This window comes from Chitinophaga sp. YR627 (genome assembly GCF_900114995.1).
Classification (GTDB): Bacteria; Bacteroidota; Bacteroidia; order Chitinophagales; family Chitinophagaceae; genus Chitinophaga.
Genome location: NZ_FOUX01000002.1, coordinates 1,095,758 through 1,557,130, shown reverse-complemented (window position 1 = coordinate 1,557,130; position 461,373 = coordinate 1,095,758). Strand labels below are relative to the sequence as shown.

The window sequence follows — 461,373 nt, the reverse complement described above, 5'->3', positions numbered from 1 at the left end:
TTACGGGCATATCTCCCAGTCTGTCAGCTACCTCAGTATGACTCTGGCGCCAGCGGTCGTTCAATGAAGTAGAACCCTGTGCTACCAGCTGATTCAGTTCTTTCAGCTCCTTACGTACGCCATTGGTTTCAGGCTTTTTCTCCGTAACATGCGCCTTTTCTCCGTTTCCATTGAAAACAGGAGCAGGTGCAGGAGGTACCGGAGGATTCACCTGTTGCTGAGATTGGGCGTTGCCGTATATAGTGATGAAAGCTGGTTTCTTTTCTTCAGGTACTGGTTCAGGTTTAGGAGAAGGCGCTGGCTCAACCGGTTTGGGCATAGACGTATGATGACGCGGTAAGGTCAACGTAGATGCGGCAGCTGGAGCAGCTGCGGGTACCGGTACTGGCTGTTGACGTTCTTCCAGTACAATTGGTTCAGGTGATGTCGCTACAGGTGTTTCTACTGTAATAGTGGCCGGACCTGTTCCTGTGGTAAGCGGAGCTGTCGGGAGGATCACGGCTATATGGCTATCCTGTTTTTTCTGTTGTGCGCGTTCCTGCTCTCTTTCCAGGGTTCTTGCATGCAGGATTTCAGCCTGTAGCAGTTGCACATAGTAAGAAATGGACTGTAAGCCAGCATTTGAATTCTTTAGTTCCTGTAACTTATCAATTAATGCACTTATTTTTTCCATAGCAGTAAAAAAAATAAATTGAAAGCAAAATGCGTTCCATGCCTTAATTGTTAACGCGATATGGGGGAATTTATTTTATTTGCATAAAGTTAGAGCTTTTTAATTACTTGTAAATCAAAATACTAAGATATGTTTATTGAACCTTCTCTTGCGGGAGGGCGAAGGGGTTGGATAGAAGTGATCTGCGGCTCAATGTTTTCCGGAAAAACGGAGGAATTGATCAGAAGATTGAAACGGGCCCGGATAGCCAATTTGAAAGTGGAAATCTTTAAACCGATGATAGATACACGATATGATGTACAACATATTGTGTCTCACGACGAAAGTCGTATCATCAGCACTCCGCTGGAAAATTCACAGCAGATCCTGCTGCTCGCACAGGAGGTGGACGTTGTGGGGATTGATGAAGCGCAGTTTTTTGATGGGGAATTGCCCGAAGTATGTGATCAGCTGGCACTGAGAGGGATCAGGGTGATCGTTGCCGGTCTGGATATGGATTACCTTGGTAAACCATTCGGACAAATGCCTTTCCTCCTGGCCAAAGCCGACTATATTACCAAATTGCACGCAATATGTGTGAAATGCGGCAATATCGCCAACTACTCCTACCGCAAAAGTAAAGACAACCATACTGTATTATTGGGAGAAACAGATCTCTACGAACCCAGGTGCCGGCACTGTTATTATGAAGGTGTTGAATAATACTGAAAAGCGTTCCATTCAAAGGGACGCTTTTTTATTGCCCCCTTTTCGCCATCCGCTGTCTTTCACACTTTCTATCCTCCACTTCGATTCCCACATCCTTCATCTTTCACCCTCCTTGTCCATATTCCACTTTCCATCCTCCACCCATCTCCGCTGCATTCCAATTCTTAATTCTTAATTCTTAATTCCTAATTCTTTCCTGTACTTCGCCGGACTCACCCCATTGTATTTTCTGAACTGCCTGCTCAGATGACTCTCATCCGTAAATCCCAGTTCCCCCGCGATCTGGCTCACCGTGAGTGCACTATAGGCTAGCCGTTGCTGCACCAGTTTCATTCTGTAATGTGTAATATAATGTTGCAGACCTTCACCAGTGAACTTCCTGAAATATTCACCCACGTAGTTTTCTGAAAGATTGAATAAAGCAGCCAGTTGCTCAACCCTCAGCTGTTCCGGATCGGCTATATGTTGCCGGATGTGCAACAAAATCCTGTCTATCAGTGGTTCAGAGAGTAGTTCGCCATTGCCGCCAGCGGCACTGTCAGCCACATTACGGGCAAGTATATTCAGTAACAGTGTGACGAAATGCTGGAGATTCTCTTCCCGGTAAGGCTGACGCCGTTCATACTCGCTGACCATATTCTCCATCAGCATCTTGATCATCTGACAATCTCCCGGTTGCTTTACCAGCAATTCCTGAAAACGGTTATGGTGAAAGAAGATATGTTCCAGTTGCTTCAGCCACTGTGCAATACGTTCTTTGTCCTGCGGTGTCTTGCATTTACCCAGAAAGGCCTCTGAAAACCGGATAGAACAGAAACGTGTGGATGTCTTGATATCAAAACCCCGGCAGTCCCGCGGTGTAAACAAAAAGATACTTCCCTTCTGATAAGGAAAGGTATTCCTGTTGGTGATGCGGTCGCCTTCTCCCTCCAGGATCTGTACGATCTCAAAGAAGTGATATACCAGCGGACGCTGTTCCCAGCACTCCATATCTGATACATACAATTCAAATGGTTCGTACAATACTTTCTGTTCCATACCTGCCAAATTACAGGAAAAACCCCGCTTTGTCACTGTTCCTCCGTACCGGGCGCAGGTAATTTTGAGGTACAAAAGAATAGCATATGAATTCAGAAAAGAAACTGCTGACTCCATTGATAACCCCATTTCTGACGCTTGCAAACAGAGTGGTGATGGCGCCGATGAGCAGAAGACGTTCTTCTAATGGCGTACCCGGTGCAACAGCACATATCTACTACGGACAAAGGGCCGGCGCCGGTTTGGTCATCGCGGAAAATAGTGCGGTAGCGGCCAATGGTATCGGATACCTGGATGCACCGGGTATTTACAACGAAGAACAGAAAGCAGCATGGAAAAAGGTGGTTGATGCCGTGCATGCTGCAAATGGAAAGATCTTTATTCAGCTGGTACATACAGGCCGTATAGGGCATCCGCTCAACCATGAAAACAACGCGCCACTGGTGGCGCCGTCTGTTGTGCGGGCAGCAGGAGAAATGCGCGTGCCGGGAGATTTACAGCTGTCTATACCAGCTCCGCTGGAACTGAGTACTGCTGAGATACAGACGCTGGTACAGGCTTTTGTAAGGGCCGCTTTAAATGCAATAGAAGTGGGGTTTGATGGGGTGGAAGTACATGGTGCACATGGTTTTCTGATAGAGCAATTCCTGCATCCACATACCAATCACAGAACAGATCAATATGGCGGCTCCATCGCTAACCGTGCGCGTTTCCTGCTGGAAGTGACGCAGGGGATTGCTGACGCCATAGGGAAGGAGCGTACAGGGATCCGTTTGTCCCCTTTTGCAGTATTGAATGACCTGCCTGCCTATGCAGAGGAACTGTCTACACATCAATACCTGACAGCATCACTGGAAGAAATGGGGATACTTTACATACACCTGTCCAGTCAGCCCCTAAACGGACAGCCCTCCATTACAGAAGATTATATCAGGGAGGTCAGGAGCCGTTTCAGCAACCTGTTGATCGTAGCTGGTACCCAGACGGAGGCTTCGGCAGAAGCATTGTTACAGGCGGGACTGGTTGATCTGGTCGCATTTGGCCGTCCGTTTATTGCCAATCCGGACTTAGTGGATCGCTTCCGGCAACAGCAACCCTTAAGTCAGGGAGATGTGGCGACCTTTTATCAGGGAGGAGATAAGGGTTATGTGGATTACCCGGCATGGAATGAAAAACGAAGCCGCTGTATAGTATAAAAGAAAAAGACCGCCCTGTGGAGGCGGTCTTCTCAGATATATTAGACAGATCAGGCGCTTGCCTTGACCTTGAAGGTGAATTTTTTTTGCGTCAGGTAGCTGAATCCCACTACAAATATGGTTGTCAGTACCTTAGAAATGGTCGGGTAGATATGAAAATACTCTACGAACAACTTCATGAAACCGTAGTTCAGACAGATGCAGATACCTACCAGCATAAAATACCTGACCAGTTGTACACGTCCTCTCAGGTTGGATTCTGAGAATACGATAAACTTGCTCAGCAGGAACCCCGTCGGGAACGTCACGATCATCGCCATAAACAATGCGGCAATGTGTGCGCTGATGGTCAAAATGCCAAATTGTACCGGGTTTTCGTGCAGGATAAAATGAAAACTGACGTAATACAATAGGATATCCATAGCCGTATTACCACTGCCACAGGCGAGATAACGGAAGGTTTGCAGCGGCATCAGCTTCGCAAACGGCTGGTAAAAAAAATCCAGCACCAATAAAATGAACCTTTTCATAAAATAGTTGTACAGGGCAAAACTAGTCAGTTTTACCGTTACTGTATTGCGCTTTTGGATTATCTTAACAATTTCCTGTTTTTCCAAAGTTTTGGCTGCCCGTTCAAAGGTTGCTGCCTGATCTTGCGCTGCTGTTCCTGCCATACCTGTACAGCCAGGATAGCTGCTGCTTTTGCAGCTTCAGGATCTCTCTGGTCCAGTGATTGTGGTGTAAAGTACTTTCCGATAAAGTTCGTGTCAAAAGCGCCTTCAATAAATGCAGGCTGTTGTAGTGCCCAGTAGCCGAATGGCAATGTGGTGCGGATGCCTTTTACCTGGTATTCGGCGATAGCACGTAATAAGCGCTCGCGGGCTTCTTCCCGGTTGGCGCCCCATGCTATCAGCTTGGCGATCATAGGATCGTAGTAGATCGGAATGTCCATACCCTGTTCATAACCATCATCTACGCGTACACCATATCCCTGCGGACGAACATACGTCGTCAGCGTACCGGTATCCGGAAGGAAGTTATTGGCCGGGTCTTCTGCGCAAACGCGCAGTTCGATGGCATGTCCGTTTATTTTGAGGTCCTGCTGAGTGAAAGACAATTTTTCTCCCCTGGCGACCCTGATCTGTTCTTTGACCAGGTCCAGTCCGGTGATCATTTCTGTCACGGGATGTTCTACCTGCAGGCGGGTGTTCATCTCCAGGAAATAGAACGCCAGTTTTTCATCTACCAGGAACTCTACTGTACCAGCTCCGTAATACTGGCAGGCACGGGCAACGTCCAGGGCGCAATTACCCATGGCTTCCCGGATGTCGGGCGTGAGACAGGAAGAAGGTGCTTCTTCTATGAGTTTCTGGTGTCTGCGCTGTATAGAGCATTCACGTTCAAATAGATAGACATAGTTTCCATGCTGGTCGCCCAGTACCTGGATTTCTATATGACGTGGAGAACCCACATATTTTTCAATGAATACGGCATCGTCTCCGAAAGCGCTCATGGCTTCACTTTTGGCCAGTCTGATCTGTTCCTCCAGTTCTTCAGGGGCGTTTACCACGCGCATACCTTTACCACCACCACCAGCGGAAGCTTTGATGAGGATTGGGAAACCGGTCTTCTGTACGACTTCCCGGGCTTCTTCCAGACTGCGTAAAGGCGTTTCGGTACCTGGTACCATGGGTACCCCGAAGCGCTGGGCTGCCTGTTTAGCCGCCAGCTTGCTACCCATCATTTCGATGGCAGATGCGCTGGGACCAATGAAAATGAGTCCGGCGTCCTTAACGGCCTGTGCAAAACGGGCATTTTCGCTGAGGAAACCATAACCAGGGTGGATGGCGTCTGCGCCGGTCTGCCGGGCTGCGCCAATGATCTTATCGATCAGCAGGTAGGACTGGCTGGAGGGTGCCGGACCTATACATACCGCCTCGTCCGCATACTGCACGAAAGGCATTGAACGGTCGGCTTCGGAATATACAGCTACTGTCGCGATCCCCATTTCCCGGGCAGATCGCATGATCCGCAGTGCAATTTCACCACGGTTGGCTACCAGTATTTTTTTCATGGAAGCGAATATAAGTGATTCTACTATCTTTGCCTCCTCATGAAATCCAGTGCCTTCAGACAAACACTTACCTTAGTAAAAAAGGACATTTTGCTCGAGTTACGACAGAAATACGCCTTTTACGGTATCCTCCTATATATTATATCCACTGTGTTTGTAATAAATCTGATGATTGACAAACCGGAAGAAAAGATCTGGAATGCCCTTTTCTGGGTAGTACAGTTGTTTGTAGCGGTGAATGCCATTGCCAAAAGTTTCGTGCAGGAAAACAGGGGGCGTTTGTTATATTTTTATTCCCTGGTACATCCACGTAGTTTTATTGCGGCTAAACTGATCTACAACATCATACTCATGTCAGTGATGACGTTGATTACCATGGGATGCTGTATGATGTTCCTGGGTAATCCGGTGACCAGCTTCTGGTATTTTCTGGGGGTGATCCTCCTGGGAGGCATCAGTCTGTCGCTGCTTTTTACCATGCTGGCGGCTATTGCAGCCCAGGCCAATCAGAATGCGGCGTTGATGGCGATCATGGGTTTCCCGATCATGCTCCCGCTCTTAATGCTGCTCTCCAATATTGCAAAGTCCTCTTTTATAACGGTTTATCAGCCAGGTTTACCTAAGATGTTCCTGATGATGGGTAGCATGGATGTGCTGATCATCGCCTTATCCTTAGTGTTATTTCCTTTCCTGTGGAAAGACTAGCAACAGTGGTATAGCTGACCGGAAACAGGTTACTGAATTTTGTGATTAGTGATAAAACCTGTAGGTTTGCCCCCAATATAGTTGGTTTAAAATGGCAAAGCATTGGTGGAAAGCTCTAGCAGTAATTATCCTCGTATACGTTATCATCGCAGGATTTACTGTTGAGATACCGATTATCGGCACAAACGGGCAGTCTTCCCGCGGCCTTTTCTTTCACGTTCCCATGTGGATATGCATGTATACCATGTTCACTATCTCCGTGATCAATTCCGTTCTCTATCTTTCTAAATACGATCTTCGTAGAGATGCATACGCAAGTTCAGCTGCGAGTGTAGGGGTGTTTTATGGCATCCTGGGCTTCGCTACGGGTACATTGTGGGCGACCTATACATGGGGTGGTTCCTTTACCCGTGATCCTAAACAGATGCTGACGGCTGTTGCGCTCATGATCTATATGGCTTACCTCGTATTACGTTTGTCCATTCCGGACATCGATAAGCGCGCGAGGATCTCTGCCGTGTTTAACATTTTCGCATTTGCTTTGTTGATTCCCTTAACGTATATCATCCCGCGCATGGTCGATTCCCTGCATCCCGGAAGCGCCACCACGCCTGGATTTGCATCCAGTGACACCGATAACCACATGAAATGGGTTCTCTACCCTGCGTTCATTGGTTGGACCCTGCTGAGTGTATGGATCTACACCCTGCTTGTTCGGTACAAAAAATTAGAGCTAAAAAATATTTTTAAATGATCAACAAAGCATTTTCTTTCTGCTGTACCTGCCTGCTGTTACTCATTTCCCTGTTTGCTAACGCACAGGAAAATCAAAATCAGAATACAGAGACAGGGCCTGTCAACGAATTTTTTCGCAGTAATGGCAAGATCTATGTGATAGTAGGTGTGCTGCTGATCATCTTTATCGGGATTGTTATATTTTTAATAGCACTGGACAGAAAGATCAGCAAGCTGGAACAAAGAGAGAACAGTTTGCAGGGCAAATAAGTCCAACTACATACATATATTACCAAAACAATTGTCTATGGCGCAAGAGCAACATTATGACTTCTTTCAGAGCGTTGAAAGAAGTTTTGACAAAGCCGCAAAATTCACGAAATGGGAAAAGGGCATTCTTGAACAGATCAAAGCCTGCAATGCCGTGTACCGTATGAAATTCCCGGTACGCGTAGGTGACACGATCGAAGTAATAGAAGCCTACCGCGTTCAGCACTCTCACCACAAACTGCCTTGTAAAGGTGGTATCCGTTTCAGCGATGCTGTAAACCAGGACGAAGTAATGGCCCTGGCAGCATTGATGACCTACAAATGCGCTATCGTTAACGTTCCTTTCGGCGGTGCCAAAGGAGGTATTAAGATCAATCCACGTAACTATTCCCCGTTCCAGTTAGAAAACATCACCCGCCGTTACACTGCGGAACTTGTTAAGAAAAACTTCATCGGCCCGGGCGTAGACGTTCCTGCTCCGGACTATGGTACCGGTGAAAGGGAAATGAGCTGGATCCTCGATACCTACATGAGCCTCCGTCCCGGAGAGATCGATGGTTACGGTTGCGTAACCGGTAAACCGGTTTCTCAGGGTGGTGTACGTGGTCGTAAAGAAGCGACCGGTCTCGGTGTATTTTATGGTCTCCAGGAGCTGTGTAATATCAAGGAAGATATGCAGCGCCTTGGTCTCGAACCAGGTATCATCGGTAAAAAAGTAATTGTACAGGGTATGGGTAATGTGGGTTACCATGCCGCTAAATATTTCCACGAAGCAGGCGCGGTGATCGTTGGCCTGATCGAGTGGGATGGTGCACTGTACAGCGATAAAGGTATGGACCCTGATGCAGTACTGAAGCACAGAAATGAAACAGGTTCCATCGTAAACTTCCCGGGAGCTACTACATTGAAAAACAATGCAGAAGGTCTGGAAATGGATTGCGATATCCTGATCCCTGCTGCGCTGGAAAATGTAATCCATAAAGAAAATGCGCCGCGTATCAAGGCTAAGATCATCGGTGAAGCAGCGAACGGTCCTATTACGCCGGAAGCTGACGAGATCCTGAACCAGAAAGGTGTAATCGTTGTGCCGGATATGTTCCTGAACGCAGGTGGTGTAACCGTTTCTTACTTCGAATGGTTAAAAAACCTTAGCCACGTACGTTATGGCCGTCTGGGCAAACGCTTTGACGAAAATATGAACATTCACATCCTGAGCGTGATCGAAGACCTCACCGGTAAATCAGTATCCGACAGAGAAAGAAAGTTCATTGCACACGGTGCGGATGAGGTAGATCTGGTGTATTCCGGTCTGGAAGAAACCATGCACGCTGCATTACACGAAGTACGTACCATCATGATGAACCACAAGGACATCCATGATATGCGTACCGCTGCTTATGTATGTGCTATCGATAAAGTAGGTGCTGCTTACGATCAGCTGGGTATCTTCCCGTGATATCAGCTTCTCATAATTGTTTTAGAAAGGGGATACCAACAGGTATCCCCTTTTATATTGTACTATATTCTCCTTGTTATCTTCCGATCATGTCCACCTTATGTCCACCTCATGTCCGGGTATGCAGCATGGGTAGGTCCTGTGCCATAGCAGGATCAGGCGTATTTATCCGCCGGAAAAGGGTTGCTTTTATAAAATTGTGAAAATAGTATTAGAAATGAGCCGGTAAGGCCGAAATAAACTGCCATTCCTGTTCAGCTACCATATGCTGGCAACAGAAGGTATTTACCCCATTCGTGATCACCAGATAAGCTGCCGGCAGCACCATATGATAACGTACGATCTGCTCCAGTACGGACTGTGTCAGCTGCACCTCCATCTCTTTACATTCTATGATCATCCAGGGTTGCATAGCCCTGTTATACACAACAATATCACATCGTTTTTTCAGCTCTCCGAGATAAATTTCCTTTTCAACGCCTATCAGGGAAGCCTGATAACCCAGTGTTTTTACCAGGTAATTAAGAAAGTTCTGCCGCACCCATTCCTCAGGGGTTAATATGACATATCGCTTCCGGAAACGGTCGAAAATGAGCGTTTTATCATTCTCCTTTACAATTTTAAAATCAGGGGTGGGAAATTCGATCGCGATCATGCCGCAAAGATATCTATAGTCGGCTATTTAGTAGATGGTATTATGATAGTCATAGTATAGTTCTTCTTCGTTCGTGTTTCGTTCAAAAGCCAGCACTAACGAAAGATGACTATAGGTTGATCGGCATAACAAATATTTAATGTCCAGATCCCCGTATTCCAAAGGTATTAAAGGGCGGATGACATGGGACTTCAGAGTTTTTTCCGTATATTCGTTTGTCAAAAGGCTATGAAGACAAAAGAAGAAATTGTAGCTAACTGGCTCCCCCGCTACACCGGAGAAAAACTGGAGAATTTCGGTTCTCACATCCTGCTCACCAACTTCAGTAACTACCTTAATTATTTCGCAGAATGGCATAACACCACAATCGTGGGCGAAGGCCGGCCTATGCAATGCGCTACCGCAGATGATATCACAATCATCAATTTCGGTATGGGTAGTCCTGGTGCTGCTACTGTGATGGACTTACTCAGTGCGATTCATCCAAAAGCTGTGCTTTTCCTGGGAAAATGCGGTGGTCTGAAAAAGAAGAACAACATCGGCGACCTGATATTACCTATCGCCGCGATCCGTGGTGAGGGTACTTCCAATGACTACTTCCCGGCAGAAGTACCGGCTCTGCCATCATTTGCTTTGCAGAAAGTAATATCTACCACCATCCGTGAATATGGCTGCGATTACTGGACAGGTACCTGTTACAGCACGAACCGTCGTGTATGGGAACATGATGTGGAATTCAAACGCTATCTGGAACGTATCCGTGCGATGGCGATCGATATGGAAACAGCCACTATTTTCTCTGTTGGTTTCTTTAACAAAATACCTACCGGCGCATTACTGCTGGTATCTGACCAGCCAATGATTCCGGAAGGAGTGAAAACAGAAGACAGCGATCGCCGGGTAACGACTGAATATGTGGAAAGACATATCCGCATCGGTATCGATTCGCTGAAAAACCTGATCAATAGTCACCAGACAGTGAAACACCTGCTGTTTTAAAGCCGTCTGTTCCTCAATATGCAGCAGCCACTTTTATCCATCCGCGACCTGATGATCTCCTTCGGCAGCACGCATGCTGTCAATGGTATTTCGCTGGACATTATGCCCGGTGAGATCGTCGGTATTGTCGGAGAATCCGGTTCCGGTAAATCAGTAACAGCCCTCTCTCTGATGCGGTTGTTGCAGCATCCCGGGCGGATAACAGGTGGAAGTCTGCAGTATCATCTGTCAGGCAGTAAAATGCCGGTGACAGATATAGCCCGTTTATCTGAACATGAAATGCGTTCCTGGCGTGGCAACGAGATTGCCATGATCTTCCAGGAACCGATGACGTCCCTGAATCCGCTGCATAGCTGCGGCCACCAGGTAATGGAAGCACTATTACTCCATAAAAGAGGGATGAACGGGGAAGCCGCGAAACTGCAAACCCTGGCCCTGTTTAAACAGGTACGTCTGCCTGATCCGGAGTTGATCATGGACAGGTATCCGCATCAGCTTTCCGGCGGACAAAAACAAAGGGTCATGATCGCTATGGCCATCAGCTGTCAGCCCCGCCTGCTAATCGCTGACGAACCTACCACTGCATTAGATGTTACTGTACAGAAAACGATCCTTGAACTGCTGAAAGACCTGCAAAAGCAGACGGGCATGAGTGTGATCTTCATTACCCATGACCTGGGGGTAATTGCGGAAATAGCAGACCGGGTAGCCGTGATGTATAAGGGAAGGATCGTAGAGGAAGGGAGTGTGGCGCAACTGTTTACGCATCCGCAGCACCCTTATACGAAGGGACTGCTGGCTTGTCGTCCGCCACTGGATAAACGCCTGTTCCGTTTGCCTGTGACCCGTGATTTTATGGAAACAGACCCGCAGGGAGAGATTGTGGAGAAGGCGCAGGAGGTGAAGGCATTTGTGCATAGTCTGGAGATCCCGCAGGAGCTGATAGCCGGCAGGGAAGTGATGCTGACACAAAGGCCGCTTCTACTGGAGGTAAAGGACCTGCATACATGGTTTCCCGCCAGGAAGAACATTTTCGGGAAAGTCCTTTCCTGGACCAAAGCCGTTAACGGCGTTAGTTTCGATATTAGGGAAGGGGAAACTATGGGACTTGTAGGGGAATCCGGATGTGGAAAAACTACACTGGGAAGGACTTTGTTAAGACTGGCGGAGCCGACTTCCGGCAGTATCTGGTACAAGGGAAAAGACATTACCACATTACCCGCGGGAGAGTTGAGAGACCTGCGGAAGGATATCCAGATCATTTTTCAGGACCCTTATTCTTCACTGAATCCACGTATGACCATTGGCCGTGCTATCGAAGAGCCGATGAAAGTACATGGGTTGTATGGTACAGAACAGGGAAGAAGGGAACGGGTAAAGGAGTTGCTGACAAAGGTGAATCTGTTGCCGGAACATTACAATCGTTATCCACATGAGTTTTCCGGCGGACAGAGACAACGTATTGTCATTGCACGCGCGCTGGCGCTGGATCCGTCCTTTATTATCTGTGATGAATCCGTAGCCGCGCTGGACGTGAGTATTCAGGCACAGGTTTTGAATCTGTTGATGCAGCTGAGGGAGGAGTTCGGATTTACCAGTATATTTATCTCCCATGATCTGTCGGTAGTACGTTTTATCAGTGACAGGATGATGGTGATGAACCGGGGGCAGATTGAAGAGGCGGGACCGGCCGCTGAAGTGTATGAGCAGCCCAAAAGTGAATATACCAGACAGCTAATTAATTCTATACCGAAAAATATTTATGTGTAACTTCATGTTCGATAATGCATAAATAATCATTTTTGATAGAGTCCATAATAATCAATACTTTTGCAGCCTTAAAATTCATTCATACCGTAATATGAAACTATCACAGTTTAGATTCGATCTTCCTTTAAATCTGATTGCGCAGCACCCTTCCAAGACTAGAGATGAAGCACGTTTGATGGTGGTAAACCGTGCCACCGGCAAAATTGAGCACAAGGTGTTCCGTGATATCATCAACTACTTCAATGATAAGGATGTAATGGTGGTGAACAACACCAAGGTATTCCCTGCCCGCCTGTATGGCCGTAAGGAGAAGACTGGTGCAAAGATTGAAGTATTCCTGCTCCGTGAGCTGAACAAGCAGAACCGCTTGTGGGATGTAATCGTAGATCCTGCCCGTAAGATCAGGGTAGGTAACAAATTATACTTTGGCGATGATGAATCGCTGGTAGCAGAAGTGATTGATAACACCACTTCCCGTGGCCGTACGATCCGCTTCCTGTTCGAAGGTGACGACAATGAATTTAAGCAGGTACTGGACACCCTGGGTGAAACACCGCTGCCTAAATACATCAAGCGTAAGCCTGAAGAAGAGGATAAGGAGCGTTATCAGACAGTTTACGCAAAACATGAAGGCGCCGTTGCAGCTCCAACTGCTGGTCTGCACTTCAGTCGTGAGCTGATCAAACGCCTGGAGATCAAGGGTGTTAAATTCGCAGAAGTTACCCTGCACACCGGTTTAGGCACATTCCGTCCTATCGAGGTAGAAGATCTGAGCAAACACAAGATGGATGCTGAGTACTTCAACATTGACGAGTATGCCGTGAAAGTGGTGAACAAGGCAAAAGAAGAGAACCGTAAGGTTTGTGCGATCGGTACTACCACCGTGAGAGCGGTTGAGTCTTCCGTGACTGCACAGAACCTGCTGAAAGCAGCAGAAGGATGGACAAATACCTTTATCCACCCTCCTTATGATTTCGCTATTCCGAATGCACTGGTTACTAACTTCCACCTGCCTAAAACAAGCCTCCTGATCATGGTATGTGCTTTTGCGGGTTATGATCTGGTGATGGAAGCATATCAGCAGGCTATTAAGGAGAAATACCGTTTCTTCAGCTATGGTGATGCAATGCTGATCATCTGATAAGCAGAAAAAAACTATTCGAAAAGGTCCTGTTCCGTATCATGCGGGACAGGACTATTCATGTAAGGCCATATGGAACAGCGTAAAAAGATAGCGATCATTGTAGCCGGCGGATCAGGCACACGTATGGGAAGTGCCGTACCCAAGCAATTTCTGGAACTCTCAGGTAAGCCTGTATTGTGGCATACGGTGAATGCATTTGCAAGCGCATTCCCTGATATACATATTGTGCTGGTATTGCCGGAGGTGCATTTTGACTATGTGAAACCATGGCTGCATGATTTTAATACCCGCGCTACCGTTACGCTGGTGAAAGGAGGGGAGACCCGTTTTCATTCCGTAAAGAATGGCCTGAATGAAGTGAAAACCCCGGCTGTTGTGTTTGTGCACGACGGTGTTCGTCCGCTGATCAGTACAACGCTGATCCGTTCCTGTTATGAAGCGGCCCTGGAAAAGGGAAGCGCTATTCCGGTGATTGATATGAAAGATAGTATCAGACAACTGGAAGGAGAGGGGAATAAAGCGGTAGACCGTGAACAGTTCAAGATTATACAAACCCCGCAAACATTCCTGTCAGAGTGGCTTTTGCCTGCCTTTTCATTACCCTATGATCCCTTGTTTACTGATGAGGCAACCGTTGTTGAGCGGCAGGGGCACCGTGTACACCTGGTACCGGGAGAAGATGCCAATATAAAAATAACGCGCCCGCTGGATCTGACCATTGCGAGCGCGCTATTGAAAGAAAGAAATTAAGCTGAATATATTTACTGAGCGGAGTCAGGTGACAGGCTCTTTTGGATTTTCGCCAGGATCTGGTGAGCAACTTCCATTGCCTGCAGACCATCAATTGCATTCACCGGTACCGGTTTATTGTGCAGGATGCTATCGCGGAACAGTTCCAGTTCCATGCGGATGGCATTGGTCTGTTTGATTTCCGGATTATCGATAGCAATGGTTTTCTTACCTGAATTCGTGTCGATATCCAGTGTGAATAACCCTTCGTCTTCCGGTGTTTTCAGTTTGATGATCTCCGTCTTTTTATCCAGGAAGTCGATACCGATATAGGCATCTTTCTGGAACAGACGCATTTTACGCATCTTCTTCAGGGAGATACGGCTGGAGGTCAGATTAGCCACGCATCCGTTATGGAACTCGATACGTACGTTGGCAATATCGGGAGTATCGCTCATAACGGCTACGCCGCTGGCGGATATCCTGTTGATAGTAGATTGTACAATGCTCAGTACGATGTCGATATCATGGATCATCAGGTCGAGGATCACACTGACATCTGTACCACGCGGATTGAACTCTGCGAGGCGGTGTACTTCGATGAACATTGGTTTTAGTGTGTGACCTTTCAACGCCAGGAAGGCAGGGTTGAAACGCTCCACGTGACCCACCTGGAATTTTATATTAGCTTCTTCCACCAGTTTTACCAGTGTTTTAGCCTCTTCCATGGTATTGGTCATCGGCTTTTCCACGAAAATGTGTTTTCCGTTGCGGATAGCCTGTTCACAAATTTTAAAGTGATGCGTGGTTGGTGCGATGATATCAATTGCGTCGGATGCCAGGATCAGTTCTTCTGCGGAATCGAATCGTGGGATCTTATATTGAGCTACGCTTTCTGCGTTGGCATTGCTGGGATCGAAAAAACCAACTATTTCTACGTCTTTCATTGCGACCCACTGAGAGAGATGAATCTTCCCCAGGTGCCCCACTCCGAAGATGCCTATCTTGAGCATGTTACTATTTGATAATAAAATAATTGCGAATGTAAGGAAAAAGAGGGTATTAAATCCAAATGTTATATAATGAACCCATCTTCCACCATACTGCAATAGCCGGCTTCGGAAACAATAATGTGGTCGAGCACGCTGATGTCAAGAAGGCGCCCGGCAGCTTTTAGCTTTTCGGTGATCTGTATGTCAGCGTTGCTGGGACGCAGATTACCGGAGGGATGATTATGGCAGAGGAGGATCTGGGTAGCGCCCAGTTCCAGTGCTTCGCGGAAAATGACTTTGGGATCGACGATGGTGCCGGTAATACCACCGATACTGATACAGCGGTGCTGGAGCACACGGGAGGCATGATTGAGATAGAGTACATGAAAGGATTCGAGTGCGGCATCACCGAGTAAAGGCTTAAAGTAGAGTGCCGCATCCCGGCCCTGCCGGATCGTCTTTTTCTGGTGCATATAGCCTGCCTGACGACGGCGGGCGAGTTCCATAAGGGCAATGATCTTTGTGGCTTTGGCAGGGCCTATCCCCTCGATCTTTTTCAACTGTTCAAGTGTGAGCTTGCCCATTTCACCCAGATTGTTAGAAGCAGAACGCAACACTTCCTGTGCCAGCGTAAGAGCAGATTTTTGTTTGTATCCATCATTCAGCAATATGGCGAGTAACTCAGCATCGCTTAATGCATGCGTCCCCTTGCTGATCAGTTTTTCGCGTGGCCGGTCATCTTCAGGCCAGTGTTTGATGGCAATATGTGTATTTGCCGGGTTAACTGCTCCTTCCATATTTGCTAAAAATATTAGCAAATATATTCCTTCCCACTCAGTTTTTTTATCTTCTCCCAATTTATTTTAAATTAGTCTTCCTGTTGCTAAGGTTATCCGGGAATGAGTGGCTAATAGTCTGTGAATAAGTTTGTTATATAGTTCGCAAATAGACAGGGCGTTTGCCGTCTTGCAGATTGCCCAAAAAAATACAGAATACGTACTCCAAAAAGCATAGTTTTGCAACCTCTTTAATATTCCATGCAACCATCAGTAAAAATTTTCACAGGAAACAGTAACACAGCTCTTGCTGAGAAAATCGCAAAGCGTTACGGTAACGGTCTGGGTAAACTGACCATACAGAAATTCAGCGATGGCGAGTTCCAGCCAATCTACATGGAAAGTATCCGTGGTGATTATGTTTTCCTGATACAGAGCACCAACGCTCCATCGGACAATCTGATGGAACTGTTGATGATGATAGATGCTGCTAAAAGGGCATCTGCAGGTTACATCACCGCTGTAATTCCATATTTCGGATTCGCGAGACAGGACAGGAAGGACAAGCCAAGGGTAGCCATTGCATCCAAGCTGGTGGCTAATCTGTTGACTTCGGCAGGCGCTAATCGAGTGATAACCATGGATTTACATGCTCCGCAGATCCAGGGTTTCTTCGATATCCCGGTAGATCACCTGGATAGTTCCGCAATATTCATCCCGTATATCGAGAATTTGAAGCTGGAAAACCTTACCTTTGCGTCCCCTGACGTAGGTAGCACCAATAGGGTAAGGGAAGTTGCGTCCTATTTCAATGCTGAAATGGTGATCTGTGACAAACACCGTAAACGTGCGAATGAGATTGCCTCCATGGTGGTGATCGGTGATGTAAAGGACAGGGATATTGTATTGATCGATGATATCTGCGACACCGCAGGTACACTGACCAAAGCGGCCAACCTGCTGAAAGAGAAAGGGGCGAGAAGCGTAAGAGCTTTCTGTACGCATCCGGTATTGAGTGGTAAAGCGTTCGACAATATCAGCAATTCCGTACTGGAAGAACTGGTGATCTGCGATACTATTCCACTGCAACAGCAGAGCCCAAAGATCAAGGTGATCAGCGTGGCCGACCTCTTCGCAGTAGCGATCCGGAACATGCACGAAAACAGGTCTATTACAAACCTGTTCGTTCATAGCCACCGCAGGGTTTAATTAACGAGCATTATTTATAACAACATAAATGTTTAATCAATGAAAACGATAACAATCGAAGGACAACTCAGGAGCGAGTTTGGCAAAAAAGCCACCCGCCAGGCACGTTCTGAGGGCCAAGTGCCTTGTGTTATTTACGGGGGTGCAGAAACCGTAAGTTTTTCAGCTCCGGCAGTATCTTTCAAAAATCTGATCTACACTCCTGATTTTCAGTTGGCTGAAATTAAATTAGGTAGCAAAGTTTACAGATGCGTACTGAAAGACAAACAATTTGACACTGTAACAGACGAACTGTCTCACATCGACTTCCTGGAACTGGTAGAAGATAAACCAGTAGCAGTTACTCTGCCAATCAGAATTGTTGGTCAGTCAGAAGGTGTAAAAGCCGGTGGTAAGCTGGTAGTTAAAATCAAAGCGCTGAAAGTGAAGGCTCTGCCTAAATATCTGCGTGAGAACATCGAAGTTAGCATCGACAACCTGGAACTGAACGGAAACATCCGTGTAGAAGACGTTGTTGCTGAAAACATCGAAATCCTGAACTCTCCACGTATTCCTATCGCGTCAGTAGTAATGACCCGTCAGTTACGTCAGGAAGAAGCAGCTGAAGGTAAAAAGAAATAATTCTTTCAGAATATTTTGCAAAAAGTCCCGTTCCGGCTCGTCCGGGATGGGACTTTTTCTATTTTTGCCCTGCATTACATTTGACTTCGTATAAATAGAGGCTTTGTATGCTACAGACGTATAGCAATTAAAATAGTAATCCGATGAAGTACCTGATAGTAGGATTAGGGAATATAGGGACCGAATACGAACAGACGCGCCATAATATAGGCTTTGATATAGCCGATGCTTTTGTTAAGAAGCACGGAGGCTCTTTTAGGGAAGATCGCCTGGCAGATGTAGCCGAAATAAAATGGAAAGGCCGCATTTTTGTGGTGATAAAGCCTACCACTTATATGAACCTGAGTGGGAAGGCGGTTAAATACTGGATGGATAAGGAGAAAGTGCCACTGCAAAATATACTGGTATTAGTAGACGATCTGGCATTACCATTGGAAGTAATACGTCTGCGTCCCGGTGGCAGCGATGCCGGCCAGAATGGACTGAAAAGTATCCAGGAACTGCTGGGCACCAATCAATATCCACGTTTACGCTTCGGTATAGGTAATAACTATCCGCGAGGAAGACAGGTGGAGTTTGTACTGGGTAAATGGACGAATGATGAATGGCCTGTGGTGATGGGCAAGCTGGGGAAATGTGTGGAATTGATCGAGAGTTATGCTTCCATCGGATTGCCCCGTACGATGAATGTCTACAACACATTGAGCTACCCTTATGATAAATAAATCTCGAAAAACTGATATGATCCGTTCTTTTAACCTTAAAACCAAGAAACACCTGTCATGAAAATTATTTGTGTTGGAAGAAATTATGCTGATCATGCAAAGGAACTGAAAAATGAGGTGCCAACCGAACCAGTGATTTTCATGAAGCCTAAGAATGCATTGTTACAGAATAATCACCCATTTTACTATCCGGAGTTCACCGACAATCTGCATTATGAATGCGAGCTGGTACTCCGTATCAGTAAGAATGGTAAACATATACAGGAGAAGTTCGCCGATAAATATTACGATCAGATAGGTATCGGAATAGACTTCACTGCCCGTGACCTGCAGGAGAAACAGAAACAGAAAGGATTACCCTGGGAGATTGCCAAAGCATTCGACAATTCAGCTGTGGTAGGACAGTTCATGCCTATTACCCCTGAACTGGACAAAAAGGATATCAATTTCTGCCTGTATAAAAACAAAGAGATCGTGCAACAGGGAAATACAAAGGATCTGCTGTTTTCCTTTGATTTCCTGGTATCCTATATTTCCAGGTATTTCACCCTGAACATCGGTGATCTGGTGTTCACCGGTACACCGGCGGGTGTAGGGCCTGTGGAAATAGGCGATTCACTGGAAGCATTCATTGAGAATGACAGTATGCTGGAGTTTATGATCAAATAGGCTCTTTTCCCGATATTCAAGCGCTTAACGCCTTACTGTCCGCAGTTTGTGTTAAGCGCTTTTTTATGCCCTGTAATGCGCAATAAAGCGCACAGATTCCCTATCGCAGCAATGCGACAAAGCAAAAACCGGTTACCCTAAAAAAACAGATGAGAAAAGCGCTAAGCTGGCAGATCGTTTACATTAATCAGCCGCTTTGGGGGCGGCGTCTCATAGTCAGGAACGAGTGGTAAGCGTCAGTGATCAGGGAATGTTTTGATAGATAGCGTCCAGTATCCTGGTCAGTTCAGTATAATCATATTCTGTTAATCCAGCCCATCCTGTTTTACGCATGTCCAGCACCAGCGGACGAACATCCTTGTACTTTTCAGCGCCTTTAACGGTCAGCTGTAAATACACCTTCCTGCGATCCTGCGGAGATCCTTCTCTGACTACCAGTTCCTTTTTCACCAGTAGTTCAATGATACGGGACACCGTCGTAATATCCTTTGAGGTCAGTTTGGCAAGCTCATTGTGCGTGATCTTCTTGTGCTTGTACAGGTTTTCAATCAGGAGCCACTGGTCAACCGTAATATCTTTCTTATTGGCATCGAAGGTCTTCTGCCAGTAATTACGTATTCGTTTGAGGGTGGCATCCAGCTTAAAAAAAGACGGATTGCTTACAAAAGTATCAGTCATATTCGTTAATTTGCAGTAGCAATAGTTGTATTAGCAACTAATTTAGTTTAACATCCAAAACAATCCTTACGTGTTTAAAGATAGTACAAGTGTACCAACTTTTAAAGCTGCTGTTCCCGGTAAGGAGCGGTCTTCCGGCAAACAGGTGACACTATTGAAAGCATACCGCTTCATGCAGCAGGCGGCCCATATGGCGGCCACTTATGAAGCGAACCGCAATATCTGCAAATATGTACATTCCACGTCCCGCGGCCATGAGGCTATTCAGATCGCCACTGGTATGCAACTGCAGCCATGGGATTATGCCAGCCCCTATTACCGTGATGACAGCATGCTGCTGGCCATGGGATTCACGCCTTATGAGCTGATGCTGCAACTGCTGGCAAAAAGGGACGATCCGGCATCTGCAGGGCGTTCTTACTACTCACATCCCAGCAGTCTGGATCCGGATAAGCCCATCATTCCACATCAGAGCAGTGCGACGGGTATGCAGGTTATTCCGGCAACAGGTATGGCACAGGGTATCCGCTACCTGGAAAAAACAGGTTCGCCGCTGCTGAAGACAGGTCCGAAAGGTGAATTACCGGTTGTGCTTTGTTCGCTGGGAGATGGTAGTGTAACGGAAGGAGAGGTGAGCGAGGCATGGCAGAGCGCCGTATTATGGGAACTGCCTGTCATCTACCTGGTACAGGACAATGAATGGGGGATTTCCGCCAGTTCGGAAGAAACCCGTGTCATGGATGCCTACGAATATGCGGCCGGTTTTAAAGGCATGGAACGCATGCGTGTGGACGGGAGCAACTTCGAAGAATGTTACCATGCAATGGGCGCCGCCATCAGCTATGTAAGACAGGAACGCAAGCCTATGCTGGTGCACGTCTGCGTCCCTCTGTTAGGACATCATACCTCCGGTGTACGCAAGGAATGGTACCGCACAGCGGAAGATCTGGCATTACATGCAGAAAAAGACCCCTTACCATTATTGCGTCAGCGATTGCTGGAGATAGGTGTGGAAGAAAAAGATCTTTTGGCGATAGAGTCAGACACCCCAAAATATATCAGTCTCGAATTTGACAGGGCAACAGAGGCTTTCGAGCCAACCGCTGATACTGTAGCAGATCACGTTTTTGCCCCGGCAGCAGTGACCCTTGAAAAAGGTGACAGACTGCCCGCCAACGGTAACAAGGTAATGATGGTGGATGCCGCTCTGCACGCGGTAGAAGAAATTTTACAGCAATATCCTGAAGCCATATTTTTCGGTCAGGATGTCGGCCGCCGTCTCGGTGGCGTATTCCGCGAAGCAGCCACACTTGCTGAAAAATTCGGAGATAACAGGGTATACAACACCGCCATCCAGGAAGCCTATATCGTTGGTTCGACCGCCGGCCTTTCAGCTGTAGGCGTCAAGCCTATAGTAGAGATCCAGTTTGCTGACTATCTGTACCCTGGTTTCAATCAGCTGGTAACAGAAATCTCCAAATCCTGTTACCTGAGCAATGGAAAGTTCCCCGTGCAGACACTCGTACGTGTGCCTATCGGCGCCTACGGTGGAGGAGGACCTTACCATTCCGGTAGCGTGGAATCTACCTTACTGACCATCAAAGGCATCAAAGTCGTATATCCGTCCAATGCTGCCGATATGAAAGGTCTTATGAAAGCAGCCTTCCTCGATCCAAATCCGGTTGTCATGCTTGAGCATAAAGGTCTGTACTGGAGTAAAGTCCCCGGTACGCAGGGCGCTATCACCGTCGAACCAGACGCTGATTACGTCATCCCCTTAGGTAAAGGAAGAGTAGTACAACAGGCCCATCCCCGTGACGTCAAAAAAGGCGACACCATCTGTATCATCACCTATGGTATGGGCGTATACTGGGCACAGGCAGCTGCTACACAATTCCCCGGACAAATCGAGATCATCGATCTGCGTACACTCTTCCCATTGGATGAAGAACTGGTGTACAGCACGGTGGAAAAGCATGGAAAATGTCTCATCCTGACAGAAGAACAACTCAATAATTCTTTTGCACAGGCACTCGCCGGACGTGTACAACGCGTTTGTTTCAAGTCACTCGACGCACCCGTGTTTACGCTCGGAGCCCTTGATCTGCCTGCGATTCCGATCAATACTATTCTTGAAAATGCGATGTTACCGAATCCTGAAAAAGTAGCGGCTGCGGTTAAAGAATTATTGTCTTATTAAATATTATAAAGTTTTCTTTGGTTTTTTGAAATTGTCCATTATCTTTGCACTCCCGTTTTGAGATAAGACAACGGAAAAAACGGCGAGGTAGCTCAGGCGGTTAGAGCGCAGGATTCATAACCCTGAGGTCAAGGGTTCAACTCCCTTTCTCGCTACAAGGATTAAAAAAAGGCTTTCTATATGAAAGCCTTTTTTGTTTATTTTCATCTGTACTTTGATAGAAAATTTATGAATAACGCATTCATTACAGCTATCACTATAAATGAGGTTCGCAATATTAGGGAACTCAAAATCCCACTTTCTTCAAGCGAACGGAAACATTTGATTCTTACTGGAAAGAATGGAAGCGGAAAAACGTCTGTTCTTGAAGGCTTAAGAGATTCTCTACAACGTTTATTTGGACTTCATGTCGCTTCAAAACATAATATAGAAGTCGCTTTAGCTGACGATGAGGTAAACAGCTTACTTAATGAAGGGAAGTTTGTATCGGCTTTTTTTGATTCAAAGCGTCAATCCAAATTTAATAAGCCTGAAGGAATAAAGAAAGTTCAGCTTAAAACAAACTACCATTTAACTGAAAAAATTGCAAATCAGTTTATACAATATATAGTTAACTTAAAAGCTGATAGGTCTTTTGCAAAAGATGAAAATGAAACGGAAGTCGTGAAGGAAGTTGATAGATGGTTTTTGCATTTTGAAAAGAGTCTAACAGAGTTGTTTGGTGTTCCCAATCTCATATTATCATTCGATAGGAAGAACTATAATTTCAATATAATTGAAATAGGTAAAGAACCGTATTCTTTAAATGACTTATCTGATGGGTACTCAGCAGTTTTAAGTATTGTTACAGAGTTGTTGCTAAGAATGGATAGTTCTGGGAGCAAAAATTACGATGTTCAGGGTATCGTACTCATTGATGAGATCGAAACTCATCTTCATATTGAATTGCAGAAAAAGATATTACCTTTTCTGACTTCTTTCTTCCCAAAAATACAATTCATTGTTACTACCCATTCTCCTTTTGTTTTAAGCTCTATAGAGAATGCTGTTGTTTGTGATCTGGAGAAGAAGATTGTTACAGATGATCTATCGGGTTATTCTTATGATACATTAATTGAAAGTTATTTTGAAGCAGACAAATATTCCACTGTTTTAAAGAACAAAATGCAGGAATATGAGCAATTGATGGCTAAGGAATCATTGCAGGATAGTGAGAAACTTCAATTGGAAGAATTAAAAAAGTATATTGAAGATGTCCCCAAATTCTTAGCCGATGAATTAGCAGTAAAGATTCAGCAAATTCAGTTAAAAAAGCTTAACAATAAGAAGAATCAATGATTTTCGCCGCTAAGTCCCAGCCCGCACCACCTTGTCTGGCAAATGAGAAAGCAAAAGCTTCTGGAACGTATAGATGTGATGATGTTCTTCATGCGATAAAAAAGGATTTCTATAACAAATGTTATATCTGTGAACAACGTGAGCCTACGACCATCAATGTAGAGCACTTCATTCCTCACAAAGGCGATCGCGATTTGGAATTTGATTGGGATAATCTGTTTTATGCCTGTGCACACTGTAATAATATTAAATTGGCGCAGTTCGATAATATCCTCAATGTGACCAATAGCTTGCATGATGTAGATAGAAAAATAAAATATCAGATAAGGCCATATCCGAAGGAAAAGGCAACATTTGAGGCGATCGATGATACAGTGGCTGTGAGAAATACCATCTCTCTTTTAAATGCTGTCTACAATGGTACTACGACATTAAAGACAATAGAATCGGGAAATCTTCGGAGTCTTTTGCTTAAGGAAATAAGAGCTTTTAATGACCTGTTGTTTAGGTTTTATGATGAAACTTATACAGAAGAAGAAAGAGAAACTATAAAGAATGATATAATAAGGCATTTGCGTTCCTCGTCTGCTTTTACTGCGTTCAAAAGATGGATAATACTGGATCTTGAGAATATCAGACCAGATTTTGAGCAATATTGTGGATAGCCATTGATTGTAATATTGATATTCACAGGAGCAATAAAACAATAGCTTTATTAATCCATTTTTAGACTCTTGACGGGATTCATTGCAGCGGCCTTAATACTTTGAAAACTTACCGTTACTAGGGTAATGATCAAAGCACCGACACCACACGTCACAAAGATCCACCAGGACAATGTGGTACGGTATGGATAATTATCCAGCCAGTTATGCATAAAATGCCAGGCCAGCGGCATAGCTATCAGAAAAGCAATTACGACCAACAAGGCGAAGTCTTTTGAGAGCAGGCGCCATATATTATAAATGGATGCACCCAGTACCTTCCGCACTCCGATCTCTTTGGTACGTTGTTCTGCAGTAAAAGCAGACAAGCCAAATATTCCCAGGCAGGAAATGAAGATGGCCAATATGGAAAAGAAAGCTACCAATGTGCCGAAACGTTCTTCAGCAATGAATTTTGCCGCATATTCTGCATCTGCGAATTTATAGTCGAATGGCGCTGAAGGGATGATCTTCCTGAAGACATTTTCTATTGCAGGTAGTGCCTTGCTCATACTAACGCCAGGCTTCACCCTGATATTTATCCAGTTCACATCTCCATTCAACGCTTTTACAAAGAATAATGTAGGCTCCACCGGTTTATAGGGAGATTCCATAACCATGTTTTTAATCACACCCAATATCTTATAAGGATAAGGGGCCTTATCCCGCCATTTCCAGGTAATGGTTTCCCCTACAGGGTCAGCGAATGCAAAATACTGTGCTGCGGCTTCATTGATCACAACTCCGGAAGAATCACCTGCGAGATCCCTGGAGAAATCACGCCCGGCTATAACCTGCCAACCTATCGTTTTACCAAATTCATGTGTAACGGCAAGCGTTCCAAAACTTTCATCCTGCGCAGGATTACGACCAGCCCAGTCAAACCCATTATTTGAAGACCGTACTTCTGTCGTCTTGCCCATTGACTCTGCCATTTCATCCACCATCCCGGTATTTAAAAGAGATGTTCTCAACAGATCATACTTGCCATGAAAATCTGCGGACTTCATTTCCAGCAACAGTAAACCTTCCCTGGAATAACCAACAGGCCTGTCTTTGGTATAATTCACCTGCCGGTAGATAACAATAGTACATATAACAAGGACAACTGAAATTGTGAACTGCATCACTACCATTGCTTTTCGTGGAATGGCTGCAAAGCGGCCTGCACGATAGGTGCCTTTTAATACTTTAATGGGTTTAAAAGAAGAAAGATATAACGAGGGATAACTTCCTGCCAGTACTGATGTGATAATGATGAAGCCAACGCCCATCATCCAGAAATAGGGGTTATTCCAGACCATGTTTATCTGTTTGCCGGCAAGTTTATTGAACCAGGGCAATAAGGCCGTAATCAGCAAACAAGACATTGCAAAAGACAATATCACCACTAAAAATGATTCACTGAAAAACTGATAGATTAGCTGCATACGCATAGAGCCAAGGGCTTTGCGGATACCTGTTTCCTTTGCTCTTTTTTCAGAGCGTGCCGTGCTCAGGTTCATGAAATTGATACAGGCCAGCAACAACACAAATAAGCCAATAGTACCTATCAGCCATACCATGCGAACAGGCCCATTAGCAGGTGTCTGCATCGCTTGTGGATAAAAATGCCAGTCGCTCATGGGATGCAGAAATACACTGATACCAGCCTGCTCATGCTTTTTGAATTTTTCCAGTCCGTGGATATTTTCAAGCACTGCATTTTTAATACGACTGTTCACCGCTGCAAGGTCCGCCCCTGACTGGATCTCCGCATATAGTTTAATAAAACCATTATTCCAGTCGTTAATGGCGCGTTTCTCTATCCAATCGTTCTGTGATACCCAATACTGAAAAGTAGAAATAAATTTAACGTCTTTAAACTGCGTGTTCAGTGGAAGGTCTTCGTATACACCTGTAATGTTCAGGCTTGTCTTATTATTCATCACAAGGATACTGCCTACAGGATCAGCATCCCCAAATAATGCTTTGGCCGCAGATGAACAGAGCATGATGGAGTAAGGATCATTCAGCCCTGTCCTTTTACCACTCAGCATTTTAAGTGTGAGCATTTCCGGACCACCTTCATCCATGAATATACCGTTCCGGGAGATCTTTTTCTCCCCCGCTGAAAGAATATATTCCTGCGCCCACGATGCCCTCACAATGTATTTGAATTCATCTTTATATTCACGCTGAAGTGTGGCCGCCAGCGGATAAGGCAGCGAATTGTTTATGAAGACACCATCTTTTGGATCCGTTCCTGTTGTCATTACCTGAGTAACGCGATCATAATTATCATGATACTTATTGAATGAGAGTTCATCCCAGATCCAAAGCCCATTCAGGAGTGCAATGGTGATACCCATGGCGAGCCCGCCAATATTGATCAGGGAATAAGACTTGTTAAGAACAAGATTACGCCAGGCTATTTTGATGTAGCTTTTAATCATGTGGCAGGAGGGATTTATGTATTCGGTGCATTAAAACTATGCCAGTTCTAAACTTGTTGATAGTCAATTTTTTAAGTGCGTATCATGGTCTGGAAATGTTCGTTTTCAATACATCCGCTGTCCGCTTATGAGGCAGGTGTTGAAATCTTTTGTACATGAATGGACAGGCCATGAGAGGAGCACCCCATAGGTCGGTTCATCCGGGCTGAAGTACTTGCCTTCAATCAAAAAGTATTCAAATTCAGCATCAATTGGTTAGATAATTCTTTTAATCTCGCTACAAAGTAAAAGCTTCAGAGAAAGCTGGAGCTTTTTTGCGTTGAGATATTTAAGTTTCTTTAGAATAAAAAGAGGCCGTCTCAAAAGCATTGAGCAGCCTCTTTTTATTTTATTCAGGTGACCGATGGAATCAGGTAGTCATTTAAGCTCATCTGAAGACATTCGATTGTTTTTGATACAGCCTCTTTTTCTATAGAAACTCTTTTCGCAATGCAAGCTTATTTTAATACGCTTTTCAATTCCACTACATCGAAGTTATCATTGCTTTCTAAAAAATGTTTTAGTATTGGGATATGTCCTTGCCCCAAAATTAAAATAACATATTTGTCAGAGGGTTCAACCTGATTTATAATATTTGAATAAATAGCAAGGTTTCTTAAATACCAATCTGATACAGCTTCTGCTCCTACATAATTTTTACCAGCTCCAACCTTTGCCATAAATTTCAGATAAAGAGATAAATTTCTGTTTAATTGTTCGGGTTTGTTGATGTATTTTAAAACCTCGGTTATTGTGCCTTTTTTCAATTTATCATTATAGTCATTTAGCATAACATTTGCCTGGGTCCCTAAATCTTTTAGCAAATCAAGTTGATTATTTTCTTTTGCAGTCGCAGCCATGGAGCTACTATGTGTCATTCCATAAAATTTATCTATACAGTTTATGTGATTTAAGTTTAATTTTTTAGCTAACCTAAACCCAATTTGTTCTCTTTCTGAAACTGTTATTTTATAATGATCTGTCAAATATGAATTGTACAAACTGTCGTTAGAAGATTGATTTTCAAATGGCCTTTCAATCATTACTTTAGTAGCCTTTGTTTGAGATAGAATATTAGTTAAATCTTCTAATTCACTTTGTCGCTTTGCACTAAAAAAATCGTCTACTTTTAATTCGAATTCATCCGTATGTGGAGTTTCAAAATGGATAGTTCCGATCAGTAAAATTTTTGTTTTCTGAGTTTGTGCAGATGCTGTAAATCCAAAAGCTAAAGCAAAAATTAGTGTTATTATTTTCATATATAGATTGTTCTTTTTTTGGTTGTCCCTTTTTTGTTTCTGAGGTGTTTAGAAAGTAGACAGATTTCAAAAATCAGCAATTTAAAATATAGAGATATTGTCTATGAGAAATAAGTGAGTGAATGAAGGCTTTCAGCATTGCTGGAAGCCTTCTCTATTATTAGGGCAATTTTATCGGCGATAACAACCAGGATATACCATCTTCTTCCTGTTTAACATGCCAGACAGTAACGCCAGCTGTAATATCCCTCGTTACAATACCATGTAACATAAACGGAGGTATCCACATGAGTTCTACTATTCCGTCTCCGTCCCAGCCTGCATCCAAAAACATCTCCTTTGCGATATTGGTATATTCCTCCGCGTTTCCCAAACACGCTTCCGGACTAAGGGTGAAATTCAGATTATCAATCCACTCATAAGCTTTCACATTAAAGGTTCTTAGGGTCTCTGGCAGATAGGTGATTATTTTACTTTTATCTATTTGATTATTCATATATTCTTCTTTTTAAGCTATTCATTCACCATCACACGATTTCTCATCATATTAAACATGGCAATTTTATTTGGTGATAAAAGCCAGGATACACCATCTTCTAATTGTTTAACGTGCCAGATGGTAATGCCAACGGTAAGTTCCATTGTTAGGCTACTTTTCAACATAAAAGGCGGAATCCACATTAATTCTATTTTCCCATCTCCATCCCAACCTGCATCTAAAAATAGTTCCCTCGCGATGCTAAGATATTCTTCAGGGTTATTCAAACACGCTGCCGGATCAATGGTGAAATTCAGGTTGTCTATCCATTGATACGCTTCCACGCTAAAGCTTCTAAGGGTTTCTGGCGGATAGGTGATTATTTTACTTTTATCTCTTTGGGTATTCATATTTTTGCTGGTTTAAGTTGATATACTATCAGATAATCAGAAGGTTTAAAGATAGCAAATCTGATAGATCAATGAAACCTTGCAGGATGCATGCCTCCAGACTTTAATTACATGTAGAAAAGATAACACAATGAACATTAATTTAGAAGATTACAATCTACGTTCGAAGATTTTTTCAGGTAACAATCTGATTATCATCTTTCAGCATAAGGATGACATCACAGAACGCCGAGTATTGGAACTCAATGAAGTAGTTGGCTTTATTGATCATGCAGATAAGGCAGAGTTGGTATCTCTCCGGATAGGTGAAGGAAGTTCCTATGCCTTTGATCTTTCCTTACGATTAGATCGTGAAGAGATCAGAGATTTTTCAGAAGTATTGCTTTTTATTGCAGGTACAGGAGGTCGTTTCTGCTTCAGAGCTTGTGCAGGAAATATCCTTTTCAGGGAGTGGACGGAGAATGATATCTGGTTGAAATAAAATAAATACCTCAAATAGTTGGTGTCCTTTCAAAATGCTGACATCAAATTACCTTTTGCTTTAATGCTGCCGCAACCCGACATAGATATTGATAAATATCAATGACTTCCGCAACCCTGATAGATAGTTTTGTCACATTCCATACAGGACATTGACAAATAAAACTATCACAGCATGAAATCAGGTTATCAAAGATCAATACAATCACGGTATCGGGCGAAGCAGATAGATCTGCTTACTGCTTTTGTTATAGCTATAATCACACTTCTATCAGGACCGGCATTTAGTCAGGGATATATCGAAGGCGTTAATATCAGCTATGAACACATGCCCATGAAGATCGAGACACCGCATGGCGATCAGAAGTTCACCGGCAGTAATTTTAAAATAGCAACGACCATCCCTATTTTTCTTACCCCCAATAAGTCTAAGTACCTGCTTGTGGGCGGGAATCTGGAAGCCTTCAACTTTTCGGGCACTCATCCGGATTTTGATGTCAAAAGAGTGTATAGCATTTCTCCCACCCTGGGTTACAGTACAATGGTCAATAGGAGCTTCAATCTTACCTTTCTTTTCACTCCAACCATGAACAGCGATTACAAGGATGTAAAGACGGCCGATATCAACTTTGGCGCCGTAGTAAGGGGCAGCTGGAAAGTAAGCGAGAATCTGACCTGGAGAGGCATCCTTGGGTATCGCAGACAGTTCTATGGACCACAATATGTCGTATTGCTTGGTATGGACTGGAAAGTCAATGATAAATGGCGAATATTTGGTGATCTTCCCCATAGCACAACAGTGAGTTATGCGGTCAATGAAAAAGTAAATACCGGCTTTAATCTGTTCGTGCAACAGTCAACATACCGTTTGAAAAACCAGCAGCGATATTTCGAATACAATACAGTGAATCCTGGTCTCTTCGCTGAATATTATGTATCTCCCAAATGGGCAGTCCGCGCTACCGCAGCTTATACGCTGATCAGGAATATGGAGATCTATAACAAAAATGATAAAGCAGATGGCTTTATTGATTTCTATGAGATGGGTGACCGGAAAGATCCGCTAAATCCGGAAGTAGCCAGTGGCCTTTCTTTCAGGATAGGATTGAGTTACCGAATTGTTCCCGGGAGAAGATAATATTCATGAATAAAATCACTGGCATGACTAGAATAATCATTGGCCTGTCAATTGGCTTTGTATTGACATTGTTGGATATTTATCCTGTTTATTCCCGGTTACTACAAACCTTAGAGCGCATAAAAACAACCCGGGATGTAGCTGAGGTGCATAACTTCAGAAGAAATTCACAGATAATCAAATCACCTGAAGAAGCACTTACGATCAGTAGGTTTTATCAGGATAGCAGGGTGCATACACTTGCAGTGTTAGAGGATGATGGTGAAAGTGTAACAGGGGTGGACCTTAGTGCTGCACTAAAACGATATGACCTGCATTCGTTTGATATCATAATGGATATGGGATTTGATGAGGTTGTAAAACTTATCGGAAAGTCTTCGGAAAAGATTGTTGTAAAATATGAAGAGCTGCTGCCGTGTGTTGCCGGGGATCAACATTTAGCTATCGGGATAAATTATGCAGAACATGGAAAAGAAACCGGGCAGGTGAGACCTTTTATGTTTCCCAAATACGTGCATACTGATCCGGCGATCCATCAGCTAAATTATACCGGCGGCTGGCTGCTGGATCATGAGGTGGAACTTGGAATTGTATTTCCATCGGCTGTCTGTGCTGTCGCCGACCTGGATCATATGATGATAGGTTTTTTGGTGGTAAATGATTTCACCGACAGAGCTACGCTTATGCGAAAGATGGATAGCAAAAATGTAACGGGCGGTAAAGGTTTTCCGGATGCCAAAAGTAAAAAGGGCTTTCTGCCGACGGGTCCTTACATGGTCATTCCCAGGAATTGGCGCGCATTTGTAACCGAATTGAAGCTACAGCTTTCTGTTAATGGAAAAATACGACAGGAGGGTGCCGCAAAAGATATGGTGTGGGACATAGATAAAATAATCGAACATTCATTGGCGGTGAAAGGTGAAAAGAAAAGTTTCTACCAGGATAAAATGGTGGTATTATTTGAGGGCGATTGTATTCCTGCCAATAGTATCATCATCACCGGAACACCTTCTGGTGTTGTGTTCAACGCTCCAGCTAAAAGCTTCATTGTGGGTACCGTTACCAGATATATCTTCACTGGTGGATTTTTTAAAGCAAAAATGCACCCATACATTTTGCGGCAGTATCTGAAAAAAGAAATGACAAATCCTCATTATCTCAAACCTGGTGACCAGGTTGAAAGCTCCATTAGTTTTTTGGGGTCAATAAAAACGAATGTTAAAGAATGATTGGCAATATGTAGCCTGCCCGATATAGTACCAGAGATTAGTATTTATCAAGAGGTTGGATGGTTTAACATACCATTCAACCCACTTGTACTTCGGAGTTGTTGCGCATTTTAAGGTATATTACAAAGTGATTTTAGATACTACCGACTTGAAATTCATTCTGTTTAACAGAAAACACAATATCATATGATAGATCCTCAATCACTCATACAAATCGAGGCATTCATAAGAAACATTATTCAGCCTGATACGCATGAATGGGATGCCTTTGTACAAATCGTTCAATTCAAAACCTTAAAAAAGAAAGAGCTATTGCTGAGGGAAGGACAGGTTTGTAATTTCATCGCATTTGTGAATAAAGGTGTATTGAGAGAATATTCTTATCAGCATGAAAAAGAGGTAACTGCCGACTTTGTATGTGAAAACCAGTTTACCAGTGATTATCAGAGCTTTATATTACAGGTGCCCTCGAAACAAAATCTGGAGGCCCTGACAGACCTTGAACTCCTCATTCTGAGAAAGGAAGACATAAATGACGTATATGATAAATACAAGATTTGGGAGCGTTTCGGACGGCTGATTATTGAACGGGTATTTTGTAGTGCGGAAGAGAAACGAAAAAAGATCATCGCCAATTCTCATGAAGAGCAGTACCGTGACTTTATGAACAACTATCCGCAACTCATTCAGCAGGTGCCACAATATTATATTGCATCATATCTGGGACTAACGCCGGAACACCTTAGCCGCTTAAGAAAGAAGAAAGGCTGACATAAGGATAGACATAAAAAAAGGGTGCTTTGTGCACCCTAAAGACTTCCTCAACCTATTACAGATACATTCGCCAACTGCCCCGTGCTCTCTTTGATCACATCCGCCATATCATCAAAATGTTGCTGAATGATTTTCTTCACATCCCTCAGGTCTTCACTATCTACCCTTGGTGGGTTATTGATTAGTTGATTGAATTCCTGGAAACACCTGTTGCCCGTCTCAGCATCATTTTCACCAGCTTCAGGATAAGCCGAAACGATTTGTCTTTCCAGCCCAAACGGCTTCAACAGATAAGTGATCCTTGAACTGATAAGCGGCTCTGTATTGATACAGACAAACGGTACGTTCTGGATGATCGCAGAGATCGTCCCATGATAGGTATCGCTCACTGATATATCAAATCCGGCGATCATTTCAAATGTCTCAACAGGATCTTTATATTCTACAACATAAGAGAATTTGTCGCCAAAAACACTTCTCATTTTCATTACCGTAACATGATTATCATATTGCCGGCTGTAGGCATAAAAGCAAATGTCGAACTGAGACAGATCGGTATTTTTTAGTATGGCAATGAGTGGATCACACAATTTGAGAGAAACAGAGATACCTATCAGTGGCTTCCTGTTCGCTTTTTTCTCTACTTTTTTCAACTCAAGATCCAGCACCGGATCAGGAATTGCTTTCACCTTATCAATCCCTATTTTATGCAATTCGTTCTTGAAGAATTCAGTCCTTACCGCAATGTATTTGGACCGTTGTTCTATATTATGAAATAAGTGTTCTTTTGTCTTTACAGATTCGAATCTGTGTACACAATTGAATAACACTACCGGTTTTTTAGTGGCTAAAAATGAAGCGGAATCCAGGAAGAAGATTTTACCATCTTTCTCATAATCTTCACTCCAGATTACATCTCCACCGATCACAAGTGCATCATATTGAGAAAGGACTGATTCCAGAAGGGCTATTCCTTCTCCTGCAGGAAAGAAGTTAATGTCCAGACCATCCTTATGCTCCTTCACAATTTCTTTGCTCTTGGTTTTGACATCAATGGCAAAAATGTCTATCTCGCAGTTTTCAATACGTTTTTTTAGTTCGTAACGGGTTTTCAGACAGATCATGATACAACCGGGATTATAATCACCACGGTAATATCCACCGTACATGCCAATCATGGCAATTTTTGTTTTAATGCTATTCATAGAGATTTAACTAACAAGGTTTTTTGAGTCAGATACTTTATAAAGTGTAAAAATTTCTATTGTGTTTTAGCTAATTGATTAACAAGTGCTCAGCGAGCCCAGGAACAAACTTTTATTTTAAGAAACAGTGGGCATCGTATAATAGGACAATATTTTATCCGGTATTACTAAATATACAATAATCAGTTGTAAATATTATATTTTTAAGCCATCATACCTCTCATTTGGGCGGTAAGCTATAATAGCAGGCGCTGTCCTGGTATCAAAAGGCTATGAAGCCCATGCCGTGTTGACGCATATTAGTGAAGTACGTGGTCAGAAAGTACCAGACACAGACGAACAGATCAGCTGGTTGAGGATGCAAACACGTATTAATTAGCAACGAAGTACGCAGACACCTCACGGATAATATCCTCAATATTCGCTTTATAAAACCCTGCACCATTCATACATCCACACTCTACGATGTAATACGCATCACCGCAAAGACATACATCCATTACAAATACATCATGGGGAGTATACTCTTTGCAACGGGCCACCGCAAAGTCAATCACAGCATCAGGGCACCCCGCTTCCTTTTTTAGCTTAAAGTATTGCCGGTATTTTGACGCAGCTACCACTCGTTTATTAACAATCCACAGCCGCCATTCATATTGAATGTTATAAGGTTCAGAGACAACAATTTTGCTTTCAGGTGATAAAATACTATTCTCTACAGCTGAAAGTTGGGAAAACCAATCACGGATCTGATCATATTGTTTCAGCTCACCTGCAAATGATTTATTGTCGTCATTCGGACGTATAAACAATAATTTGTCTTCAGGGTATTCACTATTATCAATGAGTGACTGGAACGTAGTGATCTTTGCCTCATAGTTGAGCATGTGACGCCCCCAATGTTTGATGTAGTTTTCTATAGAAAACTGTTGCTCATCAAAGAAAACCCCTTCCCGTAATACAGGATCATTTGCCGCTATTGCATTAAATGTAGTAGAGCCGTAAATAATAGAACGGTGTGTTTTATCAAATGGGGGCAAGGTCGATGTAAAGGGTATAATGTCTATTGCATGAAATGGAATGCCCAATCTGGCGCACGCACTTTGCATTCCTTCAAAATCGGATAGGCTTGTAAGGTTGCGTTGCACAACCCATTGTATGTTTTTAAATTGTCCCATGGTTAAGATACGCGAAGATATGGCGGTTCCCCGTACATCGTATCATTAACCCAGATATATTAGAAAGATGTCCGATTGGGTCAGAAATATTTCTTAACTTGTTATAAACACGCTATCTATGAAATCGCCGTTAACCCCGGATTTGGCAACAAGTACCCGCGCAGTAGCCAATGTCGCCTCAGAAGGCGCAATTTCTCAACCGGCCGTCCCATTTAGTAAAGCACAATCAAATAATACTGATGCGAAAACAGCACCGGAAGAAGTTTTTTCGGAAGATCTGGCTGCCGCCGGGAAGATAGAAACGCCACTGGAAATCGACATGGATGAAGATGGCGTACTTGAGCCACATACTTTATTCATTGATCCGGAAGATGGCGAATTGTGGCTACATTCCGACGCTCAGACTTTAAGTGTTTTTTTACAACGTAAGCGTAATAAACATAAAAAGAATTTATCATCCCAGGTAATTAAATTGTTAGCGAATATTGAGGCTGCATCAAAAATCATACATACTGGCAAATATGGAACAAGGGGTTCGAATAACAAAAAAAAGGCTCCTACAACACAAGAAAGACAAGCCGCCCAGTTTCAGCTTAGACAGGTTGCTGTTTTGCTGCAACAGCTGAATATATTGACGAATGTGATCATGAAGAAACAGCGGCCCCCGTCTCATCAGGAACAGTTGGTCACTAGAACAATAGGGTCAGATGTTTTTTGCGAGAAGGTCGTAATGGCGCCACTTAGCATTTTGAGAAGAGATGATAATATAGAAGGGTCTCAGCCAGTAGAGGAGACCGTTCTATGGAACAGTGTTAAAAAATTCGCGGGTTATAAACGCGGACATATGTTAAATGAGCATTTACATGGCCCGGGAACAAATAATAATCTTGTACCTATCTCTACAGCTTTTAACAGTACCATGAAGACTGGTGTGGAAAGAGCAACAAAAGATGCTGTCAATGGAAATAATAAGGTAGTGAGATTCGAAGCGGAAGCGCTTAATTGGGGTAGCTATCCGGGAGCCTTTGGATATCCGGATGAGAAAAAATTACCTGCAAAATTTAGATTTAAGGTAACACAAATGCAATTGATCCCTGGGCATAACTATGACGGGAGTCTTATTCAACACTGGCAGGACTCGACAACTGTCATTTATGAGGACTCTCCTGACCATGACATCCCTGTTGACCTGGTAAAGGGAGTTGTTGCCCCTGTTATAAAAAAGTTTGTGCCAGGAATATACTTTCATCCCGGCGGAAAAATTCAACTGGCGCCGACTGGTAAAAATTATCACCTGATAGGTAATTTTAGCATCAATAATGATCATTCTCTTTTACCCGCGCTTGCGTTAGACGATCCCAGTCAGCTTACAGCTTCTTTTATCAGAGAATCGGTATTGACAGAGTATGAGGTCCCCAACGGTTATGAGATCATATATCCATTTCCTCCAACACAGCTGGACTATATTTATAAAGGGAAGATCGAAAAATATCCTACTCAAGGTTTTACTTTTTTGGTCAGAAATATTGCAGAACATCCGAAATTGGAGAAAGAATATGAAGGACAAAAGCAACTGATCATTGACGCAGAGAAACTGCAACAACAACAGGTATTGGATATTCGGCAAGAGCAAGAACGGTTAAAAAGAGAACAACAGGAGCAATTCAGGTTGAAAAAGGAAAAAGAAAAGCAGCAACAGGAAAGACAGCAACAAAATGATGATTATCGCCACAATCTGCTGGGTAAGATCCGGGTGGAGTGCCGGAAATATGAATCAAAATTTGGCAGTGATGGATTGAGTAGATATAAAGAAGAAAGGGAAAATTGCCTTTATTATGCTAATACTGAGTGGAAAGGTGATACTGATCTTTTCGATAAAGAAGAGGACTCGTTACTAGAGCCAATTAGAAGTAAAATTGTTAAAATAAAAGACGAAATCTTGATATGGGAGATCGATCTTCAAAAGAAACGGGAGAAAATTGAATTGTTGAAGATAAGCCTGAATGAAAAAATTAATGAGAAGTTCTTACCGGAATTTAGTGATAAGCCATTGCGCTATTTTAATGAAAAAGTGGAAGAGATAATTGACAGATATAGTAGACATTGGGAGAAATCGTCCAGGACATTAAGCGCCGATTTTGATGAACTATTGAAGTCTCCACTAGAAAACGTAGAAGTAGCATATAACAGGACAAATGAAAGGTTTTCTGATAAGATTTCCACTAGCGCAATACACGAGAAAAAAACATTAAAATCAGGGCCATTCAGATTGAGCCAGGGTGAAGATCGTGAACGGCAATCTCAACGAGACAGAAAAATGGAGAAAGAGCCCTTCAGACTCACAAATGCTTCATTCAACGTAAAGGAAACGAAATCAGAACATCCAAATCCGCTAAAGCGTAAGGGAAGTCAGGATAATATTTTGGATACTGAAAAAGTCGCAAAACAAAAGACGGAAAGTTTCACATGGGGAGTATCAAACGAAACTACCGGTTCGTCTATGCAAATAATAGCCCCTTTCACATTGTCTGCAGAAGTAAGCAGTAACATTACCAATAGTGACAACGATTATGTGAAGACGGTAATCGATGAAATATCTGGTACCGTGAATTATCTTTCAGAAAATATGAATGTTACGAATGATCTGCTTATCCAGTTAAAGTCATTTCTACCGCAATTTGCCGTCAATCCCACAGCTCAGGGGAAAGATACGATATTAAATATGCTTAAAGGTTTACAGGGAATTGATAACGAGGGGTTGATAGATGCATGTATATCGATGTGGGAATCGCTTTAATTGTAATTCCTTTTTAATGCCTTCTCTGCCAATATCGTACATGCAATCCCTATTGTATAACATATGATATCAGCCCAGGTGAAGTAATTCCCGATAATGATATTCGCTGCCCTGGAATGCTGTAAGCCTAATAGCTTAACCACTTTGAAATATTGTAACATTTCCACCAGGTAAGAAAATGCCAGTACCCCCAAAGCAACAGGGACTACAGGTGCCTGAATAAAACTGCGAACAAAACAATAGATCAGCACCACGACCAGTACATCTCCAAAATAGGGACGGATAAGATCATCGTGTACATATAAGGCAATCAACACTTCTATAACAAAAATAAGAATCGCCAATAACAGGTACGGCAGACTAAAACGGAATTTCATAGGAACTAAGATAATACTTCAGATGTATAGAGATATTAATAATTTATCTTTTTATGTACTTCGCCTTTCTCATTATAAAACAGGATCTCAGGTTCGTTTTGCTCATTAACGATCATCTCCAGTCTGATCCGCCCCTTGGTATCACGTACGAAAATGCCTGTTCGTTGACCTTGCTGACCTGCAAACATCCGCGTATAGCCAAAATATCCATCCGCTTTTAGCTTGTTGATCACTTGTTGCTGTTCCTGTTCGTTTTTGACCTTACTCCGGATAGAATCAAGTGTAGCCATCATCTGATCTACAGGGAATGAGGGCCGCTCAAAAACCGTCAATCCTTTGGTATCATCGCCTTTTTCCCGCTGAATGTAGGACAACTGCACGACCTGGTTGTACTTATCAAACGTGATACTGAGCTCATTCTGACCTTTCCCATTTTTTCCTTTCCCATTGTATACCAGACCGCCACATTCTTCTCCTTCAGTATTATAAAACATGAGTCCTGCTTCATCACCACCCTGACGGCTCATCTTTTTACCATTCACAACAGCCGGAGGAAGGTTTTCCTTATTGAACAAGGAAAGTTTAACGGTACCATCCGGTTCTACAATTTCAATCTTTTCTGCGCGTAAACTTTTGATAATATCGTCCTGCGACGATTTTCGGAAACCATAACCAATAAAGGCCAGTATGAAGACGGAAGTAACAATGGCATATACTCTGAAAAAGGCCATCTGACGGCGTAATCCGGTTACTTCATTGTGTAGATCCTGCATGGTTTGCATGAGTTTGGTGAATGATGTGGAATATATCGCGGAAGATAACAAAAGGAGAGAAGTTCTGCAACGGTATAAACAAAGAACGGCCAGGTACATACCTGACCGTTCTTTACTATCTGTAATGTAAATAATTACTTGTTGAGATTAGGGTTGTTTTGCTCTTCACCCTGTGGTATCACGAAGATATAATAAGGGCTGTTAGCCGCAAAAGCGGTTCCATCAGAGAATGTCAGCGCTGTATGATACCTGGCAGGTACCTCTTTGGTACTGCCATCAGGTTTTACTACAGTCACCTTGATATCATTACCATTTACATCTACATAAGGCTTGCGTACGACTGCCTGTTGGGTACGGATGATATCAGATAATCCAAAACCTTCACCCCAGAGTTCTTTTCTCCTTTCTATCAGGATTTCTTTGATCAGATTCTCCGCTGTAGCACCGTTGGTATCAAACAGCCTGGCTCCTCTGGCGGTACGAAGCTGATTTAATGCAGTTATCCCTTCGGGAATACTACCCGCACGGGCATAACCTTCTGCTTTAATCAGCAGGGCTTCCGCACTTCTCATCAGGACCAGATCTGCAGTCTGATCTGCCCTGAATTTGAACTTTTTATATTGTAGATAACCTTCCCTGGCAGCAGCAGAACCGTCCCAGGAAAACAATGTTTTACGGATATCCCCTGTTTCGAATAACTGACCAAAGAAAGGATCAGCCATATAACTGTAGTAATAAGAGGAAGAAGAGGATACGTCCAGGAAGTGGAAGCTATAACTACCATCACTCTGACTGGGAATTTCAGAATGTCCCCAGATCCACTCAGTGTTGCCGGCGTCATTGAAACCCTTGCTGTATTCAGATGGCGCCATTAACGGGTAGTTCTGTAATGCTTCATTCGCTGCTGCTGCTGCAAATGCCCATCTGCCGGTATTCAGGTATGCGCGTGCCAGTAAGCCGTTTACTACATCGACATTGATCTTGTATTTCGCCGGACGGTCATAACCTGCCAGCAATTCTCTGGCCTGCTGCAGATCGGAGAAGATAACTTCATAGATCTCTTTGAGAGAGGCTTTCGGGTTGCCCTGTGTACTTGCTGTAGTGGGCGTTGTATAAACAGGTGCGGTTTTAGCCGTTGAATCTTTCAGATAAGAATACTGGTAAAAAGAAGCAATTGTCAGATATGTATGTGCCCTCAACGCCAGTGCCTGTCCTTTGAGCACCTTTTTGGTAGCCGGATCTCCTTCCACTCTGTCCACATTAGCGATGATAATATTGCTATTGTTGATGATCTTGTAGAGTTGTCCCCAGATAGCAGTCACGCGTGACTGTGTCTTATCATTCATCTGAGTAAAACGATACGCCGTAGGAAAACCATACTTGGTGGTGATCAGCGCTACATCATTGGCCATCGCATCACTGGTAAGCGCGATGGTCTTAAAACCGGGATTACTGTAGGTACCACCATAAAAATCATCCATCATAGCCGCCCAGGTGCCTTCAGAGATGGTGGTAAGATTAGCGACATTTTTTAGTACAATGTCTTCAGATACCGCATTTGACGGAGCGGTATCCAGCTGTTTGTTGCAGGCTGCCAATCCTAAAAGCAACGCTGCCGTATATGTGTAAAATCTGATTGATTGCATGTTCATTCAATGTTTAAACGTTACGTATTAGAGTCCCACCTGTATGCCGACCGAGAATGTTTTCATCGCTGGATACTGATAGTAAGTGGTACCATCAATAGACTGCTCAGGATCCATACCCTTGTGACCATAGAAGGTCAGGAGATTTTCTCCCAGACCGTATACTTTGGCGCTCTTGATACCAATTCTGGATAATAATCTGTTTGGCAGAGAATATCCCAGAGATACCGTTTTAAGACGGGCATAAGTAGCGCTGTAGAGGAAACGGGTGGATGTAGAGGTCCAGTTGAGGTTATCTGTAGTGAAACGGGGAACGTCTGTGTTCGTATTTTCCGGTGTCCAGCGTTCCAGCAATTCTGTTGACCAGTTGCGTCCAGGACTGGTCGCACCGCTCAGCAGAGATACATAATCCAGGTCCAGTACTTTACCGCCGATGCTATAGGACAATAAGAAAGAAAGGTCAAAGTTTTTATAATTGAAACTGTTGGTGATCCCACCTGTAACATCCGGCAAAGCTGAGCCAGCATAATATTGCGTAGCAGACGCATAGTTGGTCGTAGTGACTTTCTTGCCTTCAGCATCTGTCTGATACCAGAGCGGATTACCCGTTTTGGCATCTACACCAGCCCACTCACGCAGATAGAACTCATAAATAGAACTGCCTACCGTCAGCTTTTTAGTACCACTGATGATTTCCTTTTGTGGGAGCTCGGTGATCTTATTCTTGTTGTGTGCTATATTCAGTCCGATATTCCACTTGAAATCACGGGTTTGAATAGGTATAACATTCAGTTCCAGTTCCAGACCGGTATTGCGCAATGCTCCAATATTCGCGCTGATGGAACTGAATCCGGTAGAGGCAGCCATTGGTTTTGCGTACAACAGGTCCTTACTGGTTCTGTTATAATAGTTGATATTACCATACAGACGGTTGTCAAATAATGCGTAATCCAGACCAATATTCAGATTCAGGTTACTTTCCCATTTCAGACCTGGAGTTGCCAGTCTGGATGTAATAACACCGCCGTTACCCAGGTTATTCTTGATATCGAATAATGCAAGGTATGCGTAGTAGGTGCTTAAGTTGTCATTACCAGAAGCGCCATAGCTACCTTTCAGTGTCAGGGTATTCAACCAGCTCACAGAACGGAGGAACTGTTCTTCTGATAAACGCCAGGACGCGCCTGTTGACCAGAATGTACCCCAACGGGAATCAGGAGAGAAACGGGAAGAGCCGTCCCTTCTTACGGAAGCAGTTAAGTAGTATTTGTTCAGGTAGTTATATTGTCCCTGACCAAAGAAGCTCAGTTTTGCATAGTTATCAGAAACACCGGTAAAGTCATTTAACTGAGATGCTGCAGCCGGTTCATACAGGTCAGGCAGGGCAAATTTCTGGCGACTACCACTCTGTGAACTGGAGTTGAAATAGTAATATTCATGACCAGCGAGGAGATTGAGATGATGTCCTCCCAGCAGGTCTGCATCGTAAGTCAGGATGTTGTTCCATGTATAACTTAGCCTTCTACCATTACTTTTACTGATAGCACCGCCTATTTCAGCGTCGCCACCTACCAGCGGGTTCGTGTAAAACAGGGAGTTGGTATTTACATAATCAACGTTGTAACTGGTCTTGATATGTAATGCCTTAGTAAGAGATGCTTCTACAAATGTTCTGGCCGAGAGGTTTTCATTGGTATTCCTGTTTTTGTCCAGCGGGAGAGACCCGATCAGGTTCTCACGGGCCAATGCTGCGGATGGACGGTATGCACCGTAATCGAACAACTTCTGACCACTGGCATCCAACAGATAAGTGCCATCAGGATTGCGCTGATAAATAGGATAGAAGCCGGGAACAGTCCTGCCGAATAATACGACGTTGTCTGTACGTGAGTCAGAGGACGCCGGATAATCCTGTGCAGCACTGGAACCACTCAGATTTAGCCCTGTCTTTAACCAGGATTTTGCCTGTAAAGTGATATTGCTTTTAAAGTTATAACGTTTGAAACCGGAACCCATATAAGCGCCTTCGTTATTAACATAGCCACCGCTTACATAATAGGTTGATTTATCACTGCCACCACTGAAGCTAAGCTGAGCCTGTGTATATTTCCCGGATTGTTGTATGCCTTTTTCCCAGTCATCGTTCCACAAAGGATGCGCACCCGCTACGATCTTTCCATCTGTTCCCACTGGTTGAGGGAAAGTAGGGCCGTAAGGATTGATACCCAGGTCAGAAACTACGCGGGCACTGGCGGTTGCTGCTGCCTGAGCGGCTGATTGTCCATTGGTAAGCTGCTTATTACGCAATGCTTCCCAGTAAAGTTCGAAGTACTGATCAGTGTTAAGTTTATCGTAGTCCTTTACTGCGCGGCTGCTCCATCCCTGGTTAAAGTTGATATTCACGGCAGACTCACCTTTCTTACCTTGTTTGGTAGTGATGATGATCACGCCGTTAGCAGCACGTGAACCGTACAGGTTGGCGGCGGTCGCATCTTTCAATACGCTGATGGATTCTATATCAGCTCCATTAAGCGCATTGATATCTCCATCATAAGGAGCGCCATCTACTACAAAAAGTGGCGCACTGGAGGCATTGATAGAGCCGACACCACGAATGCGGATAGTAGAACTGTTCCCCGGCTGACCGTTGGAAGAGGTGGTCTGTAAGCCGGTCACCAGACCCTGTAATGCATTGGTAACGTTAGGCGTCAGACGGTTATTGATTTTATCAGAGCTTATAGTTGACACCGCCCCCGGGTATCCGGAACGTTTTACATTCGTATAGGCCACTGCTACTACTTCGCCAAGTGTAGTATTAGCTGGTTTGAGTAGGATTACAACATTTTGATCTCCTTCACGTACTTCGGTTTCTGTTGTTTCTCTGCCAATAGAGGATACTGAAATAACGGCTTTGCTGGAAGGGACTGTCAGCTGGAAATGTCCTCCCTGATCTGTAGTGGTACCCAATGTGGTACGGTTGATTTTTACTGTCACTCCCGGCAATGGCTGCTTATTTTCGGCAGCGAGCACCTGCCCCCGTATTTGTGTTTGCTGCGCAAAAAGCGCTGTGCTAAAAAGCAGCGCAAGCACGAGTGTTACATTTCTTTTGAACATGCGTGTTTTAATTAAGAAAATGGAAGAATAGATTGCCTTTGGGCAATAAAATATCCGTCAGCTGCGGGTGGGACAGCTGGCATGGTTTAACTCATTATTTATATAAATCAGGAAATACTACAATAACAGCTTATGCTTACAGATAAGGGTTTTGAATAGAATAAAGCTGATAAGAGTACAGTTGGTCTTCTCATAATGTCTAGATTCTTGTCGTTATTATACCAGTCTGATTCGGGATGCAAAAATAGAACAAAAAATTAGTCTACAAAATGAGTAGAGTATTATTTTTGATGAATTTTTATGATCTTATCTTGATAGGGGCATATCATAAAACAAGCAATACCGTTATAAATAGTCGTATTTTAAGTAAATGGAAGCGAAATTAGAAGAACTGATACAACGTTGGGAGCAGACTTTTGACCGCAGAGAAGAGCTGCTGGCACACAAACAAAATGTACAGGAAACACTATATGCAGAAGGGGCCAGGTATGACCTTAGTAAATTTGACTGGCATTCTTTTCCTGCCGATGGACCGTTACAGCAGGATAAGAGTGGATTAGACAGCTCTGCGTTGCATGAATATGGGTTCAATGCAAAAGGTCTGCCCTGTTATACAACATTTAAACATGAACATAACAAGATTTTGTGGGAGGGAGTTTATGTCTACGGAGATACGTGCGTGGAGTATGTAGAGTACTGTATGAACACGGGTGTTCCTTCCATCATTTCGAGGATGGAATTTAAAGATGGTAAAAAAGTTGCTTATCAGAGTTTACGGGCCAATGGTGGTGGGAGTGGATATGGATGGTTATCTAAAGAAGATATCATAAAAACAATGAGAAATGATGACCACTCTTTTATTATTAATATAACCGACTTTGAATATGATACCGCCGGCAAAATACAAAGAGCCTCCAGCATACGTGTTTTTCCGGGTAGTGGTCAATATACCTCTTATGATGAATACAGTTATGATGACATGCAGGTACTGGATACGATCAGGCAATTTGATGACAAGGGTAATAATGGGTTGATCTACTGCCGGCGCCCGGAAAATATAAGTCCGGAACAACTGTCAGAAGAATTATCGGAAGCATTGGCGAAACAGGTTGTATTAACACTGGAGCATAATCAGATAGAGCAACCCGTTGCTTTGTTGGAATTAGGGTATCGGCTTGGCGTCAATTACGTCCCTTACCTGACATGCCAGTCTGTAAAGCAGATAACAGGGAAGTTGGCTAAAAATGAAATAGTATTTTTTGATACGCATTATAACGAATCAATGAATGTCAGTATCAGACCTTTTGAACGACTTTGGGCACAAATGGAGCAGCTGATGGAGGATTATAATTATTTGGACGTCGGTACAACTATGATCAGAAAAGCGGCCTTTCTGCTCACAAAAAATAAACTCTTCGGCAAATTCGAAGTCTCTGATACATTTGCCGCTTATGCTATAGACTGGTCAATAGAAGGACATGGTGACGATGAGTTTGAAGAGATCCTTACGGAATGTGGAGTAGATGCAGCATGCCTGACTGCATGGAAGCAAATCGGTATATTACCATTGAGTAAATAGACAGTCTGAAAATTCATTATCTTCTTTTCCATGAAATCTACCCAAATATTCAAAACTATCTTACTGGCATTGCCTTTTCTGATATTATTGTATGTGTTTTTCCTCAGAGACAGAATAGATACCGGAGATGGTATCGGTGGCGGTTCATACGACCTGACAAAACCATATACCGCAATTGGCATCGGTCTTTATGCACTCATCCTGAGCCTTGTATTATTGATCCAGGATGCGCATGGTAATAGAGTCTTTCTGCTCACAGGAATAATTCTGCTGATCGTTACAATAATAATGGGGGTTCGTAGTTTTTAATTCAGCCGGAATATGTTTGCATGGCTGCAATATAAACATGGCCTTACCTTGCAGGAGGCTACACAGGTCATGAATACAACAATTGAATATACCATTGCTGAGATCGCAGATCCGGAACAAATGGTGGTCGCGAAAATAGAAAAGAGAAAATTGAAAGAGCTGCCGCTGCAGAAGTAATACGATGACAGTTTTCAATAACAGTAAAATAAAGCATTGTTAATAAAAAAGTACCATTCATTATTTAAAAGTTTGGATTTGTACTTAACTTGCTGCTAGTTAAATGTTTGTTCATATCTGTAGCTAGTAGTTTATAATTCCTATACTAATAATTGAAATAATGAATACAATAAAAAGGTCAATCAGCGTATTGACAATGTTGTTCGTAAGTGCTTTTTCAGTACAAACTCAGGCTCAGTACATCGAAAATGGCAACAGTGTAGCTCAGGCAAATGCAAATTTTTGGATTTCCGGACTTGGAAGAGCTAACAATGGACTTTGGGTGATAAAACATGGTGCTGATTTACCGATTACAGGTATTAGAATAACCAACCCCTCTGGATTTAAAGGCGTCAATTTTCAGCTGACTGACAGCTCATCCGCATTCCAGGGTTTTTCTACCTTTCTCTATAATGGTACTGCATGGGTAGAGAGAATGAGAATAGCAGCACAAAACGGTTACGTAGGTATAGGATCCACAACGCCTACCTATAAGTTGGATGTGAATGATACCAGCTCTGTCAGGTATACGTCGGAGAATACTTCCACTGGCATTCCTAAAGGGCCCTCGATACAGATTGCAAATACAGCTTCTGTGGATAATACTTATGCAGGCATTTTTCTGACAACCAGAAATAGTAACGGGTTTAATAATGTGAGTTACATAGGTTCTGTATGTAATTCCGGAGTTGGAACAGTAGCGCCTGAGATGGTTTTTGGTATAAGGACGACTTTCACCAGTTACAAGGAAGCGATGAGGATAACTGCGGGTGGAGCGGTTGGAATCGGGACAACAACAGTAGCCAGCGAGTACAAATTAGCGGTAGCAGGTACCATCGGTGCCAAAAAAGTAAAGGTTACAGCACTCGGTTGGGCGGATTTTGTATTTGATCCGGCATACAAACTGTCCTCTTTGAATGAAATAGAGCAGTATATAAAGGCGAATCGTCACCTGGAAGGGGTTCCTTCTGCTGCGGAAGTAGAAGCCAAAGGTGTCGATCTTGGGGAAATGAACAAAATACTATTGCAAAAAATAGAAGAACTGACCTTGCACCTGATTGAGGAACACAAACAGAATGAGGAAATGAAGGCGCAAATGAAGATGATGCAGGCTGAAATAAAAACAATAAAAGAAGATAAAAAATAGTAACTAAAAAAGGCTTTCAGATCTCCCCTGAAAGCCTTTTTTTAATATCGGTGCCCATCAGCCAGACAGGCCTCTGCGTAATCTATAATACCTGCTTCCTGCAACTGTACCAGGTGCTGCCTGATAGGTCCGTAATCCAGTCCCACAGGTATCTCCATCACAAAATATCGCTCATTCAATCCTTCACTCGGACAGCCGGCTTTTTTAAAATCTGCCCTCAGCGAACTTGCATCTTTACCAGCTTCCCGTACAATAACCTGTATAGTCGAGTTACCAGAACATTCAACCAGTTCACGGTAGGTCATCATTTGCTCTTCCTCATCATATTCAGCCAGAATAATATCGTCCGAAGCCAGACCAGGTACATAAAAAGGAATATTGTCCAGTTTGTAATAGCCCTTTACCGGATCGATCATCAGTGCCCATAAGGTTTCCACTGTTGATTCTTCCAGGAGATTGCTGTAAAAGCGGAATAAGATCTTTTTATATTCATATTTCGGAGCACCCATCTGACAATAATTGAATGTGCCGTGAAAATAAGTAATTGCACGTATATTGGTTTACAACTGCACAATACCGTGCTTCACCGCATACATGGCCATGGTCACCCTTGTTTTTACATTGAGTTTCTGAAATAACGCTTCCCGGTAACCGTCTATCGTTTTTGGACTTAGGTTCATCTTATCTGCTATCTGTTGATAAGTCATCTCCGTTGTGGCAAGTTTCAGGAATTCCCGTTCATTTTCTGATAAATAAAGGGAAGCAGGGTTCGGCTTGATATTTCCCATAAGATTCTGATTCAGTACTTCAGTCGCAATTTCTGAATAATAAAACCCGTTGCTGGCAATGGCTTCCAGTGCCCGGTTCATGTCTTCTACTTCAATATCCTTGGAAAGATATCCTTTGACACCCAGGCGTAGCATACGCAGGATCGCGTTCTCCGATTCAACCATAGACACGACCAGTACTTTAACGGTGGGATGTGTGCGTTGCAGCCAGTCCACTGCTTCATATCCGTCCATGTCCGGCATGTCGATGTCCATCAGTATAATATCGGGAAATGGAGGCTGCATCATCTTTTCTTTCAGATCGTTCCCGTTTTCAGCTTCAAATAGAATGTGATACTTCTGTTGAGGGTCGCCCATATTAATGAGCTTGATCAGACCTTTACGGAACAGATTATGGTCATCTACAAGGGCGATGTTGATTTTTTTGCTGGCATTTTTCATACAGCATAAGTTTTTAGTATTTGTGGATGGGGAATATTTATGGTGACGATAGTACCGTCTCCGCTATGACTTGTAATATTCAGATCAGCGTTGATCAGTGATGCTCTTTTACGCATATTCAGTAAGCCGGTACTTTGTTTTTCTCCGCTTTGCTGAAGTGCCTGGTCAATATCAAACCCGTCGCCATTGTCAGCAATGGTCAGGATGAAGGTGTCATCTGAAAAGGATAGCTTTGAGATCACTTTAGATGCCTTCGCATATTTCACTACATTATTGAGCACTTCCTGACAGAGACGGAAGAGAATGATTTCATGCTCAGGCTGCATCCGGTATTCTTCCCCGGTTTTTGTAATACTGACTTCATATCGGCCGGTCTTCGCCAGTCTGTTCAGTTCATTCTGCAATGCCTGTACAAACCCTATATGAATGATATGGTCGGTATTAAGATTGGCACTGAGTGCTTTTAATTCACTCATTAGCTGCTTGGCCAGTGATTTTGTTTCAAGGATGTTCTCCCTTTGTCCCTGAGGACTTTTAGGTAATATTTCAGAAAGATTGATGTTAATCAGGGATACCAGATGACTAAAGTTGGCGTGTAACTCTTTAGAGATATGATTGAGCGTTTGCTCCTGTATCGCAAGCTTTGACTGGAGTAATACATGGTTAAATGCCTCCCGCATTTCAATCAGTTCCTGTTGGTGTCGGAATTTTTTCTTCTGATAGAGAAACAGGAAATAAATAACGGCCGCACTGAGACTCATAACAAGCAAGGTTGATATGATGATGGTCAGAGAGGTTGCGAATGTTGAGGTTTGCATAAAAAGCTGATTAAATAACAGATGCAAATGATGAAATTGAAAATGTCGTTGATAAATAGGAGCGACAGTGCCAGGGGAGAGTGCTGCATATTCAGAAAACCAAACATGATCAGGAACGGAAGCGATGCAGATTGGTATAGGAATGTTCCCAGGGTCATCCATATCATGGGCTCTTTGTGTAAAACAATGATACCGGGGGCCTGCAGCAGCTGTCTGAAATAACAAAGGCATAGTGCTATCAGTGTTACGTGACATGCGATCACACTATAAGTATTGTACTGAAAGGGGCTCTGAATAATGAAATAGTCAGCCAGTCCAAACAACAATATTCCTGCAGTCACCGCATAAACTATTTTCTTTGTCCGGGGATCACATAAGATCTGATAAAAAATAGACGCCAGTAAAACTAAACGGATCAGAAAATAGAAGTTATAGATCCATAAATTATTCCTGGAGTAATTCCATCCAAACATATTATGCAGCTTATGTATCCATAGATTCGCCAGTGCTTCTGCCAATAGTGTGGTCCAGATCAGTACCGCAAATAGCCTATATTGCTTAGGCCATCCATGCCTGAAAGTCTTCAGGCTCAGAATGGCACTAAGCAACAGAGGTAACAAATACATGTATTCGTAGCTGAAGAATCGCTGCATTTACTCAAATTACGTAATGTTATTGAGAAAATTCGTCGTCACAGCGCGGCGGACAAGGGATGCCCATGTTGAAGTCCCTGATGTCTTCTCCCGGGTCATCGCCTGGGAATAAGATCACATCTTTTTCCACAGAAGACCGTTCTGAATAATTAGGTTCTTTCTCGAGTATGACATTCGCATGTGTAATGGTATTGCCTACCTGTTTCTCTCTGGTTGTAACAAACAACAGACAGGTCTGACCGGCAAATTGATGTCCCTCCTCATAGGTACCAAAATAAACCCTGATACCGTCTCCACCGGCAAACTCAATTTCTTCTACGAGTTTTGTGAAATGTTCTTTCGAATACCATACAGATCTGGTATCGGGCTTGCCTGCTGCCTGGCTTAATGCGGCATGTTTTTGTTGCTGGAATCTGGCGATCCTGTCGGCAGTAGTTTTCTGTCCTACATAGAAGAATGGTAGAGGTTTTACGGTAAGGTGTTGTTGCATAAACGAAGTTTTTAGGTGTAGTGAAAAATCGGGGTGTAAACTGTTTACGCTGCGAAACTATAACCGGAACGATCAAAAAAAATCAGCCCAAAGCAAATACCGGAAAAATCCTATCTCACCAGGGGAATTATCCGGGAAGCCCGTAAAAAGGGGATTTTTCCCCCCGTATACCGGTTTTTTCCGCCGCAATGTAATTTCATCTTTGCTCCATCGACCAAGGACAATACCAGACTAATCCCAACGAAAATACACACGCATGAGAAAAGCATTAGTAGTCGGAATTGATGATTATCCCGGCGCCCGCCTCAAGGGCTGTATCAATGACGCAAATACGGTAGCAGAACTATTGGACAAAAACGCAGATGGCTCTCCGAATTTTGCAGTAAAGCTCTTTACTACAGTAAAGACAAAATCAGAATTAAAGTCCATTATCCTCAAAACCTTTAATGACAGTGATGACGATGTCAGTCTGTTCTATTTTTCAGGTCATGGTAATGTGACAGAATCAGGTGGCGGCTACATTGTTACCCCTGATTTTACCCGTGATGACGTTGGTATTTCTATGGATGAAATACTGAAAATGGCAGGTCTGTCAAAGGCAAGACATAAGATTGTTATCCTGGACTGCTGCCATGCAGGTGCTATGGGTTCACCTGCTTTTATTGGCAACAGTGCGGCATTCCTGGACCAGGGGGTGATTATCCTGGCCTCTAGCCGCAGTTCGGAGACTTCTGTAGAAAGTAATGGGCATGGCGTATTCACGGGGCTTCTTATCGACGCCCTGAAAGGAGGTGCCGCAGATATAGATGGAGAAGTAACCCCCGGGAATATCTATAGTTATATAGATAAGGCTTTGGGGAGCTGGCACCAGCGTCCTGTGTTTAAAGCGAATATTGTCCGTTCTGTAAGCCTGCGTACAGTAAAACCCACAGTATCTAAAGCTGAGTTAAGACTGCTATTGGAATATTTCCCTCAGACTGACCATGACTTTCCTCTCGACCCCAGTTATGAATATACCACTACGACAGATACTCCAAACGAAAAGAATATCAGTACGTTTAAAATTCTGCGTAGAATGCAGCTGATCGGTTTGGTGGAACCTGTAGGTGAAGAATATCTGTATTGGGCCGCTGTTCGGAATAAAAGCTGTCGTCTGACAGGCCTGGGAGCCTACTACTGGAAATTGATCAAAAATGGTAGGGTATAGTCCCGATCACCTCAAATCCCATATACCATGATTCGGTTATTCAAATACGACGTAGCTATTTCGGTTGCTGAAGAAGATAGACCAGTCGCAGATCAGATCGCAAAGGAGTTAAAGAAACTAGGTATCCGATACTACTACTATGTGGAGAAGAGTGTCGAGAGTTGGGGGCAACATATTATTGATCTTACGATGAACACATTTGGAAGACGCGCCAGATTTGTGTTAATGATCACCAGCGCCACTTTCGTCAATAAATACTGGTCGGGAATTGAAAAGCTGATCGCACTCGCCAAAACAAGAATGGGGGAGCCGCATATTCTCCAGCTGAGACTTGATGATACCCCTATTGATGGTATATCGATGCATGTTGTTTATCAGGACTGGAAAAATAACCCGGAGCATATCGCGCGTATGCTAAAGGACAAGATCAGAGGACAAAGAAGAATAAGGCAACGTAAAACAGGTATCACAACACTCGGGGTCAGTTCCAGCCTGGCTGTTCTATCCGGTGTATATATTCTGTTTTATCCCCACGTCATTCCGGTGAAACACATGCAACAAATATTGATTACCGGACCAGGCATAGATCCCTTTTATATCAGCAATACGGAAGTGACGATTAATGAGTATAAAGCATATTGTACAAGTGCTGGAAAACAATTTCCTCCTCAATCTGCAGGTCTCAGAGGTGATGCTCCCGTAGCCAATATTACCTGGCAGGAAGCTGTTGATTTTTGTAAATCCCAAAATGGAAGGCTTCCAACAGTACTGGAATGGGAATATGCAGCCGATGCTGGATTAGGAACTAAATACAGTGGGAGTAATGCTGCACAGAAAGTGGCTATATATAATACGAAAAAGCCGGCGCCAGTTGCTTCTTTGGATTCGAATTTATTTAAGCTATATGATATGACAGGGAATATTGCAGAATGGTGTGCTGATTGGTCTGATAGTTCACATCAGTTTAAAATTGTCAAGGGAGGTGCTTACAATAGTCGTATCAGGCCGGAAAATGAATTGCTGATCAGCGCCCGTATTATAGAAAAGCCTGACGAAAGGTGTCCTAACGTCGGCTTCAGAGTCGCCTGGAATAAACAATAAATTATATCAATATGAAGAATCCCAAATTTGAACTTTTCTCCGGTATCGGGAAGAACGATTACTTCTTTAACCTGAAAGCCGGCAATGGAGAGAAAATCCTGGGAAGTGAAAGCTATACCTCAAAACATGCAGCTGTACACAGCATCGCTTCCGTAAAAAGAAACGCTCCCTATTATAAACAGTACGAACGAAGATTTAATAGTGATAATAACACCTATACGTTCGTACTAAAAGCCGAGAACGGAGAAATTATTGGTCGAAGTGAGACCTATCCCTCTGCCTATAGCCGTGACGAGGGCATTGAAGCCGTAAGACGGAATGCCCCGGAAGCACCTACAGATGATCTGACCTGATTCTTGTGAATGTGAGAATGCAATACAGGCAAAGTCAGATATACATAACAGCCAGTCACACTTTGCCGGTCCTGTTTATCCCTTTATTTATCCCTTTTTGAATGTTAATAACTCAAACATGCCTTTAAGCCCGGAATTAAAAACACACTTTTTGAACCTATACCACATGGCCCTTGCAGATGAAAATGTGGATATCAGGGAATTAGAACTGCTATACCGCCTAGGAGAAGAAGGAGGTATCAGCAGAGCAGAAATTGAAACGCTGATCATGCAGGCAGAACTGCCTGTCTTTACTCCACCCGCAACACTACCAGAAAAGATCAGCTATTTATACGACCTCAGCCTGATGGCCTGTGCAGATGGCAAAATTGATGAAGCAGAGCAAAAACTCCTTATGCGATTCTGTTCCCTGTTTGGCTTCAGACAAGAAAATGTCCTTTCCATTTGTGAATATCTGCTGGGAGAAGCGACGCGCAATACTCCCGTACAACAAGTATTATCCACTGTTTCTAAAAATCTCTAAACCATGGGCCTTTTAAAAGTCACCAAAGATTTGTTTACCGTAAACGAAACACCCTCAACCGATACAGCCACTGCTGAACCGGCCGAAACAGGAAAAACAGAAATTACTTACCAGGATTATGGCTACCACCAGGCCTCTTTACTGGGTGGCAGCATTGCAGGCTTACGGGTATGTCTGCAGAAAATTTATTATGATTTTAAGGAAAGGATAAAGAATGATAAGGAAAGACAGGATGAATTAAAAAAGCCGATGAAAGTTAAACTTGAAGAACATAAAGGAGATATTGAGCGATGGGAGAACCGGATCAAAAAGATTAAAGAAGAAGACCTTCCGGCTTTACTGCGTAAAATAGACACACTCAAGGAAGATAAGAAACACATCCGCGAAAACCCACAGGAAATCGTTGGAGACCTTACCGGCAGACCCAGTTTTTATATCGGATGTTTCATCCTTGCCACGCTGACAGTTTACCTGTTCGTCTTTTATAGCTCTGCATCCTATTCTACTTTTTTTAAAGAATTCAAGCTGGGTGATATAGGTGTTGCAAATGCGATTTTTGACGCAGAAGCACTCTCCAATTCTCTGAAAAGAGGTATCACACAACTGTTATTGATTATTACCATCCCTTCTGTATTTCTGGGGCTCGGATACCTCATTCACAAATTCCAGGAAGAAAAAGGGGCACAGAAATATGTGAAAATAGCTACGCTAATATTGATCACGTTCGTATTCGATGGTATTCTGGCCTACGAAATCACGGAAAAGATTTATGATATCAAGAGATATGATATTATCGACAGAGTGGTCCCGGAATATACAATTGCACTCGCCTTTCATACAATCAATTTCTGGCTGATCATATTCGCTGGCTTTATTGTATATCTCATCTGGGGATTTGTATTTGATTTTGTATTAGCGGCCCATGGTAAGATCGATAAGGTCAATGTTGCCCTGAAGGAAAAAGACAAACAGATACAGGACGTAAATATCCAGGTAAGTGATCTGCATACAGGTGTTGATAAGCTCACCCATTACATAGATGATGCAAAAACACAGATCAAAAAACTTCAGGAGGCAATCGCAGGTGTAATCATTCCCGGTGAGTTTGAAACCTGTATGTATAGCTTTATGGCAGGATGGCTGGCCTGGATGAGTGGCGCCGGAAAATCTGGTACAGAGCTGGATACGGCAGAAAATATCGTACGTGAATTTATTGGTACAGTAACGTATACAACCCCCAAAATAGATGACCTATGAAATACATCCTGTTAATGCTTACAATAACATTGTTCAGTTGCGGGTCTAATGATGCAAAAGAAGATCAACCGGAAGGAAGAACTAAAACAATACCTAATGAGCACCAGAAGCAATTGAACCTTTCCATTCTGCTCGACCTTTCCGATCGGATCGATCCCAAAAGGAATCCCGACATGCCTGCGCATTTTCAGAAAGACAGCACACTGATTAGTTACCTGACAGAATATTTTAAAAGTGAGATAAGAACGAAGGGAGGGCATGCTGCAAAACCCAAGATGCGTATCATATTCTCTCCTAATCCTGCTGATCCGGGAATAAGCAAGGCCGCTGAAAAGTTGAGCACCGATCTGTCCGGATTGATGCCCGTTGAAAAGAAAAAGATATATGATAACATCGGTAATACCGTCGCTGAAAATATCAGCTATATCTACCGTACCAGCCTTCGTCAGGCTTACTGGCCGGGTTCAGATATCTGGCGATTCTTCAAAAACGATGTAGATATCACCATTGATCCGGATACAGCCTATCGCAACATTCTTGTCATCTTCACCGACGGCTATCTCTTTCATGCAGATTCCAAAGATGCTGTTGGTAACCGGTATGCCTACCTGCTTCCTGAGTTGCTGGATAAATACAAACTCCGGAATAATTCCCAATGGTCAAAAGATATAGATAAACTTGACTTTGGCCTCATCAGCAAACGCACTGATCTTGATCGGCTGGAGGTATTGGTTGTTGAAGTCACGCCATCCACCAAACATAGAAACGATGAAGACATTATCCGTAAGGTCCTGGATAAATGGTTCGCAGAAATGAAGATCAAAAAATGGAAGATCCTGAATACTGATCTTCCACAGATAACAAAAGGAAGGGTCGAGAGCTTTCTCAGAGATTAAGAGCGGCTTTTTATCCATTTCCCCAATCCCCGATAAATGACTATTTCGACAGGGAGCGGATCAGCTCCGCCAGTTGTACATCTTCCGGCGCTGTATATTGCTCCCCCAGAAATGTCTTCACCACTTCGATCTTTCCCACAATATGCTGGTTGAACAATTCCAGCTCCTCTGCGGGTACCCATAACTCGTTATGTGAACCGTCTCCTACATTCTGGATGTCATATCTTTCCAGGAATGCCGTATCCACGGCAAACCGGGTTACTATGCCACAGTAACCGGAGCCTTCGTCATTGGTATTCCATTCCAGGGCAATCTGCTCAGCATAAGGCTGATTTAATACAGGATAAAATATTGGCTGCCAGGATAGTCTTGGCGGAAAATGTTTGAAATCTGTGGCGGCAATCAGGGCTAACTCCTTTATTCCCGTCGGACGGTAAAGTATTGTCGTACTCATATTCAAATTCAATGTATAGTGATTGGGTCCCCATCCATTTGATGGCTAAATAAAATTCTGTATTTACTGAAAGAATTGCTATATAGCATGCAAAAATAGCTACAAATGAAAGAAAAAGTGTCAGTTACGGATACGGGGATACAGTCTTCCGGCCTTCCGAAAGACTACATGGAAGCTGTGGCAGAGTATATCTGGAACGGGTTTGACGCCGCAGCTTCTGTGATAGACATATATTTTGAATCCAACGAAATTGATACCATTCATAGTTTATCCATAACAGACAATGGCTCCGGCATTGATTATGATCTGTTAAAGGAGACTTTTGGCCATTTTAATGACTCCATTAAAAAAGCCTCTTTCCAGAAAACTTCCTCCTTTATCAAAGGAAATAAGGGCCGTGGTCGCTTTTCTTTCTCCGCATTCAGCGGGAAAGCCGTGTGGCATACTGTTTATAAAGAGGATAAAACCGGTAGCATGATGGAATACGATATCACCATCAGCCGCAATGCAAAAGACTTCTATGATCCGGATGGAAAGAAGACAACCGTAAAAAAAGCCACCGGTACCACCGTTACTTTTTACGACCTGTTCGAAGTATCTGGCTTTTCCTTTGAATCAGATGAGTTTAAAAGCTTCCTGATCCGTGAATTTGGCTGGTTCCTGATGCTGAACAGAGAAAAAGAGTATCAGATCCGCATCAACGGCGTAGCACTGGATTATCAGGCCGCCATTGCAGAAAGCGACACTGGTGTATTGTCCCGGAAAGATGCAGAAGGGAACGAACATTTTTTCAGGATCACTTTTGTAAGATGGTCAGAGAGGATAGGGGATAAGTTCTTCTTTTATTTCCTGAACTCCGGACAGTCAGAAGTATTCAAAGACCTGACCTCTTTCAATAACAATGCGATTGGCTTCTATCATAGCGTATATGTGGAATCCCGCTATTTCGATGCCTTCCATCCCCGTGATGCAGAGCAGACAGAGAATATGTTTGAGCGCACAAGACAACATAATGTCTTCCGCGAAGTAATGAACCATCTGCATGAGCTGGTAAGACTGAGACAGAAGGCTTTCGTAAAAGGAGAAGCAGCGGTGAAATTGCTGGACATCTATGAAAAGAATGGTGTTTTGCCTGATACCGGCAACAGAAGAGAACTGAAGAAATTTCTGAAAGGTATCTTCGCTACAGAACCAAGACTGTTCCAGGGCCTGAATAAAGAGCAGCAACGTGTATACCTCGGTATGATAGACATACTCCTGCAGAACGGTAAAAAAGAGGATTTACTCGCGCTGGTTAACCAGGAAACGGAAGCTTAACTGATCATTTTAGCAATAGCATAAGCAGCCGCTGCTGCAAGGATGCCGGTAAAGGCTACTTTCAGCGTACCTTTCAGCAGTGGTTGCCCTGTTACTTTCGATTTGAAATAACCGAATACGATCAGGGCAAGAATAGTGATCACGCAGGACCAGTAAAAGCCATGCTGATTATTGGCAATGATAACATAAGGCGCCAGCGGAATTAACCCACCTGTAAGGTAAGCCAGCGCAATGGTGATGGCTGACTGATACGCCCTGTTCTTATCAGGTCTGTCCAGTCCCAGCTCAAAGCGCATCATAAAATCGACCCACTTGTCTTTATCCTGGCTGATCTGTAAGGTCACCTGTTTGCTGAGTGCCTCATCTACCCCCATCGAAATAAAGATCTCCTCGACCTCTTTCCGCTCTGTTTCAGGCACTTTCTCGATCTCCTCATACTCGCGCTTCAGCTCCGAATCATAGTGCTCTATTTCTGTCTGGCCCGCCAGAAAACCACCTAATCCCATTGAAATGCATCCCGCCGCAATCTCCGACAAACCCGATACAATGATCAGGTGATTGGTGTCCAGTACGCCGCTCAGACCTGCTGTCAGCGCAAAAGGTACTGTCAGTCCGTCGGACATACCAATGATGATATCCCGTACAATATTGGAACTGGTTACATGTGTTTCCTGGTGCATAGGCCTGTTTTATCTAAAAATATCAAATTTCGTTGCTCCATTTGAATTCTTCCTTTTTGATCTTCCAGATGAAGCCATCGAGGATATAGTGCGTGATCTGTGGCAGTGCCAGTAATGGGACGATCAGACTTAATAGCTGCTGACTCAGGTCAAGCGAAGGGAGACGAGCTGTACCAAAAACGGTTGCATGTTCCTGCCACACGGTCATATCCCAGAGTCCTTCTTCCACAAAGGCAAATACAAATATCAACAGTAAAAATACCACAATCCCATACCTGCTGAATACCATTCGCAGAAAAGAACCGCTTTTCCCCGGATCTTTATACTGTTTCTGTCCGTAGAGCCATATCAGCGCCATATAAGGAATACCATGACTCACCACATTCAACAGGGTAAAAGCCATATCCCCGTTATAGTAAACAATACCGAAATACCACGATACCAGCGTGCCGGCGATCACCGCGTTTTTAGGGATATTGAACGTACGGGTGGTATAAGTGTTGTAGATCTCTTTCATTATATAAACAGCCACAATCCCAAAGTATACAACTCCCAGGATGTTCCTGATCAACGCAGACTCGAAAAACATAAAGTCATTCTCTACAAACCAGTTGAAGTTCCTTGGTCCGCTGAGATGCCAATAGGCCATCGGGTACAGCGCCGCCGTATAAATCGTGATACTGTCTATCCTCTTGCTGATCCTGCCTGCATTTTCCTGCCGGCTGTATACCCGCATAAAACCATACTGTTGACGCACAAAATGAAAGACTGCCACATAAGCTAGTATACGCCAGAACAACAAACTGCTGAGAGAATAGATCACAACGCCGCCAATAAAGCTGAGCGCCGGTATGATCCATAACAGGAAACGCTGTTGACTCAGTGCCTGTGGATCAAAATAGGTCCTGTATAAAGTACTGTATACATGCGCTACGTCCACGAGCAATACGAGTACTACCCAGCCGGCATCCGGCATGTGCTTGTTGTCCTGAAAAAAAGAGGGGAAGAGTATTATGATCAGCAGACTGAAAAACGGAGGCAACAGTATAAAAACACTGTCAGTCCACGGTTTGCCTATCCACGCTTGCTTGTTCATATCTTAGCGGATAATTGTGTCATTACTTTTTGAGCGGCGGTCAACCCCTGGTAAAATGCTTCCTCAAAGAGACTGTTACCAGCCAGGTCTGTATGCGCAAAATGCAGGCGGTCATTGATTGAAGCGCCCAGTTCCTGTCGTATCGTACCATGGGCAGTGCCTGGTAGAGGCCTGGCCATTGCATGCCCCCATATCATTACATTGACTTCCTCAATATTCGCCGCAATATCAGGATGTACAAGGTCCAGGTCATCCACGATCATCTTCACCCACTCTGTATGCGTTCTTTCAATCGCGGCCTTTCGCTCTTCTACCGGACTCTTTCCTGTCAGTGGCAGGTAATAGGTCAGATTCTTTTGTTTTTTGCCCTGTTCCACCTGTTGATGGGTGGCTTCTACATAACCGAGAGAAGGACTGTCGTAGATGACATTATCCCAGCTCAAAGCATAGCCTGTTCTTTCATCCAGCGCATTGCTGCGGATATTCGCCACCATCCACGGACTATACTGTATGTGCTGATGTACCTTCCGGATACGCGCTTCGTCATGTAAGATCCTGCCTGCAACAAACTGCGGCACAGCAAGGATACACTGACGGGCATTGATCCTTTTTAAGCGACTCTCTTTTACATCAAAATAGTCTATGGTCAGTTTTCCGTCTTCTTCCTGTATACGGGCAACGAGCGCCTCATTACGGAAATAAGGCTGTAATTCTTTTTTCAGATGTGCAGCCAGCCAGCCATTTCCTTCCGGCCATGTCAGCACATCATGATGATCGGCATTACTGCCTTTCCCTTTTCTGCTGGCGAAATATTGAATGCCTACCCAGGCGCTGATCTCATCGTAAGTGGTACCATAATCATCGCGGGTACAGTAATTCACATACCACTGAAGATAAGGAGATGTCCAACCCTGCTGATGCAGCCATTCTTTCATGGTCAGTTGATCCAGCGCCGTAAAGACAGGGTCTTTGCTGGAGTTGTCCAGCGGAATTGCAAATGCGTCTTTCCCGTCTTCCCCTTTGGCAATACGGAATGCCTGCATTTTATCAAGGAATTGCTGTATCTGCTTTTTTTCGGCATCAGGAACGCCAAATTGAGGAATCAATCCTTCCTGCCATTGTCCATTGATATAAAGTCTTTCCTCCGGATCGAAGCAGATATAATATTCATTATAGGTAGGAAGAGGTGCTTCCGGCGGACTGGTGATCACACCACATTCCCGCATGAAGTCCGTATAAGCTGTAAGGTCATTGTTGGGAATAGGCACATAGTGTGCTCCCCAAGGATAACCGGAAATATCATTACTGCCACAGGCTGCATTACCGCCCATTTCTTTTTCCAGGTCGAGTATGACCATGTTGGTGATACCCTGACGATGCAGGTGACGGGCGGCGGATAATCCACTGATGCCACCGCCAACGATCACAATGTCATGTTCTGTAGTAGCTACTGGCGCCGCAAAGTTCTTATCCCGTAATAAATGACCGGTATGCGAACTGGCCCCGATCACACTTCCTTTGATGACATGCTGCCGCTGACAGGAAGCCAGGAAGCTGCTCACCACTGTGAGACCTGCTATAGATTGTATAAATGATCTTCTCCTCATATCTTAACGTTCAAGATATTTACTCCACTCTTCTTCGAAATATTTTACCAGTGCCTGGTTATTAAGTTTATTGATATCGAGTAACTGATGCGCTTTCATGTCTTCAGGAAAGGTAAGCATCTGCTGTAATGTAGTCGGATTAAGAAACTTCAGCGGAGCCGGTATATGACTGAACCATTGATGTGGCTCCTGCGGAGTGGCCATGATATATCCCCATTCACCAAAGGAAGGAACATAGTTATGATAGGCAATAGTATGCAGACCTACCGCCTTTAAGGTCGTGTCTACACACCAGAAACTTTTAGGGGCAACATATGGAGAAGTGCTCTGAATAACCGCAATGCCTTCAGGGCGTAACGCATGTTTCAGCAATTGATAAAAAGTAGTGCTGTATAACTTTCCTATAGAAAAGTTAGAGGGGTCTGGAAAGTCAACAACGATCGCATCAAATTTCGTCTTGTTATTTCGCAGCCAGGTAAAGGCATCGGCATTATGTACCCGTACCTTCGGATTCAGCAGGGAAGAGTCATTCAGCATAGTCAGCATACGCTGTTTAGAAAATAGCTTTGTCATGGCGGGATCGAGATCGACCAGCGTCACCTGCTTTACAGCGGGATATTTCAGGATCTCTCTTACTGCCAGTCCGTCTCCGCCTCCTAATACGAGCACCTGCTCCGGATTGCTGAGAGACGAGAATGTTGGATGGACCAGCGCTTCATGATAACGGTATTCATCGGCAGTACTGAATTGCAGATTCCCATTGAGGAAAAGCCGCAGTTCATGTTTGTTCTTGGTGATCACAATACGCTGATACGGAGTAGAGGTAGAGTAGACAACATTGTCATCATAGGTCATGGCTTCACTGTAGGTCATGATCTTTTCTGAAAATACAAAACATACCAGCTGAGACAATAACAGAATGATGGCACTTGCCTTTAAAAGACCTGCCTGTCTTACTTCTCCTGAAAACTTATAGGCCAGGTACCAACCTACACCTACATTCAGGATGCCAAAAAACAGAGAGGTCCTGATCAGTCCGAGGTGTGGTACCAGCAATAGCGGGAAGATCAGGGATGCCAGCAGCGCGCCGATATAGTCAAAGGTAAATACCCGGCTTACCAGCTCTTTAAATTCCACCTTCTTTTCCAGGATACGCATCAGCAGCGGTATTTCCAGTCCGACCAGTATACCGGTGATGAGTACGATGGCATATAGTATCAGCCGGAAAGATGCTGCCAGTGGAAATGTAATAAATAACAAGGCGGAACTGAACCCTCCCACCAGACCTACCAGCAGCTCTATCCTGATGAACCAGGCCAGCAGGTTTTTGCTGAAGTATTTAGACAGGAAGGAACCTATTCCCATGGAAAACAGGTACACGCCGATAATAGTGCTGAACTGCGTAATACTGTCTCCCAGCAGGTAAGAAGCCAGGGTACCAGCTACCAGTTCATAGATCAATCCACAGGTGGCAATAACAAATACTGCCGTCAGTAACAGCCACTGTGCGCCGTTTTCTTTTTTAGACATTGTTTCGTTTACTTAGTGAATAGCAGATGCAATGATGATTGCCATTGCCAGCATGAAAAAGCCTGCCAGTACAGCTACCGCCATGTTCTGATTGTCCATGATCTCTTTACGGAGGTTATGTCTTGGTGTCAGTACTTCCACCAATACAAAGACAACGACAAGGATACCAATACCAACAAAGGAATACAGAATAGAGTTAATAAGTGCGTTTGACATATTAGGTTGTTTGATAGATTATTTGTGAAAATGCTGCTGACCGGAAGCGCTCCATTGCTGTTGTCCTGAACCGGAAAACAGGCGATACCCACTGGAATCAGAATACAGTAACACGCCGCTTAACAGTGCCAGAATAAGCAGGAACCAACGGAATGGAAACATGGAAGAATCCTCCTTGAAGGGATTGAAATTATTCAGATTCATAGTTAAACCTTGAGTATGAACTATTGGACCAGCGGTTCTTTTCGCTGTAATAAGTGAAGATATATTTAAAGACAGGCCATATCAGTAACAGCCCTATACAAATAAACAGGTTGTGCAGGTTCGATACATCATAGTATGCCGTGACATGGTAATAGCGTAAAGGCATACTAATTTTCTCCCGTGTCGCACTGAGTTGCACGGTATAATCACCCCGGGGGATACTATTCAGATATACTTTAGCATCCTGGCTGCCTTCCGACCAGCGTTCCCCTTCCGATACGCCACTATAATACTCCACACCCTTACTCACGCTATATTCAGTACCATCTTTCTTGTTGACCAGCGTAGCTTCCACCTCTACCCAGGAGTTATCCACAGGAGCGTTGATGGTCAGCATGACATTACTGCTGCGTTTATCCAGATGTACATCACCCACTACCGCGGTTTGTATATCGGATGAATCGTAGAAATAAATCTCTTTATCGATCAGTACTTCCTGTTTACTGCCACTCGTAGTGGCAAGATGCACCACTATTAACACAAGAATAGCAACCAGTGAATACTTCAGCATGTCTTTGATATTGATATAGCCATTAGGCTTTAACATGCCGGTACCTTCCTGTTTTGGAAGATCTATCGCGTCTTTGAATGCTTCTTTGAGATCCTTTGCGGCGATATGGGTGCCTCTGAACCAAACGATTCCTTCTTCCGGACTTTGCTCCCTGGCCCACATCACAGGTGGTGCTATAAATTCCCAGCACTTGATATGACCGTCATTGAATGGATTCCCCGGGAATTCACCTTTACCACATATCACCTTAAAAGAATAATCATTGTACAGGTCAAAGTCACGTCCCTCATATCTGAATCCATCTGTCCCAATTGTATCCGGCACCGGCGTTTTCCCCTGCTCCCGCAGATAGATCCAGTGACCGTCATAAACACTTAGAAAGGCAAAACCTTCTTTTTCGTTGAATAGTGCGTATTCTGTCCACCGGGCCTGATAGGTATTACGTTCCTCTTTCATCATAAAACCGGTAACCGTATAAGGGATGCCCTTTATAATGCCCTTTGCACCTACCTTAATGGCTGGTTGAGCAGGCATGGTATTGCCCTGTCCGACTTTGGCGAACTCGAGCTGGTTCCTGTATACATACCAGTTACCACAACCGGTGCAGATCGTGCTTTGGGCAAATGGGAAGGTGGCTACATGGTTATTATACCCGCATTTACAGGTAAAGGATTTACCACTATTCTCATAAGGACGGGTATTGGTCAGTCCCAGACTGGTAAAGTCGGTATGATGTACTTCGAATGCAGGCTGTACACGTGGCCAGTATTCTATGATATGTATGATCCTGCCAGATGAACTGGAGAAATCATAGGTCATAAAGGTTGTGTTACATTCCGGCATATACAATTCGCCTTCTACCTCCCAGAGTTTGGCGTTATCCTTACGCAGCAGGACATATTCCTCTCCAAACATCAGTTTCTTCTTACCGACCGAAATAGCTCTGATATTATCTCCTGTAAGCTCAGTGGGCGATTCTTTGGGTATATAAATGGCGTACATGCCATATCCTTCCGCCAGGTAGGCAGCTGTTTCATCCTGGAAGATAATCGTCCAGTAGCTGAATACCGTTTCTTCGGTCCATATCCTGAAGCGTCCGGTAACGGTAAACTTTTTACCGTTCCATTGTCCGGTAGTACCAGGTGCAATGACAGATGCTTTATCCGCAATTGTCCGGAATGGCCGGGGAAGAAGGGTACCGTCCCCCATTCTGTTGATCACCGTTCCGCATTCACACACCTTAATGGTGGTATGAGGAGAAGTGAAGTTCACAACACGACTACAGGATGGGCATTGATAGATGGATGGGATCACAGTCATTTGTTTAGCGTTTGAGGAATTGTTCCTGTTCGACAGTCGCATTAAAATGATCTTTGATCGCGCTGTATAGTTTATCTACCGTACCGTCGTTATTCCGAAGATAATTGCTCAGGTATATATCAATATTGATCTTGCCATGTTCTGGCCAGGTATGTATGGATAGATGGCTTTCACTCAGACATACGACCCCGGTATAACCCGAAGGGCTGAAGTTATGGTATACTTCTCCCAGCTTTTGCAGCTGGTGTGTCCCGATAAGATCATCTGTCAGTATTCTGAATGCCTCAAATGTATTAAGTAATTGATGCTCAGTTGTATACAGGGTCGCAATCAAGTGGGTTCCCTTGTTGTAGTGCATAAGTATCCTGGATAATTCGGCACCAAAATAATCAATCCTGACGATTTATACCTGAAAACCGCTATTCCAGGCAGTTACTTTTTGATCTACTTTTGACACCGAATCAGTACACAACATAAATGAAGCAGAAACCGTCACTTGCCTTTATTGCTACCTCCTGGCTCGCATTATTGATTGGAGTGGTAGGTTATGTAATTGGGCTGTGGAACGCAGCAATGCAGCTCAACGAAAAAGGCTACTATTTTACCATACTCATGTATGGCTTGTTTGCAGGCGTTTCTGTACAGAAATGTGTAAGAGACCGCCTCGAAGGTATCCCGGTAACAGACATCTACTATGGTCTTAGCTGGGTATCGACCCTACTCTGCATCGTTCTGCTGACAGTAGGTTTATGGAATGCGACATTATTGCCCAGTGAAAAAGGATTCTATGCCTTCGCCTTCCTGCTGAGCATCTTTGGTGCAATCAGCGTACAGAAAAATACACGCGATACGCAGGCTGCAAAAGCCGGTATCGGGACCATAGACACAACTTCTGAAAGGTAACCCACCCTGATATTGATGGCACAAAGGCAGGCCACAGTAGCAATACTGTAGCCCGGGCCGCAAAAATTTAAACCATATCTTTTATGAAAAACCAAACGTTGGCTATTATTGCCTACATCACGTTGATCGGATGGTTGTATACCTATGTCCGGTATCGAAACAGTCCTGATAAAAGCAGGCTGGTTCAATACCACCTGAATCAGGCACTGGGCATATTTATATTCGCTGCGGTTTTATGGATAACAATTCAGATTATCTCAGCAATACTCCCTTCAATAGGTTCAATATTAGCGGTTGCCGGCCTTCTTCCATTGGTCTTAATGACTTTTGGTGCTGTTGCAGCATCGAAGGATATTCTAAGCCCTGTCCCCGGAGTTGGAAAGTTGTTTGAGAACAGGTTTAATTTTTTGAACTAATCTGTTATGGATCCGTTAGCCGTTAAAAGCATTATTGACTATATCCTAATACCCTATACTAACTGAAAAAGTAAAACCGGGGAACTCCGTCCTGGAGTTTCCCGGACCTCAGTCTTAACTATTCTTATTTATAAATTTCAATCGTGATCTTGCCATCAGCAGTCACCATACCCCTGTACATCCCCTCCGTATTAAAAGGAAGCGCAGCATTCCCTTCTTTGTCCAAAGCTATCAATCCACCATTACCGCCTAGTTTACCTACTTTATCGATCACGGCCTTTCCGGCCTCCTGTACCGTTAACCCTTTATATTCCATCAGCGCAGAGAGATCATGTGCTACTACACACCGGATAAAAAACTCTCCCCATCCGGTACACGAAATAGCCACCGTATTATTGTTGGCATAAGTACCAGCACCGATAATAGGCGCATCGCCCACACGGCCGTATTTCTTATTGGTCATACCGCCGGTAGATGTTCCTGCTGCCAGGTTACCCGCTTTATCCAGCGCCACAGCACCTACAGTACCAAATTTATTATCGATATTCTCAATACCCAGTTTGCCGGCAGGACTGTAACTATGGTCCAGCTTACTTTTGATGGAATCTTCCCGCAGCGCTTTCTGTAATCCTTCCCAGCGCTCCTGTGTCCGGAAATAGGAGGGATCTACTATTTCCAGTCCGGCTTCTTTCGCAAACTGCTCTGCTCCACGCCCCGTCATCATCACATGTTCTGATTTTTCCATCACCGCCCTTGCTGCTGATATCGGATTACGGATCGTTGATACACCGGCTACAGAACCCGCCTCCAATGTCTTCCCATTCATAATAGCAGCATCCATTTCATTGCGTCCGTCATGTGTGAATACAGCACCCTTACCCGCATTGAACAATGGATTATCTTCCAGTACCCTGATCGTAGCCTCTACAGCATCCAGACTGCTTTTGCCTGCCTGTATCGCTTTATAGCCCGCATTCAGTGCATCGCGTAAGCCGGCAGTGTATGCCGCCTCTTTTTGTGGCGTCATATTTTTTTTCAGAATAGTTCCGGCCCCGCCATGTATAACAAGTACATATTTTTCCTGGCGGAGACTGTCTTCATGGTTAATAGTGCTGGCGCCTGCCCGTATGCTGCTGCACATTATTAGCAGCCAGGTGGCTGATCGGAGAAAGGAGATTGTTTTCATACGGACTAAATTATAAAATCTGTCCCAGTTGTCAGTAGGACACTGTAGGATACTTTGTTAACAGAGATATTGCAAATTAATAAACGGTTTTTGCGCAAACGTTTCCATACATTTATCGAAATGTGTTTCCACGATGACGAATAAAAGAACATCCGTCCGGCTGATCGCGCTTTCATTGTATGTCTTTCTGTTACTGTCCGGTATCTCCGCCAGTGGCCAGGAACGTATTGACCGTATGGCCCTTGTACAAAGACATCATGTAATTAACAAACAGTTCGATTCTCTGTCAGCACTCACCGTAGGGAACGGAGGATTTGCCTATACGGTGGATGTTACCGGTATGCAATCATTTCCTGAGGCCTACAGTCAGGGTGTGCCATTAGGTACGCAATCTGAGTGGGGATGGCATAGCTTTATTGATACCGCTGGTTACCGTTTTGAAGAAAGCCTGAAAGCATATCATCTGGATAACCGTGATATCACTTATGCTGTGCAGTGGAACTCCCCGGAAAGAAACAAAAGCGCTTCTGACTGGTTCCGCCAGAATGTGCACCGGCTGCAATTAGGCAACCTGGGAATGCTCATTACCCTGAAGAATGGTACTACCTGTAATTTGTCTGATATCAAAGAAATTGACCAGGAACTGGACCTCTGGAATGGTATTATCAAAAGCCATTTTACAGTAGAAGGCACGCCGGTGGATGTGATCACTGCCGTACATCCGGAAGCTGATGTTGTCTCCGTTAAAATATCTTCCACCCTGCTAAAAGAAGGACGTATCAAACTGCGTGTCCGTTTCCCTTATCCGACAGGTACTTTTTCGGATGTGGGCGTGAACAGACAGTTTCCTGAAAAACATTCTTCCCGTATCATCGACTATGACCAGCGTTCCTTTACCCTGGAACATGTACTGGACAAATACCGTTACTATCTGAAAGTATCCGGTTCTGAGCCACTGACCGTCACCCAGTTGCAAAGGCATGATCATCTGCTGACACCCGCACCTACGGGTACTGTAATAGAGTGTAGTTTCCGCTTTAGTGAGGAGATGCCATTGGGGCGTAATATCCCGAATTTTGGTGTAGTACGCATGTTGAGTGAAGACTACTGGCAGCATTTCTGGCAGGAGGGCGGGGCGGTTGATTTCTCCGGGAGCACAGATCCAAGAGCTACCGAACTGGAAAGAAGGATCGTCTTATCACAGTATCTCATGGCAGTGCAATGCGCGGGTAATATACCACCACAGGAAACGGGTCTGACCTATAACAGCTGGTTTGGAAAACCACATCTGGAAATGCATTGGTGGCATGCTGCTCATTTTGCGCTCTGGAATCGTCCGGATATGCTGGAGAAGTGCCTGCAATGGTATTATAAAGTAGCAGAAAAGGCGGCCGCTATCGCAAAAAGACAGGGCTATGATGGACTCCGCTGGCAGAAAATGACTGATCCGGCCGGCAATGAAAGTCCGTCTTCCGTAGGGGGATTCCTGATCTGGCAGCAACCGCATTTTATTTATCTGACAGAATTACTCTATCGTCACTATCACGATAAAGGCACATTAAATAAATACAAGGACCTGGTATTTGCTACAGCAGATTTCATGGCTTCCTATCCCACATATGACGGTGCAAAACATCGGTACACACTGGGGCCTGGTATGATCCCGGCACAGGAACGTTTCAAGCCTGAAGGTACTTTCAACGCGACTTTCGAACTGGCCTACTGGCGCTGGGGTTTATCTACTGCACAGGAATGGAGAGTTCGCCTGGGACTACCCCGTAATCCCCGCTGGGATAATGTACTGGACAGCCTTTCTGCGCTTCCGCAGCAACAGGGATTATACCTGGCTGCCGAGAGTGCGCCGGATTCTTATACGAATCCGCCTTACATGACAGATCATCCGGCTGTATTGGGTGCGTTAGGTATGTTGCCTGCCCGTCCCTATGTAGATACCGCTGTCATGCACCATACTTTCAATAAGATCTGGCAGTCCTGGAACTGGAAAGAAACCTGGGGCTGGGATTTTCCGCTCACCGCGATGACAGCCACCCGTCTCGGCTTGCCTGGTAAAGCAATGGATGCCCTGTTTATGCCGGTAAAGACGAATACCTGGTTACCCAACGGACATAATTACCAGGACGAAAGGCTGCGCCTGTATCTGCCGGGGAATGGCGGACTGCTGACGGCTATTGCCATTATGTGTGCAGGATATGACGGTTGTAATGTGGCGTTGCCAGGTATTCCTGACAATGGCAAATGGCGGGTGATGTGGGAGGGGTTGAACCCGATGCCATAATGTTGATCCATCCACGTAAAAACTATATACAATGAAGATGCATCTTTTCGCAGCAGCAGCTTTGCTGGGTATCGCCGGTTATCTGCCGGTACAGGCACAGCAGGCGCTGCCGCCCAAAAAGGAGACCCTCAAAACCCTGACCCTCGCTAACCGTTATTTTATGGAGAAATGGCCGGATGCCGGCAAAGACATTGTATTGAAAAAGACCTGGCCCTCTCACATCTGGACAAGGGCGGTCTATTACGAAGGTCTGATGGCCCTCCACCAGATCGATCCGCAGCAAAGTTATTACGACTATGCAGTACAATGGGGTGATAAGCATAACTGGGGCCTCCGCGGCGGTATTATAACCCGCAACGCTGATAACCAGGCCTGCGGACAAACCTATATCGATCTTTACCTCCTCGATAAAAAACAACACGAAAACCGTATCCACGATATCAAGGCTTCCATCGATACCATGCTGCACACCGATGTGATCGATGACTGGGACTGGATAGATGCCATCCAGATGGCTATGCCCGTGATGGCGCGTCTGGGTAAGCTCTATAATGACACGGCCTATTATCACCGCATGTATGAGATGTATGCCTATACCAAATACAAGCATGGTACAGAAGGGCTGTACAACCAACAGGAACACCTCTGGTGGCGTGATAAAGACTTCGTACCTCCTTACAAAGAACCCAATGGCGGCAACTGTTACTGGAGCCGTGGCAATGGCTGGGTACTGGCCGCCCTGCTTAGAACGATGGAACACCTCCCCCAAAGCTCTCCCTACTACAAGCTCTTCCTACAGGACTTCAAAGACATGTCAGCTGCCATTCTCAAGCTCCAGCGTCCTGACGGCTTCTGGAATGCCAGTCTCCATGACCCCACCAATTTCGGCGGTAAGGAACTGACCGGTACCTCCCTCTTTGTATACGGTATGGCCTGGGGCGTACGCAAAGGCTATCTTGACAAGAAAACCTACCAGCCCGCCATCACCAAAGCTTGGAATGCCCTCACCAAAGAATGCGTACGCGACAACGGTATGCTCGGTTACGTCCAGAGCACCGGAAAACAACCTTCCGACGGCCAACCTGTCACCTACGACAAAATTCCCGATTTCGAAGACTACGGTTTGGGCTGCTTCCTCCTCGCCGGCTCGGAAATTTATAAAAGTAAATAGCGGCCAGATAGTCTTATAACCTCTTTCATAAGAACGGTCAGATGATGCCTCCCACATCGTCCGGCCGTTTTTCAGTTTTGATAACATTTCCCACAGCGGTTTTCAGCTGGAGACCACTGGCCTTAGTTCTTAGAAGTATGCCGAGCCCCTGCAACCAGGGGTTTAATCAACCCCCACCGCCCAACTCTCCCCCCCGCCCCATAGCAAGGAACTTCAAAGAACTACAGCCTGTGGTCCCAGACTGAAACCGCGGTATCCCAGGAGATCCGCTAAAACAAAAATTCCCGTTTCGAGCAAACATTCCCTGCTATTTATCGCATCTTTAACCACAACCTTCGAACGAAAGCAATTGCAATTGCATATGACTGTAAAAAAACTCATTGGTAAGGTCCACCTCTGGCTGGGCTTTATTTCCGGCATCGGCGTTTTCATGATAGCCATCACCGGCTGTATCCTCGCGTTCCAGCAGGAAATTGAAAGCCTGACCAAGCCGTACATGTACACGGAGAGCAGGCCTGGTATCAACCCGCTACCACCGTCCACGCTAAAAGCAATTGCAGTAAAAGAAATCAAAGACAAACAGCCAAACGGCATCAACTACCCAGGGAAGGATAAAAGCGCTTCCGTGATGTTCTACGGCGCCGATCCGGACTATTACTACCAGGTCTTCCTGAACCCTTACACCGGCAAAGTGATCAAGGTATGGAGCGAAGAAGGCGACTTTTTCCATTTTATATTACACGGACATTATTACCTCTGGTTACCGCCAACGATCGGCCAGCCGGTAGTAGCATCTGTGACATTGATATTTGTAGTCATGCTGATTTCCGGTCTGATATTATGGTGGCCAAAGAATAAGGCAGCGGCCCGTCAGCGTTTCAGTATCAAATGGGACGCAAAGTGGAGAAGGATCAACTACGACCTGCATAACGTACTCGGATTTTATATACTGGTGATAGGATTGCTGATTGCTACCACCGGGCTGGTATGGGGTTTTGAATGGTTCAGCAAGGGATTATATTATGCAACTTCCGGCGGAAAAGCACTGCCGCCATATGCAGCGCCGCTGTCAGATACAACGAAGCCGGCACAATACAGTATCCCGGAAGATCAGGTCTGGCAACAACTGCTGGCAAAAGCGCCACAGGGTGCTGGTATCAATATCGGTTTTGCGACAGGTACATCTGAATCGATTGCTGCGTCTGTGAACTACCGTCCCGGTACTTATTATAAGTCTGATAACTATTATTTCGACCGCAATACCCTGGCCATACTCCCGGCCGAGGGACCTTATACCGGCGAATATGCCAAAGCCAGCTTTGCCAACAAGCTTAGGGATATGAACTATGATATCCACGTAGGCGCGATATTGGGCCTGCCAGGAAAGATCATTGTTTTTATGGCTGGTCTGATCTGTGCCAGTCTGCCGGTAACAGGTATCTATATATGGTGGGGCAGAAGAAACAAGAAAGTTAAAAAAAGCCCTGTTACCAGTGCGGCTTCCCGGGTAAGGGTCTGATCCGGTATCCCCCTCAGAAAAAATAAGCGTAAAAACTACGTTTCAAATAAAATAATTTCTATTTTTCAGCAGCGGAAGAATGTTCGGTGCTGTTGATTTAATCCACGGGTATCATTTTAAAACAGGTCTATGAGTCTCTGCAATTCTGCTGATACGGCAGAAGGGGTGGCGCATTTCCACGTATTCAATAACTCTTACATAAAGCTCCACAAATCATGAAGAGAATTTTTGGTATTGCAGCCGTACTGCTGTCACAGCAGCTGTATGCGCAGCAACAACAGGCGCCTGCCTATCCGCTGATCACACATGATCCGTATTTCAGCGTATGGTCGGCAACCGACAATCTGAACGCATCTGCTACCCGTCACTGGACCGGTACGGAACAATCCCTGACGGGGTTTGTAAAGGTAGATGGCGTTATTTACCGTGTGCTTGGCGCACCGGGACATTTGTACAGGCAGCTGGCAGCGACCGCTGATGCTGCACCTTATGAGGTACGTTATACAGAAACAGCGCCTGCTAAAGGATGGGAAGATCCCGCATTTAGTGATGCCGACTGGAAAACTGGTAAAGCACCTTTCGAAAAAGAAAGGAAAACAGCAGGAACTCCCTGGTTTTCTGATGACGTATGGGTACGCAGGACATTCAACGTGGATGATACCAATGTGGATAACCTGCTGCTCAAGATCAATCACGATGACAATGCGGAAGTTTATCTTAACGGAGAACTGATCTACAGTTACGTGGGATGGTTAAATCATATGTCCTATTTCCCCATCAAAGATGAAGTAAGAAAGAAACTGCGTAAAGGCACCAATGTACTGGCCATGCATTGTACCAATACCAGGGGCGGCGCTTACCTTGATGGTGGTATCGTGACTGAACTCAAAGACAAATGGGCAGATAAAGTAAAGCTCGCAGAACAGAAAAATGTGGAACTGACTGCTACGCAGACAGCCTACAATTTCACCTGTGGAAAAGTAGATGTAAAACTGACCTTTACATCTCCGCTGCTGATGAAGGACCTGGACCTGATGTCCCGTCCTGTTTCTTATATCTCTTATAAGGTAAAAGCAAACGACGGCAGTAAACATAAAGTGGAAGTATACTTCGGTGCTTCTTCTGACCTGGCTGTAAATACACCGGCACAGGAAGTGACTGCACAGCAATATAACAGCGAAGGTTTATCTATCCTGAAAACCGGTACGGTGGCACAACCTGTACTGGCAAAGAGAGGTGATGACCTGCGTATTGACTGGGGATATCTTTATGTAGCTGTTCCACAGTCTGCTGGTGCGAAGCAGTTTGTCACCGGAGAAGGTGTAGCTGTTGGCGCATTTGCCGGTAAAGGAAAAACGCCGAAAGTTGATAAAGGCACACAGCTGGTGCTGAACACAACGGTATCACTGGGTAAAGTGGATGGTACAGAAAAAGAACAGGTATTCCTGCTGGGATATGATGATCTGTATGCTATTCAGTATTTCAATACCAATCTGAGACCATGGTGGAAAAAAGATGATAGTTACACGATCGAAAAAGAACTGAAGAAAGCGCAGGATGAATATGCGGCGATCATCGGCCGCTGCAATGCGTTTGACAAAGAACTGTATGAAGACACTAAAAAAGCCGGTGGTGAGAAATACGCAAAACTGTGCGTACTCGGTTATCGCCAGAGTATTTCTGCACACAAGCTGGTAAAGAGTCCGCAGGGAGAGATCCTGTTCCTGTCCAAAGAAAACTTCAGTAACGGCTGTATCAATACAGTAGATGTTACTTATCCTTCTGCACCATTGTACCTGATATATAATCCAGATTTGATGAAAGGTATGCTAACTGGCATATTCTATTTCAGTGAAAGTGGAAAATATACACAGCCTTATGCGGCACATGACCTGGGTACATATCCACTGGCGAATGGCCAGGCATATGGTGAAGGCATGCCGGTAGAAGAATCCGGTAATATGATCATTCTGACAGCGGCGATCGCAAAAGCAGAAGGCAATGCTAACTATGCAAAGCAACATTGGAAAACGCTGACAACATGGGCAGAATACCTGCTGAAAGAAGGTTTTGATCCGGCTAATCAACTGTGTACAGATGACTTCGCAGGTCACCTGGCGAGAAACGCCAACCTCTCTGTTAAAGCGATCGTTGGTCTTGGTTCTTATGCTATGCTGGCTGATATGCTGGGGGATAAGGTTACTGCGGAGAAATACAGAAAGGCAGCAAAAGACATGGTGCCTAAATGGATGCAGCTCGCGGATGATGGTGATCACTATACACTGGCATTTGAAAACAAAGGTTCCTGGAGCCAGAAATACAACCTGGTATGGGATAAAGTACTCGGACTGGATCTGTTCCCGAAATCCGTTTACCAGAAAGAGATTAAATATTATCTCACCCGTCAGTTAGCATACGGACTGCCGCTGGATAGCCGTAAAAATTACACTAAATCTGACTGGATCATCTGGACAGCAACACTGGCAGATAGTCCTGCTGACTTCTCTGCATTCATTGATCCTTTATATAAGTATGCACAGGAAACAACGTCCCGTGTACCGATCAGTGACTGGCATGAAACCGAAGATGGTAAGATGGTCGGATTCCAGGCAAGGAGTGTAGTAGGTGGCTATTTTATGCCATTATTAGGCACCACTATCAAAAAATAATTATAAAGCCATTCGGCTGAAAGTATGTGGGGTGGCTCTTTTACAAGAAGAGCGCCCCACACTTTTTTAAGTGTAGTAATACTACTACAAAAGAATTTGCGGGGCGGTTATATATTTGTATCAGCAACGAAAAAATAAACACTTCGTCAGCAAATCACTCCTACTGTCCTATACCGTAAAAAAGGTCCCCTTTCCCTATTAAAAATTTACTGGAAGAATTATCTTATTCAAAATATTAATGCTGTATGCTGTTTCGGCATCCGGCGTGAAGAACTTGGTTTTTATTAGGATATGGTTAGAAAGGGTTGTCATTCTTGACGACCTTTACCTTTTTATATAGGTCCCACGCAAAGCAATTTCAGATAATAGTCAGATATACTTTACTCTTCGTTAGACTTACCTCTTTTAGCGTAAGTCTAACGAAGAGTGAAGCCGTCTTATTAAGATAATAGTACTGTCAAAGTTTTCCGGAAATATTAGTTTATTTCAACTGTAAGCTCCGCTCATCATGGATTGCAGGGGCTTATAGACATAGAAATCCGTAATACGCCAATGCTTAATTTTCAATAAAAAAAGAACCCGCAAGCATTACTTGCGGGCTCTTCTACTTTTTGGGTAATGGATGTATGAGGTTTATAATGGATGCTTGCCTTGGGTACAATGAATGCTTATTTGGAGTACAATGAATTCAGGGACGCACAATGAATGAAATATCCGGGGGGCAAACAATGAATGCCTGGAGTTAAATGGATGAAATTAACAATGGATGATGGGGTAATGAATGAAAAAGGGGCGATGGATGAGTTTGGGGGGCGAATGGATGAAAAATTAGTTCTGACTGAACTCACTAAAGAAGCGGCGTGCGACGTGTTTGAATCTGTTCACCTCTTCTTCGTCTTCCAGTATTATATCCGGATGATTTGTTGTCGACTGATAATATTGATAAGCAACAGATGCAATATCCATGCTACTGTTAGCGCCTGCAGTAGCTTTGATAGAACGGCTGTTGCTTTGCAGATAGTGCAGGGCTTTGATATCGAAATCTAAAGTGATAATACCGTTTATCATAGTTGTATCGTTTTATGCAGACTCATATAAAAATTTCGTGCCAAACTAAATTTGTCCGGTGAAAAAGGCATCAAAAGCCACTATATAGGATACTTTGCAGAGAAGGGGTTGTGCATCTATTCCCCATTTTGTATCTTGACGAGTAGAAAAAACTCTTGATTCATGCAACTGACCACGTTACTCAAGCCCCTGCTCACCGGGGTACTATCATGCACACTTATCTTAAATAGCTTTGCAGATGTTCGTTTGCCCGCTTTGGTCGGTAGCAATATGGTGTTACAGCGTAATAAACCTTTGAATATCTGGGGATGGGCTGATAAGGGAGAAAAAGTGACCGTTTCTTTTCGTAACGGTGTTTACAGGACCGTCGCTGCTGCTGATGGCAAATGGAAAGTACAACTCCCCGCACAGCAGGCCGGAGGACCGTATGCAATGACCATTACCGGTCATAATACCATAAAACTGGACAACATTCTGGTAGGTGAAGTATGGATCGCATCCGGACAATCCAATATGGAAATGCCCCTCAAAGGATGGGGTAAGATCCTCAATCATGAACAGGAGATTGCTGTCGCCAATTATCCGGAGATCCGTTTGTTCCAGCTGAAACACACCACCAGCACGGCGCCACTGGAAGATGTAAATCCATGGGATGGCGGCTGGCAGGCATGTACGCCACAGAGCATTCCGGAATTTTCTTCCGTAGGGTATTTCTTTGCCCGTGAGGTCTATACACATGAACACATACCCGTGGGAGTTATCCACACTTCCTGGGGTGGAACTGTTGCGGAAGCGTGGACAAGTGGGGAATCTATAAAAAAGATCCCGGCATTCGCAGATACAGTGAAAGCGTTTGAAAATCTGCCGACGCCTTTAGCTCCCTCCAATCCGAATAAAGCCACCCTGCTTTATAACGCCATGATCCATCCGCTGCTGCCATACGCTTTTCGCGGTGTTATCTGGTACCAGGGAGAAGGTAATGCAGAAAGAGCTTACCAGTATCGTGAGGTATTCCCAACCATGATCAAAGACTGGCGTAAACAGTGGCATAACGGTGATTTCCCGTTCTATTTCGTACAACTGGCCAACTTTAAAGACAAACAGGCACAACCTGTTGAATCTGACTGGGCAGAGTTAAGAGAAGCGCAGTTAATGACGCTGTCACTGCCTAATACCGGTATGGCTACGGCTGTGGATATCGGAGATGCAAAAGATATTCACCCTAAAAATAAACAGGAAGTAGGCCGTCGTTTGTCCCTTATTGCCAGGGCAAAAGTGTATGGGGAAAAAATACCCTATTCCGGTCCGATTTACCAGTCAAAACTGGTAGCGGGTAACAAGATAACACTAACCTTCAAAAACGCAGATAACGGGCTTGTAATGAAGAATGGAGCTACCCTGAAAGGTTTTGAGGTGGCAGGTGCCGACAAGAAATTCCATTGGGCACAGGCAACCATCAGTGGTAACCGTGTGATTGTATCCAGCAGCGAGGTGGAAAAACCTGTTGCCGTACGTTATAGCTGGGCCGACAACCCGGATGGTAACCTGTACAGCGGCGCCGGTTTGCCGGCAAGTCCGTTCCGTACAGACAACTTCCAGGGAGTGACCTACGGTAAAAAATAAACTTTCCTATTTTAACAAGGATAAAAGGGCAGGCATCTTTTCCAGATGCCTGCTCTTTCATTTAATACCATTAAGAATTAATAACCGGAATATCTACTTTTACAGCATAATATCAATCGCCGGGAATAATGCGCCAGATCGTAATAGGATTACTCTTCGCCATGCTATGGGCATCCGCAGCAGTGGCTACCAAAGTCGGTATTCACTCCGCAGATGCACTGATACTTGCTAATGTCAGGTTTCTGCTGGCAGGAGGAGGGATGCTGTTGTTTGCCTACCTGGGGCAGAAGGGACAGCACAGATTACCCAGCGGAAAGGAATGGAAACAGCTGTTCATCTTCGGCGCACTGAACACCACCGTTTACCTCGGATGTTTTGTACTGGCCATGAAATCCGTATCTGCCGGTATCGGAAGTTTATCCACCGCTACCAGTCCTTTGTTCATCATGGTCATATCCGCACTGTGGCTAAAGCGTTCCCTGAAATGGTATGAGGTGCTGGGCATGTTCCTGGGCATGGCGGGTGTTGGATTGGCAACCTATCCTTTGCTGCAGGACAGCCATGCAACAGTAGGAGGGATCCTGACCCTGCTTTTTGGAATGCTCGCGGTATCTGTGGCAACGGTGTATTATGCGCGTATTAAATGGGAGATGGCCAATGTGGTGATCAATGGATGGCAGGTGTTTCTCGGCGGACTACTATTCCTTCCCATCACCGCACTTTTTGCCAATTTCGAAACCACACACTTCGATCTCCGGTTCTGGTTATCTGTCGGCTGGCTGATCATACCCGTATCCGTTATTGCTTTACAGTTATGGTTCTATCTCGTACGGAAAGACGCCGTACGTGCCTCTCTGTGGCTCTTCCTGTGCCCTGTTTTCGGGTTCCTGTATTCTTCTGTACTGCTGCATGAACCGATTACCTGGTTCACATTTGCAGGTACATTCCTGGTGATCGCAGGACTCTATCTGGCACAAAGGGAAAAGTTTCAGAAAAAGACGGCAGCTGAAAAGTAGAAAAAGGCTCCCCTGACTGTCCACCGGACAGTCTCATTTATACATACCACCGCTTTATTATTCCTCAAAATCAATTGACTTGATCTTATTGGCGAGATTGTCGATGCTTTGCAATTCGATCTCTGCCATCTTCCTTTTCAGGATCGTAGCCTCCTCGGGAGAGATAATGCCGTTCTGTAAAGCTGCCTCGATCTTCTTCTGCAACAGCTTTTTTGACCTTTCTACTTTCTTGACTTTGAAATATGCATTGGACTTACGGGAAATAAATTTCCAGAATACGGACAATACAATGGATACGCTGGGCGCAATGATCACCAGCCATGATTTAAGTGGATATGTATCAGGAAGATTACTTGCAAGCAGCACCAGTAATGTACCACCTCCTGCGCCGGCTATACTGGCGGATGTTGAATTCGGTTGCTGGATATTGGAAGCTTGCTGGGATGGGTTAGCAACCAGTGAATTTTCTTGTTCCAACGAAAAAAAACGGTTTATAGGATAATAGTATAGTATATAGTGGATGATGGTATTCTGACCAGGCGATAGTAATAAGCAAAATGAAGTGAAAACTATTTCCCTAATAATACATCGAGGGTACGGAGTATCTGTTGTGTATCATTCTTTTCTTCGAGATCAAGCACTACAACATGTCCTGATTTATCTTCTACTACCAGTGCTTTTGGCGGATATCTGCGGATTCTCTTGAGTCTGGCTGTTTCTCTTGAAGCATTAAAAATAATTAACGCCAGCGAGGACAGTGAGGCGAACACCGCGATAATCACCAATATCATTGTAGAGGTAGCAGACATCATAATAAATTATGTTTTTCTGGTTTTAGCATAGCTATTAAATATACGCAATTTCTGTCAAAAAAACACTTATCATATCTTTTATATATTGAACCTGCGTGGATTAAAATTATTCCTTATCTGACACTTCCCAAATATTTTTTTTATGCCTGTAAGTAGTTCTCCTTTTTTTCCTGTCCTACTATAGATACCGGAACAAAGTCCGGGCCAGCCATAAATCAGACTGGACAAGCGCCTGGAAGGAAAACTGAGGATTACACGTAGAAAACTGATTCTAAGAGGATTAATGAGTACTATGCCAGCCCGGAGAAGAAACTATACCGCATAACAGCGTTCTATAAACTGATAAGATCTTGATTGTTTAGAGTGTATTAATAACAAACGGGGTTAATTTAGGACTAGACTAAAATTAACGCTGGGGACAAATTCCGCGATAATGATGATTATATTTACCTCCCGGGGATTCTTTCCGTATGTAAACGAGAGTGCAGCACAACATACAGTATGAGTAACAGTGAAAACATCAGGTATTGGCAACAGCAGATTGCTTGTGAAAATGATGAGAAAGCCTTTTCAGAGCTGTTCCGGCATTTTTATGACCGGTTACTGTATTTTGCCGTACAATACGTCTACACCCGCGAAGCAGCAGAAGAGATCGTCTCTGACGTGTTCGTTAAGATATGGAACCGTCGGGAAGAACTGGATAAGATCGCTAATCTCGAAGTATACCTCTTCGTAGCTGTCAAAAATCATTCGCTCAATTATCTGGAACAATATTCCGCCTTACGGATCGCCCCGCTTAGTGACGATTCCGGCCTTTCTCAGCTGACCAATCCCATTGATCCAGAAAGGACCATGGAATGGAAGGAAATTCTGTTCAAAATGGACCAGGAGGTAGGGCGCCTGCCTGACCAGTGCCGCCGTGTGTTCAAACTGATCAAAGAGGAAGGGTTTAAATATAAAGACGTCGCAGAAATCCTCAACATCTCTCCGCGTACAGTAGAAACACAGTTGTTCCGCGCCATGAAGCGCCTCAATGAAGTGATAGGTCCTTATATCACCAACAGACTGAAATCAAAAAATAAAAATCCGGATTCCTTGTAAGTAGTTTTTTATTTCTGTCTGTCCTTCTACTACAACCACATATGATAAACGAAGAATTATTTACCACGTTAGCCGCCAGGAAACTGGCAGGAGAAGCTACCACGGCAGAATTGCTGGAGCTTGACGGAATGTTGCAGGAATATCCTGAACTCCGCGAACGCTACCAGCTGCTGCAACAGTACTTCAAAGTGTCCTCATATCATTCATCTGCCGATACAGAACTGGCGCTGCAACGCACCCTGTCCCGGATATCCGTTCCTGTCAGCAATACGCCTGTAAGGAAAATGTTCCCGTGGAAGTGGGTAGGCGCCGCTGCTGCCGCTGTATTGATAGGTATCGTCTCATTTGTGGTACTCAGGCCCAAAGATCATCCGGTTGAAATGGTGAAGCTGATGGAAAGACAGAATGGTAAAGCAACCAGGGCTTCTATCGAACTGGCTGATGGTAGTAAGATCTGGCTCAATGCGGAAAGCAAACTGTCTTATCCGGAAGTATTCGATGGTAATACACGTGAAGTATATCTTACCGGGGAAGCTTTTTTTGATATTGCTCCCAATCCGAAGAAACCTTTCATCGTGCATTTCAACGCCGGTAGCGTCCACGTGCTCGGCACTTCATTCAATGTACGTGCTTATGAAAATGAAGCCGTACAAACGTCTGTAAGAACTGGTAAAGTAGCATTCATCCCTAACCGTAAACAGGGAGAAAAGCCTGATACCATCTTTATTACACCTGATGAGAAAGTAACCTTACAAACCACTGTTGCAGATACAAAGAGCAACGGTATCGTAAAAGAAATTACTTCCTCCGAAGAGGATAAAGCATGGACAGAAGGAAGACTTATATTCCGTGATGAAACACTGGAAGACATTGCATCCGAACTGGAAAGGACGTTCGGTAAGAAAGTGACCTTTGGCAATGACGCTCCACGGTATTACAGGCTCACAGGCGCTTTCCAGGATAACAGCCTGCAGGATATCATGTATTATCTCGCCAGGTCCAAAGCATTCCACTATACCATCACTGATAGCACATTACTGATCACAGAATAATAGTTCACGTTTATAATAATCAATCAAATCAATTCATTCACAAACAGCTGCGTTATGAAAGAAAGACCGCTACCCACGCGTTTTTCAGGAATTTTCCGCTCGTTGTTCCTCCCGCTGCTCGTCTGCATGGCTTTATTGAGCATGCTTGACCTGAAAGCGCAGAGTGCATTTGCTGCTGATGCAAATCATCCTGTCTACAGTCAGGGACAACAGGTAAAAAAAGATACTGAACTCCCTTTTGAAAGCCGTATCAGTCTGCAGGTAAGTAATGAACAACTTGCACAGGTACTGGAGAAGATCGAAAAACAAACCTCTTATGTGTTTGTCTATTCAAACGATGAAATCGGCGCTGCCCAGAAGATCTCCCTGTCTGTAAAAGACAGGAAACTGGGAGAAGTACTGGAAATGGTGCTCTCTCCGCTGGAGATCAAATTTGAAATGATCAATAACAAGATCATTCTCAAGCAGCAGGCAGCTACCACCATTCAGCAACAGGCAGATATCACGATCAATGGCCGGGTCGTTAATAATAAGGGAGAAGGTATCCCTGGTGTGAATGTTCGTTTGCAGGGTACCAGCGTCGGTACCTCTACAAATGATCAGGGTTTTTTTACGTTAAAGATCCCGAATGGGCAAGCCAATGGTACCTTAGTTTGCTCTTCCGTTGGCTTCATCCCATCGGAAGTAGGGATCAGCGGAAGAACCAACATCACCGTAATGCTCACTGAGGACTCTAAGGACCTGGGAGAAATAGTGGTTACCGCTTACGGCACACAGAAGAGAACACAGGTAACGGCGGCTATCAATACCATCTCCACTAAAGATATTGAAAGCCGTCCCGTTACAAACATGTTTCAGGCTTTACAGGGAACTGCGCCCAACCTCATTCTGCAGCAGAATACCGCAGAACCAGGTGCGCAGATGACCCTCAATATCCGTGGTGTAGGTAGTCTTACCGGCAACTCTCCGTTGATCATCATCGATGGTGTACAGGCCGGAAGAGATGGTCTGCAGAACCTGAACCCTTATGATGTGGAAAGCATCTCCGTATTGAAAGATGCGGCTTCTTCCGCTATCTACGGTTCTCAGGCTGCAAACGGTGTTATCTATATCACGACGAAAAGAGGGTCCAAAGACGAAAAGCCTTCCGTTACCTATAATGGTATGTATGGTTTCCAGACGCCCACCACGCTGCCCCGCAACGTAGAAGCCTGGGAATATATGACGCTGAAAAACGAGGCACTGGTGAATTCCGGTAAAACGCCGCAGTACGCTCCCGAAGATATCAGCTACTGGCATCAGCGTGGTTCTGAACCAGCTTATCTGAAAGAAATGCTGCGTAATACCACTCCTCAGCAGAACCATAGTCTCAGCATGACAGGTGGCGGCAAAAGCAGCAGCTACCTGGTATCCCTCGGTTATGTGGATCAGGGTAACATGTTGCAGAACTCCTACGTATCAGAAGACTTCTATTACAAACGCTACAATGCAAGGGCTAACCTCGCTGTGGATGTGAGTAAATATGTGAAAGTAAACGTAAATCTCGCGTATACAAAAGGCATCAAACGCAGACAGCAGGCTGATATCGGCTTCCTGATCCGCGATGCGATCCGTACGCCGCGTATCTACCCTGTACAGGATTCACTGGGCAACTTCGTAGTACCTTCCCTGAACAGTAACAACGTGATCGCGCAGCTGAAATACGGAGGCTTCAATAAAGAAGAAAAAGATAACCTCCTGGGTGGTCTGGATATTACCGTAACACCGGTGAAGCACTTCAAACTGAACTTCAACGCTTCCGGTACCTATACCATCACCAATCAGCAGGAACGCCAGAACAAGTATTCTTACGCTCCATACTATACTACCGCCAATCCGCCGCTGTACAACAGAATGTACGAGTATGAGTTCAAGGACCTCGCCTCCAACGTATATGCAACTGCGGAATACGAGAACACCTTTAATAAACATTACATCAAAGCGCAGGTCGGTGGACGTAGCGATGCTATCAATGAAGAATACGGTGTGAAAGCAACCCGTTATGGTACTACAAATCTGGATGATGACTGGACCATCGGTGGTGGTTATATTCCTAAACCGGACGGTACTTTCGATTACGCCAACATCGGTACTTACAACGATATCATCAATCCAAACCTGTATGCGCTGAACTCTGTTTTCGGCAGAGTGAACTACGCATTCAATGATAAATATCTGGCGGAATTCACCTGGCGTTATGATGGTTCTTCCAAACTGGCTCCTGGTCACCAGTGGCAGTTCTTCCCGGCTTTCTCGCTGGGTTGGAGGATCACTGATGAGGAATTTTTCGGTGATTTCAAAAAACGCTTCGGTAACGTGAAATTCCGTTATTCATGGGGACAGGTCGGTAACTCCAACATCGGTGGATTCAACTACCTGGCAAGAGTTACCCTGAACACTGGTAAATATCCTTTCAACAATACACCAAATACCGGTGCTGATTTCTCTGCCTACAATGAAACATTGCAGTGGGAGATCTCTACCATGAGCAACTATGGTGTGGATGTAGACCTGTTCAATAACAAGATCAACGCCTCTTTCGACTACTTTAATAAAAACACAAATGGTATCTACCTGTTCCAGGTAGTGCCTGGTACGGCCGGTATAGGCGCCTCCCTGCAGAACGTTGGTAAAGTGCAGAACAAAGGCTGGGAGCTGACAGTTTCCTATCATGCAAAAACAGGGGCGGTGAATCATACGATCTCCGGTAACCTGTCAGACAACCTGAACAAAGTGGTGAAATATGGTGAGCAGTCCGTACAGGGGTCTGACTTCGCCTTCATCATCAAAGAAGGTTTCCCGATCGCATCCTACTATGGTTACAAATCAAACGGTCTGTACCAGAACCTGGATGATATCAAAAATGCACCAAAAGTGCCTTTCGCTTACAACCAGCAGGTAATGCCGGGTGATGTGAAATACATCGACCGTAATGGTGATGGTGTGATCGATGCTGACGACCGTTATGTATTCGGGAATCCATTCCCACGTTACACTTTCGGTTTCAGCTATGCGGCTAACTGGAAAGGCTGGGACTTCTCTATGTTCTGGCAGGGTGTGGGCAAAAGAAGCCAGTTCCTCCGTGGTGATATCGTAGAGGCCTTCCACAACAACGAGGACCATGCTTTCGAGCAACACCTGGATCGCTGGACGCCTACTAATCCGGATGCTTCTTATCCACGTCTGACCATTGGTAATGCGGATGCAAACAACTTCGCTTATTCCGACTACTGGTTGTTCGATACCAAATATCTGCGTTTGAAGAATCTGCAGTTTGGTTATACACTGCCTCGTAGCGTAAGCCAGCTGCTGCATATCCAGAATGCAAGGGTGTATTTCACCGGACAGAACATTCTGACCTTCACACCACGCCGTTTCCGCGACCTGGGTGTAGATCCGGAATTCACACAGTTTGACGATAAACTGTCCTTTACCAATTACAACGCTATTGCAGGACGTAGTTATCCGAATGCGGCTACTTTCTCATTTGGCCTGGATCTGAAATTCTGATGATAGTGTTTTAATGCTCAATCGTATGAAGAAATTATTATTACCCATACTCTGCGTCACTGTGCTGTTCTCCTGCCGTAAGCTGGACCAGCCTATCACACGCGACTATACAGATGCCGCTTACTGGCGTACTGCTGATGACGCCCTCGCTGCCCTCGCCAGTTGCTACGAGAACCTGTCTGACGACACTTACTACTTCGGAGACGAAGCGCTTAGCGATAATGGTTATGTAAACGGTACCGGCTACAAAGGTGTTTCCCTGATTGCTGGTGGTGCTTACGATCCTTCCAATCAGCGTCTCACAGAAGAATGGAAATACCGTTACACCTGTATCCGCAAGTGTAATACGGTAACGACGAATATCGACAGGGTTACCGGACTGGATTCTACCCTGAAGAACCGTATTCTCGCTGAGGCCAGGTTCATCCGTGCTTACTCTTATTTTCAGCTGGCTGGCTGGTTTGGTGATGTACCATTCTACACCAACCTGATCACCATTGAAGAGGCACGTTCTATCAGCCGTAGCAACCGCGAGACAATACTCGATTTCGTAGAATCCGAACTGGCCGCGATCCGTAATGCATTACCGGTGAATAACTACAGTGGTGCAGGCAACGGTTACCAGGAAAAGGATAAAGGCCGTATTACCCGTGGTGCTGCAATAGCCCTCAGTGCGCGTGTACATATGTTCAGAAGTGAATGGCAGAAAGCGATCGATGATTGCCAGCTGCTGATCAACAATGCTACAAATGGCACCTACGCCCTGCAAAATAGTTATAGCAATATTTTCAGTCCGGCGAATGAATTCAATAACGAAGTCATTTTCGATATTCAATATGGTGGTGGCCGTACAAATGGCTCACAGCGTAACTTCCTGCCGCAGACAGTTGCACTGCTGAGAAGTACGCTGGTACCAACGCAGGACCTTGTTGATGACTATATCATGCTGAATGGTAAAGGTATCAGGGAGGCGGCTTCCGGTTATAATGAAAATGATCCTTATACCAACAGAGATCCCCGTCTGAATGCCACGATCCTCCACGATGGTTCCACCATCACAGATTTCGATGGTAAAGTGCAGACCATCCTGACTAAGCCAGGTTCCACGCCGGCTACCAACAGTGTGGATGATCAGGGTGCTTCTCCCACCGGTTATTATTTCTACAAATATTACGACCGTACTGCTACCAACTACGCTTCCGGTCTGAACCTCATCGTGATCCGTTATGCAGATGTACTGCTGATGTATGCAGAGGCTAAGAACGAACTGAGCCAGCTGGATGCCAGTGTATGGAATCAGACCATCCGTGCACTACGTGTACGTGCCGGTTTCAATGATGCAGGCGCTACTGAGTTCCCGGGTGTAGGACAGGAAGCGCTGCGTACGATCGTACGTCGTGAAAGAAGGGCTGAACTGGCTTTTGAAGGGGTAAGGGCTACTGATATCCGTCGCTGGAAGATCGCAGATCAGGTGATGAGCAGACCCGTAAGAGGTATCAAAGTGTCTGGTGGCGCATTCAGAACCGATGCAAACGGTTATATCATCGCGGAAGACAGGCTCTTCACAAATCCTAAACATTACCTGTGGCCGGTGCCTACTTTCGAACGCGACCAGAATACAAATCTTGGCCAGAACCAGGGTTGGTAATTGTCAATTAACAATTAGGAATTTTTTCAAACTGATACGATATGAAAACATTTTTCAGCAATATACTACTCGCATTACCGGTTGCACTGGGTGTAATCCTGACCGGTTGCGGTAAAGATGACCACGAACTCAATACCAATCTGCAGCCGGTAAGCAGACTCACAGCTCCGGTGAATGAAAAATATATCAAACTGCAACCTGCTACAAGTGCAACTGTCACTTTTGAGTGGGACCAGGCGCGTGCAGAAGATGGTTCATTAGTCTTGTATGAAGTAGTGATCGACAAAGACGGTGGCGACTTCTCCAATCCAATTGCGAAAATAGCTTCAGATGGTGGTGGCGTGCAGAACAAACTGACCCTCTCTCATAAAGACCTGAACAGTATTGCAGGTAAAGCGGGTATTGCTGCCCTGGCTACCGGTAAACTGAAATGGACGGTAAATGCTTCCAAAGGATATAATATCCAGCCAGCTGCCGAGAGCCGTACGCTGGAAGTGGAAAGACCAAACGGTTTCGCAGAAATTCCAGTAGACGTATTCCTGACCGGTGATGCAACAGAAGCTGGTGCTGACCTGGGACAGGCAGTGAAACTGAAGTCTACCGCACCGGGTGTATTTGAGATCTATACTTCCCTGAAAGACGGTAAATACAAATTTGTAGACAGGACCAGTGGTACGCCTAACAACTTCTTCATTGATGGTGGTGCGCTGAAAGAAGCAGGAGAAAGCACACAGTCCGGTGGTACAAAAGTATACCGTCTGCGTCTGGACTTCAACAACGCAGCTGCGAATATCACAGAGATCACTGCTATCGGTCTGTGGTTTGCACCTGAGAACAGTATCATGTACGATCTGAGCTACACCAGCAAAGGTGTATGGTCATTTGAAAATAAACTGATCAACTTCCACCAGGAATCATGGGGTCGTGACGAACGTTACAAATTCCGTGTGAGCGTAAAAGCAGCAGATGGTACACCTGGTACAGAATGGTATGGCAGTTCCAATGCGGATAATAACCGTCCGACGGCTACCACACCGCTTTCTTTCTGGGAACTGAAAGCAATCACCAATAGCGATCAGTATAACTATTGCTACAAATTCGCTTCAGAGGTTGATACTAAAAACTGCGATGTAAAACTGTATTTCTCTCCTGACAAAACTTACACCCACGAAGTGATCGTGCGTTAATCAGGGGCTGGAATCACATCATGCAAACGATCAATTAAAAGCTTATGCGTCGAATCTTTCTGCTATTTACGATAACAGCGGCTATGGCCACCACCTTCACCTCATGTCTGAAAGAGCCTGTGGATGATGGTCCGGGACCTGGCGCCGGCAAAACGACTTACCAGTACAACTGGCCTGCTATTGCCGATTCATCTGCTGCTTCACTGGTGAGCAATTTCTATAACCAGAGCGGCAAATATTTCAATAAGAATAATGCAGGTGACCTCACCTTCAACTACTGGCCAAATGCGCATGCGCTGGATGTGCTGACGGATATTTACCTCCGTACCAATAATCCAGCCATCAAAACCCGCATGGATGAATTGCTGGACGGTATGAAGACAAAGAATGGCAACACCTACATCAATCACTTCTATGATGATATGGAATGGATGGTACTGGCTTGTCTCCGTGCTTATGAAGCGACCAGTGACACCCGTTATAAAACCACCGCAGAACTGCTCTGGAATGATATCAAAGGAGGATGGGATGAAACCTGGGGTGGAGGTATCTACTGGAATAAAGACCGTCAGAATAAGAACACACCTGCCAATGCACCTGCTGCTATTATCGCAGCACGGATGTACCAGCTGAACAGGAACGGGGAAGATCTGGCCTGGTCTAAAAAGATCTATGACTGGCAGAAAGCTAATCTCGTAGATCCGGTAACAGGATTGGTATGGGATGGTCTGGATGGTACCGGTACCAATAAGGCATGGAAATTTACTTACAATCAGGGCGTATTCATTGGCGCCGGTGTTGAATTGTACAAGATCACCGGTGAACAGGTATACCTGAGCGATGCACTGAAAACAGCTAATAACTCGCTTACAAGCGATTTCGCCAGCAATAACATCATGAAAGATGAAGGTGGTGGAGATGGTGGTCTCTTCAAAGGTATCCTTGTACGTTATATGATGCTCCTGATCACGGATGGCAGCATTAACAGCAGTGATGCGTCGAAGTTCATCAACTTCCTCCAGCTGAATGCCCAGACGATGTGGTTGCAGGGTACTGCCCGTCCGCAGGTATTATTCAACACCAGCTGGACTAAAACGGCTACGACCACGGATCTTACTACTCAGTTGAGTGGTGCTATGCTGATCGAAACAGCCGCAAGACTGAAAGCGCTGGAACTGATCGACTAAACTCCTTTCGCCATAACGGGATCGCATTCCGGAAACAGGAATCAGGCGTTTGAATAAAAGGTTGAGTATACACAGGACGGACCTGTCTGTGTAGCTAATACTTATTCAGATGCCCGATTCCTGTTTTTTATGAGTATATTCGTCTACCTATGAATCAAGGCAATAGAAAGGTTACCTGCATGGGGTAACCTTTACTTATTTCAGGAATAACTCTTGTTATGTACACCGTTTATGTCCTATTTTCCCGCCAGTTCGAGAAAGTTTATACTGGTCACACCTCCAATCTCGTGAAGCGTTTTCATTTTCACAACACATATGGCCGTCAGAAAGGTACCTGGCCATTCCGTCCCTGGGAAGTCGTCTATACCGCTCATTTCGAAGATAAACAGCTGGCACTCAGGTGTGAGTGGCTGCTGAAATCAGGGAAAGGGCGTGCCTGGCTATGGAACCGTATCAGGGAGGATTATTATAGAGATGGGTATATTAGTGGCGTGGTGCCGGAGTAACAATTATGAGAAGTAATGTTATTTTTTTTGGAAAAAATCGGAAATAATCCGATTTACGCTTCGAATATTGACAAGATGAGTCTAGAAACTAAGATTTAGTTATCTTTCAAGATATTATCATATAACCATAATAATAGATCCGGTTTTTGTGCTTTTCGTACAAAAACCGGATCTATTCTTTTATTTCCTCCCTCTTCCCACCAGCCACAAAATAATCCCTACTACAAACGCAACAGCCAGCACACCTACCCATACTCCGGCTTTGAATATACCTCCCACTACTTCACAGCTGCTCAGTAACATAACGGCAAAGGCCAGCAGGCCCAGTTGTAAGCTTTTCATATACTCTTTTTAAGGAAGTATATCATACTCTGTGCCAAGGGCGACCTATGCCTTACTTCGTTTGAAGTCCAGCAGCAGGGATATCATATGGGCTGATAAACCGTCAGAGCGTTTGTAGAACGCATACCGGAGCCCGATTTCCTGGAAGGAATAGTGTCTGGACACCTGCTGGAACAGTGCGTAACGGACATTGATGCCTGCTTTATAACTGTTGAAGTGACTCAGGTCATAATCAGATGTATAGTAGCTTTCCTGGAGCTGATGTGTTTTGTACGGCTTGAAATACTTCGCTTCCGTCTGGGTATAAAAGCGGAATAAAGGGGCGATTGTCAGCTGTGGCGTGGCCTTTACGGGTACTTCCAGCTGGAGTGTGTGTCCGGTGATGCCGAAATTATCGTGGTAAAAACGATAATAGGAGCGAATAATGGTACGCTGGCCGGCGAACACATTAAACTGGAACCCAATGGGGAACTTCCACCGCTCACGTGGCAGGTTTTCCACTCTTGGGGCATTCTGTTCTGTGAAGTAGACACGGTGAAAAGGAGTAGAGAGTAATCCTTTCTGGTACACCAGTTCGGGGAAGATGGCAAATTGCATCCGCTGGTTGACAACCTGGTAAAGGGCCAGGTTGAGGTTATAGGAGGTGCGCCGGTAGATATCAAACCAGGCCGTGTCTCTGAGTTCGGAGGGGTAGACGAGGGTCTCCGGACTGTAATAATCCGGATCAAACCTTCCCCATCGCAGGTCATCAAAGTAACACTGCAATCCGGCAGACCATTGCCGGCTATGATCAGCATTGTCATGTTCAACAGATACACCAAGTGGTACAGACAGATAATCTGACTCCAGTGCAATGCCGCTGTTGATGCCTATGCGGACATTCGGTTTTTTCAGCTGCCGGCTATAACCCGCATTCAGGTGAAAACGGTTGTCATGCAGCGAAGCAGAAGATTTTACGAAGTCAATATTATCTGTAGAGGCAGAGGTGATCATGTCGATGCCCAGTCCGAGGGAGTAGGTGTTCCGCAGGTCCGGGCGGTGCGTAATAGACACATCCGTAGCATATACCTGTAGATTTTCCGTACCTGTTCCTCCGGTGACAGCAGAATGATTCCCATCCTGTGTATAAAAAGAGAATAATACCTGTATATCCGTCTGAGATACCTGTTGTTTCTTATAAGCCGAGCTGTCGGTCCTTTGCTGCGCAGATGCTGAGAAATAGGCTGCCAGCAATCCCGCCGCAATAAATAATCTTTTCATGCCTGATTAGTTACAACCACAACCACCGCTGCTTTTGCCACTGCCACCACCACTGCTTCCTTCACGGTAAGTCTGTACGTTTTCATCAAATTTTTCCATTTGTGTTTTGCCCGGTTGCATTGATTCATCATTCAGATAGGCACGCTGATAGGGTTTTACTGCTACACAGGATTGCAGTAACAATATGCCCAGTATAGCCGTTGCGCTGAAGAAGAAAATGCTCCCGCTATTACGCTTTCGCATGTATTTGAATATTATCCGATTGAAAAATTGTATTATTCCCGTCTATTATGATACAATGTACTTCCGGTAACTGGTTCACCAGATTAAGCCCCACTTCAGGTCCCATAACAGTGATCGCGGTGGCCAGTGCATCAGAAAGCTCCGCACTGGGACTCACGACTGTCACGCTTTTTATATACGGTACCGGCCACCCTTTACGCGGATCGATGTTATGTGAATAACGGACCCCGTTTCGTTCTACATACTGCTCGTAATTGCCGGAGGTAGCTACAGAGGCATTATTGACCGGTAACCATAAAGAGATCTGCTGTGGATCATCAGGATGTGCAATCCCTACTTTCCATGGTCCGCCATCTGGTTGTGTACCCCAGGCTGTCAGATCGCCACTGGCATTTACTACACCACTGGTGGCGCCATCTGCTATCCAGAGTGCTTTCACCCTGTCCGCTGCGTAACCCTTGCCAATAGCGCCAAAGTCAATACGCATACCCGCACGTTTCAATTGTACACAATGATGCTCCAGTAAAGCGATATGTTGGAAGCCGGTACATGCCATCGCCTGTGCAATAGCATTGTTATCAGGCCAGGTAAAATGATCGTATTTGAAATTGAAAAGTTGCTTTAATACACCTGCTGTAATATCGAATGCTCCCTGTGTGATCGTACTGATCTTATTACAACGAAGCAGCAGCCGATATACTTCCGCTGGTACCGTGAGGGGAGTACCACCTGCCTGTGCATTGAGTTGTGCTGTCACAGAGGTCTCGCTGAACACTGTAAGCAATGATTCTATGCGTCTGATCTCAGCTACTCCCTGCTCCAGTCTGCGATTCGCAATAGCCTCAGTTGCGCCGGTGGCTATCAGTTCAAAATCAGAACCCATTAACCGCGTATGAAGCTTACTGCTTTGCATGAGGTATTATTGAAGAAGGTGTTTAAGCGTAGTGATAAACCCATCTGGTGTTTCCTCCCGGTAGGGGATGTAAGCAAGCAGTTTTTTCTGCGGACTTAACAACACCAGTTGTGGAAAAGCGCCATCCGGATTAAACGCTGCCGCGAGTGAATCATATTGTTGCCGGAGGGGAGCGGCGATCTTTTTTCTCTGTGGAAAATCAGCCTCCAGTAACACCAGGTTTTCTCCTGCGAAACGCAGGAAGCTGCTATCTGAGAGTATCTGTTTATTGAAACGGATGCAGGGTATACACCAGTCGGAGCCGGAGAAAACTAACATGATTTTTTTGCCCGATGCCTGCGCCTGCGCGAAAGCTTTATCAGGGGATTGAAGAACCTGTGCATGTGCAGATTCTCCCAAGGCTACAATCAGAAGCAGGAACAAAATACTTCGCATATCGCGACTGGTTTATATTGGCACGGTTACCTGTTACAAATGTACTGGAAATTTGCCATACGGTTCCCGGCTGCCGCTATCGTTCATGTTAGTATAACTTCACCTGCTATGGATTTGGAGCAGGGCTTTCCGGTGCGGAAGGCCTTTCTCCGGTACCACCAGCTCCCGGCGGAGTTCCCGCGGGTGTCGGCGTCACTGCTGCTATCGGTGCAGAAGGTGTGGCCGGTGTCGGAGCAGGTTGCTGTTTCCAGATGCCTGTTTCCATATTGAACTGGAATTGCTGCGGTCTCGGATAGGCGATACTGATACCCGCCTCCTGTAATTTGATATAGATATCCGTAAGTACCTCGCTTTTTGTCACGCCAGCCTGTCCAAGATCACTGATCCAGAACATCGCCTGTATATCTACACCGGTATCACGGAAGTTCTGTAATAACACTGTCGGATCAGGCGATTTCAGAATATCTTCCTGGTTCACCAGATACTCTTTGATAACAGTGAGGGCCTTCTTCAGATCACTACCATAAGCGACACCTACCACTACGTCTACACGACGTGTTCTGCTGGTCAGTGTCCAGTTCACCAGCTGCTGTGCAATCAGGTCGCCATTCGGTACGATCACTTCAGAACCATCTCCGGCAGAGATCTTACTGGAACGGATACCGATCTCTTTTACTACACCCGACCTGCTGCCTAACTCTATCACGTCTCCCACCTCTATTGGTTTTTCAAATGCCAGAATGATGCCCGATACCAGGTTATTCACAATGTTCTGCAGACCAAAACCAATACCCACACCCAATGCGCCTATTACAATAGCCAGTTTATCCATCGGTATACCAGATGCAGCAAATGCCAGCAGTGTTCCGGCCGCGAGCACCGCCAGCCTTATCAGGAGCATCGCTGATCCCAGTTTCTTCTGTGGTTGCGATGACTGACCGGTATACCCCAGCAGATAGGAGAGGATCTGTGTCACAACAGTTGACAACCAAATGATCAGCAGGAATATGATCACACTGCTAAAGGAGAAGGTGAAGTTGCCGATCTTTCTCTCCGCCACCAGCATGTTACTGATCATCTCGTAGAGCGCGTCATACATGTAAAGATTACGCGCCAGTAATGCGAGCCAGCCGATAGAAGCAGCAATGTAAAAGATCGTCTTTAAACGTGATTTGATGTTCTGATAGTCGATCATGGAAATGAAGGTGCTGGAATCCTTCTTGGCTTCCACCTGTATATAGATCGCCTCCATCAGTATTTCCACCATCAGTACAATGCCCAGGGCCATGGTAATACTGACTACACTGGCAGCCCCCATTATCTTGGCCGCAGCTACTCTGGCCATCAACACGAGGATAACGGATAGTCCACTTAATATCATAAATGTCCAGATGGCTGAACGGGAATATTTGGGCAAGGGCAATGTGGTATTCCGCAGCGTACGGAGGAGATAGATGCCAAGAATGATGGCTAATATTCCTCCAATGAAAATGCCCCACTGCTCAAAAAATGTCACCTGTATCAACAGGTTATTGACACAGTACAATGCCAGCAGGAACACCAGCAAATACCATCTTTTTAACAGATTAGGAGGAATGCTGTCGCGGATGATCACTGTTGTGGCAATGGCCGTGATCATCCAGCAGATGCCGGAATAAAATATGGGGTACTGGATAGAGATCAGGAACGAAAGGGTAGATGCGAGTAATATCGTACTGGCGATAGGGTAGCGGTACAGATAACGGGAATGTTGCAGGATGGTTTCTGCTTCCCGTTCTTCATGTTTGCTTTTGATTTTCCGGGCGTTGAATTTTACCCACCATAAAAATAGTGCTGCACCCAGTAACCAGATCAGGTAAACAGGTCCGCTGACAGCAAAGAATATCTTAAGAATGTTGAGGTTTTTGCGAACAGAACGATGGAGTACTTCCGGGAATTTGGGTCCTTTTTTATCCGGTAAGGGCGGCTCCCACAGATAACTGAAGTCTTTGTTAAACATACGCTGGCTGAAGCGGGTCAGCTGATAATCCATATCCTCCAGTAAGTTGGTCACGTCGATATAACGCTTAGCCACCCTATTCTGCAACAATCCGAGATGTAGCAGATTCGTCTTATTGGCACTGTCTACCTGCCGCCATTTCTGGATGAGTGAGGCCATTTGTCCGACGTAAATACCCCGTAGTTCATCTTCCGCAGGGATATTCCGCATGCTGGTATCTTTCCGTAGTAGCTGAAGGGTATCTGTGATATTTACCAGTCTGTCGTGAAACTTAAACAGTACATCCTGCCAGCTATCCAGTTTTCTTTCCAGTTGCACCAGCAGTACCCGGTTTGTATAAAGATCATGTACGTTATTGGTACTGCCGATAGCCGTCATGTCTTTCTGTACTACCCGCATAGATGAGTCGATCAGTGGAATACTTTCACTGATCTCAGCCGTATCAAGTCCGCGCCGTAAGGTGCTCATTACCTGATTCAGCATCAGGGTATAGGTTTCCAGTCGGGTAATGATGATCGCTACAGAAGTGTCTGACAAGCGGATCACCGATTTACCGGAAGTGTCTTTTACCTGTTGGGAAATAATTTTGCTGAGCGTCGCGCTGTCAATAGGCTTGGGTGGAGCCGTTTGGTTCTGTGCGAAGAGGTTGGCACTGACAAGAAGGGCGATCAGAAAGATATGGAGGCGCATGGCAAACAAGAACAATTAGGAATTAACAATTAGCAATTAAGAATTAGGAGTTAAAAACTAAAAGAGGAAGGCAATTAGCTTCCAAGTCTTAATTCTTAATCCCTAATTCTTAATTGAAACTACATCCACTTGAATTTCTCTTCAGCAGGCTTCAGTCTTCTGCCTTCCGGAATCTGTTCGTCCGTGTAACCGAGATAGAAGAAACCGAGCACTTTATCTTCTTCACGTAAGGAAAGGTATTCCTTCATCGCCGGGTGGAAGGTCATACCACCTGAACCCCAGTAGCCGGCCAGTCCTTTTTCGGTAGCACCGAGCCAGAGGTTTTGTGTTGCGCAGGCAACGGCAACAATTTCTTCCAGTTCAGGAATGGCTGGTTTATTGCCTCTTTTCATACAGATTGCAATCACATGAGATGCGAGATCACCCTGCTGTTGCAGTTTCTCGTAGCTTGCGGATGCAAATTTCTCAGCAGGAGTATTGGCTTTGTAAATGTCAGCATGTGCCTGACAGAATTGTTTTACGCCTTCTCCACTGAATACAACGAAATACCACGGTTCAGTATAGCCGTGGGTTGGTGCCCAGTCAGCCAGTTCCAGTATTTCACGTACCTGTTCATCGGGGATTCTCTTCCCGTTCATGCTCGCCGGTTTGATATTACGACGTTGCCTGATAATATTCGTCAGATTTCCGTTTTCCATTCTTATACTTGATTGTTTATGCAGATATTTTTTCTTTCCATTCTTCCGGAAGTCTGGCGACTTTCCTGTTGGTATAATCAAAGAAGATCATACCTGATTTTGCTTCCGCGATGAGGATGGTTTTACCATCACGGACAGTAGTGATCCTGTAATAAATGTCAAAGCCGAAAGGAGAGATGTCAGCTGCTCCGATGGCGATATCAAAGATATCCTTAAGGAATCCTTCTCCTTTGTATACGAGTGCAGCATCTGCCATGATAAGACCGGTTTCCGGACCTCTTTCTTCCAGTCCCAGGGCGTGCAGGTAATTGATCCTGGCCTGGTGAAGAATGGACAGGATAGCATCATTGCCTACGTGTCCGCCATAGTTCACATCTGTTACTCTTACCGGGATCTGTGTGGTGTAACCCAGTTTTTCCGGTATATCTATTTTAACTCTTGCCATGCTTTATATTGATAGATCTTTTACTGCTGTTAAGTATACTGCCTGTCGGTGCATTTTCAGAGAGAGAGGCTCTTCGTGCCTTCTGCTTTCAGGAAAGTGACCAGTTGCTGGAAGGCTTTTGCACGGTGACTGAACTTGTTCTTTCCTGCCATATCCATTTCTGCGAATGTGAGGTCTGATCCATCTGGGATAAAGATGGGATCATACCCGAATCCTTTACCGCCGCGGCTTTCGGTGAGGATGGAACCCGGACATACACCGGTGAACTGATATTCCTGTCCGCCAAGGATCAGGGAAATGACAGTTCTGAAATGTGCTTTCCTGTTTTCCTGTCCGTTCATTTCTTTCAGCACTTTGGCGATGTTGTCTTCCGCAAGTTTTTGTTCACCGGCATAACGGGCTGACAATACACCCGGAGCGCCGTCCAGTGCATCTATCTCCAGTCCGGTATCTTCTGAGAAACAGTCTTTACCGGTCATTTCAAAAATGACAGTTGATTTCTCCCGGGCATTTTCTTGCAGGGTATCATGCGGTTCAGGGATATCGATATCGATACCTGCTTCCTGCAGGGTGATGATAGAAAAGCTGTCACCCAGCACAGAGCGGATTTCCTTTACCTTGTTTTCGTTATTGGTAGCAAATACAAGTGTCATTAGAAAAGCGGTGTTTAATGTCTTTGGCAAATATTATATACCCAGTAATTGTTTCAGTCCCATCCAGAGTTTTCCTTTCAGCATCTTATCCTGTGAGATGAGTTGCAGCTCATCAGAGCAGATCAGCTGGCAACCATTCACCTGTACCATCTGATAGGCTGATACAGCTTCGAGTCCCATTGCAGCAGGAGGGATACCAAACAGTACGGCCTGCTTCATGGGTACCGCAGCCTGCCAGGTAGAGAAAGGCAGATTACCGTACTGAGCGGTGTTGATGAGTGCGATATCCTGTACGCCGAGTTTACAGGCGTTTAATATATTAGTTAACAGGTTGAACAAATCATCGTTTAAGTATGCATCACCGGCATTTTGTATGAATAGCGCGATGTTTTTTTGATTTTCACCTAAAAATTTGACTTTAGGAGCCGCTTCCGTCACGACTGCAACAGGTTCCTTTTTTCCCGGAATGAGAGGCTGGGTGTATATCCTGGCCAGTATGTAAGGATCGAGTTGCAATTTATCGAAAGACATGTTTATGTGTATTTAACTTAATATATCGTTTCCCTTTGGGGAAAAAATCAGTTTATTTGCATCTGACAGTGAGCAAATGTAAGAGTATTCAATTTTAGATTCAGGATTTCCGACTTTAGATTTTAAACGGGAACAGGGCCAGGAATTGAAATTCAGACACCAAAACATCAATAAAAAATTTAAAGGTCCTTATGATGGTAGACAATCCAACGACAAATGCCGTACTAGAAGAGGCAGTTAAGAAGATTAAAGTGACCCGGACGGCTCAGAGCCGGATCAATGAGATTGATTTTAACAACCTGGTATTCGGGAAAAAGTACGCCGACCACATGCTGGTGGCTGACTTTGACGGAAAAGAATGGAAAAATGCAGAGATCTTACCGTTTCAGCATCTTTCTGTAAGTCCATCCAATGCCGCCTGGCACTATGGTCAGGCTATCTTCGAAGGTATTAAGTCATACAAGGATCAGGAAGGTAATCCTATGATCTTCCGTCCGTATGACAACTATGCACGTTTTAACACTTCCGCAGAGAGAATGGGTATGCCAGATGTTCCTGAATGGTTATTCATCGGGGGCATGGACATGCTGATCGATCTCGACCGGGATTGGGTGCCTTCCAATGACGGTTGCTCACTGTACCTGCGACCTTTCATGATTGCAGCAGATGAATTTATCGGTGTAAAACCTTCTGACACCTATAAATTCGTTATCATTAATTCTCCATCCGGTCCGTATTTCAACAAACCGATTAAACTGTTGGTACAGGATAAGTATATCCGTGCTTTTCCTGGTGGCGTAGGTTATGCCAAGGCTGCCGGTAACTACGGTGGAGCGATGTATCCGACTATGCAGGCACGTAAACAGGGATTTGACCAGATCCTCTGGGTTGACGGACTCGAGTATAAATATTTACAGGAGTGTGGTACGATGAACGTATTTGCGATCATCGGTAACAAAGCCATCACACCTGACCTGACCCAGGGCACTATCCTTGCAGGGGTAACCAGGACGAGCGTAATGGATGTACTAACCGATATGGGACTGACCGTGGAAGAACGTCCGGTTTCCATTGAAGAGGTGGTAGCGGCCTGGAAAGACGGTACCCTGCGTGAGGTATTCGGTACAGGTACTGCATCCAGTGTAGCGTATGTGGAAGAACTGCACTATAAAGAGCACAAGATCCACCTGGATACTACCAGATACGCGGTAGGAGCAGAGCTGCTGGAACGTCTGGATGCTATCCGTACAGGAAAGGCAGACGATACCCGCCACTGGAACTATAAAGTATCAAAACACTAAAAATAGTCTTAGTTGTGTTAGTTAGGGGCCATTTGCAGATGCGGATGGCCCCTTCTCTTTCCAGGTCAGATGCCGTTTTAATAATGCTTATCCTACGTTAATCCTACGTTCAGGAACGTAGGATTAACGTAGGATAACAAATATCAGACAAAGATCAGAACGGGAAACTGTCATTAATAATAGTCTATCTGGAGAAAAATCGCTGTACACAATATATATAATATCCCTGCCGCTATACCAGAGTATCAGCAATGACTAATTTTATTCCTCATTAAATATTGATAATCAGCACTGTAATGTACCCGGATACAGTACTGTCCACAGTTTGACCGTGTAAACATTATGCATTCACGGTGAAAAAGTGCATCTTTGCAGGATGACACTTTCTGCTTTTCTGGAATCCCTCAGCCAGGCTATGCCTCCCGCAGGCACTTCTCCATACCTGGCCTCCCTATGGTGGGACGGCAAGGGAAACTGGCAAAAGGCGCATGATATTATTGAGCATCTGGATGGCGATACGGCTGCCTGGGTGCACGCTTATCTCCACAGAAAGGAAGGCGACCGCGGTAATGCACGTTACTGGTATTCCCGCGCAGGCCAACCAATGCCGGAGGTGTCACTCGAACAGGAATGGAAAGACATGGTGACCGTTCTGTCAGGTCGTTAGAGGGTTTTCCAAAAAAATGTTGAAAACATTTTGTTATTAATAGGGAGAAATGTACCTTTGCCCTCCCAAATTCCCATTCTGGGTGATTTGGATGTCATTGTAAACCGACAGAAAAAAAACTTAGGTAGAATGCCTACTATACAACAATTAGTAAGAAAAGGAAGAGAAATTATCCGGGCTAAATCCAAGTCCAGGGCTTTAGATAGCTGTCCTCAGCGTCGTGGTGTATGTACCCGTGTGTACACAACCACTCCTAAAAAGCCAAACTCTGCGCTGCGCAAGGTTGCAAAGGTGCGTCTGACAAACAAAGTAGAGGTGATTGCTTATATCCCGGGTGAAGGTCACAACCTTCAGGAGCACTCCATCGTGCTGATCCGTGGTGGTAGGGTGAAAGATCTGCCAGGTGTTCGTTACCACATCGTTCGTGGTTCTCTGGATACAGCAGGTGTGAAAGATAGAAAGCAGAGCCGTTCCAAGTATGGTACCAAAAAGGAAAAGGCTAAGAAATAATATTTTTACAAATAGTTGAAATTTTCCAAATAAATGAGAAAGCAAGCCGCAAAGAAGATGCCTCTGGCTCCGGATCCGCGCTTTAACGACAAACTGGTTACCCGGTTTGTTAACAACGTGATGGAACAGGGCAAAAAGAGCATTGCCTATAGGATATTTTATGATGCGATTGACAGAGTAAGCCAGATAACCAATGATAATGGTTACGAGGTTTGGAAGAAAGCTCTGGCAAACGTAACTCCTGCTGTAGAAGTTAGAAGCCGTCGTATTGGTGGTGCTACCTTCCAGATCCCTTCTGAGGTTCGTCCTGACAGAAAGGTTTCTCTGTGCATTAAATGGTTAATCCGTTACGCTGGTGAGAGAAATGGTAAGAGCATGGCTGAGAAACTGGCTAACGAAATCGTAGCGGCAAGCAAAGGTGAAGGTGGCGCTTTCAAAAAGAAAGAAGATACTCACCGTATGGCTGAAGCGAACAAGGCATTCTCCCACTTCAGGATCTAAATCTACTGCCGCAAGGTAGATGGTTTATAAAGATATAGGAGAAACATCCTCCGGGCTATACCGGAGGATGTTCTCTTTTTTTGTGCCCGTTATTGACTGATGTCAGTCTATCCCTGAAAGCCGGCTGCACATGCCATCACTGAAACATGACCGTTTGTACGGTTAATGCACAGCACAAAACTGGTACACGCTTCAACCCGTTACCTGCCAACGTGAAAACGCTGATTCTATCCGCACCATTCGACGCTCTGTCGTAAGGTCTGTTGAGAGATGTTTTCACCGTACAATTGTTTTCCCATAATTTATACCGGTATTCCCGATTTTCACCAGTGTACTGGTGGACAGGTTGATTTATGTCTGATGGTAGTTACTACCGTCCTGAAGATCATTCCCCAGGGATTAATATCATCAATAGCTCACCTGTGTAAAACAAGTGAGGAATCTGTGTGTCTTGTTGTCTTTGTATAAGATGTTGTTGTTGGCAGCAGCGTGCGTTAGGATATTCTTGCTGGAAATAAATATTGCCCTAATCTGTGGATAATGCGACTGTTCTTGTAGCTGGGAATCCTGGTCGTATTTGCAGATGTTTTTCTTTCTGTGGATAATGCGACTGTTTCTGGTAACTGGAAATGCGGGTAATATTTATTACTAGCAAAGAGATAGGCAGATCGTTTTCTTATCTGTGGATAATGCAACTACTAAGTCAGGGCATACTATTGAATCTCTGTAACATAGCCAGCAGAAAGACTGATATATCTCGCTGACGTAGGCGCAGGCGCAAAAAAAACGGCCGGACAACATTGCGTCGTCCAGCCGTACACGGTTAGCTAGTATTAAAGCGTTTTATCTTACGTTTACAAGTACCCTGATCAGACCAGTACCCTGGCCATCAAAGGTTTCCAGTGCCTTACCAATCACCTGACCAGGTTTTACCTTATCCAGATCAGCTTTCATGGCGTGACCCGCTTTGCTGGAAGTTACCAGCAGATCACCTCTGCGAATAGCACCGCCTTCTCCACACACCTTGGTCGGTATAACACCGATCACACCCATTGGCACTTTATCCGCCAGTTCATCGTCAATACTTTCTTCTGTCAGCAATACACCTGGTTTAGTGGCGTATACACCTGCAACGAGGGTAGAGTAGGCCTGAGAAGACAATGCGACAGTTCTATCTGCGTCTTCCGCGATTACCAGTACATCACCCGGTGTATATTGATTTACATGACCTTTTACATCAAATGCTTCCGCAACGTCCGCACCACTGTTTTGTGTACCACCGTTAAAGAATCCACGGCCGGCTTTGTTAATACGGGCTACGTTGCTGCTGGCGCTCTGGAACTGTGCTATGTTACCTGATGCACCCTGATGATTGATCAATAATGTGCTACCGGTACCAGTGCTTGTGATATGTACAACAGGCTGACCGTTCGAATTGTTGAAATTTGCAAATCTTCCTGCTTTGCCGGTGCCGAAATTGGGGATAAATCCGGAAACAGCATTGCCTGTACCGTCACAACTGGCTTCAATGCCATCGCCGGTACCGCCGGCATTGGCGGTAATACCGTTACCACTACCTTCCGTAAGCGCCAGCAGCGCCGGACCGTTACCTCCCGGGTTGGAAGAATAGAAAAGTCCGGCATAACCGCCTGTACCGGATGATTGTCCGAATACACCCGCTGTTCCGAAGTTGGCGAAGATAGAGTTCACTTCACCTTTTACCGCCGGAGAGGTACCTGTTGTTCTGTCCACCAGGAAATTACCTGCTGTACCATTCCCAACGGTTTTTACCGTGATCACCGGATTTTCATTGTCCTCATTGAAGATTTCGAATCTGCCTGCACGGCCTTCACTGAAAGTCGGCACCCATGCATATAAAGCAGCACCGGCACCATCGACGTTGGTTTCGACACCATTCCCATCTTTACCAGCATTGGCAGTGATCGCATTACCATTACCATCAGTCAGTGCGATCAGCGAAGCGCCATTACCAGAAGGATTGGATGCATAGAACAGGCCCGCACGACCGCCGGTACCAGAAGAAATACCGAATACGCCCGCTGCGCCGAAGTTGCCGAAGATAGTATTTACTTCCGCTCTTACGGCAGCGCCCACGCTGTTATTGTTGTCCAGGAGGAAGGAAGAGGCATTACCCAGCGTATTATCAGGAATATTACCGTTGCTGTTACTCACTACTTCCAGGATATTTGCTTCTGTATTGTCCTGGTTGAAGTTCTCGAATTTCCCTGCCATACCGGTACTGCTATTGATACCTACCTGTCCATATACACCGATACCGGTGTTTGCGGTGCTGGTAGCTACAAACCCCCTTACGCCATATCCGCCGCCATCGTTACGGCCTACTACTGCACCAGCAATATCAGAGGTAGTACGGCCGACGATCGCTTCCCCGGCACCGTTGTTATCACCAACGATACCGGCAGATGTTTGTTCGGAGGTAATACCATGTACGCCAAAACCGCCAACGGTACTACTCAATATGCCTGCGCCATTACCGGTAGTGCTGACATTGATAACGGTACCATTACCAACAGAAGAGGCATTCAGCACGTTGTTATTGTTGGCGTTATTATTAATGCTTATAGTGGCAGCGATACCATTTACAGAAGTGGCATTCAGACCTATACCGCTGTTGCTGTTGGCAAATACACCATATCCATTGGCGGAAGAGTTACCATATACGCCAAGACCATTTGGGGTAACGCCATATACGCCCCATCCTGATCCTGCCTGAGAACCCCATACACCGATACCTAATCCGCCACTACCATTGTTAATACCTCTTACCGCACTGGAAAATCCACCAGGAGCGGTACTGTTTACAATACCACGTACCGCTGCAATACTGGAGGTCGTGGTGTTATTCACACCTTCTATAGAAGTGCCATCTCCATCGTTTGTCAGTGAGAACAAGGTAGAAGCATTGTTTTCCACAGTGATATAAGGAAGCGTAAATCCGCCACCAGCTACACTGGGCAGCCAGTTGGTGCCGTCATATCTGAGGATCTGTCCGGCAAGAGGAGCCGTTGCAGATACAGGAATATTCTGTAAACGTACCACATTGGGATTCGGATAGGTTCCACTGAGATCGCCGCCTGCCGCAGCACCATTGATCTCACCCGCCGGACCTGCTGGTCCTACAGGACCTTGCGGACCTGCCGGTCCTACCGGTCCGATCGCACCTGCTGGTCCAATCGGGCCTATTGGTCCCGCTGGTCCTGCTACACCTGCATCACCCTGTGGACCTGTAGCTCCCACTGGTCCTACGGGGCCGATTGGTCCTGCTGGTCCTGCCACACCTGGATCACCTTGCGGGCCTGTTGCACCTGCCGGGCCTACAGGGCCGATTGGTCCTGCTGGTCCTGCCACACCTGGATTACCTTGTGGACCTGCTGCACCAGCAGGGCCTACCGGACCAACTGCGCCAACGGGTCCCTGCGGACCAGCAACTCCCGCATCTCCTTTAGCACCAGCTGGTCCTACAGGCCCCACCGGTCCTGCTACACCAGGTACACCCTGAGGGCCAGCTGTTCCTGCGTCTCCTTTAGCACCAGCCGGGCCTACAGGTCCCACTGGTCCTGCTGCACCAGTTGCTCCCTGAGGACCTGCTGCTCCTGCCGGACCAGTATCGCCTTTCGCGCCTGCTGGTCCTGTAGCACCTGCATCACCTTTAGCACCAGTTGGGCCAGCCGGACCCTGAGGGCCTGCGGGACCTGCCGGACCAGGCGTACCATTTGCAGCAAATAACGCATAGGGAACACTCAGCAGTTCAGTGGTGCCGAGTGTCACGAAGCCGCTGCCGGTATTTACTTCAACTTTTAAATATTGATTGGCGTCTGCCCAGGGTACGCCGGCAAATGTGCCGGTAGTCGCATTACCCTTACCGATCTGAAGATTAAAGAGACCCAGTGCACTGGTTTTCACTTCATGTGTTTCTTCATATTGTACCGGGCCGGCAGCAGAACCGCCAAGAACGGATATACGGACAGAGATGTCTTTATTTGCGACAACGGTACCATTGGTGTTGCGGACTACCGCCTGGTAATTGGTGCCTGCCAGTCCATTCTGGGCATAGGCGCCCGCACAGACAGCAGCCAGTAATATGATCAGTAGATATAATTTCTTCATGGTTATGTGTTTGTATGCTTAGGGGTTATTGTCTGGCGCGTTGGAATGATTTATTCAAAGGCGCTGTAGTGGGAGCCTTGGTAGCTGGTTTCGCCGCATTGCCGGGAGCCGGTGTGATGATACCGGTTTGGCTATGTGCAGGTGCGTTCAGATTTTCCTGCGCATTGCCCTGCGTAGGTACTTCAACAGGAGCTGGTAGTTTCAGCTGTTTGGACCTTATATCCTTTGCTGCGTCTGCGGCGCTTACATCAGAAGTATTTTTGCCAGCTGTTTTTTTAGCATTCAGCACCCTGCTGCTACGTGTTTTAGTGTTTTGAGGGCGGTAGTCTGTGAATAGTTGTTCTTTGGTAGAACGGGTATTCTGAGGTTGAGGAGCTGTCTTTAACTTATTCTCCTTTTGCTTCATTTTGGCAATGTCCTCATTAAAGTGCGGGAATAGCTTGTCTCTGGTACGTTCCTGAGCTATGCTGACGCCAAGCCCGGAAAAGAATAACGCAATCAGTAAAGCGTACGGTTTCATATGTTGGAGTTAATGTGTGATTGATGAATGGGATTGTTATCTGGAGCCCCCGCCTACGTGATAAGCGATGGTAAACTTCAGGGTCTTGCGCTGATACAGACTATTTGCCGTAGGCATGATATAGGCCATGTCAAGGGATACGCCTTTAATGCAGGTGCCTATACCGGCTGAGAAATGCTGCCGGTAGCCTTTCTGTGGATGTTCATAGAAGTAACCGGTACGGATAAACAGCTGATGCTGGTAAGTGTATTCAAGTCCGCCGGCAACCGTAAATTCCCTGATCTCTTCCTGGAATCCGCCAGGGGCGTCCCAGAAGGAGGTAAAGAGGGATTCTGTCATACTGCGGTTAGGATCTTTCCCTTCGATGATTTCACCGGTAGGTTGTCCATTGGCGTCCACGGCATATTTAGGCGGCGTTGGGATCAGCAGTTTATTAACATCTGCCAGAACGGTAAACTGGTGTTCCACTGTATTTACGAAAGTGTAACCACCACCTATACGCAGATTAGCGGGCAGGAAGGCTTTACGGTCACTATCATCGGTGTAATTCAGCTTGGAGCCTATATTAGTGAAGGCGATACCCCAGGAGTAGCGGTTGCCTGCCGGATCACTTTTACCATAATTCTGCGAATAGAAGGCGATGTCGCCGGCTACAGCGCTGGCGGGGTTCTGCTGGAGGCCATTGAAACTGCCCTGTCCGAGGTCACTTCTGATATAACGGAGGCTGATAGCGAGGGAATAACGGGCGCCGAGTTTACGCGCATACGTTGCATCTATCGCATATTCCCGGGGTTTATACCGTTGAAGTTCGGTACCGTTATCATCTCTGAAAATGATGGTCCCATTGGTGAAGTACCGCATGGAGACACCGATGCCTTCCGTATTATCCTTGAAATTTTTAAAGGCGGAAACATAGCCCATGTTGGTCCGCTGATCGCTGTTGTTAAGATCCCACATCCAGGGAGCGTAGGAGGCGCTGACGCCCCAGTCGTCGGCAAAGACGATCTTGGCGGCATTTGCGAACAAGGCATTTGCATTGGGTTCGAGACCGGTAACGGCATCACCGGTACCACTGCTGCGGGCATCGGGATTAACGAGCAGAAATGCGGCGCCGGTATTGATGGTCTTGATACCCTTCACCTGCGCCATCGATCCGCTATGGGCGAGCAAACCGGCGGCACAGAGCCATAGTGTAAAATTTTTCTTCATGATCTTGGTTTTGGAGGTTATTGGATCACCAGTTTTTCTTCATACATGTGACCACCTGCTTTCAGCACTACGGTGTAGATACCGGCGGCAAACCTGGTAACCGGCAGTGTGATCAGCACTTTACCGGCGCCATAAGACCTGCTTTCCTGGTGAACGACCTGTCCGCTGCTATTGACAATGAAAAAGACAACCGGGTTGTTGGACAGCATGTCGAACTGAAGCTTGAGTGTGGTGGAAACCGGGTTTGGGTAAAGAATGAGGTTGACAACTACTTCTGCACCTGCTGGGTTTGGAGGAAGCTCTTCTGCCTGGTGGAAGCCCTGGGTCAGCAATATGGCTGATTTTTGCAGGGAGCTGACGCTAATTTCGCCGACGGTGTACTGGAAGATATAAGACCCTGCGGGGCCTCCTCCTCCGGTACTGGCATTGACCTGTCTGTTGAGCAGCTGCGCCCTTGCGGTGGGAACGCCACCGGCAGCAAGACACAACAGGAGGAGCTGTTTGTGGATAATCTTCATTGAAAGATATGTTTGGGGGTGAATAAATGACAACGGTAAAAGCATTCACAAATGACAACGGTAAAAGCATTCACATATGACAGTACAGCTACAGCAAATCAATGGTAGGGGTCAGGACATATTAACAAGGTTATATACAAATATGTTTTAAAGGGGAAAAAAATGCAATAGCAAGTTCCTGGCTGGCAGGATTATTATTAAAACCGGTAGGGCAAGAGGGACAATTGGTTTTCAGTGTAATAACAGATCGCTGGTAAGGTGGTAAAATTGGATTACCTTTGCGCGGTTAATTGTGGGGTAAAGCCTTTTCTGTAAAGGAATTCTTAAATAATGATTTGGTAAATCAACCCATTTTATTTATTGGTAAAAATCATTTACCTTTGCCCCCCAAATTGCATTAGTAATACAGTCATTTTAATATTATGGCAGACTTAAAATTTCAAAGAAACTTTGGTATTGCGGCGCACATTGATGCCGGTAAAACCACTACCACAGAGCGTATCCTGTACTACACAGGTAAATCCCACAAAATAGGGGAAGTGCACGAAGGTGCTGCCACCATGGACTGGATGGCACAGGAGCAGGAGAGAGGTATTACCATCACATCTGCTGCTACTACTTGTTTCTGGAAATTCCCGACTACACAGGGAAAGCTTCAGCCAGACACTAAAGAATACAAATTCAACATCATCGACACTCCGGGTCACGTGGACTTTACTGTAGAGGTAGAACGTTCCCTGCGTGTACTGGATGGTCTGGTAGCACTGTTCTGCGCTGTATCCGGTGTAGAACCACAGTCTGAAACCGTTTGGCGCCAGGCTAACCGTTACCGTGTACCTCGTATCGGTTTCGTTAACAAAATGGACCGTGCCGGTGCTGACTTCCTGAACGTGGTAAAACAGGTGAAGGAAATGCTGGGTGCTAACCCTGTTCCGCTGATGCTGCCTATCGGTGCAGAAGATACTTTCAAAGGTGTGGTTGACCTGATCACCATGAAAGGTATCATCTGGGATGAAGAAGGTAAAGGTGCTACTTACCAGGAGATCGAAATTCCTGCTGACATGAAAGACGAAGCAGAAGAATGGAGAGGTAAACTGGTAGAAGCAGTTGCTGAGTACGACGACACCCTGATGGAGAAATTCTTCGAAGATCCAAATTCAATCTCTGAAGCTGAGATCCACGAAGCTATCCGTAAGGCTACTATCGATATCGCTATCATTCCAATGCTGTGTGGTTCTTCCTTCAAGAACAAAGGTGTTCAGAAGATGCTGGATGCGGTTTGCCGTTACCTGCCATCTCCACTGGATATCGAAGCAGTAAAAGGTACTAACCCTGACACTGGCGCTGAGATCGAGCGTAAACCAGATGCTAAAGAACCATTCGCAGCACTGGCGTTCAAGATCATGACCGATCCTTTCGTAGGTCGTCTGGCGTTCTTCCGGGCTTATTCCGGTCACCTGGATGCAGGTTCTTATGTACTGAACACCCGTACGGGTAAGAACGAGCGTATCAGCCGTATCATGCAGATGCACGCCAACAAGCAGAACCCGATCGATTTCATCGAAGCTGGTGATATCGGTGCTGCTGTAGGTTTTAAAGATATCAAAACAGGTGATACCCTGTGTAATGAAGATCATCCGATCGTTCTGGAATCTATGACATTCCCAGAGCCTGTGATCCACATCGCTATCGAGCCAAAAACTCAGGCGGACATGGATAAAATGGGTATGGCGATTGCGAAACTGGTAGAAGAAGATCCTACCCTGAAAGCAAAAACTGATGAAGAAACCGGCCAGACCATATTAAGTGGTATGGGTGAGCTTCACCTGGAAATCATCGTTGACCGTATGCGTCGCGAGTTCAAGGTAGAAGTTAACCAGGGTGCGCCTCAGGTTGCGTTCAAAGAAGCATTCACTGGCGTTGTAACACACCGTGAAGTGTACAAGAAACAGACCGGTGGTCGTGGTAAATTCGCTGACATCCAGGTTGAGATCGGCCCTGCTGATCCAGAATGGCTGAAAGAGAACGAGGGTAAAACATTCCAGTTCATCAACGATATCTTCGGTGGTTCCATTCCAAAAGAGTTCGTTCCTCCGGTTCAGAAAGGTTTCGAAGCTTCCATGAACCAGGGTGTACTGGCGGGCTATCCACTGGACAACCTGAAAGTTCGTCTGTTTGACGGTTCCTTCCACCAGGTGGATTCCGATGCAGTATCTTTCGAGCTGTGTGCAAGATCAGCTTTCCGTGAAGCTGGCCGTAAGGCAAAACCAGTTCTGCTGGAGCCAATCATGAAAGTTGAAGTACAGACTCCAGACCAATACATGGGTGACGTAACAGGTGACCTGAACCGTCGTCGTGGTATGCTGGAAGGTATGGAAATGAGAAATGGTGTACAGGTGATCAAAGCTAAAGTTCCGCTGAAAGAAATGTTCGGCTACGTAACTCAGCTGCGTTCCATGTCATCTGGTCGTGCGACTTCCATCATGGAGTTCTCTCACTACTCAGCAGCTCCAAACAGCATCGCTGAAGAGGAAATGGCAAAATCAAAAGGTAAGGTGAACGCTGATTGATTTTAGCTTCATTTACCCAGCTTATAAAAAAAGGGATGCCGTTCAGGCGTCCCTTTTTATTTTATGGGATGTTGCTTCTGGTATTGAGACTGTTTTTGTCTTTATAGCAGTATATGCTGATATTATTCCGCAGAAAGTCCCCATATGAAATTGTTTGTGCTCTAATGAACACCTTCTCTTATTAATTGTTTTTCTTCCAGTTACAAATTTGTGTAGGATCATATACAGATTTCCTGCGTCGCGACCCTTATTTACGCATTTTATGGCGGTATTTTATTCATTGTCAATAAGTTTTGCTGATATGACGCCTGAATGGCACCAAATTTGGGTTGCGTGAGTTGTCCCCTTTAACCCATTAGAAGTCATAGTGTAATGTTTCCGTAAGCTCCCCTGTAGAGGGCTTTTATAATTTTCGATGGCAAGTATTTATTCAATTAAACTTCAGAACATGAAAAAAATTCGTCTCTTAACCCTTGCGCTGATTGCTTTATTCATCGGCAGTACTGCTTCTGCCCAGACCCAGAAAGGAAACCTGATGGTTGGTTCCGACATTACTGATTTCGGATTTAATTTCCAGAAGGAGAGTACGATTTTCCACTTTACGTTAAACCCTAAGCTGGCGTATTTCATCAAGGATGATCTTGCGCTAGGAGCATATGTTAACCTGGGTGTACAGACGACGGGAGGAAATGGTACAAACGTAGACTATGGTGTGGGCGCGCTGGCGCGTTATTATTTCCAGGACAAGAACATCCGTAAGATGGAGTTTTCAAAACGCGTACGTTTCTTTGGTGAGGCCAATGCGGGTTTTGGCGGTAGTAATCCGGCGAGTGGAGCATCGACCAATGGTGTACAGTTAGGCGTTGGTCCGGGTTTATCTTATTTCATTACACCAAACGTAGCGCTGGATGCGTTGGTAAAGTATGATGTGATCATTGGCGGGGGTAATTCCACTACTTCACATCAGTTGAATTTCGGACTGGGTTTCCAGATTTTCCTGCCTACTGCGAAGGCGCGTGCGATCATGCGTGAGGAGATGGGTAAATAAGGAAGCGGTCTGCAGGGAGTTATCATCAGTATCATTTGAACACGCTGAACGAACTGATTGATAATGAATAGGAATGAACAACTTTTAAATGGTGATCCGAATTTATCTTTATCCTGTTGGCAGGGAAGTGTATTCACTGTGAACTGGGATTGCCGAAAACCAATAAAAGAGTAGGCGTGACACCCTTATTAAAAGTATATTGTTATGACATCCTCCATCCTCTCTGCAGTTATTGGATTTCTGAGAACTGTATTAAGAAGTTTGTAATTTCCACAAACATTTGAAATTGTTGGGCCCTGGCGTAAGCCGGGGCTTTTTTTATTGGGCTGAGCGCTGTTCATTTCATTGGTGGCAGGAATGATCGTTGTTCATTTTATGGCAGACTCTGATTTGAACAAAATGATCTAATTGATTGAAAGTGAACGAAAGTGAATATGGAGATTTTAGAAGAGGGGGTTAATTTTATGTCAGGATCAGATGATCATCTCCTTTGGGATTACCGAAAACCAAGAAAAGAGTAGGTACTAACCACCAAAACTTAAAGTAATGGATCTGTTGAATCAATTACTGGCAACTCTGATTGCGTTGCTGAATTCTCTTCTGGGAGGTCTGTAATTATTAATTCCCCCAAGTTCCCGGGACTAGTTTACCTGCCACGAGGTTAAACTAATCCAAATTATTGAAGAGCCTCTTTGAGTCGGAGGCTCTTCGCTTTTTTAGCCATTGTTGCTTTTGAGATACTGCCATTCTGGTCGGTGTCTATCGCTGGGCATTCATCTGTTTCGACAGTCAGCGTTTGTAACCAGCATAACAACGAGCTGTTTTTCCTGCCGGCTTGCGCCTGAAAGTTGATAAGAATTGCCTGGATTGTGTTATATGAGGACATCCGGGGTTCATGCGATCAGTGTCTTGTAGCATCTTTGATCTTCACTAGCTATTATTGTGGTACCTGCGGAATAAGCATAAGCATACGCTGCCTTTCATTACAGTCTATCCCGCTCAGTCAGATTGAGTTGCCGGAATACGGATATGGGACTGTGTTTTTTCATTTAAAGATCTCCCTCCATTCTCTCTACCCGTAATTTTCAGTCATTGCGGTAATTGCCAGAACTGTTTTTGTTCATTTTATCTTCCACGGTTTGGGGTGCCAGGCGGCTGGAGTTGTAAAAAAATAGCTGTCTGTCCACTTAGGGAGCAGGGCCAGCAGACATTATTACATTCCCTGGCTATCATGCCGTAAAAGGCCGGGCAATGTTCAGACAGGTAAAAACCTGTTTTATTCATTTTCCTGCAACTCAACCGTTCATTTTGAAATCTCCTGTTCATTTTTGTTCATTGCGTTTTTGCCTTCAAATGCGTTGATAATGAACGAAATGACCGTTTGCTAATTCCCTGCATGCGGGTAAATTACACCCATGCTCCTATATGGTGGGTAGCATTTGGGATTGCCGAAAACCAAGCAACAGAGTAGGCTTAACCTTATGAAAAACCTCAACAAACTATGGATTTATTGAACCAGTTATTGGCTTTAGTTCTGAACTTGCTGAATTCATTATTGGGGAATTTACCCATCTGAGTTTTGACAGGTTGAGAAATATTGCTTATTGCATTCCCAGACAGGACAGGCCACCGGTTCCCCGGAGGCCTGTTTCATTTTAAGGTGGTTGCAGGTGTATGATCTGGTTTTCCTTCGAAGATGGAAAGGTGCTGCATATTGCCCTGTTTTAGCTTCTTCAGACGACTTATCATGGGAGAGGATGTTGGATAAGTATTACTTATTCCGGGGGAGGGAAGATCGGCCGCGATCAGCGGGATAATATGATTTTCCTGAGGGGCAGGAGATCGGAGAACAAATATGCCGGAAGGGGGCATCCAACAATATTTAGCTACTCCGGCAATTGGTAATGTCAGCTAAGGGCACATGGTCCACCACCTACAAAAAAATGTCTCAATAGCGCTAAAAAGATCATATTTCCCACATATGAAGGTAGACTGTACTATCAAAGCACTCACTTTTAGGACCTTTTGATGTGTGAATAGCAACGTAAATCCTTTACCACAGCTAAATTAGCAGCGTGGACAATGTTTTTTTGGTATTTTATTGAAAAACAGTATTTTGCTGATCCTCACCACATCACTTCTTTTGTGCAGCTGGCAGGTTTCTCAGTCCTGGCGTGCACGACCTAATTATTTTTCCACAAAATTATTTGTGAAGTAAAAAAAACGGGTTACCTTTGCCCTCCCAATTTGTAAGGGTAAAAACAAGAAGAAGTTCATTGCATATGTCTCAGAGAATTAGAATCAAGCTGAAGTCCTACGATCACAATCTGGTAGATAAATCTGCTGAGAAGATCGTTAAAACCGTGCGTAACACGGGTGCCGTGGTAACAGGTCCAATTCCTTTACCAACAGAAAAGAAAATTTTTACGGTGCTGCGTTCACCGCACGTTAATAAGAAGGCACGTGAGCAGTTCCAGTTGTGCACGCACAAACGTTTGCTGGATATCTACACTTCTTCTTCCAGAACAGTAGACGCGCTGAGCAAGCTCGATTTACCTTCCGGTGTTGAAGTAGAAATTAAAGCGTAGGACATCAGCCAGGTAGACGAAAGGTCTGCCTGATTTGATTTAATACTGGTTGTTGCCTGGTTGGGGTACTGAATCACCCGAACCGGATTGGAAAACAACACTTTAAGAAATATCGGTCACGCCTTCTGGGTGGCCACCCAATAAAGCATTTAAACCGCTCATCCTGGGGATAGCTAGATCCACCCCCAGGCGCTGGGCAAAATATATATAGTAATGAAAGGTATTATTGGTAAAAAGATCGGCATGACCAGCATCTTCGACCAAAATGGTAGACAGACTGCTGTTACTATTATCGAAGCCGGTCCTTGCGTTGTAACTCAGGTAAAGACAGTAGACACTGATGGGTACAACGCTATTCAAGTTTCATTTGGTGAGAAGAAAGAAAAGAACACTCCCAAAGCTGAACTTAATCACTTCGCGAAAGCAAGCACCTCCCCTAAAAGATTTGTAAAAGAGTTCCGCAACCCGGATGTACAAAAAGCTCTTGGTGAGACCATTACCACCGAAATATTTGCAGAAGGCGAAACTATCGATGTAGTCGGTACCTCTAAAGGTAAAGGTTTCCAGGGTGTTGTTAAACGCCATGGATTCTCCGGTGTGGGTGAAGCTACACACGGTCAGCACGACAGAAGCAGAGCTCCTGGTTCTGTGGGTGGTTCCTCTTATCCTTCCCGCGTTTTCAAGGGTATGCGCATGGCAGGTCAGACTGGTAACGAACAAGTGAAAGTGAAAGGTCTGAAGATCGTGAAGATATTCGCTGAAAAGAATTATATCCTGGTAAGTGGTTCCGTTCCCGGCCACAATGGTTCAATCGTTTTAATCCAGAAGTAACATGCAAGTTGATATTTTAAATAAAGAAGGTAAGAAAACCGGCAGGACTATTGAGCTTCCTGAGGAGATTTTCGGTGTGGAGCCTAATAACCACGTTATTTACCTGGCAGTAAAACAGTATCTGGCCGCTCAGCGTCAGGGTACTCACAAGGTTAAGACCAGAGCTGAAGTGAAGGGTGCTTCCCGTAAACTGCACAAACAGAAAGGTACTGGTGGTTCCCGTAAAGGTAACATCCGTAACCCACTGTATAAAGGTGGTGGTACCATCTTCGGTCCAAAACCACACAAATATGACATCAAGCTGAACAGAAAAGTGAAAGATCTCGCAAAGATCTCCGCTCTGTCTACTAAAGCGAAAGAGAACAGCATCATCGTAGTTGAAGATCTGACACTGGATACACCAAAAACCAAAGCGTTTGCAGGTATCCTGAACAATCTGAAAGTAAACGTATCAGGCCGTAAGACTTTATTCGTACTGCCAGAGTATAACGATAATGTTTACCTGTCTCTGAGAAACATTCCTACTGTGGATAGCGTGATGTTGAGCGATATCAACACCTACGAAATCATGAACAGCAATGTTCTGGTGTTCACAGAGAGTGCAGCTAAGATCTTCACTGAAGAGCCAGTAGAAGCTTAATTGTCAATATTACCAAACACAAGCTTGCGGTTAGCCGCAACTCAAAGCTATAAAAGATGAGACTTTCAGACGTTTTAATCAAACCGGTGGTTAGTGAAAAAGTGAACAAAGCCACTGATAAATTCAACCGCTACTACTTCATCGTAGATAAGAAATCCAACAAACTGGAGATCAAAAAAGCAGTGGAAGAATTCTACGGTGTTACCGTAGCTGAAGTGAATACTGCCGTAATGCCAGGTAAAGCAAAACAGCGCTTTACTAAAGCAGGCTTCATCGCCGGTAAAAAGCCTTCTTACAAGAAAGCTGTAGTTACATTGGCGCAAGGAGAAACTATAGATCTGTATGCTAACATATAGTGCTCATTCCTGCTAAAAACAGGATGATGGATGTATATACAGATCACTTTTTATAAACAGAACCTAGTTAAACGAACACTAGATCATGGCACTGAAGAAATACAAACCGATGACAGCCGGTACCCGTTGGAAAATAGGCAACGCGTTCGCTGAGCTGACCACGGATACCCCTGAAAAAAGCCTGCTGGAGCCTATCAAGAAATCCGGCGGTAGAAACGTACAGGGTAGAAGATCTATGCGCTACATTGGTGGCGGTCACAAACAACACTACCGTATCATAGACTTCAAACGCGACAAACACAATATTCCAGCTACTGTTAAGACTATCGAATACGATCCGAATCGTAGCGCATTCATCGCTCTGCTGAGCTATGCAGATGGTGAAAAGCGTTACATCCTGGCTCCTCAGGGTCTGCAGGTTGGTGCTACCGTATTAAGCGGTTCCGAAGCTGCTCCTGAAGTTGGTAACGCGCTGGTGCTGAAAAACATGCCTTTGGGTACTGTTGTTCACAACATCGAATTACAGCCTGGTAGAGGTGGTGCTATCGCGAGAAGCGCTGGTACTTACGCTCAGCTGTCCAACAAGGAAGAAAAATATGCAGTACTGAAAATGCCTTCCGGCGAGCTGCGTAAAGTATTGATCACTTGTGCTGCAACTGTAGGTACAGTTTCTAACTCAGATCACGCGCTGCAGTCAATTGGTAAAGCAGGTGCTAACCGTTGGAGAGGTATCAAGCCTCGTAACCGAGGTGTGGCGATGAACCCAGTGGATCACCCGATGGGTGGTGGTGAAGGTAAATCTTCAGGTGGTCACCCAAGATCCAGAACAGGTAAATATGCGAAAGGTCTGAAAACCAGAAAATCGCATAAGAGCTCTGACAAACTGATCATCAGCAGGAAAAACGGTAAGAAATTATAATACTTAACGCCTTAGCAGTTCCGCTGACGCAGCAACGCAAAAGCGGAACTGTATAAAGCGATCTGGAATAAAAACAACAAGACATGGGTCGTTCCATAAAAAAAGGTCCTTACGTTGACCAGAAATTAGAGCAGAAAGTTGTGAAAATGAATGAAGGCACCAAGCGTACTGTTATCAAGACCTGGAGCCGTCGTTCTACAATCACGCCTGATTTTGTAGGCCACACATTTGCGGTACACAATGGTAACAAATTCATCCCTGTTTACGTGACTGAGTTCATGGTAGGCCACAAACTGGGTGAATTCGCGCCAACCCGCAACTTTAAAGGACACGCTAACAAGAAAATGTAGTAAATCGTTTGAAGTTTAAAGTTTAGGGTTTTGACTTACCTCTAAACCCCAAACTTCGAACCTCAAATATCAAATTATAATAGAAAATGGAAGCAGTAGCTAAGCTTAATAATAATCCGACATCTACCCGCAAAATGCGTTTGCTGGCGGACCTGATCCGTGGTCTGGATGTGGAAAAAGCTCTGAATATTTTGAAGTTCCATCCAAAGCATCCCAGCGTTCCGTTGGAAAAACTGCTGTTGTCTGCAATCGCTAACTGGAAAGTGAAGAACGAAGGCGCAAGAGTAGAAGATGCTAATCTGCAGGTTAAAACCATCTTCGTTGATGGTGGCCGTATCCTGAAAAGAATGCGTCCGGCACCACAGGGTAGAGGTTATCGCGTTCGTAAAAGAAGCAACCACGTAACACTTGTTGTTGATAGCCGTCCTGCAGTGGAAGCAAAATAAAAGAAACTAAAACTATTTATCTAATAGACAAATAAACCAGAACATGGGTCAGAAAACAAATCCTATTGGTAACAGGTTAGGTATCATCAGAGGATGGGACTCCAATTGGTATGGTGGCAAAAAAGATTATGCTACCAAACTGATCGAAGATAACAAGATCAGAACTTACCTGAATGCCCGTATCAACAAAGGTGGCATCTCCAGGATAGTGATTGAAAGAACTTTAGGTAAACTGATCATCACCATTCATACATCTAAACCTGGTATCATCATAGGTAAAGGTGGTGGAGAGGTAGACCGCATCAAGGAAGAACTGAAGAAACTGACATCTAAGGAAGACGTACAGATCAACATTCTGGAAATCCGTCGTCCTGAGATCGATGCAAATATCGTAGCTGAAACCATCGCTAAGCAGATCGAAAGCCGTATCAACTATAAACGTGCGATTAAAATGGCTATCGCTACTGCGCTGAGAATGGGTGCTGAAGGTATCAAGATAAAAGTAGGTGGTCGTCTGGGTGGTGCTGAGATTGCTCGTTCTGAAGAAATGAAACAGGGTCGTGTTCCATTGCATACTTACCGTATGGATATCGACTATGCTTCCCTGTTCGCTCTGACAGTATACGGTAAAATCGGTATCAAAGTATGGATCTGTAAAGGTGAAGTACTCGGTGAACGTGACCTGAACCCTAACGCTATTTCTGCTAAAGATGGCGAAGGTGGTGGACGTACCGGTGGTGGTGACAGAAGAGGCGGTGACAACCGTGGCGGCGACAGAAGAGGCGGTGACAACCGTGGTGGTGACAGAAGAGGCGGTGATAACCGTGGTGGCGGTCGCAGATAAGCTTACTTAAAAAATTTACATTAACAATTAACAACATACCAAGATGTTACAGCCAAAAAGAACGAAACACAGGAAGATGCATAAAGGCCGCATCAAAGGTAACGCTAAGCGTGGCGCGGCCATCTCCTTTGGTAGTTTCGGTCTGAAAGCATTAGAACCTAAGTGGATCACCGACAGGCAGATTGAAGCTGCCAGGGTTGCTCTGACAAGGCATATGAAACGTGAAGGTAACGTGTGGATCCGTATATTCCCGGATAAATCTATTACCGCCAAACCACTGGAAGTGAGGATGGGTAAAGGTAAAGGTGCTCCAGATCATTGGGCTGCTGTAGTAAAACCGGGCCGCATCCTGTTTGAAGCGGATGGTGTTCCTTTACAGGTAGCAAAAGAAGCAATGGAACTGGCTGCACAGAAACTGCCGATTAAAGTGAAATTTGTAGTGCGTCCCGATTACGTTGCATAATCCCCGCAACCCGCAGGAATGCAAACGCAAAGAGATAAACTATAAACGATAAACCAGAAATAATATACAATGGCAAAAGATAAACTGGATCTTAAAGGCTTAAGCGACCAGGAGCTGAAAGAGAAACTCTCTGAAGAGCAATTACGCCTGAAGAAAATTACATTCAGTCACGCAATCACGCCAATTGAGAATCCAATGAGCATCCGCTCTCTCAGACGTCAGATCGCACAGCTGAAAACCGAGCAGCGTAAAAGAGAACTCGGCGCAAAAGCCTAAATAATAAAATTCATTAGCCCTGCCGGTAAAACGGGAGGGTTAAAGAGTAAATACTTTCAACAATGATCGAAAGAAAATTAAGAAAAACCAGAACTGGCGTGGTATCCAGCAATAAGATGGATAAAACAATCACCGTTAGCGTTGAGCGTAAGGTGAAACACCCAATCTATGGTAAATTCGTTAAGAAAACTACCAAGTTCATGGCGCACGACGAACAAAACGAGTGCAGCATCGGCGATACCGTAAGAATCATGGAAGTTCGCCCTCTGAGCAAAAACAAATGCTGGAGACTGGTAGAAGTTATCGAAAAGGTAAAATAATTATCTGTTTCAAGCTCCATCCGGCATTCCCGGTTGTAGCCGCTGATTAAACAACTTAACAATCTCATAAGATGATACAACAAGAATCAAGGCTGAATGTAGCTGATAACAGTGGTGCCAAAGAGGTACTGTGTATTAGAGTATTAGGCAACTCCGGCCAGGATTACGCTAAAGTGGGTGACAAGATCGTAGTGACTGTGAAAGATGCAATCCCAGGTGGTGGCGTGAAGAAAGGTATGGTAACCAAAGCTGTTATCGTTAGAACTAAAAACAAGCTGCGCCGTAAAGACGGATCTTATATCCGTTTCGACGATAATGCCGTTGTATTGCTGAATAACTCTGACGAGCCACGCGGTACCCGTATTTTCGGTCCGGTTGCCCGTGAGCTGCGCGATAAGGGATACATGAAGATTATCTCTCTGGCTCCCGAGGTGCTGTAAATCAAAGCATTATACAAGCAGAAAGCATAAAGCCGGAAGTAAAAAACTTTAGGCTTTGTGCTTTCAGCTTGAATACGTATCTTTGCAGCCCGTTTCAAAAACGAAAATTTTAATCAAGCGGAACCGGTGTTTCGCTTGGCGTTTTAAATAAACAAATAATGAAAACGAGATTCAAGCCTAAGTTCAACATTAAGAAAGGCGACACGGTAGTGGTGATTGCCGGTGATGACAAGGACAGGACCAAGCCACGCAAAGTGCTGGAAGTGATCCCTGACAAGGCACGCATTCTGGTTGAAGGTGTGAACATCATCACCAAACATACCAAACCAACTGCGCAGAACACCAAAGGTGGTATTGTTAAGCAGGAGGCACCTATCGCTATTTCCAATGTAATGTTGTGGGATGCTAAGGCTGGTAAACCTACCAAAGTTAACAGGCAGCGCGAAGAAGGTAAATTAGTTCGTATAGCTAAAAAATCAGGGGAGGTAATTAAATAATGGCAAACACTACATATACACCCAGACTGCAGACCAAATACCGTACTGAAGTGGTAAATACGCTGCACAAGAAATTCAACTACAAGAGCGTGATGCAGGTGCCACGTCTGGTTAAGATCTGTCTGAACCAGGGTATCAATGGCGCTGTTGGAGATAAGAAACTGGTAGATATTGCTGTTGATGAAATGACCCGTATCTCTGGTCAGAAAGCGATCGCTACTTTATCTAAGAAAGATATCTCTAACTTCAAACTGAGAAAGCACATGCCAATCGGCGCCCGCGTAACACTGCGTGGTACCAACATGTATGACTTCCTCGATCGTCTGATCGCAGTATCCCTGCCTCGTGTACGTGACTTCAAAGGTGTGAATGAAAAAGCTTTCGATGGCCGTGGTAACTATACCCTGGGTATCACTGAGCAGATCATCTTCCCTGAGATCGATATCGATAAAGTAACAAAGATCTCCGGTATGGATATCACTTTTGTTACTACGGCACAGACCAACGAAGAAGCTTATGAGCTTCTGAAAGAACTGGGTATGCCGTTCAAGAATATGAAGAAGGATAATCAATAATCTGATATCAAATTCCAAACCCTTTTCGGGATTTGGAATTTGGAATTTATAACTGGAATCATCAACTCATCATGGCAAGAGAATCCGTAAAAGCTCGCGAAAGAAAGAGACAAGCACTGGTTGCTAAGTTCGCAGAAAAGCGTGCCGCTCTGAAAGCAGAAGGTAACTACGCAGAACTCGATCAGCTCCCTAGAAATGCATCTCCTGTTCGCCTGCACAACAGATGTCAGCTTTCCGGTCGTCCAAAAGGTTACATGCGTCACTTCGGTATGTGTCGTAACATGTTCCGCGATCTGGCACTGGCTGGTAAAATCCCTGGCGTAAGAAAAGCTAGCTGGTAAGCCGACACCAGCGATTGCTCCCTCCTGCAACGCAGGCCGGACAATCGGAAACAGGCAAAGTTTTTTGATCTTCCTATCTATTACTGATTGGATATCGCATTGTAAATCGTTTTTAAATTTTAAGAACAATGGTTACTGATCCAATAGCAGACTTCCTGACAAGAGTCCGGAATGCGCAAATGGCCAACCACAGGATTGTGGAAATTCCTGCCTCTAAGCTGAAAAAACGTATCACAGAGATACTGTACGACAAAGGTTACATCCTGAAGTACAAATTCGAAGAAGATAACAAACAAGGTGTTATCAAGATAGCGCTGAAATATGATCCTCAGACTAAAGTACCTGCTATCACTGATATGCAGCGTATCAGCCGTCCTGGTTTACGCCAGTACGCGAAGCCTGGTGATTTCAAACGTGTAAAGAACGGTCTGGGTATCGCTATCGTTTCCACTTCTAAAGGTGTAATGACCGATAAAGAAGCTAAAGTACAAAATGTAGGCGGCGAGCTCGTTTGCTTCGTCTATTAATATATATGGTGCTGCACTGGTCCTGGCAAATTATCTGCTTAGTTACCGGTAACAGGCCAACCAAATGGTCCTTCTGACAATTAAGCTTTCTATACGGCGCTGAACACTGGAGGATCCGCCAATTCAAACATAACAGTAAAAAACTGCAATTATGTCTCGTATAGGTAAAAGTCCTATCAAATTAGCAAGTGGTGTAACAGCTTCTGTTTCTGCTGCTAATGAACTGACTGTAAAAGGTCCTAAAGGTGAACTGAAAAGAATCATCGACAGGGATATCACAATAGAGGTGAAAGACGGTGTTCTTACCGTAGTTCGTCCAACTGATCAGATTCGTCACCGTGCACTGCATGGTCTGTACCGTGCATTGATCAACAACATGGTGATCGGTGTAACTGATGGTTTCAAAAAACAACTGGAACTTGTCGGTGTGGGTTATAAAGCCGCTAACCAGGGCCAACTGCTGGACCTGTCTTTAGGTTACTCTCACAACATCGTGATCGAGATTCCTAAAGAACTGAAAGTAGCTACCCTGACTGAAAAGGGTTCTAACCCTAAGATCATGCTGGAAGGTATTGACAACCAGCTGCTGGGTCAGGTAGCCGCTAAAATCCGTAGCCTGCGTAAACCAGAGCCTTACAAAGGTAAAGGTGTTCGCTATAGCGATGAAGTGGTTCGTAAGAAAGCAGGTAAGTCTGCAGGTAAATAATTTTAATTAGCTAATCAGCGCGTGCCGTTGATTAGCTAATTCAACAACATTCCGGCAGTATCGGAATGATTAAAATAAAATCAGAAATGAGCACAAAAGTTAATAGGAGACAGAAGATCCGCTACCGCATCCGTAAAAAGTCTGTAGGTAGTTCACAGAAGCCGAGATTATCTGTATTTCGCAGCAATAGCGACATTTACGTGCAATTGATAGATGACGCTAACGGCGTTACTCTGGCTGCTGCTTCTTCCCGTGATAAAGATATCCAGGCACAGAAAGGTACCAAATCCGAGAAATCTAAACTCGTAGGTGCTGCTCTGGCTACTAAAGCAAAAAATCTGGGTATTACTACCTGCGTTTTTGACCGTGGTGGTTATCTGTATCATGGTCGCGTAAAAAGCGTAGCTGATGGCGCTAGAGAAGGTGGCCTTCAATTCTAAATCAAATTGATTAAATCGTAATTCGCAAATAACAAAATGGCAAAGAATACATTTAATAAAGTAAAGGCTGGTGACCTGGAGCTGAAAGAAAAGGTTGTGGCTATCAACCGTGTTACTAAAACAACTAAAGGCGGACGTACTTTCAGTTTTTCTGCCCTGGTAGTAGTAGGTAACGAGCACGGTGTAGTAGGACACGGTCTGGGTAAGGCTAAAGAGGTGCAGGAAGCTATCACTAAAGGTATCGACGATGCTAAGAAAAATCTTATCAAAGTCCCTGTAATGCATGGTACTATTCCTCACGATCAGTTAGCTAAAGAAGGTGCTGCTAAAGTATTGATCAAACCAGCTGCTCATGGTACTGGTGTGATCGCGGGAGGTTCTATGCGTGCCGTACTGGAAAGCGCAGGTATCACCGACGTTCTGGCAAAATCACTGGGTTCTGCTAACCCTCATAACGTGGTAAAAGCTACATTCAAAGCACTGGGTCTCCTGCGTGAGCCGGTTCAGATAGCTAAAACCAGAAGCGTATCACTGAAGAAAGTATTTAACGGATAATAACACTATCCAGTTAACGGGGTGGAAGATCCTTTCCCGGCAATTGTAAAGTGCTAATTCAAATAACAATGGCAAAGATCAAGATCACCCAGGTAAAAAGTGGTATAGACCGTCCTGAACGTCAGAAGCTGACCCTGAAGGCGCTGGGACTGAAAAAACTGAACGCCACTGTAGAAGTGGAAGCTACCCCCCAGATCCTGGGTATGGTACGTAAGGTAAATCATCTGGTAAAAGTTGAAGGAGAGCAGGCTTAATAATTTTATTAGCCGGAAAATTATCCTACATTTATATCGGATACTTACGAAATAATAATTACATTTAAAGCGAGCGGTTAATTTCCGCGTAAGTAAAACAATTAATAATGAATCTGCATACGTTACAACCTGCACAGGGTTCCGTACATAAAGAGAAGCGCCTTGGTCGTGGTGAAGCATCCGGTAAAGGTGGTACTTCCACAAAAGGTAATAAAGGTGGTCAGTCACGTGCTGGTTATCAGAGCAAAAGAGGTCACGAAGGTGGTCAGATGCCAATTCAGCGTCGTATGCCAAAACGTGGTTTCAAGAGCTTAAATCCAACTGAATATCAGGTGTTCAACATCGGTCAGATCGACCACCTGGTTGAAAAATATGGTCTCCAGGATTTCTCTCTGGAAAACCTGTACATTAACGGGTTGATCAACAGGACCGCGAAAGTGAAGATCCTGGGTCAGGGAGAACTGAAGGCTAAAGTAACCGCAAAAGTGAATGCGATCAGCGAAAAAGCCAAGCAGCTGATAGAAGCAGCGGGTGGAACGGTAGAGCTGGTATAAAGATTTCACGACTGAGGAGACGCCTACGCAGTAGTGCGTCTTTTCACATTTTATCAAGCCAGAGAAAACAACACAAATCCCGGCCGGAGTTACTGGATAGCAGCTAATGCCTGTTCGGAATTTGGTCCCGCCTCAAACGGGATGAAATTTTGAATATTAAACATTCATCTTCCTGTGAAGAAATTTATCGAAACGATTAAGAATATCTGGAGCATCGAGGATTTGCGTAGCCGCATTCTCACTACATTGCTTCTTGTCCTCATCTATCGTGTAGGATCCTATATCGCGTTACCCGGTATTGATGCCAACAGTTTGGGTATGGGAGAGTTTGCCAACAAGTCTGAAAAAGGTATCCTTGGACTATTCAACATGTTCGCAGGTGGTTCCTTCTCCAGGGCTTCCATTTTTGCTCTCGGCATTATGCCCTATATCTCTGCATCCATAGCCATACAACTGCTTACAATTGCCGTGCCTTATTTCCAGAAATTACAGAAAGAAGGTGAAAGCGGTAGAAAAAAGATTAATCAGTATACCCGTATACTGACAGTGATTGTGACTGGTCTGCAGGCAAGTGCATATGTTGCCTTCCTCAGACAGCAGTCTGCAGGTTCAATAATCCCGGAATATGGTGCAGCTTTCTTCTGGCTGACAACCACCGTAGTACTTACAGCAGGTACCCTGTTTGTAATGTGGCTGGGTGAGAAAATCACAGACAAAGGTATTGGTAACGGTACTTCTATCATAATCATGGTCGGCATCCTTGCCCGTCTCCCTCAGGCGATCATTCAGGAGTTCTCCTCCAGAAACGCTCAGAGTAATGGTGGTGCGATGCTGTTCCTGATAGAGCTGGCTGTATTCGTACTGATCACTATCGGTCTGATCCTGCTGGTACAGGGTACCCGTAAGATCCCGGTAAACTATGCAAAACGTATTGTTGGTAACAAACAGTTCGGCGGTGTACGTCAGTTCATTCCACTGAAAGTAAACGCTGCTGGTGTTATGCCGATCATCTTTGCACAGGCGATCATGTTTATTCCGGCTACAGCTATCGGTTTCGCAACTGACAGCAACTCTGGCTTCATTCGTATCTTCAGTGACCATACAAATGGCTGGTACAATCTGATTTATGCTGTACTGGTAATTGTATTCACTTATTTCTATACTGCCCTGATATTTAATCCGACCCAGATGGCGGATGAAATGAAACGTAACAACGGTTTCGTACCTGGTGTTAAACCTGGTCAGGCTACCGCTGATTACATCGGCGCTGTAATGGACCGTATCACCCTCCCAGGTGCATTCTTCCTGGCAATGGTTGGTATCCTTCCAGGTGTTGCAGCAGCTGTGAATATCAACAGTAACTTTGCTACCTTCTTCGGAGGTACTTCCCTGCTGATCATGGTGGGCGTTATCCTGGATACGCTCCAGCAAATAGAAAGCCAGCTGCTGATGCGCCATTACGATGGTCTCATGAGCACCGGCCGGATTAAAGGAAGAACAGCTCCGGCTAACGTCTGATTAATCCGGGCTACCCTGGCCTAAAAGCCACAGCAGCATAAGACCAACAGTGAGTTTACTCCGCTGCGGGTTTTATGCTTGCGTGGCTTCATCTTTTAAGTAAAGAGCTTTGAGAATTAAAGGCAAGTGCAGGCCCCGTCTTTTATGTGGTTACGATCATTATTGACACGATGTGCAACCGCACTTTCGAAACTGAACTTTCCGAACCCGTTTTTTAGTATGGTGCATTATAAAACTAAGGAAGAAATTGAGCTGATGCGCAAAAGCGCATTACTTGTGAGCGCTACACTGGAAGAAGTAGCTAAGCATCTGAAACCGGGTATGTCTACCCTTGAGATCGATGCGATCGTGGAGAATTTCATCGTTGCTAACGGCGCCGTTCCTTCATTCAAAAACTACAAGGGATTTCCCAAGAGCTGCTGTATCTCTGTCAACGCAGAAGTGGTACACGGTATCCCGAATTCCTACGTATTGCAGGACGGTGATATTGTCAGCGTTGATGTTGGGGTATTACTGAACGGATATCACGGCGATAGTGCCTATACTTTCGCTATTGGTAATGTAAAGCCGGAAGTGCTGGAACTGATGAAGGCAACCAAGACAGCATTGTATAAAGGTATCGAGAAAGCTGTGGCTGGTAACCGTATTGGAGACATCGCCCACGCTATTCAGGATTATACCGAAAAACAGCGCGGTTACGGCGTTGTTCGCGAGCTGGTGGGACATGGACTTGGTAAGAACCTCCACGAGGATCCTCAGGTCCCTAACTACGGTAAACGCGGCAGCGGTCCTATCATGAAGGAAGGTCTGGTGATAGCAATTGAACCAATGATCAACCTGGGTGTAAAGGAAGTGGAATATATGGAAGATGGCTGGACCGTAATCACACGGGACGAAAAGCCTTCCGTTCATTTTGAACACAACGTGGCCGTAATGAAAGGCAAACCGGACATACTTTCTTCATTTGAAGGTATTGAAAGGGCAGAAAAGAACAACCCTGCTCTCAGCTCAAGCTACTGATTATCAATGAGTAATCGTGAATAGAAAAAATTATCCACAATAATTGTTCGCGTTTAATTCATTAATTTTTCTTTTTCTTAAGATTTCACTATCTTTGCAGTCCTAAAAATTTTTATGGCAAAACAGGCACTCATTAAACAGGATGGAATAATACTAGAAGCCTTGTCTAACGCTATGTTCAGAGTTAAGTTAGAGAACGGGCATGAGATTTTGGCGACCATTTCCGGTAAGATGAGAATGCACTATATCCGCATCCTGCCTGGTGACAAAGTTGGGGTTGAGATGAGTCCATACGATTTGAGCAGAGGCAGAATCATATTCAGATATAAATAAACATACAGACTTATAATTTATAACTTATGAGGGTAAGAGCTTCCATAAAAAAAAGAAGTGCAGATTGTAAGATCGTGCGCAGGAAGGGTAAATTGTTGGTGATCAACAAAAAGAATCCCCGTTTTAAGCAACGTCAGGGATAATCTATTTAATAAGTAACAAAGTAAATTAAACTACAAATATGGCACGTATAGCCGGTATCGATCTTCCTAAAAATAAAAGAGGAGAAATTGGCCTGACCTACATCTTTGGTATTGGTCGTTCTACCGCTCAATATATTCTGGAGAAATCTGGTATAGACTTCAACAAGAAAGTTAAAGACTGGAACGATGATGAGCAGGCTGCAATCCGTAACGTTATCAACGGTGAGTTTAAAGTAGAAGGTCAGCTGCGTTCTGAAGTGCAGATGAACATTAAACGTCTGCTGGATATAGCTTGTTATCGTGGTCTTCGTCACAGAAAAGGCTTACCACTCAGAGGTCAGCGTACCCGTACCAACAGCCGTACCCGTAAAGGTAAACGTAAAACGGTTGCAGGTAAGAAGAAAGCGCCTAAGAAATAAACTTGATAATACAAATAACAAGTTCCGGTTTCCAGTAGTCGTATATATGGCAAGAGGAATCTGGAACCTGGAACCTGGAATTTTATATAATTATGGCAAAAGCACAAAATACAAAAACTGCTGCTAACAAAAAGAGAGTAGTTAAAGTTGATAACTACGGTGATGTTCACATCTCTGCTAGCTTCAACAACATCATCATCAGCATTACCAACAAACAGGGTCAGGTTATTTCCTGGTCTACTGCAGGTAAGATGGGCTTCAAAGGTTCTAAAAAGAACACTCCATATGCAGCTCAGCTGGCTGCTTCTGACGCTGCTAAAACAGCAATGGAAGCAGGTCTGAAAAGAGCTGATGTTTTTGTAAAAGGCCCAGGTGCTGGTCGTGAAAGCGCAATCCGTGCGATCGCTAACTCCGGTATCGAGGTTAACATGATCAAAGACGTAACTCCTTTACCTCACAACGGTTGCCGTCCTCCTAAAAAGAGAAGGGTATAGGATTCAAAATATTCTGTGGTATTTCGAAAGTGGAAGGACTGGAGTATTTTCGGTCTGCTGCTTTCGAATTTCCGCTTGAGAGTTTTATTAAATAATGGGTATATGATCAGGTTTAAGATTTTTTAAAGATCATATACCGGAACTAAAAAATCTATTAAAGAAAATGGCAAGGTATACAGGACCAAAGACCAAGATCTCCAGAATCTTTGGAGAACCGATTTTAGGAAACGGTAAATATTTAGGCAAGAACAGTAACCCTCCGGGTCAGCACGGTGTAAGCCGTAAACGTAAACAGCTGGGTGAATACGCACTGCAGCTGCGTGAAAAACAGAAAGCGAAATACACTTATGGTGTACTGGAGCGCCAGTTCGCTAACCTGTTCGTTGAAGCTAACCGTCGTAAAGGTGTTACCGGTGAAGTATTGATCAAATTGCTGGAAGCACGTCTGGATAACGCAGTATTCCGTCTCGGTATCGCTCCTTCCCGTCCTGCTGCACGTCAGCTGGTTTCTCACAAACATATCACTGTTAACGGCCAGGTAATGAACGTTCCTTCTTACCAGCTGAAACCAGGCGATATCATCGGTCTGAAGCCGTCTGCAGCAAGCAACACTGCTATTACAAGCAATATCCGCGGTAAAAATCCTAAATTCAGCTGGCTGGATTGGAATGAAAAAGAACAAAAGGGTACTTTCATTGCATATCCTGAGAGAGAGAGCGTTCCTGAGAACATTAAGGAGCAGCTGATAGTAGAATTGTACTCTAAATAATAATATGTCTTTAGCCGTTAAGCATGGGTCATTAGTTACCAGCGTATTTAATGTACGTAGGTTACTAAGGGCTGCATGTTAATGGCTAAAGCCAGTTTTACATAAACAATTAAACTTAACATATCAATGGCAATTCTGAATTTCCAAAAGCCTGATAAGATCGTTTTGCAGAAGTCAACTGACTTTGAAGCTCAATTCGAATTCCGGCCGTTAGAACCGGGTTACGGTGTGACTGTGGGTAATGCGCTGCGTCGTGTGCTCCTGTCATCTCTGGAGGGTTATGCCATTGTGGGAATAAAGATTGAAGGTGCTGATCACGAGTTTGCAACTTTAAAAGGAATCACTGAAGACGTAACTGAAATCATCCTGAATCTGAAACAGGTACGTTTCAAACGCATCGTTGAGAACGAAGTTAACAACGAGAAAATTCAGATCTCTATTAAAGGTAAAACTGAGTTCCGCGCTGACATGATCGAAAAAGCAACCAGTGCTTTCCAGATCATGAATCCTGAATTGCTTATCTGTACGCTGGATCCATCTGCAAAGCTGGATATCGAATTGACTATCGGTAAAGGCCGTGGTTATGTGCCAGCTGAAGAGAATAAACCTAAAGATGCCGTTTTCGGTTATATCGCGATCGACTCTATCTTTACGCCAATCAAAAACGTAAAGTATAGCATCGAGAACACCCGTGTGGAACAAAAGACTGACTATGAGAAACTGATCATGGAAGTGATCACTGATGGTACAATCCACCCGGAAGAAGCTGTAAAACAAGCCTCCCGTATACTGATTCAGCACCTGATGATCATCACTGATGAAAACATCAGCTTCGATACTAAAGACACTGAGAAAGAAGATGTAGTTGACGAACAGACACTGCAGCTGCGTAAGATCCTGAAGACTCCACTGGAAGATCTGGATCTGAGCGTTCGTGCATTCAACTGTCTGAAAGCAGCTAAGATCAACTCCCTGAGCGAACTGGTACAGTACGAACAGGAAGAACTGATGAAGTTCAGAAACTTCGGTCAGAAATCCCTCAGCGAAATCGAGCAGGTACTGAACGAAAGAGGTTTACATTTCGGTATGGACCTGTCCAAACTGAAATTAGACGAAGAATAGTCGAAATCAATTAGAACATAAGTACCCTGTAATTCCTGACACGGTATAGGGGAATCTTTAAAAACAAAGCGTCATGCGTCACGGAGTAAAATTAAACCGCCTCAGCAGAACTTCTGCTCACCGTCAAGCCCTGTTATCTAACCTGGCTATGGAACTGATTAAGCACAAACGTATCACTACCACCCTGGCGAAAGCTAAGGCGCTGCGTGTGTACGTTGAGCCACTGCTGACAAGAGCAAAGAACGACTCTACCCACAACCGTAGAATTGTGTTCAGCTACCTGCAGGATAAAGAGGCAATCAAAGAACTGTTCGGTGCTATCAGCGAGAAAATCGCTAACCGTCCAGGTGGTTACACTCGTATCATTAAATTAGGCAAACGTGTTGGTGACAACGCGGAAACTGCGCTGATTGAACTGGTAGACTTTAACGAAATCTATGGTGGTAAAGTTGCAACTGAAGCAGCTCCAGCTAAGAAAACACGTCGTGCCGGTGGTAGCAAGAAAAAAGCTGAAGAAGGTACTTCAACTGAAGAAAAAGCAGCTGAATAGTCATTTAGCATTCGCTTCAATTCATAAAGAAAGTCCCGGAGTTTACTCCGGGATTTTTTTTTGCCTGCTATCCCTCCATCTGTAAACGCGTATACAGATTAATTATATTTTTTTGTAATATCGTGGCTGGAAATGAAAACCACGGGAAGATCCGTTTAAAACTACTCTATATCTTATGACTTACCTGAAATGTAAAAGTTGCGGGCACTACAATGAATTGAAATCAGAGTTTCTCACCTTTTGCGCTGAATGTGGCAAAAAATTATCCGCTAACTATGCCGACTGGAAATTAAAAAATCCCGAAGGCACCTTTGAACAGTTCCAACAGGAAACCGGCATAAAGCCTAAAAAAGAAAGAACCAACCATCTGGGCTTATTACAGCAACGTTACCTGGCCTGGGTCGGCAGACGCGGCGTTATTATCACTATTATACTTGTTATCGGACTGGCAGCTGTAGCTGGCGGATATATCGGCAAAAAGGTCGTATTTAACCTGATCTATCCGAAGATCAATAAAGCCTGGTTATATTCTTCCTGGGAAACCGCCAAAATAGGTCGTCAGACCATTGAGATCAGTACACCCATGCACCTGGGGGTAAATGATAAGCCGCTTGCACCTGAAATAGCCCAGTTCGTGGAATATGCCAAGAGCTACCGGAACAGGGTAGAAGAGGGGATGCAGGTGGAAGTGAACATGTATAGCTATCGTGCAAACGTATCCAACGATCTGGAGGTAGCCGGAGCAGCAGCCGCTACAGAAATGAAAAAGAACCAGGAAATCTCTGACCTCCAGTATAAGACCGATACCCTGACACAAAATGGCATGTCAGCCCTTTTGCAGGAAGGAAGTTTCATCTATAAGAATGGTATCCGTCTTGCTTTTTCTAACCTGTTGATGGTGAATGGACAGCATCGCTGGGAGGTTGTAATCAGGTACCGCGAGGACGATACTGTAGCGCTGGCAACGGCACATCGTATTATAAAATCGATTGATGTCAAATAATTGAGTGGAAAGATTAACAATTAATGGGCGGAATTCTTATTTGTTAACCATTTATTCAATAACTTTGCACGATTTTTTAAAACGAAAAAATAAGCATGCCTCAGACTAGATCGATCCAGCCGGCCGTACTGTTATTAGATGACGGAACGGTATTTTACGGAAAAGCTTTTGGTAAAATAGGCACCGCCGCCGGTGAATTGTGTTTTAACACTGGAATGACAGGATACCAGGAAGTATTTACGGATCCTTCATACAAAGGCCAGGTACTGATCATGAATAATTGTTACGTTGGTAACTATGGCGTTAAAAAGGACGACGTAGAAAGTGACGATGTAAAGATCAGTGGATTGATATGTAAAAATATCGCTTACAACTATTCCCGCCAGATGGCTGACGGTTCTCTGGAGAAATTCCTGTCAGATAATAACCTGGTTGCAATCCATGATGTGGATACCAGAGCGCTGGTTGCTCATATCCGTAGCAAAGGTGCAATGAACTGTATTATCTCTTCTGAGATCCTGGATGTAGAACAACTGAAAACGAAGTTACAGCAGGTACCTTCTATGGAAGGTTTGGCGCTGTGTGCAGAAGTATCTACCAAAGAAGCTTATAATGTAGGTAATCCGGATGCTGAAATCCGTATTGCCGTACTGGATAATGGTGTAAAGCGTAACATGCTGAAATGCCTCTCAGAAAAAGGTGCTTATCTGCAGGTCTTCCCTACAGACACACCATTTGAAGAGTGTGAGAAATTTAAACCAAACGCTTATTTCATCTCTAACGGACCTGGTGACCCGGCTCCTTTGAAATATGCGGTTGACACAGTTAAAAAGATCCTGAACGCAAATAAACCAATGTTCGGTATCTGCCTCGGTCATCAGCTGTTGGCCCTGGCAAATGATATCCCGACATACAAAATGCACCATGGTCACCGTGGTCTGAACCACCCGGTAAAGAACCTGGCAACCGGCCGTTGCGAGATCACCACTCAGAACCACGGTTTTGCGGTAGATCCTAAGGCGATTGCTGCCAGCGAAACAGTGGAAGTAACACACGTGAACCTGAACGATTCTTCTATCGAGGGTATCCGTATCAAGAATAAACCGGCATTCTCCGTACAGTACCATCCGGAATCAACTCCTGGTCCTCATGATAGCCGTTATTTATTCGACGACTTCTTTAACATGATCAAGGCGAACATGTAAATCTGCTGAAGATAAAAATAAAAGAGGCGGTCCTGATTACAGGCCGCCTCTTTTTATTTGTCTATAATGTATCGATAGGTGTGTTCGGTATAAGGGAGGTTTTCTATAAAAGACTGATTATCAATTATCTTGTTCGGTATAGGGCAAAAAAATACGGCTCCGTGATCGGAGCCGTTTGCCTTTATAAATTCCACGTTATGAAAAACTGATACAAAAATACGGTATTTTGCTAAAACGTTTTAGTTTCTATCTAACTTTTTTACAGAAATCTGATAAATCATACTTCCGTGTTATTAATTCTGCTTTTTCAGAATTATAGATCGAAGTTCCACAATCTAAAACGCTTATCGAAATTCTTAAGGTTAAATTTATGCTAAACAAGTATTCTACTATTCTTACACCTCTTCGCTGTCTCACCTGTTTGCTTGCCTTTCGCACTTCAAATATACAAAGAAAATTGAAGTAAAAAACATTTTATACAATAAAAAATGCTTTTGGTTAGAAAAGATCGCACATAGATTTTTTATTAATATAAAAAAAGAGCCGTTTAGGCCCTTTTTTTATCGAAAACGGAAAATATCTATTATATAGAATTTAAATTAATGTGTTTTTATTGCTGACCGGCAAGTGTTGCCTCCTTCACAGCAGTACGACCTGGATAGATTTCCAATGCCCTGGCCAGACAGATCATCGCTTTTTTGATGTCTTCTGTGTTAAGCACATAAGCAAGGCGCACCTCGTTTGTACCCAGCCCCTGGGTTGCATAGAAGCCTGTAGCAGGGGAGAGCATTACTGTCTGCTGCTCATAAGAGAAAGATTCCAGCAACCATTGGCAGAATTTGTCTGAATTATCAATTGGCAGTCTGGCGATCGCATAAAATGCTCCTCCCGGATTCGGACAGAAAACACCAGGGATATCATTCAGCATGCTAACCAGTACATCACGACGGCTCAGGTATTCTGCCTTAATTTCATCAAAATAGTTCAATGGGAGGTCAATGGCAGCTTCTCCGGCTATCTGGGCAAAGGAAGGAGGACTCAGACGTGCCTGGGCAAATTTCATTACCGCATCCAGTACAGTCTGGTTTTTGGTCACCAGTGCACCGATTCTGCCTCCGCAGGCGCTGTAACGCTTGGAGATGGTATCCATCAGGATCACATTTTCTTCCAGGCCTTCCAGGTTCATAGCAGAGAAATGTTCACCGGTGTAGCAAAACTCACGGTATGCCTCATCGGAGAACAGGTAAAGATTATGACGAAGACACAGGTCCTTTAATACGGACAGTTCTTCTTTACTATATAGATAACCGGTTGGGTTGTTTGGATTGCAGATCATGATCGCTTTGGTGCGCGGAGTGATCGCCTTCTCAAATGCCTCCATAGCCGGCAGGGCAAAGCCAGTTTCGATGTTTGCAGTAATGGTGCGTACGTGTATGCCTGCCTCGATCGCAAAACCATTATAATTAGCGTAGAAAGGCTCAGGTACCAGTACTTCATCTCCTGCATCCAGGCAGGCCATAAAGGCGAACAGGATCGCCTCAGAACCTCCTGTAGTAACGATGATCTGCTGGTGATTCAGCTTGATACCGAATCTCTCATAATAAGTCACGAGTTTGCGGCGGTAGCTTTCGTTACCCGCACTGTGACTGTATTCAAGTACTTTAAAGTCTGAATGGCGTACTGCATCCAGTACTGGTTTTGGTGTTTCAATATCCGGCTGACCGATATTGAGGTGATAAACCCTGGTTCCGTTTTTCTTGGCTGCTTCTGCATAGGGAACCAGCTTCCTGATAGGAGAAGGTGGCATTTGCTCCCCTCTCTTACTAATGGTAGGCATAAATTGTTTTGATTTTGAGTATACAAAGGTAGTGGTTATAGGGCGATCTGCGGCTAAGAATGATTAACGTGGATAGCTGGGCTTATCTGCCATAAAAAACGCCTTACAGGGTTACTGTAAGGCGTTTTTACGTTTATAAGGTAGTTGTAATGATTAATTTTCAACTGTACCTGTCAGGTGAAGTTCTTTATCCTGATCAACACCTTTCAACCTTACCCAAACAGTTTTGTTCTGCTGACCAACGCTGTTTGCGCTATAGCTTGCAGTTACTTTACCTTTCTTACCTGGCAGAATTGGTTCTTTTGTCCAGGTAGGAGTAGTACAACCGCAACTAGCACGTGCAGTTTCGATCAGTACTGGTTCTTTGGTAGTGTTTGTGAATTCAAAATCAACTGAAACAGGCTTGTTCAGCTTGGTTTTACCGAAATCGATAGTTTCCTGTTTGAATTTCACTTTTGCATCAACAGGGTTTCCGGTCTGTGTCTGCGCCCAGAGAGCTGTGGTTAACAGCATGCTCGCAAATAGGGATAAGATAAATTTTTTCATGTATAATGTGGTTTTAAAACGATTGGTTAAAAAAAAGATCATCGTTTACTTACTAACAAATTTACAGCCAAATTTAATGTCGAACCTAAGAATTTATTAAAATCTTATTAAAAAAAATCCAATTATTTTACGCATTACATTTTCAGACATTTTGCAACTGTATAATTAACTATAATTAACCTTACTTTTGTACTTTAACAAAGAGGCATGATAGAAAACAATGAACTGACTATGAATATGGAAAGCCGGTTATCATTCGACGAATTTCGGAAAGAAGTACTGAATGATTACCGCCTGGCCTGCGAAAGCAGGGAAGTTAGTCTGCTGGCCCGTAAGGAAGTACTTACCGGCAAGGCCAAGTTCGGTATTTTCGGAGATGGTAAGGAAGTGGCACAGATCGCCATGGCCAAATATTTCCAGCCTGGTGATTTTCGCTCGGGTTATTACCGTGACCAGACTTTTGCCTTTGCTACAGGTATTGCTACGCCAGAACAATTCTTTTCACAGATGTATGCCGACCCTGATCTGGCGAATGAGCCATTTTCAGGAGGACGCCAGATGAATTCCCATTTTGCGACACCTAACCTTGCAAAGGATGGTAATTGGCTGGATCTGACCAGTATCAAGAACACCGCAACAGATATGTCGCCAACCGCCGCGCAGATGCCACGCGCGCTGGGACTTGCTTTCGCGTCCAAATTATTCAGGGATGTGGAAGTATTGAAAGAATTCTCAAAACTGTCCAACAACGGTAATGAGATCTGCTTCGCTACTATCGGCGATGCATCAACTTCAGAAGGACATTTCTGGGAAACCATGAATGCCGCTGGCGTACTGCAGGTACCACTGGCAGTATTTGTATGGGATGATGGTTATGGTATCTCCGTGCCACGTAAATACCAGACCACTAAAGATTCAATCAGTGCCGCACTGGAAGGATTCCGTAAAACAGAAGACTCTAACGGTTTTGATATTTATAACGTAAAAGGCTGGGACTATGCTGCTATGTGTGAAACCTTTGAAGCCGGTATCCGGAAGATGAGAGAAACACATATCCCTGCATTATTCCATGTCGAAGAATTGACGCAGCCACAGGGACACTCTACCAGTGGATCCCATGAGCGTTATAAGAGCAAGGAACGCCTGTCCTGGGAAAAGGAATTCGACTGTAACAACCAGATGAGACAGTGGATACTGGAGAACGCCCTGTCGGACGAAGCTACCCTGCTGGCAGTGGAAGCAGAAGCCAAAACAGTGGCCCAGAACGCACGTAAGAATGCCTGGGAAAAATATATCACGCCTATCCGTCAGCAGGTACAGCAGCTGTTAAGCTATGGTGAAGCTGTAGTCGGTCTGCCTGATGTGAATAGTAAGTTCGTAAAGGATCTGCTGGAAGCCTTGCAGACAAACCGTGAACCGCTGAGACGCGATGTCCTGAAAACAGCCGCTACCATCCTGTTTGCACATAGACGGGTAAAGGCGCCTGCGATGGACGCGCTGAAGCAGTATTACGAAAACCTGCTGGCGGCCGAAAAGAATAATTATAACTCTCTGTTATATGCTGAAGGCGTAAACTCTGTGCAGAATGTGCCGGTAGTACCGGCAGAATATGACAATAGTGCGCTTCCGATAAATGGTTACGAAGTACTGAACAAATACTTTGATCAGCTGATCGAAAACAACCCTAAAGTATTCGCTTTCGGGGAGGATGTGGGTAAAATCGGTGATGTGAACCAGGGATTTGCCGGTTTACAACAGAAGCATGGTACAGAACGCATATTTGACACGGGTATCCGTGAGCTCACTATTATGGGCCAGGGTATCGGTATGGCACTTCGTGGATTACGTCCTATCGCAGAAATACAGTACCTGGATTATCTGATCTATGGTCTGCAACCGCTCAGCGATGACGTGGCCAGCCTCCAGTATCGTACAAAAGGTATCCAGTACTGTCCGATCATCGTTCGTACAAGAGGACACCGTCTGGAAGGCATCTGGCACTCAGGTTCTCCGATGAGTATGATCCTCGGTTCACTGAGAGGTATGAATGTATGTGTACCGCGTAACATGGTACAGGCTGCCGGTATGTATAATACGCTCCTGGCCGCTAACGAACCTGCATTGGTGATCGAATCACTGAATGGCTACAGGCTGAAAGAAAAGCTACCGCAGAACCTGGGTAGCTTTACTGTGCCACTGGGTGTACCGGAAGTAGTGCACGAGGGGACAGATATCACCATCGTTTCCTATGGTTCTACGCTGCGTATTATCGAAGAAGCTATTCACTCTCTTGAGAAATTTGGTATTTCCTGCGAACTGGTAGATATACAGACCTTATTACCGTTTGACATCAACCACCAGATCGTGGAATCACTGAAGAAGACGAACCGTATTCTCTTTGTAGATGAAGACGTTCCAGGTGGAGGTACTGCCTATATGTTCCAGCAGGTAATGGAATTGCAGGGCGGTTACAAATGGCTGGATGTTGCACCAAGAACACTGAGTGCACAGGCTCACAGACCTGCTTATGGTTCAGATGGAGACTACTTCTCCAAACCAAATGTGGAAGATGTGATCAGGGTAGTGATGGAAATGATAGAAGAATAATCACTGATTATAAGAAAACGCAAGGCTCATGCCTTGCGTTTTTAATTTGTTGTGTAGGTTGTAGGTTTAAGAAGATGTTAATGTGTATGGCAAATATTATAAATTCCTTCCATGATAAATGTATTATAAAATAATTGAATGATTATTTAATATAGCAAGCTGTCCCGGTACTTCCTGATAAGATTAACCAAATGTTATTTCCTATTCTTAGTGATAATTAATATATTAGACATGCTTATTTTTTGTTAGGTTGCGAATGAACGAAATGAATGGATATCCAGCACATTGTGTCGCCAAAATTTAAAAGAATAAAGCTAAATTGGATAAACATTTAGTCCACGTTAAGAGTTAATAATTCGTCATTTTGTAACATTATTTTGTCAGGAAATGACTTCTAAATTAACCATCAACCCAAATCCCATTTATGAAAGCAGGAGTTCTGTTAGTAGAAGACGATCATTTTTTCGCCAAAGTCATCAAAAGCCATCTTGAAAAAGCGGGCTACCTGGTAGTACATTGCTCTGACGGAGAAGAGGGGTGGAATACTTTTCAGGAACGCCCATTTGATATTTGTCTGTTAGACGTGGTTATGCCGGGTATGGATGGATTCGCCCTGGCCAGAGAGATCAGGGACAGAAATGAGAACATACCTATTATTTTCACTACCTCAAGATATATGGAGCAGGATAAACTGAACGGTTTTGAATGCGGTGGAGATGATTATCTGGTAAAGCCCTTCAATATGGAGGAGCTGCTTTGTCGTATGGATGTATTCATGAAAAGAAGCCGTCTATTGCAGAACGACAAACAGATCGTATTTAAACTCGGTACGCTGATCTTCAATTACAGCGAATTCAAGATCTATCACCCTCCAACCAGTCAGACGATCAATCTGCCACCTAAAGAGGCTGAACTGCTTAAATTCCTCTGCGATAATCCCAATAAACGTTTAAAAAGAGAAGGTATTCTGCTGAGCGTATGGGGAAACGATGATTTCTTCACCGGCCGCAGTATGGATGTGTATCTGACCCGTATCCGTAAGCATTTCAAACTGGACAATACCATTAAACTGGAAACGATTCATGGCAAAGGTCTGCGCCTTGTTATTGAAAGTGAAGTATGCCGCGTGCTCTGATCAACCAGCAAACCTGCAACTCATCAACTGATTATATAAAGCGAAAGGCCTCGTCACAAGACGAGGCCTTTCGCTTTATCATCCTTACAAAGAATATTAACGGAGGTTGTGGAAAACCTGCTGTACGTCATCATCCTGTTCCAGACGATCGATCAGGGTCAGTACTTCTTTCGCCTGTTCTTCGTTCAGTTCTACGGTTGTAGTAGGAATACGTTGCAGTTCCGCACTGATAGGAATGATATTCCTTTCTTCCAGTGCTTTGGACATGTTACCAAACTCTGTGAATGGTGTGTGCAACACGATATTGCCTTCACTGTCCTCACCGATTTCTTCCAGACCAGCATCGATCAGTTCCAGCTCCAGGTCTTCCAGGTTCTGGCCTTCATTTTTGATCTTAAATACACCGGTACGGTTAAATATGAAACCTACAGAATTACTGTTTCCAAGGGTACCACCTTCTTTATTGAAGTGCATGCGCACGTTAGCAACTGTACGGGTGGTGTTGTCTGTAGCAGTTTCCACCATTACAGCTACGCCATGCGGAGCATATCCTTCATATACAACTTCTTCATAGTCCGTCTTGTCCTTACCCATTGCCCTTTTGATAGCCGCTTCTACACGGTCTTTAGGCATGTTAACACCTTTGGCGTTCGCTATACACCGGCGGAGTGCGGGGTTATTTTCAGGGTCAGGACCTCCACCTTTTACTGCAATCGCTATATCCTTGCCTATCCTGGTAAATTGTTTGGCCATCCTGTCCCATCTGGCAAACATGGTGGCCTTTCTTACTTCAAATATTCTTCCCATAGTGGGTATAATTAATTATTAAGAAAATCGAGACGCAAAAATAGTCACTTTTATAGTAATAATAAGCTTCTTCCGCCCTCTTAAAGCAACAAGGCCGGAAAATCATATGCTTTTGCAGCCTGATTTTCCGACCTCGTTATCTGTATTGTGAGAATAATGTTATTTCTGATTCATTTTTCTGGCTTTACTGTTCTTCACGCTATAACCGAAGTAGATAGCGAAACCGATCAGCAACCATACGATAAGACGTGCCCAGTTCTCAATACCCAGGCTGACAATCATAGTCAGACAGAAGATCGCACCCAGTATCGGAACGAATGGTACTGCCGGTGTTTTGAATGCACGTGGTAAATCAGGGTTGGTCTTTCTCATTACGATTACACCCAGACAAACCAGTACGAACGCGAACAGTGTACCGATGCTCGTCATATCACCTACAACGCTGTCCGGAACGAATGCAGCAAACAGGGATACGAAAACGAAAAACAGTAGCTGAGATCTGTACGGAGTACGGAATTTGGGATGCAGGTTGGAGAATACTTTTGGTACCAGGCCGTCGTTAGACATAGAATAGAATACCCTTGTCTGACCTAACAGCATCACCAGGATCACAGAAGAGAAACCAGCGAGGATCGCCACAGTTACAAATGTGGATAACCACTGGTAGCCTGGCATATAAGTATCAATGGCATAAGCTACGGAAGCCTCACCACCCTGTTTCAGGAAGTCCTGATAAGGAGCGATACCAGTCAGTACGTAAGAGAAGAGGATGTAAAGTACGGTACAGATAGCCAGTGAAGCAAGGATACCTACAGGCATATTTCTTTTCGGATTCTTGGTTTCCTGTGCAGCTGTAGAAACTGCGTCAAAACCAATGAACGCAAAGAATACAACACCGGCGCCTCTTAATACCCCTGGTATTCCATGGAACCAGAAGTCGGCATAATTCACCACTTTACCATTGTGCATAGTTACAGAACCAGCATCAGCAGGAATAGTGAACGGCGTGTGGTTAGCCGGGTTGATAAACTGCCATCCCAGGATGATCAGCAGGATAACGATAGCTACTTTGGTAATAACGATGATGTTATTAACAATTGCAGAACCTTCGATACCACGGATCAGTAACAGGGACAGGAGCAATAATATAAATACCGCAGGGATGTTCATGATACCGTGAACGCCTGCATCGGAAATTTCGAAAGGACTGTGAGACCACTCATAAGGTATAGCGAACCCTGGCCCGAATACCTTTTCAAGCAGCTTGTTGAGGTACTGAGACCAGCCGATTGCCACGGTAGCAGCACCAAGCGCATATTCCAGCACAAGATCCCATCCAATGATCCACGCAATAAATTCACCCATTGTAGCGTAAGAGTAGGTGTAAGCACTACCGGCGATAGGGATCATTGAGGCAAACTCAGCGTAACAGAGACCTGCCAGGGCACAACCGATAGCAGCGATAATAAAAGAAATAGTAACAGCCGGACCTGCATGCTGTCCCGCAGCAGCCGCTGTTCTTACAAAAAGCCCGGCACCGATGATAGCGCCTATACCCAAAGCTATAAGTGACCCCGCACCTAATGTACGTTTGAGACCTTTCTCAGATTCGGACGCTTCAGCTAATAACAGGGAGATTGGCTTTTTTACAAAAAGTTTGCCCATACAAATTGAGATATTGTGGTTGACGTTTAAGTGGTTTAGTTTTGTTGTTTCGTTTTATTACAGATCGCCAAATATAAATATCAAAATGCAAACCCTCAGCTTTTATTTTACAAATGAGCTTACAACTTTACAGTACTAACCTTATTTTTGGGGAATTTTAGCGTTTAGCATAAATATTAATTGTAATTAAAAGGCAAGGAATGAAGAGATCCAACCGGCTTACCTTATTTATATTCATAGCCATGGTATTGGGTATCCTCACAGGATACATAGTGAACGTGAATTACACCGAAATCTACGGTGGTGGCGCTCAGCAGACGATAACTGACAACGGTATCCATGGCGGACTGACCGGATACATCACAGGATTGAATACAGGCAGGGGCAAGACCGGAGAGACCACTATTCTGAAATTCGCTGATAATATTTCGATTCTTACTGATATATTTTTACGACTCGTAAAAATGATCATCGCTCCGCTCGTCTTTTCCACGCTGGTAGTGGGTGTGGCTAAATTAGGAGACATCAAGGCGGTAGGACGTATAGGCGGCAAGACCATGTTATGGTTTATTTCGGCTACTTTCGTTTCCCTTTTCCTTGGGCTGGTCCTGGTAAACATTATGCAACCAGGTCACTCCCTGAACCTGCCTTTACCTGACACACATGCCAGCAGTGGTGTAGCTGCCTCCAGCATGACCCTCAAAGGTTTTTTCCAGCACGTATTCCCGGATAGCGTAGTTAACGCGATGGCACACAACGAAATTCTGCAGATCGTCATCTTTGCATTATTCTTTGGTGTGGCGACTGCTGCTATCGGTACTGCCGGCGATATTGTTGTGAAGTTTATGGACAGTGTAGCGCATATCATGCTGAAAGTGACCGGATATGTAATGAATTTCGCACCATTCGCCGTATTTGGCGCCATGGCAGCGATCATTTCACAAAAGGGACTGGGCATTCTGCTGACCTACGGAAAGTTCATCGGACAATTCTATATAGGTCTTGCGGCGTTATGGATCGTGTTAGCTTTTGCAGGATTCGTTGTACTGGGCTCCAGGGTATTCACCTTACTCGGCCTGGTAAAAGATCCGTTATTACTGGCTTTCAGTACTGCCAGCAGTGAAGCGGCTTACCCACGTACCATGGAAGAACTGGAGAAATTCGGTTGTGATAAACGTATCGTTAGTTTCGTACTGCCATTGGGTTATTCCTTTAACCTGGACGGCTCCATGATGTACATGACATTCGCCAGTCTCTTTATAGCACAGGCATACAGTATGCACCTGGGTATCGAACAGCAGATCTCCATGCTGCTCGTACTGATGATCACCAGTAAAGGAATTGCAGGTGTACCAAGAGCATCCCTTGTGGTAATTGCCGGTACATTATCTATGTTTAATATTCCGGAAGCTGGTTTATTGTTGTTACTCGGTGTAGATCACCTGCTGGATATGGGACGTTCCGCGACCAATGTGATTGGTAACGCGATGGCAACTGCCGTTGTTTCCAAGTGGGAAAACTCATTGGTAGCCGAACCCGCAGGCGAGTTAAAGGAAGTATAACAAATCAATAACAGTTTTATGCTTATTTTGCCCATTATCTGTGGAATGCAATGCCGGACAGGCATATGATGCGGAAGGAAGGCAGTGTAAGCACCTATATTAGTACCTGATTTCGAGATTATAAAGAACATATGGACCAGTTTATAGAGTTATTCAAGCACCTTATTAACCCCCAGTGGATCATTGATCATGGTGGATTGTATTTATTACTGCTGATCATTTTCGCGGAAACCGGCCTCTTTGTTGGTTTCTTTCTTCCGGGAGACTCACTGCTTTTTGTAGCTGGTATCTACGTTGGCCTGCTTAGTGAAAGCTTCTATAATGTACCTTTTGTATTGATCATGGTGATGATCGCGCTGGCAGGAGTTATTGGTAACTATGTCGGATTCTGGTTTGGCCGGAAATCAGGCCCGCTGCTATTTAATCGAAAGGATACCTTCTTCTTTAAAAAGAAACACCTTTACCAGGCAAAAGAATTTTATGAGAAATATGGCGGCGGCGCAATCTTCCTGGCCCGCTTCCTGCCTATCATCCGCACATTCGCTCCGATTGTAGCGGGTATCGTACAGATGGAACAGAAACGTTTCATGTTCTTCAACATCATCAGCTCTTTCTGCTGGGTGTTTTCCATGATGCTGGCTGGTCACTATCTGGACAAAGCTTTTCCTTCTTTAAAAGAACATCTGGAGCTGATCGTAATTATATTAATTATTATTACTACATTACCTGTTCTTATTAAACTATTCTTTGGAAAAAGCAAAACACCTGCATCCTGATCCAATGATGCGGATGGACTAATAATCATTTCACTGTTATGAAACCGGGTAAGAGCACCTCAACGATTTTCAATGTGGCTGTTTTAGTCGCCTCATTGGGTTATTTCGTGGATATCTATGATCTTTTGCTGTTTACGATCGTCCGGGTGCCAAGTCTGAAAGACCTTGGCGTGCCTCAGTCGGAAATTGACACCGGCGTCGGACTTTTACTGATCAATATCCAGATGCTGGGATTACTGCTTGGCGGTATTTTCTGGGGCATCGTAGGAGATAAGAAGGGTCGTTTGAAAGTGCTGTTCGGGTCCATTCTGCTTTATTCTGTCGCCAATATTGCCAATGGCTTTGTTACGGGAACCACTGGTTACCTGTTCTGGCGTTTTGTTGCCGGACTGGGACTTGCGGGTGAATTAGGTGCGGGTATCACCCTGGTAGCCGAAATTCTTCCAAAAGAGAAAAGAGGTTACGGCACGATGATCGTCGCTACTGTCGGCGTATCCGGTGCAGTAGCTGCAAACCTGATCGCTAAACTGGTGCCCGACTGGCGTTACTGCTACTTTATTGGTGGTGGATTGGGATTGGCGTTATTATTCCTGCGTATCAGCGTGATGGAGTCACACATCTTCAATCAGACCGCTGAAAGCAATACACCTGGCAGAGGCCAGTTCTTCGCATTATTTAATAACAAAGAGCGTTTTGTTAAATACCTGAAATGTATCCTGCTTGGTACGCCAACCTGGTTTGTAGTAGGTATTCTCGTTGCATTTTCTAATAAGTTCGCCATTGAGATGGGGGTAAAATCGCCGATCGATCCCGGTAATGCAGTTGCATTCTGTTATGGGGGACTGGTACTGGGTGACTTTTCCAGTGGCTATCTGAGTCAGTTGTTAAAAAGCCGGAGGCAGGTTATGCTCATCTTCCTTGGACTGACCGCCGCCTGTGTGGCCCTTTATCTGAATCTTTTCGGCGCAGAGGAATGGTTGTTCTATACAGTTTGTTGTGTATTAGGCTTTAGTGTGGGCTTCTGGGCTATCTTTGTGACGATTGCTGCGGAGAGTTTTGGCACTAATCTGCGTGCAACTGTAGCTACGACGGTACCTAACTTTGCAAGAGGGATGCTGCTGTTGATTACCATGGGTTTCAAAGGTTTACAGCATTATGTAAGCTATTTGCAGAGTGGAGTGATCATGGGTGTGGTCTGTATCGTGATTGCGATTGTAGCCGCTTACACGGTGGAAGAGACGTTTGGAAAAGACCTTAATTACGTAGAGAAAATATAAAAAAAACACGGTACTGATTGAGTAATACTACTCAATCAGTACCGTGTTCACCGCTGTTAATAGCGTGTGAGAATCTTGTCCAGCAGTAGGTTTAGCTGTGCCGCTTCTTCTTCCGTAAGCGATAATTTCAGAGAATCTTCTAAATCAGGAAGGTCCTGATCCATTACTTCCAGCAGTGCCAATCCCTTTTCGGTGATCTGTACATCCACGGCTCTGCGATCTACTTCACTACTTTTTCTTTCCACCAATCCGGCTTTTCTGAGACGTTCGACAAGGCGGGAAACGTCACTCATCCTATCCAGCATCCTTTCTTTTAACGTATTGATATTAGCTGCCTTGGGATGCTGTCCGCGCAGTATGCGCAGGATGTTGTATTGCTGCATGGTGATGTCAAACTTCTTGAAGAATTGTTGATGACGTGACACTATCCAGTTGCCGACGAAGATGAGACCAATTAACCCTTTATTATACTCGCTGGTAAAATTTTTCTGCGAGATCAGTTTTTCTATGTTTGACATAAGTGAGAATGTAGTCGGGTTAAAAATACGAATAATCAATCATGCATTTGGCAAACAAAACAGCAGGTTTTGTATAATAGCCGTTGAAACGAATGTAATGAAACTTTTTAGTGACCGGAAAGTATTTATTCCGGGGATAGCAGTAGAGAAGAGGAAAAGAGAGGGTTTATACTCAAAAAGCGGTATAAAGAAAGGCTGACCCGTATCCGGGCATTTTTGGATACAAAGTCAGCCTTTTATATTAGGATCAATATATTATTATCAGGCGACAACCTTCATGTTGTCCAGCACGTCCATGACTTCCTTAACATGTATAGCGGAGGTATTCAGCAGTTCTTTTTCGCTGTCATTCAGCTGAAGCTCCAGTATTTTTTCGATACCGTTCTTACCGAGTACAACGGGAACACCCAGGTAGATGTCTTTCAGACCATATTCGCCGGTCAGCCATGCGCAGCAGGGAAATATTCTCTTTTCATCTTTCAGAATGGCTTCTACCATCTGAGCGGCAGCAGCGCCAGGTGCGTACCAGGCGGAAGTGCCCAGCAGATTTACGATTTCTCCTCCACCTACTTTAGTGCGCTGAATAATAGCTTCCAGTTTATCCGGAGCAACGAGTTCTGTGACCGGTATACCAGATACGGTCGTATAACGTGGGAGTGGCACCATGGTATCTCCGTGACCACCCATCAGGATGGCCTGGATGTCTTTAGGGGAGCAGCCGATTTCATCTGCCAGGAATGCGCGGTAACGGGCTGTATCCAGGATACCGGCCATTCCGAATACCTTGCTGCTGTCTTTCTGTGCAGTAAGGTATGCGCAATATGTCATTACATCCAGTGGGTTGCTCACAACAATGATCACCGCATCTGGAGAGTATTTGCTGATATTTTCCGTAACTGACTTAACGATATTGGCATTGGTAGAAATCAGGTCATCCCTGCTCATACCCGGTTTACGGGGTAATCCGGAAGTGATCACTACTACATCGCTGTTAGCCGTTTTCGTGTAATCAGAAGTAACACCCGTCACCTTTGTGCTGTAATAATCAATCGGGGCCTGTTGCCAGGTATCCAACGCTTTTCCTTCTGCTGTACCTTCCTTAATATCCAATAACACAACTTCCTGCAAGAAATCTCTGTGGGCCAGCACATTAGCACAGGTTGCGCCTACATTACCAGCTCCTACGACAGTAACTTTCATCGTTTGTATAAAATTTAAGAGGTGAAGAATATGAGGATAAAACAAATGTAACCAATGGCCACTGAAACAGGCCCGCAATGGATTAATTAAGATATGTCATCAATTCTTCCATTTTTACTGTGCCTTCAAAGCCTTTCACGAACTTCTGTTTTTTGTCATAGACAAACAGTCCGGGGAAGTAATGCAGATTGTAGAAATACATGATCTGGCGGGTAGGCTCACTGGCCATTATAATATTCGGGTAATTTTTGATGTTGTAACTGTTATAATACTGTTTCATCTGTTCCGGCTGGAACGGCGTCAGCATCAGGATCCGTGTTTTCTTAAACTTATCGATGTTCTGTAATACTTCCTGGGTCAGGTGCTTACAGTGGTCACAATCTACACTAAAAACAAAGACAAGCGTCTTTTCGTTCTTTTTCAGACTATCCTTTGTATTAATAATATGTCCGTCTGGCAGGGTAACTTTATAGTTGGGCACTACCGGAAATTGCAGATAAGGTGGCTGGTCTGTTGGTCCGACTGCTGTTTTGGATTTGCTCTGCGCTTGTACTAAAAAAGGCAGGCAGCAGCATAAGATGGTCAGAAAACGCTTCATGTGTTAGTCTAATTTTGAACGCTTGAGTTTTGTATCAGACTAAAGGTATCGAATTTTGTAATAGCCTAAATCACGGCTAAGCGTCTCATAACCTTTATTTTGGACCCCGATTCTACTTAAATAAGGGCCATGAAGGTACCTTTGGTGCCAGGTATGGACATACTTTCGATTTTTTTATAAAAAAATTACTAGATTACCCTTCCTTACACTATGTTTGCATTCCTAAAAAAAATAATAGGTAAGAAGAGGGTCTCTGTATAACACTAAAACAAATCGGGAAGCAATCAGTTCCATGAGGGATTTTGTCAGAATGACTTACTTTTGCAATCCTAACGTATTTTTAACTTTATAAAATTTAGTATCCTTTTATGGCTACCACTGCAGATATCAGAACAGGATTGATTATAAAGCTGGATAACAGCTTGTATTCTGTTGTAGAGTTTGGTCAGAACAAAACAGCCCGTGCCGCAGCTAAAGTATGGGCTAAACTGAAAGGTGTTGACAATAGCAGGTCTATTGAACACACCTGGAACTCAGGCGACACTATATACCCTGTGCGTGTTGAGAAGAAGGCATTCCAGTTTTTATACCAGGATGACAGTGGTTACAACTTCATGGATAATGAGACTTTTGAGCAGATCGCTTTACCGGAAGGTATGATCGATGCTCCTCAGTTCCTGAAAGAAGGCCAGGAAGTAGGTGTTTCTATCAACACCGAAACTGAACAACCAATGAGCGTAGAACTGCCTGATAAGATCGTTGTAAAAGTTACTTACTCCGAGCCAGGTCTGAAAGGTGATACAGCTACCCGTACGTTGAAACCTGCTACCGTTGAAACCGGTGCTACTGTAAACGTTCCGCTGTTCGTAAACGAAGGTGAACTGATCAGAGTAAACACCAAGAATGGTGAATACATCGAGAGAGTAAAAGAATAGTTTTAGTCCATATTATCTACTTACAAGCATTAACTAAACCAAAAACTGTCTACATGGATTTTAAACAGATTCAGGAGCTGGTAAAAATGGTCAATAAGTCCAATATCAGTGAACTGAGCATAGAGCAGGACAAGTTTAAGATTACAATAAAGCAAAAAGATAACGAACAGCCGGTTTACGCTGTTCCCGCAGTAGCAGCTCCGGTTTATCAGCCAGTACCGCAGGCCGCACCTGTAGCCCAGGCAACAGCAGCGCCAGAAGCGCCTAAAGCTGAAGCAAAAGCTGATAACCTGGTGACCATCAAATCTCCAATGATTGGTACTTTCTACCGCAGCCCTGGTCCAGACAAGCCTTCTTTCGTGAATGTCGGCGATGACGTAACTTCAGGTAAAGTGGTTTGTATCATTGAAGCAATGAAACTCTTCAATGAAATCGAAAGTGAAGTGAGCGGTAAAATAGTAAAGGTACTGGTAGACGACGCTTCCCCTGTGGAGTACGATCAGCCTTTGTTTTTGGTAGAACCATAATTTAATTCTTTAAAAGGTTGGAATATTATGAGAAGGAAAACGAAATTTCCATGCCTCATAGTTTTCCAACCTTTTAGGTTTATTACTTTTCTTTAACCTATTGAAAAAACATGTTTAAGAAAATATTGATTGCCAATCGTGGAGAGATCGCCCTGCGTATCATTCGCACCTGTAAGGAGATGGGTATCAAAACGGTGGCTGTTTACTCTACAGCAGATAAAGATAGTCTGCATGTAAAGTTTGCAGATGAAGCGGTGTGTATAGGTAAACCACAGAGCAGCGAATCTTATCTGAATATACCTCACCTGATGGCGGCAGCAGAAATAACCAACGCTGATGCAATCCATCCAGGTTACGGTTTCCTCGCAGAAAACGCACGCTTTGCAGAGATCTGTGGTGAACACGGTATCAAATTTATCGGCCCGACTCCGGAGATGATCCGTAAAATGGGTGATAAAATGACTGCGAAAGAAACAATGATCGCAGCAGGCGTACCTGTAATCCCGGGTTCTGAAGGCCTCCTCCAGAGTCTGGAAGAAGCGAAGAAACTCTCCAAACAAATGGGTCTGCCTATCATCCTGAAAGCAACTGCTGGTGGTGGTGGTAAAGGTATGCGTGTGGTATGGAAAGACGAAGAGCTGGAGAACGCCTACAACATGGCTAAAAATGAAGCCCGCGCCTCTTTCAATAACGACGGTATCTACATGGAGAAATTCGTGGAAGAGCCTCGTCACATTGAAATACAGGTAGCAGGTGACCAATATGGTAAAGTATGTCACCTCAGTGAGCGTGACTGCTCTATTCAGCGTCGTCACCAGAAACTGGTAGAAGAATCACCTTCTCCTTTCATGACGCCTGAACTGCGTGAGAAGATGGGTGAAGCAGCTATCAAAGCAGCATCAGCTATCAATTACGAAAGTGTTGGTACGATCGAGTTCCTGGTGGATAAACACCGTAACTTCTACTTCATGGAGATGAACACCCGTATCCAGGTAGAACACGGCGTAACGGAAGAGGTAATCAATTTTGACCTGATCAAAGAACAGATCAAGATCGCTGCCGGTATTCCTATCTCCGGTAAGAACTATACACCGGAAATGCACGTAATCGAATGTCGTATCAATGCGGAAGATCCGTACAACGACTTCCGTCCATCTCCAGGTAAGATCACTACCCTGCATATTCCAGGTGGTCACGGTGTACGTGTGGATTCACACATCTATGCTGGTTACGTTATTCCTCCGTACTATGATTCAATGGTGGCTAAACTGATCACTATTGCACAGACCCGTGAGGAAGCGATCAACACTATGGAGCGTGCACTGAGCGAATTTGTGATCGAAGGGGTGAAAACAACCATTCCTTTCCATCAGCAGCTGATGCGCGATGAGAACTTCCGTAAAGGTAACTTTACGACCAAATTCACAGAAACTTTCAAACTGGTTTAATCTACCAGCGCGATATAAAGAAAGCCGGCACGTCTCAGACATGCCGGCTTTTCTGTTTAAACAATCTGCGCTACCGCTATTTACATTTGTAAACGATCTTCATGCCTGTTAGATCTGCATCCAGGAAAGAGACTGCCTTCCCCTTGGGATCATTCGGGAATTGCAGCGGAAGACCATACTTATTGTAAGTAACAGCGGTTTGGGTGTTGTTTTCGCTGTAATTACGGGTCAGTAACTGCCATACTTTATTCGTCTGCAGGAAATTGATCTTATTGTCATAAGGGCCATAATAAGTGGTATCCACCACCCAGCCTGTCGATCCCCAGCTGGCCGCCAGCTTTTCCAGATTGTTGGCGCTGTTGTACAGGTATTTCTTTTTATACCAGCCGCTGCCATCTTCAAAAAACGAATTCTCTTCTATCAGCCGCCCTTTGGCATCGTAGTTAAAATAGATCACAATGAGCAATGGTTCCAGGAATGGATAGGGGATCGGATTGTCGCCTATCGTACCGTTGTTATAAAGACTGTCCATATAAGGCCTGTCCTGATTGTTATGGTATTTAAACCGATGCCATTCCCTGAAATCTGAGCCATAACTGCCATCTGAATAATGCAATATCTGATCGGTCAGTCTTTGTTTTGCATCATATCTGTAAGATTCATTCTCGTTGCCGGTGGCTACGTCAGAACGGGTGCGCAATACCGGGTTACCTGCTTTGTTATAGGTAAGGTTATTGACAACATGCCCTTCCCACCAGTAGTTGTCACCTTCAAATGACTGGATCTGGCAAAATTGAGCGCCACAGTCGGGCGTGATGTCTGTTTTTCCACAGGAAGCAAGCAGACATAGGATTGCACCTGCGATCATCGCATGAAAAGTAAAATTGAGACGTGTTCTCATGAGGGAGTTTTTAGGGGTAATAAATGAAACGTGTCCTTTTGAAATCAATAAAGCAGATCAGATTGCTTAAACAGGGAGGTAGGTGGAGTATCGGGTTAAGAGTATAATGAAGGTAAGCAATCCTTATAAAAACACAAAGCCCCGGGTAAATACCCGGGGCTAATCATACACCAAAACAATCTTACGGTTTTATCGCAAGAAAAGCAGCTCTCTGTACTTAGGGAGGCTCCATTGTTTATCATCTACAAGGAACTCCAGTTTATCCGCGTGATAACGGATAACATCGAAGTACGGCTTAATTTTATCACAATAATCTATAGCTTTTTGACGGCTGTCAGTAACTTTATTAGCTACTTTACGCGCTTCGATCATAGCCTGTACATTTTCACTGATAACGTTAATGTGTTCAGCTATTTTAGAGGCGATCTGTGTTTGTGCTTTAACAGCGCTGTCACCGAGACCGATACCTTTCAGACCATTGATGTTGGTAATCAGGGTGTTCAGGTAGGTGATCGCAGAAGGCAGGATCGTGTTGGTAGCCAGATCTCCGATAACACGGGCTTCGATCTGTACTTTTTTCACGTAGTCCTCGAGCAGGATCTCATGACGGGCATGCAGTTCTTTCTCGTTGTAAATGCCTACTTCAGTGAACAGTTTAGTTGATTTTTCGGTAACGTATGCATCCAGTGCTTTAGGAGTGGTTTTTACGTTAGCAAGACCTCTCTTTTCAGCTTCTTTTTCCCACTCTTCGCTATATCCGTCGCCTTCAAATAAAACTTTCTCCGAATCTACAATATATTTCCGAAGAGTTTGCATAATAGCAATCTCTTTTTTCTCGCCTTTTTCAATCAGGGCGTCCACTTCAACCTTAAAGGTAGCCAGTGTTTTAGCCACGATTGTGTTGAGAACAGTCATCGCAGAAGCACAGTTTGCAGAAGAACCTACCGCGCGGAACTCAAACTTGTTACCGGTAAAGGCAAAAGGAGAGGTACGGTTACGGTCAGTGTTGTCCAGCATCAGTTCTGGAATGTGACGGTGCAGATCCAGTTTCAGGATCGCTTCGTCCTGCTCGTCAAATTTGTTATTTACACGGGTTTTAACCTCCTGCAGTACGTCGTAGAGGTATTTACCTGAGAACACAGAGATGATCGCCGGAGGCGCCTCGTTAGCACCCAGACGGAAGTCATTGCTTGGAGAAGCGATAGAAGCTCTCAGCAGATCTGCGTAGTCATGAACCGCTTTGATAGTGTTTACAAAGAAGGTCAGGAACATCAGGTTGGTCTTCGGAGTTTTACCCGGAGCCAGCAGGTTCACACCAGTATCTGTAGCAAGGCTCCAGTTGTTGTGTTTACCTGAACCGTTTACGCCTGCGAATGGTTTCTCATGCAGTAACACTCTCAGTTTGTGACGTTTTCCTACTTTGGTCATTACGTCCATCAGCAGGGAGTTGTGGTCAACTGCGATGTTCACTTCTTCAAAGATAGGAGCACACTCGAACTGGGAAGGAGCCACCTCATTGTGACGTGTTCTCAAAGGAATACCCAGTTTGTAGGATTCCATTTCGAAATCACGCATGAAAGCATATGCACGCTCAGGGATAGAACCGAAGTAGTGGTCTTCCAGCTGCTGTCCTTTGGATGGAGCATGACCAACTACTGTACGGCCACACATTACCAGGTCAGGACGGGCATTTGCCAGACTTTCATCTACCAGGAAGTATTCCTGTTCCCAGCCCAGGGTAGCAGTAACCTTGGTTACATTTTTATCAAAATAGTTACATACGTCTACAGCCGCTTTGTCGATAGCAGAAAGAGCTTTCAGCAGTGGCGCTTTGTAGTCCAGTGATTCACCGGTGTAAGCAACAAATATAGTAGGAATGCACAGCGTTTTACCTTGACCCTGTTCCAGGATGAAAGGAGGAGAAGATGGGTCCCATGCAGTGTAACCACGCGCTTCGAAAGTAGCACGCAGACCACCATTAGGGAAGCTGGAAGCATCTGGCTCCTGTTGTACCAGCGCGTCGCCGTCAAAAGTTTCCAGAGCGGAACCATCACCTTTCAGGGTGAAGAATGAATCATGTTTTTCAGCAGTAGTACCTGTCAGCGGCTGGAACCAGTGTGTATAGTGAGTAACACCTTTTTTCATCGCCCACTGTTTCAGACCTGAAGCGATCTGCTCAGACATCTTGCGATCGATCTTGGTGCCGGATTTAATAGAGTTCATTAAGCTCTTATAAGCCTCATCACTCAGATTCTCACGCACAACTTTTCCTGCGAAAACATTGCTGCCGAACACTTCGGTGATCTTTGTACCGTTGAGTTGTTCGGGCTTGATTTTTAAATCAACACCAGAAAGGCCTTCCAGTGCGGTGAAGCGTAACGATTGCATGCTGTAAATAATTTTATACAAAAGAACGGTCTTGCTATAACATAAGCAAGAAATTAGTGGATTTTAACTAAAAAATTACATTTATTGGTGAAAATCGTTAATTTTTCTGATTTTTGACTAAAAAACTAATAAGCGATCGCTTTAAAACTGATATATTTAAAAAAATATAATTTGTCATGCCTGCATGAAGACCGCGTTGGACATTTTATAGATTGTTTCCCCCTTTCAAAAAATGCCGAAAAACTGGCATAATTCTTTTAGTCTCAAATGACTGCAAGTTGTCAATAACCTTTGTCAATTGGCGGAAAAACCAGTACGTTTGTGCTTCATTTCATCTATTCGCACTTATACAATTAGTTCCATGCAATCTAACGTAGAAACTACAGATAAGTTCTCCCAAACAACCGTCGAAACTGCTGAGCAGCTAGGTCTTACAGCAGACGAATTTGAGCGTATCAAAGGTATATTGGGCCGTACCCCAAATTTTACAGAACTGAGCATGTACTCAGTCATGTGGAGTGAACATTGCAGTTATAAGAATTCCATCGTATGGTTAAAATCACTGCCCCGTGAAGGTGAGCGCCTGCTGGTGAAAGCCGGCGAGGAAAATGCCGGTCTGGTAGATATCGGCGATGGTTATGCCTGCGTATTCAAGATCGAATCCCACAATCATCCTTCAGCCATAGAGCCCTTCCAGGGCGCAGCTACAGGAGTAGGTGGCATTCACCGTGACATCTTCACTATGGGTGCACGGCCTATTGCAGCGCTCAATTCTCTTCGTTTCGGTAACATCAATGACAGGAAAACGCAACATCTTGTGAAAGGCGTTGTACATGGAATTGGCCACTATGGCAATTCTTTCGGTGTGCCAACTGTCGGCGGTGAAACATACTTTGAAGACTGTTACAATACCAACCCACTTGTCAATGCCATGAGTGTTGGTGTGGTAAAAGTTGGTCAGACTGTTTCCGCTACTTCCTATGGCGCCGGTAATCCGGTGTTTATCGTAGGCTCTGCAACAGGTAAAGATGGTATCGGGGGCGCATCCTTCGCCAGCGCTAACATCACCGAAGACAGTGTAGAAGATCTGCCATCCGTACAGGTAGGCGATCCTTTCCAGGAAAAGAAACTGCTCGAAGCCTGTCTTGAAATTATTCCTACAGGCGCACTCGTTGGTATGCAGGATATGGGCGCAGCCGGTATCACCTGCTCTACCGCTGAAATGAGTGCTAAAGGCGGACATGGTATGGCCATCCAGCTGGATAAAGTACCTACCCGCCAGGAGAACATGAAAGCCTGGGAAATACTACTCAGCGAGAGCCAGGAAAGAATGCTCATTGTTATACACAAAGGCCGTGAAGCCGATGTGCTGAAAATATTCGAAAAGTGGGACCTGCACTGTGCGCAGATCGGTGAAGTAACGACCGATAAGCACCTGAAGTTCTATCTGAACGGTCACCTGGAAGCTGATCTTCCTGCAGATAGTCTCGTATTGGGTGGCGGCGCTCCGCAATACCACCGTGCCTATACGGAGCCCACCTACTTTGAAAAAGTAAAGGCCTTCGATATTCATAAAATACCAGACACCCTGCATGCACGCTTTGCTGCAGAAAGACTGGTGAAACTGCCTAACATTGCTTCCAAACGCTGGATCTATAACCAGTATGACAGCATGGTAGGTACCGCGAATGCCAGCACGAATGCACCTAGTGACGCGGCTATTATTACGGTAAAAGGGTCTAAAAAGGTCCTGGCACTAACGACAGACTGTAACAGCCGCTACGTGTATGCTGACCCGCATATAGGCGGTCAGATCGCCGTAGCAGAAGCTGCCCGTAATATCGTGTGTAGCGGCGGTGAACCGGTAGCTATTACCAACTGCCTGAATTTCGGTAATCCTTACGACCCGGAAGTATACTACCAGTTCGTGTATGCGATCAAGGGAATGGGAGAGGCCTGCCGTAAGTTCAATACACCCGTTACCGGTGGTAATGTGAGTTTCTATAACCAGTCTCCTGACGGCGCCGTATACCCGACGCCAACCATCGGTATGCTGGGTATCCTGGATAATATCGCTGATCGTATAACCCTCGACTTTAAAGAGTCAGGTCACCTGATCTATTTAATAGGCCGCAGCCGTAATGATATCAGCAGTTCAGAATACCTGCATAAGCTGATTGGTATTGAGTTCAGCCCTGCTCCGCATTTCCATCTGGAAGAAGAGCATCGTCTGCACCAGGCTATCGCGAAGCTTAATAAAGCCGGTATCGTGCAGTCCTGTCATGATATCAGTGAAGGCGGTCTGTTTATCTCTCTGCTGGAAAGCGCCATGGCTTCAGGTTTAGGCTTCGATATCCACAGTAATCCCAACTTCCGTAATGACGCATTCTTCTTTGGTGAAAGCCAGAGCCGTGCTATCGTGACTATCAGACCGGAAGACAAAGAGAAATTCGATGCTGTTATGCATGCGGTGATTGACGCGACAGAACATTCAGTAAAGGCAGAGAAGCTGGGTGTCGTGAAAGGAGAGCATATTATAATAGATAATGAAGACTGGGGAACGGTAGATAGCTGGAAACAACCATATGATATAGCAATTGAGTCTCATTTATAGTAAAAAGCTAATATCTTAAATATTAAGAGGTACAACGTATATACCACATGGGTGTTATGTTGTACCTCTTAACATTTGTAGGCTGTCCATCATACACTTATAGCATACACGCTGTTATGAAATTCCCGACGGATAAGGTTTTTACACCTCTTCGAGTATTATTGTAATGTTAAATCCTTTTAACAAGTCATTAACAAAATCCCATGTTCGTGTGAATTTATATCGCACTGCTTAAAGTACTTTTGATAAAGAGAAATGCGAATACATCGGGTCTGATAAAAAAGACCAAATCCAACATATTTTATCCCTGGAATCATGAGAGTGATTCCTGTCCTATGAGAGCCAATGCCAATTTTATCCCTGGAATTGAAAGAGTTCCAGCCTGTGAAATCAGAAGAGTTATTTTTATCCTGCGGAATCTAACACATTCCGGCCTATGAAATCCAGTTATTTATCCTTCGGAACCTAACACGTTCCGGTCCTATGAAATCGATTTATTTTATCCTTCGGAATCTAACACATTCCGGTCCTATGAAAGCCAATTAGAATCAATCCCCGGAATTAAAAGAATTCCGGCCTATGAAAGCCAATTATTCAGAACAATTAACATTCCTGGAGACGAAAGGATCCAGACCTATGAAAGCCAGTTTATTTATCCCAGGAGCCTACGGGCTTCTAATTCTATGAAGACCAATTGTTCTACCATGTCCTGATGAAAGCTAAGTGAAACTTACACCTAGTGAGAAAGAACGATTTGTTGTGAAGCCCCTCGTATTCAACGAGGGGTTTACTTTTTCAGCTGTTTCCATTATAACGCAAATGTTGTGCCATTAGTATAAAGGCAGTAAAGAATTCAGCCCCAGCGGGTAAGAATTAACATTGGAGCCTATACGGGGTATCTATATGCACGTCATTGTTTACGCTATGCATCTGTGTTCTGACATAGGTGTAAACGCTAATACTGACCAGTAGACCATCTTAGGCTTTACAATCAATGAATTAGGGTGATCTGATGTAGCTGACGTGTATATGTATGCGTAATCTGCCCCATTTGATTAATTATCAGCAAATCAGACAGCATATAACCAGGCTTGCAGGGTATTATAGGGAATATCAGCGGCGATAGGTATAAACATCTATGTGGGCCAAAATCTGCCATCAGGCAAAACAATCCTTTTCATACTATATACATGCTTCATACACGACGCATACACGACGCATATACGACGCATCTCCTAAAAAAAGTATGAACTACAGGGAACAAAATGTCCAGGAAAATGGATTTTTCGCCTCACTGAAATAAGTAGTCCTACATATCTCCTTCATTTGGAATCGCTGTGCCATACCTGGGAGCTCTATCCCATTATTCTTTCATCCTGAAAGGCCTGCTGTATGCCGGCCGCTATCGATGAATCCTGCTCTCTATAGCTAATAACAAAAAAGCCCGGACCATACGATCCGGGCTTTTTTCTTTATTAAGAACTGACTATACCATCGGTATTTCAGCTACTTCGTATACTTTCTTATCCAGTTTCTCTTTCGTCTCAGTGAACGCTTTCAGCGTCAGCTCGATATCCTCGTCGCTGTGTGCAGCTGTCGGGATCAGACGATAGATGATCTGTCCTTTTGGAATAACCGGATATACTACGATAGAACAGAAAATGTTATAGTTCTCACGCAGATCCAGACACATTGCTGTAGCTTCCGGAATATCACCCTGCAGGTAGATCGGTGTTACCGGAGAGTTAGTTCTGCCGATATTGAAACCACGATCACGCAGACCCTGTTGCAGCTTATTCACATTACTCCAGAGTTTCGCTTTCATCTCAGGATGTTTACGCATCAGTTCTACGCGTTTCAGGTGTCCGATTACCAGTGGTAAAGGAATTGATTTTGCGAAGATCTGGGAACGCATGTTATAGCGCAGGAAGTTGATGATCGCTTTGTCGCCGCTCATGAAAGCACCGATAGAAGCACCAGATTTTGCGAAAGTATTGAACAGCAGGTCAATCTGGTCCTGTACACCCTGTTCTTCACCTGTACCGGCACCGGTTTTACCCATTGTACCAAATCCATGTGCATCGTCTACCAGGAGACGGAACTGATATCTTTCTTTTAAGCCAACGATCTCTTTCAGTTTACCCTGATCACCCGCCATACCAAACACACCTTCAGTAACCACCAGGATACCGCCCGGGGTACCTTTGATCAGTTGCTCAGCACGTTGCAGCTGTTTTTCACAGTCAGCTATATCATTGTGTTTGAATACATAACGTTTACCTGGGTGCAGGCGCAGACCGTCGAGGATACTTGCGTGGCACTCAGCATCGTATACGATCACGTCGTGACGGTTACAAATAGCATCGATCGCACTCATAATACCCTGATAACCATAGTTCAGCAGGGTAGTGTCTTCTTTGCCCATGTAGTCGGATAATTCTTTTTCCAGCTTTTCGTGATAATTGGTGTTACCACTCATCATACGGGCTCCCATTGGAGTGGCAAGTCCGTAATCGGCTGCTGCTTTTGCGTCAGTAGCACGTACCTCGGGATGGTTGGCAAGCCCCAGATAGTTATTCAGGCTCCATATAACTTTCTCTTTACCCCTGAAATTCATGCGGGGACCAATTTCACCTTCCAGCTTAGGGAACGCGAAGTAGCCATGGGCTCTGTCAGAGTGTTCGCCTATAGGGCCCATGTGCTTAAGCAGTTTCTCAAAAATATCCATATGTTAAATAATAATTAAGAGTGATCATTCGAAAACCCGCACAAAGGTATTAAAATATTAGTTTTTGTAAACTTGGGTTACCTTTGAAAATGTGAATAATAAATAATGTATTTAAGAATTATGAATCGTAAATTCTTGTCGTGTGTGTTGTCCGCGGCAACCCTGCTCGTTACACAATCTCTGAATGCTCAGAAAGCTACCTCTCCCAAACCCGGTTTTGCAACTGCATGGAGCAAGCCGGCCGCTCCTAAGAATGTTACCCGTCCCAAGCTGGTGGTTGGCATCGTGGTGGATCAGATGCGATGGGACTATTTGTATCGTTATTCCAACCGCTATACAGATGGTGGGTTCAAGCGGTTGCTGAAGGATGGATTCTCCTGCGAAAATACGCTAATTAACTATACGCCGACTATTACGGCCTGTGGTCATACCTGCGTATATACCGGTTCTGTTCCTGCCGTGCACGGTATTGTTGGCAATGACTGGTACAACAGAGACCTGAACAGGGACGTATACTGTGCGGAAGATTCCACTGTGAATACCGTTGGAAGTACGTCTGCTGCCGGTAAGATGAGTCCCCGCAACATGCAGGTGACTACCATCGGAGATGAACTGCGTCTGGCAACCAACTTCCAGAGTAAAGTAGTAGGCGTGGCGATTAAAGACCGTGGCGCTATCCTGCCTGCCGGTCACAGCGCTACTGCTGCTTACTGGTATGATGGCAGCACCGGCAACTGGATCACCAGCACCTATTATATGAATCAGTTACCGGACTGGGCAACTGACTTCAACAGTATGAAATGGCCTGCCCGTTATCTTAGCCAGCCATGGACGCCAATGTATCCGATCGATACCTATACTTTAAGCACTGCTGATAATAAGCCTTACGAAGGTCCTTTCAAACCAGGTATCGCGCCGGCATTCCCGCACGATCTGGGTGGTACGACCGGTAATCCTTTCAAATCAATCTCCTCTACGCCATTTGGTAATACCATGACACTGGAGTTTGCTAAAAAAGCGCTGGAAAATTACCAGCTGGGTAAAGGTAGTGTGACCGATATGCTGGCCATCAGCCTGTCTTCCACTGACTATGTAGGTCACCAGTTTGGCCCTAATTCCATTGAAATTGAAGATACCTACCTGCGTCTGGACAAAGACCTGGCTGAATTCTTCAAATACCTGGATGCCAAAGTAGGTAAAGGACAATATCTGTTCTTCATTACTGCGGACCATGGTGTGGCGCATGTACCGGGCTTCAGCCAGGAAAACAAACTGCCTGGAGGTAGCTGGAGTGAAGGAAAAGCAGTGAATGAACTGAACAGACTGGCAAAAGAACAGTTTGGTCTGGATAAAGCTATTCAGGGCGCCAGCAACTATCAGCTGTACCTGAATCATGATGCCATCACCAAAGCGGGTAAATCTTCTTTGGAAGTACGTGATTTCCTGATCAATGCTTTACTGAAAGACCCGGCCGTGGCCAATGCCTTTCCTTTACAGGAACTGATGACCACCACCTTGCCTGAACCAATGCGTACGATGATGGCCAATGGCTTTAACAGAAAACGTAGCGGCGACATCCAGTTTGCGCTGCAACCGGGATTCATTGATGGCGGTAGAACAGGTACTACCCACGGTTTATGGTATCCTTATGATGCACATATTCCACTGGTATGGATGGGTTGGGGTGTTACGCCGGGCAAAAGCAACCGTACGGTGGGTATGACAGATATCTCCCCGACCATCGCAGCAAAACTGCATATACAGATGCCTAACGGTAACGTGGGCCATGTAATAGAAGAAGTTGCGAGATAAGCGCAGCATTCCGGATAATAGCTCATTTCAGATCGCGGAATTTAACAAGTTCTTGTTATATTCATTCCGCGATCTGAAATCGCTAATCCGGTAACAATGGTTTTCGAACATATCCTGTATAATGTAAGCGGACGTGTAGCCACGATCACGCTCAACCGTCCTGAAAAACGTAATGCGCTGAACGGCGCTACAGTCGGAGAACTACGTACAGCCTTCAGTCAGGCTGAGACAGATCCCGAAGTGAAAGTAATTATCCTGAAAGGCGCCGGTGAAGCTTTCTGCGCCGGAGCAGACCTGGAATATCTCCAGCAACTCCAACGTAATACCAGAGAAGAAAATCTTGCCGATTCAAAAGAACTGATGCAGCTCATGCAGCAGATCTATTATCATAATAAAGTGGTTATTGCCCAGGTAGAAGGACATGCGATTGCAGGTGGCTGCGGACTCGTAACGATCTGCGATCTGAGTTATGCTGTACCTGAAGCAAAAATGGGGTATACGGAAGTAAAGATCGGCTTTATCCCGGCGCTGGTATCCGTATTTCTGGTCAGGAAAATAGGAGAGGGACGTGCGCGCGACTTACTGCTCACAGGCAGATTGATCACCGCCGAAAAAGCGGAATATTATGGTTTAGTGAATGAAGTGGTGCCTGCTGACCGTATTGCTGCACACGTAGCACGCGTGGCGGAAGATCTCTGTACCGGTGCTTCTGCCAATTCACTTAAAGTGACCAAAAAACTGATTACTTCCGTGTTTGATCAGCCGATTGAAAATGCCTTGCTGAACGCTGCTGAGATGAATGCTGAAACGAGAGAACACACTGATTGCCAGAGAGGTATAAACGCGTTCCTGGCAAAGGAAAAGATGGTCTGGTAATCCGGTATGATTTTTTCATTTAAGTCTATAAAGCCACGCATAATTATCCCTGTACAACGGAAGCGTTATGCAGAGGCGACATCCGGCCTCAGCTTTTAAAATAATGCGGATGAAATTATTACTGTCATGCAAAAAGCTCTTTTAACACTTGTATGTTGTGTGCTGCTCTCCGGTAGTCTGTTCGCGCAGCGATTGGTGTCAGACGCGAAAATTGTTTACCGGATCGAAACACCACCACAAACCGATGCCTCATTCGAAGGCGGTACTTTAACCCAGTATATGAAAGGACACCTGAGCAGGGTGGACCTCGATTTCAAAATGGTGCACTACAGCTATCTTATCAACAGCAGAGAAGAATCAGTCGTAACACTGATCGACAATCATGGAGATAAGTACCTGATCCGCGCCGGCAAAGAAGAATATGCAAAGGAACTGAAGGAATATCTTCAGGTGCAATTCAAGGATGCCGGTGAAACCAAACAGATTGCAGGTTATACCTGTAAGAAAGCAATTGGTAAAATGGCGGATGGTCAGACTTTCGAAGTGTATTACACACCCGATCTGATGCCGGAAAATAAGCAGTATAACCGCCGCTTTGTCAATCTGAAAGGTTTGCCCCTGCAATTCGAGATTATCAACAAAAATGGCTCCCGTATGCACGTGATAGCGACCAAAGTTGATATCTATGCAGTGCCAGGTTCTTTCTTCGATATTCCGAAAACGGGGTATAAGGAGATAAGCAGGGAGGAACTGTTGAAAATGGGAAGTTGATAATAACGGAGCAATCCGGAAATGATACAAAAGAAAAAGGTCCTGTATGTTACAGGACCTTTTTCTTTTTATGCAAATGCAAAGTAGACAGTGATTAGTTCTTCCTGAACGGCAGCACAATGTGCAGCTGATGGAAGTTGTTGGTAGTAGGCTGCTGAATCTGCGTAGCATATGGTAATACATATGTTACGTTACCCTTCTTAATAGTCATTACTGACTTGAAGTTGTATGAGTTATTATCAGACAGCTTGAAGTTGGAGTTCATCGCTCCATTGAAACGAAACCCTGCATCAAGGCTCAGGTTGGTCTTTCCTGACAGACCTGCCAGGGAGATTTTGTTTTCGTTCTTCTTTATCTTGTCTTTATTATCGGAGGTTAAATTATCGTTGGCTTTAGCAGTTAACCCACTGATTACCAGTAGCCCTGCCAATAAGAAAGACAATGAAAAGGTCTGCAATATGTTAGTTTTCTGTTTCATTGTATCACAAATGTACAAACTTTTCTATATATTATATAACAAATCCTTAACGAAGATACGTAAAATTCCTAAAGTAATGTTAAATATTTTTAACAATCAGCCGCAAAGCGGCTCATAGCTTGCCGATTCAAAAAATACTTATATTTACATTAATGAATCAAGACTTTCCATTTTTAAACGACGATTTTGAGGAGTTAAAAGACTTGTTGCAGCAGTTTGAAAACCTGAAAGCAGGCACGTCTCACTCCTTTCTCGACGAGGATTCTTTCGAACTGATCATAGACTATTATGATGAGCATGATGAACTTCCTAATGCCATGCAGGCTGCTGAGATGGCAATAGAGCAGTTTCCTTATTCTTCTACGCTCTTACTGAAAAAGGCTAATCTACTTATAGAATCGAAGAAATACCAGGAGGCCATGGATCTGCTGGAAAAAGCTTCCATATTGGATAGTACAGATATCAACCTGTACATCCTCCAGACTGACGTATATCTTGCGATGAACCAGCACGAAAAGGCCGCAGCCCTGCTGGAAGAACAGATAGCTGTTTTCGAAGGAGACGATAAGACGGAACTGCTGCTCGAACTGGCAGACGTGTATGATGACTGCGAAGAGTTCGAAAAGGTGTTCGACTGCCTCAGACTGGCACTTGAACACGCTCCCAATAACGAAGAGGCCCTGCACAAGATCTGTTTCTGGACCGAATTTACCGGCAGGAACGAAGAAAGCATCCGCCTTCACACCAATATCATTAACGAGCATCCTTACAATCAGCTGGCCTGGTTTAACCTGGGTACCGCTTATCAGGGACTCAAATTGTACGAAAAGGCTATCGATGCCTATCAGTACGCAATCGTTATCGACGAAAAATTCGATTATGCGTACCGTAATATGGGCGATGCCTACATCCGTCTGCGCAAGTATGCCGAAGCGATCGATGTGCTGAAAAAGCACCTCGAAATTGCGAAACCGGAGGATGTGATCTATGAGGCAATCGGTCACTGTTACGAACGCCAGCGTAAATACACACAGGCCCGCTATTACTACCGTAAAGCATCCCACCTCAGTCCGGGCGATGACAAGCTGTACTACAAGATCGGCATCGCTTATATGACTGAGGCGAACTGGGAAAACGCCATCAAGTCCATTATGAGCGCTATCAAGATCAATAAGAACAGCGCCGAATACCTGATCGCCCTCGGTCAGTGCTATATTGAACTTGAAAAAAACAAAGAAGGCCTGATCCACCTGCTGGCCGCCGTACGTATCCGTCCTTCCAGTATCACGACCTGGCAGGAGTTTATCCGCGGACTCTACATTTCCGGTTTCTATGACGAAGCCCTGATACAGCTGGATGCAGCCATTCAGAAAGTAGGTCATAAACCGGTATTGCAGTACTACCTGGCAGGTATCCTATTCGCTACCGGTAAGTCGAAAGAAGGTATGCTGCAACTGGAAACAGCCCTGCAGATGAATGCAAAACACGTCAGGAAACTCATAGAACTTGACCCGACCTTACTCCAGCATCCCGGTATTGTAGAGCTCATTACCAGGTATAAAAAGAGCAAAAAAACGAAGTAATCTGAGTATACTCCGGAACACCCGTTCCGTAAATGCGTAATATTATGTGCTGTAATTTAGCATCATATATTACGCATTTTTCGTTTTAATATATTGGTATACAGATTGTTATGAGATATGAAATTTTATTTCCAATAAAAACCTTTATTTGAGAGTCTTTAACCGGAATGTGTTAATTTTGCGCCGGTTAAATAAAGATGGGCAGCTCCCTATTCCGGAAAACCAGTGAAGTATAGTTGTTTGATTTACAAACAATCATGACGATAAAAAAACGTTCAAATGAATTTTAATCTGACACAAATTCCCGATCGGACAAAGAAACCTCGTAACCATGGTCTGACCATGGTGATGGATAAAGGGCTAAGTTTGGAAGAAGCCAAGAATTTTTTATCGGTAGCGTCTCCTCACGTAGATATCCTGAAACTGGGTTTTGGAACGTCGTTCGTTACTCCTAACCTGCGCCAGAAAATAGAATTATACCAATCTGCCAATATCCCCGTATACTTCGGTGGAACTTTATTCGAGGCATTCCTGATCCGTAATCAGTTTGATGACTTTGTAAATGTGATCAAAGATTATGGTATCAAACATATTGAAGTTTCCGACGGCTCTATTACCATCCCGCACGCTGAAAAATGCGGTTATATCGAGAAACTGGCTAAAATAGCGACCGTATTAAGCGAAGTAGGTTCCAAAGACGCAGAACACATCATTCCTCCCTACAAATGGATCGAACTGATGAATGCAGAACTGGGCGCCGGCGCTACCTATGTGATCGCAGAAGCACGCGAAAGCGGTAACGTGGGTATCTATCGTGGTACGGGTGAAGTACGTGAAGGACTGGTACAGGAGATCCTGACCAAGATCCCATCCGAAAAAATTATCTGGGAAGCTCCGCAGAAAGCACAGCAGCTGTATTTCCTGGAACTGATCGGTTGTAATGTGAACCTGGGTAACCTGGCTCCGCATGAAGTGATCTCCCTGGAAGCAATGCGTATCGGTCTGCGAGGAGATACTTTCCACCTGTTCCTGAATCAATAAAGCTTTATCAGGTACCTATGAAGATCTATGGTCTTATTGGATATCCGCTGAGTCATTCATTCTCCAAAGGCTTTTTTGCTGAGAAGTTTGCACGCGAAGGCATCAAAGAATGTATGTACGATAGTTTCCCGATCCCAGCCATCGGTGACTTACCTGCTTTACTGACACAACAGCCGGAACTGCAGGGGCTCAATGTGACCATCCCTTATAAGGAAGTCGTAATACCATATCTTGATGAATTAAGTCCTGCTGCCGCTAAAATGAGGGCAGTGAACTGCATCCGGTTCAAAGATGGCCGTAAGATAGGTTACAATACAGACGCCATCGGTTTCAGGAGGTCTCTTGAACCTTTACTCAAGCCACATCATAATAAAGCATTGATACTGGGTACCGGTGGTGCAGCAAAAGCTGTACAGTACGTACTCGAAAGTCTGCATATACCGTATCAGCTGGTCAGCCGTCAGGCATCTGCGGAAACCATCAGTTACGAACAGCTGGATGCAGCAACCATGGCATCGCATACGCTGATCGTCAATACCACGCCACTGGGTATGTACCCTAACGTGGAAGCAGCGCCTGCTATCCCATATGACCTGCTGACAGCAGATCACCTGCTGTATGATCTGATCTATAATCCTGCTGTTACCGCCTTTTTGCAACATGGTGCTGACAAAGGAGCCACTATTAAAAATGGGCATGAGATGCTGATCCTGCAGGCGGAAGCCAGCTGGGAAATCTGGAACGAACAATAAACAGACATAAAAAAGAAAGAGGCGGTTCATCACCGCCTCTTTCTTTTTTATGTCTGTTTATATCCGGATCTGATAAAGCAACTACTGCGCCTTGATCATATAATAAACACAGGTCGTAAAGAAGTTCCTTACAAACGGTACTGCCGCTACCGGCCCCCATTGCAGTCTTGGCTTCAGACCGAATTTATATTTGTAGATCGGATTGATCAGATAGAACTGTTTCTTCGTAATATCATATCCCTGCTGTTTTACGATCCGCTCAAAGCGCTCAATGGAAATACCGGTTTCCTTGATCTCCATCAGTTCCGCAATGATATTAGGCGGTTCCCCAAAGGCCCGTAAAACCGCTCTGTAGAGCGGATTAGGAAGCAGATGTATGTAAGGCATCACATTCAGTACCTTGCTTACGCAGGTCTGCTGATGACCGCCATGTGGCATATACCAGGGTGGAAAGCCAAAATATACCTGTCCGCGGGGAGTAAGCAGGTTCTTGAGATAGCCAATGATCTTCGCCTGGTCAGGAATATGTTCGATCGCATCTTTCAGAATGATAAGATCAAAAGAATGTTTGAACTCACCCAGAAAATCAACATCATAGATATTTTTGTTGATCAGCTGCAGGTTGCCCGCATCTACATATTCTTTCAGATAATCATGCGCCAGTGCGATCTTGTCATCCGACAGATCCACCCCCACACAATGACAACCTCTTTCCAGGAAAGGTATCAATACGCCTCCTTCACCACAGCCTATTTCCATTATCCGGAGATCAGGTGTTACCGGTATGGCAGTATCGATAAAAGGCAGCACATAGTGAATGGAATTATCCACCTGTTGCTGGTATCTGACATTCGCGTTGCTGTGTTGTACTAAAGACATATTATGAAAATTGCGTGAAAATACTGAAAAAGCGCATATTTTCTACGCTTGCACTGTTTCACCCGTTGAACGCTGCATCCTGTGTTTCTATTATCTTTGCGGGATGAATCAGACTGCTGAAAAAAATATTTACGAAGAAGGACAGGTGGTGTTGATCAACAAGCCTTTGAAATGGACGTCTTTCGATATCGTAAGAAAGATAAGGAACACGACAAAAGCCAAGACTGGTCACGCCGGTACCCTCGATCCGCTGGCAACGGGTCTGCTGATCTGCTGTACAGGTAAAATGACAAAAAAGATCAATGAGTACCAGGCGCAGGAAAAAGAATATACCGGTACTTTCACTATAGGCGCCACTACGCCCACTTACGATCTGGAATCTGAACCAACAGATTTTAAACCACTGGACGGTATTACCGAACAGCTGATACATGATACGACCAGACAGTTCATTGGTGAATTACAGCAGTTACCGCCTATTCACTCTGCCATTAAACAAAATGGAAAACCTATCTATGAACTGGCAAGAAAAGGCGTAGAGGTGAAAGTAGAACCGCGTACCATCGTGATAAAGGAATTTGAAATTACAGCCATTGCATTGCCGGTAATACACTTCCGCGTAGTATGCAGCACCGGTACCTACATTCGCTCACTGGCCAATGATTTTGGCGCAGCACTGGGCGTAGGTGGTTATATGAGCAGTCTTTGCAGAACAAGGATCGGTGCGTTTAAACTGGAAGATGCCTGGGAGATAGAGAAATTTGTGGAAGAACTGGGTGGCACTTTCAAAGCGAAATCTTAATCAGACAATTGTGAATTAGTACGTATAAAAAAGCCTGATCGTCTGATCAGGCTTTTTCTATTGAAAGAAGAAAATAATTAGAACGGATAACCGATCGCAATGTTCCAGATAATATTATCCCTGCGCCAGTCAGCATTACCCAGTTGCCATTGTCCCAGATACCAGCCGCTTTTATTGCCTTTGAAATAAGGGACTTTCACCGGCACTCCCCAGTCAAGCCTGATGAGGAAGAAGGAGAAATCCAGTCTTAAACCGGCGCCGGTACCCACCGCCAGATCTCTGTACAGGTTTTGTAATCTGAACTCACCACCGGGACGGGTGGTATCTTTCCTCAGCATCCAGATATTACCTATATCCAGGAAGGTGGCGCCTTTCAGGTTGATGCTGCCATCAAAAAGACGCAACAGGTCAAAACGGTATTCAAGATTCGCTTCCAGTTTCATATCACCCGTCTGATCAGGGAATGTACTGGCTGTTAAGGAGCTATCTTTAAAGATACCAGGACCCAGCGTACGCAGTCGCCATGCACGGATACTGTTAGGACCACCCGCTGTAAACTGACGGATATAAGGCATTACATCCGATTTGCCATAAGGGATACCCACACCTCCATAAGTACGGGCAGCAAGTACCGTATGGCTGGTTAAGGACCAGTAATGTCTGTAATCGGCCTCCAGTTTGAGGAAGTTCGCGATCGGCATATTGGTCATCGTTTCCAGGTCATTGCCGTTGCTGGCAACAGCGCCCCACAAACTGTTGATACCATTCAGCCAGGCGCCGGACTCTTCTACGTTTGCGCGGAAATAGGAATAGTGATTCTTATGTAGTGCGTCGTTATTGCTATAGATGTAGGTGACGTTTTCTCCGCCGATAAATGCCGGTTCAAAACTACGTTTCAGGTAAGGGTTCAGGTTGACCACCGTCTCACGGAATACCTCATTCAGGTTTACACCAACATAGTTCAGGGAGATCGGTTTTACGATCCAGCGTTTATAAGGTGACGCGTTCCACTCATAACCAAAGGACGCATTCACGTTGGAAATGTAAAACTTCGAAGAACGGGTAAGGTAATCAACACCCGCTGTAAGTCTCGTTCTTACTGCCGAACGTGTACCCTGTGCAATATGGAAAGGTGTGATAAAACGCGGGAATATCAGACTGACCTGTCCGCCGATCTCCTGCGATTGCAGCATCCATTCACCCTGAGAACGGATCAGTTCAATACCTGTATTCAGACTCACGTTCAGCTGTGTGGCAGAGTGGCCGATATTCAGGTGTTTATAGTTCAAAGTGATACCACTACCCACAAGATAATCCGAGCTCGTACTGACCTCAAAGTTGGCCCCTATTTCCTGGCGACGTTTTGGAGTCAGGTAAATGTAGGTATTGAGTGTATTTGGCGTATCCTTTCTTTCGCGGTATTGAAGTGTCACAAACTGCCATGCACCGAGGTCATACAGTCTGTTTATCGCATCATTGGTACGTTGCTGGGAGAAGGTATCACCGCTTTTTAACAGGATAGATCGCTGTAAAACCGCGGGCTTCAGGATATTCTGGCGGTAACGGATCGTCAGTTCTTTTCGCTGTGTGGTTTTGAAGATAGAATCCGCATTATTACCATACACCGGGAAATCAGGGTAAGCAACGATGCTGTCCAGTACATATTTCTCATAACGGATAGACGAGTCTTCCGGATGCCAGATACGTACGGAAATATCCATTTTCGGTCTGTCCTGTCCTTTACGTTCATTGTACACGTTCACGATACCTTCGAATGGGTTCATGAGGTTTCTGAACAGGCTTTTATGGAGGGTGTCTATTTCGAATTCAATCGCGTCACGGTCAAATTTGTAATAACCTGCATTACGTATCACACGCATCAGCCGCTCTCTCTCGCTACCCAGTACTTCCTGTTTATAAGGCATGCCGGTTTTGATCAGCGCGAGTTTCTCATTATCCTTTACGATTTTCAGCAGATTGGTATCTGGTATTTCGTAGTAGATCTTATTGATCACGAAATTTTTGCCTGTATTCACCTTATAGGTCACACTGACTTTCTGCCTTTTGATAGACTCTACACGATCGATGGTTGCATAGAAGTAGCCCTGATTATTCAGGTAGCTGACCATACGTTTGATAGATTCTTTTGTTTTGGTAGAATCGTAGATCACAGGATCTTCCAGGTTGCGGGGCGACAGCATCAGGTTCCAGAACCAGTTGGATTTTTTCTCGTTGTGTTTCTGGTTGTAGAGCCATACTTTGAAACGGGTACCGACAAAGAGTGAGTTCGGCTGTTGCAGCATCAGCTGTTTGGAGTAGAGAGAACTGCGGATATCCTGTTTGTCAATAGAAGAGGCTTCCCCTTTGACGTCTACATCCGCATCGATATACAGGAGCTGATTTTTCTGCAGGTATTTTGTATTGGAACATGCAGCCAGCGCGAGTGAAATCATCAGGATGATTAAATAGTTCAGGTAAATAAAAAGGGAACTATGTGGCCGCTGCTGCATCAGAGTCAATACAATTATTAATAGTTAGAAGCTTTGTTTTCAGTTTATTTCCATAGAGACCAGATCCGGGTGGCTTTGCCGATTAAAAGAATTCATGTAGGTTTGGCTCTATGTTGTCGAAGGCGCAAATTAAGTATATTCAATCATTACAGCATAAAAAATACCGTCAAAAATCCGGCCAGTTCATGGCAGAGGGCGATAAGATCGTTCCTGAGCTGCTACAGGAGGGCGTTCCGGTAAAAGAAGTCTATGCAACTTCCGCCTGGATCGCTACTCACAGGGCATTACTGGATCGTACGAAAGCCGTGAATGTAACGGAAGTAGACGAAAACATCTTAAAACAGCTGTCTGCACTCACGACGCCGAATCAGGCGCTTGCGTTGCTGGATATTCCCGGATCGCCTGTAATAGCGCCCGGATCGCTGAAAGGTACCGTATCGCTGGCACTGGAAACCATCCAGGACCCGGGTAATCTGGGCACGATCATTCGTATAGCCGACTGGTTCGGTATCCGTCAGATCATCTGTTCGCCTGACTGTGTAGATGCTTATAATCCAAAAACTATCCAGGCTACGATGGGGAGTATTGCCCGTGTAAGGATCCTGGAAAGTGATATCAGCACCCTGATAAAGGAAGCTGGTGTTCCATCCTATGCAGCCACGCTGCATGGGCGTGATATTACGGAGTTTTCGAAGCTGGAAGAGGGAATTATCCTGATCGGAAATGAGTCCCGCGGACTCAGTGAGGCGGTGATCGCTGCCAGCACCCATAAGATCACTATTCCCCGGCTGGGTGGCGCGGAGTCACTCAATGCAGGTGTGGCAGCAGGGATTATCTGTGGTAGATTACTGATATAAAACTACTTCTTCATAACAAAAAAGGCGGCTGATCCTTAGAGGATCAACCGCCTTTTTTATATGCTTTTATATTCGGTCTGATGATGCTTTTATATTTGTTATCCTACGTTAATCCTACGTTCATGAACGTAAGATTAACGTAGGATAAGCCTTATCTAAACGGCATCAAAACAATAATTTACCGGCTTTATTTGAACTGAATAGCTTTTACCGGGGTAATTCTCCGGATCACCCGTGAAGGTATAATAAGTACCAGCAAACATATCAGCAGTGTACCTGCATTAATCGCCAGCACTTCCCACCAGTGCAGGGAAATTGCGGCCACTGACATATAATAGGACTCTTCCGGCAGTTTGAAGAAACCGGTGGTTTGCTGCAGAACAGCAATACCGATGCCCAGGATATTGCCCAGTATGATACCCGCCAGCACTATATAACCCGCCTGATAAATGAAGATTTTCTGAATATTGAAGCTGCGCATTCCCAATGCCTTTACAATACCGATCATATTTGTGCGCTCCAGGATCAGTATGAGGATAGCAGTGATCATATTGATAACTGCTACGATAGACATGATTACCAGTATGATGATCTCATTTTTATTCTGGAGACGCAGCCAGGCAAAGATATTGGGATAGATCTCCTGGATGGAACGCATGAATAAGGTCTCCGGTATTACATCATAGGCTTCCGTAGCGATCTGCTGGATATTGCGGTAATCATCTGTGAATACCTCATATCCGGCAATGCTGCCAGGTTTCCAGTCATTCAGTTTGCGTATCAGCTCCAGATCACCCAGAATATACGTTTTATCATATTCTTCAATACCTGTTTTAAAGATACCGCCTACTGTCAGTTTACGTGCTCTTGGCGGCTGACCTGCGCCCTGTATGAAATAAACGATCAGCGGATCATGCAATTTCAGCTTTAATTCCTTTGCCAGACTCACAGAGATCATGACTTCCGGTGCATAACTACTGTCATTATACCGGATAGGACGGCCTTCCTGCAGGAATTGCTGCAGATGGTTCCAGTCGTAGTGACGGTCCACACCTTTGAAGATAACACCTTCCAGATCCTTTTCCGCCTTCACAATCGCAGATTTGGTAGCATATGCATTGACTGTGGTAATGCCTTTGATCTTTTTCAGGCGTTCCACAATAGTGCTGTCAGCCGTAAAGGGTACCTGTTCTGTGAGCGGACCCGCATTTGGCTGATACTGGGTAATGTGGATATGTCCCCAGAAACTGAATATTTTCTGCTGGATTACCTGCTGAAAGCCGTTTACCAGTGCTACCGCCAGTATCATGACCGCCACGCTGATAGCAGTAGCGACAACAGCTATGTTGATGATAAACCTCGAAAAGGAAGAGGACCGGTTAAATGCGATCCGTCTGGCGACAAATAGAGATAAACGCATGCGACAAATGTATTGAATATAATCCTAAACAGTTCTATACCCGCCTTTCACAGGCAGGACCGCCGGTACCGTTATCATACGAAAGAACAGGGCCATCGCGTTGTACAAGTTGAAAAAATAGTACCTTAATGCTTACTTGAAATGCGATTATGAAGTTAAAATCCCTCTTCTGTATACCTGTAATGTGTTTGCTGGTGTACGTTCTGCCTGTAGCGGCGCAGGAAAATACCATTGGGCCTGACCACGTATACTACAATAATATTCAGTCAGTTAAACTGAATCAGGCCGGCGACCAGCTGAGTTATCCTATTATCACGTTGAATGGCGATGAGAAACTGGAACTCAGCTTTGATGACCTGGACAATGATGTAAAGAACTACTTCTATACCTTCGTTTTGTGTAATGCCGACTGGACGCCTGCACAGATCACACAGGTGGAATACCTGCGTGGTTTTTCGGAAAACAGGATCCAGGATTATCGCTTTTCCAGTATTGCCCTGCAGAAGTATACACACTGGACGGTACAGTTACCGAATCAAAACTGTTATCCTACAAGATCAGGTAACTATCTCCTGAAAGTATATATGGATAGTGATACCAGTCAGCTGGCATTCACCCGTCGTATGCTGGTGGTGGGCAATAAAGCAGGCGTAAGCGGTTTTATTCAGCAGCCGGTGACGCCAAAGATCTTCCGTACCCACCAGAAGATCAATTTTTCTGTGAATATGGGAGGCCTGAATGTGGTAAATCCTTTCGATCAGATGAAAGTCGTGATCCTGCAAAACTACCGTTGGGATAATGCCATCAAATTCCCACGTCCGCTCTTCATCAAGGGAAATATCCTGGAATATAACTGGGAAGTGGATTGTGTCATGCCTGCGGGTAAAGAGTGGCGCTGGATAGATCTGCGGAGTTTCCGTTTGCAGACCGAACGCGTGAGAAATACAGAGTACGCAAAAGATCATACAGATATTTTTGCGTTACCGGATTTCGAAAGAGGAGGGAAGATGTATCAGTTTATCAAAGATATCAATGGACTGTATTATCTGGCTACACTGGATGATTACAATCCTTTCTTTGAAGGGGATTATGCTACTGTGCATTTCTCTTATCCTGTACCAGAGCCATATGCGGGCTACAGCATGTATATCCTGGGAGAGCTGACCAACTATGAGTGTAATGATAATACACGACTGGTCTTCAATCCTGCGACCAAATCCTATGAAGGTTCGCTGTTTCTGAAACAGGGTTTTTATAACTACGTATATGCGTTAGTAGATAATACCATTGCTGGTAGTAAAGCAGATACAAAACTGACAGAAGGCGACTGGTGGGAAACAGAGAATAACTATACCATTCTCGTTTACTATCGCGCATTAGGCGGTCGTGCAGATGAACTTGTGACAACTACTACACTGAACTCTATATTAAGCCGTAAGTAACTCATCAACCGAAAATAAAAAGACAAAGGCCAGTTGGTACCTACCAACTGGCCTTTGTCTTTTTATTTTCTTCAATCAGGAGGTCCAGTTTGACGGCACTTTCTCCACAATTCTTAATTGTTAATTCCTAATTCTTTATTGACCTAATTGACGGTCTGACGCAGCTTCACAATATTCGCGGCGCCGCGTTTGATAATAATACGCGTACCACGATCAAAGGTAAAGTAACGATAGAACCAGTTACTGAAGACCACCAGCTTGTTCCTGAAGCCTAAAAGGGTCATCAGGTGCACTGCCATCCATACCATCCAGGCCATAAATCCGCTCAGTTTCATACCTGCGAATTCGGCTACGGCGTGGTTACGACCGATAGTAGCCATGCTACCGAGGTCCTTGTATTTAAACGGTTTCAGCGCCTGTCCGGAAGATTTGATGGTTTTAAGGAGGTTTTCTGCAAGATTAGCACCCTGCTGAATTGCTACCTGTGCCACCATCGGATAACCTCTTGGGAATTTCGGATCATTCACCATCTGGGCGATATCACCGATCGCGTAGATATTCTGTGTATTATTGACCAGGTTGAATTCATTCACCTGGATACGCCCGTTTGGCAGAATGACATCAGCCGGAATACCTGCTACAGGAACACCTTTTACACCAGCCGCCCACAGGAGGGACTGTGTGCTGAGGGTTTCACCATTGCTTAATACCAGTGTTTTACCATCGTATTCTTTTACAACGGCATTGCACAGTACGTTTACGCCCAGTTTCTGTAAACTTTCCAGTGATTTCTGAGAGGAATGTTCACTCATACCGTTCAGAATACGGTTGCTACCTTCAATGAGATAGATATTCATGTAAGATACCGGCAGTTCCGGATAATCTTTCGGCATGATATATTTACGTAATTCAGCGAATGCGCCTGCCAGCTCAACACCGGTAGGACCGCCACCCACCATTACGAAGCTTAGTTTTGCCTTGATCTGTGCTTCATCTTTCAGCAGTAAACTTTCTTCAAATTGTTTGATCACATAGTTACGGATCTGCACTGCCTCTATGAGCGACTTCATACCGATCGCATGTTCTTCAATGATCTTGTTGCCAAAGAAGTTGGTATTACTACCAGTTGCAAATACGAGGTAATCGTATTTCAGTTCACCGATCCCTGTTTCCAGTATGTTTTCCGCCGGACGTACACCGGTTACTTCGGCCATTCTGAAAATGAAATTGGATTGGTTTTTAAAGATACCGCGCAGGGGGAATGCAATACTATCAGTTTCAAGACCGGCAGTGGATACCTGGTAGAGGAGGGGCTGGAAAAGGTGATAATTATTCCTGTCGAGCATTACTACCTGAACAGGGGCGTGTTTGAGTTTCTTAGCGAGGTTGATACCTCCAAAGCCACCACCAACAATTACTACACGAGGTTGACCAGTTTCCGGAATATTCGGTTGAATCATAATACAATCATTTAGCAATCAGAGAAATAAATCAAAAATGATCGTGTTGTTCTCTTTGCAACACTATGTATTCAAACGCCGGAAGTTATAAACGCATATCAAATTTACAATACTTTCAGAAAAGAATGAAAGTTTATTGTGAAAGAGATAAAGAATGTGCAAAAATAGGTAGGAAAAGAGGAATTCCGGGCAAAAAAAATCCCCGATGCATGGCGTGCACCGGGGAGTATACCATCTAAAAGTACGATTACATTTTTTTCGCGTCTTCCAGGAATTTGGCGAGACCGATGTCAGTCAGCGGGTGTTTCAGCAGACCCAGGATAGAATCCAGTGGGCAGGTACAAACATCAGCACCAACTTCAGCACATTTGATGATGTGCAGTGGTGTACGGATAGAAGCTGCCAGGATTTCAGTTTTGAAGCCCTGCAGGCTGTAGATCTGAGCGATCTGGGCGATCAGGTCAACACCATCCCAGTTGCTGTCATCGATACGACCGATGAAAGGAGATACAAAGCTGGCGCCTGCTTTAGCAGCCAGGATCGCCTGACCAGCAGAGAATACCAGTGTACAGTTTGTTTTGATACCGTTGTCCGTGAACCATTTCAGCGCTTTCACACCGTCTCTGATCATTGGCACTTTCACCACGATGTTCGGGTGGATAGCAGCCAGTTTCTTACCTTCTTCGATGATTGAATTGAAGTCGGTAGACAACACTTCTGCACTGATAGGACCATCTACCAGCTCGCAAATTGTTTCATAATGCTTGAGGATGTTCGCTTCTCCTTTGATGCCTTCTTTAGCCATCAGGGAAGGGTTGGTGGTAACACCGTCAAGAACGCCAAGGTCGTTTGCTTCTTTTATCTGTGCAAGGTTTGCAGTATCTATGAAGAATTTCATTGTGAAATGATTTAGTCCTTTTTAAATAAAATTGCCGGTACAATAGTACGCAACAAATAATACATAATCAACAGTATTCAACTATTCATCTTTTAATGAATACAGAAACCGGACAATCACGCGAATAAACAGTTGGAAAGCATTGGGCAGATTCGCAGGTCATCTTTATGTAAAAGAGAGTTGAATAGTGTCTGAATGATCGCTAGACGCCTGATGACCTGGAATAAAAAAAGAAAAAAAAACGGCAAGTTACTTACATCGCACCGCTACAACCACCTACCCTTGCTACATTCCTGTCCTGGGGGAGTTCAGTAGGAGCTGGTCGTATAAGACTTGCCGGGTGCAAATGTACACCATTTGAAATAACTAACAAATATTATTCAGGGAAATTTGAGTTTTTTTCAAAAAAAGTAAATAAAAATGTGGTTACCAGTGATCAATTCTGTAATTTATGATGTTATAAAAGCTATATAATGTGATTGTTGGCCCCCGTTGAGCTCCATTTTCCGTGAAAAGTTATCTGTTATCGAAAAACTATGGGACATTCTAATCGTTTTACATACCTCAATTTTTCACCTAAACCTTTTAATTATGCAAGACTATTCGTCGTATGATTCTTCTGGTGGCATACTTGCCGGAGTTTCTATTGTATTTATTTTAATTTGGTTGGCCTTTGTCGTATTTTACATCTACTGTAGCTGGAAGATATTTGAGAAAGCAGGTAAACCGGGGTGGGCAAGTATCGTCCCGATATATAGCACTATCGTCATGCTGGAGATTGTCGGTAAGCCATGGTGGTATATATTTATGTTCTTAATTCCTATTTATGGATGGTTCATTTTGCCGATCATGCTTACACATGAGTTCAGCAAGAGTTTTGGGAAAGATATCGGGTTTACACTAGGTCTTCTTTTTCTAAGTCCCATCTTTATTCCTATCATGGCGTTCAGCAGTGATATCCGATATATCGGTCCGGGTGGCCGCCCTTCAGGCTCATCTCTGGATAATCAGATCGGAAGTATCGGTACGCCGGCCGTCTGACAACTTTTTGCCATAATTAGTTACCTGCCGGTTGTGCTTCAAAAGCAACCGGCAGTTTTTTTTAGCGTTGTTCATTAATTTTACTTTCTATATGCAAAACCGATTTGGGGATAATATCCATGAAAAAGGACTGATAGAAGATCTGCACGCTATTCAGTATACCAGAAAGGCAGAGAAGACCCAGCGCTTCGTGAATTATGTAGTGGATTATATCATCGCGATATCATTAGGCGTGATGTTTTCACTGGGGATAGTGCTTGTTATGACAGCGTTAAGCGATGCTACGTTTGACGAAGATGGTATGCTGGTACCCCTGTTCTACCTGACAATGGGGATAGGTTTCATTGCTTATTACACCGGCTTTGAATATGGTAACGGTGGTCGTACAGTTGGTAAAATGATCACTGCAACTTATGCGGTGCGTGCAGATGGAAGTCCGCTGACCTTACAGGATGCATTCCTGCGTTCCTTGTGCCGCCTGGTACCTTTTATGCGCTTTTCAGGATTTGCGGATACACCATGGCATGACCAGTGGACAAACACCATGGTGATCAAAAGATAACTATCTGGTAGTATAGTAGTTATAGTCGTTTAAGATTGTTTCGAGAAATTCTCCCGGCATCATGTCCGTCTGAATATCCAGTACATCTCTTACCCGGTAGGCCACGCGTGCTGTCAGCTCGGGATTGTTGGATTTGACTGCCTGATCCATCAGGTTCTTTATCTTATTCATATCCCTGTCTGACAGCCGCAGGATCTGCGGAAAACGAGGTGTATAATCTACAGCCGACATATCCCTGAAGATCGTACCGCTCAGACTGGCTTTAGTCTTTGTACTCACCACGATCGTACCTGCCACTACATCTCCCAGCCGCTGATAATAAGGAGACCTTAACATCGCTATCAGTGGAATTAATCCGTTGATAATGATATAAGGGGTTTCAATGATGCGGAATAACCAGCGTATCAGGTGTTGACTCATACTGGGTTGTCCACCCTGCATATTCCTGACCCTGATATTCATCAGCAGTTTGCCAGGCGTCTGTCCGTTCATCACGATCTCCAGTACCAGGAAGTAACAGGTCATCGGCAGGCCACCCAGGAAGAAATAAACGACATAGCCGGCCACTTCTCCCAATTGCAGATTTTTGACAGTATACCCTAACACAATAATATACAGGCCCTTGATGAAAGTATCGATCAGCCAGCCCATCAATCGCTGGAAGATATTGGCTGTTTCAAACTCGAGATCTATATTAAAGGAAGTGGGTATTTTTATATTGGCCATGTATAAATTTAGCGATTAATCAATATGTTTGTAAGCAGTCTGTTCCACACAGATAACAGACTAATCTAGCGACATTTCTTTAATATAAAATTTTATCGGCACATTTTTTTGTATATTCTGAACGAATGTCCGACTGATGAGCAGAACGTCGCACATTGACTTCCGGTAAACAGGCAAAGCCCATGCGTGAATCAACCTTCATAAAAAAGAATCTCCAGCGCTGGAAAAAGTATCAGGATCAACCTGCGGAAGATCCGGATGAAATGGCAGAACGCTTTACAAGCCTCCTGGATGATCTGGCGTATGCCAAAACTTTCTATAGTTTCAGTAAAGTAACGAGTTATATAAACAGTCTGGCAGCCAATATTTATCATAGTATCTATGGTAACCGCAAAGAACAGGATGGCAGATTCCGTAACTTCTTTAAATATGAATTGCCCCTGCTGTTCCGCAGATATCACCGTTTGTTTCTCTTTACATTTTTGTTCTTCCTGCTCTTCTGTATCATCAGCGCATTTTCTGCAGCCCACGATGAAACATTCGTTCGTGGTGTATTAGGTGATGAATATGTGAGTATGACAGAGCAGAATATCAATAAGGGAGATCCCTTTGGTGTGTATAAACAGGAAAATGAACTCGTCATGTTTTTGTGGATCGCCAGGAACAATATTACGGTAGCCATGATGACCTTCATGGGTGGTATCTTCTTTGGTATCGGTACGTTGTGGTATATGATAAAGACAGGTGTGATGCTGGGTTCCTTTCAATATTATTTCTTTTCAAAAGGACTGGGTTTTAAGTCTATACTGGTCATATGGATCCATGGTACCCTGGAAATATCAGCTATCGTGATCGCAGGTTGTGCCGGTCTGGTGATGATCAGCGGATTTATATTTCCCGGTACAAGAAAGCGGTTGGAGGCACTGAAGAAAACAGCGCGTGACGGTGTTAAGATTATGGTGACGCTGATACCCATATTTATAGTGGCGGCATTTCTGGAAGGGTTTGTTACCCGCCATACTGCTATGCCTTTATCTGCAAGCATCAGTATTTTGCTGATATCACTGACGTTTATTATCGGTTATTTCATTGTTTACCCGATCTATCTGCACAAAAAAGGATATAAGCTCGGTCCGAAAGCAAATATTATAAAGCCGGTGAAATGAGGAAAATGCGTGTTTATTATATCCTGATAATACTGATCCTGCCATTATGTGCAAATGCACAGCAATCCGTACCGGCTGAGAAATGGGATTCCATGGTAGCAGCGGATCTGGAGCAGACGGTTACAAAAAAAGAAGCGGATGAAGTAGCTGATGATTCAGCTGCTGCAGCTGCAACGGATAAAGTGATACAGGAACATTTCCTGTGGGACCAGGCAGCGCCTGTCATCGCGGATACCATAGAAACTTATGCGGATTATCCGCTTGTGGTACGCAGTGTACCGGATACTATTATGAAAGTGTTGCAGGGGGATAAAAAGCTGCAATACGCGCTTAAAAAGAAAGAGCCGCCGCGCCGCTCTGCCTGGGAGAAATTTCTGAACGTTGTTTTCAACTTCATCGGAGCCATACACAAACTGATCATTGCGGTAGTCGTGGCTTTTCTGGGTTGGTTACTCTTCCTCTATCTTAAACAGAATGGTTATCTCTTTAAGAGGTCGGCACAGGAGTTAGGGAATGAGGTAAAACTGACAGAAGAAGAACTGGATGTCGAAACTTATCAGCAACAGATAGAAGAAGCGATCGCTGCCGGCAGGTTCAGACATGCCGTAAGACTGCTTTATCTGCAAACACTGCGTGTACTGATTGACAAAGAAGTTATTACCTATAGCAGGGAGAAAACAAATGCGGCTTATCTGCGCAGTATGTTGTCAACACCGTGGTATAAGAAATTTGCCGCATTGACATTGAATTATGAATACATCTGGTACGGAGAAACTCCTGTGAATGGTCAGCAGTTTGGTGATCTGCACAAAGAGTTCCGTCAATTTATGAACGAATTAGGCTATACCCGGTGAAATCAAATGTAATAGCAATCATAATTATCAGCGTCTTCGTTATGCTGCTGGGCCTGCTGATCTTATCAGCCGGTGGAGGAATGACAGATAGTAAAAATATCGACGAACAGGAACTGGCGCGTCAGAGCTTTTCCTATAAGGATAAGCGGCCGGGAGGATGTTATGCCATGTTTAAGGCCATGTCCGAGTTGTTTTATTATGACATCAAACCACAGGTCGTTACCAAACCATTCACGCGCACTTATACAAAAGATGCTACGCTGTCATCAACAGATTATAACCTGTATATACTGGTAGCAGATAATTTATATACTTCTCCGGAAGATGCCGCTAATATGATAAAGTTCGCGGCTGCCGGTAACCAGCTATTCATTGCTGTCAACAAACCAGACAGCATACTGCTGGATCTGCTGCATCTCCATGTAGATGACGAAGGTTTCTTTCAGTCTATGACAAATGCAGATCAGCGTTATGTGAACAAAAACCTGGCCCCCGATACGGCTTTTTCACGCAAAGGGATCAGGGGAGGTAGCTATATCACAGGCATGGATTCCAGCGCTACAACGATTCTTGGAACAGATGCATTTAACCGGCCAAACTTTGTGAAGATAACAGTGAATGAAGGCGCCGTATTTATGCTGTTGCAACCATCCACGCTGACGAACTATTTTCTGATGCACAATCGTAATATGGTATCGTTGGAAAGACAGTTGTCTTACACCAATCACTACATGGATCATGTGTACTGGGATGAGTTCTATAAATACCAGTATGCCAGACAATCATCTGATTTCAGTGAATGGCAGGTGCTGATGCGTTATCCTGCTATGAGATGGGCGCTATGGCTGGGAGTAGGTTTGTTATTGCTCTATATCATATTTGAAAGCAAACGCAGACAGCGGATCGTTCCTGAAAGACCACCACTCGAGAATAACTCACTGGAGTTTGTAGATGCACTGGGGCAGCTTTATTATCAGCAGCACGATAATCGTAATCTGGTACATAAGATCATTCTGCAATGGCAGGAGTTTATACGTACCCGTTATTACCTGAATACAAATAATATGGATCATGCATTTGCAGATGCATTATCGCGTAAAGCAGTTATGCCGGTGGAGCAGGTGAAGGAAATATTGCATGACATACAGCACATGCGTGATTCCATGACTGTTTCAGATGAATTCCTGCAACAGTTCTATAAGAAAATACAGGCGTTTTATATAAATACGAAATAATGGAAGAAACTACATTCCAGCATCGCACGGACTTTACAGCGCTTCATGAAGCAGTAAATGCTATCCGTCAACAGATCGGAAAAGTGATTGTTGGTCAGCATGAAATGATTGACCTCTTAATAGCGGGCCTGCTTACGCATGGTCACGTACTGATAGAAGGCGTACCAGGTGTGGCAAAAACACTGACAGCCAAATTACTCGCACGTTGCATAGATGCAGACTTTTCCAGGTTACAGTTCACGCCGGATATCATGCCGGCTGATGTGGTAGGTACATCTGTATTCAATCCTGAAAAAAGAGAGTTTGAATATAAACGCGGACCGGTATTTGGAAACCTGGTACTGATAGATGAGATCAACCGTGCTCCTGCAAAAACACAGGCGGCATTGTTTGAAGTGATGGAAGAGCGACAGATCACCAATGATGGTATTACACATCCGCTTCCGGCTCCTTTTATGGTAGTCGCTACACAAAACCCGATAGAGCAGGAGGGAACCTATCGATTACCTGAAGCACAGCTGGATCGTTTTCTGTTCAAAATAGAAGTGAAATATCCTTCACTGACGGAAGAGGTAGCGATGTTGCAGGCTATGCATCAATATAATGGTCTTGCTGATCTTACCCAACTGATACAACAGGTGTTAACAGCTTCGCAGATCATCGAATACCAGGGGCTCGTACGCAAAGTGCATATCGAAGATAAACTGCTGCATTTTATTGCTGCGCTGATACATGAAACACGTAACAATGCGTCTTTGTATCTCGGTGCTTCTCCGCGTGCATCACTGGCAGTCATGAATTGTGCAAAGGCAACAGCCGCTATGACAGGACGTGATTTTGTAACACCGGATGATATCGTGAATATGCTGCCACATGTATTACGTCATCGTATTGTACTGACGCCTGAACGTGAAATGGAAGGTATTACAACTGATGAAGTGATCGCACAGATCGTGAAGGCAGTAGAAGTACCAAGGTAAACATAAGGTTATGCTGAAACGTTTTTTTCTCTCTTTATTTTTTACGACCCGCTTTTATACATTGATGGGAAGCATGGCTATCTTTTTTGTGATCAGCTTCTTTTTTCCATCGTTGTATAACGTGGCACAATTGATCACAGGTGCTTTATTGTTCCTGTTATTGCTGGATCTTTTCTTTCTGTATGTGGCAGGGAAAGCGCCCTTGCTGGTCTCCCGTAGTATGGCTGGTCGCTTCAGTAACGGAGAAGAAAATGATATCCATCTGAAAATAAAGAATAATTATCGTTTCCCCGTTACAGTTATAGTGCTGGAAGAATTACCGGTACAGTTTCAGATCCGCGATTTTCGGAAGAAGGTACAACTGAAACCGGGAGAGGAGCAGGATCTGAGTTATGCTTTACGTCCGGTAGAAAGAGGAGAGTATAACTTTGGAAAGACCAATGCATTTGTACGTAGTTTGCTGGGACTGGCACAACGGCATGTAGCTGGTGCCGATGAAGCGATCGTTAAGGTATATCCTTCTTTTGCCGCTTTGCATAACTATGAATTTTTCTCCTTTAATAATCGCCTGGCAGAACTGGGTGTGCATAAAAAACGCGTGATCGGACATAGCATGGAGTTCGATCATATCAAGGAATACAGCCGGGGAGATGATGTGCGTACTTTAAACTGGAAGGCAACGGCCAGGAGAGGTACATTTATGGTGAACAACTATGTGGAGGAAAAATCGCAGCAGGTATATTGTGTCATTGATAAGGGGCGTGCAATGAAGATGCCGTTTAACGGTCTTTCGCTGCTGGATTATGCGATCAATGCTTCCCTGGTATTCAGCAATATTGCATTAAAGAAAGGCGATAAAACCGGGCTGGTAACGTTGGCTGCACAGCAGGTAGATGTATTGCCTGCTTCCGGTAAAAAAACACAGATGAACCTGTTGCTGGAGCGCTTGTATGCGCAGGAAACGCAATGGGAGGAAAGTGACTACGAGCGGCTGAGTGTATCATTGCGGAGTCTGTTCTCACAGCGTTCCCTGCTGATCCTGTTTACCAACTTCGAATCTATGACAGGGCTGCAAAGACAGTTGCCCTATCTGCGAAAGCTGGCTAAATATCATTTATTACTTGTTGTGTTTTTTGAGAATACAGAACTGAAAAAGTTTACGAAAGACAATGTGCATACAGTGGAAGAGATCTATCGTCAGGTGATTGCGCAGAAGTTTGCTTATGAAAAGAAACTGATGGTAAGGGAACTGACCCGCTATGGTATTCTGTCATTGCTGACTACACCTGAGCAGCTAACACTGAATGTGGTGAATAAGTATCTCGAACTGAAATCAAGATCATTGATCTGATAATTGTTTAACCGGTATTGTACTGGAGATGGACATACCGGGATCATTTTTGTTGACAGCTGTAACAGTAATGGATCGGGTAGTGCCATCATTACTGTTTAACAGCAGGTCCTGCCCCAGTAGTTTTCCTGCATTTGTTTCAAATTTTATAGTGGCTGTATCCAGCGGATAAACCTTGCCACTTGTAAAAGTACCTTCTACATTCAGATAGAAGCGAAATCCTCTCTTCAGGCTATCAGCATAATGATTAAAGCGAATGCCGGTCAGGTGAGGAAGTTCAAGTTTTGTGGTGACAGGTGTAGCTGACTCAGGAACAGAGATCGTCAGTTCTACAATATACTGCTGACTGGCGAGCTGTTGTCTGTTGATCAGGAGATAGCCATTCTGCACACTGCCATTGGAACTGCTGATCTTTATATTTCGCCATCGGTAGGCGCCCTGTAAATATCCTTCTGTTTTTCTCGTCTGTCCATTTTCATATCTGAACTCAAGTCCCAGTGGTATACGGTCATACAGCTCTGCAATAGCCCCCGGATCATAACTGGCTTTTATGCTGTTAATGTTGTTTTGTTGCGCCTTTGATTGTGTGAATAGGAATAACAGCGCAATGATTAAGCAAGCTCTCAATTTGTTTTTTACCTGAAAGCTGAAAAAATCATTCCACATTTGCAAGTCTGGCAGGCTTTTATTAATTCTTAACAGATCTTAACAGTGCAATGCAGGGAATTGTGTTTTCTCTGTACGTAGAAATACGGATATAAGGGAATGTGGAAAAGTTGTTCGAATGATATATTGCAGGTATTTGTTTTCAGTCGATCTGTAAATGATTGACAGGTAGGGGTATATGGCAGATCTGTACGCAGTGTGTGTGTATTTAGGAACTGATCAAGTCCACGTCTGATCTACGTCTTGTGCGAATTTTTTCCGGGGAATACGGCTGGGAGTGGTTACCGGGTGACGCTGTAAATTGGACTATTCTATAAGGGTAAAACAGCAAACAATGCCATAAAAAAATGTTAAATTAGGAAACCATTCATTGTACACAATATTCCCCTTATGGCAAAACAACTTCAATACATTAAAAGTACTCCTGCACACCTTTCGCGTGTGTTATACTGCATCACGTTTTTTACGCTGATCAACCTTATCACAGTACCTTACATCAGACTGCTGGCAGGTACGATGGGACGCGGTATTTATCGTGATAATCTGAGTGAGCGTTCATGGGTGCTCATCATTTTTATGTTGTTATGCACATTTGGTTTCTTTTGGGGAAATAAAAAAACTTTCAACTCTGTAAAAAGAGAATCCAACCGCATATGGGTGCTGCACCTGGGTATTGATGTGTTAATTTACGCTGCAAGCATGCCGCTTGTGTTGCTCATCCATCCGTTTCTTGATAAACCGGATGCTGTGATGACTGATCTATGGAATCCGGTGATGATGTTATTGCTGCTTTCAATCAAGTACACCATTTTACGGATAAGATATGCTCAGCGGGACGATCAGTATATGTCCCGTTAACCTGCCTGTTTAAAGCAAAGCATTACCTGATGGGGGATCAGGCCTGCGAAGAGGATGACATTTCCTTCCGGATCTTTTCCCTGTGCGTTGTACCCCAGTCATTCAGTGAATGTAATACTGCGCCCAGTGTATCGCTGTATTCTGTCAGTTCGTATTCGACTACAACCGGACGTCCTTCATATACCTTTCTTCTGACAAAGCCATTCAGTTCCAGTTCACGCAGTTCATTGGACAATACCCTTGCAGAAATACCTGTTACCGCACGCTGCAGTTCGTTGAACCTTTTATTACCATCTTCGCGGAGCACAATGATGATCTTCAGCTTCCATTTACCGCCAATGGCATAAAGGGCGTCATGAATGGCTGATAATCTTGCGGAGCACTCTTTTGCACTTCTTTTTACTTTTTCAGCTACCTGTGTTTCCATATCCCGAAGGTAAATAACTATCCAACAGGTTACTACTAACCTTTAGTATACTACTAACCATTTGCTAGCAATTGTGAATAGTTTTGCTTCATCAATTTTTTTAGATGAAAGCAATCAGAATTACGTATTGGGCCACTACCGCAATCATTGCGTTAATGATGACCTATTCCGCCTATGCCTATTTAACAAAACCAGAGATGGATCAGGCTTTCCAGCATATCGGGTATCCCGCATATTTCCGGATTGAACTGGCCATCGCCAAACTGATCGGAGTGGTACTATTAGTGCTTCCATTGGTGAAAGGCCGCCTGAAAGAATGGACTTACGCAGGTTTTGCCTTCACATTTGTGTCAGCAGCTATTGCGCATGCCGCTTCCGGCGATCAGTTGCCTGTTCCTGTAATACCGGTGGTATTCCTGGGAATACTGGCCGCCTCTTATTTTACTTATCATAAGCTCAAAAAATAAAAATAATCGTATGAAAAAGATATTGAAAGTTGTATCCAGTGTGAGTGGCGCTGCGTCTAAGAGTACACAGCTGGCAGATGGTATTGTTGCAAAGTTGCAGGAACGCTACCCGGGTAGCACAGTGACTGTAAAAGACCTGGCAAAAGATCCTTTAGGCCATTTTGATGCATCTCACCTCCTGGCCTTCCGTGGTGCAGGAGACGCGACAGCAGAGGCTGCGGCTATTGTAGACAAATTATCAGAAGCCGCTATTAAAGAAGTGGAAGAAGCGGATATCATCATATTGGGTGTAGCGCTGTATAATTTTAATATTCCGTCTACGCTGAAAGCATGGCTGGACCACGTGGTACGTGCCGGCAGAACCTTCTCTTATGCTACCGGTAAACCGGAAGGGCTGTTAAAGGATAAAAAGGTATATATCGCGCTGGCTACGGGCGGTGTTTATTCCGAAGGCCCTGCAGCGGCGTTTGATTTTGCTTCTCCATATCTCCAGAGTATCCTGGGCTTCATTGGTCTGACGGATGTACAGCTGGTGAGAGCAGAAGGGGCTGCTATTCCTGGTTTACAGGAAACAGCGGTGCAGAAAGGATTGGAGCAGGTTGTAATTGCATAAATACTTTTACTGCATAATAAAAAAAGGCTCCCTGCGGAGCCTTTTTTTATTATGCAGTAATTAGAATGGCGGTCGGTGGGCGGAGCCGCTTACATATACTTCATGGCCGGGTAGCCCAGTAATCTTCTCCATAAAGCCAGTTGACCGATACAGTTTGCTTCCCGGTAAATCTGGAAGGAAATGAGTTCAAATAAGGTCATTTTCATACCAGGCATTTCAAAAGGTTCATCGAGTTTCTCATCATCCGCTTCCAGCAGCGCTTTTCTCAGCAGGGGAGAAATGATCTTCCAGTCCTGCTCAAATGCCTGCAGTGCAGGATATTGCACTCCTTCCTGTATGCCCTTGTGATCTTTGAATAATTCATGCGCCTGTTGTTGTTTGTTTATACCGAAAGATCCCGCCAGCTCAAATCTTTCCTGTACCAGGCTGCCGGCCAGCCATGCCATATGGTTGGCTTTTGTACCTAAACGTTCGCCGGCATCCTTTTCTGAAATGTCCACGATAACATTGGAGAAAAACGTGGTATGCATGTCGTACAATACCATGAAGCCATACGTTCTGCTGCTAACTGTTTGTACTTCCATCGTTAATAGTATTGGTGTAGTCCAAGGTAGCTTATTTGCTCACAGCAGCAGGTCGGTAAAGCAGCCAATTATGGGGGGTATTTGTGACAAACAGCGTAAATTCGTATTCAACACCATATAGTTATGCCATCTCAGACACTGGATAGCCGTACGATAGATACATTGAGAGATCTTCCTGATCTTATCCCCGTATTCAGAGAATATTTTGAGGACTGGACTATACGGGTATTTGACCGGGAGATACATGAATGCCGGAATTATCTTTCCCCTAACCGCCGTGATTTTTACAAGATCCTGTTTACGACAAAAGGGGCGGGTGTGTTTACGATGGGTTTGAATACCTATTACCTGGATGAGCCATCTATCTTATTCATTCATCCCAATGATATTATCTCCTGGAAGAATCTTTCTGAAGAATCCGGTGGATATTATTGTTTGTTCAGGCGTTCTTTTCTGACTGAATTTCCCGTGCTGAAGGCCGCTATGGATAAATTCAGTCTGTTTACGGATAAAGCGAAGAGTGTGATCCGTATTCCTGTAGCAGATGTGCCGGTGCTGGAACAGCTTTTCGCCAGGATGAAAGAAGAAGAGGTGACGGGTGGACAATTGAGTGGAGATTCTTTGCAGGCGTACCTGCAACTGATTATGGTGGAAAGTGTCAGGAGAGCCAGTTTTCCGCCACCGGCCAGTGTATCCGAAGAATACCGGCATGTGCATGAATTTTTCAGATTGCTGGAAGCAGAAACGGGTGGTATCAACAGGGATCATCCCATCAGGATCAGGACAGCCAAGGAATTTGCGGCTGATCTTTCAGTACATCCCAATCACCTGAATGCCCTTTTAAAGAAGCATACCGGACAGAATGTGAGTACTCATATCAAAAACAGGTTACTGGACGAAACCAAGGTATTGCTGTTGCAAACCGACTGGTCTTTACAGGAGATTGGCTACAGTATTGGTTTTGCAGAGCAACCTAACTTCAATGCTTTTTTTAAGAAGCATACGGGTCTGACGCCTGCGGAATTCAGAAAGAACTATCCACTGCATGCATAATACTGCGGATGCTATTGCTGACGATTCTGCGAATAGCATCGGTAAATGAAAAAGGACTAAAGAGATTCTTTATGATTACCGGGTGAGTAACTGGCTGGTTTTTTCCAGTGTTTCTTCCAGTTCCTGTACCAGCCGGCTGACGATATCGCTGATCGGGCTGATATCTTCCACCATTTCCACGCTCTGACCGGCAGTCCACAGCTGCTGATAATTACCGGGTTTGATCGCCTGTTCCAGTTTTTTCATGCCTTTGAGTTGTACCAGCATTTTAAAATACTTACGGGTACTGGCATTTTTATTCAGCTGTTTCTCCAGCCAGTTCTGCTTATAGCCCATTTTCTTTGCGGCAGGCGTATTGATCACATTACAGGGAGTGCCGGAAAGGCGCTCTGTCAGTACAATATCTTCCATACCATAATCGAGGATGGCATTTTTATAGGCGTCGCTGACGCTGGCTTCTTCACTGGCGATGAAGCGGGTACCGATAGAGGCGCCGTGAGCGCCGAGTACCATGGCGCTGGCGAGTTGTTGTCCGGTAGCAATACCCCCGGCGGCGACCAGCAATTTATCCGGAAAGGCTTTTTGCAGGGCCGGTACGAGAATGTGCATAGGGTAGGGGCCGGCATGGCCACCTGCGCCGACGCAGACTGCAATAAATCCATCACACCCTTCCTGCGCCGCTTTTTCTGCATGCTGAATATTGGTGACATCGCAGAGTACTTTTGCGCCATAGCTGTGGGCGGCGGCGATTACTTCCCGGGGATTGCCCAGTGAGGTAATATAAAAAGGTACTTCAGCTGCTACACAATCTTTCAGGTGTTTTGCATAGAGCGGATTCGTCTTCTGGACGATCAGGTTAACGCCATAGGTGCCTTGTCCGGCGGGCAACTGTGCCCGGTATTGGTTCAGCTGGTCGAGTACCTGTTTCAGTTCCCCTTCCTTTCGGTAGTTGAGGGTAGGGAAGGTACCGGCGATCCCGCTGTCCATGGCTGCCCGGACCATTTTTTCATTACTGACGAGGAACATGGGCGCCATGATAACCGGATGGCGGATGGCAAGGGCTGAGGTTAATTGCATAAGTGGATGTTTGAGCTATGATCTGACAGCAAGCTGCCTGGCCACGAACTTACCCAGGATATCAAATTCCAGGTTGATCGTGTGCCCGGGTTGAACGGCTGAGATATTTGTGTGTTCGTATGTATAAGGAATCACGGCGATGGTGAATTCCGTATTGGTCACATTATATATGGTCAGACTGATACCATTGAGGCAGATGGAGCCTTTTTCCACGATGAGGCCGGCGAATTGTTCCGGGTAGCGGAAGCGGAATTCCCAGCTACCGTTCTGCGGCGTTACGGACACGCATTCACCTGTACTGTCGACGTGGCCCTGTACGAGGTGGCCGTCAATCCTGCCATTAAAGATCATGGCCCTTTCCAGGTTGACCTGCTGGCCGGGAGTCAGTTGCCCGATATTACTTTTAATCAGGGTTTCGGCCACGGCAACGATATCATATGTTTCGTTGTCTACGCGGGTGACGGTCAGACAAACGCCGTTGTGGGCGATACTCTGGTCAATTTTCAGTTCAGGTGCGAGGGAAGAGCGGATGGTGATGACCATGTTGCTGCCTTCCTGCCTGGTAGCTATTACTTCTCCTAATGATTCTATTATTCCTGTAAACATGGGGCTAATTTAAGTAATAATGAGGAGACGGGTATGTCAGGGGAGGGTTTCACATTATTTTGATAATTAAAAAGAATGTTTTACTTTTGCCTTCCTGAAAAAAAAGGCTATTAATTATGTTGATCATCGATTCCAAAGATTGCGAAAACATTGACAAGGCGCTCAAAAAATACAAAAAGAAATTTGAGAAAGCCCGCATCCTGCTGCAACTCAGGTCACGTCAGTCTTTCACAAAACCTTCCGTTAAGCGTCGTACTGAAGTGCTGAAAGCTGTTTACAAACAGCAGTTGGCCAGTGGTAAATTAGATTGATTCTATCGGGAGTAATTCCCCGCGCAAAATATCTGATGATTGTAAGGTTTGTTTTAACTTTACAATCATCAACTTTTTTATTTTGAGTGAAGTCTTACACCCGGTAGCCAATCAATTTCTGGCTTATATTCAACTGGAGAAGCGCTATTCTGCGCATACTTTCACTGCATATCAGCAGGATCTTACCCAATTCTTTATTTTCCTCAGATCACAATATGGCGATGTGTCCCTTCAGGGCATATCGCATCTGCATGTCCGTACCTGGCTGGCCTGGCTGATGGAGGAGGGCATCGTTGCTAAAAGTGTTAACCGCAAGATCTCCACGCTCAAATCATTTTTCAAATATGCGATGCGTCATGGTGTAGTAGTGATTTCACCGATGACGAAAGTGACTGCACCCAAAACGGGGAAGCGGTTGCCTGGTTTTATTGATGAGAAGGGCATGGAGGCTGTTGAGGACAACCGGAGTATGCGCAGGGGGCAGGAGGACAGGCCGATCTTTGCGGATGACCTGGAAGGGAAGACGCACCGGTTGATCTTTGAATTGCTGTATCATACGGGAATACGTTTATCGGAGCTGATCGGTTTACAGGAGAGGCATGTAGACATCTCCAATCTGACATTGAAAGTGTTGGGAAAAGGGAATAAGGAGCGCATTATTCCCATCAGTATAAATCTGCGGGACGATATAAGGGAATACAGGGGGATGCGCGATAAAGCGCTGGAAATACCCGATAAAGAGGTGCTGCTGGTAAACCCCCGCAGCGGAAAGAAGTTATACCCCCGTTATGTATATAATGTTGTGAAAGGTTACCTCACAGATCACGAGATTACGACGATCAGTCGCAGGAGTCCGCATGTACTGCGGCATACATTTGCTACCCATCTTACGAACAATGGTGCAGACCTCAATGCGGTGAAGGAGCTGCTGGGGCATGCGAGTCTGGCGTCCACGCAGGTCTATACGCACAACAGTATAGAGAAGCTGAAGGAGGCGTACAGGAAGGCGCATCCGAAGGGTGAGTAGGGAAGTTCGGCAGCTTTAACAAAATATTACTAAATGGTTATGCAAAAGAGTTGAAAGTTCATTAAATTAGTAATGAGTTCTTTGTATACTTTTTTCATTAGTCGATATCCATGACCATTAACACAATGAAAGCCTATGGACGTAATGTTACGAGCATGTACAAGATTGTTAAAACTAAAAATTAGTGCTATGAACGTTCAAATTCAAACAGTACACTTCGACGCTGACTCCAAATTGATTGATCATGTGAGTAAAAAACTTCAGAAACTCAACACTTTTTATGACCGGATCATCAGCGTGGAGGTATTTTTAAAGCTTGATGGAATAGCTCATCAGGTGAAGGATAAAATAGCAGAAATAAAAGTCCACATCCCGCGCCAAGACTTATTTGTAAAGCACGAATCCAAATCTTTCGAAGAGTCATTTGACCTCGCTTTTGACTCGGTTGTTAACCAGATAAAGAAGACGAAAGAGAAAAAATTTCAATAAAATCTTAAAAATATTTTGGAATTAAATATCTGATTACTACCTTTGCCATCCCGATCAAAAAAAGGGATCGGCGAAGGTAGTAAAGTTCTTTACAGTAGGGTGTTTTAGCCGAATATACAAGTCTCAAAAAGGTTGTATCCAGGTGCTGAAAAAAAGATAAAAAAAGATTTGGAAGTTAAAATAAATCAACTATCTTTGCACCCTCTTATAACGGATATCATTTATAAGATTCTTATATAAGATAAGCCAGCATAGCTCAGTTGGCCAGAGCTACTGATTTGTAATCAGTGGGTCGGGGGTTCGAATCCCTCTGCTGGCTCCGGATAAATTCCGAAGCAAAAATGGTCCGGACGGACGAGATTTGGGAAAGGAGTTTAAGGAAAAATGGGCAGGTTCCAGAGCGGCCAAATGGGGCGGACTGTAAATCCGCTGTCTACGACTTCAGAGGTTCGAATCCTCTCCTGCCCACGTAGCGCAAATGTTCCGCCTTTGCCCCTCGCAAAGGCGGAACTTGTCTGTTAAGTGCAGGTTCTCCATTAATAGAGGAGAAGGTGAGTAGGAAGAAGTTCTTTATAATGTTTACCATTATATAATTATATGCGGGAGTAGCTCAGTTGGTAGAGCGACAGCCTTCCAAGCTGTAGGTCGCGGGTTCGAGCCTCGTCTCCCGCTCACTGATAATACTGAAGAACATTGTTCATTGGTATTATGTGAGATGAAAGTTCTTAATAAGATTTTCAATGCTGTTGTAGCTCAGGGGTAGAGCACTTCCTTGGTAAGGAAGAGGTCGTGAGTTCAATTCTCATCAACAGCTCAACGGATTTCCAAACATCCGGGATCCGGATTTCGTTGTAGCTCAGTGGCAGAGCGTCCGGTCGATACCGGGAAGGTCGTGGGTTCAATTCTCATCAGCGATACAAGTTTGTAAAACCGTTTTTTAAAAACAACTATCAATACAATCTTTACAAACCATCTAAAAAAAATACAATGGCAAAAGAAACCTTTAAGCGGGATAAACCCCACGTAAACATTGGTACCATCGGCCACGTTGACCACGGTAAGACTACCTTGACTGCTGCCATTACCAACATTTTGGCAAGCAAAGGTCTGGCAGAGAAGAAAGGTTATGATGAGATCGATGCCGCTCCTGAAGAAAAAGAAAGAGGTATTACCATCAATACAGCACACGTTGAGTATCAGACAGCTAACCGCCACTACGCGCACGTTGACTGTCCTGGTCACGCTGACTATGTGAAAAACATGATCACTGGTGCTGCGCAGATGGACGGTGCTATCCTGGTGGTTGCCGCTACAGATGGTCCGATGCCACAAACTAAAGAACACATCCTCCTGGCTCGTCAGGTAGGCGTTCCTCGTATCGTTGTGTTCATGAACAAGGTTGACCTGGTTGATGATCCTGAGCTGCTGGAACTGGTTGAACTGGAAATCCGCGAACTGCTGAGCAAATATAACTATGATGGTGATAACACACCAATCATCAAAGGTTCCGCAACTGGCGCTCTGGCTGGTGAGGAAAAATGGGTATCTGCAGTTGATGAACTGATGACCGCAGTTGATGAATACATTCCACTGCCTCCTCGTCCGGTTGATCTGCCGTTCCTGATGTCTGTAGAAGACGTATTCTCTATCACTGGTCGTGGTACTGTTGCTACAGGTCGTATCGAACGTGGTAAGATTAAAGTTGGTGAAGCAGTTGAAATCGTTGGTCTGATCGAAAAACCACTGACTTCTACATGTACTGGTGTTGAGATGTTCAAAAAATTACTGGATGAAGGTGAAGCTGGTGACAACGCTGGTCTGCTCCTCCGCGGTATTGAAAAATCTCAGATCCGTCGTGGTATGGTTATCGTTAAACCTGGTTCCATCACTCCGCACACTGAATTCAAAGGCGAAGTATACGTACTGAGCAAAGAAGAAGGTGGCCGTCACACTCCGTTCTTCAACAAATACCGTCCTCAGTTCTACTTCCGTACAACTGACGTAACAGGTGAAGTTGAATTACCAGCTGGTGTTGAAATGGTAATGCCTGGTGATAACGTAGGTCTGATCGTTAAACTGATCGCTCCAATCGCTATGGAAAAAGGTCTGAAATTCGCTATCCGCGAAGGTGGACGTACCGTAGGTGCTGGTCAGGTTACTGAAATCATCAAGTAATCACTTTGATATAATTAAAGACCATTAGCAATTAGTAAATTGCGGCTGGATAATAGATTTAAATTTTGTAAATTTGTTCTCCGGATTTCATTCAGCTAAAAGCTAATGGTCTTATACACGGGCATAGTTCAATGGTAGAATAGAGGTCTCCAAAACCTTTGATCTGGGTTCGAATCCTAGTGCCCGTGCTAAAAAATGGTGAAAAGTGAAGAACTTTTCACCTTTCATGTTTTCAAACGGTTAATTTTTAAGACCCATGAATAAGGTTAGAGCATACTTCCGGGAGTCCTATCACGAGCTGGTGCATAAAGTATCCTGGCCTACATGGCAGGAACTGCAGTCTTCCACAATGATCGTATTAATCGCTACTATAGTTATCACTGCGCTGGTTTGGGGTATGGATGCCCTGTCTCATCTCATGCTGACTCAGTACTATAAAATTATTGCCTAATGATCGATGCATCCAATAACCCTGCAGAAGAAACAAACATTCCGACCCAGGACACCAAATGGTACGTTCTGCGCGTAGTGAGTGGTAAAGAGAAAAAGGTGAAAGAATACCTGGATATTGAAGTACGCCGCTCCGATTGGGGTAACGTGATCACCCAGATATTTTTACCGGTAGAGAAAGTCTACAAAGTGCAGGCAGGTAAAAAGGTGATGCGCGAGAAAAACTTCTACCCAGGTTACGTAATGATCGAAGCGATCGATGGTAAAATGACTGATGAAGTTATCCAATCCATCCGTAACGTATCAGGCGTTATTCACTTCCTGGGTAAAGATAAGCCAATCGCCCTCCGTAAGGCTGAAGTGAACAAGATGTTAGGTAAAGTGGATGAAATGTCTGACAACGGACTGACCATGAGCGAACCTTTCATCGTTGGCGAAACAATCAAGATCATCGATGGTCCTTTCAACGACTTCAACGGTATTATCGAAGAGGTAATCGAAGACAAGAAGAAACTGAAAGTAACTGTGAAGATCTTCGGTCGTGCCACCCCTGTAGAACTGAACTTCATGCAGGTGGAAAAAATCAGCTAACTATTTCAGTAATCATATTAAAAACGCCTCGTTTCAAGCGAGGCGTTTTTTTATTGCTATAACTGAACGTTTATTTCTTTCTGGTGAAGTCAATTTCCATTGTCTTGACTTCTTTTCCATCGTTTACCATATACATTTCCATGTGATGATGGTCATCATCTATGATCTTGAAGATTTCTTTTACACCCATGTCTTTGCCACTCATTGGCTCATACATTTTACCTGTAAAAGTGATGGATTTAGTGGCATCATCCCAGGTGCCATCCATATTCATGATACCAGTGCCCATGTTGTCAACCCAGGTGCTCTGGAATATTTTCTTCGCGTTGTCGTAAGCCATCAGGCCGTGTCCCTCGAAGGGCATACCCATAATAGTGCTTTTGTGAACGGATTCCTGGTAGCGGCCACCCAGCACCATTTTATTGATGGTGGTACCGTTGCCTTTGGTGGGCGGTTGACTCGGGTCCATCCACATAGACATTTCATAACTCCATTCACCATCTGATTTGGCGATCATTTCGTGAACAGGACCTGGCTTCATATATTCCATCCAGGCTTTTTCTTCGGCGGATTGTGCCTGTACCTTCGTGTTGAACGAAAGGCAGATGGCGATAGCTGAGGCTGAAAATAACAATAGACGTCTCATAATTGGTGGAGTTTTTTTATTTAGAAATAACGTTTAAAAACGGAGAAGGTTGCTGTGTAAGGAAGCTAAATCATTGATTATCCCTACCTTTGTGACTACTTTCATTATATATATGAGATCTGTATACCTATTGTTAGCTGTTATTATATCATTTTCTGTTTCCGCATACGCCCAGCCTAAAGAAAGAGTCAGCACTGAACCTCCTGTACCTGCTTCATTGAACATTCCGGAAGGAGATAGCCGTACACCTGCAGCACTCAGTCAGTATCTGAGAGCGCATACGTCGTCCAATAGAGAGTTTGTGCGTCAGCTCTATAGCTGGATTGTATGGAATATCAGTTATGATATCGCCAACATGTACAATCCCGGTTATTATAAGGATACACTGGATGCTGCGAACAAGACCTTGTTGACAAAGACCGGTGTTTGTCAGGGGTATGCGAATCTTTATTACCTGACCTGTAAGGAAGCGGGCATTCCGGTACAGCTGATCGGCGGTTATACCAAAACACAGGGAAAGATAGACAATGCGAGTCACGCATGGGTGGCGGTAAAGCCAGACAGCGCGTGGTATATGAGTGACCCGACCTGGGGCGCGGGTGTGGTGAATAATAATAAGTTTGTCCGCAAGCCGGTTGACAGTTACTACCTGGTGGTGCCAGCCGCGTTTATCAGAACGCATATGCCTTTTGATCCGCTGTGGCAGCTATTGGAACGTCCGGTGAGGAATGAAGAGTTCAGGGATAACAACTGGACAGCTGCGGCAGGGAGAAGTGTCTTTCATTATAAAGACTCGCTGGATACCTATAATACCATGAAAGATGACCTGTTGAAATACCAACTGGTGATCAATAGGATAGAGGGGATGGGTATTACCAATCAGATGATCAGTCATGAACTGGTCTATTATAAGAACCTGGTGACGTTCATTGCGGATAACCGTAAGGTGGTGGCGCAGAACAGGGCGGTGGATGAGTTCAATGCCAGCAGCAGCCGGTATAACAGGGCGGTGAACCTGTTTAATGAATACGTACAGTTCAAGAATAACCAGTTTAAGCCGGCGAAAGCGGATCAGGCGATCAGGGAGATGGTGGATGCGATCAGTAAGAAGTTGTCGGAGAGTAAGCAGGGGTTGGCGGGACTGAACAGGAATGAGCCTTCGCTGAAGCATAATATTACGGAGCTGGAGGAGTCTTTATCGGTATTGCAGAAGAGAGTGGAGGAGGAACAGACATTTGTAGACAAATATATTAAGACTGGCAAGCTGTTCAGAAAATCTTTATTTTATAAGACGACATGGATGGGAATTCCATTAAATTAAATTAGATTTGTTGCTAACCATTAAGACGAGATGTTGCCCTATGGTTTTTACCGAACAGGGTTAAGATAAAATAGTTTTGTTATAGAATTGTAAAATTTTTATCCCGAACTGATTATAATAGCAAAAAGAATGCCCGAAAGCAAATTCTTTTTGAGATTTAATACATTATTGTATACCTTTGCATCCCCTTTAAAAGGTAAATTTTCTCCTTTTAGTTTTGGGAGTTTCGCCAGAAACGAGACGTTCTAACCAAATTAAACTTTATAACATGGCAAAAGAGATCGCTACGTACGTGAAATTGCAGGTAAAGGGTGGCGCGGCCAACCCGGCTCCTCCAATTGGTCCAGCGCTGGGTTCCAAAGGTGTGAACATCATGGAGTTCTGCAAGCAGTTTAATGCCCGTACCCAGGATAAAGCGGGTAAGGTATTGCCTGTATTGCTGACAGTTTACACAGACAAATCATTTGATTTCGTAATCAAGACGCCTCCTGCTGCTGTACAGCTGCTGGAAGCTGCCAAATTGCAGAGTGGTTCTAAAGAACCTAACCGTAACAAGGTGGGTAAAGTTACCTGGGCACAGGTAGAAGCAATTGCGACAGACAAGATGCCTGATCTGAACTGCTTCACCAAGGAAAGCGCTATGAAAATGGTCGCTGGTACTGCCCGTTCTATGGGTATTACTGTTGAAGGTAACGCTCCCTGGAGTAACTAATTGTGTCACCCTGTACAAGCAGGTTAACTTTTAAAACATTTTGCAATGGCAACTAAGAAAAGAAAAGCAGCCGATACAAAGGTGGACAAAAACAAGGTTTACAGCCTGAAAGAAGCTTCCGCACTTGTAAAAGACATTAACTGCACCAAATTCGACAGTTCTGTCGATATTCATATCCGTCTGGGCGTTGATCCCAAGAAAGCAGACCAGGCTATCCGTGGTTCCGTAACGCTTCCCCACGGTACTGGTAAAACTAAACGTGTACTGGTTCTTTGCACACCTGATAAAGAAGCTGCTGCAAAAGAAGCTGGTGCTGATCATGTTGGTCTGGACGAGTTTATCCAGAAGATCGAAGCTGGTTGGACTGATATCGACGTTATCGTAGCTACGCCTGCTGTAATGCCGAAGATCGGTAAACTGGGTAAGATCCTGGGTCCCCGTAACCTGATGCCTAACCCTAAAACAGGTACTGTTACTAACGATGTAGCAGCTGCTGTTAATGAGGTTAAAGGTGGTAAGATCACCTTCAAAGTGGATAAGGCAGGTATCATTCACGCTTCCATCGGCCGTGTTTCTTTCGCTTCTGATAAACTTGAGCAGAACTCCCAGGAGCTGATCAATGCTATCATCAAGCTGAAACCAGCTACAGCGAAAGGTACTTACCTGAAAGGACTGTCAATGGCGAGCACAATGAGCCCGAGCATTACAGTTGACACTAAATCAGTTCAAAACTAATGATTGGCCGGTTGGCAGATCAACAAACTGACAAAAGCTATGAACAAAGATCAAAAAAATGACGTGATTGAACTGCTGAAAAGTAAGTTCACTCAATATAACAACTTCTACATCACCAACACCGAGTCTCTGACCGTTGCACAGGTGAACAACCTGAGAAGGGTTTGTTTCGACAAGAACGTGGAAATGAAGGTGGCTAAGAACACCCTGATCCGCAAGGCGCTGGAATCTCTGGATGCTGAGAAATACACTGGTATTTATGATGCACTGAACGGCGTAACTGCCCTGATGTTCTCTGACAGCCCGAAAGAACCAGCACTGATCATTTCTGCTTTCCGTAAGGAAAACAAGAAAGTTGAGAAACCTGAGCTGAAAGCTGCTTTCGTTGCAAATGAAATTTACACTGGCGATGCTCAACTGGCTAACCTGGTGAAAATCAAAACCAAAAACGAACTCATCGGAGACGTTATTGGTCTGTTGCAATCTCCTGCAAAACGCGTTCTCGCTGGCTTGCTTGAAAAAGGTAAGAAAGAAGGCGCTGCTGTTGAAGCACCTGCAGCTGAGTAATCAGCTAAAAGCCTCTACGGGCTTACATAATAACAATGGCTTCCAAGTCACAATATAAAAAAATTCAATACTTAAAATTCTTAAAAACACTATACAATGGCAGACGTTAAAGCATTAGCCGAACAATTAGTAGGTTTAACTGTTAAGGAAGTTCAGGAACTCGCAGATTTTCTGAAAAGCGAGTATGGCATCGAACCAGCTGCTGCTGCAGTTGTAGTTTCTAATGATGGTGGTGGCGCAGCTGCTGCTGAAGAGAAAACTGCCTTCAACGTTATCCTGAAAAATGCAGGTGCTAGCAAACTGAACGTAGTTAAGATCGTTAAAGACCTGACTGGTCTTGGTCTGAAAGAAGCTAAGGAACTGGTAGACGGTGCTCCTAAGCCTCTGAAAGAAGGCGTTTCTAAAGCTGAAGCAGAAGATCTGAAAGCTAAGCTGACAGAAGCTGGTGCTGAAGTTGAAATTCAGTAGTCTTTGCTTAAAGATACCTCTTTATAAAGGTCAAAAGTGCTTCTGGCACTTTTGGCCTTCTTCCCTTTGGGAAAGTGTCTTTTTGGAGCGTCAATAAGAGGAAATCACCAGGACGGTGGAGTCTGACACAACAAGCGAAGACAGAAATTTTGAGGGTATTTGGCAAAGATGTCTTAATTTCCCCGATTCATGTTGTGATTTACTTCACAATATTATATAAGTTAATATAACTGCTAACTTCGAATATGTCTCTAAAAAAAGCCCAAGCAAACGAAAGAGTAAATTTTGGAAAGATCAAACAAGTTACTGAGACACCGGATCTGTTGGCTATCCAAATCCAATCTTTCAAGGATTTCTTCCAGTTAGAAACCACACCAGACAAACGTAACAATGAAGGCCTTTTTAAAGTATTCAAAGAAAACTTCCCGATTACAGATACCCGCAATATCTTCAATCTGGAGTTTCTCGATTACTTTGTAGACCCTCCGCGATATACGATCGAGGAATGTATTGAACGTGGGCTTACCTATTCTGTACCGCTGAAGGCTAAATTACGCCTGAGCTGTAACGATGAGGAACACGTTGACTTCCAGACGATTGTGCAGGATGTATTCCTCGGGAATATACCCTACATGACGCCTAGAGGTACATTCGTGATCAATGGCGCAGAGCGCGTGGTAGTATCACAGCTCCACCGTTCTCCTGGTGTATTCTTCGGACAATCCATACATCCAAACGGTACGAAAATCTACTCTGCAAGGGTGATTCCGTTCAAAGGGGCCTGGATGGAGTTTGCAACCGACATTAACAACGTAATGTATGCTTACATCGACCGTAAGAAGAAGTTCCCTGTAACTACCCTTCTGCGTGCGATCGGCTACGAGACAGATAAAGATATCCTCCAGCTCTTCGGAATGGCTGACGAGGTGAAAGCAGATAAGAAGAGCCTGGAAAAATACGCCGGTAAGAAGCTGGGTGCACGCGTACTCAGAAGCTGGGTGGAAGATTTCGTAGATGAAGATACCGGTGAGGTGGTGAGCATTGAACGTAATGAGATCATGCTCGAGCGTGATAGTATCCTCGATGAAGCGAATATCGAAACCATCGTGGATATGGGCGTGAAAAGCGTGTTCGTGCAGAAAGAAGAGGTGAGCGGCGACTTCTCAATTATCTACAATACTTTAAATAAAGATACATCTAACTCCGAACTGGAAGCCGTTCAGCACATCTACCGCCAATTGCGTGGTGCCGATGCGCCGGATGATGAAACAGCAAGGGGTATCATCGATAAATTGTTCTTCTCTGACAAACGTTATGACCTGGGTGATGTTGGCCGTTATAAGATCAACAGAAAACTCGGTCTGCCTACGCCGCTCAACATGAAAGTGTTGACCAAGGAAGACATCATCGCGATCATTAAATACCTGGTACAGCTCACCAACAGTAAAGCGGAGATCGATGATATCGATCACCTGAGTAACCGTAGGGTGCGTACCGTGGGCGAACAGTTATATGCGCAGTTTGGTGTTGGTCTGGCCCGTATGGCCCGTACCATCCGTGAGAGAATGAACGTTCGCGATAACGAGGTATTTACGCCGGTAGATCTGATCAATGCAAGAACACTTTCTTCTGTAATCAACTCCTTCTTCGGTACCAGCCAGCTGAGCCAGTTCCTGGATCAGACCAACCCGCTGTCTGAGATCACGCACAAGCGTCGTATCTCCGCCCTCGGTCCCGGCGGTCTTAGCCGTGAAAGAGCAGGTTTCGAGGTGCGTGACGTACACTATAGCCACTACGGCCGTCTCTGTACTATCGAAACACCGGAAGGTCCGAACATCGGTCTGATCTCTACACTTTGCGTACACGCGAAAGTAAATGACATGGGCTTTATCGAAACTCCTTACCGTAAGGTGAACGAGGGTAAAGTTGACATGGATAATGTACGCTTCCTGAGCGCTGAAGAAGAAGATTCCGTGAAGATCGCACAGGCAAACGCACCACTTGATGAAGAAGGTCACTTTGTAAATGATAAGGTGAAATCCCGTGAAACCGGTGACTTCCCTATCCTGGACAGAGAAGAAGTGGAATACATGGACGTTGCACCTAACCAGATCGTTGGTCTGAGTGCTTCCCTGATTCCGTTCCTCGAGCATGATGACGCCAACCGTGCGTTGATGGGATCGAACATGCAACGTCAGGCAGTACCATTGATCAACCCACAGGTGCCTATCGTAGGTACCGGTCTGGAAGGAAAGGCTGCACGCGACTCCCGTCTGCAGATCACTTCTGAAGGTAAAGGTGTGGTTGAGTTTGTGGATGCAAACGAAATTCATGTTCGTTACGAACGTGATGAAATGCAGAAACTGGTTTCCTTTGAGGATGACCTGAAAATATATCAGCTGACCAAATTCGTTAAAACCAACCAGAGCACCTGTATCAACCTGCGTCCTGCAGTGAAGAAAGGGCAGCAGCTCGTGTTTGGCGACTTCCTCACAGAAGGTTACGCTACACGTGGTGGTGAATTGGCACTGGGTCGTAACATGAAAGTGGCGTTCATGCCATGGAAAGGTTACAACTTCGAGGATGCGATCGTAATCTCTGAGCGTGTAGGACGTGAAGACCTCTTCACCTCTATCCACATCGATGAATACGAATTGGAAGTACGTGATACTAAACTGGGTGAAGAAGAACTGACACCAGATATTCCAAACGTAAGTGAGGAAGCAACCAAAGATCTGGATCAGAACGGTATCATCCGCGTTGGTGCACACATCAAAGAAGGTGACATCCTGATCGGTAAGATCACTCCTCGTGGTGAATCTGATCCTTCTCCTGAAGAAAAATTGCTTCGTGCGATCTTCGGTGACAAGGCTTCTGATGCGAAAGATGCTTCCCTGAAGGCACCTCCAAGCACAGAAGGTGTGGTGATCGACAAGAAATTGTTCAGCCGCGCTAAGAAAGATAAGAACTCCAAAACCCGTGAAAAAGCGGCACTGGAGAAACTGGAAAAAGTACACCAGAAGAATGAAGAAGACCTGCTGGAAGTACTCATGGGTAAATTGCTGACACTCCTGAAGGATAAAACTTCTCAGGGTATCACCAACACTTACGGTGAAGTACTGATCTCCAAAGGATCTAAATTCTCTTCCAAGAACCTGGCGAACATCGATTTCCAGAACGTGAATCCGCTCGGCTGGACTACCGATGAGGTAACCAACGATCAGATCAACACACTGTTGCACAACTACAACATCAAGTACAATGAAGAACTCGGACGTTACAAACGTGAGAAGTTCAACATCTCAATTGGTGATGAGTTACCAGCAGGCGTACTGAAACTGGCGAAGGTTTACCTGGCTAGCAAACGTAAGCTGAAAGTGGGTGATAAGATGGCGGGACGTCACGGTAACAAGGGTATCGTTGCCAAGATCGTTCGTGATGAGGACATGCCATTCCTGGAAGATGGTACACCGGTAGATATCGTACTGAACCCATTGGGCGTACCATCCCGTATGAACCTTGGTCAGATTTACGAAACTGTACTGGGTTGGGCTGGTCTGAAACTCGGTATAAGATTCGCGACACCTATCTTCGACGGTGCTACTACTGAAGAAATAGCTGGATATATTGACGAAGCTGGTTTACCAAGCTTTGGCCATACTTACCTGTATGATGGCGAAACCGGTGAGCGTTTCCACCAGAAAGCTACCGTGGGTGTTATCTACATGCTGAAACTGAGCCACATGGTTGATGACAAAATGCACGCCCGTTCTATCGGACCGTACAGTCTCATTACACAACAGCCGTTGGGTGGTAAGGCGCAGTTCGGTGGTCAGCGTTTTGGTGAGATGGAGGTGTGGGCACTGGAAGCATATGGAGCATCCAATATCCTGCAGGAACTGTTAACCATTAAGTCTGATGACATTGTAGGCCGTGCCAAAGCATATGAGTCTATCGTTAAAGGCGATAACATACCAAAAGCAGGCGTACCGGAGTCCTTCAATGTATTGATACATGAACTTCGCGGTCTGGGTCTGGATTTGAAATTTGATTAATATTTGTCCATAAGTGATGGTCCATAGTCCCTGGCAATCGCCTGGGACTATGGGCCTTAGGCTTTAGATAGTCAGACACGGTCCATGGACAAGTCTATGACCCGCGCACTGAATTACATGTGAATTTTCTTTAAACAACATACAATGGCCATCAAGAAAGAAAATCGTCCTAAATCAAACTTTAGCAGCATTACCATCAGTCTGGCTTCTCCGGATTCAATCCTGGAGCGCTCATACGGGGAAGTGCTGAAGCCGGAAACCATCAACTACCGTACTTACAAGCCGGAGCGTGATGGTTTATTCTGTGAAAGGATCTTCGGCCCCGTAAAGGACTATGAGTGCTATTGCGGAAAATACAAACGTATCCGTTATAAGGGTATCGTGTGCGACCGTTGCGGTGTGGAGGTAACTGAGAAAAAAGTACGTCGCGAAAGAATGGGTCACATCCGTCTGGTTGTGCCTGTTGTTCACATCTGGTACTTCAAATCATTGCCAAATAAGATCGGTTACCTGCTGGGTATGAGTTCTAAAAAACTCGAAACCATCGTTTACTACGAAAGGTACGTGATCATACAGGCAGGCGCTAAGCAGGAGAAAGGCCTGAACTATGGCGATCTGTTAACTGAAGAAGAATATCTTGATATACTGGATACCCTGCCGAAAGACAACCAGCTGTTGCCTGACGAGGATCCAAACAAGTTCATCGCTAAAATGGGTGCTGAAGCGGTAGAAATGATGCTGGCCAGAATCGATCTGGATAGCCTTTCTTACCAGCTGCGTAACCAGGCGGCAACTGAAACCAGCCAGCAACGTAAAGCGGAAGCGCTGAAACGTCTGAGCGTGGTGGAAGCTTTCCGTGAAGCAAATGGTCGTGTTGAAAACCGTCCTGAATGGATGGTAATGCAATACATCCCTGTAGTACCACCAGAACTGCGTCCGTTAGTTCCATTGGACGGTGGCCGTTTCGCGTCTTCTGACCTGAACGACCTGTACCGCAGGGTGATCATCCGTAACAACCGTCTGAAACGTCTGATCGAGATCAAGGCGCCAGAGGTGATCTTACGTAACGAAAAACGTATGCTGCAGGAAGCAGTTGACTCCCTCTTCGATAACTCCCGTAAATCAAATGCGGTGAAGGCAGAAGGTGGTCGTGCACTGAAATCCCTGTCTGACGTACTGAAAGGTAAACAAGGTCGTTTCCGTCAGAACCTGTTAGGTAAACGTGTGGACTACTCCGGTCGTTCCGTTATCGTCGTAGGTCCTGAACTGAAACTGCATGAGTGTGGTCTGCCGAAAGATATGGCTGCTGAACTGTTTAAACCGTTCATCATCCGTAAGCTGATCGAAAGAGGTATCGTGAAAACGGTGAAATCAGCGAAAAAGCTGGTTGACAGAAAGGAAGCAGTAGTTTGGGATATCCTGGAAAACGTACTGAAAGGACACCCGGTAATGCTTAACCGTGCTCCGACCCTCCACCGTCTGTCTATTCAGGCATTCCAGCCTAAACTGGTGGAAGGTAAAGCGATCCAGCTCCACCCACTGGTGTGTTCTGCGTTCAACGCCGACTTTGACGGTGACCAGATGGCTGTGCACGTACCGCTGAGCAATGCTGCGATACTGGAAGCACAGTTGCTGATGCTGTCTTCACATAACATTCTTAACCCGCAGAATGGTACGCCAATCACCCTGCCTTCACAGGACATGGTCTTGGGTCTGTACTACATCACTAAAGGCAAGAAATCTACTCCTACTGAAAAAGTAGAAGGTGAAGGTAAAGCCTTCTATTCTGCGGAAGAAGTAATCATCGCTTACAACGAGCAGAGAGTAAATCTGCATGCGAACATCCGCGTAAAAGCAAATGTTCGTAACGAAAAGGATGAACTGGAGAATAAACTGATCGAAACAACCGTAGGTCGTGTGATCTTTAACCAGCACGTTCCAAAAGAAGCTGGTTATGTGAACGCACTGCTGACAAAGAAATCACTGCGTGAAATCATCGGTGACATCATCAAGTACACTGATATCCCTAAAACTGCGAAGTTCCTGGATGATATCAAACAGCTTGGTTTCCGTACTGCATTCCGTGGTGGTCTGTCCTTCAACATCAATGACCTGATCATCCCAGAGGTGAAACAGCACATGATCGATGGTGCTGCCAGCGAAGTTGACGAAGTATGGGATAACTATAACATGGGTCTGATCACGAATAACGAACGTTATAACCAGATCATCGATATCTGGTCTCGTGTGGATACCAAAGTAACAGAAACGCTGATCCGTGAACTGGCAAATGACAAACAGGGCTTCAACTCTGTATACATGATGCTTGACTCCGGTGCGCGTGGTTCCAAACAGCAGATTAAACAGCTGGCTGGTTTGAGAGGTCTGATGGCTAAACCGCGTAAGAGTGGATCTACCGGTTCAGAGATCATCGAAAACCCGATCCTGTCCAACTTTAAAGATGGTCTGAACGTATTGGAATACTTCATCTCTACGCACGGTGCCCGTAAGGGTCTTGCGGATACGGCACTGAAAACGGCGGATGCAGGTTACCTGACCCGTCGTCTGGTGGACGTTGCACAGGATGTTGTAATCAATGAAGAAGATTGTGGTACCCTGCGTGGTATTGCGACTTCCGCACTGAAAGATAATGAAGAGGTGGTTGAGCCACTGTATGACCGTATCCTCGGCCGTACTTCACTGCACGACGTATTCGATCCTCATACAGAGGAGCTGATCGTTGAAGCAGGTGCTCAGATCACTGAAGATATCGCTCACCGTATCGAAGACAGCGCGATCGATACCGTTGAAATCCGTTCCGTACTGACCTGCGAAAGCCGCAGAGGTGTGTGCGTGAAATGTTACGGTAAAAACCTCGCTACGGGTTATATTACCCAGCGTGGTGATGCAGTTGGTATCATCGCAGCACAGTCCATCGGTGAACCTGGTACTCAGTTGACCCTCCGTACCTTCCACGTGGGTGGTGTGGCTGGTTCTACATCTGTTGAAACCGGCTTACAGGCTAAATTCGATGGTACAGTGCAGTTCGACGGTCTGCGTACCACTACATACGAAAACAACGAAGGTGAAAAAGTGCAGGTGGTAATTGGCCGTACCGGTGAATTACGTATCGTGGACGTGAAAAATGACAGATTACTGATCACAAACAACATTCCTTACGGTTCTACACTGCTGGTGAAAGACGGACAGAAAGTTGCAAAAGGTGACACCATCTGTACATGGGATCCATACAACGCCGTTATCGTATCCGAAATCGCAGGTGCGATCCGTTTTGACGCTATCATTGAAGGTATCACCTTCCGTGAAGAGGCTGACGAACAGACCGGTCACCGTGAGAAAGTGGTTATCGAAACCAAAGACAAGAACAAGATCCCGTCTATCTATGTAGATGGTAATAAAGAGGTGAAATCTTACAACTTACCAGTAGGTTCCCACATCGTTATCGAAGAAGGTGAAGCGGTGAGAGCAGGTCAGGTAATCGTGAAGATCCCACGTATCCTCGGTAAACTGAGAGATATCACGGGTGGTCTGCCACGTGTAACTGAGCTGTTTGAAGCACGTAACCCAAGCAACCCCGCTATCGTATCTGAGATCGATGGTGTGGTAGCATTCGGTAACATCAAACGTGGTAACCGTGAGATCATCATCGAAAGCCGTGAAGGTCACATCAAGAAATACCTGGTGCCATTGACACGTCACATCCTGGTGCAGGACGGTGACTTCGTGAAAGCAGGTACTGCACTGTCTGATGGTTCTATCACTCCGGCTGACATCCTGTCCATCAAAGGACCGTTTGCAGTACAGGAATACCTGGTAAATGAGATCCAGGAGGTATACCGCTTACAGGGTGTGAAGATCAACGACAAGCACATCGAGGTAATCGTACGTCAGATGATGCGTAAAGTGAACATCGAGGATCCGGGCGATACCCGCTTCCTGGAAGGTGACACTACCGATAAATTCGAATTCTTTGAGGAAAACGATCATATCTTCGATAAGAAGGTAGTTACCGAAGCTGGTGACTCCGGCTCTCTTAAAGCTGGTCAGATCGTTACCCTGCGTCAGGTAAGGGAAGAAAACTCCCTGCTGCGCCGCGCAGATAAAAAACTGGTGGAATTCCGCGATGCGAAACCGGCTACCTCCAGCCCGCTGTTACAGGGTATCACGAAAGCGTCCCTGGGTACTCACAGCTGGATCTCTGCCGCATCCTTCCAGGAAACAACCAAAGTACTGTCTTCTGCTGCCATCAACGGTAAGATCGATGACATGCTTGGCCTGAAAGAGAATGTGATCACCGGTCACCTGATCCCTGCAGGTACTGGTCTGCGTGAGTTCGAAAACATGATCGTAGGTTCGAAAGAAGAATACGACATCCTGGCCTCTTCTAAAGAAGTGTTCCAGTTTGACGAAGAAGAATAGAACAGATACACTCATGTATAAAAAAAATGTCCCGGCATCACGTCGGGACATTTTTTTTACGTGTAACTTTCGGCCAATTAAAATCACCGGATGATTATTATGAAGCACTGGCGTTATTGTTTATTGTTAATACTCGTCACCGCAGGTATTTTCGCCTGTAATAAGAATAGTGATGAATCGATACCTGTTACCAGTTCCAACATCAATGTATTTCAGGCAGTGCCAGGTAAACTGTTTGACGTACTGATCGATACTATGACAATGACCACGGATCTGGCCTATGGAGAGAGCTCTGGTTATCATGCCTTTGAGGCAAAACGCTATAATCTGCTGATACGCCTGGCGGGTCAACCTAATTCGCCTTATGTAAGTGGTCAGATCAGTCTCCGCAACGGGCATTATTACTCCGTATTCCTGTCACTTGATAATAGCAATAACCCACAGGCCCTTCTGGTAGAAGACGCGCTGGGAGGTACCCGTGCCGGTTTGGGCAGAATGCGTTATATCAACCTGAGCGATTCCTATATCAATCGCTCCAGCAGACTGACAATAGATATCAAGACCTTTACAACTTCAGATACCAGGCAGGATACAGCCCGCTATTTCCGCCGTCTCAGCTATCTGGCGGCGACTGATTTCGTGGATGTACCTATCGGACCACACTCCCTGGTGGTAACTTACCCGGACTCTACGCTCTCGCTCAATGGGAATGGACAGGCTTTCCAGGTAGATGAACGGAAAGAATACACCTTTATCGGCTATGGGAATGCATTGAAGGCAGATTCGTTTAAAATCGCCACATTTATACATTAGTTTGTCTGATAATCACGGCTGTAGCAAAATTCATATGTGAAAGTGTTGTTAAGATAGAGAGGGACTAAGTATAATCATCTAAAAACCTTATTTTAGCCGTTCAAAATTTAAAACGTATTCAAGGATTCAAAATCCACTCAACAACATGCGCACTACTAAACAATTTGTGAAAAGCGGATTATTAGCGGTATTAACAGCCGGAACATTTATTGCTTGTCAGCAGACTAAAAATGAGGGTACCGGTAGCCCGGCGGCTGCTGCAAAAGATGGCGGTGCTGCTTCTAATAGCGGCTTTATCATTGCTTATGTGGATATCGATACCGTTGAAGCTCACTACGACTATTTTAAAGTAAAGAAAGCAGAACTCGAGAAGAAACAACAGGCGATCGATAATGAATTAAATGCTAACGCACGCGCATTACAGAACGAGGCCGCTGATTTCCAGCGTCGTGTAAATGCTAACTCCGTAACACAGGCAGAAGGCGAAGCAACACAGCGTGCTTTGTACGGCAAACAACAGCAACTGGAAGGTAAAGCACAGAACATGCGTTCTGAGTATGCTGAACAGGAGAATAAGTTCAACGAAGAGCTGCAGAAGAGACTGAATGACTTCCTGGCTAAATACAACGCTGATAAACGTTATGCCTATATCCTGTCTTACCGTACAGGCGCCAGCAACGTTTTATACAAGGATGATAAGTATGACATTACTACTGAAGTAATTAAGGGCCTAAATGATGCCAGCAAAGAAGCATCTGAGAAAAAATAATAGTTGCTATAGCAAAAACATTAGAAAATAATATATCTTGGAATCCCGTCTCATAAACTGAGGCGGGATTTTTTGTAATCCTCGATGTATGGACAACCAAAACACAGCTTTTCGTCCCAGTCTTAGTCTGCTGGACGCAACCATGATCGTTGCCGGTTCTATGATAGGTTCTGGCGTTTTCCTCGTATCTGCGGAAATCACACGTAATGTGGGCTCTGCCGGCTGGCTAACCCTTATGTGGGTACTGGGCGGTATCGTTACCATTATCGCAGCTGTAAGCTACGGAGAGTTGTCTGGTATGTACCCTAAAGCAGGAGGGCAGTATGTCTACCTGCGCGAGGCTTATAATCCCCTGGTCGCATTTCTGTTTGGCTGGACACAGTTCAGCGTCATCCAGACCGGTACGATCGCTGCTGTGGCGGTCGCCTTTGCGAAGTTCTCTTCTTATATAATTCCCGCATTCAGTGAAGAGAATTATCTGCTGGACCTTGGTTTCCTGAAGATTTCCGCTGCACAGATCGTGGCCATCATATCTATTATACTCCTAACGTGGATCAATACACGTGGTATAAAAAATGGAAAGATCATTCAGACAGTTTTTACACTGGCAAAACTCTTATCGCTCTTCGGACTGATCATTTTCGGATTTCTGCTGGGAGCTAAACAGGAGATCTGGAATGCTAACTGGACCAACGCCTGGCAGGCTGTAAGCCTTACGCAGGACGGCGGACAGGTAACAACCACATTACTGTCAGGACTGGCATTGTGTGGTGCTGTAGCCATCTCAATGAAGGGATCGCTGTTCAGTAGTGACGCCTGGAATAACATCACATTTATCGCGGCAGAAATTAAAAATCCACAGAAAAATATTGGGAGAGCACTCTTCCTTGGTACATTACTGGTAACGATCGTATATGTTAGCGCGAACCTGATGTATCTGGCAGTAGTGCCTATGCATGACATCGCTTTCGCTGCCAAAGACCGCGTCGCAGTAGTTGCTGCACAGCAGATCTTTGGTAACAGCGGCGCATACGTGATTGCTGTGATGATCATGGTATCTACTTTCGGCTGTAACAATGGACTGATCCTGGCAGGCGCACGTATCTATTACACAATGGCGCAGGATGGACTGTTCTTTAAGAAATCAGGCGATTTAAATGAGTATAATGTACCGGCAAATGGTTTGTGGATACAATGTCTGTGGGCTTCGTTGCTTTGTCTGACAGGTAAATACAATGATTTGCTGGCAATGGTAATATTTGGCGTACTTATATTTTATGTTATCACAATTGCTGGTATATTTGTGTTACGTAATAAGCGTCCGGATATTCCGCGTCCTTATAAGGCATTTGGTTATCCTGTATTACCTATGATCTATATTGTAGTAGCTTCTGCACTGGCGTTATTACTGCTGATGTTTGAAAGTAGCTACGCTTTGTTAGGTTTATTGATCATTGTTATTGGTTTCCCGTTGTATTATCTGGCCATGAAGACACAAAAAACCGCGTAGTAGACAACGAAAGACTAGAATGGACAAAAAATAGTCCGTTCTTACACAAAAGTTGTATGTAAAATGGTTGAAAATTTATCTTACTGCTGTGGAACTTTCAGTGAATTGATGTAATTTGCAGGAAGACTTCCGAATTAGAGGATTGATTTGTGTGTAACCCTTGACGCAACGACACGTATGAATAGAAAACCCTTTGTCAACTAAGAGCACTGCTTTACCACAGGAAGCAGTGAAAAATGGGGAGGGAACCTATCATATTAACACTACAATTGGAAGCCCGTTTAGCATAGGAGTAGTTAGGAAGAATATAAGTTCAGACATCCGGATAAGGGCATGTAAGAATGATTGTTCGTCAACATTGTTTGAAGATAGGTATCGCGTACAGAAAAACGAAGGTTAACATTAGAAGACTATATGCCGACAAACGACATCAAAAAAGACATTCATCATAAATAATTATAAGGCAATTATTTCTCATTAGGTGAGGTGAAGAAGATTTGAAGAAATCTTTCAACCCTGTAATGACCATTAAAAGCCTACACGATTTGCATTCTCGAACATTCACATGACAATCTTAACAACAAGCGTATGGTATCTACCATACGCTTTTTTTATGCCCTTAAAGGGCGTAAACAGGGTCAATGTTAAGGAATTATGAAGTCCGGTTTTCTGATTGGTACATCCCTTTTTCTCCGGCGTACTCTCTTTGTAAATTGAAATAATCAGGACTACGAATACCGGAAATGAATATAGATAAGCAATTACTGGAAAAATACTTCAAAGGTGACTGTACAGCTGCGGAAGCTGAACAGGTTGCGGCTTATCTTGATCAGTCAGAGACGCCGGAAGCAGATGAGTGGTTTCAGGCGATGTATGAAGAGGTAGAAAATGAAATTCCACAGGAAAGAGAACTGCCTGTAACGCAGATGACCACAAAGGAAAAGAAAGGCACATTAATATATAGCAGATGGTATAGTATCGCGGCAGCCGTAGTGATGTTGCTGGGCGTTTGTACCTGGCTGTTTCAGATGAGACAGCGTAATGGTGGAAAAGCGACCCTGGCGCTTACATGGGATACCCTTGCCAACAATGATAAAAGTATTAAGCTGATGACAATGACCGACGGGTCACGGGTATGGCTCGCTCCCCATTCGACAGTAATTTATCCCAATAACTATAACGACACCAGCAGGGAAGTCTGGTTGAAGGGAGAGGCGTTCTTTGAAGTAGCACAGGATCCGACAAGATCTTTCAGTGTACACACCGGTGACCTGAAAACTATAGCGCTCGGTACTTCCTTTAATATTTCCACTGGTAATTATGCAGATGGTAGTATCCAGGTGAGCCTGGTACAGGGAAAGGTGGCCGTCACCAGTCAGTCTTTTTCCCTGATATTACAACCCGGAGAAATGGTGCGTTATGATGGAACCCGCTTATCCCATCCCACAGAATTCAGTATCAGAGAAGTGATGGACTGGAGAAATGGTAAGCTAGTATTTGATAAAGCTGCACTGGAAGATGTATTCGCAAAATTACAGGCCCGCTATGGATGTAAGATCGTAGTCAGTAAAAAAGTAGCAGGATTACACAAGGTATCCGGGGTATTCCGCGCAGGAGCACCGGTACAGAACATACTGGAAGCCATACAATATGTACACGGTTTTCAGGTCATTAAAAAGGATGATAACACGTATGAGATAACTACGGGAAAAAATTAAAAGGTCACAACATAATTTATCGGGGATACCCTAGCCTGTATTTATTTACTATCAAATAGCAATTTCTAAAGTATGCAAAAATCTACAAACAGATTTTGTAATGGGAGAGTTATGCACAGTTGGAAAGCTTTCCTGTTATGTTTTGGTGCAGCGGGTTTCCCTGCTGTACTGGTGGGACAATCTTATCAATCATTAGGGGACAAAGTGTCTGTGAATCTGCAACACACAAATGCAGCAGCTGTTGTTAAATCGCTTGAACAACAAACATCTTATACATTCGCTTACGATCCGGATTATCTGTCGCATTGCTCACTGGAAGCAGTAAAGTTCAATGGACAGCCACTTTCGCAGGTATTGAGTTACCTGGACATTTATGCGCCTATTGATATCGCATTTGCTAACAATACCGTCGCCCTGAAACAGGGTAAGCAGGAAAAGTCTGCTGTGAAGGAGAAAGGACGGGTGAAAGGAAAGGTCGTTGATAATAAAAATGAAGCATTACCAGGTGTAACCATTCAGGTAGATGGAGGAACAGGAGTAGTGTCCAATGTTGATGGCTCGTATGAACTGAACCTGACACCTGGTACATATACTGTTACATTCAGCTTTGTGTCTTACGATACGCGTAAGGTAACAGAGGTGATCGTAAAAGAAGGTGATATCACACCGCTGGATATCATACTAAAAAGCAGCAGCTCCCGCCTGAAAGAGGTGACTGTTACCGGAAACTATAAACGCGCATCTGTAGAAGGCTTGTATGCCATACAGAAGAACAATGCCGCTATCACTGACGGTATCAGTTCTGAGCAGATCAGCCGTACACCGGATAAGAATATCGGCGAAGTATTGAAACGTGTTACCGGTATCTCTACTGTAGATAACAAATATGTAGTCGTACGTGGTCTCAGTGAGCGTTACAATCAGGCAGTATTGAACGGCCAGGTAATGCCCAGTACAGAGCTGAACAGAAAGAACTTCAGCTTTGATATCATACCCTCCAATATTGTGGAAAATGTGATCGTAGTGAAAACATTAACACCTGATCGCAGCGCTGAATTTGGTGGCGGTCTGGTAGAAGTAAATACACTCGATATACCTACACAGAACTTTTTCAATATAGGTGTTGGTGGTAGTATCAATAGTCTGACAACAGGAGAGAGCTTCCGCACACTGAAACTCGAAGGAAAAGAATACTGGGCAAAAGCATCCGATCATCGTGACCTGCTGGGAGAGAAAAAGTGGAATAGTTCTGCAGACGTGATTGCAAAGTATAATGCCAGCAACAAGGATTTCAAACAGTTCAGTAATAACTGGGGTGTATATGAAATGAAAGCACCTGCCTCTCAGAACTATCAGTTGTCAGGTGGTAAGGTAATAAAACTGGGCGGTACGAAACAACTCGGTATCGTTGCCTCTGCCAGCTACAGAAATACTTTTCAGACAAAAGACATCGTCATGAGCAGAGATGGTTTTGACGGCTATCTGAACGGTAAACGTTATGAGTTCGGTACCAACCTGGGTGGACTCCTTGGTATTGGTTACAGAAGCGAACGCACTAAAATAAGTTTACAGAGTTTATACCTCCGTTCACTTGATCAGCAGTTACTGCTGGGTACTGGTCAGCACGTAGATCCTTCTGGTTATATGCTGGCATACTATGACCTGACAAACCAGACCTCGCTTTGGCAGAATCAGCTCAAAGGTGAACAGGCGATAGGTAAACGTGGTGTCAAATTAAAATGGTTAGGTAGTTACGTGTTGCTGGACAGATCAAGACCAGACAACCATCAGATGCTGGCTGACGTAATGAAAGACAGCAAACTGCCTTCCAATGAATTCAACATCAGTAACCCGATCAATACCGTTATCAGTGAAGGTGCTTTACGCTGGTGGAGCCGCGCCTATGAAAAGGACTACAACTGGGATGTGGCTGTAACAGTGCCGTTCACATTGGGTACCGGCAATCTTCACACAGATAACGTGTTTAAAACAGGTTATGCAGGATGGAGCAAAGACAGACTGTTCTACGTATTGAACACCGGCTCCAAAGGATTTAACACAAGTGACTATCCACCATTAGCACATGCATTTTCTCCTGCAAGAGGCGGTGAAATATACATGAGCGAGTTCTCTGATGATTTTCACAAGACAGCAGCACTGCATGGTCTGTATGCGATGTTAGATAATAAGATCAATGAGAAGTGGAGACTGGTATGGGGCGTAAGAGCAGAATATTATAACCTGAATAATATCAACGGTGTACTGGATTCTGTTTTCAGAGCGATCAATGGTTCAAGACCAGCAGGGCAGGAACTGGACTACAGCGCAATCCTGAACCGCGAACCGAACTGGCACCTGTTCCCATCAGCGAACCTGACCTACAGTCTGAACCAGTCAATGAACCTCCGTGCTTCTTATGCAAAGAGTATCATCCGTCCGGACCTGAGAGAATTGTCTTTCTTCCGTGAGTATGATTTCGAACTGGGTGGCGCTTATGAGAGCAATCTGGTAAAATCAACCACCGTACAACACTTCGATGTACGCTACGAATGGTATCCAGGTCCTGGTGAGATCATCTCTGCATCCTTATTCTACAAGAATTTCAATGCACCGATGGAGATCTACAAACAAGGTGATATCAGGTTATATTATCTGAAGAATAATAGCCGGGCAAAGAACTACGGACTGGAAGTAGAGGTGAGAAAGAGCCTGGCATTTACAAAGGTTCCTGTGATTAAGAATATCACCCTGTATGGAAACTTTACAGCACTTGATGCACGTGTGACGCCACTGGATGTTGACTTCAACAGAATGGATCCAAATAATCCCAACAAAGTATTGCCAACAGAAGTAGAAAGAAGAGAGGAGAAAAGACCACAGACAGGTGCGAGCAACTACATGGTGAATGCAGGATTTTATTATGACGCAAAACCTGCTTCATTCAGTCTGGTGTACAACTATGTTAGTAACAGAATGTTCAGGCCTGCTTTATACTACAGCGAATCATTGTTCGAACGCCCGCTGGAAGCATTGGATGCACAGCTGGGAATCAAACTCCTGAAAGAAAAGATGCTGGTACGCCTGAATGTCTCTAACCTGCTGAACAGTTATTCAATCGTATATCGCAATTTCTATAAAGACGAAGCTATCAGTACAAACAAAAAAGACCCAGGCATCAAAGACCTGCTTTACCAGAAAGACACAGACCGTATAGATTATCAGGCTAAGCCAGGCAGGACCTTCAGTGCAACACTCACGTATAATTTTTAAGCTTTTTGCATACGCGTAAACCCGAGATAAAACCCTGATCAGGTAAAACTCAGACACAAACCAAAAAACAAACAAACTCAAAACGAGAACCCATGAGAAAACAATCTCTGATTCTTTCCGTTGCAGTAGCGCTGATCGCTTTCAGCACTGCTTGTAAGAAAGAAAACAATGTCGTAAACGATCGTCCATTGACAGCTGCTGCAGCAGCCCACACTTGTGGTGACAGTACCATCTCAGGTGTAATCACTTCTAACCTGTATCTCGGTGACTGTAAGATCTACAAACTGAGCGGTATCGTGTACGTTTCTAACAACGCTACACTGACAATCGCTCCAGGTGCACTGGTTCAGGGTATCAAAGGCGCTCCAGGTGGTACACTGGTTATCACCCGTGGTGCTAAAATCAACGCTGCTGGTACTCAGACAGCTCCAATTCTCTTCACTTCTGACCAGGCATCTCCTGTTTCTGGTGACTGGGGTGGTGTAGTAGTTTTAGGTAAAGCTAACATCAACCAGGGTGATTCTGCTCTCGTAGAAGGTATCGGTGGTACACCTCCTGCAAGCGCTTATTATGGTGGTACAGTAACTAACGACAACTCAGGTGTTCTGACTTATGTAAGAATCGAGTATGCTGGTTACGAACTGTCTACTGACAACGAACTGAACGGTCTGACACTCGCTGGTGTTGGTTCCGGTACTACAATCAACCACGTTGAAGTGTACAAATCTAAAGATGATGCATTCGAATTCTTCGGTGGTTCTGTTAGCGCTTCTTACCTGATCGCTGCTTATCCACTGGATGATATGTTCGATTTCGACAACAGCTTCAGCGGTACTATCAACTATGCATTAGGTCTGTCTGACCAGACTCGCGCTGACAAGAGCCAGTCTAACGGTATCGAGTGTGATAACCTGGCTACAGGTGATTCAACTAAAACTCCGATCACTAAACCAGTTATCAACCACATGACTATCATCGGTCTGCCTAACGCTACACTGGCGTCTACTACAACCGGTGCTCCATCTGGTACAGGTAAATATGGTCGTGGTGCTCATTTCAGAAGAAGCTCCCGTTTTGACGTGAAGAACTCTATCTTCATGGGCTTCAACACTGGTATCTCTCTGGACGGTACTTCTCCAAGCAACACTCCATGTGCTTACTTCAGAGGTCTGTCTGTACTGGACAACAACCTGGTACACGCTTTCACAAGCCCATATGGTCCTTTCACTATCGAAGGTGCAAGTGCATGTCTGACTTCAGCTACACTGTACGCGCTGGCTACAAACCTGAACGGTGGTTACGTAACTGCTGATCCTAACGCTGACATTAAACTGGTTGCTCCATTCGGAACTACTGCTGCTGGTTTCTTCCCTCAGTCTACAGGCGAAGCTTTCACGTATAACGCAGGTGCGTTCACCTTTGGTGGCGCTGACTGGACTGTTGGTTTCTCTCGTTTCGGAAACTAAGATATAGTCATCACTGTTGTAAGTGTGGAGAGCATTGCTCTCCACACTTTCTTTAAAATAAACAAAAACATGCTGAGAATTTCAAAGGTAATTTTATTAGCTGCCGTTGTGTTACTGGCAGCCTGCAGAAAGGGGGAACCTGTCAATGAATTTTATTTTGCTTCTTTTACGGCAGAATTGCTCGCATTACCTGGTACCACTACTGTTGATATTTATGTTGGAGACAAAATAATTGATTCACTTGCCGCAGGAACAACAAAAGGGTTAGCAACACCTATGATGCTTGCGGCCAACCAGCCAAGTACAATATCATTTAAAAAAGCAGGCACTGACATCCTTTTACTGGATACCGTGCTGACTGCTGCTCCAGGCGATCGCGTGCCTCTAAAACTGGCATATAGTGCAGAACTGGGCATTCAGAGTTTTATTACCGGTAGTGCTGAAAATATACCTGCTGACTCAGGCGTATTTTTCCTCTTCAATCAACTGCCTGTTGAACTACAGGCGGATGATGTACATGTAGATGCACTCTTATTCAGATTCAACGGAGCGGAGTATGAAGACACAGGCGTATCCTGGGATAATCTGGAAAAGAATAAACTACACCCTGAACAGAAAATAATTGCGGTTACTGAAAATGAAGTGCCGATCCAATATATTATCAGACTTAAAAACAGAACGACAGGTGAATACCTGGGTGATGGTCTCGCACTCACAGATATTTCTACAACTTTCCTTCCCGGACAGCGTCAGATCGTATCTGTAAAAGGAAGACAAACAAGAGGTAAATGGCGTTTTTTTACTGAAGCCGCAGCTTATTAAAATCGATGCTGGTAAAAAGCTCGACTTAAAAGACGGACATTAACCCCTTTATACAATATGATGTTATCCGCTGATAACATCTCCTAGAATGTTTCACGAAGTGGTATGTTGTATCTACAGCATACCTTTTTTTATCGCAATGCTGTTGGTATCTTTAATACATTCCTATCTGCAATGGTCGCCTGCGCATCAAAATATCTTTGTACCACCGTCTCCGGATATGCCCGTTCTCTGCCACCGCCTGATATAATCGAAACTGCTTTTGCGATCAGTGGATCTTCAGCATCACCTACAGGCGACAGCGGTAATACAGACAATTCATCTATACGATAGTCAGGCGTAATCCCATTGACATAACCGCCTTCTCCCTTTGCGTTGGCAAGATTGTAGGTAAGTGGCAGCATCGTATAAGGAATACGTTGCGGTGAACGCATGTCTGTAATAATAACAGCCGCTTTATCTTTTCCCAATGTGCCCAGTCCGATCTGTACAACCTGCATATAAGACTTCAGTGTATTGATAGTCAGTTCTGCAGCGGAAGCGGTTTGCGGACCTGTCAGGATAAATACCCGTTGCAGGGCAAGTCTGCCAGCCGTTAATCCACTAAATGTTATAGGACTACCACTTTCAGGAACTGAGAGTGCTGATTTATAGGAAACTGTGCGTTGGCCCATATTGTCATTGCCGCCATATTTTGCAAACACACTATTCTCATTGATCCCGGGTGCGATCAGGGCATTTAGCAATGCAGCGCCGGTTACACTGCCACCGGCATTATACCGGAGATCCAATATAAGTTCTGTTGCGCCGGCATCTTTGAACTGTTTAAAAGCATTCAGCACATTCAAATTGTAGTAATCATCAAATGCATTGTAAAACAGATAAGCAACCGTCTTTCCGTTGACATGCTGTATGCTTTGTTTGTATATAGGTTGTTCACGGATGGTGCGTGCAGTGAGGGGAATATCTTCTCCTTTCTGTACGGTATTTCCATTGATGGTGGCCATATTCAGTACTGCGTTACCACTATTGAGTATTTCCTGACTGAGTGAAGCAGCGTTGGTTGTCGTAAGAGTGGTACCATTGATGGCAGTAAAATAATCACCTCTTTTTATACCCAGTATGGCGGCGCCGGAACCAGGTACGACAAGTCCGGTCACGCCTATCGCTCCGCCAGGTGCAGCAGGGTAGCTGATGACATTGAAAGTGATGCCAAAAGCGTAGAGCATATATTTTGGAAAGCTGGATGGATCATCCTGCTGATAGATCACAGAAAAACGGTCTGCCTTGTCTTTTAATCCTGCAAAGAAAGCGGTGGCAGCATGCTGACTGTCCGCCAGGGCAGGCAGTCCATTATTCCACAAATAGAAATACCGCATACTATCCAGTATCCAGGTATTGATCTCCTGCCGGGTAACAGGTCCGGTAGGAACGGCCGGTTTGACCACATCGTCTTTTTTACAGGCAATTAACAGTAAAGATAAGGTCAGGGCAGTAAGGGGTTTGCGGTACATATCGGATTGGGTTGATTGAATTACATATCGTAATGAGCCATCATTTCCCGCCTGATGTATTGCAGGGCGAGGTTAAGGTGATTTCTTACAGTAGTGGGCGACAGACTTAGCTGGTCTGCAATCTCTTTGTGACTTTTTCCTTTGTCGCGGCTAAGCAGATAAATATTCCGGCGTTGTTCCGGCATCTGTTCGATCAGTTTGTGAACCTGTTCACTGAATTCCTTGCGCATCAGTGTATCTTCGTCCCCCCTGTCTGATGAGACCTGGTTGGATGACAGTTGTGATAATGACTTTCTTTCTCGGTATAGTTTTCTCGTTTCATCGATCACAATATGTTTTACAAATACAAATAAGAGAGGAAATACATCCTGGTCTTTATGTACCTTATGGATGTTTTCCCATAGTTTGATGAAACATTGTTGTGTCACTTCCTCCGCCCGTTGCCGGTCGTCGGTAAGTTTGAATGCGAACCGGTACACCTTTTCCCTGTTGGCTTCAAATAATTGACCAAAGAGTATCCTGGATGGGTTATCAGACATAGAGTTTGATATATGGTTGCTATAATGGAAAATAAATGTAAGTAGTACATGTTACTTGAATGTTAAGCTTGAACAGCAGGGGATTTCAGCGGATGGAAACGGTGGAGTACTGGTCTATTATAAACAATTTCACCAATTTATATACATTTGCCTCATGTCTACAGAATTGTACAATCAAATATTTGATCAGTGTATTGCTGATTATCATGTGCACAATAGTGTGCACCAGCCTATCAACAATCCCTATGAAAAATCAGCCTTTGAACACCTGCTGTATCTGAAAAACTGGATTGACACTGTACAGTGGCATCTGGAGGATATCATCCGCGATCCATTGATCGACCCGGTAAAAGCATTGGAAATCAAGCGTTGGATTGATCGTTCCAATCAGGAACGTACTGACGTTGTAGAGTATGTTGACAGCTATTTTCTTGAACAATATAAAAATACAGCTCCGGTTGCCGGCGCTGCTATCAATACCGAAAGTCCGGCATGGGCGATTGACCGTCTGTCCATCCTGGCGCTCAAGATCTATCACATGCGTGAAGAAGCGACCCGTCCGGATGCGACATCAGAACACCGGGAAGCCTGCCAGCGTAAACTGGATATTCTGCTGGAACAACGCCAGGATCTGGGTAGCGCTATCACGCAGTTGCTGGAAGATATCGCTGCTGGCAGAAAATACATGAAAGTGTACAAGCAGATGAAGATGTACAACGATCCTTCCTTAAATCCGGTGCTCTACAAGGGAAAATAATTTATGCCTGAAAAACTGAGAACAATACTGGCAATCCGGTTTTCTGCCATGGGAGACGTAGCAATGACTATTCCCGTGATGCAGCAGGTATTGGAACAAAATCCCGGTATACAGATCGTTTTTGTATCGAACAGGAACTGGGGCGCCCTTTGTGCCGGTATTCCCCGCCTGATCTTTTTCCCTGCCGATCTGAAAGGAGCACATAAGGGATTCAAGGGCTTATACCGGCTTTTCAGGGAAATCAGCAAAGCACATAAAATTGACGCAGTTGCTGACCTCCACCATGTATTGCGCTCACAGATCGTACGCTCGTTTTTCCGGCTGAGTGGCCGCAAAGTAGCTGCGATCGATAAAGGCCGTGCTGAAAAGAAAGCACTTGCCCGTCCGGAAGAAAAGATCCTGATACCTTTAACAAGCACTATAGAGCGATATGCGGCCGTTTTCAGGCAACTGGGACTCTCTGTCACTATTTATCCAAAACAGCCTGTATTTGGACGTCAGGAGTTAACAGCGGCCATACAGGAAGTCACAGGGCCAAAAAACGGAGATAAGTGGATCGGACTGGCGCCATTTGCCACCTATAAAGAGAAAACGTATCCCCTGGCAAAAATGGAAGAAGTACTGGCTGCACTTGTGAAAAAGAAGCAGACAAAAGTACTGCTGATGGGAGGGGGAGCCGCTGAAGTCACACAGCTCACTACACTGGCGGTAAAATATCCCGAAGCGATCATCGTGGCAGGCAGATTCCGTTTACCGGAAGAAATGGCTATTATCAGCAATATGGATACCATGATCAGCATGGATTCCGCCAATATGCACCTGGCCTCTCTTTTTGGTGTACCGGTTGTTTCTGTATGGGGCGCTACACATCCTTTTGCAGGGTTTATGGGTTTCGGACAGACGGAAGATAATGCCGTGCAACTGGAAAGCCTTTCCTGCCGCCCTTGTTCCATATTTGGTAATAAGCCCTGTTTTCGTGGTGATCATGCCTGTATGGAATGGATTCCACCCACTGCAATTACTGAGAAAGTGACAAAAGTGGTCGGTGAATCCTAAATTTTTAAAACTTTTTTTTGTAGATTAGGAAAAAATACTAATTTCGCCATCCCAAATCACGGTGCGCCGCGGTACAAAAGGAGTAAGACAGATACTGAATCTGTTGATCCCCTCCGGAAACGAAAACATCGGTTTGTGGCTAAAAGGAAAGAAGATATTTTAAAGATATAGTTTGTCCTATAGTATAATGGTAGTACATCTGATTTTGGTTCAGACTGTCTAGGTTCGAATCCTGGTAGGACAACAAAAAAAACCGCTCTCGCAGCGGTTTTTTTTATGCCCGTATTTTTCTCCCGCTGAACACTCCCCCTGAAATTCATTCGTATTTTGTCTGCTTGTATTTTAATTTTGCACTCAATATCCGGGGACGGTTAAATTATTGAGCAATGAACTTCTATACACGTAAATGGGTAAAACCTGAAGACCTGAATGCACATGGAACTTTATTTGGAGGCAGTCTGCTGCGTTGGATAGACGAAGAGGCAGCTATCTATACTATTATTCAGTTGGGTACCAACAGATGTGTGACAAAATACATGTCCGAGATCAACTTTGTAAGCTCAGCCAAACAGGGCGATATTGTAGAGCTGGGGATAAAAGCTACTCATTTTGGAAGAACCTCCCTGACATTGGCCTGCCAGGTCAGGAATAAGATCACGCAGAAAGTGATCCTCACCGTGGATAAAATGGTATTCGTCAGCCTGGATGAAAGTGGTACTCCCTGGCCACACGGTCGCACAAAGATCACCTATACAGATGAGCGTCTGCGCGAAGATGAATAGTGCTAGGAAAGTGTATTTACCAATACACACCCTTTAAGGATCTCCATTTTTACAAAGGAATCGGTTTCCTGGAAACCGGCATCTAACCATTGTTGCTTACACTGGGGATTGGCATAGAGTATTTTCAGGGGGCGCTGCCGCCGCTGAAGGCTTTCTTTCACTTTACTGATGAACGCTTCCATGATCGTTTCATCGAAGGGGTTAAACAGAAAAATAACGCCTACTGTTTCAGGAATGGTATACTCTCTGGCGTCTTCACAGGATATATTGATTCGGATGTTCTTATACCGGTCATACAGGCTATCACGCATCCGGATAGACGCCTGGTATAAGCGGGGGGAGAAGTCAATGCCGGCCAGTGCCTGGAAACCATATGCTGCTCCCATCGCGAGTACTCGTCCTCTGCCACAACCTACATCCAGCAGGGTAGTGGAGAGGTCTGCAGGCTGCACATGGTCAAGCAGCCAGGTAGCCGTATAATAGTTCACAGGTTCATACATGGCTACATGTTTCCTGTCTTCTTCTGATACTTCTGCCGCCAGACTGTCTGTGCCAATTGTACGGATACCATACTTCTTTTCTCCACGGATCTCATGCCTGATAATGAAGAAAGCCAGGTCTACGCCCCAATGCCATCCGATGTAAATAAAATATAACAGGTACCTCATAATGTTCATTGCACCGTAATCCGCTTACAGTACGACTATTCTCAGGTTGTAGGGTATAAGAATAACACGCTAATTTAAGTAAATTCCGGGAGATGAGACCGGTGAGCGATGCTATAGGTCGCTGTCTTTCAGCCTTGGCTGATGTAACTGTACGGGTTTTGTACTCTTTGATTTCATCTTCAGATTCAGCATTTCAATAAATACAGAGAATGCCATGGCAAAATAGATATACCCCTTGGGAATATGCTGTTCAAAGCTTTCTGCGATCAGTGATACACCGATCAGTAACAGGAACGAAAGCGCCAGCATTTTCACGGTAGGATGTTTATTCACAAAATTACTGATACCTTCTGCCGCCACTACCATGACGCCTACCGCGATAATTACCGCAACGATCATGATCTGGATATGATCAGCCATACCCACCGCTGTGATCACAGAATCAAGGGAAAATACAATATCCAGCAGCAGGATCTGGATGATCGTCCGGGTAAAACTCGCCGGTTTGACTGGCCCGGTGCTGTGTTCTCCTCCCTCCAGTTTTTCATGGATCTCCGCAGTACTTTTATAGATCAGGAACAGGCCACCTATTAACAGAATAAGATCCCTGCCGGAAATAGCCGTTGCTTCCAGCCATTTCTCAGAACCAATACCGATCCATTCGCCAACGTTAAAAAGAGGGGTGGTAAGGGACATGATCCAGCTGATAGATAGTAAAAGCAGGATGCGAACAAACATCGCCAGTGTAAGACCCAGCCGGCGCGCTTTTTTCTGTTTTTCTGCGGGCAATTTGCCCGCCAGGATAGAGATGAAAACAATGTTGTCAATACCCAGTACAATTTCAAGTAAGCTTAAGGTCAAAAGGCTGATCAGTGAGTCTATTGTAAACAGACCCTCAGCGGAAAAAATATTTTCCATGTTTAGTTCGCATTAAGTTGAAACAGCAATCTTACAGTTTTTTCGGTTTACCAGAAATTCCATTTGATAACCGGCGAATCATGCCTCCGAAAATAAAGTAATGGAAAGGAAGCATTGTAAACCAGTAGAGCCTGCCCCATAAGCCTCGCGGGCGAAATGTGGCCGTTTGTTTCAGTATAGACTGACTGTTTTTTTCCGTTATCTGGAATTCCAGCCACGCCTCGCCCGGCAACTTCATTTCCGCAAATAATAAAAGTCTCCGTTGTTTTTTATCTGCCACCAGCACCCGCCAGAAATCAAGGGCATCGCCCGCATGTATATCTACCGGATCCCGCCTGCCCCTGCGTAGTCCCACCCCTCCGACAAGCTTATCGAGAAAACCGCGTATCCGCCACAGCGTGTTTGCATAATACCAGCCGTTATTACCGCCGATCTTCCAGATATTGTTAAGGACAAGGCTGTCATCCTGTTCAATTGTAATGGACTGCTCATCTTTCAAACAACCAAAACTGGGTACTTCGATGTTGTCCATCCACGTTTGAGGGGTATTGGTCGAAGAGAAAGAATCCTTCCAGCTGCTTGTCACAAGATTCTGCTCTATTTTCCCAAATGCCAGCTCAACAGCCTGTTTGTAGGTGAGTAAATGTATGCCCAGATCTTCTGCAAGTTTATTGGGCCGCGCCGTTACGTCTACCTTCATACTGTCAACAAGATTGACTGCAAGTTTGTAAGAAGTGGATGTAATGAAATAAAGCCAGTAAGAAGAGAGCCGGGGCGTCATGACCGGCAGGATAAGAATATATCTTTTCAGCTTCCTGACCGCTGCATATTGCAGTAATAGCTGTTTATAGGTCAATACTTCCGGACCGGCTATGTCATAATTGGCGTGATAGGTAGCCTTTTTCCCCAATACACCACAGAGAAAGAAAATGACATCTCTGATCCCAATAGGCTGACAATGGGTGTTCAGCCACCTTGGGGTGACCATTACCGGTAATTTCTCTACCAGGTCCCTAATGATCTCAAAAGAGGCGCTTCCTGAGCCAACAATAATACCGGCTCTTAATGCCGTCAGCGGAACAGGACCTTCTTTCAGGATATTCTCCACCATTAACCGGGAGCCAAGATGCCTGGATAATTCCTGCTGATTGACTATTCCGGTCAGATAGATCACCTGCTGGCAATTTGTAGGGCTGATCAGCCGCACAAACGTTCTTGCAGAATCCGCTTCTTTTTCCTCAAATTGTCCACCGCTGCTCATAGAATGTACCAGGTAATAAGCTACATCAATATCGGTGGGAAAGACTGTCGCCTGCGGCTGCAGAAAGTCGATTTCGATAATATCAACCGGATAGTTATGCTGCTGGTTAAACCTGTCCCTGTCCCTTACACAACAGGTAATACGATGGCCCTGTTCCAGTAATACCGGAATCAATCGCTGACCTATGTAGCCATTTGCGCCTGTAAGCAGTATATTCACAATGAAAGTTATTGGTATACAGGTTAATTACTACAAAATCTGCACCAGTACAGCAGTGAACTTTTATGATTAAAAAACACGGAAAACCCATACTTATTGGATACTTTTGTTACATTAACCCCCTAGTCTGAAGATATATGAGTATAAAAGTAATTGCCTTTGATGCGGATGATACATTATGGATCAATGAACCCTATTTCCGCGAAACAGAAGCTGAGTTTTGCCAACTGATGGAGAGCTATTTACCACAGCACACCGTCGCACGTGAACTACTGCAGACAGAGATCAAAAACCTGTCCCTTTACGGCTATGGTATTAAAGGATTTATGCTGTCAATGATAGAAACAGCCCTGACAGTATCCAATAAAACCATTGATATCAGTGCAGTGGAGAAAATTATCGAATATGGCAAATCCCTGCTGGCCAGACCGGTAGAAATACTGGACGGCGTACCTGAAGTACTATCCACACTGAAAGATCAGTACCGCCTGGTCGTTGCTACAAAGGGTGATCTGCTGGATCAGGAACGTAAACTGCGTAATTCCGGTGTCCTGCACTATTTTCACCATGTGGAAGTGATGTCTGATAAACAGGAAGGAGACTACCGTAAACTGTTAAAACACCTGGATATCACACCAGATCAGTTTCTGATGATCGGTAATTCCCTGAAATCAGACGTATTACCGGTACTGGGTATTGGTGGAAGCGCTATTCATATTCCCTATCATATTACCTGGGAACATGAACATGTAGATGTGCATATCGATAACCCTAATTTCAGACAGGTCGGAAATATTTCAGAAGTCTTGCCATTGTTGTACGCGACGTCATTGTAAACCATAACCAGTAATTTTTACTGAGTAACCATCCTATACTGTCTCCACAGTAGCAGGGATTTCTGTTGCTTTTTAATGTGTATTATTAAGCAGGATTTCCTATTTTGTAGACCACGTTAAAATTCCATATTACTCACTACTCAAGTCAAACAAATGAAAATTAAATGGATGGTGTGTTGTGCACTTCCAGTGGTTTTCATGTTACCACTGGGGGCACAGGCCGGCATCAAACAGGTCTCACCCGGCGCCTACACTCCTCCCGCGTACGAAGCAGTACGCCTGGGTAATGTTAAACCCACGGGCTGGCTCAAACGTCAGCTGCAGATTATGCGTAAAGGATCATCCGGTCATCTGGATGAGTATTACAGCAAGATTAAAAATGATAACGGTTGGCTCGGTGGCCGCGGCGATGGCTGGGAGGAAACTCCCTACTGGCTGGATGGTGCATTGCCACTTGCTTATCTGCTGGATGATGCTGTTCTCAAAGACAAGGTACTGCGTTATGTCAACTGGACACTGGATCACCAGCGTAAAAGTGGTTATTTTGGTCCGCTGACCAATGCTGAGATCACCCGTCAGGTGGATATAGATGCGGCGCATGCCGCAGAAGGAGAGGACTGGTGGCCGAAAATGGTTATGCTGAAAGTATTACAGCAATATTATTCCGCGACAGAAGATAAGCGCGTGATCAAATTCATGTCCAGATACTTCCGTTACCAGCTGGAAGCACTGAAAGTAGCGCCGGTGGGTAAATGGACAGAATGGGCCCAGTCCCGCGGAGCGGAAAATGTGATGATGGCCCAATGGCTGTATAGTATTACTGAAGATGATTACCTGCTGGAACTGGCCGAAACGATCGAACAGCAATCTTTTCCCTGGACAACCTGGTTTGGTAACAGGGACTGGGTGATCAATACGACCACCTATCGCAATAATACCCAGTGGATGAACAGACACGCTGTGAATGTCGCTATGGGATTAAAGGCGCCTGCGGTCGACTACCAGCGTACCGGTAAACAGGAATGCCTGCAACACCTGCGTACAGGCTGGCAGGACCTCATGACGATTCATGGTCTGCCGATGGGTATCTTCTCCGGAGATGAAGACCTGAACGGAAATGATCCTACCCAGGGCGTAGAGCTCTGCGCTATCGTAGAAGCCATGTATTCACTGGAAAATATCAGTGCTATCACAGGAGATGTGTTCTATATGGATGCACTTGAAAAGATGGCCTTTAATGCTTTACCAACCCAGACAACCGACGACTACAACGAGAAACAGTATTTCCAGGTCGCCAATCAGCTGCAGATCAGCAGAGGGGTGTTCAATTTCTCATTGCCTTTCGACCGCGAAATGTGTAACGTATTAGGTGCACGCAGCGGCTATACCTGTTGCCTCGCCAATATGCACCAGGGCTGGACCAAATACACCTCTCACCTCTGGTACCAGACCTCTGATAAGGGACTGGCAGCACTGGAATATGGCCCCTGTACCATGACGGCGGAAGTAGGGAAAAAACATAGGGATGTGACGATCACAGAAGTGACAGATTATCCTTTTAATGAAGAGATCCGCTTTCAGATCGCCATTAAAAAAGAAACTGAATTCCCGCTTCAGCTACGTATCCCTGCCTGGTGTAATGAAGCCGTGATCTTACTCAATGGTCAGCCTTTAAGAAAAGACAAAGGCGGTCAGATCATCACTGTTGAACGTGAATGGAAAGATAAAGACGAGCTGACATTACAGTTACCAATGACCATTACAACCGGTACCTGGGGACGTAACTCCAGTGCGGTGGAAAGAGGTCCGCTGGTATATGCCTTAAAACTGGAAGAACGCTGGGTAAAAGACGCGGATCCGGCAGAAGGAGCTTACTATAGCGTATATCCTACGGGCGACTGGAACTTTGCCTTACGCCGCAATGATATACGGCATGCCGCTGATAGCATGAAAGTGACAAAACAGCGTCCGCTGGATTCCAGTTTTGTATGGAACCTGCAACATGCACCGCTGGAAATCACCGCAAAGGCCAAAAAGATCCCCTCCTGGCAGGTAATGAACGGAGTGGCCTATCAGCCTCCAACCGACAGGGAAGGGCTCTATAAAGGGAAGGTAGATACCGTTGTGCACAACATCGCGTTAGTGCCCTATGGTTTTACAAAAGTGAGGGTAGTTGCATTCCCTGTTGTACCATAATCTAAAACATTTGACATTGAGAATTATTCTGACCGCAGCGCTAATGCTGATCACCAGTATTGTAAGCGCACAGTATACCGCCTGGAAAGGCAGCTGGATCACCAACACGGAAGATACCACAGCTACAAAGGCCCCTTATTTAAGAAAGACATTTACACTGGATAAGAAGGTTGTCAGCGCGACCGCCTACGTGGCCGGTGTGGGTTATCATATTGTATTTGTAAACGGAAAACCTGTTACGGATGCTGTACTGGAGCAGGCATATACCCGCTATGACAAACGCCTGTTATACAAAGTATATGATGTAACAGCATTGTTATCCCGCAAAGGCGCGCAGAGTGTTGCCGCCGAACTGGGTAACGGATGGTATAATATCCAGTCGCACGCCGTATGGGGATTCCAGAATGCACCATGGAGAAAAACACCGCGTCTGTTACTGGACCTCGTTATCCGGTATGACGATGGAACGAGTGAAACGATCGCTACGGATAATAGCTGGAAATATGCAACAGGCCCCAGCCAGTTCAACTGTCTGTACTCCGGTGAGATCTATGATGCCCGTCAGGAAGTAGCTGGCTGGAACCAGACAGGCTTTAATGACGCTAACTGGAAACAGGTATTACTGACATCCTCTCCGGGTGGTGAATTGCATGAGCAGATCATGCCTTCCATTAAAGTAATACGCCGTATTAAGCCGGTATCCATGAAGAACCTGGGTAATGGAAAATACCTGTTTGACATGGGACAGAATTTTGCCGGTGTAGCTACACTGAAGGTAAATGGACAGGCCGGTACAAAGGTAACGATGTACTATGGAGAGGTGTTGAAAAACGGTGAACTGGATATGGTGCATAACACGGAACATATGCGTAGTATGCCGGGTGAACTGCGTTTCCAGACGGATGTATATTATCTGAAAGGTGGCGGCCGTGAAGTCTTTACACCGCGTTTTGTATACCACGGTTTTCAGTATGTACAGATAGAAACAGATCAGCCGCTCGATCTGAATGTACAATCACTGGAAGGGCTTTTCTACAGTACGGCATTTGAAGAAGCAGGACATTTCACCAGCTCCGATCCGATGATCAATAAACTGTATGAAGCGGCCCGTCAGTCTTATCGCAGTAACTTCCTCAGTATTCCGACGGATTGTCCGCAACGTGAAAAGAACGGGTGGACTGCAGATGCACATATTTCTACCGAGATCGGCCTCTGGAATTATCAGACGACAGAAGGTTACCGTAAATGGTTGCATGATGTACGTGATGCACAGCTGCCAAGCGGCGCTATGCCAGGTATTGCGCCTTCCAACGGATGGGGATATGACCGCCCGGGAAATGAAGAGTTTACATTCGGTCCTGCCTGGGGGAGTGCTTTAGGTTTTGTGACCTGGTATATGTATCTCTATCATGGTGATACCGCACTGGTAAGAGAACACTACGACGCATTTAAAAAGTATACAGATGTAGTAGCAAAAGGAGCAGAAGGTTACCTGTTCAAACATGGACTGGACGACTGGATGTCTTTGGTGAAAACGCCCATGCCGCTTACTTCTACTGCCTATTTTTATACCGATGCAGAGCTGGTAGCAAAGATGGCGCGTGTATTGGGTAATAAGACTGACGAACAGACTTACACCAGATTGGCAGACAGTATCCGTGCCGCATTCAACCGTGCTTATTTTGATGCAAATACAGGTGTCTATAAAGACAGTACAATGACGGCATTGAGTGCCGCTGTCTTCCACGGACTGGCATCTCCGGAAGCAGCAGCGAAAACAGCTGCGCAATTATCTGCAAAAGTACAGCGTAGTAATTATCATGCAGATTTTGGCGTCATGGGTACCAAATATGTGCTGCCTACTCTGAGTGATTATGGTTATGCTGATGTAGCATTCAGAATGCTGACTGATACCGGTTATGCCGGCTGGGCGCATTGGATTGCGAACGGTGCAACCACCTTGTATGAAGACTGGCCGGGAGAGTTATCCCATAACCACATCTTCTTCGGTGATTACTGTGCATGGTATTATAAAACACTCGCAGGTATCCGTCCTGATGAAGCAGCACCTGGTTTCCAGCATTTTTACATACAACCGGCATTTGTAAAAGCATTGAATTTTGTAAAGGCAGATTATGCCAGCAGTGCAGGTATGATCAAAGTGGAATGGAAGCGTAAAGGAAATGGCGTGAAACTGTCTGTTGAAATACCTTCACGTGCAACACTCAGATTACCAGCCGGTATGACAGATGATAAAAACGCAACGCGTATTACCTTGAATGGGCAGCAGTTTGATCAGATCGTACTGACACAGGGTAAGTATACATTTAACCTGAAATGAGCTGTCAATAAATAGTATAAATAGTTGAAAACGTCTGGTACCATTACCAGGCGTTTTTTTTTGATGACCATACCATACTTATCCTATACCAATCTTCCGATAGTGTTGCCTTCCAGACGTAGCACTAACGTAAGGTAAGTATAGTATAACTATTGTTTAACCGGGAAATGACTAAGTGAAAGTACAGGGATGTAATGCAGATAAATGGTATAGCAGAGGAAGATGGTATATTATTTTGAGGGAAGGGGAACGGCCATGCCGTTAAGAATAAATGCTACCTGTTTCTGGACGATGCTTCATAGATAATCTGATTTTGATATTCTCCGATCACTACTCTGCCATAAATATTCCTGGTCCAGCCGTTTTCAAATCCATGATTATTGGCGATCAGATACCCTTTATGTGCATCCATTTTGATGATCTTATGCGCATCGATGTAATGTCCTTTTACTTTGCAGAATACGATGTCTCCGATCTTGTATTCACTGGCTTTTTCAAAGGTTAGTTGCGAGCCGCTCTTAAGAATGGGTAACATCGAGCTGCCAAATGCCTTCATCTTTCCTTTGCCGGTTTGTTCTAACTCGGCTTTTAATCGTTCGAATTTGTTCATGTTTTATAGTTTTCATGTTGATAGTTTTCAATGGCAAATAACGGTTATATGTGTGCAACCTATTTGCGCAGGAGTGGACAATTTTTTTTAACAAATCGTAAAGGGCTGAAAATGTGCTTTATGGAAAATAGTAGCAGGGTGACCGTTACCAGTAAAGCAGTAGATATAACAGGAATGGCCACCCGGCTTTAATAAATTACAGCAGGATGGCCAGTATATATCATCGCGATTGAACGGCTTAGAACCGATGGGGGTAAAAATTCAGCGCCGGGTTCTTTCCTTCACTGATCGTTACATACCCCGAGTTATCCGGCATTAATGCAATACCTTCTCCCTGCTGTTCAGGCACATATGGCAATGTAACTGCCGGTCTGGCCATTGCGGCTTCCACCGTTTCTCCTGCCTGCCGGCTCCAGTAATACACCAGATTTTTATCCTTGATCACAATATGTTTACCATCCTGTGAAATATCACCCGCAGTGATCCAGGTATAAGGGACAGTACCGACCTTCTGCAATACGGCCTTTTCACCATCCCTGAAGTTCAGCGGTGTTTTATAGATCCCTACAGCCTTCTCCCTTTTGCTTACCACATAGAGGAACTTGTCAATCGGGTCTACCATGACCGTTTCTGCGTCTCTGGGGCCATCAGGATAGCTGATCAGCAGAGTCTCCGGTTTGATGGTCGTTTTGCTGGCTGGTGCCTGAGAAGGGGCCTGAAAACGATAAATATGGGTATGCAGGTCCAGACGGATATTGTTACCAATATCGCCAACATATACATATTGCTTATGTGGAATCGGGCCGGCGCCTTCCGCGATATCTTCCCAGTCGCGGTTTTTGACGCCCTCAAGCTGAATAGTGCTGATCAGTTGTCCTTTATGATCAAGTAGATATACTTCAGGTTTATTACCACTGTCGTTGTGTGTCCAGAAGTAACCCGGTAGCGCCCTGCTGGCAGCAAGACCGGAAGCTTCCTGAATGGCTGAACTATTTACGATCCCCAGTACCTGTGGCTGGACAGATTCGTTAAGTTGTACTTTCTTCTTCTTAGAAGATAATTGTTCCTGTTTTTCCTTCTTCTTATGTTCCTTTTTCTTTTTCTGTGCAGGTGCTGATATGGCTATGGATAGCAATAATAACAGCAGACTGTTAAAGATGGTCCGTTTACTCATTATACGATACTACGAAATAATAAGCACATAACCCATTCTAAACCAGTCCCGTCTGTAAGGCAACCTTGACCAGTCCCGCAGTGTTTTTTACTTCCAGTTTGTGCAGGAGACTGATACGATGGTTTTCTACCGTATGCAGACTGAGAAACAGTTTGTCGGCAATTTCCTGGTTGGTATGTTCGTCGATGATCAGTTGCAGGACTTCCTTCTCCCTTCGTGTCAGAGCCGTATTTTTCTTCTCTGATTTCTTGTTCCGGAACATATCCTCTATCAGCTGCTGATTCAGGGCAGGAGAGAGGTACTGACCTCCTTTCTGTACCGTTTCAATGGCTTGCAGGATCGTCACATCGTCTGACTCTTTCAGCAGATATCCCATGCAACCCAGTTTCAGCATTTTCTTGACAAGGAACAGTACATCAGAACTGCTGAGTACAAGGATACGTACCTGCGGATAGTTTTTCAGGATACTCGCAGCCAGTTCAGGCCCACTCATATCCGGCAGGTGCATATCCAGCAGCAGGACGTCGGGTTGTCTTTCCCTGATACCTTTTAAAAGGGTGTTTCCATTGGTATAGATGTCGGTCACTTCTACATGGGCAGCATCACGTAATATGCTACAGATGCCATTAGCCACAATAGGGTGATCGTCAGCAATCGCTAGTTTGATAGGCATGTCTGGCAGTATTATTATGTTTAATCGAAATTTCTATATGTACGCTGGTTCCCTCTCCAGGTACGCTCTCAATATGTAAATCCCCGTTTAACGAATTTACGCGTTCCCGGATAGTTTTCAATCCTATACCATCAGATTGTGCAGATGATAACATACCATTACCGTCATCTTCAACAGTTACAGCAAGTTGTGATTCATGACAGCCGATCTGAACGATAGCATGTTTCGCATTGGCATGTTTGAGGATATTATGGACAAGTTCCTGTATCACACGGTAGACAGTCAGTTCTTCGGCGGATGTTAGTCCGGTGTGGGTACCGATGGACTGGAAAGTGATCTCCAGCGTATGTCCCTTTCTGACACGTTCACAGAACAGGGCAGTCGCTTTTGTCAGTCCTTCCTGAAGTAATATCTCCGGCATCAGGTTGTGCGCGGTCTTTCTTAGTTCGACAGATGCCTCTTCCAGCAGGTGCAGTACTTCTTTGAAATCTTCCGTTACATCTGTTGTGGTATATCTGCGGAAGATAGCGCTGAGCCGTGTACGGATCGTACCTAATGTACCGCCCATACCATCATGCAGGTCACGGGCAATGCGGCTCCGCTCTTTCTCTTCCCCTGCTATCATCGCCTGGAGGTTGCTGATCTGCAATTCCTGCCGCAGGTTCCGGATCTTCTCCAGCTGTAATTTCTGTTTGTGCAGATTGTTACGGTATATCAATACACTGATCAGCAGTATCAGCAGCAGACCGGAAGACACTGCAATAATTAACATGTTTTTCGTCTTGATCCTGCTTTCATTACGGGTGATTGCCAGTTGCTTCTCTGCCAGTTCCTTATTCTTATCCGCAATACGGTATTTCATTTCCAGGTTAAACACCAGCTCCAGTTTCTCCACCTTCATCATACTATCTCTGATAACAGTGTAAGCCTTTCTGTATTCTGCCGCTTTCTTATACTGTCCGACGGCTTCATAGGCATCTGCCAGTACCTGGTTGCCACGGCCTACCAGCAGGTGGACCATATGTCGATCCTCCGCATTTGTTAGTGCCGGTAATGTAATGGTGATGGCTTTGTTATACTGTTGCTGCATCACGAAGGCCTGACCGGTACAGATATCTGCGAAGATCTGGTGCCTGTTCGGAATAGGATTGTTCGCGGGAAAGAGTGCTTTTGCCTTTTTCAGGTATTCAATAGCAGGTACGGGATTCTTATCATCCAGGTAGGTAAGGGCGGTATTGATCAGCAGACCGGCTTCCATACTGGCGGAGATCTTCGTTGCCTTTCCCATCTGGATAGCAGATGCACAGTAGTAACGGGCAGAATCGTTCTGAACGATGTTATTAAAATAGCCTGCCTTATAATAGTAAAGCATCATCAGTGCAGTAGTATCTTTTTTGATATTAGCGCTGTCGATCAGGTTGTCGATATGGCCCATGATCTGCTGAATATGCGAGTCGTTCTGGATATTTTCATTAATATTCAACCAGAAATCCAGCAGACTGCAATATACACGGGTCTGCATCCGCCGGTCTGTTACCTTATTGGCTTCCAGCAGGTCCAGGGCCGCATAACGGTAGTAGGCAGAAGAATCATATTTACCTTTATAATAGAAACTCTGCGACATAAACAGATAAACGTTCACCCGCATCTCCAGCCCCTCCTGGTTATCTTCGCAATAATGCAGGGCCAGCCGCTCACATGACAGGGCCTTGTCCTTCTCATTGTTATTATTATAACAAAGCGCCAGACCAGCCAGAGCATGTGCAACGCCATTATTATACTTCAATATACGGGCATCTTCCATCCCCATATAATACAGGCGAACGGCATTGCTGGTAGCAGTGTCTTTTTTGGTGCCGGCAAGCTTTAACAGACTGTCCACGTGTTTGATACTGGTCCCGGAATGCGTGACACTCCTTGACAACTGGTCAGTTACCGTCTGGGCACTAAGAGATAGGCCGTTACCAATCAGAAGTAACAGCACGAAAAGCAGCGTTCTACGGATCTTACCGTGGAACAGGTTACTAAGGTTACCCATCATTAGAAGTCATTTCATTCTCTTTGTGGCATCATGGCAAATTTTTCCTGTAAAATTGACAGTTATTACAGGATACGAAATAGATTCTGGTTGCAACAAAGGATTTCCTATAAAATAGTGTCGTTACGAATATAAAGTTTGGTTGATTCCGGGAAGTAAGATAAGAATTAAATAGTGGTTTACCGCTAATTTCTATAAAGGCGGTTTACCCGGATGCAACAACCTTCCCAACTGAATAATTTTAGCTTTTGAAAAAAGGAGCCTAGTTCGCAACATTCTAAAGGGGTATTGACAGTTGAGTGTTAATTCGTTACAGCTAAATCTAACGCGTGGAACAGTAAAAGCCGGATAGTACGTCACACTATCAGGTGAGGAGCAACCAGAAGAAGATATTTTTTACAACCAGGATCATTTCAGTAAATCAGCTATACATATGACATTACCTATACATGGTAATCAATTGCCGGCGTCCCTCAAAAAGCGCCGGAGGGGAATTATTACGGTTACAATACTGCTATTACTATCCGGCGCAGCACATGCAGCCGGAACCAACCATGCGGCTGACAGCCGTATAGTAAGAGATTCTATGCCTATGGGGCTGGCGAAAGGAAGAGTGACTGGTGCTGAAGAGAAAGTAGCACTGCCCAATGTATCAGTGGTCAACCTGTCTACCAAAAAAGGTACAGTGACAACTATTGATGGCGATTTTACACTGAGCGCCCGTTCCGGCGACAGCTTACGTTTTTCTTTTATTGGAAAAAAAGCCCAGGTGGTCCTGTTCACTGGTCAGGCCCTGGTGAACGTGCTGCTGAGTGGTACGGAAGGCTCACTGTCAGAAGTGGTGGTGACCGGCTTCCAGAATATTGACAAAAAGAAATTTGCGGGTTCTGCCGTATCTATCAAGGCGGAAGACGTAAAGATAAATGGTGTGGCGGATGTAAGCCGTATGCTGGAAGGCCGTGTAGCGGGTGTATCTGTACAGAACGTATCGGGTACATTTGGTACTGCGCCTAAGATCCGTATCCGTGGCGCTACCTCCATCAATGGTGATAACAAACCATTGTGGGTAGTGGATGGCGTGGTACTGGAAGATGTGGCTAATATCTCCAACGATCAGCTGTCCAGTGGCGACCCTACCACACTCCTAGGTTCTGCTGTTGCAGGCCTGAACTCCAACGATATTGAAAGCTTCGATATCCTGAAAGATGCCGCCGCAACGGCCCTGTATGGCGCCCGTGCAATGAATGGGGTAGTGGTGATCACGACTAAAAAAGGTCGTGCAGGTAAACCGACTATCGCCTATAGCGGCAACTTCAGTACACAATTGAAACCTACCTATGGAAACTTTAATATCATGAACTCCGCCAGACAGATGTCTGTGCTGGCGGAGCTTGAGCGTAAAGGGGTGCTGACATCTGATATCCTTTCCCGTGGCGACGTAGGCGTATACGGAAAGATGTATGATATGCTGCAGACCGATGTGAATGGTCACTTCGAACTGGAGAATACCCCCGAAGCGCGTAAAGCTTTCCTGATGCAATATGGCCGGGCCAATACCGACTGGTTTGATATCCTGTTCCGTAACAACTTCGTACAGGAACATTCCATCAGCGTATCATCCGGTACGGATCGCTCCCAATCCTATTTTTCTACCAGTTACTATGGTGATAACGGCTGGACAATAGCAGATAAAGTACATCGCTATACCCTGAACTATCGTAACAACTATAAATTCTCCGACAGGTTCTCTGCCGGCTTCTCTACACTCGGTTCTGTACGTCAGCAGAATGCTCCCGGCGCACTGACGCGTAACAGTAATCCGGTGGAAGGTCAGTACGACCGTGACTTTGATATCAACCCTTTTAGCTACGCACTGAATACCAGCCGTACCCTGAGAGCATATGATGATAAAGGTAACCTGGAATATTTCAGACGCAACTATGCTGATTTCAATATCATCAATGAACTGCGTAACAACTACCTGTCACTGAACGTAATGGATCTCCGCCTTCAGGGAGATCTGAGCTGGAAGATCACTGAAAAACTGAAATGGGAATTTGTAGGCGCACTGCGTTATGTGAAGTCTTCCCGTGAACACCAGATCACAGAAGACGCAAACATGGCCAACGCTTACAGAGCGGCAGACAATGCCACCATCGCACAGAACAATAAATTCCTGTACCGTGATCCGGAGAATCCGGATGCACCACCGGTGATCGTATTACCAGAAGGCGGCTTCTACAACAGAACGGAAGACCAGCTGGTCAACTACGATTTCCGCAATACACTCAGCTACAGAACAACTTTCGGTGACAATCATAACCTGAATATCCTGGCAGGTCAGCAGGTGAAATATGCTGACAGACAAAACGCTTCCAGCACCGGTTATGGTTACCAGTATAACAACGGTGGTGTGCCTTATATCGACTATCGTGTACTGAAACAAACCATCGAAAGCAACTTCCCTTATTATGGTATGGCACGTGACTATGATAGGTTCGCTGCTTTCTATGGTACCGCTGATTACTCCTATAGCGACAAATATAGCATCAGTGCCAATGCCCGCTACGATGGTTCCAACCGTCTGGGAGCTTCTTCCAACGCAAGATGGCTGCCTACCTGGAGCTTCGCCGGTCGCTGGAACCTCGACAGAGAAGACTTCATGCGCGATATGCGTAATGTAGACTATCTCTCCGTACGCGCCAGCTATGGTCTGACCGCCAGCATGGGGCCTGCTACCAACTCAAATATCGTTTATCAGACTGTGAACAGCCGCCGTGCGCACCTGAATGAAGTGGAATCTGTTATCCAGCTGGCTCACCTGAAGAACACTGAATTAACCTGGGAAAAGTTATATACTTCTAACGTAGGTGTGGAAGCAGGTTTCCTGGACAGACGCCTGAACATGACCCTCGACCTTTACAGCCGTAAAAGTTTTGACCTGATCAGCCTTATTAAAACCTCCGGTATCGGTGGTGAATTGTACAAAGCTGCCAACTATGCAGATATGACCTCCAAAGGTATTGAAGTGATGGTAGGTGGTGAGATCATCCGTAAAAAGCACTGGGGATGGAGAACCAACCTGACCTTCGGTTATAATACCAACAAGATCACCAATGCGAAAAACTCCCCGCTGATCTTTGACCTGGTAGCTGCTGAAGGTGGTAACAAGGAAGGTTATCCTGTACGCAGCCTGTTCTCCCTTGATTACAAAGGACTGGACCCGCGTACGGGTGTGCCGACTTTCGTTACAGGAGATGGTAAGACCAGTTCAAACGTAGATCTGCAGGATGATGCAACCGGTACACTGGTTTACCAGGGCCCCGTTGATCCTCCGGTAACAGGTGGTCTGAACAACACCTTCCGCTACAAAGCTTTATCACTGAACATTTTTATGACTTACCAGTGGGGTAATAAGATCCGTCTGTATCCTGCTTTCAAAACATCTTATTCTGATCTTGATGCAATGCCAAATGAGTTCTATGATCGTTGGGTAATGCCGAAAGACGAGACTAAAACAGATGTACCGTCTATACTCGATGCATATGAGCAGACCCTGCTCGGTGGTGCATATCCTTATAACAACTACAACTATTCTACAGCGCGCGTAGCAAAAGGAGATTTTGTACGTCTGAAAACAGTATCCCTGAATTACCTGCTGCCTGCCAGTTTCCTGAAGAGAACAGGCTTTAGCAGCCTGGCTGTGACAGCTGCTGCGAATAACATGTGGCTGATCTATTCAGATAAAAAACTGAAAGGACAAGACCCTGAGTTCTTCAACGCCGGAGGTGTGGCACAGCCAATACAGAAGCAGTTTACATTATCTCTTAAAGTGGGCATTTAAAAACAGACCGTATGCAAAGAAAAGCGCTATATATACTCCTCGCCATTCTTCCATCTGTAACAGGATGTAAAAAATACCTGGATCAACAGCCGGATAGTACCTGGACACAACTGGACACACCTGAAAAGGTAAGCCAGCTGCTGGGCACTGCCTATCCACAGGCTAACTATATGACTTTCTGTGAAGCCATGTCAGACAATGTGGCTGATAAAGGTACCGGTGTTGACGTACGCACCAACAGAGACCCTTTCTATTTTAATGATGTGCAGAACATCAACCAGGATTCTCCTGAATACTATTGGGCAGCTGCCTACACCGCCATCGCTGCGGCTAACAACGCCCTGATCGCCTGTGAAAATGCAACGGATACAGCTGCTTATAGTCGTCAGAAAGGCGAAGCACTGGTAGCCCGTGCCTATGCACATTTTATGCTGGTGAATATCTTCTCTAAAAGCTATGATGCAACAACTGCTAACACAGATATGGGTATTCCATATGTTACAGAGCCGGAAGAAGTAGTATTCAAACAGTATGACAGAAAAACAGTCGCCTACGTATACGATCAGATCGAGAAAGACCTGCTGGCAGGTTTACCATTGATCCGTGATGATAAATACAAAGTGCCTAAGTACCATTTCAACCAGAAAGCAGCTTATGCATTTGCAGCGAGATTCTATCTGTACAAACGCGATTACCAGAAGGTGATCACCTATGCAGATATGGCTTTCCCGACAAGTCAGGCAGTGAGCTATCTGCGTCCATGGAATACTTCCTATGTATTTCTCTCTCCGCTGGAATTGTTCAATATCTATTCAAACTCCAGCGAGAATGCCAACTTCCTGCTGGTAGAGACCAATTCGAGCTACGGCCGTAATCTGGCACAGTACCGCTTTGGTATGAACTTCCCGATGTACAGAGCGATCATGGGTAGCAATGTAACAGGTGGTGACTGGTGTTTTCCGGCATATACCTATGGCACTGCTGATTACTTCATCCCTAAGCTGAGTGAATATTTCGTAAAGGAATCTGTGAATGCGACCATTGGTTATATCTACACCATGGTGCCTTTATTCACAGCAGAAGAAGTACTGTTCAACAGGGCAGAGGCAAACGCACAGCTGGGTAATACCTCTGCTGTTCTGGCCGATCTGAATACCTATGCCAGCACTCGTATCACTAACTACGATGCAGGCACAGATGTAGTGACACTGGCCAAATGTAAAAGTTACTATGGCCTGTCAGATAATAAGAACGCACTGTTAAATGCCGTACTGGATTTTAAAAGAGCGGAATTCGTACAGGAAGGTACACGCTGGTTTGACCTGATGCGCTATAAGGTACCTGTTACCCACGTAACCAGTCAGGGACAGACGATGATACTGGGAGCGGATGATCCGCGCAGGGTCTTCCAGATTCCTTTATCCACAAAAACATCCGGACTTCCATTAAATCCCCGCTAAACATTTCTCAGGATTTATCCCGCAAACAGCATGAAAAATATAAAGACATTATTCCTTCTCCTGACGGTGGCCTTGTTTGCCGCATGCGCCAAAGACGATGACCTGAGTAACCTGGAAGATATTCCGGGTCTGGGTGGAGATACCTGGCAAAAGACAGCGCTCGACAAATGGTTGTACGATACCCTGGTGGTGCCATATAACATTGAAGCCAAATACAAATGGGATCAGTTTGAGTTTGACCTGAACAAAACACTGGTGCCGCCACAGGAAGCGATGGTAAAACCAGCCCTGCAATCCATTAAGAAAGTATGGATCGATACCTATGTACAGGAGGCCGGTATTGAGTTCTTCCGTCAGAACAGTCCGAAGTTCCTGATCCTTTGTGGTAGTGCCAGCTGGAATGTGGATAACGGTACGATCACCCTGGGTACTGCTGAAGGTGGCCGTAAAGTGGTGCTTTATTCCATCAATTCTTTCCGTATCAAAGGCATGCCGAATTACAAGCCTTCTGACTCAGCGACCCTGAAGCAGATCTTTCATGTAATAGAGCACGAATTCGGGCATATTCTTCATCAGACGATACTTTACCCGCCAGCATTTAAAAACATCTCTGCAGGGCGTTATTCTGCCAACTGGACCAATATCAGTGATGACGAGGCGCACGCCAATGGTTTTATCACCCCGTATGCGATGTCTGGCTTTGACGATGACTTTGTGGAAATGATCTCCATTATGCTGACAGATGGCCGTGCAGGTTTTGAAAGACTGATCGCCAGCATACCGGAAGGTACAGCAGCCAGCGGTGTGACACAGGCCCAGGCAATCGCTGCCCTGCGTCAGAAAGAAGCCATGGTAGTGGCCTACTTTAAAACAGCCTGGAAAATAGATTTCTACAGTCTGCAGACAAAGAAGCGGAAAGCAGTGGAGTCACTGATCTACTAACAACAGCTGTTGACAATCATTTCAAAACACAAAGAAAAGACGCAAGATTTTATGTATAAACGCTTACTCCTGATATGTTTTACCTTTTCCGTGCTGGCAGCCTGCCAGAAGTCGGATGAAGACGTATTCAGTGCTCCTCCCGATACCCGTCTGAACGATACCCTGAAAAAGTATAACGATATGCTGGTGGCGGCGCCATACGGCTGGAAAGGACTGGTATATCCTTCCGGTCTGGAGCATGGTATATTCTCTTTTTACTTTCAGTTCAATGACTCCAACAGGGTAAAGATGTATGCGGATTTTGACTCTGCATCTTCCGTAACCATGGCAGAAAGCAGCTATCGCCTGAAGGCATTGCAGCAGCCATGTCTCCTGTTTGACACCTATTCCTATATCCACCTGCTGAGCGATCCTGATGGTGCTGTAAATGGTGGTGTATATGGAGAAGGATTGTACTCCGATTTCGAATTTTCTATCGAAGGAATGAGTGGCGACTCCATCGTGCTCAAAGGAAGATACCATGGCAGCAGAGCGGTACTGGTAAAAGCAACCGAGGCAGAAAAGAATGCCTACAGCGCAGAAAAAAGCAATCGCCTGATCGATAAAATAGGCAGCTACCTCACTTACTTCAAACGCCTTACTGTGAACAGTAAAGGATATGATGTGGCGTTTGATGTTGCCAGCAGAACGATTACGATCAGCTGGGTAGATGAAGGGGGCAATAATCATACAGAAAGCACCGGATTTTACTATACACCTACCGGCGTAGCATTCTCTCCTGCGATCAATACAGGTAATGAAACATTGACCGGCTTTGATAATGTTACCTGGAACGCATCCACTACAACACTGGGTTTTACTGCCAATGGTAATACCGGTACGATTAAAGAAACAGCTAAACCACTGGTAATAGACAAAGAAGCGGCGAAGATCTGGTGGCAACAGCAGGTAGATGCAGAAAGTTACTGGGTAACAGTAGATGGATTCCACGTAGACGGTATTGATGATGCCTACGGTATTCAAAAATTGCCTAACTATTCCTTTGTTGTATTCTATCCGAAATTCGGTACAAGCGATAACACAGTGTATGACCTCTTAGGTTTTGTAACCCGCACTGACGCCGGACAATACATCGAATACGGACCTGCATTCAGCGCGCCGACCTTCAAGACAGACGGCCGCATCATATTCCCTTACCTGGGCATACTCGGAGAACTGCCGGAAGGAGAAACTGCTGTCTCCAACACCATTACGAAGATCACAGACTCCAACGGATTCTACCTGGTAAAAACGAATAGCGGTTACGATATGGTAAGCGCTAAAGACGGAAAATCCTGGATATCCTGGTTTTAACAATCCAAAAAGAAAGTTATTCACATGAAACGGTATTCTACTCATTCTTTTTACAGGAGTTTGTTGCTCATGGCAGTAGCACTGCTGGGTATACTGCCTGTTAAGTCCCAGACCAAGGATATTAAACTGGGCTCCAGCACCTTCGGTAGTGAGATCAGCTGGTATCCCTGCCCCTTGCAGGACTATAAGAAAGGCGCCCGTGCACAATATCTCTACCTCGCATCCGACCTGCAGGCAGCAGGGATGAGCGCCGGTAATATCAGTGCCCTGGGTTTTAATGTGCTTAACCTGCGCGGTATGAGCATCATAGAAAACTATGTAATAAAGGTAGGTTTCGTGACATTGAATAACCTGGATGAGACCAGATGGGAAACCGTGACCAACCAGGTATACGGTCCTAACCACTACCTGCCGGTAGCGGGTTATAATAAGTTCGCTTTTAATACACCGCTTACCTGGAATGGTTCTGATAATATCATCGTCGAGGTATGTAACGGCGATCCTTCCGGTGGTACCAGCAATGAGAACCCGGAAGTAGCCTTCACCACGATGATGCCTTATAAAGCAGCGCATACATTCAGAGGGAACGATGGTACAGAATGTAGTACCACCTCTACTTCCAATACAGGCGATCTGAATACGCGTCCTGATATCCTCTTCACCTGGACACCGGCTGCTGCCTGTACAGGTGCACCTGTTGCAGGAACAGTCGTAGCGAATGCTGCGGAACTTTGCGCAACAGGGAAAGTATACCTGTCCCTGACAGGTACTTCTCTTGCCTCCGGTTTAACTTTCCAGTGGCAGTCTTCTGCTAATAATACTACCTGGACAAACATCAGCGGCGCCACACTGCCAAGTGTAACAGTTACACAGGCTGGCAGCACCTGGTACCGTTGTGTAGTAACCTGTACCACTGGTAGTGCTGCGACATCTGCCAGCCAGCAGGTAGTAACGCCCGCGCCGGTGAGTGGTACTTTTATCATTGACAGCAGACAACCAACCGCGGGTAATAACTTTCATTCCTTCGCAGATGCGGTGAACTTTATCAGATGTGGTATCAGTGGTAATGTCATCTTCAATGTTGCCGCCGGTTCCGGCCCTTATAACGAACAGGTATCCATTCCTGCGGTTACAGGCGTATCTGCCACCAGTACAATTACCTTCAATGGTAATGGTGCCTTACTGCATTTCAGCTCCGCGGATGCGAAAAAACAATATGTACTCGAACTGGATGGCGCTGACTATGTAACGGTGAATAACCTGCAGATAAAAGCAGAAGGCACCGGTTTCCAGCAATATGGTACCGCTGTACACCTGACAAACGATGCAGATAACAACACGATCAACAACTGTACGATCACCAGTGACCTGGTTACGACCATCGACCAGTTTGTAGGTATCACCTTAAGTGGTGGTCCTGGTGCAACAGAAGAAGATGCAAAGTGTGATAACAATACTTTAAGCAATAACACAATCACCGGCGGATACTACGGTATCTCCATGTTTGGCGGTCAGTTTACATCTGTATCCGGCAACAAGGTGCTCAACAACAAAATATATGACGTTCACAATACCGGTATAAAACTACAGGGCTCATTCAATACACTGGTCGAAGGAAATGAGATCAGTAACCCGACGAGAACTACCCAGTGGTACTTTGCAGGTATCGAACTGAATGGCCTGAACACCAAAGCCACTGTTAACGCGAACCGTATCCATACGCCATATGGTGGTATGCCTGGTAACGAACAGCCAGCTACAGGTATTAACGTTAACATGGTAGTAGCGATCACCGGTCTTGAAAATAAGATCACCAACAACCTGATCTATGATATGAACAGCGGTGCGGATGTCATCGGTATCGCCTGTTACTATTCAAATAATATCTGGTTATATCATAACACTATCGTCCTGGACGGCGCTGCCGCTCAGGGTACTTACGCAACAAAAGGCTTTACGGCTGATAATGGCGCAGGTGGCCTCCAGTTTAAGAATAACCTGATCTACATTTCCAGAACGGGCAACTTTAAGAAACACGCCATGTATACAGATGGTGCCGGCGCCGGACTGGAATCTGACAGAAACGTGTTCTTCATCGCGAATACCGTGACCAATGCTTTTGTAGGATATGAAGGACAGGACGCTGCAACGCTTGCACAATGGCAGAGTATTTCCGGTCGTGAACAGGCTTCTGTTTTTGCACCACCATTATTTGCAGACCCTGCAACCGGCAACTTCAAACCACAGAACAGTTCTGTGGATAACAAAGGCGCCTTTGCAGATGTAGCCCTGGATATCACCGGCGCTACGCGTAGCACCACTACACCTGATGCAGGTGCGTATGAGTTTACACCGCCTGCCTGTACAGCACCGCCTACACCGGGAACTGCGACACTCTCTAAACCAGTCGTATGTCAGAACACCGATGTTATGCTGGGTGCAAACGGCAACTCTATCGGTATTGGCCAAAGCTATCAGTGGCAGACTGGCGCAACAGCAACCGGTACTTTCACTTCCATTGGTAATGTGCTGTCTGGTCCGGATACAACCATCACGGCCACCACAACACAATACTATCGTCTGGCAGTTACCTGTAGCGGGAATACTACTTTCTCCGTACCGGTATTACTGACAGTAAACCCACCTATGGCGCCGCAGACCTACACGATCAACAAAAATGCACCGGCTACTGCACTCAACTTCACCAGCTTTACATCTGCTGCTGATGCATTGTCCTGTGGTATCTCTGGTCCGGTTGTATTTAATGTAGTGGCAGGTTCCGGTCCTTATAACGAACAAATGATACTGGATACGATAAAAGGTGCATCCGCGACAAATACAGTTACTTTCAACGGTAACGGTAATACCATCGCTTACAGCTCTGATGTATCCTCTGAAAGAGCAGTGATCAAACTGCGTCATAGTGATTATGTGATCATTGATAGTCTGACCGTAAATGGTGACGGCAGTGGTCAGTACGGTGTGGGTATTCAGCTGATGGACCATGCTGATAACAACATCATCCGCAGATGTAATATTATAGTAAGCACCACCGACTACTCCAAAGGTGCCGCTATGGTGATCAATGGTAGTGGTACGGATGAAGGCGAAAGCTATAATGCCTCCTATTGTAACAATAACCTGATCGAAAGAAATAATATCGTAGGTGGTTATTCTGCACTGACCCTGTTTGGTAAGGAAGAATACCCGGCTATGAATAACCGGATACTGAACAATAACATCTCCGAATTCACACAGAATGGTATCCTGACAGATGGGACATCGTTTACAACGATTGCAGGTAATACGATCAGCCGTCCTGCACGTAGTGGTAGCATGAGCGACTTTAACGGTATCAAATCTTCTACGCATAATGGTCTGCTGATAGAGAACAACCGCGTGATCAATCCTTTTGGTGGTAACAGTACTGCTTATGGTGGATTCGTGGGAATCTCTGTAGAACAGACAAGGGGTAGTGCATGGAATACCGTAAGAAACAATATCATTAACGCTACAGGTGGCAGCGGATCAACTGTTACAGGTATCTATGGTGGATTTACCAATAAAACCGGTATCTATCACAATACGATCGAAATAGAAAGCGCGCCTGACGCAGATGTACTGGGCTTCTCCCTGGACGGCAATGCGGACAGCCTCGCTTTCAATAACAACATCGTCAGCCTCAGAAGTGCAACAAGTAACAGATATGACAGGATCGGTATCAAACTGGGTAATGCCAGCCAGCAGATCCTCAGTATCGGTAATAACAACATCTATCTTAAAGCAGCGGGTCGTTCCTATATCGGTAAAATAGAATCGGTAACGGTTCCTGATATCGCAACATGGCAGGCAACGCCTTTTGGTATCGCTTCTATCAGTGTAGAACCGATCTACGCAGATGCACCGAATGGTAACTATGCACCGGTAATCTCTCCGTTTGACAATGCGGGTATACCGGTAGGTGTGATGAAAGATATCATCGGTACAACAAGAAGTACCACTACGCCTGACTTAGGTGCATATGAGATCAATATTCCAAAATGTACCGCACCTCCGACAGCTGGTACAGCTACCGCCACACCGGGTAGTGGTATCTGCCTCGGCGATACAGTGAGACTGGACCTGACAGGTAACTCTAAAGGTGGTACACAGACCTACCATTGGCAGCGTGCAAAAGCAGCTACGGGGCCGTGGACAAGCTTTGGTGAATGGCAGTATGTATCCACACTGGCTACTCCGATCACTTTTGAGAATTACTTCCGCTGTATCGTGGTATGTGGTACAGATACTACCTACTCTGCTGCGGTAAAAGTAAATATGAACGCCGCCTTTGCAGCAGGTCATTATACGATCGATCCTGCAAAACCAGCTGGCGTGACAAACTTCCAGTCCTTCAATAAAGCAGTGGAAGCCCTGGAATGTGGTATCGATGGCGCCATCATATTTGATGTAGCCGCAGGTACTTATAATGAACACATCAGCATGCATGAAGTAGCAGGCGCCGGCCCTGACGCAAGGATCACCTTCCAGAGCGCAAACGGTATCGCTACGAGTGTTATACTGACCTACGCTTCTCCTTATGATACCAACTACGTATTAAGTCTGGATAGCGCCAGCTATATCACTTTTAATGCTATCACCATGAAGGCGACAGACAATAACTACGGTAAAGTGGTGGTGATATCAGGTGCAGCTGCTTACGATAGTATCCTTAATTGTAAGATCATAGCGCCGGATGTGATCAACAGCAGCACAGACGTTGCCGCTATCATCGGGGAGAATTATGTGGGTAACAATATCGTGATCAAGGGTAACACTATTGAAAATGGTTCTGCCGGCGTGTACTTCTTTGGTCTTGGTGATCAGAGTCAGTCCCAGGATCATGTGATCGATAGTAATATCATTAATAACAGCTTCAAATGGGGTATCTATGCGCAGTATACCAGCCGTCTGCAGATGACAAGAAATACCATCAACCTGGATGGTGATATGAGCAGCTCAGGCTATGGTATCTATGTCTTCGAATCTGATACCGCATGGCAGATCAATCAGAATACCATCAACATCCTGAATACAGTATCCAGCGATAAGATATATGGTATCCAGGCAAGATGGAGCAATACTGAAACGTATGCGCCTTTTGAGATCATCGGTAATAAGATCATCGGGTTGACCAACAACAAAGCGTCACTCTACGGCTTATATACCGGCGATAACAACAATACCAGTATCGTGAATAACGTAGTGAGCCTGGTAACCGCCAATAAAACAGTATATGGACTGTATGTAGATGGTGATAAAGCCGCTACTTATTATAACAACACGATCTATAATGGTTCTCCTGATCTGTCAGGTAAAACCACCAATATCACTGCCCGTTTCAGAGATGACGAAGGCAGCAGTGTAATAGTAAGAAATAACATCTTCAGCCACGGTGCAGCAGGTATCGCGCTGGATATGGGAAGTGTGACAGGAGAGAATACAGACTATAACCTGATCTATTCTTCAGGTGCAGTACTGGCTTCTACTTCTCTTTACAAAGATGCTACCCTGGCTTCATGGGTAGGACACACCGGACTGGACGTACACTCTATCTTCTACAAGCCGGAACTGAACCTGGCGGATGGTAGTCCGGTAGTTACTGCTCCCGGCGTTTGGGCACTCAATGGTCGTGGTGTACAGATCCCTTTCAATGAACAGGATATCAAAGGGCAGCCAAGGGCTACCACCTTACAGGATGGTGTACCTGACCTCGGCGCATATGAATTTATACCAACTTCCACACCAGCACTGCTGACAGCAACACCTGCGGCGCCCGCTGCCGGTACTACCCAGCACTTTATGATGGGTTCCGACAGTGTAATGTCTATCACGTGGGCAGCCGGTGCACCTGTTCCTGCTACTGTGGATATCAGAAGATATACCGGTACTGTACCGCCGAACGTAGATGCCGCTGTAGAAAAAATGTACTTCTACAATGATGTGACAACAAGCGGTACTGGTGCATATGACTTCTCCGTGAAGACATTCTATATGGACCCATGGCAGGGTTTTGTAAGACAACAATCACAGCTGGGCCTGGGTAGAACAGATGCAGATGACAAGTGGCTGGTGACCGACAGCAGCAAAGTAGATGAATACAACAACTATATCGCAGAATCAAAACTGAGCTTCCTGGATAAATTCACAGGTCTGGTTGATAGCGCAAGAGCAGTTGTTCCTGTTGTGATTCCACCGGCTGACAGCTCCAACAGAGGCACCCGTTTCTGGGTGGCATATGGTCACCACGAGTTCTTCTTTGGTAGCAATGACCAGGATATGGTGTTGTACCTGAGTGCACAGGAAGCTGCTGATGTTACTGTGAAAGTGAATGGTACCAGCTGGATCAAACATTACCACCTGGATGCTAATTCAACATTATCCACAGACAAAATACCGAAAAATGGCCTTGAAGATGCCCGTCTGGTATCTGAAGGTCTCTTTGACAGAGGTATCAGTATAGAAAGTGATAAACCGATCGTAGCCTATGCACATATTTATGGTAACCAGTCCTCAGGTGCGACCATGCTCCTGCCGGTAGGTACCTATGGATATGAATATTATGCACTGGGATACAACCAGGTATATGGCGCCGCTGACTACTCATGGGCTTATGTGATCGCAGATCAGCCAAATACAGTGGTAGAGATCACACCATCTGTACCGACAGCAACCGGCCGCCCTGCGAACGTACCATTTACAGTAACTCTGAATAAGGGAGATGTATATCAGGTAATGGGTGCAAGGGTCAGCGAAACAACCGGTTACGATATAACAGGTACGATCTTCAGATCAGTATCCAACTCCGCAGGTAAATGTTATCCGGTCGCCGTATTCTCCGGTAACAGCCGTACCAGCGTAAGCTGTGATCCTACGGGCAGCGGTGGTAGCGGTGATAACTTCATCCAGCAGTGTTTCCCTTCACAGGCGTGGGGTAAACGTTACCTGACGGCTCCTACATCTACTGATGAAGATCCTTCAAAACTGATGGGCAACGTATACAGGATCATGGTAAAAGACGCGGCTACAAAGGTGAAAGTAGACGGCGTAACACTGACAGGTCTGAATAAAGGGCGTTTCTATCAGTATGTAAGTGAAGAGCCAAACTATATTGAAGCAGACCAGCCGATCATGGTAGCACAGTATATCGCTTCTACCGGCAGATGTTTCAATGCAGATGGCTATGGTGATCCGGAGATGATCTATCTCAGTCCGATCGAACAGGGTATCAAACAACTTGGTTTCTATCGTAATACAGAAGAAGGTATTGTTTCCAACTACCTGACACTGATCATCCCGACAAATGGTGTGAACAGTCTGAAAATAGATAACAGCACTCTGGTAGACTATAAATATCCACACCCCGCATTACCAGGTTACACTGTAGTAGTGAAACGCTGGGATGCAACGAAAGCACAGAGCTATGTAACCAGTGACTCTGCATTTACTGCCATCACGTATGGTCTGGGTGATGCTGAAAGCTATGGTTATAACGCTGGTACCCTGGTGAGAAACCTGAATACCCGTGCGTCGATCTCCAATGTAAATAACGGTACAGGTGCAGCTAACGACTACACCTGTGAGAACACACCGTTCCGGTTCACCTTTATATCAACACAAAGACCAACCTCTTTACAATGGAACATCAGTAAGGTAAGCAACATCACACCTGCTGCTGATGTGACACAGGATAATCCGGTACCGGTTGATTCCTTCATGGCTAACAATAAGAAATACTACCGCTTCGCGATCGATGCAGACTATTCCTTCTCTAAAGCAGGTACTTACTATGTACCGGTGGTGATGCAGGATCCGTCATTCGAAGGTTGCGATAATAAAGTAGAGACCTTCCTGCCGGTGAATGTAATAGCCAAACCGAAAGTAGATTATACAGCCACCTTCAACGGATGTGTAAGCGATTCCGTACACTTCGAAGGAACAGGTTCAACCACCAACAACGCCGCTATCACTAAATGGAAATGGGAGTTTGGTAACGGCGCGATAGATAGCATACAGTCCCCTGTATATCTGTATTCCGCTGGTGGTACCTATGATGTGACCATTGGGCTGATAGCAGAAGATGGTTGTGTGGCCGATACGACCAAAGCACTGGAAGTAAAAGGACCTGCTGAAGGTTTGCTGGTGAATGACTCACTGACCATCTGTATGGGTACGAATGCTTCTTTCGAAGTACAAAGTCCTGCAACAGGTGTGGACTACAGCTGGTATGATGCAGCAACAGGTGGTAATAAAATAGCAGATGGCAGTACGCTGAGCGTCACCAATGTTACTGCGAATGCGATCTATTACCTCGAAACAAATAAAGAAGGTTGTGCTTCACCCGTACGTACACCAGCGGTACTCTCCGTATTGCCACAGCTGACAGCACCAGTCGTAACACTCGATTCTACCGGCGTAAACGCCCTGCGTTTCACCTGGGATGCAGTACCAAATGCGTCAGGATATGAAGTATCAACGGATGGTCTGAACTGGACCGCTCCTTCTTCCGGCAGCAAAGGATTATTCCACACCCTCACCGGTTTACAGCCAGTACAGGAAGTAAAACTCTGGGTAAGAGCGTTGGGCTGTAAGCCTGCAGAAGCAGGACCGGTAAGCGGCACTACACTGCTGGACGGTATCTATATCCCGAATGCTTTCACACCGAATGGGGATGCTGTGAATGATGAACTGAAAGTGTACGGTAGCATCATAAAGGACATCCACCTGATGATCTTCAATCAGTGGGGTGAAAAACTCTTCGAATCTGATATACAGAACCGTGGATGGGATGGTAACTATAAAGGCAAGCCACAGCCATCAGGTGTATACATGTATGTATGCAGACTGCAACTGACAGATGGCACTACGGTAGATAAGAAAGGAATTATCAACCTGATCAGATAACCATGACGACATTCGTAACCAACATTTTCAAAAACATGCAGGCAGCAGTCCGTACAGGCGCTGCTGCCTGCTTACTCACACTGTGCGGCGTTAGCGCGATGGCTCAGGGACTGTCCAACAGAGGTAAGGAATTCTGGGTTGGTTATGGACACCATCAGTTTATGGAACCGGGCTTCACCAATAGCCAGAACATGGTGGTGTACCTGAGCGCAGAAGAAGCTGCCAACGTAACCATAAGCATTGATGGAACCGCATGGTCAAGAACATATAGTATTCCCGCTAACACAGTGATCGTAAGTGATCTCATTCCCAAGGCCGGCTCTGTAGATGCCAGACTGTATTCCGTACCGCCTTCCTACGGTGGTACCGGTGGGGAAGGGGTCTTTAGTAACAAAGGTATTCATATCACAAGCGACGTACCGATCGTTGCTTATGCACACATTTTCGGAAGTGTATCCTCCGGTGCTACCATGCTGATGCCGGTATCTACCTGGGGCTACTCTTATATCTCATTAAATAGCCAGCAGAGCTTTGCAAATGACTGTTTTTCCTGGATGTATGTCGTCGCTAAGGAAGACAATACGATGGTTGAGATTAACCCCTCAGAGTCGAGCCGTAACGGTCGTCCAGCTAACGTGCCGTTTACGGTGACACTCAACAAAGGCGATATCTACCAGCTGGTAGGTGCGCCGCTCGGTGGTGGTAAAGGAAAAGAACTGACAGGTACGACTGTCCGCTCCATCGCCAACGCATCCGGTAAATGTTTCCCCATAGCCGTATTTTCCGGTAGTAGCCGTACAAGTATCAATTGTCCGGGTAGTACCGCAGGCACCAGCGGAGATAATAACATGCAGCAGGTATTTCCCTATCAGGCATGGGGAAAACGTTACCTGACAGCACCTATCTCCGGCAGAGTAGCCTCCAGTTTCCAGACTAACTTATATAAAGTAGTCGTTAAAGACCCTTCCACTGTTGTAAAACGTAACGGTGTTGTACTGACAGGACTATCCAAATCTTCTTACGAATTCACCAGTAATACTGCCGATTACATCGAAGCAGATAAACCGGTATTGCTGGCGCAGTTTATGGCCTCTCAGGGTGGTTGTCCGAATACCACGGGTATAGGAGACCCTGAAATGATCTACCTCAGTCCGATTGAACAAGCTACTAAGCAGGTAGCCTTCTACAGGAATAATGTGGAAAAGATCGAAGTGAACGGACTCTTACTCGTCATCCCTGACAATGGTATCCCTTCGCTGAAAATAGACGGCCAGCCTACTTTTGACCTGAGTTACCCCCATCCGAATCTGCCGGGATATACTGTAGTAGTGAAACGCTGGATAGCTGCTGCTGCACAGTGCACCGTCCAGAGTGACTCTGCTTTTAATGCTACTACCTATGGTCTGGGTGATTTTGAGAGTTACGGATACAATGCAGGTACCTTTATCAATAATCTGAATGCCATCGGACAGATCCACAACCAGGCAGATACCTCCAAACCAATGCACCCATTCACCTGTGTGAATACACCACTGGATCTCTCTGTATTGCTGACCTATCAGCCTGCAAAACTGGAATGGCAGCTGAGTAAGCTGGGCGCTAATATCAGTCCTGCTGCGGATGTTGTGCAGAACTCACCGGCTCCGGCTAAGCAACTGGTGATTGAAGGCGTGCAGTATTACCAGTATACATTACCACAGCCTTATAAATTCCCCAATGCTGGTTACTATGATATCACCGTATTATCCACAGCGCCGCATATCGACAACTGTAACAATACAGAGGAAGTTAACTTTACGGTAGCGGTAAAGGGAAAACCAGACGCGGTTGCTGCCTATACTTTCCCTACTGCCTGTGAACTGGATACGGCTTATTTCGCCGGTAAAGACAGCAGCAATGGCTATAAACTGGCGCAATGGAAATGGGGTTTCCCGGGTGGCGTAACATCTTCTTTACAGCAGACGGGCCAGCGCCTGAGTGCCGGTACACAAACTGTAACCTATGCGGTAGCTACAGAAGATGGCTGCGTAGCAGATACAAGCTTTAACCTGACAGTCTATAACAAACCGGTGGCAGATTTTGCCGTTACAATTGCGGCAATCTGCGCTGGTAGTACCGTTACTTTCAATGATAATGCGGCGTATGCTGGTCCGGCGCCAATAAAAGAATGGAACTGGGACTTTGGTAATGGTACTCATACAACCAACACTACCAACGCAGCAACAACTGCCACCTATACCGACTATAAAACCTATACAGTCAGCCAGGTCGTGAAAGTAAGCGACCTGTGTGTGAGTGATACCGTGAAGAAAACAGTGACTGTATACGCCGCGCCGGTAGCTTCCTTTACCTACCCGGATGATTGTATCGCACAAGGTACACCGGTACAGTTTACGAGTACGGCTACAGCTCCTGATGGCCAGGCAATTGCCTCCTATGCCTGGGACTTCGGAGATACCAATGCAACAACTGGTAATCCGAATACATCTACAGTAGAAAATCCTTTGCATTCCTATACCTACTATGGTTCCTATAAAATCCGGCACAGTGTGACGACCGTAAACGGTTGTGTGAAAGACACGTTGGTGACAGCTACTTTCAATGTAAAGCCTGTACTGACCTATGCGAGTATTCCAGCTGTTTGCGAAAGCGTAAAGGGCACCGTGTCCATTGCGCTTGCCGGGGTTACGAATGGCGTGACCGGGGCCGGTATCTACCGGGGCCCGTATATTGATGCTGCCGGCAATTTCAATCCGTCGGCAGCAGGTGCCGGAACACATACCGTTACGTATGTGTTCACTGCGGATAGCGGTTGTAAAGACTCTGTTACCGCCAACATTAGTGTATTGCCAGCACCAGCAGCTGAATTTTCGCTTACCGCGGATGTGTGCCTGGGAAGTGTAGTAACTATCACCGATCAGTCTACGGTAGGTAGTGGTAGTATTACTACCTGGAACTGGCAGCTGGGAGATGGTACTACTATTACACAGAACAGCAGCAATCCTTTTGACCAGCTGTATAAAGCTGCAGGTAATTATGCTGTAAAACTATCTGTCGTAAGCGATAATGGTTGTGTGAGCGATACGACGACAAAGAACACGGTTGTACATGCATTACCCGTCGCCAACTTCAATCTCCCTGTTGCGATCTGTATGCCGGAAGGGAATGCGGTATTCACTAACTTATCCACAGCAGCGAATACTTACCAGTGGAGTTTTGGTGATGGCAGCGCTACTGCGACTGACAGAAACCCTTCACATGTTTACGCAGCAGCTGGTAATTATAATGTGACCTTATCGGTAGTATCTGCTTACGGTTGTACACACGATACCACAAAAACACTCAGCGCATTTTTCAATAAACCTACAGCTGCTTTTACAGCCTCTCCTGATACATTATGTCAGGGTACGGACAATTTCTTCGCCGATAACAGTACGGTGGATAATGGCGCCATCAATGCCTGGGCCTGGGATTTCGGAGATGGTAGTTCAGATAATATCGCAGACCCTGTGAAGCGATACCAGGAACCAGGGGATTATACCGTACAGCTGACAGTCACAAGTACTGCCGGTTGTATCTCCGAGCCATTTACCGCACCGGTAACTGTGTACTTACAACCTGTAGTTGATGCTGGTCCTTCTTTCGTAGTAGCAGAAGGATCTGTGATACAGTTTACGCCTGTTGTGAATAATGAGAATGAACTCACCTTCAGATGGACACCTGCTACTGATCTGTCTAATCCGGATATCCTGAGACCTATGCTGACAGTAACAGCAGATGGCGTCTATACCCTGACGGCAACAGGTTTGGGTGGCTGTACGGCAAGTGATGACCTGTCTGTAAAAGTGTTTAAGGAAGTAAAGATCCCTAATGCTTTTTCTCCAAATGGAGATGGTATCAACGATACCTGGGTAGTGACCAATCTGTCTGATTATCCGGAGTGTTCTGTTGAGATCTTTAACCGCTACGGACAGAAAGTATTCCAGTCCACCGGTTATAACACACCATGGGATGGTATGATGAATGGGCATCCCCTGCCACTGGCAACTTACTATTATGTCATAAAGATAAAGAATGGATCTGCGCCGCTGGCTGGTTATGTAGTGTTGGTGAGATAAGTATAAACAACTATTTAAAAACATTGATCAAATAAAAAAGCTGACATCATGAGAACTTTTACCAAAGCATTGTTGATGCTGTGCTTAGTGGGCCTGACCGGTAAAAAGCTGCAGGCGCAATCCGACCCGCACTTCTCCGGTTACTATGTGTATCCGGCATGGTTGAATCCTGCGCTGACAGGTGTATTTGATGGTGATTACCGTGTATCTGCCATCTACCGTTCTCAGTGGGGAAGTGTGAGCAGCCCTTTTAAAACCTATGGTATTGCGGGGGAAGTAAAGACAAATAAAAATATCAACTTCGGCGCCAGCGTACTCAATCAGAAAGCGGGCGATGGTGGTTATAACTATACGACTGCCTACGGTAGTGCTTCTTATACCGGTGTCCGCTTTGGTGCGTTCGAACAACACAGAGTAGTGTTTGGTATGCAGGTGGGACTGATCCAGCGCAGATTTGATCCTGCTAAACTCCACTTTGGTGATCAGTGGAATCCTATCACCGGTTACAATCCCGGTCAGGCTACCAACGACATGTTTAACAAAACTACTTCCGCAGCATTTGATGCGGGTGCAGGTGTATTGTATTATGATGCACAACCAGGTAAGAAATATAATCTCTATGGTGGATTCTCTGTGATGCACCTGAATAAACCGAGTGATCAGTTCAGCGCTACCGGCGATGCCCGCATACCAATGCGTACAACTGCACATGCCGGTGTAAGAGTAACGATCTCAGAACTGTTCAGTCTTACGCCCAACGTATTGTATATGAAACAGGGCGCTGCTTCCGAGAAGATGCTGGGCGCTTATGGTCAATACGCTGTATCCGGTGAAACAGATGTGATGCTGGGTGCGAACTATCGTCTCAAAGACGCCTTCTCTGTCTATACGGGTGTAAGCTATAAAAGCTTCATGCTCGGATTGAGCTATGACGTCAATTCTTCCGATCTGGGTAAGATCACAAGAGGTAATAACAGCTTCGAACTCTCTTTATCATTCATTGGCAGGAAATCAGTGAAAACACCAGCCGGTGATTTCGTTTGTCCAAGGTTATAAAGAAAAAAAGATTACAACATGAAGAAAGTATTTCTGACAGTGATAGGCCTGGCCGCTATGCAGCTGGTATGGGCGCAACATAAAGTAAGTTATCTGAAAGCAGCGGACAGCTATTACAAACAGGCAGATTATTATTCAGCCTCTATGTACTATGAAAAGTACCTGGCGGTGAATACCAAAGCCGTTGCCAAAGAAGGGTATAGTCCGTATACAGCGCCAGGCGGCACTACAAAGCCTGCACCATCTGCGGATGAAGTACTGGCAGCGTATCAGCTGGGTGATAGTTATCGTCACTTACATGATCATGACAAGGCAGCGCCTTTATTTGCAAAAGTAGTAGCTGCGGATAGTACCCGTTTCCCGCTGGCCGCTTACTACTACGGAGAAAGTTTACGTTCACTGGCAAAGTATGATGCCGCTGAATCTGCGTTCAAAGATTTTCTGTCCCGCTACGATAAGAAGGATGCATACAGTACTGCGGCAGCGCAGGAACTGCGTAACCTGCCTTTTATCCGCGAGCAGTTACAACAAAAAGAGCAGTCCGATTACCATATAAGAAAGGCGTCCGCCGCGCTTAATGCCGGCGGCGCTTCTTATGCGCCTGTATGGGCAGGTGATCAGTTATTATATACTTCTACCAAAGAATCAAATTACACCAACCGTATCTATCTGGCAAAGGATACTGCTGCTGTTACCAGCCGCGCCGGTATTCCACAGGCAGCAAAGACCCATCAGGGTGCGGTGAGTATCGCTGCTGATGGCAATGTGATGTACCTCACCCAATGGACAACCGCAGATGGTAAGAAATCTGCCGCTATCTATACCAGCCGTAAGGAAGGTGATAAATGGAGCGAACCGGTGAAACTGGATGCTGTGATCAATGCAGCAGGAGCTAATACACAACAGCCTTTTATTATGCCTGATGGTCGTCATCTGTTGTTTGCGAGTGACAGGGCAGGAGGGCTTGGTGGATATGACCTCTGGAGCGCCGAACTGGATGCTGCGGGTAAACCATTGTCTGTACAAAATCTTGGACCAGCCATTAATACTTCTTCAGATGAAGAAGCTCCCTTCTTCCATCCTGCTTCCGGTACCCTGGTGTTTGCCAGCAATGGCCGGACAGGTATGGGAGGTTTTGACCTCTACTATGCAAAAGGTAGTCTGACGAAATGGGAAACACCTGTCAACTTCGGTTATCCGGTGAACGATGTGAAGGACGATATGTATTTCTTCAGCCGCAGCAAATCGGAATATATCCTGGAAGATGCCTGGTTCTCTTCTGACCGTTCTGCAGAATGTTGCCTGGAGTTATTCAGTCTGCACCTGGCGCCGCCGCCACCGCCTGTGAAAGAAGAACCTGTAGTAGCAGTGACGCCTCCGCCAACCCTGGCAGACACGATCCTGCGTGCGCCGGTGAATACAGCTATTACCATGCAGGAGATCTACTATGAACTGAACGAATTTATACTGACGCCTGCTTCTCATCCGGCACTGGATAAACTGGTGGCCTTACTGAAAGAGCATCCGCAGATGGAAATAGAGATCAGTGCACATACGGATAACACCGGTTCTGCTGCTTACAACCAGCAACTGTCAGAAAAACGTGCCCTGAACTGTGTGGCTTACCTGGTGGAAAAAGGCATCGATAAGAAACGTTTACAATACAAGGGATATGGCGCTACCAAACCGGTTGCCCCGAATACCAACCCTGACGGAACAGACAATCCGGAAGGCAGAAGACTGAACAGACGTATCGAACTGAGGATCTTAAAACAGTAGCGTATGCAGCTGAAGGGCATGATAACAGCGATAATACTTGTACTGGCGGGGCCGGTACAGGTATTGGCGCAACAGCAACCACACTATACACAGTATGTACTGAACACGTTTATCATTAATCCTGCTGTAGCGGGGATAGAAAACTACTGGGATGTAAAGGCCAGTCATCGTCACCAGTGGACGGGTGTGAATGGTAGTCCGGTTACGACCTATCTGACTGTACACGGTCCTTTGCGTAAAACAGACTATCCGCAGGCATCTGCCACAGGGTTTAATCCGGAAGGATCCAATCCTCGCGGAAAGGCCTACTGGGAAACCTATACAGCGCCTCCTTCACATGCTGGTGCAGGATTTACCATCCTGAATGATAAGACAGGGCCGCTGAGCCGGTTTTCTGTCAGCGGTACCTATGCACATCATATCGGGATCGCACCGGGTACCAGTCTGAGTGCAGGTATCAGTGTCGGTGCACAATGTATCTCCCTGGATGCAACTGCCTTACAGTTTCAGAACCCTTCCGATCCTGCGATTGCTTCCAGTACTGTTTTAGGTCGGTGGAGGCCGGATGTAAGTGCGGGGCTGTATCTCTATTCCGCGCAATATTTCGCCGGTATTTCCGCCCAGAATGTGGTGCCTTCGGGGATCGGTTTTGATGATGGAAAGGTAAAGGGAGACAGTGTCTACAGGGGCAAACTGGTACCGCATTTATTCGCGACAGCAGGATACCGTTTGTGGGTAAATGAGGACGTGAGCCTGCTGCCATCCGTCATGATCAAATATGTAACTGCATTGCCTGTCAGCTTTGATGTGAATGCCAAACTGCAATACCGTGATCGTATCTGGGTAGGTGGCTCTTACCGCTATAATGATGGTATTGCCGCGATGGTGGGGATTAATGTTAATGCCACTTTCAACATCGGCTATTCGTATGACTATACAACTTCCAACCTGAACATTGCCAGTCATGGTTCTCATGAAATTGTCCTGGGTATTATGATCGGGAATCGCTTTGCGGACCTGTGTCCGCGTAATATGTGGTAATTCATATGCAGCACTGCTGCTTCAACGGAAACTATCAGATGGAGATAATTCAATCACTTTAACTTAAAATTCAAAACCTAAATCGAAACATGAGAAAGATGTCATTGTATGCTTTAATGTTATGCGGTATTATTTTCTTCGGTGCATGTGGTAAAGATGGTGAAGCGGGTCCTGCGGGCGCAAAAGGTGATACTGGTGCGACTGGTCCTGCCGGTACGCCTGGTAAAGATGCGACTTCCGGTATTCTCTATTCTGACTGGCTGGACGTCACCTTCACCGCTGTGAAAGAAGAAACAGATGACAACGGAAATGGCGTACTGGATACGATCTTCTTCGGCGCACAGATCGAAGCCGAAAAGATCACTGACGAGATCCTGTCTACCGGCGATGTAAGAGTATTTATCAATACTTATTCTGACGCAGAAAAAGATATCGCGCCTTTGCCATATGTTAGTCCGGTGACCGGCGCTACCATCAGCCCGTCTTTTTCCACTGGTCTGATCACGCTGCTGGCAAATGGTCCGTTCAACACTTTTACAGATGGTACTGCAAAATATCAGCAATACAGATATGTGATCATTCCTGGTGGTGCTGAAGCCCGTAAAGCGGCTGGTATCGACTGGAATGACTACAAACAGGTAAAAGCTTATCTGCACCTGAAAGACTAAGAAATAGTAAAAAGGTCATAAAAAAGAGACTCCGGCTTTGGAGTCTCTTTTTTCATTTGTACTTTACCTGTCCTATCATGCAAAAAGGAATCTAATGAAAAGAAACAGGTACTTGATAAGTACAGCCATTTTATTCTTAGGAATTACCACGTCAGCGTTGGCTCAGGTGGGTGCAAGCAGCATCTGGAAACCTACAGGAAATTTAACTTATGTAGACCCTACTATAGGTAGTGTCGGACTGATACTGGAGCCGACCAGGCCCGCGATGTATCTGCCCAACAGTATGGTGAGGGTGTTCCCTTCCCGTAAAGATCAGCTGGAAGATCAGATCGACTTTTTTCCACTGACAATAGCTTCCCATCGTCAGCAAAGCCTTTTTGGCTTTATGCCTCTCTCCGGTGAGGTGACGACTGAGAACTGGAAACGTTCGCGTGTATATGACCGGGAGAAAGTATCACCTTGCAAATATTCTGCATATCTGGATGATACTGACGAGATAACATTTGCGCCTGCAGCACACAGCGGATATTTTGAGATCGATTTCGCCGGTAATACCCCTCATTACCTGAGATTAAGCATTCTCAACCGTGACGGAGAACTGACCGTAGATGGCAAACGTGCTATCACTGGCCGGGAAACCTTCAACGGGATGAGCGCTTATTTTTATGCGGAAGTGAATGCTGATATCACCGGTACAGAATATCGTGGAGATAAGAAGCAGCACCTGTTTGCTGCATTAGGTAACAATCCGCAGAAAGTAGCAGTACGCTACGGTGTTTCCTTTATCAGCGTTGAACAGGCGAAAGCTAACCTGAAGAAAGAGATCCCTTTATGGAATATCTCTCCGCTCGTTATCAAGGGTGCAGCAGCCTGGAACAAGGTACTGGGGCAGATCAATGTAAAAGGTGGTACAGACGCACAGAAGCGGGTATTTTACACCTCCCTGTACCGCGCTTATGAGCGTATGGTGAATATCAACGAGTACGGTCAGTACTATAGCGCCTACGATCATAAGGTACATACCTCCGACAAACCCTTCTATGTGGATAACTGGCTATGGGATACCTATATCGCCCTGGAACCACTCCAGACACTGTTAAATCCGGAAATGGAAGCCGATAAGATCCGCTCTTATGTAGATATGTATGAGCAGAGTGGCTGGATGCCTTCATTCGCAGTAGCACACGGCGACATGCCTTGTATGACGGGTAACCACGCAGCGGCATGGATGGCAGATGCCTGGTTTAAAGGTGTACGCAATTTCGATATCGCAAAAGCATACGAAGGACTGAAAAAGAACTCTCTACAGGCTACTTTACTGCCCTGGAGAAACGGTCCTGCTACCTCCCTGGATGCTTTCTACGCAGAACATGGTTATATGCCTTCCCTGAAACCGGATGAAAAAGAAACAGTGAAGGAAGTACATGATTTTGAACGCCGTCAGGCAGTAGCGGTAACACTGGAAAACAGCTATGACGACTGGTGTATCGCGCAACTGGCGAAAGCAGCAGGTCATCCGGAAGATATTCCGCTGTTCATGAAACGTGCTACTAACTACAAAAATGTATACCGTGCAGATAAAGGCTTTATGTGGCCGAAAGATGCAGACGGTAACTGGATAGAACCTTTTGATCCTAAGTTCTCCGGTGGACAGGGCGGACGTGATTATTTCACAGAAAACAACGCCTACACCTATAACTGGGATGTAAAGCATGACCTGACCGGCTTATTTGACCTGATGGGTGGAAAAGCAAAAGCAGAGGAAAAATTGGACCAGTTATTCCGTGAAAACCTGGGTCGTAGCAAATACAGTCTCTGGTATACCTTCCCGGATGCGACAGGTATGGTAGGTCAGTTTGTAATGGGAAATGAACCAAGTTTCCACATTCCTTATCTGTACAACTATACAGGTGCGCCATGGAAAACACAGAAACGCATCCGCATGCTGTTGGATACCTGGTACACAGATAACCTGTTTGGTATTCCGGGTGATGAAGATGGTGGTGGTATGACCGCATTTGTCGTATTCTCGATGATGGGTTTCTGTCCGGTAACACCTGGTATTCCGGTGTATAACATCGGTAGCCCGGTATTCTCCGAGATCACGATCAAGCTGGCCAACGGTAAGACATTCACCGTATCAGCGCCAGGTAGCTCTGTTACTAAAAAGTATATCCAGCGTGCTACGCTGAACGGTCAGCCGCTCAATGTTCCCTGGTTTACACATGAAGACCTGCTGAAAGGTGGCGTACTGCAACTGGTAATGGACGAGTCGCCTAATAAACAATGGGGTACCGGAGAGCAGGCAGCACCGCCTTCTTCTCTGAATTACAGCCCTGCTGCAAAGTAAGTTTTGTGACTATTGGACAATAAAAAGAAAGATGCCTGATCTGACCGATCAGGCATCTTTCTTTAATAGCTGAAATAAGGTATATCTGAATGAATTAAAGCTCTTCCTGGATGTGAAGCCCCAGTTTTCTGATTGCTTCTTCGTTTCGTTTGTAATGCGTCCATTGCCCTAAACGGGTAGCTATCAGCAGATTAGCCCGCTGTAATAAGGACAGGTATTCAGACACAGTAGATTGTGTCAATCCTGATTTCTGCTGAATGTGTCCCACACATACACCTGTTTTCGCAAACTCACCACATTCCTGTTTAGGGAAATGTTTTTCCGGTTCCTTCAGCCAGGCTAATATTTCGAGCCTTTTTTTATTGGATAAGGCCTTAAAAACGTCTACTTGATCCATAGTACAAAGGTATCGGAATTCCCCGATTTTTAGTCGTAGCGATTTTATAATGTTTTCATAACAATAATTTCTGCTATCTTAATGTTTTATAGATAATTTTTTATGGATCTGTTTCAATATAAGAATGGCGTACTGTATTGCGAGGATGTTCCCGTAGACAGTCTGCCGGCCAAAGGCCTTCCGACTCCTTTTTACCTGTATTCTGCGAACACGCTCAGGTTGCATTATAAAAAGATTTATGGTGCTTTTGAGAAGCTGGATCCAGTCATCTGTTTTTCGGTAAAATCAAGTAATAACGTACACCTGCTCAATGAACTGGCTGCCCTGGGTGCTGGTATGGATATCGTGAGCGGGGGAGAGCTGTTTGTCGTAAAACAGAGCAATGCTGACCTCTCCAAAGTAGTTTTTGCAGGTGTCGGTAAATCCGATGAGGAGATCACTGACGCCATCCTGAGTGAGGTTGGTTATATCAATATCGAATCGGAGCAGGAACTGGCAAGGGTACAGGAACTCGCCGGAGAACTGAAAAGAGAGGTGAGTGTACTGATCCGTATACAGCCCGATATCACCGATGAAAAGACAAATGAAAAGACCCGTACCGGCTATAAAGGGGCAAAATTCGGTATTGACTATGCGAACGTGGAAACGCTGATAGAAGAGAATGCAGACCATCCATATGTAAAGATCAGGGGCCTGCATTGTCATATTGGTTCACCGATATCGTCTTATACATTTTACGAAGAATGTATCCGTAAGATGGTAGGTCTGACAGAATCGCTGAAACAAAAGAATATCATCCTGAAAGTATTAAATATCGGTGGTGGATTCCCGGCCAATTATATGGATAACGACAACTTCTCCTGGGAGAGCTTTGCCGGTCCGATCATTGAGTTGCTGGAGCCATACGTAAAGCATGAAGGATTTAAGATCATCCTGGAACCGGGAAGGTCTATTTCTGCGAATACGGCGATCCTGGTGACCAGGGTGTTGTACATTAAACAGTCCGGCGATAAGAACATCGCTATCCTGGATGCCGGTATGACGGAACTGATCCGTCCGGCAATGTATAATGCGTTTCACTTCATCTGGCCGGTTAAACCTGAAGCACAGCATCTGCTGGCAAACAGGAACTATCCGGTACAGCAGGAAGGATTGACAACTTATGACGTGGTAGGACCTATCTGTGAATCATCCGATTACCTGGCGAAAGAACGCGCTTTGCCGCCATTACAGCAGGGAGATTATGTAGCTGTATTTACTGTAGGCGCCTATGGTATGGTAATGGCGAGCAATTATAATTTGCATGTGAGACCCGCTGAAGTAATGATCGATAAAGACAAAATATATATCATCAGAGAACGTGAAACCCAGCAGGATCTGGTGAGAAAAATGATCAGACAAGAATTGTAATGTTAATCACCAATTGTTAAATGTTAATCACCTATGACAAAGGAAGAGTACAGTAAACTGTTCACGGCCGATGATGCTGTGGGCTGGCTGGCAATTGACAAACAGCTGGACAGTATTTATCCGGGACGGGAACCAAGGCATTATGCGCCACCTTTACATTTCATGGTCGGAGGAGAAGACCCTATTGATGGTACCAGCATCTATGACAGCGAAAAGCAGATGAAACACCTGCACCTCATCAGCTACGGCATGTCGCAGTTATATTATGATGAAGAACAGGCTGGTAAGGAATTCAGTAAATGGGGCTTCGAATTTACCTTCCGCTTAAAACCATTTGCAGAAGATGAAGGTGATCCCGGATGGGCAATCCGGATGATGAATAATCTGGCCCGCTACGTATACAAAAGCGAGCGTTGGTTTGAACCTTATCACTTTGTACCTGCAAACGGGCCGATCAGATTAGAAACGGCAACGGATATCGTAGGACTTGCATTTGTCCCTGATCCTGAACTGGGTGTGATCGATACACCGCATGGTGAAGTGACCTTTCTGCAGATGGTAGGACTAACAAAAAAAGAAGTTGAACGGCTACTGGCTAAACCACAGACCAGTGAAGTTGAAAAACTGATCGGTGAGATGCGGGAATATAACCCGTTGCTGATCACAGATCTCGACAGAGCAGACTAATTGAAAGAGCCCGCATAAAAAGCGGGCTCTTTTTTTGCAGACTGTTTAAGAAAAAGTTAACACCAGTTTATGGAATTCCGTTGTTACCCGCATCCTATTAAAAACGTTGTTGCCTTGAAGTACTTATCCTGGGCCTTTGTGGCCATGTTTGTTACCGCGGTTGCCGTACTGTCCTGGCAATATTTACAGGCCAAAGCACCGCATCCGATAGCAGTCGCTCCCGCTAAAACAGTAGGGCAGTTATCATTGCCGCCTGGTTTTAAAAGAGAGCCTGTAGCGAAAGGATCATTTGGTGAATGGCTCAGGACAATTCCGTTGAAAGCAGACAATACCGTATACCTGTATAATGGCCAGCGAAAAGGGAATCAGACCGCCCAATATGCTGTGCTGGATATCTCTGTAGGCAAAAAAGACTTACAGCAATGTGCTGATGCTGTGATCCGCCTGTATGCAGAGTATTTATATGCATCGCATCAGTATACGAAGATCGCTTTTCATGCGACTGACGGTACATTGATGGACTATAGCAGCTGGATGAAAGGATATCGCTATCCTGTAAAACAGGGGCGTTTACAGAAACAGCTGACGGCTGCACCTTGTAAAGGCGATGCCTGTTTTGCTGATTTTTTGCAGACCGTTTTCTCTTATGCCGGTACCTTATCACTCAGCAAAGAGCTGAATGTTGTCAATAGTCCTGCTGCTATCAATATCGGTGATGTATTTATCCGTGGAGGTTCTCCCGGTCATGCGGTGATCGTAATGGATATGGGTGTCAATAACGCAGGCCAGAAGACCTTTCTGCTGGCGCAAAGTTATATGCCCGCACAGGATATCCACATACTGCAAAATCCAGCCAGGGATCAAAACCCCTGGTACCAATATAACGGCGGAAAAATATTAAGCACTCCCGAATGGATTTTTGACTGGAACCAGCTCATGAGGTTCTGATAAGATTGTCACTCCCTATACCATGCAATGCCGGTCAGGCTACTGATCCACACATCAGTATGCCTGCCGGCTTTTTGAATGTTTATCTTTCTGGGTATACTATGCTGCTTTTGCAGTTTTGGTAAAATGCATTAGTCTACCTGTCGGCTTTTTGAATGTTTATCTTTCTGGGTATAGTATGCTGCTTTTGCAGTTTTGGCAAAACACATTAGTCTCCCTGCCGGCTTTTTGAATGTCAGCTTTTCCCGGCATACCACACCGCTTTTGCAGTTCCCGTAAATTTGAATATTTTGCAATGATGTAACCCGTTCCTTTCTATTATTCACCAACTTTTTTTATTCGCTCAAAACAATCCAATGAAGTGGAATAATGAACCCAAAAACTGGTCAGGCGATGAAGCAAAACTCAGCTGTACCATTGAACCAGATACCGATTACTGGCGGATCACACACTATGGGTTTATCCGTGACAACGGTCCCTTTTACTATAAAGAAGTAGCAGGCAATTTTGAAGCCAGCGTAAAGATCAGTGGACAGTATAAAGAGCTATTTCACCAGGCTGGTTTAATGATCCGTATTGACGAAAAGAACTGGATCAAAACCGGTATTGAGTATGTCGACGGTGTACAGAATGTAAGCGCTGTCGTGACCCGTGAAGTCTCCGACTGGTCAGTAGTACCCAGACATGACAGTCCGCCGGCCATCTGGCTTACCTTACTCAGAAAGGGCGATTATGTAGAAATAAAATATTCTTTTGATGGTGTGAAATACGAGATGCTGCGATTAGCTTATTTTCCTCCCGATGTAAAAGCGGGTATTGGTATCGTGGCGGCAGCTCCGGGAAAGGAATCGTTTGAAGTGGTGTTTGAGAACTTTCAGGTAAGGGAGATGGAGCATTAAAAAAGGCCGGTTCAGAAGAACCAGCCCATTCCTGTTGTTGTCTTTTAATGATTAACCTGAGAGAATTGCCTGTTACATTGCTGTAACAGGCTGATTATAAAAGGCAACCACTGTCTTTTAATGATTATTGGTTCTTATTGTTGTCAATAGCCTGACGGAACATATTTCTTTCCTGTTCAGGAATGTTCTGTCCATATTTTTCCAGGTAGGTATTTGCTGCGGAAGCATAATTAGCCCAGTCCTGTTTATTGAAAGTATACACTGTTTTAGCACGCAGATAGATCTCATCACCCGGATCGCCATAAGGTTTGATGCTGCTGGCAATCGCTGACCAGTCAGGATCAGTGCTCTTCTGCAATACCGGATCGATCACATCTTTGAAAACGATGTTCATGAGTTTCACAGTAACCGGCCTTTTATCTAACTGAGAATTGCTGGCTTGTAATTGTTGCTGTAATACAGCGAAACCTTTGTCCTTTGTACTGTTGGTGAACTGAAGGATCAGATCCAGCTGTTCAGGCGTATAAGGAGCCTGTAATGAAGCGATATAGGCACTGCCGGCCAGGTTCGCACCTTCTTTATCGCCAGCCTGTTTTGCCATCATGGCCAGCTTAAAGAGGAATGATGCATCGCGGCGGCCACCTACGTATTCCTGCAGCATTTTGCTGTAAGCGACTACCGGGTCGGTCAGGTCGGCATTCATAGCGGTTACCTGTGGTACAGTCCCCAGATCAGGGTTCAGGGATGCATGGATATTACGCATCTGTTCAAACGGGATCTTTACCACTTCACGATCGTAGGTTAATAAACCGTTCTGCTCACCTTCCACATCAAAAGGCTGTGTATAGATAGAGCCGGACAATCCATTTGCTTCCAGCAGTTTCAGGTGCTGGTTCATGATGGTATATTTAGCCGCTAATGCAGCCGGTTTTTCCTGTATATAACCCCAGGCGCTGCCGGTATTCCACTGGTGCTCAGGAATGAATACGCCGATACCGCCAAACTCACCCAATACCCTTGCTTTACCTGGTTCGGCAGGTGCGTTCATTGGGTCAGGATAGGAGTGTACATCGGTCATATCAGCGCTTACCCAGGCATTAGGAGAGGGGCTGCGGAGTTGTTCGTTCACATACAGCATTTCGCCGGAGTGACCATTTACAATACGGGAAGGATCTGCACTTTTCACCCATTCAGTGATACGCTGCTGATCGTATGCACCCCATTTCTCGTTAAAGATCACCCAGGTAGTGATAGATGGATAGTTATGCAGTTGCTCCAGCGTTTCTTTGGTTTCTTTCTCATATTCCGCTTTAGCGCCTTCCGGTAATCCCTGGTTAGGATTCACGAAATCCTGCCATACCAGCATACCCAGTTTATCTGTATGATAATACCAGCGGGCTGGTTCTACCTTGATATGTTTACGGATGGTATTAAAGCCCATTGCTTTAATGGCTTCGATATCAAATTTCAGCGCATTATCAGTAGGGGCGGTGTACAGTCCGTCAGGCCAGAAACCCTGGTCGAGGGTACCCAGGTTGAAGTATGGTTTATTATTCAGGAAGATGCGGTCAACACCTTTTTCATCTTTCTGGATAGCGATTTTGCGCATACCGAAGTAGCTTTTTACTTCGTCTACTGTTTTGCCGCCTTTGCTCAGTTTTACTGTAAGGTCATACAGGAACGGACTGGCAGGAGACCACAGTTTTGCGTTCTTAACAGGCAATTTTAAAGGCACGCCTGCTTTGCCTTTTATTTTACTTACTTCTGTACCGTTATCCGTGGCGATCAGTTCGACGTTAGTACCTGCCGGCGCATTTACGCTCACATTCAGTACGTTCTTGTCTACGTCAGGAGTAAGGGTCAGTCCTGCGATATAGGCAGCAGGTACTGTTTCCATCCAGACGGTCTGCCAGATACCGGAAGAAGGGGTATAATAGATATTAGCGGGGTTCAGCACCTGTTTGCCATGAGGGCCGATACCTTCACTGGTAGGATCATATACTTTCACAACGATCTCATTCTCTCCGTCCTTCAGGGCAGCGGTGATATCCTGTGAGAAGGACTGATAACCACCGGCATGTGTACCTGTTTCTTTACCATTTACATAGACGGTTGCCTGCCAGTCTACGGCGCCGAAGTGTAACAATACATGTTCACCGTTTTTCAGCGGCGTCTGTACAAACGTGCGTTTATACCAGAGATTCTGCGTAGGCAACAGCGGCTTTTTTACACCTGATAAGGCAGATTCCAGTGGAAACGGCACGAGGATCTGATCCGCAAAAGCGGATGGTGTGGCGGCGTCTTTGGGGGTAATGGTATACTGCCACAGGCCATTCAGGTTTTGCCAGTTCTCGCGCACCATCTGTGGACGGGGATACTCCGGAAGGGCATTGGTTGGGGAGACTTCCTGCGCCCAACGGGTTTTGATCGTTGAGGACTGTGCTTTCCAGCCGGTCTGTGCCATAACGGCCTGACCAAGCGCGACACTCAATAAACATACACTAGCAGTCTTAATCAGATTCATTGCTGTAATTGATTGGTTTTAGTTGTTGTGGAATCATGCTTCCGCCTCAGTGTAATCGATTACGCAGCGTTAGATAAAAGATCATCGTTGAGGTATAACACTAATAAGTATTTATTGGTGAATTGGTAACGTGCGAATTCGTTGTCCTGTCTGCGGATGCGATTGTTTTGGTCTTAACTTTTCTGGTCGTTCGAAAGACCAAGATACTAAAATTTGACTAAAATACATTGATAATCACTCAATTTTAATCACCGGACTCCTTTTGCCAATACCATTTTCACTCAGGGCCTCAATTGTAAAATAATAGGTAGTTTGTTTATCGAGTGCTTTCAGATAGTACTCGCTGGCATTATAGACCATAATGCTGCTGTAAAGTTTGTCGGGGGCAATGCCATAGTAAATATTATAGGCGTAGGCGTCACCGGAAGGAAACCATTTCAGCCAGGCATTCCGCTTGTCAGATTGCTGGCGCAATACGATGAAGTCCTTTACTGCTGCCGGCACAGGTCCGTTTCCCTTACCGAATACTCTTAATCCGCTGACGGCGAATTTACCATTCGCCATATGGATATTTTCCAGTTTGATATACCGGGTATTAACAGGCTGCGTGAACGCGATATAGTCATGCGGTACATCCGTTTTGTTCCGGCTTTTATCGTGTAAGAGCTGCCATTTTTTACCATCCGTAGAATGCCATAAACGGTACTGATGATAGATGTCGGTCCGTTTCCCCAGGATGTCGGCATCCTGATCCGCATAATTGATCTGTACCGCATGTACAGCTGCTATCTTTCCCAGGTCGGTCTGTATCCATTCACCGGCATTGGCAGTCGCGGCACACCAGTATGTTTTGATGCTTTCATCCACTGCATTATTCGCAGCAAAAGCACCAAAGGTGGAAGAGACCGAAACGGGATGTTGATAATTCAGCAGCATCCAGCCGGTAAATTGTCCGCTTTCGGGTTCGCCGGGAAGATAATGTGGATAATCGCCAAAAGCGGTATTACAAAAAAGTATGCCGTCATTGTCAAACCCGGCAGGCCATATCCCGATCCTTCTTTCGAAGTTATTCTTCACATTGATTACTATCGTCGATACATGCCACCAGTGCCCGTTTTTGTCCTGAAAGGTAGCGCCATGACCAGCGCCCCGGGCAAAGCCACCCGGCTTATAACTAAAGGGATTATGCGCCTGATAGGTAAAAGGTCCCAGCGGGTGATCACTGACATATACGCCATCTGCATAACCACTGAATTCTGTACCGGGAGCGCCATACTGCAGGTAATATTTACCATTGTGTTTATTCATCCAGGCGCCTTCCATAAAGGGGGACATAAAGTTATTGTCGTTATACTCCCCGAAACGTTCCCAACCATGTTTGTCATCATGTAGACTGATAAGATCATGCCGCTCCCCGATAGGTTGCAGGGTATGCCGGTCTACCTCCTGTCCATAAAGTGGATAAGTATTGCTTGATCCATGATAGAGATACAGACGGTTGTCATCATCCAGGAAAAAGGCCGGGTCCCAGGCCCCGGCGCGGAAAGAATCAACTGCTTCCGACCAGTCATCTGTACGGGGATGAGTGCTCATCCATATGGGAAAATTCTTTTCATAGGTCGACCCGATGACCAGCAGTGTATCGCCTAAGGCAAAGACCGCAGGTGCACATAGTTCGTCATAGACCTTGTGATAGGGTTTAAGAAATTTCCGGGGTACAAAATGCCAGTCAGACATATCACTGCTCCACCAGTATCCCCACTGATTGGTGGAAAACAGGTAATAATCACCTTTGAATAAAGTAATAACTGGGTCCGCCGTAGCCCGGTGCCGGCCGGCTTCGGAAAAGTTGGGAATAGGCGTAAAACCATAGTCGATATTGATGGGGTTGCAGTAGGTACGTTGCTGGGCATTTCCCGTAGTGAAGATACAAAGCAGGGAAATAAGGTAGATTGTGTTTTTCATAACCAGCCTTTTTGATACAGTACTAAAATTAAGAAAAAGAGGGGCAGGGAGGACGATTGATTCCTGTTCTGATCTTTATTTGATATTTACTATCCTACGTTAATCCTACGTTCATGAACGTAGGATTAACGTAGGATAAGCCTTATTAAAACGGCATCTGGCCAATATCGCCACATGAAAAAAGGTGTACCGGGAATATACCGATACACCTTTCCGGGGTCTGATGGATGTTGAGATTTCCCGGAAGGTGACAAAATTACACCTCTCAGGCAGGGAATCTGGTCATTTGGGGTATCTGATTCCTATATTGATGTTCCGGAGATGCGTCGTATATGCGTCGTGTATGCGTCGTATATAACCCGTATACAGGGTTAGTGCGGGTGCATTTTGATACACGCAGGCGACTTACATCCGGTCCGGTAAAGCAGGGGTTAAACAACAGGGGTGAAAGGACGGCTGAACTCATTTACAAAAGCGTCTTTGCTCTGCTTTTTCTCCGATGGATCATAGATAGCAAAAACCACTCTTTTGAAGGCATGTCGGAATACCTCATTATGCAGTAGATGATGGGCAAACCAGGCCGCTACATCGGTTGTTTTATTCCTGAATACACCACAGCCCCAGGCGCCAAGGATGAGGGTGCTTTGTTTGTTGATGACAGCGACTGACAACAGCTTTTCAATTCTTTCCTTCATCACGGTTGCTATCCGGTGTGCATTATTCGGCTGATTTTCAATCAGTGCACCTCTGTTGACAGCTGGAGAAGTAATGATGGATACAAAATAGGGACGCTTAATCAGCTGATCGCCATCATTTCTGAATACCGGTACGAGCGGTGAGTAGATCATATGGTCCGAGTACAGCAGGTTGCCATCTGCACGGTTAAAATGATACATCTCAGGTTTGGTTTTAAGCGATGCATACAGTCCGCTGGCTCTCGCCAGACTCTCTTCCTGTGCCTGTGCACCACCCAGAAAACCACCGCCGGGGTTCTTTGCAGAGGCAAAATTCAGACAACATACATCTTCCTGACCGAGCTCCCGGATCAGTCTTTCGGCCGCGCCAAAGGTCGTTTCTGACGTCACTTCATAGATGCAGGTGTCTGCAACAGGTGTTTGCAACATGCGATCTCTCGCAATCAGCACGTTTTCAAAATCCTCAGGGGTATAATGGATCGTGTTATCCACTGTGTATTGCAGTTCCGCACTGATATCTACCAGCTCTTTCTCAGGGTTGCTGTATTGACCCGTGCTTAAAATATCAAGGGTCTCATAAGCGATCGCCACTCTTTCATTTTTGTTCATAGTGGGTTAATTTTACTTTGCGTTAATTCGACACAAAGAGAAATCTTTTTCCTGAAACAGACAAATTATTTTTCCCGAAAGGCGTAATTTTCCGGCTCTAACCTTACCCTATACTGCTATATGAGCCGCACATTCGTCGTAGGAGATATCCATGGTTGTTATGATGAACTGATACAACTGACTGATCTGATGGGATTACAGGCGGATGACCTGTTGCTGTCCGTAGGAGATATCGTGGACCGTGGAGGGAAATCCCGTGAGGTATATGAATACTTCCGGAACAGACCAAACAGTAAAGTGCTGATGGGGAACCATGAACGTAAACACCTGAACGGTGTGCTGAGTTATGCACAGGAAATCGCCAGACTGCAATTCGGAGAAACTTATCCTGCATTCCTGGAATGGTGTGCGACCCTGGCATATTTCCATGAAACGCCGGAAGCCATCATTGTACATGCCGCATTTGAGCATGATGCGCCTTTACCGGCGCAGCGGGAAGAAGTATTGTGTGGATCTACGGCAGGAGAACGTTACCTGGAAAAGAAATATGGCAACGCACCGGAATGGGTGAATCAATATCTGGGTGATAAACCCCTGATCTACGGTCATCACGTGACAGGCGCATTACCCGAAATAAAGAACAATACCTGGGGAATTGACACCGGGGCGTGTCATGCGGGTTATCTTACTGCGATAGAATTACCAGGGTTTATTATGCATCAAGTAAAAGTAGAACGTGATTACTGGAAAGAAGAGCAGGCGATCTGGCAGATACCGGTACTCAAATCGAAGGACTGGGAAAACATGACCTTTGAGCATATACAGAAACAGCTGGAGAAGCTTGCCTACATAGAGGTACCGGAAGTAAAGGAATACCTGTCTGGCATTGCGCAATGGTCAGCCCGTTTATCCGCCACGTATCCTGCACTGATAACAGGGATAGCGGCATTTGTGCAACAGCTGACAGAGACACACGGAGAACAGTTCTCCATAATAGCCAATCACTATGCCTTCAAAACATATCTGTTTAAAATCAAGGCAGGTAATCTGAAAGTAGCAGATATGGAAAAAAGTCTGAATACACCGGCTAAAATAACGGCATTGGCAAGTGCCCTTGGAATGTCTTTATAAGACAATGAGTAATAAAACGATGTTTTTTGTTTTTAAACAAAATTGCCATAATTTCAGTTCGTGGGATATTAATTACAACGACTCAGAATAATCTATACTATACTCAAAATCGACCTCAGAGAATTAATCAATTCAATTCACATTTGAACATACGATGTAGCTGCACCACGGCGCTTCGTGTTTTTTGCTGCGGAATTCAATAACTGGTAAAATAATCTTATTTGTTGCAGGTAACCGGCATGATATGCCCGGTCATGTTTGCTATTGCCCATAGTATTCCTCGAAAGATCATCGTAAACCACAACTCATGCAAAACGAAACATTTACCGTCGCGGATTATTTATTAACCCGGCTTAGACAACTGAATGTTACAGAAGTCTTCCAGATCCCCGGAGACTATGTAAAGCACTTTACTCAAACATTGGAACATTTCCCCGGCGTGAATGCGGTTGGCGCTATCAATGAACTGGATGCAGCGTATGCTGCGGATGCTTATGGTCGTACCCGCGGACTGGGAGCTGTATCCCTGCAATATGGGGTAAGTACCTTCATTGCACTCAACGCAATCGGTGGCGCTTTTGTAGAGCGGAGTCCTGTTGTGGTTATTTCTGCTACTCCCGGCGCCGATGCAAGACAGATCACCAAGATGTATGATGTGTTGTATCATCACTCTACCGGTAATCTTGCTGCGGATCAGGAAGTTTATGATCAGGTAACCGTTGCTTCAGAAACGCTCAGTACTTCAGCGGGTGCAGCGGAAAAGATCGATCAGCTGATAGTAGCAGCCCTGACCTACAAGCGGCCGGTATTTATTGAGTGTTACAAAGAAGTATGGGGAGAACCCTGCGTACGTCCTTCAGAAACACCACTGGAAGCGATCAAATTTGTGAGCGAACCATTGGCGCTGGAGAACGCAGTCAATACAGCATGGGCACAGCTGACAGCTGCACAGAAACCACTGATCTTTGCGGGGGTGGAAGTATTACGTCACGGACTTTCCCCGCTTTTACAGGAACTGATCGACGTCAGCGGATATCTTTATACTACCACCAGTCTGGGTAAAACAGTCCTGGATGAAGGTGGGGATAAATTTATCGGCACTTATTCTGATCAGGCTTCCATTGAAAGCGTACGTAACCTGGTAGCGGAATCTGATTGTTTCCTGACACTGGGCACTATTATCACAGATGACTATCTGTGGTTTATAGAGAACAAGTATGCAGATATGGTACTGGCTACTACTGAACTCGTAAGAGTGGGTTATTTCATTTATGAAGAAGTGACCATGGAAGATTTCATGCGTGCGCTGATCGATCGTTTCAAACTACATGGAGCGCCTTATCCGCTGAATGTAACAGCACCTCCGCAACCGCCTTATCCTGAACCATGGATCTCCAATTCAGATCCTGTTTTTGATGTAGAACCGCATATCCTCACCTACAACCGCTTCTTTCAGCATACCATGAAATTCCTGAATGACCAGAATATGCTGAAAGATATCGTCTGGACATTTGGTATCAGTTCTGCCATGTATGTGGCTACCAATGCTTATGGATTGCCGCAGAACAGTTTCCTCTCTTCAGCCGCCTGGCAGATCATCGGTTATGAAACCGGTGCCACTACCGGTGCACAGCTGGGCAGTGGTAAACGGGCATGGGCCGTGGCAGGTGATGGCGGCTTTATGACGGTATGCCAGTCATTATCTACATTGGCCAGAAATAACCTCAATGCAGTCGTATTTGTAATGAGTAATGCGGTATATGCCATCGAGCAGGTATACGTGAATATGGATGCGTTTAAACCGGGTCCGGAACACAAATTTGATACGTTTGATCTCCTGCCGAAATGGGATTATCTCGCATTAGCACAAGCCTTTGGCGCACAGGGTTTCCGGGTTACTACCGTAAAGGAACTGGAAGACCTGCTCCCAACTATCGCTGCAATAACTAATCAACCTGCGCTGGTAGAAGTCGTTATTCCTCAGAAAGACCTGCCTGGACAGATGCGTCGTCTTGGCCTTGAACCTTGATATCAATCTCACATTTCCTCACCTTCAAATCACCACAAAAATGGCTAAAACATATTCAATTTTTGGCGCCGGAGCAGCAGGGCTTTACACTGCCTGGCGATTGCTGAATGGTAAAGTAACAGACACCGGTGCAAAGGCGAAACAGCTGACTGCCGGCGATACACTGGACCTCATTGATTTCGGGCATTATGCCTTTAATGACAAAAACAAAGGTACCCGTGAACCAGGGGCCCGCGTATGTACATGGCACTATAAAAACGACCCAGACAATTCCTACCTGGAAGTAGGAGGTATGCGTTATTCATACTGGAATGGGGATAATGACGCCAAAGCGGGTGGACATCGCCTGGTGACTACCGTGATCAAAAAACTTGGTCTGGATAAATATGCGGTACCTTTTAATGAATCCACCAACCCGCTGTATTATCTGCGTACGAAGAATATGTATCTGAACCAGATCTCTTCAAATAATCCTGCCCCTTATAATGTGGATAACTACGGTGCAGCGGCTTCTCCTGATACCGGTTTTAACATCGTGGAAAACCTGGCAGTGACCGCTCATACCGGTCCGCAGACAAGAGCCGAATGGTGTAACTTCTACGCCAACGGTGTGATCAAGGTTAATATGCCGGACGGATCAGCCTTTAAGAAAGGGGATAAGTTAAGCGATATCGGCTACTGGAACCTGATGTTCGATCAACTGGGAACTGAGGGCTTCAACTACACTTCAGATGGAAACGGATATAGCTCTAACGTGATCAACTGGAACTCAGCGGTAGCATTCCAAGCCAATAATGAATTTACACCGGGTACGGAGTACAAGACATTGACAAAAGGCTATTCTTACATGTTTACAGCCCTGTTTAACGCCATTGAAGACCTGGCGAAGGAAAAGGGCGTAAAACTGAATTATAAGCACAATACGCGTCTGCATTCCATTTTGCAGGTGGGCGATAAGATCAGGTATACGACGGCTTCCCGCGAAAACCCCAATAAGAAAAATGGCGTCTTTGAGACAGACGCTGCCTGGATGGCCATGTCCCGTGCACCAATCGAAAAAGTAGCACAGGCAACGCGTTACGAAGATCTGGAGGGCGCTGTAGATGTACTGAACACTTCCAAAGTACAGCTCTACCTGGAATCGGCCATTTTACAGCCATCCTACAAAATAGGTATGTTCTTCCATGAGCCATGGTGGGCGGATAATGCAAAGACCCCGCCGACCTATCCGGCCCAGATCAATGGGTATGAGATCACACACGACGTGATCGAAGAACTGAGAAAAGCAGGTTTTCCAGAGCAATACCTGAAGGATCTTAAAACGAATACCAACATCTTTGAAACGCCATTTGCTTCTACGGATACCTTTGTGAAGGCAGTGGAACTGGCGATCGATAACAGGCTGACAGTAGGGCAGGAAAAGCAATTGCTGCTGGCCGCACATCGCAATACGATCGGGCCAAGCGTAACAGATATGCCTATTCGCCAGGTTGTTTATTTCGGGGATAATGCACTGAATAAAGAGGCGAAGAAAGTCTATGGTCTGCTGGCTGCTTATGATGATGAAACGTACGCCAGCTTCTGGAAAGAGATGGAGCTGGGACCGAACCAGCCGCGTCTCAAACCAACTTCTGAAGACTTCCAGACACTGGACGGACCAAGGGAACCATCCAAAGCAATGATCAAAATGCTGCGTACGCAGCTGGCTGCCGTGCATTTTGGTCCGCAGTCAGATTACAACTCCGTTCCTGAGCCATTGGAAACAAGGTTTATGGACTGGTCCCTACCGCCTTTCAATGCAGGTTATCATGCCTGGGCAGCGCATTATGATGTATGCGATGTACAGCAGAAGATCCGTAAACCATCGTCACTCAATCCGGGTCAGGACGCGAATATCTTCATCGTAGGAGAGGCGTATTCCAATGACCAGGCCTGGGTAGAAGGTGCTTACTGCACAGCGGAATCTGTACTGAATGACTTTTTCGGTATAGAACCACTGATCGATAATACGGCATATCCGTTCATCTGTCCATATGTACAACCGGAAAAAGAAAAGGAAAAGAAAAGTAGTAAAAACATGGAGGCAGCTGAGATTGCCTAAACCTGCCGGTGCTGTGTAAATGGTGCCGCTTCCATGGATATAATAAGAAAAGGTGTTGTATATAGATACAACACCTTTTCTTATTTGAGCAGGTCTTATTTCGGAGCAACTACGCTTTTCGCGTCTGCCAGTTTTAACGAGAATCTTGTAATAGAGTCATTGATCCCTACATATTTCTCCTTCAGAAATTCCTTTCTCCTGCGATCAAGATTATCCATGGTCAGGGAATCCGTGATAGTGGTCAGACTCTCCTTATACCGGTTGAATCGTTCATGTTGTGCCGGATTGTGTTCTCCGTCAATATACTTCTGTAAGGTATCCAGGTAGCTATTCTGCCTGGTTTTTACTTCACCTGCCAGCGGACCGTCCATATTACGGGAAAGACTGTCAGACAGTAGTTTAGCATTCTGGGCAGCTGTCAGAATATTCACGACAGTATCTTTACTCTTGATCAGGGCTGCCTGATCGGAGATCACGTTATTCTTATAGGAAGTAGTCATGAAGGTAAAAACACCGACAGTCACTGTCATGATAAAACAAACCAGCATATAGCGGTTGATCATCTTGATGATATTGGGATTAACGTTGGGTAAGGGCACCAGACTACTGATCAGTTTATATGCCAGATACATCAACAAAAAGCCGAATCCGGACAGGCCGGTTCCTAATATCTGTACGATATCTAAATTATCCATTGGTATAGGTTTGAAATTCAATTCCAGGTCAAATATAGAATATTTTGAATGTATTATTTAATAACGAATTAAGAATGAGTATAAAAAGAAACAGCCCGAAAACGGGCCGTAACTTGTTTTTTCTCATTTATTACCGTCCTACTTTTTCTGTTTGTCAATTTTCTGAATGATCCTTTTTCCAGGATAGCTGGCGTTGAACATCGAAAACGTGTAGTCGGCCGCAAACTTCGGATTGGTGTCACCTGGAATAGGCGCAATCTGTGTGAACCGGTGGCAACCGGTACAGGTTTGCGACTGAATGTAAGTTTCCATCGTCGTGTTTGCAACTGGCTGGTCTTTCGGTGATGGCGCCATCGCTATCGGATGTAAAGGCTGTATCTGCGGCTTTTCCGGGATAGCTGGCGGCGGGGTTTTGGTAGACCACAATACATTCACCAGGTGGTAATGTGACCATATAGACCCTGCATAATTCTTTTCGATATATGCATGCAGCGTTTTGTTAGCTGCTTTCGCCAGTGAATCTATCGGAAACTGCCTTTTTACCTGTATAGGCACAGGACCCAGGCCTTTGCAGAGATAGTAGGGCGGCGCCTGATTAGGCAATGATGAGAGCGTAAAGGTGGTATCTTTATTATTACAGCCGCTGGGTACTTTGACAGTAGCCGGTTTATAATCAGGACTATAGAAATTATATGCGATTGAAGTCGTATCGGTCTGGTTCATATCCGGCGCATTCGCTTCATGCTCGAAAGTTGTCCACACCCATTGTGGCTGAGAAGTGGTTTTTTGCAGGATATGCAGTCCGACAAGCGCAACGAGTGAATAACGGTAAGTACCGGTTTTGAAATCCTCTACAACTGCTTTGGATAATTTGTAGGTTTTCCATTTAGGATTATCCGGATCAGTTACTTCCAGCCACGCAGATTTGATCTCTACTGCACCGCTGGGGCCATTGTAAGCGCCTGAAGGGAATACGATCGGGACGCCTTTGTTAACAGCTTCATGCTGTTTGTAGGCATCGTAAAATTTGTTGTTTACGATATAGTTATACTCATCCTGGTTAAAATGGATGGCATACCATACATTGGTCCCGTTCTGTGCCCCCAGCCACGCAGGACTGAACTGAGGTTGTGCTTCCTCTGTATTCATACTATCCAGAAACATCGGCAACCCGTCGAATTTGCTGGTCATGCTCAGCAGGAGTGTAGCTTCCTTCATACGTTCGTCCTTCGCCAGTACATCTTTCGGAAGGTTTAAGTGTTCCCGTAATTGTGCCCAGGCACGGGGAGCTGCACCATCAGACGGATATAATTCTTCAGAAGTAATATAGTTCTCCCATTGTACCGGCGCCGTGCTGCCAGGCTGACCGAAAAAGTCGCCTTGTGCAGGCCAGTTCAAGGTAACGAACTCCCACCAGCCAAAGCAATTGGCATTTTGCTGGGTGGAGAATTGCCCCGGAGGAAGGTCTCCCGGAACATTATTATTGAATGGAATACTGATACTGTCACTACATTGGCAGGAGCCGGCATTATCAGCATTCGCTGTTGACGTTTTCTTTTCAGCATTGTTTGCACAGGAAAAATAAATAACGGCTGTAACGGGCATGATCAGCAGCCATATCTTTCTATTGAATATGTACTTCATTTTACAATGTGGATTTGGGTGTGATGGTGTGGAAAAATGAGACAATAGTTTCACCGTCAGGCATCACTCCTGCATATGAGGTGTCGTGATATGACATGTCAGTACACTACGCTGGACTATTGTCGCGTGGATTTCAGATAAGGCTTACACTAATATATTAAGGATTTCAATTTTTGAATTGCTTGATGTAATCGGTTATGGTCTTCTGAGTCGTTATTTGAGGTGCGGTCTGCAAAATAAATATACAGATAATTCGGACAAGTAAATCAATTTACGGCGCTAAATATTTTACAATGAGTTAGTTAGTATTATGGTGTTTTTTAAATTGTTGAGAAAACAATATATGTTGTTCTGTTTTTCGGGAGTGGTTTAACTTAGGGTAAGTAATCTGGATGATAGCTGTATTAAATTTGTCATTATGAATGAGTCGGAAGTACTGAAGCAACATATCTCAAAGCGGATCTTGCTGCCGGAGGATGAACTGAATGTACTTGTCGCGGCCTTTGCGGTAAAGCGTATTAAGAAGCGGCAGTTTATTATTCAACCTGAATTTACCGCGCGTGTCCGGACATATATTATCAAAGGTGCCTTCCGCTCTTATGTGGTAGGTCCTGATGGTGCCGAACATACCATACAGCTGGCGATAGATGACTGGTGGATCAGTGACTACAGCAGTTATATTTTCCAGAAGCCTGCTACGATGTTTGTGGTGGCATTGCAGGATAGTATAGTGATGCAGATAGAATATGAAACAGAGCAACGCCTGAAACGGGAATATCATAACATTGAGACCTTCTTCCGGATTGCGGCAGAAGGTCTTGCTGCCTATCACCAGCGCAGGATCATTGCCTCATTGACACGTACTGCTGAAGAAAGGTACAATGACTTCATAACCGCTTATCCGGGCATGTCAGAGCAGGTACCACAGTATGCGATAGCTTCTTACCTGGGAGTAACTACGCAGTTTATTTCTAAGATCCGTAATAAAAAAGCAGCATCCAAACCATCAAAAAGTTAATCCAGGTGAACTGTTTTTTTTAATCTGCCTGATTTTTGCCCTGATATTTCTGTGAGAGCTTTGTGGTAACAAAACAAAGAGATATGTCACAGAAGTTAAAGAATAAGGTAGCCGTTATTACCGGAGGAAACAGCGGCATTGGTCTGGGTGCGGCAAATTTATTTGCGCAGGAAGGCGCTAAAGTCGTTATTACGGGCCGTGATGCGGAGACGATCAACAGTGCGGTGGCTGAAATAGGAAATGGCGCAATGGGCTTTGTCAGCGACGTGCGTGATATGAGCAGTTTCGCACCGCTCTTTAAGCAGGTCCATGCTACACACGGGAAAATAGATGTATTAGTCGTAAATGCGGGTACAATGCTGACGGCGCCAATCGCTGAGATGACAGAAGAGATATTTGACAAAGTAACGGATATCAATTATAAAGGGGCATTCTTCACCATAAAACATGCCTTGCCATATATGAATGAGGGCGCTTCTATTGTTATTACCACGTCTACTGTATCTGATAAAGCCTTCATAGAAGGAAGCGCATATGTCGCTTCCAAAGCTGCAAAAAGAGCGCTGGTGAGAGTATTGGCAGCAGAACTGGCCACACGGAAAATAAGGGTAAATGCATTGGCCCCGGGATTTATTGACACGCCTTTTTTAGCAAAGGCCGGTTATACCCAGGAGTATGCAAATTCGGTGCGCGGCTTTTTTGAAGGTGCAGTAGCGATGAAACGAGCTGGTACGGTAGAAGAAATGGCAAAAGGATTTTTGTTCCTTGCGTCCGATGACTCGTCTTATATGACAGGAGGGGAGTTGCTAATGGATGGTGGTTACCGGGATCTTTAAAATAGTATGTTTTATACCCAACAAAGGCAGGAATATTCCTGCCTTTGTTGGGGCCGGGAGCTGTTTTTGTTGTTATAAGTGTTTCATTAACAGGTAAATAGCCGCATATCTATCCGTTCTTTCTGCCGGAAATGGTGTCGCATATGCATCTCCATAAATTGTACCCATTCAGCAGCGCTAAAATATAAAAGCCCCGGATGCAGGGATTTCCCTTTTGCCTTTAGAAGCTGCTGATCTTCAGCTGATTTATTCACGTCTGCTTTGATCTGCAGCAATGCCTCCCGTAGTTCTTCTTTACTTTGTGGTTGTCTGATAGGAGTATTAGTAGCAGGTCCTTCGATCTGTATATCAGGAAAGCTGTTATGGAGGAACATCTGTCTGGCGTTAGGATGCATGTCTTCATGGCTGTTATGCACATCAGTCAGGGCCTGTTTCATCTGTCCTGCCTGGTACTGCGTATCGTCGATAATATGGATATACACCTGTCCCAGTGACCAGCTGCCAGGCAGTGGTTGTTGGTGTAACATCTCAAGAGTATAGTCGTCCAGGTAGTTTATCCAGGTAGTGATAGTATGATTGAATTGTTCCAGAATGCCAGCAGGATCAGGTGTTTGCATAATGTGGATTTTTTTAATAGCTTAAGTCATCCCGAATTTATATATTTATCCCTCCATAAACTCTATTGTAAGCCTCATTTTTTGAAATTCTAATTTAAGATATCTTATGGGACTAGACTGGCGTCCGTTGGGTAAACCTAAACCTGAATGTAAAGAGAGGTTTGATCAGCTTTTTCGTATACTCAATGGAACTGACCCTATACCTGTAATTCCCGGCACAAAGAAGAGATACTCAAGAGAGGTACTGAAAGAGGAGTGGTTTGAGATACAGATACCATCTTATGAAACCATCAAAGCACCCATGGTAGGAAGAGATCCGGAAGCAGATGAATGGGTAAAAACACAGTATGATGAAAGTGATAAATCCGATAGCCTGGAATTCTGGTATCAGCATTATAAAGGATATTATGTGATCGAGCTGGCAAAAGAGACAGACGGGGTTCCTGTATATATATCGGAGATCCAGGATGAGAACGTGTTCAGGGGTAAATTTTTGACAACTTTCTGCAAAGAACTGATAGGGGAGGAATTATATGAAGCCGCCTGGGAAACCCACCTGGCAGACAGCACACTCCAGTATGGCGAACGGCTGCTGGAGATAGCCGATCAACTGGCTGCAAAACATGATCTGCAGTATCTGAAAGATCAGCATTTACCACCAGATATAGAGGTTGGCTCACTGCCAAGTCAGGTACATATATTGTATGCTGCCGCCCGTTGGCTGATCTTTTATGGAAAGAATGGTCATGGATTTGAGGCAGATGAATGATCGGTCATTGATCCGGTGAGGTTGAGTTGTGCAATCCATACCGTGGCATGACCACACTGCGGATCATTTTCCTGATAGGTTATTACCTGGAAATGATGCGCTTCCAGCAAATCCTGGTATTGATCACGGTTGAGTGAGGCATGGAATAAGTTTTCACCGCCGTTCATGCCCCATGCTTCTCCATGTTCTGTACCGGATGTGAATATCAATATTCCCTGATCATGTAAATGGTCCCTAAAGACCTGGAACATAGCCGGTTGATCTTCCGCAGGGAGGTGAAAGAAACTGTTCCAGGCGATGATCGCATGGAACTTCCTGTTCAGCCGCAGCGTACGCATATCAGCTTGTATAAATACAGCGGATGGCAGGTTTTGTTTGGCGATTTCCAGCATACTATGACTGCCATCAACACCTGTCGCCTGTAATCCCTGACTGATCAGATAATGCATCATCGGTTTACCCGTCCCACAGCCCAGGTCGAGTATATGGGCGTCTCTACCCGTCAGTTGGATCAACTTGTCCAGGTATGCTTTCTCCATCAATTCCTGAGGACGGTTTGCCGCAAACCAGTCCGCGATGATATTGTATATATTGAAAACATTTTTCCGCTCTTCCATACCACAAAGGTAAAGCTGTCTGGCCGATATTATTTCCAGCCGGATACCAGTAATCCCTTAGCCGCCTTTTCACTGCATCGCTGGTATTTCGCATAGGCTTTTGCCGCACAGCTCCTGACATTTTCTACCGGCTCATTCCTGATATAACTACTCAACGCATCATGTAAAGTATAGGCCTCCGGGCACATCAGACCGGTCGTCCATACCAGCGGACGGGCCCGTGTAGCCGCCAGATGAGGACTGAAATAATCCCTGCTGATACAGGCTAATATGATCGCATCTCTGCGGATGCTATCTGTATTAACAAACCGCTCCTGCAAATCAAAATCCATCAGCCCATCGTGACCGATATAAGCCAGTAGTCTGGCATTACCATTGATACCCAATGTCCTTTCCTTTACCTGTGCTGTATCCTTGAGCAATCCGGCACAGCTGTTCAGGAAGTCAACTGTACATTGCCGGATGTACCGGCCATCATATGCATCTGCTACAAGATAGTAAGGCTGTTGCACATGCCGGAAGATCAGCCGTTCCAGTCGCAGACTGTCCATCCTGTATTGCTTTACCAGTTTCCATTCTTTACTGTTTTTGAAATAGGTGCGGATACCATTGCCGCAACCCCAGTACAGGTTCTTATCCGGGTCCTGGCCATTGCCTATTGCTTTGGGTACGGGAACGATGCCCTGGTTGTCGTTGTCACAAAGGGCGACGAAGACATGGATGTATTGTGAGGAGGAGTCAAAAGCGACATTTCGGACGGGAAGTGAGTCCGGTTTTTGGGTAATGGAAGTGATGGGCTGCTGAGAAGTGCCTGTCTGACAGGCGACAAAAAGCAGGGAAAACAATAGTAATCTGTTCAAGGCCTTTGGGTTTATATAGAGATGCGGGAGGGGAGAATTTCCATATCTTGCACCAATCCCATTTAAGCAGGGAGAATATGTTCGAGACAAACGATTTATCATTCAGAAGATCCCGTGATCTGCCTGTCCAGGAGTTACTGGATGGCGAATATATTCGTATTGTCAGATTACATAAAGATATCAATCACCTTTCCGTCATTCCACATCGTCATGATCACTACGAACTGATGCTGGTAAGCGCCGGCACAGGCATACATGCGATCAATTTCAAAACATTCGATATACAGCCGGGCAGGTTGTACTTTATCCATCCCGGACAGGTACACCTGATTGCTCCTTTTGATCGTGATGGCTGGCTGATCATGTTTGGTGAAGAACTATTCAAAAGATTCCTGAAGATCCATCCGCACGAAGATGGAAGGGGATTACTGGACGCTTATGCCTCCGGACCTTATATCGATCTGCATCCGCAATTGTCGGCAGTAACGGATTTCATCATAGAACAGCTCCGCATTACATTAGCCGGTACCCAACCGGATGTGGATATCATCCTGCACTATGTCTCTTTGCTACTACTGCAATACAATCAGCAGCATCAGCTGCAACACCCGCTTCCCCAGGCAAGTCTTGCACAGCGTGAATTACTCCACAAGCTGAAACAACTGATCGAACGTAACTTCCGGAAGGAACACCAGGCAGCATTCTATGCCACCCACCTGCGGACAGATATCAAGAAATTGAACAACATCTGCCGGGCATCCACCGGACTAACCGTATTTGAGTTATTACAGGAACGTCTGGTCACTGAAAGTAAGATCCTGTTACAGACCTCCGTGCAATCGGTCAAAGAGATCAGTTATGCGCTGGGTTTCAACGATCCTGCTTTCTTTGGTCGTTTCTTTAAAAAACATACCGGACTGACACCCGCAGCCTTTCGGCAAAGCCGGTCCTTATAGGCCATAAATCACCCGAAAAGTACCAGAATAGGGTTGACTGCCCTTCTAATTTTGTGGCATGTCAGCACAAAGGAAAGTTTTAAAGGCCATCTTATGGGGTATTACGGCCTCCCTGTTTTTATCATCTACCTTCATTATCAATAGTCTCATTTCCGGCGCGGGTGGTCACTGGGCCTGGACAGCTGCATTGCGTAGCCTGTTTCTGATTCCTATTCTGAGCGTGGTGGTATTCCTGGCAGGACAGCTGAAATCGACCTTATCTGCCATCAGACAGGCGCCCCTCACTTTTATCAAATGGGGTGTTATCGGATTTGGTTGTCTGTATACACTGCTGGCGGTGGCATCTTTATGGTCTCCCGGCTGGATGGTCGCGGCTACGTTCCAGATAAACATTCTGGCGGGTATTTTATTGGCGCCGCTCATTTATCCGGATCACCGGAAGGTGATACCCAAAAAAGCCCTGACCATCTCTATTGTGATCTTATCAGGCGTTTTTATCATGCAACTGGAAAAACTGACGCAATTACATTCCCTGGGAAATACCATTCTAAGCATTTTAACGGTGATTGCCGGGGCGATCGTATGGCCATTGGGTAACCGCAGGTTAATGGTAGATCTTGAGCAAAAAGGGCTTCATTTAAACGCTTTGCAGCGGGTGTTGGGGATGAGTATCGGTTGCCTGCCTTTATTGCTCATATTGAGCGCAATTGGTTTTGCTAAGAGTGGTCTGCCAACAGGGGTACAATGTGAATCGTCTTTTCTGTCTGCCTTGTTTTCGGGTTTTCTCGGAGGAGTAGGTTTTTATCAGGCTACGCAGATCGTCAGCAAAAATACGGTGGCGCTGGCGGCAATAGAGGCTACACAGGCGTTTGAAATATTGTTTACACTGATAGGTGAGATAATGTTAAAAGGAGCCAGTTTTCCGGGCGTATATGCACAGATCGGGTTTTGTGTGGTGTTGGTAGGGATCAGTGTGCATTTCAGGAATACCTGGAAACAGGCGGGTTATCAGCCGGCGCCTATTGAAAAGACCTTCTGAATGCAACAGGAGAAAGGTTGGTTTTTGTCTTGAATAGTTTGCTGAATGACTGCGGATGTTCAAAACCCAGTTGATACGCAATTTCACTGACCGAAAGAGTAGTTGTTGATAACTGCTCTTTTGCTTTTTCAATCAGTTTCTGGTGAATATGCTGCTGCGTATTGAGTCCTGTTAACGTTTTAAGCATACTACTCAGATAGTCTGGAGAAACGTGTAAGGCCGCTGCCACATGGGCCACGGTTGGCAGTCTGGTTTCTTCATCAAGATATTGCTGTAATATATGCTCCAGTTTATCCAGTAACTGATGATTGGATATACGTCTTGTTAAGAATTGTCTTCTGTAAAACCGTTCCGAATAATTGAACAGGGACTCGAGGTGGGAAATAATGATATCGTGACTAAGCTGGTCAATATTCGCATAATATTCCTGCTCGATATTGGTGACGAGTTGTCTGATAGTGATCTCTTCTTTTTCTGAGAGGAATAAGGCTTCATTGACGGCATAGTCAAAAAACTCATATTGTCTGATCTTCTTTGCCAGGGGAGTATTCCACAGAAAATCAGGGTGCAGCAACAGGAGCCATCCGGATGGGTGTCCTTCGATAGGTCCTTCCATCTCAAACCCGAGCAATTGACCCGGACCTGTAAATGATAAAATGCCCTCATCAAAATCATACGCTTCCTGCCCATACCTGATCTTGATATTGCCGGCAAATCCCTTTTTCAGTGCGATCATATAGAAGTCGGTCACTACCAGTTTAGGCCCCCGGGGAATTTCTGTGAGACTGCCGATATCGATCACACTGATCAGCGGATGCTGAGTTTTAGGCAGCCCTCTCAGCTGCAAAAACTCAGCAATTGATTTGACTTTGTAGGGTTGCATACTCAAATGTACTTCTTTGCAAATTCCCTGACAAAATCGGTCAGTTTCACTTTCCCCAACACCGGTCTGTGGCGGTCATACTGCGCGAGTATAGTACCATCGTGAATGGCTGCCTGCATTTTTACAAGATCTGTAGCCAGGCCTTGCGGCAGTCCGGCCATCTTATATCCCTGTAGCATCTGTTTATCTGAGATCCGCATCCATTTCATCCATGGCTTTCCGATAGCCTTTCCAAATATAGCAGCTGCCTCATTACAGGTCAGTTCATCGCTGCCTACATACCTTACCTTCAGACCGCTGACAGGTGTATCAAATTCCTCGGCCGCTGCTGCAGCTATATCTTCAGGTGCTACCAGTACGATTCTGTCATCAGCACCATAATTCCCGATCAGCAAACCTCTTCTTCCAAATAATGCCCTGATGCCATATGCCTGTAAGCCCATGATGAAGCCCATCATTCCTTTCCCACGCATCATATCCATCATCTGATAGAAGTTCGTATAGAAAATAGCAGGGCGCAGTTCAGAAATAGCGACGCTTTCCAGTTCTTTAAGTACAGGTCCTAAACCATGTCCCGCGATTTCGGCTGCCCATCCTGTCAGGAATATTGCCTTTTTGATACCATTCTGCCGGATCGCCTGCACGTAATTACCAAGGATCTGTTTCATATGCGCGTCCTGATCTGCTATGGAAAAATCGAACGGGATCATGCAATAGACGGCTTCAGCGCCGCTAAACGCTGTATTGACAAATCTCGCATCAGACAGTGAACCAATAGCCGCTTTGGCGCCTGATTTTTCAATTTCGTGCAGCTTTGCCGGATTACTGCTAATAACGGTCACGGCGTGACCTTTCTTTATCAACGCTATGGTAAGCGGTCTGCTGATGTTCCCCAGAGAACCTGTAATGACTATTTTCATGGACCAAAGGTACCTGTGGGGTAGTAGAGGGACTTAATCAAATCCCGCAGGTTTGTAGCCGTTTCCTAGTAGTTGTGAGTTATATATACAGTCCTTTGTTATTTTTATTGGGTTGCAGCAGGTCCCACTGGTTGCCATAGAGGTCTTCAAAAACGGCTACCGTCCCATATGCTTCTTGTTTTGGCGGTCTGATAAAATGAACCTGTCTTGCGACCATGGTGTTGTAATCGCGCCAGAAATCATCAGTAAATAGAAACAGGAATACCCGTCCACCGGTTTGGTTACCGATACTTGCGGCTTGTTGTTCGTTGGCTGCTTTAGCCAGTAACAAACTACATTCCCCGGCGCCGGGAGGCGCTACTATTACCCATCTTTTTCCATCACCCTGTGGAGTGTCTTCTATAAGGGTAAAACCTAGCTTCTCCGTGTAAAATTGAATGGCTTCATCATACTCTTTTACTACTAAGGCAATGTGGGCTATTCGCTGTTGCATAACTGCTATTTCTTTTATAGGTGATGCCGGATTAAGACAGGTTTACACTTAAAATCAGATTGAACTTTTATGCTGAGGTACTTATTCCAATCTCGTCCTTTTGGGTCCTTATTTTCTAAAAATAGGTTTATTTATGGGCTTTGGTCGTGTAGGGGTGGAAAGCAAAAAACCGCTACAAGTAACTTGTAGCGGTTTCTTTTGTTGCCTGACCTGGATTCGAACCAAGACAAACAGAGTCAGAGTCTGTCGTACTACCGTTATACTATCAGGCAAGGTAGTTTTTGTTTCCCTCTTCCGCTTTGCGTGTTTGGGATGGCAAAATTATGCAAATCTTCATAACTTCCAAAAAAATCTATAAAAAATTTATAAATCGTTGAAAATGAAAAAATTAGTTCCGCATACGCGAAACTAATTTCTATTGGAAATTGGAGATTGATTGTCTTATTTGTAAGTAGCAGCCAGTTCCAGTGCTTTGTAAGCATTTACCACACCACCTGTACGACACAATTCCGTCATCTGTACAGACTTAGGCTGATCTTCGACCATGATGGTAACCGGATGCTCCACTTTTACTACAGATTTCAGGATGATATCTTTTACCTGTACTGCGCTCAGTTTTGGATAATAAGAGCGGATCAGGGCTGCCAGACCTGTTACAACAGGGGCTGCCATACTGGTACCATCATGATATTCGTAGTGAGAACCCGGTGTAGAAGAGTAGATACCAACACCCGGCGCGAAAACATCCACGTTTATTTTACCATAGTTAGAGAATGGTGCAGCCAGTGTTTCATCATTTTCAGGACCGGAAGCGCCTACTTCGATCCATGCAGTTGCGGTATCACCGTTCTGATAGATGCGGCTTGGGTAGTTAGGCGTAACGTCGTTGTTCTCAGCATCGTTACCTGCAGCGTGTACCAGCAGTACGTCTTTGGAAATAGCATATTTTACCGCTTCATCCACTACATCCTTGTTAGGAGAGTAGGATTTACCAAAGCTCATATTGATCACTTTAGCGCCATTATCTGTTGCATAACGGATCGCGTTAGCTACATCTTTATCTCTTTCGTCACCATTAGGTACCGCTCTTACTGACATGATACGTACATTATCAGCAATACCATCAATACCCATGTTGTTATTTCTGCCGGCGCCAATGATACCTGCTACGTGTGTACCATGATCCGCATCCGGACCGGTAGCATCACCGGAACCATAATATCTTTCTGTTGTATTGCTGTAGTCATCTCCAACAATCCCACGTGGATCGTAATCCAGGTTGAGGGAGTAGTCTACCTGCTCTTTATAGTGTTTTACAGCAGCATCCAGTTCTGTAGTCCTGAAGGTTTTGAAATCAGGATAACGGTCCAGCTGTGCAGAGATCACTTGTTTGATCTGTGCTTCTGCCGGATTCTGTGGTGTATAAGCCTGTAATTCTGCGGCTGTCGGGTTAGGATTACCTAACTTCACCAGCATAGTATCCAGCATCTCTACAAAGCGGCTGATACCTACCAGCGTCTGCTGTGCTTCAGATAATTTCAGGTCGTACTTATTTTTCAGTTGCTTGTACTGGTACAGTCCGGCAGTATCTTTCGGCACACTGGTCAGACTGCCGAATTGTTTTTGCTGCTGACGAACCATACGGGTCAGCTCCAGGTTGTCGAAGTCAACATTCCCTTTAGGAGAGCCGATGAAGTTCCATCCATAAATATCGTCAGCATAGTGGTTTTTATCGTCGTCCTTGCCATTTCCTCTCTTCTCTTTTGCATTGATCCAGAGGATGCTTTTCAGGTCTTCATGCGTCGTGTCAATACCGCTGTCGATAACTGCAACAACGACTGTTTTTGACTTCTTGCCTTTCAACAACTCTGAATAGGCTTTTTCAGCGCTGATACCGAATACTGAATCTTTCTGAAGGTCCATGCTCTGCCAGTTATGTTTCTGTGCATCCGCAACGAATCCTGACAATAATAGTGTGGCAATGACTGCCGCTGGCTTACAAATATTCATGTGATAAAATGTTCATTGATCAGCTGTAGTCCTGTTCTGTGTATGACTAGCTGGGGTTGGTTTATTGAATTGTGTGTTAATAATGCTACATCCAATCCTGAGTGCTCTGACCCGTGCTCCTGACGGAATTACTGTTGCGCAAGGTAAAGTTTTAATGGCATTGAAAAATGTTAAAAGTTGTCAGGCGGTCACAGATTTATTCAATTGGATTAACGGGAAAACCTATAAACGGCATGTTATGGTGGTAATATTGTATTGAAGTGTAAGGGTTTGTGGCATATCAATGCACATCCTGCTGAAAACTGGATGGCCGCTTATTGGTCAGCTGATAGAAAACCTTACTGAACGCTGCAATACTACTGTACCCCGTCTGATAAGCGATCTCGCTTAACGTCTGGTTTGTCTGCAGGATCATTTCAATGCCTCGTACCACCCTTAAGGTTTGCAGATATTGCACAAAAGACATGTCCAGGATATTGGTGAAAAGCCGCGATAAAGTACGCGGACTCATATCAAACTGACTACTGACGCTTTCTAATGTCAGCTGCTGATCGAAGCTTTGCGCGATATACTGTAACACCGGACGTAAACGCTCGTGTTGTGTAGTAGGTAATGCAACAGGCAAGGCGCTTGTACTGATATCCGGTAAGATATCCTTGATCGAACTTAGAAAACGGAATCCCGGGTCTCCTGGTAACACATGTCTTTCCCAACGGGCAGAATAGTTGATCATTTCCAGTAACAGATCATTCACCGGATAGATGCCCATTTTGTTATAAAACGGCGTGAGATGATCGTCCTGACTGTAGAAATAAAGGTTCCTGGTCGTAGTTGACTTGGAATGCCTGATCTGCATATAATGCTCCTGTTGTTTGGGAATCCATATGTAATGGCGTGCAGGTATTACATAGGATTTGTCAGGCAGGTTACAGAATGCGATACCGCCCTCAACATAGGTCAGCTGTCCTTTTATGTGCGAGTGCATAGAAAACTTACGCTCAACTTTTTCATGCATCACATATACTGAGTCCGGATATACATCTATTTCGTTCAGATAATCTGCCAGTAAGTGCATAGCGTCAAATGGCTTGAATGGACAAATAATTGGCAATTTAGATAAAAGCGTTCATATCTCCTCACAGTACCTTTGCAACAGAATAAAGATTATGTGTACTGATATAAGAAAGGTGGTGTTGATGCTACCTTTTATGTTTTTGACAATGTGCGTAACGGCACAACAACCTCATGACACTACCAAACCGTTACATCTAACACTAGCGCAGATATGGGAACAGGCGGAACTGAACAACAAAAGGATAGCTATGTCCCGTTTGCGCGTGGAAAGTAGTGAAGAAGCATTGAAAGATGCAAAGGCGGAACGTCTGCCTGAAATCAATGCTGCCGGTGCTTATGCCCGTGTGACAAATATGCCTGTTTACGAAGATGGCCTCTTTCATACACCATATCAGTTTCCCGTACTACACAACTTTTACAAGGTAGGCGGAGAAGCTTATTTCAACATCTACAATGGCAATAAGACGAATCTTGAAATTCAGAAGGGAGCAACGGAACATGCAATAGCAGAAGAACAAAAGAACCTGACCGTATCAGAAGTAAAATTCAATGCGGCGGTCTGTTACCTGGATCTGGCGCGCAGTTGCCGGTTTAAAGAACTGATAGCAAAGGATATTGAAGAACAGGAAAGGCAACTGGCCCACATCCAGGAATTACAGAAAAATGGTGTTGTACTGAAAAGCGATGTACTGAGAGCTACGCTGAAATTATCCCGTCAGAAAATGGGCATGATACAGATAGAAAATGACATCGCTATCGCAAGCCAGAAACTGGATCTGATGATCGGTATCGATGAACATGTGCTGATTCAGCCTGATAGCACCATGACACTGGATCTTACTGTACCAGGTACCTACGATGATTACCTGGCAGCGGCCGCAGAACATGCGCATGAATACAAGATCTCAGAAAGAGAAACGATATTGAAAGAACTGTCGCTGAAACAGGTAAAGGCCAACGTCTCTCCAAAGATAGGACTGTTTGCAGAGTACAACTGGTCCTACCCGCAGATACAGTTTTATCCCTACGGGGATGCGGTGTACGGATTAGGGATGTATGGTGTGAAAGCCTCGTTCCCGATATCCTCATTTTATCACAATAAGCACAAGGAAAAAGCAGCAAAACTACAACTGGAAAGACAGGAAGTAGAGCATAAAGAAACAGGTGATGTCGTAAGACAACAGGTAAACGAAGCATACCTGCGTTATAAGGAAGCGCTGACCCGTATTGATGTTGCGGAAACCAACATCAAACAGGCCACCGAGAACCTCAGGATTGTAAATAATACCTATTTCAATCAACTCTCCCTTGTTACAGATCTTTTAGATGCAGATACACAAATGCTGCAAACAAAATTTGACCTGGTATCAGCCAATATAGCTGCCCGCGTCAGATATTACCAGTTACAAAAAGTTATAGGCAATTTATAAATTAGTATGACAGCTAAGAAGAACAACCATGCCCGGACAGACAGATTAATTACCACCATCACCGGATGGGTGGCAGGTATTATTCTGATAGCACTGGCTATATGGGGAATAAGCACATTATTCGAACTGCGTAAATATGAAGAAACAAACGATGCGCAGGTAGAAGAATATATCAACCCGATCACTGCAAGAGTGACAGGTTATATCAGCAGGATCAATTATGAAGAGAATCAGGATGTGAAGAAAGGAGATACCCTGCTGATCATTGACGACAGCGAATACCAGCTGCAGCAACAGGAAGCAAATGCCGCACTGTCTAATGCACAGGCACAGGTACAGGTGCTGGAAAGTAATGTAACAACCACTGCAAAGAATGCCAATGCAACGGAAGCACAGATAGCCGCGGCAAAAGCAAAACTCTGGAAGCAACAGCAGGAATATGATCGTTACCAGAAACTGTATGACGCGGAATCCGCTACAAAACAACAGCTGGAAAATGTTGAAACAGCCCTGAACGTTGCGAAAGCAGATTATCAGACGGTTATCAATAACTACGATGCTGCTGTATCAAAAATAAACGATATCAAATCCCAGAAGGCCGTACTGGCTGCTGAAATAGAACGCAGACAAGCCATGCTGGGACGTAATAAACTGGATGTTTCCTATACGGTCATCCGGGCACCATATGACGGAAAGATGGGACGCCGTACTATCCAGGAAGGACAATTGATCCAGGCCGGACAAACGCTTGCATTTATCGTGAATCAGGCTACCGGAAAATGGATCATTGCCAACTTCAAAGAAACACAGGTCAGCCATATGCATATCGGACAGGTAGCCAATATTGAGATTGACGCCTTCCCCGGTAAGACCTTTAACGGCACAATAGAATCCTTATCACCCGCTACAGGTTCAAGGTTTTCATTATTGCCTCCTGATAACTCATCAGGCAACTTCGTGAAGATCGTACAACGTATTCCCGTACGCATCAGACTCACCAGCAACGTAACAGAAACTGCTTTACTGCGTGCCGGCATGAATGCAACTGTAGCAATCAGTAAGAAAAATGGCTAATAGCACTCCCATATTCAAACCATGGGCCTCTGAATGGCTGATCAGGATCGTGATATTCCTGAACCTGATGCCATCTATGCTGATGTTCGGTATATCTACCGCAAGCGGTTCCAATGCCGCTGGTTATTATGGTATAGAACCGGCAGACGTACAGTACTCGATGGTATTGTTTTATGCATCGCTGGCAGGTTTCTTCGCATTGGAAAGAAGGTTCTTTATTTATATCGCCAGTAAGGAATATCTGCTGATTGGCGTTATCATACAGATCGTCACTTCTTACGGATGTTTCATTACACGTGATCTGTATATATTGCTACCACTGCGTTTTATTCAGGGGATGGCCAACTGTATAACTACGAGTGTTTGTATCACGCTTGTGTTCAGTCGTCTGAGAACAAACCGTGCCCGTGAGATCGGTTATTCACTCTTCTATGGCGTACTGCTGGGTATCACGGCTTTTACCACACTGGTAACGGCGCCGATTATAGATGCCTTTGACTTTAATGTGCTGTACAAGTGGATGATCTTTACCTATATCCCTGGCGCGATATTACTGGTCATTATCATGAACAGGATCCGCCTGAACAGAAAAATACCGCTGTATCAGCTGGACTGGGCCAGTTATGTAGTATATACTACCATGCTTTGTTTGATCGGATATATCCTTTTGTACGGACAGCAATATTACTGGTTACAGGATGAACGGATTATGGCTGCCAGCATAGCGGTAGTTGTATTACTGCTTATCCACATTATCAGACAACGTTCCTTAAAAAGACCATATCTCAGCCTGGATGTATTCCGTTATCGTAACTATGTCATTGGGGTGAGCCTAATTACGATACTATATGTTTGCAGAGGCGCTTTCAATATCACCACTAATTATTTTATAACAGTCCTCGGACTCGATCCCAGACACCTGTCTTATATATTGCTCGCGAACATCGGCGGTATCATATTAGGTGTGCTTTACTCTTCCCGGTGGATATTGATGAAGCGTTCCGTAAGATGGATCTGGATGGCCGGTTTCTCATTGCTACTGATATTTCATCTGTGGATGCATACACTGTTTGCCACACAGGCAGATGTACCCACTTTTATCATACCCCTGATCTTACAGGGTATAGGTGTTGGGTTGCTAATGGCGCCTATGATCATCTATACTATTTCTTCCGTGCCCGCCCATCTGGGTGGGACTGCTTCCGCAACAGGGGTACTGTTTCGTTTTACAGGTTTCTGTATCTCTATTGCGCTGATCAATTACTTCCAACTGTTTTCCAGAAAAGTTCACTACAACCGCTTTCTGGACCTGGTCACCTCGCTGGATCCCTTAGTGACAGCTAAGCTGGTAAACTACAAAACGGCTGTTGCGGCAAAAGGGCTTCCGGCAGATCAGGCAACGAAGATCGCCAACGGACTACTATACCGCTCAGCCGATATACAGGCACAGATAAGGTACTCCATGGACTATTACTATCTGATCAGTTGCGCTCTGGTTGTGATCATACTGATGATTGCCTTCGTGCCTTATCTGAACAGAACGGTGATCAATCTGAGGAATAATCAGCCTGCGCCGGCATCTTATTAAACAGGAAGCAGGATTGATACGATACAATTTAGGTTAGCTGTCAATGTGTATATATAGAGGGAAAAGAAGCGCTTCAGCAATGAAGCGCTTCTCATTTTATACCTATCTGGAAAGCATCAGTTCTTCATTTTCTCCTGCAACACCGTTCCTAACGACTTTCTCTTCAGCTTTGCTTCTATCCATGCACTGAAGTCGAATAACTTCAACTGCTGCCGCTCATATTTGTCTGCTCTTATTTTATCAAAGCTGGCATTGATCTTCTTCCATAAGGCCGTACGAAACGAAGTAACCGCTGGTATTTCCCCGCTTCCAAGGAATTTGATGACAGTACGCTCCAGCATATAAGAGCGCCTGGCATCTGGCTGTAAATGCCTGCGGAAGGCCCTGGTCTCATAACGTATATATTCAAAGTTACCCAGCTCATATTGTATCAGCAGATGTACCAGCCGGCAGGTACGATAAATAGGCAGTGTACTGTACAGATTACTTTGCAGTACCTGTTCAAGACTGTTGTGCGCGTTGTTGATATCCTCATTACCCAGATAGATCAGTGCCATATATAGATATATTTCCGCCTGCTTGCTGATATCCATTAAAGGGATATTCTTTTTGATCGTAGGTGCATATTGTTGCAGCAGTTTTAAAGCAAAGCTAAAGTCTCCACTGTCAATATAGGCACCTGATTCATAGATAAAGAGCAATCTTTGTTGCATGATCTCAAAATAGACGCCATCGCTTTTAAGACGTTTTATCTTATCTATAAAAGAGAAGAGTTCTTCATAATGTTTACCAGCCCGCAGACTATCCAGTATACCTTCAATAATAAGCAGATGATCCGCAGGTGTATCTTCAAAAAGTGCCGGGTTGGTTTCCAGTAACTGATTCAGCTGATGGAATACCTGCAATGCGGCAGGATGATCGCTGGTGGCAACATGATAATGAGCCTGGAAGAGCAGGTGTGTTTTCAGACTGGTAGTAGAATCAGGTAGAGGAGCTGGCATCCCCGCATGTAATACATCTACTGATTCCTGTTGGCGAATAGTACGTGCACTGCCTCTGTATAGCAGTGTATGTCGCAATGTTTCGTATAGTGATGTCTGTTTCCGTATCTGTTGTATGTCATCTAAAGTATGCTGAATATCTGCCTGCTTATGGGAAAGTTCTTCGGCTGTAATACCTGAGAAATTCAGCTGTTGCAGCAGCTGGATCTCCTGTTGCTGTGCCCATAACACTAACAACTGTTTTTCATTGGAAGCAGCGGTTGTCTGTATTTTTTGTAATTGTTTCAATGCATCTTCATGCAAAGAACGCTCAAACAGAATATCACATTTTAATATGCCCGCAGTCAGCATAGCGGTAGACTGCTTCTGCAATCGCAGATGCAGCAGGCAATCCAGCAAGACTTTATAGAGATACTTACTACATACATCATAACTACATCCTGCATACTGTTGTTGAAAAGCGAGTTTTACTTCCGCCGTACTTTTAAATGATTGGTGTTCCATCAGGTCAAACAGATTTACATAATCCTTATTGCCTTGCTGGAGCGCAGTATACATACGGAAATACCTTTTTTCAGCCTTGGTAAGTGTATTTATAAGTCTGCTAAGCATGTCAGCTTTAGCCATAATCCTAATGGTTTTTTAATTTATAAGGCCCCCAAACTTTCCATTTTTTTCAATAACAGATCTTGGTTGATATGGAACAAAATAAGTTAAATAACGAATAGTAAGTAGTGAACCCTCAGATGGCATGTTTATGCTTTTGGATTATCTGAAATGTATGCAGATTATATTTTATTTATCTGGTCTATAGAATGTTAACTAGTTGATTTTAAATGATTAGTGAGTTTATCGAAATGTTTGAAAAGATGGTACTACTTAAATTGGGAATGTCTATTCTTTATAAAAAAAGGTTAAAAAGTTATCAGACGGCTCATTATATTTGAATCGTAATGAAGGCACAAATGCAATTAGCATTGTCCGGTATGTTATAAATTCCCGTTAGCGAGCCCTGATGAAATTGAAGAAGTTTAGTTAATCGCATATATTCAACCTAATAATCACCGTAGAAAAATTGTAGCAGGATCTAAAATTTTGAATTAACAGGAGTATAAGTAACCAGCAACTTCGCAAAGCATCAACAGCCAAAATCATTTTTTCTAAAACCTAAACACAATTTATTTTGATGAAAAGCACTAGCTAAAACGTTTTATACAACAGTTAGGAGATACTATCCCAATGCAGAAAAACTGCATCATCATCTATTTCACGTTATAGTTTCCACGGGTCCGGAGCGTATTGTTCACCCTGATCTCTAGTATAAACACCTCTTTTAGCAAATGCTATGGAAGGCTCAATGACTTTGGTTGTGCGCTTCCGGTAATTCCAGTTCATAATACATGATGTAATCGATTACTCAGCGCAATACGCTGATGTGATCAACTCTGCCTGTCTTAAATTATTTACCTTATGCGTGTACTCGTACGGATCTTCATTTCGTGCCTGGCACTGTATTGCCCAACCCTTTTGTCAGGGCAGGATACAGCGAAATTACATAGACCACAGGTCCGTGTAACAAAGGCCGATTCTATTTCAGTGGAGCGTGAAAATGCTTATCCATATTCCTCACTACATCAGTTGCTGAAAGGCAATGCAGCCGGTGTATACATACAGGAACCAACTGGAGAACAGGGCGCTTACAGCAGTATAGCACTAAGAGGTGCTGCTATTCCCTTCATCAGCGGTAAGGATATTTATGAGTCGCAACCTACAGTTATACTCGATGGTATTCCATTGATCATGGATCATCCCTTTACTTTTGATATCCAGCTGTTTGGCTATAATCACCTGGGGCCTAACACCAATCTGCTTTCATCCATAGATCTGAATAACATCGAAAAGATCGAAGTGGTGAAAGATTTTGGTCGTGCAGCCATGTATGGCCCGCGTGCAGTGAATGGCGGCGTTATTTTACTTACTACAAAGGCGCCGGTAGTTGGTCGCCGGAGAATAAGTTTCAACACCTATTTCGGTATGGTGCAACGTCCGCATATCTACACCACCAACGCTAAATTTGAAAATGATTTCCGGCAGCGTTTCTATGATAAGTATGCAACCACTGAACAATTGCAGACATATCCGCTTTACCTGCGCGATTCCACTAATGATGCCTATTATGGCCCTTCCAACTGGACAGATCTCTATTTCAAAAACACACCGGTATATGGTGTGAATGCCAGTCTTTCCAGCGGAACTGACCGCGCTAACTTCATGTTTGCAGCAGGTAATCAACGCTCCGCCAACACAGCTGATAACAGCAAAATGGATCGCTACAACGCGATGTTTGAAATAAACATGGTGCCACTGAAAGGACTGACAATATCGTCCATGATCAGCGCCTCCCGGCTGGAAAGGACCCGTAGTTCCTGGTTGCGCGACCGCTTCGCGGAAATGCAGTACCTGCCCGATCTTAGCAGTCCGCTGCCGCCCAATAAGAACTACTATGGTCAATACCTGAATGAGTTCCAGAAATCATTCGATGATAACAAAACCAATGAAGTAAATGGCTGCTTTAAGGTGAACGTCAAACTGGGGGATAGCTGGCAGGTAAATTCCATGTTCGGATTTGACTATAACGAAGGGCTCCGCGATCTCTTCTATCCCAGCACACTACTGGAAAAGGTGAACTACCTGTCCAACTATTTCGGCTATAATCAGCGGGTATTCTTCAACAATAATATCCAGTACAATCATACCTTCAATGAGAAACACCGTATCAGCGTAGAAGCTGGTGAAGGGTTTCAGGCAGATTATCACCGGTATAACTATGCATACGCATACAAAGGCCCGAATGACCTGATCCGTATTAACCTGCTGCATTCCGACATTCTCAAGAATGAATACCTTTCTCCAAAGTCCTTCAATCACGCACTGATATTCTCTTTCCTGGATAAACAACGCGCACGTTTGTTATCCTTCTATGGCCGTGCTGCTTACTCCTACAATGATCAGCTGGATCTATCCGTATTATTCCGCGCAGATGGTTCTTCCAGTGCCCAGCCTGACAACTGGTGGTTATATACACCTACATTCACTGCTGGTGTGAATATCAAAAATATCTGGCTGAAAGAACAGAATAGCATTAACGTCCTGAAATTGCAGGCCAGCTGGGGAAGGATCGGCAGACTGATGCCGGATGACCGCTTTGGTGAAGGTTCACAGTACACATCAGATATGTCCTTCAGCAATAACCCGGTTCGTTTCTCTTACAACGGTTTCCCGGGTATCAGCAGGGCTTATTCCTCCGGATATATTGGTTATGGCATTACCTGGCCTTATGCAGATCAGCTGAATGTAAACCTGACCGGAGCATTCCTCAATAATAAGCTGCAAGTCTCCTTGGACCTCTACAACAAGGAAGACCACAATATGCTGCTTGGTGTACCATTCGCTGCTGAATATGGCTACAACTTCCGCTACAAGAATGGTATGGACGTCCGCAACAGAGGTGTTGATCTTGGTCTAAAAGCCAGCGTACTACCTGCAACAAGCGCTTTGCAATGGATACCAGGTATTACGCTCAACTACAATAAAAATACCTTACTCGCTTTGCCTGATGGCAGAGATGAACTGGTCGTAGCCAATGGCAGTAAACTATTGCGTGTAGGACATGCGATCGATCAGTACTGGGTACTGGAAAACAATGGCATCTATAACCGCGATGGTGAAATTCCTGTCAGCGCGGAAGGAAAAAGACTGAATTATAAAGGTATTGCTTTACAGGCTGGTGATCCCCGCTGGAAAGATAAGAATGGTGATTTTATTATTGATGATAAAGACAAAGTACTAAAAGGTCATGTGTTACCAGTGATTTCCGGTGGCTTTAACAGTGACTTTTACTGGCGTGGCTTTACTATGGGATTCTCTTTCTATTACACACTGGGGCGTAAGGTCATGAATGCCGAAGTGGCTGACCGTTTCGACTTCATCAACAAAGAAGGTAAGATCGATATGAGTGCGGTAAAGGAAATCACCTTCTGGAGCAAAGTAGGCAACTACGATAAGTATCCCCTGTATAATCCCTGGAGTACCGTGGATGCCTATCGTATTGACCAGGACCTGTTCCTGGAAAATGGTTCATTCCTGAAACTGCGCAACCTTTCGCTACAATATGACCTGACCTCCGCTAAATGGTGGAATAAAAAAGGAAAGATCAATGGACTGGCTATCTACGCTACCGCCACCAACCTGTTCACCATCACCCCCTATACCGGTGGTGATCCGGAACTGGTAGACTTCAATGGCTTTGATACCGGTTATTCATTACCGCTTTCCAGGACTTATACCATAGGACTTAAAATGGATCTCTGATGAAACGCTTACTGCTTATAACAATTTGTTGTTGCACAACTGTGCTGACAGGGTGTAACAAATTGCTCGATATTAACTCTTCTCACGCAGTATCAGAAGAAAACTTCTGGAACTCGCATCAGGATACCCGTACAGCGCTTATTGGCGTGTATGGACTCTTACGTGCCGCTATGGCAGACAATAATGCCTGGTGGATGTATGGTGAATTCCGTAAAGGAGATTTTGTCGCCATCCAGCGGCAGGATATGAAGGCGCTGATCCGTAATGACCTGCGTGCTGCTTATCCCTTACTAGAACAGCTGTCTAACTGGCGTCGCTTCTATGCGGTGATCAATGCTGCGAATATGTTCCTCGAACATGTAGGTGAAGTAAAAGCCCGCGATCCCAAATATTCAGACGAGAATATGCGGGTCGACATTGCGCAGATGCGCTGTATACGTGCATATGTTTATTTCTTCCTGGTATCTGTATGGGGCGATGTACCCCTGATCACAGCTTCCCACGATGGTGAGTTTGCCAATAAAGCAAGAGAAAGCAAAGAAAATGTACTGGCGTTTGTGGAAAAGGAACTCGTACAGTCAGCTGCTGATCTGCCTTATAAATACAGTGCCAATGATCCTCAGCAATCCGGTAGTTACTATAATGAAACAGATACCCGCTGGTCAGGTGTACTGGCCCGTAAACATACTGCTTACGCTATCCTGGCCCATGTAGCCGCCTGGCAGGGTAAGTATGTAGATGCATCTGTATACGCACAGTTCGTACTTGATAATTACTCAAAAGGCGGCAGTTACTATATCAATACAGATGAACTGGTCAACAGCAACGGTTTTTTCAAATGGAAAAAGGATAACCACATACTGGCTTTCAACTTTGATTGGGGCCATGTAGATGCTACCTTCTCCGGTCACCTGGAAGAACTGACCCTGGCGGCGCCGGTTGTGAATAAAGCCCTGCCGGATATCTATGTTCCCAAAGATACGATCCTGTCTGTCTTTGACCGGCCATCGGATGAGCGTTTCAGTCTGGATACGCTGACGGGTGTACCTACATCCCAGCGGTACTTCGCCAATTTCAACAGCCAGATTCCCATTTTCAATAAAATAAAAGTGATCCAGGATGGTAATACTTCAGACCCGTCCTTCAGGATCTATTCCAGCACTATCATCATTACCCGCCTGGAAAACATTGCCCTGTTACAGGCAGAAGCACTGGCCGTAATTGGTGAACAGCAGAGAGCAATTGATCTGCTGAATACCATCAGGGACCTGCGTAAGATCAAAAGATATGATGCCGCCAGAGAAGGCGATCTGATCGATGCTGTTTTCAGGGAACGGCGTAAAGAACTGATGGGAGAGGGCTGGCGCTGGTTTGACCTGATCCGCTATAACAAGATCAAACAGAACGATCCTGCCTTTATGGAGCTGATTGCCAAAGGCGGTATCTATTGGCCCGTGGCAGAAGATGTTATAAAACAGAACCCATTGATCACCCAGAATCCTTATTGGCAATGATTAAAAAAATGAAACACATGCTGAACATCCAGTACCTGCTTGCGCTGTGTATCTGTATCGTGCTGCTTTATGGCGGATGCAAAAAGGACAGTGGGTATTATGGTTATGATAATCAGTTACAGGAGTTTGATGGTACCACCTACGATTTCCTGAAAAACGAACATCAGTACGACTCCTTCCTGCTGGCAGTAGAAAGGGTACACCTGACAGATACGCTGAAGAACGGTTTATACACCGTGTTCGCACCCACTGACGCCAGTTTCAAACAGGCTATCGAAAATATGAATACCCTGCGTACCATACAGGGAAGAGCACATATGTATATCAATACAATACCTTATGAACAGCTCGATACCCTGATATGCCGATATTTTGTAAGAGATACTTTTTCCTCACACGTGATGACTTTACAGGATGGTCTCGGATTGACAACGATCCGTTACAACTATCCAATGCATGGTAAGTTCAAACGCACAGATGCAGAAGGCCATGTGAGCGGCGGACCAGGTGTTATCACCTACAGCGATACCAAAGGTGTGATCTATACCAATCGCTGGAGCAATGCGACGACCGTCGCCCTGGATATCGTTACGAAGAATGGTTACGTCAACGTGCTTGAAAAGGATCACATGTTTGGATTCGACGAATTCATCCCAAGAATGAATCCGACGGTTTCTTCTCCCTGGAATGATTACCCTTTCTATATACCTGGTGTAGTCGGATTAGAACAGTATAACCGTGGCGGTAATAAGGTCGCCTACCTGGATTTCTCCCTGAACAACCAGGGTGGCCAGTATCGTCCTGCTGATCAGGTGGATATTACAACCGCCGGTGAGGGCGGCCTTAAGGTGGGATGGACCGAAACCGGTGAATGGATGGATTACACCGTAGAAGTAACGCAAACAGGTGAATATGACATGACCTTACGCTATGGTAGCGGCGGAGATGATGGTCGCGTACACCTGGAAATGGATGGCCGTCCGGTGGTGGGTAGCGCCGTTGTGATGCCTGGTTCAGGTGGCTATGATAACTTCCGGGATATTACTACTACTGTTCAGCTGACAGCTGGCCGGCACCTTATGAAGGTCTATTTTGACTTTGCCAACTTCGATCTGCGCTTCCTCAAATTTGTAATTAAGAATGCCCCGATGCCTATACCAGGTGTCATTGCCCTGGAAGACTATGACCCGGGTGGGGAAGGTGTTGGCTACCACGATACCAATACAAAGAATGAAGGCAATAAGTACAGACAATCGGAAGGGATAGATATTGACTTTGCCAAAAATGAAGGTGGTGGTTACCAGGTAGGATGGAACTCTACCGGTGAATGGATGAACTATACGGTCAATGTAAAAGAAACAGGTACCTACAACACATTTATACTCGTCGGTTCTGAAGGTACGAACGGCATATTCCACCTGGAGTTTGACGGCACAGATGTGACGGGACAATTAAAAGTCCCTAATACTGGTGGATACCATAAGCGGCAGACCATCGCTACCAGCGTATACCTCACAAAGGGTGTACATGTAATGCGCTTTTTTGTTGACCATGACGGCTTTGACGTGAAGTCTGTCACTTTCCGGCCTTTAAACTAAAACATCAAGACCCATGCGAAAAAGCTTATTATTCTTATCCTTACTCCTGTTGCTTTTCGCCTGCCGGAAATGGGCGGCAGACGATCTCGACTTCCTCAGCAAACGGGCAGTGTATAATCAGAAGGTATTTGCTCCCATACTGGGCAGGACTACCCTGTACTCCCAGATCTTCAATACAGATAATTCAACTACGCCGATCAGTTTCCGTATCCTCAATGTGCGGTATAAGAGAGATGGCAAACCTGCCAGTGATTTCGAGCAACAGACAGATGTGCTGGTCTGGAAATCCGCTTATACCGGTGAGGAAAAGTCACTGGCGGAAATAGAAAATAAACGCGCTGTGGAGCGCCATTCGATATTTGAGATCAGACCTACCTCCGGCGACTTCGTACTGTGGGCAGAAGCTATCCAGTCAAATATGCGTCATCAGCCTGACTCAGGCTACCTGTTTGATGTGGAAGCAACCAATTCAGGTGGTACCAACACCTATAAAGACCTTTCGCTCATGCCGATGCGGGAACAGCCATATGCTCCATATGAGTATGATGCAGTGACCGGTATACACCGGGCTAATTACCCCAATCCGAATGACTCTTCCGTATTTGAACTCATTTACAATCACCCGGGTGTGTATAACATGGTGGATGATGATACCAACCTTGACCTGAAAGGGGACAGTGTTAGGGTCTTCTTTCATAAAAAAGGTAACGGTAATTCCCTGTCATTCAAGTTTATGGACAAGGACTCATTGCCTATCGATCCCGCAAAATTCAACCTGACTCCCTGGGATTCTCTGATGCATGGTTTTGATAAAAAGATCACGGCAACAGAAGCCACTTATCAGGTCGCGTATCCCATACCAGCGATGCGGTTCAGAACCAGGTATACCAATGGGGATGGTTCACAGGCTTATGTGAAATTCAGTTTTACCCGTGTTGCATTTGGTAATATCCGCCAGACAGGGGTACTGGACCTCAACTTCAACATTTATCAGAAAGGCGACTGGGAAATCATTTTCTATTTCAGGAACAATCCCCGGTTCAGGGATGAATGAGTTATCAACACAAAAATCTATCGCTATGCAATGTAAGCGTATGTATAAATTTTCAGGACTGCTACTCCTGCTGCTGCTGCCGATCTTATTAAGGGCGCAGGAGAAAGTGCAGGTCAAAGGGGTAGTAAGGGACGCCCAGACAAATGAACCGCTGGTGGGTGTAAGTATCATGGCGGGTACGCCTCCGAAGGCGGTGGGTGTGACCAATGCAAACGGGTCATTCTCAGTAGCCGTACCAGCGGATGCACAGCTGGTATTCCGTTATATCGGCTTCTCCGATTATAAGATCAAAATGAAAGATAAACGGGATCTGGTGATCCGTCTAATGGTGACAGAGAATAAACTGAATGAGGCAATCGTTATCGGTTACCAGAAAAAGACCAGAGAGGTGACGACCGGCTCTGCGGTGATCGTAAGTGGTAAGGAATTACAGGACGTTCCCGTATCCAACGTAGAACAGTTATTACAGGGCCGCGTAGCAGGTCTGAATATCCAGAATAATACCGGTACACCGGGTGGTCGTGGTCTGATACAGATCAGAGGTCTCTCCAATATCAGTGTATCCGGTAATGGTAACGACGCATTCCTGTCGCCAACATCTCCCTTATATGTGATCGATGGGGTACCGGTTGAGGCGGATGCCAACTTCGAATATGGATACCAGTCTGCTGGTCCTGGTGTAAGTCCGCTGTCCCTCATTCCTCCGGAAGATATCGAAAGCATGGAGATCCTGAAAGACTCTCAGGCAACCGCCTTATACGGTTCCAGGGGTGCTTATGGGGTGATCCTGATCACCACCCGTCGTGGTAGTTCTCCGATCCCACTGGTACGGTATACTGGTAACTTCTTTGTGAATAATCCACCGAAATTACGTCCGACGATCGGGGGTAAGGAAGAAAGAAGGATCCGTCTGGGTATGATCTATGGCGGTAGTAATATGGAAGACATCTATCAGATTTCTACCAAGCCTTTCCTGGCGGATAGTCTGAATCCCTACTATAACAATTCTACCAACTGGCAGGATGTATTCTACGCCACTACGGCCAACCAGACGCATAACGTAAATATCAGTGGTGGTGATCCTAAATTCAACTACAAAGTCGATCTGGGATACTATCACGAGAATGGTGTGATCCGTAATACAGGCTTTGACAGGTATTCCATCAACACGAATATGCTGTACCAGCCGAATACCAAACTCCGCGTATTCACTACTTTATCCACACAGGTGGGCAGAAGAAACAAAGGAAATGGTAATGGTTTAACGCAGAGTGGTGTTTCTTCCAATGCCTCGGCGTCTTCCCTCTTACCTGGTCCGTCCTTCTACCAGAGTACCGCTGGCGTATTATCTGCCTTAAACACGCGTAACGATAATAAAACAGGGAACGTGCGCAGTAGTCTGGATGTCAGCTATCAGCTGGTACCAGGGCTGAACCTCGGATCGAGTGTGAGCTATGAATATGCTTCCAATACGGAAGACAGGTTCACGCCGGCGGAAGCCAATAACGACTTCTCCCAGATCTATGCTTACAACGACCGTAAGTTTACGCTGTACAACCGTAACACGATTTCTTATAACCGTGTTGTTAATACAAACCATAACTTCTTTATCTCCGCATTTAACGAATTCTATAACCGTGGCTTCCAGGCGCAGGTGATCCGGCAGGAGAAAACGCCGAATAACCAATACGAAGGACCGCTCGGTTATGATGGATATGCTTCCCGTGGAGGGGGCCTCCTGGATAACTACAGCAAACAGCATGTGGCCTCCTTTGCAGGAACATTTTCCTACAACTATAAACAGAAGTATGTAGTGGATTTCAGCTACAGGATGGATGGTACGTCCAGCTCCGGTTTTGAAGATCCTTACTCCAAAAACCCTGCGATCGGTATCAGGTGGAACTTTAATAAAGAGGCAGCCATGAGTGAGAAGACCTGGCTGACCTACGGTTCCCTTCGTGGTAGCTGGGGACAGAACATCGTTCCCTCCGGCGATATATTTTCCATCTATGGTACCTACGATCCGAGAGGTACTTATAATGCGAACCCGCGCCTTGGGATCAACTTTAATCAATTGCCTAATACTTACCTGCAACCTACAGCTACGACACAGTATAACGGCGGTTTTGAGGCCGGTTTCTTCGACAGCAGGATAGAGGTGATCTTTGACGCTTATTACAAGACCGTAAAGAACCTCCTCCGTACCAAATCGCTGTCCAACATCACAGGTTTCAACGAGATCACCACGAATGAAACTTCACTGATCAACTACGGGTATGAGCTGACCCTGACTTTCCGTCCGCTGCCCCGTACCAGTGAAGTTCAGTGGACACTCTCCCTGAATGCGGCGTTGAATAAAGACGTACTGACCAGTCTTCCGAATGGCGCAAGACAACTCGTTCAGTATGACAACTCCACCAGTCAGCATACACTCTTCCGTGTGGGCAGAAACAGTTTAACCAACTACCTGTTGAAAACGGAAGGGGTGTATGCCTCAGATGCAGACGTACCTGTCGATCCTGCTACCGGTCAGCGTTACCGTACTTCCAATGGGACTTACTTCAAGGCAGGTGATCCTATCTGGAAAGATGTGGATGGTAACTACATCCTCGATGCAAATGACTATGTAGCTGCCGGTAACTCACAACCGCTGATCACCGGTGGTATCCAGTCTTACGTGAACTGGAAGAACTTCTCACTGAATATCAGTACTTCCTTTACCCTCATCAGGGACATTCTGAACAATGCATTTGCGGAAAGAATGCAGTTCCTGGGCGATCCTTATAATCCAAAGGCGATGGTTGATTTCAGTGATGTGGATTACTGGAAAGGGCCGGGATCGACTTCGCATTATCCAAATCCTTTTGACTACAAGCGTTATAACGATATCAGGCCTTACCGCTATGATCAGACCCTGATACAGGAAGATGGCTCATATTTCAAGGTGAATACCATGACACTGGCATACCTGGTGAACAGGAAATTTACCAACCGTTATGGTATCAACTCTGTCCGCATGTACCTGTCAGGCAATAACCTGATCACCTTCTCACCATACAGTGGTCCTAACCCGGAAAACGTATCGGCCATGGGACGTGACCAGTCAGGAGGTTATCCGATTGCCCGCAGCTATAACGTGGGATTGAATGTAGAATTCTAAAGTTTTAAATGTATTGCTATGATCCGGAGGTTTATTTATATCACGACCTGTTTACTGCTGATCAGTCAGTACGGGTGCAAAAAGTTCCTGAATGTGGAGCCGCTGGACCGGCTGTCAGGAAATACCTTCTTCAAAACAGCGAAAGATGTGGAAGATAATGCCTGGGACATCTACGGTCTTTTCAGGGATGTAACAGGTTCCTGTCCGCTGTTTGCGATGGCAGGGGAAGCCAGGGGCGGTATGCTGGCCATGTCGCCAAAGGGTGACGGGGCTGACAGGACCTTTGTGGAATATATCGCTAAGAATGACCTGCTCTCGGTTATTTACAGACCTGCAGGAAAGGAATTCTGGGACATTTTCGACCTGTATAACATGGCGGACTGGAAACCCTATTATCGCGTCATACAGGCCTGTAATATCCTTATTTACGAGGTGGACAGACGTCAGATACCCGATCTGACAGAAGCCCGTAAAAGGGCTTATAAAGCCGAAGCAACCTTTATGCGTTGTCTGAGCTATTTCATCATGGTGAGAATGTGGGGGGATGTGGTATACTACACAGACGCTTATCACGAAGCACCATTGCCAAGAGAGAAAATGGTCAATGTGGTGAATAACTGTATCAATGACCTGACCGCAGTACTGGGTGATATGCCATGGTCCTTTACAGAACCCGCCTACCAGGGTGCCAGGGCAAGTAAAGGCGCCGCTATTGGTTTACTCATGGAGTTACATATGTGGAACGCCGGTTTTGACAAAGCCAATGCACAGCAGCACTACAAGGCAACCGCCGATCTGGGGGATGAGATGATCAAGAGCAACGCTTATACGCTGCTGCCGATTGAAGAGTCTTTTACCATCTTCAAAGGTCGTTCAAGGGAAAGTTTGTTTGATATCGTGATCAGCTCTAACTATGGCGAAGGACTGGCAGAAAAATGGAATGATCTTTCTGAGTTTGTGGTGCATTACCCCTATAAACGCCCTGCTTACAATCACCAGTATAGTTTTACCTACTTCCGTGCAGAATACCTGAGGCGCCTCTATCCTTCAGGGGTGCCTGATGCAAGAATAGAAATGTGGTTTGATTCACAGATGTATTCCAACGACGGCACGTTCATGTTCCTCAAGTATAACAGCCTTTATGAACAGGGTAACTCAGACGTGAATGTGGATAACAACCTTATCGTGTTGCGGTACGCAGGCGCTATTCTGCTCAGAGCTGAAGCACTGGCAGAGCTAGGCGAAACGCAGACGGCTGAAGCCATCAGGATGATGAATATGATCAGGCTGCGCGCTAAAACACCTGTATATCAGGGTGGAGGCGGACAAGCCCTCAAAGACGCCATCTTCACGGAAAGAGCCAAAGAGCTGATGATGGAAGGCCATTACTATTTCGACCTGGTGCGCACCGGACGTGTCACCAATCAGCAATGGTGCTACTATCCGCTTACACAGGCACAGTTTGACAATGGCGGATGGACCTGGCCTATCAATACCAGCGCCCTGGATAACAACCCTTATATGCAACTGAACAACTATTGGTTAAGATAAAAACTGTTTTATGCGGACAATACTCTGTTTAATGACAGCCTTTTTTATGGTATTCACAGCCTGTAAAAAAGATGAATACTTTCAGGATTCAGGCAAACATGATCCTGCTTTTAAAGGAACTACCATGGATTACCTGGATGCAGTTCCTCTCTACTTTGATTCGCTGGCCACAGTAGTGAGACTGGCAGGAATGGAAGAGGTATTCAAAAGCGATACCCTGACATTCTTCGCCCCGACAGATAGGAGTATACTCCGGCTGGTACGGGAGCTGAATTACAGCCTCTATTATCAGGGATACGATACAATAAAAACACTCGCTGATGTACCACAGCGCATCTGGCAGAAGTATCTGCAGATGTACATGTTCCACGGCACCAATGAACTGAAAGATTATCCGCAGATAGATTACAACCTCCTGAACACCTATCCTGGCCAGGGATACCTGTCCTGGTTCGGTACGCCCATGAATATCGGTGTTATCTACAATGATGATAACGGGGTAAAGTATGTTGGCTACCGCCAGTTAACCCTTGCCTGGATACCCGATCCGGCGAAGCCAAAGGATAACTGGATCATTGAACGTATCGCTTCCTGTAATATCACAACCTACAATGGGGTGGTGCATACGATCAATGACAATCATCTTTATTTCGGCTTCAGCGCGTATCTCTTTATCTCCGATGTGATCGCTGCCCAGGAAAACGGAGGTTAATAAAAAAGTCAGTATCACATGAGAAGAATAATAACAGCAGTGCTGCTGATGCTTGTCATCGCTGCCTGTAAGAAAGAAGAGAAATTCGAAGATCCTTACGCTGGTGGAAAGGAACCACTGGGTGTACAACTCAGTACAGAAATACCTGCACCTTCAGAAGCAGCACCGGGTACGGTGATCACCTTCAAAGGGAAGGGACTTGTGAAACATAAGGACGCCCTGCTTTTCAATTTCAACGGAGAACCTGGTGAAATTATCAAAGTAGATTCTGCCAGTATACAGGTAAAAGTACCGGTGACCGCCAGCACAGGTGTGACTTCTGCTACTATCGGCGACCAGATCTTTTTTGGTCCGCTGTTCCGGGTAAGAGGTAATCTGGAGATTGACCCTAATTACAAAGTAGTGGTAGGGGCGAATAACTGGGTGAACGATGTATACCGTTATGCGGACGGCAGACTTCTACTGGTGGGCGACTTCCTGGACTATGAACGTAAGGGTATTGTACGGCCTATCAGCAGGATCGTATTGACTTCCAAAGACGGAGAAATGGATCGTAGTCTGCAGTCCGGCAGGGGAGCCGACGGTTCTCTGAACAGTATTGCAGCCTTACCTAGTGGTAAACTCGTAGTGGGGGGCAACTTTGCTTCTTACGATATCCATCAGGCGGAAGTGCACAATATCACCGTACTCAATAGTAATGGGTCACTGGATTCCATGAGTGTGACCACCTTTACGGACAAGGATACAGTGCCTGCCTTTAATGGAGGAACAGATGGCCGCATCTCCAGATTGTTTGTCCACAATAACCGAATTACCGCAATAGGCAGTTTCAACTACTACCTTCAGTTTGTATATGGTAAATCTGATTATCTGAAGGAGAGAGATTCCCTGATCACAGACAGTGTTTTGGTGCGTCAGCTGGTACGTTTCATGCCGGATGGTTCACTGGATTCCACCTTCAACTATGACCTGACTCGTCACAGGAGTTTTGACGGTCCTAATGGGCCTATTTCCGACGCTTATCAGCAGGCAGACGGTAAGATCATCATCGTAGGTCGTTTTACCCGTTATAACGGCCAGCCGGCACCATATATCGCCCGTATTAATGTTGATGGAAGTCTGGACCCTGGTTTTGGCGGTGGGGGAGCTGATAACTCTATTCTATCGATCCGTTTCAATGCGGCCACGCAACGATTCGTCCTGTCAGGTAGTTTTATCAAGTTTGATAATGCGCCTGCCAGCGGCCTGGTGATGCTGAAGGCGGATGGTACGACTGATCCGCAATTCAATGTACGGGGGAAAGCCAGTAACGAAAATTACTGGTGTGCACAGCAGCTGAGCAATGGCATGGTGATCGTCAATGGGAACTTCAACCGGTATGACGGCGTACACCGTAGTGGATTTATGGTATTGGATAATACCGGTAAACTGGCCCCGGGATATAATAACACCGGCGACTTCTCCGGTTCCATTTCGAAGGTATTTGAAACAATCAACACTTCCGGACAAACACAGGCACTACTCATGGGAGGCTTTAGCCGTTTCAATGAGAAAGATATCAGTAATGTAGTCCGCCTGTTATTCAAATGATAAAATTAACCGCATATATGAAGAAGCTCAGATGGCTGACCATCATCATCGGTGTACTTTGCGTAGCCTGTAACAAAGGTTATGACCGGATGCTGGAAAACAGGGAATATGAAGATACAACCGGTGTAACAGGGCGACAGCCTAAAATACTTTTTCTGGTAGTGGACGGCGCACGGGGAGAATCTGTCAGAAATGCACAGGCTAGTCATCTACAGATGCTGGGAGATAATGCAATCTATTCCTGGAATAGTCTTAGTGATACACTAAACCTGACTGCAACCGCATGGGCGGATCTGCTAACAGGTGTACGCAAGGAAAAACATGGTGTGGTAAAAAGCGATTTCAGTGATAACCGTTTGTCACAGTATCCGGTATTCTTTAAATACATCAAAGCCCGTATGCCTGCTTTCCGTATCGCTGCATACAGCGCTTCCGATTCACTGGGTAGAATGCTGATCACGGATGCTGATGTGAACCGCACATTTGCAAATGATGATGATGCAACTGAACTGGCTATAATCGATGAACTGAAGATCGATACTGCCGGACTGATATTCGGTCAGTTCAGTCAGGTCGCTACCGCCGGTAAAACATACGGCTATGATGTGAGCGTACCTGAATATAAAGCCGCTATCCAGCGCGTGGATGATTATGTCGGTAATATCATGAATGCGCTGAAGCAGCGTAAGAACTATGCGCATGAGAACTGGCTGGTGATCGTTACCTCTGGTAATGGTGGTCCGCACGAATTAAAGCCGGAAGATGATGATGGTACCATTCTCAGTAATCCGAAGATCAATACTTTCACGATCTTCTATTCGCCCCGCTATGTACCCAATTTCATTGACCGGCCCTATACAGGGAACCGCTATACCGGTAAGTCAGTAAGATTGTATGGTAAAACTGCTGCTACTGCTGTATATGCAGATATTAACGAAGGGAAAGAAGACCTGAATCTTGGTAAGACCAATCAAATGACCATTGCCCTGAAGATCAGGAAGAACAAGACCGTTTACGGCGATTATTCCTACACTTATCCCAATATCATCGGTAATAACCTCTCTAATGACTGGTGGAAAAATACCGGCTGGAGTATGTCGCTGGAAACAAATGCCTGGGGCGTACACTATGGCCAGAATGGTGCGGGCTTCAATATGGTGACCGGTGCAAATATCAGTGATGGTAAATGGCACGACCTGACGGCTGTATTCCTGAACAGGGATAACAAGCGTTTTATCCGGCTGTTCACCGATGGTAATTTTAATACAGAACAAGAGATCACTTCCTATGGAAATTTCGATAACGGGTCTCCGGTCACATTAGGCTGGGTGCCAGCTAACGTTGTGGATGATAACCGCTGGCTGAATGCCAATGTAACCGAGATCCGTTTCTGGCGTGCCGCTTTACCGGATAGTGTGATCAAGGCCTATGTGTGCGCAGAAGAACTACCTTCTTCTCATCCGTACCGCGATTATCTGATCGGGTACTGGCCCTGCCGGGATGGCTTTGGCGGCGTGTTCAAAGATCAGTCGGAATACCGGCACGACTTTGTCATCCACGGAGCCTACCAGTGGGATGATTTCAATGATCTGATGTGCCCAAGTACAGCTACCAATCTGGCACAACTGGTGCCTCAGCCGGTGGATGTAGCCCGTCAGGTATTGAACTGGTTACAGATAGCCGCAGATACAAAATGGCAGATGGATGGAAGGGTATGGGTTACCTCTTATGCCAGCCTCTGATCATTTATTTAAAAACCGCAAATAAGCCGATATGAGTCGCAATATATTCCCTGTGCTGTTGCTGCTATGTTTGTCAGGATTGTTTTCCTGCAAAAAGAATGAAAAGTTTAACGACGAACAACGATCGCCGGTAAACGTCTCCATCCGGAGCGCTAATGGAAGGATCACGGTGCCTTCGGGTAATAATTACACCCGGACGATCGATAATGTCACTATTCCTGTCAATATCGTGTTGTCAGCTACAGCGCCGAAGATATTCACAGTAGATATACATGTGAATAACGACACGATCCGGCATATGATTGACGCCGGACAACTGGGCGACGCTGTATTACTGGAAGAGAGCTATTATCAGCTGGCGAAGACAGCTGAGGTCAGGTTTGGTATCGATACGCTTTCTATTCCCTTACAGGTCAGTATGCAGGCAATAGAAAGATACTATGGAAAGACGCTGGCGCTCGCTATTAGTCTGGCGGATGTAGGCAAACACAATACCCTGGATGCTACCGGAAAAATGGCGGTGTTACTGATCAATACAACTGAGGTGATCAGACAGGAGGATATACATTATCTCTTCTTTACCGGTGGCGGCAATGTATTGCAGCAGCCTTCCGGTACAGATCATACGCTGGGCACCAGCTTTGTGGTACTGCCGGTGAGCGTCACATTGGGCGGTGTAGCAGGAGGATCTTTTACAGTGAATATAAGCACCAGTGCTGATACCGCTCAGGCATTGATCGATGACGGTACACTGGCCGGGTCTACATTACTGAAAGAAGGTGATGACTACACCATTCCTTCTACACTGAACTTTCCGGCCAATAGCAATACAGCAAGATTTGACCTGGTCGTGAAAACAGAATCACTGAAAAAGTATGAATCGAATAAACCGGTACTGGCTTTAAGTCTGAGTAATCCTACCCGTCACCTGCTGGATGAGACCCGCAGTAAGGTGGTGATGAAACTGGATCCTTCCAAATTGATAGAAACTGATATAACTAATACCAATATTAGTTATAAGACGCAGTATGAAAATAACAGCAATGCCAATGAAACTTCAGGTAAGCTGATCGACAACAATGTCAATTCCAAGTTCCTGTTGGGTAATTTCTCTACCGTATGGGCACAACTGGAGTTTGCCACACCGATCACTACAGGCGCCTACACCATGACGTCTGCCAACGATGCACCGGAACGTGATCCTAAGAACTGGACACTGGAAGGTTCAGATAACGGTACTGACTGGACAGTATTGGATACGCGTACAGATCAGTCTTTCGGCTCCCGTTTCCTGACAGCAAAATATACTTTTTCCAACCAGGTTGCTTTCAAGTTTTATCGCCTGAATATTACTGCTGTGAAGAACAGCGACTTATTCCAGCTGGCAGAGTGGAGACTTTTAAAGCGCCCATAACTTTTTCCTGTTCCCTCGAAATCAGGAGGTTTTAGATCCGCAGGCCGGCTAATTAGCCGGCCTTTCTTTTCTATAAATATTTAGATGAATTTGCCTTCCTTGAAGTTATAGGTACTGGCTTTGCCATTACGCAGGGATAAGATCAGTATTTTGCTGGCTTCTCCGTTACTGTTATCGGATCCGCCGGAAAGGATGAACAGTTGTTCTTTTATCTGCAATACCTTACTGATATTACGGAAGTTGGTGGAAATATGCCAGCGTTTGTTTCCGCTGGTATCAACAGCCGTGATAATAATGGTGGCGTTGGTTGCAATAGATGCTTTATGTAGTATAATATGACCGCCATCCGGCAGTTGCAAGGTTGTCTGTGTATTTTGATTACCCCTGCTGAGCAACTGATAGGGTCCTTCATAAAAACCAGGTTCCTGGCTATTAAATACGCTGCTGCCTACACCTGTTGCTTTCAGAAAACCACCGAAGAGGAATACGTCCTCATTCACCTGTTTTAGTGCAGTAGCAGGGTTGGAGGCTGCAGTCGTATAGAGCGAACGCCTTGGGGCTTCTGCAATACCATAAGGTGGCGTTTCCCCCTTCTGCAGCAATGCCTGGTCATTGTCATCCATAAAAGCATACAGTTGCCCATTCTCTTTCGTAAAAGTTACCAGTTGCTCATGATAATTACTGACTGCTGTATTACGAAGCTGTTGCTGCTTTTCGCTGAAGTATTTAACAATGTTAATAGCTGGTGCAGGACGTGTTTGCAGGGTATTGCCATCCAGCAGGTAGGCCAGTCCGTCGGAACCTTTTATGACAACAGCCTGCAACGAATCATCATAAAGATAATTATTCACGAAAGCAGGAAACAGGGAGCTTTCAGTCATCAGTTTATCTGCAATGTCTTTCAGATCTTTATTACCAGCTACCAGTTTACCATCTTCTTTATTGATCACATATAGTTCGTTTCTTAAGAAGAAAAGGTATTTATCAGATTGTCCCAGCAGCAATGCATCCCCCCAGTTTTTGCCCAGATTATTCTTTGCATTTAGTTTGATACGCCATAATTTTTCTCCTTTTTCCAGATCGAATGCACAGGCGTAATAACTGGAGGAGCCGGATACGCTGGTCGTACCGCCACCTTTGCGTACGGAATGTGCATTAAATTCTTTTAATACGCCTGCCAATACGGTCTTACCTTCATGTGTATAAATGACAGCATCGCTTTGTACGGCCTTTCTGCTGTGTTCATGCACGGTGGAAAAGATAATGTACACTAATCCTGCAGTAAACAGGATGCCAGTTAAAATTGACAGAATAATTAGGAGCCTGCTGTTTTTATTCATATGCATATTTAAAAGTCGCTACAGGGCCACAAGTTATTAATTTTATTAATTTGGTTGTGTTTTAAAGTATTATATCTATGTTTAGGATCATACTGTTACTATTAACAGGAGTACCTGCGATGGCGCAGACAGATGTTGTGTTGAAGCACATCCGGGAGCAATACCAAACAGTGAATGCACATATCGGTCAGTACAGAAAAACGGAGGTGAACATGGAAGGGATCAGTGCTGAAGGCGCTGTACTGGAAGGGTATTACGCCGGAGATACGTTGAAACTACTGGTGCATGATGTGTATGGAGAAATGTACCGCTGGCGGTTGGAAATCTATTATGAAGCGGAAAAGCCAATATTCTGTTACAGGCGTCTGTATAAATATGCCGTGCCTATATACGAATCAACTTTTGCTGCTGATCAGGTAACTGTCAATGAAGACAGGGCTTATTTTAAGGATGGTAAAATGATCCGTTGGATAGATGATAAAAACAAAACTTTTCAGCAGCGGAATGATCTATTTGTAAAGACAGAGAAGGATTATCTGAAAACGGCAGTAGATTTGCGTAAAGTTATAAAGACAGGCCGTTACGATCAACGGGACTGGCAATAAAACATATGACAGACATATGAAGATTACATTAATACAGGGAGATATCACCCAGATAAAAGCAGATGCCATCGTAAATGCCGCTAATTCTTCTTTATTAGGCGGAGGTGGTGTGGATGGCGCCATCCACAGAGCTGGTGGTCCTGCTATACTGGAAGAGTGCCGCAGGATCAGGGACAGGCAGGGGAGATGTGCGACCGGCGAAGCGGTGATCACTACCGCCGGTAAATTGCCTGCAAAATATGTGATCCATACAGTAGGGCCTGTATGGAATAAAGGGAATGATGAAGAAAAGAGATTATTAAGAAACGCTTATATCAATAGTCTGCTACTGGCTGTGAAAAATGGTGTAGAGACGATTGCCTTTCCGAATATCAGCACGGGTGTATACCGTTTTCCAAAGCCGGTAGCAGCTGAAATTGCAGTAGCGGCGGTAAAGGAATTCCTTGCACAGGATAACAGGATCACCAACCTGATATTTGTGTGCCATGAAAAAGAAAACTATGATATCTATTCGGAGTTGTTATCCAGAAATTAGATCGGTATTGACTTTCAGGTGACCGGTGCCAGATAAGTATAGCGCGCAGACATATAAAAAATGTCTGCGCGTTTTTCTTTTTCCGGCTTCATTTTGTACTTTATATCCAAAGCGAAAGATGATGAAAAAATTCCCGTTATTATTATTGCTACTCTGCTGTTGCATGCCATTGTTTGCGCAGCAATTCAATGGTCTGGATATGAATATGGGTAACCTCTACCGGTTATCCAATGCGAAGACCCGTTCTATCAGTCCTGAGAATTTTACCGGAGAAAAAGGAAGAGGAGGAATGGCTGTTCCGCAGAAAGACGCCGCTCCCAATACGGCAAATGCGACAGGGCCGGCACGTGAGCTGGGACAGGGCTGGAAAGTAAATCCTTTTGTGATCATTAAACCGGGACAGACCTTTACAATGGCCGAAATAACTGGTCCGGGTGCTATTCAGCATATCTGGATGACGCCGACCGGTGTATGGCGTTATTCTATTTTGCGGGTATACTGGGATGATGAAAAAGAGCCGTCTGTAGAATGCCCTGTAGGTGATTTCTTTGGGATGGCCTGGAATGAATATGCTCCGTTGAATTCCATGGCGATCACTGTCAATCCCGGCAGTGCTTTCAACAGCTACTGGATGATGCCTTTCCGCAGGAAGTGCCGTATAACTATGGAGAACATTAATACAGAACAAATGACGCTGTATTACCAGGTTGATTATACCCTGACGGATGTACCTGATGATGCTGCTTATTTTCATGCACAATTCCGTCGTACCAACCCGGATACAACATCTGATTATGTGCTGGTGGATAATATTAAAGGGAAGGGGCAGTATGTGGGCACTTTCATGGCATTGGGTGTGAATAACTCAGGCTGGTGGGGTGAAGGGGAGATTAAATTCTTTATGGATGGAGATAACAAATTTCCTACTATCTGTGGAACAGGTACGGAAGACTATTTCTGCGGATCATACAATTTTGACAGGGGAGGAAAATATACTGAGTTCTGCACACCGTATGCCGGATTGCATCAGGTGATACGTCCGGATGGTACTTACCGGGCGCGTCAGCGATTTGGCATGTACCGCTGGCATATTATGGATCCTGTGCGTTTTGATAAAGATCTGAAGGTTACAATACAAGACCTCGGTTGGCGGGAAGGCGGCCGCTATCTGCAGCAGCATTCTGATATCTCATCTGTGGTGTATTGGTACCAGACGGAACCGCATCAGTCATTCCCGAAACTGCCTGTAAAAGACAAGCTGGAGGTTTATTGAGCCAGTGCTTTGCTTAATACGGATTCCAGTTGTTTACATAATTCACCGAAACTGGAAGGTTTCGTAAGGAAATGAGCAGCGCCCATCTCAGCAGTTTCAATACCGTCTTTTTCTCTCAATGAAGTAGAGAAGATAACAACAGGGATGTTGCGGTAGGCGTTGTTCTTTTTGATCTCTGCGAGGAACTGTTTGCCGTTCATTTTCGGCATATTCAGATCCAGAAAGATAAGGTCACATTCCAGGCTTTCTTTTTCCAGCATGCGTAGTCCTTCTTCTCCGTCAGAAGCGAAATAACAGGTGGCTTCACTGTCCACTATAGACATTGCCTCTCCGAAAAGCTCCTGATCATCTAAATCGTCGTCTACCAGTAAGATTACTTTTTTAGCCATATGTGCCGCAAAAGTAGCGATATTCCCTGTACTAATATGTATATTGAGCAGATTGTTTGCGTTTATTTGATATTAAATAAATCAAATATAAGTATGTAATTTGCTACCATTAAATTTTCTATTCCCTTCTATATGACAACCTATTTCAGCGCGGAGCAGCGGCGGATATTGCGATATTCCTGGATACCTGTGATCATTTTTCTGTGTTGCTTTCTCTGGTCCGACCTGCTTTCTCTACATCCTGAAATAAATGATAGTACTACTAATTATCTGTCTTCTCTATTGCTAAGATTACCACTGGCATTATTGCCTGCATATGAGTTCTTCATCAGGAGAAGGTACCGCGATATGATCTTTATGATATTGCTTGCTGTTATCAGCGTTGTGATAATGCTCTGGGAATTCTATCAGCGTGTACATGCAGGGCCGATCTTATACGGCTTTAGTACACTCGCAATATCGCTGGGGTGCAGTTTCATTATTTTAAGCCTGCGTGCCTGGCTGCTGGGATTAAAGAATATATGGTTTACAACGCTACTGGCGGTGTCAGCGACTTGTTTTGCGCAATCTATATTCACACAGATAGATCTTTTTACAGAAGGAAAGGACCTGCCGTTTTATATACAGGAGCTGATAACATTACCATTTAAAATCGTATTACCTGTATTGTACTTTACGGTATTATTTCTCGCAGATAATGTAACGGAATACAGCAACTATTGGCCTAAACTGCAATCCAGATTGCAGGTGATCAATGGAAAAGAATATTTGTTGCTGTCGCTTTGTGGCATCTATGCTGGTTTCTTTGGCGCCGTGGCTTTGGGATGGAGCCTGATGATCGTTTATGTCAAAATGAGGGGCGTCAGTCTGCTGAATATGGACTACTTCAGCGTCTCTGTACTGGTTATACGAAGTCTGATCTTTCTGGTTGGCTGTCTCTTAAAGGGATATCTGTTTCGTAATATAGTTATCAGCAGAATGATGACTACCGGCAGGAAGGACGCCTGGTGGTTTGTACTGCATTATCTGTTGCCTGTCAACATCCTGGCTGTCATACTACTTGCCGGAAAAAAGACAATACACACGACGACGGGAGAAAACCTGCAATGTTATCTCTCTGAGAGAAAATCGTCTGTTGGCACAGTACTGATATATGCCGGTTGTATTGGCAGATTATTAATCGTTGGTGTATTTGGCATATTGTTATTCCAATGGCCTGATCTTAATGCAGGAATAGCCGTCGCTTTCATATTCTGCTGTGCCTTGTTGTATCCTTTTCTGCGACGTCACAGGGCTGTTTTTATCGCCATTACTGTACTAAACGCTACGCTGCTGTGCTTTTATGCCGCAGCAGACTATGACAGCAGCTTTGCACTCTTTTTTATGATTGTATATCAATACATTTTCGTATTTCAGGAGGTTTTCTATCCTACGCTGGACAGTATGGAAGGCGGCGAGGAGCAGCTGTTGTTTGTTGGATAGTAAATAATTTTAATATAAGTATGTAACTTACGCGCTCAAAATCCCTGTAACCTACTTTTATGGCAACCTATTTCAGCGCTGTCCAGAGACGCGTCCTCAAATTTATCTGGATCCCCGTGCTCATTTATCTGGCTTTTTATCTGCCGGCAGACATCCACCAACGGGATTTTTACTTAAGTACCGTTAACCAGTTGGATTATGTATCAAATGTCCTGTTTGTACTACCGTTTTCATTTGCGATCGGCTATGAATTCCTGATGCGAAACAAGTACAGAGAACTGATAATTCTGGTGCTGATTGCGCTTGCAGGAAGTTTACTGATTGAGTTTGAATTCTTTTTCCGGTTTAAGGCGAAAAGTCATTCCTATGGTCTGAACTCCTTATTACTGGCTTTATTTGTCAACTTCCAGTTACTGATAGTACGTGCCTACCTGCTCGGCGGTCCGCAGATATGGCAGCGGGCATTGACCGGATTGGCTGTCACGTATTTTACGGCTACATTATCCAGTCACATTTTCACCCTTACCAGTCCGTTCCACATCAGTGCTTTCTGGCTGCGGGAAGTCATTACTTTACCTTTCCGGATACTGTTCCCGGTTTTGTATTTCACCGGCTTATTCCTGGCTGATAATCTGTTTTCAGAAGAAGGCTATCTGGAAAAACTGAAATCAAAACTGGAGCGCATCAGCAGTAAGGAATACCTGGTGCTCTACCTTTTCCTGTCACTTGTATGCCTCTTTGGTGCAACAGCCTTTGGTTATCAATTGGGTATGTTGTTCAGCAAGTTCGGTGGACGCGGATCATTTCTGGCTGGTCATTATTCAATATTCGTAGTGATCATTTTCTTGCTGTCTTATGCTATGGTATGTGCCGCGGCAGGTTATCTGTTACGCAATGTTGTGATTAGCCGTATGAACACGATCGGCAGTGATAATGGGTGGCTGTATGTATTACATTATTCTGTCCTGCTCAATATCATTCCTGTAATCGTCTGGAGCAATGCGGCATCCGTTCATAAAACAGAAGAAGAGAATGCGGTATTCTATCTGACTAAAACACCTTCTTCCATAGGAATGGTGATCATGTGTGTAGGTACTGTATGTGCTTTTGCAACAGGTTTCTATATCCTGTCAGCAATGAGTCATGCCGCCGGTGGTTATATACTGGGATTTTCTGCCATCTGCCTCTTTAACACCTTTTTGCATCCAATGCTGAGAAAGTTTAAAGATGCCGTATACGGAATACTGATCTTAAATACGATATCAGTGTTGCTGTTAGCCCTGGCAGCCCGGGGAGAAGATGCGTATGTCGGCAGTATGCTGATGACTATTTATCTCTCCTTTTATGTGTTGATAGAGGTATTTCATCCCAGTCTGGAGGAGTATCAGTTACCGGAAGAAACGTTCGATGTAGATAAAAACCCTGGAGAAGTCAGCTTTTAAGGGGCTTAAATTTTACTGTGTCAGGAAGATGACCTATATACAGGCCATAGATAACTCGTAGATAACCCATAGATAACCCGTATCTATAGGAATGAGATATATACGGGTTATCTATGGGTTATCTACGGCTTATCTATGGAAAATCTACCTGACTCAGTAAAATCCTGATACAGTCCTGATATAGGTTTACACTGGCAGTTGTTAAACCTGTTTTAGTGCAGAAAAACTTTACAGTTCACGTATTACATGCAGGAATGGCTTTACAGGATAAAAATTGTTGCAGCAATCTCTTTACCATTTTGGTGTCATATTGGCTTTTTTGTTGTGTATCAGCGCATGATATTATAAATGTTAACGGCTTATAACTATTATTAATAGTTGTAACTTTTATTCGTAGAAATTTTGTAAATTCAACCGTCACATTCTGCACTGAAAGTGACCACTGCATTTGTTATGCAGTAATGTACAAGGGACCGGCAGCATTAGTACACATGGGCATATTACGTTAACCTGAAATGAAATGGAAGACAGTTTTCAAATACGCTTATCCGGCGTAGTGTCTTTAAAATTCCGATCTTATTTCACTCTTCCAGGTGTTCCGGCAAATGATCATCAACATGACTGCACTTTATCCGCAGTACTACCCCTGGACCGGCTGAGCCCTCATCCCGGATAGGACAGTTACAACCAATTCTCCTGTTATCCTCTTCACTTCAAATAACTAGCTGACATGAAACTTGATGTTAACTTTAATTCGTTACTACCTTTTCAACAATCCGAACACATACCTGCATCTTTTGAACATTATTTGTCTTCAGAGAAGCCGCCTTTGTATTATGCTACACCACAATGTAGCGTGCTGATACAACAGATGCAGCTTTTTGAAAAAAGTTTCTGGTATACAGTCATTAACGCTACAGAGGATAATCTGTTATTACGATTCGATCTCACACCTGGTCTGAGTAAATTATTGATTTACACCATCCAGAATGACAGTGAGATGATGTTTTTACACCAGGATATCGGGATTGATATAGGGGAGAATGATTATTGTTACCTGGGAGGAGGTTTTCAGCCCAGAGACCTGCGCGTATTGGTCAGTAAGGGTAGCTATCAGTCGCTGGCATTTCCGTTCTCTCCTGAACAGGATGACAGTGAAAGCATGAAAAGCGCCGAAACATTTGCGTTTGTTAACAAGTTCCTTTTTGCCCTTGGTCTGATGAATACAGAGGCCAGAAAATAAGGGACAAGACCATGATTCTTTAAAAACCTAACCAATATGCCAATAGAGTTCCGGTTGCCTGCGCATCTGACGCAGGATACAGCGATAACGCATGTTGTGCCCCCGCGTTACCGCAAATTACGATTGCCGATACATGATACAGGTACTGCTTTTGTATCCGGTAAATGGGGCGTACTGCTGAAGCAGCAGGTACAGGTGGCAGAAAGCTTTTATGCGGAGTTGTATATCGAGCCGACCACTGATCTCAGCATCACTATAGTGGTCAGTCAGCCGGTGGTTATTATGCAGGCAATTGTAACTGGCAATACCCGTATGCTCCATCCAGACAGCCATATACAATTGCAGTCTGGTAAAATGGGTTTGCAATACCTGTCTCCGGATGTGGAATATACCCTTAGGCTGACAGCAGGGCAGCCCTTCCGTAGTACCTATTTTCAGACGCCGGTCACCTTGCTGGATGAACTGGCAGATACCTATCAGCAACTGAAAGAGATGTTGCATGCTGTCAATACAGATAGCCGCTTTTCAGCACATCTGCCTTACATCCGCCTGAGCTCATCCGTGCGTATGGAGATAGAGAAAATGAAGAATTGTCCGCTTGCCGGTCAGGCCCGCACCCAGTATTTTAATAACCGCATCAGCGACGTTGTTATTTCCTATCTGGATAATATGCATCGTATTACATTGCAGGACAGCAGACTGATATTACTGCATGAAAAAGAGATAGATGAATTTATTGAAAGCGTAGACCGCTGTCCGGAAGAACCTGTAAATGTAGAACAGCGTGCGCATGCATTGGGACTGACAGAACGGGCCCTGGAAAATGCCTTCAAACTCAAACTGGGCAGTACAGTGAAAATCTATGTGTTACAACAAAGGGTGGAGAAAGCCAAGCAACTGCTGGTGGCCACGATGCATACGATCACTGACATTGCACTGGAAGTAGGGTATTCAGATCCATCCTATTTTATCAGAATCTTCAAACAAACTGAAGGCGTCACTCCAGGACGGTATAGAAGTGATCACAGTGCAGCTATTTAGCTGTATATAGGACAAAAGAGATAAAAAATATCCATAGGTTGTTTGCCTTTGTCCTATCGTTTTTTCAGGCTGCTTGCGATATTTGTAAGGTGACTACGAGATTAACCCATAAATGAAGTCGCATCATCAGATAGTTAATGCCACAAAAATATTGGAATGAAACCTTGTTTGTAATCTGAATGAAGGTCTTGCTTGAAAACTTATCATTGCTTTAATAAACATATTTGCCTTTTCATAATAATGCGGACAGGCGTTCTCCATAGAATGCTGTTTTCCTCAACTACTTACGGAGTAAGTATGTCCGCGTAAAGATCAGTCAGCAGGATGCCCGGACCTTTGTTTAACGCGAAGGTCCGGCCTCCACTGACAAAGAGGGCTGAGAAAGCAAAATTCTTTTAATGGTATATTGAGGATATCTAGCTGTTCTGCTTATCCAGGCGGGACATTCTCTGAAAAATATTGTAGCGTATTAAGCTATCATGGAGATGGTTCATCCTTCGGGATAACCCGTCAAAAGCGATGCTTGTTCGTAAACTTTTTTAGTGTTGGTTCTTTGTCTACCGTTATTCTTCATCCGTTCGTTAATCCACAACCAGGGTAGGCAGAACTATTGTAGCACAGTTTCGGTATGACCCGACTTTCCCTCGTTAATAGGTAGGGTCAGCAGGAACTGCTATTGATCATTCCGGGAGAAGGCCTTCAGGCTTTTCCCGGAATTTGTTTTTACAGTCGCGTCTTTTCATTACTTGTCACTCATTTTCACTAAATTAGCAGTGACCAGACACCTGGCAACGTTACACCGGAGAAAACCTCAAAATATGTACAGATTGCTTTCCCTGATTAAGACGGGGACGGATGTTTTGCAGGAAAACAGGAAGCGCACAACTGTCGTTATAGTAAACGTAATGGCGATTATCCCTGCTATACTGGCATTCATCATGGGACCTGTGTTATATGCCATCACCGGCAGCTGGCTGACGTGGATCTCTCCATGGATAGAAGCGGGCGTGTTAACCATCGCTGTGATGCTGAATAAAAAACACCAGTTTAACAGAGCAGCCCTGTTGACTTTCCTGGTACATTCCTTTGGCCTCTTTTTCTTTGGCCTGTTTCTCGGACGGGCAGCCTGTATCGAAGGTATTGTGATCTTTATGATCGGATTTAGTTTTCTGCTATTTGAACGCAGGAAGGAACAGATACTCAGTATCTCCTTTTTACTGTGTATCGCACTGCTGCTTGAAATCAATTCATTTTATAAAATAGTCGATCACCTGCCGTACCCTGAACGTGCAGGTAATCTCATGTACGGTATTATCTTCTTCCTGGTGACCTTCCTCAATATCATGGTGCTCCGGTTTTACAGTCAGGACTTCTCCGACTGGATCAGACGACTGGAGATAAAAAGTATGTCCAAAAGCAATTTTATCGCTAAGACAAGCCATGATCTCAGGGGATCTATCAATGTGATCGAGAGTATACTGGAAGACTGGTTTGATCCTGCGCATACGGAGCCGGGAGAGCCGATCATGGTAGATTATGACCAGGTATCCAGCATGTACTTCGCTACGCAGGATGTAAAGCTGGTGATGAATGATGTACTGAGTCTGAGTAAAATAGAATCCGGTTCCTACGATGAAATTACCCGCTCCGCTGTCAGGGTACGCGAATGGTTTGTCAAACGTGCCGCCGGTTACCAGGTACTGGGTAACAGAAAAGCGGTAAAAATAGCCTGTCGCATCAATGACGATGTGCCTGAATATATCATCACCGACGCTGCAAAGATGCATCGCATTGTGATTAATCTGCTGACCAATGCGATTAAGTTCAGCCGGAATGATACAATGGTCCGCCTGCATGTCTATCTCCTGAATAACGCCACCATTTGTATGGATATCACGGATGAAGGTGTGGGTATCGAAGAAAAGAACCTGGAGAGAATATTCAGCCCCTATGTGTCCCAGCAACATCAGCAGACGGAATCTACAGGCCTCGGACTGACCATTTCCAGGCATTTTGCGCATCGGATGGGGGGGAACATCACCGTCAGGAGTATTCCCGGAAAAGGCAGCACATTTACGCTGACCTTGCCACTGGAACAGGGAGCTACTCCACAGGCCAGGATATTACCGCCGGTAACTCCGGTAAACAGTACAAAGGGACAGGAAGACCTGCTGCCCCTGCATATACTGGTGGTAGATGACGATGTCATGTGCAGGACCATTGCGGAAAGACTGCTGAGAAAAATGGTCAGCAGCGTCATGGTGGCAGATAGTCTGGATAATGCCCTATGGCTGGCGAATGAACGGCCACCCAACCTTATTCTGCTGGACCTGAATATGCCAGGTATCAGTGGTAAAGAAATGCTGTATAAGATAAAACACCACCCCCAGCTGGCCGATGTACCTGTGATTATCTGCTCCGCAGATGCCTATGAGGAGACGATCAGCGATATGAAGAACTTTGGCGCAGACGGTTACCTGGTGAAACCCATTACTACTTCAAGTCAACTCTATAACGAGATCATCAGGTTTAGCCAGACAATAGCAAACTGATTAATAGCAGTTTATCTCTCCCGAAGTATATACTTCCCTGATACATGCACGCATGGTTTTTTTTAAATTCAAAGTGATAAGAGAATCTTCTGACATTTCTAAATCACTTTGTTATGTTGTATCCTACATTCAGCATTCCTGCGCTGTATTGTCCCTTCAATTCCCAGATCAGTCCTTATGCCAGTGCCGTCGAAGCGCATACCACCCAATGGGTGGAGCGGTTTGGGCTGCATGAGGCTATCCACGGTTACCGGGAGGCTAAATTCGCCTATATGACCTCCCGTTTCTATCCCACAGCGGAGTATGGACGGCTCTGTCTGGCCAATGACCTGCTGGTATTACTTTTTCTGATGGATGACATCTTTGATAACAGGGATGAAGAAGCGCAGCATCCTGAGAATCTAAAAAAACTGCTCTATGCCTGTCTGGGTATTCTGAAAGACGGACACCGTTATACACTGGAAGACTGGCATAACAGACAAACGCCTGGTCAGGATATTGTGCATAAAAGCATTACCCAGGCAATGGTGGCAAAAGAACATGTGAATATCCTGACGGCGCTGACCGATGTCTGGCAAAGGGTACAGGCCTGTACTTCCCTCAGTTATCAGCGGACCTTCGTGCAGGATATGTTCAAACTGTTCAATGCTGTCAACTGGCAGAACCAGAATGTCAATGCGGACCGTATGCCCTCTGTTGCCGATTACATCGAATCCCGTCCACTGATAGGAGGGGCACATATAGCGGCTACCCTGATAGAACTGGCGGAACAGGTACATCTGCCGGAGGACATCATTAATCACAAGAAACTGTCCAATCTGACGATGTTGTGTGGTCACCTGGGATGTTGGGCCAATGACCTGTACTCGCTGGGAAAAGAGCTGGAACAGGGCGATACGCACAACCTGGTGCTGGTCATCCGAGAGGAACGGCAACTGGATATAGAAGCCGCCATCAATGAAACGGTCAGGCTGCATAACCAGGAAATGATACAATTTGAGCGCATCTTTCATTCATTACCCACATTTGATGATAAAACGGATGAGGAAGTATACAAGTATGCTTTCTGTCTGGCGATGATCGTACGGGGAAATATTGACTGGAGTCTGCAGGATACGGCCCGGTACCAGCAGGTATATGCGTGAATAAACAGATGGGGACAGATCTTTTTCACAGGCGTCCCGTTTCCGTAAAATAGTGGGACGCCTGTGTGGATAACGTTGTGTATCCAGCAACTATTTTATTACCTTAATAGCCCATAAATTTCCTTGTATATGAAGAATGCATTGTTTTGTCTGGCCTTGTGCTGCCTTGTCGTGCAGGCATTTGCCCAGCGGGTCCACATTATACCGGCGCCGGTTTCCGTACAGGAACAACCGGGAAATTTCGTTATTGATAACAGTGTTACCATTATTGCGCCTTCGGCAGGTACACAGCTGGATAGCACCCTGCAATGGTTTAATGACCGTATGGCGACAGCTACCGGCTTCCACCTGAAAACAGCCAAAACGGGGGCTAAAGTCCTGCGTATCGTATTGGATAAGGCAGAGAAACAGGAAGGGTATAAGCTGAAGGTAACACCTAAAGAGATCACCCTGACAGCACAAAGTCCGGCAGGCGTGTTTTATGGTCTGCAGACATTGTTGCAGTTGTTACCGCCGGATATTGAAAGCAGTCAGCCCCTTACGCGTAGCTGGACGGTACCCTGTGCAGATATCACTGACTATCCCCGTTTTGGCTGGAGAGGTCTGATGCTGGACGTCAGCAGGCATTTCTATACCAAAGAAGAAGTGAAACGCTACATCGATGAGATGGCGAGATACAAATACAACATTTTCCACTGGCACCTCAGCGATGATAACGGCTGGCGTATTGAGATCAAAAGTCTGCCGGAACTGACAAAGGTGGGTGCATGGCGGGTAGCCCGTACCGGCAGATGGGGTACGTTCGAAGCTCCGCAACCCGGAGAACCGGCAACAGAAGGTGGTTTTTACACACAGGAAGACATCAAGGAGATCCTTGCCTATGCACAGGCACGATATATCACCATTCTGCCGGAAATAGATGTTCCTGCGCATAGTCTGGCGATGATCGCGGCATATCCGAACCTCTCCTGTACGCAATTGCCTTATAGTGTTAACCCGGGTAGTCATTTTTACAAAAAGGAAGATAATGCGCTCTGTATTGGCAATGATTCGGTATACCTCGTACTTGATAAGGTATTTACAGAGATCGCAGCTTTGTTTCCCTTCAACTATATTCATGTGGGAGGAGATGAGGCTTACAAGGGCTTCTGGGATAAATGTCCTAAATGCCGCAAAAGAATGGAGCAGGATCACCTGAAGAATGTGGATGAACTGCAAAGCTATTTCGTAAAACGGATGGAAAAAATACTCCAGAGTAAAGGCAAAAAGCTCATTGGATGGGATGAGATCCTGGAAGGTGGATTGGCGCCTGAGGCGACCGTAATGAGCTGGAGAGGTATGAAAGGAGGGATAGAAGCTGCGAAGATGAATCATCATGTGGTCATGAGTCCCTGGGAGTATTGTTACCTGGACCTCTACCAGGGCGATCCTGCAGCGGAACCGCCTACCTATGGTATGTGCAGACTGAGTGATTCGTACAACTATGATCCGGTGCCGGATGGTGTAGATGAGCAATATATCCTCGGCGGACAGGGGAACCTCTGGACGGAATCTATTGCTAACTACCGGCATATTCAGTATATGACCTGGCCACGTGCGCTGGCATTATCAGAGGTTTACTGGAGTCCTAAAGCCAATCGCAACTGGGATGATTTTGTGCAGAGAATGGAGGTGCATTTTGTAAGATTGGATACTGCTCATGTTAAATACTCCCGTAGTGCATGGAATGCTGTTGTAAAACCATCAAAAGACAACAACGGACAACTGTCAGTGCAGCTGTCCACCGAGATAAAAGGACTGGATATTTACTACACTTTTGATAATTCTGATCCGGATAATATGTATCCGCATTACACCGGACAACCATTAGTATTTCCGGCAGGAGCTGCAAACCTGAGTATCGTTACTTATCAGAACGGAAAAAAGGTAGGAGAACTACTTACCGTTGGTAAAGAAGAGTTGTTGAAACGGCTAAAAGATAACTGATTAATATACAGGAATGTAATACAGTAAAAGGGCGGCCGGTATATCGGCCGCCCTTTTACTGTATTACATATATAATATTTTTATTCTTTTTTCAGGAAACTATTGCGTACTTTGATAGTAATTAACTATCCGGAAAGCCTGATGACTATACCAATTAAGAGGACACTTCCCTCAGTGGCTCTCACTATTATTTATTGTCTTGTCTCAACTATTTTTATTCACGCACAGAATAACAGTATTACAGACAACATCCAGCTTTTTCCGCAGTCTGACACAGTGGCAAAAATAGTGGACAGTGTATTTAATCAGACGCCTGACGCTGATAGTATTCCCGTTGTAATGGCGATCACCACTACTACTCCGGATAATACATACGGTATCGGTAATACGATTACATTTCAGATAATTTTTGATCAGATCGTACATGTAAGCGGAGGAACACCTGTTCTTCAGTTGAACATTGCAGGAAGGGCAGCCAGCGCATCCTATATTTCCGGAGATAGTACAAATACACTCGCATTTACTTACACTGTTAATCGTGGAGATACAAGTAGCAGACTGGATTATGCGACAGTTGATGCCTTACAGCTCAACGGAGCCACCATTCGCGGCAGCCGTGGTCCACAGGCAGTATTGACATTACCTGCACCCGGTAATCCGGGTTCTATCGCGGCACAAAGTCTGATTGTAATAGATGGTAATCCTCCTCCTGTGCCGGTGATTACTGTACCGGGTAGTAATGCGGTGTTTACACAAAAAGATGTGATGATCAGTGGTTTGGCAGAGCCGAACACACTCGTTACGATATACATTGATGGGAAAGTACTGACAACTGCTACAACTGATGCAGGAGGCAGCTGGACAATTGTTACCAGCACTACCGTTACTGATGGTAATCATACACTGCGGGCTACCGCTACAGATGCGGCTGGTAATGTGAGTCCGCAGAGTGCCGGTGTACCTGTCATCACAGATCTGACTGTGCCGGGCGCTATGTCAGTCGTTATTTTATCTGCCAATAAAAATCCAACATATGCAACCATCGGGGATGTGATCACCGTGTATTTTTCAGTAGACGATGTGATCGATCTGCCTGAAATCACGATCGGTACTACACCCGCAAACGTAACCGCATTAGGCCCTAAGGAATATGTAGCAAGACATACAGTCACTACTACTGATGCCGACGGACAGGTATCTTTCCAGATAGTATTCAGGGATCTGCATGGTAATACAGGCGATACGATCACCACCACTACTGATAACAGTAAAGTATTTATAGATAAAAAATCACCGGCAGTGACACTCAATACAATTGAGTCGTCACCATTCAGAGCCGCTTTCCTGGTCTATATCAGCTTCAGCGAAGCCATCGCAGATTTTGATCTGAGTTACCTGCGTGCAACAAACGCCACCATTTCAGATCTCAACAGTATCAGTAATAACGTGATGACAGTGCTGGTGACGCCAATGTATGATGGTCCGGTAACAGTTGACCTGGCAGCGAATGCGGCACATGATGCAGCCGGGAATCCGAGTCAGGCATCTGCACAGCTGCTGGTACAGGCGCTTTTCGGCGGTTATTTTGAAAAGGTATATCCTAATCCTGCCAGTAGTACGATGCGCTTACAGTTTACCGGTACCGTGAATGAAAAAGCGACGATTACCATGGCGAGCTTCCGGGGCGTAGTGGTATATGAAAAGGAGCTTTTTATGGATAGTAAGGTGCTGACGCTGGATGTGAGTAATATACCGTCAGGCGCGTATATTGTGACGATCAGGTCTAAGAATTATAGTTTTTATACCAATGTGATGGTGGTGCATTAGGGAAGACGCCTTAGAATACCGCATTTTCAAGCGTCTTCCATACTTTGTTACAACATTTCTACTATTGATATTTCCTTTGTCTTTTATATATTTTCAATATAATTTCCCCCGCTAATCCGCTACTGATAGGGATATGATCCTCACATCCTGAGCTGATATACTACCCGCAAAATAGCCTGCAGATACCGCCCTTCATTTCCGGCAACGATTGCGTAAATAAAAAGTAAGAGAAGTAAATTATTCTGTAGCTTGTCGGAAATTAGTGTCACTACGACACTGTAGGCAAATAGTTATAAACGATTCCATGGTTGTGCAGGGGGGCTGTAGCTCAAAGACTGGTCCAGTACATATTGTCAAGTGCTTCGGTGAAGGTAAGATAGACTTAAAAATTCCTTTGGTATGAAAAAAATTGTATTCCACCACCTGATCGCGCAAAAGACCTTTTGCCTTCGATTATGGCAATACCGTTTCCTGAATTAAGGATTCCATTACTAGTAATTCCACATTAAAGCAGCATTTCGTTATGCCAACCGCTTAATGCGTGCTGTATTTCAGCAAAAAAATCAGCTGATGAAAGACTTTTTATTCCACAAAAAACTGTTATTGCCCGGAGCCTTGTTATTGCAAATGATGGCATCCGCACAGCAACTGGCCGTTAATAATTCCAACGCAACGCCGCCGGCCATTGCTCAGGCAAAAGAAATTATCCTCAAGGGGAAAGTAATAGGGACAGAAGAAGGTACCGGCCTGCCCGGAGTAGTTGTACGCGTAAAAGTCGGCAACAAAGGGACAACCACCATGCCTGACGGCTCCTATACACTCAAAGTACACGAGAACTCAACCATCGTTGTATCCCTGATCGGATATGTTACACAGGAAATTCCTGTGAATAAAAAAGAAAGTATTACCGTTTACCTGGCCAAAGATGTGAAAGCATTGACAGAAACAGTGATCATCGGTTACGGTACGCAGAAACGGGCAAATGTACTTGGTGCAGTTGCTGCCGTGAATGCCAGTGATATTGAAGACCTGCCAGTAGCCAATCTGGCAACAGCCCTGCAGAATAAAGTACCGGGTGTGTCAGTGGCACAGTCCTCTGGTCGTCCGGGTTCTTCTACCAGTCTGACCATCCGTAATCCGGTGACCTGGGCTGCTACCGGTTCCTCTATTGATCCATTGTATGTAATTGACGGTTTCCAGCTCACAAAACAGGATTTTGATAACCTGGATGCTACCCAGATAGAGAGCATTACTTTCCTGAAAGATGCGGCCGCTTCCATCTATGGCGCCCGTGGTGCGAATGGGGTGGTACTGGTGAAAACCAAAATGGGCCGTCCTGGCAAACCACGCATCAGTTATTCTGGTTCACATGGTATTTCTTCGGCTACCTATATTCCGGAGATGCTGACAGCCTACGATCATGCGGTGCTGCTGAACAATAAGTATACTGCGCTGAAAGATGCGAATACCAATAAGTTCTATACACCACAGGAACTGGAATACCTGCAAACGCATAACAATAACTGGATAGATAACGTATGGAAAAGCTCTCACCTGAGCCGTCATACGATCAACGTCAGCGGTGGTACAGAAAGGATCACCTTCTTCGCAGGTGGTAACTACTATTCGGAAGATGGGAATGTCGGTGACCTCAACGCTACCAAATATGGTCTGCGTATGGGGCTGAATACCAAAATCACCGACAACCTGACCGCTACAATTTCCTTTGCAACAGATAACTCAAAGATCAATCGCCCTACGCCTAAAACAGTACAGTCCGGGCTGACTGAACAGTCTGACCAGATGAGTGCTACCGTGAGCGCCCTGCTGCTTACACCAGGATGGGTACCGATGTATATTGATGACAGACCGGTATTTTCATCTGTACCTGGATGGCATCCGGGAGAACTGGTGAAAACTGGTAGTTACAGCCGCTCCCGTACACAGGGCCAGACGATCAATGCTGCCCTTGAGTATAAATTACCGGCTATAGAAGGACTGTCTTTCCGGGTACAATATGCACGTAGTAACAGGACGAACTTTGGTAAGGAATTCTATGTGCCTTATTCCCTGTACAACTTCGTAAAAGAAGGTACACATGAGACCACACAGAATGTGATGTTCACCAATCAGCTGACTACCAACAATCCGACCACACTGATCAAGAATGGTAACCTGATGACAGAATCCTATGGTGGTTCTTCCAGTTATCAGCTGAACGAGGCGATCAACTATGCCCGCACTTTCGGTAAACATGATATTGCCGTGGTACTGGTGGCAGAACAGAGCGAATCTTCTTCTGACGCATTTGATACCCGCCGTGAACAGGTGGTGATACCAGGTATCGACGAACTGTTTGCCTTCAGCCAGGATAAAAGTTTTTATGATAACTCCGGTTCTTCCGGAGAAACAGGCAGGATGAGTTATGTCAGCCGTGTGAACTATGGTTTTAACGACCGCTATCTGCTGGAAGCGACCTTCCGTGCTGATGCTTCTCCCAACTTCCCGAAAAGCTCAAGATGGGGTTATTTTCCATCGGTAGCGGTAGGCTGGAGGGTGTCTCAGGAGAAATTCTTCCATGATAATGTAAAGTTTATCAATGACCTGAAGATCCGTTTCCAGGTAGGTCTGACTGGTAATGACGCTGTGAAGAACTACCAGTATAAAGAGCGTTATACACAGACAACCGGTATGCTGTTCGGTAACACCATGACCAGCGGTCTGAATAACAATGATATCCCCAACAGCAGTATTACCTGGGAGAAAGCATTGTATAAGAACCTGGGTTTTGACGGTAGTTTCTTCGATCGCCGTTTTGATTTCGCCATTGACCTCTATCATCGTTACAACTACGACATGCTGATGCAGCCGAGTAATACGGTCCCTACCAGCTTTGGTGGTGGTATTGCTGATCAGAACTATGGCCGTCTGAAATCATACGGTATTGAGGCCGGACTGACATACAACGGGAAAGTCGGTAAAGAGTTCAGCTACTATACTACCGTCAACTTTGGTATCAGTGATAATAAAGTGATCCGCAAATACTATGGTGCTGGTGATACTGCCTGGAGAAATCCGATTGGCCGCAGAACAGACAGCGGACTGGAAGGTTATAAAGCAGTAGGTATGCTGCGCACACAGGCAGATGTGGACGCACTGCTGGCTAAAAATCCGGACTGGACGATCGATGGTGAAAAGCCTATTCCGGGATACATGAATTATGAAGATATCAATGGTGATGGCAAGATCAATGAAATGGATAAGACCCGTATTGCACCGAGGGGTAGCAGTCTCTTTGGGGTAGGCTTCAACCTGGGGGCATCCTGGAGATCATTCAAGTTCAGTGTGAACATGTCCCTGCAGGTGGGTGGTCAGACGGTATATGATAAGACAGCAAGAACGCCTGCTAACGAAAACCAGCGCGCGCTGGCTATCTGGAAAGATTCCTGGTCACCGGAAAATCCAAATGCTAAGTATCCATTGATCAATGCACCACTGATCAAAGAAATATCTGACATCTGGATGGTAAGTGCTACTACAATGAGAGTGAACAACATGATGTTGTCCTATGGTCTTCCGCAGAACCTGTCCTCCCGCTGGAAAATACCTGACCTGCGTGTTTTTGTGACAGGTACGAATCTATGGTCTATTATCAACCATCAGTCTTACAAAGACCCGGCTACCAATCTGGCAGTAGATTATCCTGCCCTGCGTACCTACACTTTTGGTCTGAATGTAAGTCTCTAAATTATTAAGCCATGCGAAAATTATTCAGCTATATATTACTGACTGTCAGTCTGACCGCGTGTTCAGATATACTTGATAAGACAGACCTGACAGGGATTGACGAGCGTACATGGGATAACGAATCTACCGCGACGCTGTACCTGAACAGGGTATATGATCTGTCAATGCCCACCTGGCCTAATCTCGCCAGCGCAGCAACACTGCCAACCGCTATTCATGATATCTCTGATGATTATAATGGCGGTGACCAGAAGATCTGGTATGGTACCTTGTCTGTGGATAATATCACTGATTTCTTTGGCGGAAATGCCTCCAATAATGTGTGGGCCTACATCCGCAAAGCCAATATCCTGATATCTGAAATCGAGAAAGGTCCTTTGCCGGTGGATGTGAAAACAAAGATCAAGGCACAGGCATATTTCCTGAGAGGATGGTTATATTTTCAGTTGGTTAAGCTGTATGGTGGCGTACCTTATATCAGCCATCCACAGGACTGGGTAACAGAAAACCTGTTCGTTACCAGGAATAAAACATCCGAATGTATTGATTCCATTGCCCGGGATTTTGATATGGCAACCGCTTTGCCGGGTACCTGGGGAACAGCCGACAAGGGACGGATCACCCGTGGCGCTGCATTAGGCGTAAAAGGCCGTATGCTGTTATATTGGGCAAGTCCGCAGTTTAACCCTAACAATGATCCTGCACGCTGGGAAAGGGCTTATAAGGCCAACAGAGCGGCATATGATACGCTGGTGATGGATGGCTATGGATTGTTCTCCAATTATGCAAATATCTGGCTGGATGAAGGCACTGGCAACAAAGAAGTGATCCTGCTGCGTTCTTTTGATGGCGCTACCAAGGCCAGCACATTTGATGATGCGGCCCGTCCGAACTCTGAATCAAATGGTGGCGGTGGTGCTTATCAGCCTACACTTGAACTGGTGAATACTTATCCTACTATAGACGGTTTACCGATCACTGATCCTAATTCAGGTTATGATCCTGTATATTACTGGAAAAACCGTGACCCGCGTTTTGATGCCACCATTGCCTATAACGGGTGTATCTGGCCGCTGAGTAATAAAACAGGTCGTAAGCAGTGGAACTATGTTGGCGTAACCGAAGACAAGAACAAACCTACTGCAACAGGTTTCTATTGCCGTAAGAATGTTAATACATCTACCATCAAGGATAACACCAAGCTGGGTAAGACAGACTGGATCGAAATGCGCTTCGCAGAAGTAATGCTTAACCTGGCGGAGTGTGCCAATGCAACCGGCCGTACACAGGAAGCTTATGACATGCTGACTGCCATCCGCAGGAGAGCAGGCATTCGTCCGGGTGAAGGTGGTACCTATGGTTTGAAACAGGGGATGTCCAGAGATGAAATGTTTGAGACGATCATCAACGAGCGTCGCATAGAACTGGCATTCGAGGGCAAACGTTATGATGACCTGCGCCGTAATAAATTGTTTGATAAACTGAATGGCAAGAAACGTTCTATCCTGAAGATCACCATTAACGCACCTTATACAGCGGCTATTCTGGAAAAACCAGACGCGACAGGTATTACGCTGCGTGATAAACTGGATCTGAATGGACCGGATTATACAACGTATTTTACAGCTACGGTTGATGTGCTGGATACGCAGAAGCCGATCAACTATCCGTCCAACTATTATTTTTACGCCATTCCTACTACCAACATCACAAGGAACCCGAGTATTGTGCAGACGACTGGCTGGACGACTGGCGGCTTTAATCCATTAGACTAAAAACATAATAGCATACCATTATCTCTGGGCTGTTGAAGTTCATAGACCATTAAACTACTCGTATGAAACATTATCTCGCCGGAACGTTGCTTATTGCTGCCCTTGGAGGGGCGCAGGGTGCTTATGCACAGTATCCGACCATACCAAAGGCCGTACAGGAAGTCAGTGACTCACTGATGGAAGGCGCTAAAAGACGTTCAGATGCTGCATGGGAAAAGGCATTACCTATCGTAAAAGAGGAGGCCCGTCAGGGGAAACCTTATATTCCATTTGCCTCCAGACCTACTGATCTGCCGCAGGCACAGATACCTGCTTTTCCTGGTGCGGAAGGCGGTGGTGCTTATACTTTCGGTGGAAGAGGGGGAAAGATCTTTGTGGTGACCAGTCTGGAAGACAGCGGTCCGGGTACCTTACGTGATGCCTGTGAAGCTGGTGGCGCCCGTACCATCGTATTCAACGTAGCGGGTATCATTCACCTGAAAACCCCGATCATCCTGATGGCGCCATATATCACCATTGCCGGACAAACCGCTCCTGGTGATGGTGTCTGCGTAGCAGGAGAGTCTTTCTGGATTAATACGCATGACGTTGTGATCCGCTATATGCGTTTCCGTCGTGGCGAAACAACTGTAGGTCGCAGGGATGACGCATTGGGCGGAAACCCGATCGGTAACATCATTATCGACCATTGTTCTACCAGCTGGGGTCTGGATGAGAATATCTCCCTCTATCGCCATATGTACAATCCGGGTACCGGTTATGCAGAGGAGAAACTGCCTACTGTGAATATCACGATCCAGAACACCATCTCTTCTGAAGCACTGGATACTTACAACCACGCATTTGGTAGTACCCTCGGTGGAGAAAACTGTTCATTCATGCGCAACCTCTGGGCATGTAATGCGGGGCGTAACCCATCTGTCGGTTGGTACAGCATTTTCAATTTTGTGAATAACGTGGTGTTCAACTGGAAACATCGTACCGTAGATGGCGGTGATTACCGTTCACAGTTCAATATTGTGAATAACTACTTCAAACCAGGTCCGATCACACCTAAAGATGATGCGGTAGGTCACAGAATACTGAAACCGGAATCAGGTCGTAGTAAACTAAAATACCGTGAATTCGGCAGAGCCTACGTGAATGGCAACATCATGGAAGGCTATCCAAAGATCACTGCCAATAACTGGGATGGTGGTGTACAGATAGAAGACATGGATAATGCCGGTGAGTATGAAAAAGATATGCGTGTGAGCAATCCGCTGCCAATGCCACGTATGATGATCATGTCCGCAAAAGACGCTTATCAGTATGTATTGGACAATGCTGGTGCTACACTGCCGGTACGTGATGCGGTAGATACAAGAGTGATCGAGCAGGTAAGAACAGGTAAAATTCAATACAAGGATAAAACAGATTCAAAGATCGGTAGCGAATACATCAAACGCCGTCTGAGTCCTGATTCCTATAAAGAAGGTATTATCTATGATATCGCACAGGTAGGTGGCTATCCCGAATACAAGGGTAAACCTTACAAAGACAGCGATGGTGATGGTATTCCTGATGAATGGGAAACCCGTCATAAAATGAATCCGAAAGATCCTAAGGATGCAGTACTGGATAGCAATGGCGATGGTTATACCAATATCGAAGACTTCCTGAACGACATCAAAGGCGACAAGAAAAGTTACCAGATGATCGTAACAGAGCGTGCTTCTAAAATTGTATCTACACTGGATCTCCGTGATGCAGGTAAATCCATCCAGGTACAGGATATCATTGCGCAGCAATATGCTGATCTGCATGACCTGGATGAAAAGAAAGATACCACGCAGATACACCAGCTGCATGAACGTTATCTGTCAAAACTCTCTTCTGTATTGAGCACCGAACAGGTAACACGTGTGAAAGACGGTATGACCTACGGTGTAATGCCGATTACATACAATGCTTATCTGGAAATGCTGCCACAGCTTACTAAACAGCAACAACAGCAGATCAAAACCTGGCTGGAGGAAGCGCGTGAGAAAGCGATGGATGCAGGTTCTTCAGAACAAAAGCATGCATGGTTTGGTAAATACAAAGGGCGTATCAATAATTACCTGTCATCAGCAGGTATCGACATGAAAAAGGCGGAAGCCGACTGGAAGAAACGTAGGAATGACTAAGCAATTATTAACAATATGTATTGCCTGTTGGCTGCCTTTTCTGGCAGCCGCACAGGCAAAAAAGCCGAAAGCACCTTTACCTCCTGTATCATTGGAAAAAGGACAGCTGGTGTATCAGCCGGATGAAAAAGGGAATCGTATCCCTGATTTTTCCTGGTGTGGATATATGGCCGGCGAACAAGCATTGCCCCTGACCCCTATAAGGGTCAGGGTGCCTGTTATGAAGGGGGATGCGACCGCCACCATACAGGCGGCACTGGACTATGTATCGTCCCTGCCGCTGAAAGAGGGCGTACGTGGCGCTGTATTACTGGATAAAGGCACTTTTGAGGTGAGTGGCAGTCTGCGTATCAATGCCTCTGGTGTGGTGCTGAGAGGAAGCGGAGACAGCACAGTGTTGCTGGCAACAGGATACAGCCGCGCGATATTGATACATATCAGCGGGCGTAATGACAAACAGCTATCTCCGGCTGTGAAGATCACAGATGCTTATGTGCCTGTCAACAGCCATGTTGTACACATACCGTCTGGTGTATCGCTACACGAAGGAGACGAAGTGGAGATTGTACGCCCCTGCACACTCTCCTGGATACAACAACTGGGAACGGCACATTTTGGTGGTGGTATTACTGCCCTCGGCTGGAAACCAGGGGACAGGGAAATACACTGGTCGCGTAAGGTGCTGAAAGTAGCAGGGAATACAGTCACCCTGGATGTACCACTTACCAATGCCCTGGATACTGCTGATGGCGCCGCGACCATTGCGGCGTATAAATGGCCCGGATCGATTACACAGACAGGTGTGGAAAACCTGCATTGCCGTTCAGTCTTTGATGCCGCCAATCCGAAGGATGAGGATCATTGCTGGACAGCCATCGCAATAGAAAATGCCACAGATGCCTGGGTAAGACAGGTCAGTTTTGAACACTTTGCCGGTTCTGCCGTAGCAGTGCTGGAAACGGCCCGCAGGGTTACTGTAGAAGATTGTATCTCAACTGCACCGGTCTCTGAGATCGGGGGACAGCGACGATATACCTTTTTTACTGCCGGACAGCAGACCTTGTTCCAGCGTAACTATGCACAACAGGGTTATCATGATTTTGCTGCCGGTTTTTGTGCAGCTGGTCCGAATGCTTTTGTACAGTGTATGTCTGATATGCCCTACAGTTTCAGTGGTGCGATCGATAGCTGGGCGACCGGTTTACTATTGGATAATGTAATTGTCAACGGACAGGCCTTAGGTTTTCCAAACCGTGGTCAGGATGGACAGGGAGCTGGATGGACAGCTGCGAATAGTGTACTGTGGCAATGTGCCGCTGCGAGAATAGACTGTTATCGTCCACCGGGCGCTAATAACTGGGCTTTCGGTGCATGGGCACAGTTTGCAGGAGATGGCGAATGGTATGCTTCCAATGAATACATACAGCCACGTAGTTTATACTATGCACAACTGGCTGCCCGCCTGGGTGAGAAAGCCGCAGCACATGCTTATTTGTTACCGGAACTGGGAGATGCTTCCAGTAGTCCGACAGCCGATGTTGCTGCCGCATTATCCTGCCAGTCTATGCAACCTGCCACTACTTTGCAGGAATGGATAGTGATGGCGGCTACCCGTACGCCGATTCCAGTCAATGCAGCTGGTATACGCATACAGGAGCCTGTAAAACAACCTGTATCAGCAGCGGCACCTGGTATGAAAGTAGTGAACGGATGGCTGGTGAATAATGGCGCCGTGATGACAGGAGACCGTAGAGATGTATCCTGGTGGAGAGGGAATATCAGACCTGATGGTATACAGGAAGCTTCGCCACATATTACCCGGTATGTGCCAGGTAGAACAGGTACGGGACTCACAGATAATCTGGATTCTGTATCTGCCTGGATGAGCCGCAAACACATCGTGGCGATCGATCATAATTACGGATTGTGGTATGACAGAAGAAGAGATGACCATGAGCGGGTATTGCGACTGGATGGAGATGTATGGCCACCGTTTTATGAGCAACCTTTTGCGCGTAGCGGACAAGGCACAGCATGGGAAGGACTGAGCAAATATGATCTGACGAAATATAACCGTTGGTATTGGTACCGGTTGCAACAGTTTGCGGCGCTGGCCGATAGGAACGGACAGGTATTGATCCATCAGCAGTATTTCCAGCATAATATTATCGAGGCAGGAGCGCATTATGCTGACTTCCCCTGGCGGCCTGCCAACAATATCAATCAAACCGGATTTCCGGAGCCACCGCCTTATGCAGGTGGTAAACGCATCTTTATGGCAGAGCAGTTTTATGATACAACCAATGCTGTCAGAAATAAACTGCATCGTGCTTATATCCGTCAGTGCCTGGACAACTTCAGCAATAACCATAATGTTATTCAGCTGATAGGTGCTGAATTCACCGGTCCTTTGCATTTTGTGGATTTCTGGACAGATGTGATCAGGACATGGGAGCTGGAAAAGCAACAACATCCTGTCATCGGGCTTAGCACCACCAAAGATGTACAGGACGCTGTGCTGAATGATGTGCAACGTGCACCGGTGATCGATCTGATAGATATCCGTTACTGGCATTACCAGGAGAATGGAACTGTTTATGCGCCACAGGGTGGACAGCACCTGGCTCCCCGCCAGCATGCACGTTTGCTGAAACCAAAACGTAGTAATGAGAAAGAAATCTATCGGGCAGTACGCGAGTATCGCGATCTATATCCGGGTAAAGCCGTGATGTATTCTGGCGATAGTTATGATAAAAACGGCTGGGCTGTATTCATGGCAGGAGGTTCTCTCGCCAGTATTCCATCCATAGCTGTTCCCGGTTTTCTGTCTGCCGCTGCAGGTATGCATCCGGCAGACATGCCGGGATTTTGGGCACTCAGCAACGATCATGGTGATTATATCATCTATACTGCCGGCGCCGCCAATATCGATATCCCCGCTAGCACAGCCGCCTACAACGCTGTGTGGATCGATGCTGCGAATGGCAACACACTACTGAGTAAAAAGAATATTAAAGCCGGTACCGGCCATACTTTGTCAGCACCGAAAGCAGGTGCACAGGTACTCTGGCTGATACGCAAATAAAGGACCTACTATGCTGAACAGGAATTGTATTGCGATGATCTCGTGCTGTCTGTTACTTTGTTTTACAACAACATGGACCCATGCACAACAGCGATTATTACCACTAAAGGTGGCTGCTAACGGAAGGTATTTTGAAACCAGCGACGGCAAACCCTTCTTCTGGCTTGGTGATACCGGCTGGCTGCTCTTTACAAGGCTGACCCGTGAAGAGACAGCACAATATCTCGATAACCGTAAACAGCAAGGCTTTAATGTCATTCAGGTGATGGTATTACCGGCGGTAACTGCCGCTAATATCTATGGTGACTCTGCACTGGTGGGTACTAATGTGGGTAAACCATTGACAACAACCGGCAACCAACCGACTGATACCACACAATATGACTACTGGGATCATGTTGATTTCGTAGTAGCAAAAGCCGCAGAGAAAGGATTATACCTGGCCCTGGTTCCGGTATGGGGGAGTCCGGTAAAGGCTGGACTGGTAAAGGAAAAAGATGCAGTTGCCTATGCATCTTTCCTCGCCAACCGTTATAAAAAGTATTCGAATATCATCTGGATGAATGGAGGAGATATCAAAGGCAGTGACTCCATGAATGTATGGATGGCCATCGGAAATACCCTGCATCAACAGGATCCCGGTCATCTGGTGACTTTCCATCCCCGCGGGCGTACACAATCCTCTGATTGGTTTCATGACAGCTCCTGGCTGGCATTTAACATGTTTCAGTCCGGTCACAGACGCTATGATCAGGATACTACCAAAGGCGATAAGGCATATGGAGAAGACAACTGGAAATATGTAGCGGTAGACTACAACAGAAAACCAGTTAAACCTGTCATTGATGGAGAACCTTCTTATGAAGGGATTCCACAGGGCTTACACGATCCGGCGGAGCCATTCTGGAAAGATAGCGATGTACGCCGTTACGGATACTGGTCTGTATTTGCCGGCGCCTGCGGATATACCTATGGTCACAATGCGGTGATGCAGATGCATAAACAAACAGACGGAAAGGGGGTATATGGCGTACGTGAATACTGGAGTGATGCGATTAATGCACCTGGCGCAGGGCAGATGCAATACCTTGAAAAACTGATCTGCTCCCGTAATTACGCAACACGTGTACCTGATCAGTCATTGGTTGCTGACAATGGTAAAGGCTATCAGCATTTACTGGCTACCCGGGGAAAAGACTATGCATTTATCTATACCTATACCGGGAGAAAGATCCCTGTTAATATGGGTCATATCTCCGGCCGCCGCGTAAAGGCTGCCTGGTATGATCCAAGGAATGGCGAGACGAAAGAGATAGGTACTTATTCCAATGAAAAGGGAACTGTTGTATTTGACCCGCCGGGAGAGGAGAAAGAAGGGAATGACTGGATACTGGTAATGGATAGTATTAAATAGTGCTGTTGTGTGTAACATGAAACGATTTGCTCTCTATATATCGATTATTCTGCTTGCGGCCTGCCGTAGCAATAAAGAAGTGTACATGTTCACTTCTTTTCATGAACCCGGCAAAGATGGGTTGCATTTCCTGTATAGTTACGATGGCTATAAATGGGATAGCCTTCGTGGAAGTTTCCTGCATCCTCTGGTGGGAAAGGATAAGATCATGCGCGATCCCAGCATGGTGAAAGGGCCTGATGGTACTTTTCATCTGGTATGGACGAGCAGCTGGAAAGGGGATAAGGGATTCGGTTATACATCTTCAAAGGACCTTCAACACTGGATGCCGCAGCAGTTTATTCCCGTAATGGAACACGAACCTACGACTGTCAATGTCTGGGCGCCTGAGTTGTTCTATGACGATGTGGAAAAGCATTTTATTATTATTTGGGCTTCCTGTATACCGGGACGTTTTGAAAAGGGAATAGAGGCGGAGGATAATAATCACAGAATGTATTACACAACTACAAAAGACTTTCAGACATTCTCACCGGCTAAATTATTCCTGGACCCCGGTTTTAGTGTGATAGATGCCGTGATCGTACAAACCGGTGTACAGGCATACACACTGGTGTTAAAGGATAATACCCGTAATGAAAGGGACCTGAAAGTAGCTTTCGCACAGCATCCTTTAGGCCCATATCAGCAGGCATCTGCACCATTTACCGGAAAACTGACAGAAGGACCTACCGTATTAAAAGCCGGCAAGGACTGGCTGATCTACTACGATGATTATGGCAATAAACGCTATGGCGCTGTTGCCACCACCGACTTCCATACATTCAGGGACATCAATGCCAGCATCGTAATACCTGAAGGACATAAACATGGTACCGTGTTTAAAGTCAGCCGTAAAATACTGGATAAGCTCAAATGACGACTATGAGGATCACTGCAATGATATGTTTGCTATTGGCATCACTGACAACTGCTGCACAGGAAAGCATCCGTTATACGGGTAATACACTGGTGAATGTGGATTATCACCACGGACAATTGCGTCCGGTAATGGGGGTGCATAATATACAGATCATGAGAGCCAACAGGGAGCATCCTGCGCTGGGAGATGATATGGGCTGGACGTACAATCATGCGCCTATGCTGGCTTACTGGAATAAGCGTTTTTATGTGGAATACCTGAGTGATAAAGTAGGAGAAAGTATTCCTCCCGGACAAACCCTGTTATTATCATCCGCCGATGGTTATCACTGGGATAAGCCTGTAGTACTATTCCCTCCCTATAAAGTGCCGGATGGTACAACCAAAGAAGGGAACCCTGGTGTGGCGAAAGACTTATTCGCAGTTATGCACCAGCGTATGGGATTCTATGTGGCTAAGAATAATAAACTGCTGGCATTAGGTTTCTACGGTATCTGTCTGGATGCAAAAGATGATCCGAATGATGGGAATGGTATCGGAAGAGTAGTCAGGGAAATATTGCCGGATGGTAAATTTGGTCCTGTTTATTTCATCCGTTATACAAAGAAATGGAACAAGGATAATACCAGTTATCCGTTTTATACCAGCAGTAAGGACAAGGCATTTGTGGCTGCCTGCAATGAACTGCTGGCTACTCCGTTGATGATGCAGCAGTGGAATGAAGAGGCAGACAGGGATGATCCGCTTATCCCTTTGCAGAAACAATACAAGGCGTTCTGTTACTATCACCTGCCTGACGGTAAAGTGGTTGGATTGTGGAAGAATGCGCTCACAGCAATGAGCCAGGATGGAGGACGTACCTGGAGTACAGTCGCACGTGCGCCTGGTTTTGTGAATGCCAATGCGAAGATCTGGGGACAACGTACCAGTGATGGACGATTTGCGACTGTGTATAATCCTTCTGAGTATCGCTGGCCACTGGCATTGTCAGTCAGTGAGAATGGTATTGATTATACCAATCTGCTACTGGTAAATGGTGAGATTACGCCCATGCGTTATGGGGGGAATTACAAGTCTTATGGTCCTCAGTATGTGAGAGGAATTGAAGAAGGGAATGGTGTGCCGGCTGATAGTAATCTGTGGGTAACCTACAGCATGAACAAAGAAGATATCTGGATATCTAAAATACCGGTGCCGGTTGCAGATAAGGCACCTGCGCATGTGGATGAAGTATTTCCAGCATTAACACCCGCTAATGCATTGTTATACTGGAATATCTATAGTCCGCGCTGGGCGTCTGTGTCATTGGGTAATGCACCAGCTAATGAACAACAGCTGATCCTGGAAGATAGAGATCCGTTTGACTATGCTAAAGCAGAACGTTTATTTCCGGCGGCGCAAAAAGTAGCAATTGCTTTTACCGTAACACCTGCACAAAACAACTTTGGTATGTTACAGATCGAGCTGCAGGATGGTAAAGGTACACCGGGTATCAGACTGGTATTTGATGCGGATAGTGTATTCAAGGCAAAGGCGGGCGCCCGCTTTAAGCACTTTATGAAATATACACCGGATAGTGTGTATAACGTACGATTGAATATCAACACAACGAATCGTTTCTACACAATCAACGTGAACGGCAAAGATGTATTGACCAGTCTTCTGTTTGCACCTGTGGATAAAGTGGAAAGAATTGTATTCCGCACAGGGGAGCCCAGGCATTTCCCTGATGCAGATACACCGGCAGATCAGGAGTATGATCTGAAACAGGCAGGCGAACAGGAAGCACATACTGCTAAATTCTATATCAGGTCTCTCAAAACGTCACCATTGTAATGCGCTTTTATCTCTACATACTATTCTTTTTCGGATGCATGCAGTCAGTAAATGGCGCTGCTCCTGTATCCCTTTCTAATCTCCGTTGTGAGATGCTGGTCAATCCCCGGGGTATTGATGTGATACATCCCCGTTTTAGCTGGGAAATAAATGCCAGCAGCCGTAATGTGATGCAGGTCGCTTATCAGATCCAGGTAGCTTCCACACGGGAGCAGCTGCAGGCCGGTGAGGCTGATCTCTGGAACAGCGGTAAAGTAAATGGAGGTACCAGTATTCAGATCTCTTACGCCGGAAGTGGCTTGCAGAGCCGGCAACATTGTTACTGGCGGGTGCGTGTGTGGACAAACACTGGTGCTACTGAATGGAGTGAAGTGAATGAATGGAGCATGGGATTGTTAGCGTCCGCCGACTGGAAAGCCCGTTGGATAGGTGTGGATAAAGGCTTCCCATGGGATAGTGCACATGCGAAATTCTCCCGTTTGTCTGCCAGGTATTACCGGAAGAGCTTTGCTATAAAACAACCGGTTAAAAGAGCGACGGTGTATATCGCCGGACTGGGACTTTATGAACTATATATCAACGGACAGCGTACCGGTTCGGCTGTATTGTCACAGGCGCCAACTGACTACAGAAAGTCTGTAAAGTACAATACCTATGATGTTACCACCGCTGTACAACAGGGGGAGAATGTAATAGGAACGGTGTTGGGAAATGGCCGGTATTTTATGATGCGTCAGAATTATAAACCACATAAGATCACCACCTTCGGTTATCCACGTTTATTGCTGCAAATGGAACTGGAATATGCAGATGGTAAAAAGGAAACCATCATCAGTGACGAAAAATGGAAACTGACAGCGGATGGTCCGATACGTACCAATAACGAATATGATGGTGAGGAGTATGATGCGAATAAGGAAATGCCCGGATGGAATAAGCCCGGTTTTAAAGACCAGCAATGGTTAGCTGCGTCAATTGTACCTGCGGCAGCAGGCGTATTACAGGCACAGATGAATGAGCCGATGCGTATTGTCAGAAGAGTGGCTCCTGTATCTGTCAAAGAAAAAGCAGCAGGTGTATATATCGTGGATATGGGCCAGAATATAGTGGGCTGGCTGCAGATGAAAGTGAAGGGCAAACAGGGACAGCAGGTGGTACTACGCTTTGCGGAAACACTGAAAAATGATACTGCATTATATGTAGATAACCTGCGTGATGCGAAAGTAACAGATAGCTATATCCTGAAGGGAAGCGGAGCCGAAACCTGGTCGCCTTCATTTGTGTATCATGGCTTCCGCTACGTTGAGATCAGTGGTTATCCTGGTCAACTGGATAAGGCTGATCTCGAAGGTCAGGTGATCAGTGATGATCTTAACGCGACAGGTACTTTTGAAACCTCTGACCCAACGATCAACAGTATCTATAAAAACGCTTACTGGGGTATCATCGGTAATTATAAAGGGATGCCAATAGATTGTCCACAGCGGAATGAACGTATGCCCTGGTTAGGCGACCGTCCGACCGGTGCATATGGAGAAAGCTTCCTGTTTGATAACGCCAAATTGTACGCAAAATGGTTAGATGATATTGAGCAGTCGCAAACTGCTGCGGGTGCTATTCCGGATGTGGCGCCGGCATACTGGAACTATTATTCGGATAATATGACCTGGCCTGGTACCTATCTGATGATCGCCGATATGTTATACCATCAGTATGGTGACCTGCAACCCATCAGAAAGCATTATGCTTCCATGAAACGCTGGTTGGACTATATGCGTTCAAAATACCTGGTGGATGGCATCATGACCAAAGATAAGTACGGCGACTGGTGTGTACCGCCTGAATCTAAACAACTGATCCATTCAAAGGATTCATCTCGCATCACAGATGGGGCTTTGTTATCCACCGCTTATTACTATCGTTATCTGCAGATGATGAGCCGCTTTGCCAGCTTGCTGGATCAACAGCAGGATGCAGCTGCATTTAAAAATTCGGCTGAACTTATAAAAACTGCTTTCAATAAAAGATTTTTCCACAATGGCTATTACGGTAACAATACCGTGACCGCTAATCTCCTGCCTTTGTCTTTTGACATGGTGCCTGCTGTTGATCGTAAACAGGTATTTACCCACATTGCAGACAGTACACTGTTAAAATATGGAGGTCATATCAGTACCGGTGTGATTGGTACGCAATGGCTGATGCGTGGACTGACAGCTGAAGGCCGTCCTGATATCGCTTATCTCATTGCTGCTGACAGGGATTATCCCGGATGGGGGTATATGGTCGCAAATGGTGCCACGACGATATGGGAGCTCTGGAATGGCAATACGGCCAATCCGGCAATGAATTCCCATAACCACGTCATGCTATTGGGCGATCTGCTGATATGGTTGTATGAAGATATTGCCGGTATTAAAAGCGACGGACCTGCATATGGTAGCCTGATCATGCGTCCATCGCTGGTGCCGGGAATGGAATATGCGAATGCGACTTTTCATTCAATACATGGAATGGTGCGTAGCAGCTGGAAAAAAGAGGTGAATAAATTCAGCTGGAACCTCAGTATTCCTGCGAATACGACCGCTACCATTTATGTTCCTGCGTACGCTAAGAATGACGTGCAGGAAAGTGGAATGCCTGTATCCGGCAATAAGGATATCAGTTTCCTGCGGATGGAAGATAATAAGGCGGTGTTTAAGATCGGCTCAGGCGATTATACCTTCAGCTCCGATCTGCAACAACCCTGGAAGAAAGGGATCGTAGAAGATGAGTACATATTCATGGACGCGCCTTTCCCTGAAAGTCATGCGGCTACTATTGCGGAGACACCGGATGGTTTAATCGCTGCCTGGTTTGGTGGTACAAAAGAAAGGAATCCTGATGTGGGGATATGGGTGAGTCGTAAGGACGGTAATAAATGGACCGCTCCTGTAGAAGTCGCGAATGGTATGCTATCAGATACCCTGCGGGTAGCCTGCTGGAATCCGGTATTATACCAGGTACCTGGCGGCGAATTACAGCTGTACTATAAAACAGGTACAAAGGTCGCTGCCTGGATAGGTTGGATGCGTACTTCCAATGATAATGGAAAAACATGGTCTGCTGCCAAAGCCTTACCGGAAGGTTTTTTAGGGCCAGTGAAGAACAAGCCCATTCTGCTGGATAACGGTGAATTGCTTTGTCCATCCAGTACAGAAGGTAGTGGCTGGAAAGTTCATTTTGAATGTACCAGCGATAATGGTAAGACCTGGACCATGAGAGAGCCGATCAATGATGGAAAGATATTCAATACTATTCAGCCAAGTATTCTGACATATGGGAAAGGTAAGCTACAGACCCTGTGTCGTAGTAAAGAGGGATCAGTGGTGCAGTCATGGTCAGCAGACAACGGTCGTACCTGGTCACCTATGTCGGCCACTGAATTACCCAACAATAACTCCGGTACAGATGCGGTGACATTAAAAGATGGCCGTCAGCTGATTGTGTATAACCATGTGAAAACGCCAAAAGGCAAATCTAAGGGAGCCCGTACACCTCTAAATGTTGCAGTTTCTGAGGATGGTATACATTGGTCCGCTGCACTGATCCTGGAAGATTCTCCTGTAAGTCAGTACTCTTATCCTTCCGTAATACAGACGGCAGACGGTTACGTACACATAGTCTATACCTGGCGCAGACAGCGGATCAAACATGTGAAGATCGATCCGCGGGCGCTGGAACTGAAACCTATAAAAAACGAGCAATGGCCATGACAGCAACAACAAGCAGAAGACAGTTTATTGGCAATGCCGCCTTGCTGGGGGGCAGTCTGTTATTGCCGGATGTATTAATGGCGGCGGTAAAGAAAGAGCCACGTTATCGTATTGCGGTATGCGACTGGATGATCCTGAAAAGACAGAAACTGGGTGCTTTTCAACTTACAAAGGATATCGGTGCGGATGGTGTGGAAGTAGATATGGGTGGATTAGGTAACCGACCAACCTTCGATAGTAAACTGTCTGATCCTGCCGTAGTAAAGCAATTCCTGGATACTTCAAGAGATTTGAACGTGGCTATCAGTTCCATTGCTATGTCGGGCTTTTATGCACAGTCATTTGCAGAAAGACCTGAATACGAAAAGATGGTGCAGGATTGCATAGACACAATGGTAGCTATGAAAGTGAAGATCGCTTTTCTTCCTTTGGGCGTTACCGGTGATCTGGTGAAGCGTCCTGAGTTAAAACCTGTTATTATACAAAGATTGAAAACAGTAGCTGTTCAGGCAGAAAAGGCAGGTGTGGTGATCGGACTGGAGACGGCTTTGCCGGCAGCGGAGGAAGTACAATTACTCGATGAGGTTGGTTCTCCTGCTATCAAAAGTTATTTCAATTTCTCCAATGCATTACAGGCAGGCCGTAATCTGATTGATGAATTGAAGACACTGGGTGCAAAGCGTATCTGTCAGATCCATTGTACAGATACAGATGGGGTATGGCTACAAAACAACACGCGTATCAATATGAAGGAAGTAAAAAAGACATTGGATAAAATGCGCTGGAGCGGATGGCTGGTCATTGAGCGTTCCCGTGGTGCCAATGATCCGCGTAATGTAAAGAAGAATTTCAGTGCCAATGCGGCTTATCTGAAAACGATATTCCAGTGATCACTGACCTTATCTTGTTGTTATCCTAAGCCGGAAAAAGTTCCATTAGCACAGTCCTCTGATAAATAGTTATGAAAAAGTATTGCTTACTGATCGTATTGCTGATAAGTGTATATGCCGGCAGGGCGCAAAACCTGGACAGTCTGTTCTGGCAGCCACCTGCTATGGCAAAGCCCTGGGTATTCTGGTACTGGATGCATGCCAGTGTATCAAAGGAAGGTATTACAGCCGATCTGGAAGCAATGAAAGAAGCAGGTATTGGTGGCGCTTACCTGATGCCGATCAAAGGGAAAGCCAATCCACCTTATATCAATCCGCCGGTAGAGCAGTTAAGTCCTGCGTGGTGGGAAATGGTGCGTTTTGCGCATAGTGAGGCTGCCCGTCTTGGTCTGCAGCTGGGGATGCATTTTAGCGATGGATTTGCCCTCGCAGGAGGCCCCTGGATCACACCCGCACAGTCTATGCAGAAAGTGGTGTGGTCGGCTACCAATGTTAAAGGTGGAACTGATTTTAATGCGGTCTTGTCCCAACCGCCTACGAATGAAAAGTACTATCGCGATATTGCCGTACTGGCATTTCCCTCAATAGCGTCGCAGTCACAGGTACCGGTAGTGACGACCAGTCAGCCGGATGTAGCTGCTCAATTCCTGGCGCTGCCAGGCAGTAAGGAAAGCTTTCGCAGTCAGGATCCCTGCTGGATACAATATGCTTATGAAAAGCCATTTACCTGTTATGCCATCACCATCAATACGAATGGTAATAACTATCAGTCGCATCGTCTGCGTATTGCGGTAAGCGATAATGGAGTTGATTTTCGTCCTGCCGGTCAACTGAAAGCGCCCCGTCATGGGTGGCAGGATACCGATGCCCCGGTGACACATGCCATTATACCGGTCACTGCCCGGTACTTCCGTTTCTATTATGATAAAGAAGGTTCAGAACCAGGGTCAGAAGACCTGGATGCAGCGAAATGGAAACAGAGTCTGAAAGTGGCTGGTATTCTCTTATCTGATCAGCCGCGTATTCATCAGTTTGAAGGCAAGAGTGGTGCCGTATGGCGTATCAGTCCATATACCACGACGGCACAATTACCGGAGAAAGACTGTATTCCCCTGAATAAAATTATCGATCTCACGCAACAACTGGATGCTGATGGACGTCTGCACTGGAAGGCGCCTGCCGGTAACTGGACGATATTGCGTATGGGTCATACCTCCACCGGACATACCAATGCGACTGGTGGTGCAGGTAGCGGACTGGAATGTGATAAGTTCAGTAGTGCCGCTGTACGTGTACAGTTTGACCACTGGTTTGGAGAGGCGAGACGTAAAATAGGTCCGGTACTGGCGGATAGTGTACTGAAAGTATTTCATGTGGATAGCTGGGAGTGTGGTAGTCAGAACTGGTCGGCCGGTTTTCAGGATGAATTCCGTCGTCGCAGAGGATATGATCTCCTGCGTTATCTGCCGGCAATGGCAGGTTATCCTGTGCAGCATGCACAAACTGCCGAGACCTTCCTGCACGATGTAAGAACAACGATCACAGAACTTGTACAACAAAATTTTTATGATACACTGAGAGCACTGGCGCATGGACGGGGTTGTTTATTTACGGCCGAAAGTGTGGCGCCTGTAATGCCTGGAGATGGAATGCAGCATTATCAGTTCGCAGATATACCCATGGGCGAATACTGGCTGCGGAGTCCAACACATGATAAACCGAATGATATGCTGGACGCTATTTCCGGCGCGCATATTTATGGCAAACAGGTGATACAGGCAGAGGCATTTACGGAACTGCGGATGCGTTGGGATGAACATCCGGGTATGCTGAAGACACTGGCGGACCGCAACTATGCGCTGGGGATCAATAAACTGGTGTATCACGTTTTTGCACATAATCCCTGGACGGACAGAAGACCGGGAATGACACTGGATGGTATAGGATTATATTTTCAACGTGATCAGACCTGGTGGAAACCGGGAAAGGCCTGGGTGACTTATGCACAGCGTTGTCAGGCTTTGCTGCAGCAGGGAAGACCCGTTGCTGATATAGCAGTGTTTACCGGTGAAGAGATTCCCCGGAGGGCGATATTACCAGAACGGCTGGTGAATGTATTGCCGGGATTGTTTGGGGATAGTCTGCTGGCTTTTGAATCACAACGGATGGCTAACAGCGGTGGTCCTTTAAGAGAAATGCCTTTAGGTGTTACTGCTGCTGCGAATATTACCGACCCGGCTAACTGGGTAGATGCATTACAGGGATATCACTATGATTCATTTAACAAAGACGCATTACTAAGACTGGCAACTGTGAAGGATGGCAATATCATATTGCCGGGAGGGGCTGTGTACAGGATGTTGATATTACCCGGTGTGATGGCCATGTCGCCGGAAGGAAATCTGTTATCCCATGAGACGGTCTTTCATCTCAGGCGATTATTAGCGCAGGGAGGAACGGTGATGGTAAATGGTCGGCTAAGATCGCTGGAAGCGCCTGATAGTACGATCGTACTACAGGGAAAAGGCGTGTTGCAGGGGCCATGGAGGAATGCTTCCTTTGCTGGATTAGGATTAATGCCTGATCTGCTGATGAAGGAAGTAACTGACAAAAGAGCCAATGGGATTGCCTGGACACACCGCACTGCACCTGATTTTGATATTTATTTTATCTCCAATCAACAGGAGATGGAGCGTACGATTCAATTTTCTTTTCGTGTGAGCGGTAAGTTGCCTGAGTTATGGGATGCTGTTACCGGTGAACAACGTACAGCGACCGACTGGCAAACAGAGGACGGCCGTACGGAACTGTCTTTACAATTGCCTGCCAGTGGTTCTTTGTTTGTTATTTTCCGCAAACCTACTCCGCAGCTATCGGTGCAGCGTGCACCTAACTGGCCGTCATTCAATACTGTCAATACCCTGAATAGTGACTGGAAAGTCAGCTTTGACAGCACCGTGGGAGGACCTTCAAATACTGTCTTATTCGGCGAGCTGAAAGACTGGAGTAAAGATGCAAATGAACAGATCAGATACTATTCCGGTACTGCGTATTATAAAAAGACATTTAACTGGAAGGGGCGAAAACAGGATACCATCTCCCGTGTATTCCTGGATCTTGGCAGGGTGGCGAATATAGCAGTTGTAAAAGTGAATGGTGTTGATTGTGGCACCACCTGGACGCCCCCATATAAAGTGGATATTACTACCGCGATCCATGAAGGGAATAACGAACTGGAAATAGCGGTGACCAATACATGGACGAATCGTTTAATTGGCGATACTGCATTGTCTGCGGATAAACGTATTACCCATACAACAGCACCTTTAAAACTGGATAAGCTACCATTGCAGGAAGCTGGTTTAATAGGACCCGTTGTATTGCAGCAGGAACGCGTGACAGCAGGTGGAGAAGTGGCGCAGTCCGTGATGCAGCAGGTTTATCAGGAGATAAAGACGCCTTACAAATATGGGATAGTGATGGTGCCTGTGGATGATAGCAAGAAGCTGGACTGTCCGAGTATTTTCAGGAAAGGTAAGAAGTGGTATATGGTATATATCATCTACGACGAGGGACGTGGGTATGAAACCTGGCTGGCAGAAAGTAAAGATCTGTTGCATTGGAAGACAAAAGGTAAGATGATGTCATTTGCAGATAGTTCTACTGTCTGGGATGTCAACCAGCGTGCTGGTTATATCTCTTTGCAGGATCATGTATGGGGTGGTAACTACAAATGGTATTCCTATAAAGGGAAACACTGGATGAGTTATATAGGCGGTGCGCAGAATGGTTATGAGCAGGGCCTGTTATCTGTTGGGATTGCCAATACCCGCAGGCGTATTACCAGGGCACATGAATGGAAAAGATTAGATAAACCTGCATTGATGGCGACAGACAGTAATGCAGGCTGGTGGGAGAATAATACCATCTATAAAAGTTCGGTGATGTGGGATAAGACAAATACAACCGGGCATCCTTTTGTGATGTATTACAATGCAAAAGGGGATAGTCTGAAGCCTAAGCGGGGAAAAGAACGTATCGGTATGGCAGTGTCAGATGATATGGAACACTGGACCAGATATGGCAAAGACCCTGTACTGGATCACTTTACAGGTATTACCGGAGATGCTGTGATACAGCGGATGGATAATATGTGGGTCATGTTTTATTTTGGCGCTTTCTGGAAAAACCGGCCAACTGCATTCAACCGTTTCGCCTGTTCATATGACCTGGTGCACTGGAGTGACTGGAACGGCGCTGATCTGATCAATTCTACTGAAGACTATGATGGTCGTTTTGCACATAAATCATTTGTGGTCAAATACAAAGGCGTTGTCTATCATTACTACTGTGCGGTGAATCAGAAAGACCAGCGGGGTATTGCGGTAGCGACTTCAAAAGACCTTGGAAAAAGTACACTTCATTTTACAAAAGCTAAATAGATCATGCGTTGTTTGTTGATAGTTTTTCTTGTTAGTATCTGTTGTATATCAGTAAAGGCGCAGCGTACACAATCCTTTGATGATAACTGGTTATTCTGGCGTGGCGCTGCACAGGGTGCAGAAGATACTTTGTTTAAAGATACGGACTGGCGGAAGGTGTCCCTGCCGCACGACTGGAGCATTGAAGACTTACCAGGTACGCAGTCGCCTTTCAGCAAAGGGGCATTGAGTCAGGTGAGTGGCGGTTTTACGACAGGTGGCACGGGCTGGTATCGTAAGCATTTCAATGTACCCGTGGGAGATAAAGGTAAACGTATCGTGATACAGTTTGATGGCGTATACATGAATGCGCAGCTATGGATCAATGGAAAGAAGCTGGGGAAACATCCTTATGGATATACTTCCTTCTGGTATGATATTACGCCGTATGTGCGATATGACAGAGAGAATATACTGACTGTCAAAGTAAGGAATGAAGGAGAGAACAGCCGCTGGTATGCGGGTTCGGGCATATACAGGCATGTATGGATGAACGTATTGGAGCCGGTGCATATAGCGCAATGGGGCACTTTTATTACCACGCCAGCTGTGAATAAACAAGGCGCTACTGTGGATGTAACAACGCGGATAAAGAATAATACGGATGCGGCTGTTACCGCTACTTTATTAACACGTTTAGTGGATGTAAAAGGTAAAGTAATAGCAGAAGATAAAGGACAACAGTTGATCAGTGCCGGAAAGGATAGTGCATTGCAACGATCATTAACTGTGAAATCCCCGTTATTGTGGGAGATCGCGTCTCCTGTGTTATACACGGCGGTTTCTTATGTCTATGTGGATAATGTGTTAAAGGATAGTGTAAGGACGCTTTTTGGTATCCGTACCATTACAGCAGATGCACAGAATGGATTTCAGCTGAATGGTAAAACAATTAAACTGAAAGGAGGTTGTGTACATCATGATAATGGTCCGCTGGGCGCTAAAGCATACGACAGGGCGGAAGAAAGAAAAGTGGAATTGCTTAAAGCCAGTGGGTACAATGCGATCCGTTGTTCACATAATCCGCCTTCACCTGCATTTCTGGATGCCTGTGACAGACTGGGAATGCTGGTGATAGATGAGGCTTTTGATATCTGGAATGATGGTAAGAATCCGGAGGATTATCATTTATATTTTGAGGAGTGGTGGCAGCGGGATATAGAGAGTATGTTGTATCGTGACCGTAATCATCCTTCGATCGTGATGTGGAGTACAGGTAATGAAATTCCGCATCGTGAAAAACCGGAAGTAGCGAAGGTCGCGCGTATGCTGCGTGATCATATCCGCAGTATAGATACCACACGTTTTATTACCTGTGGGGTCAATGGTATTGCGCCTGATAAAGACGCCTTCCTTTCCACATTGGATATCGCGGGTTATAACTATGCCCGTACTCAATATGTAAAAGATCATGAGCGGGTGCCGGAACGGGTGATGATGGCGACAGAGTCTTTCGCTATAGAAGCAGCGGACTATTGGATGGAAGTCGTAGATCATCCATGGGTGATTGGAGACTTTGTATGGACGGCATTTGATTATATCGGAGAAGCCAGTATTGGCTGGCTGGGATATCCACAACAACAAGGTTTCTATCCATGGAATCTGGCTTATTGTGGTGATATAGACGTTTGTGGATGGAAGCGTCCGCAATCTTACTACAGAGATGCTTTATGGATGCCGGAGCAATTGTCATTGTTTGTAAAACCGCCTGTACCTTCTTTTGATACGAATATGCATAAAATAGACTGGAGTCAGTGGGAATGGTATGATGCAAGAGACAGCTGGAACTGGGAAGGGCATGAAGGTAAACTCCTGGATGTAACTGCTTATACTTCTTATGAGGAAGCGGAGTTATTCCTGAATGGACAATCACTTGGCCGTAGAAAGGCGGGTAGGGTAAATAAGTTTATGGCGACATGGCAGGTGCCTTATGTACCTGGTAAACTCAGCGTTGTTGGATATAATGGCAAAAAGAAATCAAAGGAAGTGGTGTTACAGACAGCAGGAAATGCTGCCGCTATAAAGTTATCGGCTGACCGGCCGCAGATCAATGCAGATGGACAGGACCTGAGTTATGTGACGATTACGTTGACAGATGCCAATGGTAATATCTCTCCGGATGCAGATCAGCTATTGCAATTCAGTATTAACGGACCAGGTACTATTGTGGGTGTCGGAAATGCTGATCCGATGAGTACAGAGAGTTGTCAGCAGTTGCAACGAAAGGCCTGGAGAGGTAAATGTCTGGTGATTGTGAAAGCCGGTAAGCAGGCAGGTGATATCACCTTAACGGCAAATGCAGCAGGTCTGTCCACAACAACAATAAAGATTATAGCTACCGCCAAATAGAAAGATCGTATGAAGCAATTCACTGGCATATTGCTGCTTTTTTTATCGCTGCAAACCTGGGCGCAGCAATTGGAGGTAGTTCACCTGAGAACAGATAATAAAACTAATCCGCTTGGATGTCAGCTGTCGCCCCGTTTAAGCTGGCAGTTGTCTGCACAGTATAACAATTGTATCCAACAGGCTTATCAGTTACAGTTTTCTGATGATAGTACCACACTGAATAATAAGTTGCATACAGGTAAACGTGTTGAAAATACAGCGCCTTTTTTTAAACTCCCGGCTTCATTTGCCGGTGTGACTTTATTACCTGCCCGTACTTATTACTGGCGGGTGCAGGTATGGGATAAAGATGGAAAGGCTTCCGGCTGGAGTAAAGTCGCCAGTTTTACAACGGCTTTAAGTGCAACAGCAGATTGGAAAGGCGCGAAATGGATAGGGTATGAGGATGTGGTAGATTCTATGCGGGTAGTGCCGGGTGTGCATAATGGTACGGATAAATTTTATCAGAAACATAAAGCGAGACAACGGACGGTAGTGCCTTTGTTCCGGAAGGAGTTTAGTGTGCGGGGGAAAGTGAAAAATGCATTATTGTATATCAGCGGACTCGGACAATATGAAGCTAGTTTGAATGGAGTACGTCTGGGAGATAACTTCCTGGCGCCGGGTTGGACGCATTATGATGAGACGGTGTTGTATAATACCTATGATCTGACAAAAGCGCTGCAATCAGGTGAGAATGCATTGGGTGTGATAGTGGGTAATGGATTCTTTAATGTGAATAAAGAACGTTACCGCAAGTTGTCGGTGGTATATGGTATGCCGAGAATGATCTGCAGGCTGCTGATCACATATGAGAATGGGCAAACAATGAATATTGTTTCAGGTACCGACTGGAAAACAAGTGCGTCACCGATCACTTTTACCAGCATTTACGGCGGAGAAGATTACGATGCCGGAAAAGAACAGACAGGATGGGACCGGCCCGGATTCAATGATACACAGTGGAAGCCGGCGATGGTGGTAAAGGCGACAGAAAAACGATTATTGCCGGAGGAGGATTATCCGGTGAAAGTAATGGAAGTATTGCGGGTACAGCGTATTACACAGCCGCAGACCGGTGTATACATGTATGACTTCGGACAGAATGCATCTGGCATTATCGGATTGAAGATAAAAGGAAAGAAAGGGCAGACAGTAAAACTGATACCTGCTGAACTGACCAATGATAAACAGCTGGCTAATCAGAAAGCGACGGGGAGTCCGTATTATTTTACTTATACTTTAAAGGGTGATGGTATAGAAACCTGGCAACCGCGTTTTACTTATTATGGATTCCGTTATGTGCAGGTTGAGGGAGCTGCGCCTGATACTGCAGCGTATACAGGCGATGTGCCACAGCTTCTTTCACTTGATTTGCTGCATACCCGTAATGCGGCTCCGGTGAACGGGACCTTTTCCTGTTCGAATGATTTATTCAACAGTATTCATAAGCTGATATTATGGGCTATTAAAAGCAATATGCAGAGTGTGTTGACGGATTGTCCGCATAGGGAAAAACTGAGTTGGCTGGAGCAGGACTATCTGATGGGTAATGCGATACAGTATAGCTATGATATTGATCTGCTGTACCGGAAGTTGATCCGTGATATGAAAGAAGCGCAGACAAGTGAAGGACTGGTACCTGATATCGCACCTGAATTTGTCTTTTTTGATGATCATGGTTTTGGATTCAGGGATTCTCCGGAATGGGGTAGTGCGGCGGTGATAGTCCCCTGGTTGTTATATCGCTGGTATGGGGATAATACTGTCATTCGTGAAGCATATCCGATGGTGAAAAAATACGTGGAATACCTGGGTGCAAAAGCGCAGAACAATATACTGTCTTATGGTCTGGGTGATTGGTTTGATAATGGTCCGCAGCGACCGGGTGTTGCACAGCTTACACCTAAGGAGGTTACTGCTACTGGTATCTATTACTATGATCTGGTACTCGCTGCTAATATGGCCGATCTGTTAGATAAGACAGCAGAAGCCAAACAGTTCCGCGTACAGGCAGATAAGGTGAAACATACATTTAATCATGAATATTTCAATGTCGAAACAAAGGTCTATTCAACAGGTAGTCAGACGGCTATGGCGATTCCTTTATGCGTAGGATTGGTTGATGAGCAATATCGTCAGGCAGTGTTTAAGAATATGGTGGATTCCATCCGGCAGCAGGGCAATCAGCTGACTGCCGGCGATATTGGTTTTCATTTCCTGGTACAGGCTTTACAGGAGGGCGGAGCGTCTGATCTGCTGTATGAGATGAATAACCGGAGTGGTGTACCGGGTTATGGTTTTCAGTTGGCGAAGGGGGCTACTACTTTGACGGAATCCTGGGCGGCGCTGGAGCAGGTGTCTAATAATCACCTGATGTTGGGGCATCTGATGGAGTGGTTTTATACCGGATTGGGCGGTATTACCCAGCAGGCGGGATCTGTAGGATATAAACAGTTCCAGATCTCTCCGGAGATAGTGGGAAATATTACCTGGGTAAAAACGGCCTATAATACCCCTTACGGAACCATACGGAGTGAATGGGAGAAGAAGGACGGTAAGCTGTTGTTTCGTGTCAGCATTCCTCCTAATAGCAGTGCGGTTGTTAAACTACCGGCTAAAAAGGAGGGAGGGATAACAGCAGGCGGAAAACCACTGAATAATCAGGACCTGTCGTTTGAAAAAGGGAGAGTCATAATGCATTTAGGATCAGGTGATTATGAGTTTTCTTCGCTTGAATGAAGGTTAAGCGTATGGTTTTCAATATGATAAGTGTTAATTCTTCGCTGTACAACGAAGGTATGCCGTTATTAAGCCGGTATCTGTCCGCTTGGGAGCGAAGAGATACCGGCTTAATAACGGCGTAATGAGGGTATAATACGAAGAAAATACGTTGAATGAGTCCCCCGGTAACGATTGCGTAAATAAAGCCGCTCCGCTATTGCAAAAAGCAGGAGAAATTTTTTAGCTTGTCACTATCCTGCGTGCAATAAAATTCCTTGTTATGAAGCAATACTTTCCTATAATTTTTCTTCCGTTTTTATTGTTGCTGACCCTGTCCTTGCAGGCACAGGACCCCCGTGCACGTCTGGTGGTGGCAGCGGATGGAACAGGCGATTATAAGACGATCCAGGAGGCGGTGAATGCAGTCCGGGACTTTACCTTATTCCGGGTGACTATTTTCATCCGTAAGGGCGTGTATCACGAAAAACTGTGTATTCCCAGCTGGAAGTGTACCATTACATTACAGGGAGAGGATAGGGACAGTACGATCATTACCAATGCGGATTATTCAGGCAAAGCATACCCAGGGAAGGATGCCTCCGGGAGGGATAAATTCGGGACATTCACTTCCTATACGGTGTTGATAGCCGGAGATAATATCATTGCGGAAAACCTCACTTTTGAAAATGCTGCGGGTCCTGTGGGACAGGCGGTGGCTCTCCATGTGGAAGGGGACCGTTGCATATTTCGTAACTGCCGGTTGCTGGGCAATCAGGATACCTTATATGCCGGAAAAGAGGACAGCAGACAATATTACCAGGATTGCTACATAGAAGGCACAACCGATTTTATATTCGGCGCTGCGACGGTATGGTTTGAAGGCTGTACCATCCACAGTAAAAGAGATTCTTACATTACAGCCGCTTCTACGACATTAAAGCAATCTTATGGGTTTGTGTTCAACCATTGTAAATTAACCGCAGACAGCGTCGCTAAAAAGGTGTTTCTGGGCCGTCCCTGGAGACCTTATGCAGCAACTGTCTTTATGAACAGTATCCTGGGGCCTCAGATATTAGCCCAGGGCTGGCATAACTGGGATAAGAAAGAAAATGAGCAAACTGCGAGATATGCTGAGTATAACAATACAGGTGCCGGTGCAGCGTATGATAAACGTGTGCTTTGGTCTAAACAGTTATCGGCGCAGTCTGCAAAAGATATTACTCTCACTAAAGTATTTGGCAATTGGGATCCGTTAAAATAATTATCGCTGTTTGTCTGTTCCTGCCTTTGCGTTTACTGGCGCAGCAGGTGGATGTTTCTTCCGGGAATGCAATGACACTGGAACCGGTGCTGAAAAAGTACGTGGACCGGTTTAATAGCCTTGACTCAGAGTATGTGAAAAACTATGTGCCTAATGCAGCTGCTTTCGACTGGCTCAAGGCGAATGTGCCTTTGCTGGATTGTCCGGATAGCACTATCGAGCAAACTTATTACTACCGGTGGTGGACATTCCGTAAACACCTGAAGGAGACGCCTGATGGTTTCATCTTCACTGAATTTATCACACCTGTTAAACACGCCGGCAGGTTTAATGCACTCAGTTGCGCTTTTGGTCATCATGTATATGAAGGCCGCTGGTTGCGCAATACAACTTACCTGGATCAATACATACAATACTGGTACCTGAAAGATGCACAACAGAAAGCCCCCCGTTTTCATCAGTTCAGCAGCTGGGCTGCCGATGCGGTATATAACCGTTTTCTGGTAGATGGAGATAGCAGCTTTGTAAAAGCATTACTGCCTGCTATGGATGAGGATTATCGTTTATGGGAAAGAGAAAAGCGTCTGCCTGATGGACTGTTCTGGCAGTTTGATGTAAAGGATGGCATGGAAGAATCTATCAGTGGTGCGCGACGTGAAAAGCATACACGGCCTACCATCAGCAGTTATATGTACGGCAATGCCAATGCACTCGCAAAAATAGCAACGATGGCAGGTAATGATACTTTACGTACCCGTTATACCGCTGATGCACAAAAGATCCGGTCCCTGGTACAAATAAACCTTTGGGACGATACCGCTGCTTTCTTTAAAGTAAGACAGGTCATTAAAGGCAGTGAAACCACCCGCTTTTCCAACGCACGTGAACAGATCGGTTTTATCCCCTGGTATTTTGACCTGCCTGCGGATAAGGCTAAATATGCAGTTGCCTGGGAGCAGTTGACCGATACCAGCGGGTTTGATGCTCCCTGGGGATTGACGACCGCAGAAAGAAGGCATCCGCTGTTTCGTTCTCATGGTAGTGGTGGCTGTGAATGGGATGGCGCAATATGGCCTTTTGCGACTACACAAACGCTGAAAGGTCTGGCGAATTTACTGACGCATTACAAACATAGAGGTGGAATGACGCCGGCTGTTTACTACAATACCTTGCTGGTGTATGCCCGTTCCCAGCAGAAGAATGGTGAGCCTTATCTCGGGGAGTATCAGGATGAGCGTACCGGTTACTGGTTGAAAGGGGATGATCCAAGGAGTAGTTATTATAATCATTCCGGTTTTTGTGATCTTGTGATCAATGATCTTATTGGGTTGAAGCCGCGGGCGGATGGGAAGTTAGAGTTGTATCCGTTGATACCACAGGATAAGTGGGATTGGTTTTACCTGGAGGGTGTTCCGTATCATGGGAAGGTGGTGAGTGTGAGATGGGATAAGACGGGGGAGAAATATGGTAAGGGTAAGGGGCTGAAGGTTGTTGTGGATGGGAAGGAGGTGTATAGTGGGAAGGGGTTAAACAAGGTACTGGTGAAGGGGATTTAGATGCTGGGCCAGATGGTTTCTTTGCGTGGTATGAAATAGCCTTTTATGAGGTTAGGGTTGCGGATGCAGATCTGGATGTGGGTTTTGTCGAGGAAGCCGGCGCCTTTGTAGACTTCGTTGCCTTCAGGGAATACGCATCTTACTGAATCAAAAGGAGGCTGTCCCGACATTTGTGCTTGTGTATGTATTTTTTTTATTACAGCACAATCTAATCGTCTTAGCACTTTGTCATTTGAGCTTTTTGGTTCTGGATGATTAGTGTTTTCCGGAAGCTGCTTTCCCTCAAATAGTGCACTTTTGTTTAATATATTGAACGAGTCTTGTAATAAGTCTATATATTTCTTGTCTGTCAAATCCAGACAGTTTCCTAAACTAAATACGGCGCCAAGTACAGCAGGATCATTAATTTTGAGATTTGGTGGAGGGTTGTTTGCATAGTGAAATGCCCGCTCGTAATTATTTTGCCAAAAATAAATACCATCTCCCAGCCAATCCCATGGATTATTGCTTTGACGTAGAGCTGTTTTCCCATTAATAATCTCATCTCTTAATTCTTGGGAACAACCATGAAAGCCAATAGTCAGGCCTGGATCGGCCGAGTAAATATAGTTTGTCGGAATCATACTTTAAACAATTGTGTTTTAGATTAGTAATACAAATTTAAATATACAAGGAGCGTTGGTAGTGTTATTTGGTGTCGTCTTTATGCGCTATATTTTTGGATTTTTTTTTAGCAGATGAATTAATGGGAACAAGAATATCTCTTATCCCCATTTCATCGATGCAACGACGTGCTGCTTCTTTTGAGGAACTAACTTCACGCAGTTCCTGAATAAGGGCTTTTTTAAGTTTTAGATAATTTTGAAGGTCCATTGTATAAAGCTTAAAATGTTTTGAATAGATTTAAAATATTGGATAATAGACAAAGTGATTAATCAAACTTTCTTGAGTCTGAATGTATACTGTGAATACCTGACAAGGTGTTATTTAGCAATAGTCTTGCCCCCAGATACTTTTTTTCGCTTTTGCTTTTTAGCAGAATTAATAGGAACAAGTAGATCCCTGATACCTAATTTGTCAATGTAGCGACTTGCTGCTTCGGGCGAAGATGTTGCTTCTCGCCATTCTTCAATAAGTGCATTTTTAAGTTTTAAATAAGTCTGATGGTCCATTTTATATAGTTTTAAATGTGTTTTAAAAAATAGAAAATACAGTAACGCAGCCAGCAACCTGACCGTCCATGCATATTTAATTTAAGGGGGAGAATCTTCCAGTGTAGTAACCCAAAATTACATCTTATTTTCTGTGCAGCATCACCACACCCATCATATCACCCATAATGAACAAACTGAACAACAACACCTCCATTCCAAACTTTTCCTACCTTTAACCACACTTTAACTCTAAACGACACAGTTATGAAGAACCCGAAGCGCCTGCTCGTAGCCACCCTGCTACTGGCAGCTCTCAGCGTGAAGGCACAAACCCCTAAGCAGACCTTCCTGAATAGTCTTATCAAGCGGATGACGCTGGACGAAAAAATAGGCCAGCTAAACCTGCTCACCAGTGATATGGACGTTACCGGCCCATTTATGAAGCCGGGGTATAAAAAAGACGTTGAAGCTGGTCTATGCGGCTCCATATTCAATGCCTACACACCGCAATATACCCGCCAGCTACAGGAAATGGCCATGAAGACCCGGCTGAAAATACCGCTGTTATTCGGGTATGATGTTATCCACGGACACAAAACGATCTTCCCCATTCCATTGGGAGAAGCCTGTACCTGGGATATGGCCCTGCTGGAGCAGAGTGCTCGTATTGCCGCACAGGAAGCCAGCGCTGACGGCTTACAATGGACTTACTCCCCGATGGTGGATATCGCCCGTGACCCCCGCTGGGGCCGTGTGGCAGAAGGTGTAGGAGAAGATACCTGGTATGGCGTACAGGTGGCGAAAGCAAAGGTGAAAGGCTACCAGGGATCAGACCTGTCGGCTAATAATACCATCCTGGCCTGTGTGAAACACTTCGCTTTATACGGCGCTATTGAAGCGGGCCGCGATTATAACACGGTAGACATGAGCCGCCGGCAGATGTACCAGTATTATCTGCCGCCTTATAAAGCCGCTATTGATGCTGGTGTCGCGACTGCCATGACCTCCTTTAATGAGATCGATGGTACGCCGGCTACGGCCAATAAGTGGCTGCTGACTGACCTTCTGCGGAAAGACTGGGGCTTTAAGGGCTTCGTAGTGACCGATTATACTGCTATCAATGAAATGATCGCCCACGGCAATGTAAAAGACGAATATGAAGCGGGGGCTGCTGCCCTGAACGCGGGCGTTGATATGGACATGCAGGGTGGTATTTTCGCCGGACAGCTGAAAAAGCTGCTCCAGGACAAAAAGGTGACCCTGAAGGAAATTGACAGCGCCGTATACCGTATTCTGACTGCCAAATATGACCTGGGTCTGTTTAAAGACCCTTTTAAATATTGTGATAATGAAAGAGCCGCAAAGGAGATCATGTCAGCTGAAAACCTGGCCGCTGCTCAAAAGATCGCTGAGCGCTCTATTGTACTCCTTAAGAATGAGAATCAGCTGCTGCCCCTGAAGAAAGCCGCGAAAATCGCCCTGATCGGCCCACTGGCAAACAGTCAGCGGGATATGATCGGTAACTGGTCAGCTGCAGGTGACTATACCAAGGCGGTCACCCTGCTGGAAGCCCTGAAGAAAAGATCCGCCAATGTGCAATACCTGCCGGGAGCGCATTACACCCAGGATACCACTCTTTATAAAAGAGCCACGCAGAAATTAAAACTGGATGCAGCTGATACTGCTGATAGTCAGCAGATGCTGGCGGCAGCTGTAGAACTGGCAAAGCAATCAGATATCGTGGTAATGGCACTGGGAGAATCACAGGGTATGACCGGAGAGGCTGCCAGCCGTTCTAATATCAGTATTCCTGAAAACCAGCGGGAGCTGCTGAAAGCAGTCTATGCCACTGGCAAACCGGTGGTGCTGGTACTGTCAAATGGTCGTCCGATAACACTGGAATGGGAAAATGCACATATTCCGGCTATCCTTGAAACCTGGTTCCTGGGTACAAAAGCCGGTGATGCTATTGCTTCCGTACTGTTCGGCGACTATAATCCTGCTGGTAAGCTGACCATGAGTTTCCCGCGTAATGTAGGTCAGATACCTATCTATTATAATCATAAGAACACAGGCCGTCCGCTGAATCCTTATAATAAGTACTCCACCAAGTACCTGGATACAGAAAATGACCCGCTGTTCCCATTCGGATATGGCCTGAGCTACACTACATTCAGCTATGGTGACCTTAAACTGAGCAAACAGCAGATTGCTGCTACTGATAAATTGCAGATCAGCATTCCGGTGACCAATAATGGCAATTTTGACGGAGAGGAAGTTGTACAGCTGTATGTAAGGGACATGGTGGGCTCCGTGACCCGTCCGGTAAAAGAGCTGAAAGGCTATAAAAAGATCACCCTGGCAAAGGGCGAAACTAAGACCGTCACCTTTGAACTTTCCGTGGAGGACCTTAAGTTCTATGATAAGGATATGCGCTGGAAGGCAGAACCGGGCGATTTTACCATATTTGTGGGTACAAATAGCAGGGATGTACAGTCAGCAGGGTTTACATTAAAATAATGGGCAATAAGGCAAAAATTAGTTTGATTATTCAAAATTGTTATTACCTTCGCATCGTTATTACAAACTATGAGCATTAACGTACATACACATCATCACCATCATTCTTACCGCGCAGGTAGGCTGGGATGATTTTATGTACTAAATAATAAAAACATTAGAACATAATCAGGGGCTTACCAAACGGTAAGCCCCTTTTTTGTTTTCACCGGAACATTGTTAAAAACATGAAACTGAGAATTGCTATTCAGAAATCCGGTCGTTTGCACGACGACTCCATCAAACTGTTGAAAGAATGTGGTATAGACATCAACAACGGTGTTAATAAACTGAAAACAGAAGCCAGCAATTTTCCGCTGGAGGTCTTCTTCCTGCGTGATGATGATATTCCGCAATACGTTGAAGACGGTGTGGCAGATATCGGTATCGTAGGTGAGAACGTGATCATTGAAAAAGCCCGTCCTGTAAAAATTGCAGAGAAACTGGGCTTTGGTAAATGCCGCCTTTCCCTGGCAATACCAAAAGCAGCGGAGTACAACGGCGTAAAGGATATGGATAAACTGCGTATCGCTACCAGCTATCCTGTTATCCTGCAGAACTTCCTGAATCAACATAATATCACTGCGGATATTCACGAGATCAGTGGTTCTGTGGAAATCGCTCCGGGTATCGGTCTGGCAGACGCTATCTGTGACCTGGTAAGCAGTGGTTCCACTCTGTTCATGAATGGTCTGAAGGAAGTGGAAGTGATCCTGAAATCTGAAGCAGCACTCATCAGCAATGATAATCTGACAGCTGAACAGGAAGCACTGTTACAGAAACTCCTGTTCCGTATACAGTCTGTAAAGAAAGCGAAGAACAATAAGTACGTACTGCTGAATGCTCCTAATGATAAGCTGCAGGAGATCATCAGTCTGTTACCTGGTATGAAGAGTCCTACCGTACTGCCACTGGCGGAAGAAGGCTGGAGCTCCGTACACTCCGTACTGAATGAGAATGCTTTCTGGGATATCATCGAAAATCTGAAAGCTGCCGGAGCACAAGGTATCCTGGTAGTACCGATCGAAAAGATGATCATATAAGTATTCAACATAAGGGCAAACACCAATAGAAAAATTGGTGTTTGCTCCCTGAGCAACAGGAGTGTGATAGGAAGTAATTCTTCATTCCTGATTCTTAACTTCTAATTCCCAATTGCGCATGCAGGTATTCGAATATCCCGAACGCTCACAATGGCCGGAATTACTGCAAAGACCGGTTTTAGATACAACAGCACTGGAAACCAGTGTAGGCAATATACTTGCTGCTGTTAAACAGGAAGGTGATACCGCTGTACGCAGATATGCACAGCAGTTTGATAAAGTACAGCTGGAAGGTCTGGAAGTCACTCCCGCAGAATTTGCCAAAGCAACTGCATCACTCGATGCAGAACTGAAGAAAGCTATCCTTCAGGCCAAACATAATATTGAGGTTTTCCACAAAGCACAACAGGAACACAGTAAGGTGATCGAAACAATGCCGGGTGTACAGTGCTGGCGTAAACCTGTCGCTATTGAAAAAGTAGGATTGTACATTCCAGGAGGTTCTGCTCCTTTGTTCTCTACTATACTAATGCTGGGTATCCCCGCTATGATCGCCGGTTGTAAGGAGATCGTACTCTGTACGCCATCCAACGCCGCCGGAGAAGTACATCCTGCGGTATTGTTTGCTGCACAGGAAGTAGGTGTGGAACGCGTATTCAAAATAGGCGGTGTACAGGCAATCGGTGCAATGGCCTATGGAACAGAAAGTGTACCTCGTGTGCATAAAATATTCGGTCCGGGCAATCAGTATGTAACCTGTGCAAAACAACTGGTGAATAAAAGCGGCGTAGCGATCGATATGCCGGCAGGACCATCAGAAGTAGCCGTGCTGGCAGACGAAACATGCGTGCCTGCATTTGTAGCGGCAGATCTGCTGTCTCAGGCAGAACATGGTCCGGATAGCCAGGTATTACTGGTGACTACAGCACCTGAAATCATCGCAGCAGTACAAGAGGAAGTAGCGACCCAACTGGCACAGTTGCCACGTCAGGATATTGCTGCACGTGCACTGGAAAACAGCCGCATCCTGCTGGTCAAAGATACGGCTGAAGCAATGGACCTGCTCAATGCATACGCTCCGGAGCACCTGATCGTAGCCTGTAAAGATGATATTGCTATTGCTGATGCAGTAATCAATGCAGGTTCTGTATTCCTGGGTAACTACTCTCCGGAAAGTGCCGGCGATTATGCCTCAGGAACGAACCATACACTGCCGACCAACGGTTATGCTACTGCTTACAGTGGTGTATCGCTGGATAGTTTTGTGAAGAAGATCACCTTTCAGCGACTGACACAGGAAGGGCTGCAACAGATAGGTGCAACAATAGAAACGATGGCAGCAGCTGAAGGACTGGATGCACATAAAAATGCAGTAACAGTACGTCTGAAACAAAAGGCTCAATCTTAAAATCTACTACAATGTTCGATCTTAATAGCTTACTACGCGACAATATAAAACGCCTGGTGCCTTACTCTACCGCCAGGGATGAATTCAAAGGAGAAGCTTCCATCTTCCTTGATGCAAATGAAAACAGCTTTGGCTCTCCGCTGCCGGTTAACTACAACCGTTACCCGGATCCGATGCAGTGGAAAGTGAAATATAAACTGGCAGATATCAAAGGTGTACCGCCACAGAATATCTTCCTGGGTAATGGTAGTGATGAAGTGATCGATGTACTGTACCGCTCTTTCTGTCGTCCGGGTGTTGACAACGTGGTACTGTTCCCGCCTACATACGGTATGTATGAAGTGAGCGCGAATATCAACGATGTGATCGTAAGAAAAGTATCGCTCACACCTGAGTATCAGATAGACATGGCCGCTTTACAGGAGGCTGTGGATGAGCGTACAAAACTGATCTTTATCTGCTCTCCGAATAACCCTACCGGTAACTCCATCGACCGTAGCGACATAGAAATGATCCTGAATAATTTTGACGGGATCGTTGTAGTAGATGAAGCTTATATCAACTTCGCCCGCCAGAAAACATTCATATCAGAACTGACTGAATATCCGAACCTCGTTGTGATGCAGACCCTGTCTAAAGCATGGGGACTGGCGGCACTGCGTGTCGGTATGGCATTCGCAGGAGAAGACATCATCAATGTGCTGAACAAGGTAAAACCTCCTTACAATATCAATCAGGCTGCACAGGACCTGGTACTGGAAGCGTTGGATAACATCAATCAGGTGAATGAGTGGATCCGTGAAACAGTGATTGAAAGAGATACACTGGCTGCAGGTTTAATCGGTCTGCCACAGGTATTGGAAGTATATCCGAGTGACGCCAACTTCCTGCTGGCAAAAACAACAGATGCAAAAGGTATTTACAATCACCTGGTAGAAAAAGGTATTATCGTACGTGACCGTTCCAAAGTAGAACTCTGTAATGGTTGTCTGCGTATCACCGTTGGTACACCGGAAGAAAATACCGTGCTGCTGGAAACAATCGCACAGGTTGCCGTAAACGCATAATACCAGGAAAGATATCAAACCCGGCAGTATCAACAACTGCCGGCTCTACAAACACAAAGCGCCATAATAAAACAGTATAATGAAAAGAGTCCTCTTCATAGACAGGGACGGTACCATGATCAAGGAAGTACCGCCTACTTACCAGATCGACAGCCTTGAAAAGGTTGAGTTCTATCCGAAGGTATTTACTTATCTGGCCCGCATTGCAGCGGAGCTGGATTATGAGCTGGCGATGGTGACCAACCAGGATGGTCTGGGTACCAACAGCTTCCCTGAAGCTGATTTCTGGCCGGCACAGAATTTTATTCTGCGTTCCTTTGAGAATGAAGGTGTGAAGTTTGACGAGATTTATATTGATCGTTCTTTTCCACATGAAAATGCACCTACGCGTAAGCCACGCACAGGTATGCTGACAAAATATTTCTCTCCTGAGTATGACCTGGCCAATTCATTTGTGATCGGTGATCGTATTACGGATGTAGAGCTGGCAAAGAACCTCGGTGCAAAAGCGATCTGGCTGAATGAAGGCACTGGTCTTGGTGGCGCTGAAATCAAGGACAGTGCGGCTGCACTGAAAGATACCATTGCACTGGAATCTACCGATTGGGAAAAGATCTATGAATTTCTGAAAGTAGGTCTGCGTACTGTAACACATACACGTACGACCAAAGAAACAGATATCACGATCTCGCTGAATCTGGATGGTACCGGTAAAGCAGATATCGAAACAGGTCTGGGTTTCTTTGATCATATGCTGGATCAGATCGCACGTCATGGCAGTATTGACCTGACTGTAAAAGCAAAAGGTGATCTGCATATTGATGAGCACCATACGATCGAAGATACCGGTCTGGCACTGGGAGAAGCGATCGCACAGGCGTTGGCTGATAAGAGAGGTATTGAGCGTTATGGTTTCTGTCTGCCGATGGATGATTGTCTGGCACAGGCTGCTATCGACTTCGGTGGTCGTAACTGGATCGTATGGGATGCAAAGTTCAGCCGTGAGAAGATAGGAGAGATGCCGACTGAAATGTTCTTCCATTTCTTCAAATCATTCTCCGATGCAGCGAAATGTAACCTTAACATCAAAGCGGAAGGTGAAAACGAACATCATAAGATCGAAGCGATATTCAAAGTGTTCGCAAAAGCAATCAAGATGGCGGTAAAACGCAATCCGATGAATATGCAGCTGCCAAGTACCAAAGGCGTACTGTAATGACCATTACGGAACGCAGCGCGCTGGCCGGTCAGCCGATTGTATGGAAGGAGGATCTGACCGACGATTGTACCGCTGAATGGGCAGGGGTGAAATGAGGACGGAGAACATGGAGCAATGTGCCGGGGAGGAGCAAATGCCAGGAAAAAAGCGGAGGATGAGGCACGGTTTTACCTGCAGCGCCTGGATACAATGTGATTATCGGGAAACATATCTGAAAAATCGTGAAGTGATAAAACCGGGTATTATTAATAGATCGTCAATAAATCCCTGGGAACTTATCACTTTATAAAGAATCTCAAAAAAAATTTGCATGTTTTCAAAAAAGACCAGATATTTGTTCTGCAAGAAATTAAAACATGAAAACAGTTATTACAAACAAGCATTGGTGGTGGCACAATATCAGATCCTGATAGAGTGTTACAGTGCCATGTTTCGTAATGAAATATAATTTGGAAGGCCCGCTGTTACACAGCGGGCCTTCTTCGTTTTTCAGATAGTCACCCAACAAAACTCAATCACAAATCCAATGGGTAGTATTCAAGTCAAATCAAAATTCAAGAAAATGCTGGCAGACGTCTTCACGCCTGTTGGTATTTATCTGCGGCTCCGCGACAAATTCCCCGGTACGGTACTGCTGGAAAGTACTGACTATCGTGCCAGCGAAAACAGCTTCTCCTTCATCTGTATTCAGCCGATAGCAGGGATAGAAGTCACCAGTACAAAGGATTTTGAATTTAAATATCCTAACCTCCCGCCAGAAAGAAAGCAACTGAAAAACAAACAAAGTGTACTGGATGAGTTGCAGAAATTCCTCGGTAATTTCTCATTCGCCGATAAGCCAGTACTACCTGTTGTACACAGCCTGTTCGGATACAGTACATTTGAGTCCGTTCAGTTCTTCGAAACAATAGAATTCAACAAGGATAAGCAGAACGGGAATACGATCCCGCTGATGCGTTACCGGTTCTACCAATATATCATCGCTATCAATCACTTCAAAGACGAACTGTATTTATGCGAAAACCTGGTAGACGGCCTTGACAGCGAGTTTGATCACATCGAATCACTTATCAGACAGAAAGATGTGCCCAGCTACAGATTCAAGGCAGAAGGCGGAGAAAAGAGCAACCTGACGAATGAGCAATTCATGGAAATCGTCGAAAAAGGTAAACAACACTGCTTCCGCGGAGACGTTTTCCAGGTAGTCCTCTCCAGAGCCTTCCAGCAGCAATTCAAAGGCGATGAGTTCAATGTGTACCGCGCCCTCCGCTCTATCAACCCTTCTCCTTATCTCTTCTTCTTCGATTACGGTGATTACAAACTGATGGGCTCTTCTCCTGAAGCGCAGCTGATCATCAAAGACAATAAAGCCATTATTCATCCGATAGCAGGTACTTTCAAACGTACCGGTGATGACGAGCAGGACCGTGAACTGGCAGCTAAACTGCTGGAAGATCCGAAGGAAAATGCAGAGCATGTGATGCTGGTTGACCTGGCTCGTAATGATCTCAGCAGACTGGCAACTGATGTGGAAGTAGAATCTTATAGAAAGATCCAGTACTATTCACACGTTATTCACCTCGTAAGTGAAGTGACTGGTAAGATCCAGCCCGGACTCAATCCGTTCTCTCTGCTGGCTGCTACTTTCCCTGCAGGTACCTTATCAGGTGCGCCAAAGTACAGAGCGATGGAGATCATCGATGAAAATGAACCAACTGCACGTGGTTTCTATGGTGGGTGTATCGGTTCCGTAAGTTTCAACGGCGATTTCAATCACGCTATCATGATCCGCTCCATACTCAGTAAAGCGAATACACTTTATTATCAGGCAGGCGCCGGTGTGGTAGCAAAGTCTGTAGCATCGTCCGAACTGGAGGAAGTGAACAATAAACTGAATGCATTAAAACAGGCCATCATCCTGGCTCAAAATATCTGACATGAACATTCTGGTGTTTGATAATTACGATTCTTTTACCTACAACCTGGTGCACCTGGTGGAAAAGATCATCAATGGTAAAGTGACGGTGGTGCGCAATGATGAAATTCCGTTAGAGAAAGTAAAAGACTATGATAAGATCATTCTCTCTCCTGGTCCGGGTATTCCTGAAGAAGCAGGATTACTGCTGCCACTGATCAAAGAATATGCACCGAGCAAATCCATCTTCGGTGTATGTCTTGGTCAACAGGCAATAGGAGAGGCTTTTGGTGCGAAGCTGATCAACCTGAAAGATGTGTACCACGGTGTGGCTACCAATGTGAACATTACTGCAAGAGACGGCAGACTGTTCAACAACCTGCCTGATATACTGGAAGTGGGTCGTTATCACTCATGGGTAGTGGATGAAGCAACATTGCCGGCAGAGCTGACTGTGACAGCAAAAGACGACAATAACTATATCATGGCGCTGCAACACAACACATATGATGTGAGTGGCGTACAGTTCCACCCTGAAAGCGTACTGACGCCGCGTGGTGAACAGATCCTTCGTAACTGGTTGAATGCATAAATTCCGAGTAATGAAAAAGATACTTAATTACCTTTTTGAACATAAAACATTTACCCGTGAGGCAGCTAAAGAGATACTCATCAGTATTTCCAAAGGCATGTACAATGAGAGTGAACTGGCGGCATTCATGACCGTGTTCCTCATGCGCAGCATTACGGTAGAAGAACTGCTGGGTTTCCGCGACGCATTACTGGAACTCTGTATCCCGGTTAATCTGAACGGATATGAAGTACTGGATATCGTTGGTACCGGTGGGGATGGTAAAAATACCTTCAACGTATCTACCTTGTCCTGTTTCATCGTAGCAGGCGCAGGCGGAAAGGTGGCGAAACACGGTAACTATGGTGTGTCTTCCATCAGTGGCGCGTCTAATCTGATGGAGTCAGCCGGATACAAATTCAAGAACGATGACGCGAAACTGAGAGAAGAACTGGAAGAATCAGGCGTTTGTTTCCTGCATGCTCCCTTGTTCCACCCTGCATTGAAAAATGTAGCAGGCATCCGTCGTCAGCTGGGTATCCGTACGTTCTTCAATATGCTTGGTCCGCTGGTAAATCCGGCTTTCGCACAGCATCAGCTGATAGGCGTATACAGCCTTGAACTGGCAAGAGTATACAATTACCTGTTCCAGCAGACGGACAAGCAGTATGCGATCGTTTATAGTCTGGATGGTTATGATGAGATCTCCCTGACAGCGGATACACGTGTTATCACCAATGAAGGTGAAAGAGACTGGACGCCTGAGCAACTGGGTAAACGCAAAGTATATCCTGAAGATATCTACGGTGGTAATACAGTAGAAGCAGCTTCCAAGATCTTTATGAAGATCCTGAAAGGTGAAGGTACCTGGGCACAGAACTCTGTAGTAATGGCGAACGCCGCTATGGGTCTGTACTGCATGAAAAAATATGATAACTACGCGGATTGTTTCCAGGCAGCTGTTGAGTCACTGGAATCAGGCGCAGCGCACAACGCGTTTAAGAAGTTGATAAGCTTGCAATCATGAAAAATATCCTTACAGAAATAGTAGCCCATAAGCACGTGGAAGTGGCAGCCCGCAAACAACAGCGGAGTGTGGAAGAGCTGGAACAGGCATCCTGGTTTAAGCGTACGTCTCTGTCACTGGCGCAGTTTCTGCAAGATCCAGCAAAGACGGGTATCATTGCGGAATTCAAAAGGCGTTCTCCTTCAAAAGGATTGATCAATGGGGACGTAACTGTACAGGACGTGACCACCGCTTATACCCGCTATGGCGCATCCGGATTGTCAGTATTGACAGATGAGAAATTCTTTGGTGGTTCTTCTGATGATCTGCAGCAGGCCCGTACGCTGAATAATATTCCGATCCTGCGTAAGGACTTTATTGTGGATGAGTATCAGATCGTCGAGGCAAAGGCAATTGGCGCTGACGTGATTCTGCTGATCGCAGAATGTCTCACTAAAGCGGAAGTAGCACAACTGGCGAAGTTTGCACACAATCTCGGACTGGAAGTATTGCTGGAAGTACACAGCGGCGATCAGCTGGATAAAGTAACCGATCACATACAGCTGGTTGGTGTGAACAACCGTGACCTGACAACGTTCAATGTGGACTTTAACCGTTCCTGCGAACTGGCGCCGCAGATACCTGTGGGTAAATGTAAGGTAGCAGAAAGTGGTATCAGCAACACAGATGCGATCATTACACTGAAAGCAGCAGGTTTCCAGGGATTCCTGATCGGAGAACATTTCATGAGACAGGAAAATCCGCCGAGAGCATTTGAACAATTTGTGACAGAACTGGCCAACAAATCAGCACAATGAAAATAAAGGTCTGTGGCATCACCCGGAAAGAAGACCTGCAAAGACTGGTCGAATACCAGGTGAATTATGCCGGTTTTATATTCTACGAAAAATCTCCCCGCTTTGCTGCACCGAAAATAGATGCACGCACCGTGAGAGAGATAGATGGTATCAAAAAAGTAGGCGTGTTTGTAAATGCGTCACTTGAACAGGTACAGCGTACAATACTTGACTACGGACTGGATATGGTGCAGCTGCATGGTGATGAAACGCCGGACTTCTGTGCCGCTCTTCGTGAACAGGTAGAAGTGATCAAGGCTTTCAGAGTAGGAGAGCACGTTAACTGGGAAGCGCTGTTGGCCGCATATATACCGGTGACAGATTATTTCCTGTTTGATACAGAAGCGGGTAAGGCCTATGGTGGTACCGGCAAACGTTTCAACTGGGAATTGTTACAGACATATCCATATACGCATCCTTTTTATCTGAGCGGAGGTATCGGACTGGACGAAACGCCTGAACTGCTGCAATTACAGCTGCCGGCTTTATTCGCAGTAGATGTGAACAGCAGATTTGAGGACCAGCCGGGTGTGAAGAATATGGAAAAGGTGCGTTTATTTACAGATCAGATTCAATCAACTTATTTAAAATAATCATAGCATGAAGATAGCGGAAAACACGTTCGGCTCTAAGTATCATGTAGATGAGAAAGGCTTTTACGGCAGATTTGGCGGCGCTTACATTCCGGAGATGCTGTTTCCGAATGTAGACGAGCTACAGCGCAATTACCTGCAGATTCTGAAAGACCCTTCATTTCAGGAGGAGTTTGATCAACTGCTGCGCGATTATGTAGGACGCCCTTCACCTTTGTATTTTGCAAAACGTTTGTCTGAAAAATACAAAGCGAAGATCTATCTGAAACGTGAAGACCTGAACCATACCGGTGCACATAAAGTGAATAACACCATCGGACAGATCTTGCTGGCAAAACGCCTGGGTAAGACGCGTATTATCGCAGAAACCGGTGCCGGTCAGCATGGTGTGGCAACGGCTACCGTTTGCGCGCTGATGGGAATGGAGTGTGTGGTATATATGGGTAGTATCGACATTCAGCGCCAGGCGCCGAATGTGGCCCGTATGAAAATGCTGGGTGCTACAGTGGTACCTGCTACCAGTGGTAGTCAGACGCTGAAAGATGCCTGTAATGAGGCGATCCGCGACTGGATCAACAATCCGGTAGATACACACTATATACTGGGAACAGCTGCTGGTCCGCATCCTTATCCGGATATGGTGACCCGCTTTCAGTCTGTGATCAGTGAAGAGATAAAGAAACAATTACTGGAAAAGACCGGTAAGGAAAATCCTGATTACGTGATGGCCTGTATTGGTGGCGGTAGTAATGCTGCTGGTGCTTATTATCACTTCCTGGATGAACCGGATGTGAAACTGATCGCGATAGAAGCAGGTGGCAAAGGCGTACATTCCGGACATTCAGCAGCGACTACGCAGCTGGGTAAACTGGGTATCATTCATGCGAGCAAGACATTGCTGATGCAGACGGAAGATGGACAGATCACGGAGCCTTACTCTATTTCCGCAGGACTGGACTATCCGGGTATTGGCCCTTTACATGCACACCTGTATGAAACCGGCCGTGCCACTTTCCTGAATGCGACTGATGATGAAGCCTTACAGGCAGCTTATGAGCTGACCCGCCTGGAAGGTATTATTCCGGCACTGGAATCGTCTCACGCACTGGCAAAACTGGGACAGGTAGCCTTCAAACCGGAAGATGTGGTGGTGGTGTGTCTGAGTGGTCGCGGAGATAAAGACATGGAAACATACATTCGTAATTTGCCTGCTTACACTGGTGATAACGTATAAATATATTTTATGAGCAATCGTATAGATCAATTATTTGCCGGCAAAAAAACGGGTGTACTGAACATCTACTGCACAGCAGGATTTCCTGAACTGAACGATACGCTGCCTGTCATGCAATCTTTACAACAGCATGGGGCTGATATGATAGAACTGGGTATGCCATTTTCTGATCCCCTGGCTGACGGCCCGGTGATCCAGGATAGTAGCACCCGCGCTATTAAAAATGGTATGAGTCTGAAGGTGCTGTTTGAACAGCTGAAGGACTTCAGACAACACATCCACCTGCCGGTATTACTGATGGGGTATCTTAATCCGGTGTTACTGTACGGGATTGAGGAATTCTGTAAAAAATGTGCAGAAGTGGGTGTCGATGGTATCATCGTACCAGACTTACCGATGGATGAATATGAGGAGGACTACAAGCCTGTATTCGAAAAATACAACCTGCACCTGATCTTCCTGGTAACGCCGGAAACAAGTGAAGAAAGGATCAAAAAGATCGATAGTGTTAGCAAAGGTTTCGTGTATGCGGTATCCTCTTCTTCTACAACCGGAAAAGATAAGGATATGGGACACCAGCAGGCATACTTCGAAAAACTGAAAGCGCTGCACCTGAAGAATCCGGTGCTGATCGGTTTTGGTATCAAAGATAAAGCTACCTTTGATGCAGCCGCATCCAACAGTAATGGGGGAATTATCGGTACTGCCTTTATCCGCGCAATTGAAAATACGACCAACCTGGATGCTGCAATAAAACAATTTATTGCAGGCGTAAAACACAACTAGAATATGAAAACGGTTATCATAAAATACAATGCCGGTAATATCCGTTCGGTGATGTTCGCACTGGACAGGATCGGCGTGGAGGGCATTGTAACAGACGATCCGGAAGCGATAAAATCGGCAGACAAGGTGATCTTCCCGGGTGTGGGAGAGGCCAGTACTGCGATGAGTTATCTGAAGGAAAGAAACCTGGATAAGCTGATCAAAGACCTGAAACAACCAGTCCTCGGTATCTGTCTGGGCATGCAGCTGATGTGTAAACATTCTGAAGAGAATAATACGCCTTGTCTGGGTATCTTCGATGTGGATGTAAAACGCTTCACATCACCGGTGGATAATCTGCTGAAAATACCTCAGATCGGCTGGAACAATATTACGGGATTATACAGCACTATGTTCGAGCATGTGCCGGAGAATTCCTATATGTATTTTGTACACAGTTATTATGCGGCGCTGGGCCCTGATACAGTAGCAACCACTAACTACGTGATCAACTACAGTGCAGGATTGCAGAAAGATAACTTCTATGCGGTACAGTTCCACCCGGAGAAATCTGCGACTGTAGGACAGAAAATACTGGAAAACTTCCTGAAGTTATAGGTAATGATTCGAGCGATACAGATAAGAAGGATCACTACCGATGAAACACTGGAACTGCGCAGAGATGTATTGTATCCTGACTGGGAGCTAAGCAGGGTGAAGCTTGATCATGATGAAGACGGGTTGCATTTCGGTTTGTTTGAAGATAACAGACTAAGAGGTGTAGTGTCACTGTTTCCACAGAAAGATCAGGCGCAATTCCGTAAACTGGCGGTGCATCAGGAGTGTCAGGGTAAACGCTATGGCAGCATGCTGATGCAGTATATAGAGGATTTTTGCAGGAAGGAGCATATCGCTATGTTATGGTGTAATGCCCGGGATGCTGCAGAAGGATTTTATTTAAAACGTGGGTATGAGTATTGGGGGGATCATTTCGTAAAAGATAATATTGTCTTCATCAAGATGAAAGTTCAACTGGATAAAACAACGGATAACGGATTTACCGTGATTCCGGCTATTGACATTATAGATGGCAAATGTGTGCGCCTGACACAGGGCGATTATGCACAAAAGAAAGTATACAATGAGCATCCGCTGGAAGTAGCCAAGGCTTTTGAAAGCATTGGCGTACGCCGTTTGCATCTGGTTGATCTGGATGGTGCAAAGAAGGGCGCTGTTGTCAACTGGAAAGTACTGGAAGCGATTGCCGGTAAGACCAACCTGGTGATCGATTTCGGTGGCGGTATCAAAACAGAAGACGATCTGCGTATCGTATATGAGAATGGCGCTGCGCTGGCGACCATTGGTAGTATTGCAGTGAAAGATCCGGCACTTTTTTCCGGCTGGGTGAAAAAGTACGGGTCCGACAAGATCTTCCTGGGTGCTGATGTAAAAGAAGAGAAAATCGCAGTAGGCGGCTGGCTGGAAACGACTGAGCTGTCTGTGTTTGATTTCCTGGAAGAGAATGTTAAACAGGGGGTACAACATGTCTTCTGTACGGATATAGCCAAAGATGGTCTGTTACAGGGACCTTCCGTTGCCTTATATGAAAAGATCCTGCAACGTTTTCCTCAGATCGATTTTGTGGCGAGCGGCGGTGTGAGTACCATGGCAGATGTACATGCACTGGCGGAAGCAGGGTGTAGTGGCGTGATAGTAGGAAAGGCAATCTATGAAGAAAGGATCAGCATGAAGGAACTGGCTGACTTTATTAAATCAGGTGTTAGGAGCTAAAATTCGGCTGGCCATACAATATCCGGATGTTTCATTCGACTACAAGAAAGGAAAGGAACAACCTATATCAGATGGCAAGGCATGTATTGAGCCCTAATGAACAAAATCGACAAACATGTTAACAAAACGCATTATACCCTGTCTTGATATAAAGGATGGACGCACCGTAAAAGGTGTGAACTTTGAAAATATACGCGATGCCGGCGATCCGATAGAACTGGGTGCATTGTATGCAGAACAGGGTGCGGATGAACTGGTGTTTCTGGATATCACCGCGACCAATGAGCGCAGAAAGACATTGTCAGAACTCGTGACCCGTATCGCTAAGCATGTGAATATCCCTTTCACCGTAGGTGGAGGTATTTCATCAGTAGAAGATGTGAATGTACTGCTGCAATCAGGCGCTGATAAGATCTCTGTGAATACTTCTGCGTTTAAACGCCCGGAACTTGTAGACGAACTGGCCCGTGAATTTGGTAGCCAGTGTGTAGTACTGGCCATCGATACACGTTTTGAGGACGGCGACTGGTATGTGTATCTGAATGGAGGACGTGTGAAAACGGATATTAAGGCGTATGACTGGGCAAAAGAGGCAGTACAGAGAGGTGCAGGTGAAATCCTGCTGACTTCTATGAATAATGATGGTACCAAGAAGGGTTTTGCCCTGGATATCACCGGTAAACTGTCGCAGAACCTGAATGTGCCGGTGATTGCCTCCGGCGGAGCAGGTAACATGGATCATTTTATGGATGTATTTGAAAATGCACAGGCTGACGCGGCACTGGCCGCCAGCATTTTCCACTATAAAGAGATCGAGATACCAGCCCTGAAGACTTATCTGTATCAGCGGGGTGTTAATATCCGGTTCTAAGGCGGAGAAAAACCACTAATTTTGCGACCACCTGATCTCCAAGTCATTAAGCAATAAGGATTACCTATCGGGAATCAGGGGTGATGAGAGTATATGATTAACAAACAAGAGCACTTCATGTATAATAACAAACAGATCAACTTTCAGAAATGCGCCGACGGTCTGGTGCCTGCCATCGTTCAGGATGCGGCTACCTCCAAGGTGCTGATGCTGGGATATATGAACCAGGAAGCCCTGGATAAAACCCTGCAGGAAGGTAAAGTGACCTTCTTCAGCCGCTCTAAACAGCGTCTATGGACAAAAGGAGAAGAAAGTGGTAATTTCCTGACCCTGCAGGAGATCAGGGTAGACTGTGACAGTGATACGCTGCTGATCAAGGCTATTCCTGCCGGCGTAGTGTGCCATACCGGTGCAGATACCTGCTGGGAAGAGAGCAATGTAAGCAATGACTTCCTGGCAAAGCTGGAAAGTATCATTACCGACAGAAAGAATAATCCTGCTGATAAATCCTATACTTCCTCCCTGTTTGCAAAAGGGATCAATAAAATTGCCCAGAAAGTAGGGGAAGAAGCGGTAGAAGTCGTTATAGAAGCGAAAGATGATAACGAGGAACTTTTCCTGAACGAATCAGCTGACCTGCTGTTCCATTACCTGGTGCTGTTGAGCGCTAAAGGTTATCAGCTGTCAGATGTACTGGCCGTTCTGCAGAAAAGGCATAGTAAATAGCAGTTTTTTTATATATTAGTGGGAATGAAACGACTTGTTACCGGCGCCTTCGCGGTGCTATTTTCATTTACAGCCTTTGCCCAACAGACTGTCTCCGGAACATTGAAAGGAGCAGAAGGTAAGAAGGTGTATCTGTATTCAGACGACGATAATAATCCGAAAGATTCCGTAGTACTGAGCGGAAATAAATTCTCTTTTAAGGTACCAGCTACAGAAGGACCAAGGGTTTTTGCCCTTATCCTCCAGGATGTGAATAATCCTTTATTGCTGGTATCCGGTAAGGAATCCCTGCAATATACCCTTGACGCACAGCAGTTTCCGGTAGCATCTGCTATGAAAGGAAATGAGGAGAATAAGACGATGCAGGCTTATCAGCAAACATTTCTGGCACTGGTGCAGAAAGCACAGAACCTGAATGCGGAAGCCGCAAAGATCGCGGGTGATGACGAAGCCGGGAAGAATGCATTTCGTGCCAAGGCGTCTATGTTTAATGAAGATGTGGTAAATACCGGTACGACCTTTATCAAGGGACATCCGAAGCAACTGGCCAGTATCTGGATACTACTCAATGAGTTACGTGGCAGACTGGAACCAGATGATTTTCAGGAATATTTCAACTTACTGGATAAGCCGCTTAAAGAATCAAAGTATGGACAGGCAGCGCTTAAATACCTGCGTAGTGTAAAAGGTGATGTAGGAGGTGTGGCAGCTGATTTTACACAGGAAGATGTGAATGGAAGACCTGTCAGCTTATCTTCTTTCAGGGGCAAATACGTCCTTATCGACTTCTGGGCCAGCTGGTGCGGTCCGTGCCGGGCTGAGAATCCGAACGTTGTAAAGGCTTTTGAACGTTTTAAAGACAAGAATTTCACCATCCTGGGTGTATCTCTGGATGACAATAAGACCCGCTGGATGGGTGCCATTAAGCAGGACAATCTGCAATGGACCCAGGTCTCTGATCTGAAAGGATGGGGTAATGAAGCTGCACAGATGTATGGCGTCCGTGCAATTCCTGCCAATTTCCTGATTGATCCTCAGGGCAATATCATTGCCACTAATTTAAGAGGCAGTGCATTGGAAGCCAAATTGCAACAGATATTAAAATAATTGACTTACCGGCCTCGTACCTACACGAGGCCGCTTCTTTTACTGTCACCACCTTCACCGTTTATCACAATCAGGTTGATTTTCCTGCCGGGATATGTGAATTTCGTTAGTATTAAATAATCTGAATCAATGAAGTCCGTAATGATGGCCGTGGCGCTTCTCGCGCCTATGGTCCTGTTGGCGCAGGAAAAATGGAAGGGCGAGCAAGCGTTTACGATACAGGGAACTGTTACTGCATTACAGAAGCCGGCAAAAGTATATTTAAATATCAGGCGTTGTGGCGATAATACACTGGATAGTGCCGAAGTGAAGGAGGGAAAATTCTCCTTTTCCGGTAAACTGGCGGAACCCACAATGGCGAACCTGTACCTGAAGGTACTGGAACCCGTGCTGTCTGAAGGACAGGAACGGAAGAGTTGTGACGTACTGACATTGTTCCTGGACAAAGGAAACATCACGATTACGGCAGAAGACTCTATCAGTCACGGAGTTGTGAAAGGTGCGGTGGCCAATGACGACTATAACCATCTCAACGAACTGCTGAAAGATGTGAACGGTAAGCTGGATGAACTCGAAAAACAGTATCGTCAGGCATATATGGCTGAAGATGAAGAAGGTATGAGAAAGCTGGAGCCACAGTTCGATGACCTGGAAGCACAGCAGAAACAGATACTTGCCGATTATCTGAAAAATAACAGCAATTCGCCTATCGCATTGTATGTGCTGAATAAATACGCAGACTACGATATTGATCTGGTACAGATTGAGCCGATGTTCAATAAGCTGGGTAAAACATTGCGTAATACGCCTTCCGGAAAGGATTTTGCCGCAGCACTGGATAAAGCGAAGAAAACAGCTGTAGGACAGCCGGCAATGGATTTCGCGCAACCTGATAAAGATGGGAAGGATATTACATTAGCCTCTTATAAAGGAAAATATGTATTATTGGGCTTCTGGGCCAGCTGGTGCGGTCCCTGCAGAGCAGAGAATCCGAATGTATTAAAGGCCTACAGCCGGTTCAAAGACAAAGGATTTGACGTGGTATCCATCTCTCTGGATGAAAAAAGAGAGAAATGGCTGGCGGCAATACAAGCGGATAACCTGGCCTGGGCACAGGTATCTGATCTGAGAGGATGGAAGAACGCCGTAGCTGAAAAATATGGTATCAAGGCTATCCCTCAGAATCTCCTGATCGATCCCAACGGAAATATCGTTGCGAAAAACCTCCGGGGCGATGCGCTGGAACGCAAGCTGGAAGAACTTTTAAAGTAAGTACACGTAGATATAGTGACGAAAACCACCTGCTCAAAACAGGTGGTTTTATTTTTTTATTTGGTTTATTACGAAAGTTTCGTAGATTTACGAAACAATCGTAGTTGATTGTCTTTAAACTGAATTAATATGGAAAAGCTTACGCAGCAGGAGGAAATTGCCATGCTGGCAATATGGAAAACGGGCACAGGGTCAGTAAAGGATTTTCTGGAGCAGCATCCATCTCCGCAACCTCCTTATACGACGCTTGCCTCCACGATCAGGAACCTGGAGAAAAAAGGTTACCTGACCAGCCGTAAAACAGGTAATGTATATGAGTACACACCTGCGATCGTTGAATCTGAGTATAAACAGAAGTTCATGAGCGGGTTTGTAAAAGACTACTTCGAAGATTCCTATAAGGCCCTGGTGACCTTCTTCGCAAAAGAGAAGAAAATCACCCCCGAAGAACTGAAAGAAATTGTCAGGATGATCGAGAAAAACTGATAACCATGCTTATTTATCTGCTTAAAGCCAACATAGCGCTTGTTTTGTTTTACCTGGCCTATCGCTTCGGTCTGAGGCGTCTGACCTTCTACTCGCTGAACCGCTTTTTCCTGATTAGCGGCATCCTGTGTGCGACTGTGGGACCACTGATAGATCCCTCTGTATTCATACAAAAGCATCATGAGCTGAATGTGGTAGCAGAGGCTTATATACTTGATCTGTCAGCCCTGCAAAAGCATCCGTCAGAGCCCTTTATTAATATACTGGTAAAGTATGTGTTCTGGCTGGGAGTGATCGTTATGACCATTCGGTTTGCTATACAGCTGTTCTCTTTATGGAGATTGCATCACCAGACCCGGAGAACAGTTTTCGGAGACGAATCACTCCGTATCATGGAGCAAAACGCGAATCCGTTCTCCTTTATGCGCAACATATATATCAATCCATCCCTGCACACACCAGAGGAATTCTCCTCTATCATCCAGCATGAAAAAGTGCATGTGCGGCAATGGCATACGCTTGATGTGCTGCTGGGGGAACTGAACAAGATATTCTACTGGTTTAATCCCGGCGCCTGGTTAATGAGTATTGCCATCCGTGAGAACCTCGAGTTTATTACTGACAGGAGCATTCTCCGGCAGGGAATAGACGCAAAATCTTATCAATACAGTCTTTTAAAAGTAAGTGGGATCCCATATGCGACGGCCATCGCAAACAATTTCAATTTTTCACACTTAAAACAAAGGATCATGATGATGAATAAGAAGAGATCATCCCGCTATCATTTACTGCGTTATGTAGTATTAGGTGCTGTGATGGGAATCGCAGTACTTTCCCTGAATTTCTCCCGTGCAATTGCCAAAGCAGAGACGTCTGCAAATAAACTGGTAAACGCATTCCAGGAAGACACATCGAAAGTGAAGGTTCCACCACCTGCTGCTCCGTTACCACCACCTCCGCCACCTCCACCAGCACCTCCTGTAAAAGGGAAAGGGAAAGGAGAGAAAGTTCCGCCTCCACCACCACCGGTACCACCGGTTCCTGCTGCTCCGGCAGTGGCTCCTGTACCTGCCGCAGCTGCTGCGCCAGCTCCTGCAGGAAAAGAACTGAGATTGAGTGTCGCAGAAAATGCGGATGCTGCGGCTACTGATAAGCCTAAAATTGTCCTCAGGGGTGGAGCAAATGGACAGGCAAAACCACTTTATGTGATAGACGATGCAGTCATCGGTAGCAATCTGCCGGAAGGTATGATCAATCCTGAGGACATCAGTTCTATATATGTGCTGAAAGATGAATCTGCTACCACTATCTATGGAGATGCCGGTAAGAATGGTGTAGTGAAGATTTATACCAAAGGCTATATAGGCGCACCGGTTGTTGATCGCAAAGGGTTTGTTCCCACTACACCAGGTACAGCTGCAACAGCACCAACAAAAGTAAAATTGGTGTCTGTAGATGAAAAAGGTGCAAACGTGAAGAAGAACGGGGACGAGATGGTTACTGTGATTGGCTATAAGGATGGTAATACAGTGCGTACCATAACGACCAGTAATAATGTTAATGCCAATACAAATACCGATACTAAAATAGACGTGAAGTCTGAAGACAAAAAATAAGCGGTATTACATCGCTTTATAATACTGCCTGAAAGAAAGAAGAGGGTGTATCATACATTGATACACCCTCTTCCTGTTTGGGTAGCTGTCGGGGACAGGTAGTTATTTGAGCAATGCTTAAGTCGTTAATTATTGTCGGTAGATCCGTTTCTTTTACTTGTTCTTCACACATCTGAAACCAAGATTTTCCAACCCGGATTCCGGCGATGTTTTCATCCTGGCTGTTACCCGGTAACCCGAACAGTATTCATCGGTACACATAAAAGAACCTCCACGGATCGTATGTTTGGCGGTAGCAGGATCTTCCGGATCGTAACCCGCAGCAGGACCTTTTGGATTATCTCCCTGCTTCAGACCATAATAACGGCTATCATACCAGTCCGCGCACCATTCCCACACATTTCCGGACATATCGTATAATCCATAGGCGTTAGGTGCAAAGCTTTTTACAGGTGCAGCACCGAAATAACCATCTGTCTGCGTGTTCTGATAGGGGAAATGACCATTCCAGGTGTTGGCTTTGACCTTTCCTGTTGTCAGCGCCTCAGTACCCCAGGGATAGGGCTGGTCTTTAAGACCGCCTCTGGCTGCGTATTCCCATTCTGCCTCTGTAGGGAGACGTTTACCCGCCCATTCGGCAAATGCCTGTGCATCATTCCAGGAAATGTGCACAACCGGCAGGTGTTCCTTTCCGGTGATGTTGGTTGTTGGTCCGCCGGGATGTTGCCAGCTGGCGCCCTGTATAAAAGACCACCATTGCGATACATCATCCAGTGGAACAGGATGGGAGGGAGGGGTGAATACAATAGACCCCGGGAGCAGCATACTGCTATCTGGTTCCGGCGAACCGGCCGGTAATTGCTGCATCAGCTCTTCTTTGGAGATCGGCCGTTCAGCAGTAGTGAGGTAGCCTGTTGCTTTTACGAAAGCGGCAAATTCGGCATTGGTCACTTCATGTTCATCCATCCAGAAGCTATCCACATGTACATCGTGACGTGGTTTTTCGTCCGGATGTGCCTCCGCATCATCTGCTCCCATCGTGAAAGTACCACCTGGTATGAGCACCATGCGGTTAAGTGTATCGCTCTCCGTGAGAGATGCAGTACTATCGCCTGCAGGCGTGCCGGAAGGCTGGTTATTCTGACAGGCGCACAGTAATACGCTGAGGCCCAATGTCCATATGGCAATAGGATTACTAAACATTCCCCTAAGATCGTGAATCTGTATGTTAAATTTTAGCTCCCTTAACAATTAAATAATGGGTGATACAAATAAACTATTGTAAACTGCATCCTTGTTTTATATATGGAACAATTCAGCGCACCTTTCAGCCGTCATGATTTTGGAGAGAATTTCCTTTGGGGAGTGACGATTTCCGCATTTCAGAATGAAGGGTCCTGTGATGCCGATGGTAAAGGAAAGTCTATCTGGGACGAGTTTACCACGAAGAAGGGAAAGATCAAAGATGGCACCAATGCACTTGTGACAGTCGATTTCTATAACCGTTACCGGGAGGATATTCAGCTGGTCAAACAAATGGGTTTTGATGTGTTCCGTTTTTCTATTTCCTGGCCGCGTATTCTGCCGGAAGGGACCGGTAGAGTGAATCAGGCGGGCATCGATTATTATCACCGGGTGATAGACGCCTGTCTGGAAGCCGGACTGATACCATATGTTACTTTATATCACTGGGATTTACCGCATGCAATTGAGCATAAGGGAGGGTGGTGCCACCGCGGCGTCATATTCGCTTTTGAAGAATATGTGCGTATATGCGTACAGGCATTTGGAGATAAGGTAAAGAACTGGATCGTGATGAATGAACCCTTTGGTTTTACCTCATTGGGATATATGCTGGGGGTACATGCACCGGGTAAGTTCGGTGTATCCTATTTTCTCCCGGCGGTGCATCATGTGTTGCTTGCTCAGGCAGCAGGTGCGAAAGTCATCAGAGAAACCGTTAAAGACGCCAATATCGGGACTTGTCTGTCCTGTTCATACATTTACCCATACACACAGCAGGAGGCCGATATACAGGCTGCAAAGAAGGCAGACGCGCTATTTAACCGTCTGTTCCTGGAGCCGGTACTGGGCATGGGATATCCGGTGAATGATTTTCCCTTGTTACGCCGGATAGAAAGACGTTATGCCTTGTGGCGGGACTGGGACCAGCTGTCATTTGACTTTGATTTTATCGGGGTACAGAATTATTTCCCATTGGTCGTGCGCAGGAATGCGTTCATGCCGGTGGTAGGCATATCCGAAGTAAAACCGAAGTCCCGTCGGGTGCCAATGACGGCATTAGGATGGGAGATCAGCGGGGAAGGTATGTATGCTATTCTGAAACAGTTTGGCGCCTATGAGGGTATTAAACGGCTGATGGTAACAGAAAGCGGAGCTGCCTTTGCTGATATTATGAGTGGGGGAGCAGTAGATGATCAGGATCGGATCGGTTACTTCAGGGAATATTTATCCGGTGTGCTGAAGGCAAAGAAAGAAGGGATACCGATAGACGGGTATTTTGCCTGGACGTTGACAGATAATTTCGAATGGGCAGAAGGATACAAGGCCCGTTTCGGATTGGTGCATGTAGACCGGGATACGCAGGTACGGACGATGAAAAGCTCCGGTCAGTGGTTTAGTGAGTTTTTGAAGAAATAAAGCGGGGGGGTACTTTGAAGGAAGCAATTTTCACTTGATTATGGTATAAAAAAAGCCCATAGCATATGCTATGGGCTTTAATATTTTCGGGTAATCCGTTATCAGATCATTCGTATGTTCTGCGCAGGAACCAGATATCTCTCAGGGAGAAGTGGAACACACCGTTGATGTATGTTTCCTTTACGAGGCCACCGCTGGTAGTACCTCTCTGTCCTACTTCAATACCTATGTAATAACGCAGGTAGTTGGATTTGGAAGGAAGGGAAACACCGACAGTACCTGCGATATCCTTGATCTGGTTATTGTTTACTACCAGGTAAGATTTGTAGTAGGAAGCACCGGCCTGTATCACTACACCTTCGATCTGTTGAGAGCCGTACATCCGTCTGAAGGTATATTCCAGACCAGTAGACATACGCTCAGAGTTGGCGAACAGGTAGTTAGTGCTGGCAGGTTTGGTATCGGCCCACATCTGCTTGCGGTAGTCAGCCAGCCAGCTGATGGTACCGTTACCCAGGTGGATACCGGCGCCGTACTGTTCAGGCAGGGTATATTTTTCTTTAGCGAGATCATCCTGAAACAGTGTGGTTTCAGATGAGTTCATCACTATCAGTTTTTTCTCGTAGCTCAGTTTGGTCTTGAAGCGATAGGTAGCCCCGAGGCCCAGTACCCAGTCACCACCCAGTCTGCCGGCATATTGTACACCTGCATTGAAGTTGGTATTGAAAGCGTAACGCTGGATCTTGGTGGATACGGTATCACCACCCACGTTTTCTGTGGTATTGTTAGGACCGAACAGGAAGTTAGTGGACACACCAACAGCGAAGTTTTTGGTAATTCTTACACCATTGGAAATGTATGCTTTATAAATACCGCCAGTACCTTCTGTCGTGGTAGTCTGGGGTGATGTATCAACGAATTTGGTAGAGACCAGCTTGTAGTCGACGTTGCTGAACTGACCGAAACCGGCGCTCATACCCCATCTGCTGTTCACTTTGAAACCCATCGCCAGACGTTTGACGTTAACATCGCCAGCCTGTCTGTTCAGGGTTGTAGCATCTTTATAATTAACGGACTGTGCGCGCAGGGAAACATCGAACATGAAATGCTGACGAGGCAGTGCTGCGTAGGACGCAGGGTTCAGCTCGTTCAGGTAGTTATCTGAACGGCGACCAATACCTGTGCTACCCACACCGAAGTTGCGGGTGTAATCATGTTCCTCCTGGTCACCGATGGCATACGCAGAGTAGAGTGAATTGATACCGTGTTGTGCCATTGCCTTGCCGCCCAGTAAAAGCATCAGGCCGCATAAGCCGGTCGTATATTGTATTCGCTTCATGTAGTCAATTCTTGATTGCATTATTTATACCGCAGGTAATAAATCTGTATTGTAATTCTGTTGGTGGAGTTCCGGTTGTCTCCAAGGACTGCACGGTCAAAGTTACTAAGACCTGTGTTTCTTGGAGGCAGTAAGGCCAGTCCGCGGTAAGAATTGTCAGTCGTATTTAATTGTGCAATGCAATAATTGGTAATATCGTAGGTATACGCAGTACCTGTGTTGTAAACAAGGTCTGTTACCAGGCCACCGTACTGGATAGCGCCGGTAAGTGGAGAGCGGAGTGTATCCTCGATCACGTTACCGCTGGTGATTACACCAAGTGGCAGGTTGGCAGGCAGGAAGTAAGGGTACTTGTAGGTCGCCTTTTCCGGTCTGACAGTGAGGGTAGCCCTCATGATCTTGGAGAATTTGTTCAGCTGGTTGAACGTTTTGAGATAAGGAAAGTCGATACGGCCTACGATGTTGGTCAGCGGCTGTACAAATATTTTGCGGTCTGCGTCAGCAGAGGAGAGTAATCTTTTATTAGGACCTAATGCAGTCAGCGGAGAACCAGCAGGACGTTGTACGTCTACATGGTTGAACTGTAACGCTGAATTATATACAGCGAAGTCTCTGTATTCCTGTTTGATCTCACCTGGTGTGGTATGGAAGAAGAGGCGCAGGTTCAGGGAGTCATCTGCTCTGAGGGCAGTGATCACCTGGCTGTTTATACCTGGTTTCAGTGCCAGACCTTTAAAGTATTGCAGGAACTGCTGCTGATTCGTGATGGTAGTGCTGTTCTTGTCCGCGAGGTCAAAGAACTCTTTACCCAGTACGTCACTGATCCTGATGCGGAGTGTTGTGTCGCGGTGAGGACGGATCGTTAACTGAGTTGAACCGATTGCAGTAGGTTCAGTGGCAAAGTTGCTGTAACTATATAAGAAGGCGCTGTTACCCGGGCGTTTGATGGTCTCGGTAACGCGGTATACTTCAATGTGCTGCGGAAGGGTGGTATCACCATAATGCTCCAGTTTCGGATGAAGCATTAGTACCATAGAGTCATAGATGGCTCTGTCAGGGATGGCGGTACCGCGATAGGCGTTTACCTGCCAGAAAGCGGTAGAGGAGATTTTACCAAATACAGGATCATTATTGGTACCAACAAGGGCTACGCCCAGGTTAGAAGTCGGAACAGAATCAAGGTATGCCGTGCTCATTGTCATCGTGATCGTATCTGTTACCAGATACTCTGTACCACTCTGATCTGTGATACCATCATACAAAAAGCCTTCTTTTTCACAGGCAGCGGCGCCAGTGATCAATAATGCACAAACCAGGTATTTACAGGCCACTTTGGCGCGGATACTTTTATTCATGGAGCGCAATTTTAGACAGGAACCCAACTTCACGCTTATTTAATATGCGAATAAGCTCTTTTTGTCGACGAATAACCATTCATATTCCTTGTGCTACTGTTGGGGTAGCAAGCTCCCCCTTAGAGGAAAAAACCCGTTGGCAGATAAAAAGACATGATTTGTCTGCCAAAATTACCCAAATATCTATTTTATGATTGAGCTTAAATAAGTGCGGATAATTTTGGCAGCTATTAAAAAAGTAAAAATAACTTATGCGCTATTTAAATGTATGTTTTCTGGGATTGGCCGCACTTACGTTAGCCTCCTGTTCATCAAGCGAAGATACGACCAAGCTGGGTAACTGGGTAAGAAGAGCAGATTACCAGGGCGACGCCAGAAGGGAAGCAGTAAGCTTTGTGATCGGAGATACAGCGTATGTGGGAACTGGCACCAGTGGTGTTGATGGAGGTACTTTATTAAGTTCATTTTATAAGTACGATCCAGCGAAAGATAACTGGACTATGATAGCGTCTTTACAGGATCCAAACAATGCTTCCAGAAACCTGGCACGTACAGGCGCATCAGCATTCGCTGCTGCCGGTAAAGGTTATGTTGCTACTGGTAGTGATGCGGATTTCAAATCACTGAAAGATACCTGGGAATACGACCCGACTGCAAATAGCTGGACCAGCAAAGCTGATTTTCCAGGTGCTGCACGTTACTTCGCTGTAGCGTTCTCTGTAAAAGATCAGGGTTACCTGGGTACAGGTTATGATGGCGGTAACAACATGAGCGACTTCTTCAAATTCAATCCTTCTACCAACAGCTGGAGCCCGATCACAGCACTGAAAGATAAAAGAAGACAGGCAGTTGCTTTTGTTATCAAAGACAGCGCATATGTTGTAACAGGTACCGGTGCAGGTACAGTGCCTACCCGTATGTATGTTTACGATGCTGCTAATGACGTATGGAAAGAGAAAGCTAAGATCGAAAACGCTACTGACGATTCTTTCGATGATGATTACTCTTCTATCTCCCGTTACGGTGGTGTTGCTTTCGTAATCAACAACAAAGCATACGTAACAACAGGTTCCAGCTCTGCAACATGGGAATATGAGCCAGTTAGCGACCGCTGGACAGAAAAAACTGCTTTCGATGGTGCTAGCCGTACCAGCGCAGTTGGTTTCACTGTTAAGAACAGAGGTTTCGTAGGAACTGGTTATTCCAGCAGCACTTACCTGGATGACCTGTTTGAATTCTATCCTGACCAGGAAAACGATACGAATGACTAATAAGAGGTCTTTTCTGATCGCTTCACTGGTTGCCGGACTGGCCTTTACGGCCTGTCAGCAAAAACAGACAGAACGAACTGAACATACTCAAGAGACAGCTACTACCGCAGTGCATGACAGCATTGCGGTAGTAACGTTTCAGCTGGACAACAGGAATGGTTGGGGCTATAAGATCAACAAAGGCACTCATACCTACATTGAACAGCCATTCATCCCCGTAATAGTTGGCAACAAGCCTTTTCAAAGTGAAGAGGACGCCAGAAAAGTGGGAGAGAACATTGCCGCCAAGCTCAGGAAAAACCCCGGCGGACTGCCAGATTTAACCCGGCAGGAGCTGCTTGATATGAAAATTGCCGGTGTAGAGTAGCACTAAAACTCTCCGGTAGACATATTGTAACTTATATTAATATTGGCCACAGTACTGTGTCTGGCCATACCGGCTACCTATTCCCCCCAAAATTTTAACATTCCTTTTACTACACTTAACAAATTTTAACAGCCTGTTTACGGGAATTGAGTGTAAGTTTATCGCGCTTTTGGGCTACATGATAAATTTAAAACAACTCTATAAGAACCGGTTATTCAGGGTAGGCCTACACATTGTAGTCTGGACCAGTTTCCTGTTCTTTCCCTTTTTTATCTACCGGATCAAGATCCAGCACCCCTGGTTCTTTGCCCGGGAAATAGTGGACAACCTCTTTCTCATAGGCTTGTTTTATCTCAATTTTTATGTACTCATCCCCCGGTTTTTCACATTAAAGAAAATCGTTTACTACCTGTCTTTTGTGGTACTGACATTGGTTTTTATCATTGTGCAACAGGCAGTTACGGAATTTGTGTTCTGGAAAACCTTCGCAGCTGAAGAGACGGTCATGGTACCTCCCAGGAATGGTGATACCCGGCTTACACCGGCGCCCTCCGGATTTATGCGGTATCATCTGCTGGAAAGCCGGCTGCATGATAAAGAAGGGGATAATAATGTACCCCTCTACGCAGCCGCCAGTCTGAATGACTCTATGGGGCTCCGTGGCAGGGAATATATCAGTAGCCAGCAGGAACTGTCTTTTCTGGATTATATCCTCTTTCCGGACATCTTACGGAAATCAGTTTTTGCAGCACTGCTCATGCTTTTTATGAGCGGATTTATCAAAATAGCACAGGAGTGGTTTAAAAGTGAACAGCAAAGGGAGGTCCTGAAAGTAGAAAATCTCAATGCCGAATTGAAGTTTCTCAAGTCGCAGATCAATCCTCACTTCCTGTTTAACTGCCTGAATACCATTTATTCACTGGCTCATAAACATTCCGCCCAGACAGAACACGCTATTGTCAAACTGTCTACCATTATGCGGTACATGATCTATGATTCCAATGAAGACAAGGTGCAGCTACAACAGGAACTGCAATACCTGGAAGACTACATTGATATTCAACGTCTGAGAATGCCTGACGATATAGTAGTGGATTATGCGGTACAGGGAAATCCGGCAGGACTAAAAATAGCCCCCATGCTATTGGTGCCTTTTGTAGAAAACGCCTTTAAACATGGGATCAGTTACGCTGAACCTTCATTTATTGCCATCGCCCTGGCAATTGAAAAGAATGAGATGAGACTGGTTGTGGAAAACAGCCGCTTCCATCAGCGGGTGGCAGAAAAAGGTGGCATCGGTTTACAGAATGTGCGTAAGCGCCTCGAATTACTGTATACCGATCACCATGAGCTGGAAATCACGGAATCCGAAACCCAATTTATTGTTGATTTAAAAATCGTGTTGAAAAATGATCAGGTGTATAGCGGTGGATGATGAACCACTTGCGTTGGAAATAATCACTGATTTTGCAAAGAAGGTGCCCTTCCTGCAACTGGTAGGCACGTTCCAAAATGCGACCGAGGCATTGCGCTTTCTGCAGGAAGAGCGTGTAGACCTCCTTTTCCTCGATATCAAAATGCCGGACATTACCGGTATTCAGTTGATGAAATCCCTCAAATATCCGCCTATGGTCGTCTTTACCACTGCATATGGAGAATATGCACTGGAAGGATTTGACCTCGAAGTGGTGGATTATCTTTTAAAGCCCGTACCATTCGAACGTTTTCTGCGCTCAGCTACCAAAGCGCTGGAGCTTAGAAGTATGTCCCAGCAGAAGAACGGAGACAGCAGTAACGGGCATGTCAATGACTACATCTTCATTAAAACAGAATACAAGATCATCAAGATCAATCTGGAAGATATTTTATTCATCGAAGCACTGAAAGACTATACGAAAATTTATACTCCTCATCAGCCGGTACTTACACTGCGCAGCCTTAAATCATTCGAAACCCGTCTGCCCGCAGAGAAATTCATCAGGGTACACCGCTCTTATGTCGTGTCGCTGAACAAGATCAATTCTGTGGAAAAGAATACCGTAATGATCGCTAATCAGTCTATCCCCATCAGTGATGGTTACAGGGATAAATTCTATGACGTGATCAACCGGAACAGTTAAATACGTCTGCAATAGTAATAGCATAAACGAAAAACGGTAAACAGTGTAATACTGCTTACCGTTTTCTTATTTTATGAAGATCCTGTTACGGATCGCTTACGCTTAGATGATCTCTTTCAGTTTAGCGATCACCATATCGATTTCTTCGGTAGTGTTATCCTTACCAAAAGAGAAACGTACGGCAATTCTGTTAGGATCGCTGTTGATGGCACGGATCACGTGAGAACCTGCATCCGCACCGGATGTACAGGCACTACCGCCGGAAGCGCAGATACCATTGATATCCAGGTTGAACAGCAGCATTTCACTCTTCTCCGTTTTAGGGAAAGAAACGTTCAATACGGTATACAGACTGCGTCCATACAGATCGCCATTGTATCCCACATCAGGAATCTGCTTTTTCAGCTCATCCATCATGTACATACGCAGGTCGTTGATATGTTTGCTATGCGCATCCATATGCTCTGTAGCCAGTTCCAGTGCTTTCGCAAAACCAACGATACCATATACATTTTCTGTACCGGCACGCATGTTACGCTCCTGTGACCCGCCATGGATGAACGGAGAGATCTTCACATTCTCATTAATGTAAAGAATACCCACACCTTTGGGTCCATTGAATTTGTGCGAAGAACCATTGATGAAGTGTACCGGCGTATTACGCAGATCGAACGGATAGTGTCCTACCGTCTGAACGGTGTCAGAATGGAAGATCGCGTCAAACTCCTTACACAGGTTACCTACGGCATGCATGTCCAGCAGGTTACCGATCTCGTTGTTGGCGTGCATCAGGCTTACCAGACAACGCTCAGGAGAGTTGGCCAGTAATTCACGGAGATGTTCCATATCTACGTGACCGTTGGGCAGCAGGCGTACATTGCTCAGCTTGATCTTTTCTTTCGAATGAGCATGCTCTACGGAGTGCAGGGTGGCGTGGTGCTCGATTTCAGAAGAGATAATGTGGCGGCAGCCCAGGTTGTGTATGGCCGCACTCACGGTCGTGTTGGTACTTTCAGTACCGCCGGAAGTAAAGAAGATCTCTCCCGGATGCGCATTCAGGATTTTGGCTACGGATTTACGTGCGTTTTCGATGGCCAGTCTGCTCTCACGGCCGTAGGAATAGATCGAGGATGGATTTCCGAACTTCTCTGTAAGATAGGGCAGCATCACATCCAGCACTTCTTTATCCAGCGCCGTGGTGGCTGCATTATCAAAATAAATTCTTTTCAAGTGATGGTGGTTTTTGATAAAAAAATGCCGTTGGCGGTCACAAATGTCTGACTTTTTTAGAAATTAAGCCTAATGTAATATGCTACATGACATTATTGTGATGATCGGTTCCATGGAAATCTGACCGGACCAATACTCCCTGTCCGAACGTCCCCGCTCTCTGCTTAGCAGTTTATCCGCAGGGAATTAATATTGAGTTTACGTCGCGCGAAATGGGCCTCGAAGATGTGGCACCTTTGATTGCAAAATTATTGGGTATTGAACTGAAGCAGGCAGAGGGGATTGTATATCCGGGGTACTGGTACAGGAGAAAAAGAGATAAATATACGGATAGTCTGCCTATAGTCATCTTTCGTTGATGCTGCCTTTTTCAACGATAGATCAATGAAGGATGACTATAGGTAAACTATTAACAGGTGAGAGGTGGATAGAGGGGAGGACTTTCATATGGGCTTAAGGTGGACTTGATCTGTAATAAAGCAAAAGGGCTGACTGTTAGTGAGATACTTCCAGTCGGCCCTTTTATTATTTAATCAATTGATTACTAGTGCATAAACTCGCGGATGTCCTGCATGATACGTTTTGCGATGTTATCGGCTGTCGTTTCATTCTGGCTTTCTGCGTAGATACGGATGATCGGTTCGGTATTGGAGGTGCGTAAGTGTACCCAGTCTCTGTCGAATTCGATTTTCAGTCCGTCTTCTATATTGATTGGCTGATTTTTGTATTTACCTCTGATCTTGTCGAAGATGGTAGCCACATCAACGCCTTTGTCCAGCTCTATTTTATTTTTAGAGATGAAATAATCAGGATAACTGTTGCGAAGGGCTTTCAGGTTCTTTTTGCTCAGTGCCACATGGCTCAGGAACAGACCGATACCGATCAGCGCATCGCGGCCGTAATGCAGGTCAGGAACGATGATACCACCGTTACCTTCACCACCGATCACGGCGTTTACTTCTTTCATTTTGCGTACTACGTTCACTTCTCCTACTGCGGATGGGTGATATTCGCCACCATTTTTCAGGGTAACGTCTTTCAGGGCCTGTGTGGAAGACAGGTTGGAAACGGTGTTACCTTTTCTGGTTTTGAGAATGTAGTCAGCAACTGCTACCAGGGTGTATTCTTCCCCAAACATACCACCGTCCTCGCATACAAAGCAGAGGCGGTCTACGTCAGGGTCAACAGCGATACCCAGGTCAGCGTCGGCTTTATTCACCTCATTGCTTAAAGCAGTCAGGTTTTCCGGAAGGGGCTCCGGATTGTGGCTGAAACGGCCGTTCACTTCGTCGAACAGTACGGTGATCTCTTCCACGCCAAGAGCTTTCAGCAGGGCCGGCACGAAGATAGCGCCGGTTGAATTGACAGCATCTACCACAATTTTGAAGTTGCGCGCTTTGATCGCTTCAACGTCCACCAGTGGGTAGTTCAGCACCATATCGATGTGCTTCTGCATGTAAGTGTCGTCCTGTCTGTAGGAACCGAGTTTATTGACATCTGCGAAAGTAAAATCTTCGCGGGCGGCAAGGTCGAGTATGATAGCACCATCTTCTCCGGAAATAAATTCGCCTTCAGCGTTCAGCAGTTTTAGCGCATTCCATTCTTTAGGATTGTGGCTGGCGGTAAGGATAATACCACCGGCAGCCTGTTCCGCTGTTACCGCAATTTCAACAGTAGGAGTAGTGGAAAGGCCTAAGTCCACTACGTCCAGGCCCAATCCGTTCAAAGTAGCTACGACGAGTTGCTTCACCATTTCTCCCGAAATGCGGCCATCACGTCCGATTACCACTTTTTTGTTGTCAGATTGTTTGAGTAGCCAGGTGCCGAATGCTGCTGTGAACTTTACAACATCAAGAGGGGAGAGGCCTTCTCCAGGTTTACCTCCGATAGTTCCGCGAATACCAGAAATCGATTTGATCAGTGCCACGAATTTCAATTTTTAAAGGAAGGGCAAATATAAAATTACAATCAGCAAAGAACAAATGAATTAAATGTATTGCGCTGTCTGATAGTGACATATTAAAATAAAAAAATGTATTAAAGTTTTAATGTGGGCTAATTACATAGGGGTTAGGAAACTTTGGACCGTTTTTCTTTAATGCCGCAGTTTAGCATACTTTTGCATGTCAAATTAATCAACAGCTACGTTTACATGAAATATTTATGGAAGAGTATACCCAGGTATATTCGGTATGTGATCGTTCAAGTCTTATTCCTGTACCTGTTCATGGTCGTTTTCCGCCTGGTTTTCTTTCTTTTCTTCTTTAAGACTACCGTTACAGGCAGCGCACCTATCCTGAAAGCCTGGAGCCTGGGGTTAAAGTTCGATATGCGACTGGCCCTGATCTTAGGGGTACCCATCTTACTTACTGCTTTTATTGCCCGGAATCATTTTTTCACCAAAGGAGCCATCCGCAGACCCCTGTTTGTATATCTTTTCATAGTATACCTGGTCCTGACCTTCGCTTATGTGTTTGATATGGGGCATTATGCTTACCTGGGCTTACGCATGGACCCGACGGTCACGCGTTTTCTGGCTTATGGCGAACGTGCGGATAATGCCCGGATGTTATGGCAGAGCTATCCGGTGGTACGTACGCTGATCGGCATCGGTTTGTTCCTGTTCCTGATCACGATACAGTTCACCCGTTCTTATTACCGTATGGGAAAAGAACCGGCTGTAAAGCTGGGGAACTGGAAATATACGGGCTGGCTGGCATCTATGGTGATCCTGTTTGCCGCGGGTATTTATGCAAATATTGCCTATTTCCCGCTGCGCTGGAGTCAGGCCATGTTCACAAAAGATAACGGTGTTACCAGTCTGGCCCTGAATCCGGTATTATATTATGTATCCAATATGTCCGTACAAAAGGACTCTTACGATATTCCAAAAACGAAGGAATTCTATCCTGTAATCGCAGATTATCTGAAGATAGACCAGCCGAATGTGGATAAACTGGACTTTGTACGGAATATCCCGGGCAGAGCCGGTAAAAAGATGAACGTGGTGCTGGTCATGCTGGAATCGACAGGCGCGGCGATCACCAGTATGTATAATAACCCGATGATGCCGACGCCTAATATGAAACAACTGGCGGACAGCGGTATTCTTTTCAATAACTTCTTTGTACCTGCCATCAGTACGGCGAGAACGGTGTACGGGGTAACCACGGGACTGCCGGATATTACCCTGAGCAAAACGGCTTCCCGTCATCCGCAGATGGTTGATCAGCGTGTGGTCATGGACCAGTTTCAGGGTTATGAGAAACTGTATCTGCTGGGAGGAAATACCAACTGGGCAAATATCCGGGCCGTATTTACCAACAACGTAGAGGGGATCCGGATCTTTGAAGAGGGGTATTATAAGGCGCCCAAGGCAGACGTCTGGGGGGTATCTGATTTTGACCTGATCACAGAAGCAGACGAGATCTTCAGAGATGCCAATAAAAGGCAGAAGCCGTTTGTGGCGTTTCTCCAGCTGGCGGACAATCACCCGCCATATACCACTACAAAGGGAAGGGGAGACTTTAAGAAGGTGACGGAGAAGGACATTGACATGGAAAAGTTCAAAAAGGCTGGTTTTGTGTCGATTGAGCAGTTTAATGCTATCCGTTATGAGGACTACAATGTGGGTCATCTGATGGAGCTGGCAAAGAAGGGTGGTTACCTGGAGAATACTATTTTTATCATGTTCGGCGATCATAACTGTACGCTCAATCCCTATCACTTTATGCCGACGCCGGAGTATGAACTGATCAGCGGCGGTGTACATGCGGCCTGCTTTATTTATTGTCCGGCCCTGGTGAAGCCACAGGTGGTGAATTATGCGGTGAGCCTGGTGGATATTTATCCGACGATGGCGAAACTGGCGGGCGTACCGTTCAAAAACTACACCCTGGGTCAGGATATGCTGGATACTACTGTGACCAACCGTTATGCGTTTGCTACTTATTTAAAGAACCTTCAGACACATATTTCGATCATTGGCCAGCGTTATCAGTATGAAATTAATACCTATACGCAGAAGTCCTACCTGTATGATATGCAGGGAGATCCGCTGAAGGATGTGAAGCAACAATATCCTGATACGGCCAAAGCACTCGATAATTTAACGCGGGCTTTTTACGAAAGCACCCGATATTTGATGTTTAACAATAAAAAATAGAGCTTTGGGGCGTTCATCTGATCATGGAAGTTTTTAATGAATTAGCAGTGGAAATACAAAAACATTGGTTTAAAGACTGGTTCAATTCTCCTTACTATCATCTGTTGTACAGCAACAGGGATACAGCGGAAGCAGCAGCATTCATCGATAAGCTCCTGCATTATCTGCGTCCGCCTGCTAACGCGACCATGCTGGATGTGGCCTGTGGTACCGGCCGTCATTCCAGTTATCTGGCATCCAAAGGATATACTGTAACCGGGATAGATCTGTCTATCCGCAGTATTAACATTGCGAAGAAGCTGGAAAATGAGCATCTCAGCTTTTTTCAGCATGACATGCGGCTGCCATTCCGGGTGAACTATTTTGATATTGTATTTAACTTTTTTACCAGCTTTGGTTATTTTGATACCGCACGTGAGAACGAGAATGCGCTGCGGACAATGAAAAATGCCCTGAAACCGGGTGGCAGACTGGTGCTGGACTACCTGAACAGTCCACATGTGGCGGCTAACCTGGTGCCAAATGAGGTCAAAGAGAAAGGAGACGTGGTGTTTGACATTGTGCGGGAGATCAATGATGGCAAATTCCAGAAGCAGATCAATATACTGGACCGTGCGCGCCTGCAAAGGGCGACATTTACGGAGAATGTAAGCGCTTTTACACTGTCAGACTTTGAAGAAATGTTTGCCCGCCAGGGTTTACAGATAACAGATATCTTTGGAGACTATCATTTTAATAGTTACGATGAACAGCATTCGCCGAGACTGATCATCATTGCTGCAAAACAATAGCCATGCTGGAAAGACTGCTTAGACTGGATTACAAACTATTTTTTCACATCAACAATGTATGGCAGCATCCTGTACTGGACGCTATCATACCCTGGCTACGGGAACCTTTTGTATGGGCGCCGCTGTATCTTTTTCTGTTGTTGTTTGTAACGATCAACTATGGATGGAAAGGGTTCTGGTGGATTGTATTTTTCCTGATCACTTTCGGTCTGGCAGACCAGTCCAGCTTGTTTATCAAGGAGGCGGTGGGAAGATTAAGACCCTGTCGTGATCCGCTGATGCAGCATTTTGTAAGAGTACTGGTGGTATACTGTCCGGGCAGTGGTAGTTTTACCTCTTCCCATGCAGCCAATCACTTTGCAGTGGGCACTTTTTGTTTCTTCACTTTAAGGCAGATCTCCAAATGGTTTGCCGCTATGTTTTTTGTCTGGGCCGCTGTGATCTGTTACGCACAGGTCTATGTGGGCGTTCATTATCCGTTGGATGTACTGGGCGGAGCGCTGTTGGGGCTTTTCCTTGGAAGCATGAGTGGTAGTTTTTTCCAACGGCGTATCAGACTGGAACCTGAATTAGCAACATGAACTGGATCTTTTTATTAATTGTATTACTGGCTACCTTAGGCGGGGGCCTTATTCCAATGGTGGTGAAAAGGGTAAATCCTAATTTCCCCATTTATATGCTGGCATTTACCGGCGCCTGCCTGTTCGGGATCACTATCATGCACCTGTTGCCGGAAGTGTATCATGAACTGGGGCATCAGGCCGGTATCTACATTGTACTGGGCTTTTTCCTGCAGGTAGCACTGCAAACACTGTCACACGGTGCGGAACACGGGCATACCCATGTTCCGACGGATAAACATCAGCACGTGCAGCTGGCGCCATTGCTGCTGGGATTGTCCATTCATGCCTTTATGGAAGGGATTCCCCTGGGATTCCGTTTCCAGGACCAGGCGGCACTATCCTCCCTGGTGATCGGGGTGGCGGCACACAAACTGCCTGAGGCCTTTACACTGATCACGGTAATGGTACACGCGCATCAGCGGACGTCAAAACTCTGGCGGATCCTGATCCTGTTTTCACTGGTAACACCGGTAGCGGCATTACTGGCGTCAGAATTAGGGGCACATTCGGCATTTATTTCCAGTTTTACCGCCTATATTGTGGCGCTGGTAATAGGGGCCTTTTTGCACATTTCTACCACCATTTTTTATGAAAGCGGGACCAAACACCATGAGCTGAGCTACCGTAAGGTACTGGCCATAGCGGGAGGTCTGGTTTTAGCATTTCTTACCTTAATATTTGAATAATTCTTTATTTTTAGGCTTTTAAACATGGAAGTCGTCGTCATTATCCTCATCCTTATTCTACTAAATGGCTTATTCTCAATGTCAGAGATTGCCATGGAATACGCTCGTAAAGCGAGACTCGAATATCTGGCCAATCGGGGGGATGAAAAGGCCAAGGCCGCACTCAAGCTGGCCAGCAATCCGGACAGGTTTCTTTCTACTGTCCAGGTAGGTATCACACTTATCAGCATTTTAATAGGCGTTTTATCAGGTATCAGCCTCAAGCCGGACCTGGCGTCCTATATTTCCGGTTACTCTCAGTTAAGTGCATATAGCGATGGAATTGCTATCACCATTATTGTGGTGGTAGTAACTTATTTTACGTTGGTAATTGGAGAGCTGGTACCCAAACGTCTGGGTATCCTGCGGCCGGAATCGGTCGCCCGTCAGATGGCGGGGCCGATGAAATGGATGGCCATAGTGACCTCTCCATTTATCTGGTTGCTGACCATCTTTACCAATTTCCTGGTGAATATCTTCAATCTGAAACCAACGGTGGATAACAATGCCACGGAGGAAGAGATCAAGGCGCTGATCAACGAAGGCGCTACTTCCGGCGCTATTGAAGAGACAGAACAGGAGATCATCGAGCGTGTATTTCACCTGGGAGACAGGAATATCACTTCACTGATGACCCACCGTACGGATATCGTATGGCTGGATGTTCATGATCCCAGGGAAATTATCCGCAGTAAGATCTTTGAGAGTCCGCACTCAGTATACCCTGTCTGTGATGACGAAATCGATAATATAAGAGGTATTGTTTCCATCAAGGACCTTTATATGGCAGCGGCTGACAATGTGTATGCACTGGGTCCTGTCATGAAAAAGCCGTTGTTTATACCCGAAAATAACTCTGCCTACCAGGTACTGGAGAAATTCAAGGAAACACAAAATCATGCTGCTTTTATCGTTGATGAATACGGTACATTCCTGGGAATGATCACTCTGAACGATATCCTGGAAGCGATTGTGGGCGATATGCCGGAGACAGGACAGGAGGATGATTATGAGATCGTTCGCAGGGAAGATGGTTCTTATCTGGTAGACGGACAGATCCCTTTCTATGACTTTTTGAGCAAATTTGACAAGGAAGACTGGATGGCGGAATTTGAACAGGAGTTTGACACGATGGCCGGGTTTATCCTGCATCACCAGGAGCATATTCCTAAAATCGGGGAGAAGTTCGCCTGGAGAGGATTTACCTTTGAAATCGTTGATATGGACGCCCATCGTATTGATAAAGTACTGGTTGAGGCGCCGGAAGAAGATATTGAAGAAGGCTGATCACATATACCATAGTTGGAGAACGCATTGGTTACGAATTGTAAACAGGTAAAGTACGTAGGTTTATCATGCTTTTAAATTACGTAGTTCACCGTTTGTGATTCGTAATTGTTTTTTGCTAATTTTGAGCACTTTTTTACATAATCAAATAATTTAATTTAAGATAATGGTTGTTTTAGGAAGTAAGGTGCTTTCACTGGACGAAGTGTACCGCGTGTTATTTGATGGGGAGGAGTTGAGCCTGGAGGAAGCCGCTTTACAGCAGGTATCAGAGAACTATGAGTTTTTGAAGACTTTTGCGGCCAAAAAGCTGATTTACGGTATTAATACCGGCTTTGGTCCGATGGCACAGTACCGCATCAGCGAGAGCGATACGCACCAGTTACAGTACAATCTTATTCGCAGCCATAGCTCAGGAGCCGGCAAATTTATGTCGCCCCTGTTAACCAAAGGTCTTATGATCGCGCGTCTCAGCAGCTTTATGCAGGCACATTCCGGTGTGCATCCTGAGGTGGTGAATCTGCTGAAAGACCTGATCAACAAAGACGTTTATCCTTGTGTGTGTGAACACGGTGGCGTAGGCGCCAGCGGTGACCTGGTACAGCTGGCCCATCTGGCGCTGGTACTGATCGGAGAAGGAGAAGTAGTATATGAAGATAAGATCCGTCCTACTGCGGAGGTATTTTTGCAACTGGGACTGAAACCAATGGGAGTACACGTGCGTGAGGGACTGGCCGTTATCAACGGTACCTCTGCCATGACCGGTGTAGCCCTGGTGAATATCATTGAAGCAAAGAAACTGCTTGGCTGGAGCTGCATCCTGTCATCCATGATCAATGAAGTAGTGGAAGCATTCGACGATCACCTGTCTAAGGAACTGAACGCTGTAAAGCGTCATGAAGGACAGAATAAGGTCGCTGCCGCTATGCGCAACATACTGAAAGACAGCAAGATGATCAGACATCGTCCTGATCATTTCTATAAGGAACTGGAAGAAGAGATCTTTAAAGATAAAGTACAGGAATATTACTCCCTGCGTTGTGTACCGCAGGTACTGGGTCCTATCTATGATACCCTGGTACACGCAGAACAGATCGTTGTACAGGAGCTGAATTCCGTGAGCGATAACCCGGTAGTGGATCATCACCAGGAGAATGTGTTCCATGGGGGTAATTTCCATGGAGATTATATCTCCCTGGAGATGGATAAAGTGAAGATCGCGATCACCAAACTGTCAATGTTGTCTGAAAGACAGTTGAACTACCTGATGAACGACAAGCTGAACCACAAATTCCCGCCGTTCATGAATCTGGGTAAACTGGGGCTGAACTTCGGTATGCAGGGTATTCAGTTTACTGCTACCTCTACAGTTGCAGAGAATCAGACGCTTTCTTTCCCGATGTATATACACAGCATTCCCAACAACAATGACAACCAGGATATCGTGAGTATGGGTTGTAATGCTGCACTCATGACCAACCGTGTGATAGAGAATGCATATGAGGTACTGGCGATACAGGTAATGACCATGCTGCAGGCTGTTGACTACCTGAACTGTCACGAGCGTCTGTCGTCTTTCTCACACCGTATTTACAGTGAAGTAAGGGCAATTTTCCCTAAATTTATCGAGGACAGTCCTAAGTATAAAGACGCTAAAAAGATCAAGGAATACCTGTTACAGCATGATCCAGCTATCGTGTGGTAACCTACTAAAACAATTAACGGATGAAATGTGCTTTAATAACAGGTGGCTCCAGGGGTATAGGCAGGGCAATATGCGTGAAAATGGCCGAGTTGGGCTACTATGTACTGATCAATTATAAAGGAAATGAAGCTGCTGCCAGCGAAACACTGGAAGCTGTAAGAGCGAAGGGAAGCGATGGCGAACTGCTGCAGTTCAATGTAGGCAACAACGAGGAAGTTACAGCGGTCTTAGGCAGCTGGATAGAAAATAATAAAGAAAAACAGATCGAGGTACTGGTGAATAACGCTGGTATCCGTGAAGATAACCTGCTGTTCTGGATGAATGCAGACCAGTGGAGAAATGTACTGAATATCAGTCTGGATGGTTTCTTTAATGTAACCAAACAGGTAGTGAACAACATGTTGATGAAACGTTACGGACGTATTATCAACATTGTATCGCTTTCAGGCATTAAAGGCCTGCCTGGCCAGACCAACTATTCTGCTGCAAAGGCAGGTGTGATTGGTGCAACCAAGGCACTGGCGCAGGAAGTGGCTAAACGTGGCGTAACCGTAAATGCAGTGGCGCCTGGTTTTATCAAAACTGATATGACGGCCGAACTGAATGAAAAAGAACTGGCAGCGCAGGTACCGATGAACCGTTTTGGTACACCGGAAGAAGTGGCAGAAGCTGTGGCGTTCTTTGCCTCCAAAGCATCTTCCTATATAACAGGAGAGGTGTTATCAATTAACGGGGGACTTTATACTTGATTCAATCAGGAATCAGGAATTAAGAATTAGGAATTGAACAGCAATAATTCCTAATTCTTAATTCCTGATTCCCGATTCAAATAGATTCGCATGAACAGAGTTGTGATAACAGGATTGGGAATATATTCCTGTATTGGTAAGAACCTGAACGACGTACGTGATTCATTATACCATGGTAAATCTGGTATCATCCTGGATCCGGCCAGAAAAGCTTTTGGCTACCGTTCCGGTCTGACGGGTTTTGTAGACCGCCCTGACCTGAAGGGAGTACTTGACCGCCGCGCCCGCACAATGATGCCGGAGCAGGCGGAGTTTGCTTATATGAGCACCCGTGAGGCGATGGCACAGGCGAAGATCGATCCTGATTATATAGAGAAAACGGAAGTGGGATTGCTGTTTGGTAACGACAGTTCTTCCAAACCGGTGATTGAGGCGAATGATATCATGCGGGAGAAGAAAGACACGATGCTGGTGGGTTCCGGTTCTGTATTTCAGACCATGAACTCTACCGTGAATATGAACCTGGCTACTATTTTCAAGCTGAGAGGGATTAATTTCAGTGTGAGTGCAGCCTGTGCGAGTGGTTCACATTCTATCGGACTTGGATATATGTTTATCCGCAATGGGATGCAGGATTGCGTAGTATGCGGAGGCGCCCAGGAAATCAATATTTACTCCATGGGTAATTTCGATGGTATTGCTGCATTTTCCGTAAGAGAAGGTGATCCGGCGAAAGCCAGCCGTCCGTTCGATCGTGACCGTGATGGACTGGTGCCAAGTGGCGGAGCTGCTACCGTGATACTGGAAAGCCTGGAAGCTGCAAAGCGGAGAGGGGCTACTATCCTGGGAGAAGTGATCGGTTATGGATTTTCTTCCAATGGCGCACATATTTCTAATCCGACTATTGAAGGACCGGCACGTTCCTTGCAAATAGCACTACAGGATGCCCGATTGCAGGCGAAGGATATCGAATATATCAACGCCCATGCGACCAGCACACCGGCAGGTGACGCCAGTGAAGCGGCTGCGATTGACCAGGTATTTGGCGATTCTAAACCGTATGTAAGCTCGACGAAGTCTATGACAGGGCATGAATGCTGGATGGCGGGAGCCAGTGAGATTGTTTATTCCATGCTCATGATGCAGAACGGATTTATCGCGCCGAACATCAATCTGGAAAATCCGGATGGAGCGGCTGCCCGTTTAAATATCAACAATACGACTATTAATAAAGATTTTAATATATTTTTGTCTAATTCTTTTGGCTTTGGGGGAACTAACTCTTCTCTCATTGTTAAGAAATGGATGGAATAAATATTTAACTGTCAACACTTTTATACCACAAAACAGGCAATATTTAATATCTGCCCGGATATTTTTACCTTTGAGGGGACTAAAAACACGCGCAAGGAAGGTTGATCAGCTGAACGATTTATAGGAAGACAACATTGAAAGGAACATTAGTCCGGATTAACAGCCAATCTAAAGCGAACTATTATTTTCTGAATAACAACGAATATAGCTCAACCTATATCCTAGAGTTACACTGATATGGACAAACAAGAAATCATAAAAATCACGAATGCATTCCTGGTAGAGGAATTTGAAGCTGATGGGGACAAGATTACGCCTGATGCCAATCTTAAAGCTACCCTTGATCTGGATAGCCTGGACTATATTGATCTGGTAGTAGTCATTGAAAACAACTTTGGATTTAAAGTAAATCCTGAGGATTTCCATAATATAGCCACATTCCAGAACTTTTATGACTACGTGGCTGATCGTATCAAACAAAAGGAACTGGTATAATGTCTTCCTGGGAGGGGAAATCCAAAGGAAATAAGCTGGGGTACAGTATTTTTATTGGGACGTTGCGTTATGGAGGCGTACTGCCTGCTTATATATTATTAAGGTTTGTAGCCGCGTACTATTTTTTGTTCTCCTACAGCTCCTCACGCCCCATTTTTCACTACTTTAAGACCAGGGTCGGATATGGCTGGTGGCGTTCCCTGATAAGTCTGTACCGGAACTATTATGTTTTCGGTCAGGTACTTATTGATAAGGTCGTTGTCATGTCCGGCATCCAGAATAAGTTCACCTTTGAATTTGAAGGGGAAAAGTACCTGCGGGAAATCACTTCTGCCGGTAAAGGCGGTATTATGCTCAGTGCTCACCTGGGAAACTGGGAGGTAGCGGGGCACCTGTTCCGTCGTCTTGAAACCCGTATCAATATTGTCATGTTTGATGGCGAGCATGAGCGTATCAAAAAATACCTTTCATCCGTTACAGGAGAACGTAATGTGAATATTATTGTTATTAAGGATGATTTGTCGCACATTTACGCCATCAATGACGCATTGAGTAACAAGGAACTGGTATGTATGCATGCCGACAGGTTCCTGGCAGGCAATAAAACAGTCACTGTTCCCTTTATGGGAGCAGATGCCCGTTTTCCGGCAGGACCGTTCCTGCTGGCGTCTACATTCAGGGTACCGGTATCGATGGTGTTTGCTTTTAAGGAAACCAACACACATTATCACCTGTACGCTACCCAGCCGAGGGAATATCATGGTCGTCGCCGGCAGGGCGTAGAGACCGCCGTTCAGGATTTTGTACAGGAACTGGAAGTCATGGTGAAGAAATATCCTGAGCAATGGTTTAATTATTACGATTTCTGGTCAATGCCGGAAGAAAAATAGAGAGTTTATGTTCATCCACACCGACAACATTACAGCCTACATTCCCCAGCGTCCGCCGATCGTGATGATCAGCGGCATACTGGAAGTAAAGGATGCCATTACCCGTACCGGCCTGCAGATCGCGGCCGATAATATTTTTGTGGAAGATGGTGTGCTGAAATCACCCGGATTACTGGAGAACATGGCTCAGACCGCCGCTGCCCGTGTCGGATATATCGCACAGCAGGAAAATACGCCGGTGCCGATCGGTTTTATTGGTGCGGTAAAAGACTTTGAAGTGTTTGGATTCCCACCGGCCGGCGCCTTTATTGAAACCACTACAGAAATACAAACCCAGGTGTTCAATGCTACGATGGTAGCCGCTAAAGTGACCCTGGACGGAAAAGTAATGGCGCAATGTGAACTGAAAATTTTCATAAACCCATAAAAATCCATTTGTAAATGACCACCTTGAAGAAATGCCTGCTGGCAAGCTTTGCACTGGTTGCTGTATGCCTGTCCGCGGGTAATACGCATGCTCAATCCCTGAAAGACTTTTTCGGCGATGAATCCACCCCTTTAACTTATCTCGGTGTTGACTTCTCTGCAACAAAAATAGAGGGAGAAACAGCTACCGGTGCTGACATTGTGAATAAGTTCGAGCCGATCAACTCTGTGATTGTTGTAGAATCTAAAAAGTATGATGTAGCCGGCACCTTCAGAAGACCCAGTGTAACCAACTCACTGGAAGCCGTAAAAAAAGTGAATGCTGCTGTTAATCCTGATAAGATCAAAACAGACGCTGTAGGCGATGTAACAAAAGGATTGACAACTGCTGATATCGAGAAACATGTGAAGAAATATGACCTTTCCGGTAAAAAAGGTATCGGACTGGTATTCATCATGGACGGTATGAGCAAAACGAATAAGGAAGCATATATATACGCTACCCTGATCGATCTGTCCTCCAAAAAAGTACTGCTGTCAGAACGTATTACCGGTAAGGCACAGGGTTTCGGCTTCCGTAACTACTGGGCTTACACGATCTATAAAGTACTCAATTCCATTGATCATGGAAGATATAAAGAGTGGAAATCCAAATCAACTGCTACTGCAGATACAAAAGTAGCGATAGCCGATAGCCAGACCTGGCAGATGGCAAACTAATCAGGAAAAATAAAGACGATGAGCCTTGTATTGACCGAGAGTGCAAATATACTTGTGAAGTTCAATGAAGCGGACCCTTTGGGAATCGTATGGCATGGACATTACGTTCGCTATTTTGAGGATGGAAGGGAAGCTTTCGGTGAAAAATACGGGCTGAGATATCTCGATATTTATAAGGAAGGATACACCGTTCCGGTTGTGAATGTGCAATGTAACTACAAACGCTCGCTCCGTTACGGAGACCGTGTGATCGTAGAAACTACCTATGTGAATACGGCTGCTGCAAAGATCAGGTTCGAGTATAAACTCTACAACCCTGCAACGGGTGAACTGGTAGCTGATGGTAGTTCCGTACAGGTATTTCTGGATGTACCTACATCTTCCCTGCAACTGACCATTCCTCCGTTTTTTGAAAAATGGAAAGCCGATCACGGACAGGTACTTCCTCCTAACAAAGTGAAAAGATGAAAAGTGTGTACGTAGTGGCGGATAATATTTTATCTCCGCTGGGCAGAACAACAGAAGAAAACTTTGCGAATGTCAGTAACGGACAGAGCGGCATCAGTCTGCATGACGATCCTGCCATGTCCGCAGGGCCATTCTATGCAGCCATGATGAAGGAAGGTCAGCTGGAGAGCAGCTGGCACGACGAAAGTCTGGAGCAGTATACAAAGTTTGAACAACTGTTGATCCTGTCAGTACAGAATGCACTGGACAGAACTGCTATTGATATTACGAACGGAAGGACCGCTTTCATCGTGTCCACCACCAAGGGTAATATCGAATTGCTGGAACAGCAGGAAAATCCGGCAGATGCGCCTTTGCAGGAAATGGAGCTGTTTGCCACGGCAAAAAAAGTGGCGCAATATTTTAATTACAAAGAAGATCCGATTGTAGTCAGCAACGCCTGTATCTCAGGGTTGCTTGCTATTTTAACAGCCAGAAGGCTGATACTTTCAGGCCGATATGATCACGCGGTAGTGACGGGAGCAGATGTGGTGACCCGGTTTGTATTATCCGGATTCCAGTCCTTCCAGGCTGTCAGCAGTGAACCATGCCGGCCATTTGATGCAGAACGTAAAGGTGTTACACTGGGAGAAGGTGCAGCTACTGTGATCCTGACCAGTGATCAGGCGCATGTCACACCGAATGCCATCCGTGTCGGAGCAGGCGCGGTGAGTAATGACGCTAACCACATTTCCGGACCATCCCGTACCGGTGCTGAGCTGAGTACAGCGATGCAACAGGCGATGAAGGGTTCCGGATTGACGCCGGCAGATATCGGATTTGTTTCAGCACATGGTACGGCTACGCTATACAATGATGAAATGGAATCCAAAGCACTGCATCTCGCAGGACTGATGGACGTGCCGGTGAATAGTCTGAAGGGCTATTACGGGCATACACTGGGCGCTGCGGGGCTGATAGAAGCCGTAATAGGCATGCATGCATTACAGCAACAGGTAGTGATACCTACGCTGGGGTTTCGCTCGCTGGGTGTGCCTCATCCGGTAAAGGTGAGCAGCCAGATCAGCAGCAGACCTATGCAGCATTTCCTGAAAACAGTATCCGGTTTTGGCGGTTGTAATGCAGCTATGATATTTTCGAAATAATCTAATCTTAATTCAGAATGGAGTTTTTTACTAAAGAGACGAAAACAGCACTACAGGCGCAGGAAGCAGCGTTAAGACTGGCCTTCGCACCAATAGCATTTCAGGCCACCCGCGCATTACGTGATATGGGTATCCTGCAGGCTATCAGTGACGCCGGACAAACAGGGCTGACCATCGAAGAGGTCCTTGAAAAAGTATCCATGTCCCGTTATGCTGTACGCGTATTGCTGGAAGCGGGTCTGGGTATCGAACTGCTGATCATCAAAGACAAAAAATACATTCTGACCAAGACAGGTTATTTTATCCTGCATGACAGACTGACCCGTATCAACATGGACTTTTCCCAGGATATCTGCTACCTCGGTATGAATCATCTGCAGGAAAGTCTGACAGAAGGAAAACCCGCAGGTCTGAAAGAACTGGGACCATGGGACACCATCTATCCGGGATTACCACTGCTGCCGCCTGAAATAGGCAAAAGCTGGTTCGACTTTGATCATTATTATTCCGATCTGGCATTCCCACAGGCATTGCCGATCGTATTTGAAAATAAACCCCGCAGACTGCTGGATATCGGTGGTAACACAGGTAAATGGACACTGGCCTGCACAGCCTATGATAAGGATGTACAGGTGACCATGTTTGACCTGCCTGGTGAGATCGCGATTGCAGCACAGCGGGCAAAAGACGCCGGCGTAGCCGACCGCGTTTCTTTCCATGAAGCGAACATCCTGGATGAAAGCCTGCCTTTCCCATCCGGATTTGATGCTATCTGGATGAGCCAGTTCCTGGACTGCTTCTCAGAAGAGCAGATCGTATCGATCCTGAAACGTTGCGGAGACGCGCTGACAGAAACAGGTACTATTTATATCCTGGAACCTTTCTGGAACAGACAGCGTTTTAAGGCAGCAGCTTTTTCGTTGCAGCAGACGTCGCTGTACTTTACCGCTATGGCTAACGGTAACAGCCAGATGTACCATACCGATGATTTCTTCAAATGTATTGATGATGCAGGCTTGCAGATCATTGAAGAAAATAACGAGATGGGGCTCAGCTATACACTGCTGAAGTGTAAGAAAAAATAATCCATGTAACACAACATATCCATGACTACAGAAAAGGTAGACGTATTAGTGATCGGTGCAGGCCCTGCAGGATCGGTGGCGGCATCCATTATTCATCAGGCGGGTTACTCCGTGAAGATTGTGGAAAAGCTGAAATTTCCGCGTTTTGTGATCGGGGAAAGTCTTTTACCCCGCAGTATGGAAGCGCTGGAAGAAGCAAAATTCATCGATGCGATCAAAGCGAAAGGCTTCCAGGAGAAGTTTGGGGCCAAGTTCGTAAAAGGTGATAAAGTGTGTGATTTTACCTTTAAGGAACAACATACCGAAGGCTGGAACTGGACCTGGCAGGTAACAAGAGCCGACTTTGACAAGACACTGGCGGATACGGTAGAATCAATGGGTGTGCCTGTAGCTTACGAAACGACCGTGACAGACATCCGCTTTAACGGATCGGATTCTGTAACGACCGTGGAGGATATAAATGGTAATAAAAGCGAGATAGAAGCGCGTTTCATTGTAGACGGCAGCGGATACGGCAGGGTGATCCCCCGTCTGTTCAATCTGGAGAAAAACTCTGTATTACAGCCGCGTAAAGCGCTGTTTGCACATACAGTAGACGAGCGTCGTTCCATGGCGGATGAACCCAACCGTATTACAGCGGTGGTGCATCAACCGGGCACCTGGATCTGGATCATTCCGTTCTCAACGGGTGTGACCTCTGTAGGTTTCGTGGGCGATCCGTCTTTCTTTGACAGTTTCCCTGGTACCCTGGAGGAAAAATACAGGGCGATGCTGGAAGCAGAACCATTTACCAGAGAGCGTTTCCGCGATGTGGAATTTGTGTTTGAACCACGTGTACTGGAGTCCTGGTCGGCGACTACTGACAAGTTCTATGGGGATGGGTTTGTATTGACCGGTAACGTAACCGAATTCCTGGATCCTATTTTCTCATCCGGCGTAACTTTGGCCTGTGTTTCTTCACAGACAGCAGCGAAGCTGGTGATCCGCAAACTGAAAGGAGAAGCGGTAGACTGGGACAAGGAATATATGGAGCCGACCATGCAGGGGGTGAATACTTTCCGCTCTTATGTAATGGCCTGGTATGATGGTACGCTGGATAAGATCTTCTTCTCTGAAGAGAAACGTCCGGATGTAAAGAACCAAATCTGCTCTGTATTGGCGGGATACGTATGGGATATGAGTAATCCTTTTGTGCAGAATCACGATACTGCACTGAAGCGACTGGCACGTACCATCGAATTAACAGGAATCTTAAAACAGAACAACTAGTTTGTATAACGGCGAGGCATATATAACGGGTAGTTGCGTGATCCGCAAGAACCAGGTGTACAGAGATGGTACATTGTTGTGGGAGGCGCCACAGGAACAGGAATTGCCTGAATTTCTCCGTGGAGGATACGATCATTTTTCCGGTCAGTATCCTAAGTTTCACAAAATGGACCCTTTGAGCAAACTGGGTTGGCTGGCAACGGAAGTACTGCTGAAAGAGCAGCCGCTGCATTATCCGGCTGATAAGGTTGGATTGGTACTGGCCAATAAAAGCGCCAGTCTCGATACCGATCTGCGCTACTTTGACACCGTAAAGGATATTGCCAGTCCGGCGTTATTTGTATATACACTGTCCAATATCGTCATGGGCGAGATCAGCATCCGTCATGGTTTCAAAGGGGAAAACGCCTTTTTTACCGCAGACGTTTTTGATGCAGATTTTATTACGGCTTATGTCAGTCAGTTATTTGCAGAAGAAGCCATTGTGGCCTGTATCTGTGGATGGGTGGAAGTGATGGGACCTGTGTACGATGTATTCCTGTACAGGGTAGAGCGCAGTGGTGGCAGCGTTGTATTCAATGCTGACAATCTGCAAAAAACAATTAGTATTTAAATCATTATAGCGTAATACATAATCATGGAAAATTTGATGGCGGCGCTGAAAGCCCAGATCGTAGAGCAACTGAACCTGCAGGAAGTAAAACCTGAAGAAATCGGAGATGACCAACCTTTGTTCAAGGATGGATTAGGACTGGACTCTATCGATGCACTGGAGATCATCGTATTGCTGCAACAGCAGTATGGCATCCGTATTGCCAATCCAGAACAGGGCCCGGAAATATTCTATTCCGTGCGTACGATCGCTGAATTCATTACCGCGCACCAAACCAGTAAATAATGCATAGTGATGTATGGATTGCCGGAGGCGGCGTTATTTGCGGTATAGGCAATAATCTGTCTGAATGCATGAACGCATTCAAACATATGGAGCCGGGTATGGCCCATATGGAGTATCTGCACTCCGTACACCGCCATACATTTCCGGTAGTGGAAGTGAAAGCTTCTAATGAAACACTGGCCGGATGGACCAAAATGCCTGATAAGATCAGCCGTACCGCATTGCTGAGCCGTGTAGCGGCAGAGGAAGCATGGCGCAGCACAGGACTGGGAGACATTCGCCAGTACCGTGTAGGGTTTGTTTCTGCCAATACAGTAGGCGGTATGGATAAAACAGAGGAGTTCTTCGCCGAATATCTGCAGGATAATTCCAAAGGCCATCTCAGTCAGGTAATACATCACGAATGTGGCGCTATTACCGAACTTGTGGCAGATGCCATGGGCATCCGTCATCATATATCGACGATCAGTACAGCCTGTTCCTCCGGCGCCAATGCGCTGATGTATGGAGCCAGGCTGATTAAAAATAACATGGTGGATGTGGTGATTGCTGGTGGTACCGATGCATTGACCCGTTTCACCCTGAATGGTTTTAATACCCTGATGATCCTGGACCAGGCAGCCTGCCGTCCTTTTGATGATACCCGTACAGGGTTAAATCTGGGAGAAGGCGCAGGTTATGTGGTATTGGTAAGTGATGCACTGGCGGCGGAAATGCCTGTAGGTAAGGCCCCCTGGTGCCGCTTGAGCGGATATGCGAACGCAAATGATGCTTATCATCAGACGGCCTCTTCTCCGGATGGTATCGGTAATTACCTGGCGATGCAGGGCGCAATGGAAATGAGTGGCATCAAACCGGCAGATATCAGTTACATCAATCTGCATGGTACTGGTACCCAGAATAATGATGTGGCGGAAGGATCGGCTATTGCCCGTCTGTTTGAGCCGCATTATCCACCGGTAAGCAGTACCAAATCCTTTACCGGTCATACGCTGGGCGCCAGTGGTGGTATTGAAGCGGTATTCTCCGCCTGGGCAGTGAAGGAAGGTATTCTCTATCCGAACGCTAACTTCAGTAAACAGATGAAAGAACTGCCGTTCGCGCCGGTAACACAATTCAGTACAGGACATCAGCTGCAACACGTCATGTCCAATTCTTTTGGTTTTGGCGGTAATTGTTCCAGTCTGGTATTTTCAAAAAGCGCGCAATCGTAAAATATGAACATCTATATACAAGGAACCGGTTGTGTATCACCGCAGGAAACTGCACAGGGCGGAGCATTTCCGGAAAATGTGCTTCCCTGGGAAGGTGCGCGTCTGAAAGCGAGCGAACCTGATTACAAACAGTGGATAGATGTGAAGCTGATACGTCGTATGAGTCGCGTGATCAAAATGGGCGTGGCTGCGGCACAGCTTAGTCTGCAGGAAGCAGGCATACAGCAACCCGATGCCATCATCACCGGTACCGCTTACGGTTGCCTGGATGATACAGGCGTGTTCCTGTCAAAAATGATCAATCAGCAGGAGGAGATGTTAACGCCAACAGCGTTTATCCAGTCCACACACAATACTGTAGCCGGACAGATCGCTTTAATGCTGGGCTGTCATGGCTATAACAACACATTTGTGCACAAAGGCTTTTCTTTTGAAAGCGCCCTGCTGGACGCACTGATGATCTTAAAGGAAGGCCGTTCAAAGAGCATTCTGACCGGTGCAATGGATGAGCTGACCAATCATAGTTTTAATATCCTTTCCCGTTTCGACCTGTATAAAAAAGAGTCTGTTACACCTGCATCCCTGTTACACAGCCAGACACATGGCACCGTAGCAGGAGAGGGAGCAGCCTGCTTTGTACTGGGAACCGAAAAAGGGACGAATACAAAGGCTAAACTGACCGGGGTGACCACATTGTACAAACCGGCAGGAAAAGCCGAAATAGCGGCTGATATAGCTGCTTTTCTGGCTGCGCATAATTGCAGTGAAGATGAAGTCAGTCTGGTAATCAGCGGTCGTAACGGCGATGCCAGCGGAGATGAATGGTATGAACACATGGAGAATAATGCACTGGCCGGCAAACCTGTCGCCTGCTTTAAACAGCTGTGTGGAGAATACCCTACTGCCGCTTCTTTTGGCATGTGGCTGGGCGCAAAAGTGATTGCAGAACAACGGGTAGCCGAGGCTGCCCTATTCAGGGGAACTACGCCAACGGAGATAAAGAAAGTGTTGATCTACAATCATTACAAACAAACACATCACTCGCTGATCCTGTTAACTGCATGCTAACACACCGTACTGCAAATATCGGCCTGTTCGTGCTGCTGGCAGTTGCACTGCTGGTACACAATCTCTGGCTGACATTGCCCTGGTGGTTGTTCCTGTTACTGCCTGTCCCTTATGTGGCGGCACTGGTATGGGGAGCATGTAATATAGGATCTGATTTTTACGTTCCGGTGGTATGTGCCGCTGATACGAAGGAAAAGAAGATCGCGATCACGTTTGATGACGGGCCGCTGGAGGCATATACACCTGTTATCCTCGATATACTCAGACAGGAGGAGGTAACAGCTGCTTTCTTTTGTATCGGGGACCGCATAGGGGGAAGAGAGGCTTTATTGCGTCGTATAGATACAGAGGGACATGTTATCGGTAATCATAGTTTTTCCCACCATTTCTGGTTTGATATGTTTGGTCCGGCAAAGATGCTGACAGAACTACAGCAAATGGATATTACGGTGGAAAATATCACCGGCAAACGTCCTCGCTTGTTTCGTCCGCCATATGGCGTAACCAATCCAAATCTGGCTAAAGCGATCAGACGGGGTGCATACACTCCTATCGGCTGGAATATCCGCTCGCTGGATACGGTGGCAAAAGATAAGGAAGAACTGTTCAGCAGAATAAAAAAAGGCATCCGTCCCGGAGCAGTATTGCTGATGCATGACTCGATGGAAGTAACCGCACAGGTACTGCCGGAGTTAATACAGCACCTGAAGAAAGAAGGATATACCATAGAACGAATTGACAAATTGTTAAACATACCCGCTTATGCGTAGATGGCTTTTGATATTGGGTTGTATCGTGAGCGCTCTCCCGATGATGGCGCAGACCGGCTTTAAACCGGTGGCTGACGTAGCCGCTTTCAAACAACAGTTTGCAAAGGCTTCACAGGCGACACAGTCCATACAGTGTGATTTTGTGCAGGAAAAGAACCTCAGCATGCTGGCTGATAAGATCACTTCCAAAGGGAAGTTCTGGTTCAAGAAGGAAAATAAAGTGCGTATGGAATATGCACAGCCTTCCTATTACCTGTTAGTGATGAACGGGAAAGATATCAAGGTGAAAGATGGACAGAAAGAGAACCGTGTTTCTACTAAAGGCAACAAACTGTTTGAACAGATCAATAAGATCACTATTGACTGTGTACAGGGAAATATTGTGAATAACGCGGACTTCAACACCCGTGTCCTGGAAAACGGACAATCCTATCTGCTGGAGATGACACCGGTGAATAAGGCCTTGTCCCAGTATTTCAAGTCTATTCACCTGCTGGTGGACAAGAAGGATTATTCTGTATCAAAGATTGAAATGTATGAAGCCGGCGGGGATGATACCAGCATCAGTTTTCTGCATAAACAAATGAATGTAAATATTGCTGATGCGGTCTTTGCTGTTAAATAGTATCCTGCTGACCGGCCTCTTGTCTGGTTGTTCTTCTGCATATAAAAATCTGCAGCAGACCAATGCTGATGTACAGTGTATCACAAAGTTCCGTCCGGAGTTTACCAATACGTTATACGGTACGCAGGTAGATGTGTTAAAACATCACCTTAGCGGGCTGCTCTTCTTTAAGCAGATGCCCGACAGTAGTTTAAGAGTAGTATTTGCGAACGAGATGGGCTTTAAGTTTTTTGATTTTGAGTTCACGAAAGATGGCGGTTTTGTAAAGCATTATATGCTGGACAAAATGGATAAAAAAGCAGTTGTAAAGACCCTGCGCGGCGATTTTGAACTGGTGCTGCTGCGTCCTGATCTTAGCAGGGCAACCGTGAAACAGGACAGTAATTATCACTATGTCGTAGTGCCTACGGAAAAAGGGAATAACTATTACATTACAGATACTGCCTGTCAGCAGCTGGAAAGGATTGAAAAATCATCTAAGCGCAAGCCGGTGGTAAAAGCGTGGCTGACTCATTATACAGCTGGGGTGCCGGATACGATCAATATCCGTCATCAGGGTTTTAAATTTAATATTTCACTACAACGTGTACAGAAATGATGTTAGCAGGAAAATTATATACAATTGAGCAGGCGCACATGGCAGAAGGTGAGGAGGCCAGTACTTATCAGCTGTTATGGAATGCTGCACATCCCATATTTCAAGGTCACTTTCCTGGCCGTCCTGTAGTACCGGGTGTTTGCATGATGCAAACTGTTCAGGAACTGCTTGAATTGATGTTACAGCACAAAGTAGTACTGAAGAAGGCTGCCAATATGAAGTTCCTGAATATGATCGATCCAAATACACATCCGCTTGTGGTAACGCAAGTTCAGTACAAATTGCAGGAAGGTGAAATAAACGTGACCGCTTCCCTGAAATACGAAGCGCTCACTTTTATGAAATTCCAGGGAACATTTGTTAAAGCATAATGACCGATACCGCAAAATATAACGATCAGTTCACTGCTCAGAAAGCAGCCGTACTGGTGCCGACCTACAACAATGCCAAAACGCTGGAATCCGTTATAAGAGATGTACTTTCTTATACATCCCATGTCATTGTAGTAAATGATGGTAGTACCGACGAGACTGCCGATATTCTGGATACTTTTCCTCAGATACAGCGTGTGGATTATACGCCTAACAGAGGAAAGGGGATCGCCTTGCGCCGTGGTTTCCGCTATGCTGTTGAACAGGGCTATGATTATGTGATCACGATAGATGCTGACGGACAACACTTCGCATCTGACCTGCCGGTAATGCTGGAAAAACTGGAAACAGAACGGAAAGCAATTGTGATCGGTGCCCGTAATCTGCAGCAGGAAAACATGCCGGGCAAGAATACCTTCGCCAATAAATTTTCCAACTTCTGGTTCTATGTGGAAACAGGACTGAAAGGACCGGATACACAATCCGGCTATCGCCTGTATCCGGTGTATGCTATGCGCAATATGCGCTTCTGGTGTACCAAATATGAGTTCGAAATAGAGGTGCTGGTCAGAAGCGCCTGGAAGGGTATTAAAATAGACTGGGCGCCGATAAAAGTATATTATCCGCCGGCAGAAGAAAGGGTCTCTCATTTTCGTCCTTTCCGCGATTTTTCCCGTATCAGCGTGTTAAATACGGTGCTGGTAACAATCGCTTTTCTGTATATCAAACCAAGGGATTTCTTCCGTTATCTGATGAAGGCGGAGAACTGGCGCAGTATGTGGTACGACCATGTACTGAACAAGGAAGAGTCTAATTTCAGAAAAGCTATATCGATTGGGTTTGGCGTATTTATGGGCATTATACCTATCTGGGGTTTCCAGATGGTGACCGCTATGGCGCTGGCAGTTTTGTTCAAACTGAACAAAGCGCTGGTGTTTATGTCGTGTCATGTAAGTCTGCCGCCAATGATCCCATTTGTGATCTTCGCCAGTTTTGCTACGGGAAGGATCTGGGTGAAAGATGGAAGTTTGTTGCTGCCTTTCAGCACGAATTTATCACTGGATATGATCAAAGAGAATTTATTTCAATATTTAACAGGAGCCTGTACGCTGGCAGTCGCAGCTGGTATACTGGTGACGCTGATCGTATATGTGCTGCTGGCCATTTTCCGGAACGATCCGGCCAGGCAGCGAGAGGTACGTTAGTATTCGGTATTAAGTAATATGGGTAAGTTATTTGTAAGCATATATGATTTCTTTAACCGGCATAAGGCCTGGCTGTGGATCTGTACGATCGTGAGTTTTGCCCTGGCTGGATTCTTTGCTTCCCGCATCGAGCTGGAAGAAGATATAACCCGTATTCTTCCGAAAGATAAAGCCCTGGATAAACTGCAGCAGGTCTTTAACGACTCGCGTTTTGCAGATAAACTGGTGGTGATCATTTCCCAGAAAGATACCACACAGGGGCCGCAACCGGATAGCCTGACCGCTTTCGCACAGACGTTCACTGACACTGTCAATGCGAAATATGCGGACCATATCAGATACTTTCAGTCCAGAGTAGAAGATAATACTGTTCTTGATCTGATGCAGGTGATTCAGCAACACCTGCCTGTATTCCTGGAAGAAAAAGATTACCGGCAGATCGATTCCCTGATCATGCCCGACAGGTTACAGCAGACGCTGGAAAACAATTACCATACACTTATTTCTCCTGCAGGGCTTGTCGTAAAGAAAGTCATTGCAGCTGATCCGGTAGGCATGTCCTGGCTGGGTATCAAAAAGCTGCAACACCTGCAATATGATGAACAGTTTGAACTGTACGATGGCTTTGTCATGAGCAAAGACCAGCGGCACTTATTGCTGTTCATTACACCTGCTAATCCACCCAGCGCAACGGCTAAGAACCAGGCATTGCTGAATGGATTACAGCAGGAAATAAATAACCTGCAACAGTATTCTGCCAATACAACGGCATTCTACTTCGGTGCAGCAGCTGTTTCCGCAGGAAACGCCACACAGATCAAACAGGATTCCTTCCTGACCTTGGGTATTACTATTACCCTGCTGGTCGTGCTGATCGCTTTCTTCTTCCGCAGAAAACGTGCTCCACTGGTGATCATGTTGCCGGTTGCATTTGGCGGACTGTTCTCCATCGCGATCATTGCACTGACACAACATAGTATTTCCGGTATAGCGCTGGGCGTAGGAGCAGCGGTATTGGGTATTGCTGTTAACTATTCCCTGCACATCTTCAATCATCATCGTCATTCTCCCGATATCCGTGAAGTGATCCGTGATCTGGCGGAACCGATGACGATCGGTAGTTTCACAACTGTAGGCGGGTTTCTTTGTCTGCAGTTTGTACATTCTCCTATGCTGCGGGATGTAGGAATGTTCGCTGCCTATAGTCTGATAGGTGCTGCGTTATTTTCCCTGATATTCCTGCCTCACTGGATCGTATTGGGTCGTCAGTCAGTACAAAAGGATGCACATGCGCATACCTGGCTGGATAAACTGGCGGAATACAGACCTGAAAAGAATAAAGCACTGGTGATCGTTATCCTCGTGCTCACAGTGTTTTTCTTCTTTACCTCCGGTAAAGTGGGTTTTGAAAGCGATATGATGCGCATGAACTTCATGCGGCCCGAACTGAAAGCAGCGGAAACGAAGTTTAATCAGATCAATGCCTATACTGCACAATCTGTTTACCTGGTGACGGATGGCAAAGACCTTGAAGATGCATTGCAGAACAGTGAGCAATTGCAGGTACGCGTACATCAGTTACAGCAACAGGGTGTGATCAAAAAATATGCAGGTGTCAATACCTTACTGTTCTCCAAACAGGAACAACAACAGCGGATACAACGCTGGAATAATTACTGGACACCTGAAAAGAAACAATTACTGATCAATTATCTGCAACAGCACGGACCGGCAGTTGGCTACAAGCTGGCCGCTTTCGGACCTTTTGAACAGTGGTTACAGCAGGACTTTACGGTCATCCCTGAGGAAGATCTACAGTCCTTGCGTGCAGGTAATCTGGGAGACTTTATCACAGAAAAGAAAGGCAGTGTCTCACTGGTGACTTTACTGAAAATAGATCCGGCGCAGAAAGAAGCTGTGTACAAGGCTTTCGGAGAATTGGAACATACCACCATCTTTGATAAACAATATGTAGCGAATCGACTGGCTGTCGTGATCCGTGATGAATTCAACAGCATTGCCTGGATGACCTCATTGCTGGTATTTGTAGCCCTGCTGATATCTTATGGCCGTATAGAACTGGCGCTGATCACGTTTATTCCCATGCTTATCAGTTGGGTGTGGATATTAGGGATCATGGGATTGTTCGGTATCAAATTCAATATTGTTAACATCATTCTCAGCACATTCATTTTTGGTTTGGGTGATGATTACAGCATCTTTACAATGGATGGTCTGATGCAGGAATATAAATATGGGAAGAAAGAGAATCTGGCTTCTTTCCGCTCCTCTATCTTCTTATCGGCACTGACAACAATACTGGGTATTGGTGTGATGATATTCGCACAGCATCCATCGCTGAAGTCCGTAGCGATGATCTCTATCATTGGTATCAGTTGCGTGGTGCTGACTTCCCAGGTATTGATCCCCTTATTATTCAACTGGCTGATCACAAACCGCGTGCGTAAAGGAAGGGCTCCCTGGACCTTACATGGCTGGGTGAAGTCAGTATTCTCCTTTACTTATTTCACGACAGGGTGCCTGGTATTAACTGTGATTGGCTGGGTATTGGTGAAGTTCAATCCGTTTAAGAAAAAAGAAAAAGCGAAATATCTCTATCATCGTATTTTATCTGCTTACACCCGGTCCGTGATATACATCATGGGCAATGTGAAAAAGAAGATCATCAATCCGCTGGGAGAACAACTGGATACACCTGCGGTGATCATCAGCAATCACCAGTCATTCCTGGATATACTGATATCTACCATGCTGCATCCGAAGGTGATACTGCTGACAAGTGAATGGGTGTGGAATTCACCGGTATTTGGGGCAGTAGTGCGTATGGGTGATTATTATCCGGTGGCAGAAGGTGCTGAAGGCAGCATCGAAAAGCTGCGGAAAAAAGTAGAAGAAGGATATTCCATCGTAGTATATCCTGAAGGCACCCGCTCCACAGATGCCAGTGTAAAACGTTTCCACAAGGGCGCGTTTTATATAGCAGAACAGCTGGGACTGGATATCCTGCCGATCGTGTTGCATGGTACTGCCTATACAATGAGCAAGAATGACTTCCTCTTGAAAGATGGTACCATTACGATTAAATACCTGCCAAGGATCAAAGCGGGTGATAGCAGCTGGGGTGAGGGATATGCCGCACGTACCAAACAGATCAGCCGTTATTTCAAAGCTGAATATGAACAACTGCGTCGTGATACTGAAGTACCTGCCTATTTCCGTGAACAGCTGATCTACAGTTATATCTACAAAGGCCCGGTACTGGAATGGTACATGCGTATCAAAACAAAACTGGAGGGTAACTATGCCCTGTTTGATCAGTTGTTACCGAGGAAAGGACGGATTCTTGATATTGGTTGCGGATATGGCTTTATGAGCTATATGTTACACTGGTTATCCGCAGAAAGAGAAATAAAAGGACTGGACTACGACGAAGAGAAAATTACGACCGCGCAACATTGTTACCTGCGGAATGAGCAGATAAGTTTTGAACATGCAGATATTACCAATTATGCTTTTGAAAAGTACGATGCTTTTGTGATCCTTGATGTGCTGCATTATCTGCAGCCGGCAGAGCAGGAAAAGGTGCTTTCAGCCTGTATCAGTCAGCTGAATGAAGGCGGCGTTATCATTGTACGCGATGGCGACGCCGATCTGAAAGAGAGACATGAAGGTACTAAGCTGACGGAGTTATTTTCTACAAAGCTGATCGGCTTTAATAAAACTAAAGATAAACCCTTGTCTTTCTTTTCATCTTCCCGGATCAGGGAAATCGTTACTGCCAATGGTGCAGTAATGGAACAGATAGACAATACGAAGTATACCTCAAACGTAATTTTCATCATCAAAAAGTTATCCCCTGTACATGCAGTATGATGTAGTCATAATAGGAAGCGGGCTGGGAAGCCTTGTTTGCGGAGCTATTCTCAGTAAGAATGGTTACCGTGTCTGTATCTATGAAAAGAACAGACAAATAGGCGGTTGTTTGCAGACCTTTTCGCGCGACAAAGCTATTATCGATTCAGGCGTACATTATGTAGGAGGTTTGGAGGATGGACAGACGCTGAATCAGGTATTCCGTTATCTGGGGATCATGGATACGATGAAACTGAAACGGATGGAGATGGATGGTTTTGATCATATTCATTTCGGAGAAGAACAGAAAGTGTATAAGCTGGCCCAGGGCTATGATAATTTTGCCCGCCAGTTATTAACAGACTTTCCTGGTGAAAAAGAAGCTTTACAGGCTTATTGTGACAAGATGCAGGAAGTATGTGGTAAGTTCCCGCTGTTTAACCTGCGGATGGGAGATTACCGGGAGAAAGAGAGTGTGATGAAGCTGGATACCTATGACTTCCTTCGCAGTATCACCGATAATGAGCGTTTGCGCCAGGTGCTGGCGGGTAATAACCTGTTATATGCCGGAGAACAGGGAAAAACACCGTTCTATGTGCATGCCCTGGTACAACACAGTTATATTGAAAGTTCCTGGAAATGTGTGGATGGAGGTTCACAGATCTCCCGTGCTTTAAATAAGATCATCAAAGAGAATGGCGGCGCGATCATCCGCAATACGGAAGTAAAACGTATCGTCGAATTTGACGGTAAGGTGGATCATGTCGTGCTGGATAATGGGGAAGAGGTGAGCGCACGGCATTACATTTCAGGATTACATCCGTCTGTTACCATGCAGATGACGGAAAGTGTCAGTCTGCGTAATGCATACCGTACCAGACTACAAAGCCTGGAAAACACACCTGGTACATTCATGCTGAATGTCGTACTGAAACCAGGTACATTCAGGTATCAAAACTATAACTACTACCATCACGCGTCGGACAATGCGTGGGATGGCGTAAACTATACAGCTGACAACTGGCCTAATACCTATGCTTTATTCGTAGCGGCAGGTACAGGCAGGGAGGAATATGCAGATAATCTGTCTATCATGACCTATATGCGCTATGAAGATGTAGCAGCATGGCATGATACCTTTAATACGGATTCCTGCCCGGATGAAAGAAATGCTGACTATCAGGCATTTAAAAATGAAAAGTCAGAGAAACTGCTGGATTTGGTGGAAAAGCAATATCCGGGTCTGCGGAACTGTATACATGCTTACTACGCCTCTACGCCGCTGACTTACAGGGATTACCTGGCGATGCCGGAGGGAAGTATGTACGGGGTGGCTAAAGATGCCAATGATCCTTTAAAAACAGTTATTTCCGCTGCCACTCGTCTACCCAATTTGTATCTTACCGGGCAAAATCTGAACTTGCATGGAATTTTGGGCGTAACGATGACGGCAGTGGTGACAAGTTCGGTACTGCTGGGCATGGAAAAGCTGATAAACGATATTAACGCAGCATAAATACAAACTGAGAGATGGCACTGAAAAGGGGAAAAAAACGGAGCGGATGGCGTAAACTGGGAAGGGCGCTGTTATACATTACCGGCACGATCCTACTGTTAATTATCATATTGGTGGTCTATGTGATGAGTGTATCGCATATTGATCCGCCGGAGATAGCAGATAAATCATCCCTGCAATGGGAGCGTAAAGCACTGGATAGTAGCAGCTATACACTGGGTAACAGCTGGTTCCGTAAGAGTGAGAGTGGCCTTTATGAGCTATATGTAGAGGGTAAGCCATTTGAAAGGGGCGTTGTGGAAGGTAAACTGACTGCCGAACTGGTAAAACGCCAGGAGGACCATTTTACCGATCAGATCAAAAAAATGATCCCTTCACAGTCTTACCTGAAATTCCTGCGCTACTTCGTTGGTTTCTTCAACAGAAATCTCGCTGATAATATTGCTGAAGAAAATAAAGAAGAGATCTATGGGATCTCTTTTTCCGCTTCAGATAAGTACGATTTCATCGGTACCAACTATGAGCGTCTGCTCAACTACCATGCGGCGCATGACATCGGGCATGCTTTACAGAATATGGCGCTGGTAGCCTGTACCTCTTTCGGTACCTGGGATGGGGCTTCTGCAGACAGCAACCTGATCATCGGCCGTAACTTCGATTTTTATGTAGGAGACAAATTCGCAGAAGATAAGATCGTCGCTTTCTATCATCCGGAGAAAGGTTACCGCTTTATGATGGTGACCTGGGGAGGTTTTACAGGTGTTGCTTCCGGTATGAACGAAAAAGGACTGACAGTAACCATCAATGCGGATAAGAGCGATATTCCTACCGGTTCGGCTACGCCGGTATCGCTGGTAGCAAGAGAGATTCTGCAGTATGCAAAAACGATCGATGAGGCCTGGACCATTGCTAATAAGCATAAGATGTTCGTATCAGAGTCTTTCCTGGTAGGTTCCGCAGAAGATAACCGTGCGGCTATCATAGAAAAGACGCCTGAGAAAATGGATATGTACGATCCGAAAGATCAGTTCATCACCTGTACCAATCACTTCCAGGGTACTGGTCTGGCGGCGGAAGACAAGAATATCAAACAGCGTGAGGAAACAGCCTCCGGCTACCGCTTTAATCGTTTATCGCAGTTACTGAAACAGAAAGGTCCGAACACCGTACAGAAAACGGTGGATATCCTTCGCGACCGTGCTGGTATGGGCGGAAGGAATATCGGTATGGGGAATGAAAGAGCGATCAATCAGTTTATCGCCCATCACTCGATCGTATTCGAACCGAAAAAGAAAATGGTATGGGTGTCTACAGCACCCTGGCAGCTGGGTAAGTTTGTGGCCTACAACCTGGATTCTATCTTTAGTATGAAGGGCCTGCAATATGATCATGAGGTGTATGACAGCACACAGACGATCGCAGCCGATCCTTTCCTGCAAACACAGGACTACCAGGCATTTGTAGCCTTCCGTAAGATCAAGACCGATATTATGGATGGTAAGGACGCGGATGTGCAGCAACTGATCAGCCTCAATCCGGAATACTATCATGCTTACGTGCTGGCGGGAGATTATATGTTCAAAAGGAAAGATTATACCGGAGCAACAGCTTATTATAAAAAAGCACTGACAAAAGTAATAGCGACGAAAGGAGAGGAAGATCACATCCGCAAACAGCTTGAAAAATGCGCTAAAAGCAAATAATCATGATTTACGGAATCGGTACCGACATTGTTGAAGTAGACCGCATTGCGGTGAAGATAGAGAAGGGAAAAGGATTCCGTGACCTGGTATTTACAGCGAAAGAAATAGCTTATTGTGAGCAGCAGGTGCATCCTGCACAGCACTATGCGGCCCGTTTTGCCGCCAAAGAAGCTTTTCTCAAGGCAATGGGAACAGGCTGGGGGCATGGGAAGATCAACTTCAACGAGATAGAGATTGTCAATAACGAGCACGGAAAACCTTTACTACAACTGACCGGTACGGCAGTTGCCAGTTATAGTGAATTACAGATTAAACAGATACATGTCTCTCTATCACATGTAAAAGCGACGGCTGTCGCAATGGTGCTGATAGAGGTCTGAAAACCGACAACCATGTACATACCCGACATTGAACTGCAATCTACCGCAGCCATCAGGAAATACCAGGAAACAGAAGTATTGCGCCTGCTGGGCTATCTGCGTCAGTTTTCTCCTTTCTACAGAGAATGGTTTGCGCAGCATGGTATACAACCTTCCACCGTTAAATCGCTGAATGATCTCTGGCTGATACCACCCGTTACAAAAGAACAGCTGCAACAGCAGAACTGGGAGTTCCTTTGTGTGGATAAAAGCAGGATCGCTGAATATACAACCACCTCAGGCACTTTAGGTAATCCTGTGATCATTGCATTGACACAGAAGGACCAGGAGCGGCTGAGCTATAATGAATACATTTCCTTCTGCTGTGCCGGTGGTACAGAAAACGATATTTACCAGCTGATGCTGACGCTGGATCGTCAGTTTATGGCCGGTATGGCATATTACAATGGTATCCGTAAACTGGGCGCCGGCGTACTGCGCGTAGGGCCGGGCGTGCCTTCCCTGCAATGGGAGAATATCAGCAGGATACAGCCGACCACCATTGTGGCGGTACCGTCTTTCATCGTAAAGCTGATTGCTTTTGCGAAGGAACATAATATCGATATCAACGCTTCATCTGTGAAAAGTGCGGTGTGTATAGGGGAGAATATCCGTAATGTGGATTTCTCGCTGAATGTGCTGGGAAAGAAGATCACAGAACAATGGGATATTAAGCTGTATTCGACCTATGCCTCTACTGAGATGCAGACGGCCTTTACAGAATGTAATGCAGGTCAGGGTGGACACCACCATCCGGAGTTGCTGTATGTAGAATTACTGGATGATAACAATCAGCCGGTAGGACCTAATCAGGACGGGGAAGTGACCATTACAACCCTTGGCGTGGAAGGGATGCCGCTGCTGCGTTATAAAACAGGGGATATCTGCCGTTATTTTGAGGAACCTTGTTCCTGCGGCAGACATACCATGCGTTTGTCACCGGTGATCGGTCGTCGTAAGCAGATGATCAAATACAAGGGAACAACCTTGTATCCGCCTGCTTTGTTCGATCTTTTGAACGACATGGAGGAAGTGAAAGAGTTTGTAGTAGAGGTATTCTCTAACGAAATAGGCACAGACGAGATCCTGCTGCACCTCTGGCCGGTGGCGGAAACCGAGGATATAGACAGGAAGATCCGTTCGTATTTACAGGCAAAACTGCGTGTAATACCACAGGTACGTTATTGCTCACAGGCAGATGTTATGAAGATGCAATTTCCTGAAGGCAGCAGGAAACCTATCAAGTTCATCGACAGACGATAATCAGAAGGCGAAGTCGGCATCCGCTTTCGGATTGTCCAGTTTTGTACTTTTTCTGATCCCGTTCAGGATGACATGGATCATGTTGATCTGGTTAGGATGCTCGTCATAGAGCACATTATTCCTGACATGAGCGGTTTTGAAGGGAGGGATCTTTTCGGCAGAAAGGAAGCACCAGGCGGCCTCTTCCTCGATTTTGTAGCCGAGATATTGCAGGCGGACTGGTTTGCCATCAGTGGTTATGAACAGGTGTTTACGCAGGTAGCCGGCAATCAGGCTGTCAGTAGCGGCTTTGTTGGCCGGATGAATGATATCCAGCGGGGTTTTAGACTGTTTTCTGAGGGTATTTTCCAGGTCATCTGCAAAGATGCGGCAACTGATTTCCAGCTCATTACCGGATTTGTTGTGCGTAATTTCTGTAACACTTACGTAAAATGGATGGAATACCATCCAGGCCGAAACCAACCATTTATATAATAATACCCCCACTTGCCTAAAAAATTTTAAATATTAAGATGCGCTTTGTATAATTACTAAAACTAGCAACAAATATAGGGTAATGAATGAGTTTGTGATGTACTTTCAGATGGGGTGGCAGCATATTGTGGATTGGGAGGGCATGGACCATATACTGTTTATTGCCGCCCTGTGTGCTATTTACCTGCTGGAAGACTGGAGAAAAGTGCTGGTGCTGGTTACAGCTTTTACAATAGGGCACTCTATTACCCTGGCATTGAGCGTGACGAATGTGGTACATATCAGTAGTAAACTGATAGAATTCCTGATACCTGTCACTATATTTATAACCGCATTTTCCAATATCATCAGGAAGCAGACTGTACCGGTAAAACTGCAGATCAATTACTTTTTTGCAGGCTTTTTCGGTTTGATCCATGGAATGGGTTTTTCAGGATACCTTAAAAGTTTACTGGGAACACAGACAAACATTGTTAAACCCCTGCTGGCATTTAATCTCGGATTGGAATTTGGTCAGATACTGATCGTTACAGGTGTTTTACTACTGGCAGGTATTATTGTCAATATTACCCGGGTAAAGCGAAGGGACTGGAATATGTTCCTCTCTTCTGCTATTTTTGGGATCGCTTTTATGATGGCCGCTGAGCGGTTTAAAGAATTAATGGTTAAGTAAGCAGTATCAACCAAGCTGCGACCTTTGAAATATAGATTTGTTTATGAGAAAAAAATCCTTCAGACTGGCGCTTGCCCTGGGCTTTATGACGGCCGTGGCGCAGGCGCAGAATCCTGGCTCTAATCATGGTAACCGCTTTGAACAGCTGGGTACGATGATCGCAGATCCAAACATGTACCGTTCTGCTTCCGGCGCACCCGGACCAAAATACTGGCAGCAACGGGCAGACTACGACATTACCGCTACCCTGGATGATGAGCAGCAAAAGCTCACCGGCGCGGAAACCGTTACCTACTTTAACAATTCTCCCGATCCGCTGACCTACATCTGGTTACAGCTCGATGAGAATGAGCATGACCTGAAAAGCGACAACAACAGCTTTGACGGCAGTACCATGTCAGAAAGAATGAGCATGCGTACGGTAAATGGTTTGCTCGGTAATCCTGGTAGTAAGGCTTTCGGTGTGAACATCGTAAAGGTGACCGACGAAAGTGGTAAGGCATTGCCTTATACCATTAATCAGACCATGATGCGTATCGATCTGCCACAAACCCTGCAACCGGGCCAGAAGCTCCGTTTTAAGGTAGAATGGTGGTACAATATCTCTGACCGTATGGTACAGGGTGGTCGTGGTGGTTATGAATACTTCCCGGAAGATAAAAACTACCTGTACACTATTACACAGTGGTACCCTCGTCTGGCAGTATATTCTGACTTCCAGGGATGGCAGAACAAGCAGTTCACCGGTCGTGGTGAATTTGCCCTGACCTTCGGTAACTTCCATGTAAGCATGAACGTACCGGCTGATCACGTAGTAGGTGCTACCGGTGAGTGTCAGAACTATAAGGAAGTACTGACTGGCGCACAATACCAGCGCTGGCAGCAGGCACAGACAGCTAAACAGCCGATTGAGGTAGTAACGCTGGATGAAGCGAATAAAGCACTGGCAGGTCATTCCAATGGTCGTAAGACATGGGTATATGAGGCTGACAACGTACGCGACTTCGCCCTGGTATCTTCCCGCCGCCTGGTATGGGATGCGATGGCGACCAACGTGGAAGGCAAAAAAGTAATGGCGATGTCTTACTATGGTCCTGAAGCGTATCCACTGTACAACCGCTATTCTACGAAAGTAGTGGCGCACACTGTAAAGACTTATTCCAAACATACTATTCCATATCCTTATCCTGTAGCGATCTCCGTAGAAGCTGCAAATGGTATGGAATATCCGATGATCTGTTTCAACTACGGTCGTGCAGAGAAAGACGGTACTTACTCTGAAGCTACCAAAAACGGCATGATCGGGGTGATCATCCACGAAGTGGGTCACAACTTCTTCCCGATGATCGTGAACTCTGACGAGCGTCAGTGGACATGGATGGACGAAGGTCTGAACACTTTCTGCCAGTTCCTGACAGAACAGGAGTGGGATAACAACTTCCCTTCCAACCGTGGTCCTGCTTACAAGATCACTGACTACATGAAGATGCCGAAAGATCAGCTGGAGCCTATCATGACAAACTCTGAAGATATCTCTCAGTTCGGTCCGAATGCATATGCTAAACCAGCTACAGCGCTGAACATCCTGCGTGAAACTGTAATGGGGAGAGACCTGTTTGATTTCGCTTTCCGTGAGTATGCACGCAGATGGGCATTCAAACATCCGACACCTGCTGATTTCTTCCGTACAATGGAAGATGCATCTGCGGTTGACCTGGATTGGTTCTGGCGTGGCTGGTTCTTTGGTACTGAACCAGTTGACATCTCTCTTGATAGCGTGAAATGGTATCGTCTTGACACCAAAGATCCACAGATCAGCAAAGCGGAAGCAAAAGCAAAATATGACCGCGCAGCCGATCATATCTCCCGTGCACGTAACAAGGCAGCAGGTATGACTTTCGAAGTGGATAAGGATACCAGTCTGCAGGATTTCTATGTAAAATGGAACCGTTTCGAAGTAACTCCTGAAGATAAATCAGCTTACGATGCATTTACTGCCGGACTGACACCTGAAGAGAAACGTTTGTATGAAAGCAAGAAGAATTTCTACGAACTGTCTTTCTCTAACGTAGGTGGACTGGTAATGCCACTGATCATCGAGTGGACATTTGCAGATGGTACAAAGGAAACAGACCGTATTTCTGCTTATATCTGGCGTAAAAACGAAAACAGTGTAACGAAAGTTTTCGCAAAAGATAAAGAAGTGGTAAGCGTTAAACTGGATCCATTGCGTGAGACAGCTGATATCGACGAGGCTAACAATAGCTGGCCACGTGCAGCGGCTCCATCCCGTTTTGAGCTGTTCCGCCAGTCACAGGGCATACGTGGTGCATCCACAGGTGGCAACCCTATGCAGAAAGCGAGGAAATAGTAAATGAAGGATTTACCTCACTGTATATAAAGAAGGCCTGATCTGTAACAGATCAGGCCTTCCTGTTTTAAATGATGTTGCGGCAGCTTATGCCTGATCATTCTTTTTAGGCTTTTCCGACTTTTCGGCTCCTTTTTTAACCGTACGTCCTGCGTCTTTCAGCGCACGGTGTATGATCCACTCCAGCTGACCATTGATACTTCTGAACTCATCCGCAGCCCATTTCTCAATTGCTTCATACGTTTGGGTATCAATCCGTAATACAAATGTTTTCTTATCCGCCATACCCGTTATTTACCTGGTTATTGATGGAGGGTGCCTGTGTTGACAACAGGTGTTACTTTTGATTCGCCGCAAAGTACTACCAGCAGGTTGGATACCATAGCAGCTTTACGCTCCTCATCCAAAACTACGATTTCCTTTTGTGATAATCTGTCGAGCGCCAGTTCAACCATACCTACAGCACCTTCCACTATCTTGGTACGTGCAGCTACGATAGCCGTTGCCTGCTGCCGTTGGAGCATTGCGCCAGCGATTTCAGGGGCATAAGCAAGGTGACTGATACGTGCTTCCATTACCGTGATACCGGCGGGGCTCAGTCGTTCATTTAGCTCTTTTTCCAGCATCTCATTTACTTTATCACCACCACCACGCAGGGTGATGTCTTCATCCGTTTCGGTGTCTTCCATTCTGTCGTAAGAGTAGCTTACTGCCAGGTGACGTACAGCCGCTTCACTCTGTACATTCACATATTGCAGATAGTTATCCACCTCAAATGAGGCTTTATAGGTATCAGTGACGCGCCATACGGTTACGGCAGCAATTTCAATGGGGTTACCCAGCTTGTCATTCACTTTCAGCTGCTGACCATTGTGGTTGTGCGCTCTCAGGGAAAGATGTGCTGTTTTGTAGAAGGGATTTACCCACATTAATCCGTTTTCTTTTACGGTGCCGATATACTTACCAAAGAAGGTCAGTACGCGTGAGTGGTTGGGGTTCACTATAATAATACCTTTTACAGTGAAGATGAACGCGATAAAAAAGACGATTCCCAGCAATGTCAAAATGCCTGTCCCTGTCTGGGTTCCTGCAAAAAACAAGTAGGCAGCTGCAAGAAAGCTGATAATGCCAAGAAGGATGGCCAGATAGCCGGAGACGGGTTTAACGATCTTTTCCATAATAGTATAGTTTTGATATCGAAATGATATCAAAACTAATCAAAAAGAATTGAACAGCCAAAAGAGAGTTTTCCGGAATTTGCAGGCATCGTCTAAAGGCATTATTTTAAGGCAAAATTCACGATATGAAGTATGTATTAGGCGTTATGTTGTTATTGCTTGGCTTTACGGGCGCAAAGGCGGCCCAGGTGGATACAATAGCGATCTATAGCAAGGCAATGCACAAAAGTCTGAAATGTGTGGTGGTCACACCTGATAGTTACAAAGACGAACACGAGCGTTATCCGGTCGTATATATCCTTCATGGGTACAGTGGTAATTACGCAGACTATGTCAAAAAGATCCCGGGTCTTGCGGCTGTTGCCGACACGTATCAGCTGATAATGGTCTTCCCGGATGGTGGCTTCAGTAGCTGGTACCTGGATAGTCCGCTGGATAGCAGTGTACGTTTTGAGACATATGTGGGTAAAGAGATCCCTTCTTTTATCGATCAGCATTATCGCACGAAAACTGACCGTCAGCATCGCGCTATTACCGGACTGAGTATGGGTGGCCATGGTGCATTATATCTCGCTATCCGTCACCAGGAAACTTTTGGTGCGGCTGGTAGTATGAGTGGTGGGGTAGATTTCCGTCCTTTCCCCAATAACTGGGATATCGCAAAAAGACTGGGGACTTTAAAAGATAATACTACTAACTGGGATAAAAACGTAGTGGTCAATCAGCTTGCTGATCTGAAGAATGATTCATTGTCACTGATCATCGATTGTGGTGTAAAGGACTTTTTTATAGATGTGAATCGTCAGCTGCATCAACGCTTGCTGGAACTGGGAATATCACATGATTATATTGAAAGACCAGGAGCGCACGCCTGGGACTACTGGAGTAATTCTATCATGTACCAGCTGATGTATTTCCATCGTTATTTCAAATAAATATTCACAATTTATATGAGCTGATCAGCAGGTATATGTTTGCCTGGGGATGGCTTATGTATAGTTAGACTATACTTATCTTCCGTTAGTGCTACGTAGAAAAGGGAGCACTAAGAGAGGATAAGTATAGTCTGATTATATCAGGAAGAAGTGACAGCTACAAAATTAGCGTCATTGCATGTTGAAAGATTGCAGTTGATATAATATCATTTATCCTGTGTAATGAACAATGCAAAATGAAACATCAGTGTGTGAAGTTCAGCGGCTTGAATGTCAATACCCTGATAATACTCTCCAACCTCGATTTACCACAACCTGTTTTTACCAGCTGTTCAAGGTCTTCCGCTCTTCTCGCCAGGTCATTGAAGGTCCATTTGATGGGAGCACCGGTAGGTCTGCCGGCCGGATCGGTCACGCGGAATAAATCATCCACCTGTGCCGGATCGCCGGTCAGGAAAGCAGCCAGCGTAGGTTTAACACCAAATGGCTGTGGTGCTATCTGCAGGAAGGCAGCATGAGAAACCCCGGCAGGATCATTGATCAGGTTACCCACGGCCGTATTGGCTTCTCCACCATGACAACCGCTACAGGTATTCACAGAAAGAATATGTCTTACCGTATCATTGCTAATGTGGGAAGCGCCGGCGGCAGTCGCAGCATCCCAGAAATGCCCGGGCGTCAGCGTATGTGCTTTACCCCCCAGGAAGTTAGTTCCTACTTCAATATCCTGAATTGCGTATGTCTGGTCAAGAATAGCAGGTTCATTGCCATTGGCATAGGTTGCCAGCAATAACTGATTGGCCGGAGTAGCCCCTGCGATCCTGTTGAATTTCAGATTGGGCTCCTGTTTAACCGTTACTTCGTCAAATACCCCTTTTTTACTGATCACAAACTCTCTCAGCTCCCAGGGATTACCTATTGCCAGTTCATTCGTTCTAAGCTGATTTAGGCTGCTTCCGTTTGGTTTGGATGGACTGGTGCCTGCTGTGGTAAACTGGTCTGTAATCGCCTGTAAAGCGTTATTATAGGTAGCCGAACCAGGTACCAGGTTCTTGAGGTTATACCACTGCTGTGCAAAGTCCACTAATTCCTTACAATTGTTCTTCGGGATGCCATATTCCAGGATGGTGGTAAAACGAAGCGGATTACAGTTGGTATTCAGTACGCCGAATACGAAACGGCCTTCTCCGGCATTACTTACCGTATACCCGCTGTTACCACGCAGGTCGAGACGGTTTACGATGGCCAGCAAACGGAAAGGCGCCAGGGTAGGATCGATATTGAATGTTTTCCAGTTGCTGATCGTCACCGTAGCACCGGGATTACTTTTCTGTACCCAGGGGAGGATCACTGTATTGAACATATTGGTACGGGCATTCACCACATCCGCATTGATCGTTTGTGTGGCCATCCATTTCTCCAGCCAGGACTGAATAAATGCCGTTACGCTGATACCGGTAACCGGTGTATTGGCCATCTGGGTGATCAGGTGACCGAATGTCCATACACCTTTGGGATTGCCCTTTTTGGTACAGGGATTGAATGTCCGGGTAGGGTCTTCTATCACCCCCAGGTCCGTGATCATGAGGGAGCGTTCTCTCAGTTCCGGATCCGGGATCAGCCTGAATATGTCCGGATCGAGTGTAGCACCTCTGTCAAAATCCAGGCTTTTCACCGGACTTTCCCTCACGATATTATCGATCAGTGTTGCAGAACGGCCGGACCATCTGAAGAGGTGTTCCCGTTTGTTCAGCTTTTCCAGATTGGCATTCTGAATGGCAATCAGGTCTTCTTTGAAACGGTTGAGGTCTTCATTGACCGCAATGGAGAAAATACCGTCTTCTGCCTTCTCATCTCCATCCACACCATCGTCACGGAGACTCAGGGTTTCATCACCCACAAGAAAGGAAAGCGTGTTGTCTCTTACGGTTCCGCGGGGAAAGGTCGCCGTGAGTAATACGTTGTTGCCATTCACGGGTTCTTTCAGGGTTTTTACCTGGATGTTGCTGGCAATGGGAGGGGTGCGTTCAAACTCCGGTATGACTGCAGCAGCTGTTGCAACATTCTTTGCAGGTGTTTTCTTTTTACTGTCTTCACATGCGTGAAGAAAAATTGAGGCCAGCAGTATACCTGCCGGTAATAATCGGTTTGACATGAATTGTCTGTTTTTGGGGTGTAAAAAATATAGTGTTACATGAATAAAAATGTTGTGGATATCCTCATCGGTAAGGTGTGTTGCAGGGGGCGTATATGACAGAATGCTGCTGTAAAGATAATGTGGGGTATATGTAGTTGCACCGCAGTATTTGCCAAAAAGGAAAAGCCGGACCTCGATAGGTCCGGCTTGTTATTGCTGCTTTTTTTATAGCGGTATAGATGGCTATACGAGAATTGTTACTGCTTATCCCACCAAACCGGGGTGGTCAAAGCATTTGTGCCTTGTCTTGTAATGGCTTCCTGGTAATGAGTAGGGTTAGAGGCTAACTCTGTAGAAGGATACAGCATTCTGCGTGGTATCTTTCCACCGGTGGCATTGCCAACATAGTTGACCTGGGTCAGCTGCGGATAGCCGCTTCTGCGCCAGTTGGACCATGATTCATACCAGTCGAGCAGACAAGCTGCCCAATATTGTGTATTGATCTGATTGTAACCGTCAGCGTCAACATATGGATGAGCTGCCAGATAAGTTTGAATAGCTTCACTGCTGATGGTAGCGGTGGAACTGTATTGTGCCAGTTGTTCCATCGCTGCTTTTACGCCATTGTTATAATGGGTAGCTGCATTGGTACCAACATTCCAGCCTCTCTTTGCAGCTTCTGCCAGTAAGAGTTCTGTCTGTGCATAAGTTACCAGGAAAGATGGACCGTTCAGTTTCAGCAATACATTTTTGTTCAGTACTGAATATTTCTTCAGGTCACCCGGATAACCTGGCGCTTTGGAAATATCGGTAGGGCTGCTGGAACCATTGGTGTCATACCCGTTAGGCATGCCCAGCTGGTCAGCCGGTACTTCACTGTTGCTGGCAGGTACTACCGCAATATATTGCAGACGTGGATCGCTGTTGTTTTTCAGGAAGTCCATAAATGTTTTGCTGATGCTGGCTTCACCTGGCGTATTGATCGCATTCCATTCTCCGGAGAGGATGTTGCTTACCCTGTTGACAGTAGTTCGGCCGCCGGTTGCATCGTGCAGGATGTAGGCATTCTCTGCGTTAGAGGAGATCAGACCACCTGCATATGCTTTTTCTGCCCAGCTCTTTGCCAGTGCTTCGTCTCTTTTGGTCAAACGCATAGACAGACGGAGCATCAGGGAATAAGCCAGTTTCTTCCAGTTGGTTACGATCTGCGTAGCGTTCTGGGCACCGCCTTTGTTGTAGATCAGGTCACCCTGGCCCGGAACCTGTTTGGTAGCATCCAGCGCCTTGGCTGCTTCGTCCAGTTCTTTCAGCATGTCCAGGTAGATATCCTGCTGTGCATCATATTTTGGATCGAAGATGCGGTCGCTGTAACCTTTACCAGCTTCGGAGTAAGGAATATCTCCGTAGATATCGGTCAGGCGATGGAAGATCAGCACTTTTGTGATACGGGCGATGTTGTACAGATTCGTCTGGAAAGGATTGTCTTTTGTTACCCTTACCACATCTGTAATATATTTCACCTGATCAGGATAAGCGCGTTCAAAGTATGCACTGGCCCAGCCATCGTTCTGCAGGTATTTGTCGCCTGCATACCAGGTAGCATTGGACAGTTGCTGCATCATCATCGAACAATAGATGATGTTCACACGCCAGGTATCATAACTATAGTCGCTGTTACCCGTGAATTCCAGCACTGCGCGGGAGAAGTTGTATTCAGGTACACCGCTTTCTTCGCCGGATTTGTTCTTGTCAGTGTTGATATCTTCAAAGTCCTTCGTACAGGCAGTCGTCAGTAGTAAAGCTGGCAGACCGAGTACAAGTAATAATTTATGCAGAGATTTCATTATTCCAGATTTTAGAATTTAACATTCAGGTTCACACCGATTGAACGGGTAGTAGGCAGACCTGCATATTCCAGACCCTGTGCGTTGCTGTTGCTGTAGTTGGATTCAGGATCGATGTTAGGCGTAGATTTCTTGATGTAGAAAAGGTTACGTCCTACCAGTGAGATGCTGATGCCATTCAGTTTTTCGTGCAGCGCTGCTCTGGAAAAGTCATATGTCAGTGCCAGTGAGCGGAATTTGATGAAGTCTGATTTATATACCTGCAATGCAGAGATGCTGGACAGTCTTGCGTAGTAGTCGTCAGCCACAATAGTTGTTGTTTTTGCGTCGCCGGCTTCAGTTACACCAGTTACGACAACACCACCTTCACGTCCTGCCAGTGTTTCTTTGTGCAGACCATAGCTGTAAGCGTTGGCATTGGTACCGGAGTAGATCTTACCACCTGATTTGAAATCGATCAGGAAGCTCAGGTGGAACTTGCCATAAGACAGTTCGTTGCTCCAGCCGCCGGTGTAAGGGGCTACGCCTGAACCTGCAGCAATGAGCGCATCTGTACGCTGAGGTACGCCTGATGCATCTACGATCAATTCGCCTTTCGCATTACGTTTGAAGTCGTATACCATGATCTGTGAATAAGGCAGTCCTACTACGTGGTTGATGAAACCATCTTCTGTACGGGATTCACCACCTTCTACCAGCATAGATGCCTGACCTTCTGCCAGCTGTATTACTTTGTTTTTGTTGTGGGCAAAGTTGAATGTAGTGGTCCATGAGAAGTTAGCTGTTTTCACAGGAGTACCACCGATCATTGCTTCAATACCTTTGTTTTCCAGTTTACCTACGTTCACCAGTGCACTGGTGTAGCCGGATCCGGAAGATACTGTAGCCGTTACGATATCATTAGAAGCCTGTTTGTTATACCAGCTGAAATCTCCGAATAAACGATTGTCGAAGAGTTTCAGTTCAGCACCTACTTCGATCTCTTTTACCTTGAGTGGTTTCAGTTCCTTGTTAGGGATTTTGTTGTCGATGTCACCCAGTGGTACGCCATTGACAGTATTTCCCAGTGTGCTGTAGTACAGTGCAGTTTTATATTCATCCGCATCACCGCCTACCTGTGCATAACCTGCTCTGATCTTACCGAAGCTGAGCCAGTTGGTTTTGATGTTTTCAGAGAAAACGTATGAACCGCTCACAGATGGGTAGTTGTAGGAATTGTTTTTCTTAGGCAGCGTGCTACTCCAGTCGTTACGGTCAGTAACGGTCAGATATAATGTGCTGGCCCAGGATAATTCCAGTGATCCGTATACGGACTGTACCTGTTTATTGTATTGTATAATAGTGCTGTTCTTGGTAGCAGCAGTGGCTGGGTTGTAAACAAATGGGAAAGCGAAGTTGGATGCAGTTACATCATTTACCTTATCTACCTTCTTTAACAGGTTAGCGCCGGCAGTGAAGCTCAGGTTTAACTTGCTGGTGATTTCTTTGTTGATACCGAGTAACGCGTCCACATTTGTTTCATTGAACTGACGGTTACGCTCCAGGTCCAGGCTGCCCGCAGGGCGGTAAGCAGTACCGGTAGGCGTGATCGAAGTAGCATTGAAACCAAAGTAGTCATTCGCTACACGTGCCTGTACAAATAACCATGGTAAAGGGGTATAACGCAGACTGGTGACGCCGATCACACGGTCTTTCTTTGTATTGTTCCGGAAGCGATTAGCTGCAAAGAAAGGGTTTGTGCTGAAAAGATCGCTGCTGTAAACCTGTTCTCTGAACTGTCCGTCATAACCTGGATCCAGGTAGCTGGCCGCTACGTTGGCAGGCAGGAAAGCGATACCATAGTTACCGTTACCAGGAGCATCACTCAGGTTAGAACGGTTGTTGGTGATTTCCTTTGCGTAAATAACATTGGTCTGTCCGCTGAATTTATCAGATAACTTATAATTGACATCAATGTTTACGTTATCGCGGATATACTCTGTATTTGGATATACGCCCTTGCTGCGAAGGTCGCCCAATGCTACGCGGTAAGTGGTCTTATCACTACCGCCTGCGATGGATAACGTGTTGCTGTAAGTAGCGCCTGTTTTATAGAAGTCTTTAATATGGTTACCCTGTTTGGAGTAAGGATGTGCTTTACCATCAAATAATGTAGTGGAAGAGCCATCCAGTTTGCTACCCCAGCTGGACAAGCCACTGTTCAGTGCTGACTGCTGATCGGTAGGTTTTGCGCCTTTGATACCCTGACCATATACGTCCTGGAAATCAAAGAAGTCATTTACTTTTTCAACGGTGACGTTACTGTTCAGTTCAACGCGCATCTGACCTGCCTTACCTGATTTGGTAGTGATCAGGATAACGCCGTTTACACCACGCTGACCGTACAATGCAGATGCTGCTGCACCTTTCAGGATGGTCATGTCTTCGATATCATCCGGGTTGATGCTGGAGATACCATCACCAAGGTCAGTACCACCCCATTTACCGGCAGAACCGAGGTTGGCGTTGTTCATAGGAACACCGTTTACAACATACAGCGGCTGGTTGTTACCACTCAGAGAAGAGTTACCTCTGATCGTTACGCGGGAAGAACCGCCCGGACCCGTAGCAGGAGGAGCACTGTTCACACCAGCGACACGGCCTACCAGTGCATTGGCTACGCTGATCTCCCTTGCTTTGGTCATATCAGCGCCCTGTACTTTTGATACGGCATAACCATTGCTGCGGGCTTCTTTACGTATACCCAGTGCTGTTACTACAACTTCATTAATGTTAGCAACATCTTCAAGCAGGGTTACATCAATGGAAGATTGTTCACCGGCCGGCACTTCCTGGGTTAAATAGCCGATGAATCTGAATACGAGAATGTCAGTAGGGGATTTAACAGAGATAACAAATTTTCCGTCCGGACCGGTAGCAGTACCTACTGCGCCGTTTTTTACCAGAACGTTGACACCTGGGATGGGATTGCCGTTTTTGTCCCTAACGACACCCCTTACCTGCTTCTGCTGCCTCATGCTGGAGAGGGGCATAGGAGCTGCGTATGAGGTCTGGATGCCTTCTGTAAGCATCAGACCGAGCATTACTCCTGCAGTAACGCATGCTTTGTTAAAGCGTAGTTTACTTCTCATAGATACTCCTTTTGGTTGAAATGTTTGAACCCTTTTTTTTGACATAGTACGGGCGTCTGGATGCGGGGATGCATCCATGCATTCTTTTTTCCAGAAGCCATCTATACTATTTCTGTGATACGTGTTTCCTTTGGTTGATGAACGGCATAACAATGCATACCAGTGTGGTTTCCACACATGTGAATGTTGCGATTCGTCTTAGTTGATATTAATAGTTACATGTTCATTACGTGATACGCGGCCTTGTCCCTTTGTGTCTCAACAAGTAATACCGTGCGCATAAAAAGGTGTCGTGCGGAAATTAAAATGGTACCATGCGAAGTGAAAAAAAAATTATTCTTTGTCCCACCACAATCTGGTGCCGCCGTTATCTTCTCCTTTAAGCTTGCTGACAGCGCGTTTTACGCCCGCAGGATTAGTAGCGTATTCAAATTGTATAAAAGGAATGCGGCGGATAAAATGGGTAGAGGAGATCTTTCCACCGCTGTTATTAACGACCACCGGAAAAAGTTTTGGATAACCGGTACGCCGGAATTCAGACCAGGCTTCCTGTCCGTCGGGAAACACAGCGATCCACTTCTGTGTAATAATGCGCTCTAACTTTTCATGTACAGGCGCATTGTGTACCCATTTGATCGTGCGTTTACTCAGATAAGAACTGCCTGCCGGAATATTATTGAGGTTATTATGAGGGTCACTATAAGCTTTAGCGGTGAGGGTATCATCATTTATATAACTGTTATAGCGGCTAACGGGAATATTATATTGTCTGAAGGAAGTGTAGATGCCTTTTTCATAATTCTCTTTTGCATCGCCGGCGCCTTTCCATGAATAGAGTGCCGCTTCCGCCAGCAGGAACCAGGCTTCCGCTGCTGTGCAAAGCTGTATACGCGAAGGTTGCCAGGCCAGTTTGGAGAATCCTGCATACACATCTTTACTGGTGATCGTAATGCCGTTGCGTATGCCCTGGTAAATAGAATCTTTTGTATCTGAAGGCACAAAATAATAAGGCAGTCTCGGATCGTGATAACCACATAGAAGAGACTCCATAGGCGCACCCATTCTGATATCATTCCAGGAATTACAGATAACGTTCAAAGGATGTGTGACAGGGGCTATATTAATATTGAAATTTTCATCGGAAGTACTAAGTAAACCATAGGTCTGGTTGATGGCTGCTTCCCCTTCTTTTCTGGCCCTTGATGGATCTACATTGGAAATACGTAATGCCAGGCGCAGGCGTAAAGTGTTCGCCAGTTTTATCCATTTGACATAATCACCGTTGTAGGAAAGATCAAACTTTTTAAACCGGTTGTCAGTGGCGGAGGGGACATACAATGTCAATGCCGTAACTGCTGAGTCCAGGTCTTTAAAGAAAGCATCATACGCCTGCTCCTGCGAATCGTAATCAATGCTTCTGTCTCCGTTGATAATGGCGTAGTGGGTATATATAACAGGACCATATATATCGCTGAGTCTGTGCATGGCCAGTACACGGATGATCTGTGCCCAGGCATAGAAGTCCGGATATTTACCTCTGCATTTATCCATTACAAAGCGGCAGTTGGGCATGACATTACCATATGCAGTCAGCCAGGCGTCATCATTCCAGTTATCCAGCAGATCGTAGGTAATATTGTTACGGTTGTCCTGAAAGGGGCTGGGCGTCATCATATATCCGGAGAAAATATCTCCCATCAGGTTCTGCTGTAATTGCAGCACAGATACATCGTTGCTGACATAGATATTCAGCATGGACTGTACCAATGGGTCGCCAATCAGTTTAAAGTCTCCCTGCAGTTCATCATCATAAACATCATAGGGGTTGGTGTTGATACTTTCAAAGTTGCGTGTACAGGCAACCTGTAATATCAACATCAGTAGCAGCATAGTGATTGCTCCAATGACAGATCTTCCTTTATTCATTCATAAGCTCTTTTTAAAGAACCAGTTTAATGTTGGCGCCCATACTTCTCAGTGCTGACACACCGAATGCGTCTATTCCCTGTAATCCATTGCCGCTGCTCATGGATACTTCAGGGTCAAACGGTGCGTGGATACTGAAGAAGCAAAGGTTTCTGCCGATCAAACCGACCTGCAGTCTGTTGATCCATTTGCTCTTTAACGGTAATTTACAGGTCAGTGATATCTCTCTCAGCCTGATATTTGTGGCATCGTACATATACATCTCTCCGATGCCTGCTCTTCCTCCGATCGTAGCGTAATATTTGCGTTCGTCGTATTGGGTCGTAAGCGGGGTGCCGTCTTCATATACTGCGTTGATAGTCACACCTCCTGCATCCCGGGCCTTTGCACTGGCTTCGCTGACGCCATAAGCATCCAATACAGAATTGGTGACGCTCATGACTTTGCCGCCGAAACGGCCATCGATCAGAAAACTTAGTGCAAAACTCCTGTAGCTGAGTGAGTTATTCCATCCGAGCATAAACCGGGGATTAGGGTTGCCTACTTTTTTCAGTACGTTGCGTGTTTCAAGATTTCCTCTGCTGTCGATTACAAACTGTCCTTTCTCGTTTTTATAAAGCTCTTTATTGGTATAGATATCTCCCCAGGAACCGCCTTCCTTAATAAAGGAACCGTACATATTCGTAACGAAATCCGTCAGTATATAGTAGTTGTCAGGGCCGGCGCCGGGAATACTATTATTGCTCAGTTTTACCACCTTGTTATTATTGATGGTAAGATTGAAGGTACTGCTCCATTTCAGGTTTGGGTGCTGTATAGGCACAAGATTGACTGCTGCTTCCCATCCCTGGTTCTGGATATTGCCCAGGTTCAGGTAATAGAAAAGATAACCTGAGCCGGAGGGTGCACGTACTTCCATGTACTGCTGATAGTTATTGTTTTTATACCAGGTCAGGTCGATGCCGACACGGTCCTGCAGAAAGCGGATTTCTGCCCCTGCTTCCAGTGAGCGGTTATCTTCCGGTTTCAGATAAATGCCGGGATAAGGCGCGCGGGTATTGAAGTTGACGCGGGTAACACCGCCGGTGGTCTGCAATAAAAAACGGGCCGGACGGGAAGCATAGGGTGCAATGTCATTACCCGCTTTGGCGTAAGATATTCTCGCTTTCGCGAAACTGATCGCTGATGGTAAGGTAAACCATTCACTCAATACGGAGCTTACGCCTGCCGAATAATAGAAGTAACCTTTGTTTTTGATCGGCGTAAATGCAAAGGTGCTCGACCAGTCATTACGGCCTGTCAGGTCCAGGAAAATGCGTTGCTTCCAGTTCAGCTGCGCACTGCCAAATAAGGCCTGCAATTGCTTTTTATCTATACTCTGTTGCGCATCCAGGGCGCTGGCAGAGATGTTGTGTACAGAAAAGATATTGGGAATAACCAGGCCGTCTGCAGCGGTTGGATTGGTACTGACCAGTGCGCGGTCATGCGCCTTTACGTCTGTAATGCTGACACCCAGCATGGTTTGCAGTTTGAAGCTGGGGGATATCTGGCGACTGGCAGTCAGCATCATATCGCCATAGACTTGTGTGTTATGTTCAGCTTCGCGGGTGTAGCGGCCATTCGGTGGACTTAACACCTGTTGTGTTCCTGCACGGGCAGACATCTCATAGAGATCATAACTTCTGTCCACATTCCCTCTGATCTGTAAGGAAAGCCAGTCCTTCAGTTTATATTTCAGAGACAACGAGAACATCGCACGGTTCCTGCTTTCATGACGCTGCGCATTGTACTGTATCCAGTAGGGATTCTGCTGATCATCCAGTCCGGACCAGTTCAGGTCACTGTGGATATTCCACCAGTTCTGTAATGGCAGATTGCGCCGGATATCGAAGTACTGGTATTGTTTGTAGTTGTTAAAGTCCAGTCCTCTGGGCAGGTTGTATAAGCCTGTCAGCGGATTGTAGTAAAGTCCGGAGGAAGGTCTGTTCCGGATATCCTGTATCAGGTATGAGAAGTTCGCATCTACGAGCAGTCTCTTTTTGAGCAGATTCGCCGTAATGCGTGTATTGAAAGTATGCCTTTGCAGATTATTAGCAGGCAAGATGCCTCTGTTCATCGTATTGGCATAGGACAGATAATATTGTGTGTTGGCGGCTCCACCACTGTAGGACAGGCCGTTGGTAGAGGTCAGACCGGTACGGAAGAAGTCCTGCACATGATTACGTGCGTCTGTCTTACTACCCCAGCTGTCAGATGAACCAGGCTGCAGATTGTCTTTGTCATCTTTATAGGGACGGATTGTTTGTCCATAGCGGAATTGCAGGTCCGGTAGTAGTAAGGGTTTATCGATCATCAGATCAGATGATACGTTGATATGTGCTTTACCAGCCAGGCCTCTTTTAGTAGTGATCATGATCACCCCGTTGGCGGCCTGACTACCATACAATGCAGCAGCTGAAGCACTTTTCAGTACACTGATACTTTCAATGTCATCGGGATTGATATTGGAGATGCCATCACCACCATCCCGCCCGCTGGAACCCACGATGCCAGATGACTGGCCCCATATATCTGTTGGTTGTGAAGGCGTGAAATTGGCCATTGGTACACCGTCGATAATGTAAAGCGGCTGGTTCTCGCGGGTGGATTTATTCCCTCTTAAGATCACCCGGGCAGAACCACCAATACCGGATGCACTTCTGTTGATCATGACGCCGGCAATTTTACCCGACAGACTGTTGATCACATTGGCATCTTTGACGGTGGAAATATCTTCGTTCAGCAGCTGCCCCGTGGAGTAGGGGAGTTCTTTATTGCTTTTGGGAATACCCAGTGCCGTCACTACCTGTTCATTGAGACCCTGCACACTCTCAGTGAGTGTAACGTCGACCAGCAGGCGTTCGCTGACACTGATCTCTTTATTGATAAATCCTACGGAACGGAACACCAATACGTCCGCAGGAGCGGCTTTGATACTGTAGTAACCTTCATCATCCGTATGTACGCCTTTATGAGAATCTTTCAGGATGATCGTTGCGCCGGGGATCGGCCGTCCGCGGCTATCTTCTACCCGTCCGGATATCTGGAGCTGTTCATTGCCGTCGGTGGTCTCTGTGCCGGTGCCGCCTGTTTCCGGCATACCGGCCCATACGATGATCTTATCACCTTTTACGAGGAATGATAATCCGGTACGAACAGCTAATTTATCCAGTACTTCCTGGATCGGGAGGTCTTTACAATGAAGGGATATTTTCTTTGTGAGGTCAATGGCAGTTTTATCATAGTGGAAATTGAGCCTGCTTTGTGTGGATACTTCCGCCATGACGGCTGCGAGGGTTTTGTTACTGGCAGCAATGGTGACACATTGCGGACAGGAAACGGATTGTTGGGCACGCAGGGGACTGACTTCCGTCAATGAGGTCATTAACAGGAAGCTGGCAATAATACATACTCTGCAGAAGTATGATTCTCCCATCATATAGCCCCATTTACGTTTAAATACAAAGCAGCTTCGATAGTGAAAAGTTCTGCGCCCGCTGACGGGGCAATTGTACTGTCAGCATATACTTATTTATTCTTTAATAGTACGGTGTCCTTTCCGATGGTGTAGGAAAGTGATTCTGTGAGACAAATGGTTTCAATCACATTTGCCAGGGTTTCCTGTCTGAAGTTGCCGGTGTAGGTCCAGTCTTTTTTGTCGCTCTCGTTGATGATGGTTACGCCGTACCGGTTCTCGATAGCGATGCGTACCTGTTCATAAGATGCGTCTTTGAATACGAGGTAACCTTTTTGCCAGCCAATAGTTTCTTCCGTGTTAAATGTTGTTTTTACCAGCTGTAAAGAGCGGCGGTCAAAGCTGGCCTGTTCGCTTGGCTGTAATATAACAGGGGCCTGAGCGTCGGTGGTGACTTTCACCTTTCCGGTCAGCAGGGCTACAGTGATCTGTTGTTCATGGGGATAGGCGCGTACATTGAAGGTGGTACCAAGGGCGGTGGTGCTGACATTTCCTGCATGCACGGTAAATGCATTTTCAGGCTTCGGGGCAGCGTCAAACCATGCCTCGCCTTCCTCCAGGTATATATCGCGGCTATTGCCGGTGAAATGCTCCGGATAGCGTAAACGGGTGGCGGCATTGAGCACGATCGTACTACCGTCTTCCAGTACCAGTTGTTCCCGGCTGCCTTTGGACGTATTGACGGTGACAAAGCCATCCGCTACGGTACGGTTTGTCTGTGCGATATTTCCTGCCAGCGGTTGTTCCGGTGAAGACGGATTGGCGGCCCGCTGCTTTTGCTGGAAAAACCATGCGCCTGCTGCTACCAGTACGGTTACGGCGGCTGCTACGTAATACCAGGAACGCATGAGGCTGCGTACCGGGGGGGCAGGTTGTATATGATTCATGAGCGTACGCTGTACTGCGGCGAGATCTGCCTGGATCTCGTGCTCTTTTTTAGGCGACGTATACTGGTCGCCAATGCTGTCAAACCACTCTTCGATAACTGCTGTTTCTTCCGGGGTGCATTGGCCTGCGTTATAACGTTCTAATATTTTCCTGATCTGATCTTGCTCCACTGCTTGCAATTTTGAAATGTCCCAATGATAATCTGATGTCGTACCAGAGCGGTAGAAGTACCATTAATTGGCAAAAAATGAGTACATCGCCTGTGTTGTGAGTAGAAACAGTACAAGATCTGTTCTGGCATGATTGGCTCGAAGTATCTTAAGGGCTTTGGTAATCTGATTTTTAACGGTTTGCTGGGAAAGTCCGAGCCTGACGGCTATCTGCTCAACTGTCTGATGCTCAACGCGGCTCAGCATAAAGATCTCTTTCATCCGTTCCGGAAGATGATTGATGGTTTCAAACACATCCTGTGTACGGGTCTTGCTGTCAACCAGTTCGGCAATGCCGCCGGGTTGTACGTCGAAGTGCTCGATCAGTTGTTGCAGGTATTTGCGATAGGTGGAATTTTTACGGTAAATATCAATGATCTTATGTCTGGCTGACTGGTACAGGTAAGACTTCAGGGATTCATTGACACTAATGGACTGCCTTCTTTCCCAGAGAGAGGTAAACAGATCCTGCAGCACGTCCTTGCCGGCTTCAGCACCGTCTATTTTACTGAGGATATAAAGGTATAAAGGCTGACTGTAACGCTCATAAATAACGTTAAAAGCATTTACACTGTCTTGTTGGAGCAGCGATAGTAATTCTTGGTCAGTATAATTACTATACATGGAATACAGAAAAAGAGATTTTGGTTGATAAATGGTTTATTATCAGCAAATAACTCCATTTATATTGGCATCTTTCGTTATCAGCCGGAAGGAAATTAATACATTTTACTCAATTACCAAATAATTTGCAATGGTCTATCCACGCCATGGTGCTTACCTGGCTGAGGATCAGTGCATAGGATTACTATTTTTAGGAGTAAGGCATTATAAGCGTAGATCTCACGCTTCTTTCAGTCTTAATTCGTTCTTATATTCCTTCGGTGTTTTACCGACAATCTCTTTGAAAAAGCGGTTGAAGTTGGAAAGATTTTTAAATCCACAGGAATAGGCAATTTCTGCAATAGACCAGTCTTCCTCGGTCAGTCGCTTACAGGCATGGCCAATACGTACTTCATTGAGGAACTGCACAAAGGATTTCTTTGTACGGTTCTTAAAGAAACGGCAGAACGACTGTGGAGAGAGGTTGGTAATGCTGGCTACGTCCTGCAGGGATATCTCTTTAGAGAAATTACCCATCACATACTTGAAAACTTCGTCAATCTTATGATTGTCTTTTGCATTGAAAGCATGTGAATAACCGGTGCTGGCGAGATACTGTACATCTTTCGTTTCCGCCAGTATCTTAAGGATGCTGAGCAGGGAAATGATGCGTTCCAGTCCTTCTTTTTTAGGCAGGGACAGTATCTGTTCTTTCAGCAGGTCATAGGTGGGGCCCAGTATTTTCATACCGCGCTGCGCCCTGTGAAAGAGATCCGTCAGCGATTTGGTTTCCGGCAAGCCATAGAACTTCTCTCCGAAAATGTCTTTCGGAAAATAGATCACTACAGACCTTGCTTTCAGCTGATCATTGTTTTTGTGGTAGCTTTCGTCATTATACCATACGTGTGGAATGTGTGGCCCCAAAAATACCATGTCGCCTACATCAAAACTTTCAATGCTATCCCCCACGATCCTCTTGCCATTACTTTCCATCACGAATACCAGCTCGCATTCCGGATGAAAATGAAACGGCGTATTGAAATAAGGATCACATCGCTCAATGATCGTGATCTGATTGTCGGCAAATGCCCCCACTTTTATAAGTATGGGTTTCATGTAATTATAATTTAAACTTCCCTTTAACCCTGTAATGACTCTCGAAACAGTAGTAAACACTATCCTGGTATATGACCCCTGCCATTTGCAAGCTGGCAGTAATTAAAATCCCCCTGACAGAACTTTTTCTCAGAAAGTGCCAAATTATCAAATTTTGGTTAAAAAAGCATCATTTATTCGTAATAATCAGATTGAAAAAAATCCGACCCTGATATTATTTTATTTGGCAATCTGCACTTAAGATTCTAATTTTCTAACGAATATCAAACCAAATCTGAATTTCGTGAAAGGAATATCCATTAAAGATATTGCCCAAGAGGCAGGTGTTTCTCCTACAACAGTTTCTTTTGTATTAAATGGTAAAGGCAAAGAAAAAAGAATCAGTGAACAGGTCAGCAAAAGGATCCTGAAAATAGCAGGAAAACTAAAATATAAGCCTAACCAGCTTGCCAGAGGACTGCGCACCGGCAAAACGAAAACTATCGGATTAATAGTAGAAGACATCGCCAACATCTTTTTTGCCAATGTTGCCAAAGTAGTTGAGGACGAAGCTGATAAGTTTGGTTATAAAGTGCTTTTCGGCAGTACTGAAGACAATGAAGAGAAAGCCAAAGGCCTGCTCGAAGTATTGCGTTACCGCCAGGTAGATGGTTATATTATTACCCCTACGCTCAATCTCGACAAGGAAATTGCCGCATTGCAAAAGCCGGTTGTACTGATGGACCGCTATTTTCCCAATATTGCCGATTCCAACTATGTGGTAGTAGATAACTTCCAGGGAGCCTATACTGCTGTCAGTCACCTGGTTGAACAGGGCTACAAAAAGATCGGTATCATCACAACTACTTCCGCTCAGATCCAGATGCAGCAGCGACTGGATGGCTTTGTGGATGCCCTGAAGAAACATGACCTGCCCGCAGATAAAAATGTGATCAAACGCCTTCCTTTTGACCTGGACAGAGCCGGATTCATTCAGGAAATTACGCAGTACCTGCAACAAAATAAAGACCTGGATGCCTTGTTTTTTGCTACTAACTACCTGGGTATCTGTGGGATAGAAAGTATCCGTTCTATCGGTTTGCATATTGGTACTGACATCGGCATGGTCAGCTTCGATGATCATGACATTTTCCGTCTGCACAGCCCTTCTATCACCTGCGTAGCACAGCCGGTAGAAGAAATAGGCCGCCGTCTGATACATATGCTGATCGCAGAACTGGAACATAGTACTGAAGCAAGCGCCCCGCAACATGTTGTATTGTCTCTTGAACTTAGAAAAAGAGAATCATCTATACCTGCTGTTCACCATGTGAACGTCTGATTTCCACATGCCACGATATGGGAAGACTGATACTATGCTATCATTTATTATATCAATTTTCAAAAAATAAGGTATTTCCACACAACATTTCTATGGCGTCCGCCTTTTATGGTCTTTTCATGTTATAGTTTCAGATATTATGTGCGTTACTACTTAGGAATATAACATCATTGTGTCATTTGATTAGTGTGGAACTACTGTATTTTTACCGAACTGTAAGCGAGAACTACTAAAACGTTTTTATAGCATCTGCTCAGGCAGGAAAACGTTATCAACAATATTTAAATCAACTGGAACTAAATCATTCCACCAACTAATTATTCAGGACTCGGGAAATTTCTAAATAATTAATTAACAAAACAGAGGGACAGAAACACGGAAAAACAAACGGGAGCTGCTTAGCTGTATGCATCTATTGCATATCGGTTTAACTGGTTGCATTGTCATATTTTTTATTATCCACATTCATCATCAATCTATCGAACTATGAGAAGATTACTGATCTTTTTATCGCTATTCCTATGCGTATGCTTCAACGTGTCCGCCCAGGATAAACAAGCGGTATCAGGTACTATCAGAGACGCAGACGGCAGTCCGCTGCCAGGCATTACGATCCTCGAAAAAGGCACTAAAAACGGCGCGCTTACAGATGCGGCCGGCTCCTTCAGATTACAGGTAAACCCCAAAGCTGTGCTGGTAATTTCCGGAATCGGTTTTATCTCACAGGAAATAGCCGTAAATGGCAACTCCAGCTTGAATGTAAGTCTGGCAGTAGATAACAAAAACCTCGGTGAAGTAGTAGTAACCGCATTAGGTATCAAACGTGAAAAGAAATCACTGGGTTACGCACTGCAGGAAGTAAGTGGCGATAAACTGGTGGAAGCAAGAGAATCTAACCTGGCAAACGCATTGAGCGGTAAAGTATCTGGTCTCCAGGTATTACGCTCCAGTAACGGTCCTGCTGGTTCTACAAAAATCAACCTTCGTGGTAACAACTCCCTGACTGGTACAAACCAGCCATTGATCGTGGTAGATGGTATCCCTTTGGATAACTTCACCGGTGCTACGAATAACGACTACTGGAACCCTTCTAAAGATATGGGTAACGGTCTGGCAGATATCAACCCTGATGATATCGAAACCATGTCAGTACTGAAAGGCCCTTCTGCTGCGGCTCTGTATGGTTCCCGCGCAGGTAACGGTGTGATCCTGATCACCACCAAAACAGGTAGAAAACAGAAAGGTGCAGGTATCACCTATACTTCTCAGGTAGGTTTCTCCGAAATCTTTGCAACGCCTGACAGACAAAACAGATTCGGACAGGGGAACGAAGGTATTTTCGCCGCAGATGGTACCAGCAGCTGGGGACCGGCACTCGATGGCCAGAGCGTAACTGACTGGTCAGGTAAACAAACTACCCTGCAGGCTTATGATAATGTGAAGAACTACTTCGATAAAGGGTTCAACTTCAAAAACACAATTTCCTTCCAGCAGCAGGTAAGTGAGGGTACATCTGTTTACACCTCTATTACACATCTGACTGATAAAGGTATCATCCCAGGCAGCAAACTGAATCGTACTAACCTGACCGCACGTGCAGTATCCCGTTTCGGTGAGAACAAACGTTGGACAAGTGATACGAAAGTACAGTACATCAATTCAAAGGCGAATAACCGTCCACAGAATGGTGATAACACTGGTAACGTATTCCGTACACTATATGGTCTGCCAACAAACCTTGATATCAGAGATTTCAGCGCTGCTAAAAGAGATAACGGTAAAATGCTGTGGTTCGGTTCTGGTAACGCAGTAAACCCATACTGGGCAAAACTGTATGACCTGAACGAAGATATCAGAGACCGTTTCCTGATGACAGGATCATTAAAATATGATTTCACTTCCTGGTTGAACGCTGAGTTGAAAGCAGGTGCTGACTTCTACGGTACAAATGCAGAAGCAAAACGTTATGCAGGCAGCCCTTCTCCGGCGAACGGCAGCTACAGCCGCAGCAAAGAGACTTTCTCTGAAATTAACTACAGTGCGTTGATCTCTGCGCGTAAAGACAACCTGTTTGGTAAACTGGGTGGTGCGGTAACAGCAGGTGGTAACCTGATGAGACAACAGCGTGATCGTCTGGATGCAAGTGTTGGTGAATTACAGATCCCTGACTTCTTCTTCCTGAACAATGGTAAATCCAATCCAAGTATCACACCATCTTCTTCTGAAAAGAGAATCAACTCCGTATACGGTACTATCGGCGTAAACTGGGATGCTTACTGGTTCGTAGACGTAACACTGCGTAATGACTGGTCTTCTGCACTCAGCAAAGCAAACAGATCTTACTTCTATCCATCTGTGAGCACTTCCCTCATCGTGACAGACATGATCAGTCACCTGGGTGGCGAAGCGCCTAGCTGGTTATCATATGGTAAAGTACGTGCGTCTTATGCAATGGTAGGTAATGACCTTGCTCCTTACAGCCTGTACAATACTTATGATGTAAGTAAAGACCCTAACGGTAATACCGTTGTGAAAAGAAAGAACATCCTGTTCGATGCGAATGTAAGAAGTGAGCTCATTAAATCTACTGAGGTGGGTGCTGAACTGAAGCTCTTCAAAAACCGCCTGAGCGTAGACTTTGCATGGTATAAATCCAACGCTACCCGTCAGCTGATCGATCTGCCAATGGACCCACTGAGTGGTTACTCCAGCAAAAAGATCAACGCTGGTAATATCGAAAATACAGGTATCGAGTTAATGCTGAATGCACGTGTAGTAGAAAACCCATCCGGTTTCTCATGGGACCTGGGTGCTAACTTCTCCAACAACAAAAACACTGTAAAAGAAATCGCGCCGGGTGTTTCCCTGTATTCTTTAGGTGGATTTGATGATGTGCAGATCTATGCAGCAGCTGGTGAAAAATATGGTGAGATCTGGGGTACTGCATTCCAGAGAGTAACTGATCCTGCCAGCCCTGCTTTTGGCAAAATGATCGTGAATGCAAGTGGTTATCCGCTGGCTTCCGCTAACAAGGTAAGATTGGGTAATCAGCAGCCAACAGCGATGCTGGGTATCACCAACACTTTCTACTATAAGGCACTGTCTCTGGGCTTCCAGGTAGATGGCCGTTTTGGTGGTAAAATGTTCTCTGGTACACTTTCTGGTTTACAGAGAAGTGGTGCAGCAGCAGAAACTGTTGTGAATGGCAGACGTGATGATATCGTTGTGGATGGTGTGATCTATAATGATGCAACCAAAACATATGATCCAAATACAGTTGCTGTAAGACCTGAGCAGTATTTTGCAAACGCACTGAATGGTACTAACGTAGGTATCGTGGAAAACAATCTGTATGATGCATCAAACATCCGTCTGAGAAATCTGAACGTTTCTTATAATCTGCCTTCCAGATTATTATCTAAAACGCTGATCCAGAGAGCGAGCGTAGGTCTGTCCTGCACAAACGTATGGCTCATCTCCAGCCACATGAAAGGCATAGATCCGGAGTCTGTATATGCGACTAACACGAATGCTATTGGTTTTGAAGCCGGTAGTGCGCCTACTTCCCGCACTTTCCTGTTCAATTTATCCGTTAGTTTCTAATTGCTGAAAAAAAGAGATTTTATGAAAAGTATAATAAAGAGTGCTTGTATATTAATGGCCGGTAGCATGCTGTTTCAGTCATGCTCCAAATTCGAGGAGATCAACAACGATCCGAATTCGGCAAACGAAAATCAGGTTGAGGTTGAATATGCGATCAACGGTTCTATTACCGGTGCGCAGATGAACCCTGACGTAGCGGAACGTTCTTTCGTACTGTACTGGAAAACAGCCGGCCGTCAGCACAGACAGGGTGGTTTATCCAGTGGTGGATATGATGACGGATGGACAACCGCTTACTACAACCAGGTATCTGGTTGGCTGAATGGTGCGAATCTGGCAGTGCAACTGGCAGATTCAAGAATTGCTAACAACACCGCGAAACCATACACCAAAAATCTCTTACAGGTTGCGCGTATCTGGCGTGCCTACCTGTTGAGCGAAGCGTCTGATAACTTTGGTCCAATGCCGATCGAAGGCTTCCAGGGCTCAAACCCATCTTTCTCCAGTGTGAAAGATGTGTACTACTACGCACTGAAAGAACTGAGCGAAGCCGTTGCAGCTATCGACGAATCAGTAGCTAATGCAGATGGAGTAGGTAGTTTTGATCCGGCATACGGTTTCAACTATGCAAAATGGAAACGTTATGCGAACTCTCTGCGTATGCGTCTGGCAATGCGTTTGTCTGAAGTAGATGGTGCAAAAGCGAAAGCGGAATTTGAAGCAGCGGCTGCTTCAGGTATGCTGATCACTGATGCTGATCATACTTTCAAAGTACAGGAGAAACCAGGATGGGATGACCTGACTGGTGTAATGAGCCGTGAGTGGAACGCACAGCTGCTGTCAGCTACACTGAACAACCTGTATATCGGTCTGGGTGGCGTTACTTCTCAGCAACAGCTGCCGGATTCCCTGCAGGCCTATATCAAACCTGCTGCTTACATCGGTCTGAAGTTTGCCAATCACATGGCATCCATGTCTAACGAACCAACGATCGGTTACTGGTTTGACGGTCTGCATGAAGTAATGGACCCACGTGCTTATAAAGCATTTATCATTCCTGGTCAGTTTAACAACGCAGATTTCTCTCCTTATCCAACCTATACCAATGATGCGAAAACTGTAAAACGCAACATGGATGGTTATGGTGAAGTAGATGCTACATTTACATGGAATGCTTCTACTACCGGTGACTGGGGTGAGAAAGGGGCTAAGAACTTCCTGTATACCTACCCTGGTACAAATCCTCGTCTGGCACAGCGTTTCAGAAACAGTACTTCTCAGCGTATCTTCTTCGGACCTTGGGAAACTTATTTCCTGATGGCAGAAGCTGCTGTAAGAGGCTGGGCCACGCCGGTAGCTGCACAGGCTGCATATGAAACAGGTATTGCAAAAAGCTTCGAATACTGGGGTGTAACGCAATTCCTGGGTACATACCTGACTTCAACTGCCTACAATAACGTTGGTACTTCCGTAAGCTGGGGACATACCGCAGAACCTCCTGCTACACACGCGATGAACTACATCGATGCTTATACAAAAGCGCCTGGTACTGCTAACATCCTTTATCCTTCCAACACACTGTATAAAGGTGGTACTGTTAAGAACGACGCGTTGACGAAGATCATTACACAGAAATTCATTGCGCAGGTACCTTGGTTACCACTGGAATCATGGAACGATCAGCGTAGATTAGGTCTGCCGTTCTATGAAAATCCGGCGATCGAACGTCCGCTGCCAAACCTGCCGGCACTGACTGCCAGCAACTATATGACCAGCGACATCAAGTTCTTCCCACAGCGTATCAGATACCCGAGCAGCCTGTCTAACAGCAACCCTGCCGGTTATCAGCAGGCCGTTTCTCTCCTTGCAGGAACAGATGCTGTACTGACGCCGCTCTGGTGGGCTAAGCACTAGTACTCATGAGATATAAGGAAAACTCCATGCATCATGCATGGAGTTTTTTTATTACCTGTTTTATTGTATCTTGCTTCCACGTGAAAAACATCTAAGGGATTTAATCAACCGGATCATCTGTAAGAATCTATGAGAGCCTGAGCGCTGGTTGTGTACCACGCCGCATCATCAACGATCGGATTTATTGTTATGAGAAAACGAAAGTCACTATGCCTAAACTACTTGTGTGTGTCCTGTTGGCAGGACTGCTATCCTTACAAACCACTACGACAAAACTGATAGCAGGTACCGGATTTACAACAGGAGAGAGCCTGAAAGATTACAACGGAAAAACGCATAGCATAAAGCCAAGAGGAAAAGCAGTTGTATACCTGTTTCTTTCACCAGAGTGTCCTTTATGTAAAAACTATGCCCCCGTGTTGCAGGCAATGCAGCAGAAATATCCTGAAATACAGTTCTATGGTATCGTGAGCGGCAAAACGTTCACGAGAGAGATAGTTGCGGAATATGCCAAAGACTACAAAATTACTTTTCCCATACTAATGGACCCTGACAAACATGCAGCAGCATCACTGAGAGCAACCGTTACACCGGAAGCCCTGCTGATAGGAGAGAACGGACGGGAATATTACAGAGGACTGATCGATGACTGGGTGACCGGTCTGGGTACCAAACGTGCGAAAGCAACAAAGCTGTACCTGTCGCTGGCGATAGAAAACCTTTTGTCAGGAAGCGATCTGACTTATGCTACACAACCGATCGGTTGTCTTATCAGTAACTATTAATTCAATATGCCAATCAGGCGAGTATGCGGTGCAGGGTTGTAATAATTTTACTGTCAATATTTTTATGGGAGATGTCGGCTGCGTCAGCGCAGAAGAT

383 protein-coding genes, 8 tRNA genes and 1 other RNA gene (2 of these 392 only partly in view) are annotated in these 461,373 nt (G+C 45.3%); 272 read left to right on the top strand and 120 right to left on the bottom strand.

Features of this window, described 5'->3' with window-relative positions; genetic code table 11:
* On the bottom strand, positions 1 to 673 hold the 5' portion of the coding sequence (locus BMZ72_RS14975; RefSeq protein WP_089809574.1) for a hypothetical protein. The gene continues 230 nt to the left of window position 1, outside the view; 673 of the gene's 903 nt are visible here — the first part of the coding sequence; it begins with the start codon at positions 671 to 673; the stop codon falls past the left edge of the window.
* Positions 674 to 802: 129 nt separating this feature from the next.
* On the opposite strand from BMZ72_RS14975, the gene BMZ72_RS14970 reads away from it, so the two are divergent.
* The gene (locus tag BMZ72_RS14970) at positions 803 to 1,375 is read left to right on the top strand and encodes a thymidine kinase (protein ID WP_089809572.1); all 573 of its coding nucleotides are present in this window, start codon (positions 803 to 805) and stop codon (positions 1,373 to 1,375) included.
* 177 nt (positions 1,376 to 1,552) lie between these two features.
* Here BMZ72_RS14970 and BMZ72_RS14965 read toward each other — a convergent pair whose 3' ends face one another.
* Positions 1,553 to 2,419, bottom strand: a complete 867-nt coding sequence (locus BMZ72_RS14965) for an AraC family transcriptional regulator (protein WP_177222797.1) — start codon at positions 2,417 to 2,419, stop codon at positions 1,553 to 1,555.
* An 86-nt stretch (positions 2,420 to 2,505) separates the two neighbouring features.
* On the opposite strand from BMZ72_RS14965, the gene BMZ72_RS14960 reads away from it, so the two are divergent.
* On the top strand, positions 2,506 to 3,615 hold the full coding sequence (locus BMZ72_RS14960) for an alkene reductase (protein ID WP_089809569.1): 1,110 nt from the start codon (positions 2,506 to 2,508) through the stop codon (positions 3,613 to 3,615).
* A gap of 50 nt (positions 3,616 to 3,665) precedes the next feature.
* Here BMZ72_RS14960 and BMZ72_RS14955 read toward each other — a convergent pair whose 3' ends face one another.
* Positions 3,666 to 4,145: a GtrA family protein gene (locus tag BMZ72_RS14955; protein WP_089809845.1), complete on the bottom strand. Its 480-nt coding sequence runs from the start codon at positions 4,143 to 4,145 to the stop codon at positions 3,666 to 3,668.
* Positions 4,146 to 4,204: 59 nt separating this feature from the next.
* Positions 4,205 to 5,689, bottom strand: a complete 1,485-nt coding sequence (accC, locus tag BMZ72_RS14950; protein WP_089809843.1) for an acetyl-CoA carboxylase biotin carboxylase subunit — start codon at positions 5,687 to 5,689, stop codon at positions 4,205 to 4,207.
* Between the two features lie 39 nt (positions 5,690 to 5,728).
* Here accC (BMZ72_RS14950) and BMZ72_RS14945 point away from each other — a divergent pair, with 39 nt between their 5' ends.
* The 4 genes from BMZ72_RS14945 (at position 5,729) to BMZ72_RS14930 (ending at position 8,855) form a co-directional block, all read left to right on the top strand.
* Positions 5,729 to 6,394: a heme exporter protein CcmB gene (locus BMZ72_RS14945; RefSeq protein WP_089809567.1), complete on the top strand. Its 666-nt coding sequence runs from the start codon at positions 5,729 to 5,731 to the stop codon at positions 6,392 to 6,394.
* A 91-nt stretch (positions 6,395 to 6,485) separates the two neighbouring features.
* Positions 6,486 to 7,148 carry a cytochrome c biogenesis protein CcsA gene (ccsA, locus tag BMZ72_RS14940; protein WP_089809566.1) on the top strand — a complete coding sequence of 221 codons (663 nt, stop codon included), beginning with the start codon at positions 6,486 to 6,488 and terminating at the stop codon, positions 7,146 to 7,148.
* Complete coding sequence (locus tag BMZ72_RS14935) at positions 7,145 to 7,399, top strand: CcmD family protein (protein WP_089809564.1); 255 nt, start codon at positions 7,145 to 7,147, stop codon at positions 7,397 to 7,399. Before ccsA ends, BMZ72_RS14935 begins: the two co-directional genes overlap by 4 nt.
* 37 nt (positions 7,400 to 7,436) lie before the next feature.
* Entirely contained in the window at positions 7,437 to 8,855 is a 1,419-nt protein-coding gene (locus BMZ72_RS14930) for a Glu/Leu/Phe/Val family dehydrogenase (RefSeq protein ID WP_012789198.1), read from the top strand.
* A 211-nt stretch (positions 8,856 to 9,066) separates the two neighbouring features.
* On the opposite strand, the gene BMZ72_RS14925 is transcribed toward BMZ72_RS14930, so the two are convergent.
* Positions 9,067 to 9,510, bottom strand: a complete 444-nt coding sequence (locus tag BMZ72_RS14925) for a type I restriction enzyme HsdR N-terminal domain-containing protein (protein WP_089809562.1) — start codon at positions 9,508 to 9,510, stop codon at positions 9,067 to 9,069.
* A gap of 228 nt (positions 9,511 to 9,738) precedes the next feature.
* Between BMZ72_RS14925 and BMZ72_RS14920 the strand changes: the two genes are divergently transcribed.
* The 4 genes from BMZ72_RS14920 (at position 9,739) to BMZ72_RS14905 (ending at position 14,173) form a co-directional block, all read left to right on the top strand.
* Positions 9,739 to 10,509: an AMP nucleosidase gene (locus BMZ72_RS14920; protein WP_012789200.1), complete on the top strand. Its 771-nt coding sequence runs from the start codon at positions 9,739 to 9,741 to the stop codon at positions 10,507 to 10,509.
* Positions 10,510 to 10,527: 18 nt separating this feature from the next.
* Complete coding sequence (locus tag BMZ72_RS14915) at positions 10,528 to 12,279, top strand: ABC transporter ATP-binding protein (protein ID WP_089809560.1); 1,752 nt, start codon at positions 10,528 to 10,530, stop codon at positions 12,277 to 12,279.
* 91 nt (positions 12,280 to 12,370) lie between these two features.
* Positions 12,371 to 13,420, top strand: coding sequence for a tRNA preQ1(34) S-adenosylmethionine ribosyltransferase-isomerase QueA (queA, locus tag BMZ72_RS14910; RefSeq protein WP_012789202.1), 1,050 nt, complete (start codon positions 12,371 to 12,373; stop codon positions 13,418 to 13,420).
* 72 nt (positions 13,421 to 13,492) lie between these two features.
* On the top strand, positions 13,493 to 14,173 hold the full coding sequence (locus BMZ72_RS14905) for a 2-C-methyl-D-erythritol 4-phosphate cytidylyltransferase (protein WP_089809558.1): 681 nt from the start codon (positions 13,493 to 13,495) through the stop codon (positions 14,171 to 14,173).
* Between the two features lie 11 nt (positions 14,174 to 14,184).
* On the opposite strand, the gene BMZ72_RS14900 is transcribed toward BMZ72_RS14905, so the two are convergent.
* Together BMZ72_RS14900 and radC are read right to left on the bottom strand one after the other, a co-directional pair.
* Positions 14,185 to 15,165, bottom strand: coding sequence for a Gfo/Idh/MocA family protein (locus BMZ72_RS14900; protein ID WP_089809556.1), 981 nt, complete (start codon positions 15,163 to 15,165; stop codon positions 14,185 to 14,187).
* 62 nt (positions 15,166 to 15,227) lie between these two features.
* Positions 15,228 to 15,941 carry a RadC family protein gene (gene radC / locus BMZ72_RS14895; RefSeq protein WP_089809554.1) on the bottom strand — a complete coding sequence of 238 codons (714 nt, stop codon included), beginning with the start codon at positions 15,939 to 15,941 and terminating at the stop codon, positions 15,228 to 15,230.
* Between the two features lie 240 nt (positions 15,942 to 16,181).
* On the opposite strand from radC, the gene BMZ72_RS14890 reads away from it, so the two are divergent.
* The 4 genes from BMZ72_RS14890 (at position 16,182) to BMZ72_RS14875 (ending at position 19,144) form a co-directional block, all read left to right on the top strand.
* Entirely contained in the window at positions 16,182 to 17,129 is a 948-nt protein-coding gene (locus BMZ72_RS14890; protein ID WP_089809552.1) for a ribose-phosphate pyrophosphokinase, read from the top strand.
* A 39-nt stretch (positions 17,130 to 17,168) separates the two neighbouring features.
* On the top strand, positions 17,169 to 17,750 hold the full coding sequence (locus BMZ72_RS14885; protein ID WP_012789207.1) for a 50S ribosomal protein L25: 582 nt from the start codon (positions 17,169 to 17,171) through the stop codon (positions 17,748 to 17,750).
* 143 nt (positions 17,751 to 17,893) lie between these two features.
* Positions 17,894 to 18,475: an aminoacyl-tRNA hydrolase gene (gene pth, locus BMZ72_RS14880; protein WP_089809550.1), complete on the top strand. Its 582-nt coding sequence runs from the start codon at positions 17,894 to 17,896 to the stop codon at positions 18,473 to 18,475.
* Positions 18,476 to 18,532: 57 nt separating this feature from the next.
* Positions 18,533 to 19,144, top strand: coding sequence for a fumarylacetoacetate hydrolase family protein (locus BMZ72_RS14875; protein WP_012789209.1), 612 nt, complete (start codon positions 18,533 to 18,535; stop codon positions 19,142 to 19,144).
* A 243-nt stretch (positions 19,145 to 19,387) separates the two neighbouring features.
* Here BMZ72_RS14875 and BMZ72_RS14870 read toward each other — a convergent pair whose 3' ends face one another.
* Entirely contained in the window at positions 19,388 to 19,822 is a 435-nt protein-coding gene (locus BMZ72_RS14870) for a MarR family winged helix-turn-helix transcriptional regulator (RefSeq protein ID WP_089809549.1), read from the bottom strand.
* Between the two features lie 70 nt (positions 19,823 to 19,892).
* Here BMZ72_RS14870 and BMZ72_RS14865 point away from each other — a divergent pair, with 70 nt between their 5' ends.
* From BMZ72_RS14865 to BMZ72_RS14850, 4 genes are all read left to right on the top strand, one after another.
* The gene (locus tag BMZ72_RS14865) at positions 19,893 to 22,022 is read left to right on the top strand and encodes an alpha-ketoacid dehydrogenase subunit alpha/beta (RefSeq protein ID WP_255373204.1); all 2,130 of its coding nucleotides are present in this window, start codon (positions 19,893 to 19,895) and stop codon (positions 22,020 to 22,022) included.
* An 81-nt stretch (positions 22,023 to 22,103) separates the two neighbouring features.
* Positions 22,104 to 22,177: transfer RNA gene (locus tag BMZ72_RS14860), tRNA-Met, on the top strand.
* 25 nt (positions 22,178 to 22,202) lie between these two features.
* Positions 22,203 to 23,360, top strand: a complete 1,158-nt coding sequence (locus BMZ72_RS14855) for an AAA family ATPase (RefSeq protein ID WP_089809547.1) — start codon at positions 22,203 to 22,205, stop codon at positions 23,358 to 23,360.
* On the top strand, positions 23,357 to 24,025 hold the full coding sequence (locus BMZ72_RS14850) for an HNH endonuclease (RefSeq protein ID WP_089809545.1): 669 nt from the start codon (positions 23,357 to 23,359) through the stop codon (positions 24,023 to 24,025). The genes BMZ72_RS14855 and BMZ72_RS14850 overlap by 4 nt, the downstream gene beginning before the upstream one ends.
* A 50-nt stretch (positions 24,026 to 24,075) precedes the next feature.
* Here the strand turns inward: BMZ72_RS14850 and BMZ72_RS14845 are convergent, their stop codons facing one another.
* From BMZ72_RS14845 to BMZ72_RS14830, 4 genes are all read right to left on the bottom strand, one after another.
* Positions 24,076 to 26,499: an ABC transporter permease gene (locus BMZ72_RS14845; protein WP_089809543.1), complete on the bottom strand. Its 2,424-nt coding sequence runs from the start codon at positions 26,497 to 26,499 to the stop codon at positions 24,076 to 24,078.
* A gap of 497 nt (positions 26,500 to 26,996) precedes the next feature.
* The gene (locus BMZ72_RS14840; protein WP_089809541.1) at positions 26,997 to 27,797 is read right to left on the bottom strand and encodes a DUF5694 domain-containing protein; all 801 of its coding nucleotides are present in this window, start codon (positions 27,795 to 27,797) and stop codon (positions 26,997 to 26,999) included.
* A 160-nt stretch (positions 27,798 to 27,957) separates the two neighbouring features.
* Entirely contained in the window at positions 27,958 to 28,293 is a 336-nt protein-coding gene (locus tag BMZ72_RS14835) for a hypothetical protein (protein ID WP_089809539.1), read from the bottom strand.
* 17 nt (positions 28,294 to 28,310) lie between these two features.
* Positions 28,311 to 28,685 (bottom strand): hypothetical protein, encoded by a 375-nt coding sequence (locus BMZ72_RS14830; protein WP_089809537.1) that lies wholly within the window; start codon positions 28,683 to 28,685, stop codon positions 28,311 to 28,313.
* A 130-nt stretch (positions 28,686 to 28,815) separates the two neighbouring features.
* Between BMZ72_RS14830 and BMZ72_RS14825 the strand changes: the two genes are divergently transcribed.
* The 4 genes from BMZ72_RS14825 (at position 28,816) to BMZ72_RS14810 (ending at position 32,303) form a co-directional block, all read left to right on the top strand.
* On the top strand, positions 28,816 to 29,166 hold the full coding sequence (locus tag BMZ72_RS14825) for a hypothetical protein (protein WP_089809535.1): 351 nt from the start codon (positions 28,816 to 28,818) through the stop codon (positions 29,164 to 29,166).
* 174 nt (positions 29,167 to 29,340) lie between these two features.
* A complete protein-coding gene (locus tag BMZ72_RS14820; protein WP_089809533.1) occupies positions 29,341 to 30,303 on the top strand; it encodes a DUF6268 family outer membrane beta-barrel protein in 963 nt (320 codons plus the stop codon).
* 23 nt (positions 30,304 to 30,326) lie between these two features.
* A complete protein-coding gene (locus BMZ72_RS14815) occupies positions 30,327 to 31,532 on the top strand; it encodes a fumarylacetoacetate hydrolase family protein (RefSeq protein ID WP_177222796.1) in 1,206 nt (401 codons plus the stop codon).
* A 186-nt stretch (positions 31,533 to 31,718) separates the two neighbouring features.
* Positions 31,719 to 32,303: a Crp/Fnr family transcriptional regulator gene (locus BMZ72_RS14810; protein ID WP_089809529.1), complete on the top strand. Its 585-nt coding sequence runs from the start codon at positions 31,719 to 31,721 to the stop codon at positions 32,301 to 32,303.
* Between the two features lie 50 nt (positions 32,304 to 32,353).
* On the opposite strand, the gene BMZ72_RS14805 is transcribed toward BMZ72_RS14810, so the two are convergent.
* On the bottom strand, positions 32,354 to 33,511 hold the full coding sequence (locus BMZ72_RS14805; RefSeq protein WP_089809527.1) for a polysaccharide pyruvyl transferase family protein: 1,158 nt from the start codon (positions 33,509 to 33,511) through the stop codon (positions 32,354 to 32,356).
* A 371-nt stretch (positions 33,512 to 33,882) separates the two neighbouring features.
* Positions 33,883 to 34,689: an ATP-grasp domain-containing protein gene (locus tag BMZ72_RS14800; protein WP_089809525.1), complete on the bottom strand. Its 807-nt coding sequence runs from the start codon at positions 34,687 to 34,689 to the stop codon at positions 33,883 to 33,885.
* A gap of 118 nt (positions 34,690 to 34,807) precedes the next feature.
* On the opposite strand from BMZ72_RS14800, the gene BMZ72_RS14795 reads away from it, so the two are divergent.
* On the top strand, positions 34,808 to 37,486 hold the full coding sequence (locus BMZ72_RS14795) for a hypothetical protein (protein ID WP_089809523.1): 2,679 nt from the start codon (positions 34,808 to 34,810) through the stop codon (positions 37,484 to 37,486).
* Here BMZ72_RS14795 and BMZ72_RS14790 read toward each other — a convergent pair.
* The 4 genes from BMZ72_RS14790 to BMZ72_RS14775 form a co-directional block, all read right to left on the bottom strand.
* Positions 37,483 to 37,863 (bottom strand): ribosomal maturation YjgA family protein, encoded by a 381-nt coding sequence (locus BMZ72_RS14790; protein ID WP_089809521.1) that lies wholly within the window; start codon positions 37,861 to 37,863, stop codon positions 37,483 to 37,485. The genes BMZ72_RS14795 and BMZ72_RS14790 overlap by 4 nt on opposite strands.
* Positions 37,864 to 37,898: 35 nt before the next feature.
* Positions 37,899 to 38,636, bottom strand: coding sequence for a hypothetical protein (locus BMZ72_RS14785; RefSeq protein WP_089809519.1), 738 nt, complete (start codon positions 38,634 to 38,636; stop codon positions 37,899 to 37,901).
* Between the two features lie 134 nt (positions 38,637 to 38,770).
* Positions 38,771 to 40,282 carry a RagB/SusD family nutrient uptake outer membrane protein gene (locus tag BMZ72_RS14780; protein ID WP_089809517.1) on the bottom strand — a complete coding sequence of 504 codons (1,512 nt, stop codon included), beginning with the start codon at positions 40,280 to 40,282 and terminating at the stop codon, positions 38,771 to 38,773.
* Between the two features lie 27 nt (positions 40,283 to 40,309).
* Entirely contained in the window at positions 40,310 to 43,396 is a 3,087-nt protein-coding gene (locus BMZ72_RS14775; protein ID WP_089809515.1) for a SusC/RagA family TonB-linked outer membrane protein, read from the bottom strand.
* Between the two features lie 370 nt (positions 43,397 to 43,766).
* Here BMZ72_RS14775 and BMZ72_RS14770 point away from each other — a divergent pair, with 370 nt between their 5' ends.
* The 4 genes from BMZ72_RS14770 (at position 43,767) to BMZ72_RS14760 (ending at position 46,647) form a co-directional block, all read left to right on the top strand.
* Positions 43,767 to 44,975, top strand: a complete 1,209-nt coding sequence (locus tag BMZ72_RS14770; RefSeq protein WP_089809512.1) for a hypothetical protein — start codon at positions 43,767 to 43,769, stop codon at positions 44,973 to 44,975.
* A gap of 30 nt (positions 44,976 to 45,005) precedes the next feature.
* A complete protein-coding gene (locus tag BMZ72_RS14765; protein WP_089809510.1) occupies positions 45,006 to 45,284 on the top strand; it encodes a hypothetical protein in 279 nt (92 codons plus the stop codon).
* A gap of 12 nt (positions 45,285 to 45,296) precedes the next feature.
* Positions 45,297 to 45,461 (top strand): hypothetical protein, encoded by a 165-nt coding sequence (locus tag BMZ72_RS36565; protein WP_177222794.1) that lies wholly within the window; start codon positions 45,297 to 45,299, stop codon positions 45,459 to 45,461.
* Positions 45,462 to 45,621: 160 nt separating this feature from the next.
* Positions 45,622 to 46,647, top strand: a complete 1,026-nt coding sequence (locus tag BMZ72_RS14760; RefSeq protein WP_143087697.1) for a hypothetical protein — start codon at positions 45,622 to 45,624, stop codon at positions 46,645 to 46,647.
* Positions 46,648 to 46,688: 41 nt separating this feature from the next.
* Here BMZ72_RS14760 and BMZ72_RS14755 read toward each other — a convergent pair whose 3' ends face one another.
* The 5 genes from BMZ72_RS14755 to BMZ72_RS14740 are packed head-to-tail and all read right to left on the bottom strand — an operon-like array spanning position 46,689 to position 49,837.
* A complete protein-coding gene (locus BMZ72_RS14755; protein WP_255373203.1) occupies positions 46,689 to 47,156 on the bottom strand; it encodes a DUF4265 domain-containing protein in 468 nt (155 codons plus the stop codon).
* Between the two features lie 51 nt (positions 47,157 to 47,207).
* The gene (locus BMZ72_RS14750; protein WP_089809504.1) at positions 47,208 to 47,876 is read right to left on the bottom strand and encodes a response regulator; all 669 of its coding nucleotides are present in this window, start codon (positions 47,874 to 47,876) and stop codon (positions 47,208 to 47,210) included.
* A complete protein-coding gene (locus tag BMZ72_RS14745; RefSeq protein ID WP_177222793.1) occupies positions 47,873 to 48,694 on the bottom strand; it encodes a sensor histidine kinase in 822 nt (273 codons plus the stop codon). The genes BMZ72_RS14750 and BMZ72_RS14745 overlap by 4 nt, the downstream gene beginning before the upstream one ends.
* Positions 48,664 to 49,347, bottom strand: coding sequence for a hypothetical protein (locus BMZ72_RS36560; protein WP_177222792.1), 684 nt, complete (start codon positions 49,345 to 49,347; stop codon positions 48,664 to 48,666). Before BMZ72_RS36560 ends, BMZ72_RS14745 begins: the two co-directional genes overlap by 31 nt.
* 19 nt (positions 49,348 to 49,366) lie before the next feature.
* Positions 49,367 to 49,837, bottom strand: coding sequence for a hypothetical protein (locus BMZ72_RS14740; RefSeq protein ID WP_089809500.1), 471 nt, complete (start codon positions 49,835 to 49,837; stop codon positions 49,367 to 49,369).
* Between the two features lie 256 nt (positions 49,838 to 50,093).
* On the opposite strand from BMZ72_RS14740, the gene BMZ72_RS14735 reads away from it, so the two are divergent.
* The 6 genes from BMZ72_RS14735 to BMZ72_RS14710 all read left to right on the top strand — a co-directional run bounded on the left by BMZ72_RS14735 (position 50,094) and on the right by BMZ72_RS14710 (position 55,174).
* Positions 50,094 to 51,044 (top strand): caspase family protein, encoded by a 951-nt coding sequence (locus BMZ72_RS14735; RefSeq protein ID WP_089809498.1) that lies wholly within the window; start codon positions 50,094 to 50,096, stop codon positions 51,042 to 51,044.
* A 27-nt stretch (positions 51,045 to 51,071) separates the two neighbouring features.
* Complete coding sequence (locus BMZ72_RS14730; protein WP_089809496.1) at positions 51,072 to 52,145, top strand: SUMF1/EgtB/PvdO family nonheme iron enzyme; 1,074 nt, start codon at positions 51,072 to 51,074, stop codon at positions 52,143 to 52,145.
* An 11-nt stretch (positions 52,146 to 52,156) separates the two neighbouring features.
* Positions 52,157 to 52,498 carry a YegP family protein gene (locus BMZ72_RS14725; protein ID WP_089809494.1) on the top strand — a complete coding sequence of 114 codons (342 nt, stop codon included), beginning with the start codon at positions 52,157 to 52,159 and terminating at the stop codon, positions 52,496 to 52,498.
* Between the two features lie 166 nt (positions 52,499 to 52,664).
* On the top strand, positions 52,665 to 53,021 hold the full coding sequence (locus BMZ72_RS14720) for a tellurite resistance TerB family protein (protein ID WP_089809493.1): 357 nt from the start codon (positions 52,665 to 52,667) through the stop codon (positions 53,019 to 53,021).
* A gap of 3 nt (positions 53,022 to 53,024) precedes the next feature.
* Positions 53,025 to 54,278 carry a hypothetical protein gene (locus BMZ72_RS14715; RefSeq protein ID WP_089809490.1) on the top strand — a complete coding sequence of 418 codons (1,254 nt, stop codon included), beginning with the start codon at positions 53,025 to 53,027 and terminating at the stop codon, positions 54,276 to 54,278.
* Positions 54,275 to 55,174 (top strand): hypothetical protein, encoded by a 900-nt coding sequence (locus tag BMZ72_RS14710; RefSeq protein WP_089809488.1) that lies wholly within the window; start codon positions 54,275 to 54,277, stop codon positions 55,172 to 55,174. The genes BMZ72_RS14715 and BMZ72_RS14710 overlap by 4 nt, the downstream gene beginning before the upstream one ends.
* 40 nt (positions 55,175 to 55,214) lie before the next feature.
* Here BMZ72_RS14710 and BMZ72_RS14705 read toward each other — a convergent pair whose 3' ends face one another.
* A complete protein-coding gene (locus BMZ72_RS14705) occupies positions 55,215 to 55,628 on the bottom strand; it encodes an ADP-ribosylation/crystallin J1 (RefSeq protein WP_089809839.1) in 414 nt (137 codons plus the stop codon).
* Positions 55,629 to 55,733: 105 nt separating this feature from the next.
* Between BMZ72_RS14705 and BMZ72_RS14700 the strand changes: the two genes are divergently transcribed.
* On the top strand, positions 55,734 to 56,945 hold the full coding sequence (locus BMZ72_RS14700) for an ATP-binding protein (RefSeq protein WP_089809486.1): 1,212 nt from the start codon (positions 55,734 to 55,736) through the stop codon (positions 56,943 to 56,945).
* Here the strand turns inward: BMZ72_RS14700 and BMZ72_RS14695 are convergent.
* From BMZ72_RS14695 to BMZ72_RS14660, 8 genes are read right to left on the bottom strand one after another with little or no spacing between them, the layout of a single operon-like run.
* A complete protein-coding gene (locus BMZ72_RS14695) occupies positions 56,942 to 57,625 on the bottom strand; it encodes a VIT1/CCC1 transporter family protein (protein ID WP_089809484.1) in 684 nt (227 codons plus the stop codon). The two genes, BMZ72_RS14700 and BMZ72_RS14695, sit on opposite strands and share 4 nt — an antisense overlap.
* A gap of 22 nt (positions 57,626 to 57,647) precedes the next feature.
* On the bottom strand, positions 57,648 to 58,721 hold the full coding sequence (locus BMZ72_RS14690; RefSeq protein WP_089809481.1) for a hypothetical protein: 1,074 nt from the start codon (positions 58,719 to 58,721) through the stop codon (positions 57,648 to 57,650).
* The gene (locus BMZ72_RS14685; RefSeq protein WP_089809479.1) at positions 58,718 to 60,328 is read right to left on the bottom strand and encodes a flavin monoamine oxidase family protein; all 1,611 of its coding nucleotides are present in this window, start codon (positions 60,326 to 60,328) and stop codon (positions 58,718 to 58,720) included. Before BMZ72_RS14685 ends, BMZ72_RS14690 begins: the two co-directional genes overlap by 4 nt.
* Before the next feature lie 3 nt (positions 60,329 to 60,331).
* Positions 60,332 to 61,858, bottom strand: coding sequence for a polyamine aminopropyltransferase (locus BMZ72_RS14680; protein WP_089809477.1), 1,527 nt, complete (start codon positions 61,856 to 61,858; stop codon positions 60,332 to 60,334).
* 12 nt (positions 61,859 to 61,870) lie between these two features.
* On the bottom strand, positions 61,871 to 62,074 hold the full coding sequence (locus tag BMZ72_RS14675) for a DUF350 domain-containing protein (protein ID WP_012789242.1): 204 nt from the start codon (positions 62,072 to 62,074) through the stop codon (positions 61,871 to 61,873).
* Between the two features lie 18 nt (positions 62,075 to 62,092).
* On the bottom strand, positions 62,093 to 62,278 hold the full coding sequence (locus BMZ72_RS14670) for a hypothetical protein (RefSeq protein ID WP_089809475.1): 186 nt from the start codon (positions 62,276 to 62,278) through the stop codon (positions 62,093 to 62,095).
* On the bottom strand, positions 62,265 to 64,169 hold the full coding sequence (locus tag BMZ72_RS14665; RefSeq protein WP_177222791.1) for a DUF4178 domain-containing protein: 1,905 nt from the start codon (positions 64,167 to 64,169) through the stop codon (positions 62,265 to 62,267). Before BMZ72_RS14665 ends, BMZ72_RS14670 begins: the two co-directional genes overlap by 14 nt.
* Before the next feature lie 4 nt (positions 64,170 to 64,173).
* Positions 64,174 to 64,527 carry an S-adenosylmethionine decarboxylase family protein gene (locus BMZ72_RS14660; RefSeq protein WP_089809471.1) on the bottom strand — a complete coding sequence of 118 codons (354 nt, stop codon included), beginning with the start codon at positions 64,525 to 64,527 and terminating at the stop codon, positions 64,174 to 64,176.
* Between the two features lie 119 nt (positions 64,528 to 64,646).
* Here BMZ72_RS14660 and yiaA point away from each other — a divergent pair, with 119 nt between their 5' ends.
* Together yiaA and BMZ72_RS14650 are read left to right on the top strand one after the other, a co-directional pair.
* Positions 64,647 to 65,072 (top strand): inner membrane protein YiaA, encoded by a 426-nt coding sequence (yiaA, locus tag BMZ72_RS14655; protein WP_089809469.1) that lies wholly within the window; start codon positions 64,647 to 64,649, stop codon positions 65,070 to 65,072.
* Between the two features lie 83 nt (positions 65,073 to 65,155).
* Positions 65,156 to 65,488 carry a magnetosome magnetite crystal formation protein family gene (locus BMZ72_RS14650; protein WP_089809468.1) on the top strand — a complete coding sequence of 111 codons (333 nt, stop codon included), beginning with the start codon at positions 65,156 to 65,158 and terminating at the stop codon, positions 65,486 to 65,488.
* Positions 65,489 to 65,612: 124 nt separating this feature from the next.
* On the opposite strand, the gene BMZ72_RS14645 is transcribed toward BMZ72_RS14650, so the two are convergent.
* Positions 65,613 to 66,674 (bottom strand): isoaspartyl peptidase/L-asparaginase family protein, encoded by a 1,062-nt coding sequence (locus tag BMZ72_RS14645; RefSeq protein WP_089809466.1) that lies wholly within the window; start codon positions 66,672 to 66,674, stop codon positions 65,613 to 65,615.
* Between the two features lie 133 nt (positions 66,675 to 66,807).
* Between BMZ72_RS14645 and BMZ72_RS14640 the strand changes: the two genes are divergently transcribed.
* From BMZ72_RS14640 to BMZ72_RS14625, 4 genes are all read left to right on the top strand, one after another.
* A complete protein-coding gene (locus tag BMZ72_RS14640; protein WP_089809463.1) occupies positions 66,808 to 68,970 on the top strand; it encodes a hypothetical protein in 2,163 nt (720 codons plus the stop codon).
* A gap of 31 nt (positions 68,971 to 69,001) precedes the next feature.
* Positions 69,002 to 70,141 (top strand): glycoside hydrolase family 88/105 protein, encoded by a 1,140-nt coding sequence (locus BMZ72_RS14635; protein ID WP_089809460.1) that lies wholly within the window; start codon positions 69,002 to 69,004, stop codon positions 70,139 to 70,141.
* Positions 70,142 to 70,502: 361 nt separating this feature from the next.
* Complete coding sequence (locus BMZ72_RS14630; RefSeq protein ID WP_089809459.1) at positions 70,503 to 71,660, top strand: PepSY-associated TM helix domain-containing protein; 1,158 nt, start codon at positions 70,503 to 70,505, stop codon at positions 71,658 to 71,660.
* 215 nt (positions 71,661 to 71,875) lie between these two features.
* Positions 71,876 to 74,329, top strand: a complete 2,454-nt coding sequence (locus tag BMZ72_RS14625; protein ID WP_089809456.1) for a glutaminase family protein — start codon at positions 71,876 to 71,878, stop codon at positions 74,327 to 74,329.
* Between the two features lie 828 nt (positions 74,330 to 75,157).
* Here BMZ72_RS14625 and BMZ72_RS14620 read toward each other — a convergent pair.
* Positions 75,158 to 75,397 (bottom strand): hypothetical protein, encoded by a 240-nt coding sequence (locus BMZ72_RS14620; protein ID WP_089809454.1) that lies wholly within the window; start codon positions 75,395 to 75,397, stop codon positions 75,158 to 75,160.
* A gap of 162 nt (positions 75,398 to 75,559) precedes the next feature.
* On the opposite strand from BMZ72_RS14620, the gene BMZ72_RS14615 reads away from it, so the two are divergent.
* A complete protein-coding gene (locus tag BMZ72_RS14615) occupies positions 75,560 to 77,020 on the top strand; it encodes a sialate O-acetylesterase (protein ID WP_089809452.1) in 1,461 nt (486 codons plus the stop codon).
* A gap of 128 nt (positions 77,021 to 77,148) precedes the next feature.
* Positions 77,149 to 78,036 carry a DMT family transporter gene (locus BMZ72_RS14610; protein ID WP_089809449.1) on the top strand — a complete coding sequence of 296 codons (888 nt, stop codon included), beginning with the start codon at positions 77,149 to 77,151 and terminating at the stop codon, positions 78,034 to 78,036.
* Positions 78,037 to 78,093: 57 nt separating this feature from the next.
* On the opposite strand, the gene BMZ72_RS14605 is transcribed toward BMZ72_RS14610, so the two are convergent.
* Both BMZ72_RS14605 and BMZ72_RS14600 read right to left on the bottom strand, forming a co-directional pair.
* A complete protein-coding gene (locus BMZ72_RS14605; RefSeq protein ID WP_089809448.1) occupies positions 78,094 to 78,513 on the bottom strand; it encodes a hypothetical protein in 420 nt (139 codons plus the stop codon).
* A 92-nt stretch (positions 78,514 to 78,605) separates the two neighbouring features.
* Positions 78,606 to 78,848, bottom strand: coding sequence for a hypothetical protein (locus BMZ72_RS14600; protein ID WP_089809446.1), 243 nt, complete (start codon positions 78,846 to 78,848; stop codon positions 78,606 to 78,608).
* 501 nt (positions 78,849 to 79,349) lie between these two features.
* Between BMZ72_RS14600 and BMZ72_RS14595 the strand changes: the two genes are divergently transcribed.
* The 7 genes from BMZ72_RS14595 to BMZ72_RS14565 all read left to right on the top strand — a co-directional run bounded on the left by BMZ72_RS14595 (position 79,350) and on the right by BMZ72_RS14565 (position 89,078).
* Positions 79,350 to 79,949 (top strand): RNA polymerase sigma-70 factor, encoded by a 600-nt coding sequence (locus BMZ72_RS14595; RefSeq protein ID WP_089809444.1) that lies wholly within the window; start codon positions 79,350 to 79,352, stop codon positions 79,947 to 79,949.
* A gap of 41 nt (positions 79,950 to 79,990) precedes the next feature.
* The gene (locus BMZ72_RS14590; RefSeq protein WP_089809442.1) at positions 79,991 to 81,001 is read left to right on the top strand and encodes a FecR family protein; all 1,011 of its coding nucleotides are present in this window, start codon (positions 79,991 to 79,993) and stop codon (positions 80,999 to 81,001) included.
* Between the two features lie 54 nt (positions 81,002 to 81,055).
* Entirely contained in the window at positions 81,056 to 84,550 is a 3,495-nt protein-coding gene (locus BMZ72_RS14585; RefSeq protein ID WP_089809440.1) for a TonB-dependent receptor, read from the top strand.
* A 25-nt stretch (positions 84,551 to 84,575) separates the two neighbouring features.
* A complete protein-coding gene (locus BMZ72_RS14580; protein WP_177222790.1) occupies positions 84,576 to 86,198 on the top strand; it encodes a RagB/SusD family nutrient uptake outer membrane protein in 1,623 nt (540 codons plus the stop codon).
* Between the two features lie 41 nt (positions 86,199 to 86,239).
* Entirely contained in the window at positions 86,240 to 87,385 is a 1,146-nt protein-coding gene (locus tag BMZ72_RS14575) for a SusE domain-containing protein (RefSeq protein ID WP_089809436.1), read from the top strand.
* 44 nt (positions 87,386 to 87,429) lie between these two features.
* Positions 87,430 to 88,572 (top strand): glycoside hydrolase family 76 protein, encoded by a 1,143-nt coding sequence (locus BMZ72_RS14570; RefSeq protein ID WP_089809434.1) that lies wholly within the window; start codon positions 87,430 to 87,432, stop codon positions 88,570 to 88,572.
* Positions 88,573 to 88,790: 218 nt separating this feature from the next.
* On the top strand, positions 88,791 to 89,078 hold the full coding sequence (locus BMZ72_RS14565; RefSeq protein WP_089809433.1) for a GIY-YIG nuclease family protein: 288 nt from the start codon (positions 88,791 to 88,793) through the stop codon (positions 89,076 to 89,078).
* Between the two features lie 180 nt (positions 89,079 to 89,258).
* Here BMZ72_RS14565 and BMZ72_RS14560 read toward each other — a convergent pair whose 3' ends face one another.
* From BMZ72_RS14560 to BMZ72_RS14515, 10 genes are all read right to left on the bottom strand, one after another.
* The gene (locus BMZ72_RS14560; protein ID WP_012789266.1) at positions 89,259 to 89,420 is read right to left on the bottom strand and encodes a hypothetical protein; all 162 of its coding nucleotides are present in this window, start codon (positions 89,418 to 89,420) and stop codon (positions 89,259 to 89,261) included.
* A 45-nt stretch (positions 89,421 to 89,465) separates the two neighbouring features.
* On the bottom strand, positions 89,466 to 90,680 hold the full coding sequence (locus tag BMZ72_RS14555) for a DUF3570 domain-containing protein (protein WP_089809431.1): 1,215 nt from the start codon (positions 90,678 to 90,680) through the stop codon (positions 89,466 to 89,468).
* Positions 90,681 to 90,686: 6 nt separating this feature from the next.
* Complete coding sequence (locus BMZ72_RS14550) at positions 90,687 to 90,923, bottom strand: DUF4266 domain-containing protein (protein ID WP_089809429.1); 237 nt, start codon at positions 90,921 to 90,923, stop codon at positions 90,687 to 90,689.
* The gene (locus tag BMZ72_RS14545; protein WP_089809426.1) at positions 90,910 to 91,836 is read right to left on the bottom strand and encodes an FAD:protein FMN transferase; all 927 of its coding nucleotides are present in this window, start codon (positions 91,834 to 91,836) and stop codon (positions 90,910 to 90,912) included. Before BMZ72_RS14545 ends, BMZ72_RS14550 begins: the two co-directional genes overlap by 14 nt.
* Positions 91,837 to 91,842: 6 nt before the next feature.
* Complete coding sequence (locus BMZ72_RS14540; RefSeq protein WP_089809424.1) at positions 91,843 to 92,271, bottom strand: thioredoxin family protein; 429 nt, start codon at positions 92,269 to 92,271, stop codon at positions 91,843 to 91,845.
* A gap of 106 nt (positions 92,272 to 92,377) precedes the next feature.
* A complete protein-coding gene (locus BMZ72_RS14535) occupies positions 92,378 to 94,960 on the bottom strand; it encodes a mechanosensitive ion channel family protein (protein ID WP_089809422.1) in 2,583 nt (860 codons plus the stop codon).
* Between the two features lie 119 nt (positions 94,961 to 95,079).
* Positions 95,080 to 95,658, bottom strand: coding sequence for a nitroreductase family protein (locus BMZ72_RS14530; protein ID WP_089809420.1), 579 nt, complete (start codon positions 95,656 to 95,658; stop codon positions 95,080 to 95,082).
* A 16-nt stretch (positions 95,659 to 95,674) separates the two neighbouring features.
* A complete protein-coding gene (locus BMZ72_RS14525) occupies positions 95,675 to 96,103 on the bottom strand; it encodes a thioesterase family protein (RefSeq protein WP_089809418.1) in 429 nt (142 codons plus the stop codon).
* A 56-nt stretch (positions 96,104 to 96,159) separates the two neighbouring features.
* A complete protein-coding gene (gene rdgB / locus BMZ72_RS14520) occupies positions 96,160 to 96,756 on the bottom strand; it encodes an RdgB/HAM1 family non-canonical purine NTP pyrophosphatase (protein WP_089809416.1) in 597 nt (198 codons plus the stop codon).
* 33 nt (positions 96,757 to 96,789) lie between these two features.
* A complete protein-coding gene (locus tag BMZ72_RS14515; protein WP_089809414.1) occupies positions 96,790 to 97,287 on the bottom strand; it encodes a hypothetical protein in 498 nt (165 codons plus the stop codon).
* Positions 97,288 to 97,478: 191 nt separating this feature from the next.
* Between BMZ72_RS14515 and BMZ72_RS14510 the strand changes: the two genes are divergently transcribed.
* The 4 genes from BMZ72_RS14510 (at position 97,479) to rpsG (ending at position 100,266) form a co-directional block, all read left to right on the top strand.
* On the top strand, positions 97,479 to 98,588 hold the full coding sequence (locus BMZ72_RS14510; protein ID WP_255373202.1) for a branched-chain amino acid aminotransferase: 1,110 nt from the start codon (positions 97,479 to 97,481) through the stop codon (positions 98,586 to 98,588).
* Positions 98,589 to 98,964: 376 nt separating this feature from the next.
* The gene (locus BMZ72_RS14505; protein WP_089809412.1) at positions 98,965 to 99,255 is read left to right on the top strand and encodes a hypothetical protein; all 291 of its coding nucleotides are present in this window, start codon (positions 98,965 to 98,967) and stop codon (positions 99,253 to 99,255) included.
* 129 nt (positions 99,256 to 99,384) lie between these two features.
* Positions 99,385 to 99,765: a 30S ribosomal protein S12 gene (rpsL, locus tag BMZ72_RS14500; RefSeq protein WP_012789278.1), complete on the top strand. Its 381-nt coding sequence runs from the start codon at positions 99,385 to 99,387 to the stop codon at positions 99,763 to 99,765.
* A gap of 33 nt (positions 99,766 to 99,798) precedes the next feature.
* Positions 99,799 to 100,266: a 30S ribosomal protein S7 gene (gene rpsG, locus BMZ72_RS14495; protein WP_012789279.1), complete on the top strand. Its 468-nt coding sequence runs from the start codon at positions 99,799 to 99,801 to the stop codon at positions 100,264 to 100,266.
* 843 nt (positions 100,267 to 101,109) lie between these two features.
* Here rpsG and BMZ72_RS37095 read toward each other — a convergent pair.
* Genes BMZ72_RS37095 through BMZ72_RS14475 form a run of 4 tightly spaced genes read right to left on the bottom strand, consistent with a single transcriptional unit; the run spans position 101,110 to position 106,662 of the window.
* Positions 101,110 to 104,415 carry a collagen-like domain-containing protein gene (locus BMZ72_RS37095; protein ID WP_089809410.1) on the bottom strand — a complete coding sequence of 1,102 codons (3,306 nt, stop codon included), beginning with the start codon at positions 104,413 to 104,415 and terminating at the stop codon, positions 101,110 to 101,112.
* Between the two features lie 25 nt (positions 104,416 to 104,440).
* A complete protein-coding gene (locus BMZ72_RS14485) occupies positions 104,441 to 104,935 on the bottom strand; it encodes a hypothetical protein (protein WP_089809408.1) in 495 nt (164 codons plus the stop codon).
* A 36-nt stretch (positions 104,936 to 104,971) separates the two neighbouring features.
* Positions 104,972 to 106,144 carry a type IX secretion system outer membrane channel protein PorV gene (gene porV, locus BMZ72_RS14480; protein WP_089809406.1) on the bottom strand — a complete coding sequence of 391 codons (1,173 nt, stop codon included), beginning with the start codon at positions 106,142 to 106,144 and terminating at the stop codon, positions 104,972 to 104,974.
* Between the two features lie 17 nt (positions 106,145 to 106,161).
* Positions 106,162 to 106,662, bottom strand: coding sequence for a T9SS type A sorting domain-containing protein (locus tag BMZ72_RS14475; RefSeq protein WP_177222789.1), 501 nt, complete (start codon positions 106,660 to 106,662; stop codon positions 106,162 to 106,164).
* 422 nt (positions 106,663 to 107,084) lie between these two features.
* Between BMZ72_RS14475 and fusA the strand changes: the two genes are divergently transcribed.
* The 34 genes from fusA (at position 107,085) to carA (ending at position 131,778) form a co-directional block, all read left to right on the top strand.
* The gene (gene fusA / locus BMZ72_RS14470; RefSeq protein ID WP_218155246.1) at positions 107,085 to 109,232 is read left to right on the top strand and encodes an elongation factor G; all 2,148 of its coding nucleotides are present in this window, start codon (positions 107,085 to 107,087) and stop codon (positions 109,230 to 109,232) included.
* A gap of 448 nt (positions 109,233 to 109,680) precedes the next feature.
* The gene (locus BMZ72_RS14465) at positions 109,681 to 110,280 is read left to right on the top strand and encodes an outer membrane beta-barrel protein (protein WP_089809400.1); all 600 of its coding nucleotides are present in this window, start codon (positions 109,681 to 109,683) and stop codon (positions 110,278 to 110,280) included.
* 2,282 nt (positions 110,281 to 112,562) lie between these two features.
* A complete protein-coding gene (rpsJ, locus tag BMZ72_RS14455) occupies positions 112,563 to 112,868 on the top strand; it encodes a 30S ribosomal protein S10 (RefSeq protein WP_012789286.1) in 306 nt (101 codons plus the stop codon).
* 213 nt (positions 112,869 to 113,081) lie between these two features.
* A complete protein-coding gene (gene rplC, locus BMZ72_RS14450; RefSeq protein WP_089809396.1) occupies positions 113,082 to 113,699 on the top strand; it encodes a 50S ribosomal protein L3 in 618 nt (205 codons plus the stop codon).
* 1 nt (position 113,700) lies between these two features.
* Positions 113,701 to 114,339, top strand: a complete 639-nt coding sequence (rplD, locus tag BMZ72_RS14445; RefSeq protein WP_012789288.1) for a 50S ribosomal protein L4 — start codon at positions 113,701 to 113,703, stop codon at positions 114,337 to 114,339.
* Between the two features lie 56 nt (positions 114,340 to 114,395).
* The gene (gene rplW / locus BMZ72_RS14440; RefSeq protein ID WP_089809394.1) at positions 114,396 to 114,695 is read left to right on the top strand and encodes a 50S ribosomal protein L23; all 300 of its coding nucleotides are present in this window, start codon (positions 114,396 to 114,398) and stop codon (positions 114,693 to 114,695) included.
* 85 nt (positions 114,696 to 114,780) lie between these two features.
* Positions 114,781 to 115,614, top strand: coding sequence for a 50S ribosomal protein L2 (rplB, locus tag BMZ72_RS14435; protein ID WP_089809392.1), 834 nt, complete (start codon positions 114,781 to 114,783; stop codon positions 115,612 to 115,614).
* Positions 115,615 to 115,697: 83 nt separating this feature from the next.
* On the top strand, positions 115,698 to 115,964 hold the full coding sequence (gene rpsS / locus BMZ72_RS14430; RefSeq protein WP_012789291.1) for a 30S ribosomal protein S19: 267 nt from the start codon (positions 115,698 to 115,700) through the stop codon (positions 115,962 to 115,964).
* Between the two features lie 86 nt (positions 115,965 to 116,050).
* Entirely contained in the window at positions 116,051 to 116,410 is a 360-nt protein-coding gene (rplV, locus tag BMZ72_RS14425) for a 50S ribosomal protein L22 (protein ID WP_089809390.1), read from the top strand.
* A gap of 43 nt (positions 116,411 to 116,453) precedes the next feature.
* Positions 116,454 to 117,254: a 30S ribosomal protein S3 gene (gene rpsC / locus BMZ72_RS14420; RefSeq protein WP_012789293.1), complete on the top strand. Its 801-nt coding sequence runs from the start codon at positions 116,454 to 116,456 to the stop codon at positions 117,252 to 117,254.
* A 43-nt stretch (positions 117,255 to 117,297) separates the two neighbouring features.
* Positions 117,298 to 117,717, top strand: a complete 420-nt coding sequence (rplP, locus tag BMZ72_RS14415; RefSeq protein ID WP_012789294.1) for a 50S ribosomal protein L16 — start codon at positions 117,298 to 117,300, stop codon at positions 117,715 to 117,717.
* A 69-nt stretch (positions 117,718 to 117,786) separates the two neighbouring features.
* Positions 117,787 to 117,993, top strand: coding sequence for a 50S ribosomal protein L29 (gene rpmC, locus BMZ72_RS14410; RefSeq protein ID WP_012789295.1), 207 nt, complete (start codon positions 117,787 to 117,789; stop codon positions 117,991 to 117,993).
* A gap of 62 nt (positions 117,994 to 118,055) precedes the next feature.
* Entirely contained in the window at positions 118,056 to 118,313 is a 258-nt protein-coding gene (rpsQ, locus tag BMZ72_RS14405; protein ID WP_012789296.1) for a 30S ribosomal protein S17, read from the top strand.
* 71 nt (positions 118,314 to 118,384) lie between these two features.
* A complete protein-coding gene (gene rplN / locus BMZ72_RS14400) occupies positions 118,385 to 118,753 on the top strand; it encodes a 50S ribosomal protein L14 (RefSeq protein WP_012789297.1) in 369 nt (122 codons plus the stop codon).
* Between the two features lie 158 nt (positions 118,754 to 118,911).
* Complete coding sequence (rplX, locus tag BMZ72_RS14395; protein WP_089809388.1) at positions 118,912 to 119,250, top strand: 50S ribosomal protein L24; 339 nt, start codon at positions 118,912 to 118,914, stop codon at positions 119,248 to 119,250.
* Positions 119,250 to 119,825 (top strand): 50S ribosomal protein L5, encoded by a 576-nt coding sequence (rplE, locus tag BMZ72_RS14390; protein WP_089809386.1) that lies wholly within the window; start codon positions 119,250 to 119,252, stop codon positions 119,823 to 119,825. Before rplX ends, rplE begins: the two co-directional genes overlap by 1 nt.
* 71 nt (positions 119,826 to 119,896) lie before the next feature.
* On the top strand, positions 119,897 to 120,166 hold the full coding sequence (rpsN, locus tag BMZ72_RS14385; RefSeq protein ID WP_012789300.1) for a 30S ribosomal protein S14: 270 nt from the start codon (positions 119,897 to 119,899) through the stop codon (positions 120,164 to 120,166).
* Positions 120,167 to 120,294: 128 nt separating this feature from the next.
* Complete coding sequence (rpsH, locus tag BMZ72_RS14380; protein ID WP_089809384.1) at positions 120,295 to 120,693, top strand: 30S ribosomal protein S8; 399 nt, start codon at positions 120,295 to 120,297, stop codon at positions 120,691 to 120,693.
* 151 nt (positions 120,694 to 120,844) lie between these two features.
* On the top strand, positions 120,845 to 121,399 hold the full coding sequence (gene rplF / locus BMZ72_RS14375) for a 50S ribosomal protein L6 (protein ID WP_089809382.1): 555 nt from the start codon (positions 120,845 to 120,847) through the stop codon (positions 121,397 to 121,399).
* A gap of 86 nt (positions 121,400 to 121,485) precedes the next feature.
* Positions 121,486 to 121,839, top strand: a complete 354-nt coding sequence (rplR, locus tag BMZ72_RS14370; protein WP_012789303.1) for a 50S ribosomal protein L18 — start codon at positions 121,486 to 121,488, stop codon at positions 121,837 to 121,839.
* A gap of 36 nt (positions 121,840 to 121,875) precedes the next feature.
* Complete coding sequence (rpsE, locus tag BMZ72_RS14365) at positions 121,876 to 122,394, top strand: 30S ribosomal protein S5 (protein WP_012789304.1); 519 nt, start codon at positions 121,876 to 121,878, stop codon at positions 122,392 to 122,394.
* Between the two features lie 68 nt (positions 122,395 to 122,462).
* On the top strand, positions 122,463 to 122,648 hold the full coding sequence (gene rpmD, locus BMZ72_RS14360) for a 50S ribosomal protein L30 (RefSeq protein WP_012789305.1): 186 nt from the start codon (positions 122,463 to 122,465) through the stop codon (positions 122,646 to 122,648).
* Between the two features lie 107 nt (positions 122,649 to 122,755).
* Positions 122,756 to 123,202 carry a 50S ribosomal protein L15 gene (gene rplO, locus BMZ72_RS14355; protein WP_012789306.1) on the top strand — a complete coding sequence of 149 codons (447 nt, stop codon included), beginning with the start codon at positions 122,756 to 122,758 and terminating at the stop codon, positions 123,200 to 123,202.
* A gap of 174 nt (positions 123,203 to 123,376) precedes the next feature.
* Entirely contained in the window at positions 123,377 to 124,720 is a 1,344-nt protein-coding gene (gene secY / locus BMZ72_RS14350) for a preprotein translocase subunit SecY (protein ID WP_012789307.1), read from the top strand.
* 219 nt (positions 124,721 to 124,939) lie between these two features.
* Entirely contained in the window at positions 124,940 to 125,740 is an 801-nt protein-coding gene (gene map / locus BMZ72_RS14345) for a type I methionyl aminopeptidase (RefSeq protein ID WP_089809380.1), read from the top strand.
* A 114-nt stretch (positions 125,741 to 125,854) separates the two neighbouring features.
* Positions 125,855 to 126,073, top strand: a complete 219-nt coding sequence (gene infA, locus BMZ72_RS14340) for a translation initiation factor IF-1 (protein WP_012789309.1) — start codon at positions 125,855 to 125,857, stop codon at positions 126,071 to 126,073.
* Positions 126,074 to 126,099: 26 nt separating this feature from the next.
* Complete coding sequence (rpmJ, locus tag BMZ72_RS14335; RefSeq protein ID WP_012789310.1) at positions 126,100 to 126,216, top strand: 50S ribosomal protein L36; 117 nt, start codon at positions 126,100 to 126,102, stop codon at positions 126,214 to 126,216.
* Positions 126,217 to 126,254: 38 nt separating this feature from the next.
* Positions 126,255 to 126,635 (top strand): 30S ribosomal protein S13, encoded by a 381-nt coding sequence (gene rpsM, locus BMZ72_RS14330; protein ID WP_012789311.1) that lies wholly within the window; start codon positions 126,255 to 126,257, stop codon positions 126,633 to 126,635.
* 92 nt (positions 126,636 to 126,727) lie between these two features.
* Positions 126,728 to 127,129, top strand: coding sequence for a 30S ribosomal protein S11 (rpsK, locus tag BMZ72_RS14325; protein ID WP_012789312.1), 402 nt, complete (start codon positions 126,728 to 126,730; stop codon positions 127,127 to 127,129).
* 163 nt (positions 127,130 to 127,292) lie between these two features.
* Positions 127,293 to 127,898 (top strand): 30S ribosomal protein S4, encoded by a 606-nt coding sequence (gene rpsD, locus BMZ72_RS14320; protein ID WP_089809379.1) that lies wholly within the window; start codon positions 127,293 to 127,295, stop codon positions 127,896 to 127,898.
* Between the two features lie 126 nt (positions 127,899 to 128,024).
* On the top strand, positions 128,025 to 129,020 hold the full coding sequence (locus tag BMZ72_RS14315; RefSeq protein WP_012789314.1) for a DNA-directed RNA polymerase subunit alpha: 996 nt from the start codon (positions 128,025 to 128,027) through the stop codon (positions 129,018 to 129,020).
* A gap of 73 nt (positions 129,021 to 129,093) precedes the next feature.
* Entirely contained in the window at positions 129,094 to 129,570 is a 477-nt protein-coding gene (rplQ, locus tag BMZ72_RS14310; protein ID WP_089809377.1) for a 50S ribosomal protein L17, read from the top strand.
* 175 nt (positions 129,571 to 129,745) lie between these two features.
* A complete protein-coding gene (locus tag BMZ72_RS14305; RefSeq protein ID WP_089809375.1) occupies positions 129,746 to 130,573 on the top strand; it encodes a hypothetical protein in 828 nt (275 codons plus the stop codon).
* Between the two features lie 95 nt (positions 130,574 to 130,668).
* Positions 130,669 to 131,778 carry a glutamine-hydrolyzing carbamoyl-phosphate synthase small subunit gene (carA, locus tag BMZ72_RS14300; RefSeq protein WP_012789317.1) on the top strand — a complete coding sequence of 370 codons (1,110 nt, stop codon included), beginning with the start codon at positions 130,669 to 130,671 and terminating at the stop codon, positions 131,776 to 131,778.
* A gap of 610 nt (positions 131,779 to 132,388) precedes the next feature.
* On the opposite strand, the gene BMZ72_RS14295 is transcribed toward carA, so the two are convergent.
* Both BMZ72_RS14295 and BMZ72_RS14290 read right to left on the bottom strand, forming a co-directional pair.
* Positions 132,389 to 133,615, bottom strand: a complete 1,227-nt coding sequence (locus tag BMZ72_RS14295; protein WP_089809372.1) for a pyridoxal phosphate-dependent aminotransferase — start codon at positions 133,613 to 133,615, stop codon at positions 132,389 to 132,391.
* Positions 133,616 to 133,768: 153 nt separating this feature from the next.
* Positions 133,769 to 134,161, bottom strand: a complete 393-nt coding sequence (locus BMZ72_RS14290; RefSeq protein ID WP_012789319.1) for a DUF1573 domain-containing protein — start codon at positions 134,159 to 134,161, stop codon at positions 133,769 to 133,771.
* Positions 134,162 to 134,368: 207 nt separating this feature from the next.
* On the opposite strand from BMZ72_RS14290, the gene BMZ72_RS14285 reads away from it, so the two are divergent.
* Together BMZ72_RS14285 and BMZ72_RS14280 are read left to right on the top strand one after the other, a co-directional pair.
* Positions 134,369 to 136,768, top strand: a complete 2,400-nt coding sequence (locus BMZ72_RS14285) for an alpha-ketoacid dehydrogenase subunit alpha/beta (protein ID WP_089809370.1) — start codon at positions 134,369 to 134,371, stop codon at positions 136,766 to 136,768.
* A 424-nt stretch (positions 136,769 to 137,192) separates the two neighbouring features.
* The gene (locus BMZ72_RS14280) at positions 137,193 to 137,903 is read left to right on the top strand and encodes a response regulator transcription factor (protein ID WP_012789321.1); all 711 of its coding nucleotides are present in this window, start codon (positions 137,193 to 137,195) and stop codon (positions 137,901 to 137,903) included.
* Positions 137,904 to 137,999: 96 nt separating this feature from the next.
* On the opposite strand, the gene BMZ72_RS14275 is transcribed toward BMZ72_RS14280, so the two are convergent.
* Both BMZ72_RS14275 and BMZ72_RS14270 read right to left on the bottom strand, forming a co-directional pair.
* Entirely contained in the window at positions 138,000 to 138,710 is a 711-nt protein-coding gene (locus tag BMZ72_RS14275) for a YebC/PmpR family DNA-binding transcriptional regulator (RefSeq protein WP_089809369.1), read from the bottom strand.
* Positions 138,711 to 138,869: 159 nt separating this feature from the next.
* The gene (locus tag BMZ72_RS14270) at positions 138,870 to 140,375 is read right to left on the bottom strand and encodes an amino acid permease (protein WP_089809367.1); all 1,506 of its coding nucleotides are present in this window, start codon (positions 140,373 to 140,375) and stop codon (positions 138,870 to 138,872) included.
* Positions 140,376 to 140,575: 200 nt separating this feature from the next.
* Between BMZ72_RS14270 and BMZ72_RS14265 the strand changes: the two genes are divergently transcribed.
* The 3 genes from BMZ72_RS14265 (at position 140,576) to BMZ72_RS14255 (ending at position 143,990) form a co-directional block, all read left to right on the top strand.
* A complete protein-coding gene (locus BMZ72_RS14265) occupies positions 140,576 to 141,937 on the top strand; it encodes a dicarboxylate/amino acid:cation symporter (RefSeq protein ID WP_089809365.1) in 1,362 nt (453 codons plus the stop codon).
* A gap of 131 nt (positions 141,938 to 142,068) precedes the next feature.
* Positions 142,069 to 142,713 carry a DedA family protein gene (locus tag BMZ72_RS14260; RefSeq protein WP_089809363.1) on the top strand — a complete coding sequence of 215 codons (645 nt, stop codon included), beginning with the start codon at positions 142,069 to 142,071 and terminating at the stop codon, positions 142,711 to 142,713.
* A 38-nt stretch (positions 142,714 to 142,751) separates the two neighbouring features.
* Entirely contained in the window at positions 142,752 to 143,990 is a 1,239-nt protein-coding gene (locus BMZ72_RS14255) for an MFS transporter (protein ID WP_089809362.1), read from the top strand.
* A 56-nt stretch (positions 143,991 to 144,046) separates the two neighbouring features.
* Here BMZ72_RS14255 and BMZ72_RS14250 read toward each other — a convergent pair whose 3' ends face one another.
* From BMZ72_RS14250 to BMZ72_RS14235, 3 genes are all read right to left on the bottom strand, one after another.
* Positions 144,047 to 144,508, bottom strand: a complete 462-nt coding sequence (locus BMZ72_RS14250) for a MarR family winged helix-turn-helix transcriptional regulator (protein WP_089809360.1) — start codon at positions 144,506 to 144,508, stop codon at positions 144,047 to 144,049.
* Positions 144,509 to 144,769: 261 nt separating this feature from the next.
* Positions 144,770 to 145,708 (bottom strand): malate dehydrogenase, encoded by a 939-nt coding sequence (mdh, locus tag BMZ72_RS14240; RefSeq protein ID WP_012789328.1) that lies wholly within the window; start codon positions 145,706 to 145,708, stop codon positions 144,770 to 144,772.
* An 82-nt stretch (positions 145,709 to 145,790) separates the two neighbouring features.
* Entirely contained in the window at positions 145,791 to 146,306 is a 516-nt protein-coding gene (locus BMZ72_RS14235) for a peroxiredoxin family protein (RefSeq protein ID WP_089809356.1), read from the bottom strand.
* 368 nt (positions 146,307 to 146,674) lie between these two features.
* On the opposite strand from BMZ72_RS14235, the gene efp reads away from it, so the two are divergent.
* The 3 genes from efp to accC (BMZ72_RS14220) all read left to right on the top strand — a co-directional run bounded on the left by efp (position 146,675) and on the right by accC (BMZ72_RS14220) (position 149,216).
* Positions 146,675 to 147,241: an elongation factor P gene (efp, locus tag BMZ72_RS14230; RefSeq protein WP_089809354.1), complete on the top strand. Its 567-nt coding sequence runs from the start codon at positions 146,675 to 146,677 to the stop codon at positions 147,239 to 147,241.
* A 53-nt stretch (positions 147,242 to 147,294) separates the two neighbouring features.
* Positions 147,295 to 147,768, top strand: a complete 474-nt coding sequence (gene accB, locus BMZ72_RS14225; protein WP_012789331.1) for an acetyl-CoA carboxylase biotin carboxyl carrier protein — start codon at positions 147,295 to 147,297, stop codon at positions 147,766 to 147,768.
* Between the two features lie 110 nt (positions 147,769 to 147,878).
* Positions 147,879 to 149,216: an acetyl-CoA carboxylase biotin carboxylase subunit gene (gene accC, locus BMZ72_RS14220; protein ID WP_012789332.1), complete on the top strand. Its 1,338-nt coding sequence runs from the start codon at positions 147,879 to 147,881 to the stop codon at positions 149,214 to 149,216.
* A 76-nt stretch (positions 149,217 to 149,292) separates the two neighbouring features.
* Here accC (BMZ72_RS14220) and BMZ72_RS14215 read toward each other — a convergent pair whose 3' ends face one another.
* Positions 149,293 to 150,117 carry a hypothetical protein gene (locus BMZ72_RS14215; protein WP_089809352.1) on the bottom strand — a complete coding sequence of 275 codons (825 nt, stop codon included), beginning with the start codon at positions 150,115 to 150,117 and terminating at the stop codon, positions 149,293 to 149,295.
* A gap of 189 nt (positions 150,118 to 150,306) precedes the next feature.
* The gene (locus BMZ72_RS14210; RefSeq protein ID WP_012789334.1) at positions 150,307 to 152,505 is read right to left on the bottom strand and encodes a glutamine synthetase III family protein; all 2,199 of its coding nucleotides are present in this window, start codon (positions 152,503 to 152,505) and stop codon (positions 150,307 to 150,309) included.
* Between the two features lie 361 nt (positions 152,506 to 152,866).
* Between BMZ72_RS14210 and purL the strand changes: the two genes are divergently transcribed.
* Complete coding sequence (gene purL, locus BMZ72_RS14205) at positions 152,867 to 155,119, top strand: phosphoribosylformylglycinamidine synthase subunit PurL (protein WP_089809350.1); 2,253 nt, start codon at positions 152,867 to 152,869, stop codon at positions 155,117 to 155,119.
* Between the two features lie 1,486 nt (positions 155,120 to 156,605).
* Here the strand turns inward: purL and BMZ72_RS14200 are convergent.
* Positions 156,606 to 157,847 carry an aminotransferase class I/II-fold pyridoxal phosphate-dependent enzyme gene (locus BMZ72_RS14200; protein WP_089809348.1) on the bottom strand — a complete coding sequence of 414 codons (1,242 nt, stop codon included), beginning with the start codon at positions 157,845 to 157,847 and terminating at the stop codon, positions 156,606 to 156,608.
* Positions 157,848 to 157,967: 120 nt separating this feature from the next.
* Here BMZ72_RS14200 and pafA point away from each other — a divergent pair, with 120 nt between their 5' ends.
* The 3 genes from pafA to BMZ72_RS14185 all read left to right on the top strand — a co-directional run bounded on the left by pafA (position 157,968) and on the right by BMZ72_RS14185 (position 161,306).
* Positions 157,968 to 159,659, top strand: coding sequence for an alkaline phosphatase PafA (gene pafA, locus BMZ72_RS14195; protein ID WP_255373201.1), 1,692 nt, complete (start codon positions 157,968 to 157,970; stop codon positions 159,657 to 159,659).
* Between the two features lie 96 nt (positions 159,660 to 159,755).
* Entirely contained in the window at positions 159,756 to 160,535 is a 780-nt protein-coding gene (locus tag BMZ72_RS14190; protein WP_089809344.1) for an enoyl-CoA hydratase/isomerase family protein, read from the top strand.
* Between the two features lie 126 nt (positions 160,536 to 160,661).
* Positions 160,662 to 161,306 (top strand): hypothetical protein, encoded by a 645-nt coding sequence (locus BMZ72_RS14185; RefSeq protein WP_143087696.1) that lies wholly within the window; start codon positions 160,662 to 160,664, stop codon positions 161,304 to 161,306.
* A 94-nt stretch (positions 161,307 to 161,400) separates the two neighbouring features.
* On the opposite strand, the gene BMZ72_RS14180 is transcribed toward BMZ72_RS14185, so the two are convergent.
* Entirely contained in the window at positions 161,401 to 161,784 is a 384-nt protein-coding gene (locus BMZ72_RS14180; protein ID WP_089809340.1) for a hypothetical protein, read from the bottom strand.
* 152 nt (positions 161,785 to 161,936) lie between these two features.
* On the opposite strand from BMZ72_RS14180, the gene BMZ72_RS14175 reads away from it, so the two are divergent.
* The 3 genes from BMZ72_RS14175 (at position 161,937) to BMZ72_RS14165 (ending at position 165,160) form a co-directional block, all read left to right on the top strand.
* The gene (locus tag BMZ72_RS14175) at positions 161,937 to 163,367 is read left to right on the top strand and encodes a tetratricopeptide repeat protein (RefSeq protein WP_089809338.1); all 1,431 of its coding nucleotides are present in this window, start codon (positions 161,937 to 161,939) and stop codon (positions 163,365 to 163,367) included.
* A gap of 279 nt (positions 163,368 to 163,646) precedes the next feature.
* Positions 163,647 to 164,408 carry a phosphosulfolactate synthase gene (locus BMZ72_RS14170; RefSeq protein WP_012789342.1) on the top strand — a complete coding sequence of 254 codons (762 nt, stop codon included), beginning with the start codon at positions 163,647 to 163,649 and terminating at the stop codon, positions 164,406 to 164,408.
* Positions 164,409 to 164,425: 17 nt separating this feature from the next.
* Positions 164,426 to 165,160, top strand: a complete 735-nt coding sequence (locus tag BMZ72_RS14165; protein WP_089809336.1) for a shikimate dehydrogenase family protein — start codon at positions 164,426 to 164,428, stop codon at positions 165,158 to 165,160.
* A gap of 81 nt (positions 165,161 to 165,241) precedes the next feature.
* Here the strand turns inward: BMZ72_RS14165 and BMZ72_RS14160 are convergent, their stop codons facing one another.
* Complete coding sequence (locus BMZ72_RS14160) at positions 165,242 to 166,039, bottom strand: class I SAM-dependent methyltransferase (RefSeq protein WP_089809334.1); 798 nt, start codon at positions 166,037 to 166,039, stop codon at positions 165,242 to 165,244.
* A gap of 103 nt (positions 166,040 to 166,142) precedes the next feature.
* Here BMZ72_RS14160 and truB point away from each other — a divergent pair, with 103 nt between their 5' ends.
* Positions 166,143 to 166,841, top strand: a complete 699-nt coding sequence (gene truB, locus BMZ72_RS14155; protein WP_089809332.1) for a tRNA pseudouridine(55) synthase TruB — start codon at positions 166,143 to 166,145, stop codon at positions 166,839 to 166,841.
* 77 nt (positions 166,842 to 166,918) lie between these two features.
* On the opposite strand, the gene BMZ72_RS14150 is transcribed toward truB, so the two are convergent.
* Positions 166,919 to 169,294 carry a translocation and assembly module lipoprotein TamL gene (locus tag BMZ72_RS14150; protein ID WP_177222788.1) on the bottom strand — a complete coding sequence of 792 codons (2,376 nt, stop codon included), beginning with the start codon at positions 169,292 to 169,294 and terminating at the stop codon, positions 166,919 to 166,921.
* A gap of 167 nt (positions 169,295 to 169,461) precedes the next feature.
* Between BMZ72_RS14150 and BMZ72_RS14145 the strand changes: the two genes are divergently transcribed.
* On the top strand, positions 169,462 to 170,208 hold the full coding sequence (locus tag BMZ72_RS14145) for a TrmH family RNA methyltransferase (RefSeq protein WP_089809327.1): 747 nt from the start codon (positions 169,462 to 169,464) through the stop codon (positions 170,206 to 170,208).
* 187 nt (positions 170,209 to 170,395) lie between these two features.
* On the opposite strand, the gene BMZ72_RS14140 is transcribed toward BMZ72_RS14145, so the two are convergent.
* On the bottom strand, positions 170,396 to 171,628 hold the full coding sequence (locus BMZ72_RS14140; protein ID WP_089809325.1) for an ABC transporter permease: 1,233 nt from the start codon (positions 171,626 to 171,628) through the stop codon (positions 170,396 to 170,398).
* 149 nt (positions 171,629 to 171,777) lie between these two features.
* Here BMZ72_RS14140 and BMZ72_RS14135 point away from each other — a divergent pair, with 149 nt between their 5' ends.
* On the top strand, positions 171,778 to 173,070 hold the full coding sequence (locus BMZ72_RS14135) for a type IX secretion system plug protein (RefSeq protein ID WP_089809323.1): 1,293 nt from the start codon (positions 171,778 to 171,780) through the stop codon (positions 173,068 to 173,070).
* 143 nt (positions 173,071 to 173,213) lie between these two features.
* Here BMZ72_RS14135 and BMZ72_RS14130 read toward each other — a convergent pair whose 3' ends face one another.
* From BMZ72_RS14130 to ffs, 3 genes are all read right to left on the bottom strand, one after another.
* The gene (locus BMZ72_RS14130) at positions 173,214 to 174,530 is read right to left on the bottom strand and encodes an NAD(P)/FAD-dependent oxidoreductase (protein ID WP_089809321.1); all 1,317 of its coding nucleotides are present in this window, start codon (positions 174,528 to 174,530) and stop codon (positions 173,214 to 173,216) included.
* 247 nt (positions 174,531 to 174,777) lie between these two features.
* Positions 174,778 to 175,428, bottom strand: coding sequence for a fructose-6-phosphate aldolase (fsa, locus tag BMZ72_RS14125; RefSeq protein WP_012789351.1), 651 nt, complete (start codon positions 175,426 to 175,428; stop codon positions 174,778 to 174,780).
* A 239-nt stretch (positions 175,429 to 175,667) separates the two neighbouring features.
* An RNA gene (ffs, locus tag BMZ72_RS14120) (signal recognition particle sRNA small type) lies at positions 175,668 to 175,767 on the bottom strand.
* 252 nt (positions 175,768 to 176,019) lie between these two features.
* On the opposite strand from ffs, the gene BMZ72_RS14115 reads away from it, so the two are divergent.
* Both BMZ72_RS14115 and BMZ72_RS14110 read left to right on the top strand, forming a co-directional pair.
* The gene (locus tag BMZ72_RS14115; protein WP_089809320.1) at positions 176,020 to 176,469 is read left to right on the top strand and encodes a DUF5684 domain-containing protein; all 450 of its coding nucleotides are present in this window, start codon (positions 176,020 to 176,022) and stop codon (positions 176,467 to 176,469) included.
* Between the two features lie 91 nt (positions 176,470 to 176,560).
* The gene (locus BMZ72_RS14110; protein ID WP_143087695.1) at positions 176,561 to 177,031 is read left to right on the top strand and encodes an RDD family protein; all 471 of its coding nucleotides are present in this window, start codon (positions 176,561 to 176,563) and stop codon (positions 177,029 to 177,031) included.
* On the opposite strand, the gene BMZ72_RS14105 is transcribed toward BMZ72_RS14110, so the two are convergent.
* The gene (locus BMZ72_RS14105; RefSeq protein WP_089809316.1) at positions 177,032 to 177,757 is read right to left on the bottom strand and encodes an RDD family protein; all 726 of its coding nucleotides are present in this window, start codon (positions 177,755 to 177,757) and stop codon (positions 177,032 to 177,034) included. It lies immediately after the preceding gene.
* Between the two features lie 182 nt (positions 177,758 to 177,939).
* Between BMZ72_RS14105 and BMZ72_RS14100 the strand changes: the two genes are divergently transcribed.
* Genes BMZ72_RS14100 through BMZ72_RS14080 form a run of 5 tightly spaced genes read left to right on the top strand, consistent with a single transcriptional unit; the run spans position 177,940 to position 183,343 of the window.
* On the top strand, positions 177,940 to 178,923 hold the full coding sequence (locus BMZ72_RS14100) for a stage II sporulation protein M (protein WP_089809836.1): 984 nt from the start codon (positions 177,940 to 177,942) through the stop codon (positions 178,921 to 178,923).
* A complete protein-coding gene (locus BMZ72_RS14095; RefSeq protein WP_089809314.1) occupies positions 178,920 to 179,777 on the top strand; it encodes a DUF4129 domain-containing protein in 858 nt (285 codons plus the stop codon). The genes BMZ72_RS14100 and BMZ72_RS14095 overlap by 4 nt, the downstream gene beginning before the upstream one ends.
* A 41-nt stretch (positions 179,778 to 179,818) precedes the next feature.
* A complete protein-coding gene (locus BMZ72_RS14090) occupies positions 179,819 to 181,012 on the top strand; it encodes a DUF4350 domain-containing protein (RefSeq protein ID WP_089809312.1) in 1,194 nt (397 codons plus the stop codon).
* Positions 181,012 to 181,992, top strand: a complete 981-nt coding sequence (locus BMZ72_RS14085; protein ID WP_089809310.1) for an AAA family ATPase — start codon at positions 181,012 to 181,014, stop codon at positions 181,990 to 181,992. Before BMZ72_RS14090 ends, BMZ72_RS14085 begins: the two co-directional genes overlap by 1 nt.
* A 10-nt stretch (positions 181,993 to 182,002) precedes the next feature.
* Positions 182,003 to 183,343 carry a DUF58 domain-containing protein gene (locus tag BMZ72_RS14080; protein ID WP_089809309.1) on the top strand — a complete coding sequence of 447 codons (1,341 nt, stop codon included), beginning with the start codon at positions 182,003 to 182,005 and terminating at the stop codon, positions 183,341 to 183,343.
* On the opposite strand, the gene BMZ72_RS14075 is transcribed toward BMZ72_RS14080, so the two are convergent.
* Complete coding sequence (locus BMZ72_RS14075) at positions 183,332 to 183,970, bottom strand: hypothetical protein (RefSeq protein ID WP_143087694.1); 639 nt, start codon at positions 183,968 to 183,970, stop codon at positions 183,332 to 183,334. The two genes, BMZ72_RS14080 and BMZ72_RS14075, sit on opposite strands and share 12 nt — an antisense overlap.
* Before the next feature lie 429 nt (positions 183,971 to 184,399).
* Here BMZ72_RS14075 and BMZ72_RS14070 point away from each other — a divergent pair, with 429 nt between their 5' ends.
* Positions 184,400 to 184,867, top strand: a complete 468-nt coding sequence (locus BMZ72_RS14070) for a hypothetical protein (protein WP_089809305.1) — start codon at positions 184,400 to 184,402, stop codon at positions 184,865 to 184,867.
* Between the two features lie 37 nt (positions 184,868 to 184,904).
* Here BMZ72_RS14070 and BMZ72_RS14065 read toward each other — a convergent pair whose 3' ends face one another.
* A complete protein-coding gene (locus BMZ72_RS14065; protein WP_089809303.1) occupies positions 184,905 to 185,294 on the bottom strand; it encodes a winged helix-turn-helix transcriptional regulator in 390 nt (129 codons plus the stop codon).
* Positions 185,295 to 185,398: 104 nt separating this feature from the next.
* Between BMZ72_RS14065 and BMZ72_RS14060 the strand changes: the two genes are divergently transcribed.
* A complete protein-coding gene (locus tag BMZ72_RS14060; RefSeq protein WP_089809302.1) occupies positions 185,399 to 185,761 on the top strand; it encodes a DoxX family protein in 363 nt (120 codons plus the stop codon).
* A gap of 10 nt (positions 185,762 to 185,771) precedes the next feature.
* Positions 185,772 to 186,374 carry an FMN-dependent NADH-azoreductase gene (locus tag BMZ72_RS14055; RefSeq protein WP_089809300.1) on the top strand — a complete coding sequence of 201 codons (603 nt, stop codon included), beginning with the start codon at positions 185,772 to 185,774 and terminating at the stop codon, positions 186,372 to 186,374.
* Between the two features lie 89 nt (positions 186,375 to 186,463).
* On the opposite strand, the gene BMZ72_RS14050 is transcribed toward BMZ72_RS14055, so the two are convergent.
* Positions 186,464 to 186,958 (bottom strand): hypothetical protein, encoded by a 495-nt coding sequence (locus BMZ72_RS14050; RefSeq protein WP_089809297.1) that lies wholly within the window; start codon positions 186,956 to 186,958, stop codon positions 186,464 to 186,466.
* Between the two features lie 123 nt (positions 186,959 to 187,081).
* Between BMZ72_RS14050 and BMZ72_RS14045 the strand changes: the two genes are divergently transcribed.
* Positions 187,082 to 188,011, top strand: a complete 930-nt coding sequence (locus BMZ72_RS14045) for an AraC family transcriptional regulator (RefSeq protein ID WP_089809295.1) — start codon at positions 187,082 to 187,084, stop codon at positions 188,009 to 188,011.
* A gap of 75 nt (positions 188,012 to 188,086) precedes the next feature.
* Here the strand turns inward: BMZ72_RS14045 and BMZ72_RS14040 are convergent, their stop codons facing one another.
* On the bottom strand, positions 188,087 to 189,088 hold the full coding sequence (locus BMZ72_RS14040) for an NAD(P)H-dependent flavin oxidoreductase (protein ID WP_089809294.1): 1,002 nt from the start codon (positions 189,086 to 189,088) through the stop codon (positions 188,087 to 188,089).
* A 15-nt stretch (positions 189,089 to 189,103) separates the two neighbouring features.
* The gene (locus BMZ72_RS14035; RefSeq protein ID WP_089809292.1) at positions 189,104 to 189,694 is read right to left on the bottom strand and encodes a riboflavin synthase; all 591 of its coding nucleotides are present in this window, start codon (positions 189,692 to 189,694) and stop codon (positions 189,104 to 189,106) included.
* A gap of 116 nt (positions 189,695 to 189,810) precedes the next feature.
* On the opposite strand from BMZ72_RS14035, the gene rpsU reads away from it, so the two are divergent.
* The 11 genes from rpsU to nusG all read left to right on the top strand — a co-directional run bounded on the left by rpsU (position 189,811) and on the right by nusG (position 194,737).
* Positions 189,811 to 190,005 (top strand): 30S ribosomal protein S21, encoded by a 195-nt coding sequence (gene rpsU, locus BMZ72_RS14030; RefSeq protein ID WP_012789369.1) that lies wholly within the window; start codon positions 189,811 to 189,813, stop codon positions 190,003 to 190,005.
* An 82-nt stretch (positions 190,006 to 190,087) separates the two neighbouring features.
* Positions 190,088 to 191,032 carry a tyrosine-type recombinase/integrase gene (locus BMZ72_RS14025; protein WP_089809290.1) on the top strand — a complete coding sequence of 315 codons (945 nt, stop codon included), beginning with the start codon at positions 190,088 to 190,090 and terminating at the stop codon, positions 191,030 to 191,032.
* Between the two features lie 189 nt (positions 191,033 to 191,221).
* The gene (gene hpf, locus BMZ72_RS14020; RefSeq protein WP_012789371.1) at positions 191,222 to 191,521 is read left to right on the top strand and encodes a ribosome hibernation-promoting factor, HPF/YfiA family; all 300 of its coding nucleotides are present in this window, start codon (positions 191,222 to 191,224) and stop codon (positions 191,519 to 191,521) included.
* A 245-nt stretch (positions 191,522 to 191,766) separates the two neighbouring features.
* Positions 191,767 to 191,840 (top strand) — tRNA-Thr (locus tag BMZ72_RS14015).
* Between the two features lie 67 nt (positions 191,841 to 191,907).
* A tRNA-Tyr gene (locus BMZ72_RS14010) sits at positions 191,908 to 191,989 on the top strand.
* Between the two features lie 131 nt (positions 191,990 to 192,120).
* Positions 192,121 to 192,193: transfer RNA gene (locus tag BMZ72_RS14005), tRNA-Gly, on the top strand.
* 70 nt (positions 192,194 to 192,263) lie between these two features.
* Positions 192,264 to 192,335: transfer RNA gene (locus tag BMZ72_RS14000), tRNA-Thr, on the top strand.
* A gap of 173 nt (positions 192,336 to 192,508) precedes the next feature.
* Entirely contained in the window at positions 192,509 to 193,696 is a 1,188-nt protein-coding gene (gene tuf / locus BMZ72_RS13990) for an elongation factor Tu (RefSeq protein ID WP_089809288.1), read from the top strand.
* 117 nt (positions 193,697 to 193,813) lie between these two features.
* Positions 193,814 to 193,884, top strand: a tRNA-Trp gene (locus BMZ72_RS13985).
* Positions 193,885 to 193,952: 68 nt separating this feature from the next.
* Positions 193,953 to 194,147, top strand: coding sequence for a preprotein translocase subunit SecE (gene secE / locus BMZ72_RS13980; RefSeq protein WP_089809286.1), 195 nt, complete (start codon positions 193,953 to 193,955; stop codon positions 194,145 to 194,147).
* Positions 194,147 to 194,737 (top strand): transcription termination/antitermination protein NusG, encoded by a 591-nt coding sequence (nusG, locus tag BMZ72_RS13975; RefSeq protein WP_012789374.1) that lies wholly within the window; start codon positions 194,147 to 194,149, stop codon positions 194,735 to 194,737. The genes secE and nusG overlap by 1 nt, the downstream gene beginning before the upstream one ends.
* 70 nt (positions 194,738 to 194,807) lie before the next feature.
* On the opposite strand, the gene BMZ72_RS13970 is transcribed toward nusG, so the two are convergent.
* A complete protein-coding gene (locus BMZ72_RS13970) occupies positions 194,808 to 195,383 on the bottom strand; it encodes a DUF1579 domain-containing protein (protein WP_089809284.1) in 576 nt (191 codons plus the stop codon).
* Between the two features lie 112 nt (positions 195,384 to 195,495).
* Between BMZ72_RS13970 and BMZ72_RS13965 the strand changes: the two genes are divergently transcribed.
* The 14 genes from BMZ72_RS13965 to BMZ72_RS13900 all read left to right on the top strand — a co-directional run bounded on the left by BMZ72_RS13965 (position 195,496) and on the right by BMZ72_RS13900 (position 218,049).
* A complete protein-coding gene (locus BMZ72_RS13965) occupies positions 195,496 to 196,704 on the top strand; it encodes a transglutaminase domain-containing protein (RefSeq protein WP_143087693.1) in 1,209 nt (402 codons plus the stop codon).
* Between the two features lie 268 nt (positions 196,705 to 196,972).
* A complete protein-coding gene (gene rplK, locus BMZ72_RS13960; RefSeq protein WP_089809282.1) occupies positions 196,973 to 197,416 on the top strand; it encodes a 50S ribosomal protein L11 in 444 nt (147 codons plus the stop codon).
* Between the two features lie 45 nt (positions 197,417 to 197,461).
* Entirely contained in the window at positions 197,462 to 198,151 is a 690-nt protein-coding gene (gene rplA / locus BMZ72_RS13955; RefSeq protein ID WP_012789379.1) for a 50S ribosomal protein L1, read from the top strand.
* Between the two features lie 39 nt (positions 198,152 to 198,190).
* On the top strand, positions 198,191 to 198,718 hold the full coding sequence (gene rplJ / locus BMZ72_RS13950) for a 50S ribosomal protein L10 (RefSeq protein WP_089809834.1): 528 nt from the start codon (positions 198,191 to 198,193) through the stop codon (positions 198,716 to 198,718).
* A gap of 96 nt (positions 198,719 to 198,814) precedes the next feature.
* Positions 198,815 to 199,186 (top strand): 50S ribosomal protein L7/L12, encoded by a 372-nt coding sequence (rplL, locus tag BMZ72_RS13945; RefSeq protein WP_089809280.1) that lies wholly within the window; start codon positions 198,815 to 198,817, stop codon positions 199,184 to 199,186.
* Positions 199,187 to 199,431: 245 nt separating this feature from the next.
* Positions 199,432 to 203,241: a DNA-directed RNA polymerase subunit beta gene (gene rpoB / locus BMZ72_RS13940; protein WP_089809278.1), complete on the top strand. Its 3,810-nt coding sequence runs from the start codon at positions 199,432 to 199,434 to the stop codon at positions 203,239 to 203,241.
* 144 nt (positions 203,242 to 203,385) lie between these two features.
* A complete protein-coding gene (gene rpoC / locus BMZ72_RS13935; protein WP_089809276.1) occupies positions 203,386 to 207,681 on the top strand; it encodes a DNA-directed RNA polymerase subunit beta' in 4,296 nt (1,431 codons plus the stop codon).
* Positions 207,682 to 207,780: 99 nt separating this feature from the next.
* Complete coding sequence (locus BMZ72_RS13930) at positions 207,781 to 208,494, top strand: DUF4397 domain-containing protein (protein WP_177222786.1); 714 nt, start codon at positions 207,781 to 207,783, stop codon at positions 208,492 to 208,494.
* A gap of 145 nt (positions 208,495 to 208,639) precedes the next feature.
* Complete coding sequence (locus BMZ72_RS13925; protein ID WP_089809270.1) at positions 208,640 to 209,263, top strand: OmpH/Skp family outer membrane protein; 624 nt, start codon at positions 208,640 to 208,642, stop codon at positions 209,261 to 209,263.
* A gap of 88 nt (positions 209,264 to 209,351) precedes the next feature.
* Positions 209,352 to 210,773, top strand: a complete 1,422-nt coding sequence (locus BMZ72_RS13920) for an APC family permease (RefSeq protein WP_089809268.1) — start codon at positions 209,352 to 209,354, stop codon at positions 210,771 to 210,773.
* Positions 210,774 to 211,516: 743 nt separating this feature from the next.
* On the top strand, positions 211,517 to 212,491 hold the full coding sequence (locus tag BMZ72_RS13915; protein WP_089809266.1) for a FecR family protein: 975 nt from the start codon (positions 211,517 to 211,519) through the stop codon (positions 212,489 to 212,491).
* A gap of 111 nt (positions 212,492 to 212,602) precedes the next feature.
* Positions 212,603 to 215,761, top strand: coding sequence for a TonB-dependent receptor domain-containing protein (locus BMZ72_RS13910; protein ID WP_089809264.1), 3,159 nt, complete (start codon positions 212,603 to 212,605; stop codon positions 215,759 to 215,761).
* A gap of 92 nt (positions 215,762 to 215,853) precedes the next feature.
* Positions 215,854 to 217,227, top strand: coding sequence for a hypothetical protein (locus BMZ72_RS13905; protein WP_089809262.1), 1,374 nt, complete (start codon positions 215,854 to 215,856; stop codon positions 217,225 to 217,227).
* 69 nt (positions 217,228 to 217,296) lie between these two features.
* Positions 217,297 to 218,049: a DUF4397 domain-containing protein gene (locus tag BMZ72_RS13900; RefSeq protein ID WP_089809261.1), complete on the top strand. Its 753-nt coding sequence runs from the start codon at positions 217,297 to 217,299 to the stop codon at positions 218,047 to 218,049.
* 131 nt (positions 218,050 to 218,180) lie between these two features.
* On the opposite strand, the gene BMZ72_RS13895 is transcribed toward BMZ72_RS13900, so the two are convergent.
* Positions 218,181 to 219,563: a S41 family peptidase gene (locus tag BMZ72_RS13895; protein WP_089809259.1), complete on the bottom strand. Its 1,383-nt coding sequence runs from the start codon at positions 219,561 to 219,563 to the stop codon at positions 218,181 to 218,183.
* A gap of 20 nt (positions 219,564 to 219,583) precedes the next feature.
* Positions 219,584 to 220,102: an RNA polymerase sigma-70 factor gene (locus BMZ72_RS13890; protein WP_089809257.1), complete on the bottom strand. Its 519-nt coding sequence runs from the start codon at positions 220,100 to 220,102 to the stop codon at positions 219,584 to 219,586.
* Positions 220,103 to 220,256: 154 nt separating this feature from the next.
* Here BMZ72_RS13890 and BMZ72_RS13885 point away from each other — a divergent pair, with 154 nt between their 5' ends.
* From BMZ72_RS13885 to BMZ72_RS13870, 4 genes are all read left to right on the top strand, one after another.
* A complete protein-coding gene (locus BMZ72_RS13885; protein WP_089809255.1) occupies positions 220,257 to 220,859 on the top strand; it encodes a DUF4254 domain-containing protein in 603 nt (200 codons plus the stop codon).
* Positions 220,860 to 220,862: 3 nt separating this feature from the next.
* Positions 220,863 to 221,915, top strand: coding sequence for a glycosyltransferase family 9 protein (locus BMZ72_RS13880; RefSeq protein ID WP_089809254.1), 1,053 nt, complete (start codon positions 220,863 to 220,865; stop codon positions 221,913 to 221,915).
* A gap of 173 nt (positions 221,916 to 222,088) precedes the next feature.
* Positions 222,089 to 222,159, top strand: a tRNA-Gln gene (locus BMZ72_RS13875).
* 142 nt (positions 222,160 to 222,301) lie between these two features.
* Complete coding sequence (locus BMZ72_RS13870; RefSeq protein WP_089809252.1) at positions 222,302 to 222,697, top strand: acyl-CoA thioesterase; 396 nt, start codon at positions 222,302 to 222,304, stop codon at positions 222,695 to 222,697.
* Positions 222,698 to 222,699: 2 nt separating this feature from the next.
* Here BMZ72_RS13870 and BMZ72_RS13865 read toward each other — a convergent pair whose 3' ends face one another.
* The 3 genes from BMZ72_RS13865 to BMZ72_RS13855 all read right to left on the bottom strand — a co-directional run bounded on the left by BMZ72_RS13865 (position 222,700) and on the right by BMZ72_RS13855 (position 225,763).
* Positions 222,700 to 223,365, bottom strand: a complete 666-nt coding sequence (locus tag BMZ72_RS13865) for a methyltransferase domain-containing protein (protein WP_089809250.1) — start codon at positions 223,363 to 223,365, stop codon at positions 222,700 to 222,702.
* 111 nt (positions 223,366 to 223,476) lie between these two features.
* On the bottom strand, positions 223,477 to 224,283 hold the full coding sequence (locus BMZ72_RS13860) for a TerC family protein (RefSeq protein ID WP_089809248.1): 807 nt from the start codon (positions 224,281 to 224,283) through the stop codon (positions 223,477 to 223,479).
* A 31-nt stretch (positions 224,284 to 224,314) separates the two neighbouring features.
* Entirely contained in the window at positions 224,315 to 225,763 is a 1,449-nt protein-coding gene (locus tag BMZ72_RS13855) for an SDR family oxidoreductase (RefSeq protein WP_089809246.1), read from the bottom strand.
* 137 nt (positions 225,764 to 225,900) lie between these two features.
* Here BMZ72_RS13855 and BMZ72_RS13850 point away from each other — a divergent pair, with 137 nt between their 5' ends.
* From BMZ72_RS13850 to BMZ72_RS13840, 3 genes are all read left to right on the top strand, one after another.
* Positions 225,901 to 226,599: an HAD family hydrolase gene (locus tag BMZ72_RS13850; RefSeq protein WP_089809244.1), complete on the top strand. Its 699-nt coding sequence runs from the start codon at positions 225,901 to 225,903 to the stop codon at positions 226,597 to 226,599.
* A gap of 153 nt (positions 226,600 to 226,752) precedes the next feature.
* Positions 226,753 to 228,795, top strand: a complete 2,043-nt coding sequence (locus BMZ72_RS13845) for a beta-L-arabinofuranosidase domain-containing protein (protein WP_255373200.1) — start codon at positions 226,753 to 226,755, stop codon at positions 228,793 to 228,795.
* A gap of 16 nt (positions 228,796 to 228,811) precedes the next feature.
* Positions 228,812 to 231,136: a family 78 glycoside hydrolase catalytic domain gene (locus BMZ72_RS13840; protein WP_143087691.1), complete on the top strand. Its 2,325-nt coding sequence runs from the start codon at positions 228,812 to 228,814 to the stop codon at positions 231,134 to 231,136.
* Between the two features lie 274 nt (positions 231,137 to 231,410).
* Here BMZ72_RS13840 and BMZ72_RS13835 read toward each other — a convergent pair whose 3' ends face one another.
* From BMZ72_RS13835 to BMZ72_RS13820, 4 genes are all read right to left on the bottom strand, one after another.
* Complete coding sequence (locus tag BMZ72_RS13835) at positions 231,411 to 231,746, bottom strand: S24 family peptidase (protein WP_089809240.1); 336 nt, start codon at positions 231,744 to 231,746, stop codon at positions 231,411 to 231,413.
* 238 nt (positions 231,747 to 231,984) lie between these two features.
* On the bottom strand, positions 231,985 to 232,920 hold the full coding sequence (locus BMZ72_RS13830; RefSeq protein ID WP_089809238.1) for a hypothetical protein: 936 nt from the start codon (positions 232,918 to 232,920) through the stop codon (positions 231,985 to 231,987).
* A gap of 37 nt (positions 232,921 to 232,957) precedes the next feature.
* Positions 232,958 to 233,593: a response regulator gene (locus tag BMZ72_RS13825; RefSeq protein WP_089809236.1), complete on the bottom strand. Its 636-nt coding sequence runs from the start codon at positions 233,591 to 233,593 to the stop codon at positions 232,958 to 232,960.
* Positions 233,568 to 235,634, bottom strand: coding sequence for an ATP-binding protein (locus BMZ72_RS13820; RefSeq protein ID WP_255373199.1), 2,067 nt, complete (start codon positions 235,632 to 235,634; stop codon positions 233,568 to 233,570). Before BMZ72_RS13820 ends, BMZ72_RS13825 begins: the two co-directional genes overlap by 26 nt.
* A 430-nt stretch (positions 235,635 to 236,064) precedes the next feature.
* Between BMZ72_RS13820 and BMZ72_RS13815 the strand changes: the two genes are divergently transcribed.
* From BMZ72_RS13815 to BMZ72_RS13765, 11 genes are all read left to right on the top strand, one after another.
* Positions 236,065 to 239,475 (top strand): SusC/RagA family TonB-linked outer membrane protein, encoded by a 3,411-nt coding sequence (locus BMZ72_RS13815; RefSeq protein ID WP_089809232.1) that lies wholly within the window; start codon positions 236,065 to 236,067, stop codon positions 239,473 to 239,475.
* Between the two features lie 11 nt (positions 239,476 to 239,486).
* The gene (locus BMZ72_RS13810) at positions 239,487 to 240,935 is read left to right on the top strand and encodes a RagB/SusD family nutrient uptake outer membrane protein (RefSeq protein ID WP_089809230.1); all 1,449 of its coding nucleotides are present in this window, start codon (positions 239,487 to 239,489) and stop codon (positions 240,933 to 240,935) included.
* A gap of 30 nt (positions 240,936 to 240,965) precedes the next feature.
* Positions 240,966 to 241,877: a zinc-binding metallopeptidase gene (locus BMZ72_RS13805; protein ID WP_089809228.1), complete on the top strand. Its 912-nt coding sequence runs from the start codon at positions 240,966 to 240,968 to the stop codon at positions 241,875 to 241,877.
* A 51-nt stretch (positions 241,878 to 241,928) separates the two neighbouring features.
* Positions 241,929 to 243,230, top strand: coding sequence for a DUF4302 domain-containing protein (locus BMZ72_RS13800; protein ID WP_089809226.1), 1,302 nt, complete (start codon positions 241,929 to 241,931; stop codon positions 243,228 to 243,230).
* 24 nt (positions 243,231 to 243,254) lie between these two features.
* Positions 243,255 to 252,173 (top strand): Ig-like domain-containing protein, encoded by an 8,919-nt coding sequence (locus BMZ72_RS13795; protein ID WP_089809224.1) that lies wholly within the window; start codon positions 243,255 to 243,257, stop codon positions 252,171 to 252,173.
* 2 nt (positions 252,174 to 252,175) lie between these two features.
* Complete coding sequence (locus BMZ72_RS13790; protein ID WP_089809222.1) at positions 252,176 to 256,291, top strand: PKD domain-containing protein; 4,116 nt, start codon at positions 252,176 to 252,178, stop codon at positions 256,289 to 256,291.
* Between the two features lie 48 nt (positions 256,292 to 256,339).
* Complete coding sequence (locus tag BMZ72_RS13785) at positions 256,340 to 257,347, top strand: PorP/SprF family type IX secretion system membrane protein (protein ID WP_089809219.1); 1,008 nt, start codon at positions 256,340 to 256,342, stop codon at positions 257,345 to 257,347.
* Between the two features lie 18 nt (positions 257,348 to 257,365).
* Entirely contained in the window at positions 257,366 to 259,126 is a 1,761-nt protein-coding gene (locus tag BMZ72_RS13780) for an OmpA family protein (protein WP_089809217.1), read from the top strand.
* A 3-nt stretch (positions 259,127 to 259,129) separates the two neighbouring features.
* Positions 259,130 to 260,167 carry a PorP/SprF family type IX secretion system membrane protein gene (locus BMZ72_RS13775; RefSeq protein ID WP_089809215.1) on the top strand — a complete coding sequence of 346 codons (1,038 nt, stop codon included), beginning with the start codon at positions 259,130 to 259,132 and terminating at the stop codon, positions 260,165 to 260,167.
* 89 nt (positions 260,168 to 260,256) lie between these two features.
* Entirely contained in the window at positions 260,257 to 260,835 is a 579-nt protein-coding gene (locus BMZ72_RS13770) for a collagen-like triple helix repeat-containing protein (RefSeq protein ID WP_143087690.1), read from the top strand.
* A 94-nt stretch (positions 260,836 to 260,929) separates the two neighbouring features.
* Positions 260,930 to 263,185, top strand: coding sequence for a GH92 family glycosyl hydrolase (locus BMZ72_RS13765; protein WP_089809210.1), 2,256 nt, complete (start codon positions 260,930 to 260,932; stop codon positions 263,183 to 263,185).
* A 94-nt stretch (positions 263,186 to 263,279) separates the two neighbouring features.
* Here the strand turns inward: BMZ72_RS13765 and BMZ72_RS13760 are convergent, their stop codons facing one another.
* Entirely contained in the window at positions 263,280 to 263,582 is a 303-nt protein-coding gene (locus BMZ72_RS13760) for an ArsR/SmtB family transcription factor (protein ID WP_089809208.1), read from the bottom strand.
* A gap of 102 nt (positions 263,583 to 263,684) precedes the next feature.
* On the opposite strand from BMZ72_RS13760, the gene lysA reads away from it, so the two are divergent.
* The 4 genes from lysA (at position 263,685) to BMZ72_RS13740 (ending at position 267,526) form a co-directional block, all read left to right on the top strand.
* The gene (lysA, locus tag BMZ72_RS13755) at positions 263,685 to 264,992 is read left to right on the top strand and encodes a diaminopimelate decarboxylase (protein WP_089809206.1); all 1,308 of its coding nucleotides are present in this window, start codon (positions 263,685 to 263,687) and stop codon (positions 264,990 to 264,992) included.
* A 33-nt stretch (positions 264,993 to 265,025) separates the two neighbouring features.
* A complete protein-coding gene (locus BMZ72_RS13750) occupies positions 265,026 to 265,679 on the top strand; it encodes a suppressor of fused domain protein (RefSeq protein ID WP_089809204.1) in 654 nt (217 codons plus the stop codon).
* A gap of 114 nt (positions 265,680 to 265,793) precedes the next feature.
* A complete protein-coding gene (locus tag BMZ72_RS13745) occupies positions 265,794 to 266,627 on the top strand; it encodes a DUF4846 domain-containing protein (RefSeq protein ID WP_218155245.1) in 834 nt (277 codons plus the stop codon).
* Between the two features lie 356 nt (positions 266,628 to 266,983).
* Positions 266,984 to 267,526, top strand: coding sequence for a DUF1349 domain-containing protein (locus BMZ72_RS13740; RefSeq protein WP_089809201.1), 543 nt, complete (start codon positions 266,984 to 266,986; stop codon positions 267,524 to 267,526).
* 124 nt (positions 267,527 to 267,650) lie between these two features.
* Here the strand turns inward: BMZ72_RS13740 and BMZ72_RS13735 are convergent, their stop codons facing one another.
* The 3 genes from BMZ72_RS13735 to BMZ72_RS13725 all read right to left on the bottom strand — a co-directional run bounded on the left by BMZ72_RS13735 (position 267,651) and on the right by BMZ72_RS13725 (position 273,319).
* Positions 267,651 to 270,050 carry a glycoside hydrolase family 2 protein gene (locus BMZ72_RS13735; RefSeq protein WP_089809199.1) on the bottom strand — a complete coding sequence of 800 codons (2,400 nt, stop codon included), beginning with the start codon at positions 270,048 to 270,050 and terminating at the stop codon, positions 267,651 to 267,653.
* Between the two features lie 234 nt (positions 270,051 to 270,284).
* A complete protein-coding gene (locus tag BMZ72_RS13730) occupies positions 270,285 to 272,015 on the bottom strand; it encodes a family 43 glycosylhydrolase (protein ID WP_089809197.1) in 1,731 nt (576 codons plus the stop codon).
* A 431-nt stretch (positions 272,016 to 272,446) separates the two neighbouring features.
* The gene (locus BMZ72_RS13725; RefSeq protein WP_089809195.1) at positions 272,447 to 273,319 is read right to left on the bottom strand and encodes a TIGR02452 family protein; all 873 of its coding nucleotides are present in this window, start codon (positions 273,317 to 273,319) and stop codon (positions 272,447 to 272,449) included.
* 120 nt (positions 273,320 to 273,439) lie between these two features.
* Between BMZ72_RS13725 and BMZ72_RS13720 the strand changes: the two genes are divergently transcribed.
* The 3 genes from BMZ72_RS13720 (at position 273,440) to BMZ72_RS13710 (ending at position 278,580) form a co-directional block, all read left to right on the top strand.
* Positions 273,440 to 274,450, top strand: coding sequence for a metallophosphoesterase (locus BMZ72_RS13720; RefSeq protein ID WP_089809193.1), 1,011 nt, complete (start codon positions 273,440 to 273,442; stop codon positions 274,448 to 274,450).
* Positions 274,451 to 274,757: 307 nt separating this feature from the next.
* On the top strand, positions 274,758 to 276,479 hold the full coding sequence (locus tag BMZ72_RS13715) for an alpha-keto acid decarboxylase family protein (RefSeq protein ID WP_089809191.1): 1,722 nt from the start codon (positions 274,758 to 274,760) through the stop codon (positions 276,477 to 276,479).
* 40 nt (positions 276,480 to 276,519) lie between these two features.
* Complete coding sequence (locus BMZ72_RS13710) at positions 276,520 to 278,580, top strand: flavin monoamine oxidase family protein (protein WP_089809189.1); 2,061 nt, start codon at positions 276,520 to 276,522, stop codon at positions 278,578 to 278,580.
* Between the two features lie 95 nt (positions 278,581 to 278,675).
* On the opposite strand, the gene BMZ72_RS13705 is transcribed toward BMZ72_RS13710, so the two are convergent.
* Positions 278,676 to 279,275, bottom strand: a complete 600-nt coding sequence (locus BMZ72_RS13705; RefSeq protein WP_089809187.1) for a hypothetical protein — start codon at positions 279,273 to 279,275, stop codon at positions 278,676 to 278,678.
* 138 nt (positions 279,276 to 279,413) lie between these two features.
* Positions 279,414 to 280,919: a hypothetical protein gene (locus BMZ72_RS13700; RefSeq protein ID WP_089809185.1), complete on the bottom strand. Its 1,506-nt coding sequence runs from the start codon at positions 280,917 to 280,919 to the stop codon at positions 279,414 to 279,416.
* A gap of 418 nt (positions 280,920 to 281,337) precedes the next feature.
* Between BMZ72_RS13700 and BMZ72_RS13695 the strand changes: the two genes are divergently transcribed.
* The gene (locus BMZ72_RS13695; protein ID WP_089809183.1) at positions 281,338 to 281,937 is read left to right on the top strand and encodes a Crp/Fnr family transcriptional regulator; all 600 of its coding nucleotides are present in this window, start codon (positions 281,338 to 281,340) and stop codon (positions 281,935 to 281,937) included.
* 83 nt (positions 281,938 to 282,020) lie between these two features.
* Positions 282,021 to 282,773 carry an SDR family NAD(P)-dependent oxidoreductase gene (locus tag BMZ72_RS13690; RefSeq protein WP_089809180.1) on the top strand — a complete coding sequence of 251 codons (753 nt, stop codon included), beginning with the start codon at positions 282,021 to 282,023 and terminating at the stop codon, positions 282,771 to 282,773.
* Between the two features lie 86 nt (positions 282,774 to 282,859).
* Here the strand turns inward: BMZ72_RS13690 and BMZ72_RS13685 are convergent, their stop codons facing one another.
* Positions 282,860 to 283,390 carry a DinB family protein gene (locus tag BMZ72_RS13685; RefSeq protein WP_089809178.1) on the bottom strand — a complete coding sequence of 177 codons (531 nt, stop codon included), beginning with the start codon at positions 283,388 to 283,390 and terminating at the stop codon, positions 282,860 to 282,862.
* A gap of 106 nt (positions 283,391 to 283,496) precedes the next feature.
* Here BMZ72_RS13685 and BMZ72_RS13680 point away from each other — a divergent pair, with 106 nt between their 5' ends.
* Positions 283,497 to 284,159, top strand: a complete 663-nt coding sequence (locus tag BMZ72_RS13680; RefSeq protein ID WP_089809176.1) for a hypothetical protein — start codon at positions 283,497 to 283,499, stop codon at positions 284,157 to 284,159.
* On the opposite strand, the gene BMZ72_RS13675 is transcribed toward BMZ72_RS13680, so the two are convergent.
* On the bottom strand, positions 284,135 to 284,776 hold the full coding sequence (locus tag BMZ72_RS13675) for a class I SAM-dependent DNA methyltransferase (RefSeq protein WP_089809174.1): 642 nt from the start codon (positions 284,774 to 284,776) through the stop codon (positions 284,135 to 284,137). The two genes, BMZ72_RS13680 and BMZ72_RS13675, sit on opposite strands and share 25 nt — an antisense overlap.
* Before the next feature lie 29 nt (positions 284,777 to 284,805).
* Complete coding sequence (locus BMZ72_RS13670; protein WP_177222785.1) at positions 284,806 to 285,636, bottom strand: hypothetical protein; 831 nt, start codon at positions 285,634 to 285,636, stop codon at positions 284,806 to 284,808.
* Between the two features lie 77 nt (positions 285,637 to 285,713).
* Between BMZ72_RS13670 and BMZ72_RS13665 the strand changes: the two genes are divergently transcribed.
* The gene (locus BMZ72_RS13665) at positions 285,714 to 286,592 is read left to right on the top strand and encodes a helix-turn-helix domain-containing protein (protein WP_089809172.1); all 879 of its coding nucleotides are present in this window, start codon (positions 285,714 to 285,716) and stop codon (positions 286,590 to 286,592) included.
* 58 nt (positions 286,593 to 286,650) lie between these two features.
* Positions 286,651 to 287,631 carry a DMT family transporter gene (locus BMZ72_RS13660; protein ID WP_089809170.1) on the top strand — a complete coding sequence of 327 codons (981 nt, stop codon included), beginning with the start codon at positions 286,651 to 286,653 and terminating at the stop codon, positions 287,629 to 287,631.
* On the opposite strand, the gene BMZ72_RS13655 is transcribed toward BMZ72_RS13660, so the two are convergent.
* The 6 genes from BMZ72_RS13655 to BMZ72_RS13630 all read right to left on the bottom strand — a co-directional run bounded on the left by BMZ72_RS13655 (position 287,612) and on the right by BMZ72_RS13630 (position 293,012).
* A complete protein-coding gene (locus BMZ72_RS13655; protein WP_089809168.1) occupies positions 287,612 to 288,514 on the bottom strand; it encodes a helix-turn-helix domain-containing protein in 903 nt (300 codons plus the stop codon). The two genes, BMZ72_RS13660 and BMZ72_RS13655, sit on opposite strands and share 20 nt — an antisense overlap.
* 2 nt (positions 288,515 to 288,516) lie before the next feature.
* Positions 288,517 to 289,434 carry an SDR family oxidoreductase gene (locus tag BMZ72_RS13650; protein ID WP_089809166.1) on the bottom strand — a complete coding sequence of 306 codons (918 nt, stop codon included), beginning with the start codon at positions 289,432 to 289,434 and terminating at the stop codon, positions 288,517 to 288,519.
* Between the two features lie 79 nt (positions 289,435 to 289,513).
* Positions 289,514 to 289,927, bottom strand: coding sequence for a VOC family protein (locus BMZ72_RS13645; protein WP_089809164.1), 414 nt, complete (start codon positions 289,925 to 289,927; stop codon positions 289,514 to 289,516).
* Positions 289,928 to 290,128: 201 nt separating this feature from the next.
* Positions 290,129 to 290,199, bottom strand: a tRNA-Gln gene (locus tag BMZ72_RS13640).
* Positions 290,200 to 290,368: 169 nt separating this feature from the next.
* Positions 290,369 to 291,937, bottom strand: a complete 1,569-nt coding sequence (locus tag BMZ72_RS13635) for a S8 family peptidase (RefSeq protein WP_089809162.1) — start codon at positions 291,935 to 291,937, stop codon at positions 290,369 to 290,371.
* 280 nt (positions 291,938 to 292,217) lie between these two features.
* Complete coding sequence (locus BMZ72_RS13630; protein WP_089809160.1) at positions 292,218 to 293,012, bottom strand: AraC family transcriptional regulator; 795 nt, start codon at positions 293,010 to 293,012, stop codon at positions 292,218 to 292,220.
* 91 nt (positions 293,013 to 293,103) lie between these two features.
* Here BMZ72_RS13630 and BMZ72_RS13625 point away from each other — a divergent pair, with 91 nt between their 5' ends.
* Genes BMZ72_RS13625 through BMZ72_RS13615 form a run of 3 tightly spaced genes read left to right on the top strand, consistent with a single transcriptional unit; the run spans position 293,104 to position 297,103 of the window.
* Positions 293,104 to 294,441, top strand: a complete 1,338-nt coding sequence (locus BMZ72_RS13625) for a TolC family protein (RefSeq protein WP_255373198.1) — start codon at positions 293,104 to 293,106, stop codon at positions 294,439 to 294,441.
* 6 nt (positions 294,442 to 294,447) lie between these two features.
* Complete coding sequence (locus tag BMZ72_RS13620) at positions 294,448 to 295,515, top strand: HlyD family secretion protein (protein ID WP_089809158.1); 1,068 nt, start codon at positions 294,448 to 294,450, stop codon at positions 295,513 to 295,515.
* Positions 295,508 to 297,103, top strand: a complete 1,596-nt coding sequence (locus BMZ72_RS13615) for an MFS transporter (RefSeq protein ID WP_089809156.1) — start codon at positions 295,508 to 295,510, stop codon at positions 297,101 to 297,103. The genes BMZ72_RS13620 and BMZ72_RS13615 overlap by 8 nt, the downstream gene beginning before the upstream one ends.
* Before the next feature lie 116 nt (positions 297,104 to 297,219).
* Here the strand turns inward: BMZ72_RS13615 and BMZ72_RS13610 are convergent, their stop codons facing one another.
* Positions 297,220 to 298,731, bottom strand: a complete 1,512-nt coding sequence (locus tag BMZ72_RS13610) for a hypothetical protein (RefSeq protein WP_089809154.1) — start codon at positions 298,729 to 298,731, stop codon at positions 297,220 to 297,222.
* A gap of 843 nt (positions 298,732 to 299,574) precedes the next feature.
* Between BMZ72_RS13610 and BMZ72_RS13605 the strand changes: the two genes are divergently transcribed.
* Genes BMZ72_RS13605 through BMZ72_RS13560 form a run of 10 tightly spaced genes read left to right on the top strand, consistent with a single transcriptional unit; the run spans position 299,575 to position 316,810 of the window.
* Positions 299,575 to 302,475, top strand: coding sequence for a SusC/RagA family TonB-linked outer membrane protein (locus BMZ72_RS13605; protein WP_089809153.1), 2,901 nt, complete (start codon positions 299,575 to 299,577; stop codon positions 302,473 to 302,475).
* Entirely contained in the window at positions 302,475 to 303,989 is a 1,515-nt protein-coding gene (locus tag BMZ72_RS13600) for a RagB/SusD family nutrient uptake outer membrane protein (RefSeq protein ID WP_089809151.1), read from the top strand. Before BMZ72_RS13605 ends, BMZ72_RS13600 begins: the two co-directional genes overlap by 1 nt.
* A 17-nt stretch (positions 303,990 to 304,006) precedes the next feature.
* Positions 304,007 to 305,587 carry a carbohydrate-binding protein gene (locus BMZ72_RS13595; RefSeq protein WP_177222784.1) on the top strand — a complete coding sequence of 527 codons (1,581 nt, stop codon included), beginning with the start codon at positions 304,007 to 304,009 and terminating at the stop codon, positions 305,585 to 305,587.
* 13 nt (positions 305,588 to 305,600) lie between these two features.
* Positions 305,601 to 306,641, top strand: a complete 1,041-nt coding sequence (locus BMZ72_RS13590; RefSeq protein ID WP_089809147.1) for a DUF5007 domain-containing protein — start codon at positions 305,601 to 305,603, stop codon at positions 306,639 to 306,641.
* 25 nt (positions 306,642 to 306,666) lie between these two features.
* Positions 306,667 to 309,801, top strand: coding sequence for a SusC/RagA family TonB-linked outer membrane protein (locus BMZ72_RS13585; protein ID WP_255373197.1), 3,135 nt, complete (start codon positions 306,667 to 306,669; stop codon positions 309,799 to 309,801).
* Positions 309,802 to 309,819: 18 nt separating this feature from the next.
* Positions 309,820 to 311,352 (top strand): RagB/SusD family nutrient uptake outer membrane protein, encoded by a 1,533-nt coding sequence (locus tag BMZ72_RS13580; RefSeq protein ID WP_089809143.1) that lies wholly within the window; start codon positions 309,820 to 309,822, stop codon positions 311,350 to 311,352.
* 31 nt (positions 311,353 to 311,383) lie between these two features.
* Positions 311,384 to 312,064 (top strand): fasciclin domain-containing protein, encoded by a 681-nt coding sequence (locus BMZ72_RS13575; RefSeq protein WP_089809141.1) that lies wholly within the window; start codon positions 311,384 to 311,386, stop codon positions 312,062 to 312,064.
* Between the two features lie 18 nt (positions 312,065 to 312,082).
* Complete coding sequence (locus tag BMZ72_RS13570; protein WP_089809138.1) at positions 312,083 to 313,654, top strand: DUF5008 domain-containing protein; 1,572 nt, start codon at positions 312,083 to 312,085, stop codon at positions 313,652 to 313,654.
* Between the two features lie 17 nt (positions 313,655 to 313,671).
* Entirely contained in the window at positions 313,672 to 315,396 is a 1,725-nt protein-coding gene (locus BMZ72_RS13565; RefSeq protein WP_177222783.1) for an alkaline phosphatase family protein, read from the top strand.
* Positions 315,397 to 315,427: 31 nt separating this feature from the next.
* Positions 315,428 to 316,810 carry a discoidin domain-containing protein gene (locus BMZ72_RS13560; RefSeq protein ID WP_089809134.1) on the top strand — a complete coding sequence of 461 codons (1,383 nt, stop codon included), beginning with the start codon at positions 315,428 to 315,430 and terminating at the stop codon, positions 316,808 to 316,810.
* A gap of 80 nt (positions 316,811 to 316,890) precedes the next feature.
* On the opposite strand, the gene BMZ72_RS13555 is transcribed toward BMZ72_RS13560, so the two are convergent.
* On the bottom strand, positions 316,891 to 318,150 hold the full coding sequence (locus tag BMZ72_RS13555; protein WP_317043489.1) for a PA2928 family protein: 1,260 nt from the start codon (positions 318,148 to 318,150) through the stop codon (positions 316,891 to 316,893).
* A gap of 77 nt (positions 318,151 to 318,227) precedes the next feature.
* Here BMZ72_RS13555 and BMZ72_RS13550 point away from each other — a divergent pair, with 77 nt between their 5' ends.
* The 3 genes from BMZ72_RS13550 (at position 318,228) to BMZ72_RS13540 (ending at position 320,563) form a co-directional block, all read left to right on the top strand.
* Entirely contained in the window at positions 318,228 to 318,755 is a 528-nt protein-coding gene (locus tag BMZ72_RS13550; RefSeq protein ID WP_143087687.1) for a hypothetical protein, read from the top strand.
* Between the two features lie 16 nt (positions 318,756 to 318,771).
* Complete coding sequence (locus BMZ72_RS13545) at positions 318,772 to 319,290, top strand: O-acetyl-ADP-ribose deacetylase (protein WP_089809128.1); 519 nt, start codon at positions 318,772 to 318,774, stop codon at positions 319,288 to 319,290.
* A gap of 118 nt (positions 319,291 to 319,408) precedes the next feature.
* A complete protein-coding gene (locus BMZ72_RS13540; protein WP_218155244.1) occupies positions 319,409 to 320,563 on the top strand; it encodes a glycoside hydrolase family 172 protein in 1,155 nt (384 codons plus the stop codon).
* Here the strand turns inward: BMZ72_RS13540 and BMZ72_RS13535 are convergent.
* Complete coding sequence (locus tag BMZ72_RS13535; RefSeq protein WP_089809125.1) at positions 320,557 to 320,952, bottom strand: response regulator; 396 nt, start codon at positions 320,950 to 320,952, stop codon at positions 320,557 to 320,559. The genes BMZ72_RS13540 and BMZ72_RS13535 overlap by 7 nt on opposite strands.
* Positions 320,953 to 321,084: 132 nt before the next feature.
* Here BMZ72_RS13535 and BMZ72_RS13530 point away from each other — a divergent pair, with 132 nt between their 5' ends.
* The 22 genes from BMZ72_RS13530 to BMZ72_RS13425 all read left to right on the top strand — a co-directional run bounded on the left by BMZ72_RS13530 (position 321,085) and on the right by BMZ72_RS13425 (position 365,671).
* Positions 321,085 to 322,434, top strand: coding sequence for a hypothetical protein (locus BMZ72_RS13530; RefSeq protein WP_143087686.1), 1,350 nt, complete (start codon positions 321,085 to 321,087; stop codon positions 322,432 to 322,434).
* Between the two features lie 59 nt (positions 322,435 to 322,493).
* Positions 322,494 to 323,876 (top strand): hypothetical protein, encoded by a 1,383-nt coding sequence (locus tag BMZ72_RS13525; RefSeq protein WP_089809121.1) that lies wholly within the window; start codon positions 322,494 to 322,496, stop codon positions 323,874 to 323,876.
* A gap of 730 nt (positions 323,877 to 324,606) precedes the next feature.
* Positions 324,607 to 325,119, top strand: a complete 513-nt coding sequence (locus BMZ72_RS13520) for a hypothetical protein (protein WP_089809118.1) — start codon at positions 324,607 to 324,609, stop codon at positions 325,117 to 325,119.
* A 36-nt stretch (positions 325,120 to 325,155) separates the two neighbouring features.
* Positions 325,156 to 326,160 (top strand): helix-turn-helix transcriptional regulator, encoded by a 1,005-nt coding sequence (locus BMZ72_RS13515; protein ID WP_089809116.1) that lies wholly within the window; start codon positions 325,156 to 325,158, stop codon positions 326,158 to 326,160.
* An 818-nt stretch (positions 326,161 to 326,978) separates the two neighbouring features.
* Complete coding sequence (locus tag BMZ72_RS13510) at positions 326,979 to 328,712, top strand: hybrid sensor histidine kinase/response regulator (protein ID WP_089809114.1); 1,734 nt, start codon at positions 326,979 to 326,981, stop codon at positions 328,710 to 328,712.
* Positions 328,713 to 328,825: 113 nt separating this feature from the next.
* Positions 328,826 to 329,857, top strand: a complete 1,032-nt coding sequence (locus tag BMZ72_RS13505; protein ID WP_089809112.1) for a terpene synthase family protein — start codon at positions 328,826 to 328,828, stop codon at positions 329,855 to 329,857.
* Positions 329,858 to 329,986: 129 nt separating this feature from the next.
* Positions 329,987 to 331,843, top strand: coding sequence for a beta-N-acetylhexosaminidase (locus BMZ72_RS13500; RefSeq protein ID WP_089809110.1), 1,857 nt, complete (start codon positions 329,987 to 329,989; stop codon positions 331,841 to 331,843).
* A gap of 288 nt (positions 331,844 to 332,131) precedes the next feature.
* Positions 332,132 to 333,670, top strand: a complete 1,539-nt coding sequence (locus BMZ72_RS13495; protein WP_218155243.1) for an Ig-like domain-containing protein — start codon at positions 332,132 to 332,134, stop codon at positions 333,668 to 333,670.
* 570 nt (positions 333,671 to 334,240) lie between these two features.
* Positions 334,241 to 337,417, top strand: a complete 3,177-nt coding sequence (locus BMZ72_RS13490; protein WP_177222782.1) for a SusC/RagA family TonB-linked outer membrane protein — start codon at positions 334,241 to 334,243, stop codon at positions 337,415 to 337,417.
* A gap of 11 nt (positions 337,418 to 337,428) precedes the next feature.
* Entirely contained in the window at positions 337,429 to 339,192 is a 1,764-nt protein-coding gene (locus BMZ72_RS13485) for a RagB/SusD family nutrient uptake outer membrane protein (protein ID WP_089809104.1), read from the top strand.
* A 62-nt stretch (positions 339,193 to 339,254) separates the two neighbouring features.
* Positions 339,255 to 341,360, top strand: coding sequence for a DUF3826 domain-containing protein (locus BMZ72_RS13480; RefSeq protein WP_089809102.1), 2,106 nt, complete (start codon positions 339,255 to 339,257; stop codon positions 341,358 to 341,360).
* Positions 341,353 to 344,445: a DUF6298 domain-containing protein gene (locus BMZ72_RS13475; protein ID WP_089809100.1), complete on the top strand. Its 3,093-nt coding sequence runs from the start codon at positions 341,353 to 341,355 to the stop codon at positions 344,443 to 344,445. Before BMZ72_RS13480 ends, BMZ72_RS13475 begins: the two co-directional genes overlap by 8 nt.
* Positions 344,446 to 344,455: 10 nt before the next feature.
* The gene (locus BMZ72_RS13470; protein WP_089809099.1) at positions 344,456 to 345,859 is read left to right on the top strand and encodes a glycoside hydrolase family 140 protein; all 1,404 of its coding nucleotides are present in this window, start codon (positions 344,456 to 344,458) and stop codon (positions 345,857 to 345,859) included.
* A 16-nt stretch (positions 345,860 to 345,875) separates the two neighbouring features.
* Positions 345,876 to 346,778 carry a glycoside hydrolase family 43 protein gene (locus tag BMZ72_RS13465; RefSeq protein ID WP_089809097.1) on the top strand — a complete coding sequence of 301 codons (903 nt, stop codon included), beginning with the start codon at positions 345,876 to 345,878 and terminating at the stop codon, positions 346,776 to 346,778.
* A gap of 5 nt (positions 346,779 to 346,783) precedes the next feature.
* A complete protein-coding gene (locus BMZ72_RS13460) occupies positions 346,784 to 348,616 on the top strand; it encodes an exo-alpha-sialidase (RefSeq protein WP_255373196.1) in 1,833 nt (610 codons plus the stop codon).
* Positions 348,616 to 352,371, top strand: coding sequence for a family 78 glycoside hydrolase catalytic domain (locus tag BMZ72_RS13455; RefSeq protein WP_089809093.1), 3,756 nt, complete (start codon positions 348,616 to 348,618; stop codon positions 352,369 to 352,371). The genes BMZ72_RS13460 and BMZ72_RS13455 overlap by 1 nt, the downstream gene beginning before the upstream one ends.
* The gene (locus BMZ72_RS13450; RefSeq protein ID WP_255373195.1) at positions 352,368 to 353,261 is read left to right on the top strand and encodes a sugar phosphate isomerase/epimerase family protein; all 894 of its coding nucleotides are present in this window, start codon (positions 352,368 to 352,370) and stop codon (positions 353,259 to 353,261) included. The genes BMZ72_RS13455 and BMZ72_RS13450 overlap by 4 nt, the downstream gene beginning before the upstream one ends.
* A gap of 71 nt (positions 353,262 to 353,332) precedes the next feature.
* The gene (locus BMZ72_RS13445; protein WP_089809089.1) at positions 353,333 to 357,703 is read left to right on the top strand and encodes a glycosyl hydrolase; all 4,371 of its coding nucleotides are present in this window, start codon (positions 353,333 to 353,335) and stop codon (positions 357,701 to 357,703) included.
* Positions 357,704 to 357,706: 3 nt separating this feature from the next.
* Positions 357,707 to 360,091, top strand: coding sequence for a glycoside hydrolase family 2 TIM barrel-domain containing protein (locus tag BMZ72_RS13440; protein ID WP_089809087.1), 2,385 nt, complete (start codon positions 357,707 to 357,709; stop codon positions 360,089 to 360,091).
* Between the two features lie 9 nt (positions 360,092 to 360,100).
* Positions 360,101 to 362,872: a family 78 glycoside hydrolase catalytic domain gene (locus tag BMZ72_RS13435; RefSeq protein WP_089809085.1), complete on the top strand. Its 2,772-nt coding sequence runs from the start codon at positions 360,101 to 360,103 to the stop codon at positions 362,870 to 362,872.
* 262 nt (positions 362,873 to 363,134) lie between these two features.
* On the top strand, positions 363,135 to 364,115 hold the full coding sequence (locus tag BMZ72_RS13430) for a pectinesterase family protein (RefSeq protein WP_089809083.1): 981 nt from the start codon (positions 363,135 to 363,137) through the stop codon (positions 364,113 to 364,115).
* Entirely contained in the window at positions 364,097 to 365,671 is a 1,575-nt protein-coding gene (locus tag BMZ72_RS13425; protein ID WP_089809081.1) for an MGH1-like glycoside hydrolase domain-containing protein, read from the top strand. Before BMZ72_RS13430 ends, BMZ72_RS13425 begins: the two co-directional genes overlap by 19 nt.
* On the opposite strand, the gene BMZ72_RS13420 is transcribed toward BMZ72_RS13425, so the two are convergent.
* The 3 genes from BMZ72_RS13420 to BMZ72_RS13410 form a co-directional block, all read right to left on the bottom strand.
* Positions 365,668 to 366,294: a hypothetical protein gene (locus BMZ72_RS13420; protein WP_089809079.1), complete on the bottom strand. Its 627-nt coding sequence runs from the start codon at positions 366,292 to 366,294 to the stop codon at positions 365,668 to 365,670. The genes BMZ72_RS13425 and BMZ72_RS13420 overlap by 4 nt on opposite strands.
* Before the next feature lie 64 nt (positions 366,295 to 366,358).
* Entirely contained in the window at positions 366,359 to 366,544 is a 186-nt protein-coding gene (locus tag BMZ72_RS13415; RefSeq protein WP_089809077.1) for a hypothetical protein, read from the bottom strand.
* Positions 366,545 to 366,654: 110 nt separating this feature from the next.
* Complete coding sequence (locus BMZ72_RS13410; RefSeq protein WP_089809075.1) at positions 366,655 to 366,843, bottom strand: hypothetical protein; 189 nt, start codon at positions 366,841 to 366,843, stop codon at positions 366,655 to 366,657.
* A gap of 246 nt (positions 366,844 to 367,089) precedes the next feature.
* Here BMZ72_RS13410 and bglX point away from each other — a divergent pair, with 246 nt between their 5' ends.
* From bglX to BMZ72_RS13310, 20 genes are all read left to right on the top strand, one after another.
* The gene (bglX, locus tag BMZ72_RS13405; protein ID WP_089809073.1) at positions 367,090 to 369,345 is read left to right on the top strand and encodes a beta-glucosidase BglX; all 2,256 of its coding nucleotides are present in this window, start codon (positions 367,090 to 367,092) and stop codon (positions 369,343 to 369,345) included.
* Between the two features lie 227 nt (positions 369,346 to 369,572).
* Positions 369,573 to 370,427 carry an ATP phosphoribosyltransferase gene (hisG, locus tag BMZ72_RS13400; RefSeq protein ID WP_089809071.1) on the top strand — a complete coding sequence of 285 codons (855 nt, stop codon included), beginning with the start codon at positions 369,573 to 369,575 and terminating at the stop codon, positions 370,425 to 370,427.
* A 118-nt stretch (positions 370,428 to 370,545) separates the two neighbouring features.
* The gene (hisD, locus tag BMZ72_RS13395; protein ID WP_089809069.1) at positions 370,546 to 371,835 is read left to right on the top strand and encodes a histidinol dehydrogenase; all 1,290 of its coding nucleotides are present in this window, start codon (positions 370,546 to 370,548) and stop codon (positions 371,833 to 371,835) included.
* A gap of 11 nt (positions 371,836 to 371,846) precedes the next feature.
* Entirely contained in the window at positions 371,847 to 372,902 is a 1,056-nt protein-coding gene (gene hisC / locus BMZ72_RS13390; RefSeq protein ID WP_089809067.1) for a histidinol-phosphate transaminase, read from the top strand.
* Between the two features lie 79 nt (positions 372,903 to 372,981).
* Positions 372,982 to 374,118: a bifunctional histidinol-phosphatase/imidazoleglycerol-phosphate dehydratase HisB gene (gene hisB / locus BMZ72_RS13385; protein WP_012789492.1), complete on the top strand. Its 1,137-nt coding sequence runs from the start codon at positions 372,982 to 372,984 to the stop codon at positions 374,116 to 374,118.
* Positions 374,119 to 374,647: 529 nt separating this feature from the next.
* Positions 374,648 to 376,057, top strand: a complete 1,410-nt coding sequence (locus BMZ72_RS13380) for an anthranilate synthase component I family protein (protein WP_089809065.1) — start codon at positions 374,648 to 374,650, stop codon at positions 376,055 to 376,057.
* Position 376,058: 1 nt separating this feature from the next.
* Positions 376,059 to 376,628: an anthranilate synthase component II gene (locus BMZ72_RS13375; RefSeq protein WP_089809063.1), complete on the top strand. Its 570-nt coding sequence runs from the start codon at positions 376,059 to 376,061 to the stop codon at positions 376,626 to 376,628.
* Positions 376,629 to 376,638: 10 nt separating this feature from the next.
* Positions 376,639 to 377,634 (top strand): anthranilate phosphoribosyltransferase, encoded by a 996-nt coding sequence (trpD, locus tag BMZ72_RS13370; RefSeq protein ID WP_089809061.1) that lies wholly within the window; start codon positions 376,639 to 376,641, stop codon positions 377,632 to 377,634.
* The gene (trpC, locus tag BMZ72_RS13365) at positions 377,631 to 378,431 is read left to right on the top strand and encodes an indole-3-glycerol phosphate synthase TrpC (RefSeq protein WP_089809059.1); all 801 of its coding nucleotides are present in this window, start codon (positions 377,631 to 377,633) and stop codon (positions 378,429 to 378,431) included. The genes trpD and trpC overlap by 4 nt, the downstream gene beginning before the upstream one ends.
* A complete protein-coding gene (locus BMZ72_RS13360; protein WP_089809057.1) occupies positions 378,428 to 379,063 on the top strand; it encodes a phosphoribosylanthranilate isomerase in 636 nt (211 codons plus the stop codon). Before trpC ends, BMZ72_RS13360 begins: the two co-directional genes overlap by 4 nt.
* 7 nt (positions 379,064 to 379,070) lie before the next feature.
* Positions 379,071 to 380,297 carry a tryptophan synthase subunit beta gene (trpB, locus tag BMZ72_RS13355; protein WP_089809056.1) on the top strand — a complete coding sequence of 409 codons (1,227 nt, stop codon included), beginning with the start codon at positions 379,071 to 379,073 and terminating at the stop codon, positions 380,295 to 380,297.
* A gap of 9 nt (positions 380,298 to 380,306) precedes the next feature.
* Entirely contained in the window at positions 380,307 to 381,083 is a 777-nt protein-coding gene (trpA, locus tag BMZ72_RS13350; protein ID WP_089809054.1) for a tryptophan synthase subunit alpha, read from the top strand.
* 3 nt (positions 381,084 to 381,086) lie between these two features.
* A complete protein-coding gene (gene hisH / locus BMZ72_RS13345; RefSeq protein ID WP_089809052.1) occupies positions 381,087 to 381,680 on the top strand; it encodes an imidazole glycerol phosphate synthase subunit HisH in 594 nt (197 codons plus the stop codon).
* Positions 381,681 to 381,683: 3 nt separating this feature from the next.
* The gene (gene hisA, locus BMZ72_RS13340) at positions 381,684 to 382,853 is read left to right on the top strand and encodes a 1-(5-phosphoribosyl)-5-[(5-phosphoribosylamino)methylideneamino]imidazole-4-carboxamide isomerase (protein ID WP_089809049.1); all 1,170 of its coding nucleotides are present in this window, start codon (positions 381,684 to 381,686) and stop codon (positions 382,851 to 382,853) included.
* Between the two features lie 115 nt (positions 382,854 to 382,968).
* Positions 382,969 to 383,724, top strand: a complete 756-nt coding sequence (hisF, locus tag BMZ72_RS13335; protein WP_089809047.1) for an imidazole glycerol phosphate synthase subunit HisF — start codon at positions 382,969 to 382,971, stop codon at positions 383,722 to 383,724.
* Between the two features lie 117 nt (positions 383,725 to 383,841).
* Positions 383,842 to 384,450, top strand: a complete 609-nt coding sequence (gene hisIE, locus BMZ72_RS13330) for a bifunctional phosphoribosyl-AMP cyclohydrolase/phosphoribosyl-ATP diphosphatase HisIE (protein ID WP_089809045.1) — start codon at positions 383,842 to 383,844, stop codon at positions 384,448 to 384,450.
* Between the two features lie 24 nt (positions 384,451 to 384,474).
* Positions 384,475 to 385,557, top strand: coding sequence for a TlpA disulfide reductase family protein (locus tag BMZ72_RS13325; protein ID WP_089809043.1), 1,083 nt, complete (start codon positions 384,475 to 384,477; stop codon positions 385,555 to 385,557).
* 129 nt (positions 385,558 to 385,686) lie between these two features.
* On the top strand, positions 385,687 to 386,829 hold the full coding sequence (locus BMZ72_RS13320) for a TlpA disulfide reductase family protein (RefSeq protein ID WP_089809041.1): 1,143 nt from the start codon (positions 385,687 to 385,689) through the stop codon (positions 386,827 to 386,829).
* Between the two features lie 129 nt (positions 386,830 to 386,958).
* Positions 386,959 to 387,315 (top strand): BlaI/MecI/CopY family transcriptional regulator, encoded by a 357-nt coding sequence (locus BMZ72_RS13315; protein WP_012789507.1) that lies wholly within the window; start codon positions 386,959 to 386,961, stop codon positions 387,313 to 387,315.
* 5 nt (positions 387,316 to 387,320) lie between these two features.
* Complete coding sequence (locus tag BMZ72_RS13310; protein ID WP_089809039.1) at positions 387,321 to 388,931, top strand: M56 family metallopeptidase; 1,611 nt, start codon at positions 387,321 to 387,323, stop codon at positions 388,929 to 388,931.
* Between the two features lie 153 nt (positions 388,932 to 389,084).
* Here the strand turns inward: BMZ72_RS13310 and BMZ72_RS13305 are convergent, their stop codons facing one another.
* Positions 389,085 to 390,134: a formylglycine-generating enzyme family protein gene (locus BMZ72_RS13305; protein ID WP_089809037.1), complete on the bottom strand. Its 1,050-nt coding sequence runs from the start codon at positions 390,132 to 390,134 to the stop codon at positions 389,085 to 389,087.
* A 102-nt stretch (positions 390,135 to 390,236) separates the two neighbouring features.
* On the opposite strand from BMZ72_RS13305, the gene BMZ72_RS13300 reads away from it, so the two are divergent.
* A complete protein-coding gene (locus BMZ72_RS13300) occupies positions 390,237 to 391,592 on the top strand; it encodes a GH1 family beta-glucosidase (protein WP_089809035.1) in 1,356 nt (451 codons plus the stop codon).
* A gap of 106 nt (positions 391,593 to 391,698) precedes the next feature.
* Here the strand turns inward: BMZ72_RS13300 and BMZ72_RS13295 are convergent, their stop codons facing one another.
* Together BMZ72_RS13295 and BMZ72_RS13290 are read right to left on the bottom strand one after the other, a co-directional pair.
* Positions 391,699 to 392,931 (bottom strand): hypothetical protein, encoded by a 1,233-nt coding sequence (locus BMZ72_RS13295; protein ID WP_143087684.1) that lies wholly within the window; start codon positions 392,929 to 392,931, stop codon positions 391,699 to 391,701.
* A 20-nt stretch (positions 392,932 to 392,951) separates the two neighbouring features.
* Positions 392,952 to 394,286: a DUF4270 family protein gene (locus BMZ72_RS13290; RefSeq protein WP_089809031.1), complete on the bottom strand. Its 1,335-nt coding sequence runs from the start codon at positions 394,284 to 394,286 to the stop codon at positions 392,952 to 392,954.
* A 251-nt stretch (positions 394,287 to 394,537) separates the two neighbouring features.
* Here BMZ72_RS13290 and BMZ72_RS13285 point away from each other — a divergent pair, with 251 nt between their 5' ends.
* The 4 genes from BMZ72_RS13285 (at position 394,538) to BMZ72_RS13270 (ending at position 398,044) form a co-directional block, all read left to right on the top strand.
* On the top strand, positions 394,538 to 395,557 hold the full coding sequence (locus tag BMZ72_RS13285) for a Kelch repeat-containing protein (protein ID WP_089809028.1): 1,020 nt from the start codon (positions 394,538 to 394,540) through the stop codon (positions 395,555 to 395,557).
* Positions 395,550 to 395,924, top strand: a complete 375-nt coding sequence (locus BMZ72_RS13280; protein WP_177222781.1) for a DUF4907 domain-containing protein — start codon at positions 395,550 to 395,552, stop codon at positions 395,922 to 395,924. Before BMZ72_RS13285 ends, BMZ72_RS13280 begins: the two co-directional genes overlap by 8 nt.
* A gap of 178 nt (positions 395,925 to 396,102) precedes the next feature.
* Positions 396,103 to 397,359, top strand: a complete 1,257-nt coding sequence (locus BMZ72_RS13275; RefSeq protein ID WP_089809024.1) for a sensor histidine kinase — start codon at positions 396,103 to 396,105, stop codon at positions 397,357 to 397,359.
* On the top strand, positions 397,334 to 398,044 hold the full coding sequence (locus BMZ72_RS13270) for a LytR/AlgR family response regulator transcription factor (protein ID WP_089809022.1): 711 nt from the start codon (positions 397,334 to 397,336) through the stop codon (positions 398,042 to 398,044). Before BMZ72_RS13275 ends, BMZ72_RS13270 begins: the two co-directional genes overlap by 26 nt.
* Positions 398,045 to 398,146: 102 nt before the next feature.
* On the opposite strand, the gene BMZ72_RS13265 is transcribed toward BMZ72_RS13270, so the two are convergent.
* Entirely contained in the window at positions 398,147 to 399,274 is a 1,128-nt protein-coding gene (locus BMZ72_RS13265) for a cysteine desulfurase family protein (RefSeq protein WP_089809020.1), read from the bottom strand.
* A 544-nt stretch (positions 399,275 to 399,818) separates the two neighbouring features.
* Positions 399,819 to 401,201 (bottom strand): phosphoglucosamine mutase, encoded by a 1,383-nt coding sequence (glmM, locus tag BMZ72_RS13260; protein WP_089809822.1) that lies wholly within the window; start codon positions 401,199 to 401,201, stop codon positions 399,819 to 399,821.
* 267 nt (positions 401,202 to 401,468) lie between these two features.
* On the opposite strand from glmM, the gene BMZ72_RS13255 reads away from it, so the two are divergent.
* From BMZ72_RS13255 to BMZ72_RS13110, 30 genes are all read left to right on the top strand, one after another.
* Entirely contained in the window at positions 401,469 to 403,439 is a 1,971-nt protein-coding gene (locus BMZ72_RS13255; protein WP_177222780.1) for an LTA synthase family protein, read from the top strand.
* A 47-nt stretch (positions 403,440 to 403,486) separates the two neighbouring features.
* Positions 403,487 to 404,230 (top strand): class I SAM-dependent methyltransferase, encoded by a 744-nt coding sequence (locus BMZ72_RS13250; RefSeq protein WP_255373194.1) that lies wholly within the window; start codon positions 403,487 to 403,489, stop codon positions 404,228 to 404,230.
* 2 nt (positions 404,231 to 404,232) lie between these two features.
* The gene (locus BMZ72_RS13245; RefSeq protein ID WP_089809013.1) at positions 404,233 to 404,811 is read left to right on the top strand and encodes a phosphatase PAP2 family protein; all 579 of its coding nucleotides are present in this window, start codon (positions 404,233 to 404,235) and stop codon (positions 404,809 to 404,811) included.
* Entirely contained in the window at positions 404,808 to 405,539 is a 732-nt protein-coding gene (locus BMZ72_RS13240) for a ZIP family metal transporter (protein WP_089809011.1), read from the top strand. The genes BMZ72_RS13245 and BMZ72_RS13240 overlap by 4 nt, the downstream gene beginning before the upstream one ends.
* Positions 405,540 to 405,563: 24 nt before the next feature.
* A complete protein-coding gene (locus tag BMZ72_RS13235) occupies positions 405,564 to 406,865 on the top strand; it encodes a hemolysin family protein (RefSeq protein ID WP_089809009.1) in 1,302 nt (433 codons plus the stop codon).
* Between the two features lie 166 nt (positions 406,866 to 407,031).
* Complete coding sequence (gene hutH, locus BMZ72_RS13230; RefSeq protein ID WP_089809007.1) at positions 407,032 to 408,570, top strand: flexirubin biosynthesis tyrosine ammonia-lyase FlxA; 1,539 nt, start codon at positions 407,032 to 407,034, stop codon at positions 408,568 to 408,570.
* Between the two features lie 20 nt (positions 408,571 to 408,590).
* Positions 408,591 to 409,319 carry a flexirubin biosynthesis SDR family reductase FlxB gene (gene fabG, locus BMZ72_RS13225; protein ID WP_089809005.1) on the top strand — a complete coding sequence of 243 codons (729 nt, stop codon included), beginning with the start codon at positions 408,591 to 408,593 and terminating at the stop codon, positions 409,317 to 409,319.
* Positions 409,320 to 409,409: 90 nt separating this feature from the next.
* Positions 409,410 to 410,633 (top strand): beta-ketoacyl-[acyl-carrier-protein] synthase family protein, encoded by a 1,224-nt coding sequence (locus tag BMZ72_RS13220; RefSeq protein WP_089809003.1) that lies wholly within the window; start codon positions 409,410 to 409,412, stop codon positions 410,631 to 410,633.
* Between the two features lie 237 nt (positions 410,634 to 410,870).
* Positions 410,871 to 411,128, top strand: coding sequence for an acyl carrier protein (locus tag BMZ72_RS13215; protein WP_089809001.1), 258 nt, complete (start codon positions 410,871 to 410,873; stop codon positions 411,126 to 411,128).
* Complete coding sequence (locus tag BMZ72_RS13210) at positions 411,128 to 412,018, top strand: LpxL/LpxP family acyltransferase (protein WP_089808999.1); 891 nt, start codon at positions 411,128 to 411,130, stop codon at positions 412,016 to 412,018. Before BMZ72_RS13215 ends, BMZ72_RS13210 begins: the two co-directional genes overlap by 1 nt.
* A 7-nt stretch (positions 412,019 to 412,025) precedes the next feature.
* Positions 412,026 to 412,445: a hotdog family protein gene (locus tag BMZ72_RS13205; RefSeq protein ID WP_089808997.1), complete on the top strand. Its 420-nt coding sequence runs from the start codon at positions 412,026 to 412,028 to the stop codon at positions 412,443 to 412,445.
* Between the two features lie 14 nt (positions 412,446 to 412,459).
* Positions 412,460 to 413,164 (top strand): hypothetical protein, encoded by a 705-nt coding sequence (locus BMZ72_RS13200; protein WP_089808994.1) that lies wholly within the window; start codon positions 412,460 to 412,462, stop codon positions 413,162 to 413,164.
* An 18-nt stretch (positions 413,165 to 413,182) separates the two neighbouring features.
* The gene (locus tag BMZ72_RS13195) at positions 413,183 to 413,632 is read left to right on the top strand and encodes an acyl-CoA thioesterase (protein WP_089808992.1); all 450 of its coding nucleotides are present in this window, start codon (positions 413,183 to 413,185) and stop codon (positions 413,630 to 413,632) included.
* Positions 413,629 to 414,777 (top strand): beta-ketoacyl-[acyl-carrier-protein] synthase family protein, encoded by a 1,149-nt coding sequence (locus BMZ72_RS13190; RefSeq protein ID WP_089808990.1) that lies wholly within the window; start codon positions 413,629 to 413,631, stop codon positions 414,775 to 414,777. Before BMZ72_RS13195 ends, BMZ72_RS13190 begins: the two co-directional genes overlap by 4 nt.
* A 17-nt stretch (positions 414,778 to 414,794) precedes the next feature.
* Entirely contained in the window at positions 414,795 to 415,862 is a 1,068-nt protein-coding gene (locus BMZ72_RS13185) for a methyltransferase (protein ID WP_089808988.1), read from the top strand.
* Between the two features lie 21 nt (positions 415,863 to 415,883).
* Positions 415,884 to 417,131 carry an NAD(P)/FAD-dependent oxidoreductase gene (locus BMZ72_RS13180; RefSeq protein ID WP_089808986.1) on the top strand — a complete coding sequence of 416 codons (1,248 nt, stop codon included), beginning with the start codon at positions 415,884 to 415,886 and terminating at the stop codon, positions 417,129 to 417,131.
* Positions 417,132 to 417,168: 37 nt separating this feature from the next.
* Entirely contained in the window at positions 417,169 to 417,744 is a 576-nt protein-coding gene (locus BMZ72_RS13175; protein WP_143087683.1) for a hypothetical protein, read from the top strand.
* Between the two features lie 24 nt (positions 417,745 to 417,768).
* Positions 417,769 to 418,029, top strand: coding sequence for a phosphopantetheine-binding protein (locus tag BMZ72_RS13170; protein WP_012789537.1), 261 nt, complete (start codon positions 417,769 to 417,771; stop codon positions 418,027 to 418,029).
* Between the two features lie 68 nt (positions 418,030 to 418,097).
* Positions 418,098 to 419,243 (top strand): beta-ketoacyl-[acyl-carrier-protein] synthase family protein, encoded by a 1,146-nt coding sequence (locus tag BMZ72_RS13165; protein ID WP_255373193.1) that lies wholly within the window; start codon positions 418,098 to 418,100, stop codon positions 419,241 to 419,243.
* A gap of 3 nt (positions 419,244 to 419,246) precedes the next feature.
* Positions 419,247 to 420,311 (top strand): beta-ketoacyl synthase N-terminal-like domain-containing protein, encoded by a 1,065-nt coding sequence (locus BMZ72_RS13160; RefSeq protein ID WP_255373192.1) that lies wholly within the window; start codon positions 419,247 to 419,249, stop codon positions 420,309 to 420,311.
* Positions 420,305 to 421,081 (top strand): polysaccharide deacetylase family protein, encoded by a 777-nt coding sequence (locus BMZ72_RS13155; RefSeq protein WP_089808979.1) that lies wholly within the window; start codon positions 420,305 to 420,307, stop codon positions 421,079 to 421,081. Before BMZ72_RS13160 ends, BMZ72_RS13155 begins: the two co-directional genes overlap by 7 nt.
* Positions 421,074 to 421,706 carry a flexirubin biosynthesis/transport protein LolA2 gene (locus tag BMZ72_RS13150; RefSeq protein ID WP_089808977.1) on the top strand — a complete coding sequence of 211 codons (633 nt, stop codon included), beginning with the start codon at positions 421,074 to 421,076 and terminating at the stop codon, positions 421,704 to 421,706. Before BMZ72_RS13155 ends, BMZ72_RS13150 begins: the two co-directional genes overlap by 8 nt.
* Positions 421,684 to 422,304 carry a flexirubin biosynthesis protein LolB2 gene (locus BMZ72_RS13145; protein WP_089808975.1) on the top strand — a complete coding sequence of 207 codons (621 nt, stop codon included), beginning with the start codon at positions 421,684 to 421,686 and terminating at the stop codon, positions 422,302 to 422,304. The genes BMZ72_RS13150 and BMZ72_RS13145 overlap by 23 nt, the downstream gene beginning before the upstream one ends.
* The gene (locus BMZ72_RS13140) at positions 422,301 to 422,675 is read left to right on the top strand and encodes an ApeI family dehydratase (RefSeq protein ID WP_089808973.1); all 375 of its coding nucleotides are present in this window, start codon (positions 422,301 to 422,303) and stop codon (positions 422,673 to 422,675) included. The genes BMZ72_RS13145 and BMZ72_RS13140 overlap by 4 nt, the downstream gene beginning before the upstream one ends.
* Entirely contained in the window at positions 422,675 to 423,880 is a 1,206-nt protein-coding gene (locus BMZ72_RS13135; protein ID WP_089808971.1) for a DUF2062 domain-containing protein, read from the top strand. The genes BMZ72_RS13140 and BMZ72_RS13135 overlap by 1 nt, the downstream gene beginning before the upstream one ends.
* Positions 423,881 to 423,898: 18 nt before the next feature.
* Complete coding sequence (locus BMZ72_RS13130; RefSeq protein ID WP_089808969.1) at positions 423,899 to 427,774, top strand: trifunctional MMPL family transporter/lysophospholipid acyltransferase/class I SAM-dependent methyltransferase; 3,876 nt, start codon at positions 423,899 to 423,901, stop codon at positions 427,772 to 427,774.
* Positions 427,764 to 429,269, top strand: coding sequence for a phytoene desaturase family protein (locus tag BMZ72_RS13125; RefSeq protein ID WP_089808967.1), 1,506 nt, complete (start codon positions 427,764 to 427,766; stop codon positions 429,267 to 429,269). The genes BMZ72_RS13130 and BMZ72_RS13125 overlap by 11 nt, the downstream gene beginning before the upstream one ends.
* A gap of 14 nt (positions 429,270 to 429,283) precedes the next feature.
* Entirely contained in the window at positions 429,284 to 430,972 is a 1,689-nt protein-coding gene (locus BMZ72_RS13120; RefSeq protein WP_089808964.1) for a C45 family autoproteolytic acyltransferase/hydolase, read from the top strand.
* 2 nt (positions 430,973 to 430,974) lie between these two features.
* Complete coding sequence (locus BMZ72_RS13115) at positions 430,975 to 431,352, top strand: holo-ACP synthase (RefSeq protein WP_089808962.1); 378 nt, start codon at positions 430,975 to 430,977, stop codon at positions 431,350 to 431,352.
* Between the two features lie 12 nt (positions 431,353 to 431,364).
* A complete protein-coding gene (locus BMZ72_RS13110) occupies positions 431,365 to 432,654 on the top strand; it encodes a flexirubin biosynthesis putative acyl-CoA ligase FlxY (protein WP_089808960.1) in 1,290 nt (429 codons plus the stop codon).
* Here BMZ72_RS13110 and BMZ72_RS13105 read toward each other — a convergent pair whose 3' ends face one another.
* A complete protein-coding gene (locus tag BMZ72_RS13105) occupies positions 432,655 to 433,140 on the bottom strand; it encodes a DUF6702 family protein (protein ID WP_089808958.1) in 486 nt (161 codons plus the stop codon).
* Positions 433,141 to 433,210: 70 nt separating this feature from the next.
* On the opposite strand from BMZ72_RS13105, the gene BMZ72_RS13100 reads away from it, so the two are divergent.
* Together BMZ72_RS13100 and BMZ72_RS13095 are read left to right on the top strand one after the other, a co-directional pair.
* Positions 433,211 to 433,801 carry a HupE/UreJ family protein gene (locus tag BMZ72_RS13100; protein WP_089808955.1) on the top strand — a complete coding sequence of 197 codons (591 nt, stop codon included), beginning with the start codon at positions 433,211 to 433,213 and terminating at the stop codon, positions 433,799 to 433,801.
* Positions 433,802 to 433,844: 43 nt separating this feature from the next.
* The gene (locus BMZ72_RS13095) at positions 433,845 to 436,172 is read left to right on the top strand and encodes a M1 family metallopeptidase (RefSeq protein WP_089808952.1); all 2,328 of its coding nucleotides are present in this window, start codon (positions 433,845 to 433,847) and stop codon (positions 436,170 to 436,172) included.
* A gap of 87 nt (positions 436,173 to 436,259) precedes the next feature.
* Here the strand turns inward: BMZ72_RS13095 and BMZ72_RS13090 are convergent, their stop codons facing one another.
* Both BMZ72_RS13090 and BMZ72_RS13085 read right to left on the bottom strand, forming a co-directional pair.
* Entirely contained in the window at positions 436,260 to 436,457 is a 198-nt protein-coding gene (locus tag BMZ72_RS13090) for a type II toxin-antitoxin system antitoxin (protein WP_089808950.1), read from the bottom strand.
* A 17-nt stretch (positions 436,458 to 436,474) separates the two neighbouring features.
* Complete coding sequence (locus BMZ72_RS13085) at positions 436,475 to 437,350, bottom strand: SPFH domain-containing protein (protein WP_089808948.1); 876 nt, start codon at positions 437,348 to 437,350, stop codon at positions 436,475 to 436,477.
* 125 nt (positions 437,351 to 437,475) lie between these two features.
* Between BMZ72_RS13085 and BMZ72_RS13080 the strand changes: the two genes are divergently transcribed.
* Positions 437,476 to 438,285 carry an alpha/beta hydrolase gene (locus BMZ72_RS13080; protein WP_089808946.1) on the top strand — a complete coding sequence of 270 codons (810 nt, stop codon included), beginning with the start codon at positions 437,476 to 437,478 and terminating at the stop codon, positions 438,283 to 438,285.
* A 244-nt stretch (positions 438,286 to 438,529) separates the two neighbouring features.
* Here BMZ72_RS13080 and BMZ72_RS13075 read toward each other — a convergent pair whose 3' ends face one another.
* The 8 genes from BMZ72_RS13075 to BMZ72_RS13040 all read right to left on the bottom strand — a co-directional run bounded on the left by BMZ72_RS13075 (position 438,530) and on the right by BMZ72_RS13040 (position 453,653).
* Positions 438,530 to 440,440, bottom strand: coding sequence for a choice-of-anchor X domain-containing protein (locus tag BMZ72_RS13075; protein WP_089808944.1), 1,911 nt, complete (start codon positions 440,438 to 440,440; stop codon positions 438,530 to 438,532).
* 239 nt (positions 440,441 to 440,679) lie between these two features.
* Entirely contained in the window at positions 440,680 to 442,266 is a 1,587-nt protein-coding gene (locus tag BMZ72_RS13070; RefSeq protein ID WP_089808941.1) for a SusD/RagB family nutrient-binding outer membrane lipoprotein, read from the bottom strand.
* Between the two features lie 11 nt (positions 442,267 to 442,277).
* Entirely contained in the window at positions 442,278 to 445,397 is a 3,120-nt protein-coding gene (locus BMZ72_RS13065; protein ID WP_177222779.1) for a SusC/RagA family TonB-linked outer membrane protein, read from the bottom strand.
* A gap of 333 nt (positions 445,398 to 445,730) precedes the next feature.
* Positions 445,731 to 447,323: a SusD/RagB family nutrient-binding outer membrane lipoprotein gene (locus BMZ72_RS13060; protein ID WP_089808937.1), complete on the bottom strand. Its 1,593-nt coding sequence runs from the start codon at positions 447,321 to 447,323 to the stop codon at positions 445,731 to 445,733.
* Positions 447,324 to 447,336: 13 nt separating this feature from the next.
* The gene (locus tag BMZ72_RS13055; RefSeq protein WP_089808935.1) at positions 447,337 to 450,801 is read right to left on the bottom strand and encodes a SusC/RagA family TonB-linked outer membrane protein; all 3,465 of its coding nucleotides are present in this window, start codon (positions 450,799 to 450,801) and stop codon (positions 447,337 to 447,339) included.
* An 89-nt stretch (positions 450,802 to 450,890) separates the two neighbouring features.
* Positions 450,891 to 451,895, bottom strand: coding sequence for a FecR family protein (locus BMZ72_RS13050; RefSeq protein ID WP_089808933.1), 1,005 nt, complete (start codon positions 451,893 to 451,895; stop codon positions 450,891 to 450,893).
* Positions 451,896 to 451,958: 63 nt separating this feature from the next.
* Positions 451,959 to 452,558: an RNA polymerase sigma factor gene (locus BMZ72_RS13045; RefSeq protein ID WP_089808931.1), complete on the bottom strand. Its 600-nt coding sequence runs from the start codon at positions 452,556 to 452,558 to the stop codon at positions 451,959 to 451,961.
* 219 nt (positions 452,559 to 452,777) lie between these two features.
* Positions 452,778 to 453,653, bottom strand: coding sequence for an AraC family transcriptional regulator (locus tag BMZ72_RS13040; protein ID WP_089808929.1), 876 nt, complete (start codon positions 453,651 to 453,653; stop codon positions 452,778 to 452,780).
* A gap of 283 nt (positions 453,654 to 453,936) precedes the next feature.
* On the opposite strand from BMZ72_RS13040, the gene BMZ72_RS13035 reads away from it, so the two are divergent.
* The 5 genes from BMZ72_RS13035 to BMZ72_RS13015 all read left to right on the top strand — a co-directional run.
* Entirely contained in the window at positions 453,937 to 454,974 is a 1,038-nt protein-coding gene (locus BMZ72_RS13035; RefSeq protein ID WP_089808927.1) for a LacI family DNA-binding transcriptional regulator, read from the top strand.
* A 486-nt stretch (positions 454,975 to 455,460) separates the two neighbouring features.
* Positions 455,461 to 458,577, top strand: coding sequence for a SusC/RagA family TonB-linked outer membrane protein (locus tag BMZ72_RS13030; protein ID WP_089808925.1), 3,117 nt, complete (start codon positions 455,461 to 455,463; stop codon positions 458,575 to 458,577).
* 21 nt (positions 458,578 to 458,598) lie between these two features.
* Positions 458,599 to 460,491, top strand: coding sequence for a SusD/RagB family nutrient-binding outer membrane lipoprotein (locus BMZ72_RS13025; protein ID WP_089808923.1), 1,893 nt, complete (start codon positions 458,599 to 458,601; stop codon positions 460,489 to 460,491).
* 209 nt (positions 460,492 to 460,700) lie between these two features.
* Complete coding sequence (locus BMZ72_RS13020) at positions 460,701 to 461,276, top strand: redoxin domain-containing protein (protein WP_089808920.1); 576 nt, start codon at positions 460,701 to 460,703, stop codon at positions 461,274 to 461,276.
* Positions 461,277 to 461,347: 71 nt separating this feature from the next.
* On the top strand, positions 461,348 to 461,373 hold the start of the coding sequence (locus BMZ72_RS13015; protein WP_255373191.1) for a c-type cytochrome. Its footprint extends 1,261 nt past the window's final position; the window shows 26 of its 1,287 coding nt (coding positions 1-26); it begins with the start codon at positions 461,348 to 461,350; its stop codon lies off the right edge, out of view.

Bases quoted from the DNA above. Each gene is read 5' to 3' on its own strand.
- BMZ72_RS14970 (WP_089809572.1), top strand. From the start codon at position 803: ATGTTTATTGAACCTTCTCTTGCGGGAGGGCGAAGGGGTTGGATAGAA.
- BMZ72_RS14965 (WP_177222797.1), bottom strand. From the start codon at position 2,419: ATGGAACAGAAAGTATTGTACGAACCATTTGAATTGTATGTATCAGAT.
- BMZ72_RS14960 (WP_089809569.1), top strand. From the start codon at position 2,506: ATGAATTCAGAAAAGAAACTGCTGACTCCATTGATAACCCCATTTCTG.
- BMZ72_RS14955 (WP_089809845.1), bottom strand. From the start codon at position 4,145: ATGAAAAGGTTCATTTTATTGGTGCTGGATTTTTTTTACCAGCCGTTT.
- accC (WP_089809843.1), bottom strand. From the start codon at position 5,689: ATGAAAAAAATACTGGTAGCCAACCGTGGTGAAATTGCACTGCGGATC.
- BMZ72_RS14945 (WP_089809567.1), top strand. From the start codon at position 5,729: ATGAAATCCAGTGCCTTCAGACAAACACTTACCTTAGTAAAAAAGGAC.
- ccsA (WP_089809566.1), top strand. From the start codon at position 6,486: ATGGCAAAGCATTGGTGGAAAGCTCTAGCAGTAATTATCCTCGTATAC.
- BMZ72_RS14935 (WP_089809564.1), top strand. From the start codon at position 7,145: ATGATCAACAAAGCATTTTCTTTCTGCTGTACCTGCCTGCTGTTACTC.
- BMZ72_RS14930 (WP_012789198.1), top strand. From the start codon at position 7,437: ATGGCGCAAGAGCAACATTATGACTTCTTTCAGAGCGTTGAAAGAAGT.
- BMZ72_RS14925 (WP_089809562.1), bottom strand. From the start codon at position 9,510: ATGATCGCGATCGAATTTCCCACCCCTGATTTTAAAATTGTAAAGGAG.
- BMZ72_RS14920 (WP_012789200.1), top strand. From the start codon at position 9,739: ATGAAGACAAAAGAAGAAATTGTAGCTAACTGGCTCCCCCGCTACACC.
- BMZ72_RS14915 (WP_089809560.1), top strand. From the start codon at position 10,528: ATGCAGCAGCCACTTTTATCCATCCGCGACCTGATGATCTCCTTCGGC.
- queA (WP_012789202.1), top strand. From the start codon at position 12,371: ATGAAACTATCACAGTTTAGATTCGATCTTCCTTTAAATCTGATTGCG.
- BMZ72_RS14905 (WP_089809558.1), top strand. From the start codon at position 13,493: ATGGAACAGCGTAAAAAGATAGCGATCATTGTAGCCGGCGGATCAGGC.
- BMZ72_RS14900 (WP_089809556.1), bottom strand. From the start codon at position 15,165: ATGCTCAAGATAGGCATCTTCGGAGTGGGGCACCTGGGGAAGATTCAT.
- radC (WP_089809554.1), bottom strand. From the start codon at position 15,941: ATGGAAGGAGCAGTTAACCCGGCAAATACACATATTGCCATCAAACAC.
- BMZ72_RS14890 (WP_089809552.1), top strand. From the start codon at position 16,182: ATGCAACCATCAGTAAAAATTTTCACAGGAAACAGTAACACAGCTCTT.
- BMZ72_RS14885 (WP_012789207.1), top strand. From the start codon at position 17,169: ATGAAAACGATAACAATCGAAGGACAACTCAGGAGCGAGTTTGGCAAA.
- pth (WP_089809550.1), top strand. From the start codon at position 17,894: ATGAAGTACCTGATAGTAGGATTAGGGAATATAGGGACCGAATACGAA.
- BMZ72_RS14875 (WP_012789209.1), top strand. From the start codon at position 18,533: ATGAAAATTATTTGTGTTGGAAGAAATTATGCTGATCATGCAAAGGAA.
- BMZ72_RS14870 (WP_089809549.1), bottom strand. From the start codon at position 19,822: ATGACTGATACTTTTGTAAGCAATCCGTCTTTTTTTAAGCTGGATGCC.
- BMZ72_RS14855 (WP_089809547.1), top strand. From the start codon at position 22,203: ATGAAAGCCTTTTTTGTTTATTTTCATCTGTACTTTGATAGAAAATTT.
- BMZ72_RS14850 (WP_089809545.1), top strand. From the start codon at position 23,357: ATGATTTTCGCCGCTAAGTCCCAGCCCGCACCACCTTGTCTGGCAAAT.
- BMZ72_RS14845 (WP_089809543.1), bottom strand. From the start codon at position 26,499: ATGATTAAAAGCTACATCAAAATAGCCTGGCGTAATCTTGTTCTTAAC.
- BMZ72_RS14840 (WP_089809541.1), bottom strand. From the start codon at position 27,797: ATGAAAATAATAACACTAATTTTTGCTTTAGCTTTTGGATTTACAGCA.
- BMZ72_RS14835 (WP_089809539.1), bottom strand. From the start codon at position 28,293: ATGAATAATCAAATAGATAAAAGTAAAATAATCACCTATCTGCCAGAG.
- BMZ72_RS14830 (WP_089809537.1), bottom strand. From the start codon at position 28,685: ATGAATACCCAAAGAGATAAAAGTAAAATAATCACCTATCCGCCAGAA.
- BMZ72_RS14825 (WP_089809535.1), top strand. From the start codon at position 28,816: ATGAACATTAATTTAGAAGATTACAATCTACGTTCGAAGATTTTTTCA.
- BMZ72_RS14820 (WP_089809533.1), top strand. From the start codon at position 29,341: ATGAAATCAGGTTATCAAAGATCAATACAATCACGGTATCGGGCGAAG.
- BMZ72_RS14815 (WP_177222796.1), top strand. From the start codon at position 30,327: ATGACTAGAATAATCATTGGCCTGTCAATTGGCTTTGTATTGACATTG.
- BMZ72_RS14810 (WP_089809529.1), top strand. From the start codon at position 31,719: ATGATAGATCCTCAATCACTCATACAAATCGAGGCATTCATAAGAAAC.
- BMZ72_RS14805 (WP_089809527.1), bottom strand. From the start codon at position 33,511: ATGAATAGCATTAAAACAAAAATTGCCATGATTGGCATGTACGGTGGA.
- BMZ72_RS14800 (WP_089809525.1), bottom strand. From the start codon at position 34,689: ATGGGACAATTTAAAAACATACAATGGGTTGTGCAACGCAACCTTACA.
- BMZ72_RS14795 (WP_089809523.1), top strand. From the start codon at position 34,808: ATGAAATCGCCGTTAACCCCGGATTTGGCAACAAGTACCCGCGCAGTA.
- BMZ72_RS14790 (WP_089809521.1), bottom strand. From the start codon at position 37,863: ATGAAATTCCGTTTTAGTCTGCCGTACCTGTTATTGGCGATTCTTATT.
- BMZ72_RS14785 (WP_089809519.1), bottom strand. From the start codon at position 38,636: ATGCAGGATCTACACAATGAAGTAACCGGATTACGCCGTCAGATGGCC.
- BMZ72_RS14780 (WP_089809517.1), bottom strand. From the start codon at position 40,282: ATGCAATCAATCAGATTTTACACATATACGGCAGCGTTGCTTTTAGGA.
- BMZ72_RS14775 (WP_089809515.1), bottom strand. From the start codon at position 43,396: ATGTTCAAAAGAAATGTAACACTCGTGCTTGCGCTGCTTTTTAGCACA.
- BMZ72_RS14770 (WP_089809512.1), top strand. From the start codon at position 43,767: ATGGAAGCGAAATTAGAAGAACTGATACAACGTTGGGAGCAGACTTTT.
- BMZ72_RS14765 (WP_089809510.1), top strand. From the start codon at position 45,006: ATGAAATCTACCCAAATATTCAAAACTATCTTACTGGCATTGCCTTTT.
- BMZ72_RS36565 (WP_177222794.1), top strand. From the start codon at position 45,297: ATGTTTGCATGGCTGCAATATAAACATGGCCTTACCTTGCAGGAGGCT.
- BMZ72_RS14760 (WP_143087697.1), top strand. From the start codon at position 45,622: ATGAATACAATAAAAAGGTCAATCAGCGTATTGACAATGTTGTTCGTA.
- BMZ72_RS14755 (WP_255373203.1), bottom strand. From the start codon at position 47,156: ATGGGTGCTCCGAAATATGAATATAAAAAGATCTTATTCCGCTTTTAC.
- BMZ72_RS14750 (WP_089809504.1), bottom strand. From the start codon at position 47,876: ATGAAAAATGCCAGCAAAAAAATCAACATCGCCCTTGTAGATGACCAT.
- BMZ72_RS14745 (WP_177222793.1), bottom strand. From the start codon at position 48,694: ATGCAAACCTCAACATTCGCAACCTCTCTGACCATCATCATATCAACC.
- BMZ72_RS36560 (WP_177222792.1), bottom strand. From the start codon at position 49,347: ATGCAGCGATTCTTCAGCTACGAATACATGTATTTGTTACCTCTGTTG.
- BMZ72_RS14740 (WP_089809500.1), bottom strand. From the start codon at position 49,837: ATGCAACAACACCTTACCGTAAAACCTCTACCATTCTTCTATGTAGGA.
- BMZ72_RS14735 (WP_089809498.1), top strand. From the start codon at position 50,094: ATGAGAAAAGCATTAGTAGTCGGAATTGATGATTATCCCGGCGCCCGC.
- BMZ72_RS14730 (WP_089809496.1), top strand. From the start codon at position 51,072: ATGATTCGGTTATTCAAATACGACGTAGCTATTTCGGTTGCTGAAGAA.
- BMZ72_RS14725 (WP_089809494.1), top strand. From the start codon at position 52,157: ATGAAGAATCCCAAATTTGAACTTTTCTCCGGTATCGGGAAGAACGAT.
- BMZ72_RS14720 (WP_089809493.1), top strand. From the start codon at position 52,665: ATGGCCCTTGCAGATGAAAATGTGGATATCAGGGAATTAGAACTGCTA.
- BMZ72_RS14715 (WP_089809490.1), top strand. From the start codon at position 53,025: ATGGGCCTTTTAAAAGTCACCAAAGATTTGTTTACCGTAAACGAAACA.
- BMZ72_RS14710 (WP_089809488.1), top strand. From the start codon at position 54,275: ATGAAATACATCCTGTTAATGCTTACAATAACATTGTTCAGTTGCGGG.
- BMZ72_RS14705 (WP_089809839.1), bottom strand. From the start codon at position 55,628: ATGAGTACGACAATACTTTACCGTCCGACGGGAATAAAGGAGTTAGCC.
- BMZ72_RS14700 (WP_089809486.1), top strand. From the start codon at position 55,734: ATGAAAGAAAAAGTGTCAGTTACGGATACGGGGATACAGTCTTCCGGC.
- BMZ72_RS14695 (WP_089809484.1), bottom strand. From the start codon at position 57,625: ATGCACCAGGAAACACATGTAACCAGTTCCAATATTGTACGGGATATC.
- BMZ72_RS14690 (WP_089809481.1), bottom strand. From the start codon at position 58,721: ATGAACAAGCAAGCGTGGATAGGCAAACCGTGGACTGACAGTGTTTTT.
- BMZ72_RS14685 (WP_089809479.1), bottom strand. From the start codon at position 60,328: ATGAGGAGAAGATCATTTATACAATCTATAGCAGGTCTCACAGTGGTG.
- BMZ72_RS14680 (WP_089809477.1), bottom strand. From the start codon at position 61,858: ATGTCTAAAAAAGAAAACGGCGCACAGTGGCTGTTACTGACGGCAGTA.
- BMZ72_RS14675 (WP_012789242.1), bottom strand. From the start codon at position 62,074: ATGTCAAACGCACTTATTAACTCTATTCTGTATTCCTTTGTTGGTATT.
- BMZ72_RS14670 (WP_089809475.1), bottom strand. From the start codon at position 62,278: ATGAATCTGAATAATTTCAATCCCTTCAAGGAGGATTCTTCCATGTTT.
- BMZ72_RS14665 (WP_177222791.1), bottom strand. From the start codon at position 64,169: ATGACTGTGATCCCATCCATCTATCAATGCCCATCCTGTAGTCGTGTT.
- BMZ72_RS14660 (WP_089809471.1), bottom strand. From the start codon at position 64,527: ATGCACTACAACAAGGGAACCCACTTGATTGCGACCCTGTATACAACT.
- yiaA (WP_089809469.1), top strand. From the start codon at position 64,647: ATGAAGCAGAAACCGTCACTTGCCTTTATTGCTACCTCCTGGCTCGCA.
- BMZ72_RS14650 (WP_089809468.1), top strand. From the start codon at position 65,156: ATGAAAAACCAAACGTTGGCTATTATTGCCTACATCACGTTGATCGGA.
- BMZ72_RS14645 (WP_089809466.1), bottom strand. From the start codon at position 66,674: ATGAAAACAATCTCCTTTCTCCGATCAGCCACCTGGCTGCTAATAATG.
- BMZ72_RS14640 (WP_089809463.1), top strand. From the start codon at position 66,808: ATGACGAATAAAAGAACATCCGTCCGGCTGATCGCGCTTTCATTGTAT.
- BMZ72_RS14635 (WP_089809460.1), top strand. From the start codon at position 69,002: ATGAAGATGCATCTTTTCGCAGCAGCAGCTTTGCTGGGTATCGCCGGT.
- BMZ72_RS14630 (WP_089809459.1), top strand. From the start codon at position 70,503: ATGACTGTAAAAAAACTCATTGGTAAGGTCCACCTCTGGCTGGGCTTT.
- BMZ72_RS14625 (WP_089809456.1), top strand. From the start codon at position 71,876: ATGAAGAGAATTTTTGGTATTGCAGCCGTACTGCTGTCACAGCAGCTG.
- BMZ72_RS14620 (WP_089809454.1), bottom strand. From the start codon at position 75,397: ATGATAAACGGTATTATCACTTTAGATTTCGATATCAAAGCCCTGCAC.
- BMZ72_RS14615 (WP_089809452.1), top strand. From the start codon at position 75,560: ATGCAACTGACCACGTTACTCAAGCCCCTGCTCACCGGGGTACTATCA.
- BMZ72_RS14610 (WP_089809449.1), top strand. From the start codon at position 77,149: ATGCGCCAGATCGTAATAGGATTACTCTTCGCCATGCTATGGGCATCC.
- BMZ72_RS14600 (WP_089809446.1), bottom strand. From the start codon at position 78,848: ATGATGTCTGCTACCTCTACAATGATATTGGTGATTATCGCGGTGTTC.
- BMZ72_RS14595 (WP_089809444.1), top strand. From the start codon at position 79,350: ATGAGTAACAGTGAAAACATCAGGTATTGGCAACAGCAGATTGCTTGT.
- BMZ72_RS14590 (WP_089809442.1), top strand. From the start codon at position 79,991: ATGATAAACGAAGAATTATTTACCACGTTAGCCGCCAGGAAACTGGCA.
- BMZ72_RS14585 (WP_089809440.1), top strand. From the start codon at position 81,056: ATGAAAGAAAGACCGCTACCCACGCGTTTTTCAGGAATTTTCCGCTCG.
- BMZ72_RS14580 (WP_177222790.1), top strand. From the start codon at position 84,576: ATGAAGAAATTATTATTACCCATACTCTGCGTCACTGTGCTGTTCTCC.
- BMZ72_RS14575 (WP_089809436.1), top strand. From the start codon at position 86,240: ATGAAAACATTTTTCAGCAATATACTACTCGCATTACCGGTTGCACTG.
- BMZ72_RS14570 (WP_089809434.1), top strand. From the start codon at position 87,430: ATGCGTCGAATCTTTCTGCTATTTACGATAACAGCGGCTATGGCCACC.
- BMZ72_RS14565 (WP_089809433.1), top strand. From the start codon at position 88,791: ATGTACACCGTTTATGTCCTATTTTCCCGCCAGTTCGAGAAAGTTTAT.
- BMZ72_RS14560 (WP_012789266.1), bottom strand. From the start codon at position 89,420: ATGAAAAGCTTACAACTGGGCCTGCTGGCCTTTGCCGTTATGTTACTG.
- BMZ72_RS14555 (WP_089809431.1), bottom strand. From the start codon at position 90,680: ATGAAAAGATTATTTATTGCGGCGGGATTGCTGGCAGCCTATTTCTCA.
- BMZ72_RS14550 (WP_089809429.1), bottom strand. From the start codon at position 90,923: ATGCGAAAGCGTAATAGCGGGAGCATTTTCTTCTTCAGCGCAACGGCT.
- BMZ72_RS14545 (WP_089809426.1), bottom strand. From the start codon at position 91,836: ATGCAAAGCAGTAAGCTTCATACGCGGTTAATGGGTTCTGATTTTGAA.
- BMZ72_RS14540 (WP_089809424.1), bottom strand. From the start codon at position 92,271: ATGCGAAGTATTTTGTTCCTGCTTCTGATTGTAGCCTTGGGAGAATCT.
- BMZ72_RS14535 (WP_089809422.1), bottom strand. From the start codon at position 94,960: ATGCGCCTCCATATCTTTCTGATCGCCCTTCTTGTCAGTGCCAACCTC.
- BMZ72_RS14530 (WP_089809420.1), bottom strand. From the start codon at position 95,658: ATGGAAAACGGAAATCTGACGAATATTATCAGGCAACGTCGTAATATC.
- BMZ72_RS14525 (WP_089809418.1), bottom strand. From the start codon at position 96,103: ATGGCAAGAGTTAAAATAGATATACCGGAAAAACTGGGTTACACCACA.
- rdgB (WP_089809416.1), bottom strand. From the start codon at position 96,756: ATGACACTTGTATTTGCTACCAATAACGAAAACAAGGTAAAGGAAATC.
- BMZ72_RS14515 (WP_089809414.1), bottom strand. From the start codon at position 97,287: ATGTCTTTCGATAAATTGCAACTCGATCCTTACATACTGGCCAGGATA.
- BMZ72_RS14510 (WP_255373202.1), top strand. From the start codon at position 97,479: ATGATGGTAGACAATCCAACGACAAATGCCGTACTAGAAGAGGCAGTT.
- BMZ72_RS14505 (WP_089809412.1), top strand. From the start codon at position 98,965: ATGACACTTTCTGCTTTTCTGGAATCCCTCAGCCAGGCTATGCCTCCC.
- rpsL (WP_012789278.1), top strand. From the start codon at position 99,385: ATGCCTACTATACAACAATTAGTAAGAAAAGGAAGAGAAATTATCCGG.
- rpsG (WP_012789279.1), top strand. From the start codon at position 99,799: ATGAGAAAGCAAGCCGCAAAGAAGATGCCTCTGGCTCCGGATCCGCGC.
- BMZ72_RS37095 (WP_089809410.1), bottom strand. From the start codon at position 104,415: ATGAAGAAATTATATCTACTGATCATATTACTGGCTGCTGTCTGTGCG.
- BMZ72_RS14485 (WP_089809408.1), bottom strand. From the start codon at position 104,935: ATGAAACCGTACGCTTTACTGATTGCGTTATTCTTTTCCGGGCTTGGC.
- porV (WP_089809406.1), bottom strand. From the start codon at position 106,144: ATGAAGAAAAATTTTACACTATGGCTCTGTGCCGCCGGTTTGCTCGCC.
- BMZ72_RS14475 (WP_177222789.1), bottom strand. From the start codon at position 106,662: ATGAAGATTATCCACAAACAGCTCCTCCTGTTGTGTCTTGCTGCCGGT.
- fusA (WP_218155246.1), top strand. From the start codon at position 107,085: ATGGCAGACTTAAAATTTCAAAGAAACTTTGGTATTGCGGCGCACATT.
- BMZ72_RS14465 (WP_089809400.1), top strand. From the start codon at position 109,681: ATGAAAAAAATTCGTCTCTTAACCCTTGCGCTGATTGCTTTATTCATC.
- rpsJ (WP_012789286.1), top strand. From the start codon at position 112,563: ATGTCTCAGAGAATTAGAATCAAGCTGAAGTCCTACGATCACAATCTG.
- rplC (WP_089809396.1), top strand. From the start codon at position 113,082: ATGAAAGGTATTATTGGTAAAAAGATCGGCATGACCAGCATCTTCGAC.
- rplD (WP_012789288.1), top strand. From the start codon at position 113,701: ATGCAAGTTGATATTTTAAATAAAGAAGGTAAGAAAACCGGCAGGACT.
- rplW (WP_089809394.1), top strand. From the start codon at position 114,396: ATGAGACTTTCAGACGTTTTAATCAAACCGGTGGTTAGTGAAAAAGTG.
- rplB (WP_089809392.1), top strand. From the start codon at position 114,781: ATGGCACTGAAGAAATACAAACCGATGACAGCCGGTACCCGTTGGAAA.
- rpsS (WP_012789291.1), top strand. From the start codon at position 115,698: ATGGGTCGTTCCATAAAAAAAGGTCCTTACGTTGACCAGAAATTAGAG.
- rplV (WP_089809390.1), top strand. From the start codon at position 116,051: ATGGAAGCAGTAGCTAAGCTTAATAATAATCCGACATCTACCCGCAAA.
- rpsC (WP_012789293.1), top strand. From the start codon at position 116,454: ATGGGTCAGAAAACAAATCCTATTGGTAACAGGTTAGGTATCATCAGA.
- rplP (WP_012789294.1), top strand. From the start codon at position 117,298: ATGTTACAGCCAAAAAGAACGAAACACAGGAAGATGCATAAAGGCCGC.
- rpmC (WP_012789295.1), top strand. From the start codon at position 117,787: ATGGCAAAAGATAAACTGGATCTTAAAGGCTTAAGCGACCAGGAGCTG.
- rpsQ (WP_012789296.1), top strand. From the start codon at position 118,056: ATGATCGAAAGAAAATTAAGAAAAACCAGAACTGGCGTGGTATCCAGC.
- rplN (WP_012789297.1), top strand. From the start codon at position 118,385: ATGATACAACAAGAATCAAGGCTGAATGTAGCTGATAACAGTGGTGCC.
- rplX (WP_089809388.1), top strand. From the start codon at position 118,912: ATGAAAACGAGATTCAAGCCTAAGTTCAACATTAAGAAAGGCGACACG.
- rplE (WP_089809386.1), top strand. From the start codon at position 119,250: ATGGCAAACACTACATATACACCCAGACTGCAGACCAAATACCGTACT.
- rpsN (WP_012789300.1), top strand. From the start codon at position 119,897: ATGGCAAGAGAATCCGTAAAAGCTCGCGAAAGAAAGAGACAAGCACTG.
- rpsH (WP_089809384.1), top strand. From the start codon at position 120,295: ATGGTTACTGATCCAATAGCAGACTTCCTGACAAGAGTCCGGAATGCG.
- rplF (WP_089809382.1), top strand. From the start codon at position 120,845: ATGTCTCGTATAGGTAAAAGTCCTATCAAATTAGCAAGTGGTGTAACA.
- rplR (WP_012789303.1), top strand. From the start codon at position 121,486: ATGAGCACAAAAGTTAATAGGAGACAGAAGATCCGCTACCGCATCCGT.
- rpsE (WP_012789304.1), top strand. From the start codon at position 121,876: ATGGCAAAGAATACATTTAATAAAGTAAAGGCTGGTGACCTGGAGCTG.
- rpmD (WP_012789305.1), top strand. From the start codon at position 122,463: ATGGCAAAGATCAAGATCACCCAGGTAAAAAGTGGTATAGACCGTCCT.
- rplO (WP_012789306.1), top strand. From the start codon at position 122,756: ATGAATCTGCATACGTTACAACCTGCACAGGGTTCCGTACATAAAGAG.
- map (WP_089809380.1), top strand. From the start codon at position 124,940: ATGGTGCATTATAAAACTAAGGAAGAAATTGAGCTGATGCGCAAAAGC.
- infA (WP_012789309.1), top strand. From the start codon at position 125,855: ATGGCAAAACAGGCACTCATTAAACAGGATGGAATAATACTAGAAGCC.
- rpmJ (WP_012789310.1), top strand. From the start codon at position 126,100: ATGAGGGTAAGAGCTTCCATAAAAAAAAGAAGTGCAGATTGTAAGATC.
- rpsM (WP_012789311.1), top strand. From the start codon at position 126,255: ATGGCACGTATAGCCGGTATCGATCTTCCTAAAAATAAAAGAGGAGAA.
- rpsK (WP_012789312.1), top strand. From the start codon at position 126,728: ATGGCAAAAGCACAAAATACAAAAACTGCTGCTAACAAAAAGAGAGTA.
- rpsD (WP_089809379.1), top strand. From the start codon at position 127,293: ATGGCAAGGTATACAGGACCAAAGACCAAGATCTCCAGAATCTTTGGA.
- BMZ72_RS14315 (WP_012789314.1), top strand. From the start codon at position 128,025: ATGGCAATTCTGAATTTCCAAAAGCCTGATAAGATCGTTTTGCAGAAG.
- rplQ (WP_089809377.1), top strand. From the start codon at position 129,094: ATGCGTCACGGAGTAAAATTAAACCGCCTCAGCAGAACTTCTGCTCAC.
- BMZ72_RS14305 (WP_089809375.1), top strand. From the start codon at position 129,746: ATGACTTACCTGAAATGTAAAAGTTGCGGGCACTACAATGAATTGAAA.
- carA (WP_012789317.1), top strand. From the start codon at position 130,669: ATGCCTCAGACTAGATCGATCCAGCCGGCCGTACTGTTATTAGATGAC.
- BMZ72_RS14295 (WP_089809372.1), bottom strand. From the start codon at position 133,615: ATGCCTACCATTAGTAAGAGAGGGGAGCAAATGCCACCTTCTCCTATC.
- BMZ72_RS14290 (WP_012789319.1), bottom strand. From the start codon at position 134,161: ATGAAAAAATTTATCTTATCCCTATTTGCGAGCATGCTGTTAACCACA.
- BMZ72_RS14285 (WP_089809370.1), top strand. From the start codon at position 134,369: ATGATAGAAAACAATGAACTGACTATGAATATGGAAAGCCGGTTATCA.
- BMZ72_RS14280 (WP_012789321.1), top strand. From the start codon at position 137,193: ATGAAAGCAGGAGTTCTGTTAGTAGAAGACGATCATTTTTTCGCCAAA.
- BMZ72_RS14275 (WP_089809369.1), bottom strand. From the start codon at position 138,710: ATGGGAAGAATATTTGAAGTAAGAAAGGCCACCATGTTTGCCAGATGG.
- BMZ72_RS14270 (WP_089809367.1), bottom strand. From the start codon at position 140,375: ATGGGCAAACTTTTTGTAAAAAAGCCAATCTCCCTGTTATTAGCTGAA.
- BMZ72_RS14265 (WP_089809365.1), top strand. From the start codon at position 140,576: ATGAAGAGATCCAACCGGCTTACCTTATTTATATTCATAGCCATGGTA.
- BMZ72_RS14260 (WP_089809363.1), top strand. From the start codon at position 142,069: ATGGACCAGTTTATAGAGTTATTCAAGCACCTTATTAACCCCCAGTGG.
- BMZ72_RS14255 (WP_089809362.1), top strand. From the start codon at position 142,752: ATGAAACCGGGTAAGAGCACCTCAACGATTTTCAATGTGGCTGTTTTA.
- BMZ72_RS14250 (WP_089809360.1), bottom strand. From the start codon at position 144,508: ATGTCAAACATAGAAAAACTGATCTCGCAGAAAAATTTTACCAGCGAG.
- mdh (WP_012789328.1), bottom strand. From the start codon at position 145,708: ATGAAAGTTACTGTCGTAGGAGCTGGTAATGTAGGCGCAACCTGTGCT.
- BMZ72_RS14235 (WP_089809356.1), bottom strand. From the start codon at position 146,306: ATGAAGCGTTTTCTGACCATCTTATGCTGCTGCCTGCCTTTTTTAGTA.
- efp (WP_089809354.1), top strand. From the start codon at position 146,675: ATGGCTACCACTGCAGATATCAGAACAGGATTGATTATAAAGCTGGAT.
- accB (WP_012789331.1), top strand. From the start codon at position 147,295: ATGGATTTTAAACAGATTCAGGAGCTGGTAAAAATGGTCAATAAGTCC.
- accC (WP_012789332.1), top strand. From the start codon at position 147,879: ATGTTTAAGAAAATATTGATTGCCAATCGTGGAGAGATCGCCCTGCGT.
- BMZ72_RS14215 (WP_089809352.1), bottom strand. From the start codon at position 150,117: ATGAGAACACGTCTCAATTTTACTTTTCATGCGATGATCGCAGGTGCA.
- BMZ72_RS14210 (WP_012789334.1), bottom strand. From the start codon at position 152,505: ATGCAATCGTTACGCTTCACCGCACTGGAAGGCCTTTCTGGTGTTGAT.
- purL (WP_089809350.1), top strand. From the start codon at position 152,867: ATGCAATCTAACGTAGAAACTACAGATAAGTTCTCCCAAACAACCGTC.
- BMZ72_RS14200 (WP_089809348.1), bottom strand. From the start codon at position 157,847: ATGGATATTTTTGAGAAACTGCTTAAGCACATGGGCCCTATAGGCGAA.
- pafA (WP_255373201.1), top strand. From the start codon at position 157,968: ATGAATCGTAAATTCTTGTCGTGTGTGTTGTCCGCGGCAACCCTGCTC.
- BMZ72_RS14190 (WP_089809344.1), top strand. From the start codon at position 159,756: ATGGTTTTCGAACATATCCTGTATAATGTAAGCGGACGTGTAGCCACG.
- BMZ72_RS14185 (WP_143087696.1), top strand. From the start codon at position 160,662: ATGCAAAAAGCTCTTTTAACACTTGTATGTTGTGTGCTGCTCTCCGGT.
- BMZ72_RS14180 (WP_089809340.1), bottom strand. From the start codon at position 161,784: ATGAAACAGAAAACTAACATATTGCAGACCTTTTCATTGTCTTTCTTA.
- BMZ72_RS14175 (WP_089809338.1), top strand. From the start codon at position 161,937: ATGAATCAAGACTTTCCATTTTTAAACGACGATTTTGAGGAGTTAAAA.
- BMZ72_RS14170 (WP_012789342.1), top strand. From the start codon at position 163,647: ATGAATTTTAATCTGACACAAATTCCCGATCGGACAAAGAAACCTCGT.
- BMZ72_RS14165 (WP_089809336.1), top strand. From the start codon at position 164,426: ATGAAGATCTATGGTCTTATTGGATATCCGCTGAGTCATTCATTCTCC.
- BMZ72_RS14160 (WP_089809334.1), bottom strand. From the start codon at position 166,039: ATGTCTTTAGTACAACACAGCAACGCGAATGTCAGATACCAGCAACAG.
- truB (WP_089809332.1), top strand. From the start codon at position 166,143: ATGAATCAGACTGCTGAAAAAAATATTTACGAAGAAGGACAGGTGGTG.
- BMZ72_RS14150 (WP_177222788.1), bottom strand. From the start codon at position 169,294: ATGATTTCACTCGCGCTGGCTGCATGTTCCAATACAAAATACCTGCAG.
- BMZ72_RS14145 (WP_089809327.1), top strand. From the start codon at position 169,462: ATGTTGTCGAAGGCGCAAATTAAGTATATTCAATCATTACAGCATAAA.
- BMZ72_RS14140 (WP_089809325.1), bottom strand. From the start codon at position 171,628: ATGCGTTTATCTCTATTTGTCGCCAGACGGATCGCATTTAACCGGTCC.
- BMZ72_RS14135 (WP_089809323.1), top strand. From the start codon at position 171,778: ATGAAGTTAAAATCCCTCTTCTGTATACCTGTAATGTGTTTGCTGGTG.
- BMZ72_RS14130 (WP_089809321.1), bottom strand. From the start codon at position 174,530: ATGATTCAACCGAATATTCCGGAAACTGGTCAACCTCGTGTAGTAATT.
- fsa (WP_012789351.1), bottom strand. From the start codon at position 175,428: ATGAAATTCTTCATAGATACTGCAAACCTTGCACAGATAAAAGAAGCA.
- BMZ72_RS14115 (WP_089809320.1), top strand. From the start codon at position 176,020: ATGCAAGACTATTCGTCGTATGATTCTTCTGGTGGCATACTTGCCGGA.
- BMZ72_RS14110 (WP_143087695.1), top strand. From the start codon at position 176,561: ATGCAAAACCGATTTGGGGATAATATCCATGAAAAAGGACTGATAGAA.
- BMZ72_RS14105 (WP_089809316.1), bottom strand. From the start codon at position 177,757: ATGGCCAATATAAAAATACCCACTTCCTTTAATATAGATCTCGAGTTT.
- BMZ72_RS14100 (WP_089809836.1), top strand. From the start codon at position 177,940: ATGCGTGAATCAACCTTCATAAAAAAGAATCTCCAGCGCTGGAAAAAG.
- BMZ72_RS14095 (WP_089809314.1), top strand. From the start codon at position 178,920: ATGAGGAAAATGCGTGTTTATTATATCCTGATAATACTGATCCTGCCA.
- BMZ72_RS14090 (WP_089809312.1), top strand. From the start codon at position 179,819: ATGCTGCTGGGCCTGCTGATCTTATCAGCCGGTGGAGGAATGACAGAT.
- BMZ72_RS14085 (WP_089809310.1), top strand. From the start codon at position 181,012: ATGGAAGAAACTACATTCCAGCATCGCACGGACTTTACAGCGCTTCAT.
- BMZ72_RS14080 (WP_089809309.1), top strand. From the start codon at position 182,003: ATGCTGAAACGTTTTTTTCTCTCTTTATTTTTTACGACCCGCTTTTAT.
- BMZ72_RS14070 (WP_089809305.1), top strand. From the start codon at position 184,400: ATGGCAAAACAACTTCAATACATTAAAAGTACTCCTGCACACCTTTCG.
- BMZ72_RS14065 (WP_089809303.1), bottom strand. From the start codon at position 185,294: ATGGAAACACAGGTAGCTGAAAAAGTAAAAAGAAGTGCAAAAGAGTGC.
- BMZ72_RS14060 (WP_089809302.1), top strand. From the start codon at position 185,399: ATGAAAGCAATCAGAATTACGTATTGGGCCACTACCGCAATCATTGCG.
- BMZ72_RS14055 (WP_089809300.1), top strand. From the start codon at position 185,772: ATGAAAAAGATATTGAAAGTTGTATCCAGTGTGAGTGGCGCTGCGTCT.
- BMZ72_RS14050 (WP_089809297.1), bottom strand. From the start codon at position 186,958: ATGGAAGTACAAACAGTTAGCAGCAGAACGTATGGCTTCATGGTATTG.
- BMZ72_RS14045 (WP_089809295.1), top strand. From the start codon at position 187,082: ATGCCATCTCAGACACTGGATAGCCGTACGATAGATACATTGAGAGAT.
- BMZ72_RS14040 (WP_089809294.1), bottom strand. From the start codon at position 189,088: ATGCAATTAACCTCAGCCCTTGCCATCCGCCATCCGGTTATCATGGCG.
- BMZ72_RS14035 (WP_089809292.1), bottom strand. From the start codon at position 189,694: ATGTTTACAGGAATAATAGAATCATTAGGAGAAGTAATAGCTACCAGG.
- rpsU (WP_012789369.1), top strand. From the start codon at position 189,811: ATGTTGATCATCGATTCCAAAGATTGCGAAAACATTGACAAGGCGCTC.
- hpf (WP_012789371.1), top strand. From the start codon at position 191,222: ATGAACGTTCAAATTCAAACAGTACACTTCGACGCTGACTCCAAATTG.
- tuf (WP_089809288.1), top strand. From the start codon at position 192,509: ATGGCAAAAGAAACCTTTAAGCGGGATAAACCCCACGTAAACATTGGT.
- secE (WP_089809286.1), top strand. From the start codon at position 193,953: ATGAATAAGGTTAGAGCATACTTCCGGGAGTCCTATCACGAGCTGGTG.
- nusG (WP_012789374.1), top strand. From the start codon at position 194,147: ATGATCGATGCATCCAATAACCCTGCAGAAGAAACAAACATTCCGACC.
- BMZ72_RS13970 (WP_089809284.1), bottom strand. From the start codon at position 195,383: ATGAGACGTCTATTGTTATTTTCAGCCTCAGCTATCGCCATCTGCCTT.
- BMZ72_RS13965 (WP_143087693.1), top strand. From the start codon at position 195,496: ATGAGATCTGTATACCTATTGTTAGCTGTTATTATATCATTTTCTGTT.
- rplK (WP_089809282.1), top strand. From the start codon at position 196,973: ATGGCAAAAGAGATCGCTACGTACGTGAAATTGCAGGTAAAGGGTGGC.
- rplA (WP_012789379.1), top strand. From the start codon at position 197,462: ATGGCAACTAAGAAAAGAAAAGCAGCCGATACAAAGGTGGACAAAAAC.
- rplJ (WP_089809834.1), top strand. From the start codon at position 198,191: ATGAACAAAGATCAAAAAAATGACGTGATTGAACTGCTGAAAAGTAAG.
- rplL (WP_089809280.1), top strand. From the start codon at position 198,815: ATGGCAGACGTTAAAGCATTAGCCGAACAATTAGTAGGTTTAACTGTT.
- rpoB (WP_089809278.1), top strand. From the start codon at position 199,432: ATGTCTCTAAAAAAAGCCCAAGCAAACGAAAGAGTAAATTTTGGAAAG.
- rpoC (WP_089809276.1), top strand. From the start codon at position 203,386: ATGGCCATCAAGAAAGAAAATCGTCCTAAATCAAACTTTAGCAGCATT.
- BMZ72_RS13930 (WP_177222786.1), top strand. From the start codon at position 207,781: ATGAAGCACTGGCGTTATTGTTTATTGTTAATACTCGTCACCGCAGGT.
- BMZ72_RS13925 (WP_089809270.1), top strand. From the start codon at position 208,640: ATGCGCACTACTAAACAATTTGTGAAAAGCGGATTATTAGCGGTATTA.
- BMZ72_RS13920 (WP_089809268.1), top strand. From the start codon at position 209,352: ATGGACAACCAAAACACAGCTTTTCGTCCCAGTCTTAGTCTGCTGGAC.
- BMZ72_RS13915 (WP_089809266.1), top strand. From the start codon at position 211,517: ATGAATATAGATAAGCAATTACTGGAAAAATACTTCAAAGGTGACTGT.
- BMZ72_RS13910 (WP_089809264.1), top strand. From the start codon at position 212,603: ATGCACAGTTGGAAAGCTTTCCTGTTATGTTTTGGTGCAGCGGGTTTC.
- BMZ72_RS13905 (WP_089809262.1), top strand. From the start codon at position 215,854: ATGAGAAAACAATCTCTGATTCTTTCCGTTGCAGTAGCGCTGATCGCT.
- BMZ72_RS13900 (WP_089809261.1), top strand. From the start codon at position 217,297: ATGCTGAGAATTTCAAAGGTAATTTTATTAGCTGCCGTTGTGTTACTG.
- BMZ72_RS13895 (WP_089809259.1), bottom strand. From the start codon at position 219,563: ATGTACCGCAAACCCCTTACTGCCCTGACCTTATCTTTACTGTTAATT.
- BMZ72_RS13890 (WP_089809257.1), bottom strand. From the start codon at position 220,102: ATGTCTGATAACCCATCCAGGATACTCTTTGGTCAATTATTTGAAGCC.
- BMZ72_RS13885 (WP_089809255.1), top strand. From the start codon at position 220,257: ATGTCTACAGAATTGTACAATCAAATATTTGATCAGTGTATTGCTGAT.
- BMZ72_RS13880 (WP_089809254.1), top strand. From the start codon at position 220,863: ATGCCTGAAAAACTGAGAACAATACTGGCAATCCGGTTTTCTGCCATG.
- BMZ72_RS13870 (WP_089809252.1), top strand. From the start codon at position 222,302: ATGAACTTCTATACACGTAAATGGGTAAAACCTGAAGACCTGAATGCA.
- BMZ72_RS13865 (WP_089809250.1), bottom strand. From the start codon at position 223,365: ATGAGGTACCTGTTATATTTTATTTACATCGGATGGCATTGGGGCGTA.
- BMZ72_RS13860 (WP_089809248.1), bottom strand. From the start codon at position 224,283: ATGGAAAATATTTTTTCCGCTGAGGGTCTGTTTACAATAGACTCACTG.
- BMZ72_RS13850 (WP_089809244.1), top strand. From the start codon at position 225,901: ATGAGTATAAAAGTAATTGCCTTTGATGCGGATGATACATTATGGATC.
- BMZ72_RS13845 (WP_255373200.1), top strand. From the start codon at position 226,753: ATGAAAATTAAATGGATGGTGTGTTGTGCACTTCCAGTGGTTTTCATG.
- BMZ72_RS13835 (WP_089809240.1), bottom strand. From the start codon at position 231,746: ATGAACAAATTCGAACGATTAAAAGCCGAGTTAGAACAAACCGGCAAA.
- BMZ72_RS13830 (WP_089809238.1), bottom strand. From the start codon at position 232,920: ATGAGTAAACGGACCATCTTTAACAGTCTGCTGTTATTATTGCTATCC.
- BMZ72_RS13825 (WP_089809236.1), bottom strand. From the start codon at position 233,593: ATGCCTATCAAACTAGCGATTGCTGACGATCACCCTATTGTGGCTAAT.
- BMZ72_RS13820 (WP_255373199.1), bottom strand. From the start codon at position 235,634: ATGATGGGTAACCTTAGTAACCTGTTCCACGGTAAGATCCGTAGAACG.
- BMZ72_RS13815 (WP_089809232.1), top strand. From the start codon at position 236,065: ATGACATTACCTATACATGGTAATCAATTGCCGGCGTCCCTCAAAAAG.
- BMZ72_RS13810 (WP_089809230.1), top strand. From the start codon at position 239,487: ATGCAAAGAAAAGCGCTATATATACTCCTCGCCATTCTTCCATCTGTA.
- BMZ72_RS13805 (WP_089809228.1), top strand. From the start codon at position 240,966: ATGAAAAATATAAAGACATTATTCCTTCTCCTGACGGTGGCCTTGTTT.
- BMZ72_RS13800 (WP_089809226.1), top strand. From the start codon at position 241,929: ATGTATAAACGCTTACTCCTGATATGTTTTACCTTTTCCGTGCTGGCA.
- BMZ72_RS13795 (WP_089809224.1), top strand. From the start codon at position 243,255: ATGAAACGGTATTCTACTCATTCTTTTTACAGGAGTTTGTTGCTCATG.
- BMZ72_RS13790 (WP_089809222.1), top strand. From the start codon at position 252,176: ATGACGACATTCGTAACCAACATTTTCAAAAACATGCAGGCAGCAGTC.
- BMZ72_RS13785 (WP_089809219.1), top strand. From the start codon at position 256,340: ATGAGAACTTTTACCAAAGCATTGTTGATGCTGTGCTTAGTGGGCCTG.
- BMZ72_RS13780 (WP_089809217.1), top strand. From the start codon at position 257,366: ATGAAGAAAGTATTTCTGACAGTGATAGGCCTGGCCGCTATGCAGCTG.
- BMZ72_RS13775 (WP_089809215.1), top strand. From the start codon at position 259,130: ATGCAGCTGAAGGGCATGATAACAGCGATAATACTTGTACTGGCGGGG.
- BMZ72_RS13770 (WP_143087690.1), top strand. From the start codon at position 260,257: ATGAGAAAGATGTCATTGTATGCTTTAATGTTATGCGGTATTATTTTC.
- BMZ72_RS13765 (WP_089809210.1), top strand. From the start codon at position 260,930: ATGAAAAGAAACAGGTACTTGATAAGTACAGCCATTTTATTCTTAGGA.
- BMZ72_RS13760 (WP_089809208.1), bottom strand. From the start codon at position 263,582: ATGGATCAAGTAGACGTTTTTAAGGCCTTATCCAATAAAAAAAGGCTC.
- lysA (WP_089809206.1), top strand. From the start codon at position 263,685: ATGGATCTGTTTCAATATAAGAATGGCGTACTGTATTGCGAGGATGTT.
- BMZ72_RS13750 (WP_089809204.1), top strand. From the start codon at position 265,026: ATGACAAAGGAAGAGTACAGTAAACTGTTCACGGCCGATGATGCTGTG.
- BMZ72_RS13740 (WP_089809201.1), top strand. From the start codon at position 266,984: ATGAAGTGGAATAATGAACCCAAAAACTGGTCAGGCGATGAAGCAAAA.
- BMZ72_RS13735 (WP_089809199.1), bottom strand. From the start codon at position 270,050: ATGAATCTGATTAAGACTGCTAGTGTATGTTTATTGAGTGTCGCGCTT.
- BMZ72_RS13730 (WP_089809197.1), bottom strand. From the start codon at position 272,015: ATGAAAAACACAATCTACCTTATTTCCCTGCTTTGTATCTTCACTACG.
- BMZ72_RS13725 (WP_089809195.1), bottom strand. From the start codon at position 273,319: ATGAACAAAAATGAAAGAGTGGCGATCGCTTATGAGACCCTTGATATT.
- BMZ72_RS13720 (WP_089809193.1), top strand. From the start codon at position 273,440: ATGAGCCGCACATTCGTCGTAGGAGATATCCATGGTTGTTATGATGAA.
- BMZ72_RS13715 (WP_089809191.1), top strand. From the start codon at position 274,758: ATGCAAAACGAAACATTTACCGTCGCGGATTATTTATTAACCCGGCTT.
- BMZ72_RS13710 (WP_089809189.1), top strand. From the start codon at position 276,520: ATGGCTAAAACATATTCAATTTTTGGCGCCGGAGCAGCAGGGCTTTAC.
- BMZ72_RS13705 (WP_089809187.1), bottom strand. From the start codon at position 279,275: ATGGATAATTTAGATATCGTACAGATATTAGGAACCGGCCTGTCCGGA.
- BMZ72_RS13700 (WP_089809185.1), bottom strand. From the start codon at position 280,919: ATGAAGTACATATTCAATAGAAAGATATGGCTGCTGATCATGCCCGTT.
- BMZ72_RS13695 (WP_089809183.1), top strand. From the start codon at position 281,338: ATGAATGAGTCGGAAGTACTGAAGCAACATATCTCAAAGCGGATCTTG.
- BMZ72_RS13690 (WP_089809180.1), top strand. From the start codon at position 282,021: ATGTCACAGAAGTTAAAGAATAAGGTAGCCGTTATTACCGGAGGAAAC.
- BMZ72_RS13685 (WP_089809178.1), bottom strand. From the start codon at position 283,390: ATGCAAACACCTGATCCTGCTGGCATTCTGGAACAATTCAATCATACT.
- BMZ72_RS13680 (WP_089809176.1), top strand. From the start codon at position 283,497: ATGGGACTAGACTGGCGTCCGTTGGGTAAACCTAAACCTGAATGTAAA.
- BMZ72_RS13675 (WP_089809174.1), bottom strand. From the start codon at position 284,776: ATGGAAGAGCGGAAAAATGTTTTCAATATATACAATATCATCGCGGAC.
- BMZ72_RS13665 (WP_089809172.1), top strand. From the start codon at position 285,714: ATGTTCGAGACAAACGATTTATCATTCAGAAGATCCCGTGATCTGCCT.
- BMZ72_RS13660 (WP_089809170.1), top strand. From the start codon at position 286,651: ATGTCAGCACAAAGGAAAGTTTTAAAGGCCATCTTATGGGGTATTACG.
- BMZ72_RS13655 (WP_089809168.1), bottom strand. From the start codon at position 288,514: ATGCAACCCTACAAAGTCAAATCAATTGCTGAGTTTTTGCAGCTGAGA.
- BMZ72_RS13650 (WP_089809166.1), bottom strand. From the start codon at position 289,434: ATGAAAATAGTCATTACAGGTTCTCTGGGGAACATCAGCAGACCGCTT.
- BMZ72_RS13645 (WP_089809164.1), bottom strand. From the start codon at position 289,927: ATGCAACAGCGAATAGCCCACATTGCCTTAGTAGTAAAAGAGTATGAT.
- BMZ72_RS13635 (WP_089809162.1), bottom strand. From the start codon at position 291,937: ATGAATATTTGTAAGCCAGCGGCAGTCATTGCCACACTATTATTGTCA.
- BMZ72_RS13630 (WP_089809160.1), bottom strand. From the start codon at position 293,012: ATGCACTTACTGGCAGATTATCTGAACGAAATAGATGTATATCCGGAC.
- BMZ72_RS13625 (WP_255373198.1), top strand. From the start codon at position 293,104: ATGTGTACTGATATAAGAAAGGTGGTGTTGATGCTACCTTTTATGTTT.
- BMZ72_RS13620 (WP_089809158.1), top strand. From the start codon at position 294,448: ATGACAGCTAAGAAGAACAACCATGCCCGGACAGACAGATTAATTACC.
- BMZ72_RS13615 (WP_089809156.1), top strand. From the start codon at position 295,508: ATGGCTAATAGCACTCCCATATTCAAACCATGGGCCTCTGAATGGCTG.
- BMZ72_RS13610 (WP_089809154.1), bottom strand. From the start codon at position 298,731: ATGGCTAAAGCTGACATGCTTAGCAGACTTATAAATACACTTACCAAG.
- BMZ72_RS13605 (WP_089809153.1), top strand. From the start codon at position 299,575: ATGCGTGTACTCGTACGGATCTTCATTTCGTGCCTGGCACTGTATTGC.
- BMZ72_RS13600 (WP_089809151.1), top strand. From the start codon at position 302,475: ATGAAACGCTTACTGCTTATAACAATTTGTTGTTGCACAACTGTGCTG.
- BMZ72_RS13595 (WP_177222784.1), top strand. From the start codon at position 304,007: ATGCTGAACATCCAGTACCTGCTTGCGCTGTGTATCTGTATCGTGCTG.
- BMZ72_RS13590 (WP_089809147.1), top strand. From the start codon at position 305,601: ATGCGAAAAAGCTTATTATTCTTATCCTTACTCCTGTTGCTTTTCGCC.
- BMZ72_RS13585 (WP_255373197.1), top strand. From the start codon at position 306,667: ATGCAATGTAAGCGTATGTATAAATTTTCAGGACTGCTACTCCTGCTG.
- BMZ72_RS13580 (WP_089809143.1), top strand. From the start codon at position 309,820: ATGATCCGGAGGTTTATTTATATCACGACCTGTTTACTGCTGATCAGT.
- BMZ72_RS13575 (WP_089809141.1), top strand. From the start codon at position 311,384: ATGACAGCCTTTTTTATGGTATTCACAGCCTGTAAAAAAGATGAATAC.
- BMZ72_RS13570 (WP_089809138.1), top strand. From the start codon at position 312,083: ATGAGAAGAATAATAACAGCAGTGCTGCTGATGCTTGTCATCGCTGCC.
- BMZ72_RS13565 (WP_177222783.1), top strand. From the start codon at position 313,672: ATGAAGAAGCTCAGATGGCTGACCATCATCATCGGTGTACTTTGCGTA.
- BMZ72_RS13560 (WP_089809134.1), top strand. From the start codon at position 315,428: ATGAGTCGCAATATATTCCCTGTGCTGTTGCTGCTATGTTTGTCAGGA.
- BMZ72_RS13555 (WP_317043489.1), bottom strand. From the start codon at position 318,150: ATGAATAAAAACAGCAGGCTCCTAATTATTCTGTCAATTTTAACTGGC.
- BMZ72_RS13550 (WP_143087687.1), top strand. From the start codon at position 318,228: ATGTTTAGGATCATACTGTTACTATTAACAGGAGTACCTGCGATGGCG.
- BMZ72_RS13545 (WP_089809128.1), top strand. From the start codon at position 318,772: ATGAAGATTACATTAATACAGGGAGATATCACCCAGATAAAAGCAGAT.
- BMZ72_RS13540 (WP_218155244.1), top strand. From the start codon at position 319,409: ATGATGAAAAAATTCCCGTTATTATTATTGCTACTCTGCTGTTGCATG.
- BMZ72_RS13535 (WP_089809125.1), bottom strand. From the start codon at position 320,952: ATGGCTAAAAAAGTAATCTTACTGGTAGACGACGATTTAGATGATCAG.
- BMZ72_RS13530 (WP_143087686.1), top strand. From the start codon at position 321,085: ATGACAACCTATTTCAGCGCGGAGCAGCGGCGGATATTGCGATATTCC.
- BMZ72_RS13525 (WP_089809121.1), top strand. From the start codon at position 322,494: ATGGCAACCTATTTCAGCGCTGTCCAGAGACGCGTCCTCAAATTTATC.
- BMZ72_RS13520 (WP_089809118.1), top strand. From the start codon at position 324,607: ATGAAACTTGATGTTAACTTTAATTCGTTACTACCTTTTCAACAATCC.
- BMZ72_RS13515 (WP_089809116.1), top strand. From the start codon at position 325,156: ATGCCAATAGAGTTCCGGTTGCCTGCGCATCTGACGCAGGATACAGCG.
- BMZ72_RS13510 (WP_089809114.1), top strand. From the start codon at position 326,979: ATGTACAGATTGCTTTCCCTGATTAAGACGGGGACGGATGTTTTGCAG.
- BMZ72_RS13505 (WP_089809112.1), top strand. From the start codon at position 328,826: ATGTTGTATCCTACATTCAGCATTCCTGCGCTGTATTGTCCCTTCAAT.
- BMZ72_RS13500 (WP_089809110.1), top strand. From the start codon at position 329,987: ATGAAGAATGCATTGTTTTGTCTGGCCTTGTGCTGCCTTGTCGTGCAG.
- BMZ72_RS13490 (WP_177222782.1), top strand. From the start codon at position 334,241: ATGAAAGACTTTTTATTCCACAAAAAACTGTTATTGCCCGGAGCCTTG.
- BMZ72_RS13485 (WP_089809104.1), top strand. From the start codon at position 337,429: ATGCGAAAATTATTCAGCTATATATTACTGACTGTCAGTCTGACCGCG.
- BMZ72_RS13480 (WP_089809102.1), top strand. From the start codon at position 339,255: ATGAAACATTATCTCGCCGGAACGTTGCTTATTGCTGCCCTTGGAGGG.
- BMZ72_RS13475 (WP_089809100.1), top strand. From the start codon at position 341,353: ATGACTAAGCAATTATTAACAATATGTATTGCCTGTTGGCTGCCTTTT.
- BMZ72_RS13470 (WP_089809099.1), top strand. From the start codon at position 344,456: ATGCTGAACAGGAATTGTATTGCGATGATCTCGTGCTGTCTGTTACTT.
- BMZ72_RS13465 (WP_089809097.1), top strand. From the start codon at position 345,876: ATGAAACGATTTGCTCTCTATATATCGATTATTCTGCTTGCGGCCTGC.
- BMZ72_RS13460 (WP_255373196.1), top strand. From the start codon at position 346,784: ATGAGGATCACTGCAATGATATGTTTGCTATTGGCATCACTGACAACT.
- BMZ72_RS13455 (WP_089809093.1), top strand. From the start codon at position 348,616: ATGCGCTTTTATCTCTACATACTATTCTTTTTCGGATGCATGCAGTCA.
- BMZ72_RS13450 (WP_255373195.1), top strand. From the start codon at position 352,368: ATGACAGCAACAACAAGCAGAAGACAGTTTATTGGCAATGCCGCCTTG.
- BMZ72_RS13445 (WP_089809089.1), top strand. From the start codon at position 353,333: ATGAAAAAGTATTGCTTACTGATCGTATTGCTGATAAGTGTATATGCC.
- BMZ72_RS13440 (WP_089809087.1), top strand. From the start codon at position 357,707: ATGCGTTGTTTGTTGATAGTTTTTCTTGTTAGTATCTGTTGTATATCA.
- BMZ72_RS13435 (WP_089809085.1), top strand. From the start codon at position 360,101: ATGAAGCAATTCACTGGCATATTGCTGCTTTTTTTATCGCTGCAAACC.
- BMZ72_RS13430 (WP_089809083.1), top strand. From the start codon at position 363,135: ATGAAGCAATACTTTCCTATAATTTTTCTTCCGTTTTTATTGTTGCTG.
- BMZ72_RS13420 (WP_089809079.1), bottom strand. From the start codon at position 366,294: ATGATTCCGACAAACTATATTTACTCGGCCGATCCAGGCCTGACTATT.
- BMZ72_RS13415 (WP_089809077.1), bottom strand. From the start codon at position 366,544: ATGGACCTTCAAAATTATCTAAAACTTAAAAAAGCCCTTATTCAGGAA.
- BMZ72_RS13410 (WP_089809075.1), bottom strand. From the start codon at position 366,843: ATGGACCATCAGACTTATTTAAAACTTAAAAATGCACTTATTGAAGAA.
- bglX (WP_089809073.1), top strand. From the start codon at position 367,090: ATGAAGAACCCGAAGCGCCTGCTCGTAGCCACCCTGCTACTGGCAGCT.
- hisG (WP_089809071.1), top strand. From the start codon at position 369,573: ATGAAACTGAGAATTGCTATTCAGAAATCCGGTCGTTTGCACGACGAC.
- hisD (WP_089809069.1), top strand. From the start codon at position 370,546: ATGCAGGTATTCGAATATCCCGAACGCTCACAATGGCCGGAATTACTG.
- hisC (WP_089809067.1), top strand. From the start codon at position 371,847: ATGTTCGATCTTAATAGCTTACTACGCGACAATATAAAACGCCTGGTG.
- hisB (WP_012789492.1), top strand. From the start codon at position 372,982: ATGAAAAGAGTCCTCTTCATAGACAGGGACGGTACCATGATCAAGGAA.
- BMZ72_RS13380 (WP_089809065.1), top strand. From the start codon at position 374,648: ATGGGTAGTATTCAAGTCAAATCAAAATTCAAGAAAATGCTGGCAGAC.
- BMZ72_RS13375 (WP_089809063.1), top strand. From the start codon at position 376,059: ATGAACATTCTGGTGTTTGATAATTACGATTCTTTTACCTACAACCTG.
- trpD (WP_089809061.1), top strand. From the start codon at position 376,639: ATGAAAAAGATACTTAATTACCTTTTTGAACATAAAACATTTACCCGT.
- trpC (WP_089809059.1), top strand. From the start codon at position 377,631: ATGAAAAATATCCTTACAGAAATAGTAGCCCATAAGCACGTGGAAGTG.
- BMZ72_RS13360 (WP_089809057.1), top strand. From the start codon at position 378,428: ATGAAAATAAAGGTCTGTGGCATCACCCGGAAAGAAGACCTGCAAAGA.
- trpB (WP_089809056.1), top strand. From the start codon at position 379,071: ATGAAGATAGCGGAAAACACGTTCGGCTCTAAGTATCATGTAGATGAG.
- trpA (WP_089809054.1), top strand. From the start codon at position 380,307: ATGAGCAATCGTATAGATCAATTATTTGCCGGCAAAAAAACGGGTGTA.
- hisH (WP_089809052.1), top strand. From the start codon at position 381,087: ATGAAAACGGTTATCATAAAATACAATGCCGGTAATATCCGTTCGGTG.
- hisA (WP_089809049.1), top strand. From the start codon at position 381,684: ATGATTCGAGCGATACAGATAAGAAGGATCACTACCGATGAAACACTG.
- hisF (WP_089809047.1), top strand. From the start codon at position 382,969: ATGTTAACAAAACGCATTATACCCTGTCTTGATATAAAGGATGGACGC.
- hisIE (WP_089809045.1), top strand. From the start codon at position 383,842: ATGTATAATAACAAACAGATCAACTTTCAGAAATGCGCCGACGGTCTG.
- BMZ72_RS13325 (WP_089809043.1), top strand. From the start codon at position 384,475: ATGAAACGACTTGTTACCGGCGCCTTCGCGGTGCTATTTTCATTTACA.
- BMZ72_RS13320 (WP_089809041.1), top strand. From the start codon at position 385,687: ATGAAGTCCGTAATGATGGCCGTGGCGCTTCTCGCGCCTATGGTCCTG.
- BMZ72_RS13315 (WP_012789507.1), top strand. From the start codon at position 386,959: ATGGAAAAGCTTACGCAGCAGGAGGAAATTGCCATGCTGGCAATATGG.
- BMZ72_RS13310 (WP_089809039.1), top strand. From the start codon at position 387,321: ATGCTTATTTATCTGCTTAAAGCCAACATAGCGCTTGTTTTGTTTTAC.
- BMZ72_RS13305 (WP_089809037.1), bottom strand. From the start codon at position 390,134: ATGTTTAGTAATCCTATTGCCATATGGACATTGGGCCTCAGCGTATTA.
- BMZ72_RS13300 (WP_089809035.1), top strand. From the start codon at position 390,237: ATGGAACAATTCAGCGCACCTTTCAGCCGTCATGATTTTGGAGAGAAT.
- BMZ72_RS13295 (WP_143087684.1), bottom strand. From the start codon at position 392,931: ATGAAGCGAATACAATATACGACCGGCTTATGCGGCCTGATGCTTTTA.
- BMZ72_RS13290 (WP_089809031.1), bottom strand. From the start codon at position 394,286: ATGAATAAAAGTATCCGCGCCAAAGTGGCCTGTAAATACCTGGTTTGT.
- BMZ72_RS13285 (WP_089809028.1), top strand. From the start codon at position 394,538: ATGCGCTATTTAAATGTATGTTTTCTGGGATTGGCCGCACTTACGTTA.
- BMZ72_RS13280 (WP_177222781.1), top strand. From the start codon at position 395,550: ATGACTAATAAGAGGTCTTTTCTGATCGCTTCACTGGTTGCCGGACTG.
- BMZ72_RS13275 (WP_089809024.1), top strand. From the start codon at position 396,103: ATGATAAATTTAAAACAACTCTATAAGAACCGGTTATTCAGGGTAGGC.
- BMZ72_RS13270 (WP_089809022.1), top strand. From the start codon at position 397,334: ATGATCAGGTGTATAGCGGTGGATGATGAACCACTTGCGTTGGAAATA.
- BMZ72_RS13245 (WP_089809013.1), top strand. From the start codon at position 404,233: ATGCTGGAAAGACTGCTTAGACTGGATTACAAACTATTTTTTCACATC.
- BMZ72_RS13240 (WP_089809011.1), top strand. From the start codon at position 404,808: ATGAACTGGATCTTTTTATTAATTGTATTACTGGCTACCTTAGGCGGG.
- BMZ72_RS13235 (WP_089809009.1), top strand. From the start codon at position 405,564: ATGGAAGTCGTCGTCATTATCCTCATCCTTATTCTACTAAATGGCTTA.
- hutH (WP_089809007.1), top strand. From the start codon at position 407,032: ATGGTTGTTTTAGGAAGTAAGGTGCTTTCACTGGACGAAGTGTACCGC.
- fabG (WP_089809005.1), top strand. From the start codon at position 408,591: ATGAAATGTGCTTTAATAACAGGTGGCTCCAGGGGTATAGGCAGGGCA.
- BMZ72_RS13220 (WP_089809003.1), top strand. From the start codon at position 409,410: ATGAACAGAGTTGTGATAACAGGATTGGGAATATATTCCTGTATTGGT.
- BMZ72_RS13215 (WP_089809001.1), top strand. From the start codon at position 410,871: ATGGACAAACAAGAAATCATAAAAATCACGAATGCATTCCTGGTAGAG.
- BMZ72_RS13210 (WP_089808999.1), top strand. From the start codon at position 411,128: ATGTCTTCCTGGGAGGGGAAATCCAAAGGAAATAAGCTGGGGTACAGT.
- BMZ72_RS13205 (WP_089808997.1), top strand. From the start codon at position 412,026: ATGTTCATCCACACCGACAACATTACAGCCTACATTCCCCAGCGTCCG.
- BMZ72_RS13200 (WP_089808994.1), top strand. From the start codon at position 412,460: ATGACCACCTTGAAGAAATGCCTGCTGGCAAGCTTTGCACTGGTTGCT.
- BMZ72_RS13195 (WP_089808992.1), top strand. From the start codon at position 413,183: ATGAGCCTTGTATTGACCGAGAGTGCAAATATACTTGTGAAGTTCAAT.
- BMZ72_RS13190 (WP_089808990.1), top strand. From the start codon at position 413,629: ATGAAAAGTGTGTACGTAGTGGCGGATAATATTTTATCTCCGCTGGGC.
- BMZ72_RS13185 (WP_089808988.1), top strand. From the start codon at position 414,795: ATGGAGTTTTTTACTAAAGAGACGAAAACAGCACTACAGGCGCAGGAA.
- BMZ72_RS13180 (WP_089808986.1), top strand. From the start codon at position 415,884: ATGACTACAGAAAAGGTAGACGTATTAGTGATCGGTGCAGGCCCTGCA.
- BMZ72_RS13170 (WP_012789537.1), top strand. From the start codon at position 417,769: ATGGAAAATTTGATGGCGGCGCTGAAAGCCCAGATCGTAGAGCAACTG.
- BMZ72_RS13165 (WP_255373193.1), top strand. From the start codon at position 418,098: ATGAACGCATTCAAACATATGGAGCCGGGTATGGCCCATATGGAGTAT.
- BMZ72_RS13160 (WP_255373192.1), top strand. From the start codon at position 419,247: ATGAACATCTATATACAAGGAACCGGTTGTGTATCACCGCAGGAAACT.
- BMZ72_RS13155 (WP_089808979.1), top strand. From the start codon at position 420,305: ATGCTAACACACCGTACTGCAAATATCGGCCTGTTCGTGCTGCTGGCA.
- BMZ72_RS13150 (WP_089808977.1), top strand. From the start codon at position 421,074: ATGCGTAGATGGCTTTTGATATTGGGTTGTATCGTGAGCGCTCTCCCG.
- BMZ72_RS13145 (WP_089808975.1), top strand. From the start codon at position 421,684: ATGCGGTCTTTGCTGTTAAATAGTATCCTGCTGACCGGCCTCTTGTCT.
- BMZ72_RS13140 (WP_089808973.1), top strand. From the start codon at position 422,301: ATGATGTTAGCAGGAAAATTATATACAATTGAGCAGGCGCACATGGCA.
- BMZ72_RS13135 (WP_089808971.1), top strand. From the start codon at position 422,675: ATGACCGATACCGCAAAATATAACGATCAGTTCACTGCTCAGAAAGCA.
- BMZ72_RS13130 (WP_089808969.1), top strand. From the start codon at position 423,899: ATGGGTAAGTTATTTGTAAGCATATATGATTTCTTTAACCGGCATAAG.
- BMZ72_RS13125 (WP_089808967.1), top strand. From the start codon at position 427,764: ATGCAGTATGATGTAGTCATAATAGGAAGCGGGCTGGGAAGCCTTGTT.
- BMZ72_RS13120 (WP_089808964.1), top strand. From the start codon at position 429,284: ATGGCACTGAAAAGGGGAAAAAAACGGAGCGGATGGCGTAAACTGGGA.
- BMZ72_RS13115 (WP_089808962.1), top strand. From the start codon at position 430,975: ATGATTTACGGAATCGGTACCGACATTGTTGAAGTAGACCGCATTGCG.
- BMZ72_RS13110 (WP_089808960.1), top strand. From the start codon at position 431,365: ATGTACATACCCGACATTGAACTGCAATCTACCGCAGCCATCAGGAAA.
- BMZ72_RS13100 (WP_089808955.1), top strand. From the start codon at position 433,211: ATGAATGAGTTTGTGATGTACTTTCAGATGGGGTGGCAGCATATTGTG.
- BMZ72_RS13095 (WP_089808952.1), top strand. From the start codon at position 433,845: ATGAGAAAAAAATCCTTCAGACTGGCGCTTGCCCTGGGCTTTATGACG.
- BMZ72_RS13090 (WP_089808950.1), bottom strand. From the start codon at position 436,457: ATGGCGGATAAGAAAACATTTGTATTACGGATTGATACCCAAACGTAT.
- BMZ72_RS13085 (WP_089808948.1), bottom strand. From the start codon at position 437,350: ATGGAAAAGATCGTTAAACCCGTCTCCGGCTATCTGGCCATCCTTCTT.
- BMZ72_RS13080 (WP_089808946.1), top strand. From the start codon at position 437,476: ATGAAGTATGTATTAGGCGTTATGTTGTTATTGCTTGGCTTTACGGGC.
- BMZ72_RS13075 (WP_089808944.1), bottom strand. From the start codon at position 440,440: ATGTCAAACCGATTATTACCGGCAGGTATACTGCTGGCCTCAATTTTT.
- BMZ72_RS13070 (WP_089808941.1), bottom strand. From the start codon at position 442,266: ATGAAATCTCTGCATAAATTATTACTTGTACTCGGTCTGCCAGCTTTA.
- BMZ72_RS13065 (WP_177222779.1), bottom strand. From the start codon at position 445,397: ATGAGAAGTAAACTACGCTTTAACAAAGCATGCGTTACTGCAGGAGTA.
- BMZ72_RS13060 (WP_089808937.1), bottom strand. From the start codon at position 447,323: ATGAATAAAGGAAGATCTGTCATTGGAGCAATCACTATGCTGCTACTG.
- BMZ72_RS13055 (WP_089808935.1), bottom strand. From the start codon at position 450,801: ATGATGGGAGAATCATACTTCTGCAGAGTATGTATTATTGCCAGCTTC.
- BMZ72_RS13045 (WP_089808931.1), bottom strand. From the start codon at position 452,558: ATGTATAGTAATTATACTGACCAAGAATTACTATCGCTGCTCCAACAA.
- BMZ72_RS13040 (WP_089808929.1), bottom strand. From the start codon at position 453,653: ATGAAACCCATACTTATAAAAGTGGGGGCATTTGCCGACAATCAGATC.
- BMZ72_RS13030 (WP_089808925.1), top strand. From the start codon at position 455,461: ATGAGAAGATTACTGATCTTTTTATCGCTATTCCTATGCGTATGCTTC.
- BMZ72_RS13025 (WP_089808923.1), top strand. From the start codon at position 458,599: ATGAAAAGTATAATAAAGAGTGCTTGTATATTAATGGCCGGTAGCATG.
- BMZ72_RS13020 (WP_089808920.1), top strand. From the start codon at position 460,701: ATGCCTAAACTACTTGTGTGTGTCCTGTTGGCAGGACTGCTATCCTTA.